Here is a 461,373-nt window from a genome sequence, read left to right as displayed (position 1 = left end):
GTTGCTCAGTGGTTTTTTGTAGTTTACAAAAAACACAACCGAAGCAAAAGAAATTCGTTAATAAGAGGTTTAATTAACCGTGTAGCGCTTAATCATGTGCTCAAATTGTGAATTTTGATCAATAAGGTGCTGGATCTGTGTTTCAAGTTCAGCCATATCCGTGGTGATGCCTGATGATTCATCACTTATTTTTGAAACATTTCTGGTTATATCCGAAGCGGCCTCTGATTGCTCTTCGGCTGCGCTCGATACAAACTCTAAGCTCTGCTGTATACCTGATATTTTTTCAGAAAGACTCGTCATATCTTGTAACGACGCTTGGCTGTTTTCTGCGGTTTTGCTGCTCGCGGTGTGAATGTTCTCCATAATGCTTTTTAAAGATTCCGCATCGGCTTTGACAAGTTCTAAAACCTCACTGATTTCAGATGTTGCATCTTGAGAGCGAATTGCTAGTTGTCTAACTTCGTCAGCAACAACTGCAAAACCACGCCCTTGCTCACCAGCTCTTGCTGCTTCGATCGCGGCATTAAGGGCTAATAGGTTTGTCTGTTCGGCAATACTTTTTATGCTTTCAAGTATGGTGACAATCGATTGGCTTTTTTGGTGTAAGCTTTCAGTGCCTTGGTACGCTTGTTCGTTCATCTGTAATAAGGAATCAATAGATGTATTGGATTCTTTGGTAATTTTTTGTGTGTTTTGAGATAAGTCATCTAATTGATGAGTGTGTTCCATTGAGTCTTGCATATCACCTTTAATACTCACAGAAGTTTGATAAAGCTCTTCTGTCGCAGCAGCAATAGTTTGCAAAGCGCCATCATTTTTTGAAACTTGCTGACTAACATGCTTACTCACATACTCGAGCTTTTTAATCCCTTCATTAGTCGAGAGTAGGGCATTTTTTAGCTGAGAGACCAAAGACGCTTGCGAGCCAAGTAATCTATCTATGTGTTGACTGATAAGACCTAATTCGTCGTTTGTATTGTCGTTCAGTCTTACAGTCAGATTGCCGGTATTGATCGTTTCCTCAAGCGTTTTTTGGATCTTATCTATTTTTTGAGTTAGGCCGCGTGTCACTCTTAAATTGGCAAGTCCTATTACCAAACAAAGGGCGATTAAGCTGACTAATTTAAAAATAAGCGCACTCATTGCCTCGTTTACTAACGTACTTGCCTCAGTTTGAACCAAACTACTTTTTTCATCAGCATGTTGTTTGATTTCATTGATATATGCGGTGGTTGTTGCAAACCAATTACTTGGCTTTGGCCAGTCTTGTGGTGATATTGAAGAGCTGAAAACGGTGTCTACGGTGCGGTTTATTTCTTTGTTTGTAGTAACAAACTTAGATTGTCCTAAAAATCTTTGCTCTGTTGGGTTGTCTTCGAGCAATAATTTAAATCGTTTGATATTGCTTAAATAAATAAAGATGTCTTGCTTCTGGGTATCGTTAAATGACTTACTCGATAAGACCCCGTTCATCTTGCCACGTACCTGTCCTAAATGCTCTTTCATATGGGAAAGGTAATAAACATCGACAAGCTTGTAACGTGCATTCTTGTCTTCGACGGCTAATACAATAGATTTCACCAAATCCAAGGAAAGTTGATTTAATTCAGAATAAAACCCAAAAGCTTGTTGACCATTGCGATTTTTCACTTGGTTTCTTATTTGATTTAATTGGCCACTAAATTCTTCAATGCGACGTTTTAAAGGCGTTAGGCCAGATACTGCTGAAGGAAGTTGCAGCTGTTTTAAGGTTCGTAAAGCTGCGTCGGCTTTTGATCTTTGTTGAGTCACTTTTTGCCAAACAGTGTCACTGCCGCTGCCAATAAACCCAGCAGAAAGACCGCGCTCTACAGCAAAATTATGTGCAACGCTGTCAGCGACTTTTGCAAACTCAATCAATTGCTGATCTTGTTTCGCGTTGTCAATTTTGTTGAGGTCATACTTAACAGACAGAGAGATAGTAAATGCGAGGAATGCTAACGTAACAGCAGATATTGTATTAACTGCGCGTTTGAAAGAAAGATTGGCCAGCATGAATTGTCCCTTTAAATTGCTTTCATATTGATATTAGTAAAGCATTAGAAAAGTTCAACTGGCCTTTAGTAGATGTTTTTCAAACAAATATTTGGACTTTACACAATGTCACCAAAGCGGCCCATTTGATAATCGCGTACAGCTTGATGAAGCTCTTCTTGGGTGTTCATCACAAAGGGCCCCATGTGGGCGATTTTCTCGCGAATAGGCTCGCCGACTAACACTAAAACACCTAACCCGTTTTCACCTGCTTTTAAAGTCAGTGGTGCGTTAGGGTCAACTTCAAACTGGTAGGTTTCGACGTATTCAGTGTTAGCAATAGACCCTGAGTGAATATAAACAAGGGCTTTGCTGTGAGACGAAATGTCTAAAGTTGTCTCAGTGTTCTCTGGTAAAATTACATCGGCAATCGCGCCATTACCTGCTAACTCATCAATCGATGATGTCGCGCTTTGTTGCTCTAGTTGCCAAGTACCAGCCAGTGCTCTTAGCTCTATACCAGCGTCATTTTGTAACACCGGGACTTTTTGCTCCGTGGTATCTTGATAACGAGGCGGACGCATCTTGTCTTTTGCTGGCATATTTAACCAAATCTGAAAGCCGTGCATGCCATGTTCGGCATCAGCGAGTGGCATTTCAGAGTGTATTACGCCGCGACCAGTACTCATCCACTGTACATCACCTGCGCGTATGGCTTTTTTATTCCCCATTTGATCTTGGTGTTCAAAGCCGCCTTTACGAATATAAGTAAAGGTTTCAATTCCACGGTGAGGGTGAGCAGGAAATCCTGCCATAAAGTCATTTTTGTTGTCTGATTTTAGTTCGTCGATCATCAAAAATGGGTCTAGGCTTCTACCGTCAAAACCCGCAATACGGCTAATGTTGACGCCAGCACCATCTTGGGTGGCGTGTGCTTTGTTGGTACGAATAATTTTCATGCTATTTAATCTCTAATGTTTTGATGAGGTAAATTTAGCAAGTTTGGTTGAGGTAAATAAGTGTAGGAAATTGATGGGTGTGTTCAAATATTTTGAATAGTTTGTTTCAGAGTAGGTTACCTAGCTTGATAGGGTGTAATCAAGCTAGGAGATAAGCAATATTGTTAGTGAAATCAAAACATAGAAAATGACTAATCTAATTTACCTGAATGTTCAAATTGTAACTCACAAAGTCTTTGATATAGCTTTGATCCTTTGAGTAGTGATTGATGATTTCCTTGCGCAACAATTTGCCCTTTATCCATCACCACTATGGTATCGGCATGCATTACAGTAGCAAGGCGGTGCGCAATAATTAAGGTTGTTCTATCTTGCATGAGCTCATTCAAAGCAGCTTGAACATGAAATTCACTTTCGGCATCAAGGGCGCTGGTGGCTTCATCAAGCAATAAAATTGATGGGTCTTTTAAAATGGCACGAGCGATTGCAATTCTCTGTTTTTGACCTCCAGATAAGCGAACGCCTTGCTCGCCTAAAAAGCTGCCATAGCCTTCGGGTAAATTGGTAATAAAGTCATGGGCATGGGCACGTTTTGCGGCCTCCATTACTTGTTCATCAGTTGCGTCCGGGTTGCCATAACGTATGTTGTGCCAAACATCAGAGCTAAATAGCACAGGGTTTTGCGGCACCATGCCCATAGTGTGTCGCAGTGAATCTAAAGTCAGAGAGTTAATAGATTGCTCGCCGATACTGATATTACCAACTTGTGGATCATAGAAACGTTGCAATAACTCAAATAGGGTGGTTTTACCTGCACCTGATGGGCCAACAATGGCAACGACTTTTCCTTTTTCAACAGTTAAATTGACAGAATCAAGTGCTGCTACCTCGGGCCTTGAAGGATATTTAAAAGTAACATTATCGAATTTAAGGTGTGCTTTTTTATGCCAAGTAAGCATGGAGGCATTGTCTTTATTTGTAATATCACTTTTTACATTCAATAAATCTAATAATCGGGTTGCAGCACCGGCGGCACGTTGAAGCTCGCCATATACTTCAGACACAGTTGCCACACTTGATGCAACAATCACAGCATAAAAAACGAAGGCTGCAAGCTCACCGCCAGACATACGTCCAGCGATCACATCCACACCACCAACCCAGAGCATCACGGTAATGGCACTAAACGTTAAACCAATAACTGCGGCAATTAAGATTGCACGCTGGGTGATGCGGTGTTTTGCGACTGTGAACGCTTTTTCTACTTCTCCAGCAAATGCAGCTTTCTCTTTTGTTTCATGGGTATAGCTTTGTACTACTTTTATGTTCTGAATAATTTCACCGGCATAAGTACTTATGTCAGCAATGGCACTCTGACTGCTTTCTGAAAGCTTACGGACTTTTTTACCAAAGAAGAAAAGGGGAAGCAGGGTCAAAGGTACGCAGAGCATCACCAATAAAGTCAGCTTAAAGTTCAAAATGAATAACATGACTAAACCGCCAATCATCATTAAAGCACTGCGCAGCGCCATAGAAAATGATGAACCCACGATGGATTGTAACAGTGTTGTATCCGTGGTTAAGCGTGACATCAGCTCGCCTCTGCGGTTTTCTTCAAAATAACTCGGGTGTAGGTGAATAATTTTATTAAACACCGCTTTTCGAATGTCATTACAGACTCGCTCACCAATCCAGCTCATCAAGTAAAATCGTGTAAATGTACCGCCTGCAAATAAAACTATCAGTGCAATCATTACAAAAACTGCATTGGTGAGCTGTTCTACTGAGCCTGCTATAAATCCATGGTCGATGACATATTTCACACCTTGACCTAATAAAAGGTTCAAGCCAGAGGTAAATAAAAGTACTAGCAAGGCCGAAAGCGCAACCAGTTTATAAGGTTTCACAAAGCCAAAAATAGGTAACAGGCTTTTAAAAGCAGACTGCTGTTTTTTGTCGTTAGCGCTCAAAAGAGCCTCCTGGTTTTTTAATTGACTGAACATTTGTCAGAAGTTCACAAAGTGTGCCTTTAATTTACTGAACTATAAAGATAATTAAATGAGTAGGCTTGAGAATTTTGTAACAAATAGTCATTTGCCGTTAAGGCAGTTTCGATTAGAATGCCGGCTCTTCTGACAATGTTTTCAATGGAAATTAAAGGAATACCATGAAAAAACTTCTTACTGTTGCAGTAATTGCAGCACTTTCTTCACTTTCTTCATTTTCTTCTGTAGCTGATGAGTCGAAACAGTTATTTAATCAAGTAAACTTTGCGGATTTCCCTGATGGGGATAATGCATATTATGTCTCTAGCCATTACTTTTTTGCGCCGCAACAGCATTCAGGTGTGTGGGATGACTTTGGTTATTTAAATACCGATACCAATATTCAAGCTGCTTACTTTAATTATGATAATGTGAAAGATCTTGCGGTATCTGGTGAATGGTTTGCTACTAAAGAATGGTTTGTATTTGGTGGTAGTGAAGATATTGGCCATATCAATGATGATGCTGAAATTGGCTTTGGTTATTTATTTGCTGATAAATTAAAGTTAAGTATTCGATATCAAGATCGTAAATATGGCAACGATCAAACCATGCTGAAAGCAGAGTATAACCACCAAATTAATGAACATGATTATTTCGGGGTTACCTTTGATAGCGAGTCTGATTTCGACACTTGGACTCTTTCTGGCCGTTATTTTAAAAAGCTTGCTGGTGATCAATTTATTAGCTTAGATGTCGACCATGAAAAAGACTATTATTTTGATGAAGACTACACGTCTGCAGTAGTTAATTATTACATGAATCGTAATTTATCATTTGGTCTAGGCTCGTTCGACTCAGACTTAGGCATTCAAGCGAAATATTTCTTCAATGATAAGTTTCATTTAGGTGGTAGCATCATCGACTTTGATGGTGGTGAAGTTTACCAATTATCGTTTACAGCTCAGTACTAATAAGTTGTTAGATCAATACTTAATAGATGATTACGTGTTGATATGATGAGTTGTTCAAAATGAGAAAAAGCCGCAGGTTTAAATCAGCGGCTTTTTTGTCAAAAAATCAAAAGTTTAGTATCTAATTTCAAATATCTGCTTATTTAACAAGGCGTCATACTGCCATTGATATCTCAGTGGCTCAGGATTGCTATCATAAAGCCAGATCTCCGCGACAAGAGCTATGTCTTGGCGACTTAAAGTCACTTGCTGCGACAGCTCGCCATTCTTAATCGGTTTTCTTAAAATACAGTTTTGGTAATCAGCTTTGTTAGAGTCAGCTTTGCTTTGGCAGACATTTAAATAAGCTCTTACATTGCCTGTAGATATTTTGGCATCTATCAATAAATCAAAATCTGTTTTCAAGTCAAACGATTGATCAATCGTTAGGCTAGTCATAATGACTTCAGAATTTGAGCTAGTATTGTCTTCATTATTTGTATCATCACTAGAATTATCAGAATTATCAGAATTATCAGAATTATCAGAATTATCAGAATTATCAGAATTATCAGAATTATCAGAATTATCAGAATTATCAGAATTATCAGAATTATCAGAGTTATCAGTTTGTGATGAGTTATCTGAATTCGAAGTGCTATTGGTTTGCTGTGAAGCAGATGAACTCGCCGATGTGTTTGATACGCTGCTATCACTTTCGCTGCCACCACCGCCACAGGCACTCAGGGCAAGTAAACTAGTTAATAAAATAAGATATTTGTTCATTGCTCTGCTCCAAATTGAATGGTGATATTTGTGTTCACTGTGTTGTACCAAAGCGGTGCTGATTCACCGTTGCTGGTGGCAAAGTCTGCAAACTTGTCGTAAGCACGATTTATATCAATACGTTCATGAGGATGGCGCCAAGGCGCGCCAATAGCTAAAGCGAATGGAATGCCGTTCTCAGTTTGAAAATATAATGATTCGCTTTGATTACTCGCATCATCCGCTGCAACAGAAAAGAGAGCGGTGTTAAATGCTTCTGTAGGTACTTGGTTCTTTAAATGAACCTCTAAGCCTCTGTAATTACCGTCTGAGATTGCATCCCCATGGTAGTGGTCGCTACTCGCAAAGATAAACGGGTCGAGCATACTACCCGGTGCATTTTCAGGCGAAAGCGCCGTTTTGAGAGGTAAGGTCATTGAGAAAGTGACTTTAGCGTTCACATCGCAATTGACCTCAGTTCTAAAATATTCGCAACCATTTTGCACGTTAATATGATCCCACATATCAGATGCGACAATGGCAATGGCTTCAGTTCTGTTAGGTTCAATAATTGTTTGTGGGACTGCTTGGCCATTAATAAACAAACTCGAATTTGAGCTGTCGATTTGCTCAGCTGTAAGTACTTTAACTAAACCAGAATCAACATCTTTTTCGTAGAGTCTGACAGCAAAGCCATTATGGAAACTTGCCCCTACACCAAGAATTTCACCTTCAATGCGGTAGCTTGTTACCCCTTCAGATGAAAAATATTTAGTGGTGCGATAATGAAGGACTAAATCATTAAAATCAGAATCACCAAGGTATGGCCAACGGTCTTCATAGGCCAGTGTTACCCAATCATTTTGTCCCGGGTAACTTTCAGATCCATATGTTTCGAATTCGTAGTCTTCAACTTCTCCACCTTGAACCGCACCATAGGCGGTTAAAGTTACCTCTTGTCCGTCAGTGACTCTGAATCTAGCCCATGAGTTGCCATTAGCTGCGTCCACAGGTACATCAATCAAAATACTGTTAGCGCCTTGAGTAAGGTTAACTTTATCAATGGCTTTTTCGTCTTCTGAGAAGGTACCATCTTGGTTCCAATCAAACCAAGCATAGAGGGTACTTGCTTGAGATGCTGTGACGATGACTTGTGCGGTTAAACCGGCTGCGAAGTCTGTGGCTAAAATCACGCCATCATCAGAGCTGTCTGAATAATCAATGTTTATATCGCTACTGGTGTTGATGTTTTCTCCGTCTACAGAGTCACCTAAGAAAATGAGGTTTTGGCTATCTTGATTGGGATCGAACACGTGGCGTGCACCATTGTTATCAAGTGCACTGCGATAAGGAAGTGGTGCATCACCGAAATCCATCGATTCATCAGTTACTTCGACTTTTGCGATAGCACAGCGCGCGCCATCGTTTTGCCCTGATTTAGGGCCAAGCGTGAAGATCTCTGTGGTTGGGTTATAGCCAGATTTGTCGTCAGGCACATTGGTTAAGTCGACTTTAAAAATATTGCCAGAGTTGTTATTGCTAACATAAAAGATGATGTTCTCAGTTGTTTCGCCAGTCGCTTCGTCATAAACATCTTGCACGCCAAAATAAGCTGCACCAAAAGCACCAGTATCTGTGCCAATATCTAGGCGGGTAACCAGCTCGGGGGTGCTGTTTGGTTCAAGAGAAATCTCAAACAGATCACCATCTGATTCCATCGCATAGAGTTTGTTAGTGATAGGGTGAAAAGCAAAATCATAAATTGTTGTAGACCAACTCTCACTGCCCGGTTGTTTAGTCGCTGTAAGTGGGGCATTTAAGTCATTAGAAAGCGGAATTTCGAATAGACCTCTACCTTTATTATAAATATAGTAGCTCGATGTACGGTTATCGGTTTCACCTTCAGCTGGGGCATCACCACTGACTTTTACATCGCCAACAAAAAAGTGAATGCCTTCAGGTAAACCGCTAACATTGAGCGCTGTTGAATCGTAGTGAATTGTCTCGCCTTCAACGGTTTGTTCAATTCGAACAACTTGTTTGCTCTCTTTTCTAAAACCATATAAATATTGGTCTTTAAAGTTAAAACCTATGGCATTAACACTAGCTGTGTCTTCCGAACCATTTAATCTTAGGGTGCCAGCGATAAGATTGGCTCGCCCTGATGCTAAATCGATACCATACATTTTGGCATTATTGTCTTGCATTAAGAAAGCTTGGCTGGGGCAGTTTTCAAAAGGGGCAGCACTAGCAAAAAGTGGAGCTAATGCTGCGGCGATCATGCATCTTTTAATCATGTCAGCACCTGAGAATCTAGAATTTTCTATAGTGATGCATGATCAAGTCCAATGTTTAAGTGACTGTTTTATAATAAATATTAAAAATAAATGTGTGTTTGTTTTTGTTCTGCGTGGCATTTTGCAAAACTATTCTGCTATGTGTTAACGAGCAGAGGATTAGTCTCTTAAGTCTCAAAAAACGCGACTATTTTCCCTTCTAGCTCGCCTTGCCAAGGACTACCAAGCACGTCTTCGACCGATGACTGGCAATACGATAAAAACTTTAACGCTGTTTTTGGCATATAACGATCATTTCTTGCAATAAAGTACCAATGATTAACTAAGGGCAGTCCTTCAACGGGCAATACGGTTAAATTTGCGTTGTGGAGATCTAAAACATGTTGAGAAAGCATGCCAATGCCCATACCCGACGAAATCCCCACTTTGATTGCTTCATTACTTGAAAGTTGCTGCATATGGGCAGGCGCAAGACTGTTACTTTGTAAAAAGCCGTCAAACATCATTCGAGTGGCTGAGCCTTGTTCACGCATTAAAAAGCGATGCTCAACAAGCTCATTTGCCTTGATGCTGCTGCGTGAACTTAAAGGATGGCTTTTATCAGCAACTAAAACCAGCGGGTTTGCCAAAAATGGTTCAGCTATCGCATGTTCAAGAGAGGGTGGGTGACTAAATACATACAGGTCGTCTAGCCCGCGTTCGAAACGTTGTAACACTTGTTCACGGTTACCGATTTCAAGGGTAATGTCTATTTCAGGATATAGCGTCTGAAAAGGCCCAATTAACCTAGGCAAGATGTATTGCGCCGTATTCACCATAGCAATTTTTAAGTGCCCAGAATGCCCAGCCTTAATATCAGTAAGCTGTGCATTAAATTCATCTAAACAAGCAAAAATACGCTGGCACGATAAATACAATGCGTTACCTGCTTCTGTTAAAACAAACTTTTGCTGTTTAAAAACATACAGTGTTTGACCCACTGATTCTTGCAGTTTCTTTAATTGTATTGAGACGGTTGGTTGAGTGAGATGAAGGCGCCTTGCGGTTTCACTAATTGAACCTGTTTGTACTAAAGTCACATAGACTCTCAGTAGCCGAAAAGTGAGATATCGCTCAATCATATTGATATTTATCTATAGGTGTATTCTTTAAGTTTAATTTTTATCAATATTAAGAGTCTTTTACAATGCCGCTCGTCGAAATTAAGGAGTGCTTATGCCAGATATCATCGTGATGTTTTTTATTCTTGGACTCGTTGCGGGTTTACTGAGATCTGATCTTGCTATACCCAAAGCCACCTATGACACGTTAAGCCTGCTTCTCATGTTGACGATAGGTCTAAAAGGGGGGATAGCATTACACGGTAATGTGAGCTGGTCTTTATTACCGCAAATGTTGGCGGTTGTGTCGTTGGGGGCACTTATTCCACTGAGTTTATTCCCGATTTTAAGAAAGCTGATTGGCTTATCAATTGCGAATAGTGCAAGTATTGCAGCCCACTATGGCTCGGTAAGCGCCGGTACTTTTGCTGTAGCGCTGGCTTATGCCGAAACAAATCAATTAACAGTCGGTGCTGAAGTTACTTTGTACCTGGTACTGCTAGAGTTGCCAGCAATTATTGTTGGTTTGCTGCTATTTAGAAGACTCTCTCAAGATACTAGCTCGCAAGTATCAATGAAGGCGCTTTGGCATGAAGCGTTAACGAACAAAAGTGTCATTTTGCTAGTTGGTGGTGTGTTTATCGGTTTAATGTATGGCGAACAGCAAGGGGCGCAAGTAACAGGCTTATTAACCTCAAGCTTTAAAGTCGTGCTGGCGCTATTTCTACTAGAAATGGGTATTACAGCGGCGCAAACGTTAAGACCTATGCCATTTAAGTATTGGAAGTTGGCAATATTTGCTTTAACAATGCCATTTGTTTTAGGTTCGATAGGGGTGTTTGTTGGGGTATCCCTCGGTCTAACCTTAGGCTCTATCGTGGTACTTGCAAGTATTATGGCAAGTGCCTCGTATATTGCAGCGCCAGCGGCAATAAAAGCATCCATTAAAGAGGCTGATATTGGTTTGGCAATGCTAAGTTCGTTGGGTTTGACTTTCCCGTTAAATGTGGTGATAGGTATTGGTATATATCACCAAATTGCACTTTGGTACCTTTCTTAAGTAAAAGCTGGCACTGCCAGCTTTTTTTTAAAAAAGTTAATTCTAATCAAGATTATCCCGCAAAAGCTAATATATTCTTCTATACTAAGTATCACCGTTTTAATATGGACTTTAAATGCACAGGATGTCGCAATCACTGAGAGTCATTTTAAATGTTCCAAAATCTAAAACTAAACGCCCAACTAAATCTTGCCTTTGGGTTAATGATTGCGCTTCTCAGTGTAGTCAGTCTCGTCTCTTATTTTGCTCTAAGTTCAGGACACGATAATTTCGTAGAATATAGAATGAACGCCAGAGATAGTAATTTATCAGGGCGAATACAAGCGAATTTATTAATGGTCAGGCTTAATGCTTTAAAGTATTTAGAAGATCATAGTAAGAAAAATGTAGCTGATTTTAATGAACGATTTTCGCTTTTAAATGACCTCATAGCGCAAGGCAAATCACAGTTTGAAGATCAAAGTAAATTAAAAGTTATCAATGATATTCAAGCAAAAGCAAATCAATACAATGCGGGCTTTAAACAAGTTGTTCAGTTTTATGAACAACGCAATAAAGTGGTGGCAAATGACTTAGATGGTAATGGTGCTGAAATGCGTAAGAGCATCACCAATATAGTCGATCGCAGTGCCGCTGCACAAAACACAGATTTGCTTTATAAATCGTCGAAGTTACAAGAAGCGCTTTTACTAGGTCGTTTGTATGTCAGTAAGTTTTTAATTAATAACTCAGTCGAAGAATATAACCGCTCAATGGAAGAGTTTGAAGTGGTTGCGCAAGAAGCAAATAAGCTTAAAAACTTACTCATTAATGCCCAAGATATCGCTGATTTTAATGAGTTTGAGCGACGTACAAAAATATATGTTGAAGGTATTACAAAAGTTCAAGAGATCATCATATCTAGAAATCAAATCATCAATAATACTTTAAATAAAATCGGGCCAGAGATTGCAGAGCAGATTGAAATGATCAAAATGGCGAGTAAAAATCGTCAAGATGAAATTGGCCCTGCACTACAAGCTGATAGTGAATCTGCGATAGTTACTATTATAGTGTTTTCATTGATTGTGATTGCAGTTGGGATCTTTTTAAGTTATTTCATTTCGAACATCATAAAAAGGCCTATTGGTGGTGAACCTACTGAGATGGCAAGAATTGTAAAAGCGGTATCACAGGGTGATTTGACCTACCAATTTAAAAATACAGGTAATGAAACTGGCATTTATTTAGCCATGCGTGACATGGTTGATAGACTCAATGCGATGATAGCTCAAGTTATGCAATCTACGACACAAGTTACCAGCACGTCGAATGAATTGAATCAAATCACCACTCAATCAAAAATTGGTGCTGAACAACAAACAGATCAATTAACACAAACTGCAACAGCAATGCATGAAATGTCTGCAACTGTAAATGAGATCACGCAAAGTGCGCAAATGGCTGCTGATTCGGCAATGAGTGCTGACAATGATGCAATTGCGGGTAAAACTGTTGTTCAAGAAACTCAGCAAGCTATGGCTGAGCTAGTCGAAACCATGATGAATGTGAGCCAAACGATAGAAAATTTAGAAGCTGAAACTGAGTCGGTAGGCTCAATTTTAGATGTGATCAGAGGTATTGCGGATCAAACCAATCTATTGGCATTAAATGCTGCCATCGAAGCTGCTCGCGCAGGAGAGCAAGGCCGGGGGTTTGCGGTCGTTGCTGATGAGGTTCGCTCTTTAGCAAGCAGAACACAGCAAAGTACTGAAGAGATCCAACTGATGATATCTAAGTTACAAACCGAAGCGAAGCGTTCTGTGGATTCGATGCGGGCTAATATGCAGGGCGTTGAGCAAACAGCAGAGAAAACGGCTCGTACGGAGCAGGTGCTTGAAACTATTTCGCATTCAGTTGGCACCATAAAAGATATGAACGTGCAAATTGCCAGTGCGTCTGAAGAGCAAAATGTGGTGAGTCAGCAAATTAGTGAAAGTGTTCAAAACGTTAACGAAAAAGCTTATGAAACCATGGATGGTGCGGATAAAGCATCTCAAATAGCTGATAACCTTTCACAGTTGGCCATTGAACTAGATCATATTGTGAAGCAGTTTAGAGTGCGATAGTTAACGCATCGAGCCTACAAATCAAAGATATAAATTCATACATCTAGTGGGTTCTGAACTATGCTTTAAAAAAGCTCATAGTTGCGGGTACTGCTTATGATGTATGGAGTCGACAAAATCAATGCCTTTGCTTTAGCCATGTTAAACCAAGCAGAGCTTGAAGATCTGCTTTGGTCTATTGCACAGGGTGTTGGTGAGATCATGGAATTTGATGATTGCGTCATTTATCTGCGTAATGGCGATAAACTCGTGCAGATGGCTGCATTTGGCGTAAAAAACCCCAAAGATAGAGAGATATTTGAACGAATAGAAATTCCTGTCGGTGAGGGAATTGTCGGTAATGTTGCTTTGACTGGCGAGGCAGAAATAGTAACAGATACACGAGATGATCCTCGCTATATAAACGATCAATATGATGGCTTGTCTGAGTTGGCGGTACCTGTGGTTTACGAAGGTGAAACCATTGCTGTTATCGACTCTGAATCTAATAGAGCGAATGACTACTCAGAGTTTGAACAAGCCTTATTACAAGTGATTGCTAACATTGCTTCGCCACGCATTGCATCAGCGCAATATCAATTAAAGCTCAAACAAACGCAAGTTCGTTTAGAGCGAAGTAATAATGAGTTAAAGCAAAGCTTAAATGAGTTGGCGAAGAATCAAGCGGCTTTGATCCAATCTGAAAAAATGGCCTCTGTGGGTGTTTTATCTGCCGGTATAGCACATGAAATTAATACTCCTTTGGGCTTTTCAATTAGTAACTTAAATACGGTTTTAGAAGATTTTTTACCTGAACTAACTCAAGTCATTCATCGAGTAAAAGCAGATCCAGACTTGCCGGCTTCAAGTCGGGCTTTGCTTTATGATGATGAGTTCAACTATGTGTTAGATGATTTATCTGCACTGACGCAAGAAACCTTAAACGGTCTTAAATCAGCCAAGCAGATAATGCTAGATTTAAAGCGCTTCTCGCGAGAGGACTCTGATATTTTTATTCTCTCAGATATTAATAAAGGGATTGAGTCTACACTTAATATTCTACGCAATGAGCTAAAAACAGATTGTGAAGTCACCCTTGATTTACATCCTCTGCCAGAAGTATCGGTTAATATTGGCAAGCTTAACCAAGTGTTTATGAATCTTATAATGAATGCGAAACAAGCGATTTCTGAGCGAGGAAAAATCGCGATTAGCACGCAATTTATCGATGGTTGGATAGAAGTAAAAGTCAGTGATACAGGCTGCGGTATTCCAAAGTCACACCTAAAAGATATTTTCACACCTTTTTACACAACCAAGCCAGTGGGAGAGGGCACGGGGCTGGGTTTGGCGATTTGCTATCGAATTATTTGCCAAGAGCATAACGGCAAATTGAGTGTAGATTCGGATAACCAAGGTACTGTATTTACAATTCAGTTGCCGGTTAAAAATCAAGTTGAAAGAACGGCTTAAATTACCCGTGTTTAGAAATAAAACGTATTAAAAATTTATGTTTTGCGCGGCATAAACCGCGCGATTGGTAAGGGATTTAATAATCTTTAAACCAAAGTATATTCGATTAATTGAACAACTTGCTCTGTTGTGGTCGCCCAAGCATGCGCAGAGCCATCAACTTCTTTGAGTGGGTGGATAATAGACTCGTCGTGTAGAGTAATATAAGGCTTTGATAGCGCAGCACAGAAACCGGCATCAAATGCGGCATTCCATTGTTTATATTTATCGCCAAAGCGGATCACCGCAAGGTCACAGCTTTTAATGGCATTTTGAATTCTGATGGCATTAACCTTTGCCGATTTGTGATCACGCCAAAACTGTTTTTCTTCCTCTCCCAAACAATCGCCTGCGGCATCACTACTCTCATGGTCGGTATTTGCAGAAATAAATGTTACAGGTAAGTTTTTCGCTTTACACCCAGCAATAATTTGTTCGCGCCAATCTGTGTGAATTTCGCCAGATAAATAAATTTTCATGATTGCTCCTCATGTGGTGTTGATTGAATAATAACTAAGCTTACCAGTTTGTTGACGATGGGGGCGACAAGATTAATGGTTGGAAACGCGACAACAAACGCAAAAGCCCATGCTTTTAACCAAACAAACAGGATATTTTCAATAAAACCAACATTAAAAAGTGTAATGACAAAAGACATAATGCATGACATCAACAATGCCATGAAGAAAGAGAAAACGAGTTTGTGGAACCTAGCAGAGATCATAAATACGCTACCTTTGATTAAAGAAAAAGAAAGCCAAGTTTGATTAGCTTTCTTTAATTGAGAATGGATTATTTAAACACCAGTCACCCATGAAGGTAAATAATTAAGTGCGATTGTTTCAAGTGTTTTATCAAATCCAGTTATGACCATGATAGCCAAAATGAGTAACAGTATTCCTAGCAACTTTTTTAGTTTCTCAACATTACTGAACACGTTTGGCCGGAATTTCTGTAAAACGCTGGTCGAGATAATACTGGTAATGATTAATGCGCTCGCTGTACCTAAGCCAAATAAAAATAGCACAGAGCTTGCCATCAGTAAGTCTTGACCAAGCGATGCCAGAGCAATGGCCGCGCCAAGTGTTGGACCAACACAAGGCAGCCATACTAAACCTAGCATCATGCCAATCATAAATTGATTGAAAGCACCGTCTTGCTCGCCTTGCTGTGTTTGTTGCTCTGGTGTCAGTTTTGTTAATGCTAGCGATAACCAATTGGCGACTTTAGGGAGCAGTAAACTGATACCCATTAGCAAGAGCATGACAGCGCCAAACCAACGTAAGACTTCTGGCGATAGACCAAGGCTAAATAAAATAAAGGTTAAAACACCACCTGCAAGTGCAAATGCCACACTCAACCCCAGTGCTAATGCAAATTGACCTTTTTTTCCGCTATTTGATGATGAAGCCATCACAATGGGCACAAGGGGCCACACGCACGGTGAGAGAATGCTTAGCACACCAGCCATTAATGCTAATGGCAAAGAGACAAATTCAATACCCATGATTAAAACTTAAATGCGCTATTTAGTTTTTCTTCAATAACATTGAAACGGGTTTCGGCAACCGAATACCAAAACTGCTTGTCACCCTTGTATAAAAGTAGCGTTGATTGTCTAGGTGCTCTAAATTTCTTTACCCACTGCTTATCGTTGTCATAATCAACAACAAGCACATGAAACGGTTTATCTGGATTTTGCTCATGGTATTGTTGGAAAAGCTTTTGTTGTTTTTTACAAGTCGGGCACCAAGGGGCGTATACATCAATCATGATGACCGCATTTTGCGCTTGCAGCTCTGAAAACAGTACTTCACTAAATGGCTGTTTTTCAAACGCAGAGGCAGAAAATGCCATAAATAAGCTAATAAGACTGGTGAAAATATACTTCATGTTGCTCTCTCTAAAAGACTGATTAATTGCTCTAGTAGAGAGAGGAAGTGCATTTTTTATTTCAAAAAAACATAAAAATATTTTTTAAACTAAGTTTGGTTATAAAGGTAAATGCACTAATTCTAGTGCTTTATAGGGAAGCTAACTGTTTTATGCAAAAGTTTGGACTTCAGCTGACTAGCTGCTAATGACACTCATTAATTGATTAAATTTGTAAAACCGATTAGAAATATAGTTAAGCTTATATCGGACTAAAATATCTTTTAAATTGCATGGAATTACTAAGGGTAAATATTTGTATTTGTTATGAAAAATTTATTATCAATTCGCTCTTACAGTGCCAGCCCGGTTTCTCATTCGCATGACTTTAATCAAGTTGTTTTACCTTTACGAGGGGCGATCAACATACAAGTTGAAGGTTTTAGTGGAAAAGTAGCTCCAAGGGAATGCGTAATAGTGCGCGCAAATGAAGAGCATTTATTTACAGCAGAGCGAGAAGCTAGGTTTATTGTAGCAGATATGGACAGGCTCCCTAGTAATGTTAGTGCTTCACAACATATTGTGTTTGAAATAAACAAGCCCTTACTAAACTACTTACTCTTTATTGAAAGCCAACTGGAATATCAAATTAACGCTCATATAGAGCAATCAATGTATAACACATTTTACCTATTACTTGAGAGCCAGCATTTACTTCCTAAACTAGATCTAAGAATTCATAATGCATTAAATTTTATTAACGAAAATATTGCCGAACCATTAAAGATTGAATCAATCGCGAAGGAGGCTTTCCTAAGTCCGACTCAATTCAAAAAGATTTTCAAAGAACAATTAGGTTTAACTGTATTAGAGTATATTACAGCGCTCAGAATGGAAAAAGCTCAAGCACTGCTTACACATACCGACTACCCATTGCAGATAATAGGTGAAAATGTTGGATACAAGGAATTGTCTTCATTCAGTAGAAAGTTCAAACAACATTATGGATTTCCACCCACAAAGTTTAAAAGCTAAACTTTGTCTTTACGGACAAAAGTAGCGTCCGATATGTTAAATCTCTAAGACGTAATTAGCATATTCTTTAGCCTCAGATTTTAATTTTTCAGGGGGCATTATGCCATCTAAATCTAGCAACTTTAGAGGTGTTCTAGCTGCTTTAGCTGCTAGCGTTCTTTGGGGTACTACAGGTGTTATGGCAAGCTTTACTTCCAATGTAAGCTCTTTAGCGATTGGCGCTTTTGCTATGGGAATAGGAGGTATTCTTTTAGTACTAACCAACCTGTCTAGTTTAAGAAAAAACTACAAGCTTATTTTTAAACAAAAGGGGCTCTTTGCGCTAGGGGTTGTATCTGTTGCGGTTTACCCACTTGCATTTTATTCATCAATGCGTATGTCAGGAGTAGCAATTGGAACTATAGTCTCGCTAGCTACAGCTCCAATATTCGCAGCGCTAATAGAGCGTCTATATAGTCAAAAAATAGTTTCTAAGCAATGGATGGTTAGTTTTATGTTTGGTGCAATTGGCATCACGCTTTTAACTGTTGGAAAGGAAGATTCCCTTGGTAGTACAATTAGTAACTATCAAAATTCTGTTGGAATAATCTTGGGCTCTATCGCGGGGTTAACTTACGCTGGTTATTCATGGGTAGCGCGTGCATTAATTGACAAAGGGGTACATTCTAGGTCTGCGTTATCAGGATTATTTGGCGGAGCTGCAATTTTACTTTTGCCGTCCCTGTGGTTTACTGGTGATAACCTATTTTCAAGTGCGATTAATAGTCTTGCTTCAGTATACATGGCAACTGTGCCAATGTTTCTTGGTTATTTGCTTTTTTCATATGCTTTAAAGTTTATTGATTCAAGTAAAGCAACTTTAATTACCCTCGTTGAACCTTTAATTGCGACTATATTAGCTTTCTTTTTATTAGATGAGAACTTCCAGCTAATTGGTTGGTTAGGAGGTCTATTGGTGTTTCTTTGTATGTTGATTCAATCAGTCAAACCAAATTTTAGTTTTAATTTAGGAAAATCGAAATAATTTAATTTACTGCCAAATTTGATTCAACTTTAAAAATCAAATTTGGCATATTAGCTTAAGATTTATCTGGTTACCCTGAAATCTATTCAGACAGCTCAGAAATATCATTAATTAAATCATCAATTTCGCTTAGCAGGTGCTGCTTTTGTTTGTCGGTTAAACTAAGAAAAACCCCATATAAAAAATCGTGGTAGCTTTGACGGTTCTGGTTGTTCAATTTGTTTAGCTCGTCGCTTCGAAATGATTCAGGGTTTAGTAACAGTGATTTAAGTTTGTCTTGATCTTTACTCTCAGAAACAATATTTAATAACACTGTTTTGAGAGAGGCTTGATAACGCGCTCGATAACCTGACCACAAATGAGATGTTGGCGATTGAGCAAGATAAAGTGATTTGACCATTTTGTGTTGAGACGAGGTAATGTCACCCAACCAGTTTTCTAGTGAATTCTCCGTGCGAGCAAACCAACGTTTTTGGCGTTTTTCATCACTGAGTTTTGCTCGTTTTTCTTGTTTTTCCTTTTCTTGCTGTGCGAGTTCTTCGAACAGGTTGTTTACTTGTTTTTCAGTTAAATTAGGTGCTAAAGCGACTAGGTCGGGCACAATTTCTGCTCGCACAGACTGCCAGTGAGCAATGACTTTATCGTTATGGTAGGCAATACGTTTTGGGGTGATGTTTCCTTGTTCTATGTCTGATTTGATTTGTTTTAAATGGGCGATATAAGCAGGCAATTCACTTTTTTTATGCCAATCAAGCCAAGTTTTGAGGTGCTCATCAAGTAAGTCTTCTTGCGCATCGTTTAATGATACATAATCATCCACATACCAATAAGCCAACCAATCTGCGTTCTTATAAGCGAATTTAGTCGAGCAGCCTGTTAACAGTATGAGTAATAAGATTAAACAATGCTTTTTCATAAGTTTTCCTTTCTGTGCCTACGTAATTTTACGGTGTTAATTCCGTTTTAGATTACTTAAAGCTGTTGTTGCTTCTTTTCTAACTTGGATAACTCAATATTGATTTCATCAGTTAAAAATCTATTTTTTGTTTTAGATTTAATGTCTAACAGTGCTTTTTGATAGGCTATATCAAAGGCGCTGTCTGCAAATGTGTTTATATCAGGCTTAACACCGATGCCTTCCCAATTTGTTTGCGTGATTGGGTTAATTGCCATTGAGGTTGGAACGGCTACCCGATGTGATGCACCTACCTCAAACCATTGCCAAGGGTTTGCACCACCTTTGGTTTTTTCACCGATTAAGGTTGCACGCTTTAAATGTTTAAAGTTATAGGCAAACTCTTCAGCAGCAGAAAATGTCCTTTTACTGGTTAGAATATAAACTGGAATGTCTTGTTTAAAAATGGCAGGTATGTCAGAAAATGTCCAAAACTCAGTTCTAGAATCAGAAGGGCGCGAATAGAAGCTAGTTAAATGTACTTTACCTTCAAGAAAGTAGCTACTGATTAGCTGCACCATTTCTGCGCTACCACCACCGTTATTTCTTAAATCTATGATGATTGCTTGGCTATCAGATACCAGTTGCATAACCGCAGAGACTCTTTTTCGTGATTTATCATTGACTGAATCGAACCCCCAAAAATCGAAATAGCCAACACCGCCTTTTAAGTTTTCAACAGAGTTAAAGCCAGAGTTACTTCTTGATAAACGGCTAAACCAGCTTTCTTTAGCGGGTTGTTTTTTTGTTTGGTCAGGCTTTTCTTGAAAAGAAAAATGTGCATCATGCTTCTCTAACGTCTTTGTTATTAGAGAAATAAATTGTTCATTTGAAAGAGGCGAATACACCTCAGGGGAGATCTTGGTTAAGCTGTTGTTGATATGTTCGACTTTATTTACATCGACATAGTTTTTAGCTATTTGTGTTTGCAGTTCAACGATGAGCTCCGCTCTACTTACGTCAAGATTGCTGGCCGTAACCGACAAGCTTGTAAGTAATAGCTTTGATATTAAACAGTTTTTCATGTGTATGCCTTTTTATTATTTAATGCTCAGACTTTGTGCAGAGATATTTGTTCATTTTTTTGAGCATAAATTGATAAAGTTCAACAATAGCACTGTTAGATTGGTTATAATGCCGCCAGTTCTTTCGGTTTTATTTCGTACTATGGCAATTACTTCTAAACGTGGACATGGGCGTTTTTCAACAACGCTATTAGAAAATAATATTATCAGTGCAAAGTTATGTGGCAGTTTCAATGAAAGAGGGTGCTTTAACTATACCGAATCGGTCAAAAACATCGTTAAAGCATTAAATGGCGAGCCTTTCGCCATGCTGATTGATGATTTAGAGCTTGAAGGTGGCACGCCTGAGGCATATCAAACTCTGCAAACCTACAATGTTTGGCTCAATACTCAGCCGATTATTGCTAAAGCATTTATCGTCAATGACAGAATGACGAAACATATCATACTGCAGCGTTCACCGGCTTTGCTTGAGCAAAACATTGCGTTTTTCGAAACCCATGAGCAAGCTCAAGCGTGGCTAACACAACAGTTATTACAGAAGTGTGGGTAATCGCATTAATTAAGTAGTTCGTTTATTGCACTTACCCAATTCTCTTGTTCTGCTAAAACAAATTCATACTGTTTGCCTGTGTTTAAAGTGACTCGCATCGCCTGCTCTGAAATCGGCAAAAATCCCGCGCCTTTGGCTAGGCATTGCTCAACTTGACTCACTTCAGATAAGGCAATCTTTAAAGCCCCTAAAGACAAAGACTTGCTTGCAGGTTTGAAGCTCAAACCCTGTTCATTTAAAGACAGTTGGCCATCAGAGCGCATCGAGCCAATTTGAATAGTTGCAGGGCTTGTAAGTGCGGTTGCCATAGCTTATTCCTATTTGAATTATTATATTTAGCTTACCCGATTGTTAAACAACAAAACAGTGACAATAATACCAGCTTAACTATGACATTTTGCACTGTTACTAAAGCTATATGTTTGCCATAATTAAAGAAAAAATTATTCATGTCACAGGTTATTCACCACACAACCGATTGGTCGGCATCGACCTTAATCTCTTGGGGTATCGTTACGGCACTTTGCTTACTATACCCAGCCGGAGGCATATCCTTATATTGGCAGTTGCCGATACACGCATTAATACTTGTTTTACTTTGGCACTCGATCAGAAAACCAAATGAGCAAGTTAGGGTTATTGCGGCGGTATATTGGCTTTCGCTAGTGGCCCTTATTCCCTTAACGAATACCAGTTTAGTATTGATCCATATGGTGATGTTTACCGCTTTATTTAGTGTTCATTTTTCTTGGCCAATTATGTCGGGGTTAATTGGGGCAATATTGGGCGAATATTTAGCATTTTATTGGTGGTTATCAGGCAGTTTTGTTTGGAGTACAGTCGCTATTTGGGCTGGGTTTGCGTTAATGAATGGGATAATTAGCAAAAAGATTGTTGAAAGTTTAAATATGCACTACCAATCTAAACAAAATTATAAGGAGTTGAAAGCGACGCAAGGCATGCTGCAGGCGATGAGTGCAGAGCAGGAGCGGTTGCATATCTCCCACGAATTACACGATGCGTTGGGTCATAAACTCACAGCGCTTTCTATCAATTTAGACTATCTAAAACGCACCGCAGACGAAAGCTCTAAAGAAATGCTATCGTCTTGTCATCAAATCAGCCAAGAAATACTTGAGGAAGTTCGAGAAATTGTTTCATCACAACGGACAGGTAGAGGGGCGCTAAAACTTAGTCTAGAAAATCTTATTTCTCAAACACCTAACTTAAAGTGTTCTGTTCATTTGGTAAAAGAATTAGAGAACTTAAACGGTACACCTGCTTTATGTATAGTTCGCTTTTGCCAAGAAATGATCAATAACACCTTGAAGCATACTCAGGCCTCTGAGCTTAGTTTTTCTATTAGACTGAGTAATGGGTCTGTTTCAGTGATTGAAGCAGAAGCCTCACATAATCAGCCCGAACATGTTTTACCAATTAAGAAAAATGGTCTTAAAGGCTTGTCAGAAAGGCTCGATGCAGTGGGTGGGGCATTTTTTCAAGAAATTGAAGATGATATTTTGGTAAATCAAATACGGCTCCCTTTCAAAGTACAGGAATGTTGTGATGATTAAGTGCTTATTAGTAGAAGATCAAACATTAGTAAGGTTAGGTTTAAAGAGTCTATTAGAGCTCGATAAGACAATCACGATAAGCGCTATAGCTGAAGATGGAGAGGTGTGTATTTCCTATCTTAACAAGCAATCTTTTGATGTTATTTTGCTTGATATGAGAATGCCAAATTTAGATGGTTTGGGTGTACTCACTTACCTTAATAAGCAAGGTATAAAGTTACCTGTGTTGATAATAACGACGTTTGAAGATTGCGATGTATTAGCAAAAGCCATGCAATTAGGCGCAATGGGTTATATTCTAAAAAATGCCGAGCTTGAAACTTTAATAACAGCGATTAAATCGGTATATCAAGGTCATCAAGTTTTACAGCCAGCTTTAACTCAATTTCTACTGCAAAAACAACACTCTAAATTTGATGCTTTAACGAAAAAAGAGCATGAAGTTTTGAAATGTTTGGCATTGGGTATGGCCAATAAAACCATTGCTAGCACATTAAACAACTCTGATGGGACGATCCGCAATCATGTGTCACAGATTTTAGAAAAGTTAGGTGTTGCAGACAGGACGCAAGCTGTGATTAAAGCTATTAATGAAGGGATTATTTAATACCAATTTAATTTACTGACTACTCATTATTGAGAGCTAAAAAGCCTACTAACTTCTTCAGGAATTTCTAATGTAGAACAACTTTATATCAAAATCTTATCCTTGTTATTGGTCATTTCCGGTTATCGGTTTTCTCTGTCGCAATAATAGCTCCTAAGGTTAATGCAATTGGTATAATTGCCATAAAATTGAGACACAAAAAAAGCAGACAATGTCTGCTTTTTTCAGAGTATTTTAATTAAAAATTAAAGTACTACGATGTTCTCAGCTTGAGGACCTTTTTGACCTTGAGTTACAGTGAACTCAACTTTTTGGCCTTCAACTAGAGTTTTGAAACCGTCGCCAGAAATTGCACTGAAGTGTGCGAATACGTCTGCGCCAGACTCTTGAGCGATGAAACCAAAACCTTTAGATTCGTTGAACCACTTAACTGTACCAGTTACTTTAGACATAATCATATCCTAAAAAATATATTGTAAAAATGTGCCCGAAGGCGGTATTGCTTGGAAAATAAAACTTGAACTTAAAGCTTCAGGACGAGTATTACGAGTAGTACAACGAAATGTAGATTTTAAATTTAGACTTTCTTTCTAGCTGATGCGCACTTTATAGGCAATGATTGAGTAAGTCCAGTTATTTCTTAAAAATTTTTCTTGAGTGAACGGTAACTAGACAGTAACTGGACAGCTCAGAGCATCTGAAATATGATAACTGTATTGATATACAGTTGTTGTTTGTTATGAAAACCCTACCTGAAAAGTATTACTTGTCACATTTCAATGAATTAATGAGTTTCTTGCGCTCGACAAGTATGCATCTATTCACTGATAGTCAACGGCTGCAATTAAAAAAATTGTCTTTGTTAAATGAATCAGCGCTGTGTTTGTTATTGCGTATCGTAAATAGAAAAAGTGAGTTTGTTTTTAAAGCGCACTTAAACTACGACGAAATAACAGATATTGAGCAGGCTCTCAGAGAGCTACTTGACGCTGAGCTAGTTAAGTTTGCAATTCATAAACCACCTCATGAGTTAATTAAAGAGCTGAAAAAACAAGATCTTCAGCAAGTATGTATCAATTCAAATCTTGAGAGCACGCCCGTTAAATCTGCGAAAAAGCAAGCTTGGGTAGAGGCGGTCTTGCAGCAAGTGCAGCATATTAATGCGCAACAATGCTCGGTGTTTAATCGTTATGTGTATTCTGATTTTAAGCCTATTTTTGAGCTTTGCTTATTTGTTTATTTTGGCAAATTGGGTGGCACGCTTTCGCAGTTTTCAATGCGCGACCTAGGTGTTTTGAATGTACATGAAAAAGCGAATACACAAATAAACGCCCATTTTGACGAGCTAGAAGAAGCACAAACTGCTTTTCATTTCTCTAAATTACTACAATCTTTAAAAACATTAAGTGACGATGAAAAACTGACATTGGCACACACCCTTGCAAGCTATGATTCTCCACAACCAACGGGCTTTCACGCCGAATCTAAATATAACACTTTGACCTATAAACTCGCCGTGTTTTGTCTGCCAGAGCATACACAGCTTGCTACACAATTAATGACGCTTAGTGGTCATGTCAGTGCGCAAGAAAAGTTAGTGAGAACTTTATATTCTCAGGGCGATATAGAGGCATGTAAGCAAAAGCTTGACGATATTATTGAACACTCAGCGGATGAAGGCTTATTAATTTTTGCCGAGGACTTTTCAAGAAGAAAGTTTGGTTCTGAACGTACTTCAATCTTAACTGATATGCTCAGAAGTGCAGGTGAGGCTATCCCGTTAGATGAAGCATTTGTAGGCTCTCCGGAGCAGGGGCTGATAGATAACTTTGCTCGCCAAGGGATCACAGGGATCCACTGCGAGAATACTATCTGGCGTGCACTATTTTGTTTAACATTTTGGCCCGAACTTTATGAACATGAACTCAGTGGATTGAGTAATGAATTTTCTCGACTACCTAAACCTATAAAAGAAAATATCTTTTACGACATATTTGCAGAAAATATTGAAAAGCGTTTAGCTAGTTTTTCGAGTAATCATGATTTATACACTTGGTTGCTAAAACAAACCACGGCGCACTATGGCAAGCCTAATGGTTTTATTGCTTGGTATGAAAGTCTGTTTGATGAGCTCTCATTATTGGTAAAGCATGCACCCATTGATGCGCTTTGTGCGCATCTTCGAGCCATGGCAAAAAACTATAAAGGGCTAAAAGACGGCTACCCAGATCTTATTTGTGTTAAAGGCACAGAGTTGTTTTGTGTCGAAGTAAAAGCACCGGGTGACAGTTTAAGGCGCAATCAACTGGTGACCATGAACCAGTTATTAAAAGCAGGCTTTGATGTCTCGATTAAAAAAGTTGAGTGGCAAATCGATCCCGCCCAGCCATATGTGATCATCGACGTAGAAACCACGGGAGGTAAAAAAGAATATGAGCGTATTACCGAAGTCGCAATGGTCAAAGTCATTGGTGAAGAGATTGTTGAGCATTGGAGCTCATTAGTTAATCCGAACAAACACATTCCTAAATACATTACCGAATTAACAGGCATTGATAATCAGATGGTTCGCGATGCGCCAGAGTTTGTTGAGATTGCTGAGCACATAGAATCATTTACAAGGGGGTGTATATTTGTTGCCCATAACGTGAATTTTGATATGGGGTTTATTCGCGCTGAGTTTGCACGTTGCGGCATGTATTACAAGCGCGCAAAGCTATGTACTGTGTCATTAGGCCGTAAGTTCATTCCGGGGCATAAATCATACTCTTTAGGCAATATTTGCAAAGATCTGGATATTAGCCTTGTCGGTCACCACCGCGCATTAAATGATGCGATGGCTACCGCTGAGTTGTTTATTATGATTAATCAAATACGCCAAAAAGAGTCTGATTTAAGTTAATAACGTTCAAAAAATGCAACTTGATCAGGCTTGCTGAGTGCCTTAGGGCGCATTGCTTGCACTTTTTCTTTTGCTTCAGCTTTGCTGTAGCCCAGCTCAACGAGCAAAATGGCTATCATTAAGCCTGTGCGACCAGAGCCTCCTTTGCAATGTACTGCGACAGTTGCATGGGTATTCAGTAAAGTTAGCAGCGCCGATTTTTGCTTATGCCAAGCATCCAAAAATCGTTCATCCGGCCCTTTATCATCAGAAATTGGCAATTGAAACCAAGTGATGTCTTGGTTAGTACAGACTTCACCGAGCGAAGAGGCATTATTCTCTTCAAGCTCTTCATCTGACATCAGCGTCACAATGCCACTGGCACCAGCCGCTTTCAATTGCGATACAGAGTCGACCAAACTCGCGTCTTTTATTCCTGGGCAAGGTGTGAACAAAAAACTAATGTCGTTTTTTACGGTTAATTTATCAAATGGATGTAAAGACATAATCTTTCCTATCTACAATTTATGGGCAACAAGCTGAAACACGGGTAGGCCTGTCACCCATTTTATTTAAGCGAGCTAAATCATTTGCTAAAAAGTTAGGGTTATTTTCCGTGGTGCTGCTCAGTACAGTTTTAGCCCACTCAGGAAGTTCGCTATTAATGCTATAAAAGACCCATTGACCCTGACGCTTGTCGGTAAGTAATCCGCACTTTCTGAGCTGTGCTAAATGGCGCGATATTTTGGGTTGGCTTTCTTCAAGTGCTGCCATTAATTCACAGACACACAGCTCTTGCTCTTTCTCTATAAGAAGCAGGCTTTTCAAGCGAGTTTCATCTGCAAGACATTTATAAAATTGTACAGGTTCCATAATTTTCCTAAGCCTTGGATAGCAAGCTTTAACTCGTTCGTTTTATTAAGAAGCTTGCTAAAACAAAGTGCGCTTTTATTTGAGCGAAAATTGAATATATGAAAAATCATATATTCAATTGTGTTTTCCAGCAAGATTTTACTGATAAATGCAGTCAGTTTATGTCTGCATGGAATGAAATGAGCTCAAAAACTCAAGTGCGAACAGTTCCAATTGCTATTAATTGATAAATAAGTAGATGAAAATGATGGATATTTCAATTATTGTATATTGAATTCAAACTTTGGGGTGATGTATGGAACCAGACTATACGCATTACACTTACAGGGAATTACTTGAGGCTTTAGAAAGTATTGATAAAGAAGCCTACCCTGAGCGGGTTAAAGCGTTGGAGTTACGACTTAAAACTTGGTCTGAAGAAACGGTTCTTACAGCAAAGCGGCCAAATAACAATCTGATAGGGAGCGTTGCCATATTTATTTCCATGGCATATTTCACATGGTTGCTGTTCACTGAAGGAATAGATAAAGCTAAACTTTTTCTTGCGCCTTTTATCTTGGTAGCAACGCCTTTTACCTATTTACTGCAAAGGCGTAAGTATCAGCGACATAAAGACGATTATTTACGCCTTGATAAACAAGGTGTCAGTCTAAAGCTTGGTGAAGCTGAGCACTATCTACTTTGGTCAAATGTTCGCAGTGTAATTTGCTCAGTGAATAAGTCTCATCAGGCTTATTTCTTTGAAACACATAACAGTCAACATTCATGCTCTTTTGAAGCTCGCGAATTCGAGATAGATGAAGACGCAGTCTTTGATTTTATTTCTCAGCAATCCAAAAAGCATAATTTTGACATGAAGTCCGATTAGAACAGGTTTTTAATGACTGAATAATATTATTGGTGCCATATTGGCACTAATGTTTTTAAGAATTGCGTATTTTTCTGCACAGATATTCTCCGTACGATCACATTAATCACTTTTATCGGAGAATGTCATGAACAAACTTAGCTATACACTTAGCGCAGTTGCTTTAGCCTTAGTGCTGAGTGGCTGTGGTCAATCGAATGCACAACAAGGCCAACAACCGCCGCCATTAACTATTGATGTGGCTAACGTTCAATTAGAAGAAGTTCAGTCTTGGCATACGTTCACGACTCGCTTAGAAGCACCTGAACGTGTTGTGCTTAAACCACGCGTATCTGGTCAACTCAAAAGCATGGCATTCAAAGAAGGTGAGCGAGTAGAAAAGGGTCAATTACTTTTTAGCATTGACCCTCGTCCATTTGCAACTCAGGTTGAAAGCTTGAAAGCACAACTTGTAAGTGCAGAAGCAGCATTAAGCCAAGCGCAAGGCGAGGCAGAACGTGCACAACGTTTGGTTGCTAAAAATGCCATGTCGACAGAGCAAGCAGATCAACGTGACGTGACTTTGCGCCGTGCCATTGCAAACAAAAATGCCATTGCTGCTCAGCTTGAAAAAGCGCAATTAGACCTGGAGTTTAGCCAAGTAACAGCGCCAATTAGCGGTGTTATTTCTCGTGCAGATGTTACTCAAGGTAACTATGTGAGTGCCGGTGATACAGCCCTAACAACCATTGTTTCTGATGACTTGGTTTATGCGTATTTTGACATAGACGAACGCACATGGAGCAAGCAGTTTGCTGGCATGAACGCAGATACTGGCGTGATGGTGCAGTTACAACGTATTAATAGCCAACAGCCAATTGCAGGTAAAGTCGACTTTATTGATAACGAAATCAACCCAACAACTGGTACGTTGCGTGTTCGTGCAGTTTTTGACGCGCAAGCGCATAACTTAAAGCCGGGTGCCTTTGCACGTATTTCAATGGCTGCACAAACGCCAAAAACCTTGGCAATTGTACCGGAGCGCGCAATTGGTACCGATCTCAAAAACCGCTTTGTTTTAACTGTGGATGAAAATAACACCTTGCAATATCGCTTGGTTGAGCTTGGTGAGCGCTACGGGGCGTACCGTGCCATCAAAAGCGGTTTAGTACGTGGCGACCGTATTGCAGTAAATGGTCCTGCACGCGTTGGTCCGGGTATGCCAATTACACCGAATAAGGTGGCATTTAATTTTGAGAATACTCAGTTTGTTCTTAAGTCTACAAATACCTCAAATGATTTATTAGTTAGCGCAGCGAAGTAGAGAGTATTATGAACTTTTCACACTTTTTTATCTCAAGGCCCATATTCGCGGCCATGCTCTCTCTGATCTTCGTGATCACTGGAGCAATCTCATTGTTTCAGCTACCAGTAAGTGAGTATCCAGAAGTCGTTCCACCTACGGTTGTGGTAAACGCAACGTATCCGGGTGCTAACCCGAAAGTTATCTCACAAACAGTTGCAACGCCCCTTGAGCAAGAGCTCAATGGCTTAGAGAATATGCTTTATCACTCGTCTCAAGCTACCAGTGATGGTCGTTTAACCTTAACGGTGACATTTGCACTGGGGACTGATCTTGACCAAGCGCAAGTACAGGTGCAAAACCGAGTTAATAACGCCTTGCCGCGTTTACCACAAGAAGTACAGCGCTTAGGTGTGACGGCACAAAAGTCGTCACCAAACTTGGCGATGGTGGTGCACTTGGTTTCACCTGATGGCGCTCAAGATACCGCTTATATGGCCAACTATGCTGATATTTATATCAAAGATGAGCTTAAGCGTTTACCGGGTGTGGGTGACTTACAGCTATTTGGTGGCTCAAAATATTCAATGCGTGTGTGGTTAAATCCAGATGCATTAGCGGCTCGTAACCTCACAGCGACAGATGTAATGGGCGCTTTGCGCACGCAAAACCAACAAGTGGCAGCGGGTTCTTTAGGTGCACAACCTTCGCCTGAAGAAAATCAGTTCCAAATTCTGTTAAACGTAAAAGGGCGTTTAGAAAGCATAGAAGAATTTGAGCAAGTCATTATCAAAGTGGGTGAAAACGGTCAGCTTACGCGTCTTAAAGACATCGCTAAAATTGAACTGGGTCAAGAGAACTACGCATTGCGAGCTATGCTAGATAACCAGCCAGCACTCGCGATGCCGGTATTCCAGCGCCCTGGCTCAAACGCAATTCAGCTGTCAGATGACGTTCGTGAAACTATGGCACGTTTGCAGCAAGATTTCCCTGCAGGCATGACGTATGAAATTGCTTATGATCCAACAGTTTTCGTTCGCGGCTCAATCGATGCCGTGATTGCAACCCTAGCTGAAGCGATTTTATTGGTTGTTGTAGTCGTAGTGTTGTTCTTACAAACTTGGCGTGCCTCTATTATTCCTCTAATTGCTGTGCCAGTTTCACTGGTGGGTACTTTTGCCATCATGCAATTACTAGGCGTGTCTATTAATACCTTGTCGCTGTTTGGTCTTGTTTTGGCAATCGGTATTGTTGTGGATGATGCCATTGTTGTGGTTGAAAACGTTGAGCGTAATATTGCCGATGGTCATAGCCCATTTGAAGCCACTAAAATCGCTATGAGCGAAGTAACAGGGCCAATTATTGCGATTGCGTTTGTACTGTGTGCGGTTTTCATCCCTACTGCGTTTATTACCGGTCTTTCAGGACAGTTTTATAAGCAGTTTGCATTAACCATTACAATTTCAACGCTTATTTCAGCGTTTAACTCATTAACTTTATCACCTGCATTGTCGGCAATTTTATTAAAGCCACATGATGCACCACAAGATAAGCTGACAAAACTACTGAACGCGTTATTCGGTACTTGGTTATTCAAACCATTCAATCGCTTATTTGATAAAGGCGCACAAGGCTACGAAAAAGTCGTGAAAAAGCTGATCCGTATGAGTGTGGTTGTCGGTGTAGTGTATCTTGCTCTGGTTGGCTCAACTATTGGCTTATTTAACTCTGTTCCGGGTGGCTTTATTCCTCAGCAAGATAAGCAATATTTAGTTGCAGTGGCACAACTGCCAGATGCGGCAAGCCTTGATAGAACTGAAGAAGTAATTAAGCAGATGCAAGAGATCGCCCTTGAAGTACCGGGCGTTGCGCATACGGTTGCTTTCCCTGGTTTATCGGTCAATGGCTTCACCAACAGCACCAATAGCGGCATTGTGTTCACGCCACTGGATGATTTTAGCGAACGTAATGACCCAAGCTTGTCGGCTTTTGCCATTGCAATGCAATTAAACCAACGTTTTGCTGCCATTGATGAAGCGTTTGTGGCTGTATTCCCACCACCGCCAATTCTGGGGTTAGGCACAACGGGTGGCTTTAAACTTCAAATTGAAGACAGGAGTAACCAAGGGTTTGAAGCACTATTTGCTGCACTGCAATCAACCATTGGTGCTGCACAAAAAGATCCAGCACTCATGGGCTTATATTCAAGCTTTAGAATTCAAGTACCGCAAATGGACATTAACATTGACCGTGAGCAAGCGCTAATTCAAGGTATTCCGTTAGACGAAGTATTCAACGCACTACAAGTCTATTTAGGTTCTGCATACGTGAATGACTTCAATATGTTTGGCCGTACTTATCAAGTAAAAGCGCAAGCTGAAGCGAAGTTTAGGTCGAAAAAAGAGCAGATCAACAACTTAAAAGTGCGTAATGCTGCAGGCCTTATGGTGCCTCTAGGTTCTGTTGTGACTGTAGAAGAAACCACAGGTCCTGATCGTGTGATGCACTATAACGGTTATGTTACCGCTGAATTGAACGGTAGTCCTGCACCGGGTTATAGCTCAGACCAAGCGCAACAAGCCATTGAAGCGGTACTGGCAAAAACACTGCCAGAAGGGATCACCTATGAGTGGACTGAAGTGACGTATCAACAGATCTTAGCGGGTAATACCATGGTGTATGTATTCCCACTGGTGGTTGTATTGGTCTTCATGGTATTGGCAGCGCAATATGAAAGCCTACGTTTGCCATTGTCGATTATTTTAATTGTACCAATGACGATTTTCTCAGCGCTGGCAGGTGTTTACATGCTCGGTGGCGATAATAATATCTTTACGCAAATTGCTTTGATTGTACTGGTTGCGCTGGCTTCTAAGAATGCAATCTTAATGGTCGAATTTGCCAGAGATAAGCACTTACAAGGTGCAACGCATCTAGAGGCGATCATTGAAGCGTGTCGTTTACGTCTTCGTCCAATACTGATGACATCGATAGCCTTTACGGCAGGTGTAGTACCTCTGGTACTGGCGTCAGGCGCAGGGGCTGAAATGCGTCAAGCAATGGGTAATGCCGTATTCTTCGGCATGATTGGTGTAACGGTATTTGGCTTGTTATTCACGCCAGTATTCTATCGTCTAGTAACGGCTAAGGAGCAATAAAATGCGCGTATTTAAAATGACGTTATCGGGCATTGCTCTGGCTGTGTTGTCAGGATGTGCAAGTGCCCCAAATATTGACCAAGCACAGCACACGTCGCAAACCTTCAGCAATGCGTTAAGCACACATGTGTTGTTATCTGAAGTGGCGAAACAAAGCGAACAAAACTGGTGGCAGCAACTGAACATCGCTGAGTTAGACCAACTTGTGGTTGATGTATTGGACAAAAACCAAAATTTAAAAGCTTCAATGGCGCGTTTGCGCGCCGCCCTTGCTGGGTTATCAATGCAGCAACGCGCAAATTTGCCGCAAGGTGGCTTAGCGGTATCTGGTAACCGTTCTAATACGCCTAGCAGTTCAAACCCAAACGCAGATGTTGTGAGTTCAGCCGCCGCCGGTGGTAACGTGAATTGGCAACTGGATTTGTCGGGTCGCATTGCAGCACTTACTTCAGCAGCTGAAGCGGTTGCAGTTGATAGCCAAGCGCAATATCAGCAGTTAGTGACTGAGCTGGTTAGCACGTCTGTTCGTAGCTTTTTACAATGGCAGAACTTACAACAGCAACAAGCATTAACCCTTAACCAATTAAAAGCGCTCGAAGACTCGATGGAAATCATTCAAGTGCGTATTGAAGAGGGCATAGCGACTGAGCTCGAGTTAAATAGAACACGTGTGCAGTACTATGAGCTCAAGCAACGATTGCCTCAAATTGGTGTTGAGCTTGCCCAAGTTGAGCAAATTCTAAGTGCATTAACCGATAAACGTGCCGATGAACTTAGTTTTACTGTATTGAGTCAAACAGACTACGATGCGCTTAATTTAACAGTAAATGTGCAATCGGCAGATGACGCACTCATGCAACGCGGTGATATTCGTTCAGCGATGGCTAAGGTGCATCAACAAGGTTATTTGGCACAAAGTGCAGAGCGTGCGCTTTATCCTGATATTAGTCTATCGGCCTTTGCTGGCGTATTAAATATACCGGGTATGAACTTCAATAATACCCAATCGAATTGGCAAGTTGCGCCAAGCATCAATTGGTCTTTATTCAGTTACCCGCAGTTATTAGCTCAACTTGACGCTCAAACTGCATTGTCAGAAGCAAGCTATCACAGTTATAAGCAAACTTTGACCGATGCATTGTCGCAAACCGAATTGTCTTTGCGTGCGCTGCAACATGCTCAGCAGCAGTTTGCACTCTCTACGCAAACTGTAAAAGCCGCGCGTGCTGCCTATCAACAAGCTGAAGCAGGATATCAAGAAGGGCAATTAGCCTACCTTGATTTACTTGCAGCAAGACAAGACGTGCTCAGTGCTGAGCGCAGCCAAGTGTTGATCCGCAACCAGTGGTTAAGTGCTTCTGTTGCAGCATATAGCCAATTGAGCGGTGGCTGGTCATCACAATTAGTATCTAACCTTTAAAAGAGGAGGCCTCATGTACAAGGATAACAACAAAATGAATGCATTGGAGTTACGCCAACATGGGGCTGACTTCGATTTGGAAATGACACAGCTCGATTTGCCTACTCCTAGAGGCAATGAGCTATTGATAAAAGTAGAGTATGTCGCATTAAATCATTTGGATGCCAGCTTTGCTGTAAAAGGCTTTAGCCAGTGGCAATATCCGCATATTTTGGGCTCGGATGCTGTGGGTACGGTTGTTGATGCACCAAAAGGAGTATTTCCGGCTAAAGGCGCACGGGTTTTATTTCATGCGAACCTTGCCCAGCAAGGCATGCTAAAGCAATTTACTGTTATGCCAAATCATGCGGTTTCTGAGTTACCACAGCAAATTGAAAGTGAATTAGCTGTGGCATTGCCAAATTCGGGTATGGCGGCATTACTTGCACTTGAAAAAATTAAGCTGCAAGAAGGGGACACACTCGCAATAAATAGTGCGCAAGGCGCAGTGGCTCATTTTGCGATCCAGTATGCAAAGAAACAGGGAGCACAAGTATTTACGTTTGCTCAAAAGGTGCATCATAAACGTTTGAAAAAACTGGGTGCTGACTTTGTGTTTGATTGTAGTAAAAAAGACGATGCAATCTGTGCGCAAATAAAGCACGAAATTGGCCCTGATGGCTTTGATTGTGTGATCAACACAATCGGCAAAGAAAGTGTCGTTCAAGATATTCAAAAACTGAGATTCTGTGGGCGTATAGCTTGTCTAAATGGGTTTTCTGCGATCCCAGATGAGTTACTATTCGAAAAAGCGCCTAATATTGGCGTAGTGTCGATAGCGGGGGCTTGGTTAGCAAATAGTTTATGCGCACAGCAGCATTTATGTTTTATGGGCGAGACACTTTTAAAAGACATTGAGAGTGGAGTCATACAAGCACCAGAAATAGAGTTGATAGAGTTTAACGCCGAAAAAGTCAAAGACACGTTACAGTGCCTTTTGAACCAAACCTGCATCAGGCGACCGGTTGTTAAAATTATTTAATATTTGTAAAAGCTTATCCAAAATAAGCTTTTACAAAGTCGATAAATACTCTCAGTTTATAAGGCGGGTAAATGAGCTGAGGGTAGAGCATATAAAGCCCGCCACTGTTTTTTATTTTTTCTTGTTGTAACACTTCAACGAGCTGATCAGAATCTAGCTCATCTTTAACGAAATAATTCGCGACCCTGAAAAGCCCCGCGCCTTGTTGGGCGGAGCGCTTTAACATGTGGTTATCGTTACTAGATAGCCAACCATTGACGCTTACTTGCTGGGAAATAAAAGGCCAGATGGTTTGCTCAGTTACTGTCAGGCATTGGTGGTTTTCTAAGTCAACAAGCGAGTCTATTGAGGCACTTGATTTCAGATATCTCGGTGAGGCAACAATGATATGCTCATAGTCGAACAGCTTATTGGCAACCATGTTATCTGGCGGTGATGAGGTGGCACGAAAAGCCAAATCAAAATCTTGTTGGTTTAAATTAAACGTTCGGTAGCTTGAATTAATTACAAACTCAATATTCGGGTGCTGTTGTTTAAACTTATGGCAAATGTCGAAAAGAAAGTTGCTCGCAAACATTTTTGGTGCAGTGAGTCTTATAACCCCAGCAACTTGTTGTGAGTCAGTGGTTTTTTCGATATCAAACAACTGGGTTCTTATTCGCAATGCTTGTTCATAAACGTGAACACCTTGAGCGGTAAGTTTGACACTACGCGTTGTTCTGATAACTAAAGGCGTTTTTAAATGGGTCTCAAGCTGTTTTATTTTTTCAGAAAGATAACCTTTAGAGATCCCTAACTGCTCAGCGGCTTTTGTAAAGCTAAGTTGTTCTGCTAGTGTTAAAAATAGCATCAGCAACTCAACACGTTTATGTTCATTTATAATCATTACTGTTTGCTATATAAAACAATGTTTTCTTAATTATACCCTTTTATTCATAGCACAGAACAATAAACTAGTGAGACTAAAAACAAATTAAGGTGATTTGATGACGAAACAGACTTTACCACTTCAAAAATATTATCCTCAATCTAGTCGAATTGCATACGGGTGCATGGGGTTAGGCGGTGAGTGGGATAATTCTTCGATCATGAATAAAGACATCTCACAAGCGCATTCTGTGATTGAAGCGGCTATGGCTTATGGTATTAATTTCTTCGACCATGCTGATATCTATCGAAACGGTAAAGCTGAACAGGTTTTTGGTGAAGTGTTAAAGAAAAAGCCTGAACTGAGAGAAAACATGATACTGCAATCTAAATGCGGGATCCGTTTTAAAGAAGGGGTTTTACCTGGTCGGTATGACTTTTCTGAGAAGTGGATCAAACACTCAGTTGAAGGCAGTTTAAGACGTTTAAATACAGAGTACTTAGACATTTTAATGTTGCATAGACCAGATCCCTTAATGCAAGTTGAAGAGTTAGCAGAGACATTATTGGAATTAAAATCAGCAGGCAAGGTCAATCATTTTGCGGTTTCTAATATGAGTCATCACCAGATTTCATATATGCAGAAACATCTTGAACTGCCAATAATCGCAAACCAAATCGAGATGAGTTTAGGAAAGCTGGATTGGCTGAACGACGGTGTCATGGTGGGCAGTGCGGGCAATCATCAGGTGGATTTTGTAAGTGGTACTTTAGAATATTGTCAAAATGAGGGGGTACAACTCCAAGCTTGGGGATGTTTAGCAAAAGGTCGATTCTCAGAGCAAGGTTTGCAGTCAGAGTGTAATGTGACGAGAGAAACTACGAAACTCATTTTTGAATTGGCAGAAGCACATCATGCAACACCAGAAGCGATTTTATTGGCATTCTTATTAAAACATCCTAGCAATATACAGCCTGTCATTGGCACAACTAATTTAGATAGAATAAAAGGTGCGACCATGGCACTCGATTTTGAGCTGACCAGAGATGAATGGTATAGCCTGTTTGTCAGTGCCCGAGGACAAGCGCTTCCCTAACTGGATATCAAAAAGACCGCCGGAAGGCGGTTTTTTGTATTAAAATTTTTACAGTGAACATAACCTTTACGTTAACGTAAGCTTTTTCTTCTCAGGTAATAGCTATTTTTAACTTAAGGAAATATTTTATTGATGTTAATTGAATAATTTTTCTCTTAATTTGTTTTATGTTGAATTTAATTTGCGCTGTTGTAGATTTGAAGGGGATGATTGCCTCAATTTATAGAGAATTTATAAATATAGTGATAGAGTCGATGCAGTTTCAGCGCTATGCCCATTTAAAAGGGTAAAAAATTCGGAGAACAAAAAGTGGCTGTATTTAACCAAGTTGAATTTGATAACCATGAACAAGTTGTATTTTGCTCAGATAAAGAGTCTGGCTTAAAAGCAATTATTGCTGTTCATAGCACTAAGTTAGGTCCTGCGGTTGGCGGTTGCCGTATGTGGGATTACGCGAAAGATGAAGACGCTGTATATGACGTACTTCGTCTATCAAAAGGTATGACATATAAAAATGCGGTAGCGCGTTTGCCTTTTGGTGGTGGCAAATCAGTGATCATTGGTGATGCTAAAACAATTAAATCTGAAGCGTTATTTAGAGCTTTCGGTAAACAGCTTGAGCGTTTAGGTGGTACTTACTACTCAGCTGAAGATGTAAACATCACTACCGGTGATGTGATGACAATGCACAAAGAAACCAACTACGTTATGGGCCTAGAAGGCAAAAGTGGTAACCCATCTCCATTTACTGCGTTAGGTACATTCTTAGGTATTAAAGCTGCCTTTAAACATAAACACGGTCATGAAGATCTAAATGGTGTTAAAGTATCTGTTCAAGGTTTAGGTGCTGTAGCTTACACTTTATGTAAATATTTACATGAAGCGGGTGCGCAACTATTCGTAACAGATATTAATCAAGAGTCAGTAGACAGAGTTGTAAATGACTTTGGTGCGACTGCTGTAAATATTGATGAAATTTACGATCTAGATGTTGATGTGTATGCGCCATGTGCGCTTGGTGCAACAGTAAATGACGATACAATTCCTCGTTTAAAAGCGCAGATCATCGCGGGTTGTGCAAATAACCAATTAGCAGAATCTCGTCACGGTGAAATTTTACGTGAAAAGGGTGTTTTATATGCACCGGATTATGTTATTAACGCTGGTGGTATTATTAATGTTTACTACGAAACTAAGCCTGCGGGTTATAACGAAGCTGACGCGACTAAACACGTTGAAGGTATTTATGACACGCTAGCAGAAATCTTCAAGCGTTCAGAAGAAGAGCAAAAGTCGACGCATATTATTGCAGATGAGCTTGCACAGGAAATTATTGCAAACGGTCTATAATCTCTTTGCATTATAGCGAGCAATTGTTCTAATAGAGGGATGTAATTCTACATCCCTTTTTTTATGAAAAAAATTGATATGTCGGTTTGGCCCAGAGCTGAGCACTTTAAGTTTTTCCTTCCTTTCAACCAACCTTATTTTAACGTTGTACTCGATCTAGAAATTAAAACGTTATTCGACTTTGCAAAAACTAATCAACTTAGTTTCACCGCTTGTTATCTATATTGTCTTCACCAAGCAATAGCAGGGTATGCCCCGATCAGATACCGAATAGTAGATGAACAACCTGTAGAGGTTGAAAACATTGCTTTAAGTACTGTGTTTTTAAAAGAAGATGAAAGTTTCAGGTTTGTACCTCTGAAAAATCAAGATGGTATAAAGGCGTTTCATCAACATTACGAGCAACAAAAGCAATTACATTTAAACAAAACACTGATTAATCCGCTATTTTTAGAAACAGCTGAGCGAGTAGAACAGGTATATATATCCATTTTACCTTGGTTCAAATTTACAGGCTTTAAACATGCTGAGCACACGCCAATATCCTCCGGTATTCCGAAAATCGTGTTTGGCCAATATCAACAAGAGCTGGGGATAATGCCAATTTCAATTGAAGTACATCATGCTTTAATGGATGGCTTGCATATTTCGCAGTTCATCGACGTTTTTTATCAAGTCATCGCAGATGTGGTGGCTGAAAAATAGCCTTTATCACTGATGTTTTTGGTCTTATTCCAAAAAAAAATAAAAAAAATAAATGTGAGTTTTAGTTGTTAAATATCAGTAATTTAGCTTTGATTTGTCTAGAATTAAAACTTCAGTTACAGGATGTTTTTCAGCTGTAACAAAATGTAAAAACAATGTGTTCATTGCGCGCTTTTTACCATGAAATCGGCATTTATTAGAGCCTGTGATGTTAAAATTATGTTTTTTCTAAAAAATATTAATGCGTATGGAGGAAAGAAGTTTTACTAGTGAAGTTGACACATGGCCTTGCATTTAGCATTATTGGAAAGTTGATATCTGTAAAAAGATATCAGGGTAGCTCTACTTATAAAGAGCAAAAAATTATAAAAGTAACATTACTTAATTGGTTGGGAACTATGTCTGTTAAAATCAGAAAGAGTCTTGTAGCTACAGCACTTCTAGGTGCAACAGCTTTCGCAAGCAGCAACGTGATTGCAGATCCTTTGAATGACATACAAAAAGTAGGTCAGCAAACTCAAACGGCTGCAAAAAAATCACAAGAAAAAATTGATAACATTTATGGTCAAACTCAAGAGATGATCGGTGAGTACCGCAGTGTTGTTGATGAAACAGAATTATTAAAAGTTTATAACGACCACGTTGCGCGTTTGGTAGCAGACCAAAACGCAAACATCGAGTCACTTAATCGCCAAATCGGTACGATTGAGAAAACTAAACAGGACGTTGTGCCTCTGATGTATCGCATGATCGATACGCTTGAGCAATTCATCAAAGCGGACGTTCCGTTTGAAACTGAAACTCGTTTAGGCCGTGTTGAAAAACTACGTGACCTTCTTTCTAACGCAAAAGTAACGACTTCAGAAAAATTCCGTCAAGTACTTGAAGCTTACACGATTGAAACTGATTACAGCTCAACTCAAACAGCTTCTCAAGGTTCACTTGAAATCAACGGTAAGAACATTAACGTTGACTTCGCACGTCTAGGCCGTGTTGCTTTCGTTGCACAGTCGTTCGACCTTAAGCACGCTTGGGTTTGGAACAACTCAACTAAGCAGTGGGATGAGCTAGGTGAAGAATATCTTAAGCCTGTTAAAACGTTCATTCGTATCGCACGTGGTCAGGCTGCTCCTGAACTACTAGCACTACCAATCTTTGGCGCGGAGTAATAAATAATGAAAAAATTATTTAAAGGTTTTGCAGTTGCTGCTGCGTTAACTGTTTCTGCGGGTGCTGCATTAAATGCACATGCTAATACAGAAGCACTAGACAAAATCCTTCAAGAAGTTAAGCAAAACCGTATTTCTGAAGGCAAAATCAACAAAGCGCGTGAGCAAGAGTTCTTATCAGCTCGTGCTGACAAGCAAGCTCTTTTAAACAAAGCTAAAAGTGAACTTGCTGCTGAGAAAGCTCGTGGTGACCGTTTAAACAAACAGTTTAAGCAAAACGAAATCACGCTAGCTGAAAAAGAAGTTGAACTTCAAAATGCAACGGGTACTTTAGGTGAGATGTTCGGTGTTGTTCGTCGTTCAGCGTCTGAAGCTATCGGTTCAATCGAAGCTTCACTAGTAAGTGCTGAAAAACCAGGACGCGCAGAAGTTTTACGTTCACTAGCTGCTGCTAAAGAACTACCAACTACACGTGAACTAGAAGAGCTTTGGATTGCATTCCAAACTGAAATGACTGAATCTGCAAAGACTTCTACTTTCGAAGCACAAGTAGCTGAGTTAAGCGGTGAAATCAATACTAAGCAAGTAACTCGTGTAGGTAACTTCAACTTAGTAACTAAAGACGGCTATGTTGTTTATGACGCAGCTAACAAATCAATCGTACCACTAGGTAAGCAACCTGACTCTTTCGTTTTAGACACCGTTGCTGATCTACTTGCTACTCAATCTGGTTCTTACACTAAGTTCTACGTTGACCCGGCTCGTGGTGCAATCTTACGTCTAAACACTCAACGTGCTACTCCTGAAGAGCGTTGGCACCAGGGTGACACAGTTGGTTACATCATCACTGCATTACTTGCAATTGGTGCGTTACTAGCGTTAGTTCGTTTCCTAGACCTACTTATGGTTAGTGCTAAGATCAAAGCACAGGTTAAGAACATCAATACGCCTAACGAAAACAACCCACTTGGTCGTATTCTTAAAGTTTACCACGACAACAAGAACCAAGACGTTGAAAACCTAGAGCTTAAACTTGACGAAGCTATTCTACGTGAAACGCCTCGCATCGAAGCTGGTATCAACATCATCAAGATCTTAGCTGCTATCGCACCGCTACTAGGTCTACTTGGTACAGTTGTTGGTATGATCTTAACATTCGAATCAATCACACTATTCGGTACTGGTGATCCGAAGATCATGGCTGGTAACATCTCTCTAGCGCTTGTAACAACAGCACTAGGTCTAATCGCAGCTCTACCTCTAATTCTATTACACGCAATCGTTTCAGGTCGTAGTAAAGCAGTTTTACACATCCTTGACGAGCAAAGTGCTGGCATCGTTGCTACACATGCGGAGAAGGAGAAAGCCTAATGCTAGTCCTGATGGAGATTTGGGAATCTATCAGGGATTTTGTTGGCACAGGCGGCCAGGTTTTATACGTGGTCGCGATAGCACTCTTTCTTATGTGGGTATTAATGATTGAGCGCTATTGGTTCCTACTAGCTGAGTATCCGAAAATGAAAGCGGATATCGTAGCTAAGTGGGACGCCCGCCAAGACACTACGTCTTGGTACGCACACAGAATCCGCGATGCATGGATTTCTGAAGCGTCTGAAAAATTAGAAGCGCGCATGTTGATTATCAAAACATTGGTAGCCATGTGTCCATTAATCGGCCTACTAGGTACTGTAACGGGTATGATCAGCGTTTTCGAAACGATGGCAACTCAGGGTACTGGTAACGCTCGTCTAATGGCATCGGGTATTTCAATGGCAACGATACCAACAATGGCAGGAATGGTTGCGGCACTATCTGGTGTATTCTTTAGCACTCGCCTTGAAGCAAGAGCGAAAATGGCTAAAGAAAAGCTAGTAGATAGTTTGCCTCATCACTAAAGAGAGATATTAATATGGCACGTAAACAGCGTTTTCGTGAGGAAGAAGAAGCGGCAGTAGATATGACGCCGATGCTAGACATCGTATTCATCATGCTTATCTTCTTCATCGTAACAACTTCTTTCGTTAAAGAAGCTGGTATTGAAGTACAAAAGCCGAAGGCTGCACAAGCTCAAACTAAAAAGAATGCGAACGTATTCATCGCGATCCGTGAAAACGGTGAAATCTGGATGGATAAGCGCGCAGTTGACGTTGAGCGTGTAAGTGCAAACCTTGAGAGCATCCTTGCTGAGCAACCAACTGAAACTATCATTATTCAAGCTGATAAAGGCGCGAAGCATGGTGTGGTTGTAAAAGTTATGGACCAAATCAAGGCGACTGACGATCAACTAAAAATCTCAATCGCTGGAGCTAAGTAATGATTCGTTTTCTGTTTTCACTTGTAACAGGTGGGGCAGTTACTTTCGGCTTATTTTATTTTATGGCATTTCTGATCTCTGGCGGAGCAGATAGAGCTGAAGATAAAAAAGAAGAAATTGTAGTCGAAATTTTGACGAATCCACCTGAATCAGAGGTTCAAGAGCGCAGACGTGTTCCGCCTCCACCTCCGCCGCCGCCGCAGCAGCCGCCTAAACCGCAGCCGCCGCAGCCTGACAATGCTAACCCTAACCCAGGTGCAATTGGTTTTAATATGCCTAGCATCGACATTGGTGGGACAGCAGGAGGCCTGAGTGGCCCAGGCGACTTTGGTCGTGATGGTGATGCAACACCGATCGTTCGTATTGAGCCAAAATATCCGACTCAAGCGGCACGTGATGGTAAAGAAGGTTGGGTACAACTTTCATTCACTATCAATGAGCTTGGTGGTGTTGAAGATGTAGAAGTTATTGATGCTGAACCAAAGCGTATTTTCAACCGTGAAGCAATTAGAGCTTTGCGTAAGTGGAAATACCGTCCTAAGATCATCGATGGCAAGCCTCAAAAGCAGCCAGGTCTTACAGTTCAGTTAGACTTTAAGCTTAACCAAGGTTAATAAGGAGCGAAGAAATGAAGCAATTACATAAAGCAACAGCTCTTGCGCTACTTATTTCGCTTACAGGTGTTTGCAGCAGCAATGCTGTTGCAGCACCAGACCCAGCTAAAATCGAAGCTCGTAAGAAAGCTAAGACAAAGATTATGGGTGAGCGTACTGGTAAGAAAGTTGTTAAAGCTTTTGAGCTTTACAATAACGACCAGCTTGATGAAGCGATTGCATTATTAGAAGAGTTAGAACCTTCTAATGACTTTGACAAAGCAACTGTTGACCGTTATTTGGGTAATTTATATGCCCAGAAAGAAGATTATAACAAAGCAATTGATTCAATCTTATTGGCGATTAAGCCAGATGTATTGAACTTTAAAGATCAAGGCGATCTTTTCAAACTGCTTGGTGATCTTTACATGGGCCAACAGAAGTACTCTGAAGCGATTAAAACTTACAATGATTGGATGGACTTTACTGGTGAACAAGACGGTAAAGTTTATGCTCGAATCGCTCAAGCAAACTGGGAATTAAAACAGTATGCAAAAGTACTAGCTCCTGCAGATAAAGCAATTGAACTTGAAAAAGAGCCAAGTAAGTCATATTACATGCTTAAAATTGGTGCTTATTTTGAGTTAAAACAATTCAAAAATGCAGTTAAAGTTGCTGAAACACTTATTAAGTTGTTCCCTGAAGATGGTAAAAACTGGACTCAATTAGGTTCTTTCTACATGCAGACTGAAGACTTTTCGAAGGGTCAGACTGTTATGGAAATTGCTTATGAGAAAGGTTATTTTGAAAAAGAAAACCATTATAAAATTCTAAGTAGTTACTATTCACTTAACGATATTCCTTATAAAGCTGCCATTGTTATGGAAAAAGCGATTAAAGAGGAAAAAGTTAAGCGTACAAAGCAAAACGTTACAGCGGTTGCAAGTTACTTCCACCAGGCGAAGAACTTACAAACTGCTGCTAAGTACTATGAAGAAGCTGCAAAGTTTGACGACGATGCAGAACTATTTAGAAAAGCAGGTAGCTTGTTACTTACAGAGCAAAAGTATAGTGCAGCTGTGGAGCGTTTAAACAAAGCGCTTGAGCTGGGCACAGACAAAAAGGGTACTACTTACTCTGACTTAGCTGAGGCTTATTTATACCAAGAAAAGTATAAGCAAGCTTATAGAGCTATTGTCAAAGCGCAAGAAGATCCTCGCACTCGTAAGTTCGCAAGAGGCTGGGCAACGTTCATTAAGGACAAAGCGCAGCGTAAAGGCGTAAGCTTATAATTTAAAAAGCCCCGAAAGGGGCTTTTTTTATATTTGGGATCTAAGGTGATAAATAAACATTTAATTTTAAGTCTGCTAGCTTTGTTGTTAGTGGCCTGTTCAGAAAAATCAATCCAAACAACCTTTACAGAAGCTCAACTTAGCATAAAGGAAATAAATACAGCTTTGTTAAACGAGCAGAAAGTCGACGAAGTTAAATACCTACCATTTAGTGAAGCTTATTTAAAAGATAGGCACCTTATACTCAAAAATGTAGCATTCACCTCTTTGACGGCCGAACAACAGTCTGAATTGCAATACCTTATTATTCAAGAAAGGTATCCGGAGCGTTACTTGCCTTGGCCTGCTATAACAAATGTCGCAAAGCATTTAAATAGCGCGCAAAAAGCAGCATGGCAAAAGCTAGTAGTTTCGAAATTAAAAGAAGCTCAAGAGAGTAAAATCTTTTATAACAGGTACGAATTAGAGCAGTTAATCGACTATTCAAAGTCAGATAATCTAGACGATTTACAAGCATACCTTGAGGGTTATAAGCCACGAAGTCGTCTGGGTCTTTATCAGCTTCCTAATGGTAAAGAATGGTACCAGAGTAAAATAAACTATTATTATTCAGCTGTAGAGAAACCGATTACTCTATTAGCAAAAATACAAAAAGTAAGCTCTGAACAAAAAACGAATTCTACGATCTTGGAAAACTTCGATTTAATCGAAGTTGCTAAGCAAAACTGTAAAATTGAAGCCGGTCTTAATTGGATTGAGCAATATATCAATTTGCCTGCGACATTTAAAAACTGCGATATGTCTAAGCTGAGTAAATATCGTAAATCAGTGTTGGTTTTAGCTGAAGTAGACTTAGGCATTCATTATCAAGCTTGGTCAGAGCAGCAAGCCTTAGTTACTTTAGTTCAAAAACTTGAGATTGATAATATTCAAGCTAAAGCCTTGTTAACAGATATCATCTTCAAGCCTGCTGCGGTTTTAGCTGCTGCAAGACCTTTTTTACTAGATAATTAAAAACCTTAAAGAAAGAACAACCCCAATCAGGGGTTGTCTTTTAATTCTGAAGCTTTTTACGGTTTTTCTCTTCACAAACCGGGCAACGTTGTTTAGCCGGATCTTTTGAAAGTTCCAGAAGATCTAGTTTTGTCTCACAATCACAGCAGTAACCAAACTGGCCAATATCTATTTGACATAAAGCAGCTTCTAGCTCCATAAGCCGCTGAAAGCGGGGAAACTGATTTGGGTTAATTTTAGTGACCGCTAAGTCAATCCACTCTCCTGGTGTTGAGTTTTCTAACATTGAAGCCAATTCGCCAGTAAACTCATGTTGTGCGTCTTTAAGCTCATTCAAAAACTCACATCGAACAGAGTCTAATTCAATTTTTAGCTTGCTTTGAAAGTCTTTAGTTTGATTTGCATTCATGATCGCTCTCCTATGAGCAATCATTATGGTACTTCTAGGCGAATTCGTTATGATTTGAATCAATGCTAGGACACTTTGCATATTTCTCTAGCACGGAGACAACCTCGTCTTTATTCTTCAACTTTCTAATTTCGTCAAAAAGATCATTGGCTTGAGGATACTGAAGCTTAAGATACCCGAGCCATTGTTTGGTTCTTGATGAAAAGTATTTTTCACTTAAAGAAGGATCTTGGTGCATGGATGAATGTAAAATATGGTAAATCACATTTTCCCAAGATAAAGGCGTGTAACGCTCGTTATTTCTGTGAGCTTTAATTTTTGCAGCTAAATCTGGTGTAGCTAATGCTCCGCGGCCAAGCATTAGATCTGAGCAACCACTGCGTTCTTGACAGCGATAAGCATCTTCGACTTGCCAAATCTCGCCGTTTGCAACAATGGGCATGGTTACTCGCTCAAGTAGAGGTTTTATTTTCTCCCAGTAAGCAGGTGGCTTATAGCCATCTCGCTTGGTTCTCGCATGAATTGCCAAGCTTGAAGCCCCCGCACTTTGAACTGCATCGACAATTTCGGCAGTATTACTGTCATCATCAAAGCCCAAACGTATCTTAGCGCTGACTTCATGCTTGGCTGGAACGGCTTCTCTTACCGCTTTTATAATTTGGTACATGAGTTCAGGTTCTTTTAACAGAACCGCACCACCTTTACTCTTATTAACCGTTTTAGCCGGACAGCCAAAATTAAGGTCGATGCCATGTGAGCCAAGCATGACGGCTTTACGCGCATTTGCAGCAAGCGCATGAGGTACTTGCCCAAGAAGCTGAATGCGAACAGGAGTGCCAGACTCGGTATAGCCATTATTTAATAGTTCAGGGCAAGTTTTGATAAACACTCTACGTGGAAAAGTGAGATCGACAACGCGAATAAACTCAGTTACACATAAATCAAAGCCACCAAGGTTGGTTAAAAGTTGGCGCATTTTAAAATCTACAACGCCTTCCATTGGTGCCAAAATCAATTTCATAACTTGCTCTATACTACTTAAAGGGCGCTTATTTTAAACGAGAGGAAGAGTGTTGCTAAGTTAAAATTGAATTTTTTTAGATTTAATGAAATATTCTTTTTTGTCGTAGGGTCTACTAAGTGAATTGAACGAAATATCCCAAAGGGTCGAGTATGAAAAATTTAAAAACAAAATCAATCGCTGCTACGTTAGGTGCTGTTGTTGTTGGTACTGCGAGTTTAACTGCATCAGCAGAAGTAAATGCTAACCCATTTGCATTTACTACCATGTCTTCTGGTTATCAATTAGATGCTGCAGAAGGCAAGTGCGGTGAAGGCAAATGTGGTGGTAAAGCCGAAAAAGAAGGCAAGTGCGGCGAAGGTAAATGTGGCGGCAAAGCTAAGAAAGAAGGCAAGTGCGGCGAAGGTAAATGTGGCGGCAAGGCTAAAAAAGAAGGCAAGTGCGGCGAAGGCAAATGTGGCGGTAAAGCTAAAAAAGAAGGCAAATGCGGCGAAGGTAAATGTGGTGGCAAGGCTAAAAAAGAAGGCAAGTGCGGCGAAGGCAAATGTGGCGGCAAAGCTAAAAAAGAAGGCAAGTGCGGCGAAGGCAAATGTGGCGGCAAGGCTAAAAAAGAAGGCAAGTGCGGCGAAGGTAAATGCGGCGGCAAAGCTAAAAAAGAAGGAAAGTGTGGCGAAGGTAAATGTGGTGGCGCTCACTAATTCTTAGTGTTCTTCTTTGAGGCAGGTTATCTGCCTCAAACTTCTTAGCAAAATTTCCTCTTATTTTATTATCCAGAACTCAGGTTAAATACAAGCCATGAACTCAAAGGTATTAATATGGTAGTTAATGACATAGGCATGGTCGGTCTAGGCCTCAGACGTGAAATGTTGGATGACTTTATTGAGTCACCACCGGGTCAAGTTGATTTTCTAGAAGTGGCGCCCGAAAATTGGTTAAAAATGGGCGGGAAATTTGGTAAGCAGTTTAAGCAACTTACCGAAAAACACACCTTTATTTGTCATGGCTTATCGCTCTCATTAGGTTCTCCTGAGCCGCTTGATGTTGAGTTTGTGAAATCCCTCAAAAGCTTTTTCAAAACTCACAATATAAAACTCTACAGTGAGCACTTGAGCTACTGCTCGGGTACGGGTCATATGTATGATCTGATGCCGATCCCATTTACTGAAGATGCAATTAAGCACGTAGCTGATCGAATAAAGCAAGTACAAGATATTTTAGAGCAGCGGATCGCTGTCGAAAACGTTTCTTACTATGCCGCTCCCGGTCAAGAAATGTCAGAGCAAGAATTTACGCTCGAAGTTTTAAAGCAAGCCGACTGTGACTTACTACTTGATGTAAATAATATTTATGTAAACAGTGTCAACCACGGTTACGATGCAATCGGGTTTTTACAAGCTATGCCAAGTGAACGTATTGTGTATGGTCATGTTGCTGGACATTATGAAGAAAGTACTTCTCTGCTAGTTGATACACATGGTGCGGATGTATGTGACCCAGTTTGGGATTTACTCTCAAAAGCCTATGATTATCACGGTTTGTTTCCTACTTTACTTGAACGTGACTTTAATATTCCAAGCATGCCAGAAGTGCTGAGCGAAGTAGACATAATTAAAAAACTTCAGTCTGAGTTTTTAGCTAAAAGTAAAGGGGTTGCCTAGTGTCATTCATCGATGTTCAAAATGCATTTATGGCTCATATTCGTGATCCCGATAATGTTGAAAAGCCTCATGATGTAACTGAAGAGAGAATGACAGTTTATAAAGAGCTGTTTTTTAATAACGTTGAAGGGTTTGTAAGCTCAGCTTTTCCGGTTCTGAAAAGCCTATATTGTGGATCACATTGGCAGACACTTGTTCGCACCTTTTTTGTTAGCCATGATTGTTCATCTCCGTATTTTTTAGACATTAGTGCAGAGTTTTTAGCTTTTCTTCAGCATGAATATACTATGCAAGCAAACGACCCAGTATTTATTTTAGAGCTTGCTCATTATGAGTGGGTTGAATTGGATGTGTCTGTTTGTTTTGAAGATGAAAAGCAAAAACCGCTTACAAACATAGACAATCAGCCTTTGTATCTGTCAAACACCGCGCGTAACCTGTCTTATCAATATCCAGTTCATCAAATTAGTGAAGACTTTCAACCGACTGTACCTAGTGAACAACCCCATTACTTTGTTGTGTATCGTGACGAAGAGGATGAAGTGGGTTTTATCGCTTCAAACCCTATGACTGCGATTTTGTTAGAGCAACTAGATGATAATCCGGGTATTAACTTGTTAGAACTCGTTTCAAAAGTGCATGAAATTATTCCACAATTTAGTGAAGAGCAGCTAATAGCTGGTGCAACTCAAACACTAAATGCTTTGGCAGACTTGGGCGTTGTAGTCACCAAATAACCTTTTTGGGTAACTAGCTTAGCGATTTTTTGCACTTCTCACTTTAACGCATAGCTCGGATCGTCTATTATGAGCGCCGTTTTTTCGTGCTTAAAAATTTATAGGTGTACTATGTCAAAGGGTGATTTTAAAGATCCGTTCAACGCTAAATACTTCATTGCTTTCTTAGCTGTTTTTGTAGGTATTGGCTGTCTAAATGCAATTCTTGGTTTAGCAACGGCTTTTGCAGCTTAATCATCAAAGAAACAAAAGACATTTTGTCTTTACTATAAAAGGCTACTTTATGTAGCCTTTTGTCGTTTTATTGCGCAAACAAGCTAAAAACATGGCTTTGTGATTTCTCAAAGTTTCAACTTTTCTCATTCTTGTTATAATCACTTTCTTTACAAAATAGAAAGCTTCATTATGACACAAGCTAATCTCACGCTGATCAAAGACAGTATCGCTACGGTACCTAACTACCCTAAAGAGGGTATTATGTTCCGTGACGTAACCACTTTACTTGCTGATCCAAAAGCGTTTAAAGAAACGATTGATGCATTCATTGCAGCATACAAAGATCAAGGCTTCACTAAAATTATTGGTACAGAGTCGCGCGGTTTCATTTTTGGCGCACCTTTATCTTATGCGTTAGGTATTCCTTTTATTCCAGTGCGCAAGCCAGGTAAATTACCTCGTGAAGTGATAAGCCAGTCTTACCAGTTAGAGTATGGCGAAGACGTACTTGAGTTACACACTGATGCAATTGTTGAAGGCGACAAAGTATTGTTAGTTGACGACTTACTTGCAACGGGTGGCACGATTGAAGCAACAGCTAAGCTTGTGCAAAAGCTTGGTGGTAATGCAACAGACGCAGCGTTTGTTGTATCGCTACCTGAACTAGGCGGTGAGCAACGTGTTGCAGACTTAGGTATTAATATTCTTAAGTTAGTTGAGTTCGAAGGCGAATAATATGAGTTATCAAGTCCTAGCACGGAAGTGGCGTCCGCAAACCTTTCACCAACTTGTCGGCCAAGAGCATGTTAAACAGGCGCTCGTAAATGCCCTCAATGAGCAAAGGTTGCACCACGCTTATCTTTTCACTGGGACTCGGGGCGTTGGTAAAACCACCATCGCCCGTATATTCGCGAAAAGTCTAAACTGCGATGAAGGGATCACTTCAAATCCTTGTGGCAAGTGCCAAAGCTGTTTAGATATAGAAGCGGGTAAATTTATTGATTTAATTGAAATCGATGCTGCTTCTAGAACGAAAGTTGAAGATACACGAGAGATCCTCGACAACGTTCAATATGCGCCGACTCGCGGTCGCTATAAAGTGTACTTAATCGATGAAGTACACATGTTATCAAAGCACAGTTTTAACGCGCTTTTAAAAACACTCGAAGAGCCGCCAGAGCATGTAAAATTCTTATTGGCGACGACAGATCCACAAAAGCTACCGATTACTATTTTGTCACGTTGCTTACAGTTTAATTTGAATGCAATGTCACAGTCGCAAATCGTATCGCAACTGACTCATATTTTGCCGCAAGAGCAAATTCAGTTTGAAGAGCCAGCCTTAAAAGCACTGGCGAAAGCCGCTGATGGTAGTATGCGTGATGCGTTGAGTTTAACTGATCAAGCCATAGCACAAACCAATGCTCAACTTACTTTAGCTGCTGTTCAAGATATGCTCGGCCTGATGGATGTTAGTCATGCTGTGAGTATTTTGGCTTCAGTACTTTGTCAAGATGCACCGGCAGTGTTGGATGAAGTCGCACAGATAGCAGTTAAGAACGGTAATTATCTTGCCGTATTAGACGATTTAATTGCACTTCTACACGCCATTCAGCTCACGCAATTGGTGCCTCAGGCAGCAAAAATATCGGTATTTTCAGAATCTGATATTGCTACGCTGAGTGAACAGATTAACCCACAGCAAGTACAGCTATTTTATCAATTGCTGTTAAATGGTAAAAAAGATCTTCAGTGGGCGCCAGAGCAAAAACTTGGTTTTGAAATGGTGTTGCTGCGTTTAATTGCGTTTGAGCATGCAGATAGTCAACCTTCTGCCACATCGAATGTCCAAGCTGGCTCAGTATCAAGTAGTTCAGCTCAAGCTGCACCAACTGCGTCACCAAGGCAAGGTTTGCAAGATATTCGCGCTCGCTTAAAGCAAAATAATGCGTCAGTAGGTGGGAATAGCACTCAGCAACCTCATGCTACACCTGAGATACCAGCACAACCAGCAACGCCTCAGGTTGAAGCAGAACCTGCGCAAGTTCAGCCAATTCAGGCCGAACCTATTCAGGCCGAACCTATTCAGGCCGAACCTAGCCAACAGCCGGTGGTAGAACATAGTGTTACTAATCAGCATGCAGAATTAACTCAACCTGTAGCACAAAGTTCACAAGTTCATTCGCCTGATGAACAACACCACCAACAGAGTGTTGAAAGCAATGCGTTTAATCAGCAAGCTCAGCAAAATCCGCAAGCACCAGCACAACAAGAATATGCGCCAGAGCCTCAAGAGCAAGAATTAGCCGCGCAATATGAGCAAGTGATGCAAGATGCGCAAGAGCAAGGCTATACGCCGGCTTATGAACCTCAGACTACACAACAAGCGCAACAAGACGCTAGCTCACAAAATTCAGAGTCAGCTTCTGCACGCTTACAAGCTCAACAGGGGCAAGCACAATCTGCCATCGCTCGTATTTTGCAGAATCGGAATATCTCAGGAGCAGGGCAGTTATTATCAGCTCAAGGAGATGAGCCAAAAAAGTCTGAGGCGCAAAACGCGCCCGACTCAAATGTGGCGCCAGTAACACCGAAGAAAAAACCAGTTCCATTTAGCGAAAGGCACAAAGCGGACGAAAGCAAACTTGCTCCTGAATTGTTAGAGCAAATTGCACCGCAAACCTCACAAGCGCAAGAAGCGCCTAAAGAAGAAGCTGTGCCTGTGCCTGAAGGGTTCGCCAGCCCAATCAGTGAAATACGCTTTGCCCATCAGCAAGATGACTGGGCGAAGTTGATTGAGAAAATGGCACTAGGTGGTCGTATGCGTCAGTTTGCACTGCATTCGATTTACCACTATGAAAACAATCAAGCCAATATTCAGGTCGATATTAGCCAACGTCATTTAGACAGTGCCGTTTTAAGACAGAAGCTGCAAGCGGCATTGAATGATATGTACGGCTCTGAGGTTGAACTTATCGTTGAATTTGCAGAAGGAGTGATAGACTCACCGTATCTCATTCAACAAAAAATAGATGCACATAGGCATCAACAAGCAATAGAAACAATTAATCAAGATCCTATTGTATTACAACTTATCGAGCAATTTAGTGCCGAGGTCGATGAAAATACCATACAGGCATTGTAATCGAGTACAATAGACCTTATCTTTTAGCCAAATAAAATATATGTAAGAGAGCGTATTATGTTTAAAGGTGGAATGGGCAATATCATGAAGCAAGCTCAGCAGATGCAAGAGCGCATGGAAAAAGCCCAAGAAGAGATCAAAAGCCTAGAAGTAACAGGCGAAGCAGGCGCAGGCTTAGTGAAAGTAACTATGCTAGGCAGCCACAACGTTAAGCGCGTTGAAATTGACGAAAGCTTAATGGAAGACGACAAAGACATGATTGAAGACCTTCTAGCTGCAGCTGTAAACGATGCAGTTCGTCGTGTAGGTGAAGAGTCAGCTAAGCGTATGTCTGATGTTACTGGCGGTATGCAGATGCCTCCAGGCTTCAAAATGCCGTTCTAATTTAGAATCCCTTAAAAATAGTGCCTTCAGGCGCTATTTTTTTATCTGCAGTTCATTTGAGCAGACAAAAATAAACCCAGCATTGCTGGGTTTATTGTTTTAAGTATTAAGCTTTTTGCTTATTACCAAATGCGTACGCGATCTTCAGGTTTAAGATATAACTTATCACCTGGTTTTACGTCGAACGCTTTGTACCATGCGTCATGGTTACGAGGTGCAAGGGCACGGAAGCGACCTGGTGCGTGAGTACCTGCGCGAAGCTGGTTAAGCATGCTTTGCTCAGTACGCTTTTCTTTCCAAACTTGTGCCCAAGCTAAGAAGAATCGTTGGTCGCCAGTTAGGCCATCGATAACTGGTGCTTCTTTACCATTTAAGCTCAGCTTGTACGCGTGGTAAGCCATTGCTAAACCACCTACGTCACCAATGTTTTCACCAAGGCTGTTACGGCCGTTAACGAAGTTACCTTCGATTGGCTCGTATTGGCTGTACTGAGCTGCAAGCTTGTCAGCTTTTGCTTCGAACGCTGCTCGGTCAGAGTCAGTCCACCAGTTACGTTGAATACCTTCAGCATCAGACTTCGAGCCTTGGTCGTCAAAACCATGACCCATTTCGTGACCGATAACCGCGCCGATACCACCGTAATTCACTGCTGCGTCAGCATTTGGATCGAAGAATGGTGGTTGTAAAATTGCGGCTGGAAATACAATCTCATTGAATGAGCTGTTGTAGTATGCGTTTACGCGTTGCGGTGTCATACCCCAACGGTTACGATCAGTTTTCTCAAGCTCTTTTGATGCGCTGTCATCTCTGAAGAATTGACGCAGGTTTTTAACATTGCCCATTAGGTCATTGTTTTTAAGTGCTAGGCCATCAAATGACTGCCATACATCTGGGTAACCAATTTTAGGCACGAATGCAGCCAGTTTAGCCTGAGCATTTACTTTGGTTTCTTCGCCCATCCAGTCTAAACCTTCGATGCGCTCGCCAAGGGCTTTACGTAAGTTTTCAACCAGTTCAGACATTTGTGCTTTTGATGACTCAGGGAAGTGCTTATCAACGTAAACTTTACCAATTGCGAAACCTAAAGATTGTGTGCCAGACATTTGGCTAACCGCACGTTTCCAGCGAGGACGAGGCTCTTGCTGGCCACTTAGGTGCTTTCCATAGAACTCAAAATTGGTATTGAAGATTTCTTCAGAAAGTAATTCAGCATTGCCACTGATTGCATGGAACGTAAGGTAATCTTTCCAAACAGCGAGGTCCTCTTTATTTACAAGGTCAATCATCGCTTTGATCGGCTCAGGCTGAGACATATTTATCTGAGGTACTTTATAGCCTGTCTGCTCGAAGTATAAATCCCAATTGAAACCCGGGTACTGTTTGGCTAAGTCTTCGCGCTTGATTTGGTTTAATGTCAGGTCGCGGTTACGACGCTTCTCACGTGGCCAGTGGCCTTCAGCCATTTTAGTTTCTAGCGCAAGGATCGCTTGAGCGCGCTCAGTCGTATTTTCTAAACCTGCAAATTTAAGCATGCTTGCGATATGAGCAACATATTCAGCACGTGTTTTTTCAAAACGCTCTGCTTCTTCTAAATAATATGAACGATCAGGTAAACCTAGACCGCCTGCACCCATAGACATTTCATATTTATTAGGATCAAGACGGTTAAACCACATACCACCGCCAATCGGTGAATTTACGCCTGTAAGCCAAGATTGGCCGAATGCTTTTGTTAAACCGTCGGTATTATCAATGGCTTTAATTTCATCAAGCAGGCCTTGAATTGGTGTGATCCCTAATTTATTTAGGGTTTCAACATCCATAAATGCGTTATAGAAATCGGCAATTAATTGCTCTTCTGCATTTAAGTTATCACGAGAAATAATATCTTCAATGATGGCATTAACTTGTTTTTCACTGCGCTCAGCAAGGGCTGTGAAGGCACCAAAACGTGTTTTATCTGCAGGCATTTCGTAGTTTTTATACCAAGTACCGCTTGCGTACATGAAGAAGTCGTCACCCGGTTTAACGCTTTCATCACGAGCCGTTAGGTCAACACCGAATGTGCCTAGTTCAGCTTTACCAGCTGTTTGTTCCACTTGTTGTACTTTTTCAACTTTTGTTTCTGACTCAGAGCAGCCAGCTAAAAATACAGCAGCCAGGGCTGTCGCAATTATCGTTCTTTTCATTGTTATCTTCTCTTTTTAATTGAGTAAGCACTCAATCTATGTTTTAAGTAAGAAATGTTCCTCATTACCCTACAATTGAGGAATAAAGCCATTGTCAGGTGACTTGTCGAATAGGGCAAGTTTTTTAGGTAGATGAGGGATATTTGCCGTTGAATTGTGAAAATTCATGCATAATTGAATCATTGATGCGATATAACGATGATAAAATGTGCCTTAAGTGAACTAGATTAATTTCCTATGTCAAAAACGACTGAACAAGACATCCGACCTAGCTTATTTCCTGATAACTTTAAATTGGTTATTTTGGCGATAGTCGTAATGTGCGTGTTGATGTTTTTGGAGCCTTTGTTTGCTACTTATATTAATCAATTGGGTTTGATACCGAAAAGCACTCAGCATCTTACTGGCATTGTTACCTCTCCTTTTGTTCATGGAAGTTGGGGGCATTTAACAGGGAATATTGTGGGGCTCTTGGTGAGTGGTTATTTGGCCAGTTTACAGCCTAAATTTAAACGTGTGACCGTATTTATTTTTATTACCACTGGCACTTTGGTGTGGTTATTTGGTGAATATGCCAATCATGTCGGTGCATCAGGCATTGTTATGGGCTATTACGGGTTTTTATTTGGTACGGCGGTGTTTAATCGTAATTTAATTGCGATTGTGAGTTTTGCAGTTTTAGTTGCTTTTACTTATTACGCTGACTTTGCATTCTTCTCAACCTTACTCGACTTCTCTGCGCAAACGAGTAGTACGAGCCATATTTTCGGTTTTTTAAGTGGGCTACTTGGCGCTTATTTATTTAAAGGACAGAAAAAATAATTTTAGGAACAAAACGCTAATCTAATCATAAACTCTGCCGATAAAATGAGCATGTTGATATAAGATCGTTCAAAGGATTAGCGATGAAATTTCCAAACTTCCCCCAAATTAATATAAATGTTTCTACTCAAGTAAATGCTTCAACTTCTGAGAATTTGAAAAAGTCAGTAAATGAAGTCCAGTCTGATCCAAATTTAGACAAATACAAAGGGATGGAGAGTGCTCCGAGCATTCCTTATCATGATCCATTCAATGGTCGAAATGCGACAAACATTCAAATTCCACATTTTTTTGGCATGCGCCATTACAGGATCATGCCAAGTGCTATCGATATGAGTGATCCTCATAAAGAAAGAACCTATCAATATGGTGATTTGACAGATGTGGATGAAATAAACGCTTTTCTTGATCAGTTAGATCGTTTAGACGGCGATCATAGAGTAATGTTTGAACATTTAAAGCCAAGCAAAGAGTTATTATCTTTGGCTGAAAAGCTTTCAGATGAAGAACTTGAGCAGTTTACAGAATTTATGGTTGAAATATCTCGGCCAAGTTTCATTGCAAATAGTAGAAATACGGATTTACCAGATAGATTAATAAGTACGTTAAATTCTTTTTCTGAAGATACGATAAGCAGTTCAGTTAAAGCGATGACAGCTGTTTTGGATCAAGGAAAAGCGTATAAAGCTTCAACATCGCCGATAAGTGATAATGAGTATTCGAGCGAGCAACTCTCATTTGTGTCTTATAAAGAGGGGCTTGATTTACGAGCTGGTTATTTAGTAGAAAATGCAGGTAATGAATTTGCAAAAGATTTTGCTACTTTATTGAATAGTAAAAAGTTATCAGAAGAACAATTAGTTGATATTAATCGTCACATTGGAATGAGCAGCTTTGAACAAAGCCGTGGTATTTTAGATATGGCAGCTACGGTAAGTAAGCAATATTTAGATGATGTGATTACATTACTCGCCGAGGTCGATAAATCAGACCAAGCTAATGTATTCGCTTATTTAGGGCAGCAGGTAAATTATCAAGCGCACCGGCAATACTATCAATTAGAAAATGGTGACATGGTCATTCAGCAGGACGATATCACTGGAAAATCTAAACGTCGCAATTTATACGAAAATGTACTAACAGCTCATAAAGATAATGGGTTGAAGTGGGTAAATGATGCAATTAAAGAGTTTGAAGGTACTCCCGCTCAGATACAAAATGAGGCTTGGCAAAAATTACTAGATGATAAGGCTGCTGATCCTGATAGTTTCTTAGAGGCAGAGCCACTGCAAGCATGGGCGATCAGAAACTTAGGCGGTATTGAAAAGGGACTGCTCGAAGAGCAAACGGTAAAAATAATGAAGTTTAATAGTGAGCGTTTACTACCAGACTTGATTGTTGGCCTGAAATTTATCACCAGTGGCAATCAACAAAGAAAAGAATAAAGCAGATAAGCTAGCTCATTTTTAATATGAGCTAGCTTGGTAGGGGGTCGCTAAGAAAAGAATCCTGATGTAATGACATTTTGCTCTTCAATCATCAGCTTTCCATTACTCCAAACACTATTAACTGATAGGTCTTCTTTTCTTAATAAAACTAAATCGGCATCGCCTGCGATTTTTATCTGTCCTTTAGCTAAGCCAAGTATATGCGCAGGGTTCTGGGTGATAGCCATTAACGCTTGTTCAAGTGGTACGTTAAACTCTAATACAGCTTGCTGAAATGCATGTAAAAGCGATGACTCTTGGCCCACTTCAAAGCCAAGCAAGTTATTGTGTGCATCATAAATAGGCAAACTTGCATGTCCATCTGAACTCATTGTAAGTTGACTCTCAGCAACGCCTTTTTCAAGGCAATAAGCAAGTGCCTCTGCAGCGGCTAATTCTCCATTTGCTAAGTCATAGTCTGTCGTGCTGGTGGTGAAGTCTATGGTGCCACCCGCTTTGCAGAACTCAATACCAGCCATCAACAACTCTGAATTACGATTCATATGCGTAGGGTAAAACATATCTATAGGCAACTCAGTAGAGCGAGCCACTTCATGCAATAGGGCAAGTTGTGTATCGCCACTACCGACATGAATTGAGACTGTGCCCCTTTTGCCGCTGAGCATTCCTGCTGTGCGTGATTCAGCGGTGACTTCGGCAAGTTGTTGAGCGGTGATTTGACGACCGCGATGATCTGCAATGGCAACTTCACCGACACCGATTATTTCATCGATGAACATGATGTCTTTACTGATCGAATCAGTGAGCGTTTTTACAGGAAAATGATAAGAACCCGTATGGCAAAAAGCATTTAGTCCTTCTTGTTTTAACCCTTTTGCTTTGGCAACCAAATCAGCATGTGTTCGGCTAATATCGTCAGTACCAAGCGCGCCGACGACAGTGGTTATACCGTTTAACGTTGCATCAGTGAGGTGCATTTCGGGTGTACGACTGGCAAATCCGGCTTCACCTCCGCCACCAATGAAATGCACCAAAGCGTCAACAAACCCAGGCACTAGGATAAAGCCTTTACCGTCAACTAGATTGACGAGTGTGCCATGATGAAGCGTAATGTTTTCTTCGATGGCAATGATTTTTTCACCGCCGAAGAGCACGTCTTTTTTACCAAGGTAGTGTGGAGCATATACCTCAGCATCTTTTATAAGTGTAAGCATAATTAATAGATTATTTATTGATAATTTATGAGTTGAGCGAAAACCATGGCAAGTGTAGAAAGACCAAAAAGCACCAACATAAAGCGCCAAATGAACTTTGCCCAATCGCCCCAAGATAAGTTAACCACCCCTAAGCAGCCAATAAGGCTCGCAGAGGTTGGAATGATGATATTGGTAAGGCCGTCACCGAGTTGAAATGCAAGCACTGCCGTTTGCCTAGAAACGCCGATTAAGTCAGCCAAAGGCGCCATGATTGGCATGGTTATAGCCGCTTGCCCTGAGCCTGAAGAAACAAAAAAGTTGAATACAGACTGGAAGACATACATTGACCAGGCAGCTATAACATCGGGTATATCTGATATCACACTGGCACAATGATATAGCAAGGTGTTAAGCATAGACGGCGAATTTAATTCACTGCCACCTAGTAATAAAACCAGCCCTTTTGCTAATCCAACCAACATAGCAGCCGGTAACAATGCGGCACTACCATGTTTAAATGCGTCGACTGACTCAGATATGGTTTGACGTTTACCAAGCTTAGCAGTGACGGTTACTATTAAGCCTAAAACAAAGAATTGTGCAGCAAGCTCAGGAATGTAATAACCTTTTGCAGTAACGCCATAAATCACCCATATAATTACAGCTAAAAACGCAATGAGCAGTACTTTATCGACCGCGTCGAGTTGAGTATGTGACTGTGGTGTTGAGCAGTCCACACTTTTACGAGAATGCTTGGCGTAGCGCATGGTAAACACCATGCCAACCACAATAAAAATAGCGGTTAATGCAACACGAAGCTCTGCACCTGAGAACACCTCAAGCCCAGCAATGCTTTGTGCGATGGCAATACTAAATGGATTCATCGGTGAGGTGGCAAAGCCAATTTGTGTGGCAACATAGGTGACTAATACGGTTACATACGCGTTATATCCTAGCTTTTGCATAATAGGATAGAGCACAATACAAAACGCAATGGCTTCTTCCCCCATCCCAAAAATGGCCCCACCTAGGCTAAAGGCAACAAATAAACTGGGGATAAATAACCAATCAATTTTCTGTGTGTTATTTATTAGTGACATCACGCCATTATCGATTGCTTTGGTTTGCATAAGCACGCCAAACGCCCCGCCAGTGATTAAAATGAATGCGATAACGCCGATAGCCGCGCCATTTTTATCACCACTGACTAGCCCTTCAAATAAGACGTTAAAGAAGCCGGGAGTCCCACCTTCGCCAAACAATGCCATCGGGGCAGGTGATGCAATTTGACTAAACTGCGACAGCATGACCGTATTTGTTTGCTCTGGCGTATTAAAAAAACCGGGGAGTACAAAAAAAGAGGCCAGATAACACAGCACGACCATCATCATTAAGATGACGAAGGCATCTGGCATTTTATATTTTTGATGCATGTTAATTTAGAATGGGGTTGCCCCCATTCCTCCATTAGAACTTAGCTGATAAGCCAATTTGATAAGTCGTACCAAACGCATCATGGTTAATTGAATCAAAGCCACGCTTTGAACCAAATACTGCTGGTGGTGCTTTATCAAATAAATTTTTAATACTGGCTCTAATAAACAGATTGTCACTCAACTCTAGACCCGCATTGAGATCCATAACAGTCCAGCTATCTACTGTGTGTTGCTGTTGTGCATCGAGTAAGCCTAGTTCTTCAAGCTCATCAATTTCACGGCCTTTTAAACCTTCAATATCATCAAGGTAACTGTCAGTATAGTTGGCAGACAAAGAGATGTAGTAGCTATCAGTGTCTAATGTGACTGACAGGCGTCCGACATTTTCAGGGTATCTAAATGTGCCGACAAGAGATTCAATTTGATCTGAGCCTGGCTTATTGCGGTCATATTCAAGATAGTGCGTTGCATCAAGTGCCAGTTTTAAATCGGCAAAACCCAGTTCGAATCTGTGATCGAACTTAATATCTAACCCGCGAATATCCTGAGTGCCAGTATTTTCAAGTTGGATTACATGATCACGATATAGTTGCAGTGATTGCGAACGAGGGTCAAACTCTGAGATATAAGCACCTAATATTTCTGATAAGTTCGCGCCAGATTCATCAATTTTAAGCCCTGCATTATCGGTGACACTACAAACATCTTCGCCATATGATATGCCCATTTGATTTTGCGGTACGATGCCACAATGGCGAAGTGAGGCGTCAGAAATGGCGCGATCTAACACTGCAGTCATGTTGGTATCAATGACTTCTTTGTAATCAAACTGCCAATAATCGATCATCAATGTGGTCTGCCTAGAAGGACTCCATGCAAAGCCAATTGAAAGTGAATCAGACTCTTCGGCGTTTAAGTTTTCATTACCTAACTCTAAGCTGTTTACGCTGACAAGTGTGCCGTCGCCTTCACAATATAGGTCTGCAATTGCTTGGTTTGCACCGCAATCAAAAGATGAAGTAGTAGTACGAAGCTTAACACCTGCTTGTGTTAAAGAGGGGGCTCTAAAAGATGTTGCCCAACCCGCGCGAAGCAAGATAGTGTCAGTAGGTCTATAACTGATACTGACTTTTGGGTTAAACGTTGACCCAAAATCATCAAAATGATCATATCGACCTGCTAATTGCATCTCGACTTGCTCTGTGAGCGGAACATAAAGCTCGGCAAAAGCACCATATTGTGTACGCTCTGCTTCAGCTATGCTCGAGCCGTAGCCAAATACATCAACTAAATAGTCATTTTCAGCTTTTGCCACTGCATTTGCAGATGGAATATCGGAAAGCTCTTCCTTACGGGCTTCAAATCCAAATGAAGACTGCACATCAATATCACCGAGCGTGAATAACTCGCCCGAGAAAGTGAGGTCGATACCATAGACTCTACTTTTGCCTTCGCGTGTTGGCATAGCTTGTGTGAGTGCAAGAATTGCATCATTGTTTGCATCATCAACTAAAAATGGATTGTAGAAATCAAGCAACTGGCCGCTGTTACAGGTAACGCCATTATCGCTTAGTGCACCAATCGAACCATCAGAGCAGAGTTCGCCTGCCAATGCTGCATGGAATTGGTAACGGTTATACACGCCCTTAATTGCTTGTTGCTCTGAGCGAGACTCAGAGATCAGCACACCTGATTGCCAGTCCCACTCTCCAAGTTGACCTTCAAGGCTAGACACTAGGCGGAAGTTTTTAGATTCTACCTCAATGGTTCTTGGGTCGTTAAAACGTGCATCAAACTGGAAGCCCCATTGTTCTTGGCCTAAATAGGTATCGAATGGGTCGATATACAAAGCATCTAAGAGGGCGTTATTACCTTGGGCATCATCAAATATAAATAACGCATCCTCTTTCACCCAAGGGCCATCAGCGTCATCTAGTTGATTAATGGCTGCTGGCGTTGAGTACGCGGTTGATTTAGTGGTGCTGTAAAAAAACTCACTGTTCCAAATAAGATCATTAAATGCTTTATTAACCATAAAGCCGGCTGATAGGCTTTCAAATGGCGCGCTTAACACGTCATCTTGATTACCATAATAGGCGCAAATTTCTTCACCAAATTCCGTTGTGACCAGCTCAGTTTTACAGCCCCGCGCGCCTATTTCATTACCATCTTGGCTGCTGTAATAATAGATATTGGGGGTGTTTTCGAGTTTAGGTAGGTAAGAGTAACTGTTAATCAAAGACGGGTTAGCTGTGTAATCACGATCTGAGGCATTAAACTGGTTTTTATCGAAGTAATCAGCAAATACGGTGACATTGCCACCTTCAATTTCGCTACCCCAGATCAGGTTAAGTTGTTTTTTGCTCTCATCACTGTCTTCAAAGCTATCTGAAAATGACATATCCAGCTCAGCACCGGTGAAGTCTTTTTTAAGAATGTAGTTGATAACGCCAGCAACCGCATCTGCGCCATAAATCGCAGAAGCCCCGGTCGCTAAAATTTCAACACGCTCAATGGCAGCCAGTGGAATGGCGTTCACATCGACAAAGTTTTGTGTACCTGCTGCAAAAGAGCTTGGTGCAATTCTTCGACCATTGATGAGCGTCAATGTAGCTGAAGGCCCCATACCACGGAGGCTGGCAGCTGCTTGACCTGCTGGGGTTGAAGTCGACGTACTGCCACTTTCGCTGGTTGTAAAGGTGCCCGCACCACCTTTGAGTTGTGGTAAATCTTGTAAAAGTTCAATGACAGAGGTTGCGCCAGAGCGACTAATGTCTTCTGAAGAGATAATGGTTATAGGTTGAGTACCTTCTAGGTCAACGCCTTTAATGCGAGAGCCTGTGACTTCAATACGTTCGACTTTTTCTAAACTTGCTTGTTCTGATTGTTGTGCATGAGTGTAGCCACTGTTCAGCAGCGCAGCAGCAACACCAAGAAATAACTTGTTGTACATGTTTCACCTAACTTTTGGTTAGCCGTCGATGCAATTTGGGTGAACAGGTAGGAGTCTTACCATCCTCACAAACACTTAACTGAATAATGAGAGCAGGTAAAAAACGTAACTATCCTGTAAATGGCATTAATCAGCATAGAGCTCGCAAGATGATCAAGGCCTTCGACAGCTAGAATTTATTTTTATGATTTTTTGAGGTGGGTTGCATACCAATAGACAACACCACGGTGTTGATACCGTGTGTCTACTCGTCGAACCACTCCGAAAGGTAGTGAGGTGAGTAGAAGTAGCAAACAAGCTTAAACGCTTTTTTATACATAGCTTCATCTCTTCATTTTTGACAATGCAAACTGGCCTGTGCTAGCTTGCTTCCTGCAATGTTCATAAAAGTTATATCACAGCTTTTTTTGTGATGACAAGTCTGATTTTTTAAATTTATGGAAAAGTCCGTATGAACTTTGCTCGTTTTCTGTCCAGTGTTAGTCTGGGCTATTTGTTACTTTTTAGCGCGTCTTCTTTAGCGCAAACCCTTTATCTTATTGGCGGTTCGCTTAAAACTTGCTCAAGTCAAAGTACTCAAAATTGTTCAGAAAAAGTCAATTTTGACAGTGCCGCTAAGCGCCAACAATTATTTTTAGTTCATGACCTGACACTCAATGCAGTGAATGAAAAATGGCCAACTCATAACACACAACATAAACATCGAACTAGAAAGCTACTTAATGCAATTAAATCGAAGAAGTTGTATTCAAAATCAGCGCTGATAGCTGCAATTAAGCAACAAGATAGCTACTTGTATAAGCGTTGGAGTAATGAAGAATATTACTTTGTTTTTGATATGTTAGAAGTGCCTGTTTTGCATGAACAAAGCAGAGCGAAAGAGCAGGTATTAACGCAATTTAATAATGAACCCGCCAGCACTGAAATTTTAAATGACATTGTAAAAACGCTAAAACAGCAAAATAATGCAAAATTACTCTTGAGTACCGCATCTTCTCGTGATCCCTACGAGTCAGCTGATTTCTATCAGGGGCTATTTAGCGCTTATGACATAGAGGCAACCTGGTTTGCATTGACTCCAGCCTTAGCCAAAGCAATTAGTAATAACGATTGTGACAACCTAGATATTTACCGAAACAAGCTGAATAACGTGTTTAATCGTGAATTGGTTTATCCCGACTTAACCTCGCGAGAGCGGGCTTTGTGTGAAAAGGGTATCGACAACCTCACTCAAGAAATTAAAAACGCTGGTGGCATGATGTTTAATGGCGGTGATCAGTCTCTTACAAAACAGGTTATGGTTGATACACAAACAGGCAAGGCGTTTCCTTGGTTGAAGGTGATACAAAATCGCCCAGTTTTGATCGGTACCAGCGCAGGCACGGCTGTCCAGTCTGGTGGCAAGAACACCTATGGACAAGTGCCCATGATAACGAATGGCACAAGCTTAAGCGCGCTTGAGTCGGGAGCATTTGCAAAAGCGCCACCTAAGCAGAACTGTCAGCAACATGGCGGATGTGACGCTTTACCCCATGATGCGTTGACGTATGACAGTCGAGGTGGGTTAGGCAGCTTTCACTTTGGTATTCTAGATACGCATTTTAGTGAAAGAGGGCGTACACCAAGGCTAGCGGTATTATTAGCTGAAACAGGTCAAAAGTGGGGTTTTGGGGTGGATGAAACCACAGCACTTAAAGTTGAAACAGCAGTAAATAAATTTTCTGTGCTCGGCAAGCAAGGGATAGTGTTACTTGAGAAGCTTTCGCATCACTCTTTCTTTTATAATTTTTACCCGACCGGAAGTGAGTTCATATTAAAGCAAAATATGGATGTTTTTTCAGAGAGGAAAGTAAAGGAGCGAGTTGGACATTCAGAAGATTTGATCTATGACGGTTTAATAAGAGAAAGGCTAAGAGCGTTTTGTGCAGATGACATAACAAGCCTAATTAACAAAGAGCAGGGCATTAAGAGTAAGGAGCTGATATTCAGAAAGCTTGAGCAAACTAGTTGTGAATTATTGGACCATAGGATGAAGATCGAAAACTTGTTGATGGAAATAGATTTATTATCCAGAGCAAAGGTTAATTAACTAAAATGGGTGATCAAAAACACTAAGAGAGCTTATATGGACTGGTTTCGTTGGTCGCATCTAGTAATTTATCAAAGGTTTTAAGATCACCCAGAAGTTGTTTTTTGACGCTTCGCCATGCTGGCTGCTTATGTCCAAAGCGGTCTTTCCAGACAAATAGTTCTTCATCTGTTGGCGTGTATATCGAAGTACCTAGCTTCGAAAAGTTATGCTGGCAAGTCAGTTCAATATCGAGAATAGTGTTAAGGTGATCTTCAAAGGTCGCTTTTGCAGAGTCAAATACAACATTTCGTAATTTTGCAGGAAGGCTTTTTAGCCAGTGTTGACTAATAGCAGTAACCCATGCATCAGGTACACTTTCAATTTTCGAAATATGCTTTAAATTTTGCCGAAGTGAACTTGGTCCTGCATGTAGTCCGATAATGCTTGGGTCCAATGCATCTATAAGTCCAAGTCTTGCCATTCTTGCCACATTACCCCATGGTACTTCGATAATATTGGCTTTCGTCATTGCATAGAAATGATTGAGTACCTTAGAAGCTGGTACCCTAAGTGTTGTTTCGTTGAGATCATCGGGCAAAATAATACTTTTGTTAGAACGTTTTACTGTTGAGAGAGTTCTTGGGCCAACTATATGATGAAGTAAAACTTGAAACTTACCCTGTGCTTGAATTGGCTTTAGAACAAGCTCTTTCCAGCTTTTAGAACTTGTAAGGTTTAAGTACTTTTGATTGTTTCCTGCCCAAAATGGAATGTTCAGAATGTCTAAAAGAGGTAAAGCGCGAGATAAGTTCGAGACAGAGATGAGTGCAGCGTCTACGCGTTTATGAGCAACTGCAGCCATTAATTCAGTTCCGGTACCTAGCTGGCCATTATCAAAAACCGAGACAAATATTTTCCCCTCAGATAGCGTTTCAATATGAAATTTTAGGATTTGATGCAAATGTGGAATAGTAGAGTAGGAACTAGTTTTATAAGGTGATGCGAAATTAAGGGTGTAAATAGCCTTTTTTTGTTTTTCTATTTCTTCCATTAAATCCCATTCGATCGGAATAGATTCTGAAGAAAAACATGATAAAGGCGCACAACAACTGACAGCACTCAAGGTAAGTGCTTTTTTTTACGAAAGTTCTGCGATTCATACTCATGAACAGAGTATAGTTCATATTCAAAAAAGAGGTTCTCCTTCGAAGGGAAGGAGTGAAGTTATTGTATTAAGAAATTAAAGCTTGTTCACAATTTTTATGACTTTTATAATCCATTTCAATTCTTCCAATATTGCTCAATTTGATTGAGTTTTTAATCGATTTAAGAAGTGCTATGCAACTATCTGGAACCTTATCACAACTCATTGAAGCCTTGCGCTGTTTACCTGGCATAGGCCCAAAATCGGCTCAGCGTATTGCTTTTCACTTGCTTGAAAGAGACAGAGAAGGCGGCAGCCAGTTAGGCCAAAGCCTTACTAAAGCGATGCAAGTTATTGGGCATTGCCAAACTTGTCGCACGTTTTGTGAAGAGTCAGAGTGTTCGTTATGTCAAAATATCAAACGCCAAGATAGTCGCTTATTATGTGTGGTTGAATCACCAACAGATGTGCTTGCTATTGAGCAAACTGGTCAGTACACAGGCTTGTACTTTGTATTAATGGGTCATTTATCACCGTTAGACGGTATTGGGCCAAATGAGATTGGTTTAGATGTGCTAGAGCGTCGTTTATCAGAAGGTAATATTGATGAGGTTATTCTCGCTACTAACCCAACCGTAGAAGGTGAAGCAACAGCACATTTTATCTCTGAGCTGTGTCAAAAATACAATGTGCTTGCCTCACGTATTGCCCATGGTATGCCTGTAGGCGGTGAGCTTGACTTGGTCGATGGTATGACACTCATGCATGCGTTTTCTGGTCGAAAAGCCATTACATAATTGTTCAATTTATCGAGTTAAAGTTAAGCTTTGTTAATGCTTAATTTTAACTACTCACACTCTTTATATTGAAACACTTCTTCAAGTGGTAAAGAGAAGACCTCTGCAATTTTGAAAGCCACTTCTAAACTTGGCGAGTATTTGTTGGCTTCAATGGCCATCACGGTTTGACGTGTCACCCCAATGGCTTCAGCAAGTTGCTTTTGCGTCATCTCATTGTTTAAAAATCGCAATGTTCTAATCGAATTTGTAATAACGCGATCAGTCATATATTGCTCCTGTACGACCTTTAATGAGCTGTGCTGAATAGTTAACGACTTCAGCAAGTATAAAAGCGACAACCATAATATGTAGTGGTAGAAATGGAATTACCATTTTCTCAGCAAAGAAATCAGAAGCTTCTATTTGGTACTGAAAAATACCAATCACAAGACCAATTTGTAAGATCCAAGCAGAGTATTTGTAACCGATAAGATTGATTTGCTTTTCGCGCACATCCAAAGGTTGCTCAAGCTCTTTCTCACTGGCAAATTCAAGCAAGATATGACTGATGATCATCAAAATGATGCTATATACGACAATTTCACCAAGCACGCCCGATACCCAGCCGATATCAGCCAATTGTTCGCTGGTGGCTGAAAAAATTTTATTTAAATACAAGTACAAAATGTAGCCACTGATCATTAAATCCACCAGTAATGTAACTTCCCGAAAGCTACAACTGTCTAGCCACTCTTTAAATTTTTGCTGTCTAGTCATGTTTGTTCCTTTTTACTTTGGGTTAAATATTTTTGACATAAACAAAAGTACGTCAAAATAGCGGGTGGGTCAAAAATTTTTTACTTCAAGTTAGCTTTATTTGTCATTTTAAATGTAACGGTTTGTGTTTTTTGAACAAAAAAATACCTGCAGAAGCAGGTATTCGTTTTTAATTTCATAAGGTTATTGCTATTTTAACTCTTCTGCTACTTCAGCCACCTTCTGTCTAAGCCAAATATGGCTCGCATCGCGGTGAAGAAGAGGGCTCCAAATCATATCCAACTCAAAAGGAGGAATAGGGAACGGCGGCTCCAAAATAGCTAACTGAGGATCATCTTTATAAATATTAGCGGCTTTTGAAGGCAGTGTGGCAATTAGATTTTGCTCTTTCGCCAGGTGAATAGCTACATGATAGTTACGGGTGAAGGTGGCAATGTTTCTGTGTTTACCAAAGTGCGCAAGCGCTTCATCAACCCAACCCAGTTTTTGCACATCTTCAGGGTCCATACCCACACCGACACCAAAGCCAGTTTTACTTACCCAGATATGGCGTGCCTTTAAATATGCATCAAGATTAAACCTGTCAATAATTGGGTTATCAGATTTTATTAGACAGCAAAAACTGTCTTTCCAGATACGTTTATGGTGAAAAGATTGAGGTAGATTTTCAAAACGGTTGATGGCCATATCTACCTTACCATTTTCTACATCATGAAAGGTCACGTCACTGGGCGTTAATATATCTAATGTGGTATCAGGGGCTTCTTCATGTAACTTAGTTAATAGCTTTGGCGCAAGCGTACTTGCGGCGTAGTCACTGGCCATGATCCTAAACACACGCTTACTTTGACTTGCTTCAAATTCTCGATTTGGTGCAAGGGTTTCTTCAAGCGTCATTAAAATACCGCGAATAACGGGCTGTAACTCTAAGGCTCGCTCTGTAGGCACCATACCATCACTGGTTCGAACCAAAATAGGGTCATTGAATAAGTTACGCAGTCTCTTAAGGCCATTACTCATAGCCGGTTGGGTAATACTAAGCTGGTTTGCAGCTCGGGTGACATTGCATTCTCGTAGTAAAGTGTCGAGATATACTAATAAATTTAAATCTATTTTACTGATATTCACATTAATCTCTTTTGTTTCGCAATGTGGTTAAATCGCTGCTCTGGTGGGTAAGGGTAAATATGCTTACTCACTTTTTTGATAATATCGGCTTGTGCATTTTGCCAATACTCAACGGTTAATAATTCGGGATGAGTCTGCTCAAAAAATGATTTCAATTTGGGGTTAGTCATCACAAAAGTTAATAACTGCTCAGGGAATACATCTTGTGGTGCGACAGAATATAAATCTGCCCCAGAGTATAAGTCATCTAAACTAGGCTTAGGTAACGCTCTAAAATTCATTTCTGTTAAGTATTGAACTTCGTCGTAGTCGTAAAATATCACCCTGTGGTGTTTGCTAACACCAAAGTTTTTCAGCAACATATCTCCCGGGAAGATATTAGCCTGCAACATCTCTTTGATTGCTAGCCCATAATCGTCAATTACTTTAAAACTTTGTTCGTCCGAAGCTTGCTCAATAAACAGGTTGAGAGGATTCATTCGTCGTTCGATATATAAGTGTTTAATAACTAAATGATCATTTTCTAACTTGATACTGCCAGCAATGGTTGCTTGTAATTGTTTAAGCAATTCAGAGCAGAATCTATTTAACGGTAACACAACATCTGAGTATTCAATGGTATCAGCCATTCGACCAACTCGGTCGTGATTTTTGACCAGCTGGTATCTAGCCAATACCGTGTCACGACCAAAAGGCTTACTTTCAGAGAATTTATCTTTAATGATTTTAAAAACATACGGGAAGTTTGGTAGCGTAAACACCATCATCACCATACCCGGTGTACCTGGGGCAATCACAAACTTATCATTACTGTTATCTAGATGGTGTAAAAACTCACGATAAAACTCAGTTTTGCCTTGTTTATGAAAGCCTATGGCATTGTAGAGCTCTGCTGGAGTTTTATTCGGCATTAATTGATTTAAAAAATGCACCATAGCTGATGGGGTATTAGTTGAAACCAAAAAATAAGCCCGAGCAAAGCCAAAAATAACTCGCATCTGTGAAGAGTTGGTAAGTAAAGCATCAATACAAAGCTTGCCATCTTTGTTGTGTAACACAGAAATAATAAAGGGTTGAATGCCGCTCTGAGAGACTACGCGACCTATGATATATGCGCCTTTATTGCGATAAAATGGCGAGGGCAGCATATCAAAACGCATTTGATGGTGCTGGTGGTGCGTATCAGGTGCTTGTTGAATAAACGCCTTTACTAATAATCTAATATCTTGTTCTAAATTGGCAAATTCACACTGAAAGTCAAACTCATTGATAATCTGTTTGATGGTGGGTTTTAACCCTTTAACAACTGGAAAGTAACTTCGATATTCGGTTTCAACAGCAACAGCTGGTGCATCTTTTAAGGTAGTTTCGACAAAAATAAAATCATTATTAAAATACTGTCTATCGAATAAACGACAAAATACAGAGTTATAAAAGGTTTCGGCCAGTTCAGCTTGAGGATGAAAGGTTAATAGGTCTAGATAGTGCTGTTTTACTTGATACCAAAAAGATTCATCAAGCACATCGCAGTTTAATAATTCTTTTACGTCATTGATGGTTTCGTTGACTCGAGCATCATAATGATGGATACGTGCTTTGCTGATTTGTTGGATCTTCCCCCAGTCTTGCGTGGCAAAAGCGATAGGGGCTTGCCCTGTGATCTCTTGAAATAATTGATAGTGCTTAGCAAAGCCAGAAAGTATCAATTGGGCTAGACTGAAAGCGTGCATCATCATCCTCGATATTTAGGTAATTTGCCGCCAAAATAGGGCTAAAGTTACCAAAAACGCATTATCTTGCTAACACTATATAATGAAAATAGGGTGTTTGGCTATCCCACAATGGTCTAGAGATGATCATGATTTACTAGGTTAGTTATGAACCTTATTGATAGCGAGCCAGCTGCTTCTCTAATCTCGCTATTTGTTTATCAATGTCTTTTATATCTTTTATATAGAGTTTATTTATAGTTTTAAGCTGCGACTTAACATCTTTAATGGTTTGCTTCTTTTTGTCTTCATCCATAATACGGTTTAAGCGCGCTTGCTGATCCCTTGAATCTCTGTCTCTATTTCGGCTTAATATAGCTGCTTTTTGACGCTTGGCACGTATTTCACGCTTTAAATTACGAATAATCTGCTGCTTTTCAAGATTATTAAGAGTTTTAAAATGTTGTTCTGTAGGAACCTTAACTTTTGGATTGGAGTGGGTAAGTGTATGTACGGTTCCGTTGTTACCGCATGGATGTTGACTGAATATGGTACCTCTATCGGTCACGCATTTATAATAGCTAACAGATACCTTTTCTTCAGAAAATGACATAAAAGAAAAGAATATAAATACGATGGCAGATTTTTGTAGCATTGAGCACTCCCTCTGAATTTCTCCGTTACCTTAAACTAGGCTAATAGGAATATAGTAAATCTAAAGGGAGAATCAAGTTAGCGACCATTGTTATTATTAGTAAACTTTTGCAACTCTTTGATACTATGAATTAAAAAGGGTATATCAAGGTTCTGCTCTAAAATAAAACCCTCAGCACCAGACATCTGTTTGTAGCTACCATCAGGGTTCACTAAAGTAATTCTGTCCTTTTTGAAGGTGATTAGAACGCCTTTAGAGTAATTAACGCCTTCTTGCTGGTGTAATGTACTTAAGTTACGACCTAGCATGGTTGCATCTGCTAAAGCTGGGCAACTTAGTTGTTCTGCAATGAGTGAAAATGTAATGTCGTTGAGCTGTTTAAAACCATCACTATTTCCAATATTAATAGACTCAGATACAAAAGCTTGTGAGGTGACAATCAAGTCTTTGCTATTGTTTTCAGCTAGGGCAAACGCAATCACATCTTCGTTAGGTAAATCTTTAATTTCTTCAACGTAGGTGATATTTATAGCACGTTCACCTTTAATGTCTTTGTAGCCTAAGTGTTCAAAACCAGAAACACTGATCAAAGCATTTTTCTGTGACCAGGCAGGTAAGGCAGCTCTTAGCTCTTCGGAATTGTAGTAAGCTGGTAATCCGTAAATTAAGTTAAATACGGCATCTTGATGATTACTTGGCTGAATAACATGCTCAAGCACTTGAAGTGCAGGATTCTCATTTAAGTATTGGTCAAGTAAAGCTGTATTTTTGAAAACCAGTACCTGAACAGGTGATTGCTTTGCCACGCAATTCGGAACCGGAGATTTCAACTCAAAAAGCCCTTTTGAACCTTCTATTTGTAAATTTCTAGCTTGTTGGTATTTATCAATATCTAACAAATCATGACGAGCTAATAGCGTTTTAGCTGTTGTCGGATACGACAAAGGCAATACGTTATCTTGCTTGGTAATATCAAAATAGTTATTTGCATCTGCCCAAATATGAATGCTATGACTCAAAGCAAAGCATCCAACGAGAACACTCGTAGCATAGCGAACAAATTTAAAGTTTTTTAATCTATCAAGATGTCGCCATGCGTGATTGCTAGCAACAAGCTCTAGACCTAAAATAATAATAATCAATGATCCAGCAAGCACTGTGGTAAAAGCAGGTGAGCTTGTCAATGTGCTCCACAGTAGGGAGATTATTTCTGGTAAAGACTGAATATTGATGTGATAACCCAAGTTATAGTAAACAAAGGCATCTAAGCACAGTGTAGAAATACCAAGCGTCGCTATGGCAGCTGCCATACCCCGAATATGCCTTGGATAAGGAAATACAAGACTTAGTGGGAAAATAGTCAGTACAAAGGCACAAAATGTAATAAAGCTGGTGTGGCTCACCCAAGTTATCAGCATGTAAAACCAACCAAGAGGAGTACTAGGTTGGCTATCTGCAAATAAATAGCTAGTACTGATCAATAGCACCAAGCCAATATTAGCGAAAGTAAACCAGTGTCCCCAACTCAATAGTTGGCTGGCTTTCGAAGAAAACTGGTTGTCAGGGGTGAGATTCATTCAGTTATTTTACCGATTGCACGAGCGCTTTAGCGAAATTGTCGGCAACAGCTTGTCTTTTATTTTCCGGCACATGTTCTTTTAGAATATGCGTGATAGAATTTCCTAAACACATTAGACTTAAATCAACAGGTGCCTGTTGTTGAGTTAACACATCGATAAGCTGGTCGACAATTTGTTCTACTTGTTTGTTGGAATATTTAGATTGGATAGGCATCAGTTGGTTCAAAATCAATAAATAATAATTTTTTATTTTAACACCAGAGGCGCGAAAAACAAAGATGAGCATTGAGGTGAATAAACTGGTTGTCCATTATGTCGACAAACAGGACGAAGATACCCAAATCCATTTACGCAATGATGAGATGTCGATTAACGACAGAGTGAATGTATTTATTGAACAATTACATCATGCTTACACCAGTAAACCTGGTAAGGGATACTGTGCGTTTAGCCCAGATAAAAATAGCCAAGTCGCATCGGCGATGCAGAGTTATCGCAATAATGAGCTCAATTTTTACAGTGTGACTGAGCAAGCTACACAGGTATTAAAAGAAGAGCTGAATAAATACGCCTTTAACGAAACAGGGTATTTGGTATTTTGCCACTACCAATATGTGGCAACAGAATATGTGCTAATCGCACTAATAAACATTAAAGAGCATTACTCGATTACTTCTGAGCTAGATTTATCTGCTTCGCGCCATTTAGATATTTCTCGCATGCAACTAGCAGCAAGAATTGATTTATCAGCTTGGGATACGCAGCCTGAAGACGCGCGTTACATCTCGTTCATTAAAGGACGAGCAGGGCGAAAAGTGGCTGACTTTTTCTTGGACTTTTTAGGCTGTGAAGAAGGCATTGATGCTAAACAACAATCGAATGTGATGTTGGCGGCTGTAGAAGATTATTTGAGTGAACAGCAATTTAATAAAGAAGAAAAAGACAACCTAAGAAAAGAAGTCTTTGATTATTGTAATGACTGTATCACAACAGGTGAAGATGCCAACATAACTGACTTATCTGAAACACTGTCAAAATCTTCAGAGACCCAGTTTGAGGATTTTTATAAAGATCAAAGTTATGATTTAGCAGAATCTTTCCCGGTTGATAAGAAAACTTTAACGACTATGGTGAAGTTTTCAGGCCTTGGTGGTGGGGTAAGTGTGGGTTTTGAACGCAAACATTTGGGTGAACGAGTTTTATATGATGCTCAAAATGACACGCTTACAATTAAAGGTATTCCGCCGAATCTAAAAGAGCAGCTACAACGCTTTTATGAAGAAAACGATTAGCAGTAAATTTTGATAATTCTAAAAAAAGAGCCTTGGCTCTTTTTTTATTGGCTTACTCTAAGGTAAAGTCTTGGCTATATTTATAAAAGTTCTCCATTGCGTTTGGTCATTATGAAAATAAAGTCGTTTGTTTATGCAGATATTAATTGCCCGTTTTGTTTTGTATTACATGAGCGGTTAAAAAAACTCGACTTAAGTCATCAGATTGAATGGCGGTTAATAGAGCATGCACCTTCAGCGAATACACAAGAATTAAAATTTGTTGAAATTCTTAAAACTGAGTTTAAGTCAGTTTTGCAAAAAGCCCCTGACATAGAAATTCACAACCCCAAATTTATGGTAAATACAGCTGTTGTTAATGAAATTCTTAACGCAGTGAGTTTGAGTTTTTCTGATAAAGCTTTTGAGTTTAGAGATGCACTGTACAGAGCATTATGGATAGAAGGTCAGGACGTCTCAGATCCAACAGTTTTGGATGCTTTATTAACAAAATATGGCGTTGAAGAATTTGAGTTTAGTGAGAGTAATCAACAGCTTTTAAGTCAATGGCAGTCTGAATGGGAGAGCGGTGGCTTTGAACGCAAAGTACCAGTCATGGTTAACCAATCAGGGTTTTCAGTGACTGGCGTACAGAGCGAAGAAACGATTCTATCTTTTGTTGAAAATCAAGAAGTCCTGCAAGTCGATCCATTTTCAGCCTGTAATTTAAAATATAATGAAAAAGTGCTTTTGCTCGGAAACTCTTTATCAGCGCAATTTATCTCAGGTCACCTGGCGCATGCGGATTATGCAGTGTCTAAGTTGGCGAGTCATGAAGCGCTTTTATCTTGCTCATTACAGCAGAATGTTTCATTGATACTGGTAGAATTCGATTTAGATCCCGAGTTTGATTTCTGTAAGCAATTTAAAAATAAAGCGCATAACAACACACCAGTCATTTATTTTAGTCATAATATTAACGATGAAAATGAAGCTAAGGGTTTTGCGGCTGGTATTTCAGATATTTTGAGTCTGAGCCGACAAAAAGATAGTTTGTTGGGCCGTTTGGCAATGCATGTACGTAATAAACATCAGTTAGATATCATTAGTGGCTATGCAACACATGATGCGTTAACAGGGTTTTACAATCGCCGTGAAATTGAACGTGTTTTACAACGGAGCTGGCAAACAGCTTGTCGCTATAATACTGAGCTAACGATATTTTTAATTGATGTAGATGACCTAAAGAAATACAACCTAAAATATGGTTATGCGGCAGGCGACGAGGCACTTATGAGCATCTCTAATGTCCTAGCGGCAGGGCGAAGTGAAGATATCATAGGGCGCTTTTCTGGTGAAGAATTTGTGATGATCTTACACAATACGCCAGAAAAAGAATTACTGAAAATAGCAAAGCGCATACAAAATAATATTTTATCTCGCAAAATCTGTTACAACAAAGATGATGGTAATGACTTTGTGACTGTCTCTATCGGCATTGCGACGACTTTAGCGACAAATACTTATAATTACACTGATTTACTTGCGTTGGCTGATACAGCCTTAAATGAAACAAAAACGCTTGGCCGAAACCAAGCGATAAAGTTAAGATTAGCTTAATTTGTAAGTGAATACTTACATATAAGATGAAGAAATAAACTCAGCGATTTGCCCAGCTAGATTATCAGCTATCTTATCCATGGCTTTATTTTTAGCCATACTTTGATAAGAAGAAGCCGCTTTTACTTTGCTGTTGAAATGCGCTCTTTCTTCCCCATTCTCAACGATAGAGACAAAGGTCTGTGCAACGCTGTAATGGGTGCTGTCTTGGTTGATGTTTTGCCAATCAGTTCTGATCTTGATGGTAAAATCCGGTTTAAATGTCGAAACTTTTAACCCCTGATCTGTAAGCGCCTTAGCCAGGTGATCTCTTAAGTTTGATTCTTTCTCAGAAGTTACCTCAAGATTAAAGCTTAAATCAGCAATCACTTCTTCAGCTTGCTTGGCTTTATAAAAGACAGACTCACTTAAGATCACTTGCTGGCTTTGCAGCATAGATAAAAATTCATTCTTTTGAATTCTTTCAGCTAAAAGCTTCTTAACTCTCAATGCCGATTTTAAACGTTGTGTTTTTGTCGGCTGGGTTAAACTCACACCAGCAATTTGACTATCAATACCCGAAATTTCGAGTTCAGTTTGCATAATTGCATTGGTTTTATTGAACTCAGCCAGTGCATAAATGGTATTGCCTTGTTGAAACTCTTCACTAATACGTAGCCCTTGTAGCTTTAGGTCAGGCACTTGGGAGCGAATTAATTCGTTAAGTTTAAATTTACTACTGCCATTACTGGCTTGTTGCACAATACGAGTATCGGCAGTGATCACGACATTGAGTTGTTTTGCCAATGCAACACGGGCTGATTCAATCGCAGTGTTTTTAGCTTGCTGTAAATCGCCATAATTCTGCGCCTGACCAACGCCGTATACCACATTCGGTGCACTTGGAGTTTGTGTGATCCAAGCAGGGGTCACAGGCTCAGTTCTAGAAGAGGTAGACTGACAACCCGATAACATCAGCAAAGATAAGCACGCAGCTATAGGGGCTTTAGAAACCAAAGCGCGAACGTTTTTGATGTTTTTGAATTTTCTTCTGGCCATTCCATACCTCACGGTTGCTTGTCATATCGATTAATCTTAGGTCTACTTGGTAAAACGTCACTCTTTGTCCATCTTGTTCGTCAACAAATGAGTTGATACTCCCTGAGAGGGCATAATCTGCGCCTAGCTCTTGTCCCATTTCATTTTGCGTCTCGATAGAGGCATTAAGTTCTTGGTCTTTACGTTCTTCACGGATCTCATTTCGAATACTGCTGTTCGCCACGAAATCAGCCTGACCCGTTCTTAGAATGGCACGTTTTAAATCATTTAAAAAAGTATCAACTGCAATATGCTGATGAGATTTGTTACGAACACTTTGAATGATAATGGCAGGCTTGCTGCTGTGGTACTTCAAGTGATCGCTAACCCATGGAAAGGTGAGCATATCATTGACCATAGCTTCGGCGACGAGTTGCGAATCCTTAGCATTCCAATTGTCAGATAGAGCAATCTCTTGATTGCTGTCTACGCGTTCAATCTTTGTACTTTGGCAACCTGAAAGTAATAAAGTGCCTGAAAGTAAAAGACCAGAGTAGGTTAAAAAGTTTTTTGTTCTCTGCATTGTGTTTTCCATTTATAGAGCATTAACCGTGGGTGCTGCGTTTAAAAAAGTACGCGTATGCCAAACAGTCATTGAACCTTGTACGTCTATGTTAGCCGATTGTTGTATCACTCGTCCCGAGTTTAGGGTGGTTTTTATTGTTAAATTTTGTAGCCCAGGCTCGAGGGAAAGTTGAGCTAGCCTGATTTGTGCTGGGAGTGATTGCCATTGCCTGGTGTCAGCCGATGCGGTAATTGCATTTACGGCGGTTGAAGCAATTTTCACAAAGCTTCCTAATAAGTTGTTCTGATCCGCGCCCGCTACTTGCATCGCTTTGCGAGCGGTTAAGGCTTTGACGATTTCGCGCGTAAATGCGATACGGATTTCAGACTGTGCATCAATCAAGGCCTTTTGTAAGGCTAATTGACTTATTGAATGAAATTGCTCAAGGTCAGCTAGTTTTTTATTGCCTTGCCAAATTTCAGTCTTACGGATCGGTAATTTGGGCGGGGCTAAATAACTTACTGAGATCCTGCCGCCGTATTCAAGGGCATCGATTAACCCGATATCTTCGGCTTCATCCCATAAAGAGCCTAAAGGAATACGCTTAGTCATGGTCCCTAACAATACATCGCTTACATCACCGAGAATGTAATTTTGCATCAGGTCAAATAAGCTAGTGTCTGCATAAAGCATCTGAAACCAAAGTCGCTGCTCACGCTTTTCTTGTTCTGAGCCAATAAAAATAGGGTACATCACCAAGGCTTTAGATCGCGCTTCGGCCCTTAACATAAAGTTTAATTGTTTTTTTTCTGGTGCAATCCCTAGGTTTTGGATAATCGTAACTTGTGCACCATCGGGCATTTCAAGAGAGCTATGTTTACCTAGCAAGGTTTGCAGCTCTGAGCGATATCCACCTGCCAATTTCATCGTTCGCGCAAGGTTTTGTAATGCAAGTTTTTCGGTGGTATCGGTTAACCCGTATTGCTTGGTGAAGCCATTTTCATAAGCGTGAGCGGCCCTCTGGTACTGTAATCTAGCCGCATCTAAATCGTTATTTTGCTCATTTAGTAGCCCACTGAATAAATGAATGAAAGCATCATCTTTATATTCAATATTTTCTAAAAGCGCTTCAGGTGCAGCGATTGGTTTTAAAATGTCGTAAATGATATCGGTAAGAGAGCCTTCATCTTCTTGTTCGGATCTTTTGTAGCCACCCGTTTCAGACTTTAAATTTTCCATGTATACATCAAGCTGCCGCATTTCAACTTGGCCCGAATCTAAATAGCTTTTTCGCATGCTCGGGTTAAGTTGAGCGAGTGAATTAAAGTTCAACGCTTTCAGATAATGTATCAGGGGTAAATAATAGTTTTTGCCTTCATAGGTGGCAAAACTAGGCCCACTTAACATTGCTAGGGCTTGTTCAGATACACTAATCGTGTAAAACGACTCGATGTGTGATTTAGCTTTCTCAAGATGCTGATTACTTTGTAAGTAGTCTTTCTCTAGATGAAGAATCGTCGCAAGCTCTAATTCGTGTAAAAGCCTATCTCGACCCACCGCAGAATAGTTTTGTTTTATAGTCTGCTTTGCTTGGGTAAATTGCCCTTGTTCTATTTGCAAGATGGCACTTTTGTTTGCGTGAATGGTATTGCAGCCCGATAAAAACATAAGAGTCAGGCAGCAAACAAAAAGTTGTTTTAATGGGGAAAAATGAAATACCTTCAAAGACACATCCTTTGCACTGAAAATAAATAAAGAATATAGTAACTTATAATCAAGTAAGTTAAAGAAAAATAGTAATATTTGAAAGTGTAAAATTGTTAAAAGGTGTTTTTACACTTTATTACTGTTTAGCTTGATTAACTTTGCTACAGTAACTCTAACATTGCTTAAGGCTATAAAGGAAAACAAGATGAAAGTTAAACCACTAATTGCATCAGTGTTCATGGCAGGTATGCTATCAGCGTGTAGTTCAACGTCAGACAGCACGGCTTCTAGTTCTCGTGTAAATGTACCCGATTGGGTTTTAAACCCTGTTGTGGAGAATGGTATTGCAGCTGCTGATTGTATCAAATACTCAGGTAATATCTCGATAGATCAAAAAATGGCAGTTGCTAATGCGCGTTTGGCATTGGCGCAACAAATTGAGACACGTATTGAAGGTTTAGATAAAACTTTTGCTAACCGTGTTGATGCAAATGATAAAACAACTGTGGGCTCAACTTTTAGTTCTGTCTCTAAGCAGTTAACTAAACAAACTTTACGAGGCTCTCGCGTAGTTAAAGCAGATATTGTTGATATTGCTGGCAAAGATTATTTTTGTGCATTAACAACTTTATCTCCAGAGCTGACAAAAACACTGTTTCAAGACCTAGTGAAAGAAACAAAGCTTAAAATTGATCCACAAGATGAGCAGTTTTTATATCAGGAATTCAAAGCGTTTAAAGCAGAACAAGATTTAGAAAAGGAAATTGCTAGATTAACAAACTAAAGCAATTCTAAGCGCATCATTCGATGCGCTTTTTTTGTCATTGAGGACAAGTAAATGAAACGTCAATTAATGCTATTAGCAGCATCCCCTATTTTAGCACTGCAGGTGCAAGCTACGCCTTCTACTCTTTATACTGAACTCGATAAAGCCATGCAGTCCTGGCAGGCAGAGCAAAAGCCCTCGCAAGAAAAAAACTTATCTGAATTCGAGGCGTTTAAACAGCAGCACTTGAAAGATTTTAACCGCTATGTTGAAACGCAAATGGCGGAGTATGATAAGTTCAGAGATCAGCTTTTAAAGTCTTGGGGTGATGCGCAAGTCACAAACCAAAATCAGTTTGTGAGTTATTCTGAGGATGATTCAGCCAGATTGAATGTTGATTTTGAGAATAATACGCTCACTTTGAGTGTTAAGCATAAGGCTGGGATGGCACCTAAAAAACACGAAGTAGAGGCGTTATTTCAGCAATTTCTTCGCTCTGAACAAGCACTACTGAAAGAGTTTTATAACCATGAACCGTCATCTTTAGATGATCGAGACTTTAAACAATCAGACACCACAAAGATTGATAAAAAATCTCAAGCGAAGGCATTGAAGAAGGCTTTACAAGAGATAAAGAAACAAACGCGTCTTCAACAACAAGCGCTTGATAAAAAGTACGACGATCAACTTGTAAACGAAAACGTCGATAAGCAATCGCTCAAGTCTTTAGAAAAAGATAAAGCAGCTTTAAAACAGTTAGAACAAAAGCGTATGCTTACTCTTAAAAAGAGTGTGCCTGAAATTATCTCCGAGGCACCAAAGAACACGCTTATTACTGAATTTGTAATCGCATTACCTAAAAGCAATCAGGTATCACAGCGTGCAGAGAAATACCTTGCGCCGATAAAAAAGCAAAGTGCACGATTTGAGTTACCTCCTGCAACGATATTGGCTGTGATGCATACCGAAAGTCATTTTAATCCGATGGCGAAGTCTCACATACCTGCTTTTGGTTTAATGCAAGTTGTGCCTACAAGCGCAGGTATTGATGTGAATAGATTCTTGTATGATATAGACGCGCCTATGTCAGCACCATATTTATACGTTTCTGATAATAATATAGAAGCGGGCTCGGCTTACTTGCATTTACTAGATAAACGTTACTTAAAACATATCTCAGATCCTTTAAGTAGAAAGTACTGCATGATTGCAGCTTACAATACTGGTGCCGGGAATGTAGCAAGGGCTTTTAATAGTGATGGCTCTAGAAGTATTCGCAATGCCAGCAAAGTCATTAACTCTATGTCTCCTGAGCGTGTTTTAGAAGTATTGAGCGCAAATTTACCTTATGACGAAACTAGAAAGTATATTCATAAGGTGCTTGAGAAAGAGAAGCTATACGCAGTAGATAATACCAATCCTCAATAATACTTAATCATTTTGAGGGACTAAAACTGACGTTAGCTTCGTTGAAAATTTCTTATTTAGAACAACTAAATGGCAAAATTTTCGCCTTGCTACCGACAAGTTTTACTTGCCTCAAAATAGATCACTTAATTAAGAGGATTGGTATAAACTCTAGTTTTTTACAAAAAACAAAAAAGGCTGCATTTGCAGCCTTTTTTAGTCAGTAGTGATACTTAATCAACTTGAGCAGGAGAGGCCATGTCGGCACTTGCTCTCGCCGTTGGTGCTTTAGAGCCCGCAGACATACCTGAGTTATGAGTAGGTGTACGTTGCTCTAAAGGCATAGCTGATGGCATTTCAAATGCTTCAATGTCATCACTGCTTTGTGCTTTTGTCATTGGCGCTGATGCATTGGCATGGAAACGAACGCGAGGTAGCGCTGACAAAGCGGTAGCCGCTTTAGGTGTTTCAACAGCTTCTTCCTCAGGCGCTTCTGCGATTTCAACAACTTCCTCTGCTTTAGGCGCTTCAACTACTTCAACAGTTTCTTCTGCTTTAGGTGTTTCAACTACTTCAACAGTTTCTTCTGCTTTAGGCGCTTCAGCGACTTCAACAGTTTCTTCTGCTTTAGGTGCTTCAACAACTTCAACAGTTTCTTCTGCTTTAGGTGCTTCAGCGACTTCAACAGTTTCTTCTGCTTTAGGTACTTCAGCGACTTCAACAGCTTCTTCTGCTTTAGGTACTTCAGCCACTTCAACAGTGTCTTCTGCTTTTGGTACTTCAGCCACTTCAACAGTGTCTTCTGCTTGAGGCGCTTCGGCTACTGCAACAGTTTCTTCTGCTTGAGGCATTTCAGCTACTTCAACAACTTCTTCTGTTACCTGCTTAGCTTTAAGCTCTGCTTCGTATTCTGCTGCAGCTTGGTCTGCAACAGGAATGAATGCAGGCTCTTGCTCTTTCTCAGAAAATTCAGGCTTTCTTCTACGCTGACCAGCTGCACGAAGGTGACGAGGAGAGCGACGTGAACGCGTTCTTGGTGCCTCTTCGTTTGTTTCATCAACATCTGCACTTACTTCTGCAACCGAAGGTTTTTCTTCTACCTGAGTATCTGAAACAGGCTTAGATTTTTCAGCCGGTGCTTTTTTAGCTTTCGGCTTTGGTTTCTCAGCAGCTTGTTCAACATTACTCTCAGTTTGAGAATCAATTTTCTCTACTTTAACAGTTTGAGTCGGTTGTTCAGAAGATACTTCTGCGATTTCAACTTGAGTTGTTGCCTGAGCTGCTTCTTGATCTGCAACACGTACTTTCTTACGAAGATTGCGACGTTGTCTTCTCGGTTTTACGCGAGTTTCATTGTTAGCTTGCTCTTCGTTCTCAGTTTGTTGTTTTGCTTCAACTTCTTTGTTTGAGCGGTTGTCCGGACGACGACGAGTATTTTGACGACGACGCTTATTACGGTTTTCTTGACCGTCTTGCTTATCGTTTTGCTCTTTGTTTTCAGTGTTATCCTGAACATCATCGCGTTTTTTGTTGTTACGACGCTTTTGTTGATTGCGGCGGCGGTTGTCATTGTGTCGACGAGGCTTACGCTCTTGCGTTTTGGTTTCTGCTTCTTTCTTCTCAGGCTCTTCTTCAGATGAGAAAAGACCTTTCAGCCAGTTACCTAAACGGGCAAACAAACCTTCAGATTTAGCTGTTTCAACTTTTGCTGCAACTGGTGTAGGTTGAGGGGCAGGTGCTGGCGCTGATGGCATTACGACACCTTTAAGCACAGGCTCTTCTTTAGGCGTTGTATTAACTGCAACTTCAATTACTTCAGGCTCAGGCGTTACAATCTGGTCATAACTTGCTGCTTCAGATGTTTCATCTTTGCGTAAACGCACAACATCATAGTGAGGAGTCTCTAAATGTTGGTTTGGAATGATGAAAACATTACAGTTATGGCGTTTCTCAATGCGATGAACTGACTTACGCTTTTCGTTAAGAAGATATGCTGCTACTGCAACAGGTACTTGGGCGTTAACTTGCGCAGTGTTGTCTTTAATCGCTTCTTCTTCAATTAAACGTAGAATAGATAGAGCGATAGACTCATTTGAGCGAATAGTGCCTTGACCACTACAACGTGGACACGAATGCTGGCTCGCTTCGCCTAATGAAGGACGAAGACGTTGACGAGACATTTCTAACAAGCCAAAGCGAGAAATCTTACCAATTTGAACGCGGGCTCGGTCAGGACGAACAGCATCTTTTAGACGGTTTTCAACTTCACGTTGGTGACGCGGTGGAGTCATATCGATGAAATCGATAACAATTAGGCCACCTAAATCACGTAAGCGTAATTGACGTGCAATCTCATCAGCCGCTTCAAGGTTAGTATTTAAAGCAGTTTCTTCAATGTCGCCGCCTTTGGTCGCCTTTGATGAGTTGATGTCGATTGACGTTAATGCTTCTGTTGGATCAATGACAATTGAACCACCTGAAGGTAAGCGTACTTCACGTTGGAAAGCAGATTCAATTTGGCTTTCGATCTGGTAATGCGTAAATAACGGTACGTCATTTTGATAAAGTTTAACTCGGTTGATGAAGTCAGGGCGGAAGCGCTCGATATGTGCCTTCGCTTCTTCAAAAACGCGGGCTTTATCAATTAGAATTTCACCAATATCACGGCGTAAATAATCACGAATAGCACGGAAGATAACATTACTTTCTTGGTGAATTAAAAATGGTGCTTTACCGCTATCAGCCGCTTGTTGGATGGCATCCCAATGTACTAGCAGTGCTCTAAGATCGTACTCTAATTCTTCGAATGATTTACCAACACCCGCAGTACGAACAATCAGTCCCATGCCTTTTGGTAAATCTAAACGGCTTAATGCTTCTTTTAGCTCAATACGCTCATCGCCTTCAATACGGCGAGAAATACCACCCGCACGAGGATTGTTTGGCATTAGAACTAAGTAGCTACCTGCAACACTGATGAAAGTTGTTAAAGCTGCGCCTTTTTGGCCGCGTTCTTCTTTATCAACCTGTACGATAACTTCTTGGCCTTCTTTAATCACATCTTTGATGTTTGGACGGCCGTTGAATGTGTAACCTTCAGGGAAGTAAGTTTTAGCGATTTCTTTTAGAGGAAGGAAACCGTGTCTCTCAGCACCGTAATCAACAAATGCAGCTTCTAGAGATGGTTCGATTCGAGTGATTTTACCTTTGTAAATATTGGCTTTTTTCTGTTCGTGGCCAGGACTTTCGATATCTAAGTCATATAATTTCTGACCGTCAACCAGTGCGACGCGCATTTCTTCTTGCTGCGTAGCATTGATCAGCATACGTTTCATATTGTTAACTCTACTTTCAAATTAAGTCGAGTCTGATGTGCAAAGCGTGGACCTGACGAGTGCCCCATATTTAATGATGCAGTCTCACGACTGGGGTCAATGGAATGTTCTTACAACTTATTTTTTAAGCACACGGTGACGGTTATCACTACCAGTTTATTCGCACGGTAAGGGCGCTTCTTAGTGAATAAGTTTTATCTCGTTTTTGGCTTTTACTTACGCAATCAGACATTTATTTCTATTTTTGCTTTCTTTTTTAATCATGCTTAGCCTTCACTGCGATCTGTTACGCGCATCGAAGTGAGCTAAAGGCACGTGTTATTCGGGTGACAAAAGCTTTGGAAATCCAAGCTGCTATCTGTATGATCGTCACCCATGATGTGCATCACGATTATTGTCTTTGCGATAAAAAGCAGTTTCGCAAAAAAATTGCGCGTCGATTATCCCATTAATAACGTCGTGATAGCAACTAAATTATTACTCAAATCAGTGATTAGGCAATGTCAGAAAAATCTCCTTTAAAAGTCAGCTTTGTAACCGTAACTGAAGATCAGCAAGGTCAGAGAATTGATAACTTCTTAGTGACCCATTTAAAGGGGGTGCCTAAGAGTGCAATTTATAAAATTCTTCGTAAGGGAGAGGTAAGAGTTAATAAAAAGCGCGTTAAGCCAGTTTATAAACTGCAAATGGACGACTTAATTCGTATTCCACCTATTAAAGTGGCTGAGCGAGAAGAGTTTGTACCAAAAAATCTAGATAAAATATCTGCCCTAGAAGATGCTATCTTATTTGAAGATCAATATCTCATTGTGATCAATAAACCTTCAGGTATGGCTGTACATGGCGGAAGTGGCTTGAGTTATGGCTTAATTGAAGCGTTACGCGTTTTAAGGCCACAAGAAAAAAACCTAGAACTTGTGCACCGTTTAGATAGAGACACATCAGGTTGTCTTCTTATCTCCAAGAAACGTTCTATTTTAAAAGGACTCCACGAGCAACTCCGTGAAAAGACCATGGAAAAAAACTACTGGGCATTAGTGGTAGGAGAGTGGGCGGCAAAAATTAAGAATGTTACTGAACCTCTTCGAAAAAACACCTTACAGTCGGGTGAGCGAGTTGTACGAGTAGATGAGGAGCAAGGTAAGGCATCACATACTCGCTTTAGAGTGCTTGAGCGTTTTGACGGTTGTACGTTAGTGCAAGCATCACCAGTCACAGGTCGTACTCACCAAATTCGTGTTCACACTCAATGTAAAGGCCACCCGATTGCGTGTGACGATAAGTATGGCGATCAAGTCTTCGATAGCCGTATGAGAGAAATGGGTCTGAGCCGTTTATTCTTACACGCCCATGATCTTCGCTTTTTGCACCCAAAACATGAGACAACTATGCATGTTGAGGCGCCACTAGATAAAGCATTAAATAATGCTTTAAAAACATTAAGAGCCAAGTAATGCAGTATAAACTTGTTATTTTTGATTGGGATGGCACTTTAATGGATTCAGTGCCAAAAATTGTGAATGTTTTAAATCTTGCAGCCAAGCAATGTGGTGCCGAAATTCCGACCGATGATGAGGCTAAATCTATTATCGGCTTATCTCTACCGACCGCGGTTGCAAAGCTATTTCCACATGATGAAGACAAGTGGAAAGCGTTAGCACAAGCCTATAAAACGGTTTACAAAGAAGGCGATAATACGCCTACCCCGTTATTTACAGGTGCAAATGAGTTACTAGATGCTTTAGCTGGGAGTCAAGTGCAACTGGCTGTTGCGACAGGTAAATCTCGTACAGGGCTAAACCGCTTAATGGCTGAAACATCAACTGAAGATTACTTTGTGACTACTAAAACAGCTGATGAAGCACAGTCGAAGCCGAATCCTGATATGTTAAATCAAATTTTAACGATTACAGGTGTGGCTGCTGAAGATGCCATTATGATAGGTGATTCATTATTAGATATTGAAATGGCTAAGCAAGCGGGGGTTGCAGCGGTTGGATTGACTCATGGTGCCGCAACTCGAGCAGCGCTTGAAAAGACCCAAGCGCTGGCTGTACTAGACAGTTTAGCTGAATTACAAACTTTTCTGTTGACTGAGCAACACATCGACGTCAAAGCAAGCTAACAGTTCGGTTAATCTAATTAAAGGCAGCCCAATTAATGAATTTGGATCGCTGCCTTCTAATTTCTCAAACAGGCAAATCCCTAACCCTTCGCTTTTAAAGCTGCCTGCGCACTGGTAAGGCGTTTCAGCATCACAATATGCCTCGATTTGTTCGAGGGTTAATTTCTTAAAATGAACGTTGAACGGTTCAACAATGACTTCTTGTCGGTCAGTTGCTATATCGTACAAGCACAATCCGGTTAAAAATCTCACTTTATTGCCACTGAAGCTTTGCAGCTGTTTGATGGCATTTACTCTTGTATGAGGTTTGCCGAGTATTTTACCGTCGTAAACAGCCACTTGATCAGAGCCAATCACCAAACCATCTTTGAATTTGTTATTGGCTGCTTTTGCTTTTAATACACTTAATCTGGCTACCAGCTCTTCTGGTGTTTCATCTCGTAAATGACTTTCATCAACATCAGGTGAAAACGATGAGAAAGGAAGGTTTAATTTTTTTAAAATTTGCTGCCTAAATGGCGAGCTTGACGCTAAAATAAGAGGAGTTTTCATAAACACTTAGTTGTCAAAATACCAATGGCGCTAGAATAGGGCGCAATAGAGCGAAAAACAAAGGAAACTTTGATTTTTATTTTGACTAAGACATTAACTATCTATATGATGCAGCCCCTATGCAAAAGGTGAAAATTCCCATCACTCTTGATCCTTGCAGAGCAGCTCAACGCAGACTCAGTTATGACGGCGTTGTTCAGCTTGAAGAACTTTCTCGTTTAGAGCAAGTTGTGCAAGATCAAACTGGTGAAATAGCGGTAGACATTCATTGCAGTAATGATGAACAAGGGTTAGTTGTAATTCGCGGTTCTTTCCGTGCGCATTTAACCGTTATTTGTCAGCGTTGTAATGGTGATTTAGGGTTGGATTTGGAACATGACTTTGCTTATTCACCGGTTAAAGCGGGTGATGAGTCGGACCATCTTCCTGATTGCTACGATGTGGTTGAACTGAATGAAGAAGGTGAAATAAATCTTCGTCAACTTATAGAAGACGAGCTTATTTTAGCGATTCCTATAGTACCAACTCACGACGAAGCATCTTGCGCTTATTCCGAAGAGCCTGCGAGCTTTGGTGAAGTAGTTGCAACAGAGAGCAAACCAAATCCATTTGAAATTTTAAAACAACTTAAGAAAGATTCTTAGGAGAAGGCTAATGGCTGTACAAAAAAGCAAAAAGTCTCGTGCAAGACGTGGCATGCGCCGTTCACACGACGCAATCAGTGGACCAGCTCTAACTGTAGATCAGGTTTCTGGAGAGACTCATCTTCGTCACCACGTGACTGCTGATGGTTACTACAAAGGCGAAAAAGTAATTTCTAAATAAGAGATTGCTTTTATGCTGACTCATCTAACCATTGCGTTAGATATGATGGGGGGCGATTACGGCCCCCGTTCATCTATTCCAGCCGCAATTTCTGCGGTAAAAAAATATCCTCATCTTACATTGCTCCTGTGTGGCGATGAAAACTGTATTTCTGACGCTTTAAGAAAACATAAAGCAGATGCACACCCAAGACTGATTATTAAGCACTGTAGTGAAGTCGTCTCTAATAACTGCGAACCGGCGCAAGCGCTTCGTAATAAAAAAGACTCTTCAATGCGTGTCGCTTTAGATTTAGTAAAAAGCAAACAAGCACAAGCTTGTGTTAGCTCAGGTAATACAGGTGCACTTTTACTGATAGCGCATTTTGTATTAAAAATGCTACCCGGCATCAAACGGCCTGCACTCATTTCAGCTGTACCTACAGAAAAAAAACAACCTGTATATTTACTGGATCTTGGTGCGAACGTGCATTGTGATGCCCAGAGTTTGTTTCAGTTTGGCATTATGGGCAGTATTGTTGCCGGCGAGACCTGTAAAGGTGATAGACCAAAAGTGTGTTTGCTTAATATTGGCTCTGAAGACATTAAAGGCAATGACACAATTAAAGAAGCCGCGAATATGATGAAGGCAACGCCTTATATTAACTACGTAGGGTTTTGTGAAGGCAGTGATATGTTTTCAGGTAAAGCCGATGTTGTAGTTTGTGAGGGGTTTGTGGGTAATGTCGCACTAAAAACATGTGAAGGTATTGCTAAACTTATTATGCATAAGTTTACAAAAGCGTTGAAAAAACGTTTTTTCTACCGATTATTAGCCGTATTGCTCAGTCCAATCATAAAAAAACTCTACAGAAGGGTGAACCCCGACCAGTATAACGGTGCAAGTCTGGTAGGATTGCGTGGTATTGTTGTGAAAAGTCACGGAAATGCTTCGAACAAGGCGTTTCTTGCTGCAATCGAAGAAGCCATCAGAGAAGTTGAAAAACAAGTTCCTGAAAAAATAGAAGCGACCTTCGAACAAATTGCATTAGATGAAGAACATTCGCCATCGTCCCTCGAAAATAATTAACTTGGGGTGAGGGTGGCATAACTATTATTATAAAGAGCATTATATGTCACAGAAAATTGCACTTTTATTCCCAGGTCAAGGCTCACAAGCAGTTGGTATGCTTGCAGAGTTACTTGAATCATCAGAAATTGTAAAAGCAACATTTGCAGAAGCGTCGGAAGCGCTTGGTTATGACTTAGCAAATCTTGTTGTTAACGGTCCAGCTGAAGAACTAAATCAAACTCATCGTACACAACCAGCATTACTAACTGCGAGCGTTGCGGTTTACCGTGAATGGTTAGCAAGCAATGCAGAAGTTGAGACCGTTCTAGCTGGTCACAGCTTAGGTGAGTACTCAGCTTTGGTGTGTGCAGGTGTAGTAAGTCTTGCTGAAGCCGTAAAATTGGTTGAGAACCGTGGTCTTTATATGCAAGAAGCCGTACCAGCAGGTGTAGGTTCAATGGCTGCTATTATCGGTCTTGATGACGACAAAATCCAAGCAATTTGTGCTGAGCTTTCGGGTGAGCAAGTTGTTGCACCAGTTAACTATAACTCTCCGGGTCAGGTTGTTATTGCAGGCCACAAAGAAGCGGTAGAAAAAGCATCTGAAGCGTGTAAAGAAGCAGGCGCAAAACGCGCACTTCCATTAGCGGTAAGCGTGCCTTCTCATTGTGAACTAATGAAGCCTGCGGCAGAAAAACTGGCTGCTGATTTAGAAGCGCTTGCATTCAATGCACCGAAATCAAGCGTGATCAACAACGTTGATGTTGCCATTGAAACAGAAGCGGCAGCGATTAAAGATGCGCTAGTGCGTCAGCTATACAGCCCAGTGCGTTGGACTGAAACAGTTCAAGAACTTGCAAAGCTTGGCATTACACAAAGTTACGAATTCGGCCCAGGTAAAGTATTGAGCGGTCTAGTTAAACGTATTGATAAGTCAATTGCATGTGCATCAGTAAATGATGCAGCAGCAATTGAATCTGCTAAATAAGAAGAGATAAATAATGAGCAATCTATTTTCATTAGAAGGTAAAATTGTTTTAGTAACAGGTGCAAGCCGTGGTATCGGTAAATCTGTTGCTAATGCATTAGTTGCACAAGGTGCGATTGTTGCGGGTACTGCGACGAGCGAATCTGGCGCTGAAAAAATTAGTGAATATTTAGGCGAAAACGGTAAAGGTTACGCGCTAAACGTGACGGATGCTGATTCAATCACAGCAACGTTAGCGGCAATTAAAGCTGATTTTGGTGATATTGACGTGCTAGTTAATAACGCGGGTATCACTCGTGATAACCTACTTATGCGTATGAAAGACGATGAATGGAACGACATCATCGATACCAACTTAAGCTCTATCTACCGTCTTTCTAAAGCGGTTCTTCGTCCTATGATGAAGAAAAAAGCAGGCCGTATCATCAACATTGGTTCTGTTGTGGGCACGATGGGTAATGCAGGTCAAGCAAACTATGCAGCTGCAAAAGCGGGTGTAATTGGTTTTTCTAAATCTCTAGCACGTGAAGTGGCTTCTCGTGGTATTACAGTGAACGTTATCGCACCAGGTTTCATTCAGACTGACATGACTGATGAGCTAACTGATGAGCAAAAAGCAGCAACGCTTGCTAACGTGCCTGCAGGTCGTTTAGGTCAGCCTGAAGAAATTGCAGCTGCTGTATGTTATTTAGCGTCTGATGCGGCTGCGTACGTATCAGGTGAGACTTTGCATGTAAATGGTGCGATGTACATGGTTTAATTGCTGTAGATCATAAAAAAGATTCAATTAATTTTTTGTGATCTTGCTGCAATCTTACTTGAAATTGCTATTAAAATAAGCGATAAAAGTATAAATTAATTTATAACAGGTTTGACCAGATCAAAATATCTGAGCAAATCCTTGAAACCCAGAATTATGCGCCGTACACTACGCCGCAATCTGAAAATAACGCAAATGCGTTTTAATAAAGGAAAGAAGAATGAGCGATATCCAAGAACGCGTAACGAAAATCATTGTTGAGCAACTAGGTGTTAAAGAAGAAGAAGTTAAAAACGAAGCGTCTTTCGTAGACGACTTAGGTGCTGACTCTCTAGACACTGTTGAGCTAGTAATGGCTCTAGAAGAAGAGTTCGACACTGAGATCCCTGACGAAGAAGCAGAGAAAATCACTACTGTTCAAGCAGCGATCGACTACGTTACTGCTCACGCTGAGTAATCAAACGTATCACTTGGGGCAGCATTCGCTGCCCTTAGTCTTTTCTACCCCCTCATAAAAATAATCAATCCCTTTTGGAGGAAACCGTGGCTAAACGTCGAGTCGTAGTAACTGGCTTAGGTATGTTGACGCCGCTAGGTAATGATGTTGCATCAACCTGGCAAGGCTTACTAGAAGGCCAAAGTGGCATTTCTAACATCACGCACTTTGATACCACAAATTTTGGAACTAAATTCGCAGGTCTGATCAATGACTTTGATGTCACTGAGTACATGCCGAAGAAAGAAGCCAAAAAAATGGACTTGTTTATCCAATATGGTGTTGCAGCAGGGGTTCAAGCTTTAAAAGACTCAGGTCTTGAAATCACTGACGAAAATGCAGCACGTGTAGGTGTCGCTGTAGGTTCAGGTATCGGTGGTTTAACATTAATCGAAGAAAACCATGTAAAACTACTTAATAGTGGCCCACGTAAGCTGTCACCGTTTTATGTGCCTTCGACAATTATCAATATGATCTCTGGTCACTTGTCTATCATGCATGGCTTGAGAGGTCCAAATATTTCAATCGTTACTGCTTGTACAACTGGTTTGCATAACATCGGCCATGCTGCGCGCATGATTGCTTATGGTGATGCAGATGCAATGGTTGCAGGCGGTGCGGAAAAAGCATCTACGCCAATTGGTATGGGTGGTTTCAGTGCAGCACGTGCACTTTCAACACGTAATGATGATCCACAAGCTGCTTCTCGCCCTTGGGATAAAGACCGTGATGGCTTTGTACTGTCAGATGGTGCGGGCGTGATGGTACTTGAAGAGTACGAACATGCAAAAGCACGCGGTGCAAAAATTTATGCTGAGCTAGTTGGCTTTGGTATGAGTGGCGATGCATTCCATATGACGTCACCACCTGAAGATGGTTCAGGCGCGGCGCTTGCTATGGAAAATGCCCTAAAAGATGCGGGTGTAAACGCTGAAGAAGTGGGTTATATCAACGCACACGGTACTTCAACGCATGCGGGCGACAAAGCTGAAACGCAAGCGGTTAAGTCTATCTTCGGTGCCGCTGCTGATAAAGTGATGGTTGGTTCATCTAAATCAATGATGGGTCACCTCCTTGGCGCTGCAGGCTCTGTTGAGTCAATTATCACAGCGCTATCGTTACACGACCAAAAAGTATCACCGACCATTAACCTAGATAACCCAGATGAAGGCTGTGATCTAGATTATATTGCTCACACAGGTCGTGACGCAAAACTTGAGTATGCTTTATGTAACTCATTCGGTTTTGGTGGAACCAATGGCTCGTTGCTATTTAAAAAGGTATAATCTTTAAATACGGCGACAAACTATTAAAGAAAGCCTGGCAATGCCGGGCTTTTTTGTGATTAAAATGAGCTTAAAAATAACAACCACAATCACACCTCAAGACCGCGGCTTCCAATATGGCGATGGCTTTTTTACCACCGCAGCCATTAAATCAGGCAAAGTCCAACACTGGGATTTTCATCTCACACGCCTACAATCATGTGCCAAAGCACTATATTTTCCAAAAATTGATTGGCAACAGTTGCAACTCGAGTGTGAAAAGCATGCGGCAGAGCATCAATTAGCCGTATTAAAAGTGGTTATCACCAGAGGTGAGGGAGGGCGTGGTTACCAAGCGCCTGACGAGCCAAGCCTCAATGCGATTGTCTCCATCCTTCCTTTTCCCACACATTATGCTGATTGGCAGGCTCAGGGGATCAAAGTGAGCACTTCAAACGTAAAATTGGGTCATCAGCCTTTGTTGGCTGGCTTAAAAACGTTAAATAGACTTGAACAAGTGCTGATCAAACAAGATGCCAAGCAGTTTACTGATAGCCATGATGTGGTAGTGTTAGACATTCATAATCAAGTGATTGAAACATCAGCAGGAAATTTGATTGGTTTTAAAAATGGTGAGTTATTTACACCTAAATTGTCAAAAGCAGGAATAAAAGGTGTTTACCTTAGTGCATTGCAGCAAGTAAATACCATTATTGAAGTTGAAGAGAGTATCGGTTTTTGGTCTGATATGGACGTGTTGTTTACTTGTAATAGTTTGATGGAGTTAGTGCCAATTATTCAATTAGATACTAAACAGTTTGAGCTTGAAGCTGCTTTAATCGTCAAACAGAGTTTAATGGGTTCCTTACATGCTTAAGAAGATAACTGCAGTCTTTGTGCTCTTGATGTTAATCGCTGTCGTATTTATTCAACAGCAAATCACACACTTCAAGCAGTTACAACTGACAAACATCTCTGAGCTATTTGAAGTGAAACGTGGTACGGGTGTTCATCGACTTTGTAATGAGTGGTTAGCGAAAGGCAATATTGATTCATGTTTTGCACTACAAGTATATGCCAAGTTATATCCTGCGAATACCTCGCTAAAACCAGGCTTATATGAGCTACAAAACTTAACCGTGTTAGAGGCCATTGATAAAATTCACCAAGGCCAGCAAAAACAGTTTAGTTTTACTGTGATTGAAGGTGACACTTTAAAAATGGTCCTCAATAAGCTCAAATCGGCTGATTTCATCGATTACGATATTGACGAGGCAACGCTTTCAGAGCAATTAGAAGTGACTAACTATGCGGAAGGCTGGTTACTACCTGAAACTTATTTTTATCATGCAAACGATAGCGCATTGTCGATAATTACTCGTGCACATGAGGCAATGAAAACAGAGCTCGTGCAAGTGTGGGAAAATAGAATGGCCAATTTGCCACTGCAAAATGCTTATGAGGCGCTTATATTGGCATCGATCATTGAGAAAGAGACGGGTTATGCAGGAGAGCGCAAAAAAATCGCTTCAGTGTTTATTAACCGACTCAATAAGAAAATGCGTTTGCAAACTGATCCAACGGTAATCTATGGATTGGGAGAACGCTTTGATGGCGATATTAAACGCAAAGATTTAAAAGAGCATACGCCTTATAATACATACAGAATAAATGGTTTGCCGCCGACACCCATTGCTATGCCATCAAAAGAGGCGATCATAGCGGCGACTCAACCTGATACAACTGATTACTATTATTTTGTTGCCATAGGCAACGGGCAACACCAGTTTTCTAAAAATTTAACGGATCATAATAAGGCCGTAAGACAGTATATTTTAAAGAGAAGTAATGACAGCTAAATTTATTGTGATTGAAGGCCTTGAAGGGGCTGGTAAATCAACAGCAATGCAAATTTGCCAACAGTTTCTTGCAGACAAGCAAATTGACTTTATTAACACCCGAGAGCCGGGTGGCACGCCAATGGCTGAAGCACTTCGAACGCTTGTAAAAAACCAATATGAAGAAGAAGTGGCAGGTGAAACTGAGCTACTGATTATGTACGCTGCACGTGCGCAGTTACTGCATAATGTGATCAGACCGAGTCTTGCTGCCAACAAGTGGGTACTGGGTGATAGACATGACATGTCTTCACAAGCTTACCAAGGTGGTGGCAGAGGTTTATCTCAAACCACATTGGATAGTCTTTCTGATATTGTGTTACAGGGCTTGAAGCCCGATCTCACCTTATATCTGGACATTTCACCAGAGGTGGGTTTATCGCGCGCACGTGGACGCGGAGAATTAGACAGAATTGAGTTAGAGGCGATTGAGTTTTTTGAGAAAACTCGCGCACGTTATTTGGCATTAGCTGAATCGGATGAAAACTGCGTGGTCATAAACGCAGAGCAAGCGATGGATAAAGTGCATGCTGATATTCTGGCGGCATTAGAAAACTTTTATCAGCAGGTTAATTTGTGATGATGCCTTGGTTAGAGCGTCCTTGGCAACAGCTCAATACGAGTTTTAAAGCGGGTCGCTTTCATCATGCTCAACTGCTTGCTGGGTTGCAAGGAGTAGGCAAGTTAGCATTAGCACAGGGGCTAGCTGATGCCATCTTGTGTGAAAATACTTCAGAACTTTTGGCATGTGGTCAGTGTAAAAGTTGTGGCTTAATTGCAGCACAAACTCACCCTGATAAACTGCTTGTCAGCTCAGAGGGGGCGACCATAGGTGTAGATGAAATAAGAGCAATCGGCGATTTCATCTATCATTCGGCGCAGCAAGGTGGTAACAAAGTAGTTATTGTTCACCAAGCGCATAAAATGACGCATTCAGCGGCCAATGCACTACTAAAAACCCTTGAAGAGCCAAATGCAAAACGCTTTTTGATTTTAACTTGTGATGATGTTGCGCAATTGCCAGCGACGATAGTTAGTCGTTGTGCAAAGAGCAATATAGCGGTTCAATCCGAGCAGCAAGTTAGGGCTTGGTTGACGCAGCAATTAGGTGATTACGCTGAACAGCCATGGATTAACTTGTTTATATCACAACCTTTGAAAATAAAGCATTGGTTTGAAACGGGTCAAGTTGAACAAATTAACCAATTATTCCATAGTATTGACACACTCAATCATACGACTGATGTGTCGCAATGTGTTGAATTATTGGTAAAATCACCAGAGTTGGTGAATGAAATGGGGCGCTTTGTTCAAGGGCGAATAAAGCAAGGTTTATACAATGGTGCTGACTTCTCAAAGATTACAGTCGCACAGCAGGCTTTGGCTGACTTTATAAAGGATCATCAACAGATCCCAGGCTTGAATTTACAATTAGCCTTGCTTAAGTTATTTACAGCGCTAAAACAGGCTTTGCAGTAGGGGATCACTATGCAAGTTTTACTTCTAGATTTTGAAGATTTTGACGAGTTATATCGTTGTTATATGCCCGCATTAAAGCACGGCGGCTTGTTCGTTAAAACTAACTCTCGCTTTGATATGGGGCAGCCTTTATCGCTTCGCGTGACTTTGCCAGATGCATTAGAAGAAGATGTGATTGAGGGCAAAGTAGTATGGATAACGCCGCAAGGCGCGCAAAATTCAAATCCACCTGGCGTGGGCGTTGGCTTTTCTGAGGGAAATGAAACAGTTAACGATAAAATCGTAAAATTGCTGGGGACAGCACTTAATTCAGAAAAACCCACCTACACCATGTAAGAGTAGTTATGATTGTAGATTCGCACTGCCATTTAGATAGATTAGATTTCGATAAACTTGGTTTATCACTCCCAGAAGCATTAGATGCAGCAAGACAAAAGCAAGTCGAACACTTTTTATGTGTAAGCGTCACACTTGATCAATTTCCGAGCATGCTTGAAAAAGTACAAGCATTTGATGATATTTCGGTCTCATGTGGTGTGCACCCTTTAAACCAAGATCAAGCTCTGGATAAAAGTCAGTTATTGTCATTGGCTCAACACGATAAAGTGGTTGCGATTGGCGAAACTGGCCTAGATTATTACTACTCAAAAGACACGCATTCAGTGCAACAAGAGAGTTTTGTTGGACACATAGAAGTGGCCAATGAACTGCAAAAGCCCCTGATTATTCATACCCGAGATGCCCGAACTGATACCATAGAACTGATGAAAGCCCATGGTGCCGATAAATGCGGTGGTGTTTTGCATTGTTTTACTGAAGATTGGAACATGGCAAAGCAAGCTCTTGATTTGGGTTTTTATATTTCAATCTCAGGTATTGTGACATTTAAAAACGCGGTTGAATTAAAAGAGGTGGTGAAGCAAATTCCACTAGATAGATTACTCATCGAAACTGACTCACCATACCTTGCGCCAGTGCCTTATCGTGGCAAAACAAACCAGCCAGCTTATGTACAAGATGTTGCATATTATATTGCTGACTTAAAAGGCATCACATATAAAGAGCTCGCAACGGCAACAACCAACAACTTCTATGATCTATTTAGCTTAGCCAAGCGCAAATAATCGTTATGTCAGTTGTAAACACACATCTTCCAGAACTTTTACTTGGTCCTATGGTTCGTCGGGCTGAAGTTAATAATGTGTGTTTGCAACTTGTCACTTCAATGCCTCGGGCCGTGCGTTTTGAGTTTACAGGCACTGAGGTTGAAAATGAGGTGCTCGAAATACCACTGGGTAAGCATTGTTTTTTCTATATTGTAAATGTCAAACCAACAAATGGTGAGTTCATTGCCGATACAGAAATAGGCTATACGTTGTATCTTGATGATATTAAAACGGATTTATCAGCTTATTGTTATTCTCATGCCGATACGCCCGAGTTTGTTATTCCTCATGTTTTAAAGCAAGTGTTACACGGCTCTTGTCGCAACCCGCATTATCCTGTTGATGACTCATTGGCAAGCGCAGATAAAGCAGTCTCTGAGGCGCGACAGAATCAAACAACCGCACCGACATTATTATTGCTCTCTGGCGATCAAATCTATGCCGATGATGTGGCCGGACCAATGCTTCAAGCCATTTATGCTGTTATAGAGCAACTCGGTTTATATGAAGAAGCTCGCACTGAATATATAAATTTACCTGATAATTTATCTGAGCAATTATTTGCAAGAACGCCGCACTTACCAAAAACACCGTGGCAAGAACGTTCAAAACGCAGTTTAGGGTATTGGCTTCGTCAAGATGATCCGCATTTTACCAGCGCGCATGCAGTCAATCACCTTGTTTATTTGGAAGAGTTTATTGCCTATTACTTATTAGCACATAGCGGAGTGTGTTGGCAGTTTTTTGATTTTGATAAAGCGCACTTTAAAAGTGCCAATGCGAATCAGACTAAATTATATGAGTTGCAAAAAACTAGCTTACAGGGATTTGTAAAGAGCTTGCCGAAGGTTGCAAGGTTGGTTGCGAATGTCTCAACCTTGATGATGTTCGACGATCATGATGTCACAGATGATTGGAATTTAACCGCTCAGTGGGAGCAAAATATTTCGTCAAATCCAGCCAGTCAACGAATTATCAGCAATGGCTTACTGTCTTATTGGCTATTCCAAGGACTTGGTAATGACGCAGGCTCAGTGTCTAAAACACTTTTAGCCCATTTCAACTCTAGCCTCAAGACAAGTGAATGGCACCTGACCAAATTTGATACGCACCTTCATCAGTTTGATAACTGGCATTACTGCCTTGAAACAACGCCAAAATTGGTTGTATTAGATACAAGAACCCACCGTTGGCGTAATGAGCAAGACTTTAATGAGCCCAGTGGTCTAATGGATTGGGAAATGCTGATGTTTCTTCAAACTCAGCTTCAGCATCAAAAAGAGATAATTATAGTTTCTCCGGCGCCAGTATTTGGAGTAAAAGCGATTGAAGCGGTGCAAGCCATTTTCAATGCCTGTGGTCACCCTTTGGTTGTAGACGTTGAAAATTGGATGGCTCATGAAGGCGCGGCAAGAAAACTAATGGATATTTTTAGGCGCAGTGACACGCCGATAGAGACTATTATTTTATCTGGTGACGTACATTATTCGTTTTGTTTTTCTGTGCAAGCACGTTTTGGGCAACATGATAATCGCATCTGGCAATTGACTGCATCAGGCATTAAAAACGAATTCCCAAAAACATTATTGAAGTGTTTTGATCATTTAGATTCTTTTTTATACGCGAGGTGGAGCCCGCTTAACTTCTTCACTAAGCGCTGGCAAATGAAAGTGACCAAACACCTTTGCCGCTCTGAGCATTTGCGCTCACCTTACCTTTTATCTCATGCAGCAATCAGCCTGATTGAGCTTGAAAACAACAAGCTGGCAGGCTACTACCTGTTGCACTCAGATGGCTCAAAGAGCGACTTTAAGCTCTAATTTTAACCCCAGAGATCACTGACACAATTAATATCGTAGATATAAAGACTTGTATATTTTTTAGTTAGTTTGAATTGCTTTGCTATATTTAAAACACTTTGGTGTGTTTGATGGCAGGGTATGAGAGCGACAATTCTATCTTTTTTATTTCTGCTTTTTTTTAGTCATGCTTTGCTGGCGGTGCCTCAGTTTACCGACACAGCACAGATCATGCGTTCTTATGACTATAATGCAGGGCTCACACAAAGTTCTATCACCGCATTGGCACAAGATCAATTTGGTTATATCTGGGTGGGCACGCAAGCAGGCCTGAATAGATTTGATGGTCATGAATTCAAACAGTTTCAGCCAAAACAACAAAATAAGAACAGCCTTTCCGGTGGTTTCATTACGGATATTTGCATCAGTGGTCAAGATGTGTGGGTAGGCACACATACTGGGTTAAGTCGTTACAACACTCAAAATGGCAGGTTCACATCTTTTCTCGCTAATGATTATGACGAGATCTCTTCAGATAGGGTGCATGATGTTACTTGTCAAAGTACACACATCATGGTCTCCACTGCAAATGGTGAAAGTTATCAGATTGAACAAAGCAGCTTAGAGGTAACAAGTTCTAAATTAATTGGTAATTTTATTCGTTCTCCCGAAGCGCAAAACAACAACATTTATTACCTTACTGATAAAGGGTTAATGGAGAAAAGCGGGCAGCAGTCGTTGTTACTTCTTGAAGGTGAATTCAAGATGCTAAAAGTCAGGGAGCAAAGAGTTATTTTGCTGACTAAAAGTGAAGAAATGATTGTGTATGATCTCCTCTATAAAAGAATTCTTTGGTCAAAAACTTTTGCAGAGATCACCAACATCACTTTAAACAATCTTTATGTTTCAACCAATGAGATTCTCTTGGCAACGAGCAATGGAGTTTATTTGTTCCATTTTGATGGCAGGTTAATCAATCATTGGTATAAGCGTCAACAAGCCAATGGACTGCAAGACAATAACATTCTTTCAGTTATGAGAGACAAGAATAAAGGACTATGGATTGGCACTGAAACCCGAGGATTACACTTTTTTAGCCAATTGAGTGAGTCTTTTGGTCACGTCAGCACAGATAATTACCCGGATTCGCCCTTGTCTACACCAGATACACGCAGCTTTGCGATTGATAAACAAGATAGAATTTGGATCGGTACTTCATCTGGCGTGTATGTTTTTAACGGACAAGGATTTATTGAATCACAGTTTATTTATAAAGCTTTATTGGCTGTACAAGGGAGTTTTGTCACCAAGCTATTCATGTATAAAGATGAGCTGTGGATAGCCACACGGGGTAATGGTGTCTTCAGATTTTCATTTATGACTGAGCAAATAGAGCATTTTAAACCTGATTTTGGAAATGGCCCTGAACTCAGTTTTAATGACATTATTGTCTATGACGGAGTATTACTGCTTTCTTCACGCACTATGGGGCTGATGTTTTTTAACGAAAACACCAACAAGCTAATGCCTTATTTTGCAAGCTCTCTTGATGCACCTTCACATGTATCTTCGTTGCTTGTTGTTAAAGAAGAGCTATGGTTTGGCAGCATTGGTAATGGTTTATTTCGTTATAAAGAAGATGAGCTTCAACAAATAAATACTTCAGATGGTCTGCTATCTAATTTGGTTTTTATGTTGGTTCAAGAGGCTTACGGCAGAGTATGGGCTGCAAGTGAACAAGGGATCACATTAATCCATAATGACTTTAGTATTGATCGTACTTTCACACAAAACGAAGGGTTAAGTAATACCGCTATTTGGGGTTTGATTTATGATGGTGTAGGTCATGTCTGGGCTGGCACCAGTGGCGGGCTAAGTCGAATAGATATTAGCAATTTTAATGTTCATAACTTCTCTCCTACAGACGGTATCCAAGATAATGAATTTAACTATAATGCAGCTTGGCTGGCGCCAGATGGGCGGCTATTCATGGGGGGAGCGAAAGGTTTCAATCAATTTTATCCTCGCAAGCTCGATGTTGATAATTCAGCACGCCCATTATTAGTGAGTGAAATTGAATTATTAGGTGAGTCCCTTTACCCAGCGGCTGATTCAGTCTTGCCAGTTGCACCAGAATTAGCGACTGGATTAAACCTAAAACACAACCAAGATATCATTTCACTTAATTACTCTAGTTTGGATTATGGTGCAGAACAAAATCAATTTTATTATCGGGTTATAGGCTTAAGCGAGCAGTGGTTGAAACTTGCTAATGGGGTGAGGCAAGTGAGCTTATTAAAACTCAAACCTGGAAACTATATTGTTGAAGCTTATACTATTAATCGTTTTAATGTTGCCTCTCCAGTTCATCAATTCTCAATTAATATTTCTGCACCTTGGTGGTGGAACACGGGTTCTAAGAGTTTTTATGTTTTCTTTTTGCTGACTTTGATAGCGTCGATTGTGTATGCAAGACAGCTTAGATATAAAAAAGTCGTGCGAGATAATATTAAAATGTCTGAGCTCAGACAACGCTTAGAGTGGTCCTTATGGGCAAGCGGAGACGAGTTATGGGATTGGCATGTAAATAGTAATCAAATTTATCGACACACAGTCTCTTCAAAAGTTGATTATGGTGATGCAGAAACAGTAATGACCATCGATGACTTCGACCAATTTGTACACCCAAAAGACTGCATTCTAATAGAGGAAAAAGTAAGAGAGTGTATAGAAGGGCAATGCGATAGCTATGAAATAGCGATTAGGGTTAAGGATTTATTTGAGCAATGGACCTGGGTGCTAGATAGAGGAAAAGTGGTTAGGCGAGATGAAAATGGGAAAGCGACTCGAATTGCCGGTGCATTGAAAGATATTGCAGAACTTAAGAAAAACCAAGAGGCACTCCAGAAGCTTAATGAACAATTAGAGATTAACGTCGCGATGCGAACAGATGAGCTTTATAAAAAGAATCAAAAGCTTGAACAAGCTATGTTGGAATTACAACATACTCAGCAAGAGCTTATTGAAAGTGAAAAAATGGCGTCATTAGGTAGTTTAGTCGCAGGCGTAGCTCATGAGATAAATACTCCATTGGGGGTTGCATTGACAGCTTTAACTTATAATCAAGAAAGTTTAGCTAGCATAGAATCTAAGCTTGAAAACAAATCTTTAAGGCAACAGGATTTGAATAATGCGATAAGTGAGCAAAATCAAGGTTATGCACTTATCTTAAGAAATTTAGATAGGGCACAAAGCTTAATTAGCAATTTCAAACAAGTTGCAGTTGACCAATCGAGTGAACAAGCAAGAAACATCTTTATAAAGTCTTACCTAAAAGAGGTGTTTGACTCATTGGTTCCTCTAACAAAAGGAAAGCAAATTGAGATAAATATCGAAGGAGACGATTTTGAATTACATACCTATCCAGGTGCTATTTATCAGGTCATCACCAATTTTTTAAATAATTCAATGATCCATGGATTTGAGGCCAGAGAATCAGGGAAAATAAATGTAACTATTTCTAGTGATAGTGAATTTTGGTATTTAAATTATGATGATAATGGCAAAGGCATGAGTGAAGAATTACTAAAAACGGTATTCGACCCGTTTGTCACAACGAAGAGAAATCAAGGCGGGTGTGGTCTGGGTATGCACATAGTGTATAACTTGATTAACCAGCTTTTAAAGGGTGAGATTAAATGCGAATCGAAACTTGAAGAAGGAATTAAAATTAAGTTGAAACTGCCATTGTCATTGATTGAAAAATAAACACACTCATAAATTGGCGGTGTTAAATCAATTATTCGTTACAACAGCATTTTAAAGTTTGGCGTGATTTTATATACTCAGTGGCATAGAAAATCATAATTACCTTGAGGTTATAGATGACTCAGCTTTTTCCAAAATCACGACTAAAATGGGCTTGCAGAAGGGGCATGTTAGAATTAGACGTATTGTTAGGGCCATTTGTGGATGAAGCTTTTGACGAGTTACCCGATGCAGATAAGCTAGTATTTCAGCGTTTACTTGAAGTTGAAGACCCAGATTTATTTGCTTGGTTTATGGGCCATGAAAAGTGTCCTGATGCTGAACTAAATAAAATGGTGCAATTTATACTTGGCCGAGTCAAAGTATAAAATCCTATTTGACAATAATCAGCAAGATTTCAAGGCAATGGCTCTGATCTTGTTGATTATTTGTTTTATCACATTCAATATTTTTCCACATTTAATTTCATTCTTATTCATTTCTCTTGCTGCAATTGCGACTTTATATCTTCTGAATAAATGGACTTTGACTACCACGCCTAGTCATGGATTTTTGCTGCTAGATTGTAAAAATCATTACCTAGAGATTCATGCTGATACAATTGTTTCTGGGCACATTATTGCTGCTGAATTAATGTTCTCAGTGTTGTCATTAAAGATAAAAGATCCTTTATCGAAGCGTAAGACTGTAAACTTTGTTGCCTCTTCTATGACAGAACAAGATTGGAAGCGTTTATGTAGAGTTGCATTGCTCCAAGAGCAGAAAGAGCGATAGACGCTCTTTCTTCGTAGATATCTTTGAATATTAAGGTTTTAACACTGTTGGAGTAGGGCTGTCGTTTTGCTCCGGGAAATCAAGCGTGTAATGTAGGCCTCGGCTCTCTTTACGCTCTAATGCACTACGAATGATTAATTCAGCTACTTGGACCAAGTTTCTAAGTTCTAACAAGTTGTTGCTGACTCTGAAATTTGCATAATATTCTTGGATCTCTTGTTGTAATAACTCAACCCGTCTTAAAGCGCGTTCTAAGCGCTTCGTTGAACGCACAATACCGACATAGTCCCACATAAATAATCTTAGTTCGTGCCAGTTGTGAGTGATAACAACTTCTTCGTCTGAATTGCCTACTTGGCTTTCATCCCATTGTTTAATCGGTGAAGGATCTGCTGCATCGCGTAATTTAGATAAAATATCTTTAGCTGCAGCGTGAGCAAAAACAATACATTCAAGTAGCGAGTTGCTTGCCATTCGATTTGCACCATGTAAACCTGTGTAAGCTACTTCGCCGATGGCATATAGGTTTTGCAAGTCGGTCTTACCATTAAAGTCCGTCATGACACCACCGCAGGTATAATGTGCAGCAGGCACTACTGGAATGGCTTCCTTAGTAATATCTAGACCTACACTTAAGCATTTTGCATAAATGGTAGGGAAATGTTCAATAATAAAATCTTTATCTTTATGAGATATATCGAGATAAACACAGTTGGCACCTAAACGCTTCATTTCGAAGTCTATCGCTCTGGCAACAATGTCACGAGGGGCGAGCTCTTCACGCTCATCAAAATCAGGCATAAAGCGTGTACCATCAGGGCGCTTTAAGTGGGCGCCTTCACCGCGCATTGCTTCAGTGATCAAGAAATTCTGTAATTCGGGATGATAAAGACTCGTTGGGTGGAATTGATTAAACTCCATATTCGCAACGCGACAACCGGCACGCCATGCCATTGCAATACCGTCACCACTTGATACATCAGGGTTGGAAGTGTACAGATAAACTTTGCTTGCTCCACCCGTTGCTAATGCAACAAACTTTGCTGAAATGGTTTCTACTTTGTCTTCAATACGGTTGTAAACGTAGACGCCTTTAACAGGTTGAGTAGGGCAGTCAGTATCAGTAACTAAATCAATAGCATTATAATTTTCAAGTAATCTGATATTTTTATGCGCTTGAACTTGGCTGACTAGGGTTGTTTGCACAGCTTTTCCGGTTGCATCTGCCGCATGCAGAATACGTCTGTGACTGTGACCGCCTTCTCTGGTGAGGTGATAACGTTCTTTTCCTTTGCTATCAAACTCCATATCGAAAGGGACGCCTTGTTCAATTAACCACTTTAAGCAAGCCTTAGCATTGCTTGCTGTGTAATAAACCGCATCTCTATCACATAAACCACCACCGGCTGCAAGCGTATCTTCAACGTGCGATTCAATACTGTCATTCTTTTTATCAAAAACCGCAGCTATGCCGCCTTGAGCATAAAGTGTAGACCCTTCTTTTAATGACCCTTTACTGATCACAGTTACACGACAACTGTCAGCGAGTGAAAGAGCAAGGCTCAATCCGGCAGCACCACTACCAATGACAACAACGTCGGTATCATGGTTATTGATTTGTTTCATATTTGAATCTTCGTTTTTTCTATGTGATGTACACTAACAAAGTGTACTATGATCGTAAAAGTACGAACGTTAGGCCAAAATAGACTTTTCAAAAGAGGTTATTTTAGGCGTTTGAACGATATTTTAAAAAAAATTTCAAAAAAACAGAACTTTTTATTTATTAGTGTGTCTCAATTGCTGTGAATGATGGCAACTCACATTTAGTTACAATTATAAAAAAGAGGAGTACCGGCTCGAATGAGCGAGCAGGAATTGGATTTAGCATTGGTTAAGCGGGTACAGCAAGGAGATAAAAACGCCTTCAACCTCTTAGTTGCCAAATATCAAAACAGAATCGCCGGTCTTATCTCACGATATGTATCAAATCAAAGCGATATTGCTGATGTAGCTCAAGAAGCGTTTATAAAAGCGTATCGTGCGCTGCCTAATTTTAGAGGCGAGAGTGCATTTTATACATGGCTATATCGTATTGCGGTTAACTGTTCTAAAAATTATTTGGTGGCTCAAGGTCGTAAACCGCCAGCCAACGATATTGATGCTGAAGAAGCTGAACTCTACGATAACGCAGATTCGCTTCGTTCAAATGCATCACCCGAGAATTTATTGCTGAGTGATGAAGTCAAAGCAGTTATTTATAAAACCATAGATGGCTTGCCTGATGACTTGAAAACGGCAATTACCCTGAGAGAAATAGAGGGTATGAGCTATGAAGAAATCGCCGTGATTATGGATTGTCCTGTTGGAACAGTCAGATCTCGAATCTTCAGAGCGCGTGAAGCAATTGATAATAATTTAAACCCAATGATTAGTGAGTCTTAAATATGGCCCAAGCTAATAAAGCTGAGAACGAACAATTAAGCACGTCAGAAATATTCGATGGTGAGCGCCTATTAGATGATGCGAGCTTAAGCCAATTAGATGCTGAAAAATTCTCACGCTATGCCATGATAGGTGATGCATTAAGAGCTAAAAGCGACAATGCAGTGACTATCGATATAACAGCCAGTGTTGCTGCTGCACTTGCAGATGAACCTTGTCATAATGTAAAAGGCATTGAAGAAGTGGTTAGCCAACCAGAGTCTTCAAATGTAGTGAGCATTAGCAGTTGGAAAAAGCCATTCACTCAAATTGCAATTGCAGCGAGTGTCGCTTTAGTCGCTGTATTAGGTGTTAACACCATGCAACAAGCACCTGTAGTTGGTGATGACTTGCCAGTTCTTCAGTCTATTCCTGTTGCTGGTGGTGTTTCTCCAGTGAGCTTTTCATCTGAGGGCAGTGCATTACAAAGTGCTCAACAAGGTGTCAGAGAATTACAACAACAGCGTATTGGTGCGTTAGTATTAGAACACCAACGTCAGTCTAGAATGGCACAAGCTTTACATCAGGCTAAATCTGAGCAAACAGACGAGAATAAAGAAACTAATTAATGAAGCAGTTTATCTTTCTAGTTAGCTTATTTTTTGCAGTTGCGGCTCAGGCTTCTGAATCCCCAACTGCAAAGCAGTTACTACAAAATATGGCCACTGCAGTTCATCAAAGAAACTTTGATGCATCCTTTGTGGTGATGAAAGAAAAGGGCATGGAACCTTACCGTTGGTTACATGCTCTACACGAAAGTCAAGAACTTGAACTCTTAAGCCTACTAAACGGCGCAGGGCTCGAAATCGTTCGTGTTGATGATAAAGTTACTTATTTCGAACCACAGTCAGCCCCTTATTCAATAAAAACAGACACAATAGCTGGGCCAATTCCTGAAGTTCTGTTTAAAGATATTGCGGTATTAGATCAAGACTATGACTTTGTTCTTGGTGGAAAAGGTCGCATAGCGGGTCGTCCTGCTCAATTGGTGCGTTTAGAGTCAAAAGACAGTGGCAAATATAACTATTGGCTGTGGATTGATACTGAATCTTCATTGCTCCTTAAAGCGGCATACGTAAACCAAGCTGGCGAACTGTTAGAGCAACTTCAATTGACACATATTAGCGTAACCCCTGAGCCTGCTCAGCAATTGGTTGAGCTATTGAGTAAAGACTTCCCCGATCCAGTTGATCTGCAAAATGTGGTTGAAACAGATAAAGGGACTGCAAATTGGCAAATTGATTGGTTACCGCAAGGCTTCGCCTTGTTAAAAGCCGATAGACATAAATTAGATTTAAATAATGAGCTTGCAGATTATTATTTATTTTCAGACGGGTTAGTTGAATTTTCAGTGTTTGTGCAAAGACCACTTGCTGGTAAAAGACCGAGTGGCGCGTTATCATCAGGCGCAACGACTGTTTATGTTCACAACTCAGGTGCTTTTGACGTATCTGTGGTAGGTAAAATTCCACCGCAAACAGCGAAGAGCATTGCTGAGTCTGTAAAACGAGCTCTATGATAGAACAAACCTTGAGTGTCGCGAAAATTCGCGGCACAACCGCTTATCTTCAAGCCGAACCAAAACCAGCCTGTGAAGGGTGTAATGGTAAATGTGGCTCACAAATTTTTAGCCGCCTTTTTGGTACACAAAAGAAACTCTTTCCCATTGACCTGAATGAATCAGTAGAAGTAGGTCAAAAAATAAAACTCTCTCTTGATGACAGTCAGTTAGTAAATCATGGCGCTTGGGTCTATATGGCACCGTTAATGGGCGCATTTATGATGATGTTTATTGGCGCGCTGTTGTTAAATTTATCTGAACCATTACAGATTTTGTTTGCGCTCATGGGTGGTGTGTTGGGGTTTTTAGTGGCACGTTATCGAGTTAGCCGCATTAAACACCAAGTAAAAGTGGTAAAAATTTACCCAATTAGTTTCTCTGTGAAGCAAATAGATGGTGATTAGCGCAAATAAAATGTAAAATCCCACCCTAATATCTAATTTAATGACTTAAGAAGTTTAGAATCCAGAAATATGAAGCATATCCGTAACTTTTCTATTATCGCCCATATCGACCATGGCAAATCAACTTTGTCTGACCGCTTAATCCAAGTCTGTGGTGGTTTAACAGATCGTGAAATGCAGCAGCAAGTTCTGGATTCGATGGACATCGAACGTGAGCGTGGTATCACAATCAAAGCTCAGAGTGTAACGTTAAACTACACGGCTGATGATGGTGAAACTTACCAACTTAACTTCATTGATACGCCAGGACACGTTGACTTCACCTATGAAGTATCACGTTCACTTGCGGCGTGTGAAGGTGCACTATTAGTTGTAGATGCGGGTCAAGGTGTAGAAGCACAAACTCTTGCAAACTGCTACACCGCGATTGAAATGGACTTAGAAGTTATTCCAATTTTAAACAAAATTGACTTACCTCAAGCTGATCCACTTCGCGTAGCTGAAGAAATTGAAGAAATCGTGGGTATTGACGCGTTAGAAGCCGTTCAATGTTCAGCAAAAACAGGTATTGGTATTAAAGACGTACTAGAAAATATTGTACGCGATGTACCACCGCCAGTAGGCAACCCTGAAGCACCTCTTCAAGCGCTTATTATCGATTCATGGTTTGACCCATACCAAGGTGTTGTATCACTGGTACGTATTAAACACGGTGAATTACGTAAAGGTGATAAAATCAAGATTATGTCAACAGATCAAACACACATTGCTGATCATGTTGGTATTTTCACGCCTAAGCAGACAAACACGGGAGTGTTGAAAACTGGTGAAGTAGGCTTTGTGATTGCGGGTATTAAAGATATCCATGGTGCACCTGTAGGTGACACAATCACCCTGACACAAAATGCAGCGCCTGAACGCTTACCTGGTTTCCAACGCGTTAAGCCACAGGTATACGCGGGTATGTTCCCGATTGCTTCAGACGAATATGATGCTTTCCGTGATGCGCTTAATAAACTAAGCCTAAATGATGCGTCATTATTCTTCGAGCCTGAAAACTCAACGGCACTTGGTTTTGGTTTCCGTGTTGGCTTCTTAGGTATGCTACACATGGAAATTATTCAAGAACGTCTTGAGCGTGAATATAACATGGACCTTATCACTACTGCGCCAACGGTAGTATATGAGGTAGAAACAAAAGAAGGTGTTATTCAAATCGATAACCCATCTGAACTACCTGCGGTGAATGACATCATTGAAATTCGTGAACCGATTGTTGAAGCAAATATCCTTGTTCCTCAAGAGTACCTTGGTAATGTAATTACGTTATGTATTGAGAAGCGTGGTGTTCAAACTAAGATGGCTTACCACGGTAACCAAGTTGCAGTGACTTATGAGTTACCAATGGCTGAGGTAGTGATGGACTTTTTTGATAAGCTTAAGTCAACGAGTCGTGGTTTTGCGTCACTAGATTATAACTTTAAGCGTTTCCAAGCTTCTGATATGGTTAGGGTTGATATTCTAATTAACGGCGACCGTGTCGATGCATTGGCAATTATCGCACACCGTGAAGGCTCACAGCAGCGTGGTCGTCAATTGGCTGATGCGTTGAAAGAGCTTATTCCTCGTCAGATGTTCGATATTGCGATCCAAGCAGCAATTGGTACACATGTTATCGCACGTACAACAGTTAAGCAGTTACGTAAAAACGTAATCGCGAAGTGTTACGGTGGTGATGTGAGTCGTAAGAAGAAGCTACTTCAAAAACAAAAAGAAGGTAAGAAGCGAATGAAGCAATTGGGTAACGTTGAAGTGCCTCAAGATGCATTCTTAGCAATTCTTAAAGTAGGTAAATAACAGGACTTTTAAATGGCAGGCTATTTTTCTGTATTCTTGGTGCTTCTGACTTTAGGGTCAGGTTTAGTTTGGTTAGTTGACCATTACATGTTTGCACCAAAGCGAAAAGAACGAATTGCGTTGGCGCAAGGTGCCACGCAAACTCAACTTGATGATGACGTGATTGCGCAGATTGCACCTGAGCCTGCCATTGTTGAAGGTGCGAAGTCAATCTTCCCAATGATTGCCGCAATCACCATTTTCCGTTCGTTTATTTTTGAACCATTTCAAATTCCATCAGGCTCTATGATGCCGACGTTATTAGATGGCGATTTTATTTTGGTGCAAAAGTATGCGTATGGCATCAAAGATCCGGTTTGGCGTTCACAAATGATTGAAGTGGGCGAACCAGAGCGTGGTGACATAACGGTATTTAAATTTCCGTTAGATGAGCGTATTGATTTCATCAAGCGCGTTATTGGCCTTCCAGGTGATAGCATTGTGTATCGTAACCGCCAGTTATTCATAAAACCAAATTGTGAAGCAGGGCAAGAACGTACTGATAATCTAGTATGTGGTGAATATAATAAGATTGCGCTTGATATTGTGAATCGTGATGAGTTTATGCAAGGCCCAATGCCATTGGTAAGACTGACTGAAGACTTACCTGGTGCTCAGCATGATATTCTTATTAATCCACAAGCGCTTGAATCTACTGACCGTTATTACCAGCAATCGGGTACTCGTAAAGACGAGTGGGTTGTGCCAAAAGACAGCTATTTTGTGATGGGTGATAACCGTAATAACAGTCAAGATGGCCGTATGTGGGGCTTTGTTCCTAAAGAAAACTTAGTGGGCAAAGCAGTATTTATTTGGATGAGTTTTGATTTTGATAATGGCCCAGATAGCCTTCTACCAGGGTGGGTTCCAACCGGTGTTCGTTTTGAACGCCTAGGTAATATTCAATAAAATGAAAAGAAGTGTAGCAGAATTATATAAAAAAATAGGTTATGAATTTAGCGATGAGTCATTGCTTGAGCAAGCAATGACTCACCGTAGTCATAAAGGCCAGCATAACGAGCGTTTAGAATTTCTTGGCGACTCAATTTTGAGTTTTGTAATTGCCGATGCGTTATATAAAAAGTTTCCTAAAGCACGTGAAGGTGATCTAAGTCGCATGCGTTCGACGCTTGTACGCGGTCAAACGTTAGCTGAATTTGGTGTTGAGTTTAATTTAGGTGATTACCTGCGTTTAGGGCCTGGTGAGTTAAAAAGTGGTGGTTTTAGACGCGAATCGACACTAGCCGACGCTGTTGAGGCGATCATTGGTGCTGTTTTCTTAGATTCAGATATCGATTCTTGTACTAAGCTTATTTTAACTTGGTACGAATCTCGTTTAGCGGCAATTTCTCCGGGTCATAACCAAAAAGATCCGAAAACATTACTGCAAGAATTTCTACAGGCTCGTAAACTGCCTTTACCAAATTACACTGTGATCGACACGAAAGGTCAGGCACATAACCAGACATTCACGGTTGAATGTGACGTGGAAGGGATGGAAAGCATTATTTCTGTGGGCAGTTCACGTCGTAAGGCGGAACAAAAAGCAGCAGAGCAAGCATTGAAGATATTAAAGAATGACGCCTAATACGCACTGCGGCATGATCGCAATCGTTGGTCGCCCTAATGTGGGTAAATCAACGTTACTAAACAAAATTGTTGAACAAAAAGTCAGTATCACCTCGCGTAAACCGCAGACTACCCGTCACCGCATTATGGGTATTCATACGGAAGACAACTACCAAGCCGTTTATGTCGACACGCCGGGTCTTCATATTGAAGAAAAACGTGCGATTAACCGTTTAATGAACCGTGCAGCATCAAGCTCAATTGGTGATGTGGAACTGATCATTTTTGTGGTTGAAGGCACGCTGTGGACGAAAGACGATGAAATGGTACTAAAAAAAGTCCAAGACAGTGGTCGTCCAGTGCTTATCGTTATGAATAAAACGGATAACGTAAAAGACAAAGAAGCCGTGCTTCCACATATGCAGTGGTTGAGTGAGCAAGGCAACTTTGTTGGCATCGTACCAATTTCTGCTAAGAACGGTAAAAATATCGATTTAGTGAAAGATGAAGTTCGTAAACGCCTTCCTGCATGTGAGTTTTACTTCCCAGAGGATTACGTTACCGATCGTTCAATGCGATTCTTAGCTGCAGAAATCATTCGTGAAAAGCTCATGCGTTTCATGGGTGACGAACTTCCTTACTCTGTGACCGTAGAAATAGAACAGTTTAAGTGGCAAGACAATGGCGTTTGGCAGATCAATGGCTTGATCTTAGTTGAACGTCAATCACAAAAGCGTATGGTAATCGGTAATAAAGGTGAAAAGCTTAAAGTTATCGGTCGCGAAGCGCGTAAAGACCTTGAAGATATGCTTGATAACAAAGTATTTCTTGAACTTTGGGTAAAAGTGAAGTCTGGCTGGGCTGACGATGAGCGTGCACTTCGCTCTCTAGGCTACGGAGAAGACTGATTGCATAACGACTTTCGACAAGCTTACTTGCTGCATAGACGTCCTTATAGTGACTCTCAGGCCATGCTAAGTATGCTTGTTGAAGGTGTCGGCCATCTAACCATGTTGGCCAGACTCAAAGGCAAACAGTCTGTTAAACACAGTGCCCAACTTCAACCATTCACCCCAATTTTGTGCCGTTATGCTGGCAACTACGACCTTAAATATTTAAATCAATTCGAATTAGTACAAAACCCACTTCCTTTAAAAGGCAAGCCGCTATATTGTGCTTTTTATTTGAATGAGCTCAGTTATAGAGTGATCCCAGCCAGTGAGCCACAAGAATATATTTACGAACTATATCAAAAACACCTAAAACAATTAGTAGACTGTAATGACTTCGAACCCGTATTACGTTCGTATGAGTATCAGTTACTTGAAGCTTTAGGGTTTGGGGTGGAGTTTGACATGGATGCCGATGGTGATGAGATAAAAGATAAATATTATTACCAATATATTCCAGAATTAGGCTTTGTTGTAACCGACAACCCGCAAATGGGGTTTAATGGTAAAGTACTTAACCGTATGGCAAGGGGGGAGTTTGCAGATCCTGAGGTGCGCAAACCTGCAAAGTATTTAAGTCGGTATTTATTAAAACCACTTTTAGGAAACAAGGCTTTAAAGAGTCGAGAATTATTTTTATCAAGGTAAGGCAATGAAAGATATTTTATTAGGCGTTAACGTCGACCATATTGCAACGCTTAGACAAGCTCGTGGTACCAGTTATCCAGACCCTGCACATGCGGCAGCGGTTGCTGAGCATGCCGGTGCTGATGGTATTACCATCCATTTACGAGAAGACAGGCGTCATATTCAAGACCGAGATGTCTATGTAATGGCAAAAACCATTCAAACTCGTATGAATCTTGAAATCGCGCTGACTGAAGAAATGATCAATATCGCGCTTGAAGTGAAGCCCGCATATGTGTGCCTAGTACCTGAAAAGCGTGAAGAATTAACCACTGAAGGCGGCCTTGATGTAATTTCACACCAAGCAGCAATCACTGACGCTGTAAGCAAACTAGAAGCTGCGGGTATTAAAGTATCGTTATTCATTGATGCAGATAAAGCACAAATTGATGCTGCAAAAGCAACGGGGGCACCTTACATTGAGATCCATACAGGTGCTTATACTGATGCTGAAACAGACAAAGAAATGACACAAGAGCTTGAGCGTATTCGTGAAGGCGTGAAATATGCACATAGTTTAGGGATCATAGTGAATGCAGGTCATGGTCTGCATTACCACAATGTAAAGCCGATTGCTGAAATGCCTGAAATCTATGAGCTAAACATTGGTCACGCCATCATTGCACGCGCTGCGATTGACGGTCTTGAAAAAGCCGTGCGTGATATGAAACGTATCATGTTAGAAGCAAGACAAGCTTTATAAGCTTACACTTACTCTAAAAGGCCGCCCATGCGGCCTTTTCTATATGTGTTTCATTCAAAAGAGGTCAATATGCGCTGGCAAACAGATTTTTTAGAGAAACATACTCTTTTAAAAAGTTACCCAGAAAATGTGCAGTGTGTGATCGACTGGTTAGAGCCAGTATTATCACATCAAAAGAGCCCATTTTGTTTAGCCATTAATGGTGCTCAGGGCAGCGGTAAGTCAACACTATCGGAGTATTTAAAGGCATACTTAGAGAGCCAAGGTATTGCCACTGAGATTGTTTCTTTAGACGACTTTTATTTATCAAAAGCACAAAGAGCAGAGCGAGCTATTCAATACCATCCACTTTTCAAAGTACGAGGCGTGCCAGGTACGCACGATGTTTCTTTTGCTATTGAGCAAGTAAAGCGATTTAAAAATAGTGAGGATTTTATCCTGCCTCGTTTTAATAAAGCGACCGATGAGCCATATAGCAGTGCTAACTGGTTAAAATGCACAAATAAGCCCAAGGTGCTTATTTTTGAAGGTTGGTGCCTTGGGTTAATGCCTCAAAGTGCAGCACAGTTAAATAGGCCGGTGAATAATCTTGAAGCAACGAAAGACTCAAATGGGAAGTATCGTGCTCGAGTGAACCAGTTTTTAGTGGATGATTATCAAGCCTTGTTCGCACTTTTCGATAAATTAGTCTTTTTGAATGCGCAAAGCTTCGAGCGTGTTTACAGTTGGCGTTTGCAGCAAGAACATCAGCTGATAAATCGAGCAGGAACTGGCATGAGTGACGAAGAAGTCACTGAATTTATTCAGTATTTTGAGCGATTAACGCGTTGGGGTATTGAAAGCTTGAGTGCATGTAGCGACTTGCACATCAAGCTTGATGAAAACCGACAATTTAGTGTCTACTTAAACTTAGTTTAGGTTAACTCACTTCATTCAATAGTGGTTTGTTTTGACTAAAGTCACACAAGTTACCAACTGTCACATCAGCAATTTGCTCCAGTGCTTCTTCTGTGAAGAAACCTTGATGACCTGTAATAAGTACATTCGGAAAACTCACTAAGCGAGCGAATAAGTCATCTTGCAAAATTTCTTCACTGCGATTTTTGAAGAACAACTCAGATTCTTGTTCATAGACATCTAGTCCCAAGTAACCTAATTTTCTTGATTTAAGTGCTTGAATACAGGCTTGAGTATCTATGAGCGCACCACGACTAGTATTAATGAGCATGACACCGTCTTGCATTTTATTAAATGCGGCTTCATCAATGATATGATGAGTTGCTTCATTTAAAGGGCAGTGCAACGAAATGATGTCACTTTGGGCCAGTAACATATCTAGGCTAACTTGAGTATATGAACCTTCGCCAACGTTAGGGTCAAAGACTAAAACTTCCGCACCAAAGCCATTGAGAATTCGGATCAGGGCTTGGCCAATCTTCCCCGCACCAACAATACCGACCGTTTTTTTATGTAGATTAAAACCGAGCAAGCCATTTAGGTCGAAGTTATCTTCTCTCACTCGGTTATAAGCTTTATGGGTTTTACGACTGAGCGTTAGCATTAAGGCAACACAGTGTTCTGCAACGGCTTCAGGGCTGTAGGCCGGTACACGAACCACGCTGATCCCGAGTTTTTTAGCGCATGCTATATCAACATTATTAAAGCCTGCGCATCTTAATGCGATACAGCGTATACCCTGCTCAGCTAATAATTCTAATACAGGGCTTGATAAGTCATCGTTTACAAAGGCGCAGACAGCTTGAAAGCCCGAACATAGCGGTGCAGTTTGCACATTTAATGCTTCGCTAAAATGTGAGACGCTAATATTGCTGGTAGTTGATAATGCGTGTTCGAAATAGGGTTGTTCATACCTTTGCGAGCTGAACAAGGCGACTTTCATCATAAAGCTGACTCTCAATAGCGGTTTTTAGTGATTCTGGTTTAGTTCTAGGCGCATAACGTGCGACGAGTTCACCTTTTGAGTTTACTAAAAACTTAGTGAAATTCCATTTAATTGCCCGATTTTGCACTATGCCACGTGTATGCGTTTTCAAATAGTTAAAAATAGGGTGCGCATCAGGGCCAAGCACATGATGTTTTTGAGAAATATAAAAGCTGGCAGTGAAGTACTTGTTATAAGAATCGAGTAAAGGCTCACCTGATAAAGGCTCGCTATGACCAAATTGATCACAGGGCACTGCTAATATTTCAAAACCATCTTTTTTGTATTCTTTGTAGAGAGATTCTAATCCGGCAACTTGGTTTGCAAAACTGCATTTACTGGCAATGTTTACGATGAGCAGGGTTTTACCTTCAAAGGTACTCATTGGAAGTTTTTTGCCATTAAGTAAATCAATACTGTATCTATAAATGTTATCCATAATTAATACATCCAAAGCGAGTAGATTGCTTTTTATTTTTAATCCGCATGTGTCTATTTCATTTGCCATACCCAAGCGTCTTGGGTATAAAAGCTCCAATCTTCATACCCTAACAAACAAATAGGACAATTTTATGTCAATGAATGTGGCTTTTATCGGTTTAGGTGTCATGGGCTTTCCAATGGCTGGACATTTACAGAAAGCGGGTTACCAGGTAACCGTGTTTAATCGCACCACAGCCAAAGCTAAAGCTTGGGCTAAAGAGCATGGCGGTGATTTTGCAATTACGCCAAAATTGGCAGCAGAGCAGGCTGAAATTGTATTTATGTGCGTTGGTAATGACGATGACTTACGCTCAGTTGTGTATGGGGAAGAAGGCGTGCTTGCAGGTATGAAGTCAGGTGCAATCTTAGTCGACCATACAACCACATCAGCAAAAGTCGCGAAAGAAGTGGCTGAAAAGGCAACAGAGCAATCAGTCGCATTTCTTGATGCGCCCGTATCAGGTGGTCAGGCAGGGGCAGAAAATGGCGTATTGACAGTTATGGTCGGTGGTGAACAATCAGTATTTGATAAAGTGCAACCTGTTATGGCTGCGTTTAGTCGTTTTAGCCAGTTATTAGGGCCTGTAGGTGCAGGTCAAACCTGTAAAATGGTTAATCAAATTTGTATTGCAGGTGTAGTACAAGGCTTAGCAGAGGGACTTCATTTTGCTAAGCAAGCAGGTCTAGATGGTGAAAAAGTCATTGAGACAATTTCAAAAGGTGCTGCTGGTTCATGGCAAATGGAAAACCGTTATAAAACCATGTTAGCGGGTGAATATGAGTTCGGCTTTGCGGTAGATTGGATGCGTAAAGATTTAGGCATTGCCCTTGATGAAGCGCGAAACAACGGCGCAAGTATTCCACTGACAGCAATGGTTGATCAATATTATGCTGACGTACAAGCGCTAGGTGGTGGCCGTTTTGATACATCGAGCCTATTAGCGCGCCTAGATGCGATTCACAACAAGAAGTAACTTAGGTCGGGCGTAAAACAAAAAAGGTATGCGTTTAGCATACCTTTTTGCTTTTAGAAAAATACGATTATGCGTTTTCTTTTAGGAAGTTAATTACTACTTCGTGATGGTCTTTAGTCTTGAATTTATCAAATACATGTTTGATTTTGCCATCTTGAGACACTAAGAAACTAATTCTGTGAATACCGTCGTATTCTTTACCCATAAACTTCTTTAAACCCCACACACCGAACGCATCTGCAATGGCATGATCTTCGTCAGATAATAGGTCAAAGTTTAATTCTTTCTTAGTTTCGAAGTTCTTTAAACGCTTGATTGGATCTGGGCTAATACCAACCGCAACAGTATTAAGCTCAGCAAGTTGTGCTTTTTCATTACGCAGGTTTTCAGCTTGAACCGTACAACCCGGTGTTGACGCTTTAGGATAGAAGTAAACTAAAACTTGGTTTGATTCTAATAAGGTTTTTAGCTCGACTGTTTCGTCATTTTGGTTTTGTAACGAGAATAAAGGTGCGTTGTCACCTGCTTTTAATGTGTTCATATATATCCTTAGCGAATACGTCTTAAAATGTAATCTACATTGAGTGTACTTGAAAGTGCTTCGAATTGTACTTTGAAATCGTCAAGATCGATCTGTGCAGGTAAATTTAATTCTAACTCACAGCGCATATGTAATTCATTATCTTGTTCATACGTGTCAGATTTTAACGATGCGATACTGACATTATGCTCTGCGATAAAACGTGTCACTTTGCTGAGCGTACCTGGCGCATCTATCCCCGTGTACTCTAAATTATAAGCGCCAATATAATCGTCTTCGGTATGAGAACTGGTACGTTTCATCATGGTAAGCAAACCGAGCTCCATGCCTTTAATAGGTAGGGTATGCTCAACACGGCTGATGGCGGCCATATCACCGCTAAGAAGCATTATGAAGGTAAACTCTCGCCCTAGAATGGCGATACGACTATCAATGATATTGCAATGGCAGTCACTTACAAGCTGGGTGAGCTCGCTAACAATGCCTGAGCGGTCTTCGCCAATGGCGGTTAAAACTAATTGTTGGTTTGTAAATGCGGTCATTAAGTAGCCAAATTAATTTATTTGTTTCGTTTGTAATTGATTTACCGCATAAAAAGCTTTCACTGTAAATTCAACTACGATTTCTTAATGCTTTATTTCGACACAACTGAGCATAAACCGTCTTGAGGTAGCTCAAGAATACTATGCTTGTCGAATTTCAAAATATTCGATTGTAAGCTTTTTATTCACATCTTAAGAAGATCTTCAATACAGCACAGGGGTGTGTATAAGATGTTGATTTTCGCTGATGCTTGCCAATTTAAAAGCCGCGCGAGAGTCTAGCACAATACTAGAGATAACGCACCGTACAAAGCTTGCAGCCACTTTTAGGCTGGGCTTTCTTGTGTTTGTGTGGATAGACAAGTAACATATTCAAAATTTTTAAAAGTCAAAGATTCTAAGTGGTTAAAATTTATAAGAAAGTTTAGCCACAGTAATAATTTTCGCTTTTACAGTGAACCAAACTAAGCATGCCCGACTCATACAACTAAATAACAGGGTCTGCTAAGGAGAATAATCAGTGCAGTATTGGATCCCAAAAGCGGTCGCGTTAGGCGTGATCCTTGGTTTATCTGGATGTAGTGTTTTCACAAATGACACCCACCATGAAAGAAATTATCGTATCAATAAAGCAGTTCAAGTTCCGGGTGACTTAAAGCAGCCTTATAAAGATCCAACTTATGAAATGGCGCAAGCTCAGTATAGTAACGATACAGAAGAGCTCGCTCTAAGGCCACCGCAGCAAGTTCTTACTCTTGCTGCCGGCTCTTGGGTGGAACAAAATGATAAATTTGCTCGTGTCTTTTTCGACAAGAATGATGGAATCGAAAATCTAACGGCATTTATTTGGCAGGCGGTTGATACCGTTGCAACTGAAGAGCAAGCAGGATTTGAAACAATTGATAAAGATCAAGGTGTTGCAGTAACAAACTGGTATTCAGTTATTGCGCCTTCATCAAAGTGGTTTTGGGAAGAAGAAACAACGCCTTCTCAGCAAAAGTATAAGTTTACAGTTGCGCAAAGCGAACACCAAAGAACTGCGTCACTTCAGGCTGAATTAGTTGATTATAAAAGCGATACAGTTGAACTAACCGATCTTCTCAAGCAACAGCTTGAAGTAAGAGCTTTAAACCAAGTAATTGCAGAATTTGATTATCAATATCGTGTTTTACTTGTTGAACTTCGTAAACAACAAGGTGAGCTAGCTCTCGATATTGGCTTTGATCCACAAGGAAATGCTGCAATGGTAGCGCCTCAATCAGCAAATCTTGTGGTTGTAAATCTAGGTAATGTATTAGAACGTCTGAATTTTACAATTATCAAAATTGACAGTGAAGAGAACGAGTTACATGTTCGTTACGAAAAACCAGAAGACAGTGTTTGGGATTCTATTTGGGGTGATGAGGTTGTATCTTTACCTATCTCAGAAGGTGACTACCGAATTAAAGTAGCACCTTTAGATGAAAAGAAATCTGCTGTTACATGGCGTGATAATGATGCTGAACTATTATCAGCTGAACAGTTGTCGCAATTGCAACAAAGTTTAACAAAAGCTATTGGTAACAAAGGCTTATCAATTTAAGCAACAAACATTTTATGAACAGAAAAGAGCTACGGCTCTTTTCTGCGTTTATGTAGGTATATAACAATGACAACTCAACCTTATCAGCAAACAAAAGTACATTGGCGTACTTTATTTGCGTTCATCGTGCCGTCTCTAATCGGGGTGTTTTTATTTATGACACCGGTCGCGATTGGCGAAGCAATGACAATCCCCATTGCAGTTTTAGCAAAAAAACTACAAACATTAGTGGCTCCATTTATTCATGCCATGATTGTGGGTGTAGTATGCCTAACTGCAATATTGAGCTTAGTGGCAAAACTTTTGAAGCCGCAAGGACTAATGAAGTTTCACCTGTTTAAACATTTGTTCGATGTCAGCTGGATTTGGTTAATTACGCGTCTATTTGGTGCCGTTTTCATTGTTATGACTTTCTTCAAAGTGGGGCCTAGTATCATTCATGCTGAGCATACCGGAGCTTTGGTACTGAATGACTTACTCCCTGTGCTATTTTCGGTTTTTGTATTGGCAGGTTTATTGTTACCTCTATTACTTAACTTTGGTTTGTTGGAGCTCGTTGGTACGTTGCTGACAAAAGTGATGCGTCCGCTATTTGGTGTACCAGGTCGAAGTGCGGTTAATTGTGTGGCTTCTTGGTTAGGTGACGGCAGTGTCGGTATTTTAATGACAGCGCGCCAATATGAAGAAAAGTACTACACACAAAAAGAAGCCGCCATTATTGGAACGACTTTCTCGGCTGTTTCAATCACTTTTTGCTTAGTCGTGATAGGCCAAGTAAAGCTAGAACATTTGTTTGCCCCTTTCTATTTAACCGTATGTTTAGCGGGTTTTGTCGCTGCGATTATCGTGCCTCGATTACCGCCTTTAAGTTTTAAAAAATCAACCTATATTGATGGCACTGAACCTGCGCACGATGCAGAAGCAGTACCAGAAGGTAAAACCTTGTTTCAACATGCGTTGTCTGTGGCATTAGAAAAAGCTGAAAAAGCACCCGGCGTTAAAGGTACAGTTAGAGAGGGCATGACCAATGCCTTAGATATGGTATTTGCAGTTTTACCCGTTGTTATGGCTGTGGGTACTTTTGCATTGATTATCGCTGAGTATACGCCAATCTTCCAATATCTTGGTATGCCGTTCGTACCTTATTTAGAGTTGCTACAAGTACCTGAGGCTGCACAAGCGGCGCAAACCATAGTGGTTGGGTTTGCAGATATGTTTATACCTTCTATTTTAGCTGCGAGTAGCATAGAAAGTGATGTAACACGTTTCATTGTCGCTGCTATGAGTGTGACACAGCTCATTTATATGTCAGAGGTAGGTGCCTTACTGCTTGGTAGTAAAATTCCGGTCAATATCCTTGAGTTATTTACAATCTTTATTTTAAGAACACTAGTGACATTACCCGTGATTGCTTTAATGGCGCATTGGTTAGTGTAAGGTATTCAGGAAGAGTAAAGGTTAAAAGCTTTACTCTTTTTCTTTTGTATCTGGTTTGATTTGTTTGTCGATTTTCTTTTTTACATCGAACTTTGTTGAGTATTTAAGAAGGGCGACATTGCTCCAGATAATAGCCAGTACACCAATAATGATAAGCACGACTTGCCAAGTCTCTAATTGATTTGATGCCATGAGTGTTAGCCTTAATCGATTTTATTTTACGGTATTATTATAATTTCTAATGATTCGTTAAGATACCTTGAAATTAGCTGAAAAAATAAGATTTTATATATATGAGCTGATATCATCAGCGCAATTTAAGATTTGTTGTTAAATACATTCAGCTTCGAACTTTGTGAGTGATTAATGGAAAAAGTTTTAATTTGGCCTTCACAATATCCATTACTTTTGAAAGGGCTCGCAGAGCAAAATGGCGCTTTCATTCTAGACGCCCTTGAAGCCTGGCCTGAGTGCCAAACCTTGACAGATGATCAAGGTGTTGAAAGCACTATATTACCTCCTGTTTTTTATCTTACTTGGCTTAAGCCTCTTGACCCATTTGAAGCTTGCTACTTTCAGCATATTGATGAATATGAAGAAGAGCATAGGGTCTATACCGATATGCTTGTTTCACACTTCAATGAAGCTGGTCTTGATCAACAAGCAATTGTGTTAATGCTTATTCAGCGCCTTGCTCAATACAGCCAAATAGGCGTACAACTAAATTGTGTCGCTTATCCTGATTTTTTTGATTTATTGATTGAAAAAAATATGGGCAACGTGGCGTTGTGGATAATTGAAAATGGCGTAAAGTTGTCGCCTCAACAATTAGTTAGTTGTTGGCAGAATGAAAATTTAAGACAGCCATTAATTGAATTGTTGCCAGAATGTTTGGAAGATCTTGATACAACCACGCAGTATTTATTGTCTTATAACGATTCAGAGCAGCCGCTATTTGATTTACTTAGACAACTAATTGATGAAGATAAGGTGAAAACCTTACTAGAAGAAGCCCTACTTAGAGTCATTACATCAGAGCAAGTAAAACAAGCTGATGTTATTGAATATATAAAACAAGGGGCTACAGCATCAGTATGTGATGACAGTGGCAAGAATGCGTTTATGTACGCCATAGAGAAAGGGTTTGTTAGTATTGTTGAGCAACTTTTAGAGTATCAGGACCTTACTCAGAAAGATGCAAGTGGTAATGGCGTAATGCATTTTGCCGTTTTGTCTAATTCATCTGCAATGATTTCTTTGTTATTTAACCATGGTTGTAAGGCAAAAGTTGTTAATGAGTTGGGGCAAACACCTTATCGTTTGGCATTAAAGCATGGGGCATTTATAGGAAAGAAAACGTTAGAGCAACATGGTATAAAGGAATTATCTGAAGGGGAGCAATATAATCGGATAAGACTAGTGCATATACTAGTAGCACTTGCTTGCTTTGCATTCCCTTTGCAGCTAGCGCTATTTTTTAGTGATTCATTTGAATATAAAAGTGAAAGCGTTTGGTTGTTTTCAGCGATCAGTGTTTTGCTTGTTTTTGTATCTAAACGAATTAAGCATGGCGCATTATATCCTGTTAAGCGTCACCCTTGGTCATTAAAGCTCCTATATGGAAAAGCGTATTTGAGTACCAGTTTGCAGATATTATTGTCTTTGCTAGTACTATTTACCGTTTTAACGAGTAAATAAAAAGAGCACCATTAGGTGCTCTTTTTGTAACAATCGATTATTTTTATTTATCACTTTCATGAGCAGCTTTTTCATCTGCTAAGTCTTGCTTTAATTTACGAATTCTTAAACCTAGTTCTTGGCCGCGATGCTTCGCGTAATATGTACAACCAATGAACATACTGCTAGCGAATAATAGCTCAAGTAATACCCAAACTAATTCATCACTGGCAACCCAAAGTAGAGTAAAGCCATGCAAGAAATAAATCAGTACAATAAAGTTTGCCCATGCATAAGTATATGGGTTGTCTTTAATAAAGCCTCTTAGTGGTAAAAGCAGTGGCAGAACGTACACGGTAAACATAAAGCCTATGCTATGACCTTCTCTTGGAGAGATCACAAATAACCATAAAGGCATTAAGATAAGTAGGCCAATATAACCAAATAGGGCCATACTTTGAAATCGCTTAGTAAGCGGTTTTTTTTCTACAGGTGTCATTTTAATTTTTCTGCAATAGTAAATAGACGTTGTCCAACAGAGCGGCAAATTTTTGCTTCTGTTTCACTGAGTGTTGAGCTATTAGAAGCGCCTGCAACATGGCTTGCACCATATGGAGTGCCACCGGTTTGAGTTTGTAATAACTCTGGTACATCATAAGGCACACCCAAAAGCATCATGCCATGATGGAGTAGTGGTAATGAAAGGTTTAATAACGTTGCTTCATTACCACCATGCATACTGCTAGATGATGTAAAAACACAGGCTGGCTTATCAATTAACTGGCCCTTTAGCCAGATGTCACTGGTTGTTTCCCAAAATTGTTTAGCTTGCGCTGCCATCATGCCAAATCGGGTAGGCGTACCAAACGCGAGCGCATCGCAAACTAGCAAGTCATCCTTGCTAACAACAATATCGTGCGCATCTCTTTGCTCAAAAGTACGAAGCAGTACATTTGCACCGAGTGCTTCAGCTGCATCGGCAATTTCATTCGCCATAGCCCTTACTGAACCATGGCTTGAATGAAACAGAACCAATAATGTGGTCATTAAAGAATAGCCAATACAGACTCAGGTGGACGACCAATCGCAGCTTTATCACCTTTAACAACGATAGGGCGCTCGATAAGTTTAGGGTTCTCAATCATTGTTTGTTTCAGCGTTGCTTCGTCTGTGTCTTTGCTTAAATTTAGCTCTTTATATAGCGTTTCTTTACTACGGATCAGCTGATGCGCAGAGTCAAAACCTAGTTGAGCAAGTAACGTGTCTAATGTTGCCAAGTCTACAGGTGTTTTCAAATATTCAACGACACTAGGCTGAACGTCATTACTTTCTAGTAAAGCAAGTGTTTCACGAGATTTTGAACAACGTGGATTATGGTAAATGGTTACTGACATGTTTAAGCCCTATTTAAAAATTTCGCATATTTTAAGGTAACACAGCACATACTTAAAGCTTTGCGACTTCTTTCTGCATTTGTCGGTATTGCTTGAGTAGTGCTTTCAGTCGTGTTTTCTTGACAGTTTCATTGTCATTAACATGATTAAGGGCGCGCTGGATCTCGTCAGCAGCTTTCAGAAAAGCACCATACTCAGCAAGAACGTCTGCTTTTGCTTCGAAGTAAGCAGATTGATTTTTGTTGCTTTTATAAACTTCAGCTAATAGCTCTTTTGCTAATAGGTGCTCAGGATCATCAAGTAAAAAAACTCTTAATGTCTGTTCAGCAATGTCATACTCTTTTGCTTGTATTGCTGCGTTGGCGTAATTTAATGCTAATATTTGGTTGTTTGGTCTTAAGCTATTTTGTTTTGCGAGCAAGGTAACAGCTTCGCTTGCTTTTCCTTGGCTAATTAAAATATCGGTCAGAACGTCTAAGTAGAATAAGTTATTGGGTTCGCTATCTAAGAGAGGAGAAAGTATTTTTTCTGCTTTGTCTAGCTGCTTTTGATCTAATAAACTGATTGCAAGGCCGTATTGCAAATGGGCATTGTTGAGTGCTCTAGACTTTCTTAGCTCGTTTTCAAAAAATGCTTGGGCGTCTTTGCTTTCTAATTGATACCTCGCAATGACACGGCTTTTGGCTAAGTTAAATTGGTGGCTAGGCTGTATTTGTCTTTGTTCGTATTGCTGCGCTCTGAGGCGAACATCAGAGACTCGAGTATCTGGTAGTGGGTGAGTTAATAAAAAAGCGGGGGGCTTAGTTTGGTAGCGAACTTGGTTTGATAATTTTGTTAAAAATTCACCTGCTTGAGTTGGATCAAAGCCAGCATTATATAAAGTTTGCATGCCAAAGCGGTCTGCTTCTTGTTCTGCTTTTCGACTATGAGAAAGTTGACCAAGTGTCGATTGCGTTGAACTAGCAGATAAAATTGCCATCCCCGCATCTGGCGCAATAATTGTCGCAAGAATACCTGTAACAATGCCTGCAATAGTTAAAGCTGAGTTATCTTTTTGGTATTGTAACCTTCGAGCAAGATGACGTTGAGTGACGTGTGCAATTTCATGTCCAATAACCGACGCGAGTTGGCTTTCGTTATCTGATTGGGCAATTAAGCCAGTATGAATTCCTACGTGACCACCGTAAAAAGCAAAAGCATTAATTGCTTGATTATTAATCAAAAAAAATGAGAAGGGGAATCTTACATCATTTGCATTGGCGACCAATTTATTACCCAATGATGCTATATATTCGTCTAAAACGGGATCTTGAACGAGTGGTGATGCACCTCTGATCTGCATCATCATCACTTTACCCAACGCCTTTTCTTTGTCTATTGGTAAAACTTCTAATGCTGAAGAGCCTAAATCGGGAAGTTTAAAATCGGTTTGAGCATTTGAACTACTAGAAAACAGTAGCATAGTGCTGAGTAAGCCACCCAGCATTAAGCTTTTTAGCATGTTATTCCTTATTACAGTCAAGTCCGATCATGATCTTAGCTAGATCAATCTCGTCACTACATACACGGCTATCTTTTTCACAAAGTTGGTAAAATTCTTTAATTGAGACACCTTTTACCTTAATAACGTTCATTTCTTTTTTTAAATAAGCAATAATTTTATGAACTACTTTGTGAGAGTGTAGGATTAATGCCTTGTCTGCTAGGTCGCCTCTTTCAAAATAAAAGGCTATGAATTTATGTAATTGGTTAAACCTTAGAAGGTTTTTCATTGAGTGTGGATCCCAGGTCTTGAACTCAATGAATTTGTTATCTTTGATCAAAAAGTCTGATTCGAGAGGTTTATCTTTAGCGTAGGGGGTCGCCCATAACTCAAAGCCTCGATCAGTGAAAACTTGATGAATAGCAATTCTAGGCTTGTTTTCGCAATGAATAGTGCCATTATCATCCTCGTACCCGTCTAATAACTCTAAGTTCCAGTTACGCTTGTCGACGAGACGTGTTACTGCGTTATCAAAGCCATGCTGAAACAATCCATCACTTTCACTCACAGATGATGCAACTAAGTGATAAAAAGGTGGTAACTCTCCCCAGTTAAGCTGTTTTTTATACCAGTTGATATCTTTTAATGATGGGTTATCCGGTAACTTTGCTTTGTTATTAACTCTTGCCATAAGTACATGCGAAAAAATATAAACTACTAATAAGAATAAACGATTGTCGCTTAGCTATCTACTTTGATAATAGTTATGTTTGATTTTTTAATGTTACACTGCTTCTAGAAAAATTTATTATTAAAACTATGCAGTTAAAAATAGACTTAACAGAGTACCGATGTCCGCAACTGTTTGTGCAATTTAAGTTTCAACTAAAACATGCAGAAAAAAAGCGGCAGTCAGTGTGCTTTATTTATGAAAAAAAACAACTGATCGAAGATATCTTGGCGTTTTTAGACAATAAGCAGTTTGTCTACACCCATTATCAAAACGCGAAACCCTTTCCATTTATTGAGGTAAATTTCTAATATGTTTGAACTTGTTTCAAAGTGGTATAAGAATAAATTTTCTGATCCAAACTCAGTAACACTCCTATTTATTGTGTTGGGACTAGCTGCCGCACTTTACTTCTTTGGTCCTTATATATTACCGGTTTTGGTTGCGATAGTGATTGCTTATTTGCTCGAATGGCCAGTATCAAAAATAGAAGCAATTATTAAAAGTAGGGTATTAGCAACAGGCTGTATTATTCTTTTATTTGCCAGTGTTTTATTAATGATGGCCTTAGGCCTTATTCCAGTGCTTTGGCAGCAATTAAGTAATTTACTTCAAGAAGCTCCTGCTATGCTAGAAAAAGGAAAGGTCTTTTTGCTTCATTTGCCAGAGCAATATCCAACACTTATTTCAGGTGAGCAAGTAAAAGCGCTAGTCGCCAGCACTGAGAATAAAATTCTTGAAGCAGGCCAAGTAATCTTATCGTTCTCATTAACCTCCATTAAAGATATTGTCGCTTGGATGATTTATTTAATCTTAGTGCCTTTACTGGTTTTCTTTATGTTGAAAGACAAAGAAGCGTTAATTAAAAGTATGTCTGTATTGGTACCTAAAGATAGGCGACTGATCCAGCAGGTTTGGCATGAAATGGATCATCAAATCATGAACTACATTCGTGGTAAGGTACTAGAAATTCTCATTATTGGTACTGCCACATTTGTCGCGTTCTGGATTCTAGATTTACGCTATGCAGCCCTTCTTGGAGCACTGGTTGGTTTCTCTGTACTTATTCCATTTGTAGGAGCAGCGTTAGTGACTATTCCGGTTGCGGCGGTGGCCATGTTCCAATTCGGGTTAGACACACAATTTTGGACCATTTTAATTGTGTACGGGATCATTCAAGCCTTAGACGGTAATGTATTAGTCCCGCTTTTATTCTCTGAAGCGGTAGACTTAAACCCAGTATTTATTATTGTTGCAGTGTTATTTTTTGGAGGCTTGTGGGGCTTTTGGGGGGTATTTTTTGCAATCCCAATGGCATCGCTTGTGAAAGCATTGTTCAATGCTTGGTCTGATAGTTGGAAGCCCCAAGTTCAAAACTAACCATGCTTTTTTTGCGCTGCAGTCATTGCAGCGCAAAAAATTTCAAATTTCCTCTTGAAGTTATTTTTCCTCGCCCCATATACCTCATAACACTGTGCAAATACTGGTTTAATCGGAGATAAAGATGACCACAGCTCAAAAAGAAACATTAGGCTTTCAAACAGAAGTCAAACAATTACTAAACCTAATGATCCACTCTTTATATTCAAATAAAGAGATCTTTTTACGTGAATTGGTTTCAAACGCATCGGATGCAGCTGACAAGCTTCGCTTTTTAGCGCTGCAAAACGGTGACCTTTACGAGGGTGATGCAAACTTACGCGTTCGTATTAGTGCAGATAAAGACGCAAAAACCGTAACTATCTCAGATAACGGTATTGGTATGACCCGCGAAGAAGTGATTAACTCACTGGGTACGATTGCAAAGTCTGGTACTGCAGAATTTTTCCAAAACTTATCTGGTGACCAAGCAAAAGACTCACAATTAATTGGTCAGTTTGGTGTTGGTTTCTACTCTGCATTTATTGTTGCTGATGCAGTAACAGTTGTGACACGTAAGGCTGGCGAAGAAAAGGCTGTAGAGTGGTATTCAAAAGGCGAAGGTGAATTTACGCTGGCTGAAGTTGAAAAAGAATCGCGCGGTACAGATATTATTCTTCACTTACGCGAAGACGAAACTGAGTTTTTAGAAGAGTACCGTTTACGTAGTATCGTGACTAAGTATTCTGATCATATTTCAATTCCGGTTGAAATGTATAAGCAACCTGTTGAAGAGTCTGAAGGCCCAGACGGTGAAAAAATCCCTGCGCAACCTGGTGAATGGGAAGCAATTAACCGTGCGACAGCCCTTTGGACGCGTGACAAATCAGAAGTTTCTGACGAAGAATACAAAGAGTTTTATAAGCACGTAGGTCATGACTGGGAAGAGCCTCTAACTTGGGCTCACAATAAAGTTGAAGGTAAGACCGAATATACGAGCCTGCTTTATATTCCTAAAAAAGCACCATTTGATTTATGGAACCGCGACCGTCAAAGTGGCTTAAAGCTTTATGTGCAACGCGTATTCATTATGGATGATGCTGAGCAGTTTATGCCAAGCTATCTTCGTTTTGTGAAAGGTCTACTAGATTCAAACGATTTACCACTAAACGTATCACGTGAGATTCTACAAGATAATAAGATCACTCAAGCGATCCGCAAAGGCTGTACATCTCGAGTACTTAAGATGCTTGACCGCATGGGCAAGAACAAACCAGAAGAGTATCAAACATTCTGGAATGAATTCGGTAAGGTATTAAAAGAAGGTCCTGCTGAAGATATCTCAAATAAAGAAGCCATTGCGAAGCTACTTCGCTTCAGCTCAACGCATACTGACGAAAGCACTGAAAATGTGTCTTTAGAGCAATATATTGAGCGTATGAAAGAAGGGCAAGATAAGATTTACTATGTTGTTGCAGATAGCTTCGAAGCGGCGAAGAGTTCTCCTCATTTAGAAATCTTCCGCAAGAAAGGCATCGAAGTACTACTTATGGCAGATCGCGTTGATGAGTGGATGATGAGTCACTTAACTGAATTCAACGAGAAGCAGTTTGCATCAATTACTCGTGGTGACTTAGACCTAGGTGACCTAGACGACGAAGAAACAAAGAAAGCGCAAGAAGAAAGCGAAAAAGAAGTTGAAGGCTTAGTTGAGCGCATTAAAACAGTATTAGGCGACAAAGTTAAAGAAGTGCGCTTCACGCACCGCTTGACTGATTCTCCGGCTTGTGTGGTTGTTGATGACAACGACATGAGTTCGCAAATGCAAAAACTGATGGAGTCAGTGGGCCAAGCAGTACCAGAAGCGAAGCCAATCTTTGAATTAAACCCTGATCATCAACTTGTGAAACACTTAAACGTTGAGCAAGATGAAGATAAATTTGCACAATGGTCTGATGTATTACTAGATCAAGCCTTGTTAGCAGAACGTGGAAGCTTAAAAGATCCTGCTGCATTCGTAGCGAAACTTAACAAGCTAATGCTTGATTTAAGCAAGTAACCGCTTTTTTAATATTGAAGGGGCCAAAGTATCACTTTGGCCCCTTTTTTTGTGCAGTTAATCAGCAATTAGTATAAGTTGCTTGAGATAACATGCAGCTTGTGAAAAAATCCCAACAACTTCAAATAAACTCCCGAATAAGAGGAACACACTATGCGCATCATCCTTCTAGGCGCGCCGGGTGCAGGTAAAGGCACTCAAGCTCAATTTTTAATGGACAAATACGGCATTCCACAGATCTCAACTGGTGATATGCTACGTGCTGCAATCAAAGAGGGCACGCCTCTGGGTCTTGAAGCTAAGAAAGTAATGGACGCAGGTCAGCTAGTTTCTGATGAAATCATCATCGGTCTAGTGAAAGAGCGTATTGCTAAATCTGATTGCGAAAATGGTTTCTTACTAGATGGTTTCCCACGCACAATCCCTCAAGCGGATGCAATGAAAGAGAATGGCATTGCTATCGACCACGTTATTGAGTTTGACGTTGCTGATGAGATCATCGTTGAGCGTATGGGCGGTCGCCGTGTACACCCAGGTTCTGGTCGTGTTTACCATGTAGTTTACAATCCACCTAAAGTGGAAGGTAAAGATGACGTAACAGGTGAAGACCTAATCATTCGTGATGATGACGTTGAAGAAACAGTGCGTAAGCGTTTAGGTATCTACCACGACCAAACTAAGCCACTAGTTGATTATTACCAAGCAGAAGCAGAGCAGGGCAATACTCAGTACCACCGTTTAGATGGTACACAGGCTGTAGAAGCGGTGAGCGCTCAGCTAGGTGAATTACTAGGTTAATTGAGTTATTAACCTAAAAGAAAAGCCGCAATTGCGGCTTTTTTGTTTTATTCTACTTCAGTTTTTTCAGAAGATATTGCGTTAAGGTGCGCAATGGCTTCTTCGTAATTTGGCTCAGTGGCAAGGTTTGAAACGAGTTGCTTGTAAGTTATTTTGTGCTCTTTGTCTAAAACAAAAATAGCACGACTTAATAACCCCATATCTTTTATATATAACCCATATTTTTGGCCAAAGTCTCTCCAAACAGAGTCCGAAAGTGTTTTGATTTTATCTATGCCCTCAACTGCACAAAAGCGCTTTTGCGCAAATGGTAAATCAGCGCTGATAGTCAGCATTTCAACATTTGGGAATTTATCGGCAACTTCCTGATTAAAGAATTTAGTTTGTAAGCTACAAACCCCAGTATCCAAGCTTGGCACAACACTGATAAGCACTGCTTTACCAGCAAAGTCTTGTAGAGTGATAGGTTTAAACTGACTATCAACGACTTTAAAACTAGGTGCTTGTTGCTCAGTTGTTACACCTTGACCCAATAATGTGACCTGCTTACCTTGAGCAAATACTTTGCCTTTGTCTATTTGGTTTTCTTCGATTTCAAGCGCTGCAGAGGCGCATGAAGCTAAACTCAATGCCAGTAAGATTTTTTTCAGCATAAAGTATTCCTTATTGGGTTAACTTAATTGTTTTAACTGTATTATACTAATATTCAGATGATATGTTACTTAGAATAATTGCGTTGTAAATCTAAGCCGAATTTATTAACATTTGCAATTGTTCTGCACTTCAAATAATTATAATCAAAAGTGAATTACGGTAACTAGTAGTTCAATAATGAAGAGAGCTTTTATGTCAACATTGGTATTAATTTGTGATGATTCCAAACTTGCGCGTCGGCAATTAGCCCGCTCGTTGCCAGAAGACTGGGATATCAAAGTTGAATTTGCAGAGCACGGTTTAGATTGTTTAGAAAAAATTAAGCAATTCTCTCCTGAAATACTTTTCTTAGATCTTAATATGCCTCATATGGATGGCTATGAAGTTCTCCAAGCCATCAATGAGCAAAACTTAAATGTTTTAACCGTAGTTGTTTCAGGTGATATTCAACCAAACGCACATGAACGTGTAATGTCTCTAGGTGCAATTGATTTTATTCGCAAGCCCTGTGACAAAGAAAAGCTAATAGAGATTATTGAACAACATGGCATTCGTGATAGAGCAATTCGAGAAAGCTTAGTCCATAAGTTGGGCGAGCAAGTAGATTCTGAATTGCGAGACATCTACCAAGAGTTGACAAATGTCGCAATGGGTCAAGCAGGAGACTTGCTAGCTAGACTTCTTAATGTGTTTGTTGAACTGCCTATCCCCAACGTCAATGTATTGGAAGTAAGTGAACTCCATATGGCGCTGCAAGCCATCGATGCAAATGCTTCAACGTCGGGGGTATGCCAAGGTTTTATCGGTGGTGGGGTTTCTGGAGAAGCTTTATTACTTTTAAATGACTCCAGCTTTAAAGAAATCGCATCCTTGATGAATTATTCAGGCGAATTGAACAACAAAGTAGAATTAGAGCTGTTAATGGATATAAGTAATATCCTGATAGGCGCAATTTTATCGGGCTTGTCTCGCCAGCTAGATATGCCATTTAGTCAAGGGCATCCGGTCGTTTTAGGTCAACATTGTGAAGTGTCTGACCTCGTAAAAGCTAATAAAGGTCGCTGGCAAAGAACGTTAGCGATTGAAATTAGTTATGGCATTGAAGACCATGATATTAAATGTGATTTGATGTTGTTGTTTACTGAGGACTCAATTAAAACCCTCAAATATAAAGTTGCTTATTTACTAGAAGAATAATTGTATGCCTGCTGCAGATTTTGACATGAATGAAGTTCACTGGTTGATGGATATGTTTAATACCGTCGATGTTGGTCTGGTAGTGCTTGACAGAAACTATCAGGTCTGTGTTTGGAATGGCTTCATGGAAAACCATTCGGGTTTATTGCCAAGTGCAGTGAAAGACAAAGATATCTTTGATTTATTTCCAAGCCTTGATGAAAAGTGGTTCCGAAGTAAAACAGAGCCTGTTTTTGTTTTAAAGAATCGTTCTTTCACTATTTGGGAGCAGCAACCTTATATATTCAGGTTTAAAAATTATCGCCCGATAACAGGCAAAGCTGATCATATGTATCAGAATTCAACGATTATTCCGTTGACCACCCTAACTGGTGAAGTAAGCCATATTTGTTTGATCATATACGATGTCACTGATGAGGCTGTGAATAAGCAAGATCTTGAACTTGCTAATCGTCAGCTAGAAAAGATGAGCCGGACAGATAGTTTAACTAAGCTGTCAAATCGAGGTTTTTGGGAAGACCAGCTAAAGAAAGAGTTTCTTCGTCTGCAAAGAAGTCAGGGCATGAGCAGCTTACTGATGTTCGATATAGATTTCTTTAAAAAGATAAATGATGAATACGGCCATGGTGGTGGTGATGAAGCGATTAGACATATTTCTGATCTCTTAAAGAAAACATTAAGGGAATCTGATACTGCTGGTCGATATGGAGGTGAGGAGTTTGCAGTAACCCTTGTCGACACACCTCAAGAGGGAGCCGTTATCTTTGCAGACAGACTTCGCTCTCTTATAGAGAAGTCATCAATTTACTATGATGAAAAAGTTATAAAAGTAACAGTCAGTATTGGTGTTGCAACTTTTTCTAGCGATTTTTCTAAACATGAAGAGTGGATAGAAGCTGCTGACATTGCGCTCTATCATGCTAAAGAAACTGGACGAAATCGAGTGGCGTGTTTTAGTAAAGACATGAAAGATTAAAATTTCGAAAGCAAGCTGAATGTATTCAGCTTGCTTTTTGGCTCTCTTCTTCCTTAGGACATTGTGCAATCACTTCTACAGTATCTAACTCATTTACTTGCTCAAGTTTGACTTTAAATCCCCACAGTCTGTGTAAATGCTTCATAACTTCATCTTTTGAATTATGAAGAGGTATGCCATTTTGAGGAACGTACCTCAAAGTGAGAGACCTGTCTCCCCGTACATCAACGTTAAATACTTGAATATTGGGTTCATGATTACTCAAATTATATTGAGCTGAAAGAGCAGAGCGGACCTTTTGATAACCTTCTTCATTGTGTATAGCACCAACTTCTAAATGCGGTGCTTTTTGTTTATCAATAATGGTAAACAGCTTAAAGTCCCTAATAAGTTTAGGGGACAGGAACTGACTGATAAAGCTTTCATCTTTGAAGTTTTGCATAGCAAAATGTAGGGTATCTAGCCAGTCTGCACCAGCAAATTCAGGGAACCAGCGCTTGTCTTCTTCGGTTGGGTTTTCGCAAATGCGCCTAATATCTGTCATCATATTAAAACCAAGCGCATATGGGTTGATACCAGAATAAAATTTGCTGTTGTAGGGGGGTTGAAAAACAACATTTGTATGGCTTTGTAAAAACTCCAACATAAACGCGTCAGACAACTTGCCCTCATCATACAAGTGGTTAAGAATAGTGTAATGCCAAAATGTTGCCCAACCCTCATTCATAACCTGGGTTTGTTTTTGCGGATAAAAGTATTGAGAAATTTTTCTAACAATCCTAATTACTTCCCGTTGCCATGATTCTAATAAAGGCGCATTTTTCTCAATAAAATAGAGGATATTTTCCTGAGGTTCAGAAGGAAATCTCGCTTGATTAATGGTTTCTTCATGCTGGTTTTTTGGAATAGTCCGCCAAAGTTCGTTCACTTGAGATTGCAAATAGTCTTCTCGTTCTTTTTGACGTTTTTGTTCTTCATACATTGAAATCTGTTGAGGTCGCTTATATCTATCAACTCCATAGTTCATAAGTGCATGACATGAGTCAATCAAGTTCTCAACTTCATCAATGCCATATTTCTGTTCACATTCTGCAATGTAATTTTTAGCAAAGAGTAAGTAATCAATGATAGAAGAGGCATCAGTCCAAGTTTTAAATAGATAGTTACCTTTAAAAAAGGAATTGTGTCCATAACACGCATGCGCCATTACCAGAGCTTGCATGGGAAGTGTATTTTCTTCCATTAAATAGGCGATACATGGATCAGAGTTAATCACTATCTCGTAGGCAAGGCCCATTTGACCACGGCGGTAGTTTTGTTCGGTTTGAATAAACTTTTTTCCATAGGACCAATGACTATAGCCGATAGGCATACCAACACTTGAGTATGCATCCATCATTTGTTCAGCCGTAATAACTTCAATTTGATTAGGATAAGTGTCTAAACGATAAAATTCAGCGACTCGAGCAATTTCTGCTTGGTATTCTTCAAGCAGTTCAAATGTCCAATCAGGACCATCGTTGATCGGATTATATGTCATAACCCCTCCTTAAAGACTAAGCGGCGCCTTGATGTTGTTTTTGATTCTTTTTAAATAACTCTCTAAAAATTGGATAGATATCCTCAACACCTCGAATATGTTGCATCGCAAAATTATCATGTGTTTGTGCAATGCCTTGATATTCTCGCCATAAACTTTGGTGTGCTCTTGTGGTAATTTCGATATAAGCGTAATAACGTACTGTTTTAAGTAACTTATTAGTTAATATATCTGTACAGTGCGGTGAATCATCTGCCCAATTATCGCCGTCAGAAGCTTGTGCTGCGTATATGTTCCAATCGCCTTGTGAATAACGTTCTTTTACGATTTCATCCATCAATTTAAGTGCACTCGAAACGATAGTTCCACCGGTCTCTTGAGAATAAAAGAATTCTTGTTCATCGACTTCTTTTGCTTGAGTATGATGGCGAATATAAACAACCTCAATGTCTTTGTAGGTACGAGTCAAAAACTGATAAAGCAGAATATAAAAACGCTTTGCCATATCTTTTGTAGCTTGATCCATTGAGCCTGACACATCCATTAAGCAAAACATAACTGCTTTACTTGTAGGGTGAGGGCGTTTTTCATAATTGCGAAATCGCAAGTCGTAATTGTCGATAAAAGGGACTGCCGCAATTTTCCGTTTAAGCTCTTCTATTTCTAATTTCAGAGTATTAATTTGATGCTCAGGAGGCACGCTCTCATTCAATAGTGATTCAAGCTCTTCTTTGGCCTCTTTTAAACGCCTTCTCTTACCCGCGGTCATTGCTACTCTTCGAGCTAATGAACCTTGCAAAGACCGGACTATGTCTAAATTGCTTGGCATGCCATCATTACAAAAACCAGCTCTGTGCGTTTTCATCTGTACAAGTTTATCTAACTGGCTTTGTTGAAGATTTGGTAACTCAAGGTCTTCAAAAAGTAGGTCAAGATATTCGTCTTTTGATATTGAAAATACAAAATCGTCTTGCCCTTCACCTTGATCACTTGCTTCACCTTCACCGCCACCGCCTCCTTGGCCAGAAGGCGGGCGTTGTATTTTGTCACCGGTACTAAATTGGTCATTACCAGGATGGATCATGTCACGATCCCCTCCTTTACCTTGGTGAAAAATAGGCTCACTGATGTCTCTTTGCGGTATTGAGATACTTTCGCCACTACTTATATCAGTGACACTTCTTTTGTTGATTGCATCAGATACCGCTTCTTTAATTTGCTTTTTATATCGCCTAATAAAGCGTTGTCGATTCAACGTACTTTTATTCTTCCCATTCAGGCGACGGTCTATAAAATGTGCCATAAATCACCCTCCAAGAACCCACGCTCTATTGAGACTTTCTTACTCTTAAATACCATTCAGATAACAAACGAACTTGTTTCTCTGTATAGCCTTTTTCGACCATACGATTGACGAAGTCTTCGTGTTTCTTCTGATCTTCAGCAGATGTTTTGGCGTTGAATGAAATTACAGGTAGAAGATCTTCAGTGTTCGAGAACATTTTCTTCTCGATGACTGTACGAAGCTTCTCATAACTTGTCCAAACAGGATTTTCTCCGTTGTGATGCGCTCTCGCTCTTAGGACAAAGTTGACTATCTCATTTCTAAAATCTTTCGGGTTAGAAATACCTGCAGGTTTCTCTATTTTCTCAAGCTCCGCATTTAAAGCGGCTCTATCGAATAATTGTCCTGTGTCAGGGTCGCGATATTCTTGATCTTGGATCCAGAAATCAGCATATGTAACATAGCGGTCGAAAATGTTTTGACCGTATTCTGAGTAAGATTCCAAGTATGCGGTTTGTAACTCTTTGCCAATAAACTCCACATACTGAGGAATTAAGTAGCCTTTAAGGTGGCTTAGGTAGCGCTCTTGTACTTCTGCATTAAATTGTTCACGCTCAATTTGCTGTTCTAGTACATAAAATAAATGAACTGGGTTGGCCGCAACTTCAGCATGGTCGAAATTGAATACGCGAGAAAGAATCTTGAATGCAAAGCGAGTAGATAAACCCGTCATGCCTTCATCGACCCCCGCATAATCGCGATATTCTTGGTAGGACTTAGCTTTTGGATCTGTGTCTTTTAAGCTCTCGCCATCATACACTCGCATTTTAGAATAAATGCTCGAGTTTTCGGGTTCTTGTAATCTTGAGAGTGACACGAATTTGGCTAGTGTTTCTAATGTACCAGGTGCACATGGCGCAGAAGATAGCTCACTGTTGTCTAATAGTTTTTGGTAAATTTTGACTTCTTCAGAAACCCTTAAGCAATAGGGTACTTTAACAATATAAACACGATCTAAGAATGCCTCATTGTTTTTATTGTTTTTAAAACTTTGCCATTCAGACTCGTTTGAGTGAGCCAAAATCATACCATTATAAGGTAAAGCCGAAATGCCTTCTGTACCGTTGTAGTTACCTTCCTGCGTTGCAGTTAATAAAGGGTGCAGCACCTTAATGGGTGCTTTGAACATCTCTACAAACTCCATTAGACCTTGGTTTGCTAAACACAGTGAACCCGAGTATGCATATGCATCAGGATCATTCTGTGCGTAATGTTCCAGTTTTCGAATATCAACCTTACCAACTAGTGCAGAAATGTCTTGGTTGTTTTCATCACCAGGTTCAGTTTTCGCAATCGCAACCTGATCTAAAATAGACGGATAGCGTTTAACGACTTTGAATTGAGTGATGTCTCCACCAAACTCATGTAAGCGCTTAGTTGCCCAAGGAGACATGATTGTTTTTAAGTAACGTGGCTTAATACCATATTCATTCTCTAGTAAGTTTGCGTCTTCCACAGGATTAAACAAAGAAAGAGGGTGGTCGTTAACAGGAGACCCTTTGATGGCATAAATAGGAACTTGCTGCATTAGGTATTTGAGTTTTTCTGCAATCGACGATTTACCCCCACCAACCGGGCCGAGAAGGTAAAGCACTTGTTTACACTCTTCTAAACCTTGTGCAGCATGTTTTAGATATGACACGATTTGTTCAATGGCGTCTTCCATGCCATAAAATTCACTAAAGGCAGGGTAACGAGCAATGACACGGTTTGAAAATAAACGGCTTAATCTTGCATCTGTTGAGGTATCAACCATCTCAGGCTCACCGATAGCCATGAGTAATCGTTCTGCTGCACTCGCATATGCTGATTTATCGTTCTTACAGATTTCTAGAAATTCAGCGATTGAATATTCTTCTTCTTGGGAAGCTTCATATCTGGCTTGATAATGTTCGAATATTGTCATAACGACCTCCAAATAACCTGTGTGAGCTTTAGAATGAGAAACTATTTAATAGTAAAAGGTATAACTAAAGCTTAGACATGAAATTAGGAAATTGCCTAAAAAATCCAGATATTTAATTGATGAATGATAAAGAGGGAAATATAAAAAAGGCGCCTGTAGACGCCTTTATACAATTATCTGCAATTAAGAAGATATTAAGCTAGGTTGCTGTTAGCAAATTCCCAGTTAACTAGTGCCCAGAAACCTTTAAGGTATTCAGGACGAACATTGCGGTAATCGATATAATAAGCGTGTTCCCAAAGGTCAACAGTAAGAATTGGTGTTACACCTTCTTCTGTTAAAGGAGTCGCTGCATTTGAAGTATTTACGATATCTAGTGAGCCGTCAGCTAGTTGTACTAACCAAGTCCAGCTTGAACCGAAGTTGTTTACTGCTTTGTCGTTGAATGCTTCTTGGAATGCTGCGAATGAGCCCCATTTCGCATTAATTAGTTCAGCAACTTTACCAGTTGGCTCGCCACCTGCATTTGGTGCAAGGCTGTGCCAGTAGAAAGTGTGGTTCCAGATTTGTGCTGCGTTATTGAAAACGCCGCCTTCAGAGCTGCATACTACTTCTTCAAGTGTTTTACCTTCAAAGTCAGTACCTTCAACTAAACCATTTAATTTCACTACATAAGTGTTGTGGTGCTTACCGTGGTGAAATTCTAAAGTTTCTTTAGAAATATGTGGTTCTAGCGCATCGATTGCATAAGGTAATGACGGTAGTTCAAAAGCCATGGTTATCTCCATTTGTTATGTATTTTGCTAATTACGACTGAAACATAGACTACTGAGGTCCAGATTTCTATACGAATTAACTTTATAGTGATACTATAATTCCTGAGTATTTTACTCAAGTTTAGGCAAACAGCAATGGCGTAGTTAGAGACTATTTGTTTTATTTGCCAAAAATGCGTGTTCTTTACACGCAATGAATTCGATTTTTCATGGCTACGCATCGTCACATAGAGGTTAATAAATGGAAACCATTGATAAAATTAAGCAACAAATTTCTGAAAACCCAATCATTCTATATATGAAAGGCTCACCTAAACTGCCTAACTGTGGCTTTTCTTCACAAGCGTCTCAGGCATTAATGGCATGCGGTGAACAGTTTGCTTATGTTGATATTCTTTTAAACCCAGATATTCGCGCAGAGCTACCACATTACGCGAACTGGCCAACTTTTCCTCAGCTTTGGGTTGAAGGTGAGTTAATCGGTGGTTGTGACATTATTTTAGAAATGTTCCAAAAAGGTGAGCTACAGCCGTTAATTAAAGAGACTGCTGACAAATATAGAGATGCGAGCGAAGAAGCTTAATCTGTGTCTAACTATTTATTAAAAGCCTGAACATATATGTTCAGGCTTTTTTTTGTCCGAGTCTTTATTGATACCAATTCTCAATAATTCTTAATCATTTTGATGGATTAATACTGACGCTGACTTCGTTAAAAATTGCTATTTAGAAAACTAAATAGAAAAATTTTAGCCTCATATCGACAAGTTATCCTTGCCTCAAAATAGATTACGTAATTAAGAGTATTGCTATGAAAGCGTATTTAATAAAAAAAGACAAAAAAAAGCCCGCTAAAAAAGCGGGCAAAACAACAAGTTGAAGGAAGTAATAAGGGAACATCAAGTACATAAGTTTGTACTCGAATAAGCAATAGGACAAATCAGAAATCATATTGCTAAAAACTGTTTCGGTAAGGTGTCTTACTGGAACGAGGGATATAATACGTATTCTTGAAAATCTAATCAAACTAGAAAAACTACACTCTTCGGATTAAAAAAACTAATATCAAAAAGGTTTTTGATTTTGATATTTGTTTTTTAATATCATTAAATCCTGATTAAGTGCATGTATTTATTGTGAAAGTTATATTTTGAACACTTTCTAGTTGATTAGTTTATCTGTTGGAAATTGGTAATACCAATCCATTTTTGAGGCTTTATTCATATTTTTTGAATAAGAAGCTCAATTTATGCAATATCTTTTAATAAATAAGCGCACATTCAGCTTCGCGCTTTTAGGATTGCTAAGTTATTAAAGTGCATTAGTCGATTTGGTTCCAAGCTCGATAAATTTTAAGCTACAGCAGCTATCGAATGTTTGAATAAATAGCGAAATAAAACCAGTAAGTTATTGTCGTTGTTTCTTAATTGTTCGCTTTGTCGTTAAAACGGCTCAATTCGTAGTAATCAGATTGTCAGGGCATAAATGTCTGGGTAAACTAACTGAACCATTGGCTTAAAGCATTGTCGATGATAAAGCTGGTGGCGCTGAATGCCCAAACACAACTATTTAGGAGTATTAAAACGTGGAATCGGGTCTAAATTTCATTGATCTTATATTAAAAGCAAGCTTATTAGTTCAATTGGTGATGTTGACATTAGTGGGTATGTCTATCGCATCTTGGGCAATTATTTTTCAGCGTAAGTCTGTTATTTCTAAAGCGATGCATGATACAAAAAAATTCGAACAAAAATTTTGGTCGGGCATGGAGCTAAGTAAGTTATACAACGAAATTACGGCACGCACTGGTAGTGCTTCAGGGTTAGAAGCTTTATTTGTATCTGGTTTCAAAGAGTTTGCACGCCAGAAAAAAAGTGCAAACCAAACGACAGGGTTAGTCATTGAAGGTACACACCGCTCAATGCGTGTTGCTTTGTCGAGAGAAGTTGAAAAGCTAGAATCAAGCTTATCATTTTTAGCGACCGTGGGTTCAATTAGTCCTTATATCGGCTTATTCGGTACTGTTTGGGGTATTATGAATGCCTTTATTGCACTAGGTGAAGTTAAACAAGCAACATTACAAATGGTTGCTCCGGGCATTGCTGAAGCTCTTATCGCTACTGCAATTGGTTTGTTTGCAGCTATTCCGGCTGTAATGGCATACAACCGTTTTGCAAAGAATGTTGAAAAGCTAGAAAGCCATTACATTAACTTCATGGAAGAATTTGCCAATATCTTACACCGTCAAGCAGCAAGCTCTGTAGAGGCTAAGTAATATGTACGTACGTAAGAAACGACGTCCGGTTGCAGAAATAAACGTAGTACCTTATATCGATGTTATGTTGGTATTACTTATCATCTTTATGGCAACAGCACCGTTAATCACGCATGGTGTAAAAGTTGATCTACCTAAAATGTCTGAATCGGACTTAGTTGAAACCAAAGAAGCGCCGCCTATTATTGCCAGCATAGATGCCGAAGGGCGATATTATGTGAGTGTGGGTACTGATCCAGAAGCGCCCATGGATGCAGTTGAAGTGGCTGCTGTTATCAAGTTAAAGCTTCAACAAAACCCTGATACTCCAGTTTTAATTAAAGGTTCGGGCCGAGTTTCTTACCAAGAAGTTTTGTTGTTAATGGACTTTTTGAAAAATGCAGGTGTGCCTTCAGTTGGTTTAATGACGAAATCGTTTGAGGAATAACAATGGAATCATTAACCAGCGGATTTATAAAATCGTTTGTGCTTCATGTTGCGTTAGGTGGTTTTTTATTTGCCACAGCTAATTTTGAAATGCCAACTCCGACGGTAATGCAAGTTCAACTCAACCCGGTTGTTGAAGAGCAGCAAGAAAAAGTTGTCTCAGCAGTGTCTGTTGATCAAAAATTAGTTGAGCAGAAAATTGCAGAGCTTAAAAAGCAGGAAGATAACAAAAAGCGCGCCGAAGAAAAGCGCATACGCGATCTTGAAAAGCGTGCGGTTCAAGCGAGAAAAGAACGAGAGGCAGAAGCCAGACGTATTAAAAAGCTTGAGCAGCAAAGGTTAGCTAAGATAGAGGAAAAGCGTAAGGCTGAAGCACAAGCTAAACAAGCAAAGAAAATCGAAGAAAAACAAAGAGCGGATGCCGAAAAAGCACGAGCTGAAAAACTAGCAGCTGAAAAGGCTGCCAAAGCAGCTTCGGACAAACGCAAAGCAGAAGAGGATGCTTTACGAAAAGCGGAAGTTGCTCGCAAAAAACGCGAAGCGGAAGAAAAGCGTAGAGCAGAAGAAGCCGAAAAAGCGCGTTTGAAAGCAATTGAAGAACAGCTGCTACAAGAGCAGTTAGCGCAAGAACAAGCCGCTCGAAATAAATTAAGAAAGCAGCAGGTACTAGGTGAAGTAGAAAAATACCAAGCACTAATTTCCCAACGAATTCAGTCAAATTTATTGACCGATGAAGCGATGAGGGGCAAGGAATGTCGTGTAAATATTAGGCTTGCTTTTAATGGCTTAGTAACAAGTGTAAAACCTCTTGGTGGAGATAAATTAGTTTGTGATGCTGCACTTAGAGCTATTCGTTTAGCGGATACCTTACCAGTTTCCAAAGATAAAGATGTGTTTGAACAACTCAAGAACATCAACTTAACAATTAAACCAGAACTATAAGGAAAACTATGCTCAAGCGATTAAAAGTACTACTAGTTTGCTTAGTTTTATCTATCCAAAATTATGCCAATGCGGCGTTAGAGATTGTTATTACTGAAGGGGTAGACAGTGCAAGACCTATTGCCATTGTACCATTCAAATTCGAAGGGGTAGGTGAGTTACCTATGCAGCTCAGCGATGTTATTGCTGCAGACTTAACCCGCAGTGGTAAATTTAAACCACTTTCATTTGCTGACTTGCCTGAAATGCCTTCTACAGATGAAGACATTGACTACGATGCTTGGGTATCTAAAGGCGTTGAAGCTGTATTAGTTGGCTCAATAACACAGCAGCCAGCAGGTCGCTACTTGGTTAAGTATGAACTGATTGATGTGATCAGGGCTCAGATCACTGGCGGCGAAACTCGGATCATGACCAATGGCAAATTAATGAAAAGTCAGGACCATATTCAAGAGTCGCGTCAGTCAATTATTAATGCAGCTGGTTTTAGAAGCTATGCTCATCAAATCAGTGATGTAATTTATGAATCTCTAACAGGCGAGAAAGGTGCTTTTAGAACTAAGATAGCTTATGTCATTGTCCGTGAAGCTGAAGATAAACCTTACCAGCTTGTTGTGGCAGATTATGACGGCTATAACGAGCAGGTTTTACTTCGCTCTAAAGAACCATTGATGTCGCCTGCTTGGTCTCCTGATGGAACTAAGCTTGCCTATGTTACGTTTGAAAATCGCCAGTCTCAAATTGTAATGCAGGACTTATATACGGGTAAACGTGAAATCGTCACGAGTTACCCCGGTATCAATGGTGCGCCGCAATTTTCACCTGACGGTAAAAAACTGCTTATTGTGTTGTCTAAAGACTCTGGTGGTGCAACTGAAGTTTACCTACTAGACTTAGAAACGCGTAAAGAAAAGCGCTTAACTAAACACCGTAGTATAGATACTGAGCCTTCTTGGCACCCGAATGGTAAAGAAATTGTCTATACGTCTGAAAGGGGTGGTAATGCTCAGATATATAAGTTAAATTTACAAACAGGTAGGTCAAAGCGTGTTACCTTTGACGGCGATATGAACCTTGCGGGGTCGATAACACCAGATGGCAAACAATTGGTGATGGTTAATCGTACCCTGGGTAAATACCATATTGCGAAAAAAGAATTAAATTCAGGGCTATTCCAGGTGCTTACACGTACTCGTTTAGACGAGTCACCGAGTATTGCGCCGAATGGCTCTATGATTATGTATAGTACCTTGTACAATAACAAGCAGGTATTAGCTCTGGTATCGATGGACGGCAGATTTAAAGCGCGTCTACCTGTCTCTGATGGACAGGTTAAGGCACCAGCATGGTCACCTTTTTTACAGTAGTTTTACTGGTATAAATTTTTGATATAGGAATATACTCGATGCAACTTAACAAAACCTTAAAAGCTTTATTGGTCGCTTTACCAGTAATGACACTTGCAGCATGTAGCTCATCTTCAAGCGTTGACGAAGGTGCTGCAAATCAAAACAACGGTGCAAATGCATCTCAAACTGGTAACAATGTAGAAGTAAACACATTAACACCAGAGCAAGCTGCAGCAGAGCAACTACAACAAAAATATGAAGCGCTTCGTCAAGAGCAAATCGTATACTTTGATTTTGATAAATCAAGCATCCGTGGCCAGTATGCAGAGTTGCTTCAAGCTCACGCTGATTTCCTAGTGAAAAACCCAAGCGTTAAAGTATTAATCGAAGGTCATGCTGATGAGCGTGGTACGCCTGAGTACAACATTGCACTAGGCGAAAGCCGTGGTAAGTCAGTTGCTAAATACCTACAAAGTCTAGGTGTTTCTGACAGTCAAATCTCTGTAGTGAGCTACGGTGAAGAGAAGCCAATGGTAAAGTCTCGCACTGAAGAAGCTTTTGCTAAAAACCGTCGTGCGGTTTTAGTTTACTAATTTTAAAGAGTGATTATGAAGCCGAAATATATTTTGGCAGCCATAATGATGAGCGGGAGCACCCAAGTTTGGGCTGCTCCCGCTCCTGTATCTGAGGCTGCAAACTCAACATTAACTATTGAGCAGCGTTTAGCACAGCTTGAGAGTATGATGAAAACTCGCAACTTGTTACAAGTTGAGTTACAACAACAGCTAAATTTACTGCAAGATGAAGTATCCCAGGTTCGTGGTGTAACTGAAGAACAAAGTTACAAGCTAGAAAAAGTCCTGCAAAGACAACGAGAGTTGTACCAAGAAATTGAAAACCGTGTGTCTAAAGTTTATGAGCAGTCGAGCTCTACGACTTCTGTAGATGTTGCGGTTGACAGCTCACAAGCGATAAGTAGCGATTTATCTGAAAACGAAGCCTATGATAGAGCTGTTGCATTGATCATGAAAGATAAGCGTTATGATGCTGCAATTCCTGAGCTGCAGAATTTTTTAACGACTTTTCCTAATTCTGTGTACATGCCAAATGCACATTATTGGTTAGGTCAGTTATATTCAATAAAAAATAACGATGCACAAGCACGAATTCATTTTCAAGATGTGGTAAATAATTACCCTAACTCTAATAAGCGTCCAGATGCATTATTAAAGCTTGGTATTATCTTTCAAAAAGAAAACAACTTTGAAAAAGCCAAAGAGTTGTTAAATACTTTAATTAAAGAGTATCCAAGTACCACTGCTGCTAAATTAGCCACAGAGCGTCTTGGGAAGATGTAATGGCATATTATTTTGTCACTATGGTTTAAAATTAGGCGCTTAGACGCAAAAACTGAAAAAAACTACGCATTTCAGTTGCACTCATTTTTTAAATAAGTATTATAAGCGCCCGCAGCAGGCGATTGATTCAAATCACTTGTTGCACTAAGTGGGTCATTAGCTCAGTTGGTAGAGCAGTGGACTTTTAATCCATTGGTCGATGGTTCAAGTCCATCATGACCCACCACTTATTAAGTTTTGATATCCTTGCGGGTCATTAGCTCAGTTGGTAGAGCAGTGGACTTTTAATCCATTGGTCGATGGTTCAAGTCCATCATGACCCACCAATACTTAATTAAGAACAGATATCCGAGCGGGTCATTAGCTCAGTTGGTAGAGCAGTGGACTTTTAATCCATTGGTCGATGGTTCAAGTCCATCATGACCCACCACTTTTTAATAAGTGTCAGATATCCCCGAGCGGGTCATTAGCTCAGTTGGTAGAGCAGTGGACTTTTAATCCATTGGTCGATGGTTCAAGTCCATCATGACCCACCACTTCTTAATTAAACTGATATCGCATGAGCGGGTCATTAGCTCAGTTGGTAGAGCAGTGGACTTTTAATCCATTGGTCGATGGTTCAAGTCCATCATGACCCACCACTACTTAATAAGTCTGATATCCAGAGCGGGTCATTAGCTCAGTTGGTAGAGCAGTGGACTTTTAATCCATTGGTCGATGGTTCAAGTCCATCATGACCCACCACTACTTAATAAGTCTGATATCCAGAGCGGGTCATTAGCTCAGTTGGTAGAGCAGTGGACTTTTAATCCATTGGTCGATGGTTCAAGTCCATCATGACCCACCACTATTTAAAGTATCTGATATCCTCGAGCGGGTCATTAGCTCAGTTGGTAGAGCAGTGGACTTTTAATCCATTGGTCGATGGTTCAAGTCCATCATGACCCACCACTTTCTTTTAAGTGTCGAGATCCCTAGAGCGGGTCATTAGCTCAGTTGGTAGAGCAGTGGACTTTTAATCCATTGGTCGATGGTTCAAGTCCATCATGACCCACCACTTACTTTAAATATCGATATCCTTTGAGCGGGTCATTAGCTCAGTTGGTAGAGCAGTGGACTTTTAATCCATTGGTCGATGGTTCAAGTCCATCATGACCCACCATCTCAAAATTCTTCATCCCTATCTGTATGGGTCATTAGCTCAGTTGGTAGAGCAGTGGACTTTTAATCCATTGGTCGATGGTTCAAGTCCATCATGACCCACCATACACTTAATCTCTTTAATTCATTAAACTTTAATAATCCCTTACTATTCTCGTCACAGACTAGGATTCTGCTCAGCAATTACGTATAATTCGCATCAATTTTGCAATGTGCACTGATGGTCGAGAAATGAGTTTAGCAGAACAAATCATGCCAGAGGATTACATCTTTCCTCCAAAGCCGGCGCCACTTAACGACGCCGAAAAAGCTGAATATAAAGCACGTATTAAACAACTTCTAATTGATAAAAATGCCGTATTAGTTGCGCATTATTATACTGATCCTGAGATCCAAGCATTAGCTGAAGAAACGGGCGGCTGTGTTGCTGATTCTTTAGAAATGGCACGTTTTGGTGCAAATCAAGAAGATAAAGACATCATCATTGTAGCGGGTGTTCGTTTCATGGGCGAAACGGCCAAGATCTTAACGCCAAACAAAACCGTGGTTATGCCAACACTTGCCGCAACTTGCTCTCTCGATGTGGGTTGTCCAATTGATGAGTTCTCAAAGTTTTGTGATCAACACCCTGATCGAAAAGTTGTGGTTTACGCGAATACATCAACAGCCGTAAAAGCTCGTGCAGATTGGATCGTAACGTCTTCTTGTGCTTTAGAAATTGTTGAACACTTAGACTCTGAAGGTGAAAAAATCATTTGGGGTCCTGACAAGCATTTAGGTTCTTACATTCAGAAGAAAACAGGTGCTGACATGATCATGTGGAATGGCGCATGTATCGTTCACGATGAATTTAAAACTAAAGCGCTAAAAGATATGAAGGCGCTTCACCCTGATGCAGCTGTGCTAGTCCACCCTGAATCACCGGCTGAAATCGTAGACCTTGCTGATGCAGTAGGTTCAACAAGCCAGCTAATTAAAGCAGCACAAGAGATGGATAACCAAAAATTCATCGTTGCAACTGATCGCGGTATTTTCTACAAAATGCAGCAATTATGTCCTGAGAAAGAGTTCTTTGAGGCGCCAACAGCTGGTGAAGGTGCAACGTGTAAGAGCTGTGCTCACTGTCCTTGGATGGCAATGAATGGCCTAAAAGCGATTGAAGAAGCACTTGTTAGCCCTGAGGGTAAAGAAGTGTTTGTTGATATGGACTTACGTGAAGGTGCGCTTCGCTCTCTAAATCGTATGTTAGATTTTTCTTCAAACCTGAAGAAGTAATCAAATTTGCCGATATGTTAAGCAGTTAGCTCAGCATATTGGCAAAAAAGCTTGCTTAAGTGTGGTGGTTTACTTAGTATTACCTCGCGCTTAGGCGCAGTGGAGAGGTGGCTGAGTGGCTGAAGGCGCACGACTGGAACTCGTGTATAGGCTAACCCCTATCGAGGGTTCGAATCCCTCCCTCTCCGCCATTTCTTATGTTTCTAAACGCTCTCACACTTTATAATTTCTGATTTTAAAATCACGCTACAAATTCTTTATTCCTATCTCATCCGCTTTCGATTAGAATGGTATCCCATCTATTTAATTTAACTTAAATGTACTGCAGTGTCTTATCACTAACCAGTTGAAGAATTTAGGTTGTTTCTACTAGTCGATAACCGATTGGACGTATTATGCAAGAAGAGTTACTGAACTCCGTTATAAAAATCACTAAAACACGAGACGTAGATTCCCTTGAATATAGCTTAATTTCTACTATTCAAGAATTTATAGGCTGTGAAGAAGTCGGTATTTATAAAGACTTACAAGTTCAGGGACAATTGGTTATTGAACGTAGCTTATGTTTAAAAGTACTTCCTCATGAAGATTTTCTTTGGGAAGATAGAGACGTTGTAAAAGAGCCACCTTCAGAGCTGGTCTCATGCTTGCAATCAGCATGTATCATTACAGTGCAATCAGCTGATGGTACAGAGCGTCGTTGGTTGCCTATCACTCTACAAGAAAAGCCAATTGGCGCTATTGCGATTGTCAGCAAAGGGTTGAGTAGTTCAGATCAGGTATTATTGAATGCTTTTTGTCGTATTTTTGAAAACTACCTGAGTATTTTGCACGAAAATGAACGTGATAAGTTAACAGGTTTATTAAATCGTCAAACGTTTGAGAAAAAACTTAAGCAACTTCTAGAAAAGCAACTAATAGACCATCACAAGTCAGCTTATCCAAATGATAGTCGTAAGCGCACTATGGGCGCAACATCATGGTTGGCAATGGTTGATATCGATCACTTCAAAAAGATCAATGACAGCTATGGTCATGTGTGTGGTGATGAAGTGCTATTGCTACTTGCGCAGAAAATGCGTCAGTACTTTCGCTCTAGTGATCTGATATTCCGTTTTGGAGGCGAAGAATTCGTTTTAGTGTTTGAGCCATGTGATCATGACTCTATTAAAGCAAAAATAGAAAAGTTCATGGAGCTTATTCGTAGCACGCATTTCCCATTTGTAAAAACCATGTCGGTAAGTATTGGCATGTCACGTATTAGCCCTTATGACTTTCCTATTACAGTGTTAGAGCAGGCTGATAAAGCATTGTATTATGCAAAAGAAAATGGTCGAGATCAGTTGTGTTTTTACGAGCAATTGATTGAGCAGCAGCTAATTGCTCAACAAAATGATGAAAATAACGACATCGACCTTTTCTAGTTAAGTATTCTTTTTTCTTAAGCGCAGTGCGTACCACTGCGCTTTTACCCTCTTTTCATAACCTTTCACTTTGCATCATAAAGTTTTCAACATAGCTTTGCAGTTTATTGGCTATATATTGTTTTTATTAAATAAATTACACTACAAACAGTAATTTTTTACGTCCTGTAATTAACATGCATTGGAACGCAGAGGCTTGTCATCATGTTACATATCATTCAGTCAAATCGCATGGAGGCGTTACAAGCGCAGCTCCATAAAGTATTAGACACCGCGCCTTTAGACAGTATTTTTAGTAAAGAAATTATTCTTGTTCAGTCTCCGGGTATGTCGCAGTGGCTAAAGCTAGGTGTAAGCCAGCATTCAGGTTTGGCAGCGCAACTTGATTTTCCATTGCCTTCCAGCTTTATTTGGCAACTGTATCAAACCTTCCTACCACAAGTACCAAAAGAGTCGCCTTTTAATAAAGCGAACTTAACTTGGAAGCTGATGACTCTGTTGCCTGAGCAACTCGTATTACCTGTATATGAGCCCTTAAAGCGCTATTTAGAAGATGATGAAGCGGGCAAAAAGCGTTTTGCTTTATGTGAAAAAATTGCGGACGTATTCGACCAATATTTAATGTATCGTCCTGAGTGGTTAGACACATGGGAGTCGGGCATGGATGAATTGCCTGATGTGGATGTGTCTATTGCCCCTTGGCAGCCCGATTTATGGCGAAAGCTTGTTTCTTTAACTGAAGATTTAGGACAAAGCCCTTATCATCGTGCCAACATGCATGGCATGTTGCTCGAAGCCCTAGCTGAAGCCTCTGCTGAGCAGTTACCCCAAAGAATAAGCTTATTTGGTCTGTCCGCGATTCCAAGTAGTCAGCTTGAGATTTTCCAAGCGCTAGCGCAGAAAACCAATGTGTTGCTGTTCTTGTTTAATCCGAGTGAGCATTACTGGGGCGATGTGGTTGACGAAAAAACACAGGCTAAAATTGCCGCTAAATTTGTAAAATATCCAGAGCTTGAAGCGCAATCAGGAGAATATTTCCAAATCGGCAATCCTCTTTTATCGGCATGGGGTAAGTTAGGTCGTGATTACTTTGAACAGCTGCTGCAATTGGACGCCTCATGGATAGACGGGTTTGTCGAAGATTTTAGCGATAACTTACTGGGCAAAGTACAAAAAGAAATTTTCGATTTATCGTTTAAAGGCGAAACCCTAGTCGAAGACACACGGTGGTTTATAAACCAAGAGGGTCAATTATCCATCGAAGAAGATGATAACTCTATTGTGTTTCAAGACTGTCATACGCCACTTCGTGAAATTGAACGCTTACACGACCATATATTAACTTTGATGCACGAAGATCCAAGCCTTACCCCGAAAGACTTTATAGTTATGATGCCGGACGTGGCGAAATACAGTCCTTATATTGAAGCAGTATTTGGCGGCGCAACCGCAGAGCGCTATATACCTTACTCGTTGGCAGATTTAGCCATTGATCAAGAAAAGCCCGTGATCAATTCATTCTTGTCTTTGGTCGATTTACCTTTCAGCCGTTTTGGCGTATCGGATATCCTAGACTTATTCGCTGTAGACCCTATCGCAAAGCAATACCAGTGTAGTGAAGATGAATTTGAGCAGTTCAGATTTTGGCTTGAAGAAGTTGGAGTACGCTGGGGCATTAACGCAGAGCATAAAGCCGAGCATGAACTACCTAAAATGCAGCTTAATACCTGGCAACAGGGCTTAAATCGTTTATTGCTTGGCATTGCTATGAGCGATGAGTCTTTGGCATTCGAAGGCATTTTCCCAAGCGATCAAGTTGAGGGCATGGCCACTGAGTCGCTCAGTAAACTGATTCACTTTATTGATGACTTAATTAGCCACAAAAATATTTTGAGTGAACATAACCCACTTGATGTCAAAGCCGAACAGCTCAAATCACTGATAAAAACGTTTTATCATCCAGATTCAGATCAAAGCTGGGATCTGCAAGTGCTCAATAAAGTGATTGATACTTTACAGACCCACTTTGACAATAAAGACATGATTGAAGCGGTAAGCCCCGAAATTATCAGTTATTGGGTCAAGCAAGGGGTTGCACAGAAAGGGGTAGGGCAACGTTTTCTTGTGGGGGCTGTTAACTTCTGTACACTAATGCCAATGCGAGCTGTGCCGTTCAAAGTCGTTTGTCTACTTGGTTTGAACGATGGGGACTATCCGCGCAGTGTGCAACCGATAGGCTTTGACCTTGTATCGCAAAGTCAGCGTAAAAAAGGTGACCGTTCACGTAAACTCGATGACAGGTATCTATTTTTAGAAGCATTATTGAGTGCGCGAAAACAACTCTTACTCAGTTACGTAGGCCGTTCATGCTACAACAACGAGCCGCAAGTACCGTCAATTTTGGTCAGTGAACTTATTGACTACATTGACCGTTGTTTTTACATCGAAGGCAAAGGGGGGAAACCTTCTACGCACCTATTAAACCAAGCCACACTGCAGCCATTCTCTACGTTAAATTATATTGAGAGCGATAAGCAAAGCTTTAATCCCACTTGGTTGATTACAAAGGCTACTAATGAGCCTTCGAACATTGAAAACAACACAAGCTTTAGTGAAGGCCTACCAAATCCGTTTGATACAGCTGAGCATGAGCTAGATATCAATCAGTTGATCCGAGCCGTTTTAAACCCGCAAGCAGCGTTTTATCAGCAACGTGTGGGTGTGCGCTTATACAATGCGGAAGAAATAATTGACGACGATGAACCATTTGCTCTCGATGCCTTGTCTCGTTATCAATATCTAGATGAATTACTGACAGATTCTCTGAATGAGAGCGAAAAAGCCCCCGAGCAACTTTTACAACGAGGCGACTTGCCACAAGCCGAAGTAGGTAAAGTGCAACTTAGCCAATTACAGCAAAGGATCACCCCCCTAGCTGAGCGTTTAAAAACAACCCTCACATCACCATCAGAGCCAGTTGAAATTGATATCGACTGTGGTGTAATACAACTACAAGGGTGGCTCGATAAACTCTTTGAATCACAACAAATCTTTTATCGTCCAGCAAGTATTAAGGCCAAAGATAAAGTTAGAGCGTTTATTTACCACTGCGCAGCGAATTGTATGGGGCAATCGGTCACGACTTCTGTTTATGGTTTAGACGAGCAAGTTAGCTTTGCGCCGTTAGATGCAGAAGACGCAAAAACCCAGCTACAGAAATGGGTCAATTTTTACATTTCGCTTATGAGCAGTCCGCAACCTTTCTTTGTTGCATCTAGCTATGAATATGCGCTCACTGAAGACATCAATAAAGCGGCCAATAAATTTAACGGTGGCCAATATATCGGCATGGGCGACAGCGAAAACCCTTATGTGGCGCTCGACTTTAAAAACCTGTTTGATTTTGAAGCTGAGTTTATTCGCTTAAGTAAATCGTTATTTGGCGAATTGATTGACCTTGCGAGGGAAGAAAAATATGCAAATGCTTGATCCAACAGTCATGCCTTTGGTTGGGCAAAACCTAATTGAAGCCAGTGCGGGGACGGGTAAAACCTATACCATTACGGGCTTGTATTTACGTTGCTTACTAGGTTTGACCTTACCTGAGCAAGAGAATACGCCATTAAATGTTGAGCAAATCTTAGTGGTAACCTTCACTGATGCAGCAACGGCTGAGATCAGAGACCGAGTTAGGAAACGCATTGTCGAAGCGCGTGATGTGTTACTCGGCAAAGCGTCAAAAGACGACCTCATTCTGCGAGTGTTAAAAGACGTCAAAGACAAAAAACAGGCTTTTACGTTACTCGATGCTGCGGCCAAATCAATGGATGAAGCTGCAATTTATACCATTCATGGTTTCTGCCAGAAAATGTTGAAACAGCATGCCTTTGAATCGAACATGGGTTTTAACCAAACGTTTGTACTCGACAGTGCAGATTTAATCGACCAAGCAGTAAAAGACTACTGGCGCAGTTTTATTTACCCGCTCGATACCGATACCACTCAGACTATTTTAGAGCATGTGCCAAACCCGCAATCTCTTAATAGTAAAGTAAGTAAACTGCTGAGTAAGGGCAATATCAACATAACACCAAGTTATGACTTAGATGATGTACTGGCCACTAAAGCGCAATACCAGCAACAAGCACAAACATTTAAAAGCTCGTTGTTAGCAAGCGACTTCTTTACCGCGTTAGATAATTCGGGCCTAGCTAAAAATAAAGCGCCAGGGCGAGTAGCCAATATTGCAGCTTTGATTGACTACTGCCAATCGGATAACTGGTTTTTTGAATTTGGCTCGGCGAAGCACTCATTCAACTTGTGGAGTGAAGAAACGCTGTCAGACAGTCAGTATTACAAGAAAGGGCAAGCGCCGATGTCGCATCCCTTGCTTAAATCGTTTTCTGAGATGTTTGCACTACACCAAAAGTTACAAGAAGGGTTACCACTGGCCATAGTGCAACAAGCGGCGAAACAAGTTGCAGTCTTACTAGAAAAACAAAAACGTAAGCAGGGCGTTTTAACGCCTGATGATTTGCTTACTCAATTGCATGCTGCACTCACTGCTGAACAAGGCGAGGTTTTAGCTGAGAAAATTGCCACGCTTTTCCCAATGGCGATGATCGATGAATTCCAAGATACCGATCCCATTCAATATGGTATTTTTCAATCGATTTACGGCAAGCGTGAAGCGACTACATTGACCATGATAGGCGATCCAAAGCAAGCGATTTATGGGTTTAGGGGCGCAGATATTTTCACCTATATTCATGCCAAAAAGCAGGTGCAAGACACACATCAATATACCCTTGCGACTAATTTCCGCTCAGCAAAAGGCGTGGTCGATGCAGTTAACAGTATTTTCAAGCAAAACGAGAATAGCTTTATCTATAACAAAGACATTCCGTTTGAAGCCGTTGCTGCAAATGGCAAAAAGCCCGGCGAAGGCTTTGAACTAAGTAATGAGCCTGCAGCACCATTGTGTTTTAGCGTTTTAAAAGATACCTCTGAGGTCACCAGTAAAGGCGTGGCACATCCAGCGCTTGCTGAGCTTTACGCCAGTAAAACCGCAACGCTTTTGAACCAAGCACAGCAAGGTACAGTAACAATAGCAGGATTACCTGTGGCGGCAGGAGATATTTGCTTCTTAGTACGAGATAGAAATGAAGCGGCTTTGATAAAACGTGCTTTAACCAATAAAGGCATCGACAGTGTGTATCTTGCCAGAGAAAGTGTTTTCCAGCAGCCAGTTAGCCAAGCCTTGATGCAATTTTTGATGGTGCTGCATGGCCCCTACGACGAAGCTCTGCTTAGAGGTGTTTTGGCCAGTGATTTATTTGGCCTGAATTACCAGCAAATTTTTGCATTGCAAAACGAGACAGACAGCCTTCAAGCAGCTCAAAATAATAAAGCGCATAAAACGTGGCAGGAGTACTTGTTACAGTTTTCTAAGCTAAAAGCCTTGTGGTACAAAAAGGGCGTGATGGCGATGCTTGAGCAATTGTTGGTTGAGAATGATCTACCCTTGCTTTGGCAACAAAAAGGTCTTCATGTAGAGCGTTGGTTAACGGATTATCGCCACCTTGCAGAGCTCTTACAGCATAAGCAAATTGAACTCGAAGGCACGCAGCGGGTTTTGCGTTGGTATGAAAAGCAATACACTGAGTCGTTAAGCGATACCGCACAAGTACGCTTAGAAAGCGACGAGAACCTAGTTAAAATCATCACCATGCACGCCTCAAAAGGGTTGGAATATCCAATTGTTTATTTGCCGTTTGCTAGCGGCTATCGTGAAGCGAGCGAAGCGATTTATCATAAAGACGACACGCTGGTATATGACTTATCAAAATCAGAAGACGCCATGCAACTTGCTGAAAAAGAGCGTTTAGCTGAAGACATTCGACTGTTGTATGTTGCATTGACACGCGCTGTACACCACTGTGATGTAGGCATGTATAACTTAGCCGAAGGGCGAAGCAAAAAGCCGGGTATCACTCGAACGGCACTGGGTTACGTGCTTTTTGCTCCAGATTTGATGACCTCTGCAGAGCAATGGCACGTGCGACTTGATGCACTTTGTACAAGTGATGCGAACTTACAGGTCGCCTATTTTGATATTAATGCTTTGCCAAGCGAAAGTTACACACCGACTCAACAAGCGCAGACAATTGATTGTGCTGTAAAAGCAGTGTCAGCGAATATTGAACGCGATTGGCGAGCAACCAGCTTCAGCCAGTTAACCTATCATCAAGATCATGATGACAGACCATTAGGGGCAATTGATGAAAATCACTTGCTCGACCTGCCATTGGCAGAAAGCCAAGAAACCCTAGATGCCTACACCTTTCCAAAGGGTGCAAAAGCGGGTAGCTGTTTACACGAAATTTTTGAATTAATTGATTTTAGCGAGCCAGAAACGCCGCAAGCACCAAACCTGACACTAGAAGAAGCAGTAAAACAGACGTTGGATAAATTCGGTTTTGAAGATAAATGGCAAGCACCGGTTAAGCATTGGGTGTCAGCGTGTCTGGCATGTAAACTTGATAGTAATTTAGCACTTAAAGACATAACGCCTGCGCAGCGTTTAGTGGAGATGGAGTTTAATTTACCTCTTGCGCCATTAGATCAAATGACGCTGAATAATATTGTTTCAAACATCACTCAGCATCCAAGTAGCCTTAAATTTGATAATGTCAAAGGGCTACTTAAAGGCTTTATAGATTTAATCTTCGAGCATCAAGGCAAGTATTATATTCTTGATTACAAGTCGAACTATTTAGGCGGTGCACCGAGCGACTATGCCAGCGATAACCTAGTGCAAGCCATGAACGCACATCAATATCATCTGCAATATATGATTTATACCGTGGCATTACATCGCCTACTTAAAGCTCGCTTACCTAACTATGAGCCAGAGCACCATTTAGGTGGCGTCTATTATGTTTTCTTACGCGCCATGGGTGACGGAGAAGGGGTGTTCTTTAAACAGCTATCTCTCAGTGAACTTGAACAGTTAGATGCCTTATTTTTACAAGGAGTAGCATAATGGAACAAACCGACTTATTTGCTCAACCCGCATTCACAGAGCCTTTTGATCATCAAAGCTTTATTGCGCTTTTAATCGAGCAAGAAAAACTGCTTCACAGTGATATCGCGCTGGCGAAATTACTCAATGCGTCCAAAATTGATGACGCATTTTATTTAATCTTGTTGTTGCTAAGAGCGCAAAGACAGCAACACAGCTGCTTGGAGTTAGAGCAGATTGACTGGCAAAACCCATTTTCGTTACCAGTAAAATTACAAGGCGAAAATGTGTTAACCGCGCCTTGGTCTGAAGACCAACAAGCTGCGATAAAAGCGTTAGCGTCACACGCAGCTGTGGGTGACGATAAACCAATGAGGTTATTGAATAATAACTTATATTTAGCCCGTTACTTCGACTACGAAGCAAGCCTTGCTGAAGCTTTCCAAGCGTTGAGCAACAATAAAGTGACCTTGAACCTGGACACACTGACTGAATTACTCAATCACTTCTTTGATGATCAAGATGACATTGATTGGCAAAAAGTGGCGTGTGCGATGGCTGCATTAAATCGCTTTTGTGTGATCACCGGGGGCCCGGGTACAGGTAAAACCACCACTGTTACTAAGTTGTTGGCAATTTTACAGTCGCTGTATCGCAGTGCACCACTGAGTATTAAACTGGTAGCGCCAACTGGTAAAGCTGCTGCGCGCTTAACAGAGTCTATGATAGGCGCGAAGAAAAAGTTAATTGAAAGCGGCATGATAGATGGCGAGTTATTTGATTTGTTGCCAGAGCAAGCGCAAACCATACATCGATTACTGGGGGTCGTGCCACATACTCATCACTTTAGGCATAACGAGCACAACCCGCTGCACTTAGACTTATTGATTGTCGATGAAGCGTCGATGATAGATTTACCCTTGTTAAGTAAATTAGTCAAAGCGTTACCATCTCATGCTCGTTTAGTCTTACTTGGTGACAAAGACCAATTGGCCTCAGTCGATACCGGTAATGTGCTAGGGGATTTATGTGAGCATCTAAAGTTGGGCGAACAGCCCCATTACTCACAAAACTGTGTAAACGCACTTAATCAAATTTGTTTTAATAATGCGACAAAATTGCACGAAAAACCGAGTCATTTTTTGCTTTGCGACAACATCGCATTTTTACAGCAGAGCCATAGATTTAATGCCCAAAGTGGTATTGGTCAATTGGCACAAGCGGTGAACAATAACGATCAGAGGCATTTACAGCAGACAATTCAGCATGGCTTTGAAGATTTAGAATTGTATGACTTCAGTAATGATGCCTATCACGCGTTAATCGACAGAGCGGCAGGGCATTATCAAAACTACTTACGCCTTATTCAAAGTAAAACAGTTTTGAATGCCGAAGATGTGCAAGCAGTGCATCATGCTTTTAGCCAGTATCAGTTACTTGCAGCAGTGAAAGAAGGCCCTTACGGAGTAAATGCACTGAACCAACGTATTGAGCAGAGACTGCATCAAAGTGGTTTAATTGATTTAACCCAGCGCCAATATGCGGGTCTGCCAATTATGATCACCCAAAACGACTATCAGCTTAATTTATTTAATGGTGATATTGGTATTTTAGTCAATTATCAATCGAATAGTTCAGTATCGGCGAGTTTAAAAGCCGTGTTTGTAGATGAGCAAGGTCATGTTCGGGACTTCTACCCGAATAGACTACCTAGGCACGAGAAAGTGTACGCCATGACCATACACAAATCTCAGGGCTCTGAATTTGCGCATACTGCCATGTTGTTGCCGCCCATGCAAAGGGCACATTCAGGGATTAACAGACAGCTGGTTTATACTGGGATCACGCGAGCAAAACAAAAGTTTGAGCTGGTGGCACAAATGTCGGTATTAACTCTTTCAATGTCTAGACAGTTGCAACGTTGTTCAGGTTTAAGGCAAAGATTGCAGACAAGTTAGCCCTTTAAATTGACAATGGGGTGAAAAGTGTGGTTTTAATTTAGTGTTATAACTCTATTTATAAGTAGAACTAAAATGAAAAAATTAGACCTACACTTAATCAAATATGCGCTCTACCATCGTGATGAGCGCAATATTTTAACCCACTTTGTGGGCGTGCCGCTGATTGTATTTGCGGTAATAGGCCTACTGTATTTTCCTCTAATGTCACTCAACAGTCTTCTGATCACCCCAGCATTGCTTATTGCGATACTCGCTATGCTGTTTTACTTAGCCCTAGATATTAAATTAGGCCTACTCATGAGTGGCCTATATTTATTAGGGCTTTGGGGGGTAGACAGTATATTTGAAAGCATGAATGCGCAGACAGCGAGTTTCTATGGGTTATTTGCTGGGATGTTCGTTGTAGGTTGGATAATTCAATTTATCGGGCACTATTATGAAGGCAAAAAGCCAGCATTTGTTGATGATTTAATTGGTTTATTAGTAGGGCCGTTATTCGTCGTGGTTGAGCTGTTATTTAAACTTGGCCTACTTAAAAACTTAGAAGCCCGCATAATCGAACATGCAGGCCCCTATAGAAATTAGCGCTTTGATGAAACGGTGAGACTTGCTCTAGATAGAGATGCGGGTCTCAAGTTTACTACCTTTAACAATGGTAATGTCATTACAGTTAAGTCTGACTTTACCATTTTCAGATTCAAGCATATATGCAAATTCAGGACAAATATCTAAGCACGCATCTGCGAGCTGTTTTCTTGCTCTGTGAACCATAATGTTCATATGATTCATTTGTACACCTAAGGCCTTGGCCAACTCTTCACGATACATCCAGCCTTGAAGTTCATTTTCAAGACCTGCTTCTTTATCAAGTATTCGGGTACGAGCTAAAAGAAGTAATAAATAGTGGTGAGAACGAGTCCCTAAATCAACAGTTTGATCAGCCACATTCAATGTTAGGTGGGTGTTTTCTTCATCTAAACTGACGTTAAAAGATAAAGCATAATCAACATTTTGTGCTACTTCGTTTTTAAGTTGCTTGGTAATGGTCGATGGGCTTGAGCAGTAAAATTGCCACTGATCGTTAAAAATGCTGATCAGTCCTCCATCAATCAAAACTTGTCTGTCATTTGTGAATAAATCTTCTAAAAACCAATAGTTAAGCATGCTATCGAAATAGGCGATGTGAGAAGCTTCTTGCTCATTAGGCAAGAGAAGCTGATCTTTAATTTCGATAACTTTACCGCTATCAGACTGAGAAACTAAAAATTGGCAGTCAGTACTTAAATCACCGACTACAAATGAGCTTCGTCCTGGTGCTGCAAAGTCGACTTTATCGTTTAAACACAATTGGTACGGAAGGTTTTTGCTTATTTTTTTATCATTGATCCAAATGCCATTGGTGCTTACATCTCTGATTAGCCAATGTCCTTGTGTAAACTCGATAATCGCATGATGTCGAGAAATTTCAGGAGAATTTATCAGCGTATCAACGTTATATTTGAATCGACCAATGGTGTGATAGCTTTTAAGGTAAACCTTTTCAAGCTTTTGTTCATCAATGAGATAAGCCATATATGCTTCCTTTTCTAAATCTAATACAAAAAAATGTTGTCCGTTTAAACAATCGACTGATACTAAACTTTCCTGTTGATCAGCACAATATGAATCAACCTGTTAAGGTGAATATTAAGGAGAAATGAATCTGCTTAAAAGTTCAAAATATATTAACCCAGATCAAGTCTAAGCTTTTTTTATCTAATATGCGATTACAGTCACTTACACCAGTTTGCATAATCAAGGTAACTGAACCATATTTTTATTAAACAGAGTGAAAAATATAGTGGTGTGAGAGGTAAGAAAATGGGTGAATTTAAAAAAATAGATACTGTTGAATTGAAAGGGGTGTATCAATTCTGTGATCATTTTGATTCTGATAAATTAGCGCTCTCAAGCAGTGCATTAAAAGTTGTCACAGATTTTACTCGACGAACGCCGCAAGTCATTCTAAAAGATGTTGATGTTGATCATGCGTTATTCATGATGGTTAACGGTCATGTACGATCTAAATTGGTTATTGATCATGACGATACGTTTTTAGGCGTTATTAACTCTAAAGATCTCACTGGCCGAAAAGTTTTAACAGTTGCACAGAAACGTAATCAATCAAGAAACGATCTGACGGTTGAAGATTTGATGACTAAAAAGTCAGAATTAAGGGCCATGCCATATTCAATGGTCGAAAATGCTCAAATTGGTGATGTGTTAGAGACATTGAAAGAGTTGGGGCAACAGCATATTCTTTTAACTGACAATACCGGCAATTTACGGGGTATGATTTCAGCGAGTGATATTGCGAGATCTTTGCATATTCCAGTAAACATTTTGCAGAAAGCCCATTCATTTAAAGAAATATTTGAAATTATTCACGACAAAGAAGAAGTAAATACTTAACACTTAAATTGACTAAAAAGGTGTCTCATAAATGAGACACCTTTTTTATTTTTAGTGTGTCGATTCTGATACATCTCGAATAAAATTTTTACATAAATTATTAAAAACCCTTTAAAAACAGGTTTTTATATTTTGGCTCGATAGTTGATTAGTTTTTACTAAGTCAATTATTGGAGCCAGTGATGGATACGAAAAGAACCCCTCCAGCAAAACCTTTAGTCAAACAATATTGGTATATTCCAGTACTTGTATTAGTGGCAGTGGGTATTTATTTCTCAAAACAATTTTTGGGTAACGCATCATACTTTGTGCAAAGAGATAAGTTGCAGTTGGCAAACGTACAGCAAGGCGATTTTAAAATTGAAGTGCGAGGTTCAGGTACATTAAAACCAAAGTCACTGCAATGGAGTGCGGCGCAAACATTAGGCAAAGTACAGCAACTATCAGTTAAACCAGGTGATCGAGTAGTACAAGGGCAAACACTCGCTGTACTTGAGAACCCTGCACTCATTAGCGAGCTTGAGAAGATCCAATGGGAACTCAAAGCGATAAAAGCTGAAAATAATGCCGCCTCAGTAGCGCAACAAGCACAGCAACTAGACCTTGAAAATGCGGTCATGGAAGCTGAATTCAATTATAAAAGCTCAAAGTTAAAATTAGATGCCGAGCAATCATTACTCGATCAGGGAAAAGGCTCTTTGTCAGCACTTGATTTCAAACGCACTCAACTTGCAGTTACTCAACAATATGCACGTTGGCAGGCACAAATTAAGCGTGCAGAAAAAATGCAGCAAAATTTCCAAGCCAGTGAATTGGCAAGACAAGCCCGCCTTGAACAAGTTGAAAATAATCTTAGAAAAGCCCAGCAACAAGTCTCAGGCCTTACTATCACCGCAGGTATTAACGGTGTAGTACAAAGGCTGCCAATTGAGCTTGGACAACAATTAAATGCTGGCGAAAACGCCGCTTTGGTAATCGATCCTAACTCCTTGTTCGCAGAAATAAACGTACAAGAAATTCAAGTAAAAGACGTTGCAGTGGGCCAGCAAGTAACTATTGATACGCGGTTTAACACCTTAGAAGGTGAAGTACTTCGAATTTCACCGATGTCGGAAAATGGCTTAGTTGCGGTTGAAGTCAACATTCATTCAGAGTTACCCAAAGAAGCGCGTTCAGATCTTAATATCGATGGTTACATTGAAGTTGCGAATATTAAAAATACGCTTTATGTAAAACGTCCAGCATTTGCCCCAAAAAACCGTACGGTGGATTTATATAAAACCACAAGCAATACACAGTTTGCAGAAAAACAAAAAGTGAAACTGGGTAACAGTACGTCAAAACATATTCAAATTCTTTCTGGTCTTAACCCAGGCGATCAAATTATTATCTCAGACACCAGCGCATGGGCATCTCATAGCAGTGTCAAAATACAGTAATATCAACAGGTTTAAAAAGGATCTCTCATGTCATTACTAAGTTTAAGTAACATCAAAAAATCATTTTTAACTGAAGACATCGAAACCCATGCGTTAAGTAATATTAATCTTGAAATAGCACAAGGAGAGTATGTTTCACTGTCTGGCCCATCAGGTTGTGGTAAGTCTACCTTATTGTCTATTTTAGGATTGCTCGATACTGCAACCAGCGGACAATATCTGTTTAATGGTCAAGATGTAACAAGCTTTAGTCGAGATAAGCGCGCACAACTGCGTTGTTACGATATTGGTTTTGTTTTCCAGTCTTTCAACTTGATCTCTAGTTTAACGATCAGTGAGAACATTATGTTGCCTCTGACTTATCAAACTGGCGTATCTAAAAGTCAGATGCAGAATAAAGTTGATGAAGTGCTGGAGCGAGTAGGCATGCAACATCGTGCTAATCATTTTCCGTCGCAATTATCTGGTGGTCAGCAACAGCGAGTTGCAGTGGCGCGTGCCTTGGTAAACGATCCTAAAATTATCTTTGCCGATGAGCCAACCGGTAACTTAGACAGCCATAATGCTGAAAAAGTCATGGCATTATTCGATCAACTTCACAGAGGTGGCAGCACCATTTGTATGGTGACGCACGATCCGCGCAGTGCCCAAATGGCGCAAAGGCAAGTGAGTATTCTCGACGGTACTTTGGTCAATGACATCATGCTGCACTCAGTTGAAAAAGTATCGGCATAAGGAAACGGACTATGTGGTTAGATATAAAATATGCGCTTAGGCAATTACTGCAATCTCCCAAGTTTTCTGCGCTGACTTTACTTGTCCTTATTGGCGGTTTGTTTGTTAGCTTATTTAGCTTCTCGTTCTTGAATTCAGTGCTTTATAAAGACTTACCTTTACCACAAGGCGAGAGTATTGTCAGAGTTTCAACACAATCATTAGAAGATGCAGATTTAGATCCTATGCCAGCCTGGGAAACCGCGCATGTTATTGCTGAACAAACGAGTTTTGCAGAAATTGGGCGTTATATTTCTACTTCAGGTCATATTATTTTTGAACAAACATCAAAGCGCTTAAGCTTAGAGCAAGTCGATAGTAACTTTTTTGCATTTGCAAAGGTTGCTCCCTTGTTAGGACGCACTTTAGAACAGTCAGATTTTGAAGCTGGCGCAGAGCCTGTCGTAGTGCTCAGTCATGTAATTTGGCAAAGCACTTTTAACGCTCAACAAGACATTATTGGGCATGTGATCAACCTTAATAACCAATTGACGACCGTTGTCGGAGTTATGCCAGAAGGTTATGCGTTTCCTGTTGCAGGACGTGCTTGGCAGCCATTACCCCTTGCTTACAGACAGCCTAAAATGACAGACGACACTTGGCTAAGCGTTTATGGTCGCTTAAAACCTAGTATCAGTGTAACTCAAGCTGAAACAGAATTGACTACTTTACTAAAAGGCTTTTATCAGCAAAAACAGCAAACTTTAGGTTTAGACTATGAGCCTAGAACTATTGCAATCAGTTCGTTTCCTGCAGCACAAGTAAATGGTTCAGGTGGTGTCGTATTTACTTTTATCAATGGGGTTGCACTGTGTATTTTGTTGTTGGCCTGTATCAACGTCGGTAACTTATTGCTTGCCCGAGCTTTAGAAAAAAATAAAGAAACAGCCATTAGAGCAGCGCTGGGTGCTCCAACTAAGCGATTAATCTCTCAGTTAATGTGGGAAGGCGGTATTTTAACTATTATTGGCTGTATTTTGGCGGTGTTATTAACTGGGGCGGCACTGAGCTACACAGAGTTAGTTTTGCAAAGCCACATGGCCGATAACCTTGCTTTTTGGTGGCATTGGGGGATGGATTTAGACACTGTGCTTGCAGCCATATTGTTTGCAAGTGTGACGCTATTTTTTGCTTGTTTTCTACCGGCCTACAAGGCTGCAACACAAGATGTAAATGCAACTTTGCGCGATGGTACCCGGGGGGCTCAGGGCAAAAAAGCTGGCAAACTCTCGCGAATTTTACTGACCTCTCAGATTTTCTTAATTTCAACTTTAATGTTGATTGGTGGTCTATCAGCTTTCTTATCGCAAACCATCATAGGTATGGATATGGGGGTTAACTTTAAAAATACCCTAGATGTCAATTTAGCTTTGCCTGAGGATAAATACGCAACGCCAGAGCAAAGAATTGCCTATTACCAATCATTAAAGACTGAACTAGAGCATCAAGGCAGTATTGGCGCTGTGTCTCTAGGCGCGTATTTAGGCAAAAAACCTGTTTTACCCGCTAAAATTTTAGCTGAAACAGCGCAAGATAAACCGAGCGTTGATGTGATAGAAGTCATAGGTAACACGCAAAGCTATGGTCCTTATTTGGTAGATGGCAGGCACCTAGATGATAGAGATAACCGCACGGCAATGCGAACTGTATTAATTTCAGATTCGATGGCAAAACGATACTGGCCAAACTCGAGCCCGCTTGGAGAGCAAGTCGATATTGAGTTAGAGTCTGGATCTTTAGCGCATACTGTAGTCGGCATTGTGACAAACCGTATGAATGCATCTTCATTGTTTGGTTCACTCGACAAAGAAGACGAAGTGTATATTTCGGCGCTACAAGGTGAAGTAGGTGAGCTGAGAGCGACACTTAAACATTTTGGTGATAAGCAGCAAGCTCAAACAGATTTTTATCGCACTTTTTACCGTCAAGATTCATCGCTAGAGCCCGGCTATTTTCGCTCAAAAGAAGATGACTTTGGCATGCTGCATAAAATAGCAAAAACAACATTTGCAATAACATTCGGCTGTGCATTTTTCGCGTTGTTCTTGGCATTAACGGGCATTTATGGTCTCAGTGCAGGTTCTGTTTACCAGCGCTATAACGAAATTGGCATTCGCCGTGCTGTTGGAGCGAGTGACAAAGCGATTATCAGTTTATTCTTAAAGCAAGGTAGCAAACAATTGTTGCTAGGCAGTGGGTTAGCTTTAGTATTCTTTGTGTTGATAGCCTATTTATTTCATAACTTTACTGAGCAACTGGTACCTATCTATATTTACCCAATGCTTGCAAGTGCAGTAACAGCTTTGGTTGCCAGTGCGGTGTTACTTGCCATTTATTTCCCGACTAGAAATGCGGTAGTATTGGAGCCAAGCCAGGTGCTTCGCTATGAGTAAGGAATAACAATAATAATGGCAAACATTTTAGTGGCTGACGATGATATTAACATCATCGCCAGCCTGCAGTTTTTACTAGATGATCATGGTTTTGATGTGCAAGGGGTAACGTCTTTGGAAGCAGCTAAAACCCAATTAACGCAACATAACTTTGATCTCGTCATGCTGGATATGAATTTTCATCGTGATACCACATCAGGCAGTGAAGGTATTGAATTTATTCAGCAAATGAATGAATTGTTGGCCGATAAGCTGCCGCCGATTATTGCTATGACAGGCTGGGCGACCATAGATATCGCAGTTTCAGCACTGAAAGCCGGTGCAAAAGACTTTGTGCAAAAACCGTGGCAAGACGACGCACTCATTAATACCATTCAAACCCAAATTACACTGGCAGAGCGCGAGCAACAGCTCGAACTTGCGCAAGACGAAAATAGCCAACTGAAACAAGACCTATATTTTCAACATGACGATCTTATCGCTGAATCTGCAGAGATGCAGCAACTGCTCAAACAGGTACAAAGTTTAGCGCAAAGCGATATGAACATTTTGATCACAGGTGAAAACGGCACAGGTAAAAGCTTACTTGCAAGCAAAATTCATCAGTTTTCAAAGCGCGCTTCAGGGCCCTTTGTTAGTGCAAATATGGGCGCGATTGTAGAAAGTTTATTTGAAAGCGAGCTATTTGGTCACGTGAAGGGCGCGTTTACAGATGCCAAACAAAACCGCGCAGGGCGCTTTCAAATGGCGCAGCTGGGTACATTATTTTTAGACGAAATAGGTAATATTCCGCTTGCTCAGCAGGCAAAATTACTGCGCGTATTAGAAGAAAAACAATTTGAACCTGTTGGTTCAAGCAAAACCCAACGTGCAGATGTAAGATTAGTGTCTGCGACCAATACAGATCTTGAATGTGCGATTCAAGCAGGGTCATTCCGACAAGATTTATTCTACCGCTTAAATACGGTTACTTTGCACATTCCTGCGTTGAAAGCGCGTCAGGACGACATAGTGCCATTGGCAAATTACTTTGTTGCGAAGCACAGCAAGCATTATGGCAAAACCGATGTTTGTTTATCTGAGTGTGCTAAAGCTGCATTGCTGGCATATCACTGGCCGGGCAATTTAAGAGAGTTAAGTCATTGTATAGAGCGCGCACTGTTTTTAAGTGACTCAACTATCACAGCTGAGAGCTTGAATCTCAACGTAACCAGTAATCTCATTCAGCAAAATGCGCTGACATCGATTTCAGAAGACAGTATTACAAGCCAAGCCAATTTAACCTTAGATGAAATAGAGTTTCAGGCAATGGAGCAAAGACTTAAACATTTTGCTGGGAATGTCACCGAAACAGCCAAATCTCTGGGCCTTAGTCGCAGCGGTTATTACCGTCGTTTAGCTAAATACGAAGCGCAATAGCATGCAATTTTTCGCACGCTCCAAAACGAAAGCGGTTGATCATAAACAGCAACAGACTCGGTTAATATTGGGTTTATCTATCCCTGCGATTTTCGTGGCGTTTTTTAGTTTATTTTACGCAGGGCTCAACATCTATTTGCTGGCGTTTTTCAGCATTATTGCCTTTTTAGGGTTGTCTTATGTGGTGTATGCCACACGAAATAACATAGACAAACAACAACAGCTTATTAGTAACTTATTGGCGGCTTTGATTGAAGAAGATTACACAATGCGTGGAAACTTACAGCAAGATGCCGCCATCGCGCCACTGTTGAAACTAATCAATACGCTCGCAGATAACTTACAAACAAAGAGTCGCCAAGTATCTGAAAAGCAGATCCTCATCGATAAAATTTTAGATCAGGTTCAAGCCATGTGTTTTGCTTACGACAATGAGCAAAATATCGTGATGGCAAATCATGCAGCACATACCCAGTTGTTTTTAGGTCAAGAGTTAGCACACTGTACACTTCATGATTTCCATTGGATGAAATCACTGACTGAGAAAAACTCAGCAGTTGTGACTTTGAATACTTCACAGCTTCAAGGCGAGTATTTTGCTTTTAAAGATAAATATTTAAGCGCTGGTAACCCACATACGCTGCTGCTACTAATAAAAGCAGAACAAATACTAGATGAGCGCAAACAGCAAGCATGGCAAGATCTATTACGCGTGTTAAGTCACGAACTTAATAATTCACTCACGCCAATAGCGACAATCAGTCGTAGCCTTAATAAGAAAATTCAACAATGTGAATTTCCTAAACAACCTCACTTTCAGCAAGGACTTGAGATAATTTCCGAGCGGGCAAGCTCTTTGCAGGCCTTTATTACCAGTTACCGAGAATTGACTCAATTGCCAAAGCCGAGTAAATCAGCTGTCACCGTACAAAGTTTATTTGATCCTATTCTGCCTTTGTTTGATTGTGAATTTACTTATAGCGAAAATTGGGCAAAAGCTGCCTCACAGATAGTGCTGAATGTTGATAAAAAACAACTTCAGCAAGTGCTCATCAACCTGATAAAAAATGCCATCGAGGCAAATACAGTAAATAACCAGCAAGGCATTGATCTAGACCTTGAAGAAAGTGATGACATGTTGAAAATTAGCATCCGAGACTTTGGGCAGGGGATCGCCAATTTTGATAATTTATTTGTGCCTTTTTATACCACTAAACAGCAAGGCACTGGCCTAGGCTTAGCATTAAGTCGACAAATCATGCTGAACCATGACGGACAATTACAATTAGAGAATCATCTTGAGCAAGGTGCAATCGCAACCGTAACTTTGCCAGCGTTGTAAAGAGGTAATGAATAACTGGTAATTCATACAGTATTTTGGCATTATGCCAAAAAAATAAATGAGAATGTGCTTTGGCAGTAATTTTAGGCATAGATCCCGGTTCAAGATTTACTGGATACGGCGTGATTGATCATCAAGGAAGTAAGTTTACCTACTTAGGCAGTGGCTGTATTAAAGTGGGGGAGCATGATTTTCCGACCCGATTAAAAATGATCTTCCAAGGTGTCACCCAGCTGGTTGAGCAATTTAACCCGCAAAGCTTTGGCATAGAGCAAGTGTTTATGGCACATAATCCAGACTCTGCATTAAAACTAGGGCAAGCCCGAGGCGCTGCAATTGTTGCCGCGACTATGCAAGATATTCCTGTTTATGAATACTCAGCTAGGCAAGTAAAACAAGCGGTTGTAGGCACAGGTGGCGCTAAAAAAGAGCAAGTTCAAGAAATGGTGAAGCGTATCTTGAAGTTACCGGGCACACCGCAAGCCGATGCCGCTGATGCATTAGCCATTGCCATTTGTCACGCACATTCTGAGCAAAGTTTAATTCGTTTAGCTGGTAATGCCAGCAAAACAGTTCGTCGAAGATTAAGGTAATAAACATGATTGGAAGACTAAGCGGCACTCTATTAGAAAAGCAACCGCCAGAAATTTTACTTGATGTAAATGGGGTAGGTTACGAAGTTCAAATGCCAATGACCTGTTTCTACGAGTTACCTAATGTTGGCGAGCAAGCCGCGATTTACACGCATTTTGTGGTACGTGAAGACGCCCAGTTGTTATTTGGTTTTAATCATAAAAAAGAGCGCGCTTTATTTCGAGAGCTCATAAAAGCCAACGGTGTTGGTCCAAAACTCGGTTTAGCGATTTTATCGGGCATGTCAGCTGAGCAATTCATCCACTGTGTGAATAACGAAGATGCGACCACTTTGGTGAAAATTCCAGGTGTAGGTAAGAAAACCGCTGAACGTTTAGTGCTAGAAATGAAAGATCGCTTAAAAGACTTCGGCAATGATTTGCTAACGCCATTTAGCGATAATGCGGTGATTGCGCCACAAGAAGATCCGACGGTTGCCAATAATCCAGCCGATGATGCAGTTGCTGCATTACTCGCATTAGGCTATAAACTAGCGCAAGCACAAAAAGCGGTGAAGGCAGTAAGCCAGCCAGATATGAATACCGAAGCGCTGATCAAAGAAGCGCTTAAATCTATGATGTAATAACCTTTATGATTGAAGCTGATAGACTGATTGAGCCAAGTGTTCAAGGCAACGAAGAAGTAATAGACAGAGCCATTCGTCCAAAATTATTAGACGACTACACAGGCCAGCCCCATGTTAAAAAACAGATGGAAATTTTTATTGAGGCTGCTCGATCTCGTCAAGAAGCACTCGATCACCTCTTGATCTTCGGTCCTCCAGGCCTAGGTAAAACAACCCTTGCTAATATTGTTGCTAACGAGCTTGAAGTGAATATTAAGACTACTTCGGGTCCTGTACTCGAAAAAGCCGGTGACTTAGCAGCATTGCTTACCAATTTAGAAGAGGGTGACGTGCTGTTTATTGACGAAATTCACCGTTTGAGCCCACAGGTAGAAGAAATTCTTTACCCTGCAATGGAAGACTATCAGCTTGATATCATGATAGGTGAAGGACCTGCCGCACGTTCGATTAAACTAGATCTGCCACCATTTACACTGATCGGTGCCACCACGCGCGCTGGCTCGTTAACTTCACCGCTGCGTGACCGTTTTGGTATTGTGCAGCGCTTAGAGTTTTACTCAGCTGCAGATTTAGCAACTATTATTTCGCGCTCGGCATACTATTTAGACCTAGCAATCAGTCCAGAAGGTGCCGATGAAGTGGCCCGCCGCTCACGTGGTACACCACGTATCGCCAACCGCTTGCTGCGCCGAGTGAGAGACTTTGCCCAAGTAAAAGGCGATGGCAAAGTTAGCCAAGATATTGCAAAACAAGCCCTAGATATGGTCGATGTCGATAAATGCGGCTTCGACTATATGGATAGAAAATATCTGCTTGCTCTGATTGAAAAATTTGCTGGTGGCCCAGTCGGGCTAGATAATATCGCTGCTGCCATTGGTGAAGAACGCGAAACCATCGAAGATGTCATTGAACCTTTCTTAATTCAACAAGGCTTTATTCAGCGCACGCCACGAGGGCGTATCGCGTCGAATGCCGCTTATTTGCATTTTGATTTGGCGCTTAAGCAAGATTAAAGCTCAAGCTTCCAGAGCGAGGTAGCGCTTTGGAAGCTTCACTTTGGTTTAATAGTTACCTTAAATTTGCTGGAGTCGGGTAGTCAGGATGCTCAATACTAACTGCAGAAATAAGGGCTTTCACTTTTCTTTAAATAACTTGACTAAAGTGTTTAAATCGTATTTGGTTTGCCTAAAACTGGTACTAATTTTTGAAATTTTCTCAGGAGCAGACGCCTGAAATACATATTTCATCCATCTTTTCTTAAAAATACCACTTCTTAGATTTGATCAGCATTTACAGTAATGTATTCATTAGTAGTTAATGCTTAAATTGTAATCCTCGATTTTATTTCCATTATTTATTCTTTTCTCAAGTTCAATGCTTTAATCGAATAGCGATAAAAAGACTGATTTGATTCAGTTTTACCAGCAAATATTCACCTCTTTATAAATATCTATTAATGTTGTTTATCGTGAATATTTATTCTGTTGATTTTCAGTTTACGTAAACGTAAAGCTGGCGATTAAAGTAACTTTACACCACCATTATTAAATGTTTTTTAAAATGTCACCGGTGTCATTTGTTTTTTGTTTGTCATAATTTAACATTTTTGATGCTTTTCACTTCTCTTGGTGAATTTGTCAGACCAATGAGAAATATTCAAGTTAATGAATATCTATTCATAATTTTGTTGACTCCATTTTAAAACAAAGCTAGTTTTGAATATCTGTCGGAACAATCGTCTTGTTCATTTCCGACCATAGATGTAGCAGGGGGAGGGGTGCATGCTATATGACTCTAAGTTAGAAAAAGATAATTGTGGTTTTGGTTTAATTGCTCAGATAAACGGGCAAGCAAGTCATAAACTGATCCGCAATGCAATTACAGGGTTAGACCGAATGCAACACCGTGGTGGTATTGCATCAGATGGTAAAACAGGTGATGGCTGTGGTTTATTACTTCAAAAACCTGATAGCTTCTTTCGAGCCATTGCCACTGAAAACGGTTGGCACTTAGGTAAAAATTACGCTGTCGGTATGTTGTTTTTGAATGCTGACGAAACGCTTGCATCTCAAGCCCGAAAAGTGATTAACGAAGAATTAGAAAAAGAAACGTTAACGCTCGTTGGCTGGCGGGTCGTGCCAACTGAACCGAGTATGTTGGGACCAATTGCGCTAAAGCAACTACCTAAATTTGAGCAGGTGTTTGTATCAGCACCTGAAGGCTGGCGTCCAAAAGATCTAGAGCGTCGCTTGTATATCGCAAGACGTCGTATTGAGAAGCGCTTAGTTGAAGACGACCAGTTTTATATTTCTAGTCTTTCAGGTCTGGTAACGGTTTATAAAGGCTTAATGATGCCAGTGGACCTACCAAACTTTTATTTAGATTTAGCAGATATGCGCATGAAAAGTGCAATCTGTGTTTTCCATCAACGCTTTTCTACTAACACGCAACCGCGTTGGCCGTTAGCTCAGCCATTTAGATATTTGGCACACAATGGTGAGATAAATACCATTGCGGGTAACCGCCAGTGGGCGAGAGCGCGTGCTTACAAGTTTTCTTCACCATTATTGCCTGATTTACAAACGGCCGCGCCATTCGTGAATGAAGAAGGTTCAGATTCATCAAGCCTAGATAACATTCTTGAATTATTCCTTGCCGGTGGTATGGATATTTTCCGTGCTATGCGCATGCTTGTGCCGCCTGCATGGCAAAAAAACCGAGCTATGGACGATGATTTACGCGCCTTTTACGACTTTAACTCTATGCATATGGAACCCTGGGATGGCCCAGCAGGTATCGTTATGTCAGATGGTCGATTTGCGGCATGTAACCTAGATAGAAATGGTCTACGTCCAGCGCGTTACGTGATCACCCAAGATGGGTTTATCACGCTTGCATCTGAAGTCGGTATCTGGGATTACACAGCCGATGAAGTGGTTGAAAAAGGTCGTGTTGGTCCAGGTGAATTGCTGGTTATCGATACCCTTCATGGCAAAATTTGGCAGTCTGATGAAATCGATCAAGATTTAAAATCACGTCATCCTTACAAAACTTGGCTTGAGCAAAACGTAAAACGTCTTACACCTTTTGAAGATTTGTCAGAAGAAGATGCGGGTGTACGCGATTTTGACGACGAATTATTGCTGACTTATCAAAAGCTATTCGGATACAGCAATGAAGAATTAGACAACGTCATTCGAGTAATGGGACAAAACGGCCAAGAGGCAACTGGCTCAATGGGTGACGACACCCCGTTTGCTGTATTGTCTGAAGGCCATCGCTCTTTGTACGATTACTTCCGTCAAAAATTCGCGCAGGTAACAAACCCACCGATCGACCCACTTCGTGAAAATCACGTAATGTCATTGGCGACCTGTATCGGCCGTGAGCAAAACGTATTCAATGAAACCACAGGCCATGCTAAGCGTCTTCAGTTTGCCTCACCGGTACTGACATTCTCTGATATGCAGCAATTAGTGAATGCAGATGATGAGCACTACTGTGCCTGCAAAATTCAGCTTAACTATGACAAAACTGAGTCTTTAAAATCAGCGCTAGAGCGAGTCTGTGACGAGGCTGAACAAAAAGCACGTTCTGGGTGTGTCATGCTGGTTTTGAGTGACAGAAATATCAGCAAAGATATGTTGCCAATTCCTGCGGCTATGGCTGTGGGCGCAGTACAACAGCGTTTGGTAAATACTAATTTACGCTGTGATGCCAACATCATAGTTGAAACGGGCAGTGCCAGAGATCCGCATCAGTTTGCCGTGTTATTAGGGTTTGGTGCGACGGCGATTTATCCGTATTTAACATACGAGACACTGGTCGCCATGTGTGACAGTAAAGTGATTGATAAAACCTACCGCGAGGTGACGCTGGCTTATCGTAATGCCATCAATAAGGGTCTATTCAAGATCATGTCTAAAATGGGGATCAGTACGGTCGCGTCATATCGTTGCTCTATGCTATTTGAAGCTGTTGGCCTATCAGATGACATAGTTGAAATGTGTTTTAAAGGCGTGGCTAACCGTATCAAGGGCGCAGATTTTGAAGATTTTGCTTATGAACAAGCGCAACTTCATAAGCTCGCCTTTAGTAAGCGTAAGCTATTGTCTCATGGCGGTTTATTAAAATTTGTTCACGGTGGCGAGTACCACGCTTATAACCCCGATGTGGTTCAAACACTACAAGTTGCGGTTAAATCTGGTGAGTATCAAGATTATCTAAAATACGCGGATCTTGTTAATAACCGTCCAGTGACAAACTTACGAGACTTATTAGCACTTAAACCAGATACATCTCCTGTCAGCCTTGATGATGTAGAGCCAGCTACTGAGCTATATAAGCGCTTTGATTCAGCGGCCATGAGTATTGGTGCATTATCACCAGAAGCCCATGAAGCGCTGGCTATTGCTATGAACCGCTTAGGTGGATGTTCGAACTCTGGTGAGGGCGGTGAAGATAAACTGCGCTTTGGCACCGAGAAAAACTCTAGAATTAAACAAGTTGCATCAGGCCGTTTCGGTGTCACTCCGCATTATTTAAGAAATGCCGATGTTATTCAGATCAAAGTTGCACAGGGGGCAAAACCTGGTGAAGGTGGTCAACTACCTGGTGAAAAGGTAACGCCTTACATTGCTAAATTACGTTACTCGGTACCGGGTGTGACGCTCATTTCGCCACCACCACATCATGATATTTATTCAATTGAAGATTTAGCCCAGCTTATTTTCGACTTAAAGCAGGTTAATCCAGAGGCGATGATCTCAGTTAAGTTGGTATCTGAGCCTGGCGTTGGCACAATCGCAACGGGTGTTGCCAAAGCGTATGCTGATTTAATTACGATTGCAGGTTATGACGGTGGTACAGGAGCAAGCCCACTGACATCGGTTAAATATGCCGGAAGCCCTTGGGAGTTGGGCCTTGCTGAAACTCAGCAAGCCTTGGTCGAAAATGGTCTTCGTCATCGCATTCGTCTACAAACAGATGGCGGCCTAAAAACAGGTTTAGACATCATCAAAGCAGCTATTTTAGGTGCAGAAAGCTTTGGTTTTGGTACTGGACCTATGGTCGCGCTTGGCTGTAAATATCTTCGTATTTGTCACTTAAATAACTGTGCAACAGGTGTTGCAACACAAGACGATACACTTCGACAGAAGCACTATCATGGTTTACCTGAGATGGCGATGAACTACTTCAAGTTTATTGCTCAAGAAGCTCGTGAAATCATGGCGCAACTAGGCGTAACTCGTTTAGTCGATTTAATTGGTCGCACTGATTTACTAGAAATGATCGAAGGCAAGACGAGCAAGCAAAGCAAGCTAGATTTATCAGACCTGTTAGCCAAGCCGAATAACCCAACTAATGAGACTTTATACTGCTCAGCAGCGAATACCTCTCATTATAAGGGGGAGCTAAATGAACTACTGCTATCAAAAGCACAAGCTGCAATTGAGAGCAAATCAGGTATTTCATTGGTGAATCGTATTAGCAACACCGATCGTTCGGTAGGCGCGATGCTGTCTGGTTATATTGCCAATTTACATGGCAACCAAGGCATGGCAGCAGATCCTGTGGCAATTGAACTACACGGCACTGCAGGCCAATCATTCGGTGTTTGGAATGCCGGTGGCCTTGAAATGACTTTAGTCGGTGATGCTAACGATTATGTCGGTAAGGGCATGGCTGGCGGTAAACTAGTAATTCGTCCACCAGTTGGTTCAAGCTTTGAGTCACATCAAGCAAGTATTGTCGGTAATACCTGCTTATACGGTGCGACAGGCGGTAAGTTGTTCGCAGCAGGTAAGGCAGGTGAGCGATTTGCTGTTCGAAACTCAGGTGTGACGGCAGTAGTTGAAGGCTTAGGTGACAATGGCTGTGAATATATGACCGGCGGCGTTGTCTGCGTTCTTGGTAATGTAGGCATCAACTTCGGTGCAGGCATGACAGGTGGATTTGCTTATGTGTTAGATGAAAAAGCAGACTTCGAAAAGCGTATAAATCCAGAGTTGGTTGAAATTGTTGAGCTGTCAGAGCTTAATGCACATCAAGAGCACTTACGTGGTTTGATTGCTGAGCATTTAGAGCTTACGGGCTCTGCTCGAGCAGAACAGATCCTAGCTGAATTTGAGTTGTATTTACCTAAATTCAAACTGGTTAAACCAATTTCAAGTGATGTAAAGAGCCTATTAGGTCATCGTGCTCGCAGTAGCGCTGAATTAAGAGTACAGGCGCAGTAAGGGGAAGAGTATGAGCGAAAATGTTTACCAATTTATCGATGTGCAACGAGTTGATCCAAGAAAAAAACCAATTTCAGCACGTAAGCAATCATTTGTTGAGATTTACGAACCATTTTCACAAAATCAAGTGAATTCTCAGTCAGACCGTTGTTTAGATTGTGGTAACCCATATTGTGAATGGAAGTGCCCGGTGCATAACTATATTCCACAGTGGTTAAAGTTGATCCGCAATGGTCGTATTTTAGAAGCTGCAGAGCTGTCACATCGCACCAACAGCTTGCCTGAGGTGTGTGGTCGAGTGTGTCCACAAGACCGTTTGTGTGAGGGAGCGTGTACGCTCAATGAAGAGTTTGGTGCGGTAACAATCGGTAATATCGAAAAATACATTACTGATACAGCCTTTGCCCAAGGCTGGAAGCCGGACATGTCGTATGTAGTTTGGACCGACAAGAAAGTTGCTATTATCGGTGCAGGTCCTGCGGGCTTAGGCTGTGCAGATATTCTAGTACGCAATGGGGTTAAACCGGTTGTTTTCGACCGTAACCCCGAAATTGGTGGTCTACTGACATTTGGTATTCCATCTTTCAAACTTGAAAAGTCAGTGATGGAAAATCGACGTGAAATTTTCACTGAGATGGGCGTTGAGTTTAAGTTAAATACAGAAGTTGGCAAAGACATCAGCCTTGATGAAATCATTGCTGAATATGATGCAGTATTCATTGGCGTGGGCACATATCAAAGTATGCGCGGTAACCTTGAAAACGAAGATGCTGAGGGCGTTTATGACGCTCTGCCTTTCTTGATTGGTAATACAAATCGAGTGATGGGGTACGATGAAGCTCAACAACCTTATATCAGCATGGCGAATCAAAAGGTCGTTGTGTTAGGTGGTGGTGATACTGCGATGGACTGTGTACGAACGTCTATTCGTCAAAACGCAGCGCATGTTACCTGTGCGTATCGCCGTGACGAATCAAATATGCCTGGCTCAGTTCGCGAAGTAAAAAATGCCAGAGAAGAAGGCGTAAACTTTAAGTTTAATGTTCAGCCAAAAGGCATCGAATTAAATGCCGAAGGCAAAGTTGTTGGTGTGAAAATGGTCGAAACCCGCTTAGGTGAACCAGATACAGCAGGTCGTCAACGTGCGGAAGAAGTACCAGGCACAGAGCATGTGCTTGATGCTGATGCGGTGATCATGGCGTTTGGTTTTAAACCACACAACCTTGATTGGCTTGCACAATACGATGTTGAAATTAACAGTTGGGGTGGCATTGTCGCGCCAGAGCAGGGGGCCTTCACGCACCAAACAAGTAACCCTAAGATCTTTGCCGGCGGCGACGCAGTTAGAGGTTCAGACTTGGTTGTAACAGCTATTTTTGAGGGCCGTAATGCCGCCGAAGGTATTTTGGATTATCTTGAAGTGTAAAGTCCAATATTAGATATTTTTACCCATAAAAAACCCAGTTTTCAAACTGGGTTTTTTGTTATCTTCTTCTCGCTTCTCGCTTCTCGCTTATGCTGCTTGTATAGCCAATAGCTCTTTTGCACTGGCTCGGGTGGTTTCACTGATCGATTCACCACCGATAAGACGAGCAATTTCGTCAACACGATGCGCATCTTCTAATGGCTTCATCGAAGTAAAAGTTTCCCCTTTGATGACTTTCTTACTGACAAAAAACTGTTGATGACCACTACACGCGACTTGCGGTAAATGGGTAACACATATAACTTGCGTCGACTTCCCAAGCTTACGAAGTAATTTACCGACCTGAGAGGCGGTTGGGCCAGAAATACCCACGTCGACTTCATCGAAAATAAGCGTTGGCGTCGTCACTTTTTCAGCGATAATCACTTGAATAGCCAAACTGATACGAGAGAGTTCACCACCGGAGGCGACTTTTGCTAAAGCTTGTAAAGGTTGACCTGGGTTCGTTGAAACTAAAAACTCTATGGCATCAAAACCTTCACTATTAGGTCTAAGTTCTGGTTTTGGCTGCAATTCAATCGCAAACTTACAGTGCTTCATGGCTAAATCATCCATGCTAGCACTAATAAGTTTTTGTAGTTTTTTCGCCGACTGGCTGCGGCTGTCGCTCAACGCCATCGCAGCTTGTTGGTAAGCTGATAGTGTTTGGGCGATTTCTTGCTCTAGAATATCTATACGGGCGTTATCCGAGCTTATATTGTCTAATTGCGCTTTTAACGACTGATGATGCTCATAAAGCGCTTCAGGTCTAACATGATGTTTACGCGATAGATCCATGATTTTAGATAAACGCTCTTCAACTTCTTGTAACCTAAGCGGATCTTGATCAACTCGGTCTGCGTAATCGCGAATTTCACGGCTAGCTTCTTCAACTTGAACAACCGCTTCTTCTAACAGTTGTGCTATATTACTGAGGTTGCTATCAACATTGGTTAAATTGTTGAACTGTTGAGCACTATGCTGTAGTTGGCTTAACACTGTGACACCATCTTGCTCATACAGCGCCATTAACTCTTGTTGGCAAGTGTTAATTATGGTTTGGCTGTGACTTAAGCGGTATTGTTCTTCTTCTATTTGTTTAAACTCATCAGCTTCAAGTGAGAATTCATCCAGCTCTGCAACTTGATATTCTAGCAGTTGCTGTTGTGCCGCTTTCGCCTGTTGCTCTTTTAAAAGTGTGGCATACTCTCGTTGTAACTGTTGGTAATGCTGAAATTGATTTTTTACAGCTGCTTGTAGATGTGTATGTCCTGCATAAGCATCAATCAAATGAAGCTGATGTTCAGTTTTTAAAAGCAATTGATGAGCATGTTGGCCGTGAATAGCAATTAAGTATTCGCCTAACTCTTTTAGTTGGCTGGCGGTGACAGAGACACCGTTGATATAACTTTTGCTGCGGCCACTGCGACTGATCACTCGGCGCAAAATACAGTCTTGCTCATCGTTATTCAGCATATGCTCTTTTAGAAATTGTTGAGCTTTTGCGAGTTGCTGAATATTAAATTGAGCCACAATTTGAGCGCGATCAGCGGTTGGTCTGATGGCTCCTGCATCGGCACGCTCTCCAAGACAAAGTGAAAGCGCATCGATGGCAATAGATTTACCTGCACCAGTTTCACCTGTGATGGCTGTCATGCCATCACGCCAATCAATGCATAGATCGTTTACAATTGCAAAATTACTAATTTCAAGACTGATCAACATATCTGTATATCCAAACAGTATTTATACTGTTAATCTATACAGTAGTTTAAAATAAATCAATATTTAAATTTGTGCTGTGACTAAATTTTGCTGAGAAGGCTGCTCAGGAGTTAAGGATTGTTCTTCATCTTGATCATCAGTGTGCTCCTCATCAACATCTGCAACATCAGCAGTCTTAATCAGTGTTATCATTGATGGTAATGATTCAAAATAAAAATTTTTGTTATAGGCAACACCGCTCGTCGGTAGTTCTTTGGCAAATGCTGTCATTTTATCTTTTAGTGTGTCCATTGTATCTTTTTCACGGTGTTTGTGAACTTCTTCACCTACAGTCAAAATAAATAACTCAACAATTCGCTCAAGTTGATTTAGGTTATCTTCGCTGTGAGCCTGCACTACAAAGAAGTTATTTACAATGGTGTTAATGTTGCCACTGTATCTAGAAGGAATAGCGCCAGCAGCAACAAACTCAGAAGTTTTTGCTTTAAAATGAGCTGTTACTTCACTGTGTCTTTGATTGAATACCTGTTTTTCAGCATTCTTCGCTTTTTGTCTATTATTTTCGATAACAAGATATACGCCTAAAAGAGTGATTAAAAGCACAATGGTGGCGATAATAGTGTAAGTCATAACGTGTGTACTTCCTGATAGTTATGTACCGATTTTGATATGTTTAATTAGGTTAGTAAAGTCTACTACCCCAATTTAATTTCTGCCTAAGAACTTCATAGTATGAATAGCTTTTCGGATGAATCAAGCGTAAAGATTTTTCTGCCTTTTTTATAACCACTTCATCACCAGGTAAAACAGCAAGTACCACATGGCTGTCACAACTGACCTGTAAGCTGTCGGTGTTTTCTAAGCTAAGTTTTAATCTAACTTCTTTATCACCATCAACAACTAAAGGTCTGCTTGATAAAGTATGAGGAAACATAGGCACCAGCGCCATAGCGTTGAGCTCTGGGGTAAGAATAGGGCCTCCACCTGAAAGTGAATAAGCGGTAGAACCTGTTGGAGTTGAGACGATTAAACCATCAGATCGCTGAGAAAACACAAACTGATTATCTATAAATGCTTCAAACTCAATCATGTGTGCCACTTTATCGGCATGTAAGACAGCTTCGTTCATGGCGGAATTGGCACTTTTTAATTCATCATGACGATAGACTTCGACTTCTAATAAGAAGCGTGATTCAGCAATGAATTCGCCTCTTAGCACTTCTTCAAGCGCAGGCTCAAAGCCATCAGGGTTAAGGTCGGTTAAGAAGCCTAGGTTACCCCGGTTAACACCGATAACGGCGACGTCAAATCGTGCTAGTACTCTAGCGGCACCAAGCATATTACCATCACCGCCAATAACAATGGCCAGATCACAGCGCTTTCCTAGTTCAACTAATTCAATGAGTCCTTCAGGGGCAATTTCTTTAACTTGTGCGCCAACACGCTCTTCTACAAGTACCTCGTATCCTAATGCTTGCAAAAAGGTATAAAGGCGGTGTAATGTCAGTGCCGCACCTTTATGATTAGGTTTACCGATTAAGCCTATGGTTTTGAAAGGGCTTGTCATGATAATTTTCCTTGATTAAGTTAGCGCAAGACTAACCGAAAAACATTTAAGAGAAAACTTTTTTGATGGCCTGTGGATCAAGTATGAAATTAAGTCCCAGAGATCAGCAAATTTTTACTGCTGTAATGAGTATGTACTGTAACGGTGAAGGCGTTCCAGTGCCATCGAGTAAGATAGCAAAACAAAAAGGTATGGCTGTCTGCTCTGCAACAGTGAGAAATGCGATGGCAAGACTAGAAAAAGTTGGTTTGCTTTGCTCTCCTTATACCTCTGCTGGCAGAATGCCTACCGAAGCAGGTTTTAAATATTGGCTAGATGAATATTTCGATTTACCTGAAATAGGCAATTATTGGCAGCCAGGGCAATCAAAATTGGTTGAGCTAGCGCATGCTTTAACCCAAAAATATCAAGTCTGCTGTTGTGTTGGTTTACCACAAGCCAGTTCTCAGTTAATTTTTAGAGTTGAGGTATTAGGTTTTGATAGTAGCTCTTGGTTGGTGTTGTTAATTGATAGAGCAGGGCAATCGCAAAATATTCTTATTGATAAGCCTGAGTTCGAAACTGATGCACAGCGTTACCAATTTGCTTCTTGGATGAATACTGTCTTTAGCCAGCAGCCGTTAAAAGAGGGATTGCAACGCATGTTTGCGATGGCGAATAGCGCACCAAAAACCTGTATGGCGCAATTAACACAATGGACTTCGCAGCTTCATCAACAACTTGGTTCTGATAATTGTATCTTGCTTGGAGAAAGGCACTTATACAATGCAATCGATTCAAATAAAGAGCTCAATTTGGGAGTGGGTTTTCTCCATGAAGTTGAAGACAAGCTTGCATTCAAAAATGGCGTCTCGCTTATCATGGGCAATGAACTTTCGACTTATGAACTTGGAAAAACGGTGGTCCTCAGCTTGCCTTATTTTGAAAATGGCGAATATCAAAGTCGTTTTTGTGTAATTTGTTCAACTTGTGCACCAATTGAAGCAATAATTGAAGAATTTTCGTTAGCGAGTACTTGAAACTGATTTTTCCATCCCCATAATGTCCGCAGTTGTAAGATTTTGGAGAAAAAAATGTCTGAGCAAAATAACGCCCCTGAGCAAGAAGTTGTAGAACCAGTTGAGCAAGTAGAAGCAGAACAACAGCAAGCTCAAGAAGAAGTACAAACTGAACTAAGCCCAGAAGAAGAAATTGCAGGGTTATATGCTGAGCTTGAAGCAGCTAAACAGACAATTGCAGATCAAAAGGACAGTGTAGTTCGTGCAGCAGCTGATGTAGAGAACGTTCGTCGTCGTGCCGCACAAGACGTAGAAAAAGCACATAAATTTGCACTTGAGAAGTTCGCAAACGAATTATTACCAGTAATTGACAATCTAGAGCGCGCGATTGAATTCTCAGACAAAGAGAATGAGACTTTGAAGCCTGTACTTGAAGGTGTTGAGATGACACTAAAAAGCTTTGAAGACGCAGTGGCTAAATTTGGTGTTGAAACAGTTAACCCTCAAGGTGAAACGTTTAACCCTGATTTCCACCAAGCGATGTCAATTCAACCAAGCAATGATGTATCACCAAACACTGTATTAGCGGTAATGCAAAAAGGTTATACATTAAATGGCCGCTTATTACGTCCAGCAATGGTAATGGTATCAAAAGCTGCTGAATAATCAGTTTGCTTCTATATTATTTAAAACGGGCTCGATGCCCGTTTTTTTATTTCTGAAATTATCTTTTGCATTTAAATTTTGTTATTTAGAATATTGAAATAAATAGAACCTTCTTTAAAGGAAGTATCATGAAAAAACTGATCGGTATTGTTGCTTTGTCTTTGTTGGCAGCTGGTTGTAAAACATCGCCAACAGGGCGAACACAAATTGCGCTCTACTCACCGCAAAAAATGAACGAGATGGGTATTGCGAGCTTTGCACAAATGAAAGAGCAACAGGCAATTGAAACGAATAAACAAACAAACGGGTATGTTCGCTGTATTGCTGACAAGCTTATAGCGCAATTGCCAACGCAATATGCGAATCAAGATTGGGAAGTGGTAGTATTTAAAGAAGACAGTGCCAATGCATTTGCGTTACCGGGCGGGAAAATCGGTGTACACACTGGGTTGTTGAAAGTTGCACAAGATCAACATCAACTTGCAGCGGTTATGGGACATGAAGTGGGCCACGTTATTGCTGAGCACGCCAATGAGCGTGTTTCACAAAACAGCTTATTGCAGTTTGGTCTTCAGGCAAGTGACGTTGCACTTCAGATGGGCAATGTTGAGTATCGTCAAGCGATCATGCAAGGTTTAGGTGTCGGTGCACAAGTGGGTGTTGCTTTACCTTTTAGTCGCTCACATGAAAGTGAGGCCGATGTAATAGGGCTAGATTTAATGGCGAAAGCAGGATTCGAACCTACTGGTTCGGTAAAACTTTGGGAAAATATGAATAAACTTGCGGGTGAACGCTCGCCTGAGTTTTTATCAACTCACCCAGCACCAGACACACGTATGCAAACATTAAATAGCAAAATGCCAGAAGCAGAAACATTAAAACGTTCTGCTTGGCAAAAAGGGCTAAAGCCGGAGTGTAAATAATCCGCTTTCGAGTATAAAAGGTTGCATTTATGCAACCTTTTTTATGAATTTAGATTAATTGATCTATCTCAATTTAGACTAACACTTATGCAAAAGGCGGACATAAGTCCTTATGTAGCTCGGTCTATTTTCTTATGCTCGCCGCACTCTTATGTCAAGGGTCAACACTATTTGATAAGGCTAGTAAATAATTGGCTACACTTATCAAAAAGCTGTTTTAACTAAACACAACTGAGTGGACCATTATGCAACAATTACCTACGGTAGATTACCGCGCAGAAGACGCAGCTGCGCAATTCGTTGAGTCTTTACGTAATACAGGATTCGGCGTTTTAAAAAACCACCCAATCCCACAAGAATTAGTTGAATCAATTTATAAAAATTGGCAAGAGTTCTTCTACACAGAAGAGAAACACAACTTCCTGTTCGATAAAGATAATCAAGATGGTTACTTCCCACCAGAAGTATCGGAAGTTGCGAAAGGCTTTACTGTTAAAGACATCAAGGAATATTTCCACGTATATCCAAAAGGTCGCGTACCAGCGCAATTAGAAGCTGAGATCCGTGAGTACTACCGTATCGCGAATGAATTTGCTGCAGAGCTTTTAAGTTGGGTTCAAGCACAAGCGCCAGACGAAGTTAAAGCGAAGTTTTCTATTGATCTAAAAGACATGATCAAAGACTCAGAGCAGACTTTATTACGTGTACTTCACTATCCACCAATGACAGGTGACGAAGAGCCAGGCGCTATTCGTGCAGCTGCGCATGGTGATATCAACCTACTGACTGTATTACCAGCTTCAAATGAGCCAGGTTTACAAGTACAAACGCAAGACGGTGGTTGGTTAGACGTACCATGTGATTTTGGTAACTTAATTATTAATATCGGTGACATGCTTCAAGAAGCTTCAGGTGGTTATTTCCCATCGACGATTCACCGTGTAATTAATCCTTCAGGCAAAGCATCGAAGAATTCACGTATTTCTTTACCGTTATTCCTACATCCTAAACCTGAAGTTGTGTTATCAGAGCGCTATACTGCTGATAGTTACTTACAAGAACGCCTTGAAGAGCTAGGTGTTAAATAAACTAGTACTTAACTAGCCAAGACATAAAAAAAACCCTAACAGTTGTTAGGGTTTTTTATTTAATGAGAATTTTCAGTTTTAAAAATCTCTCGGTGAAACAAATGTTCCAGCCTGAATTTGTTCATAGGTTTGCGTTGCAAGCTCATCTAAAGGACCTAAAGAGCGACCTCTGCTTGTTATCTCATGCGTCACTGGCAAAATATCTATATCTTCAAAACCTGACATTTGGGCAACTTTCGCAAATGTATAAGCGTGTTTATATTTTTTCTGTTTGAAGAAAATACTGACTAAACTACTGTAAATTTCAAGTTTTGGTTGCTGTCCAGCTTCGTTTAGTTCTAGCACTCGGTAGAGTAAGTCTATGGTCTTTTCATCATCAAATTTAGCGTAATAAGTCGCTAGAAATAACTGTATTTCCGGATCGTTTTTTACATTTTCTTGATCTTGCATATTTAATAGTTTGTTCATTGCGAGCGTACTATTTTTACGAGACCAGTGGTAATAAAGTAGACCTGGATGGTCAGTTTTTTCTGTATCTTGGAAAATGCGATTCATCTCTTTTAGGCTAGTTAAATGGCCTTCGACTCGGGATGTCGTTTTTTCTTTTAGTTTGATATGTTCTATTTTGGCCGCAAGAGACACACACGAATCATAAGATTCTAACTTTTTAAGTAAATCGTATTTATTGTCGTCAGACGGATTTTTGTATTCGTGATATCTGGCGAAAATCAGGTCTGATCGTAAGTCTTTACAATGACTATCTTTATTTAAATCTTCACAAAACCCAGGGGTGTCTTCACACACCTTACTTAATGTCAGGGGTTGCTCGCATCCTACAAGTGTTAAAATACTTAGTGCAAGCAGGGTCCGCAATGTCATCTTGCTTCCTCATTATTGTTGTAATTGATATTTTACTTTAGGTGCTTTTGTTGGCCAATTAGAGTAAACACAGTGTGTTTTGCATCATTACCAAAGATAGTGAAGCATGTAAGAACAGCACAAAAGAACAACTCAAGCTAGTTTAGCCTAATGAATTAGACAGTAACAGTGGAGAATCGTAGCAGTTTAAATTAGAATAGCGATGCCCTAAAGGGCTATCCGTTCAAAAAAATTGTTTAATTAGGCAGAAAAAATGACCTTATCTCACGAGCAAGAATATCAAAATAGCTGGCAAGAACGCCAAGATTATGCTGAAAACATGCAACCAATCATTGGTCGTTTGTACCGTAACAAGGGTGTTGAAATCGCTGTTTACGGTCGTCCACTTGTAAATACAAGCACAATCGACGTGATCAAAGCTCACAAGACTGTGGCACGTTTCGAAGAAAGCAAATTACGCTTACGTGAAAGCTTCCCATTCCTAGAAGCTATTAGCAAAATGGATTTAGCACCTGCGCGTATCGACCTAGGCAAACTAGCTTATGGTTACGTTCATAAAAATGCAGGCGAAGGTCGTTCAATTGAAGAATACCTAAATGCTGAATTAGCTGACATCGTAAACAAAGGCGATAATCAAGAGCCGCGCGATGTTGTTCTTTACGGTTTTGGCCGTATTGGTCGTTTATTAGCACGTCTACTTATCGAGCGTGGTGGCTCTCACACTGATCTACGCTTACGTGCAATCGTTGTTCGTGGTGGCCGTGATGGCGACCTTGAAAAGCGTGCTAGCCTTTTACGTCGTGATTCAATCCACGGTCCTTTCAATGGTTCAATCACAGTTGATAATGAGCGTAACGCAATCAAAGCAAACGGTAACTACATCCAAGTTATCTATGCAAACTCTCCAGATGAAATTGATTACACAGCTTACGGTATCAACAATGCACTAATCGTTGATAACACAGGTATCTGGAAAGACACTGATGGTTTAGGTCTTCACCTTAAGTCAAATGGTGCGGCAAAAGTACTTCTTACAGCACCTGCAAAAGGCGACATCAAAAACGTAGTTTACGGTGTTAACAACAAAGATATCCTTTCTGAAGACAAGATTGTTTCTGCAGCAAGTTGTACAACGAACGCAATTACACCAACGCTTAAAGCGCTTAATGACAAATATGGCATTAAGAATGGTCACGTTGAAACTGTTCACTCATACACAAATGACCAGAATCTAATTGATAACTATCACAAAGCTGAGCGTCGTGGTCGTGCAGCTGCACTTAACATGGTTATCACTTCAACGGGTGCAGCTAAAGCTGTTTCTAAAGCACTTCCAGAGCTTGAAGGTAAGTTAACAGGTAACGCAATCCGTGTTCCTACGCCAAACGTTTCAATGGCAATTCTTAACCTTAACCTTGAAAAAGAGACGACGGTTGAAGAGTTAAACGAGTACTTACGTGAAACATCACTGTACTCTGATTTACGTGATCAAATTGATTACACAGCGTCAACTGAAATCGTTTCGACAGATTTAGTAGGCAGCCGTTACGCAGGTGTTGTTGACTCTCAAGCAACAATTGTAGATGGCAATCGTGTTGTACTATACGTATGGTATGACAATGAGTTTGGTTACAGCTGTCAGGTTATCCGTGTTATGCACGATATGGCTGAAGTACAGTACCCAAGCCTACCTCGCTAATAGCGAAAAGTAATAAAAAGCCAGCTTTAGCTGGCTTTTTTAGTTTTTGAACTTAAATCGGTGTGATACTCTTTAAAAATTATTTTTACAAGTGAATTACACTTCCTAAACGATAAAGACAAAAAGTTAATGTTTGTCTGCGACTATTGCGTCGTCAATTTATAAAAAGAAGGTTACGGATGAAAATCACCAGTAATTTTGACAGTGGTAATATCAAGGTGCTTGAAATTAACGAGCCACTCGATATTCAACTCGCTATCAACAATGATAATGAATCTGAGTTTTTTCAATGGTTTCATTTTCGTTTAGAAAGCACACCTTTTTTACAGCATAAAATGCAAATTGGTGGTCTAGAAAAATCGGCTTACCCTGAAGGGTGGGATGACTATCAAGCGGTAGCATCATATGATCGTCAAACTTGGTTCCGAGTGCCAACGTCATACGAAAACGGTACTCTTACTATTGATTTCGAACCTGAGCAGAGTCATACCTATTTTGCTTATTTCGCTCCTTATAGTTATGAGCGTCATTTAGACTTACTCTATTGGGCGCAAAGCCATGATGCATGTGAAATAGAAACGCTTGGTGAAACGCTAGATGGTCGTGATATCAGTGTACTGACAATTGGTGAGCCAGAAGAAGGTAAAAAGAAAATTTGGATCACTGCGCGTCAGCACCCAGGCGAGACAATGGCAGAATGGTTTGTAGAAGGCTTACTTCACAAGCTTTTAGATGACGAAGACCCGCATGCCGCAGCGTTACTATCAAAAGCAGTATTCTATGTAGTACCAAATATGAACCCTGATGGCAGTGTGCGTGGTCACCTTCGTACTAATGCAGTGGGTGTTAACTTGAACCGTGAATGGGCTGAGCCAAGTCTTGAAAAGTCACCAGAGGTTTTTCATGTGTTAAATAAGATGCATGAAACAGGCCTTGATATGTATCTCGATATTCATGGTGATGAAGCACTACCTTACAACTTTGTTGCGGGTAGTGAAGGTATTCCAAGTTATGATGCTCGCTTAGAGTCGTTAGAAAATGACTTCAAAGCAGCACTTTTGACTATCACACCAGAGTTCCAAGATGAGTTTGGCTATCCGAAGGATGCACCAGGTGAAGCTAACTTAACAGTTGCCTCTTGTGCAGTAGGTGAGGCGTTTAAAGCGCTGGCTTACACGGTTGAGATGCCATTTAAAGATAACGCGAATTTGCCTGATCCATATTATGGTTGGTCAGACCGTCGCTCATATCAATTTGGTCAGGATACCCTTGCAGCAATCGTTTCGGTTGTCGACAAATTAAGATAATAATCAACAGTAAAATCAAAAGGTAGCACCACGGTGCTACCTTTTATGTATAACAATAATGAGGATGTTCCATGGATGCTTTTGGGCAGTTTCTAGATTCACTAGATGGCATGTTGGGGGGAGCAGCTTGGTTCCCGTACGTATTACTTGGTGTGGGTTTATTCTTCACCATTTATCTTAAATTCCCACAGATCAGATATTTCAAACATGCTTGTAAGGTGGTAACCGGCAAGTTTGATAAAAAAAGCCATGAAGGTGACACAACACACTTCCAAGCGCTTGCTACTGCACTTTCAGGCACCGTAGGTACTGGTAATATCGGTGGTGTGGCACTGGCAATTTCAATTGGTGGTCCAGCAGCGCTATTTTGGATGTGGATGACCGCATTCTTCGGTATGACGACAAAATTTGTAGAGGTTACCTTATCTCACAAATATCGTGTAAAAACTGATGATGGCACGATGGCCGGTGGTCCAATGTATTACATGGATCGACGCCTTAACATGAAGTGGCTGGCAATATTATTTGCAATAGCCACAGTAATCAGTTCATTTGGCACAGGCAGCTTGCCGCAAATCAATAATATCGCTCAGGGTATGGAATCTACTTTTGGTATTGAGCCTTGGCATACCGGTGGTGTTTTATCAGTGCTACTAGCACTTGTTATTTTGGGTGGTATTAAGCGTATTGCAGCTATTACTTCTCGTGTTGTACCTCTGATGGCAGCTGTTTATATTATTGGTGCACTTGCAGTTATTTTCTATAACATAGAAAACATCTTACCTTCATTCGCAGCTGTATTTGTTGATGCATTTTCTGGCTCTGCCGCAGCGGGTGGCTTCTTAGGGGCATCATTCGCGTATGCATTCAACCGTGGTGTAAACCGTGGTCTGTTTTCTAACGAAGCGGGTCAAGGTTCTGCGCCTATTGCACACGCATCAGCTAAAGCGGATGAGCCAGTATCTGAAGGTATGGTGTCAATTCTTGAGCCTTTCATCGATACTATCATCATTTGTACTTTGACAGGTTTGGTGATCCTTTCTTCTGGTGTATGGACTGAAAAGTTTGAAACTCAGTTTGAACGTTCTTCAATGGTCATTGTACAAGGTCAGTACTCTGAAGATAATGAAGAAAATCGCCAATCCCTTTATAAGTATCTAAATGGCCACAAAGACCATGGTGTTGAGTTGTTTAATGGTGAACTGCATTCAATTCAAGGTAAGGCAGTAGAAACAAACTTTACCATTATTCACTCTCGTTCAATTGCTGAAGATGTGCGTTTTGGTCTAACTGAAAAACATGTTTACACAGGCACGATTGAGATTAAAGATGGTATGCCTGTAGACAAAGATATTATGATCACAGGTAAATCTTTAGTGCATTCAGCTGAGCTGACAACTAAAGCATTTAGCCGAGGTTTCTTTGGTGAAAATGGCAAATACATCGTATCAATTGGTTTACTATTGTTTGCTTTCTCGACTGCAATTGCATGGTCTTACTACGGTGACCGTGCGATGATTTATCTTTTAGGTAGCCGTTCAGTGATGCCTTATCGTGTATTCTATGTTGCGGGTTTTTTCTGGGCATCATTTGCTGATACAACATTAGTTTGGAAGCTTGCAGCGGTAGCAATTGTTGTGATGACGTTACCTAACTTGTTTGGTATTTTCTTACTTCGCAAAGAGATGAAAGAGTCTGTTTCGGATTATTGGGATAAATTTAAGAAAGAGCATCCAAACGAAAAATAAATCGTTTTTGTGCGTACCTTAGTAAAAGACTTTTGGTACAAAAACGAGTAAAATGGCGTCCTCGAGACGCCTTTTTTGTATTAGCAGGAGTCATAAATATGGCAATAGTTTCTTGTCCAAGTTGTAACGAATCCATTTCAAGTAAAAACAAGGTTTGTCCACACTGTGACTTACAGTTAGGTGAGGTAAGTGAAGAGCAACTAGCTCGAATTGCTTCGCGTAAAAGAGTTAAAAAGCAACAGATGTTCATGAATCATTCTTTTCTTGCTTTGATCCTTTTCCTCGGCGGTTTCTTATATCTTTATTCGCGCCAGCCAGCGCCCGATTCTATCGAAATGTGGTTAACCAGAGGTGCCATTGCGATTGGTTGTTTCTGGTATTTAGTAAACAGAATTATTTTAGTGTATTTAAAAAAGAAAAAGTGACATGAACATAGACAGCTTAGTAAATAATTTAACACCCGAATTATTTGAGCGTTTGCAGTATGGGGCCTCAACAGGTAAGTGGCCAGATGGCACTCCACTGACAGAAGCTCAAAAAGAGCAAACAGTACAATTAGTTATGCTTTATCAGGCCAAAGTAGCCAAGACTAACGAGCAATTCACCATCAACGCAGAAGGTGAAATGGTACAAAAGTCAAAAAGAGAACTACAACAAGAATTTAAAAAAGAAAATGAAATAGCTAGGTTCAGTGAAAATGATCTTTAAACACCTATTTACACCAAAATGGAAACACCCTAAAACTGAAGTAAGACTTCAGGCGCTTAATAAGCTAGAGCAAGACAAGGATGCCGATGTTTTAAAGACGATGGCATTAGAAGATAATTCGACTGAAATCAGACAAAAAGCTTTAAATAAATTAAATAGCTTGAGTCTTTGGTGGCAAGCTTATAAACAAGACCAAGCCCTTAAAGATCTAGCAGAACAACATATTAGCAGCGCAGTATTAAACGGCAAAAGTGAACTTGATAGCACCATTCGTCAAGAATATGTCGATAGATATGCATCGAAACGTGTACTAGAAAAATTAGCGTTTTCTGAATCAAGCCTAGAAGTTCGCGTAAAATTATTAAAGCGCCTTGCTCAACCTAAACTCATAGAGCAGAGCTTTAAACAAGACGATGAAAAACTGCAGTTGTTGCTTTTACCTTTGGTTGAGCAATACGGGTTACATAAGCAGTTATTGAAGTCAGCGAAAGGAGAAGCAAAAGCGGCACTTGAGCATGCCCTTGAGCAGCAAAAACTGGCAAAAGAAAAACCGGCTGAAGTACTTACGCAAGTAAAAATGATTTTAGCTAAGCTAAATGCACTTAGAGACAAGCAAGATTATAAAGAAGTAAACAACCAATTCGAAATATTAACTGAGCAGTGGCAAGGCCTAGAATTGTCTTGGTTAGATGAAGAAGCAGTTAAAGAAAATGAGCAAAAGTACAGCGCAATAGAAGCACGTATTTCTTCACATTTAACTGCATTAAAAGCGGAGTTTGAAGCAGTAGAAAAAGCTGAGCAAGCGAAACGAGAGAAACAGGCATTCCTAGCAGATATTGAGACACAATTGAATCTCGCTGAACAAGCGCTAGTAAATGCACTAGAGCAACTAGATGTTTCAAAACAGGCGGAATTAGACACTCAGCTTAGTCAGTTACACAACAAGATAACATCAAGTGCGTATAGTGAAGTATTTGTTAAGCATTTAGATACACTTGCAGATTTAGAAAGCCAATTAAAGCAGTTACCTGAGCTGGTTATTGCAAACCAAGCCGCCCAAACGGCACTTGATGCACTTGCGGATGTTATGCCATCAGCAGAGTTGAGTGAGCTTGATAACACTTTAAATTCGCAAAAGTCGGCTTACAACAATGCGAAAAGCATTATTGAACAGTTACCTAACACATTAAAAAAACCAGCAAAAGCAAAGCTTAGTGCGTTAAGCAAGCAGTTTAAAGCCGCCATGGCTGAACAACTTGATGCGCAACAAAATGAGCTTAAACAAGCTAGACGTAAAGGCAAAGATGTTCAACGATTGGTTGAGCAAGGCAGAAGTAAAGTGGCTTTTGGTGTGTTTAAAGGATTCACTGAGCATTTCGAGCGTTTAACTGCTGCAAACCAAGCACAGCTTGAACCACTTAGAGAGCAAATTTCTGCGCAGTTAGATGATATTCGTGATTGGCAAAAGTATGCGTCAGCGCCAAAGCGTGTTGAGCTTTTGACTGCTTTAGACAGCCATATTGAAAACTGTGATTTAGCGCCTAAGCAACGTGCTGAATTAGTTAAAAAGTTGCGTGCACAATGGCATGAATTAGGCCGAGTTGATACCGACGAAGAGAAGCTACAAGCGAAACAGTTCGATGAAAAACTAGAGTTGCTATTTGCACCTTGCCGCGCTTTTTTTGCTGAGCAAGAACAGCAACGAGAAAAAGCAAAACTTGCCCGAGAAGCCTTTATCGCACAAATGTCAGAACTTGCTGCTACAGATACATCACTTGAAGGCTTTAACTGGCGTGAATTTGAAAGCCAGTTCAATAAGCTAAATAAACAGTGGCGTGCAGCAGGCAGTGTTGACAGTGATGTATATAAATCACTGAATAATGCATTCAAAACGCAAGCCAAACTCATTGGTGATGCGATCCGTGCACAGCATGAACATAATGCTCAGTTAAAACAAGGGCTAGTTGATACTGCGGCTGAGCAAATTACTGCTGAAGATTTAGCACAAGCGTGCGATGTATTGAAATCATTACAAAAGCAATGGCAAACAATCGGCTTTGCTGGCAACAAGAAAGAAAACCAGCTATGGCAAGCTTTCAGAGAGCATAACGATGCAGTGTTCGCGAGACGTAGTGCAGAGTTTGAAACTCAAAAAGCAGAAAAAGATGCATTGAGCTCAGAGCAGCAGCAACAATTTGATGAAATTAAATCACAGCTGTCTGAAAACAGTAGTGAAGTTGAAATCAAAAAAATGATTTCTGAATTATCTGAAATTGACTTTCTGCCTACGGTTAAAAAGCAAGTTCAAAAGTTCATTTCTGAATTACAGCAAAAGCTAGTTGAGCTTGAACAACTTGCCAACACTGCTAGATTTGATGCGTTAAAAGTTGCCCTTAAAGATGGTTCTACGATCCCAGCTGAGTTTATCAGTAAAGTCGATGTGAATTTGTCTAGCGAGCAGCTTATTTTACGACTTGAAATTCTATCAGACAAAGCGAACGATGAAGGCTCGAGCCCAGAGCGTATGGCTGAACAGGTTGCAATGCTAGATGATAAATTACAAGGTCAAAGTGTAGAGTTTGATTATTACTTATCTGCTTACTTGTCTAATACTTCGACTGATGAATTACAGGCAGAAAGATTGCTTAAACTTCTTTAGCACTAAGTAATTCTTATAATAAAAAACCACGCAATAGCGTGGTTTTTTGTTTTTATACACTTTCAAAATCATGTCTATAAAAAAACTAGGGCATAAATTTAGGTCAATTCAAAACCTCATTAAGCGCAGAATCAAGAGTTTTAAATTTGAATTTAAAACCTTGTTGTTCAAGCTTTTCGGGGACTACATTTTGCCCATAAATTAATAAGTCTGACATTTCACCAAACATGAGCTTCAAAACAAATTCTGGCATAGGAAACAAAGCAGGGCGTTTTAAGGTTTTTGCGAGTATCTGAGTAAAGTTATTATTGCTAACAGGCTCTGGGGCTGTCAGGTTGAATGCGCCATGCGCTTTTTCGTCTTCAAGTAAGAAGACAATGGCGTTGACCATGTCATCAATATGGATCCAAGACATCATTTGCTTGCCTGACGCCATTTTTCCACCCAATCCCAACTTGAAAGGGGGGAGCATTTTGTCCAGGGCACCACCTTGTTTGCTGAGTACTATACCAGTTCGTAGCAGGCAAACTCTCACATCAGGTGATTGTGCCTGTAGTGCGAGTTCTTCCCATTGTTTACAGAGTTGATGGCTAAATTCAGGGTAGGTTGACGAGTATGACTCAGTGATAACCTTCTCTGCAGCTTGACGACCATAAAACCCAATAGCACTTCCTGAAATAAACACCTTCGGCGGTGTATCACTGGTGTTTATTTTAGTGATGATCTGCTCGGTAATACTTAAACGACTTTGAAAAATTTTTTGCTTTTGTTGAGCACTCCATCGTTTGTCTGCGATGGGCTCTCCAGCAAGGTTAATTACAGCATCTAGGTCATCAAAATTGACTTCTTTGAGGTTATCTAGCGCGATAATTGAATTTGGTAAGGTGTTTTTGGCTTTGCTAATGTTTCTTGTTAAAGCTATCAGTTCATGCTTGTCTGCAAGCAATTTACAGAGTGCGGAGCCAATTAACCCTGTTGCGCCTGTGATCAGTATTTTCATCCTACAACCCTAGCTCATTAGTTTATTTTAAATACGAAAAAAAACATTGATGGATCAATTAAGTATTGTTGAAGTAGAATAAATGTAAACATGTTTTCGAAGGAAACTCTGTGTCATCTCTTCAAGGTTTAAGTAAAAGCTTGGTGATCATCGCATCGCTGTTTATTGTGCTGGCAGGCCTTAAACTGGCCACGGATATCATTGTACCTTTTATACTTGCAGCATTTATTGCCATCATCTGTAATCCGTTACTACGATTCTTTGCCCGTTATAAAGTACCTAAAGGCATTGCTATTTTGCTCATCATGTTAATGATAGTGGCTGTTGGTTCTAGTTTAGCGGGTCTTGTAGGGCAGTCACTAAATGACTTCTCTCAGCAACTTCCACAGTACAGAGAAGATTTACAGACTCGTTTTGTTTGGTTAGTTGATACTGCTGCGCAGTACAATATTTTAATCGACAAACAGCAACTCATTGCTTTGTTTGATCCGGGTAAAATGATTGATATGGCAACTAATATGCTAACTGGTTTTGGCGCTGCCATGGCGAATATCTTTTTAATCATCTTAACTGTGGTGTTTATGTTATTCGAGGCGCCAATGATTAATAAGAAAGTACATTTGGCACTAGATGATCCTGAAATGCGACAAAAGCAAATCGATAAATTTCTTGAATCTATCAACTCTTACTTGGCAATAAAAACCCTGGTTTCGCTGGCAACTGGTTTTTGCGCAGGATTCTTTTTGTGGATTTTAGATGTAGATTATTTCGTGCTTTGGGGTGTGATCGCGTTTTTACTTAATTATATCCCGAATATAGGTTCGATAATTGCCGCGGTGCCCGCCGTATTAATTGCGCTTGTCACGCAAGGCCCTTTAGTAAGTGGTTTAGTGGCGATTCTCTATGTAGCGATTAACACGATTATGGGTAATGTCATTGAACCCAAATATATGGGTAAAGGTCTAGGTTTATCGACACTGGTGGTGTTTTTGTCTTTAATCTTTTGGGGCTGGCTGTTTGGCACCGTAGGTATGTTGTTATCAGTACCCTTGACTATGGTCGTCAAAATCGCTCTTGAAAATAGTGAAGAAGGACAGTGGCTTGCGACTATGCTTGGAAGCGGTGAAGAAACAGAATCTAAACTAGGTTAAATTGAACGTTTTGTTTATTTGTTGATAACTAATAACCTAACTTTAAGTCTTCAATATGTCGCTCATAAAGCCGAATTTTACAATTTTTATATGCAATCGCAGCTTTAGTTGAGTTAGGCATTTTATGCAGGTAACGCCAGCGACAGCTATCTTCAATATAATTATCTTGATGCTTCAAACTTCGTCTGATAATCGGCAGTAATTGGGTATTTCCCGTGTCTTGTTCGAGTATCTCCATATCCATGACGATTTTATTAATCCAAATGACTCGTTCACGCTCAAGAGTTTCAATATTGCCATCTAAGCATTTTATAAATTGACGCGCCTCTGCAGGCGAATTTCCTTGAATTGGAGGGCATTCTTTTAATTCGTATGCGTTAGTCAGTAACGAAGTAAAAGGCAAGATAAAACACATAGATCTTAGAATATTAGTCATACTTAAACTCAATAATAAATTTAGCTCCACCGATAGGTGCAGTATCTATAGTGATAGTTCCTTGATAATCATTCACTAAATCGGCGACGATTGCGAGCCCTACACCGTGACCAGCTTCATAGGTGTCTAATCGAGTGCCACGTTGTAGTAGCTTTTTACGAGCACTCGGTTCAATGCCTGGCCCATCATCAGTGATTTCAATCGTAAGTACTTTATTGCTACTGGAGACATTAACCTCCACTTTTGAATCACATGCTTTACATGCATTATCAATAAGGTTGCCTAATATCTCCATGAGGTCTGTTTTATCACCTAGGAACTTTAGGTGTTCAGCACAATTTGATTGAAATTCAATTACTTTTTGATGATATACCTTTTTCATTGCATTTAAAATCGATTCCAGTACAGACGCAACTGAGGTTTTCTTTTTCCATGTGTCACTCCCCCCTGTAGCAGCCCGCTTTAACTGATGTTCGATCATGCTATTGATACGATCAAGTTGCTCTTGCGCATCATTATCATCCGCCATGGGGCTTGATTTTAAAATTGCTAAAGGTGTTTTTAAGGCGTGGGCAAGATCACTTAACGATGCTCTGTAACGCTCTTTTTGACGGCGTTGTGATTCAAGGAGTAAATTTAAATCTTCTGTAATAGCTTGAAGTTCAACAGGGTAAGTATGTGATAAACGTTCTTTTTTGCCTGATTCAATTGCTTTAATTTCTTTATCTAAGCGCTGTAATGGACGCATGTTCCAGATAAAACCTAAGCTCATTAATAATGTCATGATAGCACCAAGGATCAACATCCAGGTCATCAGTGTATTAGTGAATTCAGATAGCACGTCCGTCAGAGCTTTATCATCTCGCAGTAAAATAAAAACGGCTTGTTGAGATTGCTCAGCGTTTCCCAGTATAACAGTTAGGCTTAATTGCCAATACGAGTTGCCTTGATAATAAACTTGCTTGAACTCAGAAGCACCTGTTTCAGAGTCGATTGAATTCGGATTAAAATCTAGAGACACTGCTGATTCAGAGTACCAAACCAAGTCATTGTTCTGATAAATCAGTGCGAAGGTATCTGAGTCTATTCGATTTAGTTCAGGTGCCAATATGGTGTTAGGCATTTTCACTGATTCGTCGATAAATTCGACTTCAGAAATCAATGAGTATAAGTGAGCTTCTAAGTTATTTTCGGTAGCATCAACTAAAGACGCATAGTAAGCACTGCTCACTGAATAGAAGAGCACGGGCAGGGCAATAATAAGCACAAAGACAAGGACGAAGCCTTGTCTTATTTTTAGGGGGACCTGAGTAGAGTTTACCACTGGCTCTTAAACCTATAACCTCTGCCTCTCAGTGTTTCTACAGGGTTAAGCACGCCCTCAGGATCTAGCTTTTTACGCAGTCTAAGCACGAATACTTCGATAACATTAGAGTCTAAATCAAAGTCTTGGTCGTAAATATGCTCTGTTAACTCTGACTTAGAAATCACTTTTTGTGGGTTTACCATCAAGTATTCAAGTACCTTATATTCGTATGCTGTCAGGCTAAGCTCTTCATCGTTAACCCAGACTTGCTGAGAGCGAGTATGGATCTTGATAGGACCTATATTAATCTCCGGGTTCGCTTGGCCTGCACTACGACGAATTAAAGCATTACAACGAGCTACTAGCTCTTCAACATGAAAAGGCTTAGTCAGATAGTCGTCGGCACCTGCATCTAAACCTTCGACTTTATCTTGCCATCGCTCACGGGCTGTAAGAATTAAAATCGGAATAGCGACACCTGCTTTGCGCGCACGTTTGATAAGTTCAATACCATCAAGTTTTGGTAAACCTAAATCAACCACTGCCAAGTCGAGTGGGTACTCTTGTAAATGAAATAAACCAGACTCACCGTCATGACATAAATCAATACTGTATTTTTCTTTTTCTAATGCTGAACGTAAGTTTTCAGCTAGTTGAATATCATCTTCGATTACTAGTATACGCATGACTAATTTAATCCTTCTTCACTTTGCCTGTATTTTTATTAACTTGTAGATCAATAATGCGGCCATCTTTTTGTAAAATTCTTACAACAAAATATTCCTTTGTTTCAGAAACTTTTAAGGTTTTACCTGCATATTCAGCTAAGGCCAGACTAATGGCTTGTTTTTTGTCGATGCTAGATTTGTCGTTCGCTGAGCTTGATAGAGATGCTGCTGACAAACTAAGAACAACAAGTAAACCAACTAATGTAAGACGCATATTGAGCTCCAAATACAGGGCTACTTAACAATTGAGTTCAGAGTATTCGTTAACGAATTAACCAACGCTGAATTAATGTTAAGGTAGTACCTTTTTGTACGGTTTAACAACACTATGTGAATAGACGCCAGCGGTAATATATGGGTCTGCATCAGCCCATTTTTGAGCAGCTTCAAGAGACTCAAACTCAGCAATAACAAGAGAGCCGGTAAAGCCAGCCGCACCTGGATCTTCACTATCAATGGCAGGAAGAGGACCTGCTGCGAATAAACGGTTTTGTTCTTTTAAAGCGGTTAATCTTTCTAGATGTGCTGGACGAGTTGCTAAACGTTTTTCTAAAGAGTTCTCTATATCAGTAGAGTAGATCATGTACAACATAAAATTCACTTTCTTCATTACTGTATGAAATTGTATGCAATGGTAAGCTTTCTATACGCCTTTTGTAAATGACAATGCTATGAGAAGCGGCGTTTCACGTTAAAAACTTGATAACAGTTACCTATGACGGTAGAGTCGGGCGGAAGTTAAAAAAACAATAACAAACAGGATGACGTTTTAATGAGTGCGAACAGAGAGCATTTTAGTTCAAAACTAGGTTTTATTTTAGCCGCTGCGGGTTCAGCAGTTGGCATAGGAAACTTAGTTGGTTTTCCCGTCTCTGCAACAAAAAATGGTGGTGGAGCCTTTCTTCTAGTTTATGCATTATTTGTGGCTTTTATCTGCTTACCTGTGATGATGGCTGAAATGGCCATGGGTCGTAAAGCGCAGAAAGACCCATACGGTGCATATAAATCTTTATCTGGAAATGACAAAAAGTGGTCTTTCGCTGGTGGTCTTGCGGTACTCACTCCTTTCATGATTGCTGTATTTTATATGGTGATCACGGTTTGGATATTTGGTTATTTAGCACAAACCGCTTTTGGTAACTTGGATATGCTGGCTAATCCAGAACATTTTGGTCAGTTTATTAATCAAAATACGGTTTTTGGTTACATGGTTGTTGTGGCTATCATAGTTAACCTTATTCTAGTAGGCGGTGTAAAAGAAGGTATTGAAAAAGCAGCTAAGTTTTTAATGCCTGCGTTGTTTGTTTTACTAATTGGTCTAGTAGCGTATGTACTTACGCTAGATAATGCCATGGCAGGGGTTGAATACTACATTGTGCCTGATTTTTCTAAAATGGATGCCAGTGTTTTAAATGGCGCCTTATCACAAGCATTTTTCTCATTATCTTTAGGTATGGGTATTTTAATGACCTACGCGTCTTATATCTCTAAAAAAGACGACATCGTTGGTGGTGCAAAAATGGTCGCCATTACAGACTCATTAGTAGCATTTATCGCTGGCCTTATGGTTCTGCCTGCTATTTTCAGCTTTAATCCAGCGACGAATCCTGAAGAACTATCAGATTCATCGGTTTCAATGATTTTTGTTTACCTACCTAAAATTCTTTTAGCATTGCAAGCTGACATCGGTTATACCGGTGCATCAATTGTGGCATTTGTCTTTTTCTTACTGGTTTTCTTTGCCGCAATTACCTCATTAGTTTCTATTGTTGAAGTGCCAACTGCAGCACTTATGGAAGAAAAATGCATTAGTCGTAAATCGGCATTATTGGTTTTAGCAGGCGCAACTGGCTTACTGACAGTACTGTGTACGATGTCATTTGGTATGGTGGATTGGTTAACTCAGTTTGTTAGCTATGGCGGTGCAGACAAGAGTATGTTCGATCTCGTTTACGACGTCTTCTACGACACTATTTTACCGCTTAATGGTTTAATGGTGTGCTTGTTTGTCACTTATCGCTGGAAAAAAACCAAGCTTTCTGAAGAGTTATCTCAGGGCTGTGACAGTTACTCAGGTAGCTTTATGGAGAAATATGTAAACTTTTCACTATCGACTTTCATACCTGTGATTTTGCTACTTATCTTTGTTAATACCGTCGCAACCAAATTCTTTGCTGTGAGTCTGTTTGGATTCTAAATCGCATCAAAAATTGACAACTTAAAGGCCGATTATTCGGCCTTTTTTAGTGTTAATTTCTAGCCGGTGGTTATTCTCATCCCGGAATCTAAATAGCTGCCAACACCAATGGTAAACATCCATAAACCCCACAAACTATGTTCTAGTACACACACCATCAATGAGCGGCTATGAGCATAGGTGTAAGAAAATAACAGCCCCCCTGCGAATGAAAGTGCAATTGCAACCCAATTGTCGTAGACGCAATGGGCGAGGGCAAAGCTGAGCGCACTTAAAAAGATACGCACGTTTTTACTTGGCAGAATATGCTTATAACGATGGAAGAAATAGCTTCTAAAAATTAGCTCCTGAGGCAGAACAGAAAGCAGTGGATATGCAATTAATAAAATTAGCCATTGGGTGGTTTCATTCTTTGGCATAGCAAACCAAAGCGTTTGATTGGCCAAGCCAAATAACATGGCACTAAACAACGCACCAATGAAGAAGCCAGTAAAAAGTCGATGTTTGACTTGTGAAAATTGTCCCAAAGAAGTGAGGCGAAAGCGCTTAAAGTGCGGGTCGGTGAGCAACAGAAAAGTACAAACAATCATTAAAATCAGTAAAGCAGGGAATAACCAGCTGGACAGATAATCTTTAAACAAATAAGTAAACAGCGGTAAGCAAAAAAATACGCCACAAAGCTCACACCAACGATATTGCGAAGCAGTCAAAGGCAAACCTTAAACTTAAACAGAATTAAGAAAAGTATAGTTTGGCCTTAGACTATAAAAGCGACATTTTTGTTAAATTTGCAAAGCTATTTTTTATTTGCCTGCTCTTGAAATCCATCAGGCAAGTATTTAAAAACTTGGAAAATAGTGAGCAATACGGCAATAAATGTGGCGATTGCGAGACCGAAGACTTTGAAATTAACCCAAAAGTCGAGTGAGAAGTTATAGGCGACATATAGGTTTAAGGCAGCAATACTGACTAAAAATACAAACCAAACCGTATTAAGCTTTTCATACACAGGTTTTGGAACATCAATTTTAAGTTCTTTTTCACCCTGTTTCTCAGCTGCAGTCTTTAACATACTGAGTAGCGCTGTTTTTACGAGGTTCTTATTAAATATAAATCGAGAAATGACTAAGGCTGCCGCTAACAAGCCATAAATAGCCGTCGTTTTCCACATAATGTATTGCTCATCTTGGAATATGATTGTCATACCGCCGAGGAATAAAGCAATTACACAGAAGACCCAAGTTTTGGTAGAGATTTTACCCTTAGTGAAATATTGATATGCAATTTGCAGTAATGATATTCCGACCAATACCGCAGTCGCCCAGAATATATCGACCATTTTGTAGACTAAGAAAAATAGCATAAGGGGTAAGTATTCAAATAATGCAGTCATAGATACCTCTCTTAAATTTCGTCCTCTTACAAAGTTTTAACAAGATTAAGCGTGAACTGCAAGTTGACATTTGTCTTGAGAATTCTTAGGCTCTGCGACCTTCTAGCAGTAATAGACCAGAATAAATATGAATAAGTCAGAATTAGTTTCAGCCATGGCGGCGCACAGTGAGTTAACGAAAAAAGATTCTCAGGCAGCTTTGAATAGTATTTTGGAGATCATAAAGAAACGCTTATCTGAGGGCGATCAGGTGCCTATCACTGGTTTTGGTACGTTTGCGCTGAGCTATCATCCAGCCAAAATGGGTAGAAACCCGCAAACGGGTGAAGAGATCATGATTGAAGGGGCAAACAAGGTACAATTTAAAGTTGCTAAGGCGCTGAAAGACGCCTTAGCGAACTAAGCATTAAAGTTTCGTCAAACTACTTTTGGGTTGCAGCTTTCATCGTCGCAACAAAGCTTTGTAACGAGTCAAGCATTGCGCTTGGCTCGTTCAGGTTTTGCTCGATAATTTTGACCACCGCAGAGCCTGATATTGCACCTGCAGCGCCAGAGTTTAGTGCCGCTTTTACGTCGTCAGGCGTTGAAATACCAAAGCCTAACAGTGCAGGCGCTGCATGATATTCTTTTAATTTAGAAATCATAGAGTCAGCTGGCATTTGCGCTTTTGTTTCTGTGCCTGTTACTCCAGCACGCGATAGCAAGTAGGTGTAACCGCGGCCGTAGCTTGCACAAGTACGAAGCGTGTCATCATCCGCATTTGGTGTCGCTATAAAGATAGGCTCAATGTCTGCAGCTTTTGCTGCATGTCGGAACATTTTCGACTCATGTAGCGGCACGTCCGCAACTAAAATTGAATCGACGCCCACTTCTTTTGCTTCACGATAAAAATTATCAATACCACGAGCAAATATGAGGTTCGAATACAGCAATAGGCCAATCGGAATATCTTGATTGTATTCACGAACTTGCTTAATGATATCAAAGCAGTCTTGGGTATTAATATTTTGCTCTAGCGCACGAATATTCGCAGCTTGAATCACTGGGCCGTCTGCAATCGGATCTGAAAATGGAATACCTAGCTCTAACGCATCCGCTCCACCATCAATCAAGCTTTTAATGATCTCAAAACTCAGTTCTTTGTTTGGATCGCCAATTGTCACGAACGGGACAAACGCCCCCTGATTTTTCTCTGCAAGGGCAGCAAAAGATTGTGCATAACGGCTCATTATAGCGCTCCTTGTTCTGCTAATACTTGGTGGACGTGTGCTAAATCTTTATCACCGCGACCACTTAAGTTCACCACTAAAATTGTCTCTTCAGTTTGCTCCTCAGCATATTTTAATGCGTATGCAAGGGCATGACTTGATTCAAGCGCTGGAATAATACCTTCGTTTTTAGCTAGCGCTTGGAAAGCATCAAGTGCTTCTTTATCAGAAATACCCACATATTGAGCGCGACCTGTTTCATGTAAAAATGCATGCTGTGGGCCAACGGCAGGATAATCAAGGCCAGCAGATACAGAGTATGACTCTTCGATTTGGCCGTCTGAGTTTTGCATAATGTAAGTATATGCACCGTGTAAGATGCCTTTAGTGCCTTTACACAGCGCAGCACCATGCTCTTCAGTATCAAGACCTTTACCAGCAGGCTCAACACCAATTAGTTTCACACTTTCATCACCGATAAAGTCACTGAACATACCAATGGCGTTTGAGCCACCACCCACGCAGGCAATCACAGCGTCAGGTAAGCGGCCTTCGGTTTCTAGCACTTGCTGTTTTGCTTCTTCACCGATCATTTTTTGGAATTCACGTACTATGGTCGGGAATGGGTGCGGGCCTGCAGCCGTACCAAGTAGATAATGGGCCGTTTTATAGTTGGCAGACCAATCGCGTAATGCTTCATTAACGGCATCTTTCAAAGTACCAGAACCTGCTGTTACTGGAATAACTTCAGCACCCATCAAACGCATTCTAAATACGTTAGGTTGCTGGCGTTCAACGTCTTTTGCACCCATATAAATGCGGCATTTTAAACCAAGTAGAGCACAGGCAAGGGCCGTTGCAACACCATGTTGGCCCGCACCCGTTTCTGCGATCACTTCTTTTTTGCCCATGCGCTTAGTGAGTAATGCTTGGCCAAGTACTTGGTTGGTTTTATGTGCACCACCATGGAGTAAATCTTCACGCTTTAAATACAGTTTTACTTTTGGGTTTGTAACTAAATTACGTGTGAGCGTTAGTGGCGTTGGACGGCCCGCGTACTCGTTTAATAGTTTTGTAAACTCAGCCTGAAATTCAGGATCCTTTTGTGATTTATTAAATTCACCTTCAAGCTGCTTTAGTGCAGGGACGAGTAGTTCGGGTACAAACATGCCACCGAAATCGCCAAAATATGCTGCGTTATTCATTTCCACCTCAATAACCTCTTATGTTTTTAAAAGCATCTGCAATTTTTTGCGAACACTTTTTACCAGGGCTAAGTTCCACCCCTGAATTCAAATCTAGTCCTTGTGCGCCTGTATAAGCGGCATCAAGTACATTTTCTGCGTTTAAACCGCCAGCTAACATAAAGCTGTTTGCGCTCTTTTCAGCCAGTAATGACCAATCAAAAACTTCACCTGTACCACCAAACCCTGCAGAGGTTTTAGTATCGTACAAATGTTTATCTACGCCTGAGATTGGTTCAGGTAGTACATCAGTCACACCTTGTGCTTTCCATATTTGGCAAGCTACAGGTAACTTTGCGCGCAGCGCTTCAATATAAGTTTTATCTTCATTGCCGTGTAACTGCACGGCTGCAAGTTTTAATGTTTGCGCAATTTCACTGACTTGTTCTAAATCTTCGTTTACGAATACACCAACATACTTTAAAGGTGCGCTATCAATAACAGCTTTAGCACAGTCAATGTCAACGTAGCGGGGCGATTTAGGGGCGAAGATAAGGCCGCCGTAAATTGCCCCTGCGTTAAAAGCCGCTTGGGCGTCCTGAGAACGCGTTAAACCACAAACTTTATTTTCACCCAGAATAAGACGACGGCAAGCAACTTCTAAGTCTTGCTCAGCCATAATAGAGCTGCCCACTAAGAAACCATTACAAAGTGGTGCTAGCCGCTTCACATCTTGATGGGTGTAAATACCTGATTCAGAGATCACAACTTTGCCATCAGGAATTAGCTTTCTGAGCTTCTCGGTTGTCGCTAAATCTGTGCTCAAATCACGTAAGTTGCGGTTATTAATACCGATAATTTCAGCATTAAGATCAAGTGCGCGGTGTACTTCTTCTTCGTTACTGACTTCGGTTAAAATTGACATATTCAGTGACTTTGCCACATCGGCAAGGTGTGTATATTGTGCATCATCAAGAACAGACAACATAAGCAAAATGGCGTTACCACCATGTAAGCGCGCGAGATAAACCTGATATTCGTCGATAAAGAAATCTTTACAAATAAGCGGTTGGTCAACTTTTTTGCTGACATACGTCAGGTAATCAAAACTACCCTGAAAATATTTTTCATCGGTTAACACACTAATACATGTGGCATATTTGCCATATACGCCAGTGATTTCATCAAGATTAAAGTTATCTCTAATCAGGCCCTTTGATGGCGATGCCTTCTTACACTCTAAAATAAATTGCGTGCCTTTTGCTGCAAGTGCCGCTTGAAAATTTCTGTCACTTGGCACCACGTCGTTTATAAAAGAGTCCAGTGGCTTTTGTTGCTTTCTTAAAGCGACTTCTTGTTGCTTATCTGCAACGATTTTTTCTAATACGTTAGCCATTGCTTACCTCGACGATTTCTTTCAGTTTGTCTGCTGCTTTACCTGATTTTAAAACTGCTAATACTTGCTGCGTGGCGGCTTTAAAATCAGCGGCCAAATTATGCATCACCAATAATGCAGCGACGTTTACTGCAATGGCGGCATTGTGTGCATCAGGTGCTGTGCCATTTAAAATCTCAATACTGGCTTTGGCATTGTATTCTGGCGTATCCCCAGCGATTTGGTCTAATGAATAATGTTCAACACCAAAATCGGCTACGGTTAAAGTGTATTCTTTAATGTCACCATCAACCAACTCAGCCACATGGGTTGTGCCATGTAGGGCAATTTCATCTGTGCCTTCACCGTGCACTATCATTGCTCGCTCAGTACCGAGTGTCTTTAAAGTCTCAGCCATCGGACGGCATAAACTTTTATCATACACACCCAGTAACTGTACTTGTGGGGCTGCTGGGTTAGTCAGTGGACCTAAAATATTAAAAATCGTGCGGGTTTTTAAAGTGGTACGCACTGGCATCGCGTGTTTAACACCTAAGTGGTAAAGCGGCGCGAATAAGAAGGTGAAGCCGGTTTCTTTTAAACATACACTGGCTTGCTCAGGCGTCATTTCGATATTAATGCCCAGAGTTCTCAGTAAATCCGCAGAGCCTGATTTACTCGATACACTGCGATTGCCGTGTTTCACTAAATTTATACCACATGCCGCAGCCACAATTGCCGCTGTGGTACTAACGTTAATGGTATTTGAACCATCGCCACCTGTGCCGCAGCTATCTGCACAAACAAGGTTATGAGCGTTGAACTTTGTGGCATGATCGCGCATGGCTTTTGCTGCGCCAGCAATCTCTTGTGCCGTTTCTTTTTTAATTTTTAATGCAATCAGTGCGGCGGTGAGTTCAATTTCAGACACTTCACCCTGCATGACTAGATCGAAGAAGCTATTTGCTTGCTCAAATGTTAAGTCTTGTTGTTCAAGTAATAGATTTAAACTGTCCATGTTGGCTCCTATTGTGTTAGGTAGTCGATACTTTGTTTTAATAACTGAGCACCGTCTGGGGTAAGAATAGACTCAGGATGAAATTGATAGCCGATCACCTTATCTTCAGGATGATAAATAGCCATCGGAATAGTGTCGTATTTGGCAATCACTTTTAAGCTTTCAGGAACATGAGTCGCCATAAGAGAGTGGTAACGCGCAACCGGGAAGCGTTTGCCAATACCTGCAAATACAGGGTGGTCGTCAGCTTCAATAATTGAAGACTTACCATGAACTGTTTCACCTGCATGACCAACAGTTCCGCCATAGCTTTGTGTTAAAGCTTGTTGGCCTAAACAAATTCCCAGCATAGGGAATTGGCCTTTAGCAAGTTCAATTAGCTCTAATAAGCAGCCTGCTTGAGCTGGGTTACCTGGGCCTGGCGATAACACTAAAATTACCGGTACAGTTTCTTGCTGCATCTTGGCGAAGATTTTTTCAGCGGAGATATTGTTACGGTAAACCACTAAATCTAGGCCTAGTAGCGTCAGTTCATCAACAAGGTTGTAGCTGAATGAATCAAAGTTATCTAAAAAATATACTTTTGTGTTATTAGACATTAGCAGGCTCCTTGATACGTAGATTGCACGGCTTTTATGACGGCTTGTGCTTTGGCACGTGTTTCATCTGCTTCTGATTGTGGATCTGAGTCATACACTACGCCGGCACCTGCTTGCACGTATGCGGTACCATTTTTTACAAATGCAGAGCGAATAACAATGCAAGAGTCCATAGCGCCATCGCCCGTTAAGTAGCCAACAGCACCACCATAGCTGCCGCGTCTTTGCTTTTCAGTATGTCTGACTAACTCTGCGGCTTTTACTTTAGGTGCGCCAACCAATGTGCCCATGTTCATACAAGCTTGATAGGCATGCAGAGCGTCTAAGTCTGGTTTTAATTGACCCACAACCCGTGATACTAAATGCATGACCTGAGAATAGCGGTCTACTTTTAGCAGCTCTTTTGCGTGACGTGTGCCTGCAACACTAATTCGCGCTACGTCATTACGTGCTAAATCAACCAGCATTAGGTGTTCTGCTCGCTCTTTTTGATCGTTGCGAAGCTCAAGTTCAATGCGGCTGTCTAAGTCAGGGTTAATGGTGCCATCTGCAAACTTACCGCGAGGGCGGGTGCCTGCAATAGGATAGACTTCAACTTGATTACTGTTGACGCAATATTTCAAAGCCGATTCTGGTGAGGCACCAAACAACACAAAAGACTCATCTCGCATATAAAACATATACGGACTTGGGTTTTGTTTTTTTAGTTGCTGGTAAGCTGCTAATGGCTGAGCACAAGGTAAAGAGAAAGTACGAGAAGGCACAACTTGGAAAATATCACCATCGATGATGTTTTGCTTTAAAGCTTTGACTTGCTGACAGTAAGTTTCATCGTCAATGTTTACTGTTACTTCAGACTGGCCTTCATTTGGCGCTGCTAAATAAGGCGTTAAATTATCACAACGCGTATTCAGCTCTTCTAGCTGTTTACCAACTTCAAAACAGTTTGCATGAACTTCTGGGCCGTTGAAAACATTACCAATTAACTCAGTTGTTTGGGCTTGATGATCGATTAATACGAGGGTTTCTGCTAAATAAAACACATAGTCCGGACAGTCATTATCACCATCTGGGACGTCAGGCAGTGTTTCAAAGTTGGCTACCATGTCGTAAGCAAATACACCGCCCAAAAATAGTGCAAAAGGGGTATCTGAGTTACGTTTGATTTTATTTATACAAGTACGTAAGGCACTGAATGCATTATCTGCTTTAAGCTTACTGTATTCATCGAGCTCAGCTTCAAACGGTGCGTATTCAAGTGTTAATACATCGCCTTCTACAACCGCTGTACAGTTTTCAACTTGTTCAGCCAAGTAACTTAACACTTGCTGACCGTTGTTAGACAATGCTTTGGCAATCACGGTTTTGCCCCTGCACTCAATGCGAAGTGCGGCATCGACTAAAATGATGCTTTTAACATTATCTTTAGAGTCAATTTCTGCTGACTCAAGTAATAATGAATTTGTTTTATCGAGTGCCGCATATAATGACAATGGGCTGCTAATGTAATCGCGCCGTTGTCTTATACTCGTCACTTCCCCTGGTGTTGTCGTAATATGACTAAAAATCAAAACCTCATTCCCCATAATAAAAAACCCCCGCCAGTGTTAACTTGCGGGGGTTGTGTAACAGATACAACAATGCCGTCCCGCTAGTTCAGGCGCCACCACCAAGAATGTGTGTTGATATTGTTGTTAATCATGTTTGTATTCCAAAAAATTTAGATATAAAAAAACCCGCATTTGTGTGCGGGTTTTGAATTCGTATAGATACGACAAAGCGCCCGCAATGTTACGAGTGCCACCACCAGATTTTGTTTTTAGTTAATGTTTTCATATCAGGTATATGTCGAATCAATTTATGCACACAGTAAACCTTATCGGAACGAGCGAGTCAAGCTAAAAAGTTGCAAAAACATTAAAAATATAAAGTATACAAAATTTAATGGGGCGTATTAGTGATATAATCCGACACGTTGACACGAACAAAGATAATAATGAAGAGAAATAAACTTGATAAAATATGATTTACACAGTCATAGCACCTTTTCTGATGGTCGTTTAAGCGTAGGCGCATTACTTGAGCGAGCAACAGAAAAGGGCGTTGATGTTTTAGCCCTCACCGATCACGATACCGTTGCGGGTATTGAACCTGCAAAGCAATTTATTGCTGACCGAGATTTAAATTTAGAGTTAGTGGCAGGGGTTGAGATTTCGACAAAATGGGAAAGTTTTGAAATCCATATTGTCGGCCTATCTATAGATACTGAAAATACACATCTACTTAATTTATTGACTGAGCAGCAAAACAAACGTGAAGCTCGTGCTCAAGAGATTGGTCGACGCTTAGCGAAAAAAGGTTATGAAGATATATATGAGCAGGCCAAAGCACTGGCTAAAGATGCTGAAATCACCCGAGCACACTTTGCACAAGCGTTAGTCGAACGCGGTGTAGCTAAAAACATTCAAGGTGTGTTTAAAAAGTTTTTAGCCAGAGGCAAAACGGGTTATGTACCAAGCAATTGGTGTGATATGACAACTGCCATTACAGCAATTCAGGCAGCTGGTGGCGTTTCTGTGTTGGCGCATCCTGGTCGATATCAAATGTCTAATAAGTGGCTACGTAAATTACTTAACGAATTTAAACTTGCAGGTGGACAGGCAATGGAAGTCGCTTTACCGCAGCAAGCACCGAGCGAAAGGCAGTTTTTAGGGCAATTAAGTCAAGAGTTTGATCTACTCGCGAGTCAAGGTTCAGATTTTCATTATCCTATGCCTTGGTCAGATCTTGGAAAAAACCTATACTTACCAAAAGATTGCCAAGCTGTTTGGCAGTTTTGGCAAGACGCACAGGAGTGTAACTAATGAGCCAATTTTTTCATATTCACCCAGAAAATCCGCAGGCACGCTTAATTAAACAAGCGGTCGAAATTATTCACAAGGGTGGGGTGATAGTCTACCCGACCGATTCAGGCTATGCACTTGGCTGCAGTATTGGTAACAAGCAGGCGAAAGAGCGAATTGAACGTATTCGCGGTATTGAAAAACATCATAATTTTACACTTGTCTGCCGAGATTTATCAGAGCTGGCAACGTATGCCCGTGTTGATAATCAAATTTTTCGCTTAATAAAAAACAATACGCCTGGGCCTTACACCTTTATTTTTAAAGGCACAAAAGAAGTGCCTAAGCGTTTATTAAACGAAAAGAAAAAAACCATTGGTATGCGTGTAACCGATAACCCAATTGCCGCAGCGTTACTTGAAGAGCTCAATGAGCCACTGATGTCATGTTCCTTGATTTTACCTGGTGAGCAATTTACCGAATCAGACCCTGATGATATTCGTATGAGCCTAGAAAAACAGGTCGATCTTATTATTCATGGTGGTTATTTAATTGAACAAGCGACTACTGTGATTGACTTCTCTGATGATGATATTGTCATTCTTCGCGAAGGGTGCGGTGACGTTACGCCGTTTCAATAGCTATTAAAGTTGTCATTAAATGAGTAACTCTGCGCCACTGGCCTTTCTTCATGGCGAAGCCGTTTTAGAAAAGCCAGAAGACTTATACATACCACCCGATGCCCTTAAAGTGATATTAGAAAGCTTTGAGGGCCCGCTCGATCTGCTTTTATATCTCATTAAGCGCCATAAACTCGATATCCTGCAACTGCCGATCCATAGCATTACTAAACAATATGTAAGCTATGTCGAGCTGATGAAAGACTTACAGCTTGAATTGGCAGGAGAATACTTAGTGATGGCAGCTTTATTGGCGCAAATTAAATCGCGCATGCTGTTACCGACCCATGAAGAGCTTGAAGAAGAGGCTGATCCGCGTGCTGAATTAGTCAAGCGTTTACAAGAATATGAACAGTTTAAAACCGCGGCAGAAACATTAAAAGAGCAGCCTCATGTCGGAAAAGACTTCTTCATAGCTAATGCAGAGTATATTGATACTGAACTTGATGAAGAAAAGTTACCTGATTTAAGTTTAAAAGAGTTAGTGCTTGCATTTGGTCAAGTGATGGCTCGGGTAAAAACGCTTGCCCACCATCAAATATCAAGTGAAGTTTTGTCTACCCGCGAACGTATGTCGCGAATTCTAAGGCACCTTTCAGAACACAGTGGCCCGTGTGCTTTCGTCACTTTGTTTGATTTTGCTGAAGGACGCCAAGGCGTGGTGGTGACATTTATAGCAATGCTTGAACTGATCAAAGAGCAATTAGTCACTTTTACCCAAATTACCCCGCAATCAGAGATTTATTTATCTTTAAAACTACAAGAGTAACCGAACCTCTGTCATAATATTGCCTTGTGTTTGCAATTGTAGATTAATATGGCTTTTAAGCGTCTTAGTGATGAACAACTCGTTGAGCTAGTCGAAGCAGCGATTTTTGTTTCTGAGAAGCCATTAAGTAAGCGTCGTCTACAAGAAACCGTTCTGCAAGATTTCAATATTTCTGCTAAAAGATTAACCCAAACCATAGACTCACTGGTTGAGCACTATTCAACAAGAGGTGTTCAGTTGGTTGAAGTGGCCTCTGGTTATCGCTTTCAAGCAGGGCCTTCTTTGGCTGAGCCATTAAGTAAATTATGGCCTGAAAAAGCGGTGAAATACTCTCGAGCGACCATAGAAACCCTTGCCTTGATAGCCTATCGTCAACCTATTACCCGAGGTGAGATAGAGCAGGTAAGAGGGGTTGCTGTGAGCAGCAATATAATGAAAAGTTTATTAGAGCGTGAATGGATAACGGTTGTTGGGCAAAAAGATGTACCTGGTAAACCTGCGCTATATGCAACCACCAAACAATTTTTAGATTATTTTTCTTTATCTGGTTTAGAGCAGCTGCCTAATTTACCTGAGCAGCAAGATGTAAAATTAGAGCAGATATTGAGTGATCCTTCTGTGAGAGAACCATCCTAATGAGTGAAAAGTTACAAAAAGTATTGGCCCGTGCTGGTGTGGGTTCACGCCGTGAAATGGAAAAATACATTGACTCTAATCGTGTCAGCGTTAACGGTAAAGTGGCACGTTTAGGTGATCGTGTTGAAGAAAATGCGGTAATCCGTGTTGACGGTCATGTTGTTAAAATTGAGCAACAAGAAGAGCGCGTTTGTCGTGTTTTAATGTACCACAAGCCTGAAGGCGAATTATGTACGCGTAAAGATCCTGAAGGTCGCCGAACAGTTTTCGATAGACTACCTCGTTTAGAAGGTGATCGTTGGATTGCGATTGGCCGTTTAGATATCAATACTTCAGGTTTATTGCTATTTACCAACGATGGTGAGTTAGCGAACCGTTTAATGCACCCTAAATATGAAGTAGAGCGCGAGTACTCTGCTCGTGTATTCGGTGAAGTAACAAATCAAACACTGCGTACGCTGACTAAAGGCGTTGAATTAGAAGATGGTCCTGCTAAATTCTTAAAAATTAAGCCAATGGGTGGTGAGGGCATTAACAAATGGTTTAATGTGACACTGACTGAAGGGCGTAATCGTGAAGTACGTCGTTTGTGGCAATCTCAAGAAGTAGAAGTATCTCGGCTAATTCGTATTCGTTACGGTAAATTAGAGCTTAACAAGCGTCTACCACAAGGCGGATGGGAAGAGCTAAAATTAGAAGACGTGAACTACTTGCGTAAGTCTGTGAAAATGCGCCCTGAAACTGAAACTAAGCTGTCGGTAATGCCAGAAAAGCGTAAAGACAAGCGTGCTAAGATTAATCAGATCAGAAAGGCTGTTAAAAAGCACAATCAACGTGCGCAAAAGCCAAAAAGAAAGTAACTTTAAGAAAGTAACTTTCTAAATCAATATAGACTAAAAGGCACTCGATTGAGTGCCTTTTTTAATGATGTCTGACTGATAAGTTACTGTGCGTTAATTGATTCACCGTTAACGTCTTTAGAATCATCAGCCATTAGGTATAAATACGTTGGCATCAAGTCTTCTGCAGTTTTCAATTTTTCTCTGTCTTCGCCCGGGAAAGCAGAAGCGCGCATACTAGTACGTGTGGCGCCTGGGTTAATGCAGTTGATACGAATATTTGTTTTGTCGACTTCTTTTGACCATGTTTGCATCATGCCCTCGGTTGCAAATTTTGAAATTGCATAGGCACCCCAAAACTCACGACCTTCACGACCTACACCCGAAGAGGTGAAAATTACAGAAGCGCTTGGTGCTTTGCGAAGTAGTGGGAACATATATTTTGTGATCATGGCTTGAGCAGTCACGTTTACTTTCATGATATTTTCAAACGTAGATACACAGAAATGCTCAAGTGGTCCGAGTGAGCCCAAAATTGATGCATTATTTAAAAGGCCATCAAGTTTGCCAAATTGTTGTTCAATGGTTGCTGCAAGGTCACGGTAATTTTGTTTTGTCGCACCGCGCATATCCATAGGTACGATAGCGGGTTGCGGATAGCCTGCATTGACGATTTCATCGTACACACATTCAAGCTTTTTTGTTGTTTTACCAAGTAGGATTACAGTTGCACCATGTTTCGCATATGTTAATGCCGCAACACGGCCAATTCCGTCGCCAGCACCTGTGATTAAAATGGTTTTATTTGCTAGTGCATTCTCTGCTGCTTGATAATTATGCATTGTAGATCTCTATTTGAACGTTTTGCGCATTTTATCACAGCATTAGGGTAAGTTATCTAAATTATTGTAAAATTGGGTGGCGAAACTTTACATATTGAGTTAAGTTTAACTGGTCTAATGTCTCATTAAAAATAGAATTACATTATATTAACGCGTTAATTGCATAAGAATAATAAAATTTGTCGGAGCCCATTCAATGAAAAAAATGCTTCTCTCACTCGCAATTTCTACGGCTTTGGTCGGCTGTGGCGGCGGTGAAACACTTCAAGATGTAAAACAACAAACGACCCCTGAATTACCATCAGCATCAGTGAAATTTGACCCATCTAATGGTGTGATTTCAATTCCAAATAATTTACTTTTAAGCGGTACTAAAGACGGTACTTTAAACTTGCCAGGTGAATTTGACGCTGCTGGTCAACCATTACCAGCAGCAGCCTACGCTAGCCCGAGCTTAGCTATGGGTGGTTTAGACGGTTGGTCAACTAATATGCCATACGTTATTGATTTGGATGTGCCTAGCGAAGTGAGTATTAATGCCGACTCGGTAGCAACACCAGATGCAGTCCGTATTTTTCAGGTTGAAATGGGTGGCAGTCTTACCGATGACGAATGTAAAGAAGTTAACCCTGCATTTGCTTGTAAATATGTGGGGGAGTTGACGTTTGGTGTTGACTTTATAGCTAAGCTAACAGATTCAGGTAAAGGCATTATGGTTGTGCCATTGAAACCACTCAAGCCTGGCGCATCATACATCACGGCACTAACAAAAAGTATTGTTATGGCTGATGGTCGACCGCTACAACCATCATCGACTTATGGTTTAGTTAAAGCCGAAGCGCCTTTAGTCACTGATTCACAGAGAAGCCTTCAGGCTGTTGTGAACAAGTATGAAGATGTTATCTCAGGCCAAGTTGCAAAAGAAGATGTGATTTATACCGCAGCAATGACGATTCAGTCAGTGGGTGCGGTAATGAATAATATCAAACTTGGTTTGGTACAATCTATTGATACGCCATTGCAGCCAAAAGTTGAAGTGAACACTCAGCAGCCAATGATTACTGTTGCTGATGTTTTAGCGTCGGTAATTTCTGATACCGAAACACTCGCACGTTTCAAAGCAGTTCAGTATATGCGAGGAAGTATTAAGCTTCCTATGTACTCCAAGAAACCGGAAGGAACAGCTATAGAAGACTTGGCGGGTACGTACTGGAAAGCACGTTGTGATAATGCTGCAATTATCGCAAGTCTATCAAAAGCACAATTATCAGCTTTAACACCAGGTCCAAATGACGCTTACTGTAAAGGTTTTTCAGGTGATGCTTTACGTGATTTTGGTTTAGATACAAGTCGTTTCTTAACTAAATTTAATAGTATCCCTACTATTGAATGGTTCGCTACTGTTCCAGTTCAGATTACACGCCCTATTGCTGAATTAATTGGTAAACCAATGCCTGAAACTGGATGGCCAGTAGTTATCCTTCAACATGGTATTACAGCAAATAAAGAAAGCCTTTTAGGTTTGACGTTAGCATTAAGTAATGCTGGTTTCGCAACGGTTGCGATTGATCATCCAATGCACGGTGAGCGTGGTCTTGATATTGACTTAGATGGTAAAGATGACTTCAATGCTACAAGCGGGCAAGGTTCAGTACTGTCTTACATGAATTTGACGTCTCTATTGGTTGCTCGTGATAACCTTAGACAGTCTTCAGCTGACCTATTAGCACTTAGACTTGGCTTGAACTTCATTGACCCAACACTGGGTATTAACCCTACAGATGTAAGCTTCTTTGGTCACTCTTTAGGTTCTATTGTAGCGCCTAATTTTATCGCAAATACAAATAAGCCATTTAGCGCTACAGAAAGGTTGAAATTATTTGAAAATAATTCAGAAAAAATTTCTCGAGTCGAAGGTGCATTCAAAATCAATACCGTTGGTCTAGCTAGTGGTGGTGCAGGTATTGCTAACTTCTTAACTGAATCGGGTTCATTTGGGTCATTTGTCAAAGGCTCAGTGTTAGCTGCAGCGGGTAATTTATCTTCTAAAGCGTTTTTGGAATTTGTAGCAAGTGATGCAACGGCAGCTTGCCCAGTAGAGACTAAGATCCCTTGTTCTTACTCGCTATATGAAAAGCAATTAGTCGAAGCGGGCAATACGGCGGCACTGGCTGGTATTCAATCTATCATTAGTCAGTTTGTTACCGTTGCGCAAACCACATTAGACAGTGCAGATCCTGTAAACTATGCGGCGGCTGTTCAAGCACTTGGTACACCTACTTATTTAAGTGTGGTGACAGGGGGTATTGATGGCAACTTACCGGATGCCGTTATTCCGCCAACAACTGCATTGCCGTTGTCTGGTACTATGCCTATGGCGCAACTATTCGGTATGACGCCTGTCACTGAAACACAGCAAGGAGAGCCAAAGAACTATGTGGTTAAGTTCTCTCAAGGTCATCACTCTTCAATTGCCACAACTACATTTGAAGAAAATGTGGGCGGTACAGCGCAAGGTCATGCGATGGCAACAGTTGAAATGCAAAAGCAATTGGCAACTTTCTTAGCGACTAAAGGTATGATGCTGCCAATTACTAACCCAGCAGTTATTGCTAATTAATCTCAAGTACGAGAAGATGAAAAAGCCGCGTTAAGCGGCTTTTTTTATATTTATAAAATGATTTTTATACCAATCCTCTTAATCAAATGATTGAGGATCATTGAGAATTGGTATGAATTATAAGAACAACGAGGAGAATAGATTGACGTTCTTATTTGAATACGGTTTATTTTTAGCTAAAGCAGTCACCATAGTGTTATCAATTGGGATTATCATCATTTTGGTTGTGGGCGCGAGCCAAAAGCCTAAATCAGGTACGGGTGAAGTCGAGCTTCAAGACTTATCTAAAAAGTTAAAGCGCAATAAACAAGATTTTATTGAACAAACTCTAGATAAAAAGGCGCTTAAAGCTTACAAAAAAGCGCAGAAAAAAGATCAAGAGGATAAAGTTGAAGCAAAGGCATTTGTGATTAATTTTGACGGTAGTTCAGATGCCCATGAAGTGAATAACTTACGAGAAGAAATCACAGCAATTTTGCAAATTGCTGATAAAAGTAAAGATAGCGTCATTGTGAACATCGACAGTGGCGGTGGTGTTGTACACGGCTATGGGTTAGGTGCTTCTCAATTGAAACGTATCACACACGCTGAGCTTCCCCTCACTGTGTGTGTTGATAAAATTGCCGCTAGTGGCGGTTATATGATGGCATGTGTTGCAAATAAAATTGTCGCTGCTCCATTTTCAATCATTGGCTCAATTGGCGTCATTGCGCAAATTCCTAACTTTAATAAGCTTCTTAAAAAGAATGATATTGATTTTGAGATGATCACTTCAGGCGAATTTAAACGCACTTTAACGCTATTTGGTGAAAATACCGATAAGGGCCGAGAAAAGTTTCAACAAGATGTTGAATCAACACATGGCTTGTTTAAAGAGTTTGTGCAAACTAACAGAGCTGATATTGATCTTGAAAAAGTGGCCACAGGTGAATATTGGTTTGCCTCTGAGGCACAAAAATTAGGTTTAGTAGATGAACTGAATACCAGTGATGACCATATTTTATCTTTACTAGATAGCCATCAAATTTACACGGTAAAATATACCAGCAAAAAATCTCTACCAGAAAAGCTAGGACTTGGCGTGAGTCAAGCAGTAGCAAGTGCGACAAATATGCTTTGGACTAAATTGCAAGACGCTAAGTGGTAGTTATAAACCGTCTTACTGATTGGCGAAATATAATTTAGTTCTTTTGAAATGCCTTTGGAGAAACACCAAAGGCATTTTTGAATGTGCGGCTAAATTGACTGGTATGATTAAAACCTAAATCAAAGCCGATTTGGGTAATGCTGTTGCCTTTTTTGAGCAGCTCTTTGGCTTTCGAGAGTCTCCTTGTTTGCAGCCATTGCTGCGGGGTCATGTTTAAGCAAGACTTAAAGTAGTTAAAAAATTTACTACGACTCATACAAGCAACTTTACATAAAGTATCAATATCTAAAGGCTCACTTAAATTATGTTCAATGTATTGAATCACTTTGGTAATGGGGTCTTGATGGTGTTGTGAGTTGGCGCATTTTAAAATGAGCTCGCGAGTTTGTTGGGTGAGTAATCGAGTCACCAATTCATTTAGCGCAAGATCAATCAAAAACCCACGCTGATCTTCATTTTCGGTAAATAAATGTACCATGCGATCGAGTAACGCTTGGGTTTGCCAATTATGCTCAACATGGACGAGTTCATTTTGATAATTCACTTCGATACTGGTTTGATTTTGCATATTGAGCTTTTGGGCAATATCAGCCAGTTTATCAGAGTTAATTTCAATGGCTAAGCAGGTTGTGGGTGAAGGCCTTGATGCGTCAGGAAAATCAATATGGACGGTTTGCTCTGGCGCCAGCACAAAACTCTCATTAGGCAAAAAATCATGATGATAATCACACGTTTCAACATGCATCACTTTTTTGCCCTGAAGCATACCGCAAAACAACACATTATTTGACGACAAAGGCACGTTAAATGCGCGCTCGTAAGTGTCGTAAATACTCAATTGGGCATGATCTGAGTTAAAGCTAACCTTATTTTCAACCAGTTTATCAATTTGCTGATGTCTAGCTTGTAAGTCAAATCGCATATTTATTCCCTGTTAAGTTCAAGACTGAGTGTTAAGCAAAAAATACCCAGAGTTAATTTTTTAAGCCTCCTTTCGCTTAATGTCAATTCAATCGGCTCAAAAATAAACATATAACTGAAGTATGAGCCGGGCAACAAGTTGATAGAAGAGGACACTATGATTTATTCAAATCCGAATACCCAAGGCGCGGTAGTTAATTTTAAAGACAAGTACGACAATTACATTGGCGGTGAGTGGGTTGCACCGTTAGATGGCGAGTATTTTGAAAACAAAAGCCCAGTAAATGGAAAGGTGTTTTGCCAAGTGGCACGCTCTAAAGCGGCAGATATCGAGTTGGCACTTGATAAAGCACATCAAGCGAAAGAGGCGTGGGGCACAACCAGTGTCACTGAACGCAGCAATATTTTACTTAAAATTGCCCAGATCATTGAAGATAACAAAGAGTATTTAGCCGTTGCTGAAACTTGGGACAACGGTAAAGCGGTACGTGAAACACTTGCGGCTGATATTCCACTAGCAGCAGATCATTTTAGATATTTTGCTGGCTGTATTCGTGCGCAAGAGGGCAGTATTGGCGAAATTGATGAGCATACAGTGGCTTATCATTTCCACGAGCCGCTAGGAGTGGTGGGGCAAATTATTCCTTGGAACTTCCCACTATTAATGGCCGCTTGGAAGCTAGCCCCAGCTCTGGCTGCTGGTAACTGTGTGGTTTTAAAGCCTGCGGAGCAAACCCCAACCTCAATCATGTTATTGGTTGAATTGATCGGCGATTTATTACCTGCGGGTGCTTTAAACGTGGTGAATGGCTTTGGTAAAGAAGCAGGTGAAGCGTTAGCAACCAGCACACGAATTGCGAAAATTGCCTTTACGGGTTCAACACCGGTTGGTTCGCATATATTGAAATGCGCCGCTGATAATATCATTCCATCAACTGTTGAGCTTGGTGGTAAATCGCCGAATATCTTCTTCAATGATGTGCTCGATAAAGACGATGATTATCTAAGTAAGTGTATCGAAGGTGCGGTATTGGCTTATTTCAACCAAGGTGAAGTATGTACTTGCCCTTCGCGCTTATTTGTTCAAGAAGACATTTATGACGAGTTCATTGAGCGTGTGAAAGCGCGTACTGCGCAAATTAAGCGTGGTAATCCGCTCGATACTGAAACTATGGTGGGCGCGCAAGCTTCTCAGCAACAGTTCGATAAAATCTTAAGTTATATCGAAATAGGTAAGCAAGAAGGCGCAGAAGTGCTGTTTGGTGGTGAAGTAGAGCAGTTATCTGAAGAGTTTAATTCGGGTTATTACATTCAACCTACCTTGCTTAAAGGCAATAACTCAATGCGAGTTTTCCAAGAAGAGATTTTTGGTCCGGTTATTTCACTCTGTACGTTTAAAGATGAAGCTGAAGCATTAGAGCTGGCGAATAGCTCTGAATTTGGCTTAGGTGCGGGTGTTTGGACTCGAAACATGAATCGCGCTTATCATTTTGGTCGCAAGATTGAAGCAGGCCGTGTATGGACAAACTGCTACCATATGTATCCAGCGCATGCAGCATTTGGTGGTTATAAAAAGTCAGGTGTGGGTAGAGAGACGCACAAAAAAGCGTTAGACCATTATCAGCAAACTAAAAACTTATTAGTTAGCTACAGTGAAAGTCCACTCGGCTTTTTCTAAAGAGTTAGTTATCTAACCTGAGATTAGGTTATTTAAATATCACAATGCAAAGGGGCAAGTAGCGCAATGTTAAATTGCGCTACTTTTTTGGCTTACTAGTCTTCGATTGATTTTATGTAGTTTAAAGCACCAACGACAGAAGCTACTTGGCCTTGTACACAAATTTCATCGTTGGCAGATGGGCTGTCAGGGTAAACTTCGGTTGTCGTCACGTATTCAGCATTTGTCATGCCCATGCAAAGACCAAGTTTAGTGCCGTCATAATTAATCACACCAAATTGCTCAATCGGAACACCAATCAATCTGCCATCTTCATCAGCAGGGGCGATGTGGGTAACTTTTTCTACTTCTCTGATTATTGCAGTTTGGAACGAGTACTGTGGTTTTTGAGTATGTCCAACTAAGTAAAAGCCATCTGGAATATTCCAATTATCGTGGCTTACACCATCACGAGCCGCGAGTGCTGGTCGAAACTCTGAATTGTCGGTGTCAGTGGTTTCATGTAAATCGACATGACATAGTAAATCATCAAACTGAGAGACATAAGCCATTGCTTGTCTTGACTCAGCCGCTGGGCTGTCAGCATAAAATGAGCGGTTTGGATCAATCGCCTCTGGGTTCCAGCGGTTAATTGTTTCATAACCCCAAGGGCTAATACATGGAAGTACCACAAGGTTGAAGTCGGCTTGGTAATGTTTGCCCTGAGATTTAATGAACTCAATCGCACCGTGTACGCCACTGGTTTCATAACCATGCACACCACCAGTTACTAAAACCGTTGGCTTAGAGTCAGAAAAGTCACGTGACTTTATGGCATACAACTTATATTCGTTTTCACCGTAGTTAAGTTCGCCATATTGCTCAATGTCAAATTCATCAGCGAGCGCAAGTATTTTATTTTCTACTTCTTGCTGGTAACTACGCTTTATTTTTTGTGCTGCGAGCCACTGTTTTTTTTCTGCTTCTTGCCATGGCGTACCAGGTGTGCCAATTGGGTATGCGGTTGTCATAATCGTCCTCGGTGAAAGTTTTTTGCCATCCTAGTGATAAAGACACTATCAGTAAAGAGTTAAGCTACTATTCGTATACGTCTTGATGGCATCTTAAACACTTTATCCCGCTGAGTAGCCTAATTGCTTTAGCTGCGCTTTTTGTTGCGTGTTAAGTTTACAACTTAGAAGAAAAATACTTTTCTGCTCTAATTTGACATGCGTGAACGTACTGCAAAGGATTCTATGTACTTTAATTTGTTGAATAAACTCGATTGGTGCATATCTTTGAGCGCCAAAAAAAGTGTAGTAGCTTAATCCATTTGTACACCAAGAAGCTGTTCTTTTTCCAAGTAGGGTCTGTAATAGATTGAAAACAACAGCAAATACCACTAACAGTATTAAAGTCATTTCAATAGACTCTAACCAAGCTGTTAATTGAAAAACGCTGCTGATAGAAAGCATAAGTGCAATAATGCTTGCGGCTAAAAAGTAAAAGCCAAAATTGATTGAAGATTTTATTTCGTACATTTATTTACTCCTAAGTACCTTTTTTATGTGGCGAGCAAAGTAATGCAAGAAAGTGAATAAAATATGGAGCTCATACTAAAAGGTGAAATTATCCCAATCCTCTTTTTTAAGCTCACTATTATGAAGCGAGAAAACTTATCGATAGCAACGCACTCGGCGAGGTCGCTTCACCCATGCAGTCGTCAATAAGAAAGTTATAAATAAGCTAGCGTCAGCTTTAGTCCTCAATATGATTGGATAGTATTGAGAATTGGTATTAACCTTGAGTGGGCTTTATCTCTTGCCAAGTATCAACATTGGGGTTTAAAAAACCGCACTCTCTGTAAGCGCGCTCTATATAACCTGATTGCCTTAACTGTTTGAGCCCTTTTTGCAGTGCATCGAAAGTTTGCTTCCCTAATGGATGTTTTTTTGAAACGACGAAGTGACGGCTATCTTGTAATGCAATTTTGTAACCGTCGATAGCTTGTATATGATAATTTCGGCCTTGATAGCTAAAGGGAAGTGCACTTTTAAAAGGTGCCAACATGGCATCGACCCAACCATTACTTACCATTTTAGCCATAACTAGCCAGTCAGCTTCTATAACTAGGTTTTTCGGCTCTAATTCGGTCAGTGTTTTTACATCTGTGTGCCATGCTTCACTGGTTACAAAACTGAGCTCTGAGATACCTTGGGCCAGTTTCGGTTTCAATTCAGTAATGCGTTTCGGTGCGACGTATATACCTGCATAAAACTCTCCGTTGCGGATAACAGGTTCAGAGATGTACACATCACTCTCGTATTGAGATGCTTCATTAAGCCAAATAGAGTCAAAACTTATTAACAACAGCCCATGTTGAATAAGACGGATATTTCTCGCGTCATAGTCTCCTAGTACGAAATCGTATTGAAGTTCTAGCCCGCCAAGTTTTATGGCTTTTTGTACCAAGATAAACTCAACAACATCTCTTAAGCAATGAGGGTGCTTAAAGTGCTCAATGGTTTCAATACTTTCTTTACCTAATACTTGCTGTGCATAGTTATAGATATCGGTTTCGATTGAAATTGGAATTTTAGCTTTGCTACTAAACGCATAGAAAAAGCATAAAAACAAACATACCCATTTCATAAACATGATTCATTGGACTGTATTTGAGTTAAGTATCGTATAAGTTGAGATAAATTAAAGTGACAAGAGCAAACTAGTTCACTATCTTGTTAAGTTGATGTTATTAAAAACGTCGAAAATCGTGTTTATCGAGCACTGTAAAAGGGGACTTTATGAAATTCGAACAGTTACTTAATCATCTTGATTCTGGTGTGTGCGTTGATCAGTTGCAAACGGAATCTGTGGTAGATTTAGCTGTATTACTTATGTCAATTGATGGCGAAGTATGTGAAAAAGAGTTATCTGTTTTAAACCGGTGGATAGAGAAACTGTGTTGGAATAGTGAGATTGAAGCTGGTCTTTATATTTCAAATATGATCACCCATTGCAAAGAAGTGATTGCTAAGGGCGATACTGAGCATTTTATTCACCATAGAATGAAACACATTGTTGATGAACCCATAAAGGAGTTAGCACTAAGATTGACGACTCAACTTGTCAAAGCCGATGGTGTCGTCACTGAGTCAGAATCTAATGCACTAAAAGTGATTAAAGCTGAGCTTTAATTGTTTAGTGGTTTTGAGAAAACAATTTTTTACGCACGATTTTTCTATACTCACTCGGTGTTTGATTTAGCCTTTGCTTAAATACCCGAGTGAGTAAGCCCTGAGAGTTAAACCCCACCGATATCGCCACATCTTGAATTGATAAATTACTTGAAGCTAATAGTTCTTTGGCATTTTCTAGGCGAATCGTTTGCAGATAATGCGCGGCTGTTTGGTCTGTTGCTGCTTTAAAACGTCGGTTAAACGTCCGGTAACTTAAGTCAAATTGCTCCGCCACATCTGAAAGGGCAATCTCGGTGTGATAATTGTTTTTCAACCAAAATTGAATCGATGCGATTAATTCATCGGGGTGCGTATCCGCATCGCCTTCTAGAAAACGTTGTTCTTCGTAGGGCTTCCTGATTTCATGAGAAAAGTTTTGCTGTACGTGTTGTGCTGCGGCAACCCCATATAATTGCGAAATCAAATGCACAATCACATCAGCGAGGGCATTCAAACTGGCTACGGTATAAATACGCTCAGACTGGGTAATGAAGAAGTCAGGTTTCAAATCGACCGAAGGGTAATTGAGCTTAAATTGTTTCGCATAATGCCAGTGTGTTGTCGCAGGATGGCGTTCGAGTAAGCCTGACTCAGCCAAAAAACAGACCCCAGTGCCGACTCCAATGATGGTCGAACCTTGTTGCCAAGCTTGATTTAAAGCCGTTGCAAGTGATTGGTTTTTTCTAAGTACAGGTCTAGGGTTTCGCCAAATGCTCGGCACAATAATGTAATCTTGCTCTGACAAATAGCTAAATGCCTCGTCAGGCTGTATTTGTAACCCAAGCTCATTACTGATTGGCGAGGTATCATTTGCTAACCAAGTTATGCGTAACGGCTTAAAGTCATTTCCTAAGTGTCTTTTTGCAAATGCTTCACCTGCTCTGAGCATCTCTGCAGGTAGCGAAACACTGGTAAAGAGCATGCTTGAATAAATACAAAAGCCAATTTTTATCGGGTTTTCTGGTCTGACCATGATGATTTGGCGAAAAATAAATGATATTTGGCTATTTTTGCAAAATGTAATCTAAAGTTCAAACTAGAATCGAACATATCTAAGTTGTGTGAAAATTTTAAGAACGATTATTTATGACTGCATTACCAATTATTGTCGGCATGGGTGGCATTAACGCTGCTGGCCGTACATCTTTTCATCAGGGCTATCGCCGTATTGTTATAGATAAGCTAGATCAACAAGCACGCCAAGAAACTTTCTTAGGCCTTGCAACACTAATGAATTTAGTGCGTTTCGAAGACGGTCGACTAGTAACACACACAGGCGATGAAATTTCAGCTGAACAAGTCGAAGCGCAATTTGGTGAGCAAATTAAAGCGGGTACTTTGATCCGTAAAATAGAAAAAGAACATTTTGATTGTGATGCAACGCACTGGCAGCAAAAGCTAACTATTAATGCGAATGATGAGACGGGACTAAAGTTCACTTGTCGTAAGCGTGATTTACCAAACCCAGTGCCTGCCTCATGGCAAGTTGAAGAAGTAGACGCAAAAACAGTCAATGTGGTTGTGCCTGATTCTTTAGAAGTAAAACACGATAGCTATCGTGATAATCCAATCAAAGCGGCGGGTCAGTTACCAACTGGCTTTGATCCGGCATCGCTTTATAACAGTCGTTATCAACCTCGTGGTTTGCAGGCTACTATCTTTGCCGCAACTGATGCAATTCGTTCAACGGGTCTTGATTGGGACACCGTCATGAACAGTGTTGAACCAGACAAAATTGGTACTTATTCAGCATCAGTTGCTGGTCAAATGCAGCAAGAAGGCTTTGGTGGTTTGATCCGCTCTCGTCAACAAGGTGATCGCGTTAGTACAAAACAATTGGCATTGGGTTTAAATACCATGTCGACAGACTTTATTAATGCTTACGTGACAGGCAGTGTTGGTACGACGTTTACAACCTCAGGTGCATGTGCAACTTTCTTATATAACTTACGCGCTGCAGTAAATGATATTCAAGCTGGTCGCACACGTGTTGCGATTGTAGCGAGTGTAGAATGTGCGTTAACGCCTGAAGTGATTGAAGGTTTTGGCAATATGAGCGCACTGGCAAACGAAGAAGGTCTTCGTAAGCTCGATAATACTGAAAACGTTGACTACCGTCGCACAAGCCGTCCATTTGGTGAGAACTGTGGTTTCACAATTGGTGAAGGCGCGCAGGTTGCGATCCTTATGGATGATGCGCTTGCTCTAGAACTTGGCGCAGAAGTAATGGGCTCGGTAGTTGATGTGTTTGTTAATGCAGATGGTATCAAAAAGTCTATTACGGCACCTGGTCCTGGTAACTACATCACAATGGCTAAGTCAGTTGCATTAGCTGAGCAAATTGCTGGCACTGACGCGATTAAAGAGCGCAGCTTTATCTTAGCGCACGGCTCAAGTACACCGCAAAACCGTGTTACTGAATCGCTGATTTATCACAAAGTAGCAGAAGCGTTTTCAATCAATGGTTGGAAAGTAGTTGCGCCAAAGGCATACGTAGGGCACACCATTGCGCCTGCAAGTGGTGACCAACTTGCACTAGCGCTGGGTGTATTTAGTCACAACATCATGCCAGGTATTACAACGATTGATAAAGTGGCTGACGACGTACACGCGGAACATTTAGATATTCGCAATGAGCACTATGAATGTTCACCTATGGATGTGGCATTTATTAACTCAAAAGGCTTCGGTGGTAACAACGCAACAGCAACGGTATTTTCACCAAACTTTACCAATAAGCTTTTAGCGAAACGTTACTCTGAAGCGCAGTTAAATTCATACCAAGCAAAGTTAGAGCAAACTAAGCTGGCACAAGCTGATTACCAACAAGCCGCTGATAATGGCCAATATGAGCTTATTTATCGCTTTGGCAACGGTATGATTGATGAAAATGAATTGGTACTGAGCCAAGAAAGTTTATGCTTACCTGGCTTTGATAAAGCGGTATTACTGAGCACAAATAACCAATATGGTGACTTAAGCGAATAAGCTTTAGAAGAAAAGAATGTTAAGCAAACTTAGGCGCTCTGGGATGAGCGCCTTTTTTATATTTAAAACATAAAAAAGGCCACAAATGTGGCCTTAATAATTAGCCCTGTACCGTCCTAATTAAGGTTGACACTTTTCAAATTTAAATTTGGAGAATGTCATGACATCTATATCTAAGAGAACCCAAAGAGATTATTCGCTTGCCTTTAAATTATCAGTTGTTGATAAGGTAGAAAAAGGCGAATGCACTTACAAACAAGCACAAGACCATTATGGTATCCAAGGGGCTTCGACAGTTTTAGTTTGGCTTCGTAAGCATGGCCGTCTAGATTGGAGTAAAGGAACACCTAATCATATGAGAGAGGTCGGTTATATGTCAGAGCCCAAAGACTTAACGCCAGAACAAAAAATCTAAGCACTTGAGAAAGAGCTAGAGGATGCAAAACTCAAGGCACAGTTCTTCGAAACGATAGTTGATGTACTGGATAAAGATTTCGGAGTACGTATTACAAAAAAGCAACGCAACAAGTTATTGAAGAAAAAACCATAGCCAAGCTATCGGTGAGTAAAGCGTGTATGTATTTAGGTATTACTCGCCAAGCTTATTACAAGCGTTGTAAAGTGAATGCAAACAACGCTCTACTTGAGCAAAATGTTCTCTCATTTGTGAGGCTTGAGCGCATGACTCATCCTCGTATTGGCACGAGAAAGTTACAATACATGATGAAGCAATCTCAGATATCAATCGGAAGAGACCACTTATTTACTTTACTAAGGCTAAATCGATTATTAGTACCGAACAAACGTGCGTTCCATAAAACGACACATAGTTTTCATCGATTTTATAAACATCCTAACATCATAAAAGAAGGCATTGAGCTCACCCGTCCAGAGCAACTGTGGGTGGCAGATATTACCTATTTACCAACAAATGAGTGTGACGCCTATCTCAGCCTCGTGACAGATGCTTATTCAAGGAAAGTTGTTGGCTATCACTTAAGTGATGATTTAAAAACAAGCTCAGTAAAGCTGGCGTTCAAGCACGCTCTGACACATAGAAAGAGTACATCAACACTTATCCATCATTCAGATAGAGGTATTCAATATTGCTCTAATGAGTATCAACAGATACATGAAAAACATGGAGTAATCTGTTCAATGACTGATGGGTATGATTGCTACCAAAATGCCCTGGCTGAACGAGTAAACGGTATTCTTAAAAATGAATATTTAGTGATAAAGCCAAATAACCTGGCAGAGGCTAAGAAAATGGTGAAGCAGTCTGTTGAAATCTATAATCAGAAAAGGCCACACACAGCCTTAAAGTACAAAACGCCCGATGAAGTTCACCGAGCGTTTTAATATAAAAGTGTCAACCCATGCTAGGATGGGTCACCCAACTGGGTTGGGCTTTAAATTTTATTTACGTTATCAAGAGTTTAGGTTGCGTTAATAAACCTTACAAATAAGGCCTTTAAGGTAGAAACCTTCTGGATAGTTACCCGCAATCGGGTGATCCGCAGCTTGGTTCAAACGCTCCATAATCAATAACTCTTTACCTGCATCAAGGGCTGCGTCAGCAACAACTTTTTGGAACAGGTTTTGCTCCATTAAACCAGAACAAGAGAAAGTGAGTAATGTGCCGCCAGGCTTTAGGATTTGCATTGCGATCATATTAATATCTTTATAACCACGACATGCACCCGTTAGTTGTGCTTTGCTCTCAGCAAACTTAGGTGGGTCCATCACAATAGTATCGAATTGACGACCTTCCTCACGGTACTGGCGCAGCAACTTAAATACATCTTGTTTAACGAACTCTGCACGTGATAAATCAAGGTCGTTGTGCTCTACATTTCGCTTTGCAGTATCAAGGGCAGGTTGTGATACATCCACGTTAATGACGTTTTTACAGCCGCCACGTAGCGCATACAAACCAAAGGTGCCTGTGTAACAGAAGCAGTTTAAAACCTCTTTGTCTTTAGAAAAACGCTCTAGTGCTGCACGGCTATCACGTTGGTCCAGATAAAAACCGGTTTTGTGGCCGTTTAAAATATCAACTTCAAGCTTTAAGCCATTTTCTGTAATAACAACAGGCTCAGTCGGCGCATCACCCCAAAGTGCCCCCGTGGTTTTTTCTAGGCCTTCTTTTTTACGAACGTCTACGTCAGAGCGCTCATAAATGTGGCAATCAGGAAAAAGCTCACGAAGTGCTTGTACTATGTCACCTTTGTGACGCTCTGCACCCGCACTTAATAACTGACAAACAATATAATTATCGAATTTATCAATGGTGATACCAGGTAAGCCATCAGACTCGGCTGCGCTTAAGCGAAAACCGGTTAAGCCGCCTTCTTCAATGACTTGACTGCGGGCATCAAAGGCACGCGTTAAACGACGTAAGAAAAAATCTTTGTCGATGCTTTCAGATTCATCAAAGCTCCATATACGAGCTCTAATTTGAGAGTCAGGACTATATGCAGCAGTAGCTAAAAATTTACCTTCGTTAGAGTAAATTTTAACGGTATCACCCAGAGCAGGTTTACCTTTTACTTTTTTGATGGCTTTGGAGAATATCCAAGGATGTTTACGTTTTAATGATTTTTCTCTACCAGGCTGCAAGTACACTGCACAAGACATGAATTTTTCCTAACTTAATTGTATGCTGGGCATTTTAGTTAAGCGTTTACAAACATACAATGTTGATCAGCGAATTATCCGGAGAGTAGGGCATTGAATAACGATAAATTAGCGTCTTTAGAACAAAATTGTCGCGAATTTGTACAAGCATTACCCATAGCCGATGCAGGACATGACCTAGCGCATGTGCAAAGGGTTGTCACGGCGGCAAAGCTGTTAGCTGAAAAAGAGCAGGCAGATTTGCAAGTTGTGGTTGCTTCAGCATGGCTTCATGACTGTGTGGCAGTCGCGAAAAATAGCCCATTAAGGAGTCAAGCTTCAAAATTGGCTGCTGACAAAGCCATCGATTATTTAACAAGTATCGACTTTCCAAGTGAAAAGTTGTCTGCTGTGCATCACGCCATAGTTGCGCACAGCTATAGTGCGAATGTGGAAGCCGAAACACTGGAAGCTAAAATTGTTCAAGATGCCGATAGGCTTGATAGCTTAGGGGCAATCGGTGTTGCACGCTGTTTTACCGTTGGCGGTGCGATGCATCGTAGTGTCTACAAGGTTGACGATCCCTTCTGTGAAAATCGAGAACCAGATGATTATTCATATACCGTTGACCATTTCTATAACAAACTCTTTAAATTACCTGAAGTTATGCACACGTATGCAGGAAAACAGGAAGCAGAAGCTAGGGTGTTGTTTATGAAAGAGTTTATGGAAAGGTTAGGGCAAGAAATAGGCAGCTAAAAATAGTCAATTGAAAAATTTTATTGCGCATGTCTGACACCGGTGTCATAATGTCGGCGTTTTATCATTTTGTTGTCAAAACGTGTTGGCTGCCCATGTATGTGGGCAGCATTTTTTTAAAACAAATGATAACCCATTAATCAAAGAATTCTAGATTGATATTTCTTTCGTTCAGGATGAATTGCAGTAGAGGTTGAAGTGCTTACTCCCTCGAATGTAGAGCGGGAAACCAGATGAAGAAAGTAACAATAAATAGTGTTGCAGAATACGCCGGTGTATCGAAAAAAACCGTTTCACGCGTATTGAATAATGAGCCCAATGTAAGCCCAGCAACACGTGAAAAAGTACTAAAAGTTTTCAAAGAACTTGATTACACACCGAATCCTATCGCCAGAGGCCTTGCTCGCAATCGCAGCTTTATCATTGGCTGTTTGTACGATAACCCCAGTAAAAGTTATATCACACGTGTTCAAAGTGGTGCTCTAGAAGCATGTCATAAACACAACTACAACTTGCTTATACACCCATGCGAACTGCGTGGCGAAGCGCTCATTGAAAACATCGAACACCTACTAACAACGTCTCGTCTAGATGGTCTAGTACTCACACCACCATTTTCTGATTCGCAAGAATTAATCGAATTTCTAAAAAAGAAAAACATTAACTACGCACGCGTTGCCTCAGCGATTGAAGATGACACGTCGATTTCAGTTAGAAGTAACGATGAGCAAGGTGCTTTCGAAATCACAGAGCATTTAATTTCTCTAGGCCATAGCCGAATCGCATTTATTAAAGGTCACCCAGATCACAGTGCCACAGAGCAGCGTTTTTCGGGGTATCAGAAAGCACTTGCAGAACATAATATTGCATACGATGCAGAGCTGGTGGCTGAAGGTAACTTTAGTTATCACTCAGGTGCTGATAGCGCAAAAGAGATTTTAGATTTACAACCAAGACCGAGCGCGGTGTTTGCATCGAATGATTACATGGCAGCCGCGGTGTTAAAGTTGGCGACACAATCAAAGCTGAATGTACCGGAAGATATCTCAATAGCGGGTTTTGATAACGCACCGATAGCCCGTCATATTTGGCCTGGGTTAACAACCATTGCGCAGCCTGTAGAAGAGATGACGCGACAAGCTGTTGAGCAGTTGATACTTCAGATAAGCGACCCTGATGTAGAAAAAACGCAGATCACATTAGAAGCTAAGCTTATTGTGCGAGAATCGACAGCTAAGCTATAAACCTTTTTCAATTTCTTTACTTGCCCAAGCCTAGCGGTTCGCTGTTAGGCTTTTTTCTTTTTTAAGCTGTTTTCATAGCTACAAATTAAATCAAAAACTCTGTTTTAAGCCCCTTATAAAACCGTTTTATAAATGTGTATTAAAGCTTGTGCTAGATCAACATTCACTATGGCTGTAGGCGTACTATGAAGTTGAGCCAAGCATCAGGTTTGTTTGGAAAAAAGACAACTTAAACAGGACTTCATTATGATTATTGATCGCCACAGCTTAGCTAAAGAGTTACCTGAATTTAAAGATAAAATCCACGAACTAAAAATGAATGATCGTCATTTTGCTCGCTTGTTTGATGACTATCATGACCTTGATCATGAAGTGATCCGCATTGAAGAAGGGGTCGAAAATACGTCGGATGAATATTTAGAATCATTAAAAAAACAGCGTCTTCATTTAAAAGACCAACTTTATTCAATCCTTAAAAGTGCATCTTAAAAATTTCGTAAGACTAAAAAGGAGTAGAGATCTACTCCTTTTTTGTTTATTCAAGCATGATAAACAGCTCATACCAGTTTAATATATCTATAAAAATTAATGCGTTAAAGTTTGTTGAAAAAACCAATATAGCATTAGACTTTCGTTTCGGTGACAAAAAGAATCTTTTGTGCAATATTAGAAATTATCAATTTCGAACATTTTTCTGAAAAATTTAATGACAACGCTGTCATTTTGTGTGTAACATTAAATCAACATGAAAAAATGCTCTGCCAAGAAATAGAAAACTATTTGAGCAATACGTTACAGATCAGGGGTCGCTAAATGATTGCTAAACAGGTTGAACAAGACCAGTTATATATTGGGATAGATGGTGGTGGCACAAAGTGTCGTGCAACAATCTATTCAGCAAAAGATGGAGTGTTAGGAACTGGTTTAGGTGGTCCTGCAAACCCATTACATGGTCTTGAACGTACTTTAGAGTCAATCATGGTATCAACCCAACTGGCACTACAAGATGCCGGCCTTCGCGTTGAGCAGGTGCATGACATTGTTGCAGGTCTTGGTTTAGCGGGTGTGAATATTCCAGGTCTTTATGACAAAATCATGCAATGGGACCATCCATTTAAAGAAATGTATCTGACAACTGACTTACATACAGCGTGTATTGGTGCACATGATGGCGATGATGGTGCAGTGATTATCACAGGTACTGGCTCGTGTGGTTTCGCAATAGTAAATGGCGAAACAGTTAACTACGGCGGTCACGGTTTTGCGCAAGGTGATATGGGCAGTGGTGCTTGGATGGGCTTAGAGGCTGTAAAAGCAGCGCTTGTTGATCTAGATGGTTTAGGCCCTAAAACGGTTTTATCAGAAACCCTTAAACAACATTTCCATGTCACAACTGCCATGGGGATAGCCGAGCAAATGGCGGGGCAACCTTCAAGCGGTTATGCAAAACTTGCACGCCATGTATTTGCAGCTGCAGAGCAAAATGATGAAGTTGCACTCGAGATCGTTAAGCAAGGTGCTGAATATATCAGCAAGCTTGCTAAAAGATTATTAGAAATTAATCCACCGCGTTTATCTATGATCGGTGGCTTAGCTGAGCCATTAAATAAATGGTTAGACGCTGACATAGCTAAGCTTGTTCAGCAACCAAAACAGCCTCCAGAAATTGGTGCCATCTATTTTGCGATGGAAAGTGCTCAGCAAGAAATTAAAAAGGTGAATTAATGAGCCTGCAATTATACAAAGCCAAAAAACTTTTTGATGGTGAACAATTTCATCATGACGTTGTTTTTGCGGTCGACAATGGCAAAGTGAGTTATCAAGTTTCGGCTGAAAACGCTGAAGTAATCAACCTTGATGGACTAGTAGTACCCGGCTATATCGATGTACAAGTAAACGGCGGTGGTGGTGCATTTTATAATGCTGAGCAAACCACAGCCTGTCTTGAAAAAATGGTGTCTGCGCACGCGCAATTTGGCTCAACAGCACTTATGCCTACGCTGATCACAGATAAAATTGAAGTGATGCAAGCGGCAGCAGATGCGATGGCCGCTGCAATTGAAAGCAAGCAAGCTGGTGTAGTGGGTATTCATTTTGAAGGTCCGCATTTATCGCATCCGAAAAAGGGCACGCACAGTGAGCAGTTTATTCGACCAATCACTGAGCAAGAGTTTGAAATCTATGCTCGCAAAGACTTGGGCATCAAAATGGTGACATTAGCGCCAGAAACTGTGCCTCTAGCTGATATCGAGCGATTAATTAGCCTTGGTGTTAAAGTAAGCATCGGCCACTCAAATGCAGATTTTGAAACAGCTAACACTGCGCTTAAAGCAGGTGCAGATGGTTTCACGCACTTATTCAACGCCATGTCGGCGTTTACTTCACGAGAGCCGGGTGTGGTTGGAGCAGCATTGTGGGATGATAACAGCTGGTGTGGTTTAATTGTTGATGGTCATCATGTTCACAATACATCAGCTAAATTAGCTATTCGCTCAAAACAGCGTGGTAAAATCATGTTAGTGACAGATGCGATGCCGCCAGTTGGTACAGACGATACTGAATTTGCCTTCTTCGATGGTCGTAAAGTCATTCGCACTGGCGATCGCTTAAATTCAACAACCGGTGAACTTGCTGGCAGTGTATTGGATATGGCAAGCGCAGTGCGAAATACCGTTGATTGGTTAGATGTAAGTCTACCCGAAGCGCTTCGTATGGCATCGCTGTATCCGGCGCAATATTTAGGCTTAAACAGCAAAGGTCATCTGAGAGAAGGTGCAGATGCCGACTTTGTTCATCTTGATGAAAATTTATATGCGCAGGCAACCTATATTGCCGGCATTCAGAATTAATTTTCCCTGAGGAAAAAACCCCGCTGCAGTTTAGCGGGGCTTTTTTATTTGTACTGGAATAAAATATGACAGCAAAAACACAAAAAAAACGATTAGCATCTTTAGATGCACTCCGAGGCATGGATATGTTTTGGATTTTAGGCGGACAAGGTATTTTTGCCGCTTTGTTTGTTTTAACAGGCTGGCAGGGATGGAAAGCGTTTGAAGCACACACAGTGCATAGCCCATGGCACGGCTTTACTTTTTACGACTTAATATTCCCGTTATTTATCTTTTTATCTGGTGTTGCTATGGGCCTGGCACCCAAGCGTATCGATCACCTTCCTTTTAACGAAAGACGCCCGTTATACAACAAAGCACTCAAGCGATTGTTTTTACTTATGGCATTTGGTGTTTTGTATAACCATGGCTGGGGTACAGGTGCACCATTTGCTTTTGAAGAAGTGCGTTATGCCAGTGTCTTAGGACGTATCGCTATCGCTTGGTTTTTTTGTGCTTTATTGGTGTGGCACTTTAGCCTACGTGTTTTAGCTTACTCTGGCGCTGGTATTTTAATTTTCTACTGGGTACTTCTTTGCTTTATTCCTGTGCCAGGTGGTGTAGCGGGTGATCTATCTGCGGTAGGTAGTTGGAATGCATGGTTCGATAAACACCTTTTACCAGGCATTTCATATCAAAACCGTGTGGTTGACCCTGAAGGTATTTTGTCGAGTTTACCAGCGATTGTGAATGCGATTGCAGGCGTATTTGCAGGACAACTTATCGCTAAAGCCAATGAACGCGGCGAATGGAAAACCTGTGGTATGTTATTCGGTGCAGGTATTGTAAGTTTAGTGCTTGGTTGGACATGGGACTTACACTTCCCAGTTAACAAAGAACTATGGACCAGTTCATTTGTGTTAGTAACTGTTGGTTGGAGTGCAATATTACTTGCAGTTTTCTACGCTGCAGTCGACATTTTAAATGGTCAAAAGCTGGCTTATCCGTTTGTCATTATTGGCGCGAACTCAATCATTATCTACCTAGCGTCATCTTTGGTTGATTGGGGATATATTAGCCGTAGTGTGTTCGGTGGTGTGGTAAATGCAGCGCCAAGTGAATGGCAGCCTGTATTGGCGGTCACAGCGCTGATGGCGGTGCAAATGTTAGTGCTACACTGGATGTATCGTCGTAAGATTTTTGTCAGTGTTTAATTTTAAACGCTGAATATCTACTTATGCAAAAGGCTCATTAATATGAGCCTTTTTGTTATAAAAAATCCCAAGTTTTTTTTCACTTTTACTTTACAAGCGCTCAATTAATGATAATAATGACAGCGTTGTCATAATGGTACAGCCTAATAAGATTATCCCGATTAGGTTTGATCTGGCGCTTATTTTGATTGCACGCGAAGTAAGCCCAGATCCCATTTTTTCTTTTCTTCTACAACGAGCCAAAACCATGCAAATAGTAATCTTAAACGACGCCAATGAAGTTGCAGCTTATGGCGCAGATATCTTTACAAAACAACTACAAAAGAAAGCAGAGTCTGTGTTAGGTTTAGCGACCGGTTCAACACCAGTAGCGCTTTACCAAGAACTAATTCGTCGTAATGAAGCAGGTGAAATTAGCTTTAAAGACGCGACAACATTTAACTTAGACGAATATTTAGGTCTAGATGGTTCACACCCACAAAGCTACCGTTATTTTATGAACGAGCAGTTGTTCAACCATGTAGACATCGACAAAGATAAAACTCATGTACCACCGGGTGATGCGAAAAACCCAATCACTGCGTGTCAGGAATACGAAGGCCATATTGCCGCTGCTGGTGGTATTGATGTTCAACTATTGGGCATTGGTCGTAACGGTCACATTGGCTTCAACGAGCCATCTTCAGGCTTAACGTCACGTACACGCGTTAAAACATTAACCAAAGCAACCATTGATGATAATGCGCGTTTCTTCAAAGAAGACGAATACCAACCACATTTATCTATCACTATGGGTATCGGCACTATTCTTGATGCTAAAAAAGTGGTGCTACTTGCGACTGGTGAGAACAAAGCCGAAGCGGTTCATGCAATGATTGAAGGCCCGTTAACAGCAGCTTGCCCTGCATCTGCATTACAAATGCACCGTGACGCGGTTATCGTGATTGATAAAGCTGCAGCAAGCAAGTTAAAAGATATTGAGTTTTATCAGCACATCGAAGCTGAAAACCAAAAGCTTCAGGCCTATTTAGCCTCTTTGTAGTTAATACACGCAACTACATGTTTTAAAAGCCCGTAAGGGCTTTTTTTTTGCAAATTTTACGGCTTATTTATTTAGGTTGAACCTTGTGTGTGTTAGCTTAGGCTCAAATCACGCAAAGGAGTGAATATGCTTCATTACACGCAGATGAGTTTAGACAGAGCGTCGCAGCAACGCAAAGACAGCAACTGGCTAAACACACAAAAAACGACCAATAGCCGATGGCTTTTAATTCACCAAGATAAAAACTTATTTAGCGCTGATTTACAAAAGCTTCAGCTATTACTTTGGCCGTCAGTCGCACACTTAAATACCGATGATGCCGTGTATATTGGTCATCAAGACGAATTACATTACTTTGTGTTAGATGTGTCGAATATAGATCCAGATGAAGTGAGTGATTTATCAGCGGGTGGCACATTTGAAGATATGCGCAAAGTTGGGCCAAAACTGAATGGCTTTGAAGCGTCTATTGGCGTACTAGCAAGGGGCATGTGCTATTGGCATAAAACGCATGTTTTTTGTGGCCGTTGTGGCACAGCAAATAAGCCTTATGAAGGCGGTCATACACGTCGTTGTCAAAATAGTGAGTGTCGGCATATTACATTCCCGCGAACTGATCCGGCGGTGATCATGTTAGTGACCCATACTTTTGATGATGGCATAGAGCGCTGCTTGATGGGCCGTCAGGAAAGCTGGCCAGAAGGCGTGTATTCAACGCTGGCAGGTTTTGTTGATCCTGGAGAATCACTAGAACAAGCGGTATTGCGTGAAGTAGAAGAAGAGTCGGGCATTATTGCAGAAGATGCGCAGTATATCGCATCACAGCCATGGCCTTTTCCGTCGTCATTAATGCTGGGCTTTATAGCTAAAGCGAAAACCACAGAGATCTCTGTGGAACAAGATGAATTGCAAGATGCTAAGTGGTTCTCAAGAGCTGAATTAAATACATTCGCAGAGTGGGGCGATGATACGCCTGGGTTTAAACTTACCCGAAGAGATTCAATTTCACGTTATTTAGTTGAATATTGGCGCGCACTTGGCGAATAAAACAAGTTAAAAATACCAAGGTTTAACAATGAAAAAGAACACAAAGATTGTCAGTGCTGGCAGAAAAAAACAATATACCCAAGGGGTCGTAAACCCAGTTGTACAGCGTGCTTCAACGGTCGTATTTGATACCGTAGAAGAAATGCAAACTGCCATCAAAGAGCGTGCTGATCGTACCTTATTTTATGGTCGTCGTGGTACAAACACCCACTATGCGCTACAAGATGCCATTACCGAACTTGAAAATGGTGCAGGGTGTGCGCTTTATCCATCGGGCGCTGCTGCCATCAGTCAATCTTTATTGTCTTTTTTGAAGTCAGGTGACCATTTATTAATGGTTGATAACGCATACGAGCCGACACGTGATCTATGCGATAAGATTTTAGCCGGCCTCGGGATCACGACTACGTATTATGATCCGACAATTGGTGCTGGCATCGAAGCCCTTATACAAGAAAATACCAAAGTGATTTTCTTGGAATCGCCGGGTTCAATCACCATGGAAATTCAAGATGTGCCTGCACTTGTTGAGGTTGCGAAAAAGCATAACATCATCACAATGCTAGATAATACCTATGGAAATGGTTGGCATTTTAGACCATTGGACTTTGGCGTTGATGTCAGTATTCAAGCGGCAACTAAATACATTGTTGGTCACTCAGACGTGATGATGGGCGTTGCGGTTGCAAATGAAGCCCATTGGCCGACATTGCGTGAGCATTCTTATTTGTTAGGTCAATGTACGTCTGCTGATGATGCTTACTTAGCATTACGCGGTCTTCGTACTATGCCAGTGCGTTTAGCCCAGCACGAAAAAGCGGCGATACAAGTCGCACAGTGGTTGTCTGAACATGAATTAGTTGACCATGTTCGCCACCCAGCATTTGAAACTTGCCCGGGACATGAGTTCTTTAAGCGCGATTTTGATGGCAGCAACGGTTTGTTCTCGTTTGTCATGAAAGAAGGCAACCTAAAATCAATCAATGCATTTTTAGATGCATTGCATCATTTTAAAATGGGTTTCTCATGGGGTGGCTACGAAAGTCTAGTTACAGCTAATAAAACCATGGTGAAGCTGCGTTCAACAACAGGGTGGGAGCACGGTCCGATTATTCGCCTGCATATAGGCCTAGAAGATGTTGAAGACCTAATCGCAGATTTAGAGCAAGCACTGCAGGTGTATAAAGAGAATTTGTAATGCTCGCGTTGGGTAAACAAACGCCTCCAACGAACCCTAACTTGTAGGCGCGATTTTATATCGCGCAATTTCAAAACAAATGCGTCGGGTAAACCAACGCCTACAATAGCTTAACAGCTGATTTTAGAATTTACGCATAATGTTGAGAAGCACCTGTAGGCGCGATTTTACATCGCGCAATTTCAAAACAAATGCGTCGGGTAAACCAACGCCTACAAGAGCTTAACAGCTGATTTTAGAATTTACGCTTAATGTTGAGAAATACTTGTAGGCGCGATTTTATATCGCGCAATTTCAAAACAATTGCGTCGGGTAAACCAACGCTTGCAAGAGCTGAACAGTTGATTTTAGAATTTACGCATAATGTTGAGAAGTACTTGTAGGCGCGATTTTACATTGCGCAATATCAAAACAAATGTGCGGGGTAAACCCACACCTACAAGTGCCGAACAGCTGATTTTAGAATTTACACATAATGTTGAGAAGCACCTGTAGGCGCGATTTTACATCGCGCTTTTACAAACACCTCTTGTCTGGGATTGGGTTATCTGAAGATAACTTGGGTTTTAAGCGCTTTTTTTGTAACTGCAAATAAATTAACCCAACTATGAGTCCTAACATAATTGAATTAATGCCAAATAAACTGACGCCTGAAAAGCTAATTAATAAAGTGAGCAAAGCCGCATCACGACTTTTGGGTTCAGAAAACGCATTTTGCAGGCAGAGTAATAGGGTGCCGAGTAACGCAAAGCCTGCGAGTATTGCAGTAATACTCTTTGGTAGTGCCAAAAATAAAGCAACCACGCTACTAGCACACAGCCCCGCAATTAAGTAAAACACACCCGCATAGATTGCCGCTTTATAGCGTTGATACTTAGAGCTATCGACATCTTCATTCATACACACGGCTGCAGAAATGGCCGCCAAGTTTAATGAAAACCCACCAAATGGTGCGGTAAGAAAATTCAATGCGCCAGTCGTCATTAAAGCTGGTTTTATTGGCGCTTTATAACCATAGGTTTGCAATAAAGTAAGACCAGGTAAATTCTGAGAAAGCATGGTGACCAAATACAAAGGAATGGCTAAATTAAGCATGATGGTTAAGTTAGCAGCATCAAATGCAGGGAGCATGAATTCAAATGCACTGAACGAAAGAGAAAACTCGGTTTGGGCAAATGCGCCTGTAAAAAAGGCTAAAAATAAACTGACACCAAGCAAAACCAACATGGCGAATTTGGGCAGCCACAATTTAGCGAAGCAGAAACTGCAAAACAGCAGTGCAAAATAGCTAGGCTCTACTTCAGCCACTTGAAATGAAGACAAACAAAAGGGCAATAAAATGGCGGCGAGCATAGCACTTGCGAGCGATGAAGGAATGTTTTCGACTGCTTTACAAAGCGGCTTTATAAACCCAGTTAATATCGTAGCAATACCAACTAGCATAAATGCGCTAATAGCAATATGCATATCATACTGAGCCCCAACACCTACCAATAAGGCTGCACTTGGCGTTGACCAAGCTGTGAGAATAGGCGTTTTAAACCACCACGATAAACCTATTGAGCTTAAACCCATAATTAATCCGAGCGTCAACAGCCAGCTTTCAACTTGCGTTTCAGTTGCGCCTAAAACAGTAGCTGCTTGTATAACGATTATTGCAGCACTTGCATAACCTATTAAAACGGCTGTAAATCCCGCTGATAAGTGGCTCATATTCACAGATTTAAGCATACTTGCACCTTTATTGTTGAGTGTTAATATTGAGTTGTGCGCTAAAGCGCACAAAATAAACAGTAGCATCGTGCGCTATAGCGCACAAGTTTTAAGCAGGCTTTTATGTCAGAGCAAATATTTAAAAGTAAAATTGCAAAGCGCCTCAAAACATTGCGTAAAGAAAAAGGCCTGAGCTTAGACGCCACAGCCAAGCTCACAAACGTATCAAAAGCCATGTTGGGCCAAATAGAGCGTGAAGAATCTAGCCCGACCATTGCCGTACTTTGGAAAATAGCCAGTGGATTAAACGCGTCATTCTCGTCATTTTTTTCAAATCAAAATGAAGCCGATATGGCACAGCGCACTTTTCCAAATGACGAGAATATGCAAGTGAAAACCCTCTTTGCATTTAGCCAAGACAGCGCCATGGAAATGTTCGAGATAACCCTGACTAATCATCATAAACAGTTATCATCAGCACACAGTACGGGTGTGATTGAGCACATTGTTGTGCGCTCGGGCTGTTTATCTGTGTTTTATGATGATACTTGGCATAATTTTGAGGCAGGGCAAACATGTCGCTTTTTGAGCGACCAACCACATGGTTATCAAGCTGTTTCAGAAAGCTGCGTGTTCGAAAATATCATTTGTTATCCAAAGTAACAGCGATTACATTTGAAAAGTTAAGTAAAAGGATTAAAGCCATGACGCCAGCGATTTTACTCGCCAAAAAAGCAAAAATCTCATTTAACGTGCATGAGTATAAGCACGACCCTAAAGCACAGTCTTATGGTTTAGAAGCTGCCGAAAAATTGGGATTAAACCCATCTCAAGTGTTTAAAACCTTGGTAGTTGAAACTGATAGCAAACAACTTGTGGTTGCGGTGTTACCCGTTAATCAACAACTGAATTTAAAATCGTTGGCAAAAGCCGTGGGGGCAAAGAAAGCCGCGATGGCGCCACAGCAATTAGTCGAGCGTTCAACGGGGTATATTTTAGGTGGCGTTAGCCCATTAGCCCAAAAAAAACGCCTCGCCACTGTGATTGATAGTTCAGCAAAAGACTTTGAAACCATTTTTGTCAGTGCAGGGCGAAGAGGGCTCGAAATTGAATTGGCGGCAGAAGTATTAAGTGAATTGGTAAAAGGCCAGTTTGAGCAAATTGCCAATTGAGTATTGTGTTGAGCTTAGCAGAGCTTATAAAAACTAAGCGCGCATAAAATGTTCAAACAATCCAACAGGTTGTTGCCTTTTAATAATTATCTTGTATAGTTGCTAGCAAGTCGGCATATAGCGCAGCTTGGTAGCGCACTGTCATGGGGTGTCAGGGGTCGCAGGTTCAAATCCTGCTATGCCGACCAGCTTTTCCTTTACCCTTCAAACTTTTCTGTATTTCAAAATCTAATCCCTTGTTTTACCAATCAGGCTGCTATGCTCGAAAAAGGGGACGTTTTAGAATCTGCTACATTATGAAAGACACAAGACTGATCTTTTTATTATTTTTTGGGAGTGTTAGATTATTCGGCTTAATAAAGGTTATTCGAATGATGATTTATGTAAAAAGGAGTACATGAATGAGTTGCAAGTTATGCGGAAGTTTAGAGCCATTACAAGAGTCCCATATAATACCAAGGTCTTATTACAGAAAGCTAAAAAATGGTGATGGCCAATTAATAGCTGTAACTTGCGATGAATTTTCTCAACCAAAGAAAATGAATTCAGATCCAAAAGAGAAGTTACTTTGTCTTAGTTGTGAAAGACACTTAGACGAAAATTTCGAAAAATATGGAACTCGTTTATTCCAAGACTACAAAAATGTAAAAAAGACAAGAAATTACATTGAGTTTAATGGTTTTAAATATGAAGAATATTACCTATTCCTAGTTAGTATTTTATGGAGAGCTTCAGTTTCAACTTTGAGTGAATTTTCGCGTGTAATTTTAACTGATAAAATCAACAAGTGGCTTGCAAATTGTATTGAGCGAAAAACACTCAGGTTAGATGGTTCAATCAAGTTAGATGATATTTTGAATATTTGTATTCTTAGAATAGTCGATACAAAAACAGGAATAGATGACGATACTATCAAGGGAGTACTTTTAAATATTGGTGTAGATACTGAGAATAATGGACTTGTTTTTTATTTCATGATCAGTGGTTTTTTAATTGCGTATAATTTCGATTTATCACCACATATAAGAAAGCCAAAATTGACTGGGCAACTTATTAAAAGATCCAAACTAAAAGTCCCAAAAGCTGAATTAACAGAACTAACTGAAATAAAGAATGCTTTCTTTCATGCAATAAACCAAGCTCAAAATTATGCCCTTTGAATAAATGAGCGAGTTAAAGTTCATTACATGGACTTAAATGATTACCATAGAAGACTTATAGCCTGCGACCCCTGACACCCCATAACTGCGAAAATGTAGATGCTATCCAATTGTTTTTGCTACGTTTTCACTGTGATTTTTGGGCTGTAAAATTTCTAAAAATCGCGTTTTTCAATTCAATAGAATCAATGAGTTAGGTAATGGTTTTGCACGGGGTATTGCACGCTTATTTGGTTAAGTTGGTTTATCCAGGATGAGTAAATGTCGCCTTGCTCATATGCAATTTAATCAAACTTAGATTATACTGTTTATACATACAGTTAATTTATTCTCTACTTATGAATATTGAGCCAGTCAAAATAAATTGCGGCATTGTTGGTACCGACTTTCTAAGCTCTGAGTATCGTAGTCTTGGCCAATCTCTCGATAGCCTGGTAATGCCAAATTATATGGCCACGTTTATCGGTCGTGTTTCTGGTGATTCAATGGAAGGCGTAGGCATTTTTGATGGTGATCTTCTTATTGTTGACCGTGCATTACAGGTGGAAGATGGCGACATCATAGTGGCCACATACAACTGTGAGTTTGTTTGTAAAATACTAGATTATAAAAACCGAAGGCTTTTATCTGCCTCAGACAAATATAAGCCTGTTTTTATCGATGAATGTGACGATTTTTCTTTTGAAGGTGTAGTTAGTAGCTCTGTTAGATTATTCCGTTCAAGGAACAGGATGCGTTCTAAGCTTTGGCCTAATGACTTTCAATAAATGCTGACTTAAATAACAAGCCAGCATTCATCCATTAACTTTCAAAGTGAGCTATGAATTTACCATTTTGGATTTGAATATCAACAAACTGCGCAGCTAACTGGTTTGATATGAAGCTAATATCATCGTTTGAATATTGAAACTCAGATGAAACTTCAATTTTATTGCTATCTGAGCTTTGTAAAGCTCTTAAAATAATCTTTTTGTCAAAATTCTTTTTAGCGTGATATCTAGAAGTCATAGTATTTTCCTGTTTGATTTTTAAGCATTATATCAAGAGATTTGTTTACTGTCTCACGACTTCAAATTATTGATAATCACCTCGCTTTTATCTCAGCAAACGGTACTTCTACCCATTCAACGTGGTTCTCGATATAAATCTTTGTGCTTTTGGCGTTTGTGTGTGCCATACGTGATTGTGGGTCTACGCCTTGGCCACTGAACAAATACGCAGATAAGGCACGTATTTCGTGAAATGTTGGGCGTTTTTCTGGTTCAAGGTGATCACAACAACCAACTTCATCACGTATCTTTGAGAATGTTCGGCTAATGTAGTCTGGTGTTAACTGTGTAACGTGATCAACTTCTTTGCTCAGTTTTACTTTACTCTTTGCCGGCAATCGATGAACAACATAATCACTTAAAAGGCTATCTCGGCTTCTATCGATTATATGCTTAATTTCTTCACCAATAGGAATGGCAACGTGTGCCGCTTCTCTTTGAGCTACTTTTTGGCGATGAATATACAAGGTGCCATATAACTTACCATGCTTTGTTTGTTGCGGTTCTTTGAACCAGACACAGCCGCAGGTTTTCTTATTCGGCTTTTTTATCTTGTATTTAATACGAGAAATTTCTAGTCGTGCATGTGTGGTTTGCAATGAAAGATCCATTGCTGTTTGCAACCATAAAGGTGCAGCTGCATGAATTTGGTCGTACCATTCCTTTTTTAATCGGCTTCGTTGCTTTGCATCGAGACGACGCTTCTTTTTAAGCGATGCAGGGTTTGCTGGCATTATGCTTTCGTCAACTGCATACGAGAAAAGCTTTTTAAGCCAAGCAACTTTTCTATTTTGCACATTAGCACTGGCTTCAGAGTGGTACTGAATCAAGTAATCGTTTACGTGTTGCAGATTAATGTGAGAACCAGGTATGTGCGCAAAGAACTCTTGAGTTCGCTTTGCATCGTTTTCCATTGTTTTTGCTAAGTCTTCACTAGGTTGCTCGTCGGTCATTATACGATTAAGCAGCTTTGGAACATGCTCAGCAAAAGGCTGTTCATCTATGAAAGAACCATAGTTAAGTAAATCGTCTACCTTTAGCGCGACTTTTGGCCGCGCTATACGGTTGTACTCTCTGGCAATTGAAACAGCCTTATCTCGGTCAGTACCAAGTGACTTAAATTTTCCATTTACCAGCTTAATACGATAAATACCGCGTTGAGCATAATAATAAAGATGCTCGGGTAGATTTTCTCCTTTTTTGTGTCTTGGTCGTGGAGCCATTTAAATGATCCAAATTAATTTAGTGCATGAATAGTGATATTGCGCTGGCCAATGCCACCATTAATTTTAATATCTTTATTTACCACATGCCCCTCAGATTCCAAATGAGAAACATAAGCGCCAACAAATAAGCCTGCTGAAATACTTAAAGCTTCCTCTCGATCTTCATGCATTAAATCTTTAAACAATTCTAATATTTGCTCACTTTTATTCATGTTCAATCTCCAAAAATCTAATTAACCGCTCTTAAATAGCGCCATTCACAAGAGAAGTTTAAAACTTCATCGCCGTCTTTATCTGTTATCACACCATCTTTGACTGAATAGATAGAAATGATACTTGAGCCTTGGGCTCTTACTTCGTAAACACCATCGAAAGGTGGTTTTGATGCATACAGTTTCCATTTGCTCATGGGTCTTACTCCTTTAACCTTTTAATAAACTACTTACTGCAGAACTTATCTCTGCATCTAAACCTGCTTTTTCAGTATCAAAAATAAATACTGCACCGCCGATGATCCGCCCAGCCACATGGCCGCTTTCAACCCAACCACGTAAAGTGCGTGCGGTGGGTACTGAGCCAGGAGCAAATTCACGTTTCGCCCACTGGCTGGCTCTCATTAATTTTCCGTTAGTCATAGTTGGACTCCTTTTTCAAATACCCAACACTTAACCGCAGACGGTTTACGTGCCATTGGGTTTTCACTATTAATTCTTGCGTTAACAGCGCTATTTACGGTTTGTTGGCCAAGGAACTTGCGAGTTCGGCACGATTTAAGTAAGCGCTTTAGGTCTGTTAAAGGTGGAACGTATTGCCTACGTTCTGCTGCAATTTCGGTAAAGTGGTTTAAGTTAACTGCGATTTTGCTGTCGTCTCGATGGTGGTTAACTACTTTTAAGCTGTCGCCATCGCCTTCTAAGAAGTCAAACACATCCCAGAATTCTTGAACAAGCGGATGCTCAGCATTAATGGCTTTTTGTCGGTCTACGGCCATATCGCACAGCATTTGATACGTGGCATCTATTTGCTGCTGATTAATACCCGTTACCAAAGCAAGCGCATCGATAAGCGCGCACAGCTGCGCGTGATTCTTAACAATACGCACGTTTTTAATATCGGGCTGTTCACTTAACCAGGTTTCATGAAACTTAAAACGCTCGTTAAAACATTCTAATACTGCTTTTTCATTCATAGCAGCTTTGAGCAAAAAGCCCGATACGTCTTCAACATCGACACGTTCAAGCCATTCAGCGGCTTCTTTGGTTGATGCATTCTGGCCTTTGCGGTCAGTCATAATATGAATAATACGCTGAAGAACTGCCTCCGATGCTTGCACCACGGCGTTTTGTGCAATCACAATCGAGCCTCTGAATGGTGGCTCGTATGTTTCGTTGCCTTGGCTGCGAATACCGCGAGCGCGAACACTTCGGCCATTGTAAGCGGTTTTTAATTCGTCCCAATCAAAGCCTTTTTGTTTAGCATCTTTGGTATCGCCACGGTCACCTTCTATTAATACAATCGGTAAATTCGACACTTGCGCAAAGTTACGAGCGCGAGCAGCCAAAGTCGATTTGCTCGGGTCAAAGCCTTCATAGTCGTTACGGCCAGCTAGCTTCCATAAAAACTCGAGCAGGGTAGATTTACCCGTGCCAGGCTCACCCACAATTTCTAAAAAAGGGAATGTTTTATGGCTTTTACGGATCTGCTCCGCAAAAAAGCTACCAAACCAAAATGCCAGGGCAACAAAACCTTTGGCGCCAAAAGCTTGGTAAAGCTTATGCTCCCATTCATTACTTATTTTATTAATGTCGTGGTTAAGGTTTAGCTCAATCGTTTGCAGCGTTTTAATGCTTAACTTGTTTATGTCGAAAAAGTCTTCGTCGTTTAATTTGTATAATCGGCCATCTTTAACGGCTACATCGTTATACACATAACATTCATGCTCTTTGCTATAGCCAACAAAGTCAGTGGTTTGAACACGCTTAATATTAAAAAGCTGTTGGCTCATTAGTTTATCGAGTTGTGGCGTTTGACCATTGAAAACCGCACCAGGTGCAATACCAAGTAAACGCTTTTTAAATTCAGCGCCCGAACTTAACTGGCTCCCCGAGAACGTGTTTTTAACACTTGGACTGTCATGCGGAAAGTCGACTCTAAAGTAGTACCAACTTTCGTCAGTAAGTTTATTTTCTTGGTAATACAAGGCTTGCGGATAACACTTGGCCAACTCTTGAATGCTGCCCGATTCTTTTAAAGCACGCTCTTTAAGTTCTTCTTCAGATAAGTCTTCACCTTCACGTTCTGCGCACTCAATGACTTGATTAAACGCTTTGTGATAACGGTCTAAATCTAATTTGAACCAGTACAAGCAGCTATTGAACGCAAACGGAAATTCTTTAGAGCCTTTTTTGTTGTGCATTAAAATGGCTTTTTCGATGGCACTAGAGGCAATGAGCAACTGGCCATAGTAACGGCAATCTTCTAATTGATGCTGGTTTAAACGTTCGCGCTGGTATAGCTCGTTCCAATCAAGTTTAACTTTGCCTTTTGGTGGCTGAGCTGCTGTTGCTTCCCAGCCAAGTTCACGTGCACGTTTAACAAACTTTTTAGTAAATGACTCACCAGCCTTACCATCGTCTAACGCAAAAACAAGCTTAGGCTTTTTATGACCAGCCATTTTTTGCTCTAACGCTTTTAAAGCATGCTCAGGAAAGTTATTACAGCTCATTAAACTTACTGCATTTATACCTGCATGCATTAAAGCTATGGCATCGAAAATGCCTTCGGTTAACCACAGTTCTTTGCCAGCCCAGGCGTAAACGTCAGAATTAGGTGCTTGCCACCATTGGCCGTTGTACTTACCAACAAAGTTAGCTTTCATTTTACCGAAGCGCTGTGGCTTATCGATAAAACGCTCCCAAGTTGCGCCACCTGGTAACTCAAATTTAACCGTTGCGGTACCAATTTGGCGTTGACCGCAGTAATACGCGCCTTGTGTATACCAGTCTTTAACCTTGTCTAATTCAAAGCCTCGGCCATGTTGCATGTATGCGTCAGCTGCTGCATTTGGGTTTTCGACAACTTTGTCTTCTTGCTGTGTTTTTTGCGGAAAGCGGTCACTCCACGATTCAAATAAATCTGGATAAAGGTCTTTAATATGAAATTCGTCACCACATTTATTTAAACGGCCACAACGCAAAACCCACGGGTTTTCTTTATTGGTGTATAGCTCTTTTTTACCGCAGCTAGGGCATTCGCCCTGCTGCAGAAACTCGCCACCATGCTTTTGTTCTTTTAAATCGTAATCTCGGGTTATACGAGAGATCACTTCTCTATATAGCTCTGGGTACATCAGCTTTTGTCCGTGTTAAAAATTGGGGTTAAGCATTTGCGTTACCTTCTTGCAAAAGTAAACGTGCGGTGGTTACTGTGGCATCCCATGCTAGTGTGCCTATGGGGCTATCGAATGTTTTAGGGTAATCGTGGTTTTGTTGGCACTGGGCCATTATGGCAAGACAATCGGCTAATGCTGCGGTTAAGCGTACATGCTGCTCTTTTACTGTGTTTACATAAGCAATGGCTGGCGCATTGCCTACTAACACATGGCCATCAGTAATATTAAGCTCTTGCAAGTTATTACCTTTGGCAAACTGGTGCAGCTTTTCTTTGATTGTAGGTTGTAAAATTGTGGTGGCGCCTAAATCTTCTGGTGTGGCTAAACGCACCTCAGTGCATACCAGCGAGCCAGTTAGGTAGCTATTTTGAATGGCGATTTCTGCAGCTCTGTCGCTAGTGCTAGAGCCACAAATAACGGTTTGATTTTCGCCGCATTCATCTTTTACTGTGCAAACATATTTTTTAATTGGTTTACCTGCCCAATAAAGAGCAGCGTCGAAGTTTGCATTTTCTGAGTGTTCAGCTTGAGTGCGCATTACACACCTGCCTTATTAGCTTTACAGCTAACAAAAACCAGTGGTAAACCGTTTAACTGAGCACGAGCTTGCTCTTCAGAGTCAGCAGTAGCAGAAACAGTACGAATGCGAGAAAGTTTTGAAAGGGTTTGATTGCGTGTTGCAATTAAGAATGTATATATCACGTTTTGTATTTCCATAAATAACTTAATATTTATGGTGGATCGGGTAGCCGCAAAGCAGTGTCCCAAAACGAAAGACACAGAGGGGGCGTTTTCTTTGGCTCCCGACCCATGCCCCCATATACAGCGTAAAAATGCGTATATCAGCGAAATACGCTGATATGGAGGAATAGAGTTCGTCAAATTTTCGTTTTGTCTCACTGCCTGTGGGTGCTTAATCCACCTGCATGGTTGTTCCTTGCTTAAGGGAACGGTGAAAAGTATGGCATCGCCTATTGGGTTGTGCAAGTTGTTTTTTGTGCCTATTGTCATATTTTTAAGCCTCCTTGTTATTATTATGGATATAAACGGGTTTTAACTGGCTTGTTTATTACGCTGGCTCTCGCACCACTTGGCGCGTTCGCTCATAGGTAGGTGAACGGCTGGGTTTGGGCTTGCACTTGGTGTAATGGTGCGAACCACTTCTTCGAGTGTGGCAAACACATGATTACAGTGTTCATTTTCGCAGCGGTAAACCTTTTCACGGGTGAACGTGCTTTTAATTTCTGTTCTGCGTTGCTTTGCTCTATGCCCACAATGTGGGCAATCAATACCTTGGCCGTTTTTAAGTTTCATTACGCTGCACCTTTTAGCTCATGTTTAAATTGCTCTGGCAATGCATCGATGATCTTCTGTGCATTATCGTGCCAAAGCTGGCGACTTGGATTACTGATGAATTTTAAAATGAGGTTGTAATTCAGCTCGTTAGCTTTGCAAAAATCCATGAGCTGCCCACGCGTGTTGTGCATTTTAAGCAGTGCACTGCGTATTTGATTTGTCGTCATAGAATTTACCTTAATGTTTCTATCGTCCTAGAATTTAGCTAATTAAAGTAAAAAATATGCTTTTGGTCAACTTTATTATGCCGATAGTCATATTTTATTTGATTTAAGTTCACTAAACTTTAATTTTAGGGGTGCAGATGAGTCCTTTCTTGCAAAAATCAAACGCTGAAATCATTAAGAAAGTCATAAATGATCAATTTTTTGAATTTGAAGTTTGTTTTCGATAGTAAAATAACACTATAATCATTTAAAAGATGACTATAGGCACATTTTAAATGAACGCGAAAGACGTATTTGTAGATAACATGAACACTGTTATTGGTAAAAGCAAAGTTAAAGAGCTCGTTCGCCAAGCTGGTGAGCAAGGTATTGCTATTGATTACACATATTTCATGGGCGTTCGTAGAGGTGAGCGCAACTTAAGCACTGACAAGTCTGAGCAGATAACTTCTGTGCTTCGTTTATTGCCTGGTTACGATTGGATAGAACATTGGATGTTCTTTATTCCTGATTACTTCAAAAATAATTCAATAAACGTGCTTACTCAGCCAAAGTTAACAGCCAATGATTTTCCTGAAATGGTAGATGAATTGTTGGTTTTGGCGTGTCGTTTAAAGTTTTTGAAACTTGATGAAACTCAATTTGAACAACTGCAAGAGTTGGCGCAGTATATTTCTGAAAAGCAGATACCTGCCGATGACGCCAACCAAGATGAGGCGTTATCGGCTGGGTTGTAACTAACTATTTAACAGCCCTTAAAGGATAATGGGCTTCTTTACTTACCTTTGGTCTTATCATACTTACTGTATTTTCAGCCTCTACGTTAACAAGCTTTTCGACATAACCGTTTAAAGCTTGTTCGTACTCTTCATCTGCTTTAATTTTTGCAAATGTATTTGGCATATTGCGCGCAGCGTATGACTGCATGCATAGCTTATGGGCCAATGGTTCGTTAGCAGCTTGCGCTGCATTACCTTCGGTTGTCTCATGAAACCGAATAAGAACTTGCATGCACTTTGTAGATAAATACACACAAGCTGAGATGATTAACAATGAAAATGCGATCATTGGGTTACTCGCTCCTTGGTTCTGAATGTCGTATAAAGCCAAAAAACCGCCATTATTGGTACGGTAAACTGAATGGCTGGAATACAGAATTTGTAGATTTCAGCAAGCATATTTGTCTCAAGCACTATACGGTCAATGTATCGAGCTGCTTGCAGTAATAGAAGTGCAAAAAAGCTAATTGCTGTAAAGAGACTTAACTTGCTAATTGCTATCCGTAGCTTTGTATGTAAAAGCAGTAGCAGCCATATACCAATCGCATCAAATGCAATCCAGGTTGTATACCAAACGTGAAGCTTAATATCTCCTTCCATTGCAGTAATCTTCGGCGCAACTTGATAAGCAATCAAATCAATAATCAGCCACAAAGTTAGTGAGATTAATGTTGAACTGTTAGCTTTAAAGTAAACGCCAGCGATGATCACTAAAATGGTCGCTATCCATAAATAGTTAGCGATTTCGTACACAAGGCTAATATAGCTACCCACTGCAAACTCCTTGATTTATGGATTTGTTGGCTCGTTACCTGAACCATTACCTGCTGGTGTTACATTTAGTGCTCTAAGTGTAATTGTACTTAAACTTTCAGCTTTATTTGTTGCGTTGGTATCTTTTCCTTTTTCTGGTTCGACACCGTGGCCATTACCGCCACTTACAAAAACTGATTGTTCTTTTGTAAGTACAAAAGCTTGATTGTGTGGGTGAGATTTCATAGTGCTTTTCCTTATTTATGTCATTCATAATAAATGACTTTTTGGTTATAAATCTTGTCCATTTTACAACCAAGCATACTCAAAGCAATTTGTTTAACTGCTATAGTTTATTAATTATTTCATTTTTTATACGAAAATAGAAACATTTTTTTAACAGCTAAATATTCCAATAATCTCAACAACATACCTGAGTGCTTGATACTTTTAATATCAAATGTGACTACAGTCCTTTTTTAAGTTATAAATTCAAGTGATTTAAATACACTTCAATCAATGTAAAAAAAGGATTAATCATGGAAAAGGTTATTTTTAACAATGATTTAATAGTAGATGGTCAGGCATTCATTGTTTATTGCAATGCTAAAGATGAGATCAAAAAGTTTCACTTAATAAACACATTTGTTTCTGATGAATATTTTCAAGCGCTCGGCGCTGCCGATAAAAGATATAGAACTTTTAGACAAGATCGTGTTTTAAGAATGTTTTCGAGCCTTGAAGAGTTAAATGATTTTGAGCTTGAGACTCTTGATTTAGAAGAGTTCAATTTACGTCTTTACCATGCACAAATTGTCACCCCCAAAGAGCGGCAGTTATCAATTTGCTTTACAGGGTTTAAGGCTGCTATTAAAAAAGAATTAGAAACTTTAGCTACAAATAACAATTTACATGTTGCTAAAAGCGTCGTGCAAGACTTGTCTTTTTTATGTTGTGGACAAAATGCTGGCCCTAAAAAGATTGAAAAGGCCAGAGTTCTAGGCTCTATTATATTAACTAATGAGCAATTCAGACATTTGGTTGAAACTGGTGAAATACCTGAAAGCGGTGAATATGATTTAGCTGTAAGTTAATTTTAGTTTTATGATGAAAAAGCCAGCTGAGTAGCTGGCTTTGTTTTGTTTAAAAGTAACTGGACTGTTTGAGTAGTGTCTCGTAGTCCATTTTTACATGACAGAAAATCAGTATGTAAATATCAAAATTATTGTCGGTTTCGCGTATTTCGTACACGAACCGATAGTCGTCTTTCACTATTTCTCTGTATTCAGGGGCGTCGAAGTACTTGCACGCCTTGCCGCTTTCAGGAAATGTTGCTAACTGACTTTGAAAGTCAGCTATGGTCGACTTTATTTTATCCCTCGCTATCTCTTCGCCCTCGGTATGAGTGCGCCATTTGATTGCGTCTTTAATTTGAAATTGTGCTTTTTCAGTAATTTTAAAATTTACATTCTTCATTTTATTCCTGTATTAGATAGTACTTAAAAAGTCATCTAGCGGCGCGGTTTTACCGGCTTCGATGTCTTTTCGCGAATTTAATAATAGCGTCATGAATGCCATTTTTTCTTGCTGATGTTGGTATGCCTCGTGCGTTTGCACCACTAATGACTCTTTGCCATTTTGGGTAACAAACAACGGGCTAAAACCAAGTTCATCGGGCAAGTTTGCCGCGTTGGCCTTCATTTGGCTGATAGTTGCAAGTTTCATACGATTCCACAGCTGCCTTGTTATTACATAGAACGAGAGTTTAAATTGAGTAATAGTCTATATTCAGACCACGGTCTAAATATAGACCGATTTGATTTTGATTGCAATCATCGAACCAAATTTAGACCGATTGTTTTTACTCGGATACTTGAGCCTTTTCTTGATGCTTAATTTCAAGCTCAAGCGATGACGTATAACCCCCATTATTTAAAGTATGTGTGACTTGTTTAAGGATCCAATTACTGCTGTCTATCTGTGGCTTAAAGCCGCTTACGGTTATGGGTGTTTCTGGGAATAGTTCTGGGTTGCCTTGTGCCAATGTAATGCTGAATGTTGCCATGCCACGTTGAATACGCTCCCACATTGCTTTTGCAGCTCTGGTTGCTGTGGCTTTAGATGCGTAAATGTGGCGCAAGGTTTTTATGCCTTCGCCACCTGAAAGCGCTGAGCCATTGCCAGACTTTTCGACCGTGACACTTTTTCGCATGGCTGCTTTTTCATCTTGCCAATAGGCGGTTACGCCTGCATAGGCTTGGCGGTCGGCAATACTAAAACGGTGCTGGTCGCCCGATTGTCTGGTTATATGTACTTTAGGTAATGGCATACCAGATGCACTAACGGCTTGACCTGCTGAAATAAACACAAGGTTTTCGTTTTTTACTGTGGCAATGGCGTCAAACTGTTCTGCAAGACGTGTTAAAAAATGGGCGTCTGATTCGTTTGCCTGGTCTATGTGATCGATTAACTCAGTACTGAGCATAGGGCTTACTTTTGCTGTTAGGCCATTACGCTGTGCAATGGTTTGAACAATGCTGCCTAATGTTACTTGGTGAAAGCTTTGCTCTCTGGTTTCGAGTAATGAGCCTCGCATGTCGGCAGATTTACCGCGTATTGTGAGTATATCGGGGGCGCCGCTGTGTTCTACTTCGTCAATGGTGTAAGTGCCTTTGTCGACTAATTCACTTTTGTCATTGTGAATGTAACCAAGTTTAACCTGCATTTTGGCGCCTTTTCGCGGTATGTCGAGCTGGCCTGTGCTGTCGTCGAGTTGTATCTCGATGGTGTCGGCTTCAAAGCCTCGGTTGTCGGTAAGTACTAGGCTTTCTAACAGTGAGTCGACTCTGATATTTTTACCGTCAACGGTGAGTTGGTAATCTGGTTGCATGCTTAACCTACTGAAAGTTTATGTGCAATTTGCTGTGTGTTTTGTTCATCGATGCGTTTTAGCTTAATACTGAACTCAATTTTGCGTGCAGCACCATTACCAACAAGTTCACTTCGCCCAGCTGTTATTTTTTCAATAACAAAAAAACCGTGCATGTTGCCGCTGCCATCAATGAGTGGGTAGGCTTTGCCAGTTTCGGCCATAGCTGTTATTTCGTTTAAGCTTGGCTCGCCTCCTGTAAATTCGGGCATAAGCACGCCCGAAAGTACTTTAGTTTCATCGCCTGCACCCAAGAACTGGCTGCTTGGCCTTGCGCCAATTCTATTATTCGTAGAGTGGCGCCATGTAATTGTGTGTTGAGTTTGTTGTGGGGCTATTGTTTTGCGCTCGAAAACAAAATAGCCCAGTGTCATCATCATTCTATGTCTCCTAGCGTTGCTCTGAGTTTTGCTTGTTGTTGACGTTGAATGCGCTCAATTTGAATGGCCACTTGCCTTGCTATGTCTTGTTCGTTTGTACCAGGCGTAGCATGAATGGTAATAGGCGCATTGATAGAGGCGTCAATGTGTATGGTTTTACTTTGAGCTTTTGTAACCGTTTGCTTTTGGTTTGGTTGGTATAACTGTGATCCATTTACAAAAGTTGGTTGCTCTTTTGGCGTAAACAAAGCAGGTTGTGCAACGGCTGGTAAACTCAAAGCGCTAACAGAACCGATAGCAAATGCGGTACCTGCAAGCGTTTTACTTAAGGTGTTTACTTGTTTAAGTGGCTCGTTTTGGCTGCGCTGAATACCAACATGCAGGCCTTGCATGGTCTGGTCGCCAAGTGTTGCAAATACACGACTCGGTGATGCAATGCCTAGTGTTTGTTTTAACGAGGCAATAGCACTTTTACCAATACCAAATATAGAGTCTTTAATAGACTTCAATTTGTTTTTGATACCGTTGCCAAAACCATCAATGGTCATTTCGCCAAAGCTTTTAAACTTATTTGGCAAGTTAGTAAAAAAGCTTATTACCGAATTAAAGTTATTTGTGATCACGTTTAATGGCGACCAATCAAACAGCGCTTTGAAGTTTTGCCAGCCTGCAGCTGCAGTTGTGTTAATGCTTGGCCATAGGTTAGTTAACCAGTTCTTGGCCGCATTAAATCCGCCGGCTATCGATTGAAGCGGTGACCAGTTAAATACAGCCTTGAAACTTTGCCACTGTAACTGAGCATTGTTTGTTATCGATGGCCATAAACCATTTAACCAATTACGCACTGCAGTGAAGCTGCTCGAAATTATGTTAAGTGGCGACCAATTGAAAACCGATTTGAATAAACCCCAGTTATTTGCAGCTGTGGCTTTAATATTTGGCCATAGATTGCTTAACCAGGTTTTAGCTGCATTAAACCCGCCGGCTATCGATGCCAAAGGCGACCAGTTAAACACAGCTTTAAAACTTTGCCACTGTAACTGAGCGTTATTAGTAATCGATGGCCATAAGTTAGCGAACCAACTTTTTATACTTCCAAAGTTATTGATGATCATACCTAGTGGTGACCACTCAAATACCTTCTTGAAAAGACTCCAGCTGTTTGCTGCAGCACTTTGAATGCTCGGCAATAAACCATTTAACCAATTACGCACTGCAGTGAAGCTGCTCGAAATTATGTTAAGTGGCGACCAATCAAACAGCGCTTTGAAGTTTTGCCAACCTGTAGCTGCAGTTGTGTTAATGCTTGGCCATAGGCTGCTTAACCAAGTTTTAGCAGAATTAAATCCGCCGGCTATCGATGCCAAAGGCGACCAGCTAAATACTGCCTTTAAGTTCTGCCAGGTATTATCTGCATTTGTGGTGATACTTGACCATAAGTTAGTAAACCAACTTTTTATACTGCCAAAGTTATTGATGATCATACCTAGTGGTGACCACTCGAATACCTTCTTGAATAGACTCCAGCTACTTGCTGCAGCTGTTTGAATACTTGGTAATAAATTACTTAACCAAGTTTTAGCTGCATTAAATCCGCCGGCTATCGATGACAAAGGCGACCAGTTAAATACAGCCTTTAATTTTTGCCAGCTATTATCTGCAATTGTGGTGATACTTGGCCATAAGTTAGCAAACCAACTCTTTATACTTCCAAAGTTATTGATGATTAAACCCAAAGGCGTCCAGTTAAAGACCGCTTTGAATAGACTCCAGCTATTGGCTGCAGCAGTTTGAATGCTCGGCAGTAAGTTACTTAACCAGGCTTTAGCTTCATTAAACCCCTTTGCTATCGATTGAAGCGGTGACCAATCAAATACAGCTTTAACACTTTGCCACTGTGACCGAGCATTATTTGTGATTGATGACCATAAGTTAGCAAACCAGCTTTTTATGCTACCAAAGTTATTGATGATCACACCCAGTGGTGACCACTCGAATACCTTCTTGAACAGACTCCAGCTATTTTTTGCAGCAGTTTGAACGCTTGGCAGTAAGTTACTTAACCAAGTTTTAGCAGAAGTAAATCCGCCGGCTATCGATTGAAGTGGTGACCAGTTAAATACAGCTTTAACACTTTGCCACTGTGACTGAGCATTATTTGTAATCGATGGCCATAAACCATTTAACCAATTACGTAATGTAGTGAAGCTGCTCGAAATTATGTTAAGTGGCGACCAATTGAAAACTGCTTTGAATAAACCCCAGTTATTTTCAGCTGTTGCGCGAATGTTTGGCCAAAAGTTGTTTAACCAAGATTTAGTTGCAGTAAAGCTATTTGAAATTGTGCTAAGTGGTGACCAATCAAACAGCGCTTTGAAGTTTTGCCAACCTGTAGCTGCAGTTGTGTTAATGCTTGGCCATAGGCTGCTTAACCAAGTTTTAGCAGAAGTGAATCCGCCGGCTATCGATGCCAAAGGCGACCAGCTAAATACAGCCTTTAATTTCTGCCAGCTATTATCTGCAATAGAGGTGATACTTGGCCATAAGTTAGCAAACCAACTTTTTATACTTCCAAAGTTATTGATGATTAAACCCAAAGGCGTCCAGTTAAAGACCGCTTTGAATAGACTCCAGCTATTGGCTGCAGCAGTTTGAATGCTTGGTAACAAATTACTTAACCAGGCTTTAGCTTCATTAAACCCCTTTGCTATCGATTGAAGCGGCGACCAATTGAAAACTTGTTTTAGTTTTTGCCATGTTTTACTGAAGAACGCACTTACTGAGTCCCAATGTTTAACCAGAAAATAACCTGCAGTGATAAGTGCCGTAATACCTGCGATCACCAAACCAATCGGTGAACTAATTAGTGCAACTGAGAATATGCGCGCTGCAGCTGCGGCGACTTTAAGTATTGCACCTAACTTACCAACACCAAGCGCAACAAGTTTGAAGCCCTTGCTTACCATTGGTAAATGTTTAATTCCCATAACTGATAATGCGTATTTAGTCATGACGATTGGGCCAATTAAGCCTGCAATCATAACGGTAAGCGTGCCACCAATTGCGGCAAATGCTGCGGCTGCAGCTGCGACTTTGAACAAGGTTGCTGTAAGCTCTGGGTTTGCTTTCATCCAATTGCCGATACTGCGTACAACACTGGTTACATCTTGAATTAGTGTGCGTATGCCTGAGTCGTTTCCTTCGAATAGTTCAATGCCTACATCGTCCCATGCTGAAGAAAGGCTTTGCAGATCACCTTTGGCATTATTGGCCATTACCTTTGCAACTCTGGCATTCTCGCCAGCGGCATTTTTAAGCACGTCGGTAAAGGCTGTTATTGCGCCATCGCCTTGTTGCTTAATTAACTCGCTTACACCTGTGCCGGCTTCTTCACCGAATATGGTTTTCAGTATGCCAGCACGGTCGGCATTACCCATTGTGGCTGTTGCTTTAACAACGTCTTGAAGAATGTTTGGAATTGCACGTAAATTGCCGTGCGCGTCTTTGGTTTTTAGGCCAAGTTCTTCCATTGCTTGTGCAGCTGGGCCAGTTTGACTGCTTAGTCGATTTAGTAAGGCACGTAAAACGGTACCGCCTTGGCTGGCTTGAATACCTACGTTACCCAGCAAACCAGACATTGCGGCTGCTTCTTCAATACCTATACCTAAGTCTCGGGCTGCAGGTGCAACATACTTCATGGTTTCGCCAAGCATGATTAAGTCGACATTTGCACGAGTAGTTGTTGCTGTGAGTACGTCGCCTAGTCGACCCATTTGGTCAGCTTGCAAGCCAAAGCCCGATAAAATATTAGAGGCTATATCAGAGGTGATCGCTAAGTCGGTACCATTGGCCACCGATAAATCTAACATGCCAGGCATAGCTTGCTGGATTGCTTTGCCGTCAAAACCAGCCATAGCTAAGTAGCTTTGACCCATCGATACATCGTTAGCTGTAAAGCTGGTTGTTGCGCCAAGTTCTCGCGCTTGTTTACGTAATGCTTTTAATGCTGGGTCGTTTTCGTCTAGTCGTGTTAGAGCCTGCACTTTAGATTGTGCTGCAGAAAATTCTAAACCTGGTTGTAAAAACTGGCCTGTTGCATACAGTGCGGCTGTGCCGGTTGCTGCACCAACGGCGCCATTTGTGGCCATGTTGGTTTGTAAGTTAAAACCGCTATCAAGTTGGCGCTTGGCCTTACTTAATTGCTTTTGTTGTTGGGCAACGCCTTGCAGGTGCTTTTTTTGTGCTGCTAGTTGTTTATTGGCTTTAGATAAGTCAATGGTTAACGTGCGTTGATGTGCAGCTAATTGCTTTGTATCGATACCTGTTTCGCGTAAAACCTCGCGTTGCTTGTGTTTAGTGGCTGTCAGTTGCTTAACTTGTGTATTGAGCTTCACAGTAGCCGCTCGGGCTTGCTCAAATTCTTTAGTTAGCGCCTTACTGGGGGCTTTGGCATGCTCCATTTGCTGTGCAAGCTGTTTAACTTTTGCTTGTGCTTCTTTCAACTCTGCAGAAGTAACCCCTAAAGACTTGCTAATTTTGCGGTAACCCTCAATTTGTGACGAGGTTTTGTTGAGTGAAGCAATACGCTGTTGAGTTTTGCGAAGCTGCTCTGTTGTATGGCCACCTGCAGCACGTATTTTTTTAAATGGGGCTGAAACTTTATCTAGTGCATTAAGTAACAGTTTAATTTCGAGCTTATTCGCCATGCTATGCTCTCTTAATCATCTTCTGGGTTGTTGATTTGATTCCAGCGAACAATGGCTTTTTCTCGCCATTGCATGAGTTCTTGCACTTCAAGGCTATCCATTTCGCTAAGTTGCCAACGAAAAACGATGGCAATATCTGCCATCGCTTCGTCTACAAACTCGGGAAGTGCTACGCCTTCAAACTCTTCGGCACGAAAAAATTTGCAGATTCACCCGCTAATAACACCAGGTTACCGACGTCCATATCATCGATGTCTTGTTTATTTAGAATTGGATCACTGATACGCGGTAGTAATGTGGCCACAGCGTTTACGTCTAGGTTTAATAAATCTGACAGTGATAAACCACGTAATTCGCCTGCTTTTGGTTTACGAAGTTTTACTTCAGTTATTTCTGTTTCACCACGTTTTATTGGCGTTTCGAGTTTTACTGTTTTTAATTCTGCTTTTGACATGGTTTTGTCTCTTAATATGTTTTAAAAAAGCCTGCGCTAACAGGCTAAGGGGAAGATTAAGTTTAAAGGCCGATAGCTTGGCGAAGTGCAGCCAGTGCGTCAGTGCCGTCTGGGCCAATATCGACAAAGTTAACTAAGTCGATTTCTCGGTAAACTTGACCATCTAAGATGATCTTGTAGTAAGTGTTCAGCATAGTGACTTTGGTTGTACTGTTATCACCGGCTTTATATGTGCCAGGGTCAAACTCTTTAAAACGGCCACGACATACGACTTCGACGCTTTGTACTTCGTTGGTATCGTCTCGCTGAATTGCGCCAGCAAAACGCAGTTGAATGCCATCGATGGTTTGTACGCCTTGCTTGCCCATCATGTCGACATTGACGCCACCTAGCGTAAATTCGAGGTCTAACGCGCTGTCGTCGTAACCCATATCGATGTGCACTGCACCAGGCATACCGCCAGAGCGATAGCCTTCAAATTTACGGGTAAGTTTGGCGATGGTGACTTCTTCAACTTCGCCTGCGTAGCCTTGGCCATCAACGAAAATGTTTAGGCCTTTTAGTTTTCTTGGTAATGCCATTTATTTGCTCCTTATGCAGAAATGCCAGCTGCGAAATCGACTAAATAACGGTCGGTGATACGTTGGCGAAGAGTTAAGTCTTCCAGCGGTGGCACTGGTGTGTAGTCGTAATCAATAAACAACTTGCCAGCTTTAAGTGTGTCTTTGTCGTTTGTGTCTTCTGCATACCAGGCTTGGCCATCGATGATGTAACCGTTGGTTTTTAGTTCGCGGAATTTGGCATTGATACCTTCGACAATATCTTTCACTAATGTTGGTGTTAGGGGTTTGTCGACTGCCCACATGTGTGCTTCAGCGATTGTGTCTGCAATCACTTGTGCGGTACGTGTGTAGTTTTCGAATTGGAAAAGCGGATCACTTGAACAAGTACGAGAACCCCAGAAACGGAAACCTTTCTGATTAATCAGTGTGGTTACTTCGTTGGTATTTAAATACCCTGCGTCGGTGGCTGGGTCTTGTAAGTCCCAGAAAACAGGCTTGGATGTAGCCGTTACACCATCAACCGCAATGTTTGAAAGTGTTTTATGCCAGCCTTGTTCTTTGTCGATTTTAGCGCGAAGGCCAAGCGCTCGGGCTGTTGCATAGGCGTTCTCTTCTTGCTCAGTATCAACATTGAATGCCACAAAATCAGGCCAGATAACCATAACTTCACGGGCGCCGAAGTTTTCACGATAGGTAACCGCTTGCTCTTTAGTTTGGCAATCAAAAGCAGAGACATAAGCAAATGCACGTAACTTTTTAGCAATGGCTGTAAGCTCTGTGGCCACAGGTAAATTGTCTAAACCTGGTACGCCAATAATGCGAGGCTTAACTTTGAGCTTAGATTGCGCTGCAAGTAAGGCTTTTAGGCCTGTGTACTCGCCATCAACGGTTGTGGTACCAACAATATTAGCGGTTGTTTCTGATTCGTTTGCGCCTTGTGCAACTCGAACAACAACACACATGGTATTAACCTGGTCGGCAATGGCTTGAAGAGAGCGTTTAAGTGTACCTTGTGTGCCAGCTTTACTTATCGCACTTTGTACGTTTGTGAGTAATACAGGTTGATTAAGTGGGAATTGAGTTGCGTCTGCGTCATCTGCGACGGCAACAATACCAACAATTGATGTTGATACGGTGCGAATGGTGCGTGTGCCTTCGTTTATTTCGATGACTCGCACGCCGTGGTGATAATCCATAATTTAGCTCCGGTGCTGTTTAAATTAACAGAGGTAGAGTGCTAATAGCACCGAAGCTAAGCCAGTTATTTAATGGGTATAACTGGCTGGATAGTGGTTGGGGGTTAAAGGGTTGGTGGTGTTGGCCAAGTTACTTCGTTAGGGTTATCGAGATTGTTTGTAATATCTCGAAGTGCCTGGCGATATTCTGCAAACTCTGTTTTCTTTTCAGTTGCCAGTGGCGCATCTGGCATTTGCGTCCAGTCAGTTTGTGCTAATAAATCATTGCGATCTTTTCTGACAATGTCAGTTTTAGCGTTTTTGACTATCAATAATTTTTCAGCGTCTGGAATTGCTAATGTAGCAAACTCGTCGCTTTCGATGTTGTAATTTAAGTATGTCTTATCGTTATGTTTGAATGAAATTACCATTTTATGCTCCAACTAGATAAACGCCTTTAGTGCCGACTTGAATGCTTTCGTATGCTGGATCGAACAACGCGACGTTCGCTCCTAGAGTCAAGCTGTGTAGTGACGCAATCATTGATGCGAACCAAGTCGGACGCGAAAAAATATGATAAGTGTCAGGCATATCACTGACACTAAACTGAAACGCAACATTAGATGTGTATGTACCAGCATTTGTTAGAAATCCAGATGCATAATTCTGTCTAGTAAATCCAAGATTGCCTGCCGTTGGTTTTAAGTTTTGAGCAGTTAAATATATATCACTGCTAAAGTGATAAATTGCAAATGACGTATTTTGTACTATGTCGACTAGCATATAGTGACATTTCAGCGTGCTTCTATATAGCTCAATACGCTCATTAAAAACTAATGATAAATCTGAGATAAAAAACACAATATTTTTATTATTTGCAATGATTGGCTCATCTATTGTGAGTGTTGTCCCCGGATTTGCAAGTATTGCAACGGTAGCGCCATCAGGAACATTATCAATAACCGATTTTAGCGTGCGCTTGGGAGTGGCTTTCGCATTACCGGTGTTTGCGTCATCACCATTGTCTGGATCAATGTATATTTTTTGGTGTAACATTTTTTCAACAGATGTCGGTATTGCCGTATTTATTTCTTGAATTGCAGAGTTCACTCTATTGATAGCATCTGCAGACTGACTCTCTAAATCTTGAATTGACTTAAAGATTTTAGTTTCCATTTCTTGCGCTAACGCCTGCGATGCAAGTGTTTGCTCAGCTGATGCGATTTTTAACGCTTCGATTTGTTCAGTTACGCTCATTTTGAGCCCTCCATTTGTCTTAGTTGCTCACTAAGCTGCATGTTCCAGTGAGCTTGTTTAACCAAAGCGGTTTGGCCTTTGACAAACGCAAGACCGCCCATTACAAATTCTTTGTCTAAAATCAGGTTTAGATTGTTGGTACCAATAACAACGGTGATACTGTCGGTTGGTAAGGCTTCAATGCCCAAAGTGAACCATTGAACAACCTTTACAGCTGGCGTTCTGTAACCAAGTAATTTGTTTTCTTGGCTATATACGCCAAGTAATACATCGCCGCAAAAAATACCTATTTCTCTAATCTCGTATTCAAGGTCGCCAGTAAATGCACCTGCTACTCTGAGCTGCTTACCTTGGTCTTCGTAATCAGAAATTTCTATGCGCTCTTCTTCTCGGTTAAGCGATGTTTGATTTTTTGAAGGTGTATAAGCGTGAGAACCAAACGCCATGTGCGTGATTTCGGCTTTTAAACCTTTGTCTTTGGCAGATAAGCAAGCGGCTAACCCTGCTTCTGTAAATTGCAATTTAAGGTGCATTACACAACTCCGTTTAATGAAATATCAGAAAAGATGATTTGATTGGCCACAGCGCCAAGCTCTATAAAACTTTGGGCTGGGTATGGCTCTGCAGCTGAAAATGAAGCTTGATGATCAGCAAAATGCGCTTGATGATTTACGCCATACACTATTAAATTTTCACTGACTGGATTGGGTACCAATGGAACTGCTTCTGCAGTGAAGTCGGTATAACCAATGCCATGATTAACAACGCCAGCGAGCGCGAATTGCTCTTCGAAAGCAATGCCAAGCTCTAGCTCAAAATGAATGCTGCCGCGTTTGTGTGCTCGAATTGCTTCTGTGACCATTTCGAGCATTTCTTTGGTAAACAGCGTGTTTTTGTCACTGGTGAAGTTTTCGGTCAGCATAGCTAATACTTTCATGGTACCTGGTTGGCCGTTTGCTTTTGCCTCCCACCATTCGAGCATGTTGGTGCGAATGCCAAGGCTGTTTAGTGCTCTTTGCAGTGCGTATGGTGTACCTTTGTGTTTATGTATGTCGAATGAGTTGGCGACTACGGCGCGTTTAATATGCTCTGGCCAACTGTCTTCCCAATGGTCAACTGAGTAAGCCCAAGCAAGCCAAGGCAATAGTTTAAATGGACATTTTTCTGGGTCCCATAAATCTTGAATTTGCACATCAATATCGATTGCATTAGCAATGACTTGCTCTAGATCTCTTTCTAGTTTGGTGGCGTTCGGTGGTAACAGTGAATCAAAGAACTGCATGCTAGGCTCCAACACTGATGTTGATACTTGTGCAATAAGCAGCTTGATACGCTTCGATGGTTACATTATTCGCAGGTTGAATGATGTTTACATCGTTTACGCCAGATTGATGCAGTGCTTTGTAAATACCAGATAAAGTGATACTCGCACCTAGTTTACGCTGCTCAAGTTGGTATTGAGCTAAAGCTTGGGTAGCAGCTGCAAGTACGACTTGCTTATCAGGCCCAGGCATAATGTTGAGCTCGGCTTGAACGGCATAATTGATTATCTCGGCACTTTGTACGGTTACGCGGTCGCCTTGTGGGCGAATCTTACTGGGAGTTTTAAGTTGTGCTGTGCCGTCGTCGGTCAAACCAAAGTGGTTACGTATTTTTATTAGCAAGTCATTGGTTGGTAGGCCTGTTTGTGTATGCGCAAGCACAACGACGACCATTTCGCATGGTGCTGGGCTATAGACATCTGCATCTAAAACACGGCCATCGGCGCCAAGAGTATGAAAAATATATCCGTCGACACTACCAGCAGTATTTAACCCATCAAACGCCAGCTGAACACGGCGCTTTAATGCATCGTCACTTTCTAATACTGCAGGTGTTGGCGGATTGGTCGCTGGATTCTCAGGTGTAATTACCAGTCGTTCAATATTGTAGTTAGATGCAAAAGCTTCGAGATCTTTACCAAATGCTGAGGCCAAAATATTTGCGCGTGTTGCCTGGTTAACTTTAGCAATTAAATGCATTTCTCTATAAGTGAGAATTTGCAGCTGCTTGGCTTGTGGGTCTGAATCAAATTGCAGCGCCTCTGCATAGCTTGGTTCGATACTAATAAGTAGCTGTTTATTTTTCTCGTAGAGCTGTTCGAAGTTCAGTTCTTCGATAATGTCTGGCACTGGAACTTTTGATAAGTCGATTAGCTTAGGCATATTGCACCTCGATGCGCTCATTTCGATCTGTTACTAAATTGATTTTTAATTTGCCAGATAAAGCGGGGTCTGAAAGCTCAACTTGTTTAATGGTTACGCGAGGCTCCCAGATAGTCAGAGCAGTAATGATTGCTGCAAATATGCGTAGTCGTGTTGCGCCATTGTGTGGCTGGTCGAGTAATTGAAATAACTCTGAGCCATAGTCACGGCGCATTACACGCGACCCAATTGGCGTTGTTAAAATATCTTCAATGCTTTGCTGAATATGGGCGGTTTCTGTGACTAAGCAGCCCGTTTTACGATTTAAGCTTACGTACTTCATACTGGTGGGCCTGCTTGGTCTGGGCCTGCTTTAACACCTTCATGGCCATGCTCGCCAAACTCGATACCATCAATTTCAATACCGCCTGTATTGGTCATGTGGCCAGTGTGATTGATTGCGCCATTTAGAGTTGAATCACCGTTAATGGTGACATTGCCGTTTATGGTGTTTTCTGGGCAGTCGATTTGAGTACTTTCAACTACTTCAATTAATGCGGTATTGATACCCGATATTCTTAACTGGCTGGTTTCAGGGTCATATTCAAACACTGCACCGTCTGGGAATGTTGTTTTTAACCGGGTTTCATGGTCATCAGGTACTGGGTTTTGGTCGCTGTTAAGTGATGGCAAAACATAAGCATTGGTTAGGTCACCACTCAATGAGAATAAGATCACTTGCTCGCCAATCGATGGACGCCAACTTGTTTTTGCTGTGCCGGCACGCATGGTTAAATACGGGCGAAAGTCAGTGGTTATTTCGCCCGTTGTTACACGACAATAACCCGATTTAACTTCGGCAACTGTGCCAAGTCGTATCAGGTTATCTATGCGTCGTTTTAATTCTGCGATTTCAGCGGCAATGTTCATGCCGCTATGGTTGCTAGTTGGTTTGGTTAGAGCAACAAACTAGAGGGGTATAAGTGGGTTTATAGCTCTATTTGATTGGTTCTAAATACTTAATTATCGTTTCTTCAATTATCTGCTGTTCATCATCAGTAAAACCTAATAACTGCCGTTCTGGGTATTGCACTTGAATATGATCATTCACTTTACCGCGTAAACCATATTGGTGTTGCCTGGCAATATACGCCATTAAACCAATAAAGCCTGTGCTTGCTGTATTCTCGCTGTACTTTGGTTTTAAATATTTTGTGCGAATGAGTTTTTGAAACATCAATTTGTTTTTGATGCTGCCTTTTTTATTGCGCCAACTGGGTTGAGGCTTACGAGCTTCAAAGTTACTGCCGTCTGGGGCTTTGTTTTCTTTGATACGTTTTGCTTGGCTAGCTCTGAGTTTTCGAGCAATATCACGGGCAAGATGTTTACGTTCTTGCGCTGATAGCCGCTCGATTAAGCCATCAAACAGTTCATTAATTTGGTTTAGGTCGTTGGTGGCCACTGCGTCTCGACTCCATTTGTGAATAGCGTCCAGTCGATGTCATCTTCAAAGGTGGGTTCTGGCAAATGTTCAACATGTAAACCATTTTGTTGCTCGGTGACTTTAACGCGCTCGGTCAATTTAAGTTTAATTTCAAGGTCAAACGTACAGTGATTAAGCAGTTCTGCTTTGAATTGAAAGCCGTCTTTTCTGCGTTCTTCGTTTTGCAAAAGTTCGGGTTGGTTTTGTGCTATCCAACCAAGCAAAGGAATGATCACATTATCTGCATGGGTATTAAAATCGGTAATAATCACAACGCACGTAAATTGATATTCAAAACTTAGGTTACCTGCTGCAGCTGTGGCGGCAATATTGCCATCTTCAATAAATACGTGCAGGTTTTCGGGGTTTTGTTTAAGTGCTGCAATACTTTTACTTAATAGCGTTCGAATTTGGCTTGGCTTATTCATTGTTTTGTTCCTTTAGCCTTTGCTGGCACTCGATGATCATATCGACCTGTGCTGCACAATCGTGCCAGGCTTGTTCGATTATGCTGATTTCACTGCTTAGGCTTTCGTTTGTTATCGGTTTGCTCGCGGGTAACCGGCACGGTATGACGATTGGACAGCCATTCACGGAATTGTTCACTGCCTGTAATTTCTGGCCGCTGGTGCAAGCTGCTAATAGGATTAGGCAGCAAAGTATTAGCCCATGCTTTAACATCATTTAGTTCTCGCTTTAAGTCTTGAATGGTTTGTTGACGGCTTGAAGTGGCGCTATTTGCTTTAGCAAGTTGTAACCTTAACTTGGCTTGTGCTTTTTGGTTTTCTTCAGACAGCTTTTGCATTTTGGCCAATGATGCCGATGTGGTTTGCAGTGCAGTAGTAACAATGTTTTTTTCAAGCTGCAGCTTTTCAACTTGGTTGGCTTGGTACCAAATAAACCCACCACACAAAGTAATAATGCAAACAAGGGCTACGGTAATGTAGCCCTTAAGTTTTGCTGATATAGCATTAAGCGGCAGCATTGTCTGACTCTGGCATAAATTCGAGTGCATCTGCGTATGCCTGGCTTAACTTTGCATCGTACAGATTCTTTTTATAATTAGGGCCGTTGTAGCGTTTGGCAAACTCTGCCCACTTTTGGCTTTTGAGTGCTTTATGCATGTTGGTGTCTGCTTTGATGAATTTAACCAGCGCCAATAACTGATTACGCTCTGAGATTTCCATATCTAATTTAAACGTATCGGCTGATTCATAGCCAAGCAAATTGAAGTGATGGCCCATGATTTGGAACATACCCCAACTGCAGGCGCTAATTGCTGCTTCTTTATCTAGTAAGTAAGCAATACTAAATCTCTGATATTCGGCACTGCCTCCAGTGTAACCACCTGGCTTTTGATTACAAACATTGCTGTATTTTTGCGATAGCACTGCAGCAAGCTTTTTATCTTTTTTGCTTACTTCACGGTAAAACACATGGCGCTCGAATAGCATACTTGGGCGACCGCATTCAAAGAACCCACAGCCATTTGATTCAACTTCGGCGACTGCAGCAATGGTGGCAACGCTTACATCTAATTCGCTGGCTGCAAGTTCAATATCGCTGAGCGATAAAAACTTGGCTCTGTGCTCATTATTTAATACGGCCATTGTGCGTTTGCCAGCATAGCCGGTTATTGGTAAATGCACTTTACGCTGATAGTTTGCAACTGCAGCTGCGGTGAGTTCGCCAAACCAGCCATCAACTTCTAGTGAGGCACCATTTTGATTTAGCATGGTTTGAAGGTCTTTAACCTGTTGGCTTTTACTGCCGATAGTTAATTTCATTTTTGGTTCCTTTTCAGAGATAACACAATGGCCACGTTGCCTTTAGCTCGCATAAGCGCAACGAGTACGATTAATTTAAAAAAGAGATCTGCAGCGCTTGGCGTGTCGATAATGTGATAAAGACGCAACACAATATCTGAGCCAGCTGCGACGGTGATCACATAGGCAATTGATGCAATGCCTAGGCGGTATGTGCCTGTTCGTACGAACAAAGCCGTTCGTAATACGATTGCTAAGCAAATTAAGGTATTGGCAAATAACATTACTTACCCCTTGTGCCACGAATAAACGATAAAACGCTTTTGGGGTCGTCCATTAAGCGCATTAAGTACTGCACAAAACGAACAACACAGGCTGCGGCTATGAGCGCCCCCATACCTGAGCTGATTTGTAGTGAGTCGGGTAATAAATGACTTATCAGCACAGTTGACCAATTGGCACAAACTAAGCCACCAAAAAATGACACGATAAACAAACCAAACTTTTTTAAGCTGCTTAACTGGTCGTTTGAAATTATGAATAAAACTGCACCTGTAAACGCGCCAATGATGGCTGCAGGGTCAGTACCAGGAATTAAAGTGAGTACGCTCACGGCGACTAATGCTTTGGCTGTTGATATTGGCTCACTCATAATTAATCCCATAATTGAATAAGGTTTTTTGTCGATGCTGGCTTTGCAATATTTGGCAGCAATAACAAGGTATTTTTTGGTAGCACTGGCGATAAAAAAGCAACGTGTGGATTGGCTTCAATCACTTGCTCTGTGATACCTGCGGTATTGCCATAGTGTTGATGGCAAATTGAGTCGACTGTTTCACCTTGCTTGGTGTAAATGCGCTGTGCTAATTCCATTAGATAAGCTCCACGGTTACATGGCTCTCATCTAATATGTCGCGAATTGCTATACGACCATCACGCTTAAATGATGTTGCAGAATCTTCGAGGTCTTCAACGTCCTTGGTGCCTTTGGCTGTTGAGTCAAAATCGTTATAGCGTTCGATTAGGTTTGCTTTGGCAAAGCAATAAACTGCACGTTGGTATAAATGCAGTAACTCGCTTTTATCATTAATTTGTTCTGCAGGAATGTCTTCGAGAACACTGTAGCCATCTGATTGTTGTCTAAGGCGCCATTCTTTTAACTCTTTGTTTACTTGAATAACTGCGCTTACAACCGCATGTTCTAGACGTTCATTGGTGACGGTACCGTCGAGTCGCATTACCGCTCTGACGTCTGATAATTGGATAACTGGCCAAAAATCGCCTGATGTAATGTCTTTATTGTCTGCTTGAGTGTTCGGCTCTGTAGCAATAAACATGGGCATTTCCTTTTGTGTGCGGTGGGCTGGCTTTAGCAAATTATTAAATTTACTTAGCCAGCGCCGCACGGCTTGCGAGGGTCGCTCGGTTAACCAGCCTCTGGCTCTGTTTGGTCAGAGGTATTTACGGTTGTTTGGGTATCTGAAACGGCTTTTTTTAGCTCACGTTCAAGCTTTTCAATAAACTTTTTAACACCTACTTTTGGGTTAAGAGTTAGGGCTTGTTTGTATGCTTCGATTGCTTTTTCAGGTTTGTTTTCGGCTTCTAGCGCTTGGCCAAGTTGGCGGAACAGCTTTGCACGTGCTTGGTCGTACATGTCGTGCTCTGCAGTCAGTGCAACTAATTGGCCCAGTACTTTTGATGTAATCGCATTTTCAGATTCGAATAGTCTGGCTGCGGTTTCTGCGGTTTCTTCTGCGAGTGTGCAAGCAAGCGTTCGTTCAAATCGGTCTGGCAATGCCAGATCATGCTGCAGTGCATACTGTGCAAGTGGTAGCGCTTGCTCAATATTGCCGGTATCAATGTACCAAAGCAGAATGGTTACAAATACTTCGTCTTGAACGCCTGAATTACCTTCTAATACGCCGTTAATATAAGCTTCGTATTCGGGTAAAAACTTGGTTTTAGTTTCGAGCTTTCTATCGAGTGACTGTACGCGCTTTAAAGTGCGGCGGTGCTCGGCCAGTTGCATTAGCATGAGTTCGTAGTGATTTTGAGCACGCGCATTGTCGTGCTCACTATCGCCACGTTTCGCCGCTAACACTTTGCTAAAATGCTTTTGTGCTGGTGATGACATGGCTTACCTCTACTTAAACTCGATGTTTTCAGCAAATGCTGCACAGCCATAGTCTTCGACTACATAGGCATCGTTTGACGATTCAAAGTTTTCGATTTGGTCGCGTTTAGGGTTGTCGATAATTGCACGACGACGTGTGCCTTCTTGGTAATAGATGCTTAGGTTATCTAAGCGTGTTACTAAAATGGCATTAGCTGGAAAGTTTGGCACTCGTACAGCTTGCAAATTACCAATGCGCTTTTGACTAATGATCATATCTGCAGCTACTTGCTCAGTAGGCGCATGATTTTGGTTAACGATTGGGAAGTACTTATCTGAAAGCAGCTTTCGGCCACAAATAACAACTAGGTCAGTATCGTCTTGGTACCAAGGGTCGATCATGTTGTTAACTAAGTCGAATACCAGTGCATCGAGGTTTTCGTAATCGGCACCGCCACCGATTGTGATTTTGCCCGAAGTTTCCACAACTTCTGCCATGTGACGCTCTGGTGCATATTGGCGGATTTTCTCTAGCCAGCCCACGTTTACGTCTTGCAATAATGGATTTAGCGCTCGGTCTGAACTTGCAGCACGGCTAGTACCATTAAAGCCAATCATAATGCGGTCAAGTGCTTGGCGTTTTAAAATGGCATCTCGAATACGAGTTTGAAAGTCTTGAAACTTGGCCCACATATCCAATTTTGCATAGCGTAAAGCGGTATCAAAGTTGGTTTGCGTACACTTGTAACCATGTGCATCCATGTTAGTTGGATCAATTGGTTGGCGGTCTTTTTGCGTTGTGTCAGTAGTGCTGGCAATAGGTGTATTGATACCCAGGCCTAACTTTTCGCCTTCGGCTTCGTCAACCGGCACAATGTTAATGCGACTAAGAAAATCAGAACTTTCTTGCATTTTTGTTTCGAGGGTTTGTTGAATCGTTGGCGAGACTGTAAATTTAGTTTCTGCCGACTCTACGCTGTTTAATGTTGCGATTTGTACGCAAAATGCTAGATATGCGGTACGTGTTGCGTTTTTCATTGATGTTGCTCCTTAGCAATCAGTTTGAACTTGGCCATCGCCGCCAGTTGCTGGGGCACGGTGTTGGCCGCCAGACTCTTCGGCACTTAACTGCTCTTTGAGCGTGTTAAAGTCTTCTTTTAACTGGTTATGCTCTTCGAGTAGTTCGGTGTAATTTGAATTGGCTTTTTCAAGCTGCTGGGTTGTGCTTTGCTCGAAGTTTGAGAAAGACTGCGCAATAGCTTCAACGGCTTGGTTTATCTGAGAAAAACTACCGTTTGTTTGCTTTTTGTTTTGGCCTAGCAATTCTTTTACTTTTGAAAATAAGCCGCTTTCTTCTGGCTGTTCTTCAACGTCTTCGAATTCAAGCTTGGTTTCGATGGCTGCTGTGAATAGGTTTTCTGGCTTCAGTTTTCTTTCAGTCAAAGGATTAACTTTTGCTTTTGCAGAAAACTCGAGCATTTCGGTGCCCAGTGAGGCTGGCGAATCGGTAACCGCTAAGCCAGTTAAATAGCATTTACCTGTTTTTGCAAAATCAGGATCAATCTCGACACTGGTATAGATTTTCTGGCGCTTTTTGCTCATGGCCAGTAAGTCATCGGTTGGGTCTATTTGCGCAAATAATGCGAGTTTTCCGTCTTCAACTTCTTCAGCTTTAACTGCACGAACATCGCCATAGGCTTTGAATGGACTATCGGGTAATACACCACGAATATGCTCAAGCCATACACGCGCACCATATTTGCCCGTGTCATAAGTTTCGGCCATGTCTTCAATCCAGCTGCGCTCGACTACGCGACCGTCGGTTGTGTCGCCTTCAGTAAAAACTCTGAAGAACTTAGATACTTTTTTAGCCATTGCGTTGTTCCTTTGTGGTGGTTTAGGCGCTTAATAAAGTTGCTTGTATGGTTAATAGTCGGGCTGTATGGGTCAACGCGTGAGAATTGTATAGCCTTTGCTATACCGCTAAACACAAGGGGATTTGCCTGTTTAGCTCTTTAAACTGGCGCAATGAAACTAAATCCTGAACACAATCAAAGACAGTACGCTAAAAACCTTTTTTGGCAGGGTTGGGCTGTACGTGAAATAAGCAAACATATGGATTTGCCTGAATCTACAGTATCGAGTTGGAAGAAACGCGATGGCTGGGACGATGCAAAACCAATCGACCGTGTTGACTCAGCATTAGAGATGCGAATGCTGCAGCTGATATCCAAAGAAGATAAATCGGGCAAAGATTTTAAAGAAATCGATTTGTTGGGTAGGCAATTAGAACGGATTGCACGCATTACGCGATATAACAATGGTGGCAACGAGGCCGATCTTAATCCAAACGTTCAAAACCGAAATGCAGGCGAAAAGAAAAAGTCGAAGAAAAACTTTATCAGCGAAGAAGATTTAGAAAAGCTGATTGATGCCTTTAACGATATTGTTTCTAAGTTTGACTATCAACGCGAATGGTACAAAGCAGGCTTAACACACCGAATTAGAAACATTCTTAAAAGCCGGCAAATTGGTGCGACTTTCTTTTTTGCCCATGAAGCAATCATCGATGCATTAACAACTGGCCGTAACCAAATATTCTTATCTGCAAGTAAAGCCCAGGCGCATGTATTTAAACAATACATTCTGCAATTTGTTAAAGACACGGTAGGCATTGATTTAAAAGGTGACCCAATTGTTTTAGACAATGGCGCCACACTTTACTTTTTAGGTACCAATGCAAAAACCGCTCAGTCGTACCACGGTAATTTATATCTGGATGAATACTTCTGGATTAATAAGTTTCAGGAGTTCAGAAAGGTAGCCTCTGGCATGGCCATTCATAAGAAATGGCGCCAAACTTATTTTTCTACCCCGTCATCAATAAGCCATGAAGCATACCCGTTTTGGTCTGGTGCTTTGTTTAATCGAGGTCGTCCAAAGTCTGAACGAATCGAGGTTGATGTTTCACACCAGGCATTAAATAGAGGTCGCAAGTGTGAAGATGGCCAATGGAAGCAGATTGTTACTGTTGAAGATGCAATTAAGAAAGGCTGCGATTTATTCGACCCAGATACACTGCATTTAGAATACAGTCCTGAAGAACACGCGAACCTTTTAATGTGTGAGTTCGTGGACGATACGCAATCGGTTTTCCCTATGACGATGATGCAACGCTGTATGGTTGATAGTTGGGAAGTTTGGTCTGACTTCAAACCGTTTGCACCAAAACCGTTAGGCAATCGACCAGTTTGGATTGGTTATGATCCAAATGGTGGTGGTAATGGGGATAGTGCCGGTTGTGTTGTTATATGCCCACCTGCGGTGCCCGGTGGTAAGTTCCGCGTTATTGAAAAACACCGTTGGAACGGAATGGACTTTGAAGCACAGGCAAAAGCAATCAAAGGTTTATGCGCTAAATACAACGTGCAATTTATCGGTATCGATAACACAGGTATTGGCGAAGCCGTTTATAAATTGGTTAAAAAGTTTTTCCCTAAAGTCACGCCATTTAAGTACAGCGCACATCTGAAAAGCCAAATGGTTATTAAGGCCCATGATGTTATCAGTAAAGGCCGCTTTGAATTTGATGCTGGCTGGACTGACATGGCCCAGGCATTTATCAGTATTCGAAAAACACTTACCGCGAACCAAAAACAAGTCACTTATGAATCAAGCCGAAGCGAAGAGATCAGCCATGCTGATATTGCTTGGGCTGCTATGCACGCACTTTATAACGAGCCATTGGATTCCACTGGCAGCACAGGATCAACACTGGAGATTTACGAATAATGGCAAAAGACAATAAGGCTGAAAAAAAGCAGCAAATTGAAGCATTCACTTTTGGCGAACCGACACCGGTTTTAAGTCAACGCGAAATTTTTGATTACCTGGAGGCAATGAATAATGGTAAGTACTATGAATATCCGCTTTCATTAAATGGCCTAAGCCGTTTATACAGAGCTGCAGTTCATCATGCCAGTGCGATCCAGGTTAAGCGTAACATTCTAAAAAGCTGTTTCATTCCACATCCAAAACTAAGCATGTACGAATTCAGTGCATTGGCCTTAGATTTCTTGGTTTTCCAAAATGCTTACCTGCAGAAGATTAAAAACAGAATTGGTGGTGCATTAAGTTATAAACGCATGCCAGCAAAATTTACCAGAGTCGGTTTAGTACCAGGTGAATATTGGTGGGTACCTAACCTTAGAGAAGAGCATGTCTTTTCTGGTGACACTGTATTTCACATTAAAGAGTCAGATTTAAACCAAGAGATTTACGGCGTACCTGATTACGTGGCAAGTATGAATTCATCATTATTAAACGAAAGCGCCACGCTATTTAGACGCCGATACTATGAGAACGGTAGCCATGCAGGTTTTATTATGTGGTTAACCGATGCTGGCGTAGATGAAAAAGACGTTAAGAATTTAAGAAAAGCGCTACGAGAAAGCAAAGGGCCAGGCAACTTTAGAAACTTGTTTATGCACTCGCCTGGTGGTGACAAAGACGGTATGAAGTTGATACCCGTTTCTGAGATTGCAGCTAAAGACGAATTCTTAACTATTAAAAATGTAAGTCGTGATGATCAACTTGGTTCTCACCGTGTACCACCTCAATTAATGGGTATAGTTCCTGGCAATGTCGGTGGCTTTGGTGATGCAGCTAAAGCAGCTGAAGTATTCGATGCAAACGAATTGGAATGTATACGTTCGTCGCTGTTGTCGGTGAATGATTGGGCTGGTGAAGAGATAATTAGATTTAAGGGGTATAAGCTGGCTTTATAAAACATAGTATCTTCTGCCAAATTGTATTAACACCTTAGCAATCGTAAGATTGGGTTTATTCAAAATGGCAGATGACCCTCACAATAGACACATTAACGATTTACATTTTTTACTTTACGTTCTAGAGCAAGAATTTGTTGTGTTTTAATTTCCATGCGCTCAATATCACCACGCATTTGTACCTGCATATAATCAATAGAAAGAAGGTATTCAACGACTTTATCCATTGTTAAACAATCCCGTTCATCCTGGAAATTGTCATAAGCATTTTTTGCATTCTTTGCTGCGCCTTCAACAAAATCACTATATTCTTTTTTTGTTATCTCAGACTTTTCAACAATAATCTTGGCATTATTCCAAGAGTTAATTAGTTCAGCAAAACCTTTTGTAACTTCTCTTTTAAGCTCAATAAGCTTGTATTTCTGATTATCGTCCCTAGTTTTCTTTGCATTCATAAAGGCAAGGGCTGCTATAACCAATGAGAAGGCTGATATTAAACCATTTATACTAATTAGACTGTTCCAGCTACTAAGTGTTGAACCAGTAATAATTAAAAGAAAACACACAAACCAAATCGTAAAGTTACTAAAATTCATCAAGTTTAAATCCATAATCATATCCCTTTCACTGTGGCGATGTTATCCACTCATTAGACTTATGACAACTCCAAACAAAGTAGTTCTCAATGTTTTCACCCAGCGCGCGCCGTTGAACCCACGCCACGCCTGCGCGCTTTATGTGTTCAAAATAATGCAGTCATGCAAGCAAATAAAGATAAGTAATTACTGGGGCTCTAGCCAGTTACCAGTAGTAAATTTGCAACGCAAAAAAACGCAAAAGTAACCAAACAAAACATGAAGCAAAAATTGAACGCTTTTCTCTGTGAACTGGGGAGGGCATCGGAAAAAGGTAACATTGGTTATGATGTGTTTTTAGGTAAGTTAACTAGCTGATTTAAAATAAGAAATGAGGTAACCGTAAAAAGGTAATTTTAGGTAACCTAAAAGGTAACATTTGGTTATGTAATTGATATTAATGAATTTTATTTATTGAAGATATTACCATTTAAAAAGGTAACCTAGTTACTATTTAGTTACCATAAATGTTACCTTTTATGATTTCTAGAAAGTGCATAATAATCAATGCTTTATAAAGGTATTTTGAAAAAGGTTACCAATGTTACCTTTTTCCGAAGCCCCCCCTGACTCATGGAGGCCTATATAAGCGGATGGATAATATACATTACTTACTGCTGGTAACTCTGCTGTCCTGACGCTCATGGCAACAACCAAATTGCAGTGTATTAATAAGTGTTTTTTGACTGAGGTTTTGCACTTATTTTGCACCTATTTTGCACAAGGTGATTTTTGATATTTGAAATACCTTTCTAAGTTATTGAAAGGTAGGGGAAAAGCTGGTCGGCATAGCAGGATTTGAACCTGCGACCCCTGACACCCCATGACAGTGCGCTACTAAAAGTTTATACGGTTGTGATTAACCCCTGTAATCTTGATTTTCTTAACAGTTAAAACAAGACCCTGAAACTCGCTCAGGGCGACTTTGTATTAAGTGTTATTTGAAATGTTCTCAAACCGCTCCCGCAAACAATCTCGCATGCGTTTTTCTCGCATATTCATCAGACATACCCGATAAATAGTCGGTCAGCACGCGCATTCTCGCGTTTTCATCTTTTGCTTCTTCAAAGATCACTTGAGTCGTGTGTGGCAGTAGTCGCATCGGGTCGCTGGCGAATGCTTTGAATAAGTCCATTAATAGGTTTTGACCGCTGAATTCTATTTGCTGCATCTTGGGTTCGCGGATGAGTCGCTCGTACACGAATATTTTCAACACTTGCAGAATTGCTGCAAATTCGGGTTCGAGTTTTACGGTGTTTTTAAGTAAGTCTGACTCAAACGCGTCGTTTTGTGTTTGCATGCTGCTATTAACAATGAATAAGTTTACCAGCTCGCCAATGGCGTCTTTCCTGAGTGACTCATCGTCTGAGAATAAACGCTGTGTGAGCGTGTCTAAGTTTTGTTTTAACCAAGGCGAGTCGAGCGCTTTGAGTTTTGGCATGGCATAGTTGTGCCAATCTGAGGCTGACAATGTTTCAGTGGCAATGGCGTCTTCTAAATCGTGAACCGCATAGGCGATGTCGTCGGCCATTTCCATAATGGCGCAATCGAGTGACTTAAATTGGGTTTTATTTTTAAAGTCATCCCACGGTTTATTTGATTGTAGAAGGTCTTTATCGGCATTTGAGAATGGCGCGAGCACCCAGTCGAAAATATCTTGGTCACAGTTATATACACCTTTAGCTGGCAGCCAGTGATGAGCTGTAATAAATGGTGAAGCTGGGTTGTGCTCGGCTTGCGAATGCCAAAGTTGGTTGATCAACGCCGGATATTTTATAAAGCCCAGTAATGTACGGCGCGTTAGGTTCATACCAAAGCCTTTTGAGTAAGGCTCAAGTTTGGCTACAATGCGCAGCGTTTGTGCGTTGCCCTCAAAGCCGCCGTGTTTTCGCATCATAAAATTCAGCGCGGTTTCACCGCCGTGACCAAAGGAAAACGGACACCCACTAAAATAGGTAAAAATGTATCTATTGTTGGAAAGGTAGACTAGTATGTAATTAGATTGGGTATGAGAAATAGATGATGTATAACTTTCAAAGTGAAAAATATAAAACAATGTTGATGTGTGACAATGATGGCATTCCATTGTTGCTACCCAACATATATTTACATTCACTTTCTAAAAATAGACAAGTATACAAATTAACATGGGTAGATGGGTCAGGAAAGCGCAGAATAAAAGATGCTGAGCTTAATAAAGAAACGTTATCAAAAAAAAATATTACTGATTGTTTTTACGAGTTAAGAAAGTTCCTGTTGTGGCTTGAAAGTTATTCAGTAAATTCAACTTCAATTTCTATAAGTACACACCATAACTTACCTGAAGAAATTCTAAATTATTATATAAATAACGTTTTGATTCTGGAGCGTAATACCAGCGAGAAAATGGTAGAGAAAGCAGTTTCAGGCTTGACATATTACTACAACTTTTTGGCCTTCAATGGGCTTACCAATATAAAAGAGATCTGTGTAAAAAACGATAATAAATCTATTGCAAGGGAGAATACTAAAAGAAGAAATGTAATTAAGTATTTGTCCCCACGTATGCGAGCTGAACTTTACGCAAATGCTAGAAATCTCCGCGTTGAATGTACCTTGCGTGCAGGCGGTGAATGTGGCCTACGTACACAGGAGAATATGGGATTATTATTAAACGATTTTAAAGTGGGAGGTAAATCATACTCAGGTATGAAGTCGTTCTTCAAGGAAATAGATGTAGAAACAAAACTAAATGAGCGTTTAGGCAAACAAAAACAAGAGTTCAAATATTGGCTTCAAGGCAAATATTCAAAAGGCCGTAGAAATGGTGTTGGCGGTCTTTCTAGATGGATTTATATTCCACGTGATGTGATGTTGCGATTTAAATTGTATTACGAGACTGAGAGGCCCAAATGTGGTGAAGATAGCTTATTTATAACTGATCCTATAAGTGGTGTGGTACATGGAATAAGGGAATACCAAGGCACTAGAGATTTTAAAGATACCCGCGCTTTGGTTATCGATAAGCAACAGCAAGGTTTTTTACCTGATTACCTTCACACTCTAGAAGAAGATCATAAATATCACATTCTTAGGCATTCATATGGAACTGATAAATTCCACGATGCTGTTGAAGAAGATGGACTTGAACTTGAAAACGTCACTCATTTATCTAGACCATATTTGCTAGTAGCAGAGTTATTAGGTCACGAAACTAGAGGAAAAGATGCTCCAACAACGACAAGAAAATATATAAGGTCTGTTAAGGAAAAGCTAGACCAAGAAAAGTCATATTTGGAGTGCGCAAATGGATAATATTGAAGAAAACTTATTAAAGCAACAAGCTGAGATGCTGGCAGAGTTTTCGAATAAACAAACACTGAGAGCTGTTGATTTTGTGCCATTTGATGTTGATCGATTTATTGTTCCTGAATATCAGGGATCAAAGTCGCAAATTGTAACTCTAGAAGATGTTGATTCACACGAAAAGAGATTGATATTTGCCGCTTTATACGTTGCAAATTATATAACGTTTGTTCTTGAAGAGGGTACTGGTGGAGATCGCAGAGCATTATCTTATATAGCAACTAAGTTTATGACTTATTTAAATGCACTAAAAATAGATCAGTTTAATCGTGTAAATATCTTAAAGGGTTTTGAGGCTTATCGTGTTGAAAGCGATGGGGTAAAGACTCAAAGTACAGGCATGATTGAACTAATACGGCTGCTTAACAAAGCACTTAATTATGTTCCTTTTGGTATCGAATTACTAGCGACCGATGATTATAAGTACTTAGATCTTCTATCAAAAAACAAACCAGCAGCAAATGATGGCAGTGTGCAAACTACACTTACTGATTACTTTGGCTTTCATTCTTGGTTAAGAAGAGATGATATCGGTGTTGGTGCGCATCTATATAAGAGAGCTGAATCCCCTAAATTATTGATAAAGTCATTCCAAATTACAATAAGCAGTGCATTGTTTGAAATAAATAAAGCAAAACATGCGCTTATTGATTTGTTTAGCAAGAAGAGCGTTCAACCAGATTACTTTCCCGCGAAATTAATTCGCCCTCTTAGAGAAAATTATGAAGGGGGACGGAAAAACAAGCAATTTCGAATAGATGAAGCTGCATTTAAAGTTGCTACATTAAACAATAAAAAAGTTTTTTTTGAGAAGCTTAGAAATCTTTTTACTGGTATCGAAGCTAATAACATAATTAATACGGCTTTAGAGTCTCTGCTTTATTCACAATGTGTAGAAGAAGCGCAGCAGTATGCTAAAGACGAATTTTGGAATACGGGAAAAATACCAGCTCAAACTGCAAAGATATCAAACAAAATAGTCACAGTTTTTCGTCAGCAAACTGAGGGAGCACTCTTATTTACACCTGATTTTATCCAAGAGTTGGTCGAATATTCAGTTGCTAAGCACAAAAAGATCCCAATCTCTAAGGGGGAAAACTACTTATTTGCTTTACTAATGTCATATCAAACGATTCCTTACAATGATATTTATAGAATAAGATTGAGAGATTTTAGGTTTTCCAAAAGACAAACGGGAGAAGTTACTCAAATAGAATCAGAATATTTCAAGTCTCGCTCAAAAAGCTACCATGACATAGAATCAATTAAAGGAAATTCTTTATTAGGTACTTCTATCCTTGCGTTTCTAAATGACCGCACCGATAACCTTAAAGTCGATAGTAAGTTAATTACTGATGATGGTTCGTTACAATCAAAAATGGGTCCTACCGCAAACGTATCACTGTTTTTTAAGTTTTTAGGGAATTCTAGCGTCCGTGATGTACTAAATACGCACTTATCAAGAGAAAAAGTTTCACCAGTATTCATCGAGTGTGTTGTGGCTATATGTGAAAAAGGTGTTAGAAGGGAAACTTACGAGAGAAAAAACAATAATTGGCTTTTGAACTGCGAAACACCAACAATGACTCGCATCTTTAGTTCGGAAGCCGTTAAAAACTCAAGGGTACACGCTGAGTCAGATAACTTCGACCCAACTCGAATTACTAATTATAACTCTCATTCAAATAAAACTGAGCGTGCTAGTTATCGTACAGAAGACAATCAAACTTGGATAGATAACTGCGGAAAAGTCACTCGCAATGTTATGAACGATATTTGTCTAAATGTCTTAAGACCCAGTAAGTCAGAGGTTTCTGAATATAACACGACAATAGAGAGTGTATTACAAACCATAAAATTACGGGCAGATAATACGTTAGCACTTTTAAAAGTTGTCACTGGTAAAAGTGATGGCAAGGTAAATAGCCTTGGTTTCTTGGTATCCAATGAAGGCACTGAAGACAGTATTCCTGATTACATTTATCTTGTTGATGCACCAGAAACAGTTCTAAAGCTTTTACACTATCTTGGTGAGTTGGAGCGTTGTCATAAAAAAATTTTTGAACGAGCACCCGAATATTTATTTTTAGAGGCATTGCCTACGGCAGAATGGATAGAAGCGGTCTTATCCAATAGATTGTTTACCAAAGAATCGATTACAGAAGGTCGAAAGCTATATAAGAAATTTAAAAAAGATCTACCACCTATTTTTACTGCATTTACAGGGAGTTACTAAATGAGAAATATAATTAGTTTAGACAGCAATAATAATGACTCCAGAGCTAAATTCTTAGTGCATTGTAATGATATGTTGCGTTTAATTGATCCTAACGGACATGCTTCTTTCGAAAGCGATAAATGGGTGATCCCTTTTACTTCAACTAACACCAGAGCGAATAATTTGTATGCAACGTTAGATTTTAGCGACTTCAATAATAAAACTTTAAAATTCAAATCAAGTATTAGAATCGAATTTGAAGTCGGAGAATTTATTAATTTGACGATCATAGATTTTGCTAAGTGGCTCTTTTTACAACAAAGGCACAGCTATTCTTTGGATTATAGAAGTGTTTGGCACTTGGAAATGCTAATAATTCTTTTTGCCTATTTGCAGGAAAATAATATTAAATCACTTGAGGAATCCAAACTGGAGGATTTCTTTAGTTTATCTCTAACTCACGACTTTGTGGACGGGTCTTTTGTTAGACGCCTGTCATCTCCCGCTTATGGATCTCGATTTAAAACGTTTAATTTATCGAGTATTACAAGAATTTTGCGCCTCCACAGTGTTGAAGGAGTTGTTACTAATATTCATGAGGAAGATCTAAACAAAGAGTTTAATTCAGCTTGTTTGTCCCAAATGGACATGACATTAGCGGATTATAAAGTTGGGGGAACATTTGATTTTTTAACTCTGGATGTGGGCAAACATTATGTCGATTATTGTGCTAGCTTCTTCGAGCAACATATAGTTTTTGCTACAGCACTTCGTAGTTCTGTTATTGAACTAGGATTTGATTTAGAAGAGAAAGGAAATCAATCCAAATGGGATGCGTTATTTACTGAAAACAAAGACCAGCTCTCCAATACAATCGTTACTAAATATAATGAAATAGTCGCTAAGTATCATGCATTTAATGTAGATAAACTTAATCAAATAATATTGGAGTTAAAATTAGACGAAACTCGTTTTGACTCACATGAGTTTGTGAGATCGTTGATGTATGCTCGCTTTTATGATGATCAGCTAAAAAAAAGAGAATATATACTGGCAGAATATGCAGCGAATATTAATAGTGATAAAACAGGCTTTAAGATCGACTTTACGTTACAAGAATTCGATGAGTATTGTGACAATGTTTTATATGAAGAAACTATAGACTTAAAAGGTGCGAATGCACTTCTAGACGAATACTTAGAGCTATTTCGTAAAAGTACTAATGCAAACATGGGGAGTTTTTTTAGGGATGTAGAAGCTGCTGGTGTAACCGCTCTGGTTTCTTATACTGGGTGGAGGGCAAGTGAATTTGGCTTCCCTGAATCATCGTTAAAATCTGCTGTAAATAAGGAAATTTCAGATGCTGTTTATTCTCCGTTTCGATTTTACATAAAGTGGATTTCGCCAAAGACAAATGGTGAGACATTACTAGAAAGAGAAATAACGTTATCTACTGCAATTTTGGTTAAGCACCTGTCTACTTTTACCGCAGCAAATGAAAATGGCTTTGCGTTGACATCTGCTACATTTGGAGAAACTACGCTAATCGAAAATCATATCAAATCAATGGTAGCAAGGCATTGGCAGAGGTTTCCTGAAAACTATAAAACGTTCTTAGAGCTAGATGAACTTAAAATTCTGATGGCTAAAGATTGTGATTTAGTTGAAACAAAAAGAAAGGAGTATTTGTTAGGCAAATACGATTTTAACAGCGCAGTAGTAGAAAGTCTTAACGAACTAAAAGATAAGCTTAGAAAAGATAACCAAATTCTAGAGCTAATTTCTCGTAATTATAACGTTGATCAGAAACATCTTCGTTTTAAAGAAACTATTAGGCGTTATGTTAATGGCGAGCTTGATGATGTTGCGGTTCAAATAATTGAAAGTCGCTTATCTCAAGAAGCTTTGGAATACATGAGGATAAATAATGGCGACATCAGCAACTCTGATGTAAAAGTAATAGTAGACGAGCTTAGAGAAGGTATATTTTATGCTACCCCGCATGCGTTGAGACATGTTTGGGCTGAAGCGGTTTTAAGGCGGTATAAAGGCAATATAGGTAAGTTTATTCGAGCAAACTTTAAGCACATAGATGAACGGTTTTTTATGGCATACCTGAGAGGGAAAGAGGCTAAGGCCATAATGCAAGTAGCTAAAAGAACAACAATAAATCACATTGTACGATCTAGAATCCAAAGTCTTAATAGTGAAAGAAGACACTATGCAGGTCTGTTTGATCGGTTTATAAATAAGGCTGTTGCTATTACCCATGTTAAAACACATGAAGAATATGAAGAATTAGCAAACAAAGTTTCGAATGACAGAGTTGTCGATATTAAAGTCAATCCTTGGAATACGTGTGTCTTAAGGAAAGGAACATTTGACCACGCTAAGTGCTCAGAAGAAGGTATGCCTCAGCGGCATAAAGCAGAACCCAGTCTTTGTCTGGGTTGTATTAATGGGGATATTGAAGAAGGAAACTTCAACGGCATTGTTGTATATATCAAACCCGATGTCGAAGCTTGTAGAAACCCGAATCTCCCAGCATTTATCAAAAGTGTGCATTTAGTGACGGTTAGATTGGCTCTGAAACGTATACAAGAGTTGGGTAAAAATTACGATGTATCACCCTATCAAAAATATATTGATTTCTTAAATGAAACAATTGAAATTGCGGTCAACTCTTAGAAGGCTTCATGATGAGTAATAGTTACTACGATGATTTTTTATTAGAAGAAAACGATCAACAGCCTGAAAGGACAGAGTTAGATAAGAAGTTTGAATGGGTTAAGCTTCATCCAACTGCTAAAGATGCTTACAAGGCGATAAATAGCCTTAAAGAAGAAAAGTTGCGCTACATCAGAGGGCATCCCAAAAAAAGTAGTTATAAAGTTAAAAAGTATTGGACTATTTCAAAGGCAGAAGTCGGAAGAAGGATTGGAAAAGAGTCTCAGCCACTTTTCAATAGCAATACTTTCTCTGAGAAGTTGACCGAATACTTCAATGAGGTCAACGATGATCTACATAAATCTAAAGAAGCTAGATTAAATAAGCCTAAGAAAGGATATCAGCACAAAACTAAAGAAGAGTTAAAAAACAGTACAATCAAATTAACTAATGAAAATAAAAAGCTACTTCAGAATACTTGTGAAGAGCTGTATGGAAGGCTGTTGAATGACATACCTCTTGATGTAAAACGAAAGCTGGGTTTAAATTAACGACACTTGCCCCAACAGATATAGATATTGAACAAACATTCGTAATGTTTGTGGGCATAGTAAATTTTTTATTATTGAATAATAACAATATTTAGGGAAATAGCAGTATGGATTATAACGAAAAGCTAAAACATGAGCGCTTTCGAGCATCAACAGCTCCGAAGGAAACATTTGATGAAGAAATGGAGTCAGATCGGGGACGTTCAATTAATTCTGCTGCTGTTAGAAGGTTGCAACAAAAAACCCAAGTATTCCCTCTAGAATCCAATGCTGCGGTTAGAAGTCGTTTAACTCATTCTTTAGAAGTTCAACAAGTTGGTAGATATATCGCAAAACTGGTTTTAAAAAAGTTAAACGAAGCTAACAAGTTAAAAGCTTTAGGTTTAGACGATAAAAAAGATGGCTTTACCAGTGCTATTGAAATCGCATGTTTGCTGCACGATGTTGGAAATCCAGCTTTCGGTCATTTCGGAGAAGAAGCCATAAACATGTGGTCTGAAACGTCACTGTTGAATGTTTTCACTGAAAAATTCGGTGATGAGGTTAAGGATAATATACTAGTAAAAGACCTGCTTTGTTTTGAAGGTAACGCGCAAGCCATTAGACTTCTACATAGTTTGCAAGACTTAAATCTATCTTTTTCACAAGTAGCCTGTCTAATCAAATATACCCGACCTGCTTACGAACCAAAGCCTACTGATAAAAGTGATCTTTATTACTATCGAAAGAAAAAGCCCGGTTATTACTACTCTGAAGAAAAGTACGTTAAAGCGCTTCAAAATAACTTAAGTATTGAATCTGGCAATAGATTCCCGCTGACATACATTATGGAAGCTGCTGATGATATTTCTTACTGTATTGCAGATCTTGATGATGCGTTAGATAAAGGCATTTTAAATGTAGATCAGCTTCATAAAGCTATAAACGATATATGGGATTCTTATTTAGATGATGAAAAAGTTGATAATGAAGTAGTCAAAAAAAGATATTTACCAAATCTTGCTGAAAAGGCTTACAAGAGATATGAGTCAGAGTCTCACAATAAGAATCATTCATATATTCTTACGTTAAGAACTATCTTGGTTAATGAATTAGCTAATTATGCATCTGACAGATATATTGAAAACCATGAAGCTGTGTTCGATGGGACGCTTGATGAGTCTTTGTTAGATGGCAATGATGAATTTCACTTAGCAACAGAAGTTTTGAAAGATGTTGCTTCTAAATATGTTTTTTCTGCTAAAGAAGTAGAGCGTTTAGAGTTACAAGGTCACGCGATAATATCAGGATTACTTGATGCTTATATGCCACTTCTTAAGTTAGATTATGAAAAATTTAAGTCCCTTTCCAAAACCGAGTTTTTGAAACCATGTCCTATTGAGACTAGGTTGTATCACGACTTATCCAACAAGCATAAACGTCATTACAGCGACAGCGTGAAAAGCATTCACCAACAAGAAACCGTTTCTAATGAAGATCGAATTTTAGAGTTGTATTACAGATCTCGACTATTGATCGATTACGTCAGTGGTATGACGGATCGATTTGCGTTTGAGGAATATAGAAGCTTAAAGGCTATTGATTGACGGAAATTGAAGTGGTTTGAACGTTTTGGAATAAGTTGATGAGGTTGAAAAGTTTTGTCCGTTCATTGACTAAATAGTGGTCTTGTCTTTTTATTCGCAATGCCATCTACAAGCTTACTAAGTAAAGCAAAACGTATCTTATCGAGTTACCAGATTCAATTTCTATTTCAGGAATCGAGATGTGTAAAATTAATTAAAGGGAGTTGACGTCATGAGTGAAGATAATAAATTTGCGAAAGACTACCTCATATTCAAACAAGGTCAGGAGAGTTTGTTTGGCGAAAATGATAGTGTTGAAGACGGTATAGAAAAAATAAGGAGTAAACTTTCTGATCTTACCAACATAAAAAATCTTCACTTTTTATTGGGCGCTGGTGCAAGTTCTGATTCCATACCTGCAATGGCACCACTAATTGGTAAAGTAACTGAAAGAGTAGAAGCTACACAAACTATGACCCAGTTAGCTTTTCATCCAGAAAACCCATCGCATGATGAGTTAAAAAAACGGTTCAAATCTGCGAAAGATGTTTCTCCAAAGAACCTAGAAAACATACTTGGTACACTGTACTCAAAGCGTGAATACCTAAAAGGTGTCGGTCAATCAGATAGTCTCAATGACTTCCTGATTAACCTTATAGAGACTGAGATCTATTCATCTATAAATATAGATTGCACCTCAGCGCAGGCAGAGCTTTCTCTCGATTTATATAAAAAACTCTATCAAAAATTAGCTCTGAGAAACAAAGATTTAGCTAGGGTAAATGTATTTACGACAAACAATGATTTGTTAAGTGAAACAGCGTTGGGTTTTCTCAACATTAACTACAACAATGGATTTAGTAGTGGCTTGTCGCGCACGTTTAATCCTGCACGCTTCTCCTTTACCTTTTCCAAAAAAGTTGATCCTAGCGTTGAAAAGTATGAGCCATTAGAAAACATGGTATATCTTTACAAGCTTCATGGCTCAATTAGTTGGATAGAGTCGGATGACAATTCGTTTTTTAATATCAAAGAAGTTGACGTTATTCCGAATCAAGAACCTAACGGTAAAAATGTACTGATCTACCCAACACCATTGAAACAAAACAAGAGCTTAGGTTCACCCTATGCGGATCTCATCAGAGAATTTCAAAACAAATTGTTACTCCAGCACGGTGTATTAATAGTAATTGGATATAGCTTTAGTGATGAACATATCAACAATGCTATCTATGCAGCACTCGCTGCAAACTCTAGCTTGAGTGTTGTTATTTTTGGTAATTATCATCCGTCTGAAAATCTTACAAGACTGACAGACAGACGTATTTATCAGATATCAGGAGAGGTAGAAGTTCCTAATGTTGAGAACGCAGATCCTAAAAAAGAAAAAATTCATTATTTCAATTACATTGTGAATAATTTCATTCCCGATTTAGACCGTAGTAAGGATAGCGAAATACTAGAAGAGTTTATAGAGTCTATGAAGGCTGTCGGGGATAAAAAATGAAAATTGGAAAGATCACTTCAGTAAACTTCGATCAGTTCCGAGTCAAAATTTCTTCAGACATTAGAGGTAATTCTATAAACCTTGCTGGTGTGGTTTATTATTTTGGAAACATTGGTAGCTACCTAAAAACAACAAACTCAGTTGGTGAGCAGTTAATATGTGAAGTTGTGTCAATTTTCGATAGCGATATGAAATTAGACTCTGCCGCTTACGACATTGATAGCAATAGAGAACTGTTGTTAAAACCTGTCGGCACCATAACAAGAACTGGAAAATTTAACCTTGGTGTAGGAATTTTTCCCGGTATTTACACCGAGGTAACTGTAGTTACGTTTGAAGATATGGAACTTATTCTTCATACAGCTAAAGATAAGGCATTAAACGCATCGATTCACCAAAGTTTTTATCTTGGTGAGAGTAAGAACTTAATCAACTATCCAATAAACATATCAGTCAATGCATTTTTCAATATTCATTCGGCAGTGTTGGGCAACTCTGGGAGTGGTAAGTCAAATACAATAGCGCACATCATCCAAGACATTCACAAGAAAAAAGATAACTCTGCCATTGGTTCGCGGATACTGATTTTTGATGTGAATGGAGAATATAAAAATGCCTTTACTGGACATGAAATAGGCCCAAATTTAAAAGTAAGGCTTCTCAAGCCCAATATTGATGTAGCAGAAGAAGGCTTTGAGCCGTTCTATCTTCCTCACTTCCTCATGAACATTGATGAGTGGAGTGCATTCCTAATGGCAACGGATGCAACCCAACGTCCTTTCTGGGACAAAGTACTTCAGGAAAGTTATAAATTTTATATGATCTCAACTCATGATGGAGAGCAGAGGCAAAAGCTAATTAACTATCTTAGATTTAAGATCTGTAACCTGATCCATACTCTGCATGCACAGGGAGATAGCGAAACAGCAATCATCACTGCTGCAAAAAGTATCATTTATGGGATTGTGAATCTTATTAAGCTTGATGCAAACCTGAATAGAGCCTGCACAGATGAAGGAATACTGACTGACTTAGAAAACCTGTATTCCAGTTGCACAATCAGTTTTGGTGAGAATAAAGACAAGTTGAAGAACGCTTTACAGGTAGTGAGAAATAAAGTTGACGATGCTACTCTTCGAGAAGTTATGGATTTCAGAGCATCGGGTGAAGAATATTTTGATTATCGCTTTTTGAAGCAGGCCGCAAATTTAACATTACTGGAAGAAGATGCTAGAGGTAATGGGCGCGTAAGGGAATACACCTCTACGATGATGACAAGATTAGATTTTTTCTTGGATAATCCAGATTGTGCTTTTATGCGTCAGGCTCCAATAGGGACAACCAATATCAATAATTATCTTGATTGGCTGTGGCAATCAAATTTAGATGTCCCGGATCAAACTAATATGGTTATTATCGATACCAGCGAGCTTTCTAAAGATGCTCTTGAAACATTAACCGCGGTAACTTCAAGAATAAACTTTTCTTCAAGAAGGAAACTGAAAGGTAATGCAAGACGTCAAAAACCAATACATCTTGTGCTAGATGAGGCCCATCGCTACATTAAAAAAGATTCAAAATATCTTCTCCGTGAGAATATTTTCGAGCAGATAGCTCGTGAAGGCAGAAAATACGCGTTATATTTGCTGATATCTTCTCAACGCCCCTCAGAGTTATCTGAGACAGTTTTATCACAATGCTCAAATTTCATAATTCACCGAATACAGAATGAAATAGATATGAAGTACGTCTACGCTATTCTTCCGTACTTTTCAGAAGACTTCGCAAATAAGATCAAGCAATCGGTTCCGGGAGAGGCTCTAATATTTGGTAACTGTGTATCGATGCCCCTTCACGTCAGAGTAAAACAGGCATTCCCAGAGCCAAACAGCGAAAACTGTAAAGTTCATGAGGAATGGTTTAAACCATTTCCAGTCCTACCTGTTATATGAAGTTTAATCTATTTATAAACATTAAGATCAGATATGACATACTACAACTTAATCTTTATTACATGGTTATGTTGCTGTTTTCTGACTTTTATTGTTACTTAGCTCTATGTAATAATGGTCTTCGGCTTTCCAGAGACGCCCGTTCTGCCACCGTGGACCAAATGGATATACTCTGTGGAAATATTTAATTTTCCAATAAAACTCAATACTAGTGCGGTGGGCTAGTATTTTTTGTGTTTGGTTGATTAATGACTACAGCGATTAGTGAACAATTAGATAACGTAAAAAGACAAGCGAAAAGACTTTCAAAGGCTATATCTATTCCTTTGAAGCAAGCTCAGCAAGTTCTATCTGAAGTTGTTTATGACTGTTCTAATTGGCAAGAGCTAAAGCTACGCATAAATGCACAAAGTGATGACGGTTTAATTCTATTAACAAACTTGCATCCTAAAGCTGATGTTAAATTTATGAAAGCATTTGACAATAATAAAGAGGACATTTTAAGCCGCATGGAAGAGCATCCATCGTTTGAAAATGGACAAAATTCAAAAATTTTATTAAATATTTTCTCACTTTAAATTTTTGATTAATAAGCATTTTCTTCCTTCATTTCTTCCCATTATACATATTTGAAGTATTGACTTAAAAAGTCCCCTAAATTAGCCTGAAAGAGGCTGTTCGGACAGCCTGTGCCTAGCATTTATTTTAGTTGAAAATAAAATACGGCAAAGCGGAGCATCCGAAAAATATTGTAACCACTGCGAGAACAGGCGTGCTGGGCCATAGTTCTTCTAAACTTTTGGAGCAATATTTTGATCTCATATATTCATCTGGATCTCAAACTAGAGAAACAAGCAACATTACTTTCAACCTCCTTAAATATCCCGATAAAGATAGCGAAGGATGCACTTGCCAGAGCTATTTATTGCGAAACTGATTATCAAACGCTTGAATCATCGTTATACGAAAATATTAATTTGTTGAAAAGCAAGCAGGTTATGCTTGTGGATTGGCTAAAATATTTGCTCATTGGAGAAGGAGTTGATGACAAAAGGCTAATTAGCGAATTGCAAAAATGCGTTGATTTCATGGCTAATCGACTTGCCAATATAGTTGTAATTAATATCAGTAAATTGCAACTTATTTCTAAGATATTTCTCTTATTCGGCCTTGATAATGAAGCTAAATACATAATCAATACAGAGCTAGAATTAACTTGGAAACCGATTTTCAATATACTGAATAAAGATTACGAGGCGCTTTACTCAACTATAAAGCTTGGAGACGTTTCATTTTGTTTGATTGCTGTAAGGTATTTCGAAGAAAAATACGATCTATTCGCGGCAAATGAAAACTTTAAGAAAGCATTATTGTATTCAACACCAAATGAAGATGGGTTATTAGAAGAAGCTAAAAAAGTTGAATTTCTTAAGATTTGGTTCTTGAATACACATTCAGTATTGAACAACGAACCAATGTTTCAAAAAGAAAATCATCCACATGCATTTAATATCAAGAACAAGAAATATCTTGTATATGGCTTCCCTCTAAGCAGCAAGTTGTGTGAAGATCTAGGTGACTCAGTACCTTTAGTTGATATTCGTGTTAGAAACCTTAGTGAAGAACAGACATTCATTCTAAAATTTGGGAATCAAAGACTAACACTATTAGCCAAGCGACTAGATGATTCACACGTAATAGATCATGTTAATTACTGCGAGTTTACATACGCGCTCAAAGAAAGTTTGCTAACTCATAAGGATGCTCGAAAATCACCATATCCCATGTATGAGTCGTTATTTAGTTTTGTTTTGAGACCTTATAGGGATGCTGATTTTATCAAAAATACTGTCTAAGTTTTGAAAATCATGTTCAAAATCTATCTACAAGAAGCTTTAACCGTAACAGTAATTGATTATGGCGAAACTAAGAACGAGTATCTCGGTAAAGTACTGTTTGGAGTAGTTAAAGAGGATGAATCATTCAGCTCAGGACTAAATAAACATTATTTAAATAAGTCTTAACTTGAACTGTCAGGCTCGTTTAACATAACTCAATCAAATCTGACAGTCGCATTGGTGCCAGTAACGGACATAAGTTTCTATAATCATATGTCTTTTTCCACTATTTATGTTCAGGGGCATAGGTATCTCGAAGTAACATTTCATAAAAAGTCTTGGCTGCGAATCCTGTTTTACTCCGTTTAGGTAAAGTAATATGTATAGGCACTTGGTATTTTTCATTTTGCTCTATCTTGATAATTTTAAGCTTTTCACCATTTCTTTTCCTTATTATATGTTCAGGCAGACGACAGAACCCTAATCCTTGCTCAGTGGCTCTAAATGCATGATCAAAGTTATCAACAGTAATTCTTTGATTTGCTTTTAACCAGCCTACATTTTTTCCCTCGACGTTAGATGAAACGCTACCTAAATCTCGGATAACGATTTGACTATGAATCGCCAAATCTTGAATACATACATAGTCTAGAGCGGCAAGCGGGTGGGTGGTAGATACTACAGGAATCATTGTGGTTAGAGAGAACACCTGTGCGGGATAATTCGTCACTGGCAAAGTAATAATAGCTATATCAGCCTCCTCACTAGTGACCATTTCAGAGGTTTTCGACAGCGATGTTTCGACAACCTGAATAGATGTAGTTGTGTTAGCTTTTAGAAACTCTTTCATTGGCTTATAAAGTAACGTAGGGTTACATAAATGATCCATAGCTATGGTTATTTCTGATTCTACACCAACAGACAGTTGTTGGCTCATTTCCTCTAAATCTCTAGCTTGTTCTACCATGCTTTCAGCCCTTCTGAGTAAGGACTTAGCATGTTTGGTAAGTATTGCCCTACGTCCACTTATCTCCAGTAGCTTTATGCCCAATTGGGCCTCTAGCTTTTTTATTGAGTAGATTAGAGTAGTATGGCTTTTATTTAGTGATGTAGCGGCTGCTTGGATGCTGCCAGATTTATCCACTTCTTGTAGTGTAATCCATTGCTCCAGCGTACTTTTCAATCTCAATACACATTACCTGTCAGTTTTTTCTACAGTTATTGGCAATATTATGAACTTTTTTGTGCAAATTTTGTAGTTAATAATAAGTTTAATACATAACACAGCGCTTAAAGCGTTATATTTGGAGACTACACGATGAAACTATTACAAGTTGATTTTGAATATCAAGGTGCTTTGGGTGATGAAATGTCGAAAGCCCTTGTTGGCCTAGCAGAGTCAATTAATCAGGAAGAAGGCTTAATATGGAAAATCTGGACTGAAAATGAATCAGATAAGCTTGGGGGTGGCATTTACCTATTTGAAGATGAGGCCAGCGCGAATTCATATCTAGAAATGCATACAGCTCGCTTAAAGGGCATGGGAGTACCTAACGTTAGGGGAATAATCTTTGACATAAATTTACCATTGACCAAAATTAATCAAGGTCCCGTATTAAAAGGGGAAACCGTATGAATAATAGAGCATTTTTAACATTACATGGCGGTATTTACTCCGTTTTTGCTTTGGTATTGTTCTTTTTTCCTACACAGGTTTGGCCTATGTATGGTGTTGAGATAAACGATAAGTACGCATATTTTTTATCACAACATACAAGTATATTTTTAGGCGGGCTAGGTGCGGTTAGTTTACTCTTTAGAAATATTAAGGATGGTGAAGCCCTTAAACAAATACTTAAAGCCCTGATGCTCACTAACTTACTTGGAATTATAATTACAAGCTACGCAGGAATAACAGGAATATTTGTTGGGTTTGGTTGGAGTGATCCTGCTTTCTTCACGGTATTAACAGTATTAAGTTATTGGCAACTAAGGAAATACAAAAACTAGATTTTATCACTTAAATTAAGCGTGAGCATTGTAAGCTCTCGCTTATGAGTGGTTCAAATAACAAAATGAATGACCGTTATTCGCTCATTACTGTCAGATACATAATGAAATTCAGCGGGTTACTTCCGCTTTGTGCCAACAACTGTCGTTCTCGCAAACTCAAAACCTATTGTATTGCCAAAGGTATCGGATAGATAATCATATCAATGACTCTGACCTCATTGATTCGTTAGGAATATTTTGATCTGCTTTAATCAGACAGGACACTTTAATAAAGGAATATAATCCAATTATTGAGGTGTTAAATGACAAAACGAACAAACAGAAATTACACGGCTGAATTTAAGCAAGAAGCTGTGGCATTGGTAACCGAGCAAGGTTATAGCGTACCAAAAGCAGCGGCGTCTTTAGGTATCACAGATAAAATACTTTATAACTGGAAAGCAAAGGCTGAAGCTGAGCAATCAGGTACCAGTTTAAATGCTGATGAACGAGCCGAACTGCTAAGGCTTCGCAAGGAAAATAAAGAGCTAAGGATGGAAAAAGAAATCCTAAAAAAGGCCAGCGCCCTCCTGCTAAAGGAAACCAAGTAACCTTTAAAACGATTAAGCAGTTATCTTCGGTGTTTCCCGTAGTTAAGCTCTGTAAAGTGATGAAGGTAAGCCGTAGTGCTTATTATGCTTGGCTTAAACGGCCAGCTAAAATTATAACAGCAGAGCAACTGAACTTATATCGAAAGGCAAAGCAACTCTTCGAGAAAAGCAGAAATAGCTTAGGTTATCGGGAGCTTAGAAAGAAGTTACGCAGTGAGGGCTTTCACGTCAGTGATTATGGCGTTCAGAAGTTAATGGCAAATCTTGGTTTAGTCGTTACTCAACGGGTAGCATACAAGGTAACAACCAAACGCAAACATAGTGATGCGGTTGCTGATAATTTACTGAATCAGAACTTTAATCCTGTTGCTCCAAATCAGGTGTGGGCTGGTGATGTGACTTACCTAAGAACTGGCGAAGATTGGATGTATCTGGCTATCGTCATGGACTTGTATTCACGTCGTATTGTTGGTTGGCATATTGATAAACGCATGACGACTGATTTAGTTAGCAAGGCGATGATGAAAGCCTATAACTTACGGCAGCCTCCAAAAGGCTTGGTGTTTCACAGTGATAGAGGTTCACAGTACACCAGTAAACAATATCGACAATTACTATGGAGTTATGGCGTCAGAGCCAGTATGGGCGATGTCGGTGCGTGTTGGGATAATGCGGTTGTTGAACGATTCTTCGGCAGCTTAAAACATGATTGGCTATTGAAAGTGCCACAGCCAACTCGTGAGCATATGAGAAATGATGTGATGGCGTATATGCGCTATTACAACTTAGAAAGGCTTCATACGGCTAATGGTGATCTGTCGCCAGTAGAGTATGAACAAAATTCCTTAAGAAAAGTGTCCTGATTTAGTTGTGCAGAACAATAAGAGAATAACGAAAATAAGAGAATAACGAAAATAAGAGAATAACGAAAATAAGAGAATAACGAAAATAAGAGAATAACGAAAATAAGAGAATAACGAAAATAAGAGAATAACGAAAATAAGAGAATAACGAAAATAAGAGAATAACGAAAATAAGAGAATAACGAAAATAAGAGAATAACGAAAATAAGAGAATAACGAAAATAAGAGAATAACGAAAATAAGAGAATAACGAAAATAAGAAGTCTGATGAGATTATTATGTAACACTTACTCTTTTGAAAAATTGACGATAGTCAAATATTCATAAATGTTTACATGACATCAATTTACTTATTCGAAAATTTGTATTAACATAGAATGTGTATATTTTTATGAGAATTTTATGTCTAAAGCATTTTCAAAAGTCTTAGTAATAACGCTTATGCTGTTTGCCTTTATAGGGCAAGCATTTGTGTATTCTGCTATGTCTTGCGAAATGTCATCAGGTTCTCACGAATCACACATGAACATGGATCATTCCAAGATGAGTCATCATGATGGAATGGAGCATGGTGATATGAATGAAAGCAGTAATGGTCAATCAGAAGATTGTTGTGATGTTGAATGTGTTTGCCCTGCAAATGCTTGCTCATCTACGACAGTTGTGAATTCCAGTGTTGACTCGGCAGATATTCAAATATTGAGTGAATCTGTAGCTGCTATGCAATCTAAACAACCCCATTCAATTTCCACTTCCCTTTATCGTCCACCAATTTTTGCCTAATACAGGATTAGTGCGTCCAAATTTCGCGCACATGTAATTAATTTTTCTGTTAGTCAATATAGCGTCGTAGCGCTATAGCTATTTTCCAGCGATGTCTGGGGGCAAAAATGATCAATAAGTATTTAAAAATAGCAGTTGTAATGCTGCTTTCACCTGCGTTTGCAAACGCTAATGAACATAAACATGTACACAATAACGACGTAACACCTTTGGAGTTAATCGTTTATAAAACCCCTACTTGTGGGTGTTGTAAAAAGTGGATAACTCATATTGAAGACGAAGGGAACGTTGCGCATTCCAAAAATTTCCGAAACATCGGCAATATCAAAACTAAGTATGGTATTAAGCCTAATTACCGCTCGTGTCACACGGCAGTGAGCAGAAATGGATTTGCCTTTGAAGGTCATGTGCCTGCTAAATTTATTCAGCAGTTCTTATCAGAAGAGCACCCGAATGCGATTGGGCTTTCAGTTCCAGCAATGCCAGTTGGCTCTCCCGGTATGGAAGTCGGTGACCGCTTTATGCCATACAACGTGTTAATTCTATTTAAAGATGGTACGAGCGAAGTCTATGCAAAAGTTAAGACCTACGAGGAGCAATTCTAATGAAATTGAACGCTTCAAACCTTTCTTCACTTTCAACAGTGCTTATGCTCGGCTTATCTGTTTTCTCTGCTCAAGCTGAGAAAGTAGTGTCGCTTGAACAAGCAATAACCTTAGCTCAGCAAAATGATCCTTGGCTTCATGGTAGCCGATTGAAACAAAGTGCGGTTGAAAATAGAAGTATCGCTTCAGGTACTATGCCTGATCCGAAAGTATCGCTTGGGATAATGAATTTACCAACAGATACTTGGGACTTAGATCAGGAAGGAATGACGCAGCTAAAGGTTGGCGTCTCTCAAATGTTTCCGAGAGGAGATAGCCTAGAAATCAAACAAGACCAGTTAAAAATTGAGTCCACGAAATTTCCATTGCTACGTGAGGATCGTAAAGCGAAGCTGAAAAGCCAAGTGTCACAATTTTGGCTAGATGCTTACTTAGCGCAACAGACTATTAATTTGATTGAAGCAGATTGGGCGCTTTTTGAGCAGATGGCGGAAGTGGCTAAAGCTAGCTACTCAAACGTTGTTGGTAAAACCAGACAGCAAGATGTTATTCGTGCTCAGTTGGAAATTGTGCAGTTAGATGACAGATTAACTTCGCAAAAGCAGAAACTAGAAACGACAATCGCTCGTCTCAATGAGTGGCTTCATATTTACGATGCAGAACGTTTGAATGAATCATTTAATTTTGACGCTCTACCTCTTGAGTTTAGTGTATCAAAAGAATTGCCCTCGATTCGATTGAAGAATCCAACCGCCCTTAAAGCATCTAACTACTCAAGGAATTTATTGGCTCAGGAACTTGCGAATCATCCAGCCATACTTGCAATTGATGTGAAACGCAAAGCTTCAGAAAAAGGTGTCGAATTAGCTAAACAGCAATATGAGCCACAATGGGGTGTCAATGCAAGCTATGCATATCGTGACAATATGCCTTCTGGTGATAGCAGAGCTGACTTATTTTCTGTTGGCGTAACATTTGACTTACCGTTGTTCACTGAGAATAGACAAGATAAGCAAGTTGCAGCTTCTATTGCTGAATCAGAAGCGGTTAAAACCGAGAAGTTATTGCTGACAAAACAAATGATCAGTGCGGTGGAAAAGGAGCTTAGACAGCTTAAGCGTTTATCTGATAGACAATCTATCTATCAAGAACAACTCCTTAAACAAACTCATGACCAAGCGGAAGCTTCTTTGACGGCTTACACCAATGATGATGGCGATTTTGCCGAAGTTGTTCGAGCAAGAATTGCCGAATTAAATACCAGAATATCAGCTTTAAGAATTGATGTTGATGCACTTAAAACAGTTGCTCGCATCAACTATTTCTTTACGCAATCTAAATCAAATGCTGAACATAAGCCACTGCAAACTCAGCACTTATCCAATCAGGAATTTGGAGAAAAATAATGTCAACGAATACGAAAACAATTATTGCAGTCATAATTGGAGCTGCATTGGGTGCAGGGGCATTGAGTTTATATCAAGGTACAGATTCAAACAGTAATACTGATGAAGCGACATCAACAGAGAAAAAACCGCTGTATTGGGTCGCACCGATGGATTCTAATTACCGCCGGGACAAGCCCGGTAAGTCGCCTATGGGGATGGATTTAATTCCTGTGTATGAGGAAGAGTCATCTGGCGATGACTTTGGTCCCGGAGCAGTAAAAATTGCGCCTCATGTAGTGAATAACCTTGGGGTTCGCACTGCACCTGTTGAACTAAAAAGTACGCATACTGAAATCTCAACGGTAGGGTACGTTCAATATGATGAAGATAAACTAATTCATATCCACCCACGTGTTGATGGTTGGATTGAAAAACTTTACATCAAAGCAGCAGGTAACCCTGTAGAAAAAGGTCAGCCTCTTTATACACTGTATTCTCCTCAGTTAGTTAACGCGCAAGAAGAACTGTTAATAGCTTTAAAGCGCAATAATAGTTCCTTAATTTCGGCGGCGAAAGATCGCCTTAAAGCGTTGCAGCTTTCATCGGACTTCATTCAAAAGCTAGAAAAGACACGAAAGGTACAGCAAACCATCACCTTTTACTCCCCTCAGGCGGGTGTTGTTGATGACCTGAAAGTTAGAGAAGGCTTCTACGTCAAACCGGGTAATACTATTCTAAGCATTGGTCAACTAGATCAAGTGTGGGTTGAAGCCGAGGTGTTTGAACGGCATGCCGCCCTGATTAAAAAAGGTCTGCCAGTATCAATGACTCTGGATTATTTACCCGGTGAGGACTGGGCTGGTGTCGTTGATTATGTCTATCCAACATTGAACAGTAAAACACGCACACTCCGAGTGCGACTGAGATTTGATAACCCAGACTATCAATTAAAACCAAACATGTTTGCACAGGTATCTATTCACTCCAATCAAGCTGAAAGCACCATACTCGTACCTAAAGAAGCTGTCATTCGTACAGGCAAACAAGACAGAGTTGTGCTTGCTTTGGGGGATGGGCAATTTAAGTCTATCGAAGTGACAATTGGCCGGGTTGATATGGATAGTATCGAAATCTTAGATGGTCTTAATGAAGATGATGTTGTGGTGACATCAGCTCAATTCCTGATTGATTCAGAATCAAGCAAAAATTCTGATTTCAAACGAATGACTCATGATGAAGTACCTAACTCTGTTTGGATGGAAGGCGAAATCAACAGCGTCATGGCGGGACATCGCATGGTTAACATTACTCATGGTCCTGCTGAGGCTTGGGATTGGCCCGAAATGACAATGGATTTCGATGTGAGTCAAAAGGTAGATATTGATTCACTGAAGTCAGGTCAGTCTTTGCACTTTGAAGTGAGCAAAGCCGAAGACAGTGGATATGAAATTACAGGAATTCATATCATGAGTGAGCCAGAAATATCATCAGCAACCGTATCTGGTTTGATCAATGCAATTGATATTGATACACGGATTCTAAATATTAGCAGAGGCTCAATAGAGAAATGGGATAGACCTGCTGCGACGATGGATTTTATCGTCGCGGACAATATAGAAATGGTTGATTTCAATGTTGGTGATAATGTCACTTTCACCTTTGAGGTAAGAGATGACTTAGTGATCACTGAAATCTCCCTTGAATCAGGCGAGCAACACGGCAAAGAAAATAAGCCTGTAGTTGATCACTCGAATCATTAAGCTGGGAGTAAATGATGATTGAATCAATTATTAGATGGTCAATCGGCAATCGTTTCTTTGTATTGCTGGTTACCTTAATTATTGCTTTTGGCGGTTTGTATTCTTTACAAAAAACGCCTGTAGATGCAATTCCAGATCTTTCAGACGTACAAGTCATTATTAAGACGAGCTATCCGGGACAAGCGCCACAGGTTGTTCAAGATCAAGTGACTTTCCCACTGACTACAGCGATGTTGTCTGTACCGGGAGCACAAACTGTTCGTGGTTATTCATTTTTTGGTGATTCCTACGTCTATATCATTTTTGATGATGATACTGATTTATATTGGGCTAGAAGCAGAGTGCTTGAATACTTAAGCCAAGTCGCATCAAGCCTTCCTGATTCAGCAAAGCCTCAATTAGGTCCTGACGCAACAGGTGTGGGCTGGGTGTACATCTATGCTTTAACAGATAAGTCAGGTAATCATGACCTAAGCCAATTAAGAAGTATTCAAGATTGGTTTTTAAAGTATGAACTGCAAACTGTTGCTGGCGTTTCAGAGGTTGCAGCCGTAGGGGGCATGGTTAAGCAGTATCAAGTGCAAGTAGATCCTGACAAATTGAGAGCTTACGGTATTCCTTTAAGTTTAATACAAATAGCTTTACAAAAAGGGAACAAAGAAACTGGTGCATCAGTTATTGAAATGGCGGAAGCTGAATATATGGTTACTGCTACAGGGTATATTCAATCTGTCAGTGATATAGAGAAAATACCACTTGGTATTAACGAAAAAGGCACGCCGTTGCGTATTGGTGATGTTGCCAACGTTAACCTTGGTCCTCAAATGCGCCGTGGTATCGCAGAACTTAATGGTGAAGGCGAAGTTGTTGGTGGGGTTGTTATCATGCGCTTTGGTGAAAACGCTCAACAAACCATAAATGGGGTAAAAGAAAAGCTTGAGTCGCTCAAATCATCTTTACCTGAAGGTGTAGAAATTGTTCCTGTCTATGACAGATCGAAGTTAATAGATCGTGCAGTTGACAATCTTTGGAGCAAGTTGCTTGAAGAGCTTGCTGTTGTTGCTATTGTCTGTGTTGTTTTCCTGTTTCATCTTCGCTCATCAATTGTTGCTGTTGTTACTCTACCATTGGGTATTTTGGTGTCGTTTATCATCATGTATATGCAAGGCATCAATGCCAACATTATGTCATTAGGCGGTATCGCTATCGCGATTGGTGCGATGACTGATGGTGCAATAGTGATGATTGAAAATATGCATAAGCATATGGAGAAAACACCACTAACAGATGAAAACCGTTGGCAAATTGTAGCCAAGGCTGCGAGTGAAGTCGGACCTGCATTATTTTTTAGCTTGCTGATCATAACTGTCTCATTCTTACCAGTGTTTATCTTGGAAGCGCAAGAAGGCAGAATGTTCTCACCGCTTGCCTATACTAAAACCTATGCAATGGCGGCATCAGCAGGTTTGGCGATAACATTGGTGCCTGTTTTGATGGGCTACTTTATTCGAGGCAAGGTTGTTTCTGAAAAGAAAAACCCGTTAAACCGATTATTGATTGCTATTTACATGCCTGTTTTGAAGCAAGTCATGAAGTTTCCAAAATCTACAATAGTAGCAGCAGTATTAGTGACTATCGTTGGTTTTTGGCCTGTCGATAAAATTGGTAGTGAATTCATTCCTCCGTTGGATGAAGGCGATCTCATGTATATGCCTACTACTTATCCCGGTATTTCTATTGGTAAAGCAAGAGAGTTATTGCAGCAAACAGACAAGCTTATCCGCACTGTTCCAGAGGTTGAAAATGTATTTGGTAAAGTAGGACGAGCTGAAACCGCTACGGATCCTGCGCCTCTAACCATGATTGAAACCTTTATTCAATTGAAGCCGCAAGATCAGTGGCGAGAAGGTGTGACTACAGAATCATTAAAAGCTGAGTTTGATAAATTGGTTAAATTTCCGGGCTTAACCAATGCTTGGGTTATGCCAATCAAAACCCGCATCGACATGTTAGCTACAGGTATAAAAACGCCTGTGGGTATTAAAGTCGCTGGACCAGAGCTTGATGTTATTCAGGATATCGGCCAACAAATAGAACAACTCTTGCCAAAAGTGACAGGCACAGCGTCAGTTTACTCTGAGCGTGTTGCAGGTGGACGATATATCAAGGTTGACATTTCACGAGATAAGGCAAGTCGCTTTGGGTTAAATATCCAAGATGTCCAACAAGTGGTTTCTACTGCAATAGGCGGTATGAATGTGACGCAAACGATAGAAGGGCAAGAACGCTATCCCGTTAACTTACGCTATCCACAAGATTATCGGGACTCTCCTGAGCAGCTATCACAACTACCTGTTGTAACTCCAAATGGTCAACGCATTGCGCTAGGTGATGTTGCAGATATTCGAGTTGAGAATGGTCCACCGGGTATTAAGAGTGAGAATGCCAGAATCAATGGCTGGACTTTCATTGATATTGATGGCGTTGATGTTGGTACTTATGTTGAAAATGCTAAGGAACATTTAGCGAATAACCTGACATTACCAGCAGGTTATTCGATTACTTGGGCCGGACAATACGAATATATGGAAAGAGCGAAAGAAAAGCTCACTTATGTATTGCCTTTAACACTAGCCATTATTGTTATTCTGCTTTACTTGAATTTCAGAGCGTTTAGTGAGGTGGCTATCATTATCGTTACCTTGCCTATGGCAATGATTGGTGGCTTATGGTTGATGTATCTAGAAGAGTTTAATTTCTCAGTAGCCGTTGGAGTGGGCTTTATAGCTCTGGCTGGTGTAGCCGTTGAGATAGGCGTGATAATGTTGGTATATCTCAATCAGGCGCTTGCTGAGCTGAAGGAAAAAGCGGTTGAGCGAGCAGAACCCATCTCAGATGATGCATATCAAGATGCATTATTGCACGGTGCTGGCTTACGAGTTCGTCCAGTAATGATGACTGTAGCCACAATTATTATCGGTCTAATGCCTATTTTATATGGTACAGGTACAGGTTCTGAGGTTATGAGTCGTATTGCTGCACCTATGGTAGGCGGAATGACAAGTGCTGTGCTGCTAACACTTATTGTACTTCCTGTAATTTATTCAATCGTTAAAAAGCCTGAAGTAAAAGCCTTTAACAAAGAGCTTTCTAACGTGGAGTCAGAGAATAATGCTTTGCACGGCTAGAAAATATCACAAATGGCTAATGGCTTTTGTCGGAATACAATTCCTTTTCTGGTCTATTACAGGCGTGTATATGGTGACTATGGATATTCACTATATACATGGCGAGTCCTTAGCTAAGAGTAAGAAAGCTGGAATAGATTTAGAAAGTGTGGATTATTCCATTGCAGAACTTGTTGTTGATTACCCTGAAGCTAGGCAAGTCAGGCTTATTCAAAGCAGGGGCAAGCCTTTGTATTCTTTTATGAATGGAGAGCATGGGAAAGCAGCAATTGATGCTCAAACAGGGGATGTTCAAGCCCTTGTTGATGAAATAAAAGCAAAAGAAATCGCACAATACCATTATGCGATGAATCATAAAATCGACAGCATAAGGTTGATTAAGTCAGCGACAAACATGCCTGCTGAGTTGTCCCCTAGGCATTTACCTGTTTGGAGAGTGACGTTTAAGCAATTCGCTACACCGACATTTTATATAAGTCAACAAACAGGAGCGCTTGTTGCCAAGCGTCATGATTACTGGCGATTGTTTGATTGGATGTGGCGCTTCCATATTATGGATTACGATGACGGCGAAAATGTATCTAACTGGTTTTTGTTCTTGGTTGCTACTTTAGGTCTAATGGCCACGATTACGGGAGTTATTTTGACGTATTTTCGAGTGTTCACCTCCACTAAAAAGGGGTCATTTGATGCGACTATTTAAGTTAAATACATCGATACACAAATGGCTTTCTTTAGTGGTTGGTTTACAACTACTTGTCTGGTTAGGTACGGGTCTTTACTTCAATTTAATGGATCACAGTAAAGCCAGTGGCAACGAGCATAGAGTTCATTCTCATCATGAAGGTAACATTGCTGATTTTAACCTAATCCCTATTGAAGATATTACTAGTGAGTCTCCGCAGGAAGTAAACCTTATATGGGTTTTACATCAGCCCTACTATCACTTCGTGTTCGATATGGGCCTACATAGCTACCAAGTGCGTCACTCAATGCTATTTGATGCTGTAACAGGTAAGCGATTTAATCTGTCTGAAGAACAAATTATAACTTTAGCAAAAAATTCCTACTCAGGTGAGGGGAAATTAACTGCGCCAGAGTTATCTCAACCACCATTTTCTGATCACATAAGGCAGCTAAATCCAATGTGGAAAGTTGCTGTTGAGGATGAAAATAATACAACTATTTATTTAGACAGTGTTACTGGTCAAGTACTTCGCCATGCCAATGATGATTTCAGATTAAAAGATTTGATGATGAAGCTCCACTTTATGGACTATGGCAATTCTGGAGGGTTTAACCATTGGTTGATCATTGCATTTGCTTTTGCAACGCTATTTTTATCTATTACTGGCGTAACTTTGCTGATACAGCAATATAAAAATGGTTTGCTAAAGCTAAGTTTGGGCCGCAACAGACAAAAAGTGGCTGTGACTTTTTCCAATGAAAATACAATTACTGACATTTCAGCAGTTGGCAGCTCTACTGTAATAGAAGGACTAGCAAGTTCTCGTATATACCTATCGTCAAGTTGTGGCGGCGGCGGTACATGTGGCAAATGCGTGTTCTTAAGTTCAACTAAATTACCTATCACACTATCTGAACAGGAACATTTAACTCAGGAGCAACTTAAAGAAGGCTATCGGCTTGGATGTCAGCATAGGTTTTCTGAAGTTAGTTCGATTGAAGTTAATACTGACCTCAATATTGAAAATCATGAGCTAGTTGTGGTTGCGACTAATTTCATTACTCCTTTTATCAAGGAAGTGAAATTTAAGCTGAAATCAGGCAAACAATTGGCATTTAAAGCTGGTGCATATATGCAATTTGACGTGCCAGCAGGGGTGAATAGCCTACGGCCAGATGATATGCCAGAGAACTTTGAAAAATACTGGGAAAGTTATTCTCATGGAAAGTTTTCACATGACGGCGTAACTCGCCATTACTCCTTGGTTAACTTTGATCAAGAAACAGATGAGCTAACCTTCAACATCCGCTGGCAAACGGCTAAGGATGGTTATTATGCAGGTATAGGTTCAAGCTATTTAGGGTCACTCGAAGTTGGTGAAACGATAATCGCAAAAGGTCCTTTTTCTGACTTTTACGCGACTTCAGATAAAAAGGTTCCTCGCATCTTTATTGGCGCTGGTTCAGGACTTGCTCCACTCAGAGCGATCATTTTTGAACAGTTGAAAAAACGTCAAGACGAAAGTGATTTGACTCTCATCTATGGTGCGCGAACTGAAGATGATTTGCTCTACTGCGATGAGTTGAACTCATTGAGTGAGCAGCATAAAAACTTTTCTTATATTCCCACACTTTCTAACCCTTCAGAACAATGGCAAGGGCATTCTGGCTATGTACAGCAAGTACTTCTGCCGTATTTGAGCCAAAACGTAAAATTCCTGTATACAGAATTTTACTTGTGCGGCCCAGAAGCAATGATGAGTGAAGTGGAACAAATAATTACTGATGTTGGTATACCCAGTAATCAAATTTTCAAAGACAAATTTAGTCGTTAATACATAAATTAAATAGAGGTAAATATGAAAACATTAATTAAACTTTTAACCGTAATCAGCGTTGTTTTTAGTAGTGCGGTTTTCGCGCATGTGCATCTTGAAAAAAGCGTGCCTGCTGATAATGCAATGCTAATGAAGACTCCAGAAAAGTTAACATTGGCATTTAGCAAAGAAGTTCGTGTAGTCAAAATTACATTGAAAAACAAAAAAGGTGAAAAGGTTAAGTTCGGCTTCAAACCTACTAAAGAGGCCAATACCGAATTTACGTGGAAACTACCGAAACTTGCACCTGCTAACTATGTTGTTGATGTTACTTTCTTAGGTAAAGATGGGCACAAAATGAAAGATAGCTTTGGCTTTATGGTTCATTAATCTAATGGAGTGATTGCTATGGAAATGTATATCTGGAATACAGTCACTGTGCTGTCAAAAATTGTATTTTACGTTGGCTTTGCCTGTATTGCTGGTTATACATTTTTCAGGCCAATTTTTGAGCGCAATGAATGTCATAACAATTCATTGACAGCAAACCTTAAATGGATGAGGGCTTCGATCATCGTCGCTTTGATTGCTAATGGTGTTTGGTTCTTTGCCAGTACTGGTGCAATGGCAGAAGAAGGCATTCACGGTGCATTCGACCCTGATATGTTAGGTATTATGTGGGACTCTTCTATTGGTGATGGAACTTTGCTTCGAACCATAGGGGTAATGATAGCAATATTGGTATTAATATCACCGTTCAAACTCAAATCAGTAGTACTGAACAATTACCTAAAACAAGGCGGTTTGGTATCTAGTTTATTTTTACTTGCATACACCTTTACCTTAGTAGGCCATGTATCTGAGCTAGGCGTGTTCGAAAAAGTATTGCTGATGCTCCATGTGCTTGTTATGGCTTGGTGGTTCGGAGCGTTGTTTCCGCTTAAACAAGCTTGCCATGAACAGAGCTATGAGCAGCTTTACACATTGATGGACACGTTTGGAAGGCAAGCAAGTATCGCCGTGAGTCTATTGTTAATTGCAGGCCTTTGGTTAGCTTATCAATTAGTCGGAAATGTTGAAGAACTGTTTAGTTCAAGCTATGGGCAAACTTTGCTACTTAAATTAGCTCTCGTGACTTCGATATTGGGCATCGCAGCTAAGCATAAATTAAAACTTGTCCCACATCTTAAAAATAACGATGGCAGAGAAGCACTATCTAAATCTATTTCTAAAGAAATGGTAGTCGCTTTTGCCATTTTATCTGTAACGGCTGGGCTTACTAGCGTTGTTGGCCCTGCAAATTGAAACCTAAAAGAGAGAATGAAAACAATAAATATATTACTCGTTTTATTAATGACGTTTAGTTTCGCAGCAAACGCTCATGGTGATAAGAACAAAGGCAAAGGTTTGTTTAAAGGTATAGATACCCCTGCTGCAAAAGTTGTTTTGGCATTTCATCAAGCACTAGAAACGGGCAACAAGGAACAAGCAAGAGCACAGTTGGCTGATGATGTGACCATCTACGAGGGTGGCCGTGTTGAAAGAAGTGCTGATGAATATGCTCATCACCATATGCTGTCGGATATGAAATATCTTGCTTCTATGAAGAGTGAACCACTTGAACATCAAGTAACTATTCTTGGAAATACCGCTATATCTGCTTCGCGCAGTCATACTAAAGGTACTTACAAAGGTAAAGAGCGCGATTATCAAGGCATGGAAACGATGGTTCTGGAAAAACAAAACGGTGAATGGAAGATCAAGCACATTCATTGGTCATATTAATTTATTGTTCAAACAACGGAAGATTTTAAATGACTAAATATATAGCAATAGCGATGTTGTGTATGTTAGCTTTTTGCAAATTCGCATGATAAAAGCTACATTTCTTTTCTATGGAAAAGGTCGTTGTGCTGCTTGCCACAGCGGTGATCTTTTAAGTGACTTTAAGTTCCACTCTATTGCAACCCCTCAGGGGAAGTTTGGTGTTAGTGTTGATGGACAAGACCTAGGACGCTCTGAAATATCTTTAAGATATGGAGACCGATTTAAATTTAAGACGCCATCATTGTTGGATGTATCTAATACAAAGCCATATGGACATAATGGAGTATTTAACTCTTTGGATGGGGTAGTTTTATTCCATTTGAATCCAATCCCATTCTTTAAAGATCGAGATATGTCAAAGGGTGAGTTATACAATTACGGTCGTATACTGGCAAGCAGGTCTGAGTTACTGTCATACATTGAAATTTTTGACGAAGAGGAATTTCAAAATTTACTAGAGTTCTTGAAAACTCTGTAGATGAAGAAAGTTATATTAGCAGTTGTTGTAATTTCTATTTTTTATACAGTAAAGCCAGTTCAAAATTGAATGACAATCAATTTGTTACTTTACCCAAATAACTAAATATATAATTTGATTCGATAAAAATTCAGATGATAAAAAAGTACACAATTCTTGATCTAAATCATTGCTGAATACAATATGTAATGTTAATGTAATGTGTCTTTAAAAGGGTGCTAGATGTTCATCATATTCAAATGGTTAAAAACAGTGATTATAATTATGCTGCTCTCGCAGCATGGTTTCGCTTTTGCAAAGCCAATGAATTGTGAAGAACATCACAAAAAAGCTAGTAATTCGGAATTAGCACAAACGAATGAAAACATACAACACCAGAAAGTAGAAAAGTTACATCATCAGAAAACCGAAAATTCGAAACACAATCACAACTTAAAACCCCAAAATTCTGAGCATGAACATGTCAACAAGGAATGTGAAAAATGTGACGCTAGTCAGTGTATTTGCTGTGAAGGTGGTTTTTGTGCAAGCTTTTATTTAAAAGTTTTCCTGAATGAAATTAAAGAAATAAGCACTCTTGATATAGAGTTAGAACCAATTCTTCAGCGTTTCCCCCCTCCAAAATCGGGCATGCATCTTTTGCCTTATCGCCCCCCAATTATTGGTTAGTCACGGGATAAGTGCGTCTTTTTTTCGCCAGTCCCATCAAAACATAATAATTTATTATTTGGTTTAAATAACCAACAGTTTTGAATAATTAGCATAATATATTTGGGAGGCATGATGAACATGCTCAAATTATTGCCTATTGCAATAGCTATTGCTGTTGTGAGTGGACAACTTTTAGCGAATGAACAGCAAGAAAATAGTCGCTTCGCGATAGCGGGGTATGGAGATGTAAAATACAAAGACAGTAAAGTAATGGACTCAGGTGCATTTAGTGCTCGATTTGTACCAATATTCTTGTTTAGTCTCAGTGAAAAAATGCATATAGAAGCAGAAACTGAAATTTCAATTAATGAGCAAGGGGAAACCGAGGTCGAACTTGAATATGCTGATATTCACTATTTCCTTTCAGACACCACTACCTTTACCGCGGGTAAGTTTCTACTCCCATTTGGCCAGTACGGGCCAAATCAACATCCCAGTTGGATAAATCGCTCAGCTTTCTCTCCCGGTATTTATGGGGGGATAGGTGGTCATGGTGGGTATCAACCTATGCAAGGTTTAATGCCTGTAGTGAGTGATATTGGCGTTGGTATACAACACATTATCCCGTTGGGTAAAAACCAAAAAATATTTTTTGACGCATATGTGACCAATGGACTAGCTGCCGAGGCTCCACATGGCGATGAAGTAGGTGATCATGCTGAAGGGGAAGGCGAGCATGAAGAAGTTGATGATCACGCTATGGAACTTCCTGAACTAGCGTTTGAAGCAACGAGTGCCGATAACAATTCTGACAAAGCATTTGGGGGTCGTATTGCGTATGCCTTTCTTCCGGGTATTGAGGTTGGCGCTTCCTATTACACGGCAAAATATGATGATTATGAAAAGCTAGGATTTACAGCAACTGGTTTTGATATTAACTGGATTGGTAATCATTACATCGTCAGAGGGGAATACATCAAAACTGAAACCGATGCTCTTGAAGAAGATGAACATGAAGAAAACAAAGTGATCACATTTGACCGCAATGGCTGGTATCTCCAAGCAACTTTTATGGTAGGAAAAATGTTCAATGTATTACAAGGAACCGATTTCGTCGTTGAATATGCTGAGACCAATAAAATTAACGAAGCAGAGCGTTTGGCTTATGGCATTAATTACTGGTTAGACAGTCGAGCTGTCATTAAGGCGACATACGAAGATACAACTGTTCACGATGGGGAAGACGACAAGCGCTTCGCTATCCAATACAGCTATGGCTTTTAAGGGGATACTTAGATGAAATCAATTATTCAAATATTATTGGTTGCCAGCTTATATCTTTTGTCTGCTTTTAATTCTTATGCACAAGAGAAAATTTCCGGTGCAGAAGTGATCAATAACAACTGTGCAAGATGCCATAACGCTCGTGCTGTCCATGAGTTTTCTATTCCCGAATGGAAAGTTGTTATACCTCATATGCGAGTAAAAGCACATTTAACAGGAAAAGAAGCACAAGCAGTTCTTGAGTTTTTGGAGCTAACAAGTCAAAGCGTAGTTTTGGTAAAAAAAGTAGAGCCAGAAAACGTGATAGCGCTTGATGGAAAGCAATTATTTACTCAATTTGGTTGCCAAGGTTGCCATTCATTTAAAGGTGATGGTGGTACAGCCGGCCCTGCTTTAGATGGGGTAGTTAAAAACAAAGGGATCGATTTCTTTATTAATAAGCTTCAAAACCCTCTGTTTAATAACTCATCTTCACCTATGCCTAAAATGCCGCTAAATGAGCAGCAGATAAACGCAATCGCTGAGTACATTAAATGATAAGGAAGCACTTGACCTGTGTCTTAGGCACAGGTCTAAGCTGTCGATGAGATTACAATCTTAGGTTAAAAGCTAAGGAGTAAATATGAGAGTAACAGAGCTGGCAAAAAGCTTTGGAACAACTGCTGATACGGTGCGTTATTACACGCGATTGGGACTGTTAAAACCTACTAAGTCAGTGAACGGCTACAAGTCATATTCGAATAAAGAGGTATCGAGACTTATATTCATTTTAAGTGCTAGAAACCTTGGTTTTTCTGTTGCAGATATTAAGCAAATTATTAATGAATCTGAAGATGGTAAAAGTGCGTGCCCATTAGTCAGAAGCCTGATTAAAGAACGGCTTGAAGAAACAAATAAGCAGTTTCAAGCCATGCTAACGCTTCGAAACAAAATGTCATTAGCTATTTCACAGTGGGAAAAAATGGAAGATAAAGCGCCGACACCACATATGGTTTGTCATCTCATTGAGAACTTTGAGCAAATATAAAAGGCATCGGAGGAAAAATGGTGACTACTAGAACAAATATTGAAAACCAATCAGGTTGTTGCTGTCAGGCAAAAGCTCAATCCTCTTCGTGTAAAAGTAAGGAGAATAAGTTGGAGAAAGTATCACATAATCAACAGCTCATCATAGAAGGAGCAGGATGCGCTAGCTGTGTTGGCAAAATTGAAGGAGCTTTAAAGGAAACTCTTGGTGTAGTCAGTGCAGAAATGAATTTTGCTGATAAGACAGTAACAGTCTCAGGGACAGCTAAAACCGAAGAGTTGATCAAAGCTGTTGAGTCTGTGGGTTATAACGCGAAACCAATCGATGATAGCTCAGCAATAGAAGCGCTTGATGAGAAAGAGACTGCTGATTGGGCATATTACAAAAAGCTCATGCGCGATACGTTTATTGCCCTTTCACTCGGCGTTCCTCTAATGATCTACAGCATTGTAGTTGGAGAAATGACAGTTGAAACCAACCTTGAACGTATGTCTTGGTTAGTTGTTGGCATTTTAACTTTTGGTGTTATGTATTTTTCAGGCAAGCATTTCTATGTAGGCGCTTGGAAGAGCTTCAAAAATCATTCAGCCAATATGGACACTCTAATAGCTTTAGGAACAGGTACTGCTTGGGTGTATTCAATGGTTGTTGTGTTTGCACCTGACTCGGTTCCATTGATGGCACGGCATGTCTATTTTGAAGCTACTGCGATGATTATTGGCTTAATTGATTTAGGTCTGGCATTAGAAATAAAAGCGAGAGGAAAAACCTCTGAAGCTATTAAACGTCTTATCGGATTGCAGGCTAAAACAGCAACGGTAGTTCGTGATAATAAAGAGGTTCAAATAGGTATCGAACAGGTTTTGCTTCATGATGTTGTGAAAGTAAAGCCGGGTGAAAAAATTCCCGTAGATGGAATAGTATTGGAAGGACACACCTCTATTGATGAGTCTATGCTGACAGGCGAACCTATGCCTGTTGAAAAAGCCGAAGAAGATGAGGTTGTAGCTGGTACTTTGAACAAATCAGGCATGATTTTGTTCAGAGCGACACGCGTTGGTAAAGATACCGCGCTTGCTCAGATCATAAATATGGTGAAAAGAGCGCAAAATTCTAAACCGCCGATTGGTCGATTGGCTGATGTTATTTCAGCTTATTTCGTTCCTGTTGTCATGATCATCTCAGTATTAAGTGCTCTTGCGTGGCTTAACTTTGGCCCAGAGCCTGCCATTGCTTTTGCTATAGTTTCAGCAACTACCGTGCTCATTATTGCGTGCCCGTGTGCTTTGGGCTTGGCAACGCCCATGTCTGTCATGGTCGGAGTAGGAAAAGCAGCAGAAGCCGGAGTGCTTATTCGAAACGGAGAAGCGTTACAAACCGCCTCTAAAATTACTGCAATGATTTTAGATAAAACGGGCACGATTACTGAAGGAGCACCTAAGGTAACTGATATTGTTTTAGCAAAAGCGGTTGACGAAAAAGAAGTGTTACAGCTTGCCGCAAGTTTAGAGAGTGGCTCAGAGCATCCATTAGCGCAAGCGATTGTTGAAAGTGCACTAGAAAAAAATATCGAATTGCTAAAAATTGAAGCCTTTAACGCCATCACCGGTTTTGGTGTAGAAGCAAACTGTAACAATAAAACTCTACTTTTCGGTAACGATAAACTAATGAAGTTAAAAGGTATTGACCTTACAGGCTTTGTTGGACAAGCCCAGTCTTTAGCAAAAGAAGCCAAAACGCCTGTGTATTTTTCAGTTGATGGTGAGCTTGCCGCAATTATTGCTGTTGCAGATCCTATTAAGTCTGACTCAATCTCTGCTATCAAACGCCTTCAGGGTAATGGTATACGCGTTATTATGCTAACAGGTGATAACAAGGAAACCGCAGCCGCTGTTGCTAAAAAAGCCGGAATTAGTGAGTTTCTTGCTGAAGTGCTACCAGAAGATAAAGCTAGCAAGGTTAAAGAGCTACAAGACAGTGGCGAGATCGTTGGTATGACAGGTGATGGCATCAACGATGCTCCGGCACTAGCGTTAGCTGATGTTGGTTTCGCTATAGGTACGGGTACGGACGTAGCCATTGAAAGTGCTGACATTACCTTGATGCGAGGTTCATTGCATGGTCTTGCCGATGCCATAGCGGTAAGCAAAGCTACTTTACGAAATATCAAACAAAACTTGTTTGGCGCATTTATTTACAACGTAGCAGGTGTGCCTTTTGCAGCAGGTGTTTTATATCCTTTCTTTGGCATTCTACTTAGCCCCGTTATAGCAGGGGCTGCAATGGCGTTTTCGTCATTGACCGTGGTGTCAAATGCGAATCGACTTCGCTGGTTTAAAGCAAAAGAGCATTAAGGAGAATCACGATGATGGTAATTAACTTATTAGGTTTAGCATTAATCGCTCTGATTGTTTGGTGGTTCTGGTTATACAAACCTAACAAAATAATTGCGAATAACAATGAAGTGTTAATTGAAGTAAAAGATGGTGTTTATTCCCCATCGTCAATTCAAGTGTCAGCTAGCCAACCTGTCACCCTGAAGTTTATCCGCAAAGATCAATCACCATGCTCTGAAACAATCCTTATTCCATCATTGGAGATAAGCGAGCAACTTAAATTTAACGGCATTACTCAAATTACCTTAGCGAATTTGTCACAGGGTGAACATGAATTTCATTGTCAAATGCAAATGTATCGCGGTGTATTGAAGGTCGTTTAGGGGGGATGAATATGAAAAAAGTAACCGCCATTTTTGATGAAATGGTACTGACAAGAGTGGAAGAGGCATTACTTTCACATGGCTATAAAGGCTTTACCTTACATAAAGCGATGGGAAGAGGGGCATATGCTGATACTTATAACAGAAATCACTTATCAGAACATATAGTGATGACCATTTATGCCGCCCTCGATGATGCAGAACATGTTGCTGAAGTTTTGCTTGATGCAGCGAATACCAAAGTTGGAGGAGAAGGACTAGTTAGCATCTCCCCTGTGGATAATCTCTTTTGGATAAATTCTAAGTCTGAAGCTTCAGCGGAAGATTTACGGTCTATAGGAGGCCAATATGAAAAATGAACACCCTAAATTTTGGTCAACACCGACAGGTTGGGCTGCATTGGTGCTTATAGCGGCTGCCACCTATTTTTTAATCTTTGAACATGGTCAACATGTTGTGCAATTTCTTCCCTACTTGATTTTATTGCTATGCCCCTTGATGCACGTATTTATGCATGGCAGTCATGGTAAACATGGTCACGATCATTCACATGCGCCTGATGAAAAAAAGGCAGAGAGCTTTCAAGAAGTTGCGGATAAAAATGCGGCCTATCGCGATGGCTACATACAAGGGTTAGAGGAAGGACGTAAGGAATCACATAAAAAGGAGAATACTGATGAATGAGACATATGATTATGGCTTATGGTTAATGGTGATACTAAATTCGGCAATATTTATCTTCTTTGCCTTTAGCTTCGTAAAGCCAAAAACATCAACTGATTGGCGAAGTCTTGGTGCATTCTCTGCTTTTGTTGTTGCCCTATTTACTGAAATGTATGGCTTTCCTTTAACTATCTACTTCTTGTCAGGATGGCTTACTGAAAAATATCCAGAAGTAAATTTCTTTGCGCACGAAAATGGGCACTTATTACATACTTTTTTTGGTTTTGAAGGTAATGCTCATTGGGATCCATTGCATATTGCTAGCATGGTATTTATAGCTGCTGGTTTCTTCATGCTGTCGTCAGCATGGAATGTATTGCATCATGCTCAAAAAAACCATCAACTCGCTACTACAGGGTGGTATGAAAGATGTCGCCATCCCCAGTACGTAGCTTTCATTCTAATCATGTTCGGCTTTTTATTGCAGTGGCCGACCATTCCAACACTGGTGATGTTTCCGATCTTAGTTGTTGTTTACGTCAAACTCGCGAAGCGTGAGGAGGCACAAGCGATTGCTGAGTTTGGAACTGAGTACCAAAGGTATATGGAATCGACACCAAGTTGGATTCCAAATTTTAATAAGAACATAGAAGACAATAATGAAAAAGTTAAGTAAATCAATTTTATTTGTAGGCTCACTACTGGCAGCCACAAGTTCATTTGCACAAAGCAACGAGTATATAGATGAAGGTGCTGACAAATCTATGCATCAAGGCATGACAATGTCGCATGAGAATATGGGAAAAATGCGTAAAACATTGATGGAAATGAAAAAGGTAGTTTATGCCATCAAAGCTGAAAATAACTCTGAAAAGCAAAAACAGATGATGGCTGAACATTACAGCTCAATGATGAAAATGATGCAATCCATGCACAAAAACATGGAAGCAATGCCAATGTATAAGCAAATCAAGATGGCTGAACATCATCTGGAAATGATGGAAAACATGATGCCTGAATTGAAAGAAAAAATGGCAGAAATGAAAGATATTAATCAACAACATTCACACTCACATTAGGAGATAAGTTATGAGTGATTTAGATCATAGAGTTGGCGTTAGAGAGCAAAATTTAGTTGTTCGCAATTTGAGGTTAAGTAATGTCACAGAAGAAAACTGTGACCAATTAGTCAAAGAAATTGATCAACTTTTTGGTATAGATGAAGTCAGTTACAACATAAAAGAAGGTGAAATACACCTAGCTTACGACGCAGTAAACATAAACCTTGATGGGGTAGAGGAAGTCATTCGTAAACATGGTGCCGATGTTCATGATGATTGGTGGACACATACCAAAGAAAGCTACTACAAATTTGTTGATCAAAACGTAAAGGATAATTCAGAGCATAAGCCTTGGAGTTGTCACAAAGCTCCTCCGGGTGCAAGTCGTAAAAATAAGTAAGTTCAATCAATTTATAAGCTAGATGAGGAAAAAATGATGAAAACTCTCAATGTAAAAATTCTACTGATATTCCTATTTGGCCTCTTTTTAGCAGGTTGTTCCAATACTCTTTTTTATCACAAAAATATGATGAGGGGCCAAGTGGTTGAGCAGTCTGCTGGTAGAACCCTAATTTGTATTGGGGCTAAACATGGTGCGAAAGTGGGACAAAAATACAGTGTTATTCGATTTCATGAGGAAATAGCGCCCAGTGAAGGTGATGATCCGTACACCATTGAAAAAGTGGGGACGGTACAAATTACTAAGATCGTAAATGATCATTTTGCCACAGTAAAACTCCTGTCTGGTGACATCGAGGCGAAAGACATGGTTGAACTTGAAGATTAAAAGCTCTTTCAAGAAGAGCGTCCAATTATGGTAGGGCTGTATAGCAAATTGCATTTGCCCTGCCATTTCATTCTAGATTGTATTGCTGTGATGAATAACAAACGAGAGTGTAATGAAATTAAATAAACATATCCTTAAAGCATATGCTATGGGGATTGATACTCACCAAGAGCCAGTCGTTTACATGCGGCAAGATTGTCATATTTGCCGTGCTGAAGGATTTAGTTCAAATGCTCGTGTACTTGTAGAAGCGAATAATAACAAATTAATCGCAACATTAAACGTTGTTCGTAACGAGACATTGTCTTCAGAACAAATAGGTCTATCTGATATTGTTATGGTTGGATTAGATGCAATTGAAGGGCAACCTTTGCGAATAGCTCATGCACCCGAGGTCAATTCTTTGGGGTTTGTAAGAAAAAAGATCTTTGGTTTTGAATTGAGCGACGAAGAAATATCTCAAATTATTGCTGATATTAGTGCGCATAAATTTAGCGATATAGAAATTGCTAGCTTTTTAAGCGTTTGTGCTGGAAAAAGGCTAAGTATTGATGAAATCATATCTTTAACTAAAGCGATGGTTAGCTGTGGCAAAGTGCTAGAGTGGGAAAACCATCGTAAAGTGTTTGATAAACACTGTATTGGAGGTTTACCGGGTAATAGAACAACGCCATTGGTTGTTTCTATTGTGAGTGCTGCTGGTTTGATCATTCCAAAGACATCATCAAGAGCTATCACTTCCCCAGCAGGTACGGCAGATACTATGCAGAGCTTAACAAGTGTTAGTTTAAGTATGGAGGAAATTAAAAGAGTTGTTAACAATACGGGAGCTTGTTTGGCTTGGGGTGGAGCTGTAAACCTTAGTCCAGCAGATGACATGCTTATTCGTATAGAACGAGCATTAGATCTAGATGGTGAAGGTCAGCTTATTGCATCTGTCTTATCTAAAAAGATTGCTGCGGGTTCAACACATGTCATCATTGATATTCCAGTAGGAGAAACCGCCAAAGTTCGAATGAAGCAGGATGCAGAGCGACTAGCAATGCTATTTACTCAAGTAGGTGAAGCGTGTGGTATCAACGTTAGATGTTTGATTACTGATGGTTCGAAACCCGTAGGGTATGGCATTGGCCCTAGTCAAGAGGCAAAGGATATCTTGGCCGTTCTAAATTGTAGAGGCGGTGCCCCAATTGATCTAAAGGAACGCTCACTTATTTTGGCTGCAAACTTGTTTGATATGGATAATGGAGAAGGGCTTGAATCAGGGCTACTTCGTGCAAGGTTAATTTTAGAAAGTGGTCAAGCTTTAAAGCAATTTAACAAAATTAGAGCACAACAAGGTCAAATAAAAGAGTTAACCGATTCAAAATATAGTCATCAAGAGCTAGCCAGTACCAGTGGGATACTAGAAGCAATTGATAACCGTAAACTTGCTCGTCTTGCTAAGCTCGCTGGTGCTCCTTTTTCTTTAAATTCAGGCTTGAGACTACATACTAATGTCGGTAATCAGGTAGCTGATGGTGAACCTTTATTTACGTTATTTAGTGATAGCCAAGGTGAAATGAGTTACGCACTAGATTATTACCTAAACAATTTAGATATGTTCAAAATTCAAGGATAGTTTATGAATTCCTTAACAAAAAAAATTATTGTATTCTCTTTTAATTCAGATTTTTTAGCTGCTAGCTTAAGTGAGAAGTTAGGTGGTCATCTAGGTCAATACAGTTCACGTGATTTCCCGGATGGTGAGTCTTATCTGCGTATTGAAAGTAATTTAGAAAATAGTCATTGCATTGTAGTAGCAGACTTATCTTGCCCTAACAAAAAGTACCTGCCTCTCATTTTTTTGCTTGATACATTGAAAGAGTTAGGCGCTAAATCTGTCGGTTTGGTAGCACCTTATCTCAGTTACATGCGGCAAGACAGACGATTCATAGATGGAGAAGCAATAACATCCAAGCTATTCGCAAAGTCTATTTCTAAGCACATAGATTACTTAGTGACAGTAGATCCACATTTGCACCGGTATCATTCCTTGGATGAAATATATTCTGTGCCTAGCGTTGTGGTACAGGGAGCACCTGTCCTAGCCCAATGGCTTAAAGGGCAGTCAAATTTGTTTTTAGTTGGTCCTGATTCAGAGAGTGAACAATGGATCATTAGTATTGCCAAAGTAAGTGGTCATTCTTTCGTTATTGGCGAAAAGAATAGGAAAGGTGACCGTGATGTAGAAGTGTCGCTGCCAGATCTTAGTGCTCAAGCTGGCCTAACTGCTGTAATAATAGATGATGTTATTTCTAGTGGACAAACGATATTAAGCTGTATTTCAGCCCTGAAGAAAAAAGGAATTAAAGATATTAAGTGTGCTGCTGTCCACGGAATATTTGCTGATGGCGTTGATCAAATTTTGCTGGAATCGGGTTTGTCTTCACTTATTACGACAAATACCATTACTCACCCTTCAAATGGTGTAGATATTTCTTCCGTGCTTGTAGAACCTGTTATTGAATGCTTGTCAAAAGTTAAGAGAGTATCAATATGAAAATTACATTTTTAGGTGGTACTGAAACAGTTACAGGATCTAAGTATTTAGTCGAAACAGCGACGACAAAATTGTTAATTGATTGTGGTTTATACCAAGGCTACAAATGGTTAAGAAAGCGGAATCGAGAACCTTTACCATTAAATATTAATGAATTAGATGGCATTGTTTTAACGCATGCCCATTTAGACCATTCAGGGTTTATTCCTGCCATTTACAAACAAGGCTATCGTGGACCAGTGTACACCCACAGTGCAACATTAGGGCTTTGCTCTATATTGTTGCCGGATAGTGGACATATTCAAGAAGACGATGCCAAGTTTTATAGTTTGCATAAACTTAGTAAACATGAAACGCCCAAACCTTTGTATGATAAGCAAACGGCTCAAGATCAAGCTGATACGGATATGTGGTGCTAAAATCTAGGTATCCATCCCAAAAGTGCTATACTACTGTATTTACAGACAGTACAGCACTTTTTTTATGAGCAAAAAATCTTGCCAGAAAAAACCACCAAGGATACCAGCCGAGTTCAGAGGGATTCAGGTAAATTGTTGTAAGTTTACTAGATGTGAGAATTTTGGCCTTACACCAGAAAAGGCAAGAGAGACCGAACTTTTCCAAGAATATAATAAAGATAAATTAAATCGTCAAGTCCGAGAGTCCGACCCTTACTACACTATCACTGGGAACACCATCAAGTGCAAATCTTGTGAGCTAATAAAGGACGCAACTGGAAAGAACAACCAAGTATACTACTCACTGAAAAGTAACATTGCTGTTCGTGAAGAATTTGATCGCATTAGCTCTTACCTTATTAAGCCCGGAAGTATTTGCACCAACCCAGAATGTCCCTCCCACGAGACAGAAATATATGATATTAAGAAAAATGGCTATACAAACAAAGGTATACCTCGTTTTAAATGCAATGTGTGCGGGAAAGCTCCAACTGGAAAGCCTACCAATCGAGAGCATAAAAGACCTGAACTCAACAAGGCGTTTTTCAAAAGTTTAGTTAGCAAATCTCCTTTGAGAGCGATTGAATTTCGCTTTGATATGAGCATGGCTGCTATTTACAGAAGAATTGACTTCATCCATAGGCAATGCATGGCCTTTGTTGCTGATCGTGAACGCAGGCTATATGAATCAAAATCATTTGAACGCCTTTATCTTTGTACCGATAGGATTGTTCAGAAGAGTAATTGGACGAATCGTAAAAGCAAAAAGAATTGTGAGTTTTATGGTATAGCGACTGCTGAACTAACAACAGACTACGTGCTGGCCTTTAACTTCAATTATGATCCTGATGTTAACCCTACTGAAATTGAAAATGAAGCGTCAGCAATCAAGGATTCGGAGCATTTAAAACATAATCGTAAGTTCGCTAGACTCTGGCTTAATGTTGATTTTGAACAAAGTAAAATTGACCGAGCCAACAAGAAAAAACGTCTTTCAGGCAACCAGCATGAGCGCATAGGCAACAAAACTTTAGAAATATTGGAAGACGAAGATCAATCTTCAGAGCTTTATGATAAGCATACTGCACTGCCATCAAAAGGGATGGAAGTTCACAACGAATATACAATGGCAGCACACTTCTATTTAATTAAGAAACTAACTCAAAATGCTGAAATGACCCGTTTCTATCTAGACTTGGACGCAGGTATGAAAACATGGCTTCTCGCGGCATTTAAGGAGGAAATATTAGAAGGTAATTGTGATGGCTTCTTGGTTAACATGGATAAAGAGTTAACTGTTGATGTGAAGCGTCAAGAATTTCAAAAAGCAAAAGATGCTATTGAAAAATACGCACATATTACATACGAATCCTTAAGTGCCAAAGACCGTGTAATGTTCATCAATAAGATGATAATTGACGATATAAGATCGCCTTTCCAGCCAGAAGGCTCAGTAGATTCTTGGGTTAGAAATCCCACACCATTTATGGGGGAGCCAAATAAGATGATATCGGCTTTTACCAATATTGAACGCTTTGACTTAACTCATCAAGCTAACCTTTATCGTAAAGGCTCTCTGCACGCTGTAGACCGATTTTTTCAGAAGCTTAGACGCAGAGTAAGCATTTTTGAAAGACCGTTTCAGTCAGGCTCTAATAGGCACAGAATATGGAATGGCTATAGCCCATACAATCCAGCTATGTACCAAAAAATGGCTGATATTTACCGTGTTTTTTACAACTACTGTGACGTTTCTAGTAAATACAAAAAGACCCCTGCGATGAGAATTGGACTAGCAAAGGGGCCAGTTGATATAGAAAAAGTTATATATTTTGAAAAGTACAACAAATGAAATACCTAATACTGGTTGAAATTTGAGCTATGTTATGTCACATTACATAACACTCTATTTGTGAAATTAGGTATAGTTATGGCTATAGGAAAATCTGGAAGAGTAGTTATTGAAATAGATCCTAAATTAAAAGAACAGTTGCATCTATCCATTAAGAAAAAGGGACTCTCACTAAAAGAATGGTTTGAGAAAAAAGCTATAGAAGATTTCCCGGAGTTAAAAGAAATACGTAAAGATTAAATTAATTAGAGGGAATTTGATGCATATAATAAAATCCATTAAATCTGGGGCGAAATTCGTTAAAAAAACTTTTAAATCAGGTGTTATAAAAGCATGTTGGTCAATATTGCAGTGCTTTGAACGACCAGCGCTCACTAATTCGGCAAAAATTCCAGATCTTTGTCCTACAGATGATGCAAAATTTGTTGATTCATACATAGATATGTTAAATGAAAGCCTATTAAATAGAGAACAAAGCGTTAAAGAAATTGCTCTGACCTCACCATATTCAGGTGGTAAAAGCTCATTCATAAATACTTATATTCGTAAAACACCATTTTTAAAATTTACATCTATTTCTCTTGCCTCTTTTAAAGACCTGTCGCAAAACATAGGCGTTGATTCACCAGAAGACAATACTGCAACACTTGTTGGAGCAAATGGAAATGGTGTTAAATTTGAATCAACTCAAAGAGAGAATCTAAGTAAAATTGAAAAAAGCATTGTTCAACAGTTACTCTATCGCACTAATAGTGAAGATACTCCAAATTCAAGATTTAGAAGAATATTTCCTCATCCTGTATCTAGCTTTGATGCTATTTCAATAGCTGCCGCCACAGTATTTTGGGCATCTATATTAGGTTCGATGATTTATCTGCCTGACTTTAAATTAGCTAAACTAGTAAACTCTGTTCTATCTTCACCTACTTGCTTAAATATACATCTTTGGATATTAAGTTATTTTGTATCCCTGCCTATGCTAGTTGTAAGAGATTTGTATAAAAATTTAAGCGGCTACAGTCTATCAAAATTTAATCCGACTAAAGGGGAATTAGCATTTGAGCAGCAAAAGAAGGACTCAATATTTAATATATACCTTGATGAAATCATATACTTTTTTTCTAGCCAAAAAACTGACGTTGTAATCTTTGAAGATTTAGATAGATTTGAAAATGTAGAAGTTTTTATAAAGCTTAAGGAATTAAACAAACTAATTAACGATAGTAAGGATGTAACTCAAAAAGTTAGGTTTATCTACGCTTTACGTGATGATGTGTTTCAAGGAAAAGATAGAACAAAGTTCTTTGATGTTATTATTCCGATAATTCCTATTGCGAGTAAGGCAAACTCATACCCTCAAATTAAAGAATTGATGACACAAGCGGGTTTGTTGAATGATGTCAATGATTCTTTCCTTAGGGGCGTTTCTGTGTACGTGGATGACATGAGAATGCTCAAAAACATAGTCACTGAATTTGTAATCTATAAAAATACCCTAACGAAAAATTTACAGCACTTAGATCTAACAAAACTTTTTGCTTTTATTATTTATAAGAATGTTTACTGTGATGATTTTGCCTTATTACATAGCGAACAAGGATTATTGAGTTCATTCTTTTTGGACATAGGTGAAATAAGAAATAATAGAGAAACAGCTTTAAAAGCTGAGATTGAGGAAATAAAGCAGCGCATATTAGATTCTGAAAGAGAGCTTACTGCTTCGCTGGAAGAGTTGAACTCAAACTACGTTATTAATTTACTTGAAAAGTTTCCTAAAAACTCTGGTGTATGGGAAGTTTCTGGATACCGTGTTTATACAATCCATAAAGCAGACATATTTGATACATTGCTCAATGACAGCTCTAGATTAACTTTTAGATCGTCACCCCAACATCAAAATTCAAGCACTAACTTTACGTTCTCTCAATTTTTAGATGAGCTATCTCCCGACTATAAAGAAAGGAAACAAAGAATAATTGATAAATCTGAATTGGGTAAACAAGCACTATCTAAAAAAATAGAGCAGCTAACTGAAGAGCTTGCTGTAGTTAATGATTTATCCCTTGCAGGCATCATTGAAACTTGTCCAAGAGAAGAAGTCTTTAAAAATATTGAAGACAAGCCATTATTAATACTTTTGCTAGAGAGAGGTTATATTGATCAACATTATAATGAATATATATCTCACTTCCATGAGGGACATACAACTCTAAACGACATGGCCTTTATTAGATGTGTTCAAGGTAATAAAGAATTAGACCCAGATAGAGTGTTAGATAATTACCAAGAAGTTCTTAAATATTTTTCAGATGAGGACTACAAAAAGAGTGCATTCTTTAACTATAAATTATTCGATGAAATACTTAAAGGCAAAGATAAATATCCTATTTACAGATTTATTGAAAATAACATAGCCCAATCTCAAAACGGAGTAATTCTGGTTAGAGATGGCCTGAAAAATCTCAAAAATAAAGAAGCTTGGATTCGTGCTGTTGTGAGCAAGTACAGAGGGTTTTGGGATGATCTTGTGAAAGAGCAATCTTTAATTCAAAAAGAAAAACACCATTTGCTTCTTCACGCTTTTAATGCATTGCCATCAAAGAACATTAATGCATATGTGAAGAATGCAATAGAAAGCTTAAATAATTATCTTAATGAAAATGAATCTATTGGTAAAAGTTTCCTTGACCTAGATTTAGATGAGGCGAAACTAGTAAATTTATTTAGCGCTCTGGATGTTAAATTTCAACATTTATCATACATTGAAAATGAAAACGATTTTCTTTCTCTAGTCTTAAAATTTAGGTTGTTTGAAGTAACAGAAAGCAACATATCTGTAATCGCAAAATCATTGTTTGATTTAGCAGATAATAGTAAGGATTTTTCAGATCTCATTAAAATTGAAGAAAATGAATTTAAGAAGTTTTTTAATGATAATATTGAAGAAATTGCCAGTTTCGTAGCGTCCAATCGACTTACCGTATCTAAAAGTGATGACTACATATGGCTTTTAAATTGTAAAGATATTAAGCAAGACACCTGCAAGAAAATAATTGAAACAAACAGTTTTAACATTGATGACATAAAAACCCTATCAAATAGATATGAGTTATCTAAAGATCTGTTGAAGCACCAACGAATAGTCCCTAATTGGAATAACACACTTTATTTGGAAGAGAACGATACAATAACTGACAAAGAGTTTAAAAGCTTTTTAAATGATAACAGTAAAGCTTTATGTTCCGAAAAAGAACCTATGCTATCTAATGAGTATGCTAAATCATTTGCGCATATGATTCTTGATGACATTATTGAATTAAAAGTTTTTGCTGATTATTTAACATTCCTGAACTATCAGTATAGCTATACTGATATAGAAGAAATACCGAGTCAAAAGCTAACTTACCTTATAGAAAATAAATTATTGCCATCAGATATAAATACCTTCGAGGCAATTTCTCATGTTAATTTTGAACAAACAGTTAAGTATTTATTAAATAACTTCGAAAGCTTTATTAGTGGTGGAGATTTGATTGATGAGCTACAAATTAATTCTGAGCTATTTTATGAATTATTAAAATCAAATGAATTTCACGCTAAAAATAAAAAGGTATTAGTGGAATCCAGAAGCGAACTATTAAGCTTTAGTGATAATGAAGAAATATTAAAATTTCTTTTTGGATATAAGGATGTTATTCAGGATAAAGACATTGATTATTTAAATATCCCCAAGCTGCCTCTAGGATTCTTGAAAAATACTATTTTGGAGTCAGATGATGATTTCAAAAAAATATTGTTGGCAAGTCAGCTTCAATATTTAGATGATGATGAAGTGGTTAACATTTTGACAATATCGAAGATTGATTTTAGTAATGCTTTTACCCCCAAAAGGTCTTTTAAAGTTGCAAAAAATAACATTAATATTATTTTTGCAACCAAACTCGAAGAGCGAGGTTTAATTTCCTCATTTAAAGACTACAAAAGGAAATCAAATTCTGATGGTAATGAACAACTTGAAATTTTCGTAAAGAAAAGTGTCACCAGTAAATATTTAATCGATAATACTTAAACTATGTAAGCTTATTACGTAAAAAGCCTACATATTTATGTAGGCTTTTAAGTTTTAGATTTATGGTGCTATTACCTAGCACCACGTATCCGTACCAGCTTGCCTCAAGATAGCTTATCTATTTTTGAAACGGTTGACTTTGAAGAAGAAGTTATAGTCGGCGATATCACCTTTTATCTGCAACCAGTAGGCCATATTCTGGGGGCTGCCAGCATTATTTTACAAGCAAATGGAAAAACGGTTGGGTTTTCAGGTGATGTTGGTCGTACTCATGATCTGTTAATGCCGCCTCCTAAGGCATTACCCAAGTTGGATTTGTTATTGCTCGAATCTACTTACGGTAATCGGGAGCACTCTATTGACGACCCTTATGATCAAGTTGCAGATATTATCAATACAACAGTGAAAAAAGGAGGTATCACCCTTATTCCCAGCTTTGCCGTTGGCAGAACAGAAGTAATTCAACATATTCTTGCGACCCTGATTGAGCAAAAAAGAATTCCGAAAATTCCTATATTCCTCGATAGTCCTATGGCGATTAATGTTTTTGATTTTTACTGTCAGTTCAACGAATTAATTAAGCTTTCAAAAGAATGTTGTCACAAGATGTGTAATGTTGCGTCTTTTGTGCGAACTGTAGATGAGTCTAAATCTTTGTCGGAAGTCGCTATGCCGCACATTATTATTGCAGGAAGTGGCATGGTGACAGGAGGGCGTATTCTTCACCATCTTAAGAGACTTGTGGGGGACTATCGCACGACTGTTTTATTTACTGGCTATCAGTCTGGAGGAACTAGGGGAGGGAAAATGTTGTGCGGCGTTGACACAATTAAGATTCATGGCAAATGGCTCCCAGTGAAAGCAGATGTAAAAGTGGTACATGGCCTGTCTGGGCATGGTGATTTTAAAGAATTAACTCAATGGCTATTGTCGTCACCATTAAACAAAAATACTCCCATAAAACTTGTGCATGGCGACCCTGAAGCAAGCGAAACATTTCGAGATTATTTGAGTCAACATACGGGTTTTGATGTTAGTGTTGCAAGTTATAAAAGCATCATCAAAGTTGAATAACCCTATTTTAAGCAAGCCGCTAAGCAATGAAGGAAAGTACAATGAAGAGCAGAACCAAGATTCTTATTGTAGGTGGTTATGGAAATGTAGGGCACTTTATTGTAGCAGACTTGGCTAAGGATTATTCTGGCGATCTTATCATAGCGGGTCGAGATTTATTGAAAGCCCAAGTAACAGCAAAAAAGTTTGGTGATAAAGTTTCAGCTAAAGTTTCAGCTAAAGTTTTAGATGTAAATTGCAACGTTTTTCAGGAAGAAGCATTCTCAGATGTTAAGCTGGTGATCATGTGCATAGATTAGCGGAACACTACATTTGTTGAGTTTTGTATCAATCAAGGCATAAATTACATCGATATTACAGCAAGCTATGAATTTATTTATCAGCTTGAAAAATGTCATTCATTAGCCGTTAAAAATAAATCTACTGTCATATTAAGCGTAGGTGTTGCTCCGGGTCTAACAAATTTGCTGGCTAAGCTTTGCAAGCAAAATAATGAGTTAGTTAAATTCATTGATATTTATATTCTTTTAGGTACGGGCGGAAAGCATGGTGACGCTGCATACCGTTGGATGCTTAAAGACATAAACGATACGTTTCACTTTAATGTATCAGGGAAAAATGTAACGTATTCCTCTTTTACTGAAGGAATGTCCACCACTATTGCTGATGAAGTAAATACTAGGACCTTTTATCGTTCAAATTTTTCTGACCAACATGTCATACCGCAAACCTTAAACATTAATTCAGCCAGCACGTATCTTTGCTTTGATTCTAAATTACTAACCACGTTAATTGTTTTTCTAAAATGGACAGGAATAAGTAAGCTGCTAAAAATTCATTGGTTTCAGCGGATTACAATTAAGTTATTCAAGTTATTCAATTTAGGTAGTGAAGCTTTTTTTATTAAAGTCATAGGTAAGGATTCTAATGGTAAAAATTCTGCAAACTCATTTAGTTTAACAGGAGTTAATGAAGGTAAAGTGACGGCCAGTGTAGCAAGCCAATTAGCCCGAATTATGTTGAAAAGTAATGTTAAAAAAGGCGTTCATCATATTGAAAATATCGTACAACCGAAAGAATTTGTTTACCAACTTGATGTGGATCTAGTCATTAAACCAGTGAGGGGAAATTAATTATGAAACTTAACGAAAAAGCTTTTTCGTTGGCTTGTGCCGCAGCCTTTGCCATTGTTTGGAGTGTGTGTTCAGTTGTGGTTATGGTGATGCCGGAGATGATGTCAAACATGACCTCCAAGATGTTACATACAGATTGGCAAATTATGGGCTGGCATATGTCAATAACCTCAGCAATATGGGGAGGCATACTCTGGGCTTTACTAGCAGGTTTAATTGGCTGGCTGATTGCTAAGATCTATAACATGCAATCAAGTAATTAAAGAAGGCAGAATTTATTGAAATTTTTTAGATGAAACTATCCAAATTAACAATAATTCAGTATTGATAAGCTAGTTATAGCTTTAGAATAGCTAAATGCTATTACGTACTTTAAGTCACCACGCTAATATTAGCATGGTGACTTAAAAGCTAGTGGTGATAAAATTATCGCGATAGCTCTTTTATTTTTGCTTTTGAAAACCAGTTAAATAAAACAGGTAAAACAAATAATGTAAGTAGTGTTGCAGTTACTAACCCTCCCACAATAACACTTGCTAACGGCCTCTGAATTTCCGCTCCAACGCCATTGGACATTAACATCGGTATTAAACCTAAAGCGGATGTTATTGCTGTCATAAGAACAGGCCTTAAACGCGATATAGCTCCGTCAAATACAGCCTTATTAACTTCTATGCCATCTCTAATTCGCTGATTAATACTCTCGACCATCACTACACCGTTTAGTACAGCAACGCCAAATAGTGTAATAAACCCAACGGAGCTTGGTACAGATAGGTATTGCCCAGATAAATATAAAGAGAATACCCCACCTATCACAGCAAGAGGAACGTTTACTAATATGAGCATTGCTTGGCCAACAGAGCCAAAAGCGAAATAAAGTAATAATGCTATTAGAGCAAGTGAAAATGGGACAACGATAGCCAATCTATTTTGAGCACGTTGCTGGCTTTCGAATTGCCCCCCGATAGAAACAGAATAGCCAGCAGGTAAATCTACCTTATCAGTAATTGCTTTTCTGATATCTGAAACAACACTCCCCATATCTCTATCTTGCACATTTGCTTGAATAACAACGCGCCTTTGAACGTCATCTCTTCTTACTTGTGGAGGTCCTGATTCATACGAAACTGAAGAAACATCACCTAATCTAACCCAAGCACCAGTAGGAGACTGGACGCGTATATCAGCAATAGCATCCTTATTTTGGCGGTATTCTTCCTTGATGCGCACGTATATATCGTAACGCTCATTGCCATTGATGATCTGTCCAGCTTCAACACCGCCTATGCCATCTTGTACAACTTCCATTATATCGCTAACTGACAGACCAAACCGTGAAAGTTCTTGTCTATTGGGCTTTACAACAAGTTGAGCTTCGCCTGCAATTTGCTCCAATGCAACATCTCTAGCTCCTTCGATACCACTTATTACTGTTTCAATCTCTTGGCCTTTTGTTGACAATATATTAAGGTCTGGGCCGAATAATTTAATCGCTAGCTGAGCTTTTACACCTGATAATAGTTCATCTACACGAGTTGAAATGGGCTGAGAAAAATTAAGTAACAGGCCCGGATATTCTTCTAATGACCTCTCCATTTTTTCTTGCAGTTCATAGCGGTTTGTTGCACTTGTCCAATCAGATGTTGGTTTCAGACCAATATAAATTTCAATATTGTTCACTGGTTCAGGATCACCTCCTATTTCAGCTCTACCAATACGACTCAAAGCATATGTGACTTCTGGGAATGCCAACAGTTTTTCTTCTAGAATAGGAGCTACCGTCAAAGCGGTGTCTAAGCTTGATGACGGAGCAAGTGTTACTCTTAAATTTATTGTTCCTTCCTCCAGCTCTGGAACAAATTCAGTTCCTATGTAGGGGATTGTAGCGAAAGCAGAAACCACTAGAATTATTGATATTGAAACAACCAGCTTCGTGCGATTAAGTGCGAATTTAAGCCCTTTCCTATATATCTTATCTAAAGGTTGTAATACAAAACTTTCTCTTTCTTTCACACCTTTGTGAAACATGTAGGTAGCTAATGCAGGGACAATGAAAAGAGCAACTACGATAGCCGATATAACGGCTAAGATGATGCTTACTGCCATTGGTTGGAATAGCTTGGCTTCAACACCTTCAAAGCTAAATAGTGGCGTGAACACAACTAAAATGATCGAAGCAGCAAAGAATACTGGGCGAGCAACTTCTTTTCCGGCTTGTTTAAGACGTAATTTAATACCGTGAACATCTTTTTCTACATCATGTGGATCGTTATCCGATAAAGAAACGCGTTTTTTCACACTTTCTGCGTGTGCGGGGTCAGGTGTATTCAAATGCTTAAACATATTTTCAACCATTACCACAGAGCCGTCTACTAACATTCCGATTGCTACTGCAATGCCTCCCAAAGACATCAGGTTTGCAGAGATCCCCCACCAAGACATTACCATTAATGCAATTCCAATAGAAATTGGGATTGAGATGAGAACAAGAAAGGTTGCTCTTAAGTTCATCAAAAATAATGCAAGAACAATACAGATGAAAATAAACGCTAGTATCAGAGCATTAACGACGGTGTTTACAGCTTGTTCTATTAAATCAGCTTGATCATAGAAAGGTTCGAATCTAACTCCTTCAGGCAGGGCTTGATTAATTAATGGAATTCTTGCGTTTATGCCGTCAATAGTAGCTTTTGTATTTGACCCCATTCTTTTAAGCACAATACCAGAAACAACTTCACCTAAGCTTTCAACTTGCCCATTTTCGTTCCTTCTAGTCATTGTAACAGCGCCTTGTCGAATCTCACTACCAATTTCGACTTTGGCAACATCTGATATTGTGACAACAGCTCCGTCTAGTGTCTTAACTGGAACTTGCTTAATATTTGTGATGCCAGCTTCGCCACTTTCAAACCAACCTGTGCCTCGAATGACGAGTTGCTCTTGTCCTCTATTCATGTACCAGCCACCAACATTGGCATTATTTGCATCAAGCGCTTTAACTATATCCTCTTGTGTTAACTCATACGATAAGAGTTTAGATGGTTCAACATTAACTTGATATTGCTTAACACTACCACCGAAAGATAAAACATCTGTAACACCATCTACAGGCATGAGTAATAATTTGACAATCCAGTCATTTAGGCTTCTAAGTGACATCGCATCATATCCAGTATCATTGCTAGATATCAAAAGGTATTGAAACACTTGACCTAGACCAGATGTGTTAGGTCCCATTTCAGGCGTGCCGACTCCTTCAGGTATAAGCTCCTTGGCAGCTTGAAGCCGCTCAAAGACTAACTGCCTTGCAAAGTAGATATCAGTACCTTCTTTAAACACGACAGTCACGCCAGACAAACCTGTTTTGGAGATAGAGCGTACTTGCTCAACGTCTGGCAAAGCGTACATAACGGCTTCTATCGGATAAGTAATAAGTTGCTCTACTTCTTCTGCTGCGAGTCCGGGAGCTTCTGTATTTACGGCAACTTGTACATTAGTCACATCAGGAAATGCATCTAAATTTAGTTTCGGAATCATCATAATCGCGCTTACTACAGTAGCGATTAAAGCTATTATTATTAGGAGTCGATTATTTATGGAAAAATCTATTATACGATTAAACATACCCGTTCTCCTTAGTGATTGTGCGGATCAAATCCGCTTTTAGCAATTTCAGATGCAACAAAGAAGGCTCCTTTGGTCACAATACGGGTTCCACTATCTAAGCCAATAATTTCTCTCAAATTTCCTAAAGATCTGCCCAATTTTATTTCTGTTGCTTTGAACTCACCCGGATGATCTTCGACGAAAACAGTCCAATCACCATCCGCGCTTCGGATTAGAGCGTCTTCTGGCACTGCCATCACTTTATCTTGAGTTGCAAACTTGAAGTTAACTTTCACGAACATACCAGAATGAAGATTGTCGTCTTCATTGTTAACTGCAAGTCGAATTATTCGTGTTCTAGTTATAGGGTCTATGGTGTGTGCTTCTTGAATTACTTTTGCATTATACGCTTGACCTTCAAAAGTAACGTAAGCTTCAGAATCTATAGATACTTGCAAATTTTTATTTGGTGAAACTCTTGCTTCAACCCATAATTGCTTTTCATCGGCTATCATCATAATCGTATCACCAGCAGCAACTCGTTGGCCTTGAATAAAGTCATCCAGTAAGACAACACCTTCTCGTTGAGCTATTAATGAATATTGACCAAATGTACTAATATCTTTGTTCGAAATATTAGCGATCGACTTTTCAGTTAAGCCTAAAGCGATGAGCCTACCATATGTGGCTTTATATGTGGTTTGCGCTTGTAACAAACGACTTTCACTGACTGTTTTATTACCTAGTGTTTTTATTCTTCGCCACTCTGTTGACGCTATTAGGTAATCAGCTTGTGCCTGTGCCACAGTCTCGCTAAATAAGGTAACTAATGTTTGCCCTATTTCAACATGTTCACCGAGGGCAGCATGGCGGCTAATAATGACAGATTCTGTTCTTGGTGAAACAACATAACTACTGTAGCCATTTGCTTTAACCTCTCCGGGCGCATAAACGGTACTGAAATGGTATTCTGGGTTAATACTGTCTACTTTGATGGTAGCTAATGACAATTTTTGAGGGCTTAGGGTTATACCTTCTTCATGTTCCTCTTCGGTTTCATCATTTTTCTGATTGTTTATTGGGTTATTTTGATGTGTTAAATCATCATGTTTGTTTTCTGAATGCTTATGTTCTTGTTCATTATCATGCTTATGTTCGTCTACTTCCTGTTGACGTTGGACACTCGTTTTATTTTCAGTGTTAAGAGGAAGAGCATAAACTTGATTGTATGATAAAAGCTCAAGAAAAATACTTCCAATTGCTAATACTAGAATTTTACTTTTGATTACTGTATTCATATCATTTACCTATAATTCTTTTTAAATTTGAAAAATCTTCACTAGTTGAACTGAATGCCTAAATTTCAAATTTGGAAATTTGTCCAATGCTCTGAATGAAAGATACTTCGGAAAGCTTGAATTGTTTCTTTAGTTGAATGCCTGAGAGTAGTCCTTCGGTACGCTGGCTAAACGCGAATAAATAGTCCGAAGTGTTTATATCACCAGCTTCCCACCTAGCATTTAGCAAACTCAAACTATTACCTAATCTGTTTTGCATGAGGTTTTTCCACTTTGCAAAGTACTTTTTATTTGTGATGAGTGATTCAAATTTAGCTTGAGCTTCAAAAGATTGCCTTCGATATTTTGATTGGAAATTTGCCTCTGCTGCTATAGCTTCTAAATTGGCAGCTTTCATTACATCAGAGTAGTTGTTTCTAATGTTCATAGGCATAGAAAAAGTTAGACCAACTATATTGTCGTCATTATTTTTTCCTGCGCTAATCCCAATAGTGGGATTAGCTTTATACTCTATGGACGTTAGTTGGGCTTTTAACTTCTGTTCGTGCCATAGAGCTTTTGCCTGAAGAACAGTTGGGTGCTCTTCAATCCATTCTTTCTTGAACGTGTAGTTTTCAATATCAATCGAAAAAGAAAGCTTGTTTTGGAGTTCTGGTGTCCAATCTGGTAATAATTCTAGAACTTTTACTTCGGCAGTTTTCAAGGCAGTCTGATATTCAGCTATCTGAATGAAAACTTGTGATAGGTTTAAATAAACTAACTCCGCATCTAAAGGCTCAAGAATTCCTGCATCTAGCTTCTCTTCTACAATATTGAGTAAAGTTTTGAGTTGCTTTTCTCTTTCAATGACGAGTAAAGATGCTTCTTTGGCTGCTTGCCATGTTACGATGGCCTGAATTGCATTAGCTTTTTTGGACTCTAGTAAATCCAATAATTGCTGCTGGCTAGCATAAAATGCGATTTTACCAATTGAATCGTTGATAGCACGTTTATCCCATAAATCGATTGTTTGACTTATTCCGATTGAATAATTGTTAAAGTCACCTTCTTTATCGAAACTAGCTTCAAAATCGGGGTTATAAACCGCCTGTGTTAGGCTTTTTGCCCGATAATCACTTGCTTTTAGTAATTCTCTCGCTTCAATAACTTCAGGATCTTTGTTTATTTGGGTGTCTATCCACGTAACGTTTTCTTGTTTACTGTAAGCTATACTGGTAAAACTTACAGCCACGGCTAAAGTCAGGAATACACCTGAATGTTTTACATATTTATACATAGGACTCTTAATCTATTTATTAGTTAATCAAACCCATTCATCCGTTATAGATGACTATTAGGGCAGTTAAATATTTAATATGATTAAGATATAGGAGGGCGCAAAATAGCGTCTAAATATTCTTTTGTTTGGTCGAATTGATTAGGAATATTATTGATAGTAGTTAATGTAACGGAAATATTAATATTATCAATGATAACCCAAGAGAGATGACTTCCACTGCAATGACCACAGTGATGACAATCACTAATATTATGACCGTCTTCACTATTTTCTTCACCATTGCTGCTCATATCATTTTTATGATCATGTTGAGTTTGAATGTGATCAATATCTATTTGATGCAATTGAGATGTAGCAGACGCGAAAGCAGATAACGATTGTAAAACAATCGAAACAACTAATAGCAATTTGATAACACCTGTAAAATTCAATTTAATCACCTTTCAAAACAAGCATATGCAACATACCAGAAAACGGTTGAATCAGCTAGTTTTTATTCCCCATTATCTCGGCAGACTTCATCTGGAAACTCAAATTCAATAGTAGTGTGAGACAAGTTAAAATGAAAAAGTTCCTTTGCTATTATGTTTTTTAATTCGAGAAGTTTTTCAACATTATAGTTCTGAGCTAATTCTAAATGAGCTGTTAGTACATGTTTTTCACCGTCTAATGACCAAAAATGCATATGGTGGACTCCTAGAACTTCAGGGATTCTAGTTAAAACGTCTTCGATATCATCGTGAGATTTTTGATCAGGTGTCCCTTGGAGAAACAGTAACAATGTAGCTTTTAGGTTTTTGAGAACATTAAATAAAATGAAGAGTGTAAAGCATATTGACAGCAATGGATCCAATATAGGCAGCTCCACAAAGAGTAGTACAATTGAAACGATTAGAACTGCGACCCAACCTAAAACATCTTCTAGGAGGTGCCATGTTAGGACTCGCTCATTTAACGTTTTTCCAGCTCTTAATTTGTAAACAGCATAACCATTTACTGTGACTCCTAATAATGCTAACCCTAGCATTCCTTCAACCATAGGCATTTCAGGGTTAAATAGCCTAGGAGTAGCTTCAAGCAAAATCCATATTGAACCAACAACCAACACAAGACTATTTACTAATGCGCCAAATAGGGATAGCCGTTTATAACCGTAGCTAAATCTATCAGATGGCTTTTTATCGGAAAAGCGGCTTAAAATCCACGCAAAACCTATTGAAAGGCTATCGCCAAGATCATGTACAGCATCAGCCATTATAGCGGTGCTATTAGTTAACCAGCCACCTATGAATTCTATTATTGTAAAGGATACATTTAGAAAAAATGTCCAACCTATTCGGCTGTCTTTGTCGTTAGCATGATTATGGCTGTGATTATGCATTTTCGCCTCTAATGTTTTTTCATCTCGAATGGCTGCAACATTCAGTTAGTGCAAGAAAAAATATAACGGCACTGAAGTAAAAAACAATAAAGTAAGTGTATTTCAACTCAATTTTACTAATATTCATTGAAGGCCGTAATTATTTGTTTAATAGTTCAACTGTAAAGTCTATAGTTACTATAGAGTCAAGCTAAAAGTTAGAATTTCATGAAAATAGGTGAACTTTCAAAAACGACAGGGTGTTCTATACAAACAATTCGGTATTACGAGAAAGAAGGATTGCTTTCTATTCCTGAACGTACAGAAGGGAATTACAGGTTATATGGCGATCTGGCTTTAAAAGAGTTAGAGTTTATAAAGCATTGTCGAAGTTTGAATATCCCCTTAACAGATGTAAAACGACTTATTGAACTGAAAAATAAGCCTGAGGAAAGCTGTGCAAGTGTTAATAAGCTCATTGCTCAACAATTGACCTTAGTTAACAATCGAATGAGAGAACTCGAAGCACTAAAAGCTGAGCTACAACAAATGGCAAGTTTGTGTACAACTGAAAACACCGTTGAAGCGTGTGGAATAATTAAGTCACTTGATAGTTAGAATTGTCATTCATTTTCTCTCTGCATGTGTACGAATGTGGGCGTTTCATTTCGTTCATGTACGAAATTTGTTTAGTGAACTTTCGTTCACTTAATTGGTAAGGTGTACGAAATTATAGCTTTCGGACATTTATATGAGTGAAAATAAAGAAATCAGAAAAATATCATTCGAAGAGTTAAAAGAAATTTTAAGAGATCCATTTAGAGTAATAGTGGAAGAAGGTAATACCACTCACATTTGTGAATATGGACAAGAAACCAATAAGGTACTTGAACTAGTGTCATTAAGTTCAGAAGCTCACAAATTAATTAAGCATTTAAGCAATAACAACATTATTTATAAATCTAAATGGGGAAGAAACATAGTTTCTGAACTTCCTGATTTCGCAATGTTCTATGATATTCATCGAGGAGATATCTATGGAAAGCAAACTGATGATGAGTACGAGATAGCAGCATCTTTACAGTTGGCTGAAGCTAGATAGTATATGAAAGTTGGTTTTGCCAGAGTATCGACTCAAGGACAAGAGCTTGATATGCAACTTACTAAATTAACAGAATTTGGCTGTGAAAGAATCTTTCAGGGTAAACAGTCTGGCGCTTCGGTTAAAAATGATGAGATGCTAAAAGAGCTTATTGATTTTATAAGAGATGGTGATGAGGTTATTGTAACTCGTCTAGACCGATTAGGTCGTTCTTTAAAATCTATTCTTAACGCTATAGAGGATATTCATCGCAAAGGTGCAAATCTTAAAACTATTGATGGCTCACTTAATACAAGCAGTGATAACCCTTTTTCCAAAGCGATGATTAATCTGTGCGGAGTATTTGCGCAACTTGAACGTGACCTTATTCACAGCAGAACTGCTGAAGGTCGCGAAAAACCTAAAGCTCAAGGTAAGCATTTGGGAAGGTTGCCAGCATTATCTAATAAACAAGCTAAAGATATAATGGAAGCTACATCCAGAGGTGAATCTATCTCTAGTTTGGCAAAAAAGTACAAAGTTAGTCGCTCAACAATCAATCGAACACTTAATCGAATCTCAGAAGAAGGCTAAGTACACATTTTATAGATATATTCCACTTGAAACTTCAAGTGGGGAGCATAAAGTATTTTTAAAACATACTGAAATGGTGAGAATTTTAATTTTATTTAGAGAGGTGTTGTAGTGAAAAATAGTTCGTTTTTAGCATGGATACTTCGTATGAACCTCATTAAGCGATGGTCTCCTATGCACTTAATGAAACAAGAAAATGTTGCAGAGCATAGCCATCAAGTTGCCGTTATTGCTCACCTCCTAGCAACTATTAAAAATGTGTACTGCGGTGGTCAAATAAGACCTGAGAAGGCGGCTACGATTGCTTTGTACCATGAGGTTTCTGAAACAAAACTTCAAGATATTAATCATGTTACAAAATACAGCTCACCAGCATTAACAGAAGAATTCAAGAAAATTGAAGATTTGGCTGAAATCGAGTGCTTAAACACTCTACCTGAAAAATTGAAGCCACTGTTTAAAGAGCTGGTTATTCAAAAGCAGGTAGATAAAGAATATAAGAAACTAGTTAAAGCGGCAGATGTTCTGACTGCTTATTTTAAAGCGTGCGATGAACTCAAATTCCATAACCCTGAATTCGTATCTGTTAAAAATCGTTTATCTGAGAAAGTTGATGCATATAAAGAAGAAATGCCGGAAGTAGGTGTGTTCATGGATCTATTTGAACAAAACTGCTTGGCTAGCATAGATGATTTATCTAACTAAACTTGACTTTTGGAATTTGTATGTGATAAATTGTATGTAAATCTTTTAGCTAAACATTATATTTTACAAGGCTTAAAGCTTCCTTCCTATATAAAAAAATACAAAATTGGTGTTCTCTTCCGAAGCGTGGGTGACCGATATCGTGGGCTAAACATAAGGTTTCAATTAAGCTAGTGCTTGGAAACAGCGAAAAATCAGGATGACTATTTTGTAAATGGCGTAATAAACCGGTACCAATTTGTGCAACTTCGAGCGAGTGAGTGAGTCGAGTGCGATAGAAGTCATTCACGCCTATCGACATGATCTGCGTCTTGGCTTGCAGTCGCCTGAAAGCAGCTGCATGAATAATACGCGAGCGGTCTACTTGAAACGCAGAGCGATTATCGTTAGGTCTATTTTTACGTTGTTCACAGCGTCGTTGTTGCCAGATTAAATCCATATATCCTCAATTCTGCCTTTGCTTTAAAAATGCTTAAAAACTAAATTATAACGTTGTCATAATGATTGATCAGTTAACCAATTAAGCCTGTATAAAACTTATGGGTTAGCCGTGGTTTTAGCAATCAATTCGCGTTTATTGCTGAGTTTATATATAATTACGCGCTTTTGAGTTCATTAATAGTATACATAGTGCAGGTTACAATGACGCAACGCAATGAAAAATCAGCGCGTTTTTGTTAGTAACAACCCATTCATGGATGCGGGGAATGCACGGTTTTATTGGAGATAAAATGCTAAGAAATTTACTTAAACTGGTCATTGCCGTTGTTGCAATTTATGGTTTGCTTTACCCATTTATTCAACCAGTTGAGCAATCTGAAGAAGTCGTAGAAGCGACTAAAGAAGAGAAAAAGCCAGTCAAAAAAGTCGAAGTAGAAAAACCACTTCACAATGTGAAATTGCCAGACTTTGCCAACATTCAAGATGTGCGCGAAAAAAAGCAGGCTTTCTTCGACTTTATCAAACCGCACGTAATAAAAGAAAACCAAACCATTCTGCAGCAGCGCGCGTCGTTAGAAATCGCTTTGATGATGCTGCAATTCGAAGAAGAGTTAACTTCAACGCAAGTCAAAAAGCTGGATGATATTTTCGCTTATTATCGTTTAGATGAGGGTGAGTACACGGTCGAGCGCATTAAAAATGCTTTAATTCATGTCGATATTATTCCAAAAGAATTGGCGTTAATGCAGGCAGCCAATGAATCGGCTTGGGGTACATCAAGGTTTGCGCGAATAGGCCTTAACTTTTTTGGTCAGTGGTGTTACAAGAAGGGCTGTGGATTGGTTCCTAAAAGACGCGCTAATGAAGCGGCACACGAAGTGGCTGCATTCAAGTCAGTTCGAGCCAGTGTGCAATCGTATTTTAGAAATTTAAACACCCATAACGCATACGCTGAGCTTAGAGCAAAGCGCGCGCAATTACGTGCCGAGAAAAAGCCTATTGAAGCCACAGAGCTTACTGAAGGCCTACTTTCTTACTCTGAGCGTGGCGATGCGTATATTGAAGAACTGAATGACATGATACGTCATAACAAGGCTTATTTTAATGAAGAATAAATTTTTTGCGCTCGCGTTAGCGGCTTTAGGTTTTGCTCAACCTGCAATGGCCGATAACTTTGTGGTTTCTTACGATGGTTTTCACGACCGTTTGAAGGTGCTCGAAAAAGGTGAGTTCGAATTCGCACGGGTTAATTTTTACATTGTTGATATCGCGAGCCTTGAGCCGTGTAAAATCGCCAAGGGTAAAATTGTCACCGAAAACAGCGAAACACCTTTAACGTACACTGACGAAGCGCAATTATTGCTCCCTTATGACGACCAGTTAGATAAAGACAAAGCGGTGATTGTTATTGAACCGCAAAACCCAAGGCACGATTGTCAGTTGAAGTTTCAAATAGAAGCCGAGCACTTTGGTTTAGATAACTTAACGAAAGCTGATATTTATCAGCTTCACCATGAGTTTGATGAGTTGCTTTCTGACTTGTCTGGTTTTTTTGTAAGTAAACTGATGGGCTTTTTATTGCCTTCGCAAAAAGGCATTTCGGTAAAGTTCGATAGTGACGTTAATTTTAACCAACCTGGTGTCAGCTGTGCAGATAAGGTCTGTAAGTTTACCGTTGAAGATAGCTGGGAAGGCGATGATTTTAAATTTACCAGTGACTCTATGAATTCAAAGCCTGTGTTGATCACGCCTTGGATTGAAAAATAAGCAGTTACAGTAAATTTATTGTGATAAGAAAGCGTTGAGTGTGTGCTCAGCGCTTTTTTTATGGGTGTTTAACCCGACATAAAGTCGGTGCTACCGAGGTTTTTGAATTTTTTAGAGGCTTGATACTTCTTTGTGGATTTGCGGTTTTTAACTCGACATAAAGTCGGTGCTACCGAGTTTTTAGAATTTGTGAAGAGGTTTGGTGACTCTATGTGGATTTGCGGTTTTTAACCCGACATAAAGTCGGTGCTACCGAGTTTTTGTATTTTTGAATAGGCTTGATGATTTTTTGTGGATTACGAGTTTTAACCCGACATAAAGTCGGTGCTACCGAGGTGGGGTTAAAAAATTGGGCATTGAAAAAGCAATTTTGTACAAAACAGATTGCTCAAATAGTGTTATAAAAGAAATATCATTATTTAGAGGCAAATCGATTGGCAAAAGAGCAGGCAAAATATCACTATGCCGATGTATTAAACGGCCTTGAGATAGTCGATGCACAATACGAGCGACAAACCTTTTCAAAGCATGTTCACGAAGGCTATACCATAGGCTTGATTGAGCAGGGCGCTCAGCGTTTTTATCGCAGTGGCGCAAATCATGTCGCGGCTGAAAATAGCATTATTCTAGTTAATGCTGATGATGTGCACACAGGTGAAACGGCAACCGCTGGTGGCTGGAAATATAAAGCCATTTATCCGACGGTTGAGCACTTTAATCAGATCTCAAAAGATTTATTAAATAACCAAAGTCTTACGCCTTATTTTAAAGACTCTGTGATTGAAGATGCTCGAATAGCGGCGCAGCTCAGGTGTGTATTCGAACAGATTGAAAATGGTGCATCTAAGTTGCTTATAGAAACATTGTTATACAGCACGCTGGCTCAATTGGCGTCTGGGTATGGCCGTCATGTTGAAGCGGTTAAAACAGCAAGCGTTGATGTGCAAAAACTCAAACTCGCCAGAGAGTTTTTAGACGAATATACCCAAGTTAACGTCTCGTTAGAGCAGCTAGCGAATGTGGTTGGGTGTAGTAAATTTCACTTTGTACGCCAATTCAGTCAGGCATTTGGCATTACGCCCCATGCCTATCAAATTCAAGCCAGGCTTATCAAAGCAAAGAAAATGCTACGCGCTGGTGAATCTATTATAGATACCGCTATTGGCTGTGGTTTTCATGACCAAAGTCACTTCAACCGTCATTTCAAAAAAGCGTTAGGCACAACGCCTAAACAGTTTCAACTCACCTCACTACTAGTGTAAATCAAAGCGATTTAACGAGCGCAACTTTGTACAATAATTTGTTTTGAACACCACTTATGCTTTAACGACAAACTATTCATCGTTGAGCTTAAAATATGGCATCATCCAAACCCTTAATAGAAGAATTAGACAATACGGCACCTATGCAAGCTGAAAATCAACAAGGTAATTTGAGTATTATTTTGCGAGGGTTCATCGATATGTTCCCGCTCTGTGTGGCTGTGATCCCGTGGGGGATCTTATGCGGATCTCTAGCCATTCAAGTTGGTTTGTCTCCTTGGCAGGCACAAGCCATGTCTTTGTTTGTTTTTGCAGGAGCCGCGCAGTTAGCGGGCATGCAATTAATTGGTTTGGGTAGCCCAGCCATGCCGATTTTATCTTCAACATTTGTTATAAGTTCTCGGCACTTATTGTATTCAGCGGTTTTTCAAAGCTATGTAAAAGATTTACCTTTGTTCAAGCGCATCGTTTTTGCATTCTTTTTAACAGATGAAATGTTTGCACTGACCAACGCCTACATCGCAAAAAATAAACGTTTCTGTTACGTGTATGCGGTTGCATCGGGTATTGCCTTTTATGTGATGTGGAATCTAGCCACGCTGGTTGGCATAGTAGTGGGAAATAACATAGAGAATCTGCAAGCCTATGGGTTAGAGTTTGCCATAGCGGCGACTTTCATTGCTTTAGTGGTGCCAGCTATAAAAGACAAACCTGTTTTGATGTCGGTGTTGGCAAGTGGTGTCTCTGTGTTGGTTTTAGAGCTGTTAGCATTTGAGTACGCGTTAATTGCGTCGACCTTTATTGGTATGTTTGCAGGGTATTACTTTGTAAGAAAGAGTGCCTCAAGAAATATGAGCGATAAATACACAGCTAAGCAGGAGCAAAGTGATGAGTAACGATCTATTGATAGTATTAATGACGGTGATCACTTTCTCATGTCGATATTTGTTTTTTATGAAGTCATTACCCATCAGTTTGAGCCCTAAAATACAACAGTTGTTGCAGTACACAGCACCATCGGTGCTAACAGCAATGTGGGTACCGATTGTGTTTTTAGGTCATAAAACCGAAGGCGCTGCGTTTCTTCAAAGCCCATTTTTGTACGCTGGGTTAATTACTGTCTTGGCGAGTTTGAAAATTAAAAATACCCTGGCTGTAGTGGTCTTAGGAATGGGGTCATTTTTGATATTGAATTGGGTTTTATGAATGATATTTGTTTATCAGATAACCTAGGTGTTTCTAGTTTTAACAGGCTTATTAGGTATTGAACCAGAGATTTCAAGCAATTTTTCCTTTGTATTTTAAGACAAACTCATGACTAAGTGCTTGGTACTCGGGGGGCTTGTAGCCCCACTAACTCATACCTTTCGGAGGCTCTAATTCTTATACGACAGTTTTGCGCTGCTTACTGCATACCTTGGGTGATTTTGGGTGTGATGTCGTCAAGTTGGCGCAGGGTGGTTTGCATGCCAGCTAGGGCTTCATCGGGTAGGGTGTGGCGCAGAATAAAGCTGTCGGTGATTTCTTTTAACGCATCACGTAGCCCATTTATTTTATCAGTGACTTCTCCTGCGGCTTGTTTACCTATGTCATGCCAGTTGAGTGCGCGTAAATAAGTAACTGGGTCGCCTATACCGAGTTTGCGCATCACTGCAATAGCGGCATCAAGGCCAGCGGCAGGGTTTTTGATGACCACTTTACCCACGCCTTTAATGGCAGAGCCAAACAGGGGAGTCAAACCAATGCCGGTGAGGGTAAAGGCAATCCAAGCATCGTTGTCATTGGCTTCATCATCATCGGTGAGCAGCATCACATTGGCTATGATATCGCGGACATCCATGATTTGGTCGACCACAGGTATCATAGAAATAATCGTGCCCGTCATAATCTGTGAGGTACTGGGGTTGGCGTTATTGGATACCTCTAAGTAAACGGTTGAGCAACGTGTCTAAAAAAATTGCAGAGTAATTTTGAAAATAAATACCTAGCCTGCCAACTAACTTGGCAGGCTCAACAACTTCCATGTTGTTAAAGAGTAAGTTATTAGTAACTAAAATGAAGTAGTCGTTATTCGTTATTCAAACGTTCAATTTCATCTGCAAGTGATTTATCCCATTCAAATTCAATACCGAAATGGCCGGACGGTTCTAGAGTGAATATAGCTCGGTTCCAATTGTTATCGTTTCCACTTGTTACTGCATGAAGCTCTTCAAATGCTTCAAATATTTCAAAAGGAACATCGAAATATTTTGGTTGATCAGGTGATAAGGTTGGAATGTATTCACTTTGAAATTCGATAGAGCCCTCAGTAAGTTCTGCTCGAATTGTTGAGCTTGACCAATCATCATCTATAGTATCGACAATTGATTGAGCTATGGTTAAGTACAAATTTTCTACGCTATTTTCCATTGGGCATATTCCTTAAAAAACGCTTCACTTTTTTACCATCAATTTCATATATTATTTCAAACGCAGTGGACCTTTTGCTTTCGCCTTTAAAAATCGAGTTTATCTCAATTTTAACTTCTTTAGGCGGGTTTCCTTTAAGTGCTTCTGCCCATTTATTTTCCATGCGCTTCCAAGCACCTTTATTCAAGTTCCCATCCATAGCGGCATAGTTGATTTGTTCACCCGGCCCTTTAAAGATAGATGCGATAAGGTGACCGCCTTCATCATCAACTAGTCCATCCTTAATACCATCTGTTTTCCCAGCTTTGCTTTGCTGATAAGTGTTTCTATCAGCTTTGTTGAGTTCGAGTTTACCAGAAACGGATTGTACTCGGCCAAATTCATCAGTTTTATAAGTGTAAGGTCCAACTTTATACGTTGCATTTGCGTCAAGCTTACCATTGAGCGACTTATTCCAGCCACCTTTACTGCCTTGTTCTAGTTCTATGACACGAGAAGGAGTTCCCGGCAACTCATTCCCTTTTGGAGGCTCTAGTTCTTTTGCGACGGTTTTGTGCGGCTGGCCGACTGTGCCTCGACTTGGCGTGAGGCCTTGATAGTCGTCGAGCGCTTTGTTAACGCGGTTGCCAATCTCTTGGGCGGCGTTTTGCATGTTTTGTTCGATTTTGGGTGAAACGTCATCTAATCGTTTAACTATCATTTGCATACCAGCTATGGCGGTGTCGGGTAGCAGTAAGTCGTATTGCCAACTGGTTGAAATATCGTGCAGCGTGTCGCGCAGTGTTTGAATGAGGTCTTTGACTTTAGTGGCGGCTTGTTGGCCATAATCACGCCAGTTGATTTGGCGTAAAAAGGTTGCGGGGTCGCCTTTACCGAGTTTTCGCAATACGCCGAGTGCGGCTTCTAAGGTGTCATCTGTGTGTTTAATAATGACTTTACCCACCCCTTTGATGGCAGAGCCAAACAGGGGAATTAAACCAATGCCAGTGAGGGTAAAGGCAATCCACGCATCGTTGTCATTGGCTTCATCATCATCGGTGAGCAGCATCACATTGGCTATGATATCGCGGACATCCATGATTTGGTCGACCACAGGGATCATAGAAATAATGGTGCCTACTACTATCTGCGAGGTGTTCGGATTTTGATTAAAGTCGCCTTGTAATGTGCCCCATAACCATTCACCCGCTTGCGAAGCCATGCTTTGTGCGTGATGCAGTTGTGCGGTGTTGCCAGACTCGGCCATTTGCTTGGCAGTGTGCGCGCTAATTTGCCCATAGAGTGGATTAGGGGTGCTGTTGTCTTCAGGTTGATAGGCTCGCGAGTCTTCACCGTATACGACGGTAAATTGTCCTGGAGGTACATTTTGTAATTGCGCTTGTCCGTTTTGGTCGAGTTGCCCAGTAAGAACAGTGCCATCATCTAATCGCACTTCATAAGGGGCATTTTGTACGGGCGACCCATCTTGGTAGTTATATGCCAGCTCAATCACACTTTGAGTGAGGGTTGCGCTACCTGCAGCTGAAATAGCTAAACTTGCGGGGTGCGAAATTGGCGAAACTGAAGGTGCCTCCGGGCTTGATGCGGTATTGGGCGATTCTAATCGATAGTCAAGAGGTGCATCTAGGGTAATAAGCCTACCTTTTAGAGACAATATATTGGTTGCAGTGAGGTTGACATTGCCACTGTTATCAATGCTTATTTCGCCACCATTACTGTGGATTTTTAGTGTGCCGCGACCATTAGCTTGAATACGTACACCGTTGTTGCCGTAATAAATTGCGGCGCCATTTGGTGTATGTAATTTAATGGCGTTATGCGTATGAAGACCTATATCTGCTTCTGCTTTAGCAAGGCATGCTCGACCCCCTTTTAAACTGAGAGAGGCTTGGCTTTGAGTACGATGGGAGGCAGAAGATAAGCTAAATTGATTTCCGCTTTGCCAATGTTGCTCGCCATTGGCATTGTATTGCAGGGTGTTTTTAGCGCTAGTGTGCAGGCTTTGACTAGTAAGTTGAGTGATTGATCCACGCTCACTTTGTATTAACAGATCGTTGCCTGCAACTAAATTTAAACTACCGAGTTGGCTTATCCATTCTATGAACTGTCGCCCAGAGGTTCTGGCGTCAAGCTTTAAATAATGCGCTTGGGCTAAGGTTTTGAGTATGACATAAGGTGTGCGCTCATCATCGTTCAAGCATAATTCATTGCCACTGGCTGTCAGCAATCGATTCTCGGTATTATTTGACGAATTGACAACAGAAGGCGCAAGCGCATTTTGGGTAACCCCGAGAATAAACCCATCACTAGGGTTGTTATTAATACAACCAACTAAAACTTCGGCATTCGGTGTGAGGGCAAAATGCCAGCCGGTAGCTTGAGCTTGGCCAGCACATGCATAAAAAGCCAACTTTTTTAGCGCTTGACTATTACTTGCAGCGTCATTTGAGGGATCTGACAAGTGTCGTTTTACCCTGTAGCTTCCCGAAGCATCTAAATGCGGTAAAGCGCCAATTGACTCCACTTTAGCTGGAAACACCATAGGTTTAGCACTGTGCGGTGGGCAATTTAGTTTTAGTGGTGTTGAGCGTGGTATGGCAAGTACCTCACAGCTAGCCTGTGTTTGTTGTTGCTGTACAAATACCTCAACAGCTTGGGTAATAGACAGTTGGCTTCGAACAATTAAAAAGTCACCGCTATCGGCAGTAATACGGTTATCTAACGAAAAGGAATGGCCTGCAAGCACGTTAGGGATATTGCCTTTTAAACGAAGCATAAATTTGTCGCTGTCATATGCTAACTGTTGCGAGGTCGCTAAATCATGTTGCAGCGCAAGATTGCCATTGAAAGGTTCAAAATAAACGCGTTCGCTATTTGCTTGAGAATGTTGCGTTTGAGCTGCGCAAGTAGTAGAACCAAACTTTAGTTTACTTTGTGATGAGCTCTGAGTGAAACCGCAGAAATTTTCAGGCGTAACATGGTTCAAACCATCGCTACCAATGGCTTGCAACAACCCTTGAGGTAGGTAGGGGCTAGATAAATTACTATCACTAACAACTATGCGTTCATCCCCTTCATGATGTTCAAACCAATAAACCAGACCATGCTCACTTAATAACCTGAAAAATAACGTGTAATGACTTTCGAAAGCTTGGATTAACTCGCTTTTGTTTGGAAGTGGGTGGCTTAATCTAAATGCGATTTGTTCATCATTGTAGCCTGCTTCTATTAATAACGTATGTAGTAAGGCGTGTACGCTTGTATCTACTAATACTCTTTGCTGTGTTTGGTTCATTAAACACTTTAGCTTGGGTGCAAAATGAAGTTTATAGCGATACAAGTCTTGCTCTAACCCAAGGCTTTCAAATTCAGCCACGTGCAAGCTAAGGAATTGTAAATGTCCGCCTGTTGCGCAAATTTCAAAAGTTATAGATTTACTCAAAAAGTCTGAGTTGTGGGCTTTTGTTTCAGAGTAAAGTGTTACCTCTCCTTGGTGGCAAGTAGAAATCTCTTGCGAGAGCAATAACTTGCCTACAAAAAAGTGAGAGTGCGTGTTGTTCAGTTGAATTAATGGTGGGGTTATGTTCCGACTTGGCATTCCTTGCTTCTCTCGAATTTAATGTTGCATTTTATTAATTAAACTATTAATTCCGCAGTTTGGAATAGTGTGCTTTTTCGATTAATAATATTTATTGCTTAATATAATTTAAAATATTATTTCATTTAAATTTCTTTCTCAATATTATTTTCTCGTTGAGAATATTTAATTTTAAATATATTGATCTTTTATTTTTATTGCCTTAATCTTTCGCGTCGAAATCGAATGAGGTCGGTTTTTAGTTTCTATTTAGCTGTTGATAGGCTTTAAATAAACAGTTTTAGTGTCTGTTTTGGTTTTGTTGATGGTGAATAAAACGCCTTGTTGTCGTTTTTTATTTTAAAAGGATTTGTTTATGAAGTTATTTAAGGTTTTATTGTTAACGTCAATTTTCACTTTAAGTGGTTGCTTAACAACTAAAGTTAATTTGGATGTTACTTCAAGTGATAACTTAAACTTGAATAAATTTGATGAGCCACTTCCTGTTGTATTAAAAGTATATCAACTTACTGACATTCAGGCATTTAATAATGCAACCTATGAGCAATTATGGAAAGCTGATAAATCAGTGCTTGCTAATTCCTTAGTGACAGTTGAAGAAAAAACAATTAATCCCTCTCAAATTACAAATATCTCTTTTGAGCAATCAGAGCAGGCAAAATATATTGCTATGGTGGCTTTATTTAGAGATATAGAGGGCGGTAAATGGCGGACTTCGTTCGAGCTCAGTAACGGTTACGTAAAAATTCCAACTTCTTTAGATATTGCTTTGAATAAAAACTCGATTGTTATTCTTGGTGCGGAAGAAGATTAATGTCTCACTTATCAATGAATTTAAAACCTGTATGGGCTGAAGGTGTTTTGTTGGCGCAACAGCACATGCAGTTACAAGAGAAGTTTTTATTACAAAACCAATCTAAACAACAGCAAATTTTTAGTTGTTACGCTTATGGTGTAAACCATTTCGATGTTGACCTTGGTGCACTCATGCGCGGTATTTTAAAAATCACCCGAATTGAAGCAATATTCAAGTCAGGCCGTTTTGTGCAATTTGAATCATCTGAACAGGGTACGCCAGATCTGCAATACACTTTGCCAGATAATGTAAGCGAAACAACAATAGCACTAGCAATGGCAGATAATGATGCTGTGGCGGGGGTGACGGGCTACAACAATCAAGGGGCGATTTGTGCCTTTGAGTCTCATTTTGTTGAAGTGGCTGATAGCCATGACTTTAATCGCAAACGCGAACTATTAGTTGCTAAACCTAATTTATTTTTAATGCCAGTTGAAAAGGGACACGCTGATCTGGAGCAGTTGGTTGTCGTTAAATTAAATCGTGATGCTAGTGGGCAATGGCAACTGAGTGACACTTTTATACCGCCTCTAGTGAATGCTAAAAGTAACTTATTCTTACGTGATTTTTTAAAAAGAACCTGTGATTTAGTAAACGCGAAGGTAAAAGTGTTATTAAGTCGGCGCAATGATCTTGGTGCGGTGACAGATTTCGGTCCAAATGAAATGAATACATTCTTACTGTTAAGCTCTATGGTAAGCCACGCTGCGCAATTTGAACATTTAAAAGGTTTGAATACACTTCACCCAGAGCGTTTATATTGTCAACTTATTGACTTGATTAGTAATGTTTCAGTTTTTGAACATGCGGATATTGCTAATCACTTGCCGGTATACGAGCACGATAATTTAGAAACCGTGTTCACCCAACTTGCGCAATCGCTTAGTCAACTCATTGATGGGGTAGTGCCTAAGAAAATGGCGCCATTGGCGTTACAGAGAAAGTCATCAGCTATATATCAAGTCGATACAATTGATCCGCAATTACTTGATCAAAGTGAACTTTATTTGGCTGTGTATTTTGAAGCTGAATCAACACAGTGGATTGATGTATTCACCGAACAAGTAAAGCTTGCAGCGTCTGAACAATTAGAGGTATTGGTTGCCAGTGCTCTGGATGGTATTGCAATTACACATTGTCAAAGACCCCCTAATAAATTAGCGATAAAGGGCGGCTATGAATATTTCAGAGTTGAACCATATGGCGAAGCCTATCAACAGTTACGCAAAGAGTTGTCTCTGAGTGTGTTTGTACCATTTAGTTTGCAAACAGCCAAAATTGAAATTGTAAGTGTTGCCAAGTAACTAAAAATAAGAAAAAGGAATTTGGGTATATGGAAACTATACAGCAGCCAGATTATTTGGCTTGTATCACGCCAGTGATTAATGAGCTTGCGTTGATAAATCAAGATGCTCAATCACTCTCATCTGTAGAAGCATGTCGATCTCGTTTATTAGCATCGTTCGATGTGTTCGAAAAATTATGCTACAGCCAGCAAGTCCCCGCTTCAGCGATGCAAGAAATGAAATTTGCACTTACTGCTTTGGTTGACGAACGTATTCTCACCTCTGAATTAGAGTTTAAACTTGATTGGATGTCGCGTCCTTTGCAATTAGAGTTTTTTGGTAATCATAGAGGTGGTGAAGCATTTTTTGAAAAATTAGATGCATTACGTAAAGGCGGTGAGACTAAATTACATGTTCTAAATGTCTATTATGTCTGTCTTCAAATGGGATTTGAAGGAATATACAAAATAAGAGGGCTGGAGCAATTAAAGGCCTTAATTGTTGATGTACGTGCGCAATTAGAAGATGCGATAGGTACAGCGCCAAGAACACTGTCGGAAAATGGTGCTCCAAGTGAAAACTTTGCGATGAAAGTAGGGCGTAATGTTCCATATTGGGTGATTATGTCGGTGAGTGCATTTGTTGTAGTAATGTTGTTCGTTGGTTTTCATTTCGTAACCGATAAATTATCCAAAAACAGTAATTTAGAAACTGCAAAACACCAAGCTGTTTTGCAGCAGTTAGACAAAGCAGGTAAATAACCATGGTAGGTAATGCTAACAAAAGTGGCCTAGTTCACTTCTTCTTGGGTTTATTATCATCTCGAGCGACAGGCCAACTTATAGGACTTGTTGCGGTTATTACTGTTATTTGGTTTGCGGGTCATCTGGCTGGGTTAGATAGCACAAATAAAAAACTGATTGCTATGGCTGCTGTTGTATGTGCTTTTTCAGTTTTTATATTTGCTCGATGGCTATGGACAAAACGATCGGGTGAAGCGTTAGCCAAAGAACTCGCGGGGCATAATGCGCAATCTGATGCACAAGTAAATGATATACATGACAAAATGCAAGAGGCGCTGGCAGCTTTAAAAGCCTCTCATTTAGGTGCTGGTTATCGAGGTAGTACAGCTTTATACGCTCTGCCTTGGTATATGATTATTGGGCCTTCAGCTGCTGGTAAAAGCACACTCTTTGCAAATTCTGGTTTGCACTTTCCATATTCGAAATCTAACCAATTTCATATTCAGGGCTTTGGCGGCACACGTAACTGTGACTGGTGGTTTGCTGATCAAGCTGTGCTGATTGATACAGCAGGGCGGTATACAACAGAAGAAAGTGACAATAAAGAGTGGCTCGCATTTTTATCTCTGCTACGCAAACACCGCTCTAAGTTGCCTATAAATGGCGTGATGGTTGCTATGAGTGTCGCTGATATTTTAACTGCTGATAGTGAACAAGTTCGTCAACATGTGAAGTTGATCCGTGAGCGTATAGAAGAATTGATCCAGCAGTTAGGCATTGTATTTCCAGTACATGTGGTTTTTACCAAATCAGATCTGATTAGTGGTTTTGAGCCTTTCTTTAGTGATTTAGATGAGCGAGAGCGTGAGCAAGTTTGGGGAGCTTATTTGCTCGATATCAGTGAGAATATGGAAGCAGATCCTGCTGATATGTTCGAAACTAGAATGGAAGAATTATACGAACGACTAGTTAGCCAGCGTCTTAGCAAGGTTGCTCGAGAGCAGGACCTGGAACGTAAGCGTTTAATTTTAGATTTCCCGAATCAATTCAAAGCAGCGTCAGTTAAGCTCACTGAGTTTATAAATCTCTTGTTTAAGGATAATCCTTACCAAGAAGTTCCCTGGTTTGCGGGGGTCTACTTTACCTCAGGCACGCAAGAGGGCACGCCGGTTGAGCAAACAAGCAACGGCATTTTAGGTCGCTTTAGATCTGTGCTTATTAAGCAGCGCCAAGAGCAAATCACGCAAGCTTTTTTCATAAATCGTGTTTTTAATGATGTGGTGTTTAGATTACAGGATTTGACTCGAGGTAATCGTAAAAAACGTTTACTACAGCGGTGGTTCAAGGGGTTATCAGTAAGTGCGAGTCTAGCTTGTATTGCAGGAGTCGTTGCCTTATTAATTAGCTCATATTCAAGCAATGTTGTTTTGTTAAATAAGGGAGATGAATTAGTCAAACGTGTTGTTGATAGTCGAGTTAATAAAGATAGCTTTGCAAAACAACTAGATAAAACACTGGCGCTTTTTCAGCACTATCAAACCTTACAAGGCTACGAACAAAAACTCCCTTGGCATTTTTTCTTTGGCGTGTATGCCGCCGATGAAACGAAGAGCTCAATACATGCGATTTTACGTCAGCAATTGCAGGTCTTAGTTTCCAATATTGCTTACGATGAAAACCAAAAATTGTTGATTAATTTAGCGAATAATTGGCAAGGTAATGATGTAATTAGTAATAACTCTCAACGCCAACAGTATTATAACGCCCTTAAGTTACAGCTCATGCTGAGCAGTGATTTAGATAAGCGCGATAGCGAATTTGCTTCAACTCAATTACTTTCATTATTAGCAGGTAGATTGAATGTCGATCTGGCTGATGAAACACAAGAACCATTAGTAAAACAAATAACGGCCTTGATGACATTTTACATAAATGACATCGGCGTGGAAGAAGTTGAAAATATTGCCCTTGCACCTTGGGCTCTCGATGAAGCGTTGATTGCAGATGCAAGAGCGGATCTATATACAGATCCAGATCCTAGCTTGCTTTATCAGCAGATCCGCAGTGTGTTTAAATCAGAGCAAGTTTCAGTCACCATTGATAATCTACTTAGTCCAAAAAACCGCAACTACATCGTTAGTAATTCAGGTGTACCTTATATTTTTACATCGAGTTCTTGGCAGCAAGTTGTAGACAAACAGATTAACGAAGTGGCGACATTAGCTTATCGAGGCGATTGGGTTTTAGGCACGCAAAACCAAGAGCAAGGAGAAATAGATTCGGCAAAAACAGCCGCACTCAGTTCAGCAATTAGAGCGTTATATTTTAAGGAGTTCGGTGATGCTTGGTTCGCATTTTTACACAGTATTGATGTAAAGCAGATGCGAACCAGCAATGAAACGACATTGGTCATAGACAGATTAGTAGCTAAAGATGGTCCTCTTAGCGAATTAATGAGCAAAGTATTTGAACATATTCATGTTCTTGAAAATGCAGAGCATGTGCTGGCTCAACAACTTGATGCCTCAATATTAAAAACCAAACTAGATGCTCATTCTGTTTTATCACAAACACAGTCGCAGTTGCAGACACAGGTGACAGGAGTTCGTGTGCCTGAGCTTGAATCTCGTTTTGCTGATTTACGTCAGTTTACTAAACCTTCAGAGCAAAGCGCGCCATCTGATTATTTGAGTCAATATCAAGGTGCACTAGGGGCTTTATATGAAGAGCTCAAGAAGGTATCTAGGGCGAATGCGGGTGATGATGCTGCATTAAACTTTTTAAGAAAGTTGATGGCTGGAGAAAGCAATGATAACGCGCTTCAAGCATCCTGGATCGTGGTTGAGAGTCAAGTTAGATCGTTAGATCCTGAAACCAAACAAATTTTCGATAAATTACTCAAAGCTCCCTTAATTGCTGCATTGCAAGCCGTAACTTTAGACGCGCGTAAAGAGCTTAACGAAAAATGGACCAATGAAGTGTATACCTTATATAGAGATAACTTACGTGGTCGATACCCGTTTAATATAGATGGTTCAGATGCTGCAATGGAAGATGTATCTGAAATGCTGAATGAAGAAACGGGCTTGTTATGGCGCTTTGTAGATGAGCAATTATCGCCTTTTGTTAGGCTACGTCGTGGAGAGTGGCAAGAAAAAAGTTGGAATGGCTACAGTATTGGGTTGAGTAATCAATTACTAGAGCAATTGACCCGTGCGAGAAGAGTGACACGTTCATTGTTTCCTCGTGATGGTCAAGACATCGGCGTATCATTCCAGGTTATGCCCGTAGCACAACGTGGCATTAGAGAAACTTATTTTGCATTTAACGAGCAGAGCTACCGTTATAGGAATGAACCTGAAGAGTGGCGGAAATTTTCTTGGCCTGGTCAAGGCGCAATCGATAAAGCGGTCGTTTCAGGCAGAGACAGCAAAGGCAATCAATGGTCGCAAGAAAGCAGTGGTCCGTGGGCGTTACTTAAACTCCTCAATAACGGCGAAGTAAAATGGAAAAAAGGGACTGAATTTACAGCTCGTTGGGAGTTAGGTAATGAGCCTGAGTCAAAGTTTACTGTTGAAGTAGCACTTCGCTCGAGTAGAAACAGTGGCATCTTTAGTAAATATTTATTGTCGTCATTTGGCTTGCCTAATGCGTTATTCACTCAAGCGCCTCAGCATGCAGTGGCTGGCAAAGAAAAATCCGAGACAGCGCTTTAGGAGTGGGGCATGTTTGGTATTTTTAATAAGAAAAAAACGCAACTTATAAAAAAGCAAGATTACTTTGGTTTTTTTGGTAAGCACCAAATTCAAGCTGATTTTATTAAACACCAGATAAACAGTAGGGAGTCTATTGCTTTAGATAACTGGTTACAAGAAGGGGTTGCGGCAGTAGCGAGAGCGAAGCGAAGCGATTCAGTAGAATTTGCTCGTCAATCATTATTTTTTATGGCCGGTGGTCCAGAAGAAAGTGCGTTGATAGGCATGCTTAGTCCGAGTAAAGATAATATTGGCCGCAATTATCCTTTTGTGAATTTTGTCTTTGTCAGCAACACAGATTATAAAACTCAGCCAGCGTTTCTGTTCTTATTAGAATCATATTGTCTGCAACATGTGACATCGGTGCACGACAAGTTATTGCAAAGCCAAAGTCGTCAGGCAATGGAAGCTGTTATCCAAGAGCAAGAAATGACCGCACGGCAATTAATGCAGTGTGGTGATATTGCAGATGCCATTCAGCAGTTGAGAAAAGTGCCAATGTCGCAGTTTTGGCAAGCCTTAGAATATGGAAACGTTGACCAAAGGGCACGTTTAATTAATGAGCTTTCGAACATACTGAGTAGCATAGCGAATAGAGGCTGTTTAAGAACCCAATATGGGTTACGTTTGCCTATGCCAACCGATTGGCAATCTGCAACTTTAGTTGCTGCGTTTTGGCTAAATCTAATTACCAATGCCGTTGCCGATCACAACTGGCAGCCATGGGTGTTCTATCAGTTTGCTACGACAACGCAAGCTGCTTCTTTGGTGGTATTTTGTCGGCCCGTTCCAGCTTCATATTTCGACGCAATTTATTTACCAGAGCAATTAGGTACATCAGTAATTGATCTCACCAATTTAAATCAGTCAGTACCATTTACAAATACGGCGATGGATTTAGCGGTTGCGGATAATATGAGCATTTTCGATGCGCTCCGTAGTTGGAGCAAAGTCTAATGGGTCCGCATATATACTCTAGCTGGGACCATTGGCTATCGGCGTTGTTAACGCCATGTCAAAACGGTCAGTGCGGGGAAGATCTAATATACGATGAGCGTTTTAAATTATTGAAAGCCTCTTCATCTGGTGTCGCAGAGCAAGATTACAAACAGCTATTTATTGCTGGGTCAGAACTGTTCGAAAAAGAGAGTAAAGATTTACGAATTGCTTCATATCTCTTGTTAGCAGCAACCAGTGAGTTTGGTATTCAAGGCCTGATCTACTCATTGTCTTTAATCAATCAGCTCGTAAATAAACACAGTGCTGAAATGTTTCCTGTAAAAGAAAGGCCACGAAAAGCCGTGCACAGCTGGCTGTTACAACAGCAAGACAGACTTAAAGGGATTTGTGAACAGAGTGACGATATACGGCCTGAAGATTGGCGAGCACTCAAAGAGCAAATAGAGGGGTATAAAAATGAGACGCTTATAGCCCTTGATGATAGTGCAGGCCCACTGGCGACATTACATGATTGGGTTGAACTTGGTTGTAAACAAAACCCAGTAGTCACTGCCACTGATGAGAAGTTAAATCTTAACCATGAAGCTGTACAAGCTGACAGTGACAAAACTGATAAAAAGGCAGAGGTTGTGAAACCGCACTCAGATACCGAGCTGCACCAAACGCAAAAAGGTGATGTAACAGGAAGTAAGTCTAATGTTTCTGAAATTTCGTTACCCAGTGCAAGCGAAGTTGGTTCTGACAGTCAATATGCGTCATTGATCAGAATACTGATTCAACACGATAAAGAAAAAGCACTTTATCAGCGAATGATGCAGTTAGCACGTGCTTATCGTTGGGGAAGCCTAGCTGTTCCTCCTCATGATGAACAAGGCAAAACACGTGTACCAGCACCGAGAGAAACAGCGTTTGCGCCAATTGAGCATGCCAAACAAAGTGGAAATTTCGAGCAAGGGTTTTTACTTGCAGAAGCGGTATTCATGGAGGGTGCGATGCAGTTTAATTTAGATTTGCAACATCTGACTGTCGGTTTGCTTAAAAGTATGCACAAACAGTCTCTTGGTGAATGGTTAACAGCTCAGGTTAAGTATTTGATCTCGGCTTACCCAGAGATTACAAAACTTAAATATGACAATGGACTTGCTTTTGCAAGCGCAAAAACCATTGCTTGGTTAGATGAATTAAAAGACGCAGATAAGGCAGTAAATAATGCTGTCGTTGAAAATGATCCATTCCAAAAGATAGAACAAGAAGCGCTTTCTTTAGCGGATGAAAATAAGTTATCAGATGCACTGCAATTGCTTTTATCTGTACCTGCGAGGACATCTTTCGACGATGCAAAGTTGCAATTACTTAGAGCTAAATTACTGCTGCGTAATGAGCAATATGCTTTAGCAAAGCCTTTATTAGAGCAGCTATTGGACCATATCGAACAATATGATTTGGCGAGATGGCATCAAGATTTTGTGATGCAGGTATGGCGTTTTGCATTGCGTTGTTTTAGCAGTTTAAGTCAGCAAGAAGATGATGAGTTTTACCGACGAGCAAAAACAATCGAAACGCGAATGCTAGTAACAGACACCGCTTCAGCAATTACTTGGTTATCGTAAAGTTTTCAACTAGGAACACAAAAGAGGGAACATTAAAATGTCAGACACTTTTCAAAAAGAAATACCCAGATCACGCGTAAATATCGCTTTAGAGTTAGATACAAACGGCGCTTCTCAAAAAAGTGAATTACCGTTAAAAATGCTGGTGGTAGGCGATTACTCTAATGGTAAAAATGACACTGAGTTTGCTGAGCGTGAACGCATCATGGTTGATAAAAACAATCTTGAGCAAGTTTTAAAAGACATTGCTCCAAAGGCAAACTTTCAGGTTCCTGACAAAATATCAGGTGAAGGTGAAATTGGTATTAACCTGACATTCGATAACTTTAAATCATTTGAACCTGAAAATGTGGCTGCGCAAATCCCTGAGCTGAACAAAATGATGGCGATGCGCAATTTACTTCGAGATCTGAAATCTAATTTATTGGATAACTCAGTGTTGAGGAAAGAGCTTGAACGCATTTTACAAAATAAACCTGAATTGAGTGAGCTAAAGCTCAAACTCGATGAGATTGCTCCATTAGAAGAGCAAAAAGAAAGCATTGAAGAACAACAAGGAGTGTAAGCAATGTCAATTCAAGAAAACTTAAATGTCGCAGCAACTACCAGTGAAGTATTGCAAGAGTCTGTTTACGAGTCGATTTTTGGCATGGTATCACTAGACCCTATAAGTGAACCAGTGCGTTTGGATTCGTTTAGAGATCCACAAAAGCTTGCTGAAACGCAGTCGAACGAGCGCCTAACTGCAGCGATAAATGTATTTTTAGATATGGCCAGCCAAAATAATCAAGATATTAGTCGTATTGATAAAACATTGTTAGATGAATATATCGCCAAAGTCGATACGATTATCTCAGAGCAACTGGATGCTATTTTACATCATAAAGAGTTTCAACAAGTTGAATCTGCTTGGCGCTCATTACGTTATTTAATAACGCGTACACCTAATAATGCGAACGTGAAAGTAGAACTGCTCGATGTAAATAAAGAAGTTCTGCGTGAAGATTTCGAAGAGTCGCCAGACACAACACAATCAGCATTATATAAGCATGTTTATACTTCAGAATATGACACGCCTGGTGGAGAGCCAATTTCTACGATAGTATCTAATTTTGAATTTGATTGTTCAGCAACCGATATCTCGTTATTACAAGAAATTTCACGTGTGTCTGCTGCTGCTCATTGTCCATTTCTAGGAAGTGTTGGAGCAAAATTCTTCTTAAAAGATAACCTAGAAGAAGTTTCAAAAATTCAAGACTTAGCTTCTTATATGGAGCGCGCTGAATTTTTACGTTGGAAAAACTTTAGAGAGTCTGAGGATTCGCGCTATGTAGGTTTAGCATTCCCGAGGTTTTTAATGCGTTTACCTTATGGTGAAATGAATCCAATTCGCAACTTCAATTATCAAGAAGATGTCAGTGCCGCAGATCATGAAAACTATCTGTGGGGTAATGCGACATTTGCATTTGCGGCCAATATTATTAGCAGTTTCCATGATCATGGTTGGTCGGTAAACATTCGAGGCCCACAATCAGGCGGCCGAGTCGATAATTTACCTCTGCATTCTTATGAAGCAGGTAGAGGCTCAGAAACTAAAATTCCAACTGAAGTATTAGTGTCAGAAACGAAAGAGCTAGAGTTCGCAAATCAAGGTTTTATTCCTCTCAGTTATTACAAAAATTCTGATTTCGCATGTTTCTTTAGCGCTAACAGTACTCAGAAACCACAAGTCTTCGAAACACCTGAAGCCACCGCTAATGCCCGTATTAACTCTCGCTTACCTTATATTTATTTGGTGTCGCGAATCGCGCACTACTTAAAAGTAATACAGCGCGAAAATATAGGCTCAAGTAAACCTCGTCATGAGCTTGAACAGCAACTAAACGACTGGTTAGGCGCGTTGGTGACCAAGATGAATAATCCTGACGAATCATTAATTGCAACCCACCCATTAAAAGACGCAAAGGTCAGTGTATCTGAAATTCCAGGAAATCCAGGTTATTACCGAGTTAGTACTTATGTTGTACCACATTTCCAAGTTGAAGGAATCGATGTACGACTCGCATTGGTAGGGCAAATGCCTGGTGAAAAATGAAAACCAGATGTAAATCCAATGAAGCGTATCTAGGGCAGTGAGAGCTGCCCATTATAACTAATAAAAAAACAATAAATTTCCTAGTATTCTTGATTGTTAAGAATATAACGCTTTAGATTGTTGTTTTTTAAATGGTCTTTTAATAATTAATTTTTGCTTGTTGGTGCGGTCATTAAAAATTAATGGCTGATTAAATATATTAAAAAGAAAATCTATTAAATTAAAAATTAGAATGAATAAAAGTATAACGGATTGATTCTAATAGAGCTAAAACGAACAAAGGTTGTTGGGGTTTCCGAGCAACAAAAGAATGGCTAATGGCTGGTGGCACCCAACCATTAACCGGTTTCCCAATGGCATAGAGCATGGTGCTCTTTGGGACGCTAAAGCATTAACATGGCTTAGCGCATGCCTTTAACAGGAAAATCTATTTTAAAGGAGAAAACGTAAATGGCAATTCCTGCGTATATGTGGTTAAAAGATGACCAAGGGAATGATGTAAAAGGTTCTGTATCAGTTGCTGAGCGTGAAGGTTCAATTGAAATTCTACATTTCGATCATGAACTTCGCATTCCAACAGATAATGACACAGGCGAGCTTACAGGTACTCGTAAGCACGAACCTTTTGTTATCACAAAAGCTGTAGACGCGGCAACACCATACTTGTACAAAGCGTGTTCTAATGGTCAAACATTAAAAACACTAGAGCTTAAATGGTATCGCATTGATGATACTGGTACTGAGCGCGAGTATTTCCGCCATACGCTTCAAGACGTGAAAATCACTTCTATTTCACCAACAATGCACAATGTTAAAGATCTAGATAAAGAGCGTTATCCACATTTAGAAACGGTTCACATGCGTTATAAGCGTATTACGTGGACTTACCTTGATGGCAACATTGAGTTTTCTGATTCATGGACTGAAGGTCGTTAATAACTGCCGTATTTGCATGCCAACGCATTATTTCTCGAAATATGTTGGGTTGGCAATGAATACATAAATTATTAGCAACAACAAAGGAAGTACAACTGTGCTTCCTTCTTATTGAGTAGTGAACATGGCGTTATTTGATTTTTTAGCGAATGAAATTGTGCAACGTGGACAATTTCAAAATGAGCACAGTGAAGTTGAAAGTATTCGGCTTCATATTACTCATCTGCTAAATGCAAGACGGGGAGTACTACAGCATATAGATAATTATGGTTTACCCGATGTAGAAGATATTTACGAAGGGTTGCCGTATTCACAACATAGTCTTGCGACTGAGGTGAAATTACTAATTGAAAAGTTTGAACCTCGGGTTAAATCAGTTTGGGTGGAGCCTGTTGATATTAATGTTGAAGACTATGTAATTCGTTTTGATATAAAAGCGCTTTTAAACAGCGGACAGCAAATATATTTAAGCAGCAAGTTTGCCTCGGGCGGGCGAGCTAATGTGTTGAGTCAAAGAGAAGAATAATGACCCAAGAACAAGGATTGAAACAGTACTTTGATGCTCAAATGCGTTTATTGATGCAAGCAGGCAAACAGTTTGCGCAGTTGTATCCTGAGCATGCCAGCCTTTTAAATCTTGACTCGGTAAAAGATAGAGACCCGCATATTGAGCGTTTACTTGAGGGCGTGGCTTACTTAACTGCCAATATTCAAAAGCGGTTAGATGAAACTTTGCCAGAAATTTCGTCACAAGTACTACGTCAGTTATGTCCCATTTTGCTTGATTATTACCCTTCAACGACGGTCGTACAGTTCCAACCTGCTTTAGCGATGCAGCAACCAGAATGTATAAAAAAACAATATGAAATTACAACAGACAGCTCAGTGATAAATGGAGAATGTATATTTACAACGTCTGTTGAAACTGAACTGCTACCACTAGCGATTGATGATGTTGAATATCACGAATCGCATTTAGGTTCGACCCTGACTTTATCACTAAAAAAGATTGTACAAGCGCCGTTAAGTGAATTTGATTTAAACGCAATACGGTTTTATTTATGTGGCGATACCAGTTTACAGAGTAGCTTGCTTAAGCTGATGACACAGACAAGTGAGCCTATCAGCCTGATCACACCTTTCGAGTTGGAGCAGATTTCAACACCGCAAACACTGAGTTGTAAAAGTGCATTACTTGATGCTGACTCAGCAAATTTACCTAATGCAGGCCGATGTCACCCAGCTTACTCTTTATTACTTGATTATTTTAACGGCAAAGAGCGCTTTTATTTTGTAGAGTTAACCGGGCTTGATGTTGAGCTTTTACCTATCGATTGCGACAAATTTAAATTACAGTTTGTCAGTAACACCAAATTACCTCCTGGACATAGAGTCAGTCACGAGCAAATACGTTTAAACTGTGCACCTGCAATCAACTTGTTTGAAATGGAAGCTGAACCCATTCGATGCAATTTCAAAAAAACAGAATATCAGATCACTGCAAAGCAGTTACTTAGAGATTCCGTGTTCAGTCATTCAGTATTGAGTGTACATGGTCGTTCGAGTATCTCAGGTGAAACAATCAAAATACCTTCTCGTTATGAAACGGTTTTAGATCACAATACAAAAACATACAGTGTATTGAGTAAGGATTTAGGTGGTTACGTTGCTTCACATTTTATTCAATTACCTGTAACGGATAATGCTGACGAGCTCGTTTTATCCACTCGCGTACTCGCCTCAAATGCTGTTTTACCTCGGCAGCAATTATTTGAGGGGGATCTTAATAAAATAAAGAAAAAACGCGCAGCCATTAATGGTGTCAAAAATGTAATTCTACCTACTAAGATGAGCCAAGCGCCTGCTCAATCTGAACATTGGCAATTGATTGGTCTATTAAACTTAAAGTTTTCAGAAATCACCGATGTTCAACAATTGCAACGTATGCTGGTTTTATTCGATTGGTCAGGACGTTCTGAAAATATCAATAGAATTAAAGGACTTCAAAATATAGCTGTCAGCCCAATTAGTATTATGAAACAAGGTATGTTTTTAAGAGGGGTTGAGGTGAAATTGCAAATAGATGAAAGTCGATTTGCTTGTTTGGCTGATGTATATCATTTTGGCAGCATCTTACATCAATTCTTTGTGTTGTACGCACCCATTAATGAATGCGTCAAAACCTCTGTGTGTTGTTTTCCCTCTTTGACTGAATTTGATTGGGACATTAATTTGCCCGAAAGGTCACAGTCATGAACAACAGTACACAAAACCCTGTTTGGGCAAAATTACCAGATTCAATCTCAATGCTGTTAGAGAAACCTTGGAAGTTTGGGCTATTTCAAGCTGTCGCTTTGTTAGAAAAACACTGGGCGAATAAGGGAGAATTAAAACGTGGTTTGAGCGAACGTGTAAAAATCACACCGCATAAAGCATTGCTATTCCCAGCATCTGACGTACGCGAATGTACGCTAAAACTTGGCGGTAAAGGCAGCATTGAGCTGAAAACGAGTTTTTCAGGGCTTTATGGAGCTGATTCACCAATGCCTCATTATGTTCTTGAGCAAGCAATGCAAGATGAGCAAAGCGCGGCACGTACTCGAGCATTTATGGATATCTTCAATCATCTCTTTTATTGCCAACTATATACCGCTTGGCAAAAGCAGCAATGTACGCAATTTGGGATAGGCAGTCAGCAGTTTGATGAGGTGATAAACGCGGTATTGCAGAGCAAAGAAACGAATAAGAGCTATTTAGGTATCGCTAGTTTAAAACAAACAAGTACGTCAGGCTTATGCCAGGTTTTAAAACAAGCCTTAGAAGTAGAACAATTATCTATTAATGACTTGCAACCCACTTGGCAGCCTCTCACACAGTTCACTTCTTTCGGTGATGGTGAAGCTAAATTGGGAGAAACAACCTTATTAGGCTCTGAGGTGTTAGTAACTGGCACAGCCATTTCGATTGTCATTGGTCCATTAACGCAACAAGTCGCAAAACAGTTTAGCCCAAATGCGAAAAAAGGGCGGCTGTTACAAAAATTGATGTTGCATCATTGCAGCTCAGATATGGACTGGCAATTGGAGCTTCAAGTCGCAATGCCTGCGACAAAAGAGAGATATTTTGGTGAAGCAATTGAGCTTGGAACAAATGCCTGTTTAGGCGCTAGAGATGCAGAGTTAAGACGGGTTAATTACCAACAAGCGCAGTTTACTCAGTAAATTCACGCTTTGATAAGAGAACTAAAAGATTATTCATTTTTAAAGGAAAATAAGGAATTTTCATGGATGCCATCAGCATAAAGCAATTGATCAATAAGCTAAACGGACATTGCGCAAAAGTACTTGAAAGTGCAGCAGGTTTTGCTGCTAGCAGGCAGCATTTTGAAGTGTTACCTGAGCACTTTTTATTAAAGTTAATGGAAGAAGGTTTAGATGGAGATATGCAACGTGCATTGCATTATTTTCAGGTGGATCAAGATGCTGTATGGCGAGTCTTACTCAATTTCTTAGACCAACAAAAAAGCGCAAACCCAAATAAACCCGCATTTTCAAAACGTTTATTTGACTGGCTGGAACGTGCTTGGTTGAGTGCCAATGTGAAGCAAGGTGAAGATTGGATCAGTGGTGCTGCTTTACTTGATGCTCTACTTGAGCAAGTCAGTTATGGACCAGTTTTAGAATTGCCAGAATTATTAAGTTCGGTTGATGGACATTTTTTAACATCGAACCTTGCTTCAATTTGCAAACAATCAACTGAACGATACAACGCACCGTCTCAACAAACGGCTTCGGATAACACGCAAAGTGAAGCACTCAATGCATATTGTGAAGATTTGACTGCTAAAGCGCAAAACCAACAGCTCGATCCTGTATTAGGGCGTAATGATGAAATTCGCATGGCAATAGATGTATTGTGTCGTAGGCGAAAAAACAACCCTATCTTAGTCGGTGATCCAGGAGTCGGTAAAACAGCGGTTGTTGAAGGGTTAGCGCAACGTATTCAATCGGGCCAAGTACCTAAAGAATTGCAAGGTGTTCGCATCATGGTACTTGATATGGGGTTGCTACAAGCTGGGGCTGGTGTCAAAGGTGAGTTTGAACGTCGTTTAAAACAGGTGATAGATGAAGTTAAAAATGCGACTACACCAATCATTTTATTTATTGATGAAGCACATACATTAATTGGTGCTGGTGGTGACGCAGGAATGAGTGATGCCGCTAATTTACTTAAACCAGCATTAGCAAGGGGGGAGCTTCGCACTGTTGCTGCCACCACTTGGAGTGAATTTAAACAGTATTTCGAAAGAGACGCAGCTTTAGAGCGACGTTTTCAAATGATTAAAGTTGATGAGCCTAATGAAGAAGCTGCGCAACTTATGCTCAATGGCCTAAAGGATCGATACCAGCGTCATCATAATGTTTTGATCACAGACGCAGCGATTGAAGCTGCAGTTCTGTTATCTGCCCGTTATGTTACTGGCCGTCAATTGCCAGATAAAGCCATTGATGTACTTGATACGGCAGCAGCAAAAGTAAGAATGTCTAGTAGTGTCGAACCGAGTGAAATAGAAACTTTACGCGAGCAAATTCGCTTTTACGAACACCGCTTAAGTGCCTTAGAAATTGAGTCGCAACAGGGCATAATCAGCGACGAATCTTTATTATCTCAGTTAAATAATGACTTACATATTGCTGTAAACCGTTTAGACCAATTACAGCTGTCGCATCAACAACAGTTAGAGACATTAACTCAGCTTTCGCAAAGTGATGGCCAAGATTTGGCATTACAGCAGCAGCTTAGAGCGAAATTAAAAACATCTGATGCACAATTACCGAGTGTATTTTCTCATGTAGATGCCGATGTGGTTGCCAGCGTGATAGCCCAGTGGACCGGTGTGCCTGTTGGGAGCATGGTCAGAGATCAGCTAACCTCCTTATTAAGCTTAGAGTCGCAAATATCAAGCGAAGTGATAGGTCAATCAGAAGCACTTGAAGCTATCGCTCAAACGCTAAGAGTCAGCAAAGCTGGCGTAAGCAACCAAGTAGGTCCGCTAGGAGTATTTTTACTCACAGGCCCTTCTGGGGTGGGAAAAACTGAAACCGCACGTTGTATTGCTAGGCACTTATTTGGCGGAGAAAAGTTTTTAACAACCATCAATATGAGCGAATATCAAGAAGCGCACACAGTTTCTCAATTGAAAGGCTCGCCTCCAGGATATGTAGGGTATGGCCAAGGGGGCGTTCTCACCGAAGCCGTGCGTCAAAGACCGTATTCGGTTGTGTTACTTGATGAAGTCGAAAAAGCCCACCCTGATATTATGAATTTGTTTTACCAAGTGTTTGAACGGGGCGAAATGCGCGATGGTGAAGGTCGAGAAATAGACTTCAAAAACACCGTGATCATTATGACGTCAAATTTAGGCTCTGGTACATTGCTATCTGCTTGCGAAACGCCAGTTGAAATGCCAAATAGACTTGAAAATTCAGAAGAAGTTGCTGAATCTTCACCCGAATATCCCCCTGAAAGGCCAAGTGTAAACCAGCTTGTTGAGGCTATTAAGCCCGAGTTACTCAGTCATTTTGCACCAGCTCTACTGGCGCGTATGCAAATTGTGCCTTTCTATCCACTTGATGGAAGCGCATTGCAGCAAATTGTCAGTTTAAAGCTAGAGTCAATTGCAGCACGATTAATACAAAACCACCAACTGCAACTTCGAGTTGATGAGCTGGTGTTAGCGGCGTTGGCTGAACGCTGCCGTATGAGTGACAGTGGTGCTCGATTAGTGTCTGCGACCATTGAGCAGCAAGTTTTACCAAATATTGCAAAATCAATTTTAGGCTTTTTAGCTGAAGATGATATGCCTGACATTTTGACTTTAAGGTTGGATGAGCAAGGGCAGATTTGCGCAGATTTTGCAGATTTAAACTAACAAGGAGTGTGCAATGGGGTTTGCCTTTTCCAAAGAACTTCAAGCCAATGCAAGTCAATTTGCAATTCGGGTTCAGGGTCTGCCTGAATCTCTTTTCATTGTTACTGACTTTGATTCAGAGGACGATGCGCTTGCTGAAGATTTCCAATTCAATGTACGTGTGGTGGCTAAACAAGTTCTAAATTGCCAGTCAGTTCTTGGCAAAGATATAACACTGTCGGTGCTTTGGAATAACACGGAGAAAACGGTCACTGGTATTGTGAGTGAAGTAATCGGTCATGGGCAAAACCAGCAAGGCTTTCATTATACAATTACGATTAGCTCTTTACTCACCTTGTTAAAACACAGTCGTTCTAATCGCATTTTTACCGACATGAGTGTTGCTGAAATAGTACGTTCTGTTTTGCAAAAAGCAGGCTTTCCTATGGATAAATTGCAGTTAAATACGCAAGGCCCGAACAGAGCTATGACAGTTCAATACGACGAATCTGACTATACTTTCGTGACTCGGCTGATGCGTCAATATGGTTTTGTATATAGTGTTGTTGAAGTATCAACTGGCGTAAGTAACCTGCTGGTGTCAGCGAATGCCAATATGCTGAGTCAGAACAATGAAACTATCAGGCTAAGTTACATTCCGCCAAGCGGGCAAGTTCGCAACAGTGAAAGTGTTTTTGCTGTCAGTGAAATAACTCAGTTACGCAATCATTCGGTACGATTTGACGATTACGATTACCAAACGGCTAGCAGTTTTAGTAATCGTCAACAAAATGCTACGCAAAGCCCAGGGTTTGGTGAACAGTGTAGCTATGGTGCAAATATTGCGGATCAAGCTCAAGCCACTTTGTTGGCAGAAACTGCTATGCAAGCAATAGATTGTGCGCGTAGAACCCTTATTTTCGATACCGATTGTCGAGCCCTTCGACCAGGTAGTGTTATTAACTTAGTCGATCATGACCAGTTTAATGGCAACTATTTGGTGGTACGTGTAGAGCATCAAGCAAGCCAAAGTCATGGTTTGGCATATGGCGATAATGTCAAAGGCTTAAACTATAAAAACCAAGTACATGCAATACCCACTTCAATACCATTCAAAGCAGAACCCATTGCAGCTAAGCGTGTATTTGCGACCTTTAGTGCCACTATCGAAAATGAAGTTGATGATAATGGTGAGTATCGTGTAAATCTGCCATTTAATATTGATGGGGAAGGGCAAGCCAGTAAAAACACTCGCTTGATGACGCCTTACGGCGGGCAAGGTCATGGTATGCATTTTCCATTAACTCAGGGCTCTGAAGTATTGGTTTGTGGAGAAAATGGTGATTTAGACCGACCAATAATTTTGGGCGCGCTATATTCTCCTAGTACCCCAAGCCCAATTAATTCCAGCAATCCGACAGAAAATAAGTTAGTCACGCGCTCTGGCCATAGTTTATTGATGGATGATGCCATCGGTGCTGAAAAAATAATTATGGCTACCAATAACAGTGACAATAGGCTTGAGCTCAATGCAACAAATGGAGCACATTTTGCTGAATTAGCCAGCAAAAACGGTGATGTAAGAGTTAAAGCCAAAGAGCAAGTTAAAATAGAAGCGGGTGGCAATATCACGCAAAGCGCTCGACAAGATATCACCATCAGAGCAGATCAAAATATTCAAATGCAAAGTCTTGAAGGTGATATTAATGTCAGCGCGCAACAAACCTTATCGCAAACGGCAACGCGAGATGTGAGCATTATTGCCAGTGACGGTGACTTATCATTAAGTGCACAGCAAGCGCTGCAACTTCAATCCAGAGATGACATTAGCATTTATAGCAGCGATGGTAATTTAGAGTTACAAGCACAGCGAGGCGATCTTACTTTAGCCAGTGGCAGCAATACTACGATTTCATGTGGACAGCGTGGCAGTATTCAGCTCGTACAAGGGCGAGGTAGTGTCGAAATTGACGCGGCTGGAAATTTATCAATTGACGCAACCACACTGACTTTATCGGCACAAAATATTGTTATTAAAGGCAATGCTATAACCAATAACTAAATTGGCTTGAGAATAATATAAGGATAACCATGACTGCGAATGTGATTTCGTTTCTTGCTGATAAATCAGCGCTTTTAATGACAGTAACTAAGACCGATGAACTTGGTCGTGTTACTCAATGTACATCAGGAACAGGAGAGTCAGCTCTTACTGTTGTTGCTCAATTAGATAGTGTTGCAAGTTGTCAAGCTGGTGATCAGGTACTGGCTTGGCACACAGCTAATGGCATAGTCGTATTAGGTAAGCTACTCGATGAAGATCAAGCACCAGCCGTTTTACCCAGAGATTTAAATGGTCATGTGGTACTCAGCGCTTCTCACAGTGTCTCATTGCAAAGTGGTAAAAGCAGTATTGACCTTTCGCAGGCAGGGCAAATACAACTTCAAGCAGAAGAAATTGACGCCACAAGTCAAAGCGATATGAATTTAACGGGTTGGCCAATTCGGTTGAATTAATGATGTTTGATGCTGTAAATCGTCTATCTCAACATAGTAAACGTGCGGCTGCGCTCATAGCGCAACGTAGCCTATTACACGCTAAGCAGGTGTATCGGTCAGAGCGAGTGGCGACGCTCGAAGCGCACTTGCTCCATCATTTATATACCTTAACGACGCACGAAGCCTTTGAATTCAGCGGTGGGTTGAAATTTGATTTCAAACACATGGCTGAACAAAATTGGCTGACATTTATTAATGAAGTGAAAAGTCAAAATGTGACATTCGATAACGCTGAGTTGCCGTTAATTGCACTGTGCGCGAATCGATTGTTACACCCCGCAGAAATCTCTTTGGAGTTGCTACATGAGTTGAATGAGACTGCGCCTAAATTGTTAGAGTTAACTTTGTATAACCCAGATGCTTGGTTGCAAATGCCGAGTACTTCGCTAATCAATTTGGCGCTTTCACAGCCTCAAGCACTCTCTCAAGCATTCAAATTTCGATTATTTAGCACGCTCTCTAGTTCAACTCATGTATCAGAAGCACTACAAAGTAACGACTTTGATATTGCTTGCGGTGCATTTGTGAACTGTTATTTAACCCAAAATAAAGCAATGGAAACCGCATTATTTTCAGCATTTTCTCGTTTTAATGAACCCGAACACAAAGCAAAGTTGCTGACCATTGCGGGTTTGATTGGAGAGCCAAAGTGGCATGAAATCGCTTTGGCATTTTGTAAGGTTAATCCCAAATTTATTGAAAAAGTATTGAATCACTTTCATAAAAAATCAGCTTTACAAGTAGTTATTAAGTTATTAGAAACAGCCTCAACGCTAGAAGAGGCAGAACGTGTTTGGATTAATTTAACCCAAAAGCCATTACGACAAATACCGCAAATGCAACTTGTAGAGGCATCGTGTAACGAGCCAATTATGCCCGGTAAAGCAACACGTGGTGCACCAGACGATGCGATTTACGGGTTCCAATATGTTATGCAACAACCACACACGCATATTTGGCAGGGAGTAAACTATTCGAGCGCACATCCAAAAGAGGCGCTTTCGTTATATGCAGGTCTTGTTACACAACGCGTTATAGCCAAAGAGCTACCACTTAACTTAGGTGCATGGGCGTGCTGGCAAAGTCATGACCAGTATAGTTGGCAAAAAGTGGTGCATGCGTCATGTTAATCAATGAATCAAATTGGCAAGTCGCGACTTCGCTAGACTGGGATACGCAACAAAGCCCGATACAAGTTGTCGTCGTTAAACAAAGTTTTGAATATAACGAGATGGGTGAATTGAGTGCTTTGGATAGCAGTCGAGACATTCACTGCGCAGATCAATATAGCGAAAGCGAGCCCCCAGTTTTGCTCAGCGCAAATGAACTCGTGCCATTCAAACAAGGTTTTGAAGTGTATGGCGCATTCACCGCTTATCCACCAAAAGGACAGGCAGTGAGAGTCATTGAAACGCAGTTACAATTATTCGATGCGCAGCAGCAAACACTTTTAAATAAAACATTACGGATCACAGGAAAGCGGGTATGGCGCAGAAGTTTGCTCGGCCCTGTCGCCAGTGAGCCTGAGTTTTTAACCCCGCTAGCGATTAATTATCAGCATGCATTTGGTGGCCTTGGAAATGGTAAAGCGTCTTCATGTTTTGCACAAAACCCAGCAGGGGTTGGCTACAAATACAGCAACCGAGAGGCAATTTCAAAACCATTACCACAAATAGAATATGCGCAGAGTGAATATCGCAAACCAAGTCATCAAGCCGAAGTGGCCAGCTATGCGCCTATTCCACTGCACTGGGCACCTAGAGTGAATAATGTGCCAGAAATAGATCAAGCACAGCTAATGTTAGGAGAATATCCTTATAAAAGTGCATTAGTTGAATATTTTTATAATTATGCGCCCAGTGATCAAAGGCTATCGAAAGCTTATCAGTCAGGCTGGAAACTAAAACTCAGTGGCTTTAGCCCAATGCAAAAATATCAATTTAGTCAAACACTGGATTTGCCATATCAACCACCTCAAATCGATTTAATAGCTGGCTCAGAACAGACAAGATTGCAAATGCAATGCGACACTTTGGTGATCGATACGCAAGAGCAAGTGCTCGATCTACTGTGGCGAGTCAGCATTTCAAAAGAAAAAATCAAAGCCAATAGCCATATTTTAATTGCTGAGGAAGATGTTTTGATATGAATTATCTCGCACATATTAACTCAACAGGCAGCTGCTTAAGCGCATTATCAACAGCAATTGAGACAAATCTTTATTTTGCAAAGCCAAGTAACTTTGAATTGCGTTTTGACGGATCGCTCACAGCGCCATTAATGCAAATAACTTTAACGCCACTAGAACAACTCGACAGAGTATCGCGGTTGCTAACACTGCTTGAGGCCTTACTTAACCAAGATGCAGTTAGAGAGATAATAAAAAATGAGCAAGTGCAACATATTCACTTTGTTCTACCGCAACAAAATAGCCAACATATCTTAAGTGACCTTGAACTTAAAAGCCTGTTAAGCGCGCATTTTGATGCCATGCCTACATTTTCACAGCAACAAAATAGCCACGACAATTTGCCTCTAGGCACCTTGTTACTTGTTGCTGATTCTTTAGTCACGGCTGAGTCTTTTGTGGGTTGTCAGATTCAAGACTTACAGCTGTTGAATGGTCCACTCGGTTACACACCAGCAGAAGGCGCCTGCGCATTCTTTAATGGGCCTCATAAAACGCTGACTCGCATAGAACTTAAAGGCTCACTGTCAGAGCAATTACAAGCTGCGAAAGCCTCTGTGAACGACAGTTATATTTTCACAGGTCAACCAAGTGATCGCTGGGTGACTCAGTGGTTTGCTGCAACACAACCACTTTACACAGCAAAAGATCATTTAATCGAAAGCCTACAGAGCGATACCGTTATTGGGTTTTTAGGCGTATGCCAACCTTGGATGGACAATGTCATTGCACAAGCAATGTTGAGTGTGCCATTTAGTCCAATTCGTGAACGTGTGTTGATTGTAAGCAACACACCAACCGCGAATATCAGTATTTATGCAAGGAGCAAATAAAATGAGCTACATCAGAGCCGGAGCGGGCAAACCCAACAACAGTATTATCTATGACATTGACGCACAAAATGCAGAGCTGAGAACAGGCGGTTCGCAAACTTGGCGTCATAATAATCCGACTTTACTCCCCTTTAATGCAAGTGCGCGTCAAAACGGTGCGCTTGGTCAGGCTTACGGCGTCGCGATTTTTGAAAACAGCAGCGATGGTGAACAGGCTTTTTTAACAGAGCTTGAACGGCCTAAATATCTGCAAATGACACTAGGTCAATTGGTGAATTTATTTATTCCCAGTTATATTATTCCGCCGCCACAGTGGAATAATGACGACAACACTCCGATATTGCCGCACAACGAGCCGCAAACGGGCATGGATGTAAACAAACCCATTAATAATCCCCAAGCCTTGTTAGATTTAGTGAGCAGCCAACTTGGTTGGCAAGTAGGGCAAACCGAAAATTTAATTAAAGACACAGACAGCCAAGCCCCACAAACCAATACGGTGAGTAACAACAACGTATTAATCAACGGCCGAACTGCCGTGCATGTCGACAGTGGCGGCGTATTGAACACGATTGATGTGTGTAATACCACCATACCTATGGTTGGCGTTGTGCCTATTCCTTATGGCAATGTAGCGAGAGCAACCGATATCTCAGAGGTGGCTGATTCGGTAAAAATACAAGGCAATGGTGCTGCGACCATCCGAAGCACATTTACCCGCTCGCAAGGAGATAGACCGGGCGACCAATATGGTATAGTCAGCGGCACCGTAGAAGAAAAAGCCGAGTTCTTGCTCGGCAGCTTTAATGTATTAATCGAAGGCAAACCCGCGGTTCGACAAGGTGACTTGATGGTGTCTAATAATAAAAACACCCCGCCCGCGCCACTGCAACAAGCGGGAGGCGCTAGGCCGCAAGGATTAAGAATAAATGCAAGGGCAACACCTCAAGCCATTGGAGGAGCCAACCAAATTACAGTTGTCGTCTCGGGAGATAATCAACCTGATGAAGGAGTATCAATAGGATGAGTTACACATTACCAACACAAACCATACATCAAGCTAATCATCGAGAATTAATTTTTGAAGGGTATGCTGACGGTGAAGAATCTGTTTCGTTGATGGTAGAAGACTTGTCAACCGACGCTACACGTGACGGCTTTTACAAAATCCCCCTTTATTCAGTTACCACCCAAAATGCACAAAATAATCAGGCTGATATTGAGTTGGTGCATGTCTATCCGATATGGGATAGGGGAGAGATGTTTGCTAATTCTGCAACAGCACATTTAAGAGATGGATTTATATATATTTTTGTAGATGGGCACTTGTGGCGAGAGCTACGTGTTTGTGAAAATAAAGATAATGCTAATTCAATGTTTATGGACGTCAACTTAGCGTTTCAAAAAGGCAACCTAGATTGGCGCATAGTTGCAAAAGGAAGCACAGAAGGGGATGAATTAATAGGTGAGCGACTTGTTACAGGCAAGGCTGTACCAACAATACTAGTACCGCACAAAATGCAAGGGCGTGTGTGCAATGTACAAATGGCCTTTTCAGAAACACAATGGAGTTGGCAGCAAATAGAATCGTTTGGCGGTATGAATGCCGCAGATCCTCGTTTGAATTATGGGCCTCGGGTCAAGCCGGGTATCAATGATCAAGAGGCGCAAACACGTCGTGGCGAGCGCATGCAAACCTTGAGTGAGCTTGGGCAGTATCAATCTGGATACAACAATAGCTTAAATAATCGTCATATTGCATTGCCCGTGTCAAACATCGACAACATTTATATGCCCGTCTTGGCCGACCCAATTGGTCAAGCTAGGCAGATTTGTGCTGAGATAATTCTTGTTAAAAAAAGCATGCAGTTGGCCGCTAATAAGTCCAATGAAAAAGCCCTCAAACGCAGTGCGCAAGAACCGCAGCAGCAACAAAATACCGCAGCATTAAACGCCATTGCAAAAGCCATTCAATCGACTTTTATCGCTTTCCCCAATCAAATTGAAGCCAAACAAGAGCTAGGCGAAACAGTCACAGAGGAAGAAGAGGATACCGCAACACGTTTTCGTGACATGTTTAAAGATGAAATAGACCAGAGCAAATTCAGGCAATACATCAACACCGATGATGTATTTAAACTAGCGGAATATTTGAATAACTTAAAATCAATTGGATTTACGGTTATTACAGACGAAAACAGTAATGGCAGTTTTTATCAGTGCATGCGCGACTTTGCCTATTGCAAAGACATACGCCGTGAGCAGCTTTATAGCGTATTAAGTGATGTGATAGGCCCTTATCGTGATTTAACCCATGAGTTAGTTGCGGGGTTTGCCATTGAAGCGAGTGATTTTTCAACGTTGAAAACACTTAATCAGGAAGACTTAGGGCAAGAACTTATATTAAAGCTACTGGCCAGTCACCCAGAAGACATCCGTAATGCGCGCAATCAACTCCAGTTAACTGAGCTACTGTACCCTAAAAATCAAAGTCATCGTCTAAAAGATTACAAACAGTACGAAGACCCCATTCAAGGGTTTGATTATCGCTTTGATGTGGAGGCCGTCAAAAATACCTATCGAAGCCTAGATGAGTTAGGCGCTGAGCAAGCACAAGTTGCACGCCGGTTGTCTCAGTTGGTATGGGGCTTACTGATGCACTTAACGGATGTACCAACCGCCATGTTTGCCACTGAAGGCACAGGCGTTGCCTCATCAACACGTCAGACGGATTACGCAACCAAACAAGCCAATTTACAACAACAGCAACATACGTTAAATCAAGAGATTGAGGACCTAAGAGCGGAAATTAATCAGAAAAATAAATATATTGCTGAAACTAGACGCGCTAAAAATGACATTATCGCATCACTTTTAATATCAGGGGCTGACTCTAAAAGCATTGAAGCGCAGTTAACTCAGCGGCTAAATCAAGAGCAGCAAATGTTAGCCTCATTAGAGCAAAACCTCGCCAAGGCTGAGTTACAAGTCAAGGTATCAAAACAAAATTTGAAGTCATTGCAAGCAGTGGGTGAAAAGTGGGTGGCCATTGAAGGGAGCACCAAAATTCGCCATATTTCCATCGACCACAACCCCTATTATCGCTATATGCATTTAGCCGATGTGGTGACTGATGACCTATTAAAAGAAATCGACATCAATATACAGGATTATTTTGATGGTGACTTGCCCGACGGTGTGCGACCTCTGAACTTTCAAAACAAAGCCCTAAGAGCAGAGCAACGCCTCAATGAATTTGCCAGAGCCAGTGAAGGGTTTGATGCAGCCTATCATGGCGACAGCAAACCCCCTGTGGTAAAAGCCAAAGTCAACGACACCCACACAGTGCAAAGCAGGTTAGACCATATTATCAATCTCGATGGGTCACTCGATACTATGCAAGATTTGATTAACAAACAGCAGCAGTCCATCGCAACCGCAAGAGCCAGTATTAAGCAAACCATGGTGGTATTGGATGGCAGTAAAATAGAAGAGTTGAAAGGGGGAATCGACGGAACAAAAGAGTTGATTGACGATCTACAATCTCAAATAATGGAAGCAAACTGGCAATTAGATTCGGTCACCAAAGAATCGGATGCATTAAAAAAAGTCGCCCGCTGGCAGTTAGAGCCCGGCCATTTTAATCGCGTTCTCAATGGGGTCTTGCCTCTTGTGGCGGTTTTGGAGGTATATAACTTTTGGTCGACAGTCAAAGACAATAAAAAAGCAGTCTTAGATAAAGTATCTGCCTTAGCGGATTTAATCGATATTACGTTAAATATCGCCAAAAATATCGCAGAGCTCCGATATGGGTTACCCACGCCCAAACAAAGCTGGCAAGTTATCCGACAAAAAGGGGTGCCAACCTCGGTTACCAAGGCGAACATATTTGGTGTTTCGCAGCTGTCTGTAAAAGTGGCCTTAGTGGTGATGGCAGATTTGGCGACGTTTGTTGCAGGGGCGTTGAGCACTTGGATTGCCCTGCGAGATATGAACAACGCATTTGCGGCAGGCAATACGGAACTTGCCCATGCCAACCTTGTGATGGCCATGGGGTTTGCAGGTTTAACCTTATCTTCTCTGTGCTCTCTTGCCGCCATGCCTGTTGCGGCAGCATCTGGTGCAGCAGCTGTTGCGATTTCGGGCATATTGGCCATTGCAATTGCAACCCTCGCCATTTTAGGTCTTATTTTAGTGCTCATAGGCGCGGTGGCATTGATGGTTTTTGCCGAAGGACCCTTGCAGGGATGGTTACAAGCCTGCCCTTGGGGACGTAGAAAATACATCAGTGACCCTCAAAACCAATCCAGCGCACGCGCCGCGCAGTGGCAAGAAGCGCCAGCCTTGGCCTTGCTTGATTTTTATAACGCATTGTATGCACCAAGCTTAAAAATGCACAGCGTGAACATCATTGGACAGTTAACCATAGAATTGGTGGCCCCTTTTACCGCTAACCAAGAGGGGGTGGATTTTAAACTGCTATGGCGCAATAAAGGTGACCCCAATATGCCGTTTACCCCCATAAGTCATCACCAGCTTGCTGACTTACAGGTCACTTGGGCAATACTGCCAAACCGAACTGGATGGCGAGTACGGATTTATTGGCAACAACTTAAACACTTATTGCAGCTGACCAATCAAGACAGCATTGAGTTACAAGCTCAGCTTAAAACCTATCCATTGGGTAAGGCGGCTGAAGTCATACCTGGCTCCGGGGTGGCATTTTGTTTACCCTTTACGCTACTGAGCAGTGAGACAGACAAAAACCAGATAATTACCCATACCTATGGCCAATCTTATTTGACCTCAATCAGTTTTAAGCCGCAGCAAACGCTGCGAAGCCTATAACCCCGAAAGGATAATATCGTGACTAGACCCCGTTATAGAGACATGGCCGAAGCGCAGCGAGAAGAAGCTTTGCAAGAAAGTCGAGAACGCTGGAAGCAAAGAAAACAAAATGCCACCCCAGAAGAACTTGAAGTTTATTTAGAAATGGATAGAAGGCGAGAAAATTATAAAAAGTATCGAGACACAGAAGTTTATTATCATGAATTTGATAGCAAGCATCTGCATCATCAAAGCTATGAGCAACGGCTAGCCAAAGCGGCACAATTAAATGGTTGCAAATTTAAAAAGGCAAAACCCACTAAGCGTCAATTTGCCTCGCGCGAACATACCGATATTGATTACCATTGTGGCGAGTGCGATGGACAAGTGGCCATACTGAGACGGGGAATGGGAGTCTGGTTTTTATGTATTTTGTTAGCCTTTGCAGTATTTTTTGTTGCCTTTGGGCTTGTAACCACCGCGCCATTTGATGCTGGGTTTGGTTGGTTGGGCTTCTTTGGCGGTTTAATTGGAGGGCCTCTTGGCATTTATTTGGTGGTCCAACTCTGGCGCAAACTCGACTTTTTAGACAAGTTTGAATTTAACCGCCATACCGGATTAGTTCGTATGCCACACAAACTATTCCGTAGGCCTTTTTATATTCCCATTGAAGACATTGAGCTGTCGATTGGCCCTGTGGTGCAATCGGCCAGAGGCGGCGGTGACCGCGGCTCTGGGGCGTTATTTTTAACCAAATACCCAGCTAAATACTGGTTCAGACCTAGCTACAGTTTATTTTTTGGCGGCATTGAAGAAGGCCATTGGACGTCGTTAATCCACTTTATGGATATCACTCAACCAGTAAACGAAGATGTGCACATTCAAATGGAAAAACATTATAAAAAAGACCGCAATGCTATGGGCACAGGCCCGTACCCTGAAATTATGAAACGCTACTTTGATGAAGAAGATCAGCAAGTTAATTGCTGGGAGGTATGGTGAGTAAAATGGTAAGTGTTGTTTGAGAAGGTAAATGGGGGGCCATTTGCGAAATCACTGCTTAGCACATTGATGGCCCCTAGAGTCACAGTAACCAAAGTTATATCTTAATACTTGGTGCAAGTGAATATGCCCACCTTTATACCAGGTGAATCCGAACTTGAGCTGAATTTTAGCTATAAACTCAGCCGCCTTACAGATAAGCCAACAGTAAAAGAAGGATGGCAAACCCGAGGTATTTCGGGTGATAAGGAGTACCAATTAACCATGACTCCTGAGGGGCAAGGTGTTGCACTCTATACCATTAGCTTAGATAGCAAGCTGATACCACTAAGCGCAATAGTCACCGACCACAAAGCAAATGTAAAGCTACGCCTAGATAAAGGCATCTCACTCCCTGTAGACCATACAGTGCTTGAAAAAGCCATATAAGACTAAGGAAAGACCATTGAAATTTAACCGATTTAATGTGGGTATGCTACCCAAAAAGACCAAGTATAATCAGTTTTACAACATAGATGTTGAAAGAAGTCTTGAGTTTGATAAACGCTTTTTTGGCATAAACTTCTTACTTCGTTTTAATAAAATAAAAGATGCTTTTTATAAAGATAAAGGCCGCTTTATTTGGCACGACTGCGGTAATGATGGCTCACGTGTAATCCTTTTCCCTATGTTTGCCGGTATATTTGGTGGCATTGTTGTCGTATCGTTTACTGCTTGGTGGATCGTTTTTGGTAGCGAACCATACCCAACAGCATTGCTATTAACCTTAGTTATTTGGAACTTTATTTTTGTTAATTTAACGAACTTATTTGCCAATAAATTCCCCTCCAAACTCATGTATTTTGACCGTGTTACCAGTAAAGTCGGGTTTTTAAACGACATTAAAGGTTGTGAGGAGCGAGATGAATTTGGTCATTGTTGTTTTCCTTGGAATGATATTATTTGCTCGGTGAAAACGACCATTACCAATACCAATGGTTCCTATACTTTTTATCCTTCTGTAGTGCATAAGCTTGGACGAGAGTATCCAGATACTCGTGTCGACTTAGTAGTCACGGACTCATCGCAACATCCCATCCATTGTATTTTGGCGTGGGAGCGTATTGTAAGGCATATGGACAATACAAAACCGCTGCCCGACGTACCTGTGTATGAGGCTTATCGCCATTTAGACCCAGTCACCGCAGAGTTTGATAAACAAAACAATCGCCCCGAATATTACTGGCGCACAATGTCAGTAGACCAACAAGTTGAAATAGGTGAAGAGTTAGTTAAAGAAGCATGGGAATACGACTGGTCAGAAAAATCCGAGCCCAAAGCCAAAATAACCCAGCCTTGGCTGCGCTGGACACCCGATTTAACCCGCACAGACAAGCTCGACTGGAAATACAAACTAAAACGCATCACGCTGCAGTTGTTGTTTTGTTTTCCGTGATCAAGATGAGATAAATAATTGGCGTTAAGCACTATGGCACGGTAAGGAAGTCATACCTATGGGCAATCTAATTTAACCTCAGCTTTGGATAAGAAACAGCATAATATGGTGATTTATAAAAAGTCGTTATTTTACTCTCTTTCTAGTCGGAGGTTTTTGTCGAAAACGAGGCGAATTTGCGCGCCAATAGCTGGCCTATTGCAAGGAAATTCAACGTTGTTAGCGTCAAAAACAACCACTAGAAAGGCGCTTAATTATCCAAAGATGAGGTTATTAACCTCAATCAGTTTTAAGCCGAAACAAACGCTGCGAAGTGTGGTAATTTTGAAAGCTCAGAAATTGGTAGCATCGACTTTATGTCGGGTTATATAAAACGATAGGGGTTATCAAAATGGGTGATATGAGTAATTAAAGGTCAGCTATGTGTTTGTATTCACCCAGCGTAAAAACCACAAAAATAAACAAGCAGCTGTATTTGGTTGCGGTCGAATTGCCTTTAATCAACCTGAGCTCTGGATAATAAATCTATCTCCAGCGGCTACTTTCAACGTTAACAGCGTTGAATTTACTTACAATAGGCCAGCTATTGGCGCGTAAATTCGCCTTGTTATCGCTAAAAGTCTCCGGCTGCAGACTTGAAAAAGAACTTATTATTTTAATATCAATACGTTAGTAAATCTCTTAACCAAAGCTCAGATTAATCTGGGCGAGTCACAGTTAGGTTTAGAGTTTTCATATATTTTGAATATTGATTATTCATCAAACAGATAAGGTTTATGCAGTTTTTATGAGGCTGTTAACAAACTGAAAAAACGAGATTACTCAAGTTGGGAGTCGTACCCATAGGAATTTCTAGGTGGCTTTAATTAGCTTCAAATCAATTAATAATGTATGAAGAAGTACAGTGTGAATTACATTGCAATATAAGGCCGATTTCTCGGCCTTATATTTAAAAGCGAGTTAAAGTTTATTCTTACCTGCTAAATCTAAGAAGAATGCATACTCTAACGCTGTGTCGTGTAAACGCTTGAAGCGACCTGATGCACCACCGTGTCCTGCTTCCATGTCTACTTTAAACAACAACTTGTTGTCGTTGGTTTTATAGTCGCGAAGTTTTGCTACCCACTTTGCAGGCTCAAAGTACTGAACTTGAGAATCGTGCAGACCAGTCGTGACAAGAATATGCGGGTAATCTTGTTTCTTAACCTGATCATAAGGTGAATAACTTAACATGTAATCGTAATAAGCTTTGTCATTCGGGTTGCCCCATTCGTCATATTCGCCAGTAGTAAGTGGAATGCTTTCATCAAGCATTGTGGTAACAACATCTACAAAAGGAACATGAGCGGCAATGCCCTTGTATAATTCAGGTGCTTGGTTGATCACTGCACCCATTAACAGACCGCCAGCACTGCCACCTACGGCGTAGACTTGATCTTTATGGCCATAGCCTTGCTCAACCAGCTGTTTTGTTACGTCTACAAAGTCATTAAAGGTATTTTGCTTAGTCAGTTTTTTGCCATCTTCATACCAAGGGCGGCCCAACATTTGTGAACCACGAATATGCGCAATGGCGTAAACAAATCCTCGGTCTAACAAGCTTAAACGATTGCTTGAAAAACTCGGATCCATGGTCGCACCATAAGAGCCATAGCCATATTGATATAATGGGTTTGTGCCATCTTTTTTGAATTTATCTTTACGATAAACTAAAGAAACAGGAACTTTAGCACCGTCACGTGCGGTCACAAAAATACGCTCAGATGCGTAGTTTTCAACTTTAAAGTCACCCAGTACTTTATTTTGTTTTAGAATATTTGGTTCACCTGACTCAAGATTGAAATCGTAGTGAGTTCCTGGTGTGGTCATACTGGTGTAGTAAATACGGATTGAATCGTTGCCTAACTCGTTATTACCGTATAAATATGCAGCAAATGCGTCATCATTAAATTTAAGTGCTTTTTCGCTACCGTCTTTAAGAGAACGAACGATGACTTTTACCTGACCCATTTCACGCTCTTGATAAACAAGATGGTTATCGAAAAGCTCGATACCTTCTAATTTAACTGCAGGGCGGTGGGCAATAACTTCTTGCCATTTAGACTTGTCACCTAAATCTTTTTCGTTCACGGCCATCAGCTTGAAGTTAACAGCATTAAGGTTAGTTAGCACATAATAGGTGTCTTTATGCTTTGAAACGCTATATTCAAGACCTTTCTCACGAGGAATAAAGCGTTTAGCTTTTGCTTTACTATCATTTGCGTCTATAAAAGACATGCCTGAAGACTCGGTACTTGAATGGTAAATGACAACATTTGAACCGTCTTTTGTTTTACCTATATAGGTGTAGTAGGTATTATCGGCTTCTTCATAGATCAGTTCGTCAGAAGATTGTGGTGTACCAAGTTTATGTCGGTACACTTGATAACCTAACAGGGTTTGTGGATCTTTTTTTACATAATAAAAGTGTTGGTTATCATTTGCCCAAACAACACTGGCCTGAGCACCTTCAATTTTATCGTCTAAGAGTTTACCTGTTTTAAGGTCTTTTACTTGAATAGTGTAAATTCTACGGCTTACAGTATCTTCACCATAGGCAAGTAGTTGATCATTTGGGCTCGCTGATAACCCTGAGGCACTGTAATATTCGTGGCCTTTTGCAAGCTCGTTAACGTCTAGCAGTATTTCTTTATCTGTCCCTTTAAAATCTGAACTACGAACAAAGATAGGATACTCGTTATCACCTCGCATTTCTGAAGAGTAGAAATAGTTACCGCGTTTGGTTGGAACTGAATTATCGTCTTTTTCTATTCGAGATTTTAACTCATCGAATAATGATGCTTGAAGTTTCTCTGTATTACTTAATTGAGCTTCTGTATAGGCATTCTCAGCCTCTAAGTGAGCAATAATTTCAGGATCTTTACGCTCGTCATCGCGCATCCAGTAATAGTTGTCTACGCGTTTATGACCATGTATTTCCATTTCATGCGGTATTTTTTTAGCGATTGGTGCTGCAACGGATTGTTCTTGTACTTGGGCAGTAACCAGCTGAGTTTGTGTATTGTTGTCATTATTACAACCAGCTAAAACTGCTAGAGATAGAAGACTTAGTGCGTGAGGAAGAAACCGTTTCATATTAGTCCTTGTTATAGATTATTCCATTTGATGCTAACTTAATTTAATAATTCTCTCTAGTCGTTAATGTAAAGACATGTAAAAAGGACTGAAGATACTGTATATGTATTGAAGTAATTTTAAACAGAATGATCAATTTAGAATAATTTTTAAGAGCTGTGATCAACAGAATTAACAGAATGTAAATTGTTTATTAAGTGTACAAGATAAATCATTTATTGCATTTACAAGAATAAAGTTGGCTATATAATGCGCGCAAACTCGTTCTTATTAGGTGTATTATGCTTAAAACTATCTCACTTTTGGCTCTTGGTTTAACTGTTTCTGTAAATGCTAACGCATCAGCATTTGTATCAGCTGATAATTCAGCAGAAACTAAAGTATGTGTTATTGCGTCAGAGCAAGGCTTATCTGCAGCACGTAAAGAAGCAAACAGACTAGGCTTAACGGTTTCACGCTTTTCTTCTAGCATTCTTTGTAATGGTGAAGATATTCGTGATGTTGCAGTTCGAGCAGAACGCGAAGCAAATACATCTTCAGAGAAGAAAGTGGCATTAGTTGCTAAAAACCAAACTTTAGAAACGTCTTTATGTATTACCGCTGCGAGAAAAGGTATTAAAGAAATCGGTTACAAAGCACGTAGCTTACGTTGTAACGATATTCCTGTACGTGAATTCGTAAAAGAGTTTGCTAAAACTGCAATCTAATATTGCTTTAGAAAAGACTTCAAAAAAGCCGTTGGAATATTTCAACGGCTTTTTTAATGTTTATGAATTATTTAGTCCATATACCTTTAGGTAATGTAGCTTTAATTTTCTCATTACTATTTGGGTCAAATACAGGCACTTTACCTTGTTTAAGCTGAGTAATGTAATCCTTATAAAGCCAGATTACAGCACCTGATAGCATGAATAGGGCAGCTACGTTAACAATCGCCATCATGCCCATAGACACATCGGCCATTGTCCAAATCAAACCGAGTTCACTAACAGAGCCAAACATAACCATACCTAAAACACATAATCTAAAGATCAACATACCGTGTTTATGATTGTGTTCTAAAAACATCAAGTTTGTTTCTGCGTATGAGTAATTCGCTACGATAGATGTAAATGCAAAGAATAAGATGGCTACGGCAATGAAAATTGCACCCCATTCACCAACATGTTGAACAAGCGCAGCTTGTGTTAAAGCAATGCCAGTTACACCAGATTCTGGGACTAGTTGATTAGATAGTAGAATAAGTGCAGCAGTGGCTGAACAGATAATAACGGTATCGACAAATACCCCAAGCATCTGAACATACCCTTGTGATGCAGGGTGGTTTGGGTTGGGTGTTGCAGTAGCTGCAGCATTAGCGGCACTACCCATACCTGCTTCATTAGAAAAGAGTCCGCGCTTAATCCCTTGGATCATTGCCTGCATAACAGCATAACCAATTGCACCTGCACCAGCTTGTTCAATACCAAAAGCACTATAAATGATTTGCTTGAATACGGCAGGTAATAATTCGAAATTGATGGCGCATACATATAACGCAACAGCTAAATAAGCTAATGCCATGAAAGGGACAACTAATTCAGCAAAACGAGAGATGGTTTTTAAACCACCAAAAATAATAAAGCCAGATCCAATAACAAGCACAATACCCATAATATGCTTAGGTATATCGAAGGCAACTTCGAATGCAGCTGTAATTGAGTTTGCTTGCACTGCATTGAATACAAGACCAAATGCTAATATAAGGCATAAAGAGAAAAGCACACCCATCCAACGCTTGCCTAAACCATACTCCATATAATAAGCAGGGCCACCACGGAAGTTGCCATCTTCGTCTTTTGTTTTATATAGCTGTGCGAGCGCACTTTCGGCAAAACTGGTTGCCATACCGATAAGTGCAATTAACCACATCCAAAAAATTGCACCAGCACCACCTAAATAGAGTGCAACAGCAACGCCAGCCATATTACCTGTTCCAACACGTGCGGCTAATGAAGTACAAAAAGCCTGAAATGAAGAGATGCCCGAATCAGAACCTTGTCTACTATTAGCCATAACCTTAACCATATAAGGAAATTGTCTAAATTGAATGAAGCCCAAACGGAAGGTAAAGAATAAACCTGCTGCTATTAATAGATATATAAGGACATGACCCCATAACAATCCACTAATAAAGTTTAAAATATCAGCCATAATTGAATGCCTAGTAAATTGAACGAATAAATGAGGGCCGTAATCTAGCATAAATAAGGAAGGCAATCTAAAGAACAGCGGTAAAAACATGGTTTATCCACAGGTTTTTGTGGGTAAGTTGTAATTAAATGGTTTGTAAGCTTGTATATCTAAATATATAAAAATTAATGCATTTTTCTTTAAAAAAGGGCTTGCGTAATTTTCTGCTCTCCCTATAATGCGACCCCACTGACACGGGGCGAGACGCTGAAAAGCAAATCAAAACGATGTCGAGTCAAATAAAACTTAGCTTTAAACTTTCTCTTAAGAAAAAGATTAAAATTAAGTGTTGACATAAAAAGTGAAGTCGTTATTATGGCGCTCCACTTCGCAGCAAGGCTGCGGCGACAAGCAAAAGCTTAGTCGCACTGTTCTTTAAAAATATGAAGCAATCATCTGTGTGGGCACTCGTACAGATTGAGTTCTAACAGCTCTTGATTCAGGAGCAAAAAAAATTTAGAGTCTCAATTTCTTATGAGTGACTATATAGTCAATTTATACAGAATTCATTGAGCATGGTTTGAAGTTTACTTCAAACAAAAAACTTTTAATTGAAGAGTTTGATCATGGCTCAGATTGAACGCTGGCGGCAGGCCTAACACATGCAAGTCGAGCGGTAACATTTCTAGCTTGCTAGAAGATGACGAGCGGCGGACGGGTGAGTAATGCTTGGGAATATGCCTTAGGGTGGGGGACAACAGTTGGAAACGACTGCTAATACCGCATAACGTCTACGGACCAAAGGGGGCTTCGGCTCTCGCCCTTAGATTAGCCCAAGTGGGATTAGCTAGTTGGTGAGGTAATGGCTCACCAAGGCGACGATCCCTAGCTGGTTTGAGAGGATGATCAGCCACACTGGAACTGAGACACGGTCCAGACTCCTACGGGAGGCAGCAGTGGGGAATATTGCACAATGGGCGCAAGCCTGATGCAGCCATGCCGCGTGTGTGAAGAAGGCCTTAGGGTTGTAAAGCACTTTCAGTAAGGAGGAAAGGTTAGTAGTTAATACCTGCTAGCTGTGACGTTACTTACAGAAGAAGCACCGGCTAACTCCGTGCCAGCAGCCGCGGTAATACGGAGGGTGCGAGCGTTAATCGGAATTACTGGGCGTAAAGCGTACGCAGGCGGTTTGTTAAGCGAGATGTGAAAGCCCCGGGCTCAACCTGGGAACTGCATTTCGAACTGGCAAACTAGAGTATGATAGAGGGTGGTAGAATTTCAGGTGTAGCGGTGAAATGCGTAGAGATCTGAAGGAATACCGATGGCGAAGGCAGCCACCTGGGTCAATACTGACGCTCATGTACGAAAGCGTGGGGAGCAAACGGGATTAGATACCCCGGTAGTCCACGCCGTAAACGATGTCTACTAGGAGCTGGGGTCTTCGGACAACTTTTCCAAAGCTAACGCATTAAGTAGACCGCCTGGGGAGTACGGCCGCAAGGTTAAAACTCAAATGAATTGACGGGGGCCCGCACAAGCGGTGGAGCATGTGGTTTAATTCGATGCAACGCGAAGAACCTTACCTACACTTGACATACAGAGAACTTACCAGAGATGGTTTGGTGCCTTCGGGAACTCTGATACAGGTGCTGCATGGCTGTCGTCAGCTCGTGTTGTGAGATGTTGGGTTAAGTCCCGCAACGAGCGCAACCCCTATCCTTAGTTGCCAGCGATTCGGTCGGGAACTCTAAGGAGACTGCCGGTGATAAACCGGAGGAAGGTGGGGACGACGTCAAGTCATCATGGCCCTTACGTGTAGGGCTACACACGTGCTACAATGGCGCATACAGAGTGCTGCAAGCTCGCGAGAGTTAGCGAATCACTTAAAGTGCGTCGTAGTCCGGATTGGAGTCTGCAACTCGACTCCATGAAGTCGGAATCGCTAGTAATCGCGGATCAGAATGCCGCGGTGAATACGTTCCCGGGCCTTGTACACACCGCCCGTCACACCATGGGAGTGGGTTGCTCCAGAAGTAGGTAGCTTAACCTTAGGGAGGGCGCTTACCACGGAGTGATTCATGACTGGGGTGAAGTCGTAACAAGGTAGCCCTAGGGGAACCTGGGGCTGGATCACCTCCTTAACGATTTAGAACAGATTTGTTCGTAGTGTCCACACAGATGATTGTTAGTTAGCTTTATAGCTAATTAATATTGCTCTTTAAAAATTTGGAAAAGCTGATAATTAATTCTTTTAGAAGAAATTCTAAAAAGAGTTTTCAAAAGTAAAACAATGCCGATAAACATTTAATTGTTTATTAGCGTCTACTTTAGTATTCAATATTAACTTCTGGCGAAGTTAAAACTGTCTTTGACACATACACCTCAAAGTAATAAACCACTTCGGGTTGTATGGTTAAGTGACTAAGCGTACACGGTGGATGCCTTGGCAGTTGGAGGCGATGAAGGACGTACTAACTTGCGATAAGCCTAGTCAAGCCAGTAAGAGGCGCTTGAGACTAGGATTTCCGAATGGGGAAACCCACCTGTTTACAGGTATCGTTAACTGAATACATAGGTTAACGAGGCGAACGCGGAGAACTGAAACATCTAAGTACCCGTAGGAAAAGAAATCAACCGAGATTCCGAAAGTAGCGGCGAGCGAAATCGGACTAGCCCTTAAGCTTTAGTGTAGTTAGTGGAACATTCTGGAAAGTTTGACGATACAGGGTGACAGTCCCGTACACAAAAACTTATCTAAAGTGAAATCGAGTAGGTCGGAGCACGTGAAACTTTGACTGAATATAGGTGGACCATCATCTAAGGCTAAATACTCCCAACTGACCGATAGTGAACCAGTACCGTGAGGGAAAGGCGAAAAGAACCCCTGTGAGGGGAGTGAAATAGAACCTGAAACCGTGTACGTACAAGCAGTAGGAGCCCTTCGAGGGTGACTGCGTACCTTTTGTATAATGGGTCAGCGACTTATATTTTGTAGCGAGGTTAACCGTTTAGGGTAGCCGTAGCGAAAGCGAGTCTTAACTGGGCGTTGAGTTGCAAGGTATAGACCCGAAACCCGGTGATCTAGCCATGGGCAGGTTGAAGGTTGAGTAACATCAACTGGAGGACCGAACCCACTAACGTTGAAAAGTTAGGGGATGACCTGTGGCTTGGAGTGAAAGGCTAATCAAACCGGGAGATAGCTGGTTCTCCCCGAAATCTATTTAGGTAGAGCCTCGGACGAATACTTACGGGGGTAGAGCACTGTTAAGGCTAGGGGGTCATCCCGACTTACCAACCCTTTGCAAACTCCGAATACCGTAAAGTAATATCCGGGAGACACACGGTGGGTGCTAACGTCCATCGTGGAGAGGGAAACAACCCAGACCGTCAGCTAAGGTCCCAAAGTGTATGTTAAGTGGGAAACGATGTGGGAAGGCTAAAACAGCTAGGAGGTTGGCTTAGAAGCAGCCATCCTTTAAAGAAAGCGTAATAGCTCACTAGTCGAGTCGGCCTGCGCGGAAGATGTAACGGGGCTAAACATACCACCGAAGCTACGGCTGCATACATTAGTATGCGGGGTAGGGGAGCGTTCTGTAAGCGGCTGAAGCTCAATTGTAAAGTTGGGTGGACGTATCAGAAGTGCGAATGCTGACATGAGTAACGATAATGCGGGTGAAAAACCCGCACGCCGGAAGACCAAGGGTTCCTATCCCATGTTAATCAGGGTAGGGTAAGTCGACCCCTAAGGCGAGGCTGAAGAGCGTAGTCGATGGGAAACGGGTTAATATTCCCGTACTTGGAATAATTGCGATGGGGGGACGGAGCAGGCTAATCAAGCATGGCGTTGGTTGTCCATGTGAAAGGCTGTAGGCTGGTGACTTAGGAAAATCCGGGTCGCTAAGGCTGAGAGTCGAGACGAGCCACTACGGTGGTGAAGTTGATGATGCCCTACTTCCAGGAAAAGCCTCTAAGCTTCAGATTATTTCGAATCGTACCCCAAACCGACACAGGTGGTCAGGTAGAGAATACTAAGGCGCTTGAGAGAACTCGGGTGAAGGAACTAGGCAAAATTGTACCGTAACTTCGGGAGAAGGTACGCTGTTGTTGGTGATGAGACTTGCTCTCTAAGCTGACGACAGCCGCAGTGACCAGGTGGCTGGGACTGTTTATTAAAAACACAGCACTGTGCAAAATCGTAAGATGACGTATACGGTGTGACACCTGCCCGGTGCCGGAAGGTTAATTGATGGGGTTAGCTTAGGCGAAGCTCTTGATCGAAGCCCCGGTAAACGGCGGCCGTAACTATAACGGTCCTAAGGTAGCGAAATTCCTTGTCGGGTAAGTTCCGACCTGCACGAATGGTGTAACCATGGCCACGCTGTCTCCACCCGAGACTCAGTGAAATTGAAATCGCAGTGAAGATGCTGTGTACCCGCGGCTAGACGGAAAGACCCCGTGAACCTTTACTACAGCTTGGCACTGAACATTGAGCCTACATGTGTAGGATAGGTGGGAGGCTTTGAAGTGGCGACGCCAGTTGTCATGGAGCCATCCTTGAAATACCACCCTTGTATGTTTGATGTTCTAACATAGGTCCCTAATCGGGATTGTGGACAGTGCCTGGTGGGTAGTTTGACTGGGGCGGTCTCCTCCCAAAGAGTAACGGAGGAGCACGAAGGTTGGCTAAGTACGGTCGGACATCGTACGGTTAGTGTAATGGTAGAAGCCAGCTTAACTGCGAGACAGACACGTCGAGCAGGTACGAAAGTAGGTCATAGTGATCCGGTGGTTCTGAATGGAAGGGCCATCGCTCAACGGATAAAAGGTACTCCGGGGATAACAGGCTGATACCGCCCAAGAGTTCATATCGACGGCGGTGTTTGGCACCTCGATGTCGGCTCATCACATCCTGGGGCTGAAGTCGGTCCCAAGGGTATGGCTGTTCGCCATTTAAAGTGGTACGCGAGCTGGGTTTAGAACGTCGTGAGACAGTTCGGTCCCTATCTGCCGTGGGCGTTTGAGAATTGAGAGGGGCTGCTCCTAGTACGAGAGGACCGGAGTGGACGAACCGCTGGTGTTCGGGTTGTGATGCCAATTGCATTGCCCGGTAGCTACGTTCGGAATCGATAACCGCTGAAAGCATCTAAGCGGGAAGCGAGCCTCGAGATGAGTTCTCACTTTAACTTTAAGTTAACTGAAGGGCCGTTGGAGACTACAACGTTGATAGGCTGGGTGTGGAAGTGTAGTGATACATTAAGCTAACCAGTACTAATTACCCGTGAGGCTTAACCATACAACGCCAAAGTGGTTTTAGCTCAGAAGCTGATATGAACTAGAGTAGAAGTTTTAGAATTATCAGATTTTTTCCAGATTTAAAGCAAAGTGACTAGATAAGCGATATCGCGAAATCAATTCACCTTGCGCAAAGGAAATGAGTGCTACGCACTTGTCATTAACCCTTTGCACGACCAAATTTGCTTGGTGACCATAGCGTTTTGGAACCACCTGATTCCATGCCGAACTCAGAAGTGAAACGAAACAGCGTCGATGATAGTGTGGGCTTCCCATGTGAAAGTAGAACATCGCCAAGCACCTATTTAGAGAAAGCCCGATTTGAAAGAGTCGGGCTTTTTTGCGTTTATAGTGCTAAATCGTCTTGCACAGTGATGAGGTAATGCTCGGTGATAAAAAGACGAATTAGCGCAAGGTGAAGAGAGCAATCTTCACCGTACTTATACCATTCCGCATAAAGATTAAGTCAGCTTTATCCATTCTCGGCTGCACATCTTCTTCACTCGATCCGGTAGTGAAATAAATTGATTCCATGCTTTTGAAACTTCATCAACTATGTCGTCATAGCCAGAAAACACTCTATTGGATAAACAATGTTGTCGTATCCAGCTCCATACTTGTTCTATTGGATTTAGCTCTGGTGAATAAGGAGGAAGTTTTATGAGCGTTAAGTTGCTGAATTCTGCCGCAGTATCATCTGTATGCCAGCCTGCGCCGTCTATAATCACAACTGCATGCCTGCCAACTGGTGTAGCTTGTGATATTTGACGCATATGCTGCCTCATCGCTTCTTTATTTACGAATGGACTTACTAACGCTTCAGTTTGGCCTGTGGAAGGACATACTGCACCAAATAAGTACCCGTATTCAAACTGTTGTTGTTTCACAATCCTTGGCCGTGTTCCTGTTTCAGCCCAAATGCGTGTAGTCGGGTTCTGCTGACCAAATCGAGCTTCATCCTGAAACCAGACATCGATACGGTCAAGAGGAAGGTGGCCTGGAGTGTGAAGGATCGTTTCCAGTAGAAAGTTTTTTAAAAGCTTCTTGCCTCTGCTGTGATTGCTTAGGATGCTTCGAGCGACTTGTGATCCAGCTAAAGCCAAGCTGTTTTAGTATTTTATAGACATGATTTAAGTGGTAATGAACGCCAAACTCGGTGCTAATGTATTGCACAATGTCCTCACCGGTTAGACGGCCACCTTGAAGGTCTGAGTTTGCGCGCTTTATAAACTCAGACAGTTGCTCAAGCTGTGGTTGTTGGAGTCTAGATGGACGCCCTTGAATAGGCTTATTGTCTAAGCCATCGAGGCCATGCTCTAGGTAACTAGAGACCCATTTATTAACACTACTTCGTGCAGTATTAAGGCGTTTTGCAATGTCGGCTCTACTATTGCCCTCATAAAATAATGACACGGCAAGCAATCGAATGCGCTTTCGTGCGTTGGGTTCTTTTCGGGAAAGCGATAAAAGCTGTTCAGATATGTTTGTGTTCAACGTTATTGAGTTGGTGATTTTATATGACTTCTATTAGATCAGATATTTAAGCGGAATGGTATTAATTTAGACGCCCTTAACTCCAGCTAAACTGCTTTACCTCACCTTGCGCAAAGCAAATGTGCTCGCCTTGCTCGTTGTCATTAACTTTGCACTATTTCACTGCGTTCGCAGTCGCTAATTTTGCACTATATTTTCCACTATGAATCAAACTCATGAGCTTTCCATTATTTTATATGTTGTAATGTCTAAAGGTTTTTTTAAATGGAACTTCAATGAAATCAATCATATTTTTTATTTTGTCAGCAATTTCTCTAGCAGTATTCGCAAACCCTTTGAAGGGGACTTGGAAATACGTCAGCGGTGAATACGCAACACCAAATGGTAATGTGAAAGCCGAAGCACCAGCTGTTACTTCTACTAAAATAATCTCTGATACGCACTTTAGTTACATTACGCTACATTCAAATAAGTTCGCTTACGCCGGTGGGGGGACTTATGTAATTGAAGGAAACAAATTTATTGAAACGGTTAAATATGGCAATTTAGAAGACTATATTGGCAGAACCATGGCCTTTACCTTTAAAATTGAAGGCGACCTTTGGTATCACACCCTGTATGAGAATGGGAAGTTTGTTGAAAGAGAAATTTGGAAAAAGGTACCTAGTAAACTTTAAAAAATACCTTTATTACTTTGAAACTTAGAAATTTATTGAAAATGTTTTGTAATTAAGTAAAGTACACTATCGCTTTTTAGAAGTTATATTGTAAGCAGTATTTACGTGTATATTGAATGCCAAATGCTGTTTAGGGGTTATTATGAGCATAGAGCATAAAACAAGAACACAACTTGTTGCTGAAGCAATTAGAGAGAAAATACTGTCTGGTGAGATTAAAGCAGGTGAGCCGTTAAGACAAGCTGCTTTAGCTGAAGAATTAAATGTGAGCAGAATACCTGTTCGTGAAGCTTTATTACAATTAGAAGCTGAAGGTCTTGTTAATTTTGAAGCTCATAAAGGCGCGACTGCAACACAGCTAAGTGCAGATCAAATTGATGAAATTTTCGATTTACGTGCTTTATTAGAGGCCGAATTATTAAGTCATTCAATTCAGAAACTTACACCTCGTGATTTATTAGAAGCGGAAGCCATTTTATATGACTTAGAAGAAGCTGTTGAACGAGGTGATACGCAGCTTGCAACTGGTAAATTAAATGCTGAGTTCCACGGTAAGTTGTACTGTAAGGCTGATAGACCACAGACTGCAGAACTTGTTGATATGTATAGCAAGAATTCAGAGCGTTATGTTCGAATGCATATTTTGCTTGCAGGTGGTTTTGCAACTGCGCCTGAAGAACATCGAACTTTGCTAGATTTATGTAAGCAAAAAGACATAGATGCAGCCTGCACATTTTTGAAAACGCATATTCTAAGTGCCAAAGAAGATATTAAAGAGCTTCTAATTAAAATGGAACAAGAATAGAAAGAGCGGCTTTGCCGCTCTTTTTCTTACAAAGTATATTTACTAATAATTCTATACACTTCGTTAATGTTGTCTCCAGCTTTAAACTCTTTAACAAGTGGTTCAGTTTCAGAACCAATCCAAAGTTTTAGTTCTGCATCCATGTCAAAATGACCAGCAGACTCTTTACTAAACTTGGTGATCTTATTATACGGAATGGTCAGGATCTCCATTTTAGAACCTGTAACACCTTGTTTATCAACCAAGATCAAACGTTTATTTGTGAAAACAAACATATCACGTATGACTTGGTAAGCCTTTTCAATTATTTCGCCCTGGACTAAGCTATCAGCTAATAGTTCTTCTGTTTTTGCACTATCAGCTTCACTCGCATTGCCCATTAAACCACTGAGTAATCCCATATTTATTCCTTATTGAACAGTTCATTTTCTAAAGTATTGCCATTTATTAATTGTCTGTATTGCCAATCTAGTTTATGACAATATTTTAATAACTGTACATCAAAGTGTTTATTTTCAGCTTTATATTCAATCACAAACTCTTTTCTCTGAGTTTGTTGTACATGTGTTACATCTTGAAGTTGTTTTAAGTAATCAATAGCTTGTGAGGGCTCATCTTGTAACTGTAAGGTAATGTAGTTGTGTTCACCTTGGTAATTTTGAGTTTGATGCTGTGTTAAAACACCTTGATCTAAATAAAGGATGTTATTACAAAGTCGCTCTAATTCACTTAAGTCGTGAGAGCTAAGAATGAATGTTGCCTCTGAGCTAAGTTCAGAAATAATATTTCTAATCTCTCTTGCGTTAACTGGATCTAATCCAGCGGTTGCTTCATCTAATAAAATGACTTTGGGTTTATTAATGAGTGTTTGAGCTATGCATACGCGTTTTCTCATACCATGAGATAATTCTGAAATTCTAGAATTGAAATTATCTTTTAAACCAACTAATTCAAGTACTCTGTGCGTTTCTTTTAATGACTCACTTTTACTTAAGTTTTGTAAACGAGCATAGAAGCTAAGTTGCTTTTCGAGAGAAAAGCGGGGGTCTAATTGTGCGTCTTGCGGTAATGCAGCCAGATTGCTGAACAGTTTTGGATCGCCAAGGTCGTGACCAAGGATATTTACTGAGCCTGAATCTGCTTTTATATAACCACACAAAACACTAAAAAGCGTTGTTTTTCCAGCGCCATTTGGACCAATTAAAGCTGTCGTTTTACCTTGTTCTATTTCAAAAGATACATCATCTAATGCGCGTTTAGGACCAAAGTTTTTGCAAATATTATTTGCTTTAATGACGATACTCATAATGCACGCTTCCTTAAAATTATACCAGCCAGAGTAATCCACATTAAGCTTTGTAATAGTGGCAGTAGCCAATTAAAAAAGTTTGTATCTTGCTGGCCTGCAACATCTGCTATTTGCTCTCCTGGGAATAAATAAAAGAGTAAATCTACAATTGATATATAACTAGATATATATGAAATGAGACCGGTTCCAAGAGTAAATAAAAGTATGGCAATTATAATGCTCAGTCTTGATGAACTGGCGATGATATTTATAAAAGCCATCAGGGCTATAAATGGCATACAAATAATGCTTAATTGGACACTAATTTTTAAACCAAGTAAAACCCCTGAACCGATTAATGTATGGTCTCGAAAAGTCATTACTGCAAGAGTCGCGACCACAGTTGCTATGATTAGAATACTAATGATCAATAATTGACCTAAATAACGACCTACTAAAATTTCATCTCTTGTAGAGCGCAACGACAAGAATCTTAAAGTACCTCTTTGCCTATCTCCAACAGTTTGGTCTGAACTTATAAATAATGAAAAAATAGGGAAGCAATAAAGTGAAATAATCCAATAAATTGAAAACTCAGCTTCTGGCCAACTTACAAGTTCTCTTAAACCAATACTACCTGCCATCTGTTGGGCAATATCAGAAAATTCAGGGCTATTTAGAAATGGCACTGCGTGCCCAATAGGATATTTTAAAATCATAAACCACACCATTGCGAATGCGGCCAAAGCTAATAAGCCTCTTTTTGTTGCAAAAAGTCGAGTTAATTCAAACTGTGTAATCTGCCAAACTCTGAAAACTGACATAGATTCTCCTTTTATTTACCGTAACACTAGCTGTTACATTAAATAAATTAAAGAGTTAAATTGTTTCAGAGTATGGCAGTCGTTACATCTTTAGTTAGTTTACTGTATTTCTACAAGCAAAATTACCAACCGCATTGACGTCCTTTATTTTGCTCATCTAAGTACTTTTGTAATGGCGCAAAGTAATCAAGAATTGCAGTTGCATCCATTTGTTGGCTACCAGTTAACGTTTCTAACGCTTCTTGCCATGGACGACTACTACCCATTTCAAGCATTGCATTTAAACGCTCACCCGCTTCTTTTGAGTTATACACAGAGCAGCGATGAATTGAACCTTCATTACCAGCAATCTCACATAAAGCTTTATGGAATTCGAATTGTAAAATGTGTGCTAAGAAATAACGAGTGTAAGGAACATTACCCGGTACATGATATTTGGCTCCCGGATCAAAGTCAGCTTCCGTTCTTGTAATTGGTGCTTTGATCCCTTGATATTTTTCACGAAGTTCCCACCAAGCTTTGTTGTATTCTGCTGGGCTGATCTCGCCATTGAATACTTTCCAACGCCATTGATCGACTAATAAGCCAAATGGAATAAATGCAACTTTATCTAGCGCCATTTTCATCAGTAGACCAATATCTTTCGATTCGTCAGGCACTTTATCTAATAAGCCAATTTCTTTTAGGTATCCTGGGGTAACAGAAAGCGCAATAGTATCACCAATCGCTTCGTGGAAGCCGTCATTCGCACTCTCTTGATAGTACACAGGTTGCGTGTTGTAGGCACGTTGATAGAAGTTATGTCCTAGTTCATGGTGAATAACAGAGAATTCTTCACCTGTACGTTGAATACACATCTTAATACGTAAATCATCTTTTGAATCAAGGTTCCAAGCAGATGCGTGACATTGTACGTCGCGATCTTGTGGTTTTGTAAACAATGAGCGGCTATAGAAAGTATCAGGTAATGGTGCAAAGCCCATCGAAGTAAAGAACTTCTCTGCGCCTTTAACCATAGTTAATTCATCATAGTTATGTTTTGCTAGAAGTTCAGTAACATCATAACCCGGATCTGCATTTTCTGGTGCAACAACGTCATAAATGTTGCCCCAAGTTTGTGCCCACATGTTACCTAATAAGTGAGCTGGGATAGGTTGGTCTTGTGGTACTTTGTCTTCACCGTATTTGTCGCCTAATTTTGCGCGAACATGACAGTGTAACGAATCATAAAGAGGCTTAACTTGACCCCAAATTCTGTCTAGCTCAGTTGCAAAATCATCAGCTGGCATATCGTATTTACTACGCCACATTGCACCAGTATCAGCATAGCCTAACTCTTTTGCGCCTTCGTTAGTTAAGATAACTTGTTCTTCGTAAAGTGGGCGCATAGGCTTTGCTACTTGTCGCCAACCCTGCCATATGTCGAGTAATTCTTCGTAATTTCGAGAAGATGCCATTTTTGATGTCATTTCTCCAAGGCTCATACACTCATTGCCCTTGCAGTATTTACCTTTGCCATACATTCCGTCGAGCTCAGCTAAAATACCAGCAAGTTTTTTAGATTTATCGGCATTTTGCGGAGCAGGTAGGGTCAATGCCAACTTTAGCTTATCCATCTTTCTGCGATTGTCTTCACTCAGTTCTAATGAATCAAATTGTGCAGCTTCATTGGCTAAACGCACAACGACATCTGTGTATTCACGATTTACATCAGCAGATAGCGAGGCAGTGTCTTCGGTGATAAAGTTTGCGTAAATCCAAGCCGCACGAGAAGAGCGGGCATTAAGGTCAATTAATGTCTCTGCTGATTGAGCAAGAAATGCTTCTGCATCTTGTTCAGTAACATTTGAAGAAGAACTTGTTGTTTTACATGCTGAGAGTGAAAGAGCGCTTGATACAATTAAAGCACTTAAACTCAGTTTAAACTTGGTTGTCATTATAATTTCTCAGTTGTTGTTATTAACTAAAAGATGATAACAGTACAAGATTTTCACGACAATTAAGTTTATGTTCAAAAGGGGGACTGGCAGGAAATAACATTAAAAAAGGCTGGTTTTTCCAGCCCTTTTTCAATTATCTAGCAAATGGGTCCGCATTTATTTTATCTACATACCAAGTGCCTTTTTTACGAACCATTTGTACGCTACGCATGTCATCGACTTGCTCTCCACGAAGCATACCTGTAAATACAAGATTAACTTTAGCATCGTCGCCGTATTGTTCTCGTAAACTTTGGTTTGTCATATCGACTTCAATGGTTACAGAATCGTATTGCAAATTCACTAGGTTTCTAGAAAACTGCTTCGCTGTCCCATACGAGCGCATTATCCTAGCTAGTTTTGGCGTTGCCATTTTTATAGCAGCATCAAAATCTTTTTGATTATAAATTGCGTCAAAGTACATTGTAGCAGCGTATCCTGGACTATTTTTATCGCCACGAGATGGTTCGTCTGAACCACAACCTGTTATTGCAAATAAAAATAAGAAAAGTAGGGCGGTGATTTTTTTCATAACATCTAGATTTATTTATAAAACTCACTTTAGTGTGTCTTCTCAAATTGGTTTTGTAAAGTTAATGGTTAGCTTTGTAAAAATAAAAGGCCCAACAAGTACTATGTTGGGCCTTTTTGTCGGAAGGTGTTTACTTAACCATTAAATGACTTTTCTAAACTTGCATTGTCATTTAAACCATTATTTTTACGCTTTCTTCTGAAGAAACCTTTGATGTCTTCTAACACAACATACTGACAAGGTATCAGGATGAGCGTAATCACAGTTGCGAATAGCACGCCGAATGCTAATGACACAGCCATAGGAATAACAATCTGGGCTTGTAAGCTTGTCTCTGTGATAATTGGTACAAGACCAATGAAGGTTGTTAATGAAGTCAGTAAAATTGCTCTAAAGCGTTTACAGCCAGCTTCAACGACAGCCTGTTTAATTGCTATCCCTTCTTCTCTGGCCTTGTTAACAAAATCGACCATAACTAATGAGTCATTAACTACCACACCTGCCACTGCAATGATGCCGAAGAATGAAAGGCTACTCATTGTCATACCCATCACTATATGACCAAATACGGCACCTACAACACCAAATGGGATCACTGACATGATCAGAATCGGTTGTGAGTAAGAGCGTAGTGGGATGGCCAATAGTGCGAAGATGATCATCATTGATAATGCAAAGTCTCTAATTTGTTCGGCTACGCTATCCATTTCTTCTTGAATACGGCCTGCTACACTACTTTGTACTCCAGGGTAATTCTTGAGTAGAGATGGTAAGTACTCATCGCGAATTTCTTCTGCAATCTTAAATGGTTCAGCTTGGTTAGTGTCAACAGAAGCCCAAACATTTACTGTACGTTTTGCATTTTCTCGGCGAATACGGCTAACACCATCTACAAGATTAATTTTAGCCACTTCAGCTAGAGGGACTTCAGCACCTGCAGGCGTAATGATACGTACATCTTGAATGTCACTGATAGAGTTACGAGACTCTTTAGGGTAACGGATCATGACTTTAATCTCTTCGCCTTCACGTAAAATACGCTGTGCTTCTAAACCGTAGTAACTAAAGTTAACTTGCGAAGCGACATCAGATAGCGTTAATCCCATGCTATATGCAAGTGGTTTAAGTTCTAACTGAACTTCATCGGTTGCACTTTGCATTGAATCATTTACATCACCCACACCTGTCATTGAATTAAGTTTTTCTTTAAGCTTATTAGCCACTTCTTTAAGCTGATCTTTGTTTTTACCTTCAAGTCTGAAGCTAATGTCACCGTCATCTCGACCGCCATTCATAATGCTGTCTTCGATGTTTAGTGTTTTGACACCCGGCAGTGGTGGCATTTGTTCACGCCACATTGCACTTAAAGCAAATGTATCAATTGGGCGCAGGTCTGGCTCAACCAAAATCGCCATAATTTGTGCATTGGTTCTACCACGTAGGCTGACAGACAAATCACGAACCATTTTTTGGCCATATTTCGCTTCGATTTGCTTATCGACTTCTAAAATAAGTGCTTCGACTTTTTGTGCAGTTTCAAGTGTTGCAGTTTCTGAACTTGAAAGGTTCATTTCGATTCTAACTTGCGGGAAGTCATGAGGGATCTTAGGGTTGGCAACAAACTTCACTAAGCCACCCGCAAATAGACCTGCTGCTACTAATAACACAGTTAGAAACCCAACAATCACCGTATAGCGGTAGTGGATACAGCGTTCAATAAACGGACGGTACAGGTTGTCGATAAAGTTTCTTAAACCGCCATCCAGAATTTCTCGTAAACGATGGAACGGGTTTTTAGGGTTGCTTGGTTTATCTTTCATTGCAGCTAAGTGCGCAGGCAGAATCAGTTTCGATTCAACCAAAGAGAATAGTAAGCAAAGGATGATGACACCGCCAATTGCTTTAGAAAATGCAGCGGCAGGGCCGGTAGCTAAAGTTTGCGGTAAAAACGCGGCAACAGTTGTTAAAACACCGAAAGTTGCAGGAATTGCTACGCGTTTTACACCGCGAACGACGTTATCAAGGCTTTGGCCTTTTTTCTCAATTTCGGCGTGAACTGATTCACCGACCACAATGGCATCGTCAACCACAATACCTAATACCAAAATGAAGGCAAACAAAGAAGCTAAGTTAATTGTTACATCTAAAAAGCCCATCGGCATAAATAAGAATGCACCAAGGAATGAAACAGGTAGGCCCATCATCACCCAGAAAGCTAAACGAACACGTAAGAACAATGCCAGCATTAGCATAACGAGTAAGCCACCCCAAATCATATTCTCGATCATCATATTCAAACGACCATCAAGGTAATATGTTAAGTCAATAAACGGCTCAATCTGAACATCAGCCGGCAAAGTTTTGTTTCTATCAGCTAGATATTTTTTAACCGTATCAGCGACTCTGGTGATATCTTGATCTTTTGATGCTCTTAGCTCAAAAGTTAACGAGTTCTTGCCATTATACTTTGAGAACTGTAATCCTTCTTCAAAACCATCTTTTACAGTTGCAACATCTCTCAAAAAGATTTGTGCACCGTCTTCAAGAGTTTTAAGTGGTAAGTTTTCGAATTCATGACCTCTGTATGCTTGGTTTTCAACTCGCATTGAAATATAGCCATTATCTGAGCGAATTTGACCCGCCGACATATTGGCAGAAAATGCACGCACGGCTGAAGAAATATCTCGGAAAGTTAAGCCATATTCTCGGAGTTTATCAGGGCTAACTTCAATACCGATTTCATAGTTTAAACCACTGAAGAAACTTAAAAGATTAACCCCGGGCAGTGCTAACATTTCATCGTGTAATGTATTGCCTAGCTCTTTTAGTTCTGCGTTGCTTAAACTTCCGCTTAGTGACATCCACATCACTTCTTGTTCGAATTTTTCGTAACGAACAACAGGCCTCTCCATGCCTATCGGGAAGCTAGAAATGGAGTCCACTTGCATCTTAACTTCATCTAGCACTTCCTGAGGGTTGTAGCCTTCTTGAACTTGGATCCAAGTTTGTGAGAAACCACGATTAGAGTAGGTGATCAGACGCTTGATCCCTTCAAGGCCTTCCATAGACTCTTCAACCTTGATGGTAATGCCTTCTTCTACCTCTTGCGGTGCAGCACCAGGGTAAACAGCTTGAATACTTAACCAAGGGCTCTCAAACTGAGGAAACATTTGTTTACGAATTGAGAAAGCAGTTAAGATCCCGCCAACTAAAATAAATATCATTAAAAGGTTTGCTGCAACTGGGTTGCGTGCAAACCAGGCTATTAAGCCTTTTTCAGTTGATGTACTCATAATTATTCTTCCTTAAGCGCTAGCTGCGTGTCTGGTGCAGAAATAGGAGAATCATCAGTTCTTAATTGCATGCCTTCAGTAGGGTATTCAAGCGCAGAAGTAATGATTTGTGCGCCGTTCATTAAGCCATCAGCGACAATGGCCATGCCATTTGTTTCGCGTATGATATTTACTGTTTTGAAACTCAGTGTTAGATCATCATTTAATATTGCGACTTTGTTGTTTTTGACCAAATGTTGAGGAACTTGAATGGCATTTTGAACTAAAGCACCTTCAATTGACGCATTTAGATAAGCACCAAAACGAAGCGGTTTTGTATCATCTGAATAAGGTTGTGTGATTTGAGCAACTAGATACGTCATACGGCTTCGCTGGTCGATAACACCTTCACTTCGAACAATCTTACCTTGCCAAGTCACTGTTTTACCGGCAACTTGCGCGGTTAAAGATACATTGGCGTTGACACCTTGTTGCGGTAAATACTGTAGTTCATGATCTGCAACAGGAAGACGGATTTCAGCCACTGAAGTCGCATTTAAAATACCAAATTTACTTCCCGGGTTTACAACGCTACCTAAACTCACAACGCGGCTCTCAATGATTGAATCATAAGGTGCTTTGATATAGGTGCGTTCAAGATTTCGTTTTGCACGCTTAACACTTGCCTGAGCTGCTTTAAAGCGTGCCAGTTTTTCAGCTAACTGAGGCTTACGTAGGTATAATTCAGATGGAATAGTTGCACTGGCATTGCTTTTAATACGTTGCCATTCTTGTTTTGCTACATGTGCTTGAGCTTGTTCAATTTCAAGCGCAGAGCTAGCTTGTGCAAGGCTTGCTTCAGCGTCTATAAGAGCAGCTTCATAGTCGTTTGGATCAATTCGAGCCAAGACTTCACCTTCTGTAACAAATCCACCTTTTACAAACTTGTCTGATAGTTCGATGATTTGCCCACTTACTTGAGCGACTAATTCTGTTGTGTATTTAGGTTTTACAATACCGTAAGATTCAACGTTCAATCTCATATCAGAAATAGAAATAGGTGCTGCCTGAACGAGTGGGTGGATGATTTTTTCTGGTTTTTTCTCCGGCGCCTGTTTCATGGATGAAAGTCCAATGAAGACAGCCACACCACCGGCCAAAACCGCTAAAGGTAATATAATCTGTTTTTTACTAGCCACAATAATAGTCCTTCCGACGATAGATAACGTTTGAGTAATCTATTTTGTTAAGTTACACACTGAGCATACTTGATCAGATGTTTCTAGGTGTTTATATGCCGTAAGAAGATGTAACAATCCGTGTATTCATGACATAATTATTTACATTTGCAGGTACAACCTAGGTTTTAACCTGAGCTTTGGTTAAGAGATTTACGAACGTATTGAAATGATAAGTTCTTTTTAAATTCTGCAGCCGGAGACTTTTAGCGATAACTAGGCGAATTTATGCGTCAATAGCTGCCTATTGCAAGTAAATTCAACGCAGTTATTGTTGAAAGTAGCCGCTGGAGATAGGTTTATTATCCAGAGCTCAGATTATTTAGTATAGTTGAACAAAAGTGCATAGTTAGTTTTGTTATTTTTCAGAATGAGTGGGCGTGTTATTATGCTTAGCTATTTTTGTTGTTGAGGAAATTCAAGTTGGAATGTCGTTTACATTGTGGTGCGTGTTGTATTGCTCCAAGCATTAGCTCGAGTTTTCCAAACCATCCAAACGGTAAAAAAGCAGGCGAGCGATGTAAAAATCTCACCAATGACAACTTATGTAAGCTTTTCGGTAAACCAGAGCGACCAGCGGTTTGTCATGATTTTAAAGCAGTAGAATGGGTATGCGGAAAAGATAAGCATCAAGCAATGCAAATCTTAACCGAATTAGAAACACTCACGAATTAACTATAATCCGCCCGATAAGTCTAAGAAGTTTCCAGTAGCAAACGACGCTTTAGCAGATGCAAGCCAATAAATAGCTTCCGCAACTTCTGTAGGCTCTCCACCGCGTTGCATAGGCAGTTTTTCTTTTAATCTATTTACTCGGTCTGGCTCTCCGCCATCTGCATGAATGTCTGTGTAAATTAATCCGGGTCTTACACAATTTACACGAATGCCATTTGCTGCGACTTCTTTTGCAAGGCCAATGGTGAGCGTATCAATTGCGCCTTTGCTTGCAGCATAATCCACATATTCGTTAGGGGAGCCGGTTCTTGATGCTGCTGAAGAGACATTAATAATACTGCCGCCGGTACCGCCAAATTCTGTCGACATGAGCTTAACGGCATACTTTGAGCAAAGAAAATAACTCATAACATTACTCGTCAATACATCTTTTACTCGCTCCTCAGTTAACTCAATGAGTTTCGCCTGTGGTTTTAAAATACCGGCATTATTCACCAGAACGTCGATTACGCCCAGCTGTTCGGTGGCAACTTCAAACAGTTTTTGTACTTCTTTTTCTTTATTGACGTCGGCTTGCACCGCTATGGCTGTTCCACCAATAGTTTTAATTTTGCAGACCACGTCATTCGCGGCATCAGCATTATTAAGGTAATTAACACAAACAGCATAATTGTTGTTTGCGAATAACAGCGCAGTAGCCGCACCAATCCCACGGCTTGCCCCTGTAATCAATACAGTTTTTTGTGATGACATGCGTGCTCCTTATCGGTAAAAAAAACTTTTCGGTAAATATAATGTTGCAATTAAGTGGTTTTTAGGTAATAAATAAAAGGCTTATTTTAAGCGATAACAAAAATCAACAGGATATGATTATGAAATTTAACCTTAAAAAGAAGAACCTAAAGCAACTAAATCGTAACGTAAATGACTTAGAAAAGCAGCAAACTCCTCACGTAGCAGGTGGCGCTATGACAGATTTTGCTTGTTTGCCTACAGGTCACATTTGCAATAGATTGAGTGCAGATGATCATAAGACTTGCCTTTGTTAATAAATTTATAAGGACTAAATTATGAAACTAGACTTAAAAAAGAAACGATTAAAGCAACTAAATAATAAAGTTGAATCGTTAGACAAGCAGCAAACCCCTCAAGTAGCTGGTGGTCAACCACCAACGGGTATCATCTGTTATCACATGAGTAGAGATGGACACAACTCTTGCTTTTGTTAATTCTATGCTGAGCCTTCGGGCTCTTTTAACCCTTACCTTCAAATAGCAGAGATTTTCGTTCAAATTTACTATGCTTAATTGAGTGTTTGTAAATGCGAAGATTTCAATGAAAACCTTAATCTATTTTGTTTTTTTATTTTCGGCTATTCCTTCATTAGCAAATTCAATCGTTGAAAACAAAATTACAGAAGCGGAAGACTATTTAACCGTTAACCCAGCGCAAACACTGACTTTGTTAGAAAGTATCTACGATAAAGAAAACTTTTCTGATGAACAGTTTATCCGTTGGCATTTGATCAGAATGAGAGCCGCTGTACCAACAAACCAATTAGATAAACTCAGTGAGTCTTTAGAAACCGTATTTCACCTCAAACAGCATCCTTACTTTAAAGCCCATTTAACTTCGTTTCTTAGTGGCACTGGGATCTACCTTAGGAAAAAGCAATTTCTGGCCGATGCGCAAAAAAGTTTAGAGTGTGCTTATAAATATGCGCAAAATGAAAAACAAAGGTTAACTTTAACGAATAGTTTGGCATTGGTTGCACGCCAACAAAGCGATTATGACAGCGCTAGGTTACTTTATAAAAAAGCCCGCGCATTGGCAGTAGAGACAAACCGAGAAAGCATCATTGCAATGATAGATAATAACCTCGGAATGATTGAATTTGATGTAGGCAATATTAAAGAGGCTGAAGCGTATTACCGACAAGCATTAAAAGGCTATCAACTAATTGATAAGCGCTCAGGGATAGTGACTGCAAGCATTAATTTACTTTTTTCATTCTTACTACAAGACAAGTTTTTGGATTATCAGCGCTTGTATTCACCAACGGCAACCTTGACCCTCGCTTTTCCTAATCAATCTAAACAATCTCTTTTGTATTGGATCCATCAAAGGTATCTACAACTGCAGGGAGGAAAAATTACCTCTCAGACAATTCAAAAACTAAAAGAGGCATATACTAATTTAGAAGACATTAAAGTCAAAACACACATATATAAGTATATTGCCGAATCTATGAACATCTCCTTACAAGCACCAAAAAATAAAGCTAATCAAGAGTTTAATCGCCCATGGTTTGTAGCTGTTAAGCAGTGTGACTGGGTTTTGAATTAGTTTTACTCTACATATTTCTACAATAAAGCCTTAATTAAAGCGTCACGATTTTGTAAGAAATCGCGTTTACTCTATGCAAAATCAATCTGGACTAGACCAGAGTAAAACCTAAAATTAGAGATAAACGCAATGAAAAAACTATCCTATATCGCAGCTGCAATATTGCTGGCTCAAAGCGCACACTCTTTTGCATCAAATGGCAAACTTGTTGGTTCAGTAAAGGATCTGCAAAGTCATTTGTCAGGTGTAATGATCACCGTGAAGGGGCATAAAGTAACTGCGGTTACAGATTATCGCGGTCGATTTGAACTGCCGAATGTGGAAAGTGGCGAATATACGCTTGTTGTGAGCTACATGGGGTATGACAGCGCTGAGGTAAAAGTAAAAGTACGAGACTCTGAAATTACTTTACTCGACCCAATCACTTTAAACTCACAACAACAAATAGAAGAGGTTGTGAGTGTGGGTCAAATTTTTCGGGGCGAAATGGCAGCTGCCAACAATCAAAAAAATGCCTCGAATATTATCAGTGTTATAGCCGCTGACGGTATTGGAAAGTTGCCTGACAGAAATGCAGCTGAAGCGGTGCAACGTATTCCTGGTGTATCAATTGAGCGCGATCAGGGTGAAGGGCGCTTTGTAGCAGTTCGTGGCTTACCATCGCAATGGAGTTCGGCAAGTATCAACGGCAATCGGCTCCCAACTGCAGAAGAAGAAACAACCAGTAGGGCAACGGCATTTGATTTTTTCCCGAGCGAGTTAATTGAGTTTGTTGAAGTATCTAAAGCGATCACCCCAGATTTGGAAGGCGATGCAATTGGTGGCAGTGTTAATTTCATAACTAAAAAATCAGCAGATGACTTTGTGTTTAAAACAAACTTTGCACTAGGTCAAAACGAGCTAGCAGAAGGAACAAATTACTCCGCAAATGTGGTTTACGGAGACCGCTTACTTGATGACAAACTCGGGTTTATTGTTAATGCCACGGCTTGGAAGCGAGATTGGGCAACCGATAATTACGAACCAAGACGTCGAGGTGAAAGCGAAAACTTCGGTATTTATCGACTGGAGCTGAGAGATTACACAGGAACCCGCGAAACATATGGTTTAAATGGTTCTATTGAATACGACTTGGAGAATGGCAGTATCAGTGCCAGTGCATTATATGGCACCTTGGTTGATGATGAAACGCACTACAAACATCGACTACGTTTTGATAAAGACAGAGTTGAGCTGCAGCATATCCGTAATGAATTAATTACAGAAATGAATGGTTTAGAATTCGCGGGTGTCCACAATATCGGCTTTGACAAAACCATAAACTGGCAGTTAGCGAGCTATGAAAATGAGTTCAAATACGGTGATAAACCAAATGGTCAAGATAACAGCTATTTTGTTATGCGTTTTGACCAGAAAAACGTCGGTTATGTTGGTTTGCAAGAAGCATCTAATGGAAAAAGCTACGCGTATAACCTAGTGGATGGGGGCGCTGATCCTTGGAATGCGATCAACAACCATTTCGCAAATGGTTTCGTTGTGGATGCATCTCAAGCTGGCTTGTCTTGGGTTGAGCTCTATAAAGTATATGTTAAAGAGAAAGATAGGTTGGTTGCTAACCTTGATTTTGAATGGCAAATAGATCCTGAGCTAACTTATCAATTCGGCGCAAAGTACAGAGATAAAGTACGTTATGCCGATTTTGCAGATGAGTTTTACGAGTGGAATAGTGATGAGTTTGGAACAGCACCAACACTTGCTGATTTTACACTTGTTGATCAACCCGGTCGAAGCGATTACCTAACAGAAGCTAATTTCAATTACCAAGCACAGTTTTCTCAAGTGGCCACAACAGAAGATGCAATGGCATTTTGGAATACAAACCGAGAGAAATTCAGGTTGGTTGATGGTGAATCAGCACTTATCAGCAATGGCGGCGCACTCGGTCGAAATTTTGATGTAGAAGAAACCCATACTTCACTCTACGGTATGGCAACTTATCAAATGAGCGCGCAGTTAGAAATACTCGCAGGACTTCGACTGACGCAAACTAAAACCAGTGTATCCGGCTACACCTACTTAGCCGATAAACAACAGACTGTAGACACCACGCAGAGTAATGATTATCTTTCTGTCCTGCCAGCATTACATCTTACCTATCGTGCTGATGAGTCAACGAATTATCGTGTTGCATTAACAAGAAGCTTTGCTCGTCCAGACTTTGGCTCATTAACTCCGGGGGCAACTTATCTAGAAGCAGACAACAAGCTTGATTCAGGTAACCCTGCGCTAGAGCCAACTTATTCTAACAACTTAGATGTAATGTTAGAGCACTACTTTGACAGAGTAGGTTTAGTGTCTGCGGGTGTGTTCTATAAAGACATTCAAGATCCAATTTTCGAAAAACGCTCGATTGGCAATTACAACGGTCGTGATGGGGTTAATATTGTTCGCCCTGAAAATGGCGACAGTGCGTGGCTTGCAGGGGTAGAGTTAGCGTTTAATCGTGACCTTGGTTTTATTTCTCCAAAGTTAGAAAACTTTGGTGTTATGACCAATGCCACATTTATGGATTCAGAAATGACCATTCCAGAGCGGGCAGGCAAGGTTGCTATCCCAAGACAAGCAAAAGAATTATATAACTTTACCCTTTATTACGACGATACAGAATTTGCAGCTCGTATCGCTGTGAATCACAAAGGTGCTTATATAGAAGAGCATGGCAAATCGGCACAAGGCGACAGTTACTATGGCGCAAATACCAGTGTTGATTTTACAACTTCTTATCAAATCAACGAACAAGCTTTGGTTTATCTAGAGCTTAATAATCTCACTAATGAAGCACTTGAATACTACATGGGCGAAAAGGGCCGACCGCTGCAAGTTGAGTACTACGGTATGCGCGCAATGATTGGCTTTAACTACCAGTTCTAACACTAACTTAAACGCCTAGTTTTTGTTTCTTATATTTCTTAGCTGTTTTGCGAGGTCAGAGACTGGCCTCGTAATATTCAAGGTTTACTTATGAACTCTTTATCGCTTTGGCAAGTGCCGCCAAAATGGTTAAGGCCAGCTCAAGGGCTCGCTTTTGTTGCATTTGCTGCCTGTAGTGCGTTTATGACGTATTTCTGTATGTATGCATTTCGAAAGCCCTTTTCGGTTAATAGTTATACCGAGCTGGATCAAGACCACTGGCTCGTCAGTTTCAAAATAGCTTTGATTTTATCGCAAGTATTTGGCTACTTAGTGGCTAAATTTATCGGTGTAAAAGTCATTGCAGAGATGCAGCATGCAAACCGAGCAAAAACCATTCTATGGATGATAGTGAGTGCCGAGCTTTCATTGATCTTATTTGCTATCTCTCCTTCACCACTCAATATTATTTGGTTATTTTTTAATGGCTTATCGCTTGGCATGATCTGGGGACTGGTATTTAGCTACCTAGAAGGACGTAAAACCACCGAGTTACTTGGTGCAGTGTTAAGTGTGACATTTATTCTTGCGTCGGGCTTAGTTCGTACTGTGGGTAAATGGCTTATGGTTGAAATACAGGTATCAGAAATGTGGATGCCCGCAGTGACCGGCGCCATTTTCTTACCTCTTTTGGTTATCTCTGTGTTGAGTTTGAACAGTTTACCAGTGCCTACAGCATCAGATGAGCAAGCCAGACAAAAAAGAGCCCCAATGAACGGCACTCAAAGGTGGGCGTTTTTTAAAGAATACGGGGTTGGGATCACCTTACTGGTACTAAGTTTCTTACTCTTCACCGGGTTTCGAGATTTTCGAGATAATTTTTCTTCTGAAATTTGGCATGCACTTGGGTATGGGCAAGAGCCTGCAATTTTTGCTTATGCAGGCGTCCGAATAGCTTTAATTGTCTTAATTGCGTTAGCGGCTTTGGTATTGATTAAAAATAACCGTATCGCATTTTTTGCCAATCACGGTTTTATCTTACTGGGCACGGCTTTATTGGCAATAAGCACATGGGCGTTTGAGCAGAGTCTGCTGGATGCTAAAGCCTGGATGGTACTACTTGGCGCAGGACTTTATATCAGTTACATCCCCTATAATTGCTTTTTATTTGACCGAATGATTTCAGCAGTCGGCTCAACGGCAAATGCCGGTTTTTTGCTTTATCTCGCAGACTCAGCAGGTTATGTCGGCTCAGTTGGCATTTTACTTTATAAAACTTTTGCATCACCAGAATTAAGTTGGTTGAACTTTTTCATTATGGCTTGTTACTGGGTAGCGGCTATTGCCAGTGTGCTGGTGGTGAGCTCCTTGTTGTATTTCAGTTTCAAACTTAAACCTTTTAAGCCTGGTTACTCTCTACAACCAGCACATCAAAACTAACGAACAGGAACATCAAAATGAAACATATTGAAGCGCTAATTTTAGATTGGGCGGGCACCGTCGTGGATTATGGCTCAATTGCACCCACGAGTATTTTTGTTGAGGCTTTTAAGCAAGGCTTTGATTTTGAGATTAGCCTTGAAGAAGCTCGTGGCCCAATGGGAATGGGGAAGTGGGACCATATTCATACACTGTTAAATACAGGTTCAATTCGAGTACGTTGGCAAAACCAATTCGGTCGTTTACCTAATAAAGATGATGTCGACCACATTTACAATACATTTATGCCTTTACAGCAGGCTAAGGTAGCTGATCGTGCTGCACCAATCGAAGGCGTTTTATCGGTGATACATCGATTGCAATCTGATAACGTCAAAATAGGCAGTTGCTCAGGGTATCCAAAACCTGTGATGGATGTCTTGGTGGCTGTTGCGGCAGAATATGGTTATAAACCTGATTGTGTGGTTGCAAGTGATGAGTGCGAAGCAGGCTCTCGTCCTGGGCCTTGGATGGCATTAGAAAATGTACAAAGACTGGGTATTTCTCGAGTAAGTGCCTGCGTAAAGGTAGATGATTCAATACATGGTATTAGTGAAGGATTAAATGCAGGGATGTGGACAGTAGGCATAGCCGTTACAGGTAATGCCATTGGCTTGAGCGAGCAGGAATGGGCAAATGAGACTGAAGCATCACAGGCGTCGCTTACTCGAAAAGCTTATGCGCAATTGGCTTCGGCGGGTGCCCATTATGTTATTGATTCGCTTGCTGATATTGAGCCGATTTTACATGCGATAGAAGCCAGAATAGCAAGAGGAGAAAGACCTTAATGCGCTATGTGCCTTTTTGGTTCGATGAGGCGGTAACTGAGGCAGATGACAAATCTGCCTCACACTTGACTCATGATATAACCACAGATGTATGTATTATTGGTGGTGGTTTTACAGGGCTTTGGACAGCAATTAATCTGAAGCAAACAAAACCCGAACTTGATGTTGTGATTATCGAAAAGGACTTGTGTGGACAAGGTGCTTCAGGTAGAAATGGCGGTGCCATGCTCACCTGGTCTACAAAGTTTGGCAGCTTAATTAAGCAAGTTGGTTTAGAGCGGGCGATTAATTTGGTCAAAGCCTCTGAACAAGCAGTACATGAGATTAAAGCGTTCACTGAAAAATATGCCATTGACTGTGATTGTCGCGTTGATGGTACGTTTTACACGGCATCGAACGCCTCACAGCAAAATGCCTTTCAACCTGTGCTCGATTTACTTGCAACACATCAACTCAATGCTTGGCAAAGTGTTACACAAGATAAGCTTGAAATGACAGGCTCTAAAGCGAATTTATCTGCAATATTTTCACCTCATGCTGGCAGTGTTCAGCCTGCCAAATTAGTCCGAGGTTTATTTAGAGTGGCCAAGCAACTTGGTGTGAAAATATATGAACGGACCAAGTATATTCACTATCAGGGCGATGAAACTTTAAATCTAAAAACAGACCGAGGCATGATCAAAACCAATAAACTGCTGTTTGCAGTGAATGCTTGGCTTCCTAAGCTTGAGCCACAATTTGCACGTGCTGTGGTGTTAGTTTCAAGTGATATGGTTATCAGCAAAGCCAACCCAGAAGCCATTAAAGCAATGGGACTGAACCATGGCGCTCCGATTATAGATAGCCGAATTTTCGTCAATTATTATCGAACCACGACATCAGGCAGACTAATGTTAGGCAAAGGCGGCAACTATTTTAGCTATGCAAATCATGTGTCAAAAAGGTTTGATCAGCCAAGTCGATATTTAGAAATGATGAAGCATTACTGGCACTATTTTTTTAATCATAGCAATTTAGAAGTCGAAAGAAGTTGGACAGGGCCATCTGATAGAAGTGTTAGTGGGCTGCCTTTTTTTGGGCAATTAAAAACTCAGAAAAACATTTACTATGGCAGCGGATACTCAGGTAATGGCGTCGTGCAGAGCTACCTTGGCGGTAACATCTTGGCAAGTTTAATTTTGAACAAAGCAGATAAGTGGCGAGACTGTGGCTTAGTTAATCAGCCAATTGCACAATTTCCTTTTGAGCCAATTAGAACCTTAGGGGCATACATGGTGCGAAATGCTATTCGCCGTAAGGAGTATGCAGAAGATTTAAATAAACAAGTCGCACCTTGGGACAGTTATCTAAGTAAACTCAGTGGTTCAGCCGCTAAAGTGGACACCTCATTGAACAAGTATTAGCGTTTTGTATTCCTTATTTAAAAAGGTAAGTTAAGAGAGGATTCATATTTCTTTGGTTATAAAAGCTATTTGATTTGGGGGCATTAGGATATGTATAAATACATTGTTTCAATATTATTGCTGGTTGCGTGTTTTGGTTTAGCTGCAAAAAATGATGTGTTGTCTTTGGATAGAGTTGATGTCAGCCAAGTTAAATTTGCTTTTGAAAACGACGCCAATGTGTATCCAGATGAGAGTGACTTTGCCATCGACCACTTTGTTTTAATGAGCAATGACAATGGAGAGCGATGGGGAATTTTAACCATTACTAATCAATCGAGCGGCCGCAGAGAGTTACAAGCAAAACACATCATGGCGTTGTTTGCTGACGGTTCAAGATATTCCCCCATAAACTTTAAACAGCCATTTAGTGGCAATGAAACACAGTCTATTACTTTGAGTTTTGGTGAAAATAAATTTCCAATTTTGTCGGTATATACGAGAAATTAATAATTTACTGTACATGTCTCAAAATTAGATTTATCACACAGGTGATAATCTAAATAGTATTTGTCAAGTTCAGGTTTTGCGCCCTGCGTGAGGTAGTTGTACATTAGCTCGGCGCTTTTCCTACCCATCTCAAAAGGCTTTTGACCTAAATTTACTGTCGAGAGGCCGTGCTTAAGCGCATCAAGTTGAATTTGCTCTGTGTCAGCTGAGATCATCACAAAGTTACCGTCGGCTATTTTATCCTTTGCTGCTTTCAGCGTCTCTATATAGTCAGGGTTAAACTGAGCAAACCCTGCCACAGCCAAGAATATTGGCGGATTTTTTAGAGAAGAAAAGCGCTCTACTTGCTCCAAAGAAGCATGTCTTTTTCCCATGGTATAAAGCGGGCAGCGAGGATGTTCTACCCAACCACTGTCGCCAGACAAACGCTTTTTACTTTGACCAGATAAGGCATGACGCACCCCTGCAAGGCGGGCGTTCAGGTTTGGGGTAGTTTGATGCCCCGACTGTAGACAAATACTTTGTTTTTCAGCTGTTTTGTATTTTATTGCCAACTTACCTAGGGCGACACCAAAATCAAAATTATTGGTGCCTATATAAGCAAGCCTGTATTGTTGATGTTTGGGCAATAAGTCAGAGTCGAATGTGATAACTGGAATATTTTTCTTTTTTAAGTTCTTGAGGGCATGCGTCACTAAATATTCAGAGTCAGTGGTTGAGACTAAAAAAGCATCGACACTTTGCTCTGCCAATTCACTAATCACTAAAGACTGAGTTCTTACATCTTGATAATCATCAGCGCCATCATAGATGCATTTTAGATTATTAACCTTACTGGCAAAATTTAGGCAGCCTTTAAAAGATTGCTCGTAAAATGAATCATTTTTGGTTTTACCTATCACTGCAATTGTGAATTGCTTGTTTGAATTAGCTTGGATCAAAGTGCAATAAAACAAACTGAAAACACAGATAGGTAGGTGAATAAATTGACGAAAAGAAAATTTCATTAATCAGACTTCAATGATGTAAAAATGACGATACTGAAACAATTATACATAAAAAAATCACAAAACTATTAAGGTGAAAAATATTTATTTATGTAAGCTTATATTTCTGAATTCTTTCACGTTAATATGTCAGTTCAATTATTAGAACTTAGACAACAAATTCGCTTAATTCAAATAAACACCTAATTCTGTTTGTCATAAAACTGCAGTAAGCTAGCACTGTTCAGTCAATTAAATGGTTAGTTAAATAAGTCGCTTATGTTGTTGTATCAAGTCATCCGAAATCATATTCAAAATTTGGTCAATGAGGGGCGTTTAAAAGCGGGTTCTAAACTTCCTTCGGAGCGCAGTTTGCAAGAGCAGTTCAACTCTACAAGGATCACAGTGAGAGAAGCGTTAGCTAGGTTAGAATCTGAAGGGGTGATCTACAGTCAAAAACGCAGAGGCTGGTTTGTTACCCCTGAAAAGTTAAAATGGCATCCAGCACGCAAAGTGAATTTTAACGCTTTATCTGAATCTCAAGGATTTACGCCCTCTACCAAAGTCATCGAGCTGATGGCCCCCTCAAATGAGCACAGCATTGCATTTACTCACTTTGATGATAAGCCAATTTACAAACTGACCCGAGCTCGATATTTAGATGGCAGAGGTGTACTGGTTGAAGAAATTCACTGTCTAGCAGCGCGTTTCAACCATCTCGAAAAGCAAGTCTTAAATGGCTCAATTACTGATGTTATGAAACAACAGTATCAGGTTGATGTTTCTCATGAGCAGTGCAACATCAGTGTCACTGTGCTACCCGACTATGCGGCTGAATTACTTGAAAAAAATAGTGGCACGCCTTGCTTAAAAGTGCAAAGAGCGCGTTATGACAATAAAGACAATTTGGTCGACTTTAACATTGAATTTTGGCTACATGATTGTATTGAAATGGTAGTGGAAGGGCATTGATAAGAGGGTAGAAGTTAAAATGATCAAAAAAGCAAAAGCGACTGGTCAGTTATAAATAGGCTTTTGCTTTACTTTCCGGGAAATTTTTCATTTAAAGATAGTAAAGACTACCAGTATTTCGCTTTATAAACGGCTTGAAGTAAGCCTTCTATGTCTTTTTGATACACTTCACCAATATTGCCTATTCTAAAGCAGTCAGCGTCTGACACTTTTCCAGGATAGATGACATAGCCAAGCGACTTTAGCTTTTCATAAAATTGTTTGAAGTTATATCCAGGTTCGTTTGGTGAATAAAACGAGGTAATTATTGGTGAATGCAACGGATCGGGTAAAAGTGTCTCAAAGCCAATTTCTCTCATACCACTGACAAGTAAAGACTGGTTTGATTTATAACGGCTATACCTTGCATCAATACCCCCTTCTTGTTCAAGTTCAATCAATGCTTGTGCAAATGCTCTCACTACGTGCGTAGGTGAAGTAAAACGCCATTTACCATTTTTTTGTTCCATAGTTTGCCATTGATCATACAGATCTAGAGATAGAGAGTGGGCATTGCCTTTGCACTGTGAAATCAATGCGTGTTTGCAGATCACAAAGCCAAAACCAGGAACACCTTGAATGCACTTATTAGAAGAGCTAATTAAAACATCAACACCTAGCTTTATCATATCGATGGGTATACCACCGAAGCTACTCATTGCATCTAAAATAAACGTTTTTTTGTAATGGTTCACAAGTTCGGCCACAGCTTCTAGTGGGTTAAGCATGCCAGTCGTCGTTTCGCAATGAACCATGGCAACATGGCTGATGTGTGGGTTTTCTTTAAGCGTTCTCTCGATTTGGGCAACGTCAGGATAGTGCGTCTCTGCAAAATCTAGACTAATGACATTGATGTTGAGATAGTCTGAGATTAGTTTAATGCGCGCACCATAAGCGCCATTATTTATAACGAGTAAGGTGTCTTTTTTTGAGATAAAAGTACCCAGGGCCGCTTCAACAGAAGCTGTGCCACTGCCTTGCATTAAAGTGGCAGTTAATAGTTCAGTGCTACCGGCAAGAGAACATAGCTGGGTTCTAATTTTTTCTACAATCCCAATGTTGTAATCGTCATCCCAAGTGCACCAATCTTGTAACATGGCTTCTTTCACTGTTTTAGATGTGCTGAGTGGGCCGGGGGTCAGTAATAAATAGTTATTTTTCATAAAAACTCCATCTGGTCTATACCAGTAATTAGAGCATATGTTTTATGATGTTTTGATGATGTAATTGTGACAGTTTACGATGCACTGATTTAAATGAATGAATTAAAAATAACTGTTCATTGTGAAATATAAGGCTAAAATTACGGTAATTGTCAAAGTTTAAAAATCATATGTTTCAACGTTTTTTGTATTTAATCTGTTTGACTGCTTGCGTAACTGCTAAGGCAACAACGCTCAAGTTTTGTTATGAGAGTAAAGAACTTTTGCCTCATTATCGTGGTGAAGGTGTCTTAACACCTAGCGAAAAACCAGGTGCAGCAATCGAGATTGTGCAAAAGCTTGATGAAATGCTCTTAAAAGTACAAATTGAGTTTGTTCGTGAGCCATGGAAGCGTTGTTTAAACGATTTAAAGCTTGGTAAAGTTGATGCATTGATTGCAAGGCACTCAGTCAGCAGAGAGGCGTTTGCAAAGTACCCTAAAACTACAAAAAATGAGCTCGATAATGAGCGTGCAATTTCAAGCACTGCAACTTGTTTTATCCATAAAAAAAATGTGCCCTTAAAATGGAATGGTCATGAATTATTAGTAGACATGCCGCAAGGTATTTCTGTGCCAAGAGGCTATTCGCTTGTTGAAGATTTGAAGAAAAAAGGTTTTCAAATCTACGAAACCGTGTCGGTTAAGCAAGCCCACGAGTTACTTTTTAATGGTCGAGTAGGTATTTCACTGAGTGACTGCCAACATAAAAACCTACCAGTAAACTTCGTCGAAAATAAAATCCCGATTGTAGAAAATTATGGTTATTTAGTTTTCAGCCACCAGTTTTACTCGCTTTATCCAAATCTATCTGAACAATTGTGGAACCAGCTAATGAAAATAGATGGCAAAGTTTTCTATGATAAATACTAATACCAACCCTCATTAATACTTAATCATTTTGAGGGACTAAAACTGACGCTAGCTTCGTTAAAAATTTCTTATTTAGAACAACTAAATAGCAAAATTTTAGCCTAGCTATCGACAATTTTCCTTGCCTCAAAATAGATCACTTAATTAAAAGGATTGGTATGAAAGTATCTCAATTGATCTTGCCTCACCAAGTGTGCAAGTTTACAAATAGTGATGTATTCACTGTCATCTAAGATAACTGGTGATTCTTCTATCAGTTGAAATTTGAAATTTTTTCTATTTTTATTGCATTCAATCCAAAATTCTTGCGTTCCATCATCATAAATGAATATGGTCTGTTTGTTGGTAACATTGATTTTTTCTATGTGGTTGTCGACCATATACTTTATTGATGCGTGAATAAAATCAACGCTCTTCAAGAACTTTTGAGGGTCTTTACGGTATAACTGTTTTTGATGCTCGTCTAGTGAGTTTTCAGGGGGAATTGGTAGATTTAAAGTTTCTTTTTCTAAGTACATGTATCGCTCCAAATAGAATCAATAAGTACGTTAGAAAGGAGCGAATGGATTGCTAAAATATAAAATTTAAGCAATCCAATTTTTAAACATGTTTATTACTTAATTCCTCGTAAAATATTGTCTATTTCTTTGGTTCTTTCATCACTGACATTAGATTCAAACAAAGCTGGTTTTTGAAGTAAAAAGCCTTGATAAAAGTCTGTGTTATAAGACTTTAAAATCTCAAATTCACCTTCGGTTTCGATACCTTCAGCGATCACTTTGATGTTGTTGTCTTTGGCTATATGGACTAAATGTTTAACTATGGTCTGTTTGTAAGGATCAGTATCTAAATCGCGTACTAAATCCATATCAATTTTTACATAATCAGGGCGGTATTTATGCAGCATATTTAGCCCTGACCAGCCTGAGCCTATATCATCTAGCGCAACGCCGAATCCTGCATTTCTGTAAAAATTAAGTATGCCACGCATTACTGACTCGTCTTGAACACTATGAGTTTCGGTAATCTCAAAAACAACATCTTCGGGTTTTATGCCTAAAGCATTGATTGCTGATGCGGTCGCTCGCAAACAATAAGAGGGGTCATAGATACTTGATGGGTCAAAGTTTATAAAGAGTTTGCCATTTAATTGTGATTTACTGAAATGAGACACCGCTGAGCGTCTAGCAACTAAATCAACAGAGAATAACAGATCCGAGCTTTCAGCGAGTTTAAAGACATGTGCTGGTGGCACTATGTTGTCAAATTCATCTTTGATCCTAAAAAGCCCCTCGAAGGCAAATGGCTTTATCTCGTTATTTTCAAGTTTAAAAATCGGCTGAAAGTGCGTTTCATACTTTTCGGCATCAATGGACTGCGAGATCCACGTACTGTTGAAACGGTTTATAAGAACATCTGCCGTGACGATTTTACCAATATCACTAATCGAAAGTTCACTACCATCTGTCGTCGTTATCTTCGTGCAGGCCAGTTCCGAAGGTTCAAATTCACCATACAAACCAAAAAGAAAGCGTTTTATTTGCGCATGTTTAATGGTAATGGCAAGGCATTTTTCATCTTTTTGTACTGCTTGGTAATGATTTTGTCCGCAAAACACAATGGCTTTGTTGATGCTTTCTATAGTAGGGAAAAATATCCAAAAACACGTTTCGCTGTAAAAATAATTTTCTATCTTTTCGCAATCTGCACAGTACATCAGGTGTCTCCTTTAAGAATAACCTCATAACCTTACGGTTTGATAATGAGTTTAGATCCATGTAAGAGTTTTACTGTTCAAATTACGAGAAAAACCACATCTTTAGAGTTATTAACCTGATCTTTGGATAATAAATCTATCTCCAGCGGCTACTTTCAACGTTAACTGCGTTGAATTTACTTGCAATAGACCAGCTATTGACGCGTAAAGTCGCCTTGTTATCGCTAAAAGTCTCCGGCTGCAGACTTGAAAAATCACTTACCATTTTCAGTATTAATACGTTAGTAAATCTCTTAACCAAAGCTCAGGTTAAATATTCAAAAAAATTTGCATTTATAAATTTTGAGCTTACACTTGTGCGCTCAATGGGCGTACACGTGTAAGCTAAAATGGTTTAGACATGCAAAATATCTCACGATTTATTTCAAACAATTTATTTCATCACAGTGACTTATCAGGTTATTTCGAACCTGTGATACAAGTATTTAAGCCAGCTTGGAGAAGCGGGTTTTATCGGGCACAGGTTAAAGGTATTCGAGTGCTTAGCGAAAATGCATTTAAAATAACCCTAAAACCAGATAAAAAATGGCAAATACACACAGCCGGCCAGCACATTTCTTTGACAATAGAGCAACAAGGTCGGCTGATTTCTCGAGTATTCACCATCGCTTCTGGTGCGAAAAAATTAAAAGAAACGGGCTCGATTGATCTGGTGATCCGCACTCATGATAAGGGTAACTTCACTCCGTATCTTGGCGAGTTAGCTATGAACAGCTGGGTTAATATTTCCGAGCCAATGGGGAAATTCATATTTGATGAGCTAAGCAATCATACGACATTTTTAGCAGGCGGCTCTGGTATTACCCCATTCATTGCAATGCTGGATGACTTACAGGAAAACACGCAGAAACACATTCATTTATTGTATTACGCTAAGCCTAACTCGCATTTAATGGTGGATGTTTTAGAGAATTTTTTAACTAGACTTCCTAATTTTAGTTTTGAACTGCTTAATCGTAGTGAACACGGCTCATTTTCCAAGTTTGTTTCAATAGAACATACCGATGAGATCCTTGTCTGCGGGCCACAAGAAATGTACGTTGAAGCTGAGGAATTCTGTAAGTCACGTCAAATCCCCATCAGAGCAGAGCACTTTCAAGCAATTAAGCCAACTAAATCCATAAATGAAGCTGCAAGATTCAGGGTAAAGCTCAATCATGGTGACTTAGAAATCAGTAACCAAGATTCATTATTAAGCGAATTTCAATTGCACAATAAGCCCGTTACATATGGCTGTGGTATGGGGATTTGTCATCAATGTCAGTGTGTAAAAAAGAAAGGCATTGTAAGAGATATGCGTGATGGCCGCTTATCAGATAACAGCGAAGAGCTTATTCAGTTATGTGTCACTCAGGCTGTGACAGATTTGGAGTTAGAACTATGAAGCAAGTGAATTTTGACCAGTTAGCCTTGCAGCTCGATGAAGTAAAACAACAAGTAAAAGCAAAAGTAGGGCAGGAAGATGCGAACTATATTCGTAAAGTCATTGTCTGGCAGAGAGTGTTTGAGTGGAGCGGCAGAGTTTTACTGATGTTAGGGTTTTGGCAGCCATTACTTTGGGTCGTGGGGGTCTTAAGTCTTGCAGTCGGCAAGATCTTAGACAACATGGAAATTGGTCATAACGTGATGCATGGTCAATATGATTGGATGAATGACAAGTTCATTAATTCTCGCACCTATGAATGGGATATTGCCTGTGATGGCAGTAGTTGGAACAGGGTACACAACTACGAACATCATACTTATACCAATATTATCGGCAAAGACAGAGATTTTGGTTATGGCCTTTTGAGGTTATCGAATGACTTCAGGTGGCGTATTAAAAACCTTTGGCAGTTTATTACTTATATTTTATTGAGTGTGCTTTTTCAGTGGGGCGTGTCATATCATGAGATGGCAGCAGAGCGGGTTTTCTTTGGTAAAAAGAAAGGCAACCGAGATAACAAAGTATCACACGCAGAGCTAAAAAAACGCTTCTTTAGCAAAGGGGCTAAGCAACTGGTTAAAGATTATGTCATTTTCCCAATTCTAGCAGGGCCGCTATTTCTATGGGTTTTTTGTGGCAACTTAATTGCAAACTTATTAAGAAACTTATGGACCTCGACCATTATTTTTTGCGGTCATTTTACTGAGCATGTTCATACTTTTACTGAAGAGGAGTGTAAAAACGAAAGCAAAGGGCAGTGGTATTACCGTCAAGCTTTGGGCTCATCTAACCTTAAAGGTCGCACATGGTTTCACATTTTAACAGGGCATTTAAGCTTTCAGATTGAACACCATTTGTTTCCAGACTTACCGGCGAAGCGTTACCCAGAAATAGCCCCGAAAGTACAAAAAATCTTTCAGCATCACGGTATTCACTACAATACGGGCGGATTTTGGCGCCAATATGGCTCAGTCTTAAAACGTATTATTCGATATTCATTTCCTTAGGAAAGTTACTCCCTCAGTTAAAATTTGGCTGAGGGAGGTTTATCTTTAATATTCCACTCGCTCTAGGTTATCAGATGGGATCTCTGTGAATTTACCATCTATCCAGTTTTGCTTTGCTTGTTCTATTTTTTCTTTACTAAACGATACAAAGTTCCAATGAATATAAGGCACATGCTGCCATTTTTCTCCACCCAGTAAAATAACGCGGCTGTTCTTAGAAAACTTAATTGTCGTTTCTGTGTCTTCTAATAATACAAGCTCATAGGGTGAGATAGTCTCTTCGTTGACAGTGACTTGACCATATATAACATAGAGTGCGGTTTCAAAGTCTGGGTTGGGTACGTCAATTGTTTTACCTTCAGCACCAATGACATCTAGATAAAACATTTCTGAATAAGTTTTAATTGGTGAGCTTAAACCATAGGCATTACCTGCTATGAGACGGGCCATAACGCCATCACGAACAATTCGTGGCAAGGCTTCTCGCTTCACATGCGTAAATGCAGGCGCAATATCTTCATGCTGTGCTGGTAAGGCAATCCAAGATTGTAAGCCGTTGAGAGCGTGCTCGCTTGCCCTTGTTTCGACGCTTTCTCTTTCAGAGTGGGTAATACCTGTACCAGCTGTCATCCAATTCACATCACCCGGTGCGATTTCTAAATTATTACCCAATGAGTCTCTATGTAAAATTTTACCTTCAATTAAATAAGTCAAAGTGGAAAGGCCAATGTGTGGATGCGGTTTGACATCAATCCCTTCACCTTGAGAAAAACTAGTCGGGCCCATATGGTCGAAAAATATAAATGGCCCAACCATGCGTTTTTTCATGTTGGGAAGTAAACGTTTTACGTTTAGGCCACCAATATCATGCTCTGTTGCGGATAATTTTAATGCCATAAGTAACTCAAATCAGGTGATTAACTATTTACAGCATAGGTGCAAAATACACATTTAATCTATTCAAAAATTTTGATTAGAGTGTTCAAAATTCATAGCTGTTTAACCTTTGCTGCCAAGCTTAGACTGGTGTTAAAGAAATGACTTAAGGTGAATACAGATGAAAAATGTTTTACTAATAAATACATCAATCAATCATGACACTGGTAATTCTTATATTTTGAGCAATGAGTTTGTTGACAGATTGGCGAGTAAGTTTGAGTTAACAGTTACACATCGCGACCTAGTTAAGGAGCCATTGGAACACTTGAAGCAAACAGAAATGCTAGCTTGGATGACGCCTGAGGGGCAGAGAAACGATGAACAAAAATCGTTGACTGATTTGTCAGATAATTTGATTAAAGAAGTACAGCGAAGCGATCTACTGGTGATTGGCCTACCTATGTATAACTTTGGTGTGCCTTCACAGTTTAAAGCTTGGATGGATAGAATCGCCAGAGCGGGTGTTACGTTTAAATACACAGAGCAAGGTCCCGTAGGCTTGTTAGCAAATAAAAAAGTGATAGTGGTAGCTGCGCGTGGCGGTATTTATGCCGGTACTGATAACGACTCTCAAACTACACATGTTAAATCGTTTTTTGCACTACTAGGGATTACAGACGTTGAGTTCATTTATGCTGAAGGTCTAAATATAGCAGTGAAAGATGAAAGTTTGGCTGCAGCCAAGATACACATGAATGAGCTTATCTCTGAGCTATAGCCATTTAGTCATAACCAACAGGAAGGTTTTTGAGCCGACCTGTTGGTAATCAGATTTAATGCGCTGCTTTTGCGTCTAATTCAGGGTCGACGAGTGCAAACATGATTTTAATGAGCAAAAACAAGGCATAGATGTTAATCGGGTAATTTACGATGACTTCAGTCCAAAATAAGAAAAGAGGATTATTAATAAGGTTGGTGATTTGGTCAAAAATCTCAATAAACAATCCAAGTGATAATAAAATGAAACCGTAATACTCACATTGGTGCGTAGTTTCAGAGCTTTCAACCTCTTGACCAGCTACCCAGTTTTGTAAAATATGTCTGCCTTCAAGCAACACACCAAAACCGACTAATAATATTGCTATACCTTCTTCGTCTTCTTTCAACTCATGAAGGTGCTCTAATGTTAACTCCGAGAACATCAACTGCAACTCATGAAACATCAACATAGCTATGATGGTAGAAACCACTAAGCTTATTAAAAGTAAAAACAGTCTATTAGCGAGAAGTTTAGGTATAAACATAACTTGTCCATTGTTTGAATATTACCAAGATAATAATCCAACAATGTGGAGACAATATGTTAGTGAGACACTGATTTTGAAAAGATGTTGATAATTATCACACCAGCAATTATTAACGTCATACCGATTATTGCAGCAAGATCAGGTGTTTGCTTAAACAGTAAAGCACTTAATGCTGTAATCAAAACAATGCCTGCGCCAGACCAGATGGCATAGGCAACACCTACAGACACATCCTTCACAACCAATGAAAGGCAATAAAAAGCAATAGAGTAAGCAATAATGCAAAGTGTACTTGAAGCCAAATGAGTAAAGCCATTAGATGATTTTAGCGCTAATGTGCCAATCACTTCAGATACAATTGCAATAGTTAAATAAAACCAAGCCATATAGATACCACGACAAAAAGAGAGCGGAGTTTACTCGTAAAAGTTTGATTAGTTAATAAGATAACTTAATTAACTTGGCTATTTTTTGTTTTTGCAATCACCACCAAGAGTACACCACCTAGAACTAGTATCGAAGCGACGACAAGTCGCATAGATATTGGCTCTGATATGAATACCAACCCACCAAAAGCTGCTATAACAGGGACTAAAAGTTGTGTTACAGCGGCTTGCATATTTGATAATAAAGGGAGCGCTTTATACCAAATTATATAACCAATACCCGAAGTCACAATACCAGATAAAATGGCAACAACCAGGCCTTTATTTGTGATAGAGCTAAAATCAATAAACAGCAGGGTTATCATGGCCATTGGTATGGTTCTAATAAAATTCATAGTTGTGTCTAAACTTGGCTGCAGTGATTTTTTGCCTGCGAGTGTATAAAAGCCCCAAGCAATACCTGACATTGCCATCAGCACAAAACCTGACAAAGAAGGAGTTGAAAGTGTCGGTAAGACCAAATAAATAAACCCAATAACTGCCATAGCTAATCCAATGAGTTCTAGCGAAGAAAACCGTTCTCCTGATAGCTTGGATACCGTAAACATACAAATTTGAACAGAGCCAAATAATATCAATGCACCAGTTCCCGTATCTAAGGTTAAATAGGCGAAAGAAAAGCAAATAGCATAAATAAACAACATTAATGAAGACCACCAATGTCCATAACTCAGCAGTGGTTTTTCAATCCGTTTAAAGCTGAATAATAAATATAAAAATAAAGCTGCAGAGATTAATCTGACCGCAGTAAATCCTGCAGCGTCAATTTGTTCTTCTCCTAATGCAACTCTACATAACACGGAATTTCCTGCAAATGCGAGCAGCGCGACTAAAGTGAAAATTCCTGCCTTCATATTGGGTGGCCTTAAATGTTTTATGAGTAATTGTGCAAAGACCGTTAATGTAGCAATTTTCTCACGCTAATTTGCGTTAATTTTCCGCAAATTACTAACATTACAGCGCCAATCAAGACTGGGGTAAACAGAAAACCCCAACCTTCTCCTGCAAGCATTATCAATAAAGGGTTAGCCCCAGCTGGTGGATGGGTCGTTTTTGTTATGAGCATCAAACTGATGGCAAGGCCAGTAGCAAGCGCCAAATAAATAGGATCATTGCCAAACACTTGGAAGAATAAAATGCCAACAAACGCCGTGATTAAATGCCCAAAAATGACATTTTTTGGTTGTGCAAGCGGGCTTTCAGGCACGCCAAACACCAGCACAGCGGTTGCCCCGAACGGCGCCATTAATAACACCACAGTTGAGGTGTGCGTGTCTAAAAATGAAAGCAGTGCAATGGCAATAAATGCACCTATGCCTGCAGTAATTGATAAAACAATATTTTTCATTAGAGTTCCTTGTAATTTAAGGTAGACTAACTTGTCTACTTGTAATGGTAGACAGGTTGGTCTACTATTGTCAACGTACTTTTTGTCAATGTCAGAACGCAATATGAATCCAAAACGACAACTCCTCATTGAGACTGCGCTTAAGCTTTTTTATAAACATGGCGTCAATAGCATCGGTATCAATGAAGTTTTAAAAGAGTCAGGAGTTGCTAAACGCACGCTTTATAATCATTTTGCGAGTAAGGAAGCATTATTGCTCGCAGCCTTAGAGTACAGGCACCAGGTTTTTATGAGTTGGCTAGAAACAGAGATTCAACATGCTCAATCAAACAGTGAGTTAATCCACTGCTTGTTTAATGCATTACAAACTTGGTTCGACAGTAAAGTTGAGCAATTGGGTGAATTTAGAGGCTGTTTTTTTATCAACACAGCCGCTGAATCTGCTACCTTTGCTGACGAAATCAAAATGTTTTGTTTAGAACATAAACTGCAAGTAAAAGCGTTAATTGGTCAATATTTGAAAAGCACAAACAATGAGTTACTTGATTTAATTTGTACATTAAAAGAGGGGGCCATTGTGCAATCGAGTTTAAACCCTGCAGAAAGTCATTCTACACATAATTGTATTCAGTCTCTTTTAAAACTCACAGACAACTAGGGCGGGTTTTAATTTAGCCTTTAATTTTCATAATACATTGGCGATTAGGCATACACTCGGTTGCAACGGCTGTCTGTTTTTTGCTCAATATAATTCTTGCTCTGCCGATAAAAGTCTATTCACAGTTGAATGGATGCTTTTATGAAAATTGACAAATCAGAACTGACTCTGTCGAATCAATATCAAGGTACTCAGAAACAAAGTGTTAAGCGCACTGAGGTCAATCTAGAGCAAAACGTGGAACAAAACCTCGAACCACCTGCTGCGCTTGAAAATAAACAAACTGAAGACATCTTGAATGGCGACAGTGCACAGATGTATGTTTTGAAGTTGTTAGTGCAAAAACTAACAGGTAAAAAAATAGACTGGGTAGTCGGGAAAGATATTTCTCATGCTGAAATGACACAACTTGTTGAACAAGCAAACGCATCTGACGAAAACCGCCCAACCCATGCGGTAGTTGAAACACTCAAACATGAAAGCCAAGCGAATGTACTTAGCTTAAATGGCAAACTAAGCCTCGAAGAGGGTAAAGAAATTGAGTTTGCCTTTAAGATTTCATTTGAGCAGTCGCACACAAGTTATCAGCGAAATATAGAATCTTTAGAGTTTAAAGATCCCCTCATTATTAGTTTCACCAATAAAGCGGTTCAGCTTGATACATCTAAAACTTCTTTCGATTTAGATGCCGACGGTAAAAATGATACTTTTTCTCAGCTAGAAAAAGGTTATGGCTATTTGGCATTTGACAGAAATGGTAATAACAAGATAGGCGATGGAACTGAGCTATTTGGCGCACTCAGTGGCAATGGATTCGCTGACTTGAGTCAGTTCGATAATGACCAAAATGGTTTCATTGATGAAAATGACGACATATTTGATAGCCTGAGAGTGTGGGTCAAAAATGCCCAAGAAGATAAATTAATTAGCTTAGAAGAAGCCAATATCGGAGCGATATCGGTGAAAAATGTTGAGACACCTTTTAACCTTAGAGCTGAAGGCAAATTACAAGGCGCAATTAGAAAATCAGGGTTTTATGTAGATAGTGATGGCAAAGCCGGACTTATTCAGCAAATTGACTTTGTTGTTTAAGTTTATAGTGGCTTTTATTAAAAATACTCTAGCTATTGAGCTGATTATTTTAGCATTGCGAACAAGTGATTATCGTAGAATCTTCCATCCTTAAAAATTGCTGTTTTTAATACTGCTTCAGGAAAGAAACCTGATTTCAACAAAAGTTGTTTTGATGCAATATTGGGTGAAAACACAGAAGCAAAAATTCTAACAATGTCTGTGTTACTAAAGACATCACTAACTAGAAGTGAAATCGCTTCTGAAGTAATACCTTTTCTCCAATAGTCGCTATCTAGCCAATAACCAAGTTCTGCGCAACGTTGATACTCAAACTCCCCGGGATTGACACCAATGCAGCCAACAAACTTTCCTTCGTAGCATATTGCTTTAACAAAGCCTTCACGGCTGCCTTCATTAATCCACCAAACGGCATCTTGCTCAGTATAGGGACTAGGAATTTTACTCGATAAATATTGAGTCACGAGCGGGTTGTTTAGTACCTGCAGCAACTTTTCTTTATCGGAGAGCTGAAAATCTCTTAAAGTTACGCTTTTGTTTTGCATCATTGTTTAAGCTTGACTGCCGTACCAAAAACCATAATTTCAGAAGAACCATCCATAATGGTACTGGTGGTAAATCTTATTCCAACGATGGCATCGGCGTTTTTGTCTGAGGCATTTTGGACCAAGCGTTCAATAGCAATATCTCTGGCTTCACTCAACATTTCGGTATAGCCACGGATCTCTCCACCGACTATACCTTTTAATCCAGCCATGATATCTCGACCAATATGTTTTGCTTGTACGACGTTGCCGGTTACAACACCAACAATACTCTCTATTTCTCTGCCAGGGATCGTTTCAGTGGTTGAAAAAATCATAAAATACCTAAAGTTAGCCATTTAATATGTTCTTAAAATAAGAACATTTATTCTTAAAAAAGTAAATCTGGTTATTGAGTTTGTTGGCTATTAGTAAAACATTTTCTGTAAACAGCGAGACAAAAACTTATTAATTTTGCATTGTGTTTAGAAAATGCCATTCCTATTAAGTATTTTTCCGCCGGTCAGTAGGGCGTATAAACGCATAGAAAAACTGATCCCTTGCACTGCGTCCCAGTGTTCAACTAGATCGTTATTTTCGATTCTCCAAGAATCAATGATATTAAACCCTTGTTTCGGGTTATTACGATGTTTCGCTTTTAAAGTGACATGAGAGTGCAATATTACATAATCGCCATCTACAAAAACGTGTTTTACATCGTAACTAAACTCTGGGGCACTTTTTGTGAGTGTTTTGATTGCTGTTATAACGCCTTCAATCCCATCCGCAATGGTTTGATTATGCTGCTTATAGCCATTTTTTCCGAACCTAGCCAAGACTTGATCAAAGTTATTATCATTCATAAGAAGCTGAACAAACTCAACAGCAAGAGAAGCCTTTTGGGTGTCTGTTTCATTCCAATGAGATTTAACTAAATTACTTAGTTTGATTTTAGGTGATGCCATGTAAAATCCTCTGGTTAAAATTAACTTTCAAAATGCAAGTTAATTTATTTGCTTGCAAAGTGCAAGTTAAATTAAACTGTATTTGTGTAATGGAGGAAATAAATAATGAAACGATCTAACTGTCCGATTTCGAAAGTATTAGATTTGGTAGGCGACAAATGGAGTTTGTTGATATTGAGAGATATGCTTTTTTTTGGAAAAGAAACTTATTCAGATTTACAAAATTCTGATGAAAAAATGGCAACCAATATTTTATCTACGCGTTTAGAAAAGTTAGAACAAGAAGGGTTGATTTCAAAACATGCGAGTGAGCAAGATAAAAGGAAAAAGCTATACAAACTGACAGAAAAGGGCATTGATATGTTACCCATTCTTCTAGATATGATTGTATGGAGTGCCAAATATGCTCGTGATACGCATATCCCAGAAGGCCTGGTGGATAAAATCAATGACGACAGAAATAGTGTCATTGAGCAATTTAAAAAGACATATGAGTGAAGCTAATAGTCTAGCTTCACTCACTTAGCAAGTTAGTTTATGTCAAAACGACCTACTAGTCGGTTAAGGTTATTTGCCAATTCAACTAATTGAGTCGCGCCAGCCGATAAATTATCTGCAGCTTGTCCAACATGTTGCGCTGAATCATTGACCCCTGAGATAGTGTGTTTGGTTTCGCTTGCTGCATGACCTTGCTGTTGCGCTTGCTCGGCGATTTGGGCAATAAAATTTTGCACCAGTTGCACAGAGTTGGCGATTTCATCAAAGCTTTGGTGAGCTTGCTCTGAACGTTCGATTGCTTGTTCAGAGTCGGCAACACTTGAAGTCATTTGCTGTGACACGCTGCGCGTTTGTTCAATCAATTCTGTCAGTACTTTTTCAATATCTTGCGTCGCATCATGAGAGCGCTGCGCCAAAGTTCTTACTTCATCTGCCACAACAGCAAAACCTCGGCCTTGCTCACCAGCTCGTGCAGCTTCGATTGCAGCGTTTAATGCAAGTAGGTTGGTTTGTTCAGCGATGTTGCGGATCACTTCTAAGATGTTGGTGATGTTATTTGATTGCTTTTCAAGTTCACTCATAGCACCAGCAGAGCTGCCCAGTGAGCTGTGAAGTTGAGCGACTTGCGCAACGGTTTGTTTGATTAAGCCATTACCATTTTGGGCATGAGAATCAGTCGTTTGAATGGCTTCTAAGGCGTCGCCACAGTTTTGACTAATGGTGATAGCCATACTCTCAACCGATTCGGTTGTATGTGTTGCTTGCTTTGATTGATTTAGCTGGGTGTGACAGCGCTCTCGAATTTCGTTGATACGCGATTTAGACCCTTGGGCTTCGTCATTTAATGTTGCCGCATTGTTTTGAATGTCTTTAACTAATTCATTAATTGAGTTTAAAAATTGGTTGAACCAAGATGCCAATTCGCTGATTTCATCTTTACCAATCACTTTTAAGCGTTTTGACAAATTCCCTTCGCCTTGCGCAATCTCTTTTAAGCCTTCAGACACCATTTCGATTGGATAAACAATTTTATTAGCTAATACGATGGCAATGACAACAAATACAACCAACATAATTACAGCAATGATGCTGATACTGTATGACATGTTGTAAGCAGAAGATAAAATTTCAGCTTCATCTATGATAGCAACGAAGGTCCAATTTAATTCATCTGAGTGATAAAGTTTACCAACCATGGTTTTTTTATCTGACTCTATATTGATAAGCGGTTTATTTTTGTTTGCTTTAATTGCATTAAAAATAGGGGAGTTGAGCTTATCTAGAGATTTAAAGTTATTTGCCGGGTTTTTAGGATCGGCCAGTACAGTGCCTAGTCCGTCTAGTAGCATTAAGTAACCTGTTTCGCCAATTCGAATATTACTGACGATGTCTGTTAGCGTAGATAAAGTTACATCTAATGACTGAACACCAATTGTTTGCCCAGACTTTTTAATCGCCGTTGCCACACTCACCATTGCTTGTCCTGTGACCCCTTGATAGGGCTCAGTAACAATGACTTTATTCGGGTTTTGTGAAACTTGTTGATACCAAGGTCGCTTTCTTGGGTCGTAATTACCCAGTGGCTCAGCGGGATATTGAATAAAACCACCATACTGAGTGCCTAAGTAAACAAATAGGAGTTCTTCGTGGGTCTGACCGAAAGATTCAAATAGCTCAAAAATAGCAGCTTCTTCTTTACCCGCTGAGCGTGGGTCCATCATCTTTTCTGCACCGAAATAAGTAGAAGTATTTTCTGATACTGAAGTGACGGTATTACTTTGTGCTAGAAAACGGGCGTTATTCTTCATTTGATCAAAGAATAAATTAAAAGTGTTTTCAACTTGTCGAATCTCACTGCTAGAGCTATCGACAAAGCGTTCTAGTGACTCAGTCTTGGTCTGTGAAATACTCACAATAGAAATAGCGAATATTGGAATAATGACGGTTAAAACAAAGCTGATGATAAGCTTTTGGCGCATTCTCATAATATCACCCCTGCGATTATTACTTTTTATTGTAGATGATTAATTTGCATACTAGGGGTTTAAACGGGGTTTTAGCAACAATTAACGTCTAATTAACTTAAATTTTATTACTTATTCCATTTAGTTTAGTTGTCTAGGAAATGTTACGCATAAATTTATAAGATAAATGTAATTTTTTTGTAAATTAATTCAATTAGGGTGTGGCTCCACTTTTGGAACACTGAAGTCAGGCCCTTGTTGTGAATCGAAAAAAATCTAATCGAGCACTTTTTTTAAATCTACATTTGCTAGCAATTGTGTTAGTTGGCGTTTCGCTTGCAACTGGTTTAAGGATCAGCCTTTTAAAATATGCTCATTTTGATTTTTTAAGCGCATTGCTGCCACAAGGGCAAATGCACACGCTGCATTATTATTCGGGGTTGATATTAGGTGTCTTATGCCTAAGTTATGTGTTTTACAGAAAGCGATTTACTCACAAAACAACAGACAATAAATATCATCGTATCGTCAATTATTTAGGTTACGCAGTTGTAGTGGCTTGCACTGTGACTGGATTACTCCGCTGGCTTGATTGGGCTACGAACTGGGTTGCCTTAGCGCACTATTTCTTAGCATTAACATTCATTGTATTTTTATTTTTGCACAGCTATGTGTATTTTTTGTCACTGGGCAAAAAGTTAATAGCTAAGCTATTTCAAATTAAAGCGCTCAAAAAACAAAAATTGGTTTTGGGCTGTTTTGTTATTTTTGCTTGTTTCGCGATCTGGGTTTTTGAGCAATACAAGTCAACGGACTATAAAGTCGTAGCTTTAAATAATTCGGCTTTTATAGCGGTTGATGGTAAAGACGATGAAGCGTTTTGGCGGCAAGTGCAATGGCATGAAATAAATACTTATGGCGGGGCAAACTTTAATAACGGCCACACATCCGTAAAAGTAAAGGTCGCCAGTAATGACGTCGAAAGTTATTTTTTATTCCGCTGGCAAGACGAAACAAAAAGCCTAACCCATCTTCCTCTAGTGAAAATCAATCAACAATGGAAGGTGAAGCAACAAGGCTTTCATACATTCAATGAAACCCGTTATTACGAAGACAAATTTGCAGTTCTGCTTAGTCAGAGTTGTGACCATGGCGGCGATGGCACAGCGCACTTAGGAAAGTCACCTATCGAAGGCAAACCTGCTAATTGGCATGGCAAAGGCTACCATGGTGCACTCGATGGCAGAGTGCGTGACCTTTGGCATTGGAAAGCACTGCGAACAAATGACATGGTGCAAATGGATGACAATGTCATTGCCGCGCCAAGAAGCGCTAAATCTGGAGATAGGCGTTATACCGCCGGTTACTTTGCGGATGGTAAAGAAAGTGGCGCCTATGTAATGAATTGGCTTTGGTATGGCAAAGATAAAGTCACCCCTAAGCGTTTGCCCTTACCTGAATATCAACAAATGTACCAAGGAGCAGATAAAGATCTTGAGCAAGCCGTTATGCCCTGGTTTTCAAGTACCCCTTATGCTGCATTACTCGACGCTTATCCTGAAGGCACTTTATTAAGCTCAGTACTTTATCGCTCGAACCGTTTTGAAGGAGACCGAGGTGATGTCACAGCAAAAGGCCATTGGCAAGACGGATATTGGACTTTAGAGGTCGCGAGAAGAAACAAAACAGGCTCTGAATATGACGTAGCGTTAGAGCAGGGTGTTTGCTTGTGGGTTGCCGCTTTTGACCACGCTCAAATCGCACATACTCGTCATCAAAGGCCATTAAAACTCGATTACTCGGCGCTCAGTCAAAAAGGAAAGTTATGATGTTAAAACGATTATTACTTTCTTTGATATTCTTTGCCGTTTGTTTGTTAACAAGTATTATTTTTGAGCAGCAACCAATTTTGCTTAAAGATGCTAAGTATTCAAAAGTGGACCATGAAGGCAATGAGCTTGCTGCATGGCAAGGGCCGTGGGCCTGTGTTTACGATAAAACCCAAAAGCTGTTATGGGAAGTGAAGCGCGACGACGAATCAATCCATGATGGTTACTGGAGCTATTCGTGGTTTAACAACCAAATTGGCGAAAAAAATAGCGGCGATTGTTATTTTGAGCCTGACCGATGTGATACTCAAGACTTGATCCGTAAAGCCAATCAACACGGGCTTTGCCAAGTTACCGGTTGGCGCTTACCGACAAAACAAGAAGTAGAGGCAATTTTACAACCGCAAGATAAACCCCAGCAAGCAATGCTTGCGACTGATTATTTTCGCCATATAAAAGCGGGCGATTACTGGACACAAGACGCAGAGCAACCTTTGACAGGGCATTATCGCCATTTAGAGAAAGGTGCGATTGCGGTCGATTTTTATCAAGGGCGTTTTCATACTCTTCCCTACAGAAATGCTGCATTTGTGATGTTAGTCACTTCAGAATTACCCAATTCGATTAAGGAGGCTAATGCACAATAAACCCGTCTATTTAATACCAATCCTTAAAAGAGATCACTTAATTAAGAGGATTGGCATAAGACGATTTTTTAACAGCAATATCAATACTAAGGAACAACTATGAAAACTTATAGCAAGGTCGCTATATCATTTGCTTTGCTTAGTGCGTTTAACGCGCAAGCAGGTAGTAAATATCACCGACTTATCTGGGACAATGCTCCACAAAGTCAAGCGACTATCGGCTTCACACCTGATGGCAGCACAAATCATTATGTCAAATATGGTGTGTCGACAGATGAGTCTTTATGGCAAAAAAAGAACGTGACAGCTAGCCATACTTTCGATGGTTCATTGCAAAGTAAATTTGTAAAGCTCACAGGGCTATCAGCGAATAAAGCCGTGTATTATCGCGTCTGCGATGATTCGGGCTGCGGTCAACGTCTATGGTTCAAAACAGCCCCCAATGACAACTCTCCCTTTGTCGCAATCGCTGGTGGAGATACACGTACTGGATGGACGAATCGACAAAATGGCAATAAGTTAGTCGCCAAGATCCGTCCGCTGTTTATCATGCATGGCGGCGACTATACCAATGCTAACACCGCTTCTGAAATGAGCAGTTACCTCAATGATTGGCAACTCACTTTCTCTTCAGATAGCATCGACGGGCTGAGTTACAAACGGATCTACCCGTTTGTTGCCACACATGGTAATCATGAAGATGATAACTACAAAACACTGTGTCAGGTGTTTGGTGTGGATTACGACAACAATAATGTGTGTGACGCGAAAGACACCTATGGTGCATTTAATGTTTCGCCATTATTACGCGTTTATACGTTGAATTCTCAATATAAAAACTCGGGCTGGTCGAGTTATGCAACGGCAATGAATAATTGGCTACAGCAAGACCTTCAAAGTAGTGGTAGTTCAGCAAGCTGGCGTGTAGCGCAATATCATAAGCCAATGTTCCCGCATTATTCAGGTAAATCAGATAACACCATTTTGCATACTTGGTGGGCTAATCATTTCTACAATCATAAAATGAATTTAGTGGTTGAGTCTGATACGCACATCAATAAAGTGACACAAGCACTGAAACCAGATGGTAACAATTTTATAAGTACGACCAATGGTGGTACTGTGTTTGTAGGGGAAGGTAGTTGGGGGGCGCCTGCCCGTAGTGCCAACGATCCTAAATCTTGGACGATTGACCTTGCCAGTATTCAACAATTCAAAGTGCTGACGGTATCAAGTGATAAGCTTGATGTGAGAACTGCACAATTTAATTCTACTGCAAACACACTTTCAAAAGCTGATCGAGATGCAAATCCAACCTTGCTACCCAATAATGTTAATTGGTGGTATGCCTCAGGGGCAGGTGATGTACTTAACTTAGTCAAAGCGACCAATGGATTAACTAAAATTGATACTGGTGTGATTGATCCACCCGTGGGTGATACGGAGTTAACAAGTGGTGTTGCTGCAGCAAATATCAGCGGTAGTAAATCGCAAGAGCTCGGTTTTTATATTGACCTGCCTGCTGGTCAAAGTGCTTTATTAGTTGAAATGTCTGGGGGCACTGGTGACGCCGATATGTATGTGCGTTATGGTAGCAAACCAACGTCGAGTACATACGACTGCCGTCCTTACAAAGATGGTAATAATGAAACTTGTAGTATTGATACTGTGCAAACGGGTAAATACTATGTGGTCGTTAAAGGTTACAGCGCATTTAGTGGTGTGAGCTTAAAAGCAACCTATAGCAATAATGGCGGCGGTAATGGCGGTTCAGATACCTTTACAAACCTGTCAGCAAGTGCAGATAAGTGGCAGTATCGTGGCGCGACTTTACCTGCTGGAGTAAGCCAACTTGTGGTTAGTATTTCGGGCGGAACAGGAGATGCTGATTTATATGTGAAAAGCGGCTCAGCACCAAATAGTTCAAGTTATGAATGCCGCCCTTATAAAAGTGGCAATAGTGAAACTTGTACAATCACAACCCCAAAAGCAGGCGAGTGGCATTTTGGGGTAAAAGCCTATAAAGCCTATTCGGGTGTGACGTTAAGTTATAGTTATGAATAAATTTGAGTGATAAGTGAAAAAAGCCAAGCTTCGCTTGGCTTTTTTGTTTGACCTGTCTACTACTTTACACTTTATGCTTTCATCATCGAAACAAGCTAATCTTAGAAACGCTACTAATTCATTCAGAACGGACTTATATGTTTTTAATCTCAGAGTTGGCTAAACGAGTAGGTGTATCTAGAACAACGTTGTTGTATTACGAGAAACTAGGTGTCATTAGAGGTCAGCGTTTAGCCAATGGTTACCGGGTTTACAGCGAATTAGATGCTCAGCGTTTAACTTTAGCCATGCAGTTACAAGCTGGTGGATTATCACTTAAAGAATGTATTGCCTGTCTGAATGGCAAAATAGATAAAGGTATTTTAAATGAAAGACTGCGCTTGTTAGATGAAGAAATAGTGCAAAAACAGAAAGCGAGAAACTTACTTTCTGGTTTATTGGGGGAAAGTTCTAATCGTGATTTTCATGCGCAATTAAATGAACTTGCGCCACAAGCGCACTATGAATGGTTATTACAGCAGGGCTTTACTGAAAAAGAAGCACAAAGAATAAGGTGGTTATCAAAAGATATGAATACACACGACCAATACATGCAAGACTTCCTCACTGTTTTTGAACCTTTGACGCGTTGGGGACCGGGAGACGACAGTGATACGCTCAAAGCAATTTCACAAATTCCGAGTAAGGCTAGTAGTATTTTAGAAATCGGCAGTGGTAAAGGTTTATCGACTTGTTTATTGGCAGAATACTTTAACGCTCAGATCACAGCCATAGATAACGAGCCCATTGCGGTAACAAACTTAGCGCAATTGATTGAGAGCAAAGGGTTAAGTAAACAAGTTACTCCCATGTGTGCGAGTATGTCTGAATTGCCATTTAAGACACATAGTTTTGATGCCATTTTAGCTGAAAGCTGTGTCTATATTATGGGTTTTGAAGAGGCCCTAAAGCAGTGGCAAACTGCGCTCAAAGCAGATGGTTTGATTATTGTCAGTGATTTAGTTTGGCTAACTTCGAAGCCAGATGAAAAGTATCACTCATTTTGGTCGTCTGAATATCCGGCTATGACAGACGTTGATACAAGGTCAAAACAGGCAAAAGGACTTGGTTTTGAGGTGCTTGATGATTTCACAATTAGTGAGAAAGCTTGGCAAAACTATTGGCAGCCTTTGCAAGCAAGGGTAAATGAACTTAAAGCCAGTATGCCTAATTCACAGGCAATCAAAGATATTCAAAGAGAGCTCGATATTTATCAGTCCCATGATGGGTCGCAATTTGGTTATCATTTCTTTGTGCTAAAAAGAAATGCGTTATAAAGTTAAGCATTAATAGTTAGTCAGGATGTATGTCATGTACCAACAAGTGCTCGATTTTTGGTTTAATGAAATCTCACCAAAGATGTGGTGGCAAAAAGATTTAGAGTTTGATGCTGAAATTGTTCGACGCTTTGGTGCATTACATCAACAAGCGGTTCTAGGAGAGTTGTTTGAGTGGCGAGAGCATGCAGAGTCTAGCCTTGCAGAAGTGATTGTACTTGATCAATTTTCCAGGAATATACATCGAGATACGCCACAAGCTTTTGCTGCAGATCCGCTTGCCTTAGCATTGGCTCAACAAGCCATTAAAAATGGCTTTGATAAATTAGTTGATGTTGAAAAACGTAGCTTCTTTTATCTGCCATTCATGCACAGTGAGTCAAAACGCATTCATGAAGAAGCAGTAAAGCTCTATACAGCGCATGGTAATGAAAATAACCTAGAGTTCGAGCTTAAACATAAAGTGATCATCGACAGGTTTGGCCGTTATCCACATCGAAATGAAATTTTAGGCAGAGAATCTACCCAAGAAGAAATCACTTTTTTGCAAGAGCCAGACTCAAGCTTTTAGGCTTTTATAAACTAACTCATAAAGCGCGTGTAAATCGCGCTTTGTTTACTTTGAACATAAAAAATAGAATATGCTTCTTCATTACTGAATCCTTCATAAAGATAAGTTAAACTCTCGCCTTTATTTTTAGTAGGCGAACAAGCGTGATCTCAGGACTAACAGCAGCAGAGCAACAATGTCATAATCTAAATGACTTAAAAGCAGGGAAGTACCAAGGTTATAAAAGGCTGCAATTAGTCGAAGGCTTATCTGAATTCCCTGAAGAAATCCTTTCTTTATCCGACACTCTTGAGGTGTTAGATCTCTCAAATAATCTGCTTTCTGAATTACCAGACAGTTTTGTTCAACTCAAAAATTTAAAAGTATTATTTTTATCGTTTAATCAGTTTAAAGTTTTCCCTGACGTGTTAGGAAAATGCCTTAACTTAGACATGGTTGGGTTTAAATCGAACCAAATCGAGTCAATCAGTGAAACGGCACTACCAAAAAACTTGCGCTGGTTAATTTTAACCGATAATCGTTTAACTCAATTACCACACAGCTTTGGTCAATTAAGTCAGCTAAAGAAGTTAGCATTAGCCGGCAATAAACTTTCTTCAATTCCAGAAAGTTTTACACAGTGCAAGCAATTAGAGTTAGTTAGGCTTTCAGCAAATGAACTAACTTCAGTCCCTGCGGGTTTATTTAAACTGCCAAAATTGGCTTGGCTGGCGCTATCTGGTAATCCATTGGTTGGCGAACACAAAGCTCATTCAGGTATTGCCCAGTATGAACAGCAAGATATTGTGCTCAATGAGCAAATAGGTCAGGGGGCATCGGGTGTCATTTACAAAGGCAAATTACATAATGCTGAAACAGACATTGCCATTAAGGTGTTCAAAGGCGGTAAAACCAGTGATGGTTATCCAGAAGATGAGTTAAGTGCTTGCTTAACTGCAGGTCAGCATGAGAATTTGATCAAAACATTTGCGCATATTTCAGAACAAGATTTCTTGGCGCTTCTTATGGATTTAATTCCAAAAGGCTATGAAAATCTTGGACTACCACCAAGCTATGAAACCTGTACAAGAGACACATTTGTAGAAGGCACGCAATTTTCTATTGAAACAATCAGCAACATTACTAAACAGTTAGCAGATGTATTGACGCATCTACATAATCAGCAAGTCAGTCATGGTGATTTCTACGCACATAACACCATGATTAATGAACAGGGCCATGTGATGTTCGGTGACTTTGGCGCTGCGACGCAATTACATAATATTTCTGAGATTCAGCAACAGCAATTTGAACGCATTGAAGTGAGGGCGTTTGGTAATTTGCTAGATGATTTGCTGACACAAAGCCAGTTAAATGAAAGTGAAAACAGCACTTTAGCTAAGCTAATCTCCCTTAGAGATGCGTGTTTGAATGACAATATTACGCTTCGACCAAACTTTGCAGACATCAAAGTTTTATTGGCTAGATAAGCGCTCAAACTATATTTGCAAAATAACTCAATCAGAAACGTAATATGGACACTATCTAGCGGTGCTTATATTGCGTTTTACAATATCCGCGTGAGATGTCTGGGTTGCGTAACTTTAGATGTTTAGTTTCGCGACCCGCCATGCGTTTACGCCACATTTTGAAACTGCTTGGTTTCATTTCTTTTCGCATTAAATTAATAACTTGCGTTTCATTTAAACCATAAAGCGAATTTATTGCTTCAAATGGTGTTCTATCTTCCCACGCCATTTCGATTATGCGTGAAACTTCATGCTCTAATAAATCCATACTTTTTTAAATTCTATAAAAACAACTTTCTTTCTACGGAAAGTTTTCAGTTTTAGATTTATAAATTTTCTTTATTTTTATGAGTCAGTTATATCAAAGCGCCTTCAATAAACTTTCAAAACTCTGACATAAAACGTGAATAAATGTAAATGAAATATTGCAAATGTTTATATTTCGATCTAATACTCTAATTGTATCTGGACAGATGTCATACCAGATGTCGCACGGGAAACCTGATTTCGCGTAATCGAAATCAGGTTATTTTTGCAAGAAACTTGGAGGTTGCAATGGGCAATCTGAACACAATGAAAATAACAAGCTTAGTTTTTGCAGTATGGGCTTTAACACTAACTAATGTTGCAAGTGCAGCAAATTATAAAACTGTTTTAATTCATGGTTTCCAACCGCAACAATTGTTGTTTGGTTCGCCAAATACAGTTAGCAATGATGGCGAAAGCTATTGGGCTGATTATTGGGGTGCTTTGGCTGATGAAAGAATAGATTGGCCTTCGTTTGAACGCGTTAAAGGTAAAATCGCCACAGACTACCTTTGGCCAAAGTTAAAGTCGATGAGTGAGCGAGGCGTATGTGAGCAAGGTTGTGTACTTGTTACGCACTCAACGGGTGATTTGGTCGCACGCTATATTATTGATAACCAAGCAAACTGGTTAAGTGCTGCAGGGCTCAAGCCGCTCAATATCATTGCAACATTTGATATAGCTGGTGCTGGTGGTGGTAGTGAATTGGCAGATTTAGCAGTGAATGTAACTCAAGGTGCGACATCTTGGAACCCATTGATTGAAGCGGCTTTGCAAGCTTGGTTAGGTGGCCCATTAACCGACAAGTTAGGTGTTTTGAATGACCTTAAAGTCAATAATGCGCGTCAATTGGCAGCATTACCGAGTGATCGAGCACCAAGACTTAGGTTCGTAGGCGAGGGCGATCTCTTCCTTGGTGCGACAAAGTTATTTTTAAAAGGTAAAGATGATAGCGTAGTAGCTTCACATTCAAGCTGCGGAGCAAGCAAAGCAGGGGACTTCGGTAGCTGTGCCTCAAGCATCGCTTTTGATGGCAAGATTTCATCACAAGGTGATGCAGTGACAAGCTTTATGCCAAATCATTACCCTATGTTGATGTCCGATAACTATGATCACTTATCAATTATTCTGAATAAGCAAAAAGGCAAAGTGACAGCGGCTAATGACGCGTTAAGACTGGATAATGGCGATACAATTGCATTTTCTACTTATCAGCAAGATTATGGTTTTTGGATCTTTAAAACACATTATAAATATGTAAGTCAGTCAGATTCTCAAAGCATGTCTAAGTTAATTTACAACACGTTATAAAACTTAAAATAAAGTAATGTTATTAAGGCCGTATAAATTTTACGGCCTTGTATGGTTGATACTATGAAGAAAATCAAAATTATTATTGGGCTTGTTACTTTTGGTTGTATAAGTATCTGGTATTTTGGGGGGTCAAAACAAAACAGCGATCATGAATTACATACTGCGATAAAAACAGCACATGTACTCAATCAAGTTGAAGAATTGGAGTCTTCGCAAGAAATCATTAAAGAAGCAACTCAAGAAAGTAAGAAGCCTATGCCAACAAGTTTTGATCAATCTATTGTTGAGTCGGCAAAAATCATAGCAACAAAATACGAGCAAACGTTGAAATTCCCGCCTTATTCACAGCCACTTTCTTTAAATGACTTTAGCTTATTAAATCCAAATTATTTCGAGCCAGTGACCATGGTCACGCAAGATAGTAGTGTGAAAATATCCATGGTGCTTGAGAAATATCATTTCGTTGCACCAGAGAATATTAAGGTTTTGGTAAGAGGTAGCGATATATATGACGTGAAGCTGAAAGTACAGGATGCTGATACGCGAAAGACTTTATCTAACCACACGATGCAGTTTTCACAAGACGGATACGTAACACAAATCAAGGGGAGCAGTGACTACCCAGTTAACTTACAGATCACCGCATTAGCTAACGTAAATGGTGATGAAATTCCTTTGGTTGCGCAAATTAATTACACCCAAAAAAGTGCGACGATTATAGGCGGCGCGAAACCATTTGTTGAAAATGCTGACTTAGTTTTCCCCATTGATATTAAAGTCGATAGTGCAGGCCTTTACAGAGTAAGAGCAAATTTGTTTTCAGGTGCGCAACCCATTGCTTCTTTAGTCTCTGAAACTAAATTAGAAGTAGGCCAAAAACAGGCTTTGTTGCGAGCACATTACAGTGTTCTGCCAAGCACAAGTGAATTTGAGCTAGCCACTTTCACCATTGAGAAGCGCTCAACACACCCCGCAGAGCCATCTCGATTTGGTAACTCAGAGGTTGAAAAATTAGTATTCGAAAATGTTGACCTGTCAGACATAGAAAGAACTGACTACCTACCTAACGAAACGGAAAAAAAGCGTCTAGCGTTTTTGAAAAGTATGAGCAACAAAGGTCAGTAAAATTAAAGCTACTTTTTTACTAAGTACTCTTTAATCACAGAGTCTATTTTTGGTTGTATCTCAATTATGGCTGTATTTATCTTTTTAATATCACTTTGCGTGAAAGATTTGTGACTAAGAAGAAGGTGTACAGGGTTATCATGAACTACGTAAGGCCAAATTTTAATATTGTCGTGTCCTAATTCATTTTTATAATAATGGGCACTGAAAAGGTCATCAATAATAAAATCTACACGGTTCTTAACGAGCATTGAAATGCGGCTATTTGCACTGGCTAAACTAACAAATTGCTCTTTATATTTTTGGTGCTGTATTAGCTTGTTTAATTCTTCTCCATAATAAGAACCGATACTCAGTCCGATAGTGAGATCTTTCCTAAGCAATGTTTTAAGATTTTGAATGGGTCTAGGATGCGAAAGTGAAATTAATCGCATTTTTTCATCCCGATAGCTTTTGGAGAAAACCCCATATTTTTGCCTTTCAATTGTAAAGCTTGTCATGGTAGAAACATCAATGACGCCTTTGCCCATTTCTTCAAAGGTTCTTGCACTGGAGGGAAGTCGCACAAATTTGTAGCACAAACCAGCTTGGTCAAATATTGCTTGTACAATCTCAACATCTAGACCCGTAGCCCCAGCACTGTCGAAAACGGTTAAAGGAGGCCAGCTTGCTACTACACCAATCTTTTTACAGTTTTGTGCAAGTAAAGCCTCTGAAAAAATCAGGCAAGCAAAAGAAAGTAGAAATGTAATTCGCCTCACTCAAAACACCATCATCAACTTTTATTTAAGCATAGAGCAAAAAACATCGAACGATAGGTGAAATCTCATTATTTTAGTTCCTATTTTGTTATTTTTAGCATGTATTTTTATACCTAAAATGGGTATTTCTTTTTGTTTTTAGATATAATTTCAATATAAGTCATTATTTATATTGCTAATAATTTTATTGTTAAATTTTTAATCATTAATAACTGAGAGAAATATGAAATTAAAAACACTATGTGCAATTGGCATCATCACATCTACTTCATTTGCTGTGATAGCAGATGTATCTGACAAAGTAATCGCAGAGCAGCGTGCAAATCTAGCTAAGAATACCGAAGGCAAAGGTTTTGGCCCGCAATCTCCGCGTGATATTGACACTTTAGAAGGTGAAAACAATATTGCTTTTAATGCTGCGCCTTCTCATAAAGAAATGAACTTGTGTAACATCCACTTCCATAAAAATGCTGAGCATAAAGGCGGCGAGTTCACTAAATATGCTGGCAATGGTAACGGTAAAGGCTTTGAAACTGGATTCGTTTATAACGGTGAACTTTCTAAGAAAGAGCTAAAAGCCGTAAAAGGCCAAATTTGTCCTTCTAAAACGGGTGGCCTATTCCCGGGCGACACCATTGAGCTTCACTATGTTCATACAACAGCGCAAGTTAAACCTGGTCCAACATTGGGTGCTTGTTTAAGCGAGTCGATTGCTAATCCGCAATTACGAGTAGAAGCGCAAGTGTATGTTCTTGTAAACGACAAAAATGCATTAGATTTTGCTGCTCTAACAAAATTTGGTAAGCAAAACGGCTACTACCAAGCGCTAAATATTCCTAACTTTACTGGTGCTCCAGTACAATATGCGGGTTCAACAACGGGCCCAAGCTACAATGAGCAAGGTTCGCCTTTACAAGTGAGCTGGAGCGTTCGTCCACGTGTTGCTAAGGTAAATATCGAGACAGTCGGTGAGTGGTGTAAAGACAACGCATTCAACGAAGATCACGCTCATGGTGTGCGTAACCTAGTTGTTAATCCTGCGCTTATTTCAGACATTGAATAAGATAGACTGAGAAGTAGTATAAAAGGAGTACGTGATAGTACTCCTTTTTTAATGTTATTGACGATTATCTCAGCGCATTAATACGTTGTTCAAGTGGTGGGTGAGACGCGAACATATCAGCAATGCTCTTACCTGACGCAATACCAAATGCCATCATTGAACCTTCAAGTTGTGATTCATGGTTGCTGCGTAAACGCTCAAGTGCTGCACGCATTTTATGTGCGCCAACTAATTGCGCTGCGCCACTGTCTGCGGCAAATTCACGTTTGCGGCTAAAGTAGGCAACGACAACCGATGCTAAGAAACCAAAAATGATTTGGAAAATCATATCAAAAATGAAATAAGTCCAGCTGCCGCCACTGCTTTCACCTTCTTCGTCACTATTTAAGAAGTTATCAACGATGCCAGCAAGCACTTTCGAGATAAAGATTACAAAGGTATTCACAACACCTTGGATTAAAGTCAGGGTGACCATGTCACCATTTGCAACGTGAGATACCTCATGAGCAAGTACCGCTTCGGCCTCGTCACGGGTCATGTTGTGCATTAAACCTGTGCTTACAGCGACAAGACTATTGTTTTTACTTGGCCCAGTTGCGAACGCATTCATTTCTGGGCTGTCGTAAATTGCCACTTCTGGCATTTTAATACCAACTTGCTCAGCTTGACGCGCAACCGTAGTCACTAACCAATGTTCCATTTCATTACGTGGCTGTTCGATAACATAAGCCCCCGTTGATTTTTTCGCCATCCATTTCGACATGAATAGTGAAATAAATGCGCCGCCAAAACCAAACACAGAAGAAATCATTAAGATCCCACCAAGGCTACGATTATCAATACCGAATACACTCATTAATATTGATAAGACCACGCCTAGCACTATCATGACGGCTAGGTTGGTAATTAAAAATAACACGACTCTTTTCATAGAACCCTCTAATTAAATTACATTGCAATGCGTTCGTTAACGACTTGCTCTCAATGACTTATTGAAACTTTATAAGCATTTCAAAGAAGTCTTTTGAATACTCTTAATATGTGGGCGATTTTGTTGGTTTAAATAGCCCGTATTGTAAAATTTTTACTGGACTATATTGTGGCTGAAAGTACCACGACAGCAATTGTTTTCATATTTAAAATTTATGAAATATTAATTGAATTATACGCTTAAAGTTAAAAATAGGATTTTTCTGGAACAATAAAACAGCGTGGTGATATTAGCGGTTTAAGTATTGATTAACTACTCGACAACTACGAGTGTGATTCGTATAATTCGCCGCCATTTCTGCGCTGATATCGGTTTTATCTTTCATTATCAGAAGCGGTATTTTTCTAATTTATTCCCAAGGAACTCATTTTGATCTCAACCGCTAATATTACCATGCAGTTTGGCGCAGAGCCTTTATTCGAAAACATCTCAGCAAAATTTGGTAACGGCAATCGCTATGGCCTAATTGGCGCGAACGGCTGTGGCAAATCCACGTTTATGAAAATCTTGAGTGGTGTACTTACGCCTACCTCAGGGAACGTTTCAATTGCACCGGGTTTGAAATTAGGTGTGTTAAGCCAAGATCAATTCGCCTTTGAATCTTATTCAGTGGTTGATGCGGTGATCATGGGAGATAAAGCACTTTGGGAAGTTAAAAAGGAACGAGACCGTATTTATGCTCTGCCAGAAATGTCAGAAGAAGATGGCATGAAGGTGGGTGACCTTGAAAGCTTGTATGGAGAAATGGACGGTTATAGTGCAGAAGCAAGAGCCGGGGACATACTGTTAAAAGCAGGTATTGAAGAGTCTTACCACTATGGTTTGATGTCACAAGTCGCCCCGGGCTGGAAGTTGCGCGTATTACTAGCCCAAGCCTTATTCGCAAATCCGGATATTTTGCTGCTTGATGAACCGACCAACAACCTAGATATTCACACTATTGGCTGGTTAGAAAATGAGTTAAACCAGCGTAAATGCACCATGATCATTATTTCTCACGACCGACATTTCTTAAACTCAGTGTGTACTCACATGGCTGATATTGATTATGGCGAGTTGCGTATTTATCCGGGTAACTACGAAAAGTTTATCGAAGCATCAACGCTTATTCGTGAGCAACTATTAGCCAGCAACGCAAAGAAACAATCAGAACTTGAAGAGCTCCAGGACTTTGTGAATCGTTTTAGCGCCAATGCTTCAAAGGCAAAATTGGCGACTTCTCGTGCGAAGAAAATGGAAAAAATCACCTTAGATGAAGTGAAAACGAGTAGTCGTATTGCACCATCAATTCGTTTTACAGAAAGTAAAAAATTACATCGCCAAGCGCTTATTTTAGAAAACTTTGGTCACGGTTTTGAGGGCGAATTGTTGTTCTCAAACGGCGACCTTATTCTTGAAGCAGGCTCAAAACTTGCCATTATTGGTGAGAATGGCGTCGGTAAAACCACATTTTTAAAATGTTTGATGGGTGAACTATCAGCAATGGAAGGTGTGGTTAAATGGTCTGAAAATGCCGCAATTGGTTATTGTCCGCAAGACAGCTCAAAAGACTTCGATAACGATTTAACATTATTTGATTGGATGTCACAGTGGCGTACCGCTAAGCATAACGACTTGATGGTCAGAGCAATGCTTGGGCGTTTATTATTTACCGCAGATGATGCCAATAAGAAAGCCAGAAATTGCTCAGGTGGTGAGAAAAACCGCTTATTATTTGGCAAGTTAATGATGCAAGATATCAATGTGTTAGTAATGGATGAACCAACAAACCACATGGATATGGAAGCCATTGAAGCCTTAAACAATGCTTTAAAATTGTTTGAAGGTACACTCATTTTTGTAAGCCATGACCGCGAATTTGTTTCTTCATTAGCAACTCGCATTATTGATATCAAAGATAAAGAAGTTACCAATTTCCATGGTACGTTTGATGAATACCTAGCCAGCCAAGCTGAAAAAGCGGCGAGTTTAGGTGTTAGATAATCGGCTAAAATAAAAAGGAGGAATTATTCCTCCTTTTATTTACGCATTTAGTTTTTAAGCTTAGCTTTATAAGCGAGTTATCAATTGATCCACTTTTGCAATAACAGGCCATGCAGAAGATTGATAGTTGCCCAGTACCACTAAAATATATCCTTTATCTTGATACTTATTTAGTCGAGCTGACATGCCTAAATGAGAACCGTTGTGTCCAACAACTTGGTTTCCTTCTTGTGCTCTTACAGAAAAACCGTAACCCCAGTTTGGTGCCTTTAATTCTGGTTTAGCGTTTAAAGCTAAATGCGATAGTTTTTTACTAAGAAGCGTGTTGTTTTGCATAGCCAAAGCGAATTTATGTAAATCTCCCACGGTTGAATAACCGCCTCCTGCAGGACCGCCTTTTACAGATTGAAACATCAAGTTTTCGGTAATTTCACCGGTTTCAACTGAGAACCAGTAACTTCTCGCACTATTTTTAATTGGTACGTCTAGATCGAAACTGCCACTATGTTTCATGCCTGCTTTTTTATAAATGTGCTTATCAATAAAATCGTAATAGTCTTCACCACTGACATTTTCAATAATTTGACCTAGTAACATCATAGCTGTGTTGCTGTAACGCCACTGAGTACCAGGTTCGAAAGTAGTATCAATTGATTTGAATAGAGGGATAGTGTCTTTAAGTGAGCGTATTTTTGATTGGCTTGCTTCAAAGCCAGTGATACCACCAAGTCCAGATGTGTGACTGAGCATATGTTTGATCTTAATCTTATCAAACTCGCCTTTGCCAAGTAGTGTTCGGTCAATATGTTTAGTCAACGGGTCATCTAAACTCAGTTTACCTTTTTCGACTAAATGTAAAATCCCTACACTGGTGAACATTTTATTCATAGAGCCGATTTGGAATTTAGTATCTAGGTTGTTTTCAATATCGTAACGGTGTGAAGCCAGCCCATGGGCTGCAGAGAACAGCACCTTATCGCCTTTCGCTAATAAAATGGTACCTGAAAAAATGCCATTCTTGGCTAATTTATGACTATAAGCTTTTATTTCTGCAATAAACTCTTCATCACTCAGCTTAGCGGAGTTTGTTGACTTTTTTGGATCTTCGTTGATGTAAAAGCCTGTAATTGCTCGTTTGTCTTCGTGATTGAAAAACACCACCATTTCGTGTTGCATATCGGTATTTATTGATTGCACCTTAGTGATGGTTCTTACTCTTTCATTCGTTGTGTCTAGTTCATTAGATAGGATTTTTAACTCACCGTGAAATAAAGCCTGATTCATAGAATAACCGACGTAACGGTCTTTACCTGTTCCATCCCATCTTGCTAGTGACTCTTTTGCGAACTCAGTTACGACAAATTGCTCTATTTGTGCGAGATTTTTACTGTTGATAGCAGTTATAAACTGATGAGTTAAAGCGGTGTAATCGGTTTTTGTTTGCGCTATTAGACTTGTGCTAAAACTTAAAATGAAAAACATCAAGGTTAGAAAAGTACGTTTCACGTTGGATTCCTTCTTATTAATTTTAATAAATACCAATCCTCTTGATTCAGTAATCAACCTGTAGGTAAGGAAAGCTTCGCGATAATTCTGATCGCGTGCCCAGCTAGCTTTGAGTTACTTTCATTCATACAGACAAGGCGAAAGTTTTCGATTTAGCTGTTCACGGCAGTCGCTACTGCAATGCCCTATCTTCTGCATTTATGCCGTTGCAAATAAGAAATTAGTAACGCAGTAAACGACAGTTTAAGCCCCTCAAAATGATTATGTATTACCAAGGATTAGTATAAGATGTAAGATGTTTTAAGTTTTAACGTAACCAAGTATCAAAACGCGATAAAGAAGCTGTTAAGAATGCATTAAGAAAGGCTTAAGGAAAATATTATCAATAATAACAATAAGGTGGCATTCACTTGCCCCAATGATAATTTGTCTGCAAAATTTTATGTCAATGATTTTTTGGTTGATACGAAACGGGGTGTTGTCAGTTACAGCAGCAATAACCGAGACGAGGAAGTCGTACTTGAGCCCAAAGTGATGGCGTTACTGAAAGTGCTAGTAAAAAATCATCAACAGGTGTTAAGTAGCGAAGAGTTATTTGAACAGGTTTGGCCAAACGGCATTTATAGCCCTAATTCAGTAAGAAGAAATATTGCGCTATTACGCCAAGCATTTCTTGATGAACAAAAAAGCATTGTTAAAACACACCCCAAGCGCGGTTATAGTCTTGAGGCAGATATACGTTTTGTTGAGAATATAGGTGAAAAAAACGAGCCAATTAGATGCCAAAAGAATGAAAAATCACCTTTAGTATTTTTTATTGCTCTACTCAGTTTTTGTATTATAGGTATAGTGCTATTTGGCTATTATTATCAAAATATAAATGTACCAACCAAAACCAGACTTGCCAATTTAATGCCGATCACCGCCAGTAATGGATCTGAACGCTACATGCAAGTAAGTCCAGATGGACGTTTTATGGCTTTCATACAAAGTACTCAAGACACACAAAAAAGAGTGCTACTTATCAAAGATTTAGTAACGAATACCGAATGGATGTTAAATGATGAGAGCAAGGCGTATACCTATCTAGCATGGGAAAGCCATTCAAACTCTTTAATATATTCACATAAAACTGCAAAGGGTATCGAATTCGTTAGGCTTTATCTCAATAAACAGCATAAGCGTATTTCAGAAAGTGTATTGTTTTCGCGTAATGATATTTCTTGGAATAGTGTGTTCTATATAGATTCGAAACAGCAACTCTTTTACTTGGCGAACCAGAACGGCTCGGAGCACAGTAGAAATGTTAGTTTATACAAGCACAATTTAAATACCGGTCTTTCAGAAACTCTACTCGAGCCGAATGATGGATTTAAGCCATATAAAATTGCCTTGTCTTCAAAACAAAATAAGTTGGCATTGGTTGGCTTTAATGATGAAGGAGTCACGCAGGTAAAACTATTAGAGCCGAGCAATGAGACATTCACATTAGTGGCTGAATTGGATAGAAATTGGTATTTTTTGACTTGGTTTGATGAAGAAAACTCACTGCTTTTGAGCAATGGTAGTCAATTAAAACAATTAGATTTAACGGGTGAACTTTATACGCTTGATTATAGAAGTTATAACTTCTTGGTTTACCCTCAAATTGTTGCAGATAAACTGTATTTTATTGAAGCAAAATCTGACGAAGATATTTTATTAACCCGATTTGATTCAACTAAAATCATTGATTCAAATACGGTTGATATGATGCCTGCTCTCTCACCAGATGGAACTCGGATTGCTTATATTTCCCTTAGAAATGGTTTACCACAATTATTTATAAAACACATAGAAAGTGGTGAAGAGCGACTCGTATTTCAAAATGAAGAACAAGAGTTTGCTTTATCTGAGCCTATTTGGGATAAATCCGCAAGACGCTTGACCAGTAGTGTTAATAACAAACCTTTTATTGTTGAGCTGGAAAAAAATCATCATTCAATAAACTGGCTTGAAACAATCATTGGCGTACCAAAGGCTTGGTATCACCACTCAAATGCGATTTTAATGGTGAATAAAAGTACGCATAATGATGCACTTATTCGTTTTGATTTAAGTCATAGAGTATCGACAGAGTTAAACGTTGATTTGGCAAAAAAGCGCGTTTTCTTAGATAACAATGACGACCTAATCAGTTTTGAAAACGGGAAGATATTAAATCATAGTAGTAATGCTTCACTACTAAGTAATGAAGGCTTAATTAAGGGGCTTTATCCTCAACAAGAGGGGTTCTATTATTTGAAAAGCCAAAGCCAAAGCCAAAGCCAAAGCCAAAGCCAAAGCCAAAGCCAAAGCCAAAGCCAAAGCCAAAGCCAAAGCCTTAAGCTGGCATATTATCGATATCAACACCCTGAACAGACAGGTACGATTTTGAATAATGACATACAAATTTTCTGTTCTGAGTTTTGTGATCAAATCTCAGAAATCAAAGGGAATACAATTTTACTAAAAGATATAAGTAACTCAGCTGATATTCTTAGATTGGAACTAAAAAACATAATCTAGTTGACAATACCAACCCTCAATAATACTTAATCATTTTGAGGGACTAAAGCTGCCGCTAACCACGTTAAAAATTTTTCATTTAGAACAACTAAATAGCAAAATTTTCGCCTTGTTATCGACAAGCTTTCCTTGCCCCAAAATAGATCACTTAATTAAGAGAATTGGTATAACAACTTTTAACTTCAACGTTATTAAATTATTATGCTGTTTTTGTTTAGATTGTAGAAACAAGTAATGCAGTATAAAAATAACCTTTTATTAATAATGATTCTTGCCTTCCTATCTGGCTGTGTCGCAGTCAAATATGACCCTTCTAAACCTTTAGAGGCAGAGCAGGGTCTCGTATTAGCAAAAATTACGAAAACAGGGCACGCTAGTACCGCCCAGTTTTTGACCAAGAATAAAAACAAAATTCTTGATAATTATAGTTTTGTCATGAGGTTAGAAGATAATTTCTTCTTATTCCCTATGTCAGCAGGCACCCATCTTTTTGATGAAGCCATCTATATGCAAGGCTCAGGATTAGTAAAACCTGACTTGGAATGTATGGGTGAATTTGAGATAAAAGCGGGCATGATTAATTATATTGGTGATCTGTACTTCGATATTTCACCAGCTAACAATTACATTATTTTTTCAACGCATGGTTCTTCTTTCAAGGTAGAGGATAATTTTGAAGAAACCAAAAAAATGGCTGAATTAAGATACCAAAATATTGGAGAGAAATTTCAGTTCACTAAGTCCGTTGTAGGACCAAGTACTTGTGAAGTTGATGATTAATACCAATCCTCAATAATACTCAATCATTTTGAGGGACTAAAACTGACGCTAACTTTGTTGAAAATTTCTTATTTAGAACAACTAAATAGCAAAATTTACGCCTCGTTATCGACTAGTTTTTCTTGCCTCAAAATAGACCGCTGAATTAGGAGGATTGGTATAAAGAGCCAATTGTGGCTGTTAGCAAGAATAAAAAAACCACAATGTAATATTGTGGTTTTTTATTATGAATAGATATTAATGCTGAGGTTTAGGTGGAAAGTTCTTTAAAATTTCAGCTATTGTTTTATTAATTGCTTCAGTGCGTTGCTCTGGTGTTTGTTTCTTACGTAAACGACCTTCTTTTGCACCACGCCAGACCAGTTGATTTGATTTAGCATCTACAATATCAACTACGAGAGTGCCTACATCATATTCACGTGTTGTCGTTTGAGTTTGATAACCCCAGCCCCAATAATTCCAGCGCGCAGAGTAGGTGGTTTGCATAGTGTCCGATTCTAATTTTTGATCAACAGACGCGTGATAGTTAACTAATACATCCGCGTTTTTAGCGTCAACAAACTTGATCCCTTGTGCTGCTAAATTATCAACAATGGCTTTGCGAATACGTTTTTCCATTAAGTCATTAATTTGATAGTCACTGCCGTGATTTTTAATATCAGCATGTTCTGACCATGCAAATGTTTTGTAGTTAGCAAACTCAACAGAGGTATCATAATCCCAATCTGGTGTGCTACCACAAGCCGCAACAAGCGTGAGCAATGCTGTAATAAATAAATGCTTTAACATAGCTATCTCCTAATTTCTGGGATCCATCCCAGTTGATAATGTCATTTGCCTTCTGAGACCTAACTGGCCTCAGAATGTTCCACTTCAATCCAATCTTTTTCGTCAACCCAGTTCTGACTGCCATCTTTTACACTACGGATTGGCACTAAGTAGTCACAACTGATTTGCGGTTTTACCGAAGCAAAAATTGGTACAAAGCCGAAACTCAATGCGGTTTCAATAATGGCTTTTTGGTTTTGAGGGTCGATATCAGCCGCTTCATCTATATAGATAGGAATACGATACAATGTTTGTTCCTGATCTGATAATAGATAACGAATAAACAACATACCACATAACAGCTTGATTGTAATACGTGTTCCGTTAGAACCGGCAGAATCGATTTTATCGAAATGTTCAGTTTCACCGGCGCGGTTAACTACTTCAAAACGAATATCGAAAAGATCTGTGAGCGTTAAACCTGCTTTTTCGCTGGCGAGTTTGATTAAGTGATCTTTCGCTGCATTGACGGCTTTTTCATCAGTTGGTGATTCACTCAATAAATCAAGATTATCACCTTGTTCATAACTGTCAGATGTGCTGATAATAGTATCGATAGAGTCTACCAGCATCTTGCGAGGGATCACGTTTATCTTGAACGCTTGTAAGTTTGAAATCCTATGTTGACTGATCCCTTTATTAAAGCTGTTCATTTCGCGACGTAAACGATCTAAATCTTCACGTAAACCTTTGATGGTTGCAGCTACCTCAGTGAGGGCAACACGTGCCTGTTTCTCAACCGCGTCACGTTCATTGTCAATATTATGATATGCGCTGATAAGTTTTTGATACTTAGTAAATTCATCAGATTCATTATCAAACTTCGTGATACCCGCATTGTAAATATGCAAATAGGTATTACGCACGTTGACAGCTAGATTACGCAGTTCATGGCAATCTTTATTGAACTGATGGATCACATCAGCCAAGTTATCGAAGTCGAGATTTATCTCAACAGGGTAAGGCGTTTGCTGTTCGCTCACTATGTCTAGTGTGTGATCAATACGCTCAGATTTAACCTGTTTTAATCGGTCCCCTTGACGTTTAATTAAGTCTTGCTTCGATAAAATAATTGAACGTCTATCTGAGATTGAGCTCGCGTTACGTTGAATATCTTGTAGGTAGCTGTCTACTTGCTCGCGTTCAGCGTCTAATTGCTCTTTGAGTAGAGATTGTGCTTCAACAGATTGCAGCATGGTTTGATATTGCTCGAAGCGTTTAAGCGTTGCTTCTAGCGCCATTAGCTCGTCATATAAGGCATCACGTTCTTGCTGCTTTTGTACTACGTTTGCTGCAACTTCACGCTGTTGTTTGAGCTCGACTAAAGATTGCTGTAATGATTCTAACTGCGCTTTTAATTGTGCTTTGTTCTCGCCACTTTGCATTTGCACAGGGCTGAGCTTTTTAAGCTTAATGGTTGCACCAGGCAGTTTTAATTCACCACCTTTTACGCTGTTTGATAAGTTTGCTAAGAACTCACCGAAAGCGTCTTCATCATGAATGTCAACTTCACCTTGGCTAGTCGTTGCAAAGCTCAGAATATCTGGATTCAAAATACGAGAAATTTCTTCGACTTCTTTTAGAGACAGATCTTCACGCATACGAGTAAATAGGTTGAACTCAAGGTTTTTAAGTTGCAGCTTGAGGCTCTTGATCTGCTTATTATTCTCGTTAATACGATAATCAAGGGTGTGTAAGCTTTGCCCTTGCGCGCTATTAATAGAAAACGACAACTGCTCATATTCTTTTTTCAATAATTGCAGATTGGTTTTTAAGGTCGCGTGATTGGTTAATTCAAACTCAGTTTTAAGGGCTGAGTAGTCAATAAACCACTGTTCAATTTGCGCTTGTCGGCGGGCAATGTCGCTAGACTGTTGTAAGTAAAGTTGTTGCTTTTGTTCGAAGTCGTGTTTTTCTTGCTCAATGTCTTCTAGTTGAACTTCGAGCTCACTCATTTGTGATTCTTGATAATCGGCAAATTCTACCAATGCCATATCAATTTTAGGTGCGTAGGCGGCAAGTTTACCTTTTATACCGCTCTCGCTATCGAGCATTTGTTCAAGTGCAGCAATGGGCTCTTGCATTGACTCAAGAGCAGCAAGTTCGCGACGAGAGTGGTTTACTTTATCAAAAGCGCGACGCCAAACTTCATAAAAGTCGACTTTTGAGTTTGACATGTGGCGTTCAAATACGCGTAGCATAAATCGCTTTACGTCTTGTGCGCCTAACTTATGTAAGTTAAGTATTCGTCTGAAAATCTCTTTGTAAATAGACGCATCTTGTACGTTATTTAATGGGATCATTTTTAGATTAATATCACCATCAAATTGTGTTGCGCCACCAATGAGTAGGGCGTTTAGCTCTTGCGCTTTTAACTCGACCGCTTGTTTACCTTTGCTCTCAAGGTGATTAAACAGCTTGGTATATTTAATGATGCTTTTATCTTGCGTGAAGTCGTTTAAATCTAGCTTTCCTGGGTAGCAAAAAAACTGGTGAGCGTAACCTGCAATCTTGCCTAAACCTGCAACACCGATGACGACATCACCATGGGGTAGATTGGCTTCAAGTAAGATATAACTTTGATCGCTTGAGAAGTAGAACTTACGTGTTTCTTCTAAATCGTGACCATCCCACTCAGTCAAACGTAGGTCGTTGATCAGCGGAAATTGCAGTGCATTAATCACCGAGCTTTTACCGGTATTGTTCGGCGCACAAATAGAGGCACTTTTATTCAGCGGGATCACACATTTTGCATAGCCTGCCGTATTTAACAGTGCAAGCTTACTTAATCCATATAACTTACTCATACTTCATCCTCGAGTTCGTCAAAGTTGTTGTCGTTTACTTCCATTAATGCGTCTATATATCTATAAACTGGCGCGAGTAATACAAAGCCTTGCTCAACTTCTTTAGCAAGCCCTAAACGTACCATGCGTAAATACACGTCTTTACGAAGTTCTGAGCCTGAAAAGATTTCTAGCTGGTCAAACAGGTGTTTATTCATTTGTACCAGAGTTTGCATCAGCTCTAAATCGGCGACGTTATCAAAGAGAGCGCGAAGGGGATCTTTACCTTGGTTCGCGTAATGCTCGATAAGAATATAGATAGTTAATGCAATGGCACGCGAAATCTTACCCATGTTAGGCGTGCTCTCATCACTACCTAGATAATAAAAGCCTCGGGCATCATGAATAAGGTCGTGACCTAGCGCTGTAAATAAGGCTTGGTAAGCATCAATGTTTTGGTCTAGTTGCTGCCATAAGGTGGTGTCTTGTTCACTGATGTGATACCCGCTAACCAATTTTTTATTGATGGCCTGTAATTCTGATAAATCAGTTAAATTAATGTTTGTCATTCTTTTGTTCTTGTTTGTTGGCGGCATTAAATGGATACAGTTTGAATGTCTGCCCCGAAATAGAAATGCTTGTACGTTGTTCGTCCTGCTGTAATTCGAGATCTGTATCGTTGATTAATTTTTGATATAAAAACAGCATTTCATCGGCTTCGAGATCTGGATATTGTTCAGATAAGAAACCTAAAATCGCCGTTCGTTTTTTGCCTGTTTTTGCGAAAGTCGTTCTTACGTTGTTGTAATCTGGAATATTTGGGCTCTGATAGGCTGGCACATCGTTTTGATCGGGAAGCTCGTATTCGTCATGCTCAAACTCTACTAAACTTGCCATATAGGCAACCATATGGCGTTGCTGCCCTAATGAAAAGCGTTGAATATCAGAGACAAATTCAGGCTGAACGGCACTTAATGTACGATCAACGCCGTTTTTACGAATAAGACCTAGTACTTTAGATGCTTGACGCGTGATCAAATTATTACGACGCAGTTCTTCTCGTAAAGGCATCAGCATATCAGCACTCTTACGCAGACTTTCTCGACCAACTAGGTGCATATCAAGAATACGAGTACGAAGTTGCTCTAGCATGCGCTTATCAATACTGCCACGGCCAAAAAGTTCAATATGTTCTATTTGAGCACTAATCTGTATTTCTATGCGATTGAAGCAGCGATGAAAATCACCTCGAATATCGACCATTTCCAGCATGGGCTCAATATACTCGTCGAATGCCTCTATAACAGCTTTATAACGCTTTTGAAGTGAAACATGGCTGGTATCAGACTTTGCTTGCTCTACAATGTTAAAGATGGCGTTTTCATTGTGATTAAACAGTTTAACGATTTTACGTACGCGTTCATCCATAATGCGGCTAAAACGACGTAGTTCCGTAAAGTCGGCGTCTTCACCGGATTGTTCTAGGCGGTTACCGAGTCGTTCAAGATCTGTGACTAAAACCGTTATCTCTGCAGCAAGGCCTAAGTCTTCTTCTTGTAATAAGAAACTGATGAACTCGGCAATCGCTCTATTGATTTCTAATTGTGACGATTTTGCCAGTGGTATGATAATTTCCTGATTTAATAGCTTATTAGTTTCCTTGAATATTTTGTCACTTTTCCAATGAGGATTTTTGTTTTTTATGATGTTTTGAACGTCTTTGATGCTGAAATCAGTCATTTTGAAACGTTTAAACAGTTGCTCAATGACTGACCAATGTTCAGTGAGCGTATTTAAAACTTTCTTCGCTGGGATCATATTCTTCCACTTTGTGTCTTTTTTGTGAAAAAAGACCGTATTTTATACTTATATTGATAGCTTACATGTACCTGAAATGCTAGAATCTGCGCCGACTTACGTTACCCACCAATTTTGTTAATTTTTACACACAGGTTGTTTACGAATTATGGTTACTACTATAATCCTAACACTGATAGCGATAGCTTTTGTGCTCATCGTTATAGAGGATATAATCCATGTAAACAAGGCCAAAACGACACTTTTTTTTGGTACTTTATGTTGGATTATCGCCTTTATCTCTCCAATTCATGGTCAAAGCCCGGAAAATGTACAACACGAGCTGAACCACAACATATTAGAGATAGCAACTTTATGGCTATTTTTAATGGCTACCATGACGTTTGTTGCATATCTAAACTCTAAAGGTTTTATACAAAATATCGTGCATCGTGTCATGCCTTCTCAAATAAGCGAACGTAAACTCATGTTCCTTGTAGGCATTGCCGCTTTTGTATTTTCATCCATTTCAGACAATATTACAGCAACATTGATTTCATTGGCTGTCGTGATGTCTCTGAAATTAGACCCTAAGAAGCTTATAAAGTATGCAACTTTAATCATTTTTAGTGTTAATTCAGGGGGAGTATCATTGATCACGGGCGACGTGACAACACTTATGATTTTTCTTGCTGATAAAGTAACCATTCCAGACTTGCTTTTATTAGTAGCACCAGCAATTTTTAGTGTCTTAATTTTGGCCAGCTTACTGTCGATAGGCATGAACGATGTCATTATTTTTGAGAAAGAGCAGTTTAGACGTATTGAAAAAACAGATGTAACTATTGCATGTATATTTGCATTTACGGTCTTCTCAACTTTATTCTTAAGTGTGGAGTATCAAGTACCTCCTTTGCTTACCATGTTGTTTGGTTTGTCTCTGATGTTCTTAGTCGCTCAGTTTTTAATGCGTAAAAAAGACGTCAACCGTAAAATAATTGATTATATTCGTGAAATTGAATACGACACTTTATTATTTTTCGTAGGAATTTTGCTTGTTGTAGGTGCACTTAAAGAAGTGGGCTTCCTTGTGAAATTTACTCAGTTATATGACTACCTACAGCCTGAATATGCGAACTACATTGTTGGCATTATGTCTGCTGCGGTCGATAACGTGCCTTTAACTGCGGCGCTTTTAAAAGCCGATATCACTATGTCTACACAGCAGTGGCTGATGTTTACTTACGCAACAGGTGTAGGTGGCTCTATGCTAATTATTGGCTCAGCAGCTGGTATTATTGCAATGAATAAGGTTAAAGCTCTTACATTCATGAGTTATCTGCGTATGTTCTTTTACCTTCTAATCGCTTATTCAATAGGATATGTTGGCGCTTATTACGCAGGGTCGATGGTTTAGATAATTTAAGTTCAAATTACTTAAATCATTACTTGACACCTAGACGTCTAAAAGTTACTTTTTAAAAGCCCGCTCAAACTTACGTTTGCGCGGGTTTTGTTTTGCTTAAGTTCAGCTTAACTTATGCAAAATAAACAGAAGAGGCGCGAAACTTAGGTAGCTGGTTTGAGGTGACGAATACCGAAGACAACCAGTGAGGGAAGTGTTCGCCGAGAAGAACATCAGTACGTCGCTGTTGTTTTTCGGTTTACGAGGCTGAATCCTCGGAACTGTCACCGATTTATGGTGGAGAGCTTCTGGCAATGAACATATCAATTCAATCAAATGTATTCTTGCCGAGTTCTCCTTATTGATGTTGAACACAACGTGTTCATAAAGGAGATAAAATGACTTCCCAGTTCACAGTTGCCAAGTTTGGTGGTACGAGTGTTGCCGATTTTGAAGCAATGCATCGCTGTGCACAAATTATTCATGATGATAATCAAGTACGTATTGTGGTGGTAAGTGCCAGTGCGGGTGTGACTAATCATTTAGTGACCTTAACCCAGCAAAAGGCTGACGCTACAGAGCGTAAAGCACTGGTTAAAGCTGTACTTGATATCCAGGATGCCATTTTAGAGAAACTAACATTAGATGCCGACTTAGCAACAGGCTTCTCTCAAACAATTAGCGAGTTTGAACAACTAGCTGATTTACCAGCACTAAGCGCACAGCAATGTGATGAAATGCTTAGTTTTGGTGAACGCTTATCATCTTTTTTGTTTACTCAAGTGCTACGTAACCTTGGGGTTGCTGCTGACAGGTTTGATGTGCGCCAAGTACTTAAAACTGATAACCAATTCGGTAAGGCGACACCTGACATCAATGCAACTGCAAGCGCAGCAGAGCAGCATTTAATGCCTCAAATTACTGACAAAGTTCTCGTAACACAAGGTTTTATTGGCAGTGATACGTATGGTCAGACAACAACACTAGGTCGAGGTGGTTCAGATTATAGTGCTGCGTTACTGGCTGAAGCGATAGGTGCACAAAGTGTACAGATCTGGACAGACGTAGTTGGTATATTCAGTACTGATCCACGTTTATGTAAAAAAGCGTCACCGATTGCTCGATTGAGCTTTGATGAAGCTGCTGAAATGGCTACTTTTGGCGCGAAAGTATTACACCCAGCAACCATTTTACCTGCAAGTCGCAGTGGCATTGCAGTGTTTGTTGGTTCTAGCCGTGAACCACAAGCCGGTGGAACTTGGATTGAGAAAGACACAAAATCACAAGCTGGAATAAGAGCCGTTACACAACGTAAGAATCAGATACTTTTAACATTAAAAAGTCCTGAAATGTTATTGGCGAGTGGCTTTTTAGCACGTATTTTTACCATTTTAAGTAAATATAATATTTCGGTAGATTTGGTAACGACTTCTGAGATCAGTGTTGCAATTACACTTGATAATGCGTTGAGTTCATCAAGACCAGAACTTGATCAAGCATGTTTAGAAGAGTTGAGTGAGTTTTGTCATGTAACCGTGGAAACAAATTTGACATTGGTTGCCTTGATTGGCTCTGAAATTCAGCTTCGGCAACATGAAGTGAATTTTATGAATGTATTAAAAGACTTTAATATTCGTCTAATTTGTCATGGTGCGAGCAAGCACAACTTATGCTTTTTAGTTGAGCAAAGTGAATCAGATAGCGTAGTGCAATCAATTCATGAGCAACTACTCGAAGCTTGTTGAGGCATTTGAGTAAACTGATTACTAAAAGTCGGTTAGTTGTAAAACTAACCGACTTTTTTATTTTTCTCTAACCGCATCATTTTGAAAGAGCCGTTCACAATCATAATGATGATTAACACAATAAATACGAATTGCTCAACAGGATTGATTGCTGATTCATTAAAAACGAGACGTAAAGTATCATTGATGATCAGGGTGCATAGTGTTGCAATAACACTAGAGACTATAAAAGACTTAGGCGCTTTTTTGCTGCTAGTAACATTCATAATTAAACCTGTTAAGCAGATAAAATAGCCGATAATTGATAGCGCACCTGGCACAAAGGCTGGTAATAAAGAAAACAAGACCAAGAAAAGGCCGAACCGTGGCAAAACCATAGATAACTCCTTGTTATTAACTCAACTACTTAATCAGTAAAAGGCATTTTATTCAAGCGAAATGCTCAGTTTTTAAGTGATACCAATCCTCTAAATTAAGCGTTTTATTTTGAGGCAAGAAAAACTTGCCGGTCACGAGGCGAAAAATTTACTATTTAGTTGTTCTAAAGAAGAAATTTTCAACGAAGTTAGAGTCAGTTTTAGTCCCTCAAAAAGATTTATTATTATTGAGGCTTGGGATGATCTATCGTTCAAGACTTTTTGCTATATGTTATTAAACGCAGTCTATTCGCAAAGTTGACTAACTTGCGTATAATCGTTGATCAACAATAATAAACATATAGATGTATAAATGGCTCAATTGCGCGATGGCTTTCAAAGTCGCTTAGGCTTTGTATTAGCAGCTGCTGGTGCAGCTGTTGGGCTTGGTAATATTTGGGGATTTCCCACACAAGCTGCAAACCACGGTGGTGGTGCATTTTTATTGGTGTACTTCATTGTTATTTTTCTTCTAGCTTTGCCTGCACTTTACACAGAATTGTATTTAGGGCATCAAGCTCAATCAAATCCAGTCAAAGCCTTAAAACAAGCTTGGCAAGAAAAGAGCCCATCTGTAGGTGCTGGTGCAGGGTATATAGGCCTGTTTGGCGCAATCGTAATGTTGAGTTTTTATTCAATTGTAGCAGGCTGGATGCTGGCTTTTTCTCTTGAGCCTATTATGAGCTTACTTGGTTTCGACGATATAGCTGAATTCTTGAAAGGTGATTCGACACTTCGAAACTTTATTTTTACGCCTCTAATGTTGTTATTGACAGCAAGTATTATTTTACAGGGCGTAAAATCAGGTATAGAGGCTTGGTCAAGACGGTTAATGCCATTATTACTGGTTTTACTAGTGGCTTTAATAGCTTATATGGCAACGTTAGAAGGGGCATCTGAAGGTTTTAAAGCTTATTTGGTACCTGACTTTTCGAAGGTAACCGATCCAGATTTAATCATTGCAGCAATGGGTCAAGCATTCTTCTCTCTTTCGTTAGGTGTGGGTTGTATGATGATTTATGGGTCATATTTAAAACCAACTGAAAACCTTCCTAAGTTAACTGCCAGTGTCGCATTACTAGATACTGGCGTTGCGTTCTTAGCAGGACTTTTAATCATTCCTGCAATATTTGTGGCGCAGCAAAATGGTGTAGAAGTGTTTCACGAAGGGAAATTGATTGGCGAAGGACGTTTGATCTTTGCCGTGCTCCCTGAGTTATTTGCCAATATGGGGCAAGTTGGTTTATTTGTCGGTTTAACTTTTTTTGTATTGATGTCGATCGCATCTTTAACATCGACGATTTCATCAACTGAGATCCCTGTATCCTTTTTAGTCGAAAATCATGGATTGAAACGAGCGAGTGCAACGATTTGGGTCACCATAGTCATTCTTTTAGCTTCGGGTTTAATTATTCTAAATTTTGATTGGCTATTTGGTTTAGTGATCAGTTTGTTTACTCAATATCAGCTACCATTAATGGGATTATTTTATTTCCTTACAGTTGGTTGGATGTGGAATAGAGGAAATAAGCTGTTACAAGCAACGAATGGTTTCCATTATTACTTTGCTCAGTATGTTCGTTTTGTCTGCCCAGTTTTAATGACGGCAGTATTCGTTAACGTTGCTTTGAAATAGACGAGAACAATATATCAAGCCCTGACAATTGTCGGGGCTTTTTCTTTGCTGTACCTGAATAAAATCAAGTCTCAATGATTCTAATATCAACCTTCAATAATACTCAATTTTTTTGATAGATTTAAACTGACGCTACCTGCGTAGAAAGTTTCTCAGTTAGAACAACTAATACCAATCCACAGTAATACTAAATTATTTCAAGGACTAAACTGACGTAAGCCTCGTTGAAAGCTCTTCATTTAGAACAACTAAATAGCAAAGTTTTAGCCTTGCCTACATGTAAGCCGGTACCACAGCGATAGTAGGACGCGTGAGGGGGCTATCGACAAGTTTTACTTGCCAAAAAATAGAACTCTTGATTAAGAGGATTAGCACGTGAGTTTTTCTAACTAAAAATAGATCATTCAACGAAAAGGGATTGCATGAAACCAATAGAGCAGCGTTACCGATAAGGTTAACAATAACTCCAACAATTGAAGGGCTTAATTAAAGTGAGAGTGTGGTAAGTAAATTCTAGATAAAAAAATAGCCAGTAAAAACTGGCTATTTATAAAATCAAAATTGAATTAGTTGCAGTAGTTATCTACAAAAGTTAAGTCATTGATATGCTCTGGTGCATCCATCACAAATGTAGCAACTGCAGTTTGTGGGTTTACAGTGTAAATCTTAGCGTTTTCGCCAGATACACGACCAGAAACATACAAGGTGCCTTCATCTGAAATAGCTAGACCTGATGCCCAATTGATACCGTGGTGACCGATCAAGGTTAATTCCATTGTGCTGTCATCAAGTGTATATAGAGACTTGCCAGTTAAAACATATAAGGTGTTATTGTCTGCAGAGTAAGCGATATCACCGTGAGAGAAAGAGTCGCCAGAATAACTAAGCTTACCTAATACAGTTTTTTCACCTGTTTGTACATTATAGTCATACATGTAAGTTTTACTGGTAGCGCGTAAAGATTGCCCATCAGCAGTTACTGCAGAGCGATAAATAGGCCATGAAGTAGCATCAGCTTCTGCGGTTTGAGTACCCGTTTCTAGATCTAAAGACCATAGTTTTGAAGCTTTGGTTTTTGAATCTAATTGTTCCATGAAATATAACTTACCATTATGGCTTGCGATATTTGACGCTGTATTTTGCGCACCAGCAACCACACTGTAAGTGTTTGTTTCAAGGTCAAACTTGTAAACATAACCAGTTTCTACGGCACCAAAGTTATTGATACCAAATACACCAGTATGACATGCTTGCTTTTTAACTACTGAAACGTTATCGATAAACGCACCTAGGCTATCGCTTGTGCCAGCACCTGTAAAACGTAACTCTGAGATGTCAGAATCAGCGGTAACTGTAATATTGAAAGACTGCCAACCACGAGATGTAGCATTAAGATTTAGAACAGTTTCACCATTCCACTTTACTTTTGCTTTGTTTGTTTTGTTGTTGCCATCAATACGAGGAGAGTAATAAAAAGATACCTCGTAGCTTTGACCTGCTTCGGTCGCAATGTTTTGATAAACACTGTAATTAGTAGTTGAGTCTAATTCAATGTACTGATTGCCGTCTTGTGCATTGATGATACCTAAGCTTGACGTTTGAATTTCAAACTTGGCACCTTGATTTTGCCATCCAGTGACTGAATTTAATAAAGTCCATTTTGAATTAACAACGTCCTGTTCGAAAGAGCCATTTGTAACTAAATTGTCAGCCATTGCAATTTGCGTTGCAAAAAGCGTCGACATTGCTAATAAAGATAACTTCATATAGTTGTTCTCCAAGTTCAAAAACTGCTTACAACAAACTTTGAAAGCAAAAAGTAGTCCTATTGTCGTACTTTGATGTGCCTTCGTCAACATTTTTTAAACATTCAAGTCAATAATTTGTTTTGTACAGTAATGTGTAAAAGTAAATAGTGTACTCAAGTAGATATAAGCAAGAGTGAAGCCAGGTATTAACTTTTTAGTTTGGTAATTTAAGGTAGGTGCGAGCACATTTATACAAGAAGTAAATGTGCTCTGAGATAAATATTAATTAATTTGCTCGGCTCATTGCTTCGAGCGCTAATTCGAGGGCATCTGTTCTCGATTGGCAGAAGGCATTTTCACCCAGCTTTTCTTTAATTTGAAAACGCTGTAATTGGTCAGATGTATCAGAGTTAGGTGAATAAATAAAAACTTTGCAGTCGGCATCTAAGGCATCAGTAATCGCATTCTCAAGTGCCAAACTCACTGTGACATCTAACATAGGCACATCACTTAAATCTAGCACCATGGCTTTATACTTACTGATGTCTCGGTGCTGACGAGCAATAGCTTTCGAAACACTGAAAATCATCGGACCTGATAAATAAAAATACAAGAGTTGACCATTTGCTTTCTCGAACAGAGATTGTTCTGATTCGCTCATGGGTACGTCATCATCAGAGTCACTGATGGCTTTTACTTGTTCTGATTGAACTCGACTTAAGCGTTCAATCACCATGATATTTGATATAAACACCCCTAAACCAACAGCTGCGATTAGGTCAACGAACACTGTTAGAAGCATTACACCATACATAATGGCCATTTGAGATATACTTAATTTATGTGCTCTTTGGATGAAACTCCAATCGAGAATATTGATACCAACATAAACGGCAATACCTGCTAAAACAGCTAATGGAATTGGTTCAGTTAGGCTACCAGCAACAAACACGACTGCCATTAAGATTAGTGCTCTAAATATACCCGCGAGAGGCGAACGAGCACCAACCTGTATATTCACAACAGTGCCCATTGTTGCACCAGCACCAGGTAATGCACCAAATAAACCTGAGATCATATTAGCTATGCCTTGACCTCTTAGCTCTTTATCTGAGTCGTGCTCTGTACGTGTAAGGCTGTCCCCAATTACTGCTGTGAGAAGAGTATCAATACAGCCAAGGGTACCAAGCACTAATGCGTCAATAACCATAGATTGAAATTGATCAGCTGTAAATGTTGGTATCACGATAGAAGGTAAACCACTGGGGATTTCACCGATTCTGCGGATGCTATCTAAATCAAAAATGATCACAGAAACTAAAGTGACAGCAACGAGTGCAACCAGTTGTGCAGGAACATATTGGCGATATTGCTTAGGAAAATAAAACAATATACCTAGGGTTGCAGCGCCTAATAATAATTCTGAGAATTGTACGTTGAGAAGTAATTGAGGAAGTTGGCTTAAAGTGCCTGTTACTCCACCTGATGGTGCTTGATGACCTAATAGGGGGGCAAGTTGCAATATAATAAGGATAACACCTATGCCTGACATAAATCCTGAAATAACAGAATAGGGCATTAAAGTGACATATTTACCGAGTTTCAGTGTACCGAGCAATATTTGAAATGCACCAGCCATCATAACAACAGTAAAGCCCATTGCGAGGCCTGATTCAGGATATTTTGCCATCATGGCGGTCAGCACTGCGGTCATAATAACCGTCATTGGACC

The 461,373-nt window shown here is 40.1% G+C and carries 421 protein-coding genes, 13 tRNA genes, 3 rRNA genes, 3 pseudogenes and 1 riboswitch (1 of these 441 only partly in view); of the genes and pseudogenes, 274 read left to right on the top strand and 166 right to left on the bottom strand.

Features of this window, described 5'->3' with window-relative positions; all coding sequences use genetic code 11:
- Positions 1-69: 69 nt before the first annotated feature.
- The 3 genes from ACH784_RS11615 to ACH784_RS11605 all read right to left on the bottom strand — a co-directional run bounded on the left by ACH784_RS11615 (position 70) and on the right by ACH784_RS11605 (position 4,978).
- Positions 70-2,037, bottom strand: a complete 1,968-nt coding sequence (locus tag ACH784_RS11615) for a methyl-accepting chemotaxis protein (RefSeq protein WP_404390357.1) — start codon at positions 2,035-2,037, stop codon at positions 70-72.
- Positions 2,038-2,135: 98 nt separating this feature from the next.
- A complete protein-coding gene (locus tag ACH784_RS11610) occupies positions 2,136-2,975 on the bottom strand; it encodes a pirin family protein (protein WP_404390355.1) in 840 nt (279 codons plus the stop codon).
- Between the two features lie 191 nt (positions 2,976-3,166).
- Positions 3,167-4,978, bottom strand: coding sequence for an ABC transporter transmembrane domain-containing protein (locus ACH784_RS11605; protein WP_404390353.1), 1,812 nt, complete (start codon positions 4,976-4,978; stop codon positions 3,167-3,169).
- A 164-nt stretch (positions 4,979-5,142) separates the two neighbouring features.
- Between ACH784_RS11605 and ACH784_RS11600 the strand changes: the two genes are divergently transcribed.
- On the top strand, positions 5,143-5,934 hold the full coding sequence (locus tag ACH784_RS11600; RefSeq protein WP_404390351.1) for a putative porin: 792 nt from the start codon (positions 5,143-5,145) through the stop codon (positions 5,932-5,934).
- A gap of 114 nt (positions 5,935-6,048) precedes the next feature.
- Here ACH784_RS11600 and ACH784_RS11595 read toward each other — a convergent pair whose 3' ends face one another.
- From ACH784_RS11595 to ACH784_RS11585, 3 genes are all read right to left on the bottom strand, one after another.
- Positions 6,049-6,699, bottom strand: coding sequence for a hypothetical protein (locus ACH784_RS11595; protein ID WP_404390349.1), 651 nt, complete (start codon positions 6,697-6,699; stop codon positions 6,049-6,051).
- Positions 6,696-8,975 carry an LruC domain-containing protein gene (locus tag ACH784_RS11590; RefSeq protein ID WP_404390347.1) on the bottom strand — a complete coding sequence of 760 codons (2,280 nt, stop codon included), beginning with the start codon at positions 8,973-8,975 and terminating at the stop codon, positions 6,696-6,698. The genes ACH784_RS11595 and ACH784_RS11590 overlap by 4 nt, the downstream gene beginning before the upstream one ends.
- Before the next feature lie 167 nt (positions 8,976-9,142).
- Positions 9,143-10,054: a LysR family transcriptional regulator gene (locus ACH784_RS11585; protein WP_404390345.1), complete on the bottom strand. Its 912-nt coding sequence runs from the start codon at positions 10,052-10,054 to the stop codon at positions 9,143-9,145.
- Positions 10,055-10,190: 136 nt separating this feature from the next.
- Here ACH784_RS11585 and ACH784_RS11580 point away from each other — a divergent pair, with 136 nt between their 5' ends.
- From ACH784_RS11580 to ACH784_RS11570, 3 genes are all read left to right on the top strand, one after another.
- Positions 10,191-11,135 (top strand): sodium-dependent bicarbonate transport family permease, encoded by a 945-nt coding sequence (locus ACH784_RS11580; RefSeq protein WP_404390343.1) that lies wholly within the window; start codon positions 10,191-10,193, stop codon positions 11,133-11,135.
- A 152-nt stretch (positions 11,136-11,287) separates the two neighbouring features.
- Entirely contained in the window at positions 11,288-13,243 is a 1,956-nt protein-coding gene (locus ACH784_RS11575; protein ID WP_404390341.1) for a methyl-accepting chemotaxis protein, read from the top strand.
- Positions 13,244-13,339: 96 nt separating this feature from the next.
- Entirely contained in the window at positions 13,340-14,695 is a 1,356-nt protein-coding gene (locus tag ACH784_RS11570; protein WP_404390339.1) for a sensor histidine kinase, read from the top strand.
- A gap of 86 nt (positions 14,696-14,781) precedes the next feature.
- Here the strand turns inward: ACH784_RS11570 and ACH784_RS11565 are convergent, their stop codons facing one another.
- Together ACH784_RS11565 and ACH784_RS11560 are read right to left on the bottom strand one after the other, a co-directional pair.
- A complete protein-coding gene (locus ACH784_RS11565; protein WP_404390337.1) occupies positions 14,782-15,213 on the bottom strand; it encodes a YtoQ family protein in 432 nt (143 codons plus the stop codon).
- Positions 15,210-15,392 carry a DUF2798 domain-containing protein gene (locus tag ACH784_RS11560; RefSeq protein ID WP_404395251.1) on the bottom strand — a complete coding sequence of 61 codons (183 nt, stop codon included), beginning with the start codon at positions 15,390-15,392 and terminating at the stop codon, positions 15,210-15,212. Before ACH784_RS11560 ends, ACH784_RS11565 begins: the two co-directional genes overlap by 4 nt.
- Between ACH784_RS11560 and ACH784_RS11555 the strand changes: the two genes are divergently transcribed.
- Positions 15,379-15,501 (top strand): hypothetical protein, encoded by a 123-nt coding sequence (locus tag ACH784_RS11555; protein ID WP_404395312.1) that lies wholly within the window; start codon positions 15,379-15,381, stop codon positions 15,499-15,501. The genes ACH784_RS11560 and ACH784_RS11555 overlap by 14 nt on opposite strands.
- A 29-nt stretch (positions 15,502-15,530) precedes the next feature.
- Here ACH784_RS11555 and ACH784_RS11550 read toward each other — a convergent pair whose 3' ends face one another.
- On the bottom strand, positions 15,531-16,241 hold the full coding sequence (locus tag ACH784_RS11550) for a cytochrome c biogenesis CcdA family protein (protein WP_404390335.1): 711 nt from the start codon (positions 16,239-16,241) through the stop codon (positions 15,531-15,533).
- A gap of 2 nt (positions 16,242-16,243) precedes the next feature.
- A complete protein-coding gene (locus ACH784_RS11545) occupies positions 16,244-16,627 on the bottom strand; it encodes a thioredoxin family protein (RefSeq protein WP_404390333.1) in 384 nt (127 codons plus the stop codon).
- Positions 16,628-16,933: 306 nt separating this feature from the next.
- On the opposite strand from ACH784_RS11545, the gene ACH784_RS11540 reads away from it, so the two are divergent.
- Positions 16,934-17,641, top strand: a complete 708-nt coding sequence (locus tag ACH784_RS11540; RefSeq protein ID WP_404390331.1) for an AraC family transcriptional regulator — start codon at positions 16,934-16,936, stop codon at positions 17,639-17,641.
- Positions 17,642-17,741: 100 nt separating this feature from the next.
- Positions 17,742-18,665 (top strand): DMT family transporter, encoded by a 924-nt coding sequence (locus ACH784_RS11535; RefSeq protein ID WP_404390329.1) that lies wholly within the window; start codon positions 17,742-17,744, stop codon positions 18,663-18,665.
- Positions 18,666-18,747: 82 nt separating this feature from the next.
- Here ACH784_RS11535 and ACH784_RS11530 read toward each other — a convergent pair whose 3' ends face one another.
- Both ACH784_RS11530 and ACH784_RS11525 read right to left on the bottom strand, forming a co-directional pair.
- Positions 18,748-19,581 (bottom strand): DUF6279 family lipoprotein, encoded by an 834-nt coding sequence (locus ACH784_RS11530; protein ID WP_404390327.1) that lies wholly within the window; start codon positions 19,579-19,581, stop codon positions 18,748-18,750.
- Positions 19,582-19,637: 56 nt separating this feature from the next.
- Positions 19,638-20,645 carry a S41 family peptidase gene (locus ACH784_RS11525; protein WP_404390325.1) on the bottom strand — a complete coding sequence of 336 codons (1,008 nt, stop codon included), beginning with the start codon at positions 20,643-20,645 and terminating at the stop codon, positions 19,638-19,640.
- 109 nt (positions 20,646-20,754) lie between these two features.
- On the opposite strand from ACH784_RS11525, the gene ACH784_RS11520 reads away from it, so the two are divergent.
- Positions 20,755-21,198: a hypothetical protein gene (locus ACH784_RS11520; RefSeq protein ID WP_404390323.1), complete on the top strand. Its 444-nt coding sequence runs from the start codon at positions 20,755-20,757 to the stop codon at positions 21,196-21,198.
- Between the two features lie 5 nt (positions 21,199-21,203).
- On the opposite strand, the gene ACH784_RS11515 is transcribed toward ACH784_RS11520, so the two are convergent.
- A complete protein-coding gene (locus ACH784_RS11515) occupies positions 21,204-21,506 on the bottom strand; it encodes a hypothetical protein (RefSeq protein WP_404390321.1) in 303 nt (100 codons plus the stop codon).
- A gap of 141 nt (positions 21,507-21,647) precedes the next feature.
- On the opposite strand from ACH784_RS11515, the gene ACH784_RS11510 reads away from it, so the two are divergent.
- Positions 21,648-22,772 (top strand): histidine kinase, encoded by a 1,125-nt coding sequence (locus ACH784_RS11510; RefSeq protein ID WP_404390319.1) that lies wholly within the window; start codon positions 21,648-21,650, stop codon positions 22,770-22,772.
- Positions 22,765-23,379: a response regulator gene (locus tag ACH784_RS11505; protein ID WP_404390317.1), complete on the top strand. Its 615-nt coding sequence runs from the start codon at positions 22,765-22,767 to the stop codon at positions 23,377-23,379. The genes ACH784_RS11510 and ACH784_RS11505 overlap by 8 nt, the downstream gene beginning before the upstream one ends.
- A gap of 245 nt (positions 23,380-23,624) precedes the next feature.
- Here the strand turns inward: ACH784_RS11505 and ACH784_RS11500 are convergent, their stop codons facing one another.
- Complete coding sequence (locus tag ACH784_RS11500; protein ID WP_058029451.1) at positions 23,625-23,831, bottom strand: cold-shock protein; 207 nt, start codon at positions 23,829-23,831, stop codon at positions 23,625-23,627.
- A gap of 287 nt (positions 23,832-24,118) precedes the next feature.
- On the opposite strand from ACH784_RS11500, the gene ACH784_RS11495 reads away from it, so the two are divergent.
- Positions 24,119-26,281, top strand: coding sequence for an exonuclease domain-containing protein (locus ACH784_RS11495; RefSeq protein ID WP_404390314.1), 2,163 nt, complete (start codon positions 24,119-24,121; stop codon positions 26,279-26,281).
- Here the strand turns inward: ACH784_RS11495 and ACH784_RS11490 are convergent.
- Positions 26,278-26,766: a tyrosine-protein phosphatase gene (locus tag ACH784_RS11490; protein WP_404390312.1), complete on the bottom strand. Its 489-nt coding sequence runs from the start codon at positions 26,764-26,766 to the stop codon at positions 26,278-26,280. The two genes, ACH784_RS11495 and ACH784_RS11490, sit on opposite strands and share 4 nt — an antisense overlap.
- 19 nt (positions 26,767-26,785) lie before the next feature.
- Positions 26,786-27,133 carry a metalloregulator ArsR/SmtB family transcription factor gene (locus ACH784_RS11485; protein ID WP_404390310.1) on the bottom strand — a complete coding sequence of 116 codons (348 nt, stop codon included), beginning with the start codon at positions 27,131-27,133 and terminating at the stop codon, positions 26,786-26,788.
- A gap of 295 nt (positions 27,134-27,428) precedes the next feature.
- On the opposite strand from ACH784_RS11485, the gene ACH784_RS11480 reads away from it, so the two are divergent.
- The 5 genes from ACH784_RS11480 (at position 27,429) to ACH784_RS11460 (ending at position 34,882) form a co-directional block, all read left to right on the top strand.
- Complete coding sequence (locus tag ACH784_RS11480) at positions 27,429-28,001, top strand: hypothetical protein (RefSeq protein WP_404390308.1); 573 nt, start codon at positions 27,429-27,431, stop codon at positions 27,999-28,001.
- Positions 28,002-28,128: 127 nt separating this feature from the next.
- Complete coding sequence (locus ACH784_RS11475; RefSeq protein WP_404390306.1) at positions 28,129-29,304, top strand: efflux RND transporter periplasmic adaptor subunit; 1,176 nt, start codon at positions 28,129-28,131, stop codon at positions 29,302-29,304.
- Positions 29,305-29,312: 8 nt separating this feature from the next.
- Positions 29,313-32,441 carry an efflux RND transporter permease subunit gene (locus tag ACH784_RS11470; RefSeq protein ID WP_404390304.1) on the top strand — a complete coding sequence of 1,043 codons (3,129 nt, stop codon included), beginning with the start codon at positions 29,313-29,315 and terminating at the stop codon, positions 32,439-32,441.
- A 1-nt stretch (position 32,442) separates the two neighbouring features.
- Entirely contained in the window at positions 32,443-33,861 is a 1,419-nt protein-coding gene (locus ACH784_RS11465) for a TolC family protein (RefSeq protein ID WP_404390302.1), read from the top strand.
- A 13-nt stretch (positions 33,862-33,874) separates the two neighbouring features.
- The gene (locus tag ACH784_RS11460; protein ID WP_404390300.1) at positions 33,875-34,882 is read left to right on the top strand and encodes a zinc-binding dehydrogenase; all 1,008 of its coding nucleotides are present in this window, start codon (positions 33,875-33,877) and stop codon (positions 34,880-34,882) included.
- A gap of 13 nt (positions 34,883-34,895) precedes the next feature.
- Here the strand turns inward: ACH784_RS11460 and ACH784_RS11455 are convergent, their stop codons facing one another.
- The gene (locus ACH784_RS11455; protein WP_404390298.1) at positions 34,896-35,768 is read right to left on the bottom strand and encodes a LysR family transcriptional regulator; all 873 of its coding nucleotides are present in this window, start codon (positions 35,766-35,768) and stop codon (positions 34,896-34,898) included.
- 100 nt (positions 35,769-35,868) lie between these two features.
- Here ACH784_RS11455 and ACH784_RS11450 point away from each other — a divergent pair, with 100 nt between their 5' ends.
- The 10 genes from ACH784_RS11450 to ACH784_RS11405 all read left to right on the top strand — a co-directional run bounded on the left by ACH784_RS11450 (position 35,869) and on the right by ACH784_RS11405 (position 45,283).
- Complete coding sequence (locus ACH784_RS11450) at positions 35,869-36,846, top strand: aldo/keto reductase family oxidoreductase (RefSeq protein ID WP_404390296.1); 978 nt, start codon at positions 35,869-35,871, stop codon at positions 36,844-36,846.
- A 309-nt stretch (positions 36,847-37,155) separates the two neighbouring features.
- Positions 37,156-38,196, top strand: coding sequence for a Leu/Phe/Val dehydrogenase (locus ACH784_RS11445; protein WP_404390294.1), 1,041 nt, complete (start codon positions 37,156-37,158; stop codon positions 38,194-38,196).
- 63 nt (positions 38,197-38,259) lie between these two features.
- On the top strand, positions 38,260-38,901 hold the full coding sequence (locus tag ACH784_RS11440; RefSeq protein WP_404390292.1) for a CatA-like O-acetyltransferase: 642 nt from the start codon (positions 38,260-38,262) through the stop codon (positions 38,899-38,901).
- A gap of 398 nt (positions 38,902-39,299) precedes the next feature.
- Positions 39,300-40,070 carry a DUF3450 domain-containing protein gene (locus ACH784_RS11435; protein WP_404390290.1) on the top strand — a complete coding sequence of 257 codons (771 nt, stop codon included), beginning with the start codon at positions 39,300-39,302 and terminating at the stop codon, positions 40,068-40,070.
- 6 nt (positions 40,071-40,076) lie between these two features.
- Entirely contained in the window at positions 40,077-41,441 is a 1,365-nt protein-coding gene (locus tag ACH784_RS11430; protein WP_404390288.1) for a MotA/TolQ/ExbB proton channel family protein, read from the top strand.
- Positions 41,441-41,965: a MotA/TolQ/ExbB proton channel family protein gene (locus ACH784_RS11425; RefSeq protein WP_058030193.1), complete on the top strand. Its 525-nt coding sequence runs from the start codon at positions 41,441-41,443 to the stop codon at positions 41,963-41,965. Before ACH784_RS11430 ends, ACH784_RS11425 begins: the two co-directional genes overlap by 1 nt.
- Positions 41,966-41,979: 14 nt before the next feature.
- Positions 41,980-42,384 (top strand): biopolymer transporter ExbD, encoded by a 405-nt coding sequence (locus ACH784_RS11420; protein WP_058030192.1) that lies wholly within the window; start codon positions 41,980-41,982, stop codon positions 42,382-42,384.
- On the top strand, positions 42,384-42,998 hold the full coding sequence (locus ACH784_RS11415; protein ID WP_404390285.1) for an energy transducer TonB: 615 nt from the start codon (positions 42,384-42,386) through the stop codon (positions 42,996-42,998). The genes ACH784_RS11420 and ACH784_RS11415 overlap by 1 nt, the downstream gene beginning before the upstream one ends.
- A 14-nt stretch (positions 42,999-43,012) precedes the next feature.
- Positions 43,013-44,269 carry a hypothetical protein gene (locus ACH784_RS11410; protein ID WP_404390283.1) on the top strand — a complete coding sequence of 419 codons (1,257 nt, stop codon included), beginning with the start codon at positions 43,013-43,015 and terminating at the stop codon, positions 44,267-44,269.
- Between the two features lie 45 nt (positions 44,270-44,314).
- Complete coding sequence (locus ACH784_RS11405) at positions 44,315-45,283, top strand: hypothetical protein (RefSeq protein WP_404390281.1); 969 nt, start codon at positions 44,315-44,317, stop codon at positions 45,281-45,283.
- A 40-nt stretch (positions 45,284-45,323) separates the two neighbouring features.
- Here the strand turns inward: ACH784_RS11405 and ACH784_RS11400 are convergent, their stop codons facing one another.
- Both ACH784_RS11400 and ACH784_RS11395 read right to left on the bottom strand, forming a co-directional pair.
- Positions 45,324-45,692 carry a conjugal transfer protein TraR gene (locus ACH784_RS11400; protein ID WP_404390279.1) on the bottom strand — a complete coding sequence of 123 codons (369 nt, stop codon included), beginning with the start codon at positions 45,690-45,692 and terminating at the stop codon, positions 45,324-45,326.
- Between the two features lie 34 nt (positions 45,693-45,726).
- Entirely contained in the window at positions 45,727-46,713 is a 987-nt protein-coding gene (locus ACH784_RS11395; protein WP_404390277.1) for a tRNA-dihydrouridine synthase, read from the bottom strand.
- 152 nt (positions 46,714-46,865) lie between these two features.
- Between ACH784_RS11395 and ACH784_RS11390 the strand changes: the two genes are divergently transcribed.
- From ACH784_RS11390 to ACH784_RS11360, 7 genes are all read left to right on the top strand, one after another.
- Positions 46,866-47,411: a hypothetical protein gene (locus ACH784_RS11390; RefSeq protein WP_404390275.1), complete on the top strand. Its 546-nt coding sequence runs from the start codon at positions 46,866-46,868 to the stop codon at positions 47,409-47,411.
- A gap of 138 nt (positions 47,412-47,549) precedes the next feature.
- Positions 47,550-48,371 carry a DUF692 domain-containing protein gene (locus tag ACH784_RS11385; protein WP_404395249.1) on the top strand — a complete coding sequence of 274 codons (822 nt, stop codon included), beginning with the start codon at positions 47,550-47,552 and terminating at the stop codon, positions 48,369-48,371.
- The gene (locus ACH784_RS11380) at positions 48,371-49,108 is read left to right on the top strand and encodes a DUF2063 domain-containing protein (RefSeq protein ID WP_404390273.1); all 738 of its coding nucleotides are present in this window, start codon (positions 48,371-48,373) and stop codon (positions 49,106-49,108) included. Before ACH784_RS11385 ends, ACH784_RS11380 begins: the two co-directional genes overlap by 1 nt.
- 111 nt (positions 49,109-49,219) lie before the next feature.
- Complete coding sequence (locus ACH784_RS11375; protein ID WP_276320054.1) at positions 49,220-49,342, top strand: hypothetical protein; 123 nt, start codon at positions 49,220-49,222, stop codon at positions 49,340-49,342.
- Between the two features lie 171 nt (positions 49,343-49,513).
- The gene (gene apt / locus ACH784_RS11370; protein WP_058030184.1) at positions 49,514-50,059 is read left to right on the top strand and encodes an adenine phosphoribosyltransferase; all 546 of its coding nucleotides are present in this window, start codon (positions 49,514-49,516) and stop codon (positions 50,057-50,059) included.
- 1 nt (position 50,060) lies between these two features.
- Positions 50,061-52,469: a DNA polymerase III subunit gamma/tau gene (gene dnaX / locus ACH784_RS11365; protein WP_404390270.1), complete on the top strand. Its 2,409-nt coding sequence runs from the start codon at positions 50,061-50,063 to the stop codon at positions 52,467-52,469.
- Positions 52,470-52,526: 57 nt separating this feature from the next.
- Complete coding sequence (locus tag ACH784_RS11360; protein ID WP_058030182.1) at positions 52,527-52,853, top strand: YbaB/EbfC family nucleoid-associated protein; 327 nt, start codon at positions 52,527-52,529, stop codon at positions 52,851-52,853.
- A 122-nt stretch (positions 52,854-52,975) separates the two neighbouring features.
- Here the strand turns inward: ACH784_RS11360 and ACH784_RS11355 are convergent, their stop codons facing one another.
- A complete protein-coding gene (locus ACH784_RS11355; protein WP_404390267.1) occupies positions 52,976-55,042 on the bottom strand; it encodes a M13 family metallopeptidase in 2,067 nt (688 codons plus the stop codon).
- 237 nt (positions 55,043-55,279) lie between these two features.
- Between ACH784_RS11355 and ACH784_RS11350 the strand changes: the two genes are divergently transcribed.
- Positions 55,280-55,864, top strand: a complete 585-nt coding sequence (locus ACH784_RS11350) for a rhomboid family intramembrane serine protease (RefSeq protein ID WP_404390265.1) — start codon at positions 55,280-55,282, stop codon at positions 55,862-55,864.
- 83 nt (positions 55,865-55,947) lie between these two features.
- Entirely contained in the window at positions 55,948-57,309 is a 1,362-nt protein-coding gene (locus ACH784_RS11345) for a hypothetical protein (protein ID WP_404390263.1), read from the top strand.
- Between the two features lie 50 nt (positions 57,310-57,359).
- On the opposite strand, the gene iadA is transcribed toward ACH784_RS11345, so the two are convergent.
- The 3 genes from iadA to ACH784_RS11330 are packed head-to-tail and all read right to left on the bottom strand — an operon-like array spanning position 57,360 to position 62,897.
- The gene (iadA, locus tag ACH784_RS11340; protein ID WP_404390261.1) at positions 57,360-58,526 is read right to left on the bottom strand and encodes a beta-aspartyl-peptidase; all 1,167 of its coding nucleotides are present in this window, start codon (positions 58,524-58,526) and stop codon (positions 57,360-57,362) included.
- 14 nt (positions 58,527-58,540) lie between these two features.
- Positions 58,541-59,941, bottom strand: a complete 1,401-nt coding sequence (gene yfcC / locus ACH784_RS11335) for a putative basic amino acid antiporter YfcC (RefSeq protein WP_404390259.1) — start codon at positions 59,939-59,941, stop codon at positions 58,541-58,543.
- A gap of 34 nt (positions 59,942-59,975) precedes the next feature.
- On the bottom strand, positions 59,976-62,897 hold the full coding sequence (locus tag ACH784_RS11330) for a TonB-dependent receptor domain-containing protein (protein ID WP_404390257.1): 2,922 nt from the start codon (positions 62,895-62,897) through the stop codon (positions 59,976-59,978).
- A 451-nt stretch (positions 62,898-63,348) separates the two neighbouring features.
- Between ACH784_RS11330 and ACH784_RS11325 the strand changes: the two genes are divergently transcribed.
- Positions 63,349-64,986, top strand: coding sequence for a cyanophycinase (locus ACH784_RS11325; protein ID WP_404390255.1), 1,638 nt, complete (start codon positions 63,349-63,351; stop codon positions 64,984-64,986).
- Between the two features lie 22 nt (positions 64,987-65,008).
- On the opposite strand, the gene ACH784_RS11320 is transcribed toward ACH784_RS11325, so the two are convergent.
- Positions 65,009-66,019 (bottom strand): TRAP transporter substrate-binding protein, encoded by a 1,011-nt coding sequence (locus ACH784_RS11320; protein WP_404390253.1) that lies wholly within the window; start codon positions 66,017-66,019, stop codon positions 65,009-65,011.
- Positions 66,020-66,306: 287 nt separating this feature from the next.
- Here ACH784_RS11320 and recR point away from each other — a divergent pair, with 287 nt between their 5' ends.
- On the top strand, positions 66,307-66,909 hold the full coding sequence (recR, locus tag ACH784_RS11315) for a recombination mediator RecR (protein ID WP_404390251.1): 603 nt from the start codon (positions 66,307-66,309) through the stop codon (positions 66,907-66,909).
- Between the two features lie 50 nt (positions 66,910-66,959).
- Here the strand turns inward: recR and ACH784_RS11310 are convergent, their stop codons facing one another.
- From ACH784_RS11310 to ACH784_RS11280, 7 genes are all read right to left on the bottom strand, one after another.
- Positions 66,960-67,178 (bottom strand): helix-turn-helix transcriptional regulator, encoded by a 219-nt coding sequence (locus tag ACH784_RS11310; protein ID WP_404390249.1) that lies wholly within the window; start codon positions 67,176-67,178, stop codon positions 66,960-66,962.
- Positions 67,171-67,668: a hypothetical protein gene (locus tag ACH784_RS11305; RefSeq protein WP_404390247.1), complete on the bottom strand. Its 498-nt coding sequence runs from the start codon at positions 67,666-67,668 to the stop codon at positions 67,171-67,173. The genes ACH784_RS11310 and ACH784_RS11305 overlap by 8 nt, the downstream gene beginning before the upstream one ends.
- Positions 67,669-67,857: 189 nt before the next feature.
- Positions 67,858-68,796, bottom strand: coding sequence for a LysR substrate-binding domain-containing protein (locus ACH784_RS11300; RefSeq protein ID WP_404390245.1), 939 nt, complete (start codon positions 68,794-68,796; stop codon positions 67,858-67,860).
- A complete protein-coding gene (gene aceK, locus ACH784_RS11295; RefSeq protein WP_404395247.1) occupies positions 68,793-70,526 on the bottom strand; it encodes a bifunctional isocitrate dehydrogenase kinase/phosphatase in 1,734 nt (577 codons plus the stop codon). The genes ACH784_RS11300 and aceK overlap by 4 nt, the downstream gene beginning before the upstream one ends.
- A 154-nt stretch (positions 70,527-70,680) precedes the next feature.
- Positions 70,681-71,160, bottom strand: coding sequence for a DUF4124 domain-containing protein (locus ACH784_RS11290; protein WP_404390243.1), 480 nt, complete (start codon positions 71,158-71,160; stop codon positions 70,681-70,683).
- A gap of 77 nt (positions 71,161-71,237) precedes the next feature.
- Positions 71,238-72,737 (bottom strand): DUF3413 domain-containing protein, encoded by a 1,500-nt coding sequence (locus ACH784_RS11285; protein ID WP_404390241.1) that lies wholly within the window; start codon positions 72,735-72,737, stop codon positions 71,238-71,240.
- Positions 72,738-72,741: 4 nt separating this feature from the next.
- A complete protein-coding gene (locus tag ACH784_RS11280) occupies positions 72,742-72,954 on the bottom strand; it encodes a DUF1414 domain-containing protein (protein ID WP_138482174.1) in 213 nt (70 codons plus the stop codon).
- A gap of 64 nt (positions 72,955-73,018) precedes the next feature.
- On the opposite strand from ACH784_RS11280, the gene yejK reads away from it, so the two are divergent.
- Positions 73,019-74,032 (top strand): nucleoid-associated protein YejK, encoded by a 1,014-nt coding sequence (yejK, locus tag ACH784_RS11275; RefSeq protein ID WP_404390239.1) that lies wholly within the window; start codon positions 73,019-73,021, stop codon positions 74,030-74,032.
- A gap of 111 nt (positions 74,033-74,143) precedes the next feature.
- On the top strand, positions 74,144-75,631 hold the full coding sequence (locus tag ACH784_RS11270) for a diguanylate cyclase (protein ID WP_404390237.1): 1,488 nt from the start codon (positions 74,144-74,146) through the stop codon (positions 75,629-75,631).
- Positions 75,632-75,646: 15 nt separating this feature from the next.
- On the opposite strand, the gene ACH784_RS11265 is transcribed toward ACH784_RS11270, so the two are convergent.
- Genes ACH784_RS11265 through ACH784_RS11255 form a run of 3 tightly spaced genes read right to left on the bottom strand, consistent with a single transcriptional unit; the run spans position 75,647 to position 78,833 of the window.
- Entirely contained in the window at positions 75,647-76,669 is a 1,023-nt protein-coding gene (locus ACH784_RS11265; RefSeq protein WP_404390235.1) for a hypothetical protein, read from the bottom strand.
- Positions 76,617-77,231: a penicillin-binding protein activator LpoB gene (locus tag ACH784_RS11260; RefSeq protein WP_404390233.1), complete on the bottom strand. Its 615-nt coding sequence runs from the start codon at positions 77,229-77,231 to the stop codon at positions 76,617-76,619. Before ACH784_RS11260 ends, ACH784_RS11265 begins: the two co-directional genes overlap by 53 nt.
- 12 nt (positions 77,232-77,243) lie before the next feature.
- Positions 77,244-78,833, bottom strand: coding sequence for a hypothetical protein (locus tag ACH784_RS11255; protein WP_404390231.1), 1,590 nt, complete (start codon positions 78,831-78,833; stop codon positions 77,244-77,246).
- Positions 78,834-79,125: 292 nt separating this feature from the next.
- Between ACH784_RS11255 and ACH784_RS11250 the strand changes: the two genes are divergently transcribed.
- Positions 79,126-79,704: an LPP20 family lipoprotein gene (locus ACH784_RS11250; protein ID WP_404390229.1), complete on the top strand. Its 579-nt coding sequence runs from the start codon at positions 79,126-79,128 to the stop codon at positions 79,702-79,704.
- Positions 79,705-79,758: 54 nt separating this feature from the next.
- A complete protein-coding gene (locus tag ACH784_RS11245; protein ID WP_404390227.1) occupies positions 79,759-81,114 on the top strand; it encodes a transglycosylase SLT domain-containing protein in 1,356 nt (451 codons plus the stop codon).
- A 212-nt stretch (positions 81,115-81,326) separates the two neighbouring features.
- On the opposite strand, the gene rne is transcribed toward ACH784_RS11245, so the two are convergent.
- Positions 81,327-84,428 (bottom strand): ribonuclease E, encoded by a 3,102-nt coding sequence (rne, locus tag ACH784_RS11240; RefSeq protein WP_404390225.1) that lies wholly within the window; start codon positions 84,426-84,428, stop codon positions 81,327-81,329.
- Positions 84,429-84,928: 500 nt separating this feature from the next.
- Here rne and rluC point away from each other — a divergent pair, with 500 nt between their 5' ends.
- Together rluC and ACH784_RS11230 are read left to right on the top strand one after the other, a co-directional pair.
- Entirely contained in the window at positions 84,929-85,882 is a 954-nt protein-coding gene (rluC, locus tag ACH784_RS11235; RefSeq protein WP_404390223.1) for a 23S rRNA pseudouridine(955/2504/2580) synthase RluC, read from the top strand.
- Positions 85,882-86,553 carry an HAD-IA family hydrolase gene (locus ACH784_RS11230; protein ID WP_404390221.1) on the top strand — a complete coding sequence of 224 codons (672 nt, stop codon included), beginning with the start codon at positions 85,882-85,884 and terminating at the stop codon, positions 86,551-86,553. The genes rluC and ACH784_RS11230 overlap by 1 nt, the downstream gene beginning before the upstream one ends.
- Here ACH784_RS11230 and ACH784_RS11225 read toward each other — a convergent pair.
- Positions 86,503-87,105 (bottom strand): Maf family protein, encoded by a 603-nt coding sequence (locus tag ACH784_RS11225; protein ID WP_404390219.1) that lies wholly within the window; start codon positions 87,103-87,105, stop codon positions 86,503-86,505. The genes ACH784_RS11230 and ACH784_RS11225 overlap by 51 nt on opposite strands.
- Positions 87,106-87,224: 119 nt before the next feature.
- Here ACH784_RS11225 and yceD point away from each other — a divergent pair, with 119 nt between their 5' ends.
- The 17 genes from yceD (at position 87,225) to ACH784_RS11140 (ending at position 103,373) form a co-directional block, all read left to right on the top strand.
- Positions 87,225-87,749 carry a 23S rRNA accumulation protein YceD gene (gene yceD / locus ACH784_RS11220; protein ID WP_404390217.1) on the top strand — a complete coding sequence of 175 codons (525 nt, stop codon included), beginning with the start codon at positions 87,225-87,227 and terminating at the stop codon, positions 87,747-87,749.
- A gap of 10 nt (positions 87,750-87,759) precedes the next feature.
- On the top strand, positions 87,760-87,930 hold the full coding sequence (rpmF, locus tag ACH784_RS11215; RefSeq protein ID WP_058030134.1) for a 50S ribosomal protein L32: 171 nt from the start codon (positions 87,760-87,762) through the stop codon (positions 87,928-87,930).
- A 12-nt stretch (positions 87,931-87,942) separates the two neighbouring features.
- Positions 87,943-88,998: a phosphate acyltransferase PlsX gene (gene plsX, locus ACH784_RS11210; protein WP_404390215.1), complete on the top strand. Its 1,056-nt coding sequence runs from the start codon at positions 87,943-87,945 to the stop codon at positions 88,996-88,998.
- A gap of 43 nt (positions 88,999-89,041) precedes the next feature.
- Entirely contained in the window at positions 89,042-89,968 is a 927-nt protein-coding gene (fabD, locus tag ACH784_RS11205) for an ACP S-malonyltransferase (RefSeq protein WP_404390213.1), read from the top strand.
- Between the two features lie 13 nt (positions 89,969-89,981).
- Positions 89,982-90,728 carry a 3-oxoacyl-ACP reductase FabG gene (gene fabG, locus ACH784_RS11200; protein WP_058030131.1) on the top strand — a complete coding sequence of 249 codons (747 nt, stop codon included), beginning with the start codon at positions 89,982-89,984 and terminating at the stop codon, positions 90,726-90,728.
- Between the two features lie 220 nt (positions 90,729-90,948).
- Positions 90,949-91,185: an acyl carrier protein gene (acpP, locus tag ACH784_RS11195; RefSeq protein ID WP_058030130.1), complete on the top strand. Its 237-nt coding sequence runs from the start codon at positions 90,949-90,951 to the stop codon at positions 91,183-91,185.
- An 86-nt stretch (positions 91,186-91,271) separates the two neighbouring features.
- Positions 91,272-92,510, top strand: coding sequence for a beta-ketoacyl-ACP synthase II (gene fabF / locus ACH784_RS11190; RefSeq protein WP_404390210.1), 1,239 nt, complete (start codon positions 91,272-91,274; stop codon positions 92,508-92,510).
- 64 nt (positions 92,511-92,574) lie between these two features.
- Positions 92,575-93,366 carry an aminodeoxychorismate lyase gene (gene pabC / locus ACH784_RS11185; protein WP_404390208.1) on the top strand — a complete coding sequence of 264 codons (792 nt, stop codon included), beginning with the start codon at positions 92,575-92,577 and terminating at the stop codon, positions 93,364-93,366.
- The gene (mltG, locus tag ACH784_RS11180; RefSeq protein ID WP_404390206.1) at positions 93,359-94,348 is read left to right on the top strand and encodes an endolytic transglycosylase MltG; all 990 of its coding nucleotides are present in this window, start codon (positions 93,359-93,361) and stop codon (positions 94,346-94,348) included. Before pabC ends, mltG begins: the two co-directional genes overlap by 8 nt.
- Positions 94,338-94,967 (top strand): dTMP kinase, encoded by a 630-nt coding sequence (gene tmk, locus ACH784_RS11175; protein WP_404390204.1) that lies wholly within the window; start codon positions 94,338-94,340, stop codon positions 94,965-94,967. The genes mltG and tmk overlap by 11 nt, the downstream gene beginning before the upstream one ends.
- Entirely contained in the window at positions 94,967-95,866 is a 900-nt protein-coding gene (gene holB / locus ACH784_RS11170) for a DNA polymerase III subunit delta' (protein WP_404390202.1), read from the top strand. Before tmk ends, holB begins: the two co-directional genes overlap by 1 nt.
- A gap of 9 nt (positions 95,867-95,875) precedes the next feature.
- Complete coding sequence (locus ACH784_RS11165) at positions 95,876-96,202, top strand: PilZ domain-containing protein (RefSeq protein WP_404390200.1); 327 nt, start codon at positions 95,876-95,878, stop codon at positions 96,200-96,202.
- Positions 96,203-96,210: 8 nt separating this feature from the next.
- Complete coding sequence (locus ACH784_RS11160) at positions 96,211-96,990, top strand: TatD family hydrolase (protein WP_404390198.1); 780 nt, start codon at positions 96,211-96,213, stop codon at positions 96,988-96,990.
- A gap of 5 nt (positions 96,991-96,995) precedes the next feature.
- Positions 96,996-98,852 carry a metallophosphatase gene (locus ACH784_RS11155; RefSeq protein WP_404390196.1) on the top strand — a complete coding sequence of 619 codons (1,857 nt, stop codon included), beginning with the start codon at positions 96,996-96,998 and terminating at the stop codon, positions 98,850-98,852.
- 120 nt (positions 98,853-98,972) lie between these two features.
- Complete coding sequence (locus ACH784_RS11150; protein WP_404390194.1) at positions 98,973-102,599, top strand: two-component regulator propeller domain-containing protein; 3,627 nt, start codon at positions 98,973-98,975, stop codon at positions 102,597-102,599.
- Between the two features lie 116 nt (positions 102,600-102,715).
- Complete coding sequence (locus ACH784_RS11145; protein WP_404390192.1) at positions 102,716-102,967, top strand: succinate dehydrogenase assembly factor 2; 252 nt, start codon at positions 102,716-102,718, stop codon at positions 102,965-102,967.
- On the top strand, positions 102,948-103,373 hold the full coding sequence (locus ACH784_RS11140) for a hypothetical protein (RefSeq protein ID WP_404390190.1): 426 nt from the start codon (positions 102,948-102,950) through the stop codon (positions 103,371-103,373). The genes ACH784_RS11145 and ACH784_RS11140 overlap by 20 nt, the downstream gene beginning before the upstream one ends.
- 30 nt (positions 103,374-103,403) lie before the next feature.
- Here the strand turns inward: ACH784_RS11140 and nadB are convergent, their stop codons facing one another.
- The gene (gene nadB / locus ACH784_RS11135; RefSeq protein ID WP_404390188.1) at positions 103,404-104,999 is read right to left on the bottom strand and encodes an L-aspartate oxidase; all 1,596 of its coding nucleotides are present in this window, start codon (positions 104,997-104,999) and stop codon (positions 103,404-103,406) included.
- Between the two features lie 237 nt (positions 105,000-105,236).
- Between nadB and rpoE the strand changes: the two genes are divergently transcribed.
- The 11 genes from rpoE to ACH784_RS11080 all read left to right on the top strand — a co-directional run bounded on the left by rpoE (position 105,237) and on the right by ACH784_RS11080 (position 114,545).
- Positions 105,237-105,818, top strand: a complete 582-nt coding sequence (gene rpoE, locus ACH784_RS11130) for an RNA polymerase sigma factor RpoE (protein ID WP_058030117.1) — start codon at positions 105,237-105,239, stop codon at positions 105,816-105,818.
- Positions 105,819-105,820: 2 nt separating this feature from the next.
- Positions 105,821-106,426 (top strand): sigma-E factor negative regulatory protein, encoded by a 606-nt coding sequence (locus tag ACH784_RS11125; RefSeq protein ID WP_404390185.1) that lies wholly within the window; start codon positions 105,821-105,823, stop codon positions 106,424-106,426.
- Positions 106,426-107,376 (top strand): MucB/RseB C-terminal domain-containing protein, encoded by a 951-nt coding sequence (locus ACH784_RS11120; protein WP_404390183.1) that lies wholly within the window; start codon positions 106,426-106,428, stop codon positions 107,374-107,376. The genes ACH784_RS11125 and ACH784_RS11120 overlap by 1 nt, the downstream gene beginning before the upstream one ends.
- On the top strand, positions 107,373-107,822 hold the full coding sequence (locus ACH784_RS11115; protein ID WP_404390181.1) for a SoxR reducing system RseC family protein: 450 nt from the start codon (positions 107,373-107,375) through the stop codon (positions 107,820-107,822). The genes ACH784_RS11120 and ACH784_RS11115 overlap by 4 nt, the downstream gene beginning before the upstream one ends.
- A 69-nt stretch (positions 107,823-107,891) precedes the next feature.
- Entirely contained in the window at positions 107,892-109,679 is a 1,788-nt protein-coding gene (gene lepA / locus ACH784_RS11110; protein WP_404390179.1) for a translation elongation factor 4, read from the top strand.
- A 12-nt stretch (positions 109,680-109,691) separates the two neighbouring features.
- Entirely contained in the window at positions 109,692-110,627 is a 936-nt protein-coding gene (lepB, locus tag ACH784_RS11105) for a signal peptidase I (protein WP_404390177.1), read from the top strand.
- Between the two features lies 1 nt (position 110,628).
- Positions 110,629-111,306 (top strand): ribonuclease III, encoded by a 678-nt coding sequence (gene rnc / locus ACH784_RS11100; protein WP_404390175.1) that lies wholly within the window; start codon positions 110,629-110,631, stop codon positions 111,304-111,306.
- Positions 111,296-112,195, top strand: coding sequence for a GTPase Era (gene era, locus ACH784_RS11095; RefSeq protein WP_138562540.1), 900 nt, complete (start codon positions 111,296-111,298; stop codon positions 112,193-112,195). The genes rnc and era overlap by 11 nt, the downstream gene beginning before the upstream one ends.
- A complete protein-coding gene (gene recO, locus ACH784_RS11090) occupies positions 112,196-112,885 on the top strand; it encodes a DNA repair protein RecO (protein WP_404390172.1) in 690 nt (229 codons plus the stop codon).
- A 4-nt stretch (positions 112,886-112,889) separates the two neighbouring features.
- Positions 112,890-113,627 (top strand): pyridoxine 5'-phosphate synthase, encoded by a 738-nt coding sequence (pdxJ, locus tag ACH784_RS11085; RefSeq protein ID WP_404390170.1) that lies wholly within the window; start codon positions 112,890-112,892, stop codon positions 113,625-113,627.
- 69 nt (positions 113,628-113,696) lie between these two features.
- Positions 113,697-114,545 carry a kinase gene (locus ACH784_RS11080; RefSeq protein WP_404390168.1) on the top strand — a complete coding sequence of 283 codons (849 nt, stop codon included), beginning with the start codon at positions 113,697-113,699 and terminating at the stop codon, positions 114,543-114,545.
- Position 114,546: 1 nt separating this feature from the next.
- On the opposite strand, the gene ACH784_RS11075 is transcribed toward ACH784_RS11080, so the two are convergent.
- On the bottom strand, positions 114,547-115,527 hold the full coding sequence (locus ACH784_RS11075) for a 2-hydroxyacid dehydrogenase (protein ID WP_404395246.1): 981 nt from the start codon (positions 115,525-115,527) through the stop codon (positions 114,547-114,549).
- Complete coding sequence (locus ACH784_RS11070; RefSeq protein WP_404390166.1) at positions 115,493-116,077, bottom strand: glutathione peroxidase; 585 nt, start codon at positions 116,075-116,077, stop codon at positions 115,493-115,495. The genes ACH784_RS11075 and ACH784_RS11070 overlap by 35 nt, the downstream gene beginning before the upstream one ends.
- 64 nt (positions 116,078-116,141) lie before the next feature.
- Here ACH784_RS11070 and ACH784_RS11065 point away from each other — a divergent pair, with 64 nt between their 5' ends.
- The gene (locus ACH784_RS11065; RefSeq protein ID WP_404390164.1) at positions 116,142-117,026 is read left to right on the top strand and encodes an NAD(P)-dependent oxidoreductase; all 885 of its coding nucleotides are present in this window, start codon (positions 116,142-116,144) and stop codon (positions 117,024-117,026) included.
- Between the two features lie 67 nt (positions 117,027-117,093).
- Here the strand turns inward: ACH784_RS11065 and bcp are convergent, their stop codons facing one another.
- Positions 117,094-117,567 carry a thioredoxin-dependent thiol peroxidase gene (gene bcp, locus ACH784_RS11060; protein ID WP_058030105.1) on the bottom strand — a complete coding sequence of 158 codons (474 nt, stop codon included), beginning with the start codon at positions 117,565-117,567 and terminating at the stop codon, positions 117,094-117,096.
- Between the two features lie 8 nt (positions 117,568-117,575).
- The gene (locus ACH784_RS11055; protein ID WP_404390162.1) at positions 117,576-118,109 is read right to left on the bottom strand and encodes a glycine cleavage system protein R; all 534 of its coding nucleotides are present in this window, start codon (positions 118,107-118,109) and stop codon (positions 117,576-117,578) included.
- Between the two features lie 520 nt (positions 118,110-118,629).
- On the opposite strand from ACH784_RS11055, the gene bamC reads away from it, so the two are divergent.
- Together bamC and ACH784_RS11045 are read left to right on the top strand one after the other, a co-directional pair.
- Positions 118,630-119,691, top strand: coding sequence for an outer membrane protein assembly factor BamC (gene bamC, locus ACH784_RS11050; protein WP_404390160.1), 1,062 nt, complete (start codon positions 118,630-118,632; stop codon positions 119,689-119,691).
- 66 nt (positions 119,692-119,757) lie between these two features.
- Positions 119,758-121,128 carry a YjiH family protein gene (locus tag ACH784_RS11045; RefSeq protein WP_404390158.1) on the top strand — a complete coding sequence of 457 codons (1,371 nt, stop codon included), beginning with the start codon at positions 119,758-119,760 and terminating at the stop codon, positions 121,126-121,128.
- 30 nt (positions 121,129-121,158) lie between these two features.
- On the opposite strand, the gene ACH784_RS11040 is transcribed toward ACH784_RS11045, so the two are convergent.
- Complete coding sequence (locus ACH784_RS11040) at positions 121,159-121,320, bottom strand: DUF2897 family protein (RefSeq protein WP_404390156.1); 162 nt, start codon at positions 121,318-121,320, stop codon at positions 121,159-121,161.
- A gap of 174 nt (positions 121,321-121,494) precedes the next feature.
- Here ACH784_RS11040 and ACH784_RS11035 point away from each other — a divergent pair, with 174 nt between their 5' ends.
- Positions 121,495-122,826 carry an ankyrin repeat domain-containing protein gene (locus ACH784_RS11035; protein WP_404390154.1) on the top strand — a complete coding sequence of 444 codons (1,332 nt, stop codon included), beginning with the start codon at positions 121,495-121,497 and terminating at the stop codon, positions 122,824-122,826.
- Positions 122,827-122,869: 43 nt separating this feature from the next.
- On the opposite strand, the gene ACH784_RS11030 is transcribed toward ACH784_RS11035, so the two are convergent.
- The 5 genes from ACH784_RS11030 to ACH784_RS11010 are packed head-to-tail and all read right to left on the bottom strand — an operon-like array spanning position 122,870 to position 126,373.
- Entirely contained in the window at positions 122,870-123,304 is a 435-nt protein-coding gene (locus tag ACH784_RS11030) for a DUF2069 domain-containing protein (RefSeq protein ID WP_404390152.1), read from the bottom strand.
- Positions 123,301-123,852 (bottom strand): NAD(P)H:quinone oxidoreductase, encoded by a 552-nt coding sequence (wrbA, locus tag ACH784_RS11025; RefSeq protein ID WP_404390150.1) that lies wholly within the window; start codon positions 123,850-123,852, stop codon positions 123,301-123,303. Before wrbA ends, ACH784_RS11030 begins: the two co-directional genes overlap by 4 nt.
- Positions 123,852-124,199, bottom strand: a complete 348-nt coding sequence (gene arsC / locus ACH784_RS11020) for an arsenate reductase (glutaredoxin) (RefSeq protein ID WP_404390148.1) — start codon at positions 124,197-124,199, stop codon at positions 123,852-123,854. Before arsC ends, wrbA begins: the two co-directional genes overlap by 1 nt.
- A gap of 52 nt (positions 124,200-124,251) precedes the next feature.
- Complete coding sequence (locus tag ACH784_RS11015; protein WP_404390146.1) at positions 124,252-125,700, bottom strand: M48 family metalloprotease; 1,449 nt, start codon at positions 125,698-125,700, stop codon at positions 124,252-124,254.
- Position 125,701: 1 nt separating this feature from the next.
- Positions 125,702-126,373 carry a hypothetical protein gene (locus tag ACH784_RS11010; RefSeq protein ID WP_404390144.1) on the bottom strand — a complete coding sequence of 224 codons (672 nt, stop codon included), beginning with the start codon at positions 126,371-126,373 and terminating at the stop codon, positions 125,702-125,704.
- A 351-nt stretch (positions 126,374-126,724) separates the two neighbouring features.
- Here ACH784_RS11010 and ACH784_RS11005 point away from each other — a divergent pair, with 351 nt between their 5' ends.
- The 3 genes from ACH784_RS11005 to adk all read left to right on the top strand — a co-directional run bounded on the left by ACH784_RS11005 (position 126,725) and on the right by adk (position 130,628).
- The gene (locus tag ACH784_RS11005) at positions 126,725-127,792 is read left to right on the top strand and encodes an AI-2E family transporter (protein WP_404390142.1); all 1,068 of its coding nucleotides are present in this window, start codon (positions 126,725-126,727) and stop codon (positions 127,790-127,792) included.
- 124 nt (positions 127,793-127,916) lie between these two features.
- Complete coding sequence (gene htpG, locus ACH784_RS11000) at positions 127,917-129,830, top strand: molecular chaperone HtpG (RefSeq protein WP_404390140.1); 1,914 nt, start codon at positions 127,917-127,919, stop codon at positions 129,828-129,830.
- 153 nt (positions 129,831-129,983) lie between these two features.
- Entirely contained in the window at positions 129,984-130,628 is a 645-nt protein-coding gene (gene adk, locus ACH784_RS10995; protein WP_404390138.1) for an adenylate kinase, read from the top strand.
- 47 nt (positions 130,629-130,675) lie between these two features.
- On the opposite strand, the gene tpx is transcribed toward adk, so the two are convergent.
- Complete coding sequence (tpx, locus tag ACH784_RS10990; RefSeq protein WP_404390136.1) at positions 130,676-131,281, bottom strand: thiol peroxidase; 606 nt, start codon at positions 131,279-131,281, stop codon at positions 130,676-130,678.
- 193 nt (positions 131,282-131,474) lie between these two features.
- On the opposite strand from tpx, the gene ACH784_RS10985 reads away from it, so the two are divergent.
- Positions 131,475-132,479 (top strand): response regulator, encoded by a 1,005-nt coding sequence (locus ACH784_RS10985; RefSeq protein WP_404390134.1) that lies wholly within the window; start codon positions 131,475-131,477, stop codon positions 132,477-132,479.
- Positions 132,480-132,483: 4 nt separating this feature from the next.
- Positions 132,484-133,455, top strand: coding sequence for a diguanylate cyclase (locus tag ACH784_RS10980; protein ID WP_404390132.1), 972 nt, complete (start codon positions 132,484-132,486; stop codon positions 133,453-133,455).
- A gap of 25 nt (positions 133,456-133,480) precedes the next feature.
- On the opposite strand, the gene ACH784_RS10975 is transcribed toward ACH784_RS10980, so the two are convergent.
- From ACH784_RS10975 to ACH784_RS10960, 4 genes are all read right to left on the bottom strand, one after another.
- Positions 133,481-134,995, bottom strand: a complete 1,515-nt coding sequence (locus ACH784_RS10975; protein ID WP_404390130.1) for a SpoVR family protein — start codon at positions 134,993-134,995, stop codon at positions 133,481-133,483.
- 16 nt (positions 134,996-135,011) lie between these two features.
- Positions 135,012-136,298: a YeaH/YhbH family protein gene (locus ACH784_RS10970; protein WP_404390128.1), complete on the bottom strand. Its 1,287-nt coding sequence runs from the start codon at positions 136,296-136,298 to the stop codon at positions 135,012-135,014.
- A 25-nt stretch (positions 136,299-136,323) separates the two neighbouring features.
- The gene (locus ACH784_RS10965) at positions 136,324-138,246 is read right to left on the bottom strand and encodes a PrkA family serine protein kinase (protein ID WP_404390126.1); all 1,923 of its coding nucleotides are present in this window, start codon (positions 138,244-138,246) and stop codon (positions 136,324-136,326) included.
- A 194-nt stretch (positions 138,247-138,440) separates the two neighbouring features.
- Positions 138,441-139,022, bottom strand: coding sequence for a Fe-Mn family superoxide dismutase (locus ACH784_RS10960; RefSeq protein ID WP_404390124.1), 582 nt, complete (start codon positions 139,020-139,022; stop codon positions 138,441-138,443).
- Positions 139,023-139,263: 241 nt separating this feature from the next.
- Between ACH784_RS10960 and ACH784_RS10955 the strand changes: the two genes are divergently transcribed.
- The 25 genes from ACH784_RS10955 (at position 139,264) to ACH784_RS10835 (ending at position 158,801) form a co-directional block, all read left to right on the top strand.
- On the top strand, positions 139,264-139,605 hold the full coding sequence (locus ACH784_RS10955) for a Grx4 family monothiol glutaredoxin (protein WP_404390122.1): 342 nt from the start codon (positions 139,264-139,266) through the stop codon (positions 139,603-139,605).
- 1,001 nt (positions 139,606-140,606) lie between these two features.
- A complete protein-coding gene (gene tolQ / locus ACH784_RS10950; protein WP_404390120.1) occupies positions 140,607-141,296 on the top strand; it encodes a protein TolQ in 690 nt (229 codons plus the stop codon).
- Position 141,297: 1 nt separating this feature from the next.
- Positions 141,298-141,723 (top strand): protein TolR, encoded by a 426-nt coding sequence (gene tolR / locus ACH784_RS10945; RefSeq protein WP_404390118.1) that lies wholly within the window; start codon positions 141,298-141,300, stop codon positions 141,721-141,723.
- A 2-nt stretch (positions 141,724-141,725) separates the two neighbouring features.
- On the top strand, positions 141,726-142,664 hold the full coding sequence (gene tolA, locus ACH784_RS10940; RefSeq protein ID WP_404390116.1) for a cell envelope integrity protein TolA: 939 nt from the start codon (positions 141,726-141,728) through the stop codon (positions 142,662-142,664).
- Between the two features lie 8 nt (positions 142,665-142,672).
- Positions 142,673-144,031, top strand: coding sequence for a Tol-Pal system beta propeller repeat protein TolB (tolB, locus tag ACH784_RS10935; RefSeq protein WP_404390114.1), 1,359 nt, complete (start codon positions 142,673-142,675; stop codon positions 144,029-144,031).
- A 38-nt stretch (positions 144,032-144,069) separates the two neighbouring features.
- The gene (gene pal / locus ACH784_RS10930; RefSeq protein WP_404390112.1) at positions 144,070-144,606 is read left to right on the top strand and encodes a peptidoglycan-associated lipoprotein Pal; all 537 of its coding nucleotides are present in this window, start codon (positions 144,070-144,072) and stop codon (positions 144,604-144,606) included.
- A gap of 15 nt (positions 144,607-144,621) precedes the next feature.
- Positions 144,622-145,371, top strand: coding sequence for a tol-pal system protein YbgF (ybgF, locus tag ACH784_RS10925; protein WP_404390110.1), 750 nt, complete (start codon positions 144,622-144,624; stop codon positions 145,369-145,371).
- A 150-nt stretch (positions 145,372-145,521) separates the two neighbouring features.
- Positions 145,522-145,597: transfer RNA gene (locus ACH784_RS10920), tRNA-Lys, on the top strand.
- Between the two features lie 24 nt (positions 145,598-145,621).
- Positions 145,622-145,697, top strand: a tRNA-Lys gene (locus tag ACH784_RS10915).
- Positions 145,698-145,725: 28 nt separating this feature from the next.
- A tRNA-Lys gene (locus tag ACH784_RS10910) sits at positions 145,726-145,801 on the top strand.
- 30 nt (positions 145,802-145,831) lie between these two features.
- Positions 145,832-145,907 (top strand) — tRNA-Lys (locus ACH784_RS10905).
- 29 nt (positions 145,908-145,936) lie between these two features.
- A tRNA-Lys gene (locus ACH784_RS10900) sits at positions 145,937-146,012 on the top strand.
- A 27-nt stretch (positions 146,013-146,039) separates the two neighbouring features.
- Positions 146,040-146,115, top strand: a tRNA-Lys gene (locus ACH784_RS10895).
- A gap of 27 nt (positions 146,116-146,142) precedes the next feature.
- A tRNA-Lys gene (locus ACH784_RS10890) sits at positions 146,143-146,218 on the top strand.
- Between the two features lie 28 nt (positions 146,219-146,246).
- A tRNA-Lys gene (locus ACH784_RS10885) sits at positions 146,247-146,322 on the top strand.
- A 30-nt stretch (positions 146,323-146,352) separates the two neighbouring features.
- Positions 146,353-146,428, top strand: a tRNA-Lys gene (locus ACH784_RS10880).
- A 29-nt stretch (positions 146,429-146,457) separates the two neighbouring features.
- Positions 146,458-146,533 (top strand) — tRNA-Lys (locus ACH784_RS10875).
- A 28-nt stretch (positions 146,534-146,561) separates the two neighbouring features.
- Positions 146,562-146,637: transfer RNA gene (locus ACH784_RS10870), tRNA-Lys, on the top strand.
- Between the two features lie 126 nt (positions 146,638-146,763).
- Positions 146,764-147,807 carry a quinolinate synthase NadA gene (gene nadA, locus ACH784_RS10865; RefSeq protein WP_138630579.1) on the top strand — a complete coding sequence of 348 codons (1,044 nt, stop codon included), beginning with the start codon at positions 146,764-146,766 and terminating at the stop codon, positions 147,805-147,807.
- A 101-nt stretch (positions 147,808-147,908) separates the two neighbouring features.
- Positions 147,909-147,998: transfer RNA gene (locus ACH784_RS10860), tRNA-Ser, on the top strand.
- 204 nt (positions 147,999-148,202) lie between these two features.
- Complete coding sequence (locus ACH784_RS10855; protein ID WP_404390108.1) at positions 148,203-149,231, top strand: GGDEF domain-containing protein; 1,029 nt, start codon at positions 148,203-148,205, stop codon at positions 149,229-149,231.
- 204 nt (positions 149,232-149,435) lie between these two features.
- Positions 149,436-152,720 (top strand): exodeoxyribonuclease V subunit gamma, encoded by a 3,285-nt coding sequence (gene recC / locus ACH784_RS10850; protein WP_404390106.1) that lies wholly within the window; start codon positions 149,436-149,438, stop codon positions 152,718-152,720.
- On the top strand, positions 152,707-156,276 hold the full coding sequence (gene recB / locus ACH784_RS10845) for an exodeoxyribonuclease V subunit beta (RefSeq protein ID WP_404390104.1): 3,570 nt from the start codon (positions 152,707-152,709) through the stop codon (positions 156,274-156,276). Before recC ends, recB begins: the two co-directional genes overlap by 14 nt.
- On the top strand, positions 156,276-158,213 hold the full coding sequence (recD, locus tag ACH784_RS10840; RefSeq protein WP_404390102.1) for an exodeoxyribonuclease V subunit alpha: 1,938 nt from the start codon (positions 156,276-156,278) through the stop codon (positions 158,211-158,213). The genes recB and recD overlap by 1 nt, the downstream gene beginning before the upstream one ends.
- A 75-nt stretch (positions 158,214-158,288) precedes the next feature.
- Positions 158,289-158,801 carry a DUF962 domain-containing protein gene (locus tag ACH784_RS10835; protein ID WP_404390100.1) on the top strand — a complete coding sequence of 171 codons (513 nt, stop codon included), beginning with the start codon at positions 158,289-158,291 and terminating at the stop codon, positions 158,799-158,801.
- Positions 158,802-158,828: 27 nt separating this feature from the next.
- On the opposite strand, the gene ACH784_RS10830 is transcribed toward ACH784_RS10835, so the two are convergent.
- Positions 158,829-159,788, bottom strand: a complete 960-nt coding sequence (locus tag ACH784_RS10830; protein WP_404390098.1) for an FHA domain-containing protein — start codon at positions 159,786-159,788, stop codon at positions 158,829-158,831.
- Between the two features lie 288 nt (positions 159,789-160,076).
- On the opposite strand from ACH784_RS10830, the gene ACH784_RS10825 reads away from it, so the two are divergent.
- The 11 genes from ACH784_RS10825 (at position 160,077) to ACH784_RS10775 (ending at position 176,918) form a co-directional block, all read left to right on the top strand.
- A complete protein-coding gene (locus ACH784_RS10825; RefSeq protein ID WP_404390096.1) occupies positions 160,077-160,667 on the top strand; it encodes a CBS domain-containing protein in 591 nt (196 codons plus the stop codon).
- Positions 160,668-160,849: 182 nt separating this feature from the next.
- Positions 160,850-162,106, top strand: coding sequence for an efflux RND transporter periplasmic adaptor subunit (locus ACH784_RS10820; protein WP_404390094.1), 1,257 nt, complete (start codon positions 160,850-160,852; stop codon positions 162,104-162,106).
- A gap of 27 nt (positions 162,107-162,133) precedes the next feature.
- The gene (locus ACH784_RS10815) at positions 162,134-162,841 is read left to right on the top strand and encodes an ABC transporter ATP-binding protein (protein ID WP_404390092.1); all 708 of its coding nucleotides are present in this window, start codon (positions 162,134-162,136) and stop codon (positions 162,839-162,841) included.
- Between the two features lie 11 nt (positions 162,842-162,852).
- Positions 162,853-165,273, top strand: coding sequence for an ABC transporter permease (locus tag ACH784_RS10810; protein ID WP_404390090.1), 2,421 nt, complete (start codon positions 162,853-162,855; stop codon positions 165,271-165,273).
- A gap of 15 nt (positions 165,274-165,288) precedes the next feature.
- Positions 165,289-166,692: a sigma-54-dependent transcriptional regulator gene (locus ACH784_RS10805; RefSeq protein WP_404390088.1), complete on the top strand. Its 1,404-nt coding sequence runs from the start codon at positions 165,289-165,291 to the stop codon at positions 166,690-166,692.
- Between the two features lies 1 nt (position 166,693).
- Entirely contained in the window at positions 166,694-168,034 is a 1,341-nt protein-coding gene (locus ACH784_RS10800) for a sensor histidine kinase (RefSeq protein WP_404390086.1), read from the top strand.
- Positions 168,035-168,105: 71 nt separating this feature from the next.
- Positions 168,106-168,627, top strand: coding sequence for a crossover junction endodeoxyribonuclease RuvC (gene ruvC / locus ACH784_RS10795; RefSeq protein ID WP_404390084.1), 522 nt, complete (start codon positions 168,106-168,108; stop codon positions 168,625-168,627).
- A gap of 5 nt (positions 168,628-168,632) precedes the next feature.
- Entirely contained in the window at positions 168,633-169,250 is a 618-nt protein-coding gene (gene ruvA, locus ACH784_RS10790; RefSeq protein ID WP_058030063.1) for a Holliday junction branch migration protein RuvA, read from the top strand.
- 8 nt (positions 169,251-169,258) lie between these two features.
- Complete coding sequence (ruvB, locus tag ACH784_RS10785) at positions 169,259-170,266, top strand: Holliday junction branch migration DNA helicase RuvB (RefSeq protein WP_404390081.1); 1,008 nt, start codon at positions 169,259-169,261, stop codon at positions 170,264-170,266.
- A gap of 768 nt (positions 170,267-171,034) precedes the next feature.
- Positions 171,035-175,492 carry a glutamate synthase large subunit gene (gene gltB, locus ACH784_RS10780; RefSeq protein WP_404390079.1) on the top strand — a complete coding sequence of 1,486 codons (4,458 nt, stop codon included), beginning with the start codon at positions 171,035-171,037 and terminating at the stop codon, positions 175,490-175,492.
- Between the two features lie 10 nt (positions 175,493-175,502).
- Positions 175,503-176,918 carry an FAD-dependent oxidoreductase gene (locus ACH784_RS10775; RefSeq protein ID WP_404390077.1) on the top strand — a complete coding sequence of 472 codons (1,416 nt, stop codon included), beginning with the start codon at positions 175,503-175,505 and terminating at the stop codon, positions 176,916-176,918.
- An 87-nt stretch (positions 176,919-177,005) separates the two neighbouring features.
- Here the strand turns inward: ACH784_RS10775 and recN are convergent, their stop codons facing one another.
- The 3 genes from recN to nadK form a co-directional block, all read right to left on the bottom strand.
- A complete protein-coding gene (gene recN / locus ACH784_RS10770; protein WP_404390075.1) occupies positions 177,006-178,682 on the bottom strand; it encodes a DNA repair protein RecN in 1,677 nt (558 codons plus the stop codon).
- A gap of 63 nt (positions 178,683-178,745) precedes the next feature.
- Positions 178,746-179,312: a hypothetical protein gene (locus ACH784_RS10765; RefSeq protein ID WP_404390073.1), complete on the bottom strand. Its 567-nt coding sequence runs from the start codon at positions 179,310-179,312 to the stop codon at positions 178,746-178,748.
- Between the two features lie 52 nt (positions 179,313-179,364).
- Positions 179,365-180,249 (bottom strand): NAD(+) kinase, encoded by an 885-nt coding sequence (gene nadK, locus ACH784_RS10760; protein WP_404390071.1) that lies wholly within the window; start codon positions 180,247-180,249, stop codon positions 179,365-179,367.
- Between the two features lie 83 nt (positions 180,250-180,332).
- On the opposite strand from nadK, the gene ACH784_RS10755 reads away from it, so the two are divergent.
- From ACH784_RS10755 to ACH784_RS10740, 4 genes are all read left to right on the top strand, one after another.
- The gene (locus tag ACH784_RS10755; RefSeq protein WP_404390069.1) at positions 180,333-181,268 is read left to right on the top strand and encodes an HrcA family transcriptional regulator; all 936 of its coding nucleotides are present in this window, start codon (positions 180,333-180,335) and stop codon (positions 181,266-181,268) included.
- 54 nt (positions 181,269-181,322) lie between these two features.
- On the top strand, positions 181,323-181,913 hold the full coding sequence (gene grpE, locus ACH784_RS10750; RefSeq protein WP_404390067.1) for a nucleotide exchange factor GrpE: 591 nt from the start codon (positions 181,323-181,325) through the stop codon (positions 181,911-181,913).
- Positions 181,914-182,041: 128 nt separating this feature from the next.
- Positions 182,042-182,836: a M48 family metallopeptidase gene (locus ACH784_RS10745; RefSeq protein WP_404390065.1), complete on the top strand. Its 795-nt coding sequence runs from the start codon at positions 182,042-182,044 to the stop codon at positions 182,834-182,836.
- Between the two features lie 245 nt (positions 182,837-183,081).
- Positions 183,082-183,924, top strand: a complete 843-nt coding sequence (locus tag ACH784_RS10740) for an isopenicillin N synthase family dioxygenase (protein ID WP_404390063.1) — start codon at positions 183,082-183,084, stop codon at positions 183,922-183,924.
- Between the two features lie 78 nt (positions 183,925-184,002).
- On the opposite strand, the gene ACH784_RS10735 is transcribed toward ACH784_RS10740, so the two are convergent.
- Positions 184,003-184,803: a DUF2989 domain-containing protein gene (locus ACH784_RS10735; RefSeq protein WP_404390061.1), complete on the bottom strand. Its 801-nt coding sequence runs from the start codon at positions 184,801-184,803 to the stop codon at positions 184,003-184,005.
- Positions 184,804-185,056: 253 nt separating this feature from the next.
- Here ACH784_RS10735 and ACH784_RS10730 point away from each other — a divergent pair, with 253 nt between their 5' ends.
- The 6 genes from ACH784_RS10730 to ACH784_RS10705 all read left to right on the top strand — a co-directional run bounded on the left by ACH784_RS10730 (position 185,057) and on the right by ACH784_RS10705 (position 192,924).
- Complete coding sequence (locus ACH784_RS10730; RefSeq protein WP_404390059.1) at positions 185,057-186,502, top strand: glyceraldehyde-3-phosphate dehydrogenase; 1,446 nt, start codon at positions 185,057-185,059, stop codon at positions 186,500-186,502.
- A gap of 179 nt (positions 186,503-186,681) precedes the next feature.
- Positions 186,682-187,809: a M14-type cytosolic carboxypeptidase gene (locus ACH784_RS10725; RefSeq protein ID WP_404390057.1), complete on the top strand. Its 1,128-nt coding sequence runs from the start codon at positions 186,682-186,684 to the stop codon at positions 187,807-187,809.
- Positions 187,810-187,880: 71 nt separating this feature from the next.
- Positions 187,881-189,557, top strand: a complete 1,677-nt coding sequence (locus tag ACH784_RS10720) for an alanine/glycine:cation symporter family protein (RefSeq protein ID WP_404390055.1) — start codon at positions 187,881-187,883, stop codon at positions 189,555-189,557.
- A gap of 98 nt (positions 189,558-189,655) precedes the next feature.
- Complete coding sequence (locus tag ACH784_RS10715; protein WP_404390053.1) at positions 189,656-189,982, top strand: hypothetical protein; 327 nt, start codon at positions 189,656-189,658, stop codon at positions 189,980-189,982.
- Between the two features lies 1 nt (position 189,983).
- The gene (locus ACH784_RS10710) at positions 189,984-190,265 is read left to right on the top strand and encodes a YeaC family protein (RefSeq protein ID WP_058030038.1); all 282 of its coding nucleotides are present in this window, start codon (positions 189,984-189,986) and stop codon (positions 190,263-190,265) included.
- Entirely contained in the window at positions 190,255-192,924 is a 2,670-nt protein-coding gene (locus ACH784_RS10705; protein WP_404390051.1) for a DUF349 domain-containing protein, read from the top strand. Before ACH784_RS10710 ends, ACH784_RS10705 begins: the two co-directional genes overlap by 11 nt.
- Before the next feature lie 103 nt (positions 192,925-193,027).
- On the opposite strand, the gene ACH784_RS10700 is transcribed toward ACH784_RS10705, so the two are convergent.
- Complete coding sequence (locus ACH784_RS10700; protein WP_404390049.1) at positions 193,028-193,924, bottom strand: TIGR01777 family oxidoreductase; 897 nt, start codon at positions 193,922-193,924, stop codon at positions 193,028-193,030.
- A gap of 110 nt (positions 193,925-194,034) precedes the next feature.
- Here ACH784_RS10700 and ACH784_RS10695 point away from each other — a divergent pair, with 110 nt between their 5' ends.
- The gene (locus ACH784_RS10695; RefSeq protein ID WP_404390047.1) at positions 194,035-195,075 is read left to right on the top strand and encodes an AI-2E family transporter; all 1,041 of its coding nucleotides are present in this window, start codon (positions 194,035-194,037) and stop codon (positions 195,073-195,075) included.
- Positions 195,076-195,103: 28 nt separating this feature from the next.
- Here the strand turns inward: ACH784_RS10695 and ACH784_RS10690 are convergent, their stop codons facing one another.
- The 5 genes from ACH784_RS10690 to ACH784_RS10670 all read right to left on the bottom strand — a co-directional run bounded on the left by ACH784_RS10690 (position 195,104) and on the right by ACH784_RS10670 (position 198,137).
- Positions 195,104-195,511 carry a hypothetical protein gene (locus tag ACH784_RS10690; protein WP_404390045.1) on the bottom strand — a complete coding sequence of 136 codons (408 nt, stop codon included), beginning with the start codon at positions 195,509-195,511 and terminating at the stop codon, positions 195,104-195,106.
- Positions 195,504-196,835 carry an ATP-binding protein gene (locus ACH784_RS10685; protein WP_404390043.1) on the bottom strand — a complete coding sequence of 444 codons (1,332 nt, stop codon included), beginning with the start codon at positions 196,833-196,835 and terminating at the stop codon, positions 195,504-195,506. The genes ACH784_RS10690 and ACH784_RS10685 overlap by 8 nt, the downstream gene beginning before the upstream one ends.
- Positions 196,829-197,503 carry a response regulator transcription factor gene (locus tag ACH784_RS10680; RefSeq protein ID WP_404390041.1) on the bottom strand — a complete coding sequence of 225 codons (675 nt, stop codon included), beginning with the start codon at positions 197,501-197,503 and terminating at the stop codon, positions 196,829-196,831. The genes ACH784_RS10685 and ACH784_RS10680 overlap by 7 nt, the downstream gene beginning before the upstream one ends.
- Before the next feature lie 7 nt (positions 197,504-197,510).
- On the bottom strand, positions 197,511-197,759 hold the full coding sequence (locus ACH784_RS10675) for a PepSY domain-containing protein (protein WP_404390039.1): 249 nt from the start codon (positions 197,757-197,759) through the stop codon (positions 197,511-197,513).
- Between the two features lie 78 nt (positions 197,760-197,837).
- Positions 197,838-198,137, bottom strand: a complete 300-nt coding sequence (locus tag ACH784_RS10670; RefSeq protein WP_404390037.1) for a YciI family protein — start codon at positions 198,135-198,137, stop codon at positions 197,838-197,840.
- Positions 198,138-198,317: 180 nt separating this feature from the next.
- Between ACH784_RS10670 and ACH784_RS10665 the strand changes: the two genes are divergently transcribed.
- Positions 198,318-199,742 (top strand): sodium-dependent transporter, encoded by a 1,425-nt coding sequence (locus ACH784_RS10665; protein WP_404390035.1) that lies wholly within the window; start codon positions 198,318-198,320, stop codon positions 199,740-199,742.
- A 59-nt stretch (positions 199,743-199,801) separates the two neighbouring features.
- Here ACH784_RS10665 and ACH784_RS10660 read toward each other — a convergent pair whose 3' ends face one another.
- Positions 199,802-200,452, bottom strand: a complete 651-nt coding sequence (locus ACH784_RS10660) for a CPBP family intramembrane glutamic endopeptidase (RefSeq protein WP_404390033.1) — start codon at positions 200,450-200,452, stop codon at positions 199,802-199,804.
- Between the two features lie 86 nt (positions 200,453-200,538).
- Entirely contained in the window at positions 200,539-201,135 is a 597-nt protein-coding gene (locus ACH784_RS10655) for an inner membrane-spanning protein YciB (RefSeq protein ID WP_404390031.1), read from the bottom strand.
- 127 nt (positions 201,136-201,262) lie between these two features.
- Here ACH784_RS10655 and ACH784_RS10650 point away from each other — a divergent pair, with 127 nt between their 5' ends.
- On the top strand, positions 201,263-201,538 hold the full coding sequence (locus ACH784_RS10650; RefSeq protein ID WP_404390029.1) for an HU family DNA-binding protein: 276 nt from the start codon (positions 201,263-201,265) through the stop codon (positions 201,536-201,538).
- A gap of 19 nt (positions 201,539-201,557) precedes the next feature.
- Here the strand turns inward: ACH784_RS10650 and trpA are convergent, their stop codons facing one another.
- The 6 genes from trpA to ACH784_RS10620 are packed head-to-tail and all read right to left on the bottom strand — an operon-like array spanning position 201,558 to position 208,090.
- A complete protein-coding gene (trpA, locus tag ACH784_RS10645) occupies positions 201,558-202,364 on the bottom strand; it encodes a tryptophan synthase subunit alpha (RefSeq protein WP_404390027.1) in 807 nt (268 codons plus the stop codon).
- Positions 202,364-203,548 carry a tryptophan synthase subunit beta gene (gene trpB / locus ACH784_RS10640; RefSeq protein WP_404390025.1) on the bottom strand — a complete coding sequence of 395 codons (1,185 nt, stop codon included), beginning with the start codon at positions 203,546-203,548 and terminating at the stop codon, positions 202,364-202,366. The genes trpA and trpB overlap by 1 nt, the downstream gene beginning before the upstream one ends.
- 7 nt (positions 203,549-203,555) lie before the next feature.
- Entirely contained in the window at positions 203,556-204,923 is a 1,368-nt protein-coding gene (trpCF, locus tag ACH784_RS10635) for a bifunctional indole-3-glycerol-phosphate synthase TrpC/phosphoribosylanthranilate isomerase TrpF (protein WP_404390023.1), read from the bottom strand.
- Entirely contained in the window at positions 204,916-205,920 is a 1,005-nt protein-coding gene (trpD, locus tag ACH784_RS10630) for an anthranilate phosphoribosyltransferase (protein ID WP_404390021.1), read from the bottom strand. The genes trpCF and trpD overlap by 8 nt, the downstream gene beginning before the upstream one ends.
- 8 nt (positions 205,921-205,928) lie before the next feature.
- On the bottom strand, positions 205,929-206,519 hold the full coding sequence (locus ACH784_RS10625; RefSeq protein WP_404390019.1) for an aminodeoxychorismate/anthranilate synthase component II: 591 nt from the start codon (positions 206,517-206,519) through the stop codon (positions 205,929-205,931).
- Positions 206,519-208,090, bottom strand: a complete 1,572-nt coding sequence (locus ACH784_RS10620; protein ID WP_404390018.1) for an anthranilate synthase component 1 — start codon at positions 208,088-208,090, stop codon at positions 206,519-206,521. Before ACH784_RS10620 ends, ACH784_RS10625 begins: the two co-directional genes overlap by 1 nt.
- 441 nt (positions 208,091-208,531) lie before the next feature.
- Between ACH784_RS10620 and ACH784_RS10615 the strand changes: the two genes are divergently transcribed.
- Genes ACH784_RS10615 through rluB form a run of 5 tightly spaced genes read left to right on the top strand, consistent with a single transcriptional unit; the run spans position 208,532 to position 212,307 of the window.
- Positions 208,532-209,383 carry a PHP domain-containing protein gene (locus ACH784_RS10615; RefSeq protein WP_404390016.1) on the top strand — a complete coding sequence of 284 codons (852 nt, stop codon included), beginning with the start codon at positions 208,532-208,534 and terminating at the stop codon, positions 209,381-209,383.
- Positions 209,383-210,003, top strand: a complete 621-nt coding sequence (locus tag ACH784_RS10610) for an L-threonylcarbamoyladenylate synthase (protein WP_058030020.1) — start codon at positions 209,383-209,385, stop codon at positions 210,001-210,003. The genes ACH784_RS10615 and ACH784_RS10610 overlap by 1 nt, the downstream gene beginning before the upstream one ends.
- Positions 210,004-210,022: 19 nt before the next feature.
- Positions 210,023-210,811: a segregation and condensation protein A gene (locus ACH784_RS10605; protein WP_404390013.1), complete on the top strand. Its 789-nt coding sequence runs from the start codon at positions 210,023-210,025 to the stop codon at positions 210,809-210,811.
- A 48-nt stretch (positions 210,812-210,859) separates the two neighbouring features.
- Positions 210,860-211,447, top strand: a complete 588-nt coding sequence (scpB, locus tag ACH784_RS10600; RefSeq protein WP_404390011.1) for an SMC-Scp complex subunit ScpB — start codon at positions 210,860-210,862, stop codon at positions 211,445-211,447.
- Positions 211,447-212,307 (top strand): 23S rRNA pseudouridine(2605) synthase RluB, encoded by an 861-nt coding sequence (rluB, locus tag ACH784_RS10595; protein WP_404390009.1) that lies wholly within the window; start codon positions 211,447-211,449, stop codon positions 212,305-212,307. Before scpB ends, rluB begins: the two co-directional genes overlap by 1 nt.
- Positions 212,308-212,390: 83 nt before the next feature.
- Here rluB and ACH784_RS10590 read toward each other — a convergent pair whose 3' ends face one another.
- A complete protein-coding gene (locus ACH784_RS10590) occupies positions 212,391-213,128 on the bottom strand; it encodes a YciK family oxidoreductase (protein ID WP_404390007.1) in 738 nt (245 codons plus the stop codon).
- Positions 213,129-213,324: 196 nt separating this feature from the next.
- On the opposite strand from ACH784_RS10590, the gene ACH784_RS10585 reads away from it, so the two are divergent.
- Together ACH784_RS10585 and sohB are read left to right on the top strand one after the other, a co-directional pair.
- Positions 213,325-215,748, top strand: a complete 2,424-nt coding sequence (locus ACH784_RS10585) for a VolA/Pla-1 family phospholipase (RefSeq protein ID WP_404390005.1) — start codon at positions 213,325-213,327, stop codon at positions 215,746-215,748.
- A gap of 142 nt (positions 215,749-215,890) precedes the next feature.
- Complete coding sequence (sohB, locus tag ACH784_RS10580; RefSeq protein WP_404390003.1) at positions 215,891-216,895, top strand: protease SohB; 1,005 nt, start codon at positions 215,891-215,893, stop codon at positions 216,893-216,895.
- A gap of 34 nt (positions 216,896-216,929) precedes the next feature.
- Here sohB and ACH784_RS10575 read toward each other — a convergent pair whose 3' ends face one another.
- Complete coding sequence (locus tag ACH784_RS10575) at positions 216,930-217,817, bottom strand: helix-turn-helix domain-containing protein (protein WP_404390001.1); 888 nt, start codon at positions 217,815-217,817, stop codon at positions 216,930-216,932.
- Positions 217,818-217,973: 156 nt separating this feature from the next.
- On the opposite strand from ACH784_RS10575, the gene ACH784_RS10570 reads away from it, so the two are divergent.
- Entirely contained in the window at positions 217,974-219,494 is a 1,521-nt protein-coding gene (locus ACH784_RS10570; protein ID WP_404389999.1) for an aldehyde dehydrogenase family protein, read from the top strand.
- Between the two features lie 95 nt (positions 219,495-219,589).
- On the opposite strand, the gene ACH784_RS10565 is transcribed toward ACH784_RS10570, so the two are convergent.
- The 3 genes from ACH784_RS10565 to ACH784_RS10555 form a co-directional block, all read right to left on the bottom strand.
- Positions 219,590-220,504 (bottom strand): M14 family metallocarboxypeptidase, encoded by a 915-nt coding sequence (locus tag ACH784_RS10565; RefSeq protein ID WP_404389997.1) that lies wholly within the window; start codon positions 220,502-220,504, stop codon positions 219,590-219,592.
- 102 nt (positions 220,505-220,606) lie between these two features.
- Complete coding sequence (locus ACH784_RS10560) at positions 220,607-221,014, bottom strand: hypothetical protein (RefSeq protein WP_404389995.1); 408 nt, start codon at positions 221,012-221,014, stop codon at positions 220,607-220,609.
- Positions 221,015-221,270: 256 nt separating this feature from the next.
- Positions 221,271-222,125, bottom strand: a complete 855-nt coding sequence (locus ACH784_RS10555; RefSeq protein WP_404389993.1) for a hypothetical protein — start codon at positions 222,123-222,125, stop codon at positions 221,271-221,273.
- Positions 222,126-222,277: 152 nt separating this feature from the next.
- Here ACH784_RS10555 and ACH784_RS10550 point away from each other — a divergent pair, with 152 nt between their 5' ends.
- On the top strand, positions 222,278-222,670 hold the full coding sequence (locus tag ACH784_RS10550; protein WP_404389991.1) for a hypothetical protein: 393 nt from the start codon (positions 222,278-222,280) through the stop codon (positions 222,668-222,670).
- Between the two features lie 4 nt (positions 222,671-222,674).
- Here ACH784_RS10550 and ACH784_RS10545 read toward each other — a convergent pair whose 3' ends face one another.
- Positions 222,675-223,685 carry a GlxA family transcriptional regulator gene (locus ACH784_RS10545; RefSeq protein ID WP_404389989.1) on the bottom strand — a complete coding sequence of 337 codons (1,011 nt, stop codon included), beginning with the start codon at positions 223,683-223,685 and terminating at the stop codon, positions 222,675-222,677.
- Positions 223,686-223,798: 113 nt separating this feature from the next.
- Here ACH784_RS10545 and ACH784_RS10540 point away from each other — a divergent pair, with 113 nt between their 5' ends.
- Both ACH784_RS10540 and ACH784_RS10535 read left to right on the top strand, forming a co-directional pair.
- Positions 223,799-225,700 (top strand): beta-ketoacyl synthase, encoded by a 1,902-nt coding sequence (locus ACH784_RS10540; protein WP_404389987.1) that lies wholly within the window; start codon positions 223,799-223,801, stop codon positions 225,698-225,700.
- A 160-nt stretch (positions 225,701-225,860) separates the two neighbouring features.
- Positions 225,861-227,062, top strand: a pseudogene (locus ACH784_RS10535) (IS3 family transposase).
- Between the two features lie 87 nt (positions 227,063-227,149).
- Here the strand turns inward: ACH784_RS10535 and ACH784_RS10530 are convergent.
- Complete coding sequence (locus ACH784_RS10530) at positions 227,150-228,340, bottom strand: class I SAM-dependent methyltransferase (RefSeq protein WP_404389985.1); 1,191 nt, start codon at positions 228,338-228,340, stop codon at positions 227,150-227,152.
- Positions 228,341-228,433: 93 nt separating this feature from the next.
- On the opposite strand from ACH784_RS10530, the gene ACH784_RS10525 reads away from it, so the two are divergent.
- The 9 genes from ACH784_RS10525 (at position 228,434) to ACH784_RS10485 (ending at position 237,651) form a co-directional block, all read left to right on the top strand.
- Positions 228,434-229,078 (top strand): HD domain-containing protein, encoded by a 645-nt coding sequence (locus tag ACH784_RS10525; RefSeq protein ID WP_404389983.1) that lies wholly within the window; start codon positions 228,434-228,436, stop codon positions 229,076-229,078.
- 233 nt (positions 229,079-229,311) lie between these two features.
- Positions 229,312-230,322, top strand: a complete 1,011-nt coding sequence (locus tag ACH784_RS10520; RefSeq protein ID WP_404389981.1) for a LacI family DNA-binding transcriptional regulator — start codon at positions 229,312-229,314, stop codon at positions 230,320-230,322.
- Positions 230,323-230,568: 246 nt separating this feature from the next.
- Entirely contained in the window at positions 230,569-230,811 is a 243-nt protein-coding gene (locus ACH784_RS10515; protein WP_404389979.1) for a YdcH family protein, read from the top strand.
- Positions 230,812-231,135: 324 nt separating this feature from the next.
- The gene (nagK, locus tag ACH784_RS10510; protein WP_404389977.1) at positions 231,136-232,047 is read left to right on the top strand and encodes an N-acetylglucosamine kinase; all 912 of its coding nucleotides are present in this window, start codon (positions 231,136-231,138) and stop codon (positions 232,045-232,047) included.
- Complete coding sequence (nagA, locus tag ACH784_RS10505; RefSeq protein ID WP_404389975.1) at positions 232,047-233,171, top strand: N-acetylglucosamine-6-phosphate deacetylase; 1,125 nt, start codon at positions 232,047-232,049, stop codon at positions 233,169-233,171. The genes nagK and nagA overlap by 1 nt, the downstream gene beginning before the upstream one ends.
- A 65-nt stretch (positions 233,172-233,236) precedes the next feature.
- Complete coding sequence (nagX, locus tag ACH784_RS10500; RefSeq protein WP_404389973.1) at positions 233,237-234,364, top strand: transmembrane glucosamine N-acetyltransferase NagX; 1,128 nt, start codon at positions 233,237-233,239, stop codon at positions 234,362-234,364.
- Positions 234,365-234,611: 247 nt separating this feature from the next.
- Positions 234,612-235,406, top strand: a complete 795-nt coding sequence (gene nagB, locus ACH784_RS10495) for a glucosamine-6-phosphate deaminase (protein WP_404389971.1) — start codon at positions 234,612-234,614, stop codon at positions 235,404-235,406.
- A gap of 126 nt (positions 235,407-235,532) precedes the next feature.
- Positions 235,533-236,453, top strand: a complete 921-nt coding sequence (gene nudC / locus ACH784_RS10490; protein WP_404389969.1) for an NAD(+) diphosphatase — start codon at positions 235,533-235,535, stop codon at positions 236,451-236,453.
- Positions 236,454-236,481: 28 nt separating this feature from the next.
- A complete protein-coding gene (locus ACH784_RS10485; RefSeq protein WP_404389967.1) occupies positions 236,482-237,651 on the top strand; it encodes a cystathionine beta-lyase in 1,170 nt (389 codons plus the stop codon).
- A 516-nt stretch (positions 237,652-238,167) separates the two neighbouring features.
- Here ACH784_RS10485 and ACH784_RS10480 read toward each other — a convergent pair.
- A complete protein-coding gene (locus ACH784_RS10480; RefSeq protein ID WP_404389965.1) occupies positions 238,168-239,382 on the bottom strand; it encodes a benzoate/H(+) symporter BenE family transporter in 1,215 nt (404 codons plus the stop codon).
- A 105-nt stretch (positions 239,383-239,487) separates the two neighbouring features.
- Here ACH784_RS10480 and ACH784_RS10475 point away from each other — a divergent pair, with 105 nt between their 5' ends.
- The 5 genes from ACH784_RS10475 to ACH784_RS10455 all read left to right on the top strand — a co-directional run bounded on the left by ACH784_RS10475 (position 239,488) and on the right by ACH784_RS10455 (position 242,463).
- Positions 239,488-240,027, top strand: a complete 540-nt coding sequence (locus tag ACH784_RS10475) for a helix-turn-helix domain-containing protein (protein ID WP_404389963.1) — start codon at positions 239,488-239,490, stop codon at positions 240,025-240,027.
- Positions 240,028-240,068: 41 nt separating this feature from the next.
- Positions 240,069-240,536: a Cys-tRNA(Pro) deacylase gene (ybaK, locus tag ACH784_RS10470; RefSeq protein WP_404389961.1), complete on the top strand. Its 468-nt coding sequence runs from the start codon at positions 240,069-240,071 to the stop codon at positions 240,534-240,536.
- 111 nt (positions 240,537-240,647) lie between these two features.
- Positions 240,648-240,724, top strand: a tRNA-Pro gene (locus tag ACH784_RS10465).
- 213 nt (positions 240,725-240,937) lie between these two features.
- On the top strand, positions 240,938-241,696 hold the full coding sequence (locus ACH784_RS10460) for a hypothetical protein (protein WP_404389959.1): 759 nt from the start codon (positions 240,938-240,940) through the stop codon (positions 241,694-241,696).
- Between the two features lie 338 nt (positions 241,697-242,034).
- Positions 242,035-242,463: a LexA family protein gene (locus ACH784_RS10455; RefSeq protein WP_404389957.1), complete on the top strand. Its 429-nt coding sequence runs from the start codon at positions 242,035-242,037 to the stop codon at positions 242,461-242,463.
- 34 nt (positions 242,464-242,497) lie between these two features.
- Here the strand turns inward: ACH784_RS10455 and ACH784_RS10450 are convergent, their stop codons facing one another.
- The 10 genes from ACH784_RS10450 to ACH784_RS10405 form a co-directional block, all read right to left on the bottom strand.
- Positions 242,498-242,704: a hypothetical protein gene (locus ACH784_RS10450; protein ID WP_404389955.1), complete on the bottom strand. Its 207-nt coding sequence runs from the start codon at positions 242,702-242,704 to the stop codon at positions 242,498-242,500.
- A gap of 76 nt (positions 242,705-242,780) precedes the next feature.
- Positions 242,781-243,968, bottom strand: a complete 1,188-nt coding sequence (locus ACH784_RS10445) for a phage integrase Arm DNA-binding domain-containing protein (protein WP_404389953.1) — start codon at positions 243,966-243,968, stop codon at positions 242,781-242,783.
- 14 nt (positions 243,969-243,982) lie between these two features.
- Entirely contained in the window at positions 243,983-244,183 is a 201-nt protein-coding gene (locus tag ACH784_RS10440) for a hypothetical protein (RefSeq protein ID WP_404389951.1), read from the bottom strand.
- Between the two features lie 17 nt (positions 244,184-244,200).
- On the bottom strand, positions 244,201-244,380 hold the full coding sequence (locus ACH784_RS10435; RefSeq protein WP_404389949.1) for a hypothetical protein: 180 nt from the start codon (positions 244,378-244,380) through the stop codon (positions 244,201-244,203).
- Positions 244,381-244,393: 13 nt separating this feature from the next.
- Entirely contained in the window at positions 244,394-244,606 is a 213-nt protein-coding gene (locus ACH784_RS10430) for a hypothetical protein (RefSeq protein WP_404389947.1), read from the bottom strand.
- Entirely contained in the window at positions 244,603-247,320 is a 2,718-nt protein-coding gene (locus ACH784_RS10425) for a toprim domain-containing protein (protein WP_404389945.1), read from the bottom strand. Before ACH784_RS10425 ends, ACH784_RS10430 begins: the two co-directional genes overlap by 4 nt.
- Positions 247,321-247,348: 28 nt before the next feature.
- Positions 247,349-247,900, bottom strand: a complete 552-nt coding sequence (locus ACH784_RS10420; protein WP_404389943.1) for a hypothetical protein — start codon at positions 247,898-247,900, stop codon at positions 247,349-247,351.
- On the bottom strand, positions 247,900-248,079 hold the full coding sequence (locus tag ACH784_RS10415) for a host cell division inhibitor Icd-like protein (protein WP_404389941.1): 180 nt from the start codon (positions 248,077-248,079) through the stop codon (positions 247,900-247,902). The genes ACH784_RS10420 and ACH784_RS10415 overlap by 1 nt, the downstream gene beginning before the upstream one ends.
- A gap of 336 nt (positions 248,080-248,415) precedes the next feature.
- Complete coding sequence (locus ACH784_RS10410; protein ID WP_404389939.1) at positions 248,416-248,676, bottom strand: ogr/Delta-like zinc finger family protein; 261 nt, start codon at positions 248,674-248,676, stop codon at positions 248,416-248,418.
- Positions 248,676-248,885 carry a hypothetical protein gene (locus tag ACH784_RS10405; protein WP_404389937.1) on the bottom strand — a complete coding sequence of 70 codons (210 nt, stop codon included), beginning with the start codon at positions 248,883-248,885 and terminating at the stop codon, positions 248,676-248,678. The genes ACH784_RS10410 and ACH784_RS10405 overlap by 1 nt, the downstream gene beginning before the upstream one ends.
- A 275-nt stretch (positions 248,886-249,160) precedes the next feature.
- Between ACH784_RS10405 and ACH784_RS10400 the strand changes: the two genes are divergently transcribed.
- Positions 249,161-249,622: a hypothetical protein gene (locus tag ACH784_RS10400; protein WP_404389935.1), complete on the top strand. Its 462-nt coding sequence runs from the start codon at positions 249,161-249,163 to the stop codon at positions 249,620-249,622.
- A 4-nt stretch (positions 249,623-249,626) separates the two neighbouring features.
- Here the strand turns inward: ACH784_RS10400 and ACH784_RS10395 are convergent, their stop codons facing one another.
- Genes ACH784_RS10395 through ACH784_RS10385 form a run of 3 tightly spaced genes read right to left on the bottom strand, consistent with a single transcriptional unit; the run spans position 249,627 to position 250,663 of the window.
- Complete coding sequence (locus ACH784_RS10395; RefSeq protein WP_404389933.1) at positions 249,627-249,953, bottom strand: hypothetical protein; 327 nt, start codon at positions 249,951-249,953, stop codon at positions 249,627-249,629.
- Positions 249,950-250,438, bottom strand: coding sequence for a hypothetical protein (locus ACH784_RS10390; RefSeq protein ID WP_404389931.1), 489 nt, complete (start codon positions 250,436-250,438; stop codon positions 249,950-249,952). Before ACH784_RS10390 ends, ACH784_RS10395 begins: the two co-directional genes overlap by 4 nt.
- 15 nt (positions 250,439-250,453) lie before the next feature.
- Positions 250,454-250,663 (bottom strand): hypothetical protein, encoded by a 210-nt coding sequence (locus ACH784_RS10385; protein ID WP_404389929.1) that lies wholly within the window; start codon positions 250,661-250,663, stop codon positions 250,454-250,456.
- Positions 250,664-250,956: 293 nt separating this feature from the next.
- Here ACH784_RS10385 and ACH784_RS10380 point away from each other — a divergent pair, with 293 nt between their 5' ends.
- Positions 250,957-251,511, top strand: coding sequence for a BRCT domain-containing protein (locus ACH784_RS10380; RefSeq protein WP_404389927.1), 555 nt, complete (start codon positions 250,957-250,959; stop codon positions 251,509-251,511).
- 49 nt (positions 251,512-251,560) lie between these two features.
- Here ACH784_RS10380 and ACH784_RS10375 read toward each other — a convergent pair whose 3' ends face one another.
- From ACH784_RS10375 to ACH784_RS10245, 27 genes are all read right to left on the bottom strand, one after another.
- Positions 251,561-251,893 (bottom strand): type II toxin-antitoxin system RelE/ParE family toxin, encoded by a 333-nt coding sequence (locus ACH784_RS10375; RefSeq protein ID WP_404389925.1) that lies wholly within the window; start codon positions 251,891-251,893, stop codon positions 251,561-251,563.
- A gap of 12 nt (positions 251,894-251,905) precedes the next feature.
- Positions 251,906-252,142 carry a type II toxin-antitoxin system Phd/YefM family antitoxin gene (locus ACH784_RS10370; RefSeq protein WP_404389923.1) on the bottom strand — a complete coding sequence of 79 codons (237 nt, stop codon included), beginning with the start codon at positions 252,140-252,142 and terminating at the stop codon, positions 251,906-251,908.
- A 136-nt stretch (positions 252,143-252,278) separates the two neighbouring features.
- Positions 252,279-253,307 carry a phage late control D family protein gene (locus tag ACH784_RS10365; RefSeq protein WP_404389922.1) on the bottom strand — a complete coding sequence of 343 codons (1,029 nt, stop codon included), beginning with the start codon at positions 253,305-253,307 and terminating at the stop codon, positions 252,279-252,281.
- Between the two features lie 2 nt (positions 253,308-253,309).
- Positions 253,310-253,726 carry a phage tail protein gene (locus ACH784_RS10360; RefSeq protein WP_404389920.1) on the bottom strand — a complete coding sequence of 139 codons (417 nt, stop codon included), beginning with the start codon at positions 253,724-253,726 and terminating at the stop codon, positions 253,310-253,312.
- Positions 253,723-258,432 carry a phage tail tape measure protein gene (locus ACH784_RS10355; protein ID WP_404389918.1) on the bottom strand — a complete coding sequence of 1,570 codons (4,710 nt, stop codon included), beginning with the start codon at positions 258,430-258,432 and terminating at the stop codon, positions 253,723-253,725. The genes ACH784_RS10360 and ACH784_RS10355 overlap by 4 nt, the downstream gene beginning before the upstream one ends.
- An 11-nt stretch (positions 258,433-258,443) precedes the next feature.
- A complete protein-coding gene (locus ACH784_RS10350; RefSeq protein WP_404389916.1) occupies positions 258,444-258,575 on the bottom strand; it encodes a GpE family phage tail protein in 132 nt (43 codons plus the stop codon).
- Between the two features lie 26 nt (positions 258,576-258,601).
- Entirely contained in the window at positions 258,602-258,886 is a 285-nt protein-coding gene (locus ACH784_RS10345) for a phage tail assembly protein (protein WP_404389914.1), read from the bottom strand.
- 62 nt (positions 258,887-258,948) lie between these two features.
- Positions 258,949-259,467 carry a phage major tail tube protein gene (locus ACH784_RS10340; protein WP_404389912.1) on the bottom strand — a complete coding sequence of 173 codons (519 nt, stop codon included), beginning with the start codon at positions 259,465-259,467 and terminating at the stop codon, positions 258,949-258,951.
- Between the two features lie 11 nt (positions 259,468-259,478).
- Positions 259,479-260,648 carry a phage tail sheath protein gene (locus ACH784_RS10335; RefSeq protein WP_404395244.1) on the bottom strand — a complete coding sequence of 390 codons (1,170 nt, stop codon included), beginning with the start codon at positions 260,646-260,648 and terminating at the stop codon, positions 259,479-259,481.
- 101 nt (positions 260,649-260,749) lie between these two features.
- The gene (locus ACH784_RS10330) at positions 260,750-261,055 is read right to left on the bottom strand and encodes a tail fiber assembly protein (RefSeq protein ID WP_404389910.1); all 306 of its coding nucleotides are present in this window, start codon (positions 261,053-261,055) and stop codon (positions 260,750-260,752) included.
- 1 nt (position 261,056) lies between these two features.
- Positions 261,057-261,881: a hypothetical protein gene (locus ACH784_RS10325; RefSeq protein WP_404389908.1), complete on the bottom strand. Its 825-nt coding sequence runs from the start codon at positions 261,879-261,881 to the stop codon at positions 261,057-261,059.
- On the bottom strand, positions 261,878-262,414 hold the full coding sequence (locus ACH784_RS10320; protein ID WP_404389906.1) for a hypothetical protein: 537 nt from the start codon (positions 262,412-262,414) through the stop codon (positions 261,878-261,880). Before ACH784_RS10320 ends, ACH784_RS10325 begins: the two co-directional genes overlap by 4 nt.
- Positions 262,414-263,163 carry a phage tail protein I gene (locus tag ACH784_RS10315; RefSeq protein WP_404389904.1) on the bottom strand — a complete coding sequence of 250 codons (750 nt, stop codon included), beginning with the start codon at positions 263,161-263,163 and terminating at the stop codon, positions 262,414-262,416. Before ACH784_RS10315 ends, ACH784_RS10320 begins: the two co-directional genes overlap by 1 nt.
- 1 nt (position 263,164) lies before the next feature.
- Complete coding sequence (locus ACH784_RS10310) at positions 263,165-264,085, bottom strand: baseplate J/gp47 family protein (protein WP_404389902.1); 921 nt, start codon at positions 264,083-264,085, stop codon at positions 263,165-263,167.
- Entirely contained in the window at positions 264,078-264,407 is a 330-nt protein-coding gene (locus ACH784_RS10305; RefSeq protein ID WP_404389900.1) for a GPW/gp25 family protein, read from the bottom strand. The genes ACH784_RS10310 and ACH784_RS10305 overlap by 8 nt, the downstream gene beginning before the upstream one ends.
- The gene (locus tag ACH784_RS10300; protein ID WP_404389898.1) at positions 264,404-264,994 is read right to left on the bottom strand and encodes a phage baseplate assembly protein V; all 591 of its coding nucleotides are present in this window, start codon (positions 264,992-264,994) and stop codon (positions 264,404-264,406) included. Before ACH784_RS10300 ends, ACH784_RS10305 begins: the two co-directional genes overlap by 4 nt.
- 67 nt (positions 264,995-265,061) lie before the next feature.
- On the bottom strand, positions 265,062-265,526 hold the full coding sequence (locus ACH784_RS10295; protein ID WP_404389896.1) for a phage virion morphogenesis protein: 465 nt from the start codon (positions 265,524-265,526) through the stop codon (positions 265,062-265,064).
- A complete protein-coding gene (locus tag ACH784_RS10290; protein ID WP_404389894.1) occupies positions 265,508-265,975 on the bottom strand; it encodes a phage tail protein in 468 nt (155 codons plus the stop codon). Before ACH784_RS10290 ends, ACH784_RS10295 begins: the two co-directional genes overlap by 19 nt.
- A complete protein-coding gene (gene lysC, locus ACH784_RS10285; RefSeq protein ID WP_404395242.1) occupies positions 265,968-266,228 on the bottom strand; it encodes an Rz1-like lysis system protein LysC in 261 nt (86 codons plus the stop codon). The genes ACH784_RS10290 and lysC (ACH784_RS10285) overlap by 8 nt, the downstream gene beginning before the upstream one ends.
- A 290-nt stretch (positions 266,229-266,518) precedes the next feature.
- On the bottom strand, positions 266,519-267,334 hold the full coding sequence (locus tag ACH784_RS10280) for an N-acetylmuramidase domain-containing protein (protein ID WP_404389892.1): 816 nt from the start codon (positions 267,332-267,334) through the stop codon (positions 266,519-266,521).
- On the bottom strand, positions 267,331-267,597 hold the full coding sequence (locus ACH784_RS10275; RefSeq protein ID WP_404389890.1) for a phage holin family protein: 267 nt from the start codon (positions 267,595-267,597) through the stop codon (positions 267,331-267,333). Before ACH784_RS10275 ends, ACH784_RS10280 begins: the two co-directional genes overlap by 4 nt.
- Complete coding sequence (locus ACH784_RS10270) at positions 267,597-267,965, bottom strand: putative holin (RefSeq protein WP_404389888.1); 369 nt, start codon at positions 267,963-267,965, stop codon at positions 267,597-267,599. The genes ACH784_RS10275 and ACH784_RS10270 overlap by 1 nt, the downstream gene beginning before the upstream one ends.
- Before the next feature lie 2 nt (positions 267,966-267,967).
- Positions 267,968-268,186 (bottom strand): tail protein X, encoded by a 219-nt coding sequence (locus tag ACH784_RS10265; protein ID WP_404389886.1) that lies wholly within the window; start codon positions 268,184-268,186, stop codon positions 267,968-267,970.
- Positions 268,186-268,650, bottom strand: coding sequence for a head completion/stabilization protein (locus tag ACH784_RS10260; protein ID WP_404389884.1), 465 nt, complete (start codon positions 268,648-268,650; stop codon positions 268,186-268,188). Before ACH784_RS10260 ends, ACH784_RS10265 begins: the two co-directional genes overlap by 1 nt.
- Positions 268,651-268,739: 89 nt before the next feature.
- The gene (gene gpM, locus ACH784_RS10255) at positions 268,740-269,447 is read right to left on the bottom strand and encodes a phage terminase small subunit (RefSeq protein WP_404389882.1); all 708 of its coding nucleotides are present in this window, start codon (positions 269,445-269,447) and stop codon (positions 268,740-268,742) included.
- Positions 269,448-269,456: 9 nt separating this feature from the next.
- Entirely contained in the window at positions 269,457-270,464 is a 1,008-nt protein-coding gene (locus ACH784_RS10250) for a phage major capsid protein, P2 family (RefSeq protein WP_404389880.1), read from the bottom strand.
- Positions 270,465-270,476: 12 nt separating this feature from the next.
- Complete coding sequence (locus ACH784_RS10245; protein WP_404389878.1) at positions 270,477-271,301, bottom strand: GPO family capsid scaffolding protein; 825 nt, start codon at positions 271,299-271,301, stop codon at positions 270,477-270,479.
- 153 nt (positions 271,302-271,454) lie between these two features.
- On the opposite strand from ACH784_RS10245, the gene ACH784_RS10240 reads away from it, so the two are divergent.
- Together ACH784_RS10240 and ACH784_RS10235 are read left to right on the top strand one after the other, a co-directional pair.
- On the top strand, positions 271,455-273,218 hold the full coding sequence (locus ACH784_RS10240; protein ID WP_404389876.1) for a terminase ATPase subunit family protein: 1,764 nt from the start codon (positions 271,455-271,457) through the stop codon (positions 273,216-273,218).
- Positions 273,218-274,213 (top strand): phage portal protein, encoded by a 996-nt coding sequence (locus tag ACH784_RS10235; protein WP_404389874.1) that lies wholly within the window; start codon positions 273,218-273,220, stop codon positions 274,211-274,213. Before ACH784_RS10240 ends, ACH784_RS10235 begins: the two co-directional genes overlap by 1 nt.
- A gap of 92 nt (positions 274,214-274,305) precedes the next feature.
- Here ACH784_RS10235 and ACH784_RS10230 read toward each other — a convergent pair whose 3' ends face one another.
- Both ACH784_RS10230 and ACH784_RS10225 read right to left on the bottom strand, forming a co-directional pair.
- The gene (locus tag ACH784_RS10230; RefSeq protein ID WP_404389872.1) at positions 274,306-274,824 is read right to left on the bottom strand and encodes a hypothetical protein; all 519 of its coding nucleotides are present in this window, start codon (positions 274,822-274,824) and stop codon (positions 274,306-274,308) included.
- Positions 274,825-275,800: 976 nt separating this feature from the next.
- A pseudogene (locus ACH784_RS10225) lies at positions 275,801-276,778 on the bottom strand (anti-phage deoxyguanosine triphosphatase); the annotation flags it as partial.
- 89 nt (positions 276,779-276,867) lie between these two features.
- Here ACH784_RS10225 and ACH784_RS10220 point away from each other — a divergent pair.
- From ACH784_RS10220 to ACH784_RS10175, 10 genes are all read left to right on the top strand, one after another.
- Positions 276,868-278,142, top strand: a complete 1,275-nt coding sequence (locus ACH784_RS10220) for a hypothetical protein (RefSeq protein WP_404395311.1) — start codon at positions 276,868-276,870, stop codon at positions 278,140-278,142.
- Positions 278,135-280,429, top strand: coding sequence for a hypothetical protein (locus tag ACH784_RS10215; RefSeq protein WP_404389870.1), 2,295 nt, complete (start codon positions 278,135-278,137; stop codon positions 280,427-280,429). The genes ACH784_RS10220 and ACH784_RS10215 overlap by 8 nt, the downstream gene beginning before the upstream one ends.
- Positions 280,430-283,099, top strand: a complete 2,670-nt coding sequence (locus ACH784_RS10210; protein WP_404389868.1) for a hypothetical protein — start codon at positions 280,430-280,432, stop codon at positions 283,097-283,099.
- 8 nt (positions 283,100-283,107) lie between these two features.
- Positions 283,108-283,629: a hypothetical protein gene (locus ACH784_RS10205; RefSeq protein WP_404389866.1), complete on the top strand. Its 522-nt coding sequence runs from the start codon at positions 283,108-283,110 to the stop codon at positions 283,627-283,629.
- Positions 283,630-283,736: 107 nt separating this feature from the next.
- Positions 283,737-285,215 (top strand): dGTPase, encoded by a 1,479-nt coding sequence (dgt, locus tag ACH784_RS10200; RefSeq protein WP_404389864.1) that lies wholly within the window; start codon positions 283,737-283,739, stop codon positions 285,213-285,215.
- A gap of 211 nt (positions 285,216-285,426) precedes the next feature.
- Positions 285,427-286,701, top strand: coding sequence for an SIR2 family protein (locus ACH784_RS10195; RefSeq protein WP_404389862.1), 1,275 nt, complete (start codon positions 285,427-285,429; stop codon positions 286,699-286,701).
- Positions 286,698-288,653: an ATP-binding protein gene (locus tag ACH784_RS10190; protein WP_404389860.1), complete on the top strand. Its 1,956-nt coding sequence runs from the start codon at positions 286,698-286,700 to the stop codon at positions 288,651-288,653. The genes ACH784_RS10195 and ACH784_RS10190 overlap by 4 nt, the downstream gene beginning before the upstream one ends.
- Positions 288,654-288,901: 248 nt before the next feature.
- Complete coding sequence (locus ACH784_RS10185; RefSeq protein ID WP_404389858.1) at positions 288,902-289,231, top strand: hypothetical protein; 330 nt, start codon at positions 288,902-288,904, stop codon at positions 289,229-289,231.
- Between the two features lie 234 nt (positions 289,232-289,465).
- Positions 289,466-290,509, top strand: a complete 1,044-nt coding sequence (locus ACH784_RS10180) for a hypothetical protein (protein ID WP_404389856.1) — start codon at positions 289,466-289,468, stop codon at positions 290,507-290,509.
- 12 nt (positions 290,510-290,521) lie between these two features.
- Entirely contained in the window at positions 290,522-290,677 is a 156-nt protein-coding gene (locus ACH784_RS10175) for a hypothetical protein (RefSeq protein WP_404389854.1), read from the top strand.
- Positions 290,678-290,777: 100 nt separating this feature from the next.
- Here the strand turns inward: ACH784_RS10175 and ACH784_RS10170 are convergent, their stop codons facing one another.
- Positions 290,778-291,674 (bottom strand): LysR family transcriptional regulator, encoded by an 897-nt coding sequence (locus ACH784_RS10170; RefSeq protein ID WP_404389852.1) that lies wholly within the window; start codon positions 291,672-291,674, stop codon positions 290,778-290,780.
- Positions 291,675-291,809: 135 nt separating this feature from the next.
- On the opposite strand from ACH784_RS10170, the gene ACH784_RS10165 reads away from it, so the two are divergent.
- The 36 genes from ACH784_RS10165 to ACH784_RS09990 all read left to right on the top strand — a co-directional run bounded on the left by ACH784_RS10165 (position 291,810) and on the right by ACH784_RS09990 (position 326,073).
- Positions 291,810-292,127 carry a monooxygenase gene (locus ACH784_RS10165; protein ID WP_404389850.1) on the top strand — a complete coding sequence of 106 codons (318 nt, stop codon included), beginning with the start codon at positions 291,810-291,812 and terminating at the stop codon, positions 292,125-292,127.
- Positions 292,124-292,501: a hypothetical protein gene (locus tag ACH784_RS10160; protein WP_404389848.1), complete on the top strand. Its 378-nt coding sequence runs from the start codon at positions 292,124-292,126 to the stop codon at positions 292,499-292,501. Before ACH784_RS10165 ends, ACH784_RS10160 begins: the two co-directional genes overlap by 4 nt.
- Positions 292,502-292,806: 305 nt before the next feature.
- Positions 292,807-293,957 (top strand): IS3 family transposase gene (locus ACH784_RS10155; RefSeq protein WP_404389846.1). Its coding sequence is split into 2 segments (ribosomal slippage): positions 292,807-293,083 and positions 293,083-293,957, totalling 1,152 coding nucleotides; the frame shifts between segments, so codons are not numbered across the junction.
- Between the two features lie 402 nt (positions 293,958-294,359).
- Positions 294,360-294,740: a hypothetical protein gene (locus tag ACH784_RS10150; RefSeq protein ID WP_404389844.1), complete on the top strand. Its 381-nt coding sequence runs from the start codon at positions 294,360-294,362 to the stop codon at positions 294,738-294,740.
- Between the two features lie 107 nt (positions 294,741-294,847).
- The gene (locus ACH784_RS10145) at positions 294,848-295,345 is read left to right on the top strand and encodes a DUF411 domain-containing protein (RefSeq protein WP_404389842.1); all 498 of its coding nucleotides are present in this window, start codon (positions 294,848-294,850) and stop codon (positions 295,343-295,345) included.
- Positions 295,345-296,751 carry a TolC family protein gene (locus tag ACH784_RS10140; protein ID WP_404389840.1) on the top strand — a complete coding sequence of 469 codons (1,407 nt, stop codon included), beginning with the start codon at positions 295,345-295,347 and terminating at the stop codon, positions 296,749-296,751. Before ACH784_RS10145 ends, ACH784_RS10140 begins: the two co-directional genes overlap by 1 nt.
- Complete coding sequence (locus tag ACH784_RS10135) at positions 296,751-298,493, top strand: efflux RND transporter periplasmic adaptor subunit (protein ID WP_404389838.1); 1,743 nt, start codon at positions 296,751-296,753, stop codon at positions 298,491-298,493. The genes ACH784_RS10140 and ACH784_RS10135 overlap by 1 nt, the downstream gene beginning before the upstream one ends.
- A 14-nt stretch (positions 298,494-298,507) precedes the next feature.
- Positions 298,508-301,681, top strand: a complete 3,174-nt coding sequence (locus ACH784_RS10130; protein WP_404395240.1) for an efflux RND transporter permease subunit — start codon at positions 298,508-298,510, stop codon at positions 301,679-301,681.
- A 70-nt stretch (positions 301,682-301,751) separates the two neighbouring features.
- Positions 301,752-302,384, top strand: coding sequence for a PepSY domain-containing protein (locus tag ACH784_RS10125; protein WP_404389836.1), 633 nt, complete (start codon positions 301,752-301,754; stop codon positions 302,382-302,384).
- Complete coding sequence (locus ACH784_RS10120; RefSeq protein WP_404389834.1) at positions 302,371-304,203, top strand: PepSY domain-containing protein; 1,833 nt, start codon at positions 302,371-302,373, stop codon at positions 304,201-304,203. Before ACH784_RS10125 ends, ACH784_RS10120 begins: the two co-directional genes overlap by 14 nt.
- A 24-nt stretch (positions 304,204-304,227) precedes the next feature.
- Positions 304,228-304,575 carry a copper resistance protein CopC gene (locus ACH784_RS10115; protein WP_138478145.1) on the top strand — a complete coding sequence of 116 codons (348 nt, stop codon included), beginning with the start codon at positions 304,228-304,230 and terminating at the stop codon, positions 304,573-304,575.
- An 18-nt stretch (positions 304,576-304,593) separates the two neighbouring features.
- Positions 304,594-305,490 carry a copper resistance D family protein gene (locus ACH784_RS10110; protein ID WP_404389832.1) on the top strand — a complete coding sequence of 299 codons (897 nt, stop codon included), beginning with the start codon at positions 304,594-304,596 and terminating at the stop codon, positions 305,488-305,490.
- A gap of 15 nt (positions 305,491-305,505) precedes the next feature.
- Positions 305,506-305,970: a YybH family protein gene (locus tag ACH784_RS10105; RefSeq protein ID WP_404389830.1), complete on the top strand. Its 465-nt coding sequence runs from the start codon at positions 305,506-305,508 to the stop codon at positions 305,968-305,970.
- Between the two features lie 85 nt (positions 305,971-306,055).
- Positions 306,056-306,490 (top strand): hypothetical protein, encoded by a 435-nt coding sequence (locus tag ACH784_RS10100; protein WP_404389828.1) that lies wholly within the window; start codon positions 306,056-306,058, stop codon positions 306,488-306,490.
- A gap of 222 nt (positions 306,491-306,712) precedes the next feature.
- Positions 306,713-307,159: a hypothetical protein gene (locus tag ACH784_RS10095; protein WP_404389826.1), complete on the top strand. Its 447-nt coding sequence runs from the start codon at positions 306,713-306,715 to the stop codon at positions 307,157-307,159.
- Between the two features lie 120 nt (positions 307,160-307,279).
- On the top strand, positions 307,280-308,425 hold the full coding sequence (locus tag ACH784_RS10090; protein WP_404389824.1) for a porin: 1,146 nt from the start codon (positions 307,280-307,282) through the stop codon (positions 308,423-308,425).
- Between the two features lie 12 nt (positions 308,426-308,437).
- Positions 308,438-308,962, top strand: a complete 525-nt coding sequence (locus ACH784_RS10085) for a c-type cytochrome (protein ID WP_404389822.1) — start codon at positions 308,438-308,440, stop codon at positions 308,960-308,962.
- A gap of 85 nt (positions 308,963-309,047) precedes the next feature.
- The gene (locus ACH784_RS10080) at positions 309,048-309,452 is read left to right on the top strand and encodes a MerR family transcriptional regulator (RefSeq protein WP_404389820.1); all 405 of its coding nucleotides are present in this window, start codon (positions 309,048-309,050) and stop codon (positions 309,450-309,452) included.
- A 110-nt stretch (positions 309,453-309,562) separates the two neighbouring features.
- A complete protein-coding gene (locus tag ACH784_RS10075; RefSeq protein WP_404389818.1) occupies positions 309,563-311,806 on the top strand; it encodes a heavy metal translocating P-type ATPase in 2,244 nt (747 codons plus the stop codon).
- An 11-nt stretch (positions 311,807-311,817) separates the two neighbouring features.
- Entirely contained in the window at positions 311,818-312,171 is a 354-nt protein-coding gene (locus ACH784_RS10070) for a cupredoxin domain-containing protein (RefSeq protein WP_404389816.1), read from the top strand.
- 11 nt (positions 312,172-312,182) lie between these two features.
- Positions 312,183-312,530 (top strand): P-II family nitrogen regulator, encoded by a 348-nt coding sequence (locus tag ACH784_RS10065; RefSeq protein WP_404389814.1) that lies wholly within the window; start codon positions 312,183-312,185, stop codon positions 312,528-312,530.
- Positions 312,520-312,855, top strand: coding sequence for a DUF2933 domain-containing protein (locus ACH784_RS10060; RefSeq protein WP_404389812.1), 336 nt, complete (start codon positions 312,520-312,522; stop codon positions 312,853-312,855). Before ACH784_RS10065 ends, ACH784_RS10060 begins: the two co-directional genes overlap by 11 nt.
- Positions 312,848-313,510 carry a methyltransferase family protein gene (locus ACH784_RS10055; RefSeq protein WP_404389810.1) on the top strand — a complete coding sequence of 221 codons (663 nt, stop codon included), beginning with the start codon at positions 312,848-312,850 and terminating at the stop codon, positions 313,508-313,510. Before ACH784_RS10060 ends, ACH784_RS10055 begins: the two co-directional genes overlap by 8 nt.
- The gene (locus ACH784_RS10050) at positions 313,494-313,913 is read left to right on the top strand and encodes a hypothetical protein (protein WP_404389808.1); all 420 of its coding nucleotides are present in this window, start codon (positions 313,494-313,496) and stop codon (positions 313,911-313,913) included. The genes ACH784_RS10055 and ACH784_RS10050 overlap by 17 nt, the downstream gene beginning before the upstream one ends.
- 10 nt (positions 313,914-313,923) lie before the next feature.
- Positions 313,924-314,295, top strand: a complete 372-nt coding sequence (locus ACH784_RS10045) for a hypothetical protein (protein WP_038642662.1) — start codon at positions 313,924-313,926, stop codon at positions 314,293-314,295.
- A 141-nt stretch (positions 314,296-314,436) separates the two neighbouring features.
- Complete coding sequence (locus ACH784_RS10040; protein WP_404389806.1) at positions 314,437-314,682, top strand: hypothetical protein; 246 nt, start codon at positions 314,437-314,439, stop codon at positions 314,680-314,682.
- Between the two features lie 112 nt (positions 314,683-314,794).
- Complete coding sequence (locus tag ACH784_RS10035; RefSeq protein ID WP_404389804.1) at positions 314,795-316,303, top strand: thymidine phosphorylase family protein; 1,509 nt, start codon at positions 314,795-314,797, stop codon at positions 316,301-316,303.
- Positions 316,304-316,306: 3 nt separating this feature from the next.
- The gene (locus ACH784_RS10030; RefSeq protein WP_404389802.1) at positions 316,307-317,224 is read left to right on the top strand and encodes a ribose-phosphate diphosphokinase; all 918 of its coding nucleotides are present in this window, start codon (positions 316,307-316,309) and stop codon (positions 317,222-317,224) included.
- Positions 317,221-317,643, top strand: a complete 423-nt coding sequence (locus ACH784_RS10025) for an MBL fold metallo-hydrolase (protein ID WP_404389800.1) — start codon at positions 317,221-317,223, stop codon at positions 317,641-317,643. The genes ACH784_RS10030 and ACH784_RS10025 overlap by 4 nt, the downstream gene beginning before the upstream one ends.
- A 64-nt stretch (positions 317,644-317,707) precedes the next feature.
- Complete coding sequence (locus ACH784_RS10020; RefSeq protein ID WP_404389798.1) at positions 317,708-319,534, top strand: hypothetical protein; 1,827 nt, start codon at positions 317,708-317,710, stop codon at positions 319,532-319,534.
- A 78-nt stretch (positions 319,535-319,612) separates the two neighbouring features.
- Entirely contained in the window at positions 319,613-319,774 is a 162-nt protein-coding gene (locus tag ACH784_RS10015; RefSeq protein WP_404389796.1) for a hypothetical protein, read from the top strand.
- Between the two features lie 19 nt (positions 319,775-319,793).
- On the top strand, positions 319,794-323,603 hold the full coding sequence (locus ACH784_RS10010) for a hypothetical protein (RefSeq protein WP_404389794.1): 3,810 nt from the start codon (positions 319,794-319,796) through the stop codon (positions 323,601-323,603).
- Positions 323,604-323,702: 99 nt separating this feature from the next.
- A complete protein-coding gene (locus ACH784_RS10005; RefSeq protein WP_404389792.1) occupies positions 323,703-324,677 on the top strand; it encodes an MBL fold metallo-hydrolase RNA specificity domain-containing protein in 975 nt (324 codons plus the stop codon).
- 41 nt (positions 324,678-324,718) lie between these two features.
- Entirely contained in the window at positions 324,719-324,976 is a 258-nt protein-coding gene (locus ACH784_RS10000) for a hypothetical protein (protein ID WP_404389790.1), read from the top strand.
- 165 nt (positions 324,977-325,141) lie between these two features.
- Positions 325,142-325,810, top strand: coding sequence for a hypothetical protein (locus tag ACH784_RS09995; RefSeq protein ID WP_404389788.1), 669 nt, complete (start codon positions 325,142-325,144; stop codon positions 325,808-325,810).
- Positions 325,811-325,812: 2 nt separating this feature from the next.
- A complete protein-coding gene (locus ACH784_RS09990) occupies positions 325,813-326,073 on the top strand; it encodes a DUF5676 family membrane protein (RefSeq protein WP_038642649.1) in 261 nt (86 codons plus the stop codon).
- A gap of 163 nt (positions 326,074-326,236) precedes the next feature.
- Here the strand turns inward: ACH784_RS09990 and ACH784_RS09985 are convergent, their stop codons facing one another.
- From ACH784_RS09985 to ACH784_RS09965, 5 genes are all read right to left on the bottom strand, one after another.
- Positions 326,237-329,437: an efflux RND transporter permease subunit gene (locus tag ACH784_RS09985; protein ID WP_404389786.1), complete on the bottom strand. Its 3,201-nt coding sequence runs from the start codon at positions 329,435-329,437 to the stop codon at positions 326,237-326,239.
- Positions 329,438-329,448: 11 nt separating this feature from the next.
- On the bottom strand, positions 329,449-330,717 hold the full coding sequence (locus ACH784_RS09980; protein ID WP_404389784.1) for an efflux RND transporter periplasmic adaptor subunit: 1,269 nt from the start codon (positions 330,715-330,717) through the stop codon (positions 329,449-329,451).
- A gap of 58 nt (positions 330,718-330,775) precedes the next feature.
- Positions 330,776-331,993, bottom strand: coding sequence for a TolC family protein (locus ACH784_RS09975; RefSeq protein WP_404389782.1), 1,218 nt, complete (start codon positions 331,991-331,993; stop codon positions 330,776-330,778).
- 83 nt (positions 331,994-332,076) lie between these two features.
- Positions 332,077-332,436 carry a hypothetical protein gene (locus ACH784_RS09970; protein WP_234402700.1) on the bottom strand — a complete coding sequence of 120 codons (360 nt, stop codon included), beginning with the start codon at positions 332,434-332,436 and terminating at the stop codon, positions 332,077-332,079.
- A gap of 53 nt (positions 332,437-332,489) precedes the next feature.
- On the bottom strand, positions 332,490-333,377 hold the full coding sequence (locus tag ACH784_RS09965) for a cation diffusion facilitator family transporter (protein WP_404389780.1): 888 nt from the start codon (positions 333,375-333,377) through the stop codon (positions 332,490-332,492).
- Positions 333,378-333,584: 207 nt separating this feature from the next.
- Between ACH784_RS09965 and ACH784_RS09960 the strand changes: the two genes are divergently transcribed.
- The 4 genes from ACH784_RS09960 (at position 333,585) to yfbR (ending at position 335,736) form a co-directional block, all read left to right on the top strand.
- Positions 333,585-333,974 carry a Cd(II)/Pb(II)-responsive transcriptional regulator gene (locus ACH784_RS09960; RefSeq protein WP_038642637.1) on the top strand — a complete coding sequence of 130 codons (390 nt, stop codon included), beginning with the start codon at positions 333,585-333,587 and terminating at the stop codon, positions 333,972-333,974.
- A gap of 133 nt (positions 333,975-334,107) precedes the next feature.
- A complete protein-coding gene (locus tag ACH784_RS09955) occupies positions 334,108-334,458 on the top strand; it encodes a hypothetical protein (protein WP_404389778.1) in 351 nt (116 codons plus the stop codon).
- Positions 334,459-334,461: 3 nt separating this feature from the next.
- Positions 334,462-335,031, top strand: coding sequence for a recombinase family protein (locus ACH784_RS09950; protein ID WP_404389776.1), 570 nt, complete (start codon positions 334,462-334,464; stop codon positions 335,029-335,031).
- Positions 335,032-335,142: 111 nt separating this feature from the next.
- A complete protein-coding gene (gene yfbR, locus ACH784_RS09945) occupies positions 335,143-335,736 on the top strand; it encodes a 5'-deoxynucleotidase (protein ID WP_404389774.1) in 594 nt (197 codons plus the stop codon).
- 118 nt (positions 335,737-335,854) lie between these two features.
- On the opposite strand, the pseudogene ACH784_RS09940 reads toward yfbR, so the two are convergent.
- Positions 335,855-336,175 (bottom strand): annotated as a pseudogene (locus ACH784_RS09940) (HD domain-containing protein); the annotation flags it as partial.
- A gap of 292 nt (positions 336,176-336,467) precedes the next feature.
- Between ACH784_RS09940 and ACH784_RS09935 the strand changes: the two are divergent.
- The 5 genes from ACH784_RS09935 (at position 336,468) to ACH784_RS09915 (ending at position 340,412) form a co-directional block, all read left to right on the top strand.
- Complete coding sequence (locus ACH784_RS09935) at positions 336,468-337,292, top strand: glucosaminidase domain-containing protein (protein ID WP_404389772.1); 825 nt, start codon at positions 336,468-336,470, stop codon at positions 337,290-337,292.
- On the top strand, positions 337,282-337,944 hold the full coding sequence (locus tag ACH784_RS09930; protein WP_404389770.1) for a DUF2987 domain-containing protein: 663 nt from the start codon (positions 337,282-337,284) through the stop codon (positions 337,942-337,944). Before ACH784_RS09935 ends, ACH784_RS09930 begins: the two co-directional genes overlap by 11 nt.
- Positions 337,945-338,378: 434 nt before the next feature.
- Complete coding sequence (locus ACH784_RS09925) at positions 338,379-339,206, top strand: AraC family transcriptional regulator (protein WP_404389768.1); 828 nt, start codon at positions 338,379-338,381, stop codon at positions 339,204-339,206.
- Positions 339,207-339,301: 95 nt separating this feature from the next.
- Entirely contained in the window at positions 339,302-340,102 is an 801-nt protein-coding gene (locus ACH784_RS09920) for an AzlC family ABC transporter permease (protein ID WP_404389766.1), read from the top strand.
- Positions 340,095-340,412 (top strand): AzlD domain-containing protein, encoded by a 318-nt coding sequence (locus ACH784_RS09915; RefSeq protein WP_404389764.1) that lies wholly within the window; start codon positions 340,095-340,097, stop codon positions 340,410-340,412. Before ACH784_RS09920 ends, ACH784_RS09915 begins: the two co-directional genes overlap by 8 nt.
- A 199-nt stretch (positions 340,413-340,611) precedes the next feature.
- Here ACH784_RS09915 and ACH784_RS09910 read toward each other — a convergent pair whose 3' ends face one another.
- The 3 genes from ACH784_RS09910 to ACH784_RS09900 form a co-directional block, all read right to left on the bottom strand.
- Positions 340,612-341,091, bottom strand: coding sequence for a hypothetical protein (locus ACH784_RS09910; RefSeq protein ID WP_404389762.1), 480 nt, complete (start codon positions 341,089-341,091; stop codon positions 340,612-340,614).
- A gap of 182 nt (positions 341,092-341,273) precedes the next feature.
- Complete coding sequence (locus ACH784_RS09905) at positions 341,274-341,615, bottom strand: hypothetical protein (protein WP_404389760.1); 342 nt, start codon at positions 341,613-341,615, stop codon at positions 341,274-341,276.
- Positions 341,605-345,213 carry a DNA/RNA non-specific endonuclease gene (locus ACH784_RS09900; RefSeq protein ID WP_404389758.1) on the bottom strand — a complete coding sequence of 1,203 codons (3,609 nt, stop codon included), beginning with the start codon at positions 345,211-345,213 and terminating at the stop codon, positions 341,605-341,607. The genes ACH784_RS09905 and ACH784_RS09900 overlap by 11 nt, the downstream gene beginning before the upstream one ends.
- 355 nt (positions 345,214-345,568) lie before the next feature.
- Here ACH784_RS09900 and tssJ point away from each other — a divergent pair, with 355 nt between their 5' ends.
- The 23 genes from tssJ to ACH784_RS09785 all read left to right on the top strand — a co-directional run bounded on the left by tssJ (position 345,569) and on the right by ACH784_RS09785 (position 376,209).
- Positions 345,569-346,027, top strand: a complete 459-nt coding sequence (tssJ, locus tag ACH784_RS09895; protein WP_404389756.1) for a type VI secretion system lipoprotein TssJ — start codon at positions 345,569-345,571, stop codon at positions 346,025-346,027.
- Positions 346,027-347,373 carry a type VI secretion system baseplate subunit TssK gene (gene tssK, locus ACH784_RS09890; RefSeq protein WP_404389754.1) on the top strand — a complete coding sequence of 449 codons (1,347 nt, stop codon included), beginning with the start codon at positions 346,027-346,029 and terminating at the stop codon, positions 347,371-347,373. Before tssJ ends, tssK begins: the two co-directional genes overlap by 1 nt.
- Before the next feature lie 29 nt (positions 347,374-347,402).
- Positions 347,403-348,116, top strand: coding sequence for a type IVB secretion system protein IcmH/DotU (gene icmH / locus ACH784_RS09885; protein WP_404389752.1), 714 nt, complete (start codon positions 347,403-347,405; stop codon positions 348,114-348,116).
- A gap of 2 nt (positions 348,117-348,118) precedes the next feature.
- Positions 348,119-351,814, top strand: a complete 3,696-nt coding sequence (tssM, locus tag ACH784_RS09880; protein WP_404389750.1) for a type VI secretion system membrane subunit TssM — start codon at positions 348,119-348,121, stop codon at positions 351,812-351,814.
- Positions 351,815-351,823: 9 nt separating this feature from the next.
- A complete protein-coding gene (tagF, locus tag ACH784_RS09875) occupies positions 351,824-352,810 on the top strand; it encodes a type VI secretion system-associated protein TagF (protein WP_404389748.1) in 987 nt (328 codons plus the stop codon).
- Positions 352,810-354,423 (top strand): TssA family type VI secretion system protein, encoded by a 1,614-nt coding sequence (locus tag ACH784_RS09870; protein WP_404389746.1) that lies wholly within the window; start codon positions 352,810-352,812, stop codon positions 354,421-354,423. The genes tagF and ACH784_RS09870 overlap by 1 nt, the downstream gene beginning before the upstream one ends.
- 37 nt (positions 354,424-354,460) lie before the next feature.
- A complete protein-coding gene (gene tssB / locus ACH784_RS09865) occupies positions 354,461-354,988 on the top strand; it encodes a type VI secretion system contractile sheath small subunit (protein WP_404389744.1) in 528 nt (175 codons plus the stop codon).
- 3 nt (positions 354,989-354,991) lie between these two features.
- A complete protein-coding gene (gene tssC / locus ACH784_RS09860; protein ID WP_404389742.1) occupies positions 354,992-356,518 on the top strand; it encodes a type VI secretion system contractile sheath large subunit in 1,527 nt (508 codons plus the stop codon).
- A 450-nt stretch (positions 356,519-356,968) separates the two neighbouring features.
- Positions 356,969-357,454, top strand: coding sequence for an Hcp family type VI secretion system effector (locus ACH784_RS09855; protein WP_138559556.1), 486 nt, complete (start codon positions 356,969-356,971; stop codon positions 357,452-357,454).
- 124 nt (positions 357,455-357,578) lie between these two features.
- The gene (gene tssE / locus ACH784_RS09850; protein WP_404389740.1) at positions 357,579-357,980 is read left to right on the top strand and encodes a type VI secretion system baseplate subunit TssE; all 402 of its coding nucleotides are present in this window, start codon (positions 357,579-357,581) and stop codon (positions 357,978-357,980) included.
- Positions 357,980-359,710 carry a type VI secretion system baseplate subunit TssF gene (gene tssF, locus ACH784_RS09845; RefSeq protein ID WP_404389738.1) on the top strand — a complete coding sequence of 577 codons (1,731 nt, stop codon included), beginning with the start codon at positions 357,980-357,982 and terminating at the stop codon, positions 359,708-359,710. The genes tssE and tssF overlap by 1 nt, the downstream gene beginning before the upstream one ends.
- A complete protein-coding gene (gene tssG / locus ACH784_RS09840) occupies positions 359,707-360,675 on the top strand; it encodes a type VI secretion system baseplate subunit TssG (RefSeq protein WP_404389736.1) in 969 nt (322 codons plus the stop codon). The genes tssF and tssG overlap by 4 nt, the downstream gene beginning before the upstream one ends.
- Before the next feature lie 62 nt (positions 360,676-360,737).
- Positions 360,738-363,386, top strand: a complete 2,649-nt coding sequence (gene tssH / locus ACH784_RS09835) for a type VI secretion system ATPase TssH (RefSeq protein ID WP_404389734.1) — start codon at positions 360,738-360,740, stop codon at positions 363,384-363,386.
- A 13-nt stretch (positions 363,387-363,399) separates the two neighbouring features.
- Positions 363,400-365,427 carry a type VI secretion system Vgr family protein gene (locus tag ACH784_RS09830; RefSeq protein WP_404389732.1) on the top strand — a complete coding sequence of 676 codons (2,028 nt, stop codon included), beginning with the start codon at positions 363,400-363,402 and terminating at the stop codon, positions 365,425-365,427.
- A gap of 29 nt (positions 365,428-365,456) precedes the next feature.
- Positions 365,457-365,882, top strand: a complete 426-nt coding sequence (locus ACH784_RS09825; protein WP_404389730.1) for a hypothetical protein — start codon at positions 365,457-365,459, stop codon at positions 365,880-365,882.
- Complete coding sequence (locus ACH784_RS09820; protein ID WP_404389728.1) at positions 365,882-367,054, top strand: hypothetical protein; 1,173 nt, start codon at positions 365,882-365,884, stop codon at positions 367,052-367,054. The genes ACH784_RS09825 and ACH784_RS09820 overlap by 1 nt, the downstream gene beginning before the upstream one ends.
- The gene (locus ACH784_RS09815; protein WP_404389726.1) at positions 367,048-368,073 is read left to right on the top strand and encodes a DUF2169 domain-containing protein; all 1,026 of its coding nucleotides are present in this window, start codon (positions 367,048-367,050) and stop codon (positions 368,071-368,073) included. Before ACH784_RS09820 ends, ACH784_RS09815 begins: the two co-directional genes overlap by 7 nt.
- A complete protein-coding gene (locus ACH784_RS09810) occupies positions 368,070-368,945 on the top strand; it encodes a hypothetical protein (RefSeq protein ID WP_404389724.1) in 876 nt (291 codons plus the stop codon). The genes ACH784_RS09815 and ACH784_RS09810 overlap by 4 nt, the downstream gene beginning before the upstream one ends.
- A gap of 1 nt (position 368,946) precedes the next feature.
- Positions 368,947-369,972 (top strand): DUF4150 domain-containing protein, encoded by a 1,026-nt coding sequence (locus ACH784_RS09805; RefSeq protein WP_404389722.1) that lies wholly within the window; start codon positions 368,947-368,949, stop codon positions 369,970-369,972.
- Positions 369,969-373,793: a hypothetical protein gene (locus ACH784_RS09800; RefSeq protein WP_404389720.1), complete on the top strand. Its 3,825-nt coding sequence runs from the start codon at positions 369,969-369,971 to the stop codon at positions 373,791-373,793. Before ACH784_RS09805 ends, ACH784_RS09800 begins: the two co-directional genes overlap by 4 nt.
- Positions 373,794-373,811: 18 nt before the next feature.
- Entirely contained in the window at positions 373,812-374,774 is a 963-nt protein-coding gene (locus tag ACH784_RS09795; protein WP_404389718.1) for a hypothetical protein, read from the top strand.
- Positions 374,775-374,900: 126 nt separating this feature from the next.
- Positions 374,901-375,203: a hypothetical protein gene (locus ACH784_RS09790; protein WP_404389716.1), complete on the top strand. Its 303-nt coding sequence runs from the start codon at positions 374,901-374,903 to the stop codon at positions 375,201-375,203.
- Between the two features lie 16 nt (positions 375,204-375,219).
- Positions 375,220-376,209, top strand: a complete 990-nt coding sequence (locus tag ACH784_RS09785; RefSeq protein WP_404389714.1) for a hypothetical protein — start codon at positions 375,220-375,222, stop codon at positions 376,207-376,209.
- Between the two features lie 960 nt (positions 376,210-377,169).
- On the opposite strand, the gene ACH784_RS09780 is transcribed toward ACH784_RS09785, so the two are convergent.
- Positions 377,170-379,344: a S9 family peptidase gene (locus tag ACH784_RS09780; RefSeq protein WP_404389712.1), complete on the bottom strand. Its 2,175-nt coding sequence runs from the start codon at positions 379,342-379,344 to the stop codon at positions 377,170-377,172.
- Positions 379,345-379,625: 281 nt separating this feature from the next.
- Between ACH784_RS09780 and ACH784_RS09775 the strand changes: the two genes are divergently transcribed.
- Entirely contained in the window at positions 379,626-380,051 is a 426-nt protein-coding gene (locus ACH784_RS09775) for an exonuclease III (RefSeq protein WP_404389710.1), read from the top strand.
- A gap of 67 nt (positions 380,052-380,118) precedes the next feature.
- Here the strand turns inward: ACH784_RS09775 and ACH784_RS09770 are convergent, their stop codons facing one another.
- On the bottom strand, positions 380,119-381,537 hold the full coding sequence (locus ACH784_RS09770) for an alanine/glycine:cation symporter family protein (RefSeq protein WP_404389708.1): 1,419 nt from the start codon (positions 381,535-381,537) through the stop codon (positions 380,119-380,121).
- Between the two features lie 587 nt (positions 381,538-382,124).
- Here ACH784_RS09770 and ACH784_RS09765 point away from each other — a divergent pair.
- From ACH784_RS09765 to rrf, 3 genes are all read left to right on the top strand, one after another.
- Positions 382,125-383,657 (top strand): 16S ribosomal RNA (locus ACH784_RS09765).
- A gap of 270 nt (positions 383,658-383,927) precedes the next feature.
- Positions 383,928-386,809 (top strand): 23S ribosomal RNA (locus ACH784_RS09760).
- A gap of 184 nt (positions 386,810-386,993) precedes the next feature.
- Positions 386,994-387,107: ribosomal RNA gene (gene rrf, locus ACH784_RS09755) — 5S ribosomal RNA — on the top strand.
- Together the 16S, 23S and 5S rRNA genes form the textbook arrangement of a ribosomal RNA operon.
- 162 nt (positions 387,108-387,269) lie before the next feature.
- On the opposite strand, the gene ACH784_RS09750 is transcribed toward rrf, so the two are convergent.
- A protein-coding gene (locus ACH784_RS09750) for an IS630 family transposase (RefSeq protein ID WP_404395238.1) occupies positions 387,270-388,290 on the bottom strand; the annotation gives its coding sequence in 2 pieces (ribosomal slippage) (positions 387,270-387,836 and positions 387,838-388,290; 1,020 coding nt in all).
- Between the two features lie 287 nt (positions 388,291-388,577).
- Between ACH784_RS09750 and ACH784_RS09745 the strand changes: the two genes are divergently transcribed.
- Positions 388,578-388,979, top strand: a complete 402-nt coding sequence (locus tag ACH784_RS09745; RefSeq protein WP_404389706.1) for a hypothetical protein — start codon at positions 388,578-388,580, stop codon at positions 388,977-388,979.
- A 142-nt stretch (positions 388,980-389,121) separates the two neighbouring features.
- Positions 389,122-389,784, top strand: coding sequence for a GntR family transcriptional regulator (locus tag ACH784_RS09740; RefSeq protein ID WP_404389704.1), 663 nt, complete (start codon positions 389,122-389,124; stop codon positions 389,782-389,784).
- Between the two features lie 26 nt (positions 389,785-389,810).
- Here ACH784_RS09740 and ACH784_RS09735 read toward each other — a convergent pair whose 3' ends face one another.
- The 7 genes from ACH784_RS09735 to ACH784_RS09705 all read right to left on the bottom strand — a co-directional run bounded on the left by ACH784_RS09735 (position 389,811) and on the right by ACH784_RS09705 (position 398,878).
- A complete protein-coding gene (locus ACH784_RS09735) occupies positions 389,811-390,185 on the bottom strand; it encodes a PH domain-containing protein (protein ID WP_404389702.1) in 375 nt (124 codons plus the stop codon).
- 2 nt (positions 390,186-390,187) lie between these two features.
- A complete protein-coding gene (locus ACH784_RS09730) occupies positions 390,188-391,090 on the bottom strand; it encodes an ABC transporter ATP-binding protein (RefSeq protein WP_404389700.1) in 903 nt (300 codons plus the stop codon).
- A complete protein-coding gene (locus ACH784_RS09725) occupies positions 391,087-391,896 on the bottom strand; it encodes an ABC transporter permease subunit (protein WP_404389697.1) in 810 nt (269 codons plus the stop codon). The genes ACH784_RS09730 and ACH784_RS09725 overlap by 4 nt, the downstream gene beginning before the upstream one ends.
- A 122-nt stretch (positions 391,897-392,018) precedes the next feature.
- Positions 392,019-393,833 (bottom strand): M2 family metallopeptidase, encoded by a 1,815-nt coding sequence (locus ACH784_RS09720; RefSeq protein WP_404389695.1) that lies wholly within the window; start codon positions 393,831-393,833, stop codon positions 392,019-392,021.
- 136 nt (positions 393,834-393,969) lie between these two features.
- Positions 393,970-394,407, bottom strand: coding sequence for a hypothetical protein (locus ACH784_RS09715; protein ID WP_404389693.1), 438 nt, complete (start codon positions 394,405-394,407; stop codon positions 393,970-393,972).
- A gap of 134 nt (positions 394,408-394,541) precedes the next feature.
- Positions 394,542-397,700 (bottom strand): efflux RND transporter permease subunit, encoded by a 3,159-nt coding sequence (locus ACH784_RS09710; protein ID WP_404389691.1) that lies wholly within the window; start codon positions 397,698-397,700, stop codon positions 394,542-394,544.
- A gap of 2 nt (positions 397,701-397,702) precedes the next feature.
- Positions 397,703-398,878: an efflux RND transporter periplasmic adaptor subunit gene (locus ACH784_RS09705; protein ID WP_404389689.1), complete on the bottom strand. Its 1,176-nt coding sequence runs from the start codon at positions 398,876-398,878 to the stop codon at positions 397,703-397,705.
- A 462-nt stretch (positions 398,879-399,340) separates the two neighbouring features.
- On the opposite strand from ACH784_RS09705, the gene ACH784_RS09700 reads away from it, so the two are divergent.
- Positions 399,341-399,592: a YkgJ family cysteine cluster protein gene (locus ACH784_RS09700; protein WP_404389687.1), complete on the top strand. Its 252-nt coding sequence runs from the start codon at positions 399,341-399,343 to the stop codon at positions 399,590-399,592.
- Here the strand turns inward: ACH784_RS09700 and ACH784_RS09695 are convergent, their stop codons facing one another.
- Positions 399,593-400,345, bottom strand: coding sequence for an SDR family oxidoreductase (locus ACH784_RS09695; RefSeq protein ID WP_404389685.1), 753 nt, complete (start codon positions 400,343-400,345; stop codon positions 399,593-399,595).
- Between the two features lie 119 nt (positions 400,346-400,464).
- Between ACH784_RS09695 and ACH784_RS09690 the strand changes: the two genes are divergently transcribed.
- The 8 genes from ACH784_RS09690 to ACH784_RS09655 all read left to right on the top strand — a co-directional run bounded on the left by ACH784_RS09690 (position 400,465) and on the right by ACH784_RS09655 (position 409,007).
- Positions 400,465-400,641, top strand: coding sequence for a hypothetical protein (locus ACH784_RS09690; protein WP_404389683.1), 177 nt, complete (start codon positions 400,465-400,467; stop codon positions 400,639-400,641).
- Positions 400,642-400,662: 21 nt separating this feature from the next.
- Positions 400,663-400,821, top strand: coding sequence for a hypothetical protein (locus ACH784_RS09685; protein WP_404389681.1), 159 nt, complete (start codon positions 400,663-400,665; stop codon positions 400,819-400,821).
- A 106-nt stretch (positions 400,822-400,927) separates the two neighbouring features.
- A complete protein-coding gene (locus ACH784_RS09680) occupies positions 400,928-401,938 on the top strand; it encodes a tetratricopeptide repeat protein (RefSeq protein WP_404389679.1) in 1,011 nt (336 codons plus the stop codon).
- A 129-nt stretch (positions 401,939-402,067) separates the two neighbouring features.
- Positions 402,068-404,869 (top strand): TonB-dependent receptor, encoded by a 2,802-nt coding sequence (locus tag ACH784_RS09675; RefSeq protein ID WP_404389677.1) that lies wholly within the window; start codon positions 402,068-402,070, stop codon positions 404,867-404,869.
- A 90-nt stretch (positions 404,870-404,959) separates the two neighbouring features.
- Positions 404,960-406,288, top strand: a complete 1,329-nt coding sequence (locus ACH784_RS09670; RefSeq protein WP_404389675.1) for a DUF5690 family protein — start codon at positions 404,960-404,962, stop codon at positions 406,286-406,288.
- Between the two features lie 17 nt (positions 406,289-406,305).
- On the top strand, positions 406,306-407,115 hold the full coding sequence (gene phnX / locus ACH784_RS09665) for a phosphonoacetaldehyde hydrolase (protein WP_404389673.1): 810 nt from the start codon (positions 406,306-406,308) through the stop codon (positions 407,113-407,115).
- Entirely contained in the window at positions 407,115-408,518 is a 1,404-nt protein-coding gene (locus tag ACH784_RS09660; RefSeq protein ID WP_404389671.1) for an FAD-dependent oxidoreductase, read from the top strand. The genes phnX and ACH784_RS09660 overlap by 1 nt, the downstream gene beginning before the upstream one ends.
- A 90-nt stretch (positions 408,519-408,608) precedes the next feature.
- On the top strand, positions 408,609-409,007 hold the full coding sequence (locus ACH784_RS09655; protein WP_404389669.1) for a hypothetical protein: 399 nt from the start codon (positions 408,609-408,611) through the stop codon (positions 409,005-409,007).
- On the opposite strand, the gene ACH784_RS09650 is transcribed toward ACH784_RS09655, so the two are convergent.
- Positions 409,004-410,014 (bottom strand): substrate-binding domain-containing protein, encoded by a 1,011-nt coding sequence (locus tag ACH784_RS09650; RefSeq protein WP_404389667.1) that lies wholly within the window; start codon positions 410,012-410,014, stop codon positions 409,004-409,006. The two genes, ACH784_RS09655 and ACH784_RS09650, sit on opposite strands and share 4 nt — an antisense overlap.
- Before the next feature lie 258 nt (positions 410,015-410,272).
- On the opposite strand from ACH784_RS09650, the gene ACH784_RS09645 reads away from it, so the two are divergent.
- Positions 410,273-410,965 carry a UTRA domain-containing protein gene (locus tag ACH784_RS09645; RefSeq protein WP_404389665.1) on the top strand — a complete coding sequence of 231 codons (693 nt, stop codon included), beginning with the start codon at positions 410,273-410,275 and terminating at the stop codon, positions 410,963-410,965.
- Positions 410,966-411,072: 107 nt separating this feature from the next.
- On the opposite strand, the gene phnW is transcribed toward ACH784_RS09645, so the two are convergent.
- On the bottom strand, positions 411,073-412,167 hold the full coding sequence (gene phnW, locus ACH784_RS09640) for a 2-aminoethylphosphonate--pyruvate transaminase (protein WP_404389663.1): 1,095 nt from the start codon (positions 412,165-412,167) through the stop codon (positions 411,073-411,075).
- Positions 412,168-412,430: 263 nt separating this feature from the next.
- Here phnW and ACH784_RS09635 point away from each other — a divergent pair, with 263 nt between their 5' ends.
- Complete coding sequence (locus tag ACH784_RS09635) at positions 412,431-413,078, top strand: hypothetical protein (protein WP_404389661.1); 648 nt, start codon at positions 412,431-412,433, stop codon at positions 413,076-413,078.
- A 140-nt stretch (positions 413,079-413,218) separates the two neighbouring features.
- Here the strand turns inward: ACH784_RS09635 and ACH784_RS09630 are convergent, their stop codons facing one another.
- Positions 413,219-413,596 carry a hypothetical protein gene (locus ACH784_RS09630; protein ID WP_404389659.1) on the bottom strand — a complete coding sequence of 126 codons (378 nt, stop codon included), beginning with the start codon at positions 413,594-413,596 and terminating at the stop codon, positions 413,219-413,221.
- 95 nt (positions 413,597-413,691) lie between these two features.
- The gene (locus ACH784_RS09625; protein WP_404389657.1) at positions 413,692-414,795 is read right to left on the bottom strand and encodes an EAL domain-containing protein; all 1,104 of its coding nucleotides are present in this window, start codon (positions 414,793-414,795) and stop codon (positions 413,692-413,694) included.
- A gap of 400 nt (positions 414,796-415,195) precedes the next feature.
- On the opposite strand from ACH784_RS09625, the gene ACH784_RS09620 reads away from it, so the two are divergent.
- Positions 415,196-416,239 (top strand): flavin reductase family protein, encoded by a 1,044-nt coding sequence (locus ACH784_RS09620; RefSeq protein WP_404389655.1) that lies wholly within the window; start codon positions 415,196-415,198, stop codon positions 416,237-416,239.
- Complete coding sequence (locus ACH784_RS09615; protein ID WP_404389653.1) at positions 416,236-417,288, top strand: fatty acid desaturase family protein; 1,053 nt, start codon at positions 416,236-416,238, stop codon at positions 417,286-417,288. Before ACH784_RS09620 ends, ACH784_RS09615 begins: the two co-directional genes overlap by 4 nt.
- A gap of 45 nt (positions 417,289-417,333) precedes the next feature.
- On the opposite strand, the gene ACH784_RS09610 is transcribed toward ACH784_RS09615, so the two are convergent.
- Complete coding sequence (locus ACH784_RS09610) at positions 417,334-418,185, bottom strand: pirin family protein (protein WP_404389651.1); 852 nt, start codon at positions 418,183-418,185, stop codon at positions 417,334-417,336.
- A gap of 160 nt (positions 418,186-418,345) precedes the next feature.
- Between ACH784_RS09610 and ACH784_RS09605 the strand changes: the two genes are divergently transcribed.
- The gene (locus tag ACH784_RS09605) at positions 418,346-418,945 is read left to right on the top strand and encodes an FMN-dependent NADH-azoreductase (RefSeq protein WP_404389649.1); all 600 of its coding nucleotides are present in this window, start codon (positions 418,346-418,348) and stop codon (positions 418,943-418,945) included.
- Between the two features lie 55 nt (positions 418,946-419,000).
- On the opposite strand, the gene ACH784_RS09600 is transcribed toward ACH784_RS09605, so the two are convergent.
- The 4 genes from ACH784_RS09600 to ACH784_RS09585 form a co-directional block, all read right to left on the bottom strand.
- Positions 419,001-419,471: a hypothetical protein gene (locus ACH784_RS09600; RefSeq protein WP_404389647.1), complete on the bottom strand. Its 471-nt coding sequence runs from the start codon at positions 419,469-419,471 to the stop codon at positions 419,001-419,003.
- Between the two features lie 59 nt (positions 419,472-419,530).
- Complete coding sequence (locus ACH784_RS09595; protein ID WP_404389645.1) at positions 419,531-419,860, bottom strand: DMT family transporter; 330 nt, start codon at positions 419,858-419,860, stop codon at positions 419,531-419,533.
- Between the two features lie 65 nt (positions 419,861-419,925).
- Positions 419,926-420,774, bottom strand: coding sequence for a DMT family transporter (locus tag ACH784_RS09590; protein WP_404389643.1), 849 nt, complete (start codon positions 420,772-420,774; stop codon positions 419,926-419,928).
- Positions 420,775-420,818: 44 nt separating this feature from the next.
- Positions 420,819-421,268, bottom strand: a complete 450-nt coding sequence (locus ACH784_RS09585) for an HPP family protein (RefSeq protein ID WP_404389641.1) — start codon at positions 421,266-421,268, stop codon at positions 420,819-420,821.
- Between the two features lie 103 nt (positions 421,269-421,371).
- On the opposite strand from ACH784_RS09585, the gene ACH784_RS09580 reads away from it, so the two are divergent.
- Positions 421,372-421,926, top strand: a complete 555-nt coding sequence (locus ACH784_RS09580) for a TetR/AcrR family transcriptional regulator (RefSeq protein WP_404389639.1) — start codon at positions 421,372-421,374, stop codon at positions 421,924-421,926.
- A gap of 141 nt (positions 421,927-422,067) precedes the next feature.
- Positions 422,068-423,018 carry a hypothetical protein gene (locus ACH784_RS09575; RefSeq protein ID WP_404389637.1) on the top strand — a complete coding sequence of 317 codons (951 nt, stop codon included), beginning with the start codon at positions 422,068-422,070 and terminating at the stop codon, positions 423,016-423,018.
- 44 nt (positions 423,019-423,062) lie between these two features.
- On the opposite strand, the gene ACH784_RS09570 is transcribed toward ACH784_RS09575, so the two are convergent.
- The 3 genes from ACH784_RS09570 to ACH784_RS09560 all read right to left on the bottom strand — a co-directional run bounded on the left by ACH784_RS09570 (position 423,063) and on the right by ACH784_RS09560 (position 424,507).
- Complete coding sequence (locus ACH784_RS09570; protein ID WP_404389635.1) at positions 423,063-423,566, bottom strand: GNAT family N-acetyltransferase; 504 nt, start codon at positions 423,564-423,566, stop codon at positions 423,063-423,065.
- Positions 423,563-423,880: a heavy metal-binding domain-containing protein gene (locus tag ACH784_RS09565; RefSeq protein ID WP_404389633.1), complete on the bottom strand. Its 318-nt coding sequence runs from the start codon at positions 423,878-423,880 to the stop codon at positions 423,563-423,565. Before ACH784_RS09565 ends, ACH784_RS09570 begins: the two co-directional genes overlap by 4 nt.
- 147 nt (positions 423,881-424,027) lie before the next feature.
- Positions 424,028-424,507, bottom strand: a complete 480-nt coding sequence (locus tag ACH784_RS09560; RefSeq protein ID WP_404389631.1) for an ester cyclase — start codon at positions 424,505-424,507, stop codon at positions 424,028-424,030.
- A 105-nt stretch (positions 424,508-424,612) separates the two neighbouring features.
- Between ACH784_RS09560 and ACH784_RS09555 the strand changes: the two genes are divergently transcribed.
- Complete coding sequence (locus ACH784_RS09555; protein WP_404389629.1) at positions 424,613-425,005, top strand: winged helix-turn-helix transcriptional regulator; 393 nt, start codon at positions 424,613-424,615, stop codon at positions 425,003-425,005.
- 32 nt (positions 425,006-425,037) lie between these two features.
- Here ACH784_RS09555 and ACH784_RS09550 read toward each other — a convergent pair whose 3' ends face one another.
- A complete protein-coding gene (locus ACH784_RS09550) occupies positions 425,038-426,990 on the bottom strand; it encodes a methyl-accepting chemotaxis protein (protein ID WP_404389627.1) in 1,953 nt (650 codons plus the stop codon).
- 239 nt (positions 426,991-427,229) lie between these two features.
- On the opposite strand from ACH784_RS09550, the gene ACH784_RS09545 reads away from it, so the two are divergent.
- The 6 genes from ACH784_RS09545 (at position 427,230) to ACH784_RS09520 (ending at position 434,865) form a co-directional block, all read left to right on the top strand.
- Positions 427,230-428,798: an ethylbenzene dehydrogenase-related protein gene (locus ACH784_RS09545; protein WP_404389625.1), complete on the top strand. Its 1,569-nt coding sequence runs from the start codon at positions 427,230-427,232 to the stop codon at positions 428,796-428,798.
- Complete coding sequence (locus tag ACH784_RS09540; RefSeq protein ID WP_404389623.1) at positions 428,795-429,445, top strand: DUF1566 domain-containing protein; 651 nt, start codon at positions 428,795-428,797, stop codon at positions 429,443-429,445. Before ACH784_RS09545 ends, ACH784_RS09540 begins: the two co-directional genes overlap by 4 nt.
- A gap of 99 nt (positions 429,446-429,544) precedes the next feature.
- Positions 429,545-431,509 (top strand): pre-peptidase C-terminal domain-containing protein, encoded by a 1,965-nt coding sequence (locus ACH784_RS09535; RefSeq protein ID WP_404389621.1) that lies wholly within the window; start codon positions 429,545-429,547, stop codon positions 431,507-431,509.
- Between the two features lie 137 nt (positions 431,510-431,646).
- Positions 431,647-432,825, top strand: a complete 1,179-nt coding sequence (locus ACH784_RS09530; protein WP_404389619.1) for a methyltransferase domain-containing protein — start codon at positions 431,647-431,649, stop codon at positions 432,823-432,825.
- A gap of 34 nt (positions 432,826-432,859) precedes the next feature.
- The gene (locus ACH784_RS09525) at positions 432,860-433,396 is read left to right on the top strand and encodes a DUF924 family protein (RefSeq protein ID WP_404389617.1); all 537 of its coding nucleotides are present in this window, start codon (positions 432,860-432,862) and stop codon (positions 433,394-433,396) included.
- A gap of 143 nt (positions 433,397-433,539) precedes the next feature.
- Complete coding sequence (locus ACH784_RS09520; RefSeq protein ID WP_404389615.1) at positions 433,540-434,865, top strand: leucine-rich repeat-containing protein kinase family protein; 1,326 nt, start codon at positions 433,540-433,542, stop codon at positions 434,863-434,865.
- Between the two features lie 55 nt (positions 434,866-434,920).
- On the opposite strand, the gene ACH784_RS09515 is transcribed toward ACH784_RS09520, so the two are convergent.
- Positions 434,921-435,172, bottom strand: coding sequence for a TIGR03643 family protein (locus ACH784_RS09515; protein WP_138482461.1), 252 nt, complete (start codon positions 435,170-435,172; stop codon positions 434,921-434,923).
- Positions 435,173-435,459: 287 nt separating this feature from the next.
- Between ACH784_RS09515 and ACH784_RS09510 the strand changes: the two genes are divergently transcribed.
- Positions 435,460-436,521 carry a hypothetical protein gene (locus tag ACH784_RS09510; RefSeq protein ID WP_404389612.1) on the top strand — a complete coding sequence of 354 codons (1,062 nt, stop codon included), beginning with the start codon at positions 435,460-435,462 and terminating at the stop codon, positions 436,519-436,521.
- A 63-nt stretch (positions 436,522-436,584) separates the two neighbouring features.
- Positions 436,585-437,649: a hypothetical protein gene (locus ACH784_RS09505; protein ID WP_404389610.1), complete on the top strand. Its 1,065-nt coding sequence runs from the start codon at positions 436,585-436,587 to the stop codon at positions 437,647-437,649.
- 8 nt (positions 437,650-437,657) lie between these two features.
- Here the strand turns inward: ACH784_RS09505 and ACH784_RS09500 are convergent, their stop codons facing one another.
- Positions 437,658-438,410 carry a substrate-binding periplasmic protein gene (locus ACH784_RS09500; RefSeq protein WP_404389608.1) on the bottom strand — a complete coding sequence of 251 codons (753 nt, stop codon included), beginning with the start codon at positions 438,408-438,410 and terminating at the stop codon, positions 437,658-437,660.
- 223 nt (positions 438,411-438,633) lie between these two features.
- Here ACH784_RS09500 and ACH784_RS09495 point away from each other — a divergent pair, with 223 nt between their 5' ends.
- Complete coding sequence (locus ACH784_RS09495; RefSeq protein ID WP_404389606.1) at positions 438,634-439,473, top strand: delta-class carbonic anhydrase; 840 nt, start codon at positions 438,634-438,636, stop codon at positions 439,471-439,473.
- A gap of 64 nt (positions 439,474-439,537) precedes the next feature.
- Here ACH784_RS09495 and htpX read toward each other — a convergent pair whose 3' ends face one another.
- Positions 439,538-440,404: a protease HtpX gene (htpX, locus tag ACH784_RS09490; protein ID WP_404389604.1), complete on the bottom strand. Its 867-nt coding sequence runs from the start codon at positions 440,402-440,404 to the stop codon at positions 439,538-439,540.
- 429 nt (positions 440,405-440,833) lie between these two features.
- Between htpX and ACH784_RS09485 the strand changes: the two genes are divergently transcribed.
- On the top strand, positions 440,834-442,447 hold the full coding sequence (locus ACH784_RS09485; RefSeq protein ID WP_404389602.1) for an ABC-F family ATPase: 1,614 nt from the start codon (positions 440,834-440,836) through the stop codon (positions 442,445-442,447).
- Positions 442,448-442,513: 66 nt separating this feature from the next.
- Here the strand turns inward: ACH784_RS09485 and ACH784_RS09480 are convergent, their stop codons facing one another.
- Positions 442,514-443,953, bottom strand: a complete 1,440-nt coding sequence (locus ACH784_RS09480; protein ID WP_404389600.1) for a serine hydrolase domain-containing protein — start codon at positions 443,951-443,953, stop codon at positions 442,514-442,516.
- 426 nt (positions 443,954-444,379) lie between these two features.
- Between ACH784_RS09480 and ACH784_RS09475 the strand changes: the two genes are divergently transcribed.
- On the top strand, positions 444,380-446,500 hold the full coding sequence (locus ACH784_RS09475) for a winged helix-turn-helix domain-containing protein (RefSeq protein WP_404389598.1): 2,121 nt from the start codon (positions 444,380-444,382) through the stop codon (positions 446,498-446,500).
- A 234-nt stretch (positions 446,501-446,734) separates the two neighbouring features.
- A complete protein-coding gene (locus ACH784_RS09470; protein WP_404389596.1) occupies positions 446,735-447,280 on the top strand; it encodes a hypothetical protein in 546 nt (181 codons plus the stop codon).
- A gap of 237 nt (positions 447,281-447,517) precedes the next feature.
- Here the strand turns inward: ACH784_RS09470 and ACH784_RS09465 are convergent, their stop codons facing one another.
- Genes ACH784_RS09465 through ACH784_RS09450 form a run of 4 tightly spaced genes read right to left on the bottom strand, consistent with a single transcriptional unit; the run spans position 447,518 to position 452,712 of the window.
- Positions 447,518-448,069 (bottom strand): DUF4136 domain-containing protein, encoded by a 552-nt coding sequence (locus ACH784_RS09465; RefSeq protein WP_404389594.1) that lies wholly within the window; start codon positions 448,067-448,069, stop codon positions 447,518-447,520.
- Between the two features lie 59 nt (positions 448,070-448,128).
- Positions 448,129-450,915 (bottom strand): ATPase, encoded by a 2,787-nt coding sequence (locus ACH784_RS09460; protein WP_404389592.1) that lies wholly within the window; start codon positions 450,913-450,915, stop codon positions 448,129-448,131.
- On the bottom strand, positions 450,912-451,463 hold the full coding sequence (locus ACH784_RS09455) for a condensin complex protein MksE (protein ID WP_404389590.1): 552 nt from the start codon (positions 451,461-451,463) through the stop codon (positions 450,912-450,914). The genes ACH784_RS09460 and ACH784_RS09455 overlap by 4 nt, the downstream gene beginning before the upstream one ends.
- Positions 451,450-452,712, bottom strand: coding sequence for a hypothetical protein (locus tag ACH784_RS09450; protein WP_404389588.1), 1,263 nt, complete (start codon positions 452,710-452,712; stop codon positions 451,450-451,452). The genes ACH784_RS09455 and ACH784_RS09450 overlap by 14 nt, the downstream gene beginning before the upstream one ends.
- A gap of 148 nt (positions 452,713-452,860) precedes the next feature.
- Here ACH784_RS09450 and nhaD point away from each other — a divergent pair, with 148 nt between their 5' ends.
- Both nhaD and lysC (ACH784_RS09440) read left to right on the top strand, forming a co-directional pair.
- Complete coding sequence (nhaD, locus tag ACH784_RS09445; RefSeq protein ID WP_404389586.1) at positions 452,861-454,108, top strand: sodium:proton antiporter NhaD; 1,248 nt, start codon at positions 452,861-452,863, stop codon at positions 454,106-454,108.
- 130 nt (positions 454,109-454,238) lie between these two features.
- Positions 454,239-454,412, top strand: a riboswitch (Lysine riboswitch).
- An 82-nt stretch (positions 454,413-454,494) separates the two neighbouring features.
- Positions 454,495-455,841, top strand: a complete 1,347-nt coding sequence (lysC, locus tag ACH784_RS09440) for a lysine-sensitive aspartokinase 3 (protein ID WP_404389584.1) — start codon at positions 454,495-454,497, stop codon at positions 455,839-455,841.
- A gap of 44 nt (positions 455,842-455,885) precedes the next feature.
- Here lysC (ACH784_RS09440) and ACH784_RS09435 read toward each other — a convergent pair whose 3' ends face one another.
- The gene (locus ACH784_RS09435) at positions 455,886-456,218 is read right to left on the bottom strand and encodes a hypothetical protein (RefSeq protein ID WP_404389582.1); all 333 of its coding nucleotides are present in this window, start codon (positions 456,216-456,218) and stop codon (positions 455,886-455,888) included.
- A gap of 352 nt (positions 456,219-456,570) precedes the next feature.
- Here ACH784_RS09435 and ACH784_RS09430 point away from each other — a divergent pair, with 352 nt between their 5' ends.
- Complete coding sequence (locus ACH784_RS09430; protein ID WP_404389580.1) at positions 456,571-457,893, top strand: sodium-dependent transporter; 1,323 nt, start codon at positions 456,571-456,573, stop codon at positions 457,891-457,893.
- A gap of 566 nt (positions 457,894-458,459) precedes the next feature.
- On the opposite strand, the gene ACH784_RS09425 is transcribed toward ACH784_RS09430, so the two are convergent.
- Both ACH784_RS09425 and ACH784_RS09420 read right to left on the bottom strand, forming a co-directional pair.
- The gene (locus tag ACH784_RS09425) at positions 458,460-459,659 is read right to left on the bottom strand and encodes a DUF642 domain-containing protein (RefSeq protein ID WP_404389578.1); all 1,200 of its coding nucleotides are present in this window, start codon (positions 459,657-459,659) and stop codon (positions 458,460-458,462) included.
- Between the two features lie 268 nt (positions 459,660-459,927).
- Positions 459,928-461,373: the 3' portion of a SulP family inorganic anion transporter gene (locus tag ACH784_RS09420; RefSeq protein WP_404389576.1), read on the bottom strand. Its footprint extends 207 nt past the window's final position; the window shows 1,446 of its 1,653 coding nt (coding positions 208-1,653); the start codon falls outside the window, past its right edge — the gene reads right to left on this strand; the stop codon is at positions 459,928-459,930.

Source organism: Pseudoalteromonas phenolica, assembly GCF_044788725.1.
Lineage (GTDB): Bacteria > Pseudomonadota > Gammaproteobacteria > Enterobacterales > Alteromonadaceae > Pseudoalteromonas > Pseudoalteromonas phenolica_C.
Note: the sequence above shows the minus strand (reverse complement) of the source record. Positions and strands in the feature narration are given on the sequence as shown.

Excerpts from the sequence above, each read along its gene's own strand:
- pal (WP_404390112.1), top strand. The coding sequence starts at position 144,070 with ATGCAACTTAACAAAACCTTAAAAGCTTTATTGGTCGCTTTACCAGTA.
- ACH784_RS09770 (WP_404389708.1), bottom strand. The coding sequence starts at position 381,537 with ATGGCTGATATTTTAAACTTTATTAGTGGATTGTTATGGGGTCATGTC.
- ACH784_RS10320 (WP_404389906.1), bottom strand. The coding sequence starts at position 262,414 with ATGCACCTTAAATTGCAATTTACAGAAGCAGGGTTAGCCGCTTGCTTA.
- ACH784_RS11415 (WP_404390285.1), top strand. The coding sequence starts at position 42,384 with ATGATTCGTTTTCTGTTTTCACTTGTAACAGGTGGGGCAGTTACTTTC.
- ACH784_RS11290 (WP_404390243.1), bottom strand. The coding sequence starts at position 71,160 with ATGCTACAAAAATCTGCCATCGTATTTATATTCTTTTCTTTTATGTCA.
- phnW (WP_404389663.1), bottom strand. The coding sequence starts at position 412,167 with ATGAAAAATAACTATTTATTACTGACCCCCGGCCCACTCAGCACATCT.
- ACH784_RS09955 (WP_404389778.1), top strand. The coding sequence starts at position 334,108 with ATGAGTGAAAATAAAGAAATCAGAAAAATATCATTCGAAGAGTTAAAA.
- ACH784_RS09675 (WP_404389677.1), top strand. The coding sequence starts at position 402,068 with ATGAAAAAACTATCCTATATCGCAGCTGCAATATTGCTGGCTCAAAGC.
- ACH784_RS10190 (WP_404389860.1), top strand. The coding sequence starts at position 286,698 with ATGAAAATTGGAAAGATCACTTCAGTAAACTTCGATCAGTTCCGAGTC.
- ACH784_RS09690 (WP_404389683.1), top strand. The coding sequence starts at position 400,465 with ATGAAATTTAACCTTAAAAAGAAGAACCTAAAGCAACTAAATCGTAAC.
- ACH784_RS09435 (WP_404389582.1), bottom strand. The coding sequence starts at position 456,218 with ATGGTTTTGCCACGGTTCGGCCTTTTCTTGGTCTTGTTTTCTTTATTA.
- ACH784_RS11425 (WP_058030193.1), top strand. The coding sequence starts at position 41,441 with ATGCTAGTCCTGATGGAGATTTGGGAATCTATCAGGGATTTTGTTGGC.
- ACH784_RS10360 (WP_404389920.1), bottom strand. The coding sequence starts at position 253,726 with ATGATGATGACACTGGGCTATTTTGTTTTCGAGCGCAAAACAATAGCC.
- ACH784_RS09985 (WP_404389786.1), bottom strand. The coding sequence starts at position 329,437 with ATGTTTAATCGTATAATAGATTTTTCCATAAATAATCGACTCCTAATA.
- ACH784_RS09455 (WP_404389590.1), bottom strand. The coding sequence starts at position 451,463 with ATGACAAACATTAATTTAACTGATTTATCAGAATTACAGGCCATCAAT.
- ACH784_RS11435 (WP_404390290.1), top strand. The coding sequence starts at position 39,300 with ATGTCTGTTAAAATCAGAAAGAGTCTTGTAGCTACAGCACTTCTAGGT.
- ACH784_RS09810 (WP_404389724.1), top strand. The coding sequence starts at position 368,070 with ATGAATTATCTCGCACATATTAACTCAACAGGCAGCTGCTTAAGCGCA.
- nagK (WP_404389977.1), top strand. The coding sequence starts at position 231,136 with ATGATTGCTAAACAGGTTGAACAAGACCAGTTATATATTGGGATAGAT.
- ACH784_RS09825 (WP_404389730.1), top strand. The coding sequence starts at position 365,457 with ATGACTGCGAATGTGATTTCGTTTCTTGCTGATAAATCAGCGCTTTTA.
- fabD (WP_404390213.1), top strand. The coding sequence starts at position 89,042 with ATGTCACAGAAAATTGCACTTTTATTCCCAGGTCAAGGCTCACAAGCA.
- ACH784_RS10450 (WP_404389955.1), bottom strand. The coding sequence starts at position 242,704 with ATGACTTCTAGATATCACGCTAAAAAGAATTTTGACAAAAAGATTATT.
- ACH784_RS11080 (WP_404390168.1), top strand. The coding sequence starts at position 113,697 with ATGCGCTGGCAAACAGATTTTTTAGAGAAACATACTCTTTTAAAAAGT.
- ACH784_RS09905 (WP_404389760.1), bottom strand. The coding sequence starts at position 341,615 with ATGGAAAATAGCGTAGAAAATTTGTACTTAACCATAGCTCAATCAATT.
- ruvA (WP_058030063.1), top strand. The coding sequence starts at position 168,633 with ATGATTGGAAGACTAAGCGGCACTCTATTAGAAAAGCAACCGCCAGAA.
- ACH784_RS10855 (WP_404390108.1), top strand. The coding sequence starts at position 148,203 with ATGCAAGAAGAGTTACTGAACTCCGTTATAAAAATCACTAAAACACGA.
- phnX (WP_404389673.1), top strand. The coding sequence starts at position 406,306 with ATGAAACATATTGAAGCGCTAATTTTAGATTGGGCGGGCACCGTCGTG.
- ACH784_RS10340 (WP_404389912.1), bottom strand. The coding sequence starts at position 259,467 with ATGGCATTACCAAGAAAACTAAAAGGCCTAAACATTTTCGTTGATGGC.
- ACH784_RS10590 (WP_404390007.1), bottom strand. The coding sequence starts at position 213,128 with ATGCATAATTATCAAGCAGCAGAGAATGCACTAGCAAATAAAACCATT.
- rluB (WP_404390009.1), top strand. The coding sequence starts at position 211,447 with ATGAGTGAAAAGTTACAAAAAGTATTGGCCCGTGCTGGTGTGGGTTCA.
- ACH784_RS11065 (WP_404390164.1), top strand. The coding sequence starts at position 116,142 with ATGTCAATGAATGTGGCTTTTATCGGTTTAGGTGTCATGGGCTTTCCA.
- ACH784_RS09935 (WP_404389772.1), top strand. The coding sequence starts at position 336,468 with ATGCTAAGAAATTTACTTAAACTGGTCATTGCCGTTGTTGCAATTTAT.
- ACH784_RS10605 (WP_404390013.1), top strand. The coding sequence starts at position 210,023 with ATGAGTAACTCTGCGCCACTGGCCTTTCTTCATGGCGAAGCCGTTTTA.
- ACH784_RS10250 (WP_404389880.1), bottom strand. The coding sequence starts at position 270,464 with ATGAAAAACGCAACACGTACCGCATATCTAGCATTTTGCGTACAAATC.
- ACH784_RS10825 (WP_404390096.1), top strand. The coding sequence starts at position 160,077 with ATGGGTGAATTTAAAAAAATAGATACTGTTGAATTGAAAGGGGTGTAT.
- trpD (WP_404390021.1), bottom strand. The coding sequence starts at position 205,920 with ATGGACAGTTTAAATCTATTACTTGAACAACAAGACTTAACATTTGAG.
- ACH784_RS10110 (WP_404389832.1), top strand. The coding sequence starts at position 304,594 with ATGGAAATGTATATCTGGAATACAGTCACTGTGCTGTCAAAAATTGTA.
- ACH784_RS11470 (WP_404390304.1), top strand. The coding sequence starts at position 29,313 with ATGAACTTTTCACACTTTTTTATCTCAAGGCCCATATTCGCGGCCATG.
- ACH784_RS11400 (WP_404390279.1), bottom strand. The coding sequence starts at position 45,692 with ATGAATGCAAATCAAACTAAAGACTTTCAAAGCAAGCTAAAAATTGAA.
- ACH784_RS10800 (WP_404390086.1), top strand. The coding sequence starts at position 166,694 with ATGCAATTTTTCGCACGCTCCAAAACGAAAGCGGTTGATCATAAACAG.
- dgt (WP_404389864.1), top strand. The coding sequence starts at position 283,737 with ATGGATTATAACGAAAAGCTAAAACATGAGCGCTTTCGAGCATCAACA.
- ACH784_RS09710 (WP_404389691.1), bottom strand. The coding sequence starts at position 397,700 with ATGAGTACATCAACTGAAAAAGGCTTAATAGCCTGGTTTGCACGCAAC.
- ACH784_RS09630 (WP_404389659.1), bottom strand. The coding sequence starts at position 413,596 with ATGTACTTAGAAAAAGAAACTTTAAATCTACCAATTCCCCCTGAAAAC.
- ACH784_RS09800 (WP_404389720.1), top strand. The coding sequence starts at position 369,969 with ATGAGTTACACATTACCAACACAAACCATACATCAAGCTAATCATCGA.
- ACH784_RS10410 (WP_404389939.1), bottom strand. The coding sequence starts at position 248,676 with ATGAAACTTAAAAACGGCCAAGGTATTGATTGCCCACATTGTGGGCAT.
- ACH784_RS11530 (WP_404390327.1), bottom strand. The coding sequence starts at position 19,581 with ATGAAAAAGCATTGTTTAATCTTATTACTCATACTGTTAACAGGCTGC.
- ACH784_RS09555 (WP_404389629.1), top strand. The coding sequence starts at position 424,613 with ATGAAACGATCTAACTGTCCGATTTCGAAAGTATTAGATTTGGTAGGC.
- ACH784_RS11260 (WP_404390233.1), bottom strand. The coding sequence starts at position 77,231 with ATGCAGAGAACAAAAAACTTTTTAACCTACTCTGGTCTTTTACTTTCA.
- iadA (WP_404390261.1), bottom strand. The coding sequence starts at position 58,526 with ATGCTTACACTTATAAAAGATGCTGAGGTATATGCTCCACACTACCTT.
- ACH784_RS11375 (WP_276320054.1), top strand. The coding sequence starts at position 49,220 with ATGTCAAAGGGTGATTTTAAAGATCCGTTCAACGCTAAATACTTCATT.
- ACH784_RS10375 (WP_404389925.1), bottom strand. The coding sequence starts at position 251,893 with ATGAAGAATGTAAATTTTAAAATTACTGAAAAAGCACAATTTCAAATT.
- ACH784_RS11430 (WP_404390288.1), top strand. The coding sequence starts at position 40,077 with ATGAAAAAATTATTTAAAGGTTTTGCAGTTGCTGCTGCGTTAACTGTT.
- ACH784_RS10355 (WP_404389918.1), bottom strand. The coding sequence starts at position 258,432 with ATGGCGAATAAGCTCGAAATTAAACTGTTACTTAATGCACTAGATAAA.
- ACH784_RS09820 (WP_404389728.1), top strand. The coding sequence starts at position 365,882 with ATGATGTTTGATGCTGTAAATCGTCTATCTCAACATAGTAAACGTGCG.
- ACH784_RS10105 (WP_404389830.1), top strand. The coding sequence starts at position 305,506 with ATGAAAACAATAAATATATTACTCGTTTTATTAATGACGTTTAGTTTC.
- trpA (WP_404390027.1), bottom strand. The coding sequence starts at position 202,364 with ATGAGCCGTTATGCACAATCTTTTGCTGCCCTTGCAGAGAAAAATCAG.
- ACH784_RS10765 (WP_404390073.1), bottom strand. The coding sequence starts at position 179,312 with ATGACTTACACTATTATCGCCACCATTGTGCTTTTAATCACTCTTTTA.
- ACH784_RS11515 (WP_404390321.1), bottom strand. The coding sequence starts at position 21,506 with ATGGCAACCGCACTTACAAGCCCTGCAACTATTCAAATTGGCTCGATG.
- ACH784_RS09585 (WP_404389641.1), bottom strand. The coding sequence starts at position 421,268 with ATGAAAAATATTGTTTTATCAATTACTGCAGGCATAGGTGCATTTATT.
- ACH784_RS10245 (WP_404389878.1), bottom strand. The coding sequence starts at position 271,301 with ATGGCTAAAAAAGTATCTAAGTTCTTCAGAGTTTTTACTGAAGGCGAC.
- ACH784_RS10280 (WP_404389892.1), bottom strand. The coding sequence starts at position 267,334 with ATGAAATTAACTATCGGCAGTAAAAGCCAACAGGTTAAAGACCTTCAA.
- ACH784_RS10650 (WP_404390029.1), top strand. The coding sequence starts at position 201,263 with ATGAATAAGTCAGAATTAGTTTCAGCCATGGCGGCGCACAGTGAGTTA.
- tolA (WP_404390116.1), top strand. The coding sequence starts at position 141,726 with ATGGAATCATTAACCAGCGGATTTATAAAATCGTTTGTGCTTCATGTT.
- recB (WP_404390104.1), top strand. The coding sequence starts at position 152,707 with ATGCAAATGCTTGATCCAACAGTCATGCCTTTGGTTGGGCAAAACCTA.
- ACH784_RS11360 (WP_058030182.1), top strand. The coding sequence starts at position 52,527 with ATGTTTAAAGGTGGAATGGGCAATATCATGAAGCAAGCTCAGCAGATG.
- ACH784_RS10625 (WP_404390019.1), bottom strand. The coding sequence starts at position 206,519 with ATGTCTAATAACACAAAAGTATATTTTTTAGATAACTTTGATTCATTC.
- aceK (WP_404395247.1), bottom strand. The coding sequence starts at position 70,526 with ATGCACGCTTTCAGTCTAGCCCAATTGATACTTTCTGGCTTTGCTAAG.
- ACH784_RS09450 (WP_404389588.1), bottom strand. The coding sequence starts at position 452,712 with ATGATCCCAGCGAAGAAAGTTTTAAATACGCTCACTGAACATTGGTCA.
- ACH784_RS11565 (WP_404390337.1), bottom strand. The coding sequence starts at position 15,213 with ATGAAAATTTATTTATCTGGCGAAATTCACACAGATTGGCGCGAACAA.
- ACH784_RS11520 (WP_404390323.1), top strand. The coding sequence starts at position 20,755 with ATGCCGCCAGTTCTTTCGGTTTTATTTCGTACTATGGCAATTACTTCT.
- ACH784_RS11580 (WP_404390343.1), top strand. The coding sequence starts at position 10,191 with ATGCCAGATATCATCGTGATGTTTTTTATTCTTGGACTCGTTGCGGGT.
- tssG (WP_404389736.1), top strand. The coding sequence starts at position 359,707 with ATGAACAACAGTACACAAAACCCTGTTTGGGCAAAATTACCAGATTCA.
- nagB (WP_404389971.1), top strand. The coding sequence starts at position 234,612 with ATGCAAATAGTAATCTTAAACGACGCCAATGAAGTTGCAGCTTATGGC.
- ACH784_RS09570 (WP_404389635.1), bottom strand. The coding sequence starts at position 423,566 with ATGATGCAAAACAAAAGCGTAACTTTAAGAGATTTTCAGCTCTCCGAT.
- ACH784_RS10570 (WP_404389999.1), top strand. The coding sequence starts at position 217,974 with ATGATTTATTCAAATCCGAATACCCAAGGCGCGGTAGTTAATTTTAAA.
- ACH784_RS10560 (WP_404389995.1), bottom strand. The coding sequence starts at position 221,014 with ATGTACGAAATAAAATCTTCAATCAATTTTGGCTTTTACTTTTTAGCC.
- bcp (WP_058030105.1), bottom strand. The coding sequence starts at position 117,567 with ATGAACACATTAAAAGCAGGTGACAACGCACCTTTATTCTCGTTACAA.
- ACH784_RS11485 (WP_404390310.1), bottom strand. The coding sequence starts at position 27,133 with ATGGAACCTGTACAATTTTATAAATGTCTTGCAGATGAAACTCGCTTG.
- ACH784_RS11605 (WP_404390353.1), bottom strand. The coding sequence starts at position 4,978 with ATGTTCAGTCAATTAAAAAACCAGGAGGCTCTTTTGAGCGCTAACGAC.
- ACH784_RS09620 (WP_404389655.1), top strand. The coding sequence starts at position 415,196 with ATGCAAAATATCTCACGATTTATTTCAAACAATTTATTTCATCACAGT.
- ACH784_RS09740 (WP_404389704.1), top strand. The coding sequence starts at position 389,122 with ATGAGCATAGAGCATAAAACAAGAACACAACTTGTTGCTGAAGCAATT.
- ACH784_RS10835 (WP_404390100.1), top strand. The coding sequence starts at position 158,289 with ATGAAAAAATTAGACCTACACTTAATCAAATATGCGCTCTACCATCGT.
- ACH784_RS10330 (WP_404389910.1), bottom strand. The coding sequence starts at position 261,055 with ATGGTAATTTCATTCAAACATAACGATAAGACATACTTAAATTACAAC.
- ACH784_RS11115 (WP_404390181.1), top strand. The coding sequence starts at position 107,373 with ATGATAGAACAAACCTTGAGTGTCGCGAAAATTCGCGGCACAACCGCT.
- ACH784_RS11265 (WP_404390235.1), bottom strand. The coding sequence starts at position 76,669 with ATGGCCAGAAGAAAATTCAAAAACATCAAAAACGTTCGCGCTTTGGTT.
- ACH784_RS09495 (WP_404389606.1), top strand. The coding sequence starts at position 438,634 with ATGAAATTAAAAACACTATGTGCAATTGGCATCATCACATCTACTTCA.
- ACH784_RS10015 (WP_404389796.1), top strand. The coding sequence starts at position 319,613 with ATGGCTATAGGAAAATCTGGAAGAGTAGTTATTGAAATAGATCCTAAA.
- ACH784_RS09815 (WP_404389726.1), top strand. The coding sequence starts at position 367,048 with ATGTTAATCAATGAATCAAATTGGCAAGTCGCGACTTCGCTAGACTGG.
- ACH784_RS10095 (WP_404389826.1), top strand. The coding sequence starts at position 306,713 with ATGTTCATCATATTCAAATGGTTAAAAACAGTGATTATAATTATGCTG.
- tpx (WP_404390136.1), bottom strand. The coding sequence starts at position 131,281 with ATGCTGAAAAAAATCTTACTGGCATTGAGTTTAGCTTCATGCGCCTCT.
- ACH784_RS10475 (WP_404389963.1), top strand. The coding sequence starts at position 239,488 with ATGTCAGAGCAAATATTTAAAAGTAAAATTGCAAAGCGCCTCAAAACA.
- ACH784_RS09990 (WP_038642649.1), top strand. The coding sequence starts at position 325,813 with ATGAAACTTAACGAAAAAGCTTTTTCGTTGGCTTGTGCCGCAGCCTTT.
- ACH784_RS10665 (WP_404390035.1), top strand. The coding sequence starts at position 198,318 with ATGAGTGCGAACAGAGAGCATTTTAGTTCAAAACTAGGTTTTATTTTA.
- pdxJ (WP_404390170.1), top strand. The coding sequence starts at position 112,890 with ATGAAAGATATTTTATTAGGCGTTAACGTCGACCATATTGCAACGCTT.
- ACH784_RS10035 (WP_404389804.1), top strand. The coding sequence starts at position 314,795 with ATGAAATTAAATAAACATATCCTTAAAGCATATGCTATGGGGATTGAT.
- ACH784_RS10425 (WP_404389945.1), bottom strand. The coding sequence starts at position 247,320 with ATGTACCCAGAGCTATATAGAGAAGTGATCTCTCGTATAACCCGAGAT.
- ACH784_RS10480 (WP_404389965.1), bottom strand. The coding sequence starts at position 239,382 with ATGCTTAAATCTGTGAATATGAGCCACTTATCAGCGGGATTTACAGCC.
- ACH784_RS10150 (WP_404389844.1), top strand. The coding sequence starts at position 294,360 with ATGTCTAAAGCATTTTCAAAAGTCTTAGTAATAACGCTTATGCTGTTT.
- yceD (WP_404390217.1), top strand. The coding sequence starts at position 87,225 with ATGCAAAAGGTGAAAATTCCCATCACTCTTGATCCTTGCAGAGCAGCT.
- ACH784_RS10310 (WP_404389902.1), bottom strand. The coding sequence starts at position 264,085 with ATGCCTAAGCTAATCGACTTATCAAAAGTTCCAGTGCCAGACATTATC.
- ACH784_RS11550 (WP_404390335.1), bottom strand. The coding sequence starts at position 16,241 with ATGGGTATTGAATTTGTCTCTTTGCCATTAGCATTAATGGCTGGTGTG.
- ACH784_RS10025 (WP_404389800.1), top strand. The coding sequence starts at position 317,221 with ATGAAAATTACATTTTTAGGTGGTACTGAAACAGTTACAGGATCTAAG.
- ACH784_RS09725 (WP_404389697.1), bottom strand. The coding sequence starts at position 391,896 with ATGTCAGTTTTCAGAGTTTGGCAGATTACACAGTTTGAATTAACTCGA.
- rpoE (WP_058030117.1), top strand. The coding sequence starts at position 105,237 with ATGAGCGAGCAGGAATTGGATTTAGCATTGGTTAAGCGGGTACAGCAA.
- ACH784_RS11150 (WP_404390194.1), top strand. The coding sequence starts at position 98,973 with ATGAGAGCGACAATTCTATCTTTTTTATTTCTGCTTTTTTTTAGTCAT.
- ACH784_RS10530 (WP_404389985.1), bottom strand. The coding sequence starts at position 228,340 with ATGTCTTGTGCAGTGTACTTGCAGCCTGGTAGAGAAAAATCATTAAAA.
- ACH784_RS11160 (WP_404390198.1), top strand. The coding sequence starts at position 96,211 with ATGATTGTAGATTCGCACTGCCATTTAGATAGATTAGATTTCGATAAA.
- ACH784_RS11330 (WP_404390257.1), bottom strand. The coding sequence starts at position 62,897 with ATGTACAACAAGTTATTTCTTGGTGTTGCTGCTGCGCTGCTGAACAGT.
- ACH784_RS10555 (WP_404389993.1), bottom strand. The coding sequence starts at position 222,125 with ATGAAATGGGTATGTTTGTTTTTATGCTTTTTCTATGCGTTTAGTAGC.
- grpE (WP_404390067.1), top strand. The coding sequence starts at position 181,323 with ATGTCTGAGCAAAATAACGCCCCTGAGCAAGAAGTTGTAGAACCAGTT.
- ACH784_RS11320 (WP_404390253.1), bottom strand. The coding sequence starts at position 66,019 with ATGGAAGAAATAGAAAAACAAAAAAAGGCTATTTACACCCTTAATTTC.
- ACH784_RS11410 (WP_404390283.1), top strand. The coding sequence starts at position 43,013 with ATGAAGCAATTACATAAAGCAACAGCTCTTGCGCTACTTATTTCGCTT.
- ACH784_RS10160 (WP_404389848.1), top strand. The coding sequence starts at position 292,124 with ATGAATAATAGAGCATTTTTAACATTACATGGCGGTATTTACTCCGTT.
- ACH784_RS09590 (WP_404389643.1), bottom strand. The coding sequence starts at position 420,774 with ATGAAGGCAGGAATTTTCACTTTAGTCGCGCTGCTCGCATTTGCAGGA.
- ACH784_RS10830 (WP_404390098.1), bottom strand. The coding sequence starts at position 159,788 with ATGGCTTATCTCATTGATGAACAAAAGCTTGAAAAGGTTTACCTTAAA.
- ACH784_RS10720 (WP_404390055.1), top strand. The coding sequence starts at position 187,881 with ATGGATGCTTTTGGGCAGTTTCTAGATTCACTAGATGGCATGTTGGGG.
- ACH784_RS10550 (WP_404389991.1), top strand. The coding sequence starts at position 222,278 with ATGAAATTCGAACAGTTACTTAATCATCTTGATTCTGGTGTGTGCGTT.
- ACH784_RS10175 (WP_404389854.1), top strand. The coding sequence starts at position 290,522 with ATGTTCAAAATCTATCTACAAGAAGCTTTAACCGTAACAGTAATTGAT.
- ACH784_RS10140 (WP_404389840.1), top strand. The coding sequence starts at position 295,345 with ATGAAATTGAACGCTTCAAACCTTTCTTCACTTTCAACAGTGCTTATG.
- ACH784_RS10130 (WP_404395240.1), top strand. The coding sequence starts at position 298,508 with ATGATTGAATCAATTATTAGATGGTCAATCGGCAATCGTTTCTTTGTA.
- ACH784_RS09910 (WP_404389762.1), bottom strand. The coding sequence starts at position 341,091 with ATGACGGGCACGATTATTTCTATGATACCTGTGGTCGACCAAATCATG.
- ACH784_RS10055 (WP_404389810.1), top strand. The coding sequence starts at position 312,848 with ATGAATGAGACATATGATTATGGCTTATGGTTAATGGTGATACTAAAT.
- ACH784_RS09900 (WP_404389758.1), bottom strand. The coding sequence starts at position 345,213 with ATGCCAAGTCGGAACATAACCCCACCATTAATTCAACTGAACAACACG.
- ACH784_RS10515 (WP_404389979.1), top strand. The coding sequence starts at position 230,569 with ATGATTATTGATCGCCACAGCTTAGCTAAAGAGTTACCTGAATTTAAA.
- rne (WP_404390225.1), bottom strand. The coding sequence starts at position 84,428 with ATGAAACGTATGCTGATCAATGCTACGCAGCAAGAAGAAATGCGCGTC.
- arsC (WP_404390148.1), bottom strand. The coding sequence starts at position 124,199 with ATGTCAGTAACCATTTACCATAATCCACGTTGTTCAAAATCTCGTGAA.
- ACH784_RS09625 (WP_404389657.1), bottom strand. The coding sequence starts at position 414,795 with ATGTACTGTGCAGATTGCGAAAAGATAGAAAATTATTTTTACAGCGAA.
- ACH784_RS10610 (WP_058030020.1), top strand. The coding sequence starts at position 209,383 with ATGAGCCAATTTTTTCATATTCACCCAGAAAATCCGCAGGCACGCTTA.
- ACH784_RS10195 (WP_404389862.1), top strand. The coding sequence starts at position 285,427 with ATGAGTGAAGATAATAAATTTGCGAAAGACTACCTCATATTCAAACAA.
- yfcC (WP_404390259.1), bottom strand. The coding sequence starts at position 59,941 with ATGCATCAAAAATATAAAATGCCAGATGCCTTCGTCATCTTAATGATG.
- ACH784_RS11030 (WP_404390152.1), bottom strand. The coding sequence starts at position 123,304 with ATGACACCTGTAGAAAAAAAACCGCTTACTAAGCGATTTCAAAGTATG.
- ACH784_RS10020 (WP_404389798.1), top strand. The coding sequence starts at position 317,708 with ATGAGCAAAAAATCTTGCCAGAAAAAACCACCAAGGATACCAGCCGAG.
- ACH784_RS11545 (WP_404390333.1), bottom strand. The coding sequence starts at position 16,627 with ATGAAGTATATTTTCACCAGTCTTATTAGCTTATTTATGGCATTTTCT.
- tssK (WP_404389754.1), top strand. The coding sequence starts at position 346,027 with ATGTCTCACTTATCAATGAATTTAAAACCTGTATGGGCTGAAGGTGTT.
- ACH784_RS11325 (WP_404390255.1), top strand. The coding sequence starts at position 63,349 with ATGAACTTTGCTCGTTTTCTGTCCAGTGTTAGTCTGGGCTATTTGTTA.
- ACH784_RS11070 (WP_404390166.1), bottom strand. The coding sequence starts at position 116,077 with ATGGCAAATGAAATAGACACATGCGGATTAAAAATAAAAAGCAATCTA.
- ACH784_RS10420 (WP_404389943.1), bottom strand. The coding sequence starts at position 247,900 with ATGCGCACTCAAGCTGAACACTCAGAAAATGCAAACTTCGACGCTGCT.
- ACH784_RS10985 (WP_404390134.1), top strand. The coding sequence starts at position 131,475 with ATGTCAACATTGGTATTAATTTGTGATGATTCCAAACTTGCGCGTCGG.
- ACH784_RS09515 (WP_138482461.1), bottom strand. The coding sequence starts at position 435,172 with ATGGATTTATTAGAGCATGAAGTTTCACGCATAATCGAAATGGCGTGG.
- ACH784_RS10275 (WP_404389890.1), bottom strand. The coding sequence starts at position 267,597 with ATGTTATTTGCCAATACCTTAATTTGCTTAGCAATCGTATTACGAACG.
- ACH784_RS11390 (WP_404390275.1), top strand. The coding sequence starts at position 46,866 with ATGAAAAATTTAAAAACAAAATCAATCGCTGCTACGTTAGGTGCTGTT.
- ACH784_RS11600 (WP_404390351.1), top strand. The coding sequence starts at position 5,143 with ATGAAAAAACTTCTTACTGTTGCAGTAATTGCAGCACTTTCTTCACTT.
- ACH784_RS10100 (WP_404389828.1), top strand. The coding sequence starts at position 306,056 with ATGATAAAAGCTACATTTCTTTTCTATGGAAAAGGTCGTTGTGCTGCT.
- ACH784_RS10345 (WP_404389914.1), bottom strand. The coding sequence starts at position 258,886 with ATGTCAAAAGCAGAATTAAAAACAGTAAAACTCGAAACGCCAATAAAA.
- ACH784_RS11465 (WP_404390302.1), top strand. The coding sequence starts at position 32,443 with ATGCGCGTATTTAAAATGACGTTATCGGGCATTGCTCTGGCTGTGTTG.
- wrbA (WP_404390150.1), bottom strand. The coding sequence starts at position 123,852 with ATGACCACATTATTGGTTCTGTTTCATTCAAGCCATGGTTCAGTAAGG.
- ACH784_RS10700 (WP_404390049.1), bottom strand. The coding sequence starts at position 193,924 with ATGAAAATACTGATCACAGGCGCAACAGGGTTAATTGGCTCCGCACTC.
- gltB (WP_404390079.1), top strand. The coding sequence starts at position 171,035 with ATGCTATATGACTCTAAGTTAGAAAAAGATAATTGTGGTTTTGGTTTA.
- ACH784_RS11490 (WP_404390312.1), bottom strand. The coding sequence starts at position 26,766 with ATGTCTTTACATCCATTTGATAAATTAACCGTAAAAAACGACATTAGT.
- ACH784_RS09650 (WP_404389667.1), bottom strand. The coding sequence starts at position 410,014 with ATGAAATTTTCTTTTCGTCAATTTATTCACCTACCTATCTGTGTTTTC.
- ACH784_RS10955 (WP_404390122.1), top strand. The coding sequence starts at position 139,264 with ATGGAAACCATTGATAAAATTAAGCAACAAATTTCTGAAAACCCAATC.
- ACH784_RS11560 (WP_404395251.1), bottom strand. The coding sequence starts at position 15,392 with ATGTCTTTTGTCATTACACTTTTTAATGTTGGTTTTATTGAAAATATC.
- ACH784_RS09830 (WP_404389732.1), top strand. The coding sequence starts at position 363,400 with ATGGGGTTTGCCTTTTCCAAAGAACTTCAAGCCAATGCAAGTCAATTT.
- ACH784_RS10705 (WP_404390051.1), top strand. The coding sequence starts at position 190,255 with ATGATCTTTAAACACCTATTTACACCAAAATGGAAACACCCTAAAACT.
- ACH784_RS10815 (WP_404390092.1), top strand. The coding sequence starts at position 162,134 with ATGTCATTACTAAGTTTAAGTAACATCAAAAAATCATTTTTAACTGAA.
- ACH784_RS10805 (WP_404390088.1), top strand. The coding sequence starts at position 165,289 with ATGGCAAACATTTTAGTGGCTGACGATGATATTAACATCATCGCCAGC.
- ACH784_RS10735 (WP_404390061.1), bottom strand. The coding sequence starts at position 184,803 with ATGACATTGCGGACCCTGCTTGCACTAAGTATTTTAACACTTGTAGGA.
- ACH784_RS10050 (WP_404389808.1), top strand. The coding sequence starts at position 313,494 with ATGAAAAAGTTAAGTAAATCAATTTTATTTGTAGGCTCACTACTGGCA.
- ACH784_RS09715 (WP_404389693.1), bottom strand. The coding sequence starts at position 394,407 with ATGAAAAAAATCACCGCCCTACTTTTCTTATTTTTATTTGCAATAACA.
- ACH784_RS11575 (WP_404390341.1), top strand. The coding sequence starts at position 11,288 with ATGTTCCAAAATCTAAAACTAAACGCCCAACTAAATCTTGCCTTTGGG.
- ACH784_RS10370 (WP_404389923.1), bottom strand. The coding sequence starts at position 252,142 with ATGAAACTTGCAACTATCAGCCAAATGAAGGCCAACGCGGCAAACTTG.
- ACH784_RS10740 (WP_404390063.1), top strand. The coding sequence starts at position 183,082 with ATGCAACAATTACCTACGGTAGATTACCGCGCAGAAGACGCAGCTGCG.
- ACH784_RS11310 (WP_404390249.1), bottom strand. The coding sequence starts at position 67,178 with ATGACTGATCGCGTTATTACAAATTCGATTAGAACATTGCGATTTTTA.
- ACH784_RS10325 (WP_404389908.1), bottom strand. The coding sequence starts at position 261,881 with ATGAGCGTAACTGAACAAATCGAAGCGTTAAAAATCGCATCAGCTGAG.
- ACH784_RS10540 (WP_404389987.1), top strand. The coding sequence starts at position 223,799 with ATGACTGCATTACCAATTATTGTCGGCATGGGTGGCATTAACGCTGCT.
- ACH784_RS11610 (WP_404390355.1), bottom strand. The coding sequence starts at position 2,975 with ATGAAAATTATTCGTACCAACAAAGCACACGCCACCCAAGATGGTGCT.
- ACH784_RS10205 (WP_404389866.1), top strand. The coding sequence starts at position 283,108 with ATGATGAGTAATAGTTACTACGATGATTTTTTATTAGAAGAAAACGAT.
- ACH784_RS10125 (WP_404389836.1), top strand. The coding sequence starts at position 301,752 with ATGGTGACTATGGATATTCACTATATACATGGCGAGTCCTTAGCTAAG.
- tolR (WP_404390118.1), top strand. The coding sequence starts at position 141,298 with ATGTACGTACGTAAGAAACGACGTCCGGTTGCAGAAATAAACGTAGTA.
- ACH784_RS10070 (WP_404389816.1), top strand. The coding sequence starts at position 311,818 with ATGATGGTAATTAACTTATTAGGTTTAGCATTAATCGCTCTGATTGTT.
- ACH784_RS11595 (WP_404390349.1), bottom strand. The coding sequence starts at position 6,699 with ATGAACAAATATCTTATTTTATTAACTAGTTTACTTGCCCTGAGTGCC.
- ACH784_RS09730 (WP_404389700.1), bottom strand. The coding sequence starts at position 391,090 with ATGAGTATCGTCATTAAAGCAAATAATATTTGCAAAAACTTTGGTCCT.
- ACH784_RS10000 (WP_404389790.1), top strand. The coding sequence starts at position 324,719 with ATGAAGAGCAGAACCAAGATTCTTATTGTAGGTGGTTATGGAAATGTA.
- ACH784_RS09535 (WP_404389621.1), top strand. The coding sequence starts at position 429,545 with ATGAAAACTTATAGCAAGGTCGCTATATCATTTGCTTTGCTTAGTGCG.
- ACH784_RS11125 (WP_404390185.1), top strand. The coding sequence starts at position 105,821 with ATGGCCCAAGCTAATAAAGCTGAGAACGAACAATTAAGCACGTCAGAA.
- nadK (WP_404390071.1), bottom strand. The coding sequence starts at position 180,249 with ATGACAAGCCCTTTCAAAACCATAGGCTTAATCGGTAAACCTAATCAT.
- ACH784_RS09965 (WP_404389780.1), bottom strand. The coding sequence starts at position 333,377 with ATGCATAATCACAGCCATAATCATGCTAACGACAAAGACAGCCGAATA.
- recN (WP_404390075.1), bottom strand. The coding sequence starts at position 178,682 with ATGTTGATCAGTCTTGAAATTAGTAATTTTGCAATTGTAAACGATCTA.
- ACH784_RS09470 (WP_404389596.1), top strand. The coding sequence starts at position 446,735 with ATGCAGTATAAAAATAACCTTTTATTAATAATGATTCTTGCCTTCCTA.
- ACH784_RS10460 (WP_404389959.1), top strand. The coding sequence starts at position 240,938 with ATGAGTTGCAAGTTATGCGGAAGTTTAGAGCCATTACAAGAGTCCCAT.
- ACH784_RS10270 (WP_404389888.1), bottom strand. The coding sequence starts at position 267,965 with ATGAGTGAGCCAATATCAACAGCCAAAGCATTAGTCGCCGTGAGCGTA.
- ACH784_RS09565 (WP_404389633.1), bottom strand. The coding sequence starts at position 423,880 with ATGATTTTTTCAACCACTGAAACGATCCCTGGCAGAGAAATAGAGAGT.
- ACH784_RS11245 (WP_404390227.1), top strand. The coding sequence starts at position 79,759 with ATGAAACGTCAATTAATGCTATTAGCAGCATCCCCTATTTTAGCACTG.
- ACH784_RS11165 (WP_404390200.1), top strand. The coding sequence starts at position 95,876 with ATGCAAGTTTTACTTCTAGATTTTGAAGATTTTGACGAGTTATATCGT.
- ybaK (WP_404389961.1), top strand. The coding sequence starts at position 240,069 with ATGACGCCAGCGATTTTACTCGCCAAAAAAGCAAAAATCTCATTTAAC.
- ACH784_RS10755 (WP_404390069.1), top strand. The coding sequence starts at position 180,333 with ATGAAATTAAGTCCCAGAGATCAGCAAATTTTTACTGCTGTAATGAGT.
- ACH784_RS09540 (WP_404389623.1), top strand. The coding sequence starts at position 428,795 with ATGATGTTAAAACGATTATTACTTTCTTTGATATTCTTTGCCGTTTGT.
- ACH784_RS11510 (WP_404390319.1), top strand. The coding sequence starts at position 21,648 with ATGTCACAGGTTATTCACCACACAACCGATTGGTCGGCATCGACCTTA.
- ACH784_RS11385 (WP_404395249.1), top strand. The coding sequence starts at position 47,550 with ATGGTCGGTCTAGGCCTCAGACGTGAAATGTTGGATGACTTTATTGAG.
- ACH784_RS11055 (WP_404390162.1), bottom strand. The coding sequence starts at position 118,109 with ATGACCGCATTTACAAACCAACAATTAGTTTTAACCGCCATTGGCGAA.
- ACH784_RS10400 (WP_404389935.1), top strand. The coding sequence starts at position 249,161 with ATGAACGCGAAAGACGTATTTGTAGATAACATGAACACTGTTATTGGT.
- ACH784_RS10565 (WP_404389997.1), bottom strand. The coding sequence starts at position 220,504 with ATGACAACCGCATACCCAATTGGCACACCTGGTACGCCATGGCAAGAA.
- ACH784_RS11250 (WP_404390229.1), top strand. The coding sequence starts at position 79,126 with ATGAAAGTTAAACCACTAATTGCATCAGTGTTCATGGCAGGTATGCTA.
- tmk (WP_404390204.1), top strand. The coding sequence starts at position 94,338 with ATGACAGCTAAATTTATTGTGATTGAAGGCCTTGAAGGGGCTGGTAAA.
- ACH784_RS11040 (WP_404390156.1), bottom strand. The coding sequence starts at position 121,320 with ATGGCATCAAATCAATTAGAGACTTGGCAAGTCGTGCTTATCATTATT.
- ACH784_RS10135 (WP_404389838.1), top strand. The coding sequence starts at position 296,751 with ATGTCAACGAATACGAAAACAATTATTGCAGTCATAATTGGAGCTGCA.
- ACH784_RS11345 (WP_404390263.1), top strand. The coding sequence starts at position 55,948 with ATGAAATTTCCAAACTTCCCCCAAATTAATATAAATGTTTCTACTCAA.
- ACH784_RS09510 (WP_404389612.1), top strand. The coding sequence starts at position 435,460 with ATGGGCAATCTGAACACAATGAAAATAACAAGCTTAGTTTTTGCAGTA.
- ACH784_RS11015 (WP_404390146.1), bottom strand. The coding sequence starts at position 125,700 with ATGCTAAAAAGCTTAATGCTGGGTGGCTTACTCAGCACTATGCTACTG.
- ACH784_RS09660 (WP_404389671.1), top strand. The coding sequence starts at position 407,115 with ATGCGCTATGTGCCTTTTTGGTTCGATGAGGCGGTAACTGAGGCAGAT.
- adk (WP_404390138.1), top strand. The coding sequence starts at position 129,984 with ATGCGCATCATCCTTCTAGGCGCGCCGGGTGCAGGTAAAGGCACTCAA.
- ACH784_RS10235 (WP_404389874.1), top strand. The coding sequence starts at position 273,218 with ATGGCAAAAGACAATAAGGCTGAAAAAAAGCAGCAAATTGAAGCATTC.
- pabC (WP_404390208.1), top strand. The coding sequence starts at position 92,575 with ATGAGCTTAAAAATAACAACCACAATCACACCTCAAGACCGCGGCTTC.
- trpB (WP_404390025.1), bottom strand. The coding sequence starts at position 203,548 with ATGAATAACGCAGCATATTTTGGCGATTTCGGTGGCATGTTTGTACCC.
- ACH784_RS10970 (WP_404390128.1), bottom strand. The coding sequence starts at position 136,298 with ATGGCACATTTTATAGACCGTCGCCTGAATGGGAAGAATAAAAGTACG.
- ACH784_RS11305 (WP_404390247.1), bottom strand. The coding sequence starts at position 67,668 with ATGACTAGACAGCAAAAATTTAAAGAGTGGCTAGACAGTTGTAGCTTT.
- tssM (WP_404389750.1), top strand. The coding sequence starts at position 348,119 with ATGGTAGGTAATGCTAACAAAAGTGGCCTAGTTCACTTCTTCTTGGGT.
- ACH784_RS10545 (WP_404389989.1), bottom strand. The coding sequence starts at position 223,685 with ATGGTCAGACCAGAAAACCCGATAAAAATTGGCTTTTGTATTTATTCA.
- ACH784_RS10440 (WP_404389951.1), bottom strand. The coding sequence starts at position 244,183 with ATGAATAAAAGTGAGCAAATATTAGAATTGTTTAAAGATTTAATGCAT.
- ACH784_RS09645 (WP_404389665.1), top strand. The coding sequence starts at position 410,273 with ATGTTGTTGTATCAAGTCATCCGAAATCATATTCAAAATTTGGTCAAT.
- ACH784_RS09775 (WP_404389710.1), top strand. The coding sequence starts at position 379,626 with ATGCTTAAAACTATCTCACTTTTGGCTCTTGGTTTAACTGTTTCTGTA.
- nadA (WP_138630579.1), top strand. The coding sequence starts at position 146,764 with ATGAGTTTAGCAGAACAAATCATGCCAGAGGATTACATCTTTCCTCCA.
- ACH784_RS10675 (WP_404390039.1), bottom strand. The coding sequence starts at position 197,759 with ATGCGTCTTACATTAGTTGGTTTACTTGTTGTTCTTAGTTTGTCAGCA.
- ACH784_RS11500 (WP_058029451.1), bottom strand. The coding sequence starts at position 23,831 with ATGTCTAAAGTAACTGGTACAGTTAAGTGGTTCAACGAATCTAAAGGT.
- ACH784_RS09685 (WP_404389681.1), top strand. The coding sequence starts at position 400,663 with ATGAAACTAGACTTAAAAAAGAAACGATTAAAGCAACTAAATAATAAA.
- ACH784_RS11540 (WP_404390331.1), top strand. The coding sequence starts at position 16,934 with ATGAAAAATTTATTATCAATTCGCTCTTACAGTGCCAGCCCGGTTTCT.
- ACH784_RS11615 (WP_404390357.1), bottom strand. The coding sequence starts at position 2,037 with ATGCTGGCCAATCTTTCTTTCAAACGCGCAGTTAATACAATATCTGCT.
- ACH784_RS09600 (WP_404389647.1), bottom strand. The coding sequence starts at position 419,471 with ATGTTTATACCTAAACTTCTCGCTAATAGACTGTTTTTACTTTTAATA.
- ACH784_RS09680 (WP_404389679.1), top strand. The coding sequence starts at position 400,928 with ATGAAAACCTTAATCTATTTTGTTTTTTTATTTTCGGCTATTCCTTCA.
- ACH784_RS10230 (WP_404389872.1), bottom strand. The coding sequence starts at position 274,824 with ATGGATTTAAACTTGATGAATTTTAGTAACTTTACGATTTGGTTTGTG.
- ACH784_RS10305 (WP_404389900.1), bottom strand. The coding sequence starts at position 264,407 with ATGAAGTACGTAAGCTTAAATCGTAAAACGGGCTGCTTAGTCACAGAA.
- ACH784_RS09790 (WP_404389716.1), top strand. The coding sequence starts at position 374,901 with ATGCCCACCTTTATACCAGGTGAATCCGAACTTGAGCTGAATTTTAGC.
- ACH784_RS11505 (WP_404390317.1), top strand. The coding sequence starts at position 22,765 with ATGATTAAGTGCTTATTAGTAGAAGATCAAACATTAGTAAGGTTAGGT.
- ACH784_RS09855 (WP_138559556.1), top strand. The coding sequence starts at position 356,969 with ATGGCAATTCCTGCGTATATGTGGTTAAAAGATGACCAAGGGAATGAT.
- ACH784_RS11225 (WP_404390219.1), bottom strand. The coding sequence starts at position 87,105 with ATGAAAACTCCTCTTATTTTAGCGTCAAGCTCGCCATTTAGGCAGCAA.
- ACH784_RS10725 (WP_404390057.1), top strand. The coding sequence starts at position 186,682 with ATGAAAATCACCAGTAATTTTGACAGTGGTAATATCAAGGTGCTTGAA.
- htpG (WP_404390140.1), top strand. The coding sequence starts at position 127,917 with ATGACCACAGCTCAAAAAGAAACATTAGGCTTTCAAACAGAAGTCAAA.
- ACH784_RS11035 (WP_404390154.1), top strand. The coding sequence starts at position 121,495 with ATGGAAAAAGTTTTAATTTGGCCTTCACAATATCCATTACTTTTGAAA.
- ACH784_RS10975 (WP_404390130.1), bottom strand. The coding sequence starts at position 134,995 with ATGACATATAATCCGATCAACGATGGTCCTGATTGGACATTTGAACTG.
- ACH784_RS10710 (WP_058030038.1), top strand. The coding sequence starts at position 189,984 with ATGAACATAGACAGCTTAGTAAATAATTTAACACCCGAATTATTTGAG.
- ACH784_RS11010 (WP_404390144.1), bottom strand. The coding sequence starts at position 126,373 with ATGGCAAGAGTTAATAACAAAGCAAAGTTACCGGATAACCCATCATTA.
- ACH784_RS11590 (WP_404390347.1), bottom strand. The coding sequence starts at position 8,975 with ATGATTAAAAGATGCATGATCGCCGCAGCATTAGCTCCACTTTTTGCT.
- ACH784_RS09980 (WP_404389784.1), bottom strand. The coding sequence starts at position 330,717 with ATGAATACAGTAATCAAAAGTAAAATTCTAGTATTAGCAATTGGAAGT.
- ACH784_RS10030 (WP_404389802.1), top strand. The coding sequence starts at position 316,307 with ATGAATTCCTTAACAAAAAAAATTATTGTATTCTCTTTTAATTCAGAT.
- htpX (WP_404389604.1), bottom strand. The coding sequence starts at position 440,404 with ATGAAAAGAGTCGTGTTATTTTTAATTACCAACCTAGCCGTCATGATA.
- acpP (WP_058030130.1), top strand. The coding sequence starts at position 90,949 with ATGAGCGATATCCAAGAACGCGTAACGAAAATCATTGTTGAGCAACTA.
- nagA (WP_404389975.1), top strand. The coding sequence starts at position 232,047 with ATGAGCCTGCAATTATACAAAGCCAAAAAACTTTTTGATGGTGAACAA.
- lysC (WP_404395242.1), bottom strand. The coding sequence starts at position 266,228 with ATGTTAAAGCATGGGCTAATACTTTGCTGCCTAATCCTATTAGCAGCT.
- ACH784_RS10730 (WP_404390059.1), top strand. The coding sequence starts at position 185,057 with ATGACCTTATCTCACGAGCAAGAATATCAAAATAGCTGGCAAGAACGC.
- nagX (WP_404389973.1), top strand. The coding sequence starts at position 233,237 with ATGACAGCAAAAACACAAAAAAAACGATTAGCATCTTTAGATGCACTC.
- ACH784_RS10435 (WP_404389949.1), bottom strand. The coding sequence starts at position 244,380 with ATGAGCAAATGGAAACTGTATGCATCAAAACCACCTTTCGATGGTGTT.
- ACH784_RS10960 (WP_404390124.1), bottom strand. The coding sequence starts at position 139,022 with ATGGCTTTTGAACTACCGTCATTACCTTATGCAATCGATGCGCTAGAA.
- ACH784_RS09870 (WP_404389746.1), top strand. The coding sequence starts at position 352,810 with ATGGGTCCGCATATATACTCTAGCTGGGACCATTGGCTATCGGCGTTG.
- ACH784_RS09745 (WP_404389706.1), top strand. The coding sequence starts at position 388,578 with ATGAAATCAATCATATTTTTTATTTTGTCAGCAATTTCTCTAGCAGTA.
- ACH784_RS11450 (WP_404390296.1), top strand. The coding sequence starts at position 35,869 with ATGACGAAACAGACTTTACCACTTCAAAAATATTATCCTCAATCTAGT.
- nadB (WP_404390188.1), bottom strand. The coding sequence starts at position 104,999 with ATGAAACAAATCAATAACCATGATACCGACGTTGTTGTCATTGGTAGT.
- nudC (WP_404389969.1), top strand. The coding sequence starts at position 235,533 with ATGCTTCATTACACGCAGATGAGTTTAGACAGAGCGTCGCAGCAACGC.
- ACH784_RS10575 (WP_404390001.1), bottom strand. The coding sequence starts at position 217,817 with ATGCGATTTGACTTACAAGCTAGACATCAGCAAATTGATAAACTGGTT.
- ACH784_RS11420 (WP_058030192.1), top strand. The coding sequence starts at position 41,980 with ATGGCACGTAAACAGCGTTTTCGTGAGGAAGAAGAAGCGGCAGTAGAT.
- ACH784_RS10300 (WP_404389898.1), bottom strand. The coding sequence starts at position 264,994 with ATGAACATTGCCGCTGAAATCGCAGAATTAAAACGACGCATAGATAAC.
- lepB (WP_404390177.1), top strand. The coding sequence starts at position 109,692 with ATGGCAGGCTATTTTTCTGTATTCTTGGTGCTTCTGACTTTAGGGTCA.
- ACH784_RS10775 (WP_404390077.1), top strand. The coding sequence starts at position 175,503 with ATGAGCGAAAATGTTTACCAATTTATCGATGTGCAACGAGTTGATCCA.
- ACH784_RS10655 (WP_404390031.1), bottom strand. The coding sequence starts at position 201,135 with ATGACTGCATTATTTGAATACTTACCCCTTATGCTATTTTTCTTAGTC.
- ACH784_RS10520 (WP_404389981.1), top strand. The coding sequence starts at position 229,312 with ATGAAGAAAGTAACAATAAATAGTGTTGCAGAATACGCCGGTGTATCG.
- ACH784_RS10080 (WP_404389820.1), top strand. The coding sequence starts at position 309,048 with ATGAGAGTAACAGAGCTGGCAAAAAGCTTTGGAACAACTGCTGATACG.
- ACH784_RS11075 (WP_404395246.1), bottom strand. The coding sequence starts at position 115,527 with ATGAAAGTCGCCTTGTTCAGCTCGCAAAGGTATGAACAACCCTATTTC.
- ACH784_RS10215 (WP_404389870.1), top strand. The coding sequence starts at position 278,135 with ATGGATAATATTGAAGAAAACTTATTAAAGCAACAAGCTGAGATGCTG.
- ACH784_RS09695 (WP_404389685.1), bottom strand. The coding sequence starts at position 400,345 with ATGTCATCACAAAAAACTGTATTGATTACAGGGGCAAGCCGTGGGATT.
- ACH784_RS10210 (WP_404389868.1), top strand. The coding sequence starts at position 280,430 with ATGAGAAATATAATTAGTTTAGACAGCAATAATAATGACTCCAGAGCT.
- ACH784_RS11120 (WP_404390183.1), top strand. The coding sequence starts at position 106,426 with ATGAAGCAGTTTATCTTTCTAGTTAGCTTATTTTTTGCAGTTGCGGCT.
- ACH784_RS09575 (WP_404389637.1), top strand. The coding sequence starts at position 422,068 with ATGAAAATTGACAAATCAGAACTGACTCTGTCGAATCAATATCAAGGT.
- ACH784_RS11280 (WP_138482174.1), bottom strand. The coding sequence starts at position 72,954 with ATGCCTATCCAATCTAAATATTCCAACAAACAAGTAGAACAAATTGTC.
- ACH784_RS10265 (WP_404389886.1), bottom strand. The coding sequence starts at position 268,186 with ATGGAATTAGCACAGCGCATTTACACCAAGCAAGGTGAAACAGTCGAC.
- ACH784_RS11460 (WP_404390300.1), top strand. The coding sequence starts at position 33,875 with ATGTACAAGGATAACAACAAAATGAATGCATTGGAGTTACGCCAACAT.
- ACH784_RS10350 (WP_404389916.1), bottom strand. The coding sequence starts at position 258,575 with ATGGCAGATATTGCCATCGTTTTTCGTTGGCAACTTAGCGAAATGGAT.
- tolB (WP_404390114.1), top strand. The coding sequence starts at position 142,673 with ATGCTCAAGCGATTAAAAGTACTACTAGTTTGCTTAGTTTTATCTATC.
- ACH784_RS09805 (WP_404389722.1), top strand. The coding sequence starts at position 368,947 with ATGAGCTACATCAGAGCCGGAGCGGGCAAACCCAACAACAGTATTATC.
- fabG (WP_058030131.1), top strand. The coding sequence starts at position 89,982 with ATGAGCAATCTATTTTCATTAGAAGGTAAAATTGTTTTAGTAACAGGT.
- ACH784_RS10745 (WP_404390065.1), top strand. The coding sequence starts at position 182,042 with ATGAAAAAACTGATCGGTATTGTTGCTTTGTCTTTGTTGGCAGCTGGT.
- yejK (WP_404390239.1), top strand. The coding sequence starts at position 73,019 with ATGAGCATTGAGGTGAATAAACTGGTTGTCCATTATGTCGACAAACAG.
- ACH784_RS09530 (WP_404389619.1), top strand. The coding sequence starts at position 431,647 with ATGTTTTTAATCTCAGAGTTGGCTAAACGAGTAGGTGTATCTAGAACA.
- ACH784_RS10715 (WP_404390053.1), top strand. The coding sequence starts at position 189,656 with ATGGCAATAGTTTCTTGTCCAAGTTGTAACGAATCCATTTCAAGTAAA.
- ACH784_RS10085 (WP_404389822.1), top strand. The coding sequence starts at position 308,438 with ATGAAATCAATTATTCAAATATTATTGGTTGCCAGCTTATATCTTTTG.
- ACH784_RS09920 (WP_404389766.1), top strand. The coding sequence starts at position 339,302 with ATGGCATCATCCAAACCCTTAATAGAAGAATTAGACAATACGGCACCT.
- ACH784_RS11455 (WP_404390298.1), bottom strand. The coding sequence starts at position 35,768 with ATGATTATAAATGAACATAAACGTGTTGAGTTGCTGATGCTATTTTTA.
- ACH784_RS09610 (WP_404389651.1), bottom strand. The coding sequence starts at position 418,185 with ATGGCATTAAAATTATCCGCAACAGAGCATGATATTGGTGGCCTAAAC.
- ACH784_RS10315 (WP_404389904.1), bottom strand. The coding sequence starts at position 263,163 with ATGCAGTTCTTTGATTCACTGTTACCACCGAACGCCACCAAACTAGAA.
- ACH784_RS09960 (WP_038642637.1), top strand. The coding sequence starts at position 333,585 with ATGAAAATAGGTGAACTTTCAAAAACGACAGGGTGTTCTATACAAACA.
- icmH (WP_404389752.1), top strand. The coding sequence starts at position 347,403 with ATGGAAACTATACAGCAGCCAGATTATTTGGCTTGTATCACGCCAGTG.
- ACH784_RS10430 (WP_404389947.1), bottom strand. The coding sequence starts at position 244,606 with ATGACTAACGGAAAATTAATGAGAGCCAGCCAGTGGGCGAAACGTGAA.
- nhaD (WP_404389586.1), top strand. The coding sequence starts at position 452,861 with ATGGTTACTACTATAATCCTAACACTGATAGCGATAGCTTTTGTGCTC.
- ACH784_RS09525 (WP_404389617.1), top strand. The coding sequence starts at position 432,860 with ATGTACCAACAAGTGCTCGATTTTTGGTTTAATGAAATCTCACCAAAG.
- ACH784_RS10065 (WP_404389814.1), top strand. The coding sequence starts at position 312,183 with ATGAAAAAAGTAACCGCCATTTTTGATGAAATGGTACTGACAAGAGTG.
- recC (WP_404390106.1), top strand. The coding sequence starts at position 149,436 with ATGTTACATATCATTCAGTCAAATCGCATGGAGGCGTTACAAGCGCAG.
- ACH784_RS09595 (WP_404389645.1), bottom strand. The coding sequence starts at position 419,860 with ATGGCTTGGTTTTATTTAACTATTGCAATTGTATCTGAAGTGATTGGC.
- ACH784_RS09670 (WP_404389675.1), top strand. The coding sequence starts at position 404,960 with ATGAACTCTTTATCGCTTTGGCAAGTGCCGCCAAAATGGTTAAGGCCA.
- ACH784_RS09425 (WP_404389578.1), bottom strand. The coding sequence starts at position 459,659 with ATGAAGTTATCTTTATTAGCAATGTCGACGCTTTTTGCAACGCAAATT.
- ACH784_RS11230 (WP_404390221.1), top strand. The coding sequence starts at position 85,882 with ATGCAGTATAAACTTGTTATTTTTGATTGGGATGGCACTTTAATGGAT.
- trpCF (WP_404390023.1), bottom strand. The coding sequence starts at position 204,923 with ATGGCTAACGTATTAGAAAAAATCGTTGCAGATAAGCAACAAGAAGTC.
- ACH784_RS10670 (WP_404390037.1), bottom strand. The coding sequence starts at position 198,137 with ATGTTGTACATGATCTACTCTACTGATATAGAGAACTCTTTAGAAAAA.
- ACH784_RS11475 (WP_404390306.1), top strand. The coding sequence starts at position 28,129 with ATGAACAAACTTAGCTATACACTTAGCGCAGTTGCTTTAGCCTTAGTG.
- holB (WP_404390202.1), top strand. The coding sequence starts at position 94,967 with ATGATGCCTTGGTTAGAGCGTCCTTGGCAACAGCTCAATACGAGTTTT.
- ACH784_RS11155 (WP_404390196.1), top strand. The coding sequence starts at position 96,996 with ATGTCAGTTGTAAACACACATCTTCCAGAACTTTTACTTGGTCCTATG.
- ACH784_RS11355 (WP_404390267.1), bottom strand. The coding sequence starts at position 55,042 with ATGAAAAGAACGATAATTGCGACAGCCCTGGCTGCTGTATTTTTAGCT.
- ACH784_RS09735 (WP_404389702.1), bottom strand. The coding sequence starts at position 390,185 with ATGGGATTACTCAGTGGTTTAATGGGCAATGCGAGTGAAGCTGATAGT.
- ACH784_RS09655 (WP_404389669.1), top strand. The coding sequence starts at position 408,609 with ATGTATAAATACATTGTTTCAATATTATTGCTGGTTGCGTGTTTTGGT.
- ACH784_RS10365 (WP_404389922.1), bottom strand. The coding sequence starts at position 253,307 with ATGCAACCAGATTACCAACTCACCGTTGACGGTAAAAATATCAGAGTC.
- ACH784_RS10405 (WP_404389937.1), bottom strand. The coding sequence starts at position 248,885 with ATGACGACAAATCAAATACGCAGTGCACTGCTTAAAATGCACAACACG.
- tssJ (WP_404389756.1), top strand. The coding sequence starts at position 345,569 with ATGAAGTTATTTAAGGTTTTATTGTTAACGTCAATTTTCACTTTAAGT.
- ACH784_RS10090 (WP_404389824.1), top strand. The coding sequence starts at position 307,280 with ATGCTCAAATTATTGCCTATTGCAATAGCTATTGCTGTTGTGAGTGGA.
- ACH784_RS11440 (WP_404390292.1), top strand. The coding sequence starts at position 38,260 with ATGAAAAAAATTGATATGTCGGTTTGGCCCAGAGCTGAGCACTTTAAG.
- tssE (WP_404389740.1), top strand. The coding sequence starts at position 357,579 with ATGGCGTTATTTGATTTTTTAGCGAATGAAATTGTGCAACGTGGACAA.
- ACH784_RS09505 (WP_404389610.1), top strand. The coding sequence starts at position 436,585 with ATGAAGAAAATCAAAATTATTATTGGGCTTGTTACTTTTGGTTGTATA.
- ACH784_RS11555 (WP_404395312.1), top strand. The coding sequence starts at position 15,379 with ATGACAAAAGACATAATGCATGACATCAACAATGCCATGAAGAAAGAG.
- ACH784_RS09950 (WP_404389776.1), top strand. The coding sequence starts at position 334,462 with ATGAAAGTTGGTTTTGCCAGAGTATCGACTCAAGGACAAGAGCTTGAT.
- ACH784_RS11525 (WP_404390325.1), bottom strand. The coding sequence starts at position 20,645 with ATGAAAAACTGTTTAATATCAAAGCTATTACTTACAAGCTTGTCGGTT.
- ACH784_RS10415 (WP_404389941.1), bottom strand. The coding sequence starts at position 248,079 with ATGGAAATACAAAACGTGATATATACATTCTTAATTGCAACACGCAAT.
- ACH784_RS09560 (WP_404389631.1), bottom strand. The coding sequence starts at position 424,507 with ATGGCATCACCTAAAATCAAACTAAGTAATTTAGTTAAATCTCATTGG.
- lepA (WP_404390179.1), top strand. The coding sequence starts at position 107,892 with ATGAAGCATATCCGTAACTTTTCTATTATCGCCCATATCGACCATGGC.
- ACH784_RS10690 (WP_404390045.1), bottom strand. The coding sequence starts at position 195,511 with ATGACTAATATTCTAAGATCTATGTGTTTTATCTTGCCTTTTACTTCG.
- ACH784_RS09915 (WP_404389764.1), top strand. The coding sequence starts at position 340,095 with ATGAGTAACGATCTATTGATAGTATTAATGACGGTGATCACTTTCTCA.
- ACH784_RS10455 (WP_404389957.1), top strand. The coding sequence starts at position 242,035 with ATGAATATTGAGCCAGTCAAAATAAATTGCGGCATTGTTGGTACCGAC.
- ACH784_RS10385 (WP_404389929.1), bottom strand. The coding sequence starts at position 250,663 with ATGAAATCTCACCCACACAATCAAGCTTTTGTACTTACAAAAGAACAA.
- ACH784_RS11145 (WP_404390192.1), top strand. The coding sequence starts at position 102,716 with ATGACTCAGCTTTTTCCAAAATCACGACTAAAATGGGCTTGCAGAAGG.
- ACH784_RS10260 (WP_404389884.1), bottom strand. The coding sequence starts at position 268,650 with ATGTTTATTGCTACAGAGCCGAACACTCAAGCAGACAATAAAGACATT.
- ACH784_RS11350 (WP_404390265.1), top strand. The coding sequence starts at position 55,280 with ATGTCAAAAACGACTGAACAAGACATCCGACCTAGCTTATTTCCTGAT.
- ACH784_RS10165 (WP_404389850.1), top strand. The coding sequence starts at position 291,810 with ATGAAACTATTACAAGTTGATTTTGAATATCAAGGTGCTTTGGGTGAT.
- ybgF (WP_404390110.1), top strand. The coding sequence starts at position 144,622 with ATGAAGCCGAAATATATTTTGGCAGCCATAATGATGAGCGGGAGCACC.
- ACH784_RS10820 (WP_404390094.1), top strand. The coding sequence starts at position 160,850 with ATGGATACGAAAAGAACCCCTCCAGCAAAACCTTTAGTCAAACAATAT.
- ACH784_RS09460 (WP_404389592.1), bottom strand. The coding sequence starts at position 450,915 with ATGAGTAAGTTATATGGATTAAGTAAGCTTGCACTGTTAAATACGGCA.
- ACH784_RS10010 (WP_404389794.1), top strand. The coding sequence starts at position 319,794 with ATGCATATAATAAAATCCATTAAATCTGGGGCGAAATTCGTTAAAAAA.
- ACH784_RS09465 (WP_404389594.1), bottom strand. The coding sequence starts at position 448,069 with ATGTTAAAGCATTTATTTATTACAGCATTGCTCACGCTTGTTGCGGCT.
- ACH784_RS10115 (WP_138478145.1), top strand. The coding sequence starts at position 304,228 with ATGAAAACATTAATTAAACTTTTAACCGTAATCAGCGTTGTTTTTAGT.
- ACH784_RS10045 (WP_038642662.1), top strand. The coding sequence starts at position 313,924 with ATGAGTGATTTAGATCATAGAGTTGGCGTTAGAGAGCAAAATTTAGTT.
- recR (WP_404390251.1), top strand. The coding sequence starts at position 66,307 with ATGCAACTATCTGGAACCTTATCACAACTCATTGAAGCCTTGCGCTGT.
- ACH784_RS10290 (WP_404389894.1), bottom strand. The coding sequence starts at position 265,975 with ATGAATAAGCCAAGCCAAATTCGAACGCTATTAAGTAAAAGTATTGCA.
- ACH784_RS09430 (WP_404389580.1), top strand. The coding sequence starts at position 456,571 with ATGGCTCAATTGCGCGATGGCTTTCAAAGTCGCTTAGGCTTTGTATTA.
- ACH784_RS09930 (WP_404389770.1), top strand. The coding sequence starts at position 337,282 with ATGAAGAATAAATTTTTTGCGCTCGCGTTAGCGGCTTTAGGTTTTGCT.
- era (WP_138562540.1), top strand. The coding sequence starts at position 111,296 with ATGACGCCTAATACGCACTGCGGCATGATCGCAATCGTTGGTCGCCCT.
- apt (WP_058030184.1), top strand. The coding sequence starts at position 49,514 with ATGACACAAGCTAATCTCACGCTGATCAAAGACAGTATCGCTACGGTA.
- ACH784_RS10380 (WP_404389927.1), top strand. The coding sequence starts at position 250,957 with ATGGAAAAGGTTATTTTTAACAATGATTTAATAGTAGATGGTCAGGCA.
- ACH784_RS09720 (WP_404389695.1), bottom strand. The coding sequence starts at position 393,833 with ATGACAACCAAGTTTAAACTGAGTTTAAGTGCTTTAATTGTATCAAGC.
- ACH784_RS09580 (WP_404389639.1), top strand. The coding sequence starts at position 421,372 with ATGAATCCAAAACGACAACTCCTCATTGAGACTGCGCTTAAGCTTTTT.
- ACH784_RS10980 (WP_404390132.1), top strand. The coding sequence starts at position 132,484 with ATGCCTGCTGCAGATTTTGACATGAATGAAGTTCACTGGTTGATGGAT.
- mltG (WP_404390206.1), top strand. The coding sequence starts at position 93,359 with ATGCTTAAGAAGATAACTGCAGTCTTTGTGCTCTTGATGTTAATCGCT.
- rnc (WP_404390175.1), top strand. The coding sequence starts at position 110,629 with ATGAAAAGAAGTGTAGCAGAATTATATAAAAAAATAGGTTATGAATTT.
- ACH784_RS11005 (WP_404390142.1), top strand. The coding sequence starts at position 126,725 with ATGTTTGAACTTGTTTCAAAGTGGTATAAGAATAAATTTTCTGATCCA.
- ACH784_RS10060 (WP_404389812.1), top strand. The coding sequence starts at position 312,520 with ATGAAAAATGAACACCCTAAATTTTGGTCAACACCGACAGGTTGGGCT.
- rpmF (WP_058030134.1), top strand. The coding sequence starts at position 87,760 with ATGGCTGTACAAAAAAGCAAAAAGTCTCGTGCAAGACGTGGCATGCGC.
- ACH784_RS11495 (WP_404390314.1), top strand. The coding sequence starts at position 24,119 with ATGAAAACCCTACCTGAAAAGTATTACTTGTCACATTTCAATGAATTA.
- gpM (WP_404389882.1), bottom strand. The coding sequence starts at position 269,447 with ATGTCATCACCAGCACAAAAGCATTTTAGCAAAGTGTTAGCGGCGAAA.
- ACH784_RS09605 (WP_404389649.1), top strand. The coding sequence starts at position 418,346 with ATGAAAAATGTTTTACTAATAAATACATCAATCAATCATGACACTGGT.
- rluC (WP_404390223.1), top strand. The coding sequence starts at position 84,929 with ATGTCAGAAAAATCTCCTTTAAAAGTCAGCTTTGTAACCGTAACTGAA.
- ACH784_RS10240 (WP_404389876.1), top strand. The coding sequence starts at position 271,455 with ATGAAACTAAATCCTGAACACAATCAAAGACAGTACGCTAAAAACCTT.
- ACH784_RS09550 (WP_404389627.1), bottom strand. The coding sequence starts at position 426,990 with ATGAGAATGCGCCAAAAGCTTATCATCAGCTTTGTTTTAACCGTCATT.
- plsX (WP_404390215.1), top strand. The coding sequence starts at position 87,943 with ATGCTGACTCATCTAACCATTGCGTTAGATATGATGGGGGGCGATTAC.
- ACH784_RS09975 (WP_404389782.1), bottom strand. The coding sequence starts at position 331,993 with ATGTATAAATATGTAAAACATTCAGGTGTATTCCTGACTTTAGCCGTG.
- tssC (WP_404389742.1), top strand. The coding sequence starts at position 354,992 with ATGTCAATTCAAGAAAACTTAAATGTCGCAGCAACTACCAGTGAAGTA.
- ACH784_RS10485 (WP_404389967.1), top strand. The coding sequence starts at position 236,482 with ATGAAAAAGAACACAAAGATTGTCAGTGCTGGCAGAAAAAAACAATAT.
- ACH784_RS10145 (WP_404389842.1), top strand. The coding sequence starts at position 294,848 with ATGATCAATAAGTATTTAAAAATAGCAGTTGTAATGCTGCTTTCACCT.
- ACH784_RS10220 (WP_404395311.1), top strand. The coding sequence starts at position 276,868 with ATGATGTATAACTTTCAAAGTGAAAAATATAAAACAATGTTGATGTGT.
- ACH784_RS11570 (WP_404390339.1), top strand. The coding sequence starts at position 13,340 with ATGATGTATGGAGTCGACAAAATCAATGCCTTTGCTTTAGCCATGTTA.
- ACH784_RS10395 (WP_404389933.1), bottom strand. The coding sequence starts at position 249,953 with ATGATCGCATTTTCATTGTTAATCATCTCAGCTTGTGTGTATTTATCT.
- ACH784_RS09615 (WP_404389653.1), top strand. The coding sequence starts at position 416,236 with ATGAAGCAAGTGAATTTTGACCAGTTAGCCTTGCAGCTCGATGAAGTA.
- ruvB (WP_404390081.1), top strand. The coding sequence starts at position 169,259 with ATGATTGAAGCTGATAGACTGATTGAGCCAAGTGTTCAAGGCAACGAA.
- ACH784_RS10120 (WP_404389834.1), top strand. The coding sequence starts at position 302,371 with ATGCGACTATTTAAGTTAAATACATCGATACACAAATGGCTTTCTTTA.
- tagF (WP_404389748.1), top strand. The coding sequence starts at position 351,824 with ATGTTTGGTATTTTTAATAAGAAAAAAACGCAACTTATAAAAAAGCAA.
- tssH (WP_404389734.1), top strand. The coding sequence starts at position 360,738 with ATGGATGCCATCAGCATAAAGCAATTGATCAATAAGCTAAACGGACAT.
- ACH784_RS11270 (WP_404390237.1), top strand. The coding sequence starts at position 74,144 with ATGAAAATAAAGTCGTTTGTTTATGCAGATATTAATTGCCCGTTTTGT.
- dnaX (WP_404390270.1), top strand. The coding sequence starts at position 50,061 with ATGAGTTATCAAGTCCTAGCACGGAAGTGGCGTCCGCAAACCTTTCAC.
- ACH784_RS10810 (WP_404390090.1), top strand. The coding sequence starts at position 162,853 with ATGTGGTTAGATATAAAATATGCGCTTAGGCAATTACTGCAATCTCCC.
- ACH784_RS11395 (WP_404390277.1), bottom strand. The coding sequence starts at position 46,713 with ATGAAATTGATTTTGGCACCAATGGAAGGCGTTGTAGATTTTAAAATG.
- ACH784_RS09780 (WP_404389712.1), bottom strand. The coding sequence starts at position 379,344 with ATGAAACGGTTTCTTCCTCACGCACTAAGTCTTCTATCTCTAGCAGTT.
- ACH784_RS11480 (WP_404390308.1), top strand. The coding sequence starts at position 27,429 with ATGGAACCAGACTATACGCATTACACTTACAGGGAATTACTTGAGGCT.
- scpB (WP_404390011.1), top strand. The coding sequence starts at position 210,860 with ATGGCTTTTAAGCGTCTTAGTGATGAACAACTCGTTGAGCTAGTCGAA.
- ACH784_RS10185 (WP_404389858.1), top strand. The coding sequence starts at position 288,902 with ATGACTACAGCGATTAGTGAACAATTAGATAACGTAAAAAGACAAGCG.
- tssB (WP_404389744.1), top strand. The coding sequence starts at position 354,461 with ATGTCAGACACTTTTCAAAAAGAAATACCCAGATCACGCGTAAATATC.
- ACH784_RS10445 (WP_404389953.1), bottom strand. The coding sequence starts at position 243,968 with ATGGCTCCACGACCAAGACACAAAAAAGGAGAAAATCTACCCGAGCAT.
- ACH784_RS11045 (WP_404390158.1), top strand. The coding sequence starts at position 119,758 with ATGACAACTCAACCTTATCAGCAAACAAAAGTACATTGGCGTACTTTA.
- lysC (WP_404389584.1), top strand. The coding sequence starts at position 454,495 with ATGACTTCCCAGTTCACAGTTGCCAAGTTTGGTGGTACGAGTGTTGCC.
- ACH784_RS10585 (WP_404390005.1), top strand. The coding sequence starts at position 213,325 with ATGAAAAAAATGCTTCTCTCACTCGCAATTTCTACGGCTTTGGTCGGC.
- ACH784_RS11285 (WP_404390241.1), bottom strand. The coding sequence starts at position 72,737 with ATGAATCTCACCCCTGACAACCAGTTTTCTTCGAAAGCCAGCCAACTA.
- tssF (WP_404389738.1), top strand. The coding sequence starts at position 357,980 with ATGACCCAAGAACAAGGATTGAAACAGTACTTTGATGCTCAAATGCGT.
- ACH784_RS11535 (WP_404390329.1), top strand. The coding sequence starts at position 17,742 with ATGCCATCTAAATCTAGCAACTTTAGAGGTGTTCTAGCTGCTTTAGCT.
- recD (WP_404390102.1), top strand. The coding sequence starts at position 156,276 with ATGGAACAAACCGACTTATTTGCTCAACCCGCATTCACAGAGCCTTTT.
- ACH784_RS10680 (WP_404390041.1), bottom strand. The coding sequence starts at position 197,503 with ATGCGTATACTAGTAATCGAAGATGATATTCAACTAGCTGAAAACTTA.
- ACH784_RS10965 (WP_404390126.1), bottom strand. The coding sequence starts at position 138,246 with ATGACAATATTCGAACATTATCAAGCCAGATATGAAGCTTCCCAAGAA.